General features: G+C 57.0%; 403 protein-coding genes, 2 tRNA genes and 2 riboswitches. Of the genes, 189 read left to right on the forward strand and 216 right to left on the reverse strand.

The features are described from left to right. The first annotated feature begins 33 nt into the window (after positions 1-33). Entirely contained in the window at positions 34-1,524 is a 1,491-nt protein-coding gene (locus AC2FH8_RS03410; protein WP_142633499.1) for a replicative DNA helicase, read from the forward strand. Positions 1,525-1,527: 3 nt separating this feature from the next. On the opposite strand, the gene AC2FH8_RS03415 is transcribed toward AC2FH8_RS03410, so the two are convergent. Next, positions 1,528-2,070, reverse strand: coding sequence for a GNAT family N-acetyltransferase (locus AC2FH8_RS03415; RefSeq protein ID WP_496688277.1), 543 nt, complete (start codon positions 2,068-2,070; stop codon positions 1,528-1,530). 232 nt (positions 2,071-2,302) lie between these two features. Here AC2FH8_RS03415 and alr point away from each other — a divergent pair, with 232 nt between their 5' ends. From alr to AC2FH8_RS03465, 10 genes are all read left to right on the forward strand, one after another. Beyond that, complete coding sequence (alr, locus tag AC2FH8_RS03420) at positions 2,303-3,337, forward strand: alanine racemase (RefSeq protein WP_282027372.1); 1,035 nt, start codon at positions 2,303-2,305, stop codon at positions 3,335-3,337. Next, positions 3,334-4,116: an MlaE family ABC transporter permease gene (locus tag AC2FH8_RS03425; protein ID WP_142633494.1), complete on the forward strand. Its 783-nt coding sequence runs from the start codon at positions 3,334-3,336 to the stop codon at positions 4,114-4,116. The genes alr and AC2FH8_RS03425 overlap by 4 nt, the downstream gene beginning before the upstream one ends. Continuing rightward, complete coding sequence (locus AC2FH8_RS03430; RefSeq protein ID WP_142633492.1) at positions 4,113-4,859, forward strand: ABC transporter ATP-binding protein; 747 nt, start codon at positions 4,113-4,115, stop codon at positions 4,857-4,859. The genes AC2FH8_RS03425 and AC2FH8_RS03430 overlap by 4 nt, the downstream gene beginning before the upstream one ends. A gap of 435 nt (positions 4,860-5,294) precedes the next feature. Next, positions 5,295-5,747, forward strand: a complete 453-nt coding sequence (locus tag AC2FH8_RS03435) for a paraquat-inducible protein A (protein ID WP_142633488.1) — start codon at positions 5,295-5,297, stop codon at positions 5,745-5,747. Between the two features lie 148 nt (positions 5,748-5,895). Then, on the forward strand, positions 5,896-6,675 hold the full coding sequence (locus tag AC2FH8_RS03440) for a DNA repair protein (protein WP_142633486.1): 780 nt from the start codon (positions 5,896-5,898) through the stop codon (positions 6,673-6,675). Between the two features lie 121 nt (positions 6,676-6,796). Then, on the forward strand, positions 6,797-8,158 hold the full coding sequence (radA, locus tag AC2FH8_RS03445) for a DNA repair protein RadA (RefSeq protein ID WP_142633484.1): 1,362 nt from the start codon (positions 6,797-6,799) through the stop codon (positions 8,156-8,158). Positions 8,159-8,199: 41 nt separating this feature from the next. Then, entirely contained in the window at positions 8,200-8,805 is a 606-nt protein-coding gene (locus AC2FH8_RS03450) for a CvpA family protein (RefSeq protein ID WP_496688281.1), read from the forward strand. Between the two features lie 616 nt (positions 8,806-9,421). Then, positions 9,422-10,945: an amidophosphoribosyltransferase gene (gene purF, locus AC2FH8_RS03455; protein WP_281994533.1), complete on the forward strand. Its 1,524-nt coding sequence runs from the start codon at positions 9,422-9,424 to the stop codon at positions 10,943-10,945. 252 nt (positions 10,946-11,197) lie between these two features. Continuing rightward, positions 11,198-11,446, forward strand: coding sequence for a hypothetical protein (locus AC2FH8_RS03460; protein WP_496688283.1), 249 nt, complete (start codon positions 11,198-11,200; stop codon positions 11,444-11,446). Positions 11,447-11,488: 42 nt separating this feature from the next. Next, entirely contained in the window at positions 11,489-12,133 is a 645-nt protein-coding gene (locus AC2FH8_RS03465) for an SDR family NAD(P)-dependent oxidoreductase (protein WP_496688285.1), read from the forward strand. A gap of 60 nt (positions 12,134-12,193) precedes the next feature. On the opposite strand, the gene AC2FH8_RS03470 is transcribed toward AC2FH8_RS03465, so the two are convergent. From AC2FH8_RS03470 to AC2FH8_RS03485, 4 genes are all read right to left on the reverse strand, one after another. Further along, positions 12,194-13,036 carry an ATP-binding protein gene (locus AC2FH8_RS03470; RefSeq protein ID WP_142633473.1) on the reverse strand — a complete coding sequence of 281 codons (843 nt, stop codon included), beginning with the start codon at positions 13,034-13,036 and terminating at the stop codon, positions 12,194-12,196. Positions 13,037-13,152: 116 nt separating this feature from the next. After that, positions 13,153-14,070, reverse strand: coding sequence for a twin-arginine translocase subunit TatC (gene tatC / locus AC2FH8_RS03475; RefSeq protein WP_142633471.1), 918 nt, complete (start codon positions 14,068-14,070; stop codon positions 13,153-13,155). Further along, complete coding sequence (gene tatB / locus AC2FH8_RS03480; RefSeq protein WP_281994530.1) at positions 14,067-14,525, reverse strand: Sec-independent protein translocase protein TatB; 459 nt, start codon at positions 14,523-14,525, stop codon at positions 14,067-14,069. The genes tatC and tatB overlap by 4 nt, the downstream gene beginning before the upstream one ends. Before the next feature lie 6 nt (positions 14,526-14,531). Beyond that, a complete protein-coding gene (locus AC2FH8_RS03485; protein WP_142633467.1) occupies positions 14,532-14,747 on the reverse strand; it encodes a twin-arginine translocase TatA/TatE family subunit in 216 nt (71 codons plus the stop codon). 219 nt (positions 14,748-14,966) lie between these two features. Between AC2FH8_RS03485 and AC2FH8_RS03490 the strand changes: the two genes are divergently transcribed. Beyond that, complete coding sequence (locus AC2FH8_RS03490; protein WP_142633465.1) at positions 14,967-15,272, forward strand: hypothetical protein; 306 nt, start codon at positions 14,967-14,969, stop codon at positions 15,270-15,272. 21 nt (positions 15,273-15,293) lie between these two features. Continuing rightward, positions 15,294-15,965 (forward strand): helix-turn-helix transcriptional regulator, encoded by a 672-nt coding sequence (locus AC2FH8_RS03495; RefSeq protein ID WP_281994529.1) that lies wholly within the window; start codon positions 15,294-15,296, stop codon positions 15,963-15,965. Positions 15,966-16,028: 63 nt separating this feature from the next. Here AC2FH8_RS03495 and AC2FH8_RS03500 read toward each other — a convergent pair whose 3' ends face one another. The 8 genes from AC2FH8_RS03500 to AC2FH8_RS03535 form a co-directional block, all read right to left on the reverse strand. Beyond that, on the reverse strand, positions 16,029-17,180 hold the full coding sequence (locus tag AC2FH8_RS03500) for a peptidoglycan DD-metalloendopeptidase family protein (RefSeq protein ID WP_496688288.1): 1,152 nt from the start codon (positions 17,178-17,180) through the stop codon (positions 16,029-16,031). Positions 17,181-17,243: 63 nt separating this feature from the next. Continuing rightward, the gene (locus AC2FH8_RS03505; protein WP_142633458.1) at positions 17,244-17,894 is read right to left on the reverse strand and encodes a protein-L-isoaspartate(D-aspartate) O-methyltransferase; all 651 of its coding nucleotides are present in this window, start codon (positions 17,892-17,894) and stop codon (positions 17,244-17,246) included. Further along, the gene (surE, locus tag AC2FH8_RS03510; RefSeq protein WP_496688290.1) at positions 17,891-18,673 is read right to left on the reverse strand and encodes a 5'/3'-nucleotidase SurE; all 783 of its coding nucleotides are present in this window, start codon (positions 18,671-18,673) and stop codon (positions 17,891-17,893) included. The genes AC2FH8_RS03505 and surE overlap by 4 nt, the downstream gene beginning before the upstream one ends. Before the next feature lie 121 nt (positions 18,674-18,794). Next, positions 18,795-19,880 (reverse strand): ABC transporter ATP-binding protein, encoded by a 1,086-nt coding sequence (locus tag AC2FH8_RS03515; protein ID WP_185956606.1) that lies wholly within the window; start codon positions 19,878-19,880, stop codon positions 18,795-18,797. An 80-nt stretch (positions 19,881-19,960) separates the two neighbouring features. Beyond that, complete coding sequence (locus AC2FH8_RS03520; RefSeq protein WP_496688292.1) at positions 19,961-21,007, reverse strand: methyltransferase domain-containing protein; 1,047 nt, start codon at positions 21,005-21,007, stop codon at positions 19,961-19,963. 90 nt (positions 21,008-21,097) lie between these two features. Then, entirely contained in the window at positions 21,098-22,210 is a 1,113-nt protein-coding gene (locus tag AC2FH8_RS03525; protein ID WP_496688294.1) for a DNA alkylation repair protein, read from the reverse strand. Positions 22,211-22,212: 2 nt separating this feature from the next. Continuing rightward, positions 22,213-22,992: an SDR family oxidoreductase gene (locus AC2FH8_RS03530; protein ID WP_496688658.1), complete on the reverse strand. Its 780-nt coding sequence runs from the start codon at positions 22,990-22,992 to the stop codon at positions 22,213-22,215. A gap of 74 nt (positions 22,993-23,066) precedes the next feature. Next, positions 23,067-23,429 (reverse strand): nuclear transport factor 2 family protein, encoded by a 363-nt coding sequence (locus AC2FH8_RS03535; protein ID WP_142633450.1) that lies wholly within the window; start codon positions 23,427-23,429, stop codon positions 23,067-23,069. A gap of 109 nt (positions 23,430-23,538) precedes the next feature. Between AC2FH8_RS03535 and AC2FH8_RS03540 the strand changes: the two genes are divergently transcribed. From AC2FH8_RS03540 to AC2FH8_RS03550, 3 genes are all read left to right on the forward strand, one after another. Then, positions 23,539-25,146 (forward strand): peptide chain release factor 3, encoded by a 1,608-nt coding sequence (locus AC2FH8_RS03540; RefSeq protein WP_281971993.1) that lies wholly within the window; start codon positions 23,539-23,541, stop codon positions 25,144-25,146. 18 nt (positions 25,147-25,164) lie between these two features. Continuing rightward, positions 25,165-26,106 (forward strand): glycosyltransferase family 2 protein, encoded by a 942-nt coding sequence (locus tag AC2FH8_RS03545; protein ID WP_496688297.1) that lies wholly within the window; start codon positions 25,165-25,167, stop codon positions 26,104-26,106. 184 nt (positions 26,107-26,290) lie between these two features. Next, positions 26,291-27,664: a DEAD/DEAH box helicase gene (locus tag AC2FH8_RS03550; RefSeq protein ID WP_281994523.1), complete on the forward strand. Its 1,374-nt coding sequence runs from the start codon at positions 26,291-26,293 to the stop codon at positions 27,662-27,664. Here AC2FH8_RS03550 and AC2FH8_RS03555 read toward each other — a convergent pair. Genes AC2FH8_RS03555 through AC2FH8_RS03565 form a run of 3 tightly spaced genes read right to left on the reverse strand, consistent with a single transcriptional unit; the run spans position 27,661 to position 29,665 of the window. Beyond that, the gene (locus AC2FH8_RS03555) at positions 27,661-28,563 is read right to left on the reverse strand and encodes an EamA family transporter (RefSeq protein WP_281971990.1); all 903 of its coding nucleotides are present in this window, start codon (positions 28,561-28,563) and stop codon (positions 27,661-27,663) included. The two genes, AC2FH8_RS03550 and AC2FH8_RS03555, sit on opposite strands and share 4 nt — an antisense overlap. A 21-nt stretch (positions 28,564-28,584) precedes the next feature. After that, positions 28,585-29,469 (reverse strand): fatty acid desaturase, encoded by an 885-nt coding sequence (locus AC2FH8_RS03560; RefSeq protein WP_496688300.1) that lies wholly within the window; start codon positions 29,467-29,469, stop codon positions 28,585-28,587. Further along, entirely contained in the window at positions 29,462-29,665 is a 204-nt protein-coding gene (locus tag AC2FH8_RS03565; protein WP_271947413.1) for a DUF2061 domain-containing protein, read from the reverse strand. Before AC2FH8_RS03565 ends, AC2FH8_RS03560 begins: the two co-directional genes overlap by 8 nt. 107 nt (positions 29,666-29,772) lie before the next feature. On the opposite strand from AC2FH8_RS03565, the gene AC2FH8_RS03570 reads away from it, so the two are divergent. Then, entirely contained in the window at positions 29,773-30,642 is an 870-nt protein-coding gene (locus AC2FH8_RS03570) for a helix-turn-helix domain-containing protein (protein ID WP_142633438.1), read from the forward strand. 79 nt (positions 30,643-30,721) lie between these two features. After that, complete coding sequence (locus tag AC2FH8_RS03575) at positions 30,722-30,904, forward strand: hypothetical protein (protein WP_142633436.1); 183 nt, start codon at positions 30,722-30,724, stop codon at positions 30,902-30,904. Between the two features lies 1 nt (position 30,905). On the opposite strand, the gene AC2FH8_RS03580 is transcribed toward AC2FH8_RS03575, so the two are convergent. The 4 genes from AC2FH8_RS03580 to bcoG are packed head-to-tail and all read right to left on the reverse strand — an operon-like array spanning position 30,906 to position 34,603. Beyond that, the gene (locus AC2FH8_RS03580; protein WP_281994521.1) at positions 30,906-31,664 is read right to left on the reverse strand and encodes an SDR family oxidoreductase; all 759 of its coding nucleotides are present in this window, start codon (positions 31,662-31,664) and stop codon (positions 30,906-30,908) included. Beyond that, positions 31,661-33,127, reverse strand: a complete 1,467-nt coding sequence (locus tag AC2FH8_RS03585) for a carnitine 3-dehydrogenase (RefSeq protein ID WP_281994520.1) — start codon at positions 33,125-33,127, stop codon at positions 31,661-31,663. Before AC2FH8_RS03585 ends, AC2FH8_RS03580 begins: the two co-directional genes overlap by 4 nt. Further along, a complete protein-coding gene (locus AC2FH8_RS03590; RefSeq protein WP_281994519.1) occupies positions 33,127-33,681 on the reverse strand; it encodes a lipocalin/fatty acid-binding family protein in 555 nt (184 codons plus the stop codon). Before AC2FH8_RS03590 ends, AC2FH8_RS03585 begins: the two co-directional genes overlap by 1 nt. 7 nt (positions 33,682-33,688) lie before the next feature. Next, complete coding sequence (gene bcoG / locus AC2FH8_RS03595) at positions 33,689-34,603, reverse strand: 3-dehydrocarnitine:acetyl-CoA trimethylamine transferase BcoG (RefSeq protein WP_281994518.1); 915 nt, start codon at positions 34,601-34,603, stop codon at positions 33,689-33,691. Between the two features lie 131 nt (positions 34,604-34,734). Here bcoG and AC2FH8_RS03600 point away from each other — a divergent pair, with 131 nt between their 5' ends. Next, positions 34,735-35,721 (forward strand): GlxA family transcriptional regulator, encoded by a 987-nt coding sequence (locus AC2FH8_RS03600; RefSeq protein ID WP_142633426.1) that lies wholly within the window; start codon positions 34,735-34,737, stop codon positions 35,719-35,721. A 68-nt stretch (positions 35,722-35,789) separates the two neighbouring features. On the opposite strand, the gene AC2FH8_RS03605 is transcribed toward AC2FH8_RS03600, so the two are convergent. The 3 genes from AC2FH8_RS03605 to AC2FH8_RS03615 are packed head-to-tail and all read right to left on the reverse strand — an operon-like array spanning position 35,790 to position 38,795. After that, positions 35,790-36,836 (reverse strand): aldo/keto reductase, encoded by a 1,047-nt coding sequence (locus tag AC2FH8_RS03605; protein WP_142633424.1) that lies wholly within the window; start codon positions 36,834-36,836, stop codon positions 35,790-35,792. 29 nt (positions 36,837-36,865) lie between these two features. Next, entirely contained in the window at positions 36,866-37,324 is a 459-nt protein-coding gene (locus tag AC2FH8_RS03610) for a DNA polymerase III subunit chi (RefSeq protein WP_271947429.1), read from the reverse strand. Positions 37,325-37,328: 4 nt separating this feature from the next. Continuing rightward, positions 37,329-38,795 carry a leucyl aminopeptidase gene (locus AC2FH8_RS03615; protein ID WP_496688304.1) on the reverse strand — a complete coding sequence of 489 codons (1,467 nt, stop codon included), beginning with the start codon at positions 38,793-38,795 and terminating at the stop codon, positions 37,329-37,331. Positions 38,796-39,041: 246 nt separating this feature from the next. On the opposite strand from AC2FH8_RS03615, the gene lptG reads away from it, so the two are divergent. The 5 genes from lptG (at position 39,042) to rsmA (ending at position 45,434) form a co-directional block, all read left to right on the forward strand. Next, a complete protein-coding gene (gene lptG / locus AC2FH8_RS03620; protein ID WP_142633419.1) occupies positions 39,042-40,142 on the forward strand; it encodes an LPS export ABC transporter permease LptG in 1,101 nt (366 codons plus the stop codon). After that, positions 40,142-42,304: an LPS-assembly protein LptD gene (locus AC2FH8_RS03625; protein ID WP_496688307.1), complete on the forward strand. Its 2,163-nt coding sequence runs from the start codon at positions 40,142-40,144 to the stop codon at positions 42,302-42,304. Before lptG ends, AC2FH8_RS03625 begins: the two co-directional genes overlap by 1 nt. Next, positions 42,295-43,548 (forward strand): peptidylprolyl isomerase, encoded by a 1,254-nt coding sequence (locus tag AC2FH8_RS03630; protein WP_496688309.1) that lies wholly within the window; start codon positions 42,295-42,297, stop codon positions 43,546-43,548. Before AC2FH8_RS03625 ends, AC2FH8_RS03630 begins: the two co-directional genes overlap by 10 nt. Beyond that, on the forward strand, positions 43,545-44,507 hold the full coding sequence (gene pdxA / locus AC2FH8_RS03635; protein ID WP_496688311.1) for a 4-hydroxythreonine-4-phosphate dehydrogenase PdxA: 963 nt from the start codon (positions 43,545-43,547) through the stop codon (positions 44,505-44,507). The genes AC2FH8_RS03630 and pdxA overlap by 4 nt, the downstream gene beginning before the upstream one ends. Positions 44,508-44,591: 84 nt before the next feature. Continuing rightward, entirely contained in the window at positions 44,592-45,434 is an 843-nt protein-coding gene (gene rsmA / locus AC2FH8_RS03640; protein WP_496688313.1) for a 16S rRNA (adenine(1518)-N(6)/adenine(1519)-N(6))-dimethyltransferase RsmA, read from the forward strand. A 59-nt stretch (positions 45,435-45,493) separates the two neighbouring features. Here rsmA and AC2FH8_RS03645 read toward each other — a convergent pair whose 3' ends face one another. The 3 genes from AC2FH8_RS03645 to prfA form a co-directional block, all read right to left on the reverse strand. Further along, the gene (locus tag AC2FH8_RS03645; protein ID WP_281971982.1) at positions 45,494-46,069 is read right to left on the reverse strand and encodes a DUF4167 domain-containing protein; all 576 of its coding nucleotides are present in this window, start codon (positions 46,067-46,069) and stop codon (positions 45,494-45,496) included. A 237-nt stretch (positions 46,070-46,306) separates the two neighbouring features. After that, a complete protein-coding gene (gene prmC, locus AC2FH8_RS03650) occupies positions 46,307-47,152 on the reverse strand; it encodes a peptide chain release factor N(5)-glutamine methyltransferase (protein WP_496688316.1) in 846 nt (281 codons plus the stop codon). Further along, positions 47,149-48,204 carry a peptide chain release factor 1 gene (gene prfA, locus AC2FH8_RS03655; RefSeq protein WP_281971980.1) on the reverse strand — a complete coding sequence of 352 codons (1,056 nt, stop codon included), beginning with the start codon at positions 48,202-48,204 and terminating at the stop codon, positions 47,149-47,151. Before prfA ends, prmC begins: the two co-directional genes overlap by 4 nt. Before the next feature lie 63 nt (positions 48,205-48,267). On the opposite strand from prfA, the gene AC2FH8_RS03660 reads away from it, so the two are divergent. Next, a complete protein-coding gene (locus AC2FH8_RS03660; RefSeq protein WP_142633397.1) occupies positions 48,268-48,555 on the forward strand; it encodes a hypothetical protein in 288 nt (95 codons plus the stop codon). Here the strand turns inward: AC2FH8_RS03660 and AC2FH8_RS03665 are convergent. From AC2FH8_RS03665 to AC2FH8_RS03680, 4 genes are all read right to left on the reverse strand, one after another. Beyond that, complete coding sequence (locus AC2FH8_RS03665) at positions 48,496-48,900, reverse strand: DUF1499 domain-containing protein (RefSeq protein WP_496688660.1); 405 nt, start codon at positions 48,898-48,900, stop codon at positions 48,496-48,498. The genes AC2FH8_RS03660 and AC2FH8_RS03665 overlap by 60 nt on opposite strands. A 69-nt stretch (positions 48,901-48,969) precedes the next feature. Next, on the reverse strand, positions 48,970-49,917 hold the full coding sequence (speB, locus tag AC2FH8_RS03670) for an agmatinase (RefSeq protein ID WP_496688319.1): 948 nt from the start codon (positions 49,915-49,917) through the stop codon (positions 48,970-48,972). Between the two features lie 63 nt (positions 49,918-49,980). After that, a complete protein-coding gene (gene speB / locus AC2FH8_RS03675; protein WP_142633391.1) occupies positions 49,981-50,946 on the reverse strand; it encodes an agmatinase in 966 nt (321 codons plus the stop codon). A 12-nt stretch (positions 50,947-50,958) separates the two neighbouring features. Beyond that, complete coding sequence (locus tag AC2FH8_RS03680) at positions 50,959-52,122, reverse strand: M20 aminoacylase family protein (protein WP_142633389.1); 1,164 nt, start codon at positions 52,120-52,122, stop codon at positions 50,959-50,961. A gap of 66 nt (positions 52,123-52,188) precedes the next feature. Between AC2FH8_RS03680 and mazG the strand changes: the two genes are divergently transcribed. The 3 genes from mazG to AC2FH8_RS03695 all read left to right on the forward strand — a co-directional run bounded on the left by mazG (position 52,189) and on the right by AC2FH8_RS03695 (position 54,497). Next, on the forward strand, positions 52,189-53,046 hold the full coding sequence (gene mazG / locus AC2FH8_RS03685) for a nucleoside triphosphate pyrophosphohydrolase (RefSeq protein WP_281994995.1): 858 nt from the start codon (positions 52,189-52,191) through the stop codon (positions 53,044-53,046). Positions 53,047-53,109: 63 nt separating this feature from the next. Continuing rightward, the gene (locus AC2FH8_RS03690; RefSeq protein ID WP_281994512.1) at positions 53,110-54,051 is read left to right on the forward strand and encodes a nucleoside hydrolase; all 942 of its coding nucleotides are present in this window, start codon (positions 53,110-53,112) and stop codon (positions 54,049-54,051) included. Further along, entirely contained in the window at positions 54,048-54,497 is a 450-nt protein-coding gene (locus AC2FH8_RS03695; protein WP_142633385.1) for a GNAT family N-acetyltransferase, read from the forward strand. The genes AC2FH8_RS03690 and AC2FH8_RS03695 overlap by 4 nt, the downstream gene beginning before the upstream one ends. 52 nt (positions 54,498-54,549) lie before the next feature. Here AC2FH8_RS03695 and AC2FH8_RS03700 read toward each other — a convergent pair whose 3' ends face one another. From AC2FH8_RS03700 to AC2FH8_RS03725, 6 genes are all read right to left on the reverse strand, one after another. Continuing rightward, complete coding sequence (locus tag AC2FH8_RS03700) at positions 54,550-54,717, reverse strand: hypothetical protein (protein ID WP_185956604.1); 168 nt, start codon at positions 54,715-54,717, stop codon at positions 54,550-54,552. A 272-nt stretch (positions 54,718-54,989) separates the two neighbouring features. Further along, positions 54,990-56,267: a phosphopyruvate hydratase gene (gene eno, locus AC2FH8_RS03705; protein ID WP_496688322.1), complete on the reverse strand. Its 1,278-nt coding sequence runs from the start codon at positions 56,265-56,267 to the stop codon at positions 54,990-54,992. A 124-nt stretch (positions 56,268-56,391) separates the two neighbouring features. After that, entirely contained in the window at positions 56,392-57,273 is an 882-nt protein-coding gene (locus AC2FH8_RS03710; RefSeq protein ID WP_496688324.1) for a DMT family transporter, read from the reverse strand. 136 nt (positions 57,274-57,409) lie between these two features. Further along, positions 57,410-57,823 carry a Fur family transcriptional regulator gene (locus AC2FH8_RS03715; protein WP_142633379.1) on the reverse strand — a complete coding sequence of 138 codons (414 nt, stop codon included), beginning with the start codon at positions 57,821-57,823 and terminating at the stop codon, positions 57,410-57,412. Between the two features lie 73 nt (positions 57,824-57,896). Beyond that, positions 57,897-58,601, reverse strand: coding sequence for an endonuclease/exonuclease/phosphatase family protein (locus tag AC2FH8_RS03720; RefSeq protein WP_142635102.1), 705 nt, complete (start codon positions 58,599-58,601; stop codon positions 57,897-57,899). Positions 58,602-58,728: 127 nt separating this feature from the next. Next, the gene (locus AC2FH8_RS03725; protein ID WP_496688662.1) at positions 58,729-60,147 is read right to left on the reverse strand and encodes a protein adenylyltransferase SelO; all 1,419 of its coding nucleotides are present in this window, start codon (positions 60,145-60,147) and stop codon (positions 58,729-58,731) included. A gap of 85 nt (positions 60,148-60,232) precedes the next feature. Between AC2FH8_RS03725 and AC2FH8_RS03730 the strand changes: the two genes are divergently transcribed. Both AC2FH8_RS03730 and AC2FH8_RS03735 read left to right on the forward strand, forming a co-directional pair. Beyond that, the gene (locus AC2FH8_RS03730) at positions 60,233-60,652 is read left to right on the forward strand and encodes a cupin domain-containing protein (protein WP_271947457.1); all 420 of its coding nucleotides are present in this window, start codon (positions 60,233-60,235) and stop codon (positions 60,650-60,652) included. Between the two features lie 3 nt (positions 60,653-60,655). Next, positions 60,656-61,546 (forward strand): fatty acid desaturase, encoded by an 891-nt coding sequence (locus AC2FH8_RS03735; protein ID WP_271947459.1) that lies wholly within the window; start codon positions 60,656-60,658, stop codon positions 61,544-61,546. Here AC2FH8_RS03735 and AC2FH8_RS03740 read toward each other — a convergent pair. Continuing rightward, positions 61,512-62,636, reverse strand: coding sequence for an anhydro-N-acetylmuramic acid kinase (locus AC2FH8_RS03740; RefSeq protein ID WP_496688326.1), 1,125 nt, complete (start codon positions 62,634-62,636; stop codon positions 61,512-61,514). The genes AC2FH8_RS03735 and AC2FH8_RS03740 overlap by 35 nt on opposite strands. Positions 62,637-62,819: 183 nt before the next feature. On the opposite strand from AC2FH8_RS03740, the gene tyrS reads away from it, so the two are divergent. After that, positions 62,820-64,067 (forward strand): tyrosine--tRNA ligase, encoded by a 1,248-nt coding sequence (gene tyrS, locus AC2FH8_RS03745; protein ID WP_142633369.1) that lies wholly within the window; start codon positions 62,820-62,822, stop codon positions 64,065-64,067. Between the two features lie 80 nt (positions 64,068-64,147). On the opposite strand, the gene AC2FH8_RS03750 is transcribed toward tyrS, so the two are convergent. Then, entirely contained in the window at positions 64,148-64,903 is a 756-nt protein-coding gene (locus AC2FH8_RS03750) for a hypothetical protein (RefSeq protein WP_496688329.1), read from the reverse strand. 197 nt (positions 64,904-65,100) lie between these two features. Between AC2FH8_RS03750 and AC2FH8_RS03755 the strand changes: the two genes are divergently transcribed. Then, positions 65,101-65,856 carry a 3-hydroxyacyl-CoA dehydrogenase gene (locus AC2FH8_RS03755; RefSeq protein ID WP_281994504.1) on the forward strand — a complete coding sequence of 252 codons (756 nt, stop codon included), beginning with the start codon at positions 65,101-65,103 and terminating at the stop codon, positions 65,854-65,856. A gap of 81 nt (positions 65,857-65,937) precedes the next feature. Here the strand turns inward: AC2FH8_RS03755 and AC2FH8_RS03760 are convergent, their stop codons facing one another. The 3 genes from AC2FH8_RS03760 to AC2FH8_RS03770 form a co-directional block, all read right to left on the reverse strand. Then, positions 65,938-67,746, reverse strand: a complete 1,809-nt coding sequence (locus AC2FH8_RS03760) for an ABC-F family ATP-binding cassette domain-containing protein (protein WP_496688331.1) — start codon at positions 67,744-67,746, stop codon at positions 65,938-65,940. A gap of 41 nt (positions 67,747-67,787) precedes the next feature. Beyond that, entirely contained in the window at positions 67,788-68,522 is a 735-nt protein-coding gene (locus AC2FH8_RS03765; RefSeq protein WP_496688333.1) for a GNAT family N-acetyltransferase, read from the reverse strand. 98 nt (positions 68,523-68,620) lie between these two features. After that, a complete protein-coding gene (locus AC2FH8_RS03770; RefSeq protein WP_142633360.1) occupies positions 68,621-69,097 on the reverse strand; it encodes an outer membrane protein assembly factor BamE in 477 nt (158 codons plus the stop codon). A gap of 85 nt (positions 69,098-69,182) precedes the next feature. Here AC2FH8_RS03770 and AC2FH8_RS03775 point away from each other — a divergent pair, with 85 nt between their 5' ends. The 8 genes from AC2FH8_RS03775 (at position 69,183) to AC2FH8_RS03810 (ending at position 74,532) form a co-directional block, all read left to right on the forward strand. Next, entirely contained in the window at positions 69,183-69,719 is a 537-nt protein-coding gene (locus tag AC2FH8_RS03775; protein WP_281994501.1) for a YceD family protein, read from the forward strand. A 206-nt stretch (positions 69,720-69,925) separates the two neighbouring features. After that, positions 69,926-70,132 (forward strand): 50S ribosomal protein L32, encoded by a 207-nt coding sequence (gene rpmF, locus AC2FH8_RS03780; RefSeq protein ID WP_037316137.1) that lies wholly within the window; start codon positions 69,926-69,928, stop codon positions 70,130-70,132. Between the two features lie 22 nt (positions 70,133-70,154). Continuing rightward, on the forward strand, positions 70,155-71,243 hold the full coding sequence (gene plsX / locus AC2FH8_RS03785; RefSeq protein ID WP_142633356.1) for a phosphate acyltransferase PlsX: 1,089 nt from the start codon (positions 70,155-70,157) through the stop codon (positions 71,241-71,243). Positions 71,244-71,264: 21 nt separating this feature from the next. Continuing rightward, positions 71,265-72,236 carry a beta-ketoacyl-ACP synthase III gene (locus AC2FH8_RS03790; RefSeq protein ID WP_281994500.1) on the forward strand — a complete coding sequence of 324 codons (972 nt, stop codon included), beginning with the start codon at positions 71,265-71,267 and terminating at the stop codon, positions 72,234-72,236. A 96-nt stretch (positions 72,237-72,332) separates the two neighbouring features. Beyond that, the gene (ihfA, locus tag AC2FH8_RS03795) at positions 72,333-72,635 is read left to right on the forward strand and encodes an integration host factor subunit alpha (RefSeq protein WP_037316145.1); all 303 of its coding nucleotides are present in this window, start codon (positions 72,333-72,335) and stop codon (positions 72,633-72,635) included. 18 nt (positions 72,636-72,653) lie between these two features. Then, positions 72,654-73,253: a MerR family transcriptional regulator gene (locus AC2FH8_RS03800; protein WP_496688336.1), complete on the forward strand. Its 600-nt coding sequence runs from the start codon at positions 72,654-72,656 to the stop codon at positions 73,251-73,253. Positions 73,254-73,314: 61 nt separating this feature from the next. Beyond that, positions 73,315-73,391 (forward strand) — tRNA-Pro (locus tag AC2FH8_RS03805). Between the two features lie 61 nt (positions 73,392-73,452). Beyond that, entirely contained in the window at positions 73,453-74,532 is a 1,080-nt protein-coding gene (locus AC2FH8_RS03810) for a 2'-deoxycytidine 5'-triphosphate deaminase (protein ID WP_496688338.1), read from the forward strand. Here AC2FH8_RS03810 and AC2FH8_RS03815 read toward each other — a convergent pair whose 3' ends face one another. From AC2FH8_RS03815 to argS, 6 genes are all read right to left on the reverse strand, one after another. Next, a complete protein-coding gene (locus tag AC2FH8_RS03815) occupies positions 74,533-74,775 on the reverse strand; it encodes a hypothetical protein (protein WP_142633348.1) in 243 nt (80 codons plus the stop codon). Between the two features lie 64 nt (positions 74,776-74,839). Then, positions 74,840-75,487 (reverse strand): SMC-Scp complex subunit ScpB, encoded by a 648-nt coding sequence (gene scpB, locus AC2FH8_RS03820; protein WP_281994496.1) that lies wholly within the window; start codon positions 75,485-75,487, stop codon positions 74,840-74,842. Next, the gene (locus AC2FH8_RS03825) at positions 75,480-76,274 is read right to left on the reverse strand and encodes a segregation and condensation protein A (RefSeq protein WP_142633343.1); all 795 of its coding nucleotides are present in this window, start codon (positions 76,272-76,274) and stop codon (positions 75,480-75,482) included. The genes scpB and AC2FH8_RS03825 overlap by 8 nt, the downstream gene beginning before the upstream one ends. Then, complete coding sequence (gene nagZ, locus AC2FH8_RS03830; protein ID WP_281994495.1) at positions 76,264-77,271, reverse strand: beta-N-acetylhexosaminidase; 1,008 nt, start codon at positions 77,269-77,271, stop codon at positions 76,264-76,266. Before nagZ ends, AC2FH8_RS03825 begins: the two co-directional genes overlap by 11 nt. Beyond that, the gene (locus AC2FH8_RS03835) at positions 77,268-78,332 is read right to left on the reverse strand and encodes an SPOR domain-containing protein (protein WP_281971960.1); all 1,065 of its coding nucleotides are present in this window, start codon (positions 78,330-78,332) and stop codon (positions 77,268-77,270) included. Before AC2FH8_RS03835 ends, nagZ begins: the two co-directional genes overlap by 4 nt. 87 nt (positions 78,333-78,419) lie before the next feature. Next, on the reverse strand, positions 78,420-80,165 hold the full coding sequence (gene argS / locus AC2FH8_RS03840; protein WP_496688341.1) for an arginine--tRNA ligase: 1,746 nt from the start codon (positions 80,163-80,165) through the stop codon (positions 78,420-78,422). A gap of 131 nt (positions 80,166-80,296) precedes the next feature. Here argS and AC2FH8_RS03845 point away from each other — a divergent pair, with 131 nt between their 5' ends. Next, a complete protein-coding gene (locus AC2FH8_RS03845; protein ID WP_271947491.1) occupies positions 80,297-80,848 on the forward strand; it encodes a putative pterin-binding protein in 552 nt (183 codons plus the stop codon). Here the strand turns inward: AC2FH8_RS03845 and AC2FH8_RS03850 are convergent. Further along, complete coding sequence (locus tag AC2FH8_RS03850; RefSeq protein WP_496688343.1) at positions 80,830-82,002, reverse strand: deoxyguanosinetriphosphate triphosphohydrolase; 1,173 nt, start codon at positions 82,000-82,002, stop codon at positions 80,830-80,832. The two genes, AC2FH8_RS03845 and AC2FH8_RS03850, sit on opposite strands and share 19 nt — an antisense overlap. 75 nt (positions 82,003-82,077) lie before the next feature. Here AC2FH8_RS03850 and AC2FH8_RS03855 point away from each other — a divergent pair, with 75 nt between their 5' ends. Both AC2FH8_RS03855 and xth read left to right on the forward strand, forming a co-directional pair. Next, positions 82,078-82,401 (forward strand): HesB/IscA family protein, encoded by a 324-nt coding sequence (locus tag AC2FH8_RS03855; RefSeq protein ID WP_142633331.1) that lies wholly within the window; start codon positions 82,078-82,080, stop codon positions 82,399-82,401. 282 nt (positions 82,402-82,683) lie between these two features. After that, positions 82,684-83,463 carry an exodeoxyribonuclease III gene (gene xth, locus AC2FH8_RS03860; RefSeq protein WP_271947496.1) on the forward strand — a complete coding sequence of 260 codons (780 nt, stop codon included), beginning with the start codon at positions 82,684-82,686 and terminating at the stop codon, positions 83,461-83,463. 4 nt (positions 83,464-83,467) lie between these two features. Here xth and AC2FH8_RS03865 read toward each other — a convergent pair whose 3' ends face one another. Both AC2FH8_RS03865 and dksA read right to left on the reverse strand, forming a co-directional pair. After that, complete coding sequence (locus tag AC2FH8_RS03865; RefSeq protein WP_496688345.1) at positions 83,468-84,619, reverse strand: FAD-dependent monooxygenase; 1,152 nt, start codon at positions 84,617-84,619, stop codon at positions 83,468-83,470. Between the two features lie 70 nt (positions 84,620-84,689). Beyond that, the gene (dksA, locus tag AC2FH8_RS03870) at positions 84,690-85,112 is read right to left on the reverse strand and encodes an RNA polymerase-binding protein DksA (RefSeq protein ID WP_271947500.1); all 423 of its coding nucleotides are present in this window, start codon (positions 85,110-85,112) and stop codon (positions 84,690-84,692) included. A gap of 373 nt (positions 85,113-85,485) precedes the next feature. Between dksA and AC2FH8_RS03875 the strand changes: the two genes are divergently transcribed. The 5 genes from AC2FH8_RS03875 to AC2FH8_RS03895 all read left to right on the forward strand — a co-directional run bounded on the left by AC2FH8_RS03875 (position 85,486) and on the right by AC2FH8_RS03895 (position 89,620). Then, complete coding sequence (locus AC2FH8_RS03875; RefSeq protein WP_271948074.1) at positions 85,486-86,331, forward strand: AAA family ATPase; 846 nt, start codon at positions 85,486-85,488, stop codon at positions 86,329-86,331. A 115-nt stretch (positions 86,332-86,446) separates the two neighbouring features. After that, positions 86,447-86,896 (forward strand): GNAT family N-acetyltransferase, encoded by a 450-nt coding sequence (locus AC2FH8_RS03880; protein WP_496688347.1) that lies wholly within the window; start codon positions 86,447-86,449, stop codon positions 86,894-86,896. Further along, positions 86,893-88,245 (forward strand): DUF2927 domain-containing protein, encoded by a 1,353-nt coding sequence (locus AC2FH8_RS03885; protein WP_496688349.1) that lies wholly within the window; start codon positions 86,893-86,895, stop codon positions 88,243-88,245. The genes AC2FH8_RS03880 and AC2FH8_RS03885 overlap by 4 nt, the downstream gene beginning before the upstream one ends. A gap of 16 nt (positions 88,246-88,261) precedes the next feature. Further along, complete coding sequence (locus AC2FH8_RS03890; protein WP_185956603.1) at positions 88,262-88,432, forward strand: hypothetical protein; 171 nt, start codon at positions 88,262-88,264, stop codon at positions 88,430-88,432. Positions 88,433-88,435: 3 nt separating this feature from the next. After that, positions 88,436-89,620: a vWA domain-containing protein gene (locus AC2FH8_RS03895; protein WP_496688351.1), complete on the forward strand. Its 1,185-nt coding sequence runs from the start codon at positions 88,436-88,438 to the stop codon at positions 89,618-89,620. 36 nt (positions 89,621-89,656) lie between these two features. Here AC2FH8_RS03895 and AC2FH8_RS03900 read toward each other — a convergent pair whose 3' ends face one another. Continuing rightward, on the reverse strand, positions 89,657-91,141 hold the full coding sequence (locus tag AC2FH8_RS03900; RefSeq protein WP_142633316.1) for an inorganic phosphate transporter: 1,485 nt from the start codon (positions 91,139-91,141) through the stop codon (positions 89,657-89,659). Between the two features lie 171 nt (positions 91,142-91,312). Here AC2FH8_RS03900 and AC2FH8_RS03905 point away from each other — a divergent pair, with 171 nt between their 5' ends. After that, a complete protein-coding gene (locus AC2FH8_RS03905) occupies positions 91,313-91,999 on the forward strand; it encodes a M48 family metallopeptidase (protein WP_142633315.1) in 687 nt (228 codons plus the stop codon). 71 nt (positions 92,000-92,070) lie between these two features. On the opposite strand, the gene AC2FH8_RS03910 is transcribed toward AC2FH8_RS03905, so the two are convergent. From AC2FH8_RS03910 to AC2FH8_RS03925, 4 genes are read right to left on the reverse strand one after another with little or no spacing between them, the layout of a single operon-like run. Further along, positions 92,071-92,613, reverse strand: coding sequence for an RSP_2648 family PIN domain-containing protein (locus AC2FH8_RS03910; protein WP_496688353.1), 543 nt, complete (start codon positions 92,611-92,613; stop codon positions 92,071-92,073). Further along, complete coding sequence (locus AC2FH8_RS03915) at positions 92,610-93,812, reverse strand: RSP_2647 family RNA methyltransferase (RefSeq protein ID WP_496688355.1); 1,203 nt, start codon at positions 93,810-93,812, stop codon at positions 92,610-92,612. Before AC2FH8_RS03915 ends, AC2FH8_RS03910 begins: the two co-directional genes overlap by 4 nt. Positions 93,813-93,850: 38 nt before the next feature. Further along, the gene (locus AC2FH8_RS03920; RefSeq protein WP_281971953.1) at positions 93,851-94,123 is read right to left on the reverse strand and encodes a hypothetical protein; all 273 of its coding nucleotides are present in this window, start codon (positions 94,121-94,123) and stop codon (positions 93,851-93,853) included. Then, on the reverse strand, positions 94,110-96,899 hold the full coding sequence (locus AC2FH8_RS03925) for a [protein-PII] uridylyltransferase family protein (protein WP_496688358.1): 2,790 nt from the start codon (positions 96,897-96,899) through the stop codon (positions 94,110-94,112). The genes AC2FH8_RS03920 and AC2FH8_RS03925 overlap by 14 nt, the downstream gene beginning before the upstream one ends. A gap of 282 nt (positions 96,900-97,181) precedes the next feature. Here AC2FH8_RS03925 and AC2FH8_RS03930 point away from each other — a divergent pair, with 282 nt between their 5' ends. The 4 genes from AC2FH8_RS03930 to AC2FH8_RS03945 all read left to right on the forward strand — a co-directional run bounded on the left by AC2FH8_RS03930 (position 97,182) and on the right by AC2FH8_RS03945 (position 99,395). Next, on the forward strand, positions 97,182-97,604 hold the full coding sequence (locus AC2FH8_RS03930; RefSeq protein WP_142633305.1) for a DUF2852 domain-containing protein: 423 nt from the start codon (positions 97,182-97,184) through the stop codon (positions 97,602-97,604). 63 nt (positions 97,605-97,667) lie between these two features. Next, on the forward strand, positions 97,668-98,099 hold the full coding sequence (locus tag AC2FH8_RS03935; RefSeq protein WP_142635100.1) for an RDD family protein: 432 nt from the start codon (positions 97,668-97,670) through the stop codon (positions 98,097-98,099). A 75-nt stretch (positions 98,100-98,174) separates the two neighbouring features. Beyond that, positions 98,175-98,999 carry an arginyltransferase gene (locus AC2FH8_RS03940; RefSeq protein ID WP_496688360.1) on the forward strand — a complete coding sequence of 275 codons (825 nt, stop codon included), beginning with the start codon at positions 98,175-98,177 and terminating at the stop codon, positions 98,997-98,999. Positions 99,000-99,005: 6 nt separating this feature from the next. Continuing rightward, positions 99,006-99,395: a VOC family protein gene (locus AC2FH8_RS03945; RefSeq protein ID WP_496688362.1), complete on the forward strand. Its 390-nt coding sequence runs from the start codon at positions 99,006-99,008 to the stop codon at positions 99,393-99,395. Positions 99,396-99,531: 136 nt separating this feature from the next. Here the strand turns inward: AC2FH8_RS03945 and AC2FH8_RS03950 are convergent, their stop codons facing one another. The 3 genes from AC2FH8_RS03950 to AC2FH8_RS03960 form a co-directional block, all read right to left on the reverse strand. Next, the gene (locus tag AC2FH8_RS03950) at positions 99,532-101,886 is read right to left on the reverse strand and encodes a TRAP transporter large permease (protein ID WP_281971950.1); all 2,355 of its coding nucleotides are present in this window, start codon (positions 101,884-101,886) and stop codon (positions 99,532-99,534) included. 17 nt (positions 101,887-101,903) lie between these two features. Then, complete coding sequence (locus AC2FH8_RS03955; RefSeq protein WP_271947526.1) at positions 101,904-102,830, reverse strand: TRAP transporter small permease subunit; 927 nt, start codon at positions 102,828-102,830, stop codon at positions 101,904-101,906. Positions 102,831-102,949: 119 nt separating this feature from the next. Continuing rightward, positions 102,950-104,032 (reverse strand): TRAP transporter substrate-binding protein, encoded by a 1,083-nt coding sequence (locus AC2FH8_RS03960; RefSeq protein ID WP_142633295.1) that lies wholly within the window; start codon positions 104,030-104,032, stop codon positions 102,950-102,952. A gap of 245 nt (positions 104,033-104,277) precedes the next feature. Here AC2FH8_RS03960 and AC2FH8_RS03965 point away from each other — a divergent pair, with 245 nt between their 5' ends. Beyond that, positions 104,278-105,711 (forward strand): cache domain-containing protein, encoded by a 1,434-nt coding sequence (locus tag AC2FH8_RS03965; protein ID WP_142633292.1) that lies wholly within the window; start codon positions 104,278-104,280, stop codon positions 105,709-105,711. Further along, complete coding sequence (locus tag AC2FH8_RS03970; RefSeq protein WP_142633290.1) at positions 105,708-106,355, forward strand: response regulator transcription factor; 648 nt, start codon at positions 105,708-105,710, stop codon at positions 106,353-106,355. Before AC2FH8_RS03965 ends, AC2FH8_RS03970 begins: the two co-directional genes overlap by 4 nt. A 78-nt stretch (positions 106,356-106,433) precedes the next feature. On the opposite strand, the gene AC2FH8_RS03975 is transcribed toward AC2FH8_RS03970, so the two are convergent. Further along, a complete protein-coding gene (locus tag AC2FH8_RS03975) occupies positions 106,434-107,279 on the reverse strand; it encodes a HalD/BesD family halogenase (RefSeq protein WP_496688365.1) in 846 nt (281 codons plus the stop codon). A gap of 35 nt (positions 107,280-107,314) precedes the next feature. On the opposite strand from AC2FH8_RS03975, the gene AC2FH8_RS03980 reads away from it, so the two are divergent. From AC2FH8_RS03980 to AC2FH8_RS04000, 5 genes are all read left to right on the forward strand, one after another. Further along, positions 107,315-107,452 carry a hypothetical protein gene (locus AC2FH8_RS03980; RefSeq protein ID WP_496688366.1) on the forward strand — a complete coding sequence of 46 codons (138 nt, stop codon included), beginning with the start codon at positions 107,315-107,317 and terminating at the stop codon, positions 107,450-107,452. Positions 107,453-107,701: 249 nt separating this feature from the next. Then, positions 107,702-109,453 (forward strand): acetolactate synthase 3 large subunit, encoded by a 1,752-nt coding sequence (locus tag AC2FH8_RS03985; protein WP_496688368.1) that lies wholly within the window; start codon positions 107,702-107,704, stop codon positions 109,451-109,453. A gap of 8 nt (positions 109,454-109,461) precedes the next feature. Continuing rightward, positions 109,462-109,854, forward strand: a complete 393-nt coding sequence (locus AC2FH8_RS03990) for a hypothetical protein (RefSeq protein WP_281994482.1) — start codon at positions 109,462-109,464, stop codon at positions 109,852-109,854. A gap of 6 nt (positions 109,855-109,860) precedes the next feature. After that, the gene (gene ilvN, locus AC2FH8_RS03995; RefSeq protein WP_142633282.1) at positions 109,861-110,421 is read left to right on the forward strand and encodes an acetolactate synthase small subunit; all 561 of its coding nucleotides are present in this window, start codon (positions 109,861-109,863) and stop codon (positions 110,419-110,421) included. 324 nt (positions 110,422-110,745) lie between these two features. Beyond that, positions 110,746-111,450 (forward strand): helix-turn-helix domain-containing protein, encoded by a 705-nt coding sequence (locus AC2FH8_RS04000; RefSeq protein WP_281994994.1) that lies wholly within the window; start codon positions 110,746-110,748, stop codon positions 111,448-111,450. A 16-nt stretch (positions 111,451-111,466) separates the two neighbouring features. Here AC2FH8_RS04000 and AC2FH8_RS04005 read toward each other — a convergent pair whose 3' ends face one another. From AC2FH8_RS04005 to prfB, 4 genes are all read right to left on the reverse strand, one after another. Next, complete coding sequence (locus tag AC2FH8_RS04005) at positions 111,467-112,246, reverse strand: DUF2189 domain-containing protein (protein ID WP_281971948.1); 780 nt, start codon at positions 112,244-112,246, stop codon at positions 111,467-111,469. Between the two features lie 29 nt (positions 112,247-112,275). Next, positions 112,276-113,670 carry an amidase gene (locus AC2FH8_RS04010; RefSeq protein ID WP_496688371.1) on the reverse strand — a complete coding sequence of 465 codons (1,395 nt, stop codon included), beginning with the start codon at positions 113,668-113,670 and terminating at the stop codon, positions 112,276-112,278. Between the two features lie 94 nt (positions 113,671-113,764). Beyond that, positions 113,765-114,457, reverse strand: coding sequence for a M50 family metallopeptidase (locus AC2FH8_RS04015; protein WP_496688373.1), 693 nt, complete (start codon positions 114,455-114,457; stop codon positions 113,765-113,767). A 14-nt stretch (positions 114,458-114,471) separates the two neighbouring features. Beyond that, positions 114,472-115,599, reverse strand: a complete 1,128-nt coding sequence (prfB, locus tag AC2FH8_RS04020; RefSeq protein ID WP_142633271.1) for a peptide chain release factor 2 — start codon at positions 115,597-115,599, stop codon at positions 114,472-114,474. 77 nt (positions 115,600-115,676) lie between these two features. On the opposite strand from prfB, the gene AC2FH8_RS04025 reads away from it, so the two are divergent. Beyond that, positions 115,677-116,510, forward strand: coding sequence for an aminoglycoside phosphotransferase family protein (locus AC2FH8_RS04025; protein ID WP_496688375.1), 834 nt, complete (start codon positions 115,677-115,679; stop codon positions 116,508-116,510). Here AC2FH8_RS04025 and AC2FH8_RS04030 read toward each other — a convergent pair. The 3 genes from AC2FH8_RS04030 to AC2FH8_RS04040 all read right to left on the reverse strand — a co-directional run bounded on the left by AC2FH8_RS04030 (position 116,504) and on the right by AC2FH8_RS04040 (position 121,539). After that, positions 116,504-118,993 carry a penicillin-binding protein 1A gene (locus AC2FH8_RS04030; RefSeq protein ID WP_496688377.1) on the reverse strand — a complete coding sequence of 830 codons (2,490 nt, stop codon included), beginning with the start codon at positions 118,991-118,993 and terminating at the stop codon, positions 116,504-116,506. The genes AC2FH8_RS04025 and AC2FH8_RS04030 overlap by 7 nt on opposite strands. 95 nt (positions 118,994-119,088) lie before the next feature. Next, positions 119,089-120,309, reverse strand: a complete 1,221-nt coding sequence (locus AC2FH8_RS04035; RefSeq protein ID WP_496688379.1) for an N-acetylmuramoyl-L-alanine amidase — start codon at positions 120,307-120,309, stop codon at positions 119,089-119,091. Positions 120,310-120,375: 66 nt separating this feature from the next. After that, positions 120,376-121,539 carry a pyridoxal phosphate-dependent aminotransferase gene (locus tag AC2FH8_RS04040; RefSeq protein WP_271947547.1) on the reverse strand — a complete coding sequence of 388 codons (1,164 nt, stop codon included), beginning with the start codon at positions 121,537-121,539 and terminating at the stop codon, positions 120,376-120,378. Between AC2FH8_RS04040 and AC2FH8_RS04045 the strand changes: the two genes are divergently transcribed. Next, entirely contained in the window at positions 121,538-122,920 is a 1,383-nt protein-coding gene (locus AC2FH8_RS04045; protein WP_496688382.1) for a M48 family metalloprotease, read from the forward strand. The genes AC2FH8_RS04040 and AC2FH8_RS04045 overlap by 2 nt on opposite strands. Continuing rightward, complete coding sequence (locus AC2FH8_RS04050) at positions 122,917-123,675, forward strand: DsbA family protein (protein WP_271947549.1); 759 nt, start codon at positions 122,917-122,919, stop codon at positions 123,673-123,675. Before AC2FH8_RS04045 ends, AC2FH8_RS04050 begins: the two co-directional genes overlap by 4 nt. A 39-nt stretch (positions 123,676-123,714) precedes the next feature. Here AC2FH8_RS04050 and AC2FH8_RS04055 read toward each other — a convergent pair whose 3' ends face one another. From AC2FH8_RS04055 to hemA, 4 genes are all read right to left on the reverse strand, one after another. Further along, positions 123,715-125,136, reverse strand: coding sequence for a pectate lyase family protein (locus AC2FH8_RS04055; RefSeq protein WP_142633256.1), 1,422 nt, complete (start codon positions 125,134-125,136; stop codon positions 123,715-123,717). 305 nt (positions 125,137-125,441) lie between these two features. Further along, complete coding sequence (gene ispG, locus AC2FH8_RS04060; RefSeq protein ID WP_496688384.1) at positions 125,442-126,563, reverse strand: flavodoxin-dependent (E)-4-hydroxy-3-methylbut-2-enyl-diphosphate synthase; 1,122 nt, start codon at positions 126,561-126,563, stop codon at positions 125,442-125,444. 70 nt (positions 126,564-126,633) lie between these two features. Beyond that, on the reverse strand, positions 126,634-127,845 hold the full coding sequence (locus AC2FH8_RS04065; protein WP_142633252.1) for a helix-turn-helix domain-containing protein: 1,212 nt from the start codon (positions 127,843-127,845) through the stop codon (positions 126,634-126,636). Between the two features lie 128 nt (positions 127,846-127,973). Then, on the reverse strand, positions 127,974-129,197 hold the full coding sequence (hemA, locus tag AC2FH8_RS04070; protein ID WP_271947553.1) for a 5-aminolevulinate synthase: 1,224 nt from the start codon (positions 129,195-129,197) through the stop codon (positions 127,974-127,976). Positions 129,198-129,521: 324 nt separating this feature from the next. On the opposite strand from hemA, the gene AC2FH8_RS04075 reads away from it, so the two are divergent. Further along, positions 129,522-130,907 (forward strand): M20/M25/M40 family metallo-hydrolase, encoded by a 1,386-nt coding sequence (locus tag AC2FH8_RS04075; protein WP_496688386.1) that lies wholly within the window; start codon positions 129,522-129,524, stop codon positions 130,905-130,907. A 109-nt stretch (positions 130,908-131,016) separates the two neighbouring features. On the opposite strand, the gene lpdA is transcribed toward AC2FH8_RS04075, so the two are convergent. Then, entirely contained in the window at positions 131,017-132,411 is a 1,395-nt protein-coding gene (gene lpdA / locus AC2FH8_RS04080) for a dihydrolipoyl dehydrogenase (RefSeq protein ID WP_271947557.1), read from the reverse strand. A 214-nt stretch (positions 132,412-132,625) separates the two neighbouring features. On the opposite strand from lpdA, the gene AC2FH8_RS04085 reads away from it, so the two are divergent. Continuing rightward, positions 132,626-133,060: a hypothetical protein gene (locus AC2FH8_RS04085; RefSeq protein WP_496688388.1), complete on the forward strand. Its 435-nt coding sequence runs from the start codon at positions 132,626-132,628 to the stop codon at positions 133,058-133,060. On the opposite strand, the gene AC2FH8_RS04090 is transcribed toward AC2FH8_RS04085, so the two are convergent. From AC2FH8_RS04090 to AC2FH8_RS04105, 4 genes are all read right to left on the reverse strand, one after another. Next, positions 133,057-133,635 (reverse strand): DUF924 family protein, encoded by a 579-nt coding sequence (locus AC2FH8_RS04090; RefSeq protein ID WP_142633241.1) that lies wholly within the window; start codon positions 133,633-133,635, stop codon positions 133,057-133,059. The two genes, AC2FH8_RS04085 and AC2FH8_RS04090, sit on opposite strands and share 4 nt — an antisense overlap. A 108-nt stretch (positions 133,636-133,743) precedes the next feature. Beyond that, a complete protein-coding gene (locus AC2FH8_RS04095; protein WP_271947562.1) occupies positions 133,744-135,018 on the reverse strand; it encodes an MFS transporter in 1,275 nt (424 codons plus the stop codon). Between the two features lie 111 nt (positions 135,019-135,129). Continuing rightward, the gene (gene queA / locus AC2FH8_RS04100; protein ID WP_496688390.1) at positions 135,130-136,176 is read right to left on the reverse strand and encodes a tRNA preQ1(34) S-adenosylmethionine ribosyltransferase-isomerase QueA; all 1,047 of its coding nucleotides are present in this window, start codon (positions 136,174-136,176) and stop codon (positions 135,130-135,132) included. 44 nt (positions 136,177-136,220) lie between these two features. Continuing rightward, positions 136,221-139,604: a YhdP family protein gene (locus AC2FH8_RS04105; protein ID WP_496688392.1), complete on the reverse strand. Its 3,384-nt coding sequence runs from the start codon at positions 139,602-139,604 to the stop codon at positions 136,221-136,223. Between the two features lie 68 nt (positions 139,605-139,672). On the opposite strand from AC2FH8_RS04105, the gene AC2FH8_RS04110 reads away from it, so the two are divergent. The 4 genes from AC2FH8_RS04110 (at position 139,673) to AC2FH8_RS04125 (ending at position 143,062) form a co-directional block, all read left to right on the forward strand. Then, positions 139,673-140,134 (forward strand): peroxiredoxin, encoded by a 462-nt coding sequence (locus AC2FH8_RS04110; protein ID WP_496688394.1) that lies wholly within the window; start codon positions 139,673-139,675, stop codon positions 140,132-140,134. Positions 140,135-140,199: 65 nt separating this feature from the next. Further along, positions 140,200-141,036 carry a ferritin-like domain-containing protein gene (locus tag AC2FH8_RS04115; protein WP_496688396.1) on the forward strand — a complete coding sequence of 279 codons (837 nt, stop codon included), beginning with the start codon at positions 140,200-140,202 and terminating at the stop codon, positions 141,034-141,036. Positions 141,037-141,246: 210 nt separating this feature from the next. After that, positions 141,247-142,572, forward strand: coding sequence for a M23 family metallopeptidase (locus tag AC2FH8_RS04120; RefSeq protein WP_281994469.1), 1,326 nt, complete (start codon positions 141,247-141,249; stop codon positions 142,570-142,572). After that, a complete protein-coding gene (locus AC2FH8_RS04125; protein WP_271947570.1) occupies positions 142,562-143,062 on the forward strand; it encodes a bactofilin family protein in 501 nt (166 codons plus the stop codon). The genes AC2FH8_RS04120 and AC2FH8_RS04125 overlap by 11 nt, the downstream gene beginning before the upstream one ends. A gap of 77 nt (positions 143,063-143,139) precedes the next feature. On the opposite strand, the gene AC2FH8_RS04130 is transcribed toward AC2FH8_RS04125, so the two are convergent. Continuing rightward, positions 143,140-143,937 carry a hypothetical protein gene (locus AC2FH8_RS04130; RefSeq protein WP_281994468.1) on the reverse strand — a complete coding sequence of 266 codons (798 nt, stop codon included), beginning with the start codon at positions 143,935-143,937 and terminating at the stop codon, positions 143,140-143,142. A gap of 153 nt (positions 143,938-144,090) precedes the next feature. Between AC2FH8_RS04130 and aqpZ the strand changes: the two genes are divergently transcribed. Continuing rightward, the gene (gene aqpZ / locus AC2FH8_RS04135) at positions 144,091-144,777 is read left to right on the forward strand and encodes an aquaporin Z (RefSeq protein ID WP_281994467.1); all 687 of its coding nucleotides are present in this window, start codon (positions 144,091-144,093) and stop codon (positions 144,775-144,777) included. Positions 144,778-144,836: 59 nt separating this feature from the next. Here aqpZ and AC2FH8_RS04140 read toward each other — a convergent pair whose 3' ends face one another. Beyond that, positions 144,837-145,385 (reverse strand): peptidylprolyl isomerase, encoded by a 549-nt coding sequence (locus AC2FH8_RS04140; RefSeq protein WP_142633219.1) that lies wholly within the window; start codon positions 145,383-145,385, stop codon positions 144,837-144,839. Further along, entirely contained in the window at positions 145,378-145,884 is a 507-nt protein-coding gene (locus tag AC2FH8_RS04145) for a peptidylprolyl isomerase (RefSeq protein ID WP_271947577.1), read from the reverse strand. The genes AC2FH8_RS04140 and AC2FH8_RS04145 overlap by 8 nt, the downstream gene beginning before the upstream one ends. A 133-nt stretch (positions 145,885-146,017) precedes the next feature. Between AC2FH8_RS04145 and AC2FH8_RS04150 the strand changes: the two genes are divergently transcribed. The 5 genes from AC2FH8_RS04150 to AC2FH8_RS04170 all read left to right on the forward strand — a co-directional run bounded on the left by AC2FH8_RS04150 (position 146,018) and on the right by AC2FH8_RS04170 (position 151,505). Beyond that, a complete protein-coding gene (locus tag AC2FH8_RS04150; RefSeq protein ID WP_496688400.1) occupies positions 146,018-147,208 on the forward strand; it encodes a phosphoglycerate kinase in 1,191 nt (396 codons plus the stop codon). 126 nt (positions 147,209-147,334) lie between these two features. Further along, a complete protein-coding gene (locus AC2FH8_RS04155; protein WP_185956602.1) occupies positions 147,335-147,634 on the forward strand; it encodes an FtsB family cell division protein in 300 nt (99 codons plus the stop codon). A 175-nt stretch (positions 147,635-147,809) separates the two neighbouring features. After that, a complete protein-coding gene (gene pdhA, locus AC2FH8_RS04160; protein ID WP_142633213.1) occupies positions 147,810-148,799 on the forward strand; it encodes a pyruvate dehydrogenase (acetyl-transferring) E1 component subunit alpha in 990 nt (329 codons plus the stop codon). Positions 148,800-148,814: 15 nt separating this feature from the next. Then, on the forward strand, positions 148,815-150,185 hold the full coding sequence (locus AC2FH8_RS04165; protein WP_496688402.1) for a pyruvate dehydrogenase complex E1 component subunit beta: 1,371 nt from the start codon (positions 148,815-148,817) through the stop codon (positions 150,183-150,185). Positions 150,186-150,200: 15 nt separating this feature from the next. Continuing rightward, on the forward strand, positions 150,201-151,505 hold the full coding sequence (locus tag AC2FH8_RS04170) for a pyruvate dehydrogenase complex dihydrolipoamide acetyltransferase (protein WP_496688404.1): 1,305 nt from the start codon (positions 150,201-150,203) through the stop codon (positions 151,503-151,505). Positions 151,506-151,559: 54 nt separating this feature from the next. Here AC2FH8_RS04170 and cysE read toward each other — a convergent pair whose 3' ends face one another. Then, entirely contained in the window at positions 151,560-152,375 is an 816-nt protein-coding gene (gene cysE, locus AC2FH8_RS04175; protein ID WP_496688406.1) for a serine O-acetyltransferase, read from the reverse strand. Positions 152,376-152,459: 84 nt separating this feature from the next. On the opposite strand from cysE, the gene AC2FH8_RS04180 reads away from it, so the two are divergent. After that, positions 152,460-152,798 (forward strand): TraR/DksA family transcriptional regulator, encoded by a 339-nt coding sequence (locus AC2FH8_RS04180; protein ID WP_496688408.1) that lies wholly within the window; start codon positions 152,460-152,462, stop codon positions 152,796-152,798. On the opposite strand, the gene AC2FH8_RS04185 is transcribed toward AC2FH8_RS04180, so the two are convergent. From AC2FH8_RS04185 to AC2FH8_RS04280, 20 genes are all read right to left on the reverse strand, one after another. Continuing rightward, positions 152,779-153,075, reverse strand: coding sequence for a DUF7742 family protein (locus tag AC2FH8_RS04185; protein ID WP_496688410.1), 297 nt, complete (start codon positions 153,073-153,075; stop codon positions 152,779-152,781). The two genes, AC2FH8_RS04180 and AC2FH8_RS04185, sit on opposite strands and share 20 nt — an antisense overlap. 5 nt (positions 153,076-153,080) lie before the next feature. Then, complete coding sequence (locus AC2FH8_RS04190) at positions 153,081-157,043, reverse strand: baseplate multidomain protein megatron (RefSeq protein WP_496688412.1); 3,963 nt, start codon at positions 157,041-157,043, stop codon at positions 153,081-153,083. Next, a complete protein-coding gene (locus AC2FH8_RS04195; RefSeq protein ID WP_271947589.1) occupies positions 157,044-157,490 on the reverse strand; it encodes a C40 family peptidase in 447 nt (148 codons plus the stop codon). Continuing rightward, the gene (locus AC2FH8_RS04200; RefSeq protein WP_496688414.1) at positions 157,487-158,374 is read right to left on the reverse strand and encodes a phage/gene transfer agent baseplate hub protein; all 888 of its coding nucleotides are present in this window, start codon (positions 158,372-158,374) and stop codon (positions 157,487-157,489) included. The genes AC2FH8_RS04195 and AC2FH8_RS04200 overlap by 4 nt, the downstream gene beginning before the upstream one ends. Beyond that, positions 158,374-159,006, reverse strand: a complete 633-nt coding sequence (locus AC2FH8_RS04205; protein ID WP_271947592.1) for a DUF2460 domain-containing protein — start codon at positions 159,004-159,006, stop codon at positions 158,374-158,376. The genes AC2FH8_RS04200 and AC2FH8_RS04205 overlap by 1 nt, the downstream gene beginning before the upstream one ends. 15 nt (positions 159,007-159,021) lie before the next feature. Then, positions 159,022-159,684 carry an RcGTA-type gene transfer agent tail tape measure protein gene (locus AC2FH8_RS04210; protein ID WP_496688416.1) on the reverse strand — a complete coding sequence of 221 codons (663 nt, stop codon included), beginning with the start codon at positions 159,682-159,684 and terminating at the stop codon, positions 159,022-159,024. Then, a complete protein-coding gene (locus AC2FH8_RS04215; protein WP_496688418.1) occupies positions 159,671-159,880 on the reverse strand; it encodes a rcc01693 family protein in 210 nt (69 codons plus the stop codon). The genes AC2FH8_RS04210 and AC2FH8_RS04215 overlap by 14 nt, the downstream gene beginning before the upstream one ends. Continuing rightward, positions 159,877-160,197: a gene transfer agent family protein gene (locus AC2FH8_RS04220; RefSeq protein WP_496688420.1), complete on the reverse strand. Its 321-nt coding sequence runs from the start codon at positions 160,195-160,197 to the stop codon at positions 159,877-159,879. Before AC2FH8_RS04220 ends, AC2FH8_RS04215 begins: the two co-directional genes overlap by 4 nt. Positions 160,198-160,199: 2 nt before the next feature. Continuing rightward, the gene (locus AC2FH8_RS04225; protein ID WP_496688422.1) at positions 160,200-160,613 is read right to left on the reverse strand and encodes a phage major tail protein, TP901-1 family; all 414 of its coding nucleotides are present in this window, start codon (positions 160,611-160,613) and stop codon (positions 160,200-160,202) included. Between the two features lie 20 nt (positions 160,614-160,633). Further along, on the reverse strand, positions 160,634-161,047 hold the full coding sequence (locus AC2FH8_RS04230) for a DUF3168 domain-containing protein (protein ID WP_496688424.1): 414 nt from the start codon (positions 161,045-161,047) through the stop codon (positions 160,634-160,636). Further along, entirely contained in the window at positions 161,044-161,382 is a 339-nt protein-coding gene (locus tag AC2FH8_RS04235) for a phage head closure protein (protein WP_496688426.1), read from the reverse strand. The genes AC2FH8_RS04230 and AC2FH8_RS04235 overlap by 4 nt, the downstream gene beginning before the upstream one ends. Next, complete coding sequence (locus tag AC2FH8_RS04240; RefSeq protein WP_496688428.1) at positions 161,379-161,978, reverse strand: head-tail connector protein; 600 nt, start codon at positions 161,976-161,978, stop codon at positions 161,379-161,381. The genes AC2FH8_RS04235 and AC2FH8_RS04240 overlap by 4 nt, the downstream gene beginning before the upstream one ends. Before the next feature lie 171 nt (positions 161,979-162,149). Continuing rightward, positions 162,150-163,328: a phage major capsid protein gene (locus AC2FH8_RS04245; protein WP_281971923.1), complete on the reverse strand. Its 1,179-nt coding sequence runs from the start codon at positions 163,326-163,328 to the stop codon at positions 162,150-162,152. A gap of 35 nt (positions 163,329-163,363) precedes the next feature. Then, entirely contained in the window at positions 163,364-163,909 is a 546-nt protein-coding gene (locus AC2FH8_RS04250) for an HK97 family phage prohead protease (protein ID WP_185956631.1), read from the reverse strand. A 26-nt stretch (positions 163,910-163,935) separates the two neighbouring features. Continuing rightward, positions 163,936-164,154, reverse strand: a complete 219-nt coding sequence (locus AC2FH8_RS04255) for a GTA head formation protein, RCAP_rcc01685 family (protein ID WP_142633175.1) — start codon at positions 164,152-164,154, stop codon at positions 163,936-163,938. Next, entirely contained in the window at positions 164,147-165,310 is a 1,164-nt protein-coding gene (locus AC2FH8_RS04260; RefSeq protein WP_496688431.1) for a phage portal protein, read from the reverse strand. Before AC2FH8_RS04260 ends, AC2FH8_RS04255 begins: the two co-directional genes overlap by 8 nt. Before the next feature lie 167 nt (positions 165,311-165,477). Then, entirely contained in the window at positions 165,478-166,290 is an 813-nt protein-coding gene (locus tag AC2FH8_RS04265; RefSeq protein ID WP_496688433.1) for a class I SAM-dependent methyltransferase, read from the reverse strand. A 119-nt stretch (positions 166,291-166,409) separates the two neighbouring features. Further along, positions 166,410-167,780: a DNA-packaging protein gene (locus tag AC2FH8_RS04270; RefSeq protein WP_486660048.1), complete on the reverse strand. Its 1,371-nt coding sequence runs from the start codon at positions 167,778-167,780 to the stop codon at positions 166,410-166,412. Beyond that, the gene (locus tag AC2FH8_RS04275; RefSeq protein ID WP_496688435.1) at positions 167,689-168,033 is read right to left on the reverse strand and encodes a hypothetical protein; all 345 of its coding nucleotides are present in this window, start codon (positions 168,031-168,033) and stop codon (positions 167,689-167,691) included. The genes AC2FH8_RS04270 and AC2FH8_RS04275 overlap by 92 nt, the downstream gene beginning before the upstream one ends. A 206-nt stretch (positions 168,034-168,239) precedes the next feature. Continuing rightward, positions 168,240-168,617 (reverse strand): VOC family protein, encoded by a 378-nt coding sequence (locus tag AC2FH8_RS04280; RefSeq protein WP_496688437.1) that lies wholly within the window; start codon positions 168,615-168,617, stop codon positions 168,240-168,242. Positions 168,618-168,657: 40 nt separating this feature from the next. On the opposite strand from AC2FH8_RS04280, the gene AC2FH8_RS04285 reads away from it, so the two are divergent. Beyond that, positions 168,658-169,194 carry a winged helix-turn-helix transcriptional regulator gene (locus AC2FH8_RS04285; RefSeq protein WP_496688439.1) on the forward strand — a complete coding sequence of 179 codons (537 nt, stop codon included), beginning with the start codon at positions 168,658-168,660 and terminating at the stop codon, positions 169,192-169,194. Positions 169,195-169,511: 317 nt separating this feature from the next. Then, complete coding sequence (locus AC2FH8_RS04290) at positions 169,512-170,774, forward strand: DEAD/DEAH box helicase (RefSeq protein WP_142633162.1); 1,263 nt, start codon at positions 169,512-169,514, stop codon at positions 170,772-170,774. Between the two features lie 33 nt (positions 170,775-170,807). Here AC2FH8_RS04290 and mltG read toward each other — a convergent pair whose 3' ends face one another. The 7 genes from mltG to fabD form a co-directional block, all read right to left on the reverse strand. After that, a complete protein-coding gene (gene mltG, locus AC2FH8_RS04295; protein ID WP_271947623.1) occupies positions 170,808-171,968 on the reverse strand; it encodes an endolytic transglycosylase MltG in 1,161 nt (386 codons plus the stop codon). Beyond that, positions 171,969-173,234: a beta-ketoacyl-ACP synthase II gene (fabF, locus tag AC2FH8_RS04300; RefSeq protein WP_281994457.1), complete on the reverse strand. Its 1,266-nt coding sequence runs from the start codon at positions 173,232-173,234 to the stop codon at positions 171,969-171,971. Between the two features lie 204 nt (positions 173,235-173,438). Continuing rightward, the gene (locus AC2FH8_RS04305; protein WP_271947626.1) at positions 173,439-174,182 is read right to left on the reverse strand and encodes a 1-(5-phosphoribosyl)-5-[(5-phosphoribosylamino)methylideneamino]imidazole-4-carboxamide isomerase; all 744 of its coding nucleotides are present in this window, start codon (positions 174,180-174,182) and stop codon (positions 173,439-173,441) included. 120 nt (positions 174,183-174,302) lie between these two features. Further along, positions 174,303-174,842, reverse strand: a complete 540-nt coding sequence (locus AC2FH8_RS04310) for a GNAT family N-acetyltransferase (protein ID WP_142633154.1) — start codon at positions 174,840-174,842, stop codon at positions 174,303-174,305. A 138-nt stretch (positions 174,843-174,980) separates the two neighbouring features. Next, positions 174,981-175,214 carry an acyl carrier protein gene (locus AC2FH8_RS04315; RefSeq protein WP_005982462.1) on the reverse strand — a complete coding sequence of 78 codons (234 nt, stop codon included), beginning with the start codon at positions 175,212-175,214 and terminating at the stop codon, positions 174,981-174,983. A 209-nt stretch (positions 175,215-175,423) separates the two neighbouring features. Beyond that, positions 175,424-176,161 carry a 3-oxoacyl-[acyl-carrier-protein] reductase gene (gene fabG / locus AC2FH8_RS04320; RefSeq protein ID WP_142633152.1) on the reverse strand — a complete coding sequence of 246 codons (738 nt, stop codon included), beginning with the start codon at positions 176,159-176,161 and terminating at the stop codon, positions 175,424-175,426. Positions 176,162-176,188: 27 nt separating this feature from the next. Further along, entirely contained in the window at positions 176,189-177,127 is a 939-nt protein-coding gene (gene fabD / locus AC2FH8_RS04325) for an ACP S-malonyltransferase (protein WP_271947631.1), read from the reverse strand. A gap of 171 nt (positions 177,128-177,298) precedes the next feature. Here fabD and AC2FH8_RS04330 point away from each other — a divergent pair, with 171 nt between their 5' ends. Next, positions 177,299-178,525 carry a cytochrome b/b6 domain-containing protein gene (locus tag AC2FH8_RS04330; protein ID WP_496688443.1) on the forward strand — a complete coding sequence of 409 codons (1,227 nt, stop codon included), beginning with the start codon at positions 177,299-177,301 and terminating at the stop codon, positions 178,523-178,525. Between the two features lie 58 nt (positions 178,526-178,583). Here AC2FH8_RS04330 and AC2FH8_RS04335 read toward each other — a convergent pair whose 3' ends face one another. Both AC2FH8_RS04335 and AC2FH8_RS04340 read right to left on the reverse strand, forming a co-directional pair. Next, positions 178,584-179,156, reverse strand: coding sequence for a YceI family protein (locus AC2FH8_RS04335; RefSeq protein WP_281971916.1), 573 nt, complete (start codon positions 179,154-179,156; stop codon positions 178,584-178,586). A gap of 126 nt (positions 179,157-179,282) precedes the next feature. Then, positions 179,283-179,801 (reverse strand): hypothetical protein, encoded by a 519-nt coding sequence (locus tag AC2FH8_RS04340; protein ID WP_142633144.1) that lies wholly within the window; start codon positions 179,799-179,801, stop codon positions 179,283-179,285. Positions 179,802-180,086: 285 nt separating this feature from the next. On the opposite strand from AC2FH8_RS04340, the gene rpsF reads away from it, so the two are divergent. From rpsF to AC2FH8_RS04370, 6 genes are all read left to right on the forward strand, one after another. Next, the gene (gene rpsF, locus AC2FH8_RS04345) at positions 180,087-180,440 is read left to right on the forward strand and encodes a 30S ribosomal protein S6 (RefSeq protein ID WP_142633142.1); all 354 of its coding nucleotides are present in this window, start codon (positions 180,087-180,089) and stop codon (positions 180,438-180,440) included. Between the two features lie 28 nt (positions 180,441-180,468). Beyond that, positions 180,469-180,696 (forward strand): 30S ribosomal protein S18, encoded by a 228-nt coding sequence (rpsR, locus tag AC2FH8_RS04350; RefSeq protein ID WP_005608650.1) that lies wholly within the window; start codon positions 180,469-180,471, stop codon positions 180,694-180,696. Between the two features lie 12 nt (positions 180,697-180,708). Beyond that, entirely contained in the window at positions 180,709-181,326 is a 618-nt protein-coding gene (rplI, locus tag AC2FH8_RS04355; RefSeq protein ID WP_496688445.1) for a 50S ribosomal protein L9, read from the forward strand. Between the two features lie 153 nt (positions 181,327-181,479). Next, entirely contained in the window at positions 181,480-181,956 is a 477-nt protein-coding gene (locus tag AC2FH8_RS04360) for a transglycosylase SLT domain-containing protein (protein WP_496688447.1), read from the forward strand. 191 nt (positions 181,957-182,147) lie between these two features. After that, on the forward strand, positions 182,148-182,849 hold the full coding sequence (locus AC2FH8_RS04365; protein ID WP_185956601.1) for a helix-turn-helix transcriptional regulator: 702 nt from the start codon (positions 182,148-182,150) through the stop codon (positions 182,847-182,849). 97 nt (positions 182,850-182,946) lie between these two features. Further along, entirely contained in the window at positions 182,947-183,804 is an 858-nt protein-coding gene (locus AC2FH8_RS04370) for an acyl-homoserine-lactone synthase (protein ID WP_142633135.1), read from the forward strand. A 97-nt stretch (positions 183,805-183,901) separates the two neighbouring features. Here the strand turns inward: AC2FH8_RS04370 and tig are convergent, their stop codons facing one another. The 3 genes from tig to AC2FH8_RS04385 all read right to left on the reverse strand — a co-directional run bounded on the left by tig (position 183,902) and on the right by AC2FH8_RS04385 (position 188,519). Beyond that, the gene (gene tig / locus AC2FH8_RS04375) at positions 183,902-185,233 is read right to left on the reverse strand and encodes a trigger factor (protein ID WP_271948081.1); all 1,332 of its coding nucleotides are present in this window, start codon (positions 185,231-185,233) and stop codon (positions 183,902-183,904) included. A gap of 183 nt (positions 185,234-185,416) precedes the next feature. Continuing rightward, entirely contained in the window at positions 185,417-186,541 is a 1,125-nt protein-coding gene (locus tag AC2FH8_RS04380; protein ID WP_496688449.1) for a porin, read from the reverse strand. Positions 186,542-186,812: 271 nt separating this feature from the next. Further along, complete coding sequence (locus tag AC2FH8_RS04385) at positions 186,813-188,519, reverse strand: NAD(P)H-hydrate dehydratase (RefSeq protein WP_496688451.1); 1,707 nt, start codon at positions 188,517-188,519, stop codon at positions 186,813-186,815. A gap of 169 nt (positions 188,520-188,688) precedes the next feature. Here AC2FH8_RS04385 and AC2FH8_RS04390 point away from each other — a divergent pair, with 169 nt between their 5' ends. The 5 genes from AC2FH8_RS04390 (at position 188,689) to AC2FH8_RS04410 (ending at position 193,185) form a co-directional block, all read left to right on the forward strand. Then, entirely contained in the window at positions 188,689-189,027 is a 339-nt protein-coding gene (locus AC2FH8_RS04390; RefSeq protein ID WP_142633129.1) for a P-II family nitrogen regulator, read from the forward strand. 35 nt (positions 189,028-189,062) lie between these two features. Further along, positions 189,063-190,469, forward strand: a complete 1,407-nt coding sequence (gene glnA / locus AC2FH8_RS04395; protein WP_142633127.1) for a type I glutamate--ammonia ligase — start codon at positions 189,063-189,065, stop codon at positions 190,467-190,469. Between the two features lie 105 nt (positions 190,470-190,574). After that, entirely contained in the window at positions 190,575-191,219 is a 645-nt protein-coding gene (locus tag AC2FH8_RS04400; RefSeq protein WP_496688453.1) for an MSMEG_1061 family FMN-dependent PPOX-type flavoprotein, read from the forward strand. 65 nt (positions 191,220-191,284) lie between these two features. Continuing rightward, entirely contained in the window at positions 191,285-192,073 is a 789-nt protein-coding gene (locus tag AC2FH8_RS04405; RefSeq protein WP_281994451.1) for a lytic murein transglycosylase, read from the forward strand. A 197-nt stretch (positions 192,074-192,270) separates the two neighbouring features. Beyond that, positions 192,271-193,185, forward strand: a complete 915-nt coding sequence (locus AC2FH8_RS04410) for a hypothetical protein (protein WP_281994450.1) — start codon at positions 192,271-192,273, stop codon at positions 193,183-193,185. A gap of 37 nt (positions 193,186-193,222) precedes the next feature. On the opposite strand, the gene AC2FH8_RS04415 is transcribed toward AC2FH8_RS04410, so the two are convergent. Then, positions 193,223-193,966, reverse strand: coding sequence for a heme-dependent oxidative N-demethylase family protein (locus AC2FH8_RS04415; protein WP_496688457.1), 744 nt, complete (start codon positions 193,964-193,966; stop codon positions 193,223-193,225). 122 nt (positions 193,967-194,088) lie between these two features. Here AC2FH8_RS04415 and dddP point away from each other — a divergent pair, with 122 nt between their 5' ends. Next, on the forward strand, positions 194,089-195,432 hold the full coding sequence (dddP, locus tag AC2FH8_RS04420) for a dimethylsulfonioproprionate lyase DddP (RefSeq protein WP_496688459.1): 1,344 nt from the start codon (positions 194,089-194,091) through the stop codon (positions 195,430-195,432). Between the two features lie 4 nt (positions 195,433-195,436). On the opposite strand, the gene AC2FH8_RS04425 is transcribed toward dddP, so the two are convergent. Continuing rightward, a complete protein-coding gene (locus AC2FH8_RS04425) occupies positions 195,437-195,619 on the reverse strand; it encodes a hypothetical protein (RefSeq protein WP_496688461.1) in 183 nt (60 codons plus the stop codon). Positions 195,620-195,851: 232 nt separating this feature from the next. Here AC2FH8_RS04425 and AC2FH8_RS04430 point away from each other — a divergent pair, with 232 nt between their 5' ends. Continuing rightward, on the forward strand, positions 195,852-197,066 hold the full coding sequence (locus AC2FH8_RS04430) for a bifunctional alpha/beta hydrolase/OsmC family protein (RefSeq protein WP_496688463.1): 1,215 nt from the start codon (positions 195,852-195,854) through the stop codon (positions 197,064-197,066). Between the two features lie 6 nt (positions 197,067-197,072). On the opposite strand, the gene AC2FH8_RS04435 is transcribed toward AC2FH8_RS04430, so the two are convergent. The 5 genes from AC2FH8_RS04435 to AC2FH8_RS04455 form a co-directional block, all read right to left on the reverse strand. Continuing rightward, positions 197,073-197,411, reverse strand: a complete 339-nt coding sequence (locus tag AC2FH8_RS04435) for a hypothetical protein (protein WP_496688465.1) — start codon at positions 197,409-197,411, stop codon at positions 197,073-197,075. Positions 197,412-197,421: 10 nt separating this feature from the next. Next, the gene (locus tag AC2FH8_RS04440) at positions 197,422-197,979 is read right to left on the reverse strand and encodes a hypothetical protein (RefSeq protein WP_496688467.1); all 558 of its coding nucleotides are present in this window, start codon (positions 197,977-197,979) and stop codon (positions 197,422-197,424) included. A 136-nt stretch (positions 197,980-198,115) separates the two neighbouring features. Next, entirely contained in the window at positions 198,116-198,703 is a 588-nt protein-coding gene (locus AC2FH8_RS04445; RefSeq protein ID WP_496688469.1) for a biotin transporter BioY, read from the reverse strand. Between the two features lie 75 nt (positions 198,704-198,778). After that, the gene (locus AC2FH8_RS04450) at positions 198,779-199,201 is read right to left on the reverse strand and encodes a DUF6314 family protein (protein WP_281994447.1); all 423 of its coding nucleotides are present in this window, start codon (positions 199,199-199,201) and stop codon (positions 198,779-198,781) included. Next, entirely contained in the window at positions 199,198-199,629 is a 432-nt protein-coding gene (locus tag AC2FH8_RS04455) for a hypothetical protein (protein ID WP_496688471.1), read from the reverse strand. The genes AC2FH8_RS04450 and AC2FH8_RS04455 overlap by 4 nt, the downstream gene beginning before the upstream one ends. Between AC2FH8_RS04455 and purB the strand changes: the two genes are divergently transcribed. The 4 genes from purB (at position 199,620) to AC2FH8_RS04475 (ending at position 203,843) form a co-directional block, all read left to right on the forward strand. After that, entirely contained in the window at positions 199,620-200,924 is a 1,305-nt protein-coding gene (gene purB, locus AC2FH8_RS04460) for an adenylosuccinate lyase (protein WP_496688473.1), read from the forward strand. The genes AC2FH8_RS04455 and purB overlap by 10 nt on opposite strands. A 182-nt stretch (positions 200,925-201,106) precedes the next feature. Beyond that, complete coding sequence (locus tag AC2FH8_RS04465; protein ID WP_142633104.1) at positions 201,107-201,652, forward strand: tetratricopeptide repeat protein; 546 nt, start codon at positions 201,107-201,109, stop codon at positions 201,650-201,652. A gap of 69 nt (positions 201,653-201,721) precedes the next feature. Continuing rightward, positions 201,722-202,813, forward strand: a complete 1,092-nt coding sequence (locus AC2FH8_RS04470) for a flagellar motor switch protein FliG (protein ID WP_281994443.1) — start codon at positions 201,722-201,724, stop codon at positions 202,811-202,813. 106 nt (positions 202,814-202,919) lie between these two features. Next, positions 202,920-203,843, forward strand: a complete 924-nt coding sequence (locus AC2FH8_RS04475) for a lysophospholipid acyltransferase family protein (protein WP_496688476.1) — start codon at positions 202,920-202,922, stop codon at positions 203,841-203,843. Here AC2FH8_RS04475 and AC2FH8_RS04480 read toward each other — a convergent pair whose 3' ends face one another. Then, positions 203,844-204,545 (reverse strand): DUF1223 domain-containing protein, encoded by a 702-nt coding sequence (locus tag AC2FH8_RS04480; RefSeq protein ID WP_496688478.1) that lies wholly within the window; start codon positions 204,543-204,545, stop codon positions 203,844-203,846. Between the two features lie 227 nt (positions 204,546-204,772). On the opposite strand from AC2FH8_RS04480, the gene acnA reads away from it, so the two are divergent. Then, entirely contained in the window at positions 204,773-207,463 is a 2,691-nt protein-coding gene (acnA, locus tag AC2FH8_RS04485; RefSeq protein ID WP_496688480.1) for an aconitate hydratase AcnA, read from the forward strand. 172 nt (positions 207,464-207,635) lie between these two features. On the opposite strand, the gene AC2FH8_RS04490 is transcribed toward acnA, so the two are convergent. The 11 genes from AC2FH8_RS04490 to yajC all read right to left on the reverse strand — a co-directional run bounded on the left by AC2FH8_RS04490 (position 207,636) and on the right by yajC (position 215,269). Further along, complete coding sequence (locus AC2FH8_RS04490; RefSeq protein WP_496688482.1) at positions 207,636-208,289, reverse strand: hypothetical protein; 654 nt, start codon at positions 208,287-208,289, stop codon at positions 207,636-207,638. Positions 208,290-208,304: 15 nt separating this feature from the next. Continuing rightward, a complete protein-coding gene (locus AC2FH8_RS04495) occupies positions 208,305-208,844 on the reverse strand; it encodes a DsbE family thiol:disulfide interchange protein (RefSeq protein ID WP_496688484.1) in 540 nt (179 codons plus the stop codon). After that, the gene (gene ccmD, locus AC2FH8_RS04500) at positions 208,837-208,995 is read right to left on the reverse strand and encodes a heme exporter protein CcmD (protein ID WP_281971899.1); all 159 of its coding nucleotides are present in this window, start codon (positions 208,993-208,995) and stop codon (positions 208,837-208,839) included. The genes AC2FH8_RS04495 and ccmD overlap by 8 nt, the downstream gene beginning before the upstream one ends. After that, a complete protein-coding gene (locus tag AC2FH8_RS04505; RefSeq protein ID WP_142633092.1) occupies positions 208,992-209,765 on the reverse strand; it encodes a heme ABC transporter permease in 774 nt (257 codons plus the stop codon). Before AC2FH8_RS04505 ends, ccmD begins: the two co-directional genes overlap by 4 nt. A 61-nt stretch (positions 209,766-209,826) precedes the next feature. After that, positions 209,827-210,483, reverse strand: a complete 657-nt coding sequence (ccmB, locus tag AC2FH8_RS04510) for a heme exporter protein CcmB (RefSeq protein WP_282021834.1) — start codon at positions 210,481-210,483, stop codon at positions 209,827-209,829. Beyond that, positions 210,480-211,094, reverse strand: a complete 615-nt coding sequence (gene ccmA, locus AC2FH8_RS04515; protein WP_142633088.1) for a heme ABC exporter ATP-binding protein CcmA — start codon at positions 211,092-211,094, stop codon at positions 210,480-210,482. The genes ccmB and ccmA overlap by 4 nt, the downstream gene beginning before the upstream one ends. Before the next feature lie 113 nt (positions 211,095-211,207). Next, positions 211,208-211,561 carry an Mth938-like domain-containing protein gene (locus tag AC2FH8_RS04520; protein ID WP_142635082.1) on the reverse strand — a complete coding sequence of 118 codons (354 nt, stop codon included), beginning with the start codon at positions 211,559-211,561 and terminating at the stop codon, positions 211,208-211,210. After that, positions 211,548-212,318, reverse strand: a complete 771-nt coding sequence (locus AC2FH8_RS04525; protein ID WP_496688487.1) for a TSUP family transporter — start codon at positions 212,316-212,318, stop codon at positions 211,548-211,550. The genes AC2FH8_RS04520 and AC2FH8_RS04525 overlap by 14 nt, the downstream gene beginning before the upstream one ends. Then, the gene (secF, locus tag AC2FH8_RS04530; protein ID WP_142633084.1) at positions 212,311-213,285 is read right to left on the reverse strand and encodes a protein translocase subunit SecF; all 975 of its coding nucleotides are present in this window, start codon (positions 213,283-213,285) and stop codon (positions 212,311-212,313) included. Before secF ends, AC2FH8_RS04525 begins: the two co-directional genes overlap by 8 nt. 1 nt (position 213,286) lies before the next feature. Further along, positions 213,287-214,948 carry a protein translocase subunit SecD gene (gene secD, locus AC2FH8_RS04535; protein ID WP_282027340.1) on the reverse strand — a complete coding sequence of 554 codons (1,662 nt, stop codon included), beginning with the start codon at positions 214,946-214,948 and terminating at the stop codon, positions 213,287-213,289. A 33-nt stretch (positions 214,949-214,981) separates the two neighbouring features. Further along, positions 214,982-215,269 carry a preprotein translocase subunit YajC gene (yajC, locus tag AC2FH8_RS04540; protein WP_142633080.1) on the reverse strand — a complete coding sequence of 96 codons (288 nt, stop codon included), beginning with the start codon at positions 215,267-215,269 and terminating at the stop codon, positions 214,982-214,984. A 226-nt stretch (positions 215,270-215,495) separates the two neighbouring features. Here yajC and AC2FH8_RS04545 point away from each other — a divergent pair, with 226 nt between their 5' ends. Both AC2FH8_RS04545 and serS read left to right on the forward strand, forming a co-directional pair. Further along, on the forward strand, positions 215,496-217,154 hold the full coding sequence (locus AC2FH8_RS04545) for a mechanosensitive ion channel family protein (protein WP_496688490.1): 1,659 nt from the start codon (positions 215,496-215,498) through the stop codon (positions 217,152-217,154). Between the two features lie 72 nt (positions 217,155-217,226). Beyond that, positions 217,227-218,519, forward strand: coding sequence for a serine--tRNA ligase (gene serS, locus AC2FH8_RS04550; RefSeq protein ID WP_496688492.1), 1,293 nt, complete (start codon positions 217,227-217,229; stop codon positions 218,517-218,519). A gap of 57 nt (positions 218,520-218,576) precedes the next feature. Here serS and AC2FH8_RS04555 read toward each other — a convergent pair whose 3' ends face one another. The 5 genes from AC2FH8_RS04555 to AC2FH8_RS04575 all read right to left on the reverse strand — a co-directional run bounded on the left by AC2FH8_RS04555 (position 218,577) and on the right by AC2FH8_RS04575 (position 223,852). Further along, complete coding sequence (locus tag AC2FH8_RS04555) at positions 218,577-219,116, reverse strand: helix-hairpin-helix domain-containing protein (RefSeq protein WP_496688494.1); 540 nt, start codon at positions 219,114-219,116, stop codon at positions 218,577-218,579. Between the two features lie 39 nt (positions 219,117-219,155). After that, positions 219,156-220,142, reverse strand: a complete 987-nt coding sequence (locus tag AC2FH8_RS04560) for a fatty acid desaturase (RefSeq protein ID WP_496688496.1) — start codon at positions 220,140-220,142, stop codon at positions 219,156-219,158. Positions 220,143-220,307: 165 nt separating this feature from the next. Then, positions 220,308-221,771, reverse strand: coding sequence for a ribosome biogenesis GTPase Der (der, locus tag AC2FH8_RS04565; protein WP_142633070.1), 1,464 nt, complete (start codon positions 221,769-221,771; stop codon positions 220,308-220,310). A gap of 48 nt (positions 221,772-221,819) precedes the next feature. Continuing rightward, the gene (locus AC2FH8_RS04570) at positions 221,820-223,142 is read right to left on the reverse strand and encodes a PQQ-like beta-propeller repeat protein (protein ID WP_142633068.1); all 1,323 of its coding nucleotides are present in this window, start codon (positions 223,140-223,142) and stop codon (positions 221,820-221,822) included. Positions 223,143-223,180: 38 nt separating this feature from the next. Further along, a complete protein-coding gene (locus AC2FH8_RS04575; protein WP_496688499.1) occupies positions 223,181-223,852 on the reverse strand; it encodes a hypothetical protein in 672 nt (223 codons plus the stop codon). Between the two features lie 225 nt (positions 223,853-224,077). Between AC2FH8_RS04575 and AC2FH8_RS04580 the strand changes: the two genes are divergently transcribed. Next, on the forward strand, positions 224,078-225,310 hold the full coding sequence (locus AC2FH8_RS04580; protein ID WP_271947728.1) for an efflux RND transporter periplasmic adaptor subunit: 1,233 nt from the start codon (positions 224,078-224,080) through the stop codon (positions 225,308-225,310). Then, positions 225,307-229,086 (forward strand): efflux RND transporter permease subunit, encoded by a 3,780-nt coding sequence (locus AC2FH8_RS04585; RefSeq protein WP_496688501.1) that lies wholly within the window; start codon positions 225,307-225,309, stop codon positions 229,084-229,086. The genes AC2FH8_RS04580 and AC2FH8_RS04585 overlap by 4 nt, the downstream gene beginning before the upstream one ends. A 32-nt stretch (positions 229,087-229,118) precedes the next feature. On the opposite strand, the gene AC2FH8_RS04590 is transcribed toward AC2FH8_RS04585, so the two are convergent. The 3 genes from AC2FH8_RS04590 to AC2FH8_RS04600 all read right to left on the reverse strand — a co-directional run bounded on the left by AC2FH8_RS04590 (position 229,119) and on the right by AC2FH8_RS04600 (position 232,711). Beyond that, positions 229,119-229,523 (reverse strand): DUF2147 domain-containing protein, encoded by a 405-nt coding sequence (locus AC2FH8_RS04590; protein WP_496688503.1) that lies wholly within the window; start codon positions 229,521-229,523, stop codon positions 229,119-229,121. A gap of 51 nt (positions 229,524-229,574) precedes the next feature. Then, on the reverse strand, positions 229,575-231,380 hold the full coding sequence (locus tag AC2FH8_RS04595; RefSeq protein WP_496688505.1) for an ABCB family ABC transporter ATP-binding protein/permease: 1,806 nt from the start codon (positions 231,378-231,380) through the stop codon (positions 229,575-229,577). A 77-nt stretch (positions 231,381-231,457) separates the two neighbouring features. Then, positions 231,458-232,711 carry a LysM peptidoglycan-binding domain-containing protein gene (locus tag AC2FH8_RS04600; RefSeq protein ID WP_496688507.1) on the reverse strand — a complete coding sequence of 418 codons (1,254 nt, stop codon included), beginning with the start codon at positions 232,709-232,711 and terminating at the stop codon, positions 231,458-231,460. Between the two features lie 126 nt (positions 232,712-232,837). Here AC2FH8_RS04600 and AC2FH8_RS04605 point away from each other — a divergent pair, with 126 nt between their 5' ends. After that, positions 232,838-233,401, forward strand: a complete 564-nt coding sequence (locus AC2FH8_RS04605; protein ID WP_281994432.1) for an LOG family protein — start codon at positions 232,838-232,840, stop codon at positions 233,399-233,401. A gap of 36 nt (positions 233,402-233,437) precedes the next feature. On the opposite strand, the gene AC2FH8_RS04610 is transcribed toward AC2FH8_RS04605, so the two are convergent. The 3 genes from AC2FH8_RS04610 to AC2FH8_RS04620 all read right to left on the reverse strand — a co-directional run bounded on the left by AC2FH8_RS04610 (position 233,438) and on the right by AC2FH8_RS04620 (position 235,584). Further along, the gene (locus tag AC2FH8_RS04610; RefSeq protein ID WP_142633052.1) at positions 233,438-233,890 is read right to left on the reverse strand and encodes a host attachment family protein; all 453 of its coding nucleotides are present in this window, start codon (positions 233,888-233,890) and stop codon (positions 233,438-233,440) included. A gap of 208 nt (positions 233,891-234,098) precedes the next feature. Further along, complete coding sequence (locus AC2FH8_RS04615) at positions 234,099-234,980, reverse strand: metallophosphoesterase (RefSeq protein WP_246097120.1); 882 nt, start codon at positions 234,978-234,980, stop codon at positions 234,099-234,101. Between the two features lie 4 nt (positions 234,981-234,984). After that, positions 234,985-235,584 carry a superoxide dismutase gene (locus tag AC2FH8_RS04620; protein WP_142633050.1) on the reverse strand — a complete coding sequence of 200 codons (600 nt, stop codon included), beginning with the start codon at positions 235,582-235,584 and terminating at the stop codon, positions 234,985-234,987. A 101-nt stretch (positions 235,585-235,685) separates the two neighbouring features. Here AC2FH8_RS04620 and AC2FH8_RS04625 point away from each other — a divergent pair, with 101 nt between their 5' ends. Then, positions 235,686-236,447, forward strand: a complete 762-nt coding sequence (locus tag AC2FH8_RS04625; RefSeq protein ID WP_281971889.1) for an FkbM family methyltransferase — start codon at positions 235,686-235,688, stop codon at positions 236,445-236,447. 100 nt (positions 236,448-236,547) lie between these two features. Beyond that, complete coding sequence (locus AC2FH8_RS04630; RefSeq protein WP_142633046.1) at positions 236,548-236,943, forward strand: hypothetical protein; 396 nt, start codon at positions 236,548-236,550, stop codon at positions 236,941-236,943. Between the two features lie 60 nt (positions 236,944-237,003). Here AC2FH8_RS04630 and AC2FH8_RS04635 read toward each other — a convergent pair whose 3' ends face one another. From AC2FH8_RS04635 to AC2FH8_RS04650, 4 genes are all read right to left on the reverse strand, one after another. Then, on the reverse strand, positions 237,004-237,570 hold the full coding sequence (locus tag AC2FH8_RS04635; protein WP_281971888.1) for a sarcosine oxidase subunit gamma: 567 nt from the start codon (positions 237,568-237,570) through the stop codon (positions 237,004-237,006). Further along, positions 237,563-240,577, reverse strand: coding sequence for a sarcosine oxidase subunit alpha family protein (locus tag AC2FH8_RS04640; RefSeq protein ID WP_496688510.1), 3,015 nt, complete (start codon positions 240,575-240,577; stop codon positions 237,563-237,565). The genes AC2FH8_RS04635 and AC2FH8_RS04640 overlap by 8 nt, the downstream gene beginning before the upstream one ends. A gap of 43 nt (positions 240,578-240,620) precedes the next feature. Then, positions 240,621-240,950: a sarcosine oxidase subunit delta gene (locus AC2FH8_RS04645; RefSeq protein ID WP_142633040.1), complete on the reverse strand. Its 330-nt coding sequence runs from the start codon at positions 240,948-240,950 to the stop codon at positions 240,621-240,623. 88 nt (positions 240,951-241,038) lie between these two features. Beyond that, positions 241,039-242,283 carry a sarcosine oxidase subunit beta family protein gene (locus AC2FH8_RS04650; protein WP_271947765.1) on the reverse strand — a complete coding sequence of 415 codons (1,245 nt, stop codon included), beginning with the start codon at positions 242,281-242,283 and terminating at the stop codon, positions 241,039-241,041. A 195-nt stretch (positions 242,284-242,478) separates the two neighbouring features. Between AC2FH8_RS04650 and ccmI the strand changes: the two genes are divergently transcribed. The 3 genes from ccmI to AC2FH8_RS04665 are packed head-to-tail and all read left to right on the forward strand — an operon-like array spanning position 242,479 to position 244,413. After that, positions 242,479-243,702: a c-type cytochrome biogenesis protein CcmI gene (gene ccmI / locus AC2FH8_RS04655; protein ID WP_496688513.1), complete on the forward strand. Its 1,224-nt coding sequence runs from the start codon at positions 242,479-242,481 to the stop codon at positions 243,700-243,702. Beyond that, the gene (ruvX, locus tag AC2FH8_RS04660) at positions 243,699-244,163 is read left to right on the forward strand and encodes a Holliday junction resolvase RuvX (protein WP_142633033.1); all 465 of its coding nucleotides are present in this window, start codon (positions 243,699-243,701) and stop codon (positions 244,161-244,163) included. Before ccmI ends, ruvX begins: the two co-directional genes overlap by 4 nt. Before the next feature lie 16 nt (positions 244,164-244,179). Continuing rightward, positions 244,180-244,413, forward strand: coding sequence for a DUF1289 domain-containing protein (locus AC2FH8_RS04665; RefSeq protein ID WP_142633031.1), 234 nt, complete (start codon positions 244,180-244,182; stop codon positions 244,411-244,413). A gap of 257 nt (positions 244,414-244,670) precedes the next feature. On the opposite strand, the gene AC2FH8_RS04670 is transcribed toward AC2FH8_RS04665, so the two are convergent. The 5 genes from AC2FH8_RS04670 to AC2FH8_RS04690 all read right to left on the reverse strand — a co-directional run bounded on the left by AC2FH8_RS04670 (position 244,671) and on the right by AC2FH8_RS04690 (position 248,810). Continuing rightward, positions 244,671-245,399, reverse strand: coding sequence for a SpoIIAA family protein (locus tag AC2FH8_RS04670; protein WP_142633029.1), 729 nt, complete (start codon positions 245,397-245,399; stop codon positions 244,671-244,673). Between the two features lie 35 nt (positions 245,400-245,434). Further along, the gene (locus AC2FH8_RS04675; protein WP_281971884.1) at positions 245,435-246,190 is read right to left on the reverse strand and encodes a phytanoyl-CoA dioxygenase family protein; all 756 of its coding nucleotides are present in this window, start codon (positions 246,188-246,190) and stop codon (positions 245,435-245,437) included. Between the two features lie 23 nt (positions 246,191-246,213). Then, positions 246,214-247,038, reverse strand: a complete 825-nt coding sequence (locus AC2FH8_RS04680; protein ID WP_142633025.1) for a sulfite exporter TauE/SafE family protein — start codon at positions 247,036-247,038, stop codon at positions 246,214-246,216. A 38-nt stretch (positions 247,039-247,076) separates the two neighbouring features. After that, a complete protein-coding gene (gene dusA, locus AC2FH8_RS04685) occupies positions 247,077-248,072 on the reverse strand; it encodes a tRNA dihydrouridine(20/20a) synthase DusA (RefSeq protein WP_496688516.1) in 996 nt (331 codons plus the stop codon). Positions 248,073-248,198: 126 nt separating this feature from the next. After that, complete coding sequence (locus tag AC2FH8_RS04690) at positions 248,199-248,810, reverse strand: TetR/AcrR family transcriptional regulator (RefSeq protein WP_496688518.1); 612 nt, start codon at positions 248,808-248,810, stop codon at positions 248,199-248,201. Between the two features lie 139 nt (positions 248,811-248,949). Here AC2FH8_RS04690 and AC2FH8_RS04695 point away from each other — a divergent pair, with 139 nt between their 5' ends. The 6 genes from AC2FH8_RS04695 to AC2FH8_RS04720 all read left to right on the forward strand — a co-directional run bounded on the left by AC2FH8_RS04695 (position 248,950) and on the right by AC2FH8_RS04720 (position 256,443). Further along, positions 248,950-249,414: a (2Fe-2S)-binding protein gene (locus AC2FH8_RS04695; protein WP_496688520.1), complete on the forward strand. Its 465-nt coding sequence runs from the start codon at positions 248,950-248,952 to the stop codon at positions 249,412-249,414. Between the two features lie 3 nt (positions 249,415-249,417). Next, the gene (locus AC2FH8_RS04700; RefSeq protein ID WP_496688522.1) at positions 249,418-251,604 is read left to right on the forward strand and encodes a molybdopterin cofactor-binding domain-containing protein; all 2,187 of its coding nucleotides are present in this window, start codon (positions 249,418-249,420) and stop codon (positions 251,602-251,604) included. 110 nt (positions 251,605-251,714) lie between these two features. Beyond that, positions 251,715-253,034 carry a glutamine synthetase family protein gene (locus tag AC2FH8_RS04705; protein WP_142633016.1) on the forward strand — a complete coding sequence of 440 codons (1,320 nt, stop codon included), beginning with the start codon at positions 251,715-251,717 and terminating at the stop codon, positions 253,032-253,034. 59 nt (positions 253,035-253,093) lie between these two features. Continuing rightward, complete coding sequence (locus AC2FH8_RS04710; protein ID WP_142633014.1) at positions 253,094-253,774, forward strand: type 1 glutamine amidotransferase; 681 nt, start codon at positions 253,094-253,096, stop codon at positions 253,772-253,774. Beyond that, positions 253,774-255,132 carry a glutamine synthetase family protein gene (locus AC2FH8_RS04715; protein WP_496688525.1) on the forward strand — a complete coding sequence of 453 codons (1,359 nt, stop codon included), beginning with the start codon at positions 253,774-253,776 and terminating at the stop codon, positions 255,130-255,132. The genes AC2FH8_RS04710 and AC2FH8_RS04715 overlap by 1 nt, the downstream gene beginning before the upstream one ends. Before the next feature lie 6 nt (positions 255,133-255,138). Beyond that, positions 255,139-256,443 carry an NAD(P)/FAD-dependent oxidoreductase gene (locus AC2FH8_RS04720; protein ID WP_496688527.1) on the forward strand — a complete coding sequence of 435 codons (1,305 nt, stop codon included), beginning with the start codon at positions 255,139-255,141 and terminating at the stop codon, positions 256,441-256,443. Between the two features lie 21 nt (positions 256,444-256,464). Here the strand turns inward: AC2FH8_RS04720 and AC2FH8_RS04725 are convergent, their stop codons facing one another. Then, positions 256,465-257,442, reverse strand: coding sequence for a formylglycine-generating enzyme family protein (locus AC2FH8_RS04725; RefSeq protein ID WP_496688529.1), 978 nt, complete (start codon positions 257,440-257,442; stop codon positions 256,465-256,467). A gap of 212 nt (positions 257,443-257,654) precedes the next feature. Between AC2FH8_RS04725 and AC2FH8_RS04730 the strand changes: the two genes are divergently transcribed. Next, the gene (locus AC2FH8_RS04730) at positions 257,655-258,869 is read left to right on the forward strand and encodes a DegT/DnrJ/EryC1/StrS family aminotransferase (RefSeq protein WP_496688530.1); all 1,215 of its coding nucleotides are present in this window, start codon (positions 257,655-257,657) and stop codon (positions 258,867-258,869) included. A 62-nt stretch (positions 258,870-258,931) separates the two neighbouring features. Here the strand turns inward: AC2FH8_RS04730 and phaR are convergent, their stop codons facing one another. The 3 genes from phaR to AC2FH8_RS04745 all read right to left on the reverse strand — a co-directional run bounded on the left by phaR (position 258,932) and on the right by AC2FH8_RS04745 (position 262,006). After that, positions 258,932-259,486, reverse strand: a complete 555-nt coding sequence (gene phaR / locus AC2FH8_RS04735; RefSeq protein WP_142633004.1) for a polyhydroxyalkanoate synthesis repressor PhaR — start codon at positions 259,484-259,486, stop codon at positions 258,932-258,934. Between the two features lie 136 nt (positions 259,487-259,622). After that, complete coding sequence (locus AC2FH8_RS04740) at positions 259,623-260,069, reverse strand: phasin family protein (protein WP_142633002.1); 447 nt, start codon at positions 260,067-260,069, stop codon at positions 259,623-259,625. A 134-nt stretch (positions 260,070-260,203) separates the two neighbouring features. Continuing rightward, the gene (locus tag AC2FH8_RS04745; RefSeq protein ID WP_496688531.1) at positions 260,204-262,006 is read right to left on the reverse strand and encodes a PHA/PHB synthase family protein; all 1,803 of its coding nucleotides are present in this window, start codon (positions 262,004-262,006) and stop codon (positions 260,204-260,206) included. 111 nt (positions 262,007-262,117) lie between these two features. Here AC2FH8_RS04745 and phaZ point away from each other — a divergent pair, with 111 nt between their 5' ends. Together phaZ and AC2FH8_RS04755 are read left to right on the forward strand one after the other, a co-directional pair. Beyond that, entirely contained in the window at positions 262,118-263,389 is a 1,272-nt protein-coding gene (phaZ, locus tag AC2FH8_RS04750; RefSeq protein ID WP_496688533.1) for a polyhydroxyalkanoate depolymerase, read from the forward strand. Positions 263,390-263,394: 5 nt separating this feature from the next. Continuing rightward, on the forward strand, positions 263,395-263,979 hold the full coding sequence (locus tag AC2FH8_RS04755) for a DUF6151 family protein (protein ID WP_496688535.1): 585 nt from the start codon (positions 263,395-263,397) through the stop codon (positions 263,977-263,979). Here the strand turns inward: AC2FH8_RS04755 and AC2FH8_RS04760 are convergent. The 4 genes from AC2FH8_RS04760 to AC2FH8_RS04775 form a co-directional block, all read right to left on the reverse strand. Beyond that, complete coding sequence (locus tag AC2FH8_RS04760) at positions 263,970-264,686, reverse strand: alpha/beta fold hydrolase (RefSeq protein WP_496688537.1); 717 nt, start codon at positions 264,684-264,686, stop codon at positions 263,970-263,972. The genes AC2FH8_RS04755 and AC2FH8_RS04760 overlap by 10 nt on opposite strands. Before the next feature lie 84 nt (positions 264,687-264,770). Next, positions 264,771-265,385, reverse strand: a complete 615-nt coding sequence (locus tag AC2FH8_RS04765) for a hypothetical protein (protein ID WP_496688665.1) — start codon at positions 265,383-265,385, stop codon at positions 264,771-264,773. A 28-nt stretch (positions 265,386-265,413) separates the two neighbouring features. Continuing rightward, positions 265,414-266,394 (reverse strand): alpha/beta hydrolase, encoded by a 981-nt coding sequence (locus AC2FH8_RS04770; protein ID WP_496688539.1) that lies wholly within the window; start codon positions 266,392-266,394, stop codon positions 265,414-265,416. After that, positions 266,394-267,143 (reverse strand): alpha/beta fold hydrolase, encoded by a 750-nt coding sequence (locus AC2FH8_RS04775; protein WP_282027330.1) that lies wholly within the window; start codon positions 267,141-267,143, stop codon positions 266,394-266,396. The genes AC2FH8_RS04770 and AC2FH8_RS04775 overlap by 1 nt, the downstream gene beginning before the upstream one ends. A 218-nt stretch (positions 267,144-267,361) precedes the next feature. Here AC2FH8_RS04775 and thrS point away from each other — a divergent pair, with 218 nt between their 5' ends. The 5 genes from thrS (at position 267,362) to AC2FH8_RS04800 (ending at position 272,049) form a co-directional block, all read left to right on the forward strand. Next, positions 267,362-269,320, forward strand: coding sequence for a threonine--tRNA ligase (thrS, locus tag AC2FH8_RS04780; protein WP_142632989.1), 1,959 nt, complete (start codon positions 267,362-267,364; stop codon positions 269,318-269,320). 221 nt (positions 269,321-269,541) lie between these two features. Then, complete coding sequence (locus AC2FH8_RS04785; RefSeq protein WP_142632987.1) at positions 269,542-269,844, forward strand: BufA1 family periplasmic bufferin-type metallophore; 303 nt, start codon at positions 269,542-269,544, stop codon at positions 269,842-269,844. 74 nt (positions 269,845-269,918) lie between these two features. Next, entirely contained in the window at positions 269,919-270,776 is an 858-nt protein-coding gene (gene bufB, locus AC2FH8_RS04790; RefSeq protein WP_281971867.1) for an MNIO family bufferin maturase, read from the forward strand. Further along, on the forward strand, positions 270,773-271,534 hold the full coding sequence (locus AC2FH8_RS04795; RefSeq protein ID WP_496688542.1) for an HvfC/BufC family peptide modification chaperone: 762 nt from the start codon (positions 270,773-270,775) through the stop codon (positions 271,532-271,534). The genes bufB and AC2FH8_RS04795 overlap by 4 nt, the downstream gene beginning before the upstream one ends. Continuing rightward, a complete protein-coding gene (locus AC2FH8_RS04800; protein ID WP_281971865.1) occupies positions 271,531-272,049 on the forward strand; it encodes a DoxX family membrane protein in 519 nt (172 codons plus the stop codon). Before AC2FH8_RS04795 ends, AC2FH8_RS04800 begins: the two co-directional genes overlap by 4 nt. Position 272,050: 1 nt before the next feature. Here AC2FH8_RS04800 and AC2FH8_RS04805 read toward each other — a convergent pair whose 3' ends face one another. Both AC2FH8_RS04805 and AC2FH8_RS04810 read right to left on the reverse strand, forming a co-directional pair. Next, entirely contained in the window at positions 272,051-272,419 is a 369-nt protein-coding gene (locus tag AC2FH8_RS04805; RefSeq protein WP_142632981.1) for a hypothetical protein, read from the reverse strand. Positions 272,420-272,460: 41 nt separating this feature from the next. Next, positions 272,461-272,778, reverse strand: coding sequence for an ArsC/Spx/MgsR family protein (locus tag AC2FH8_RS04810; protein WP_281972388.1), 318 nt, complete (start codon positions 272,776-272,778; stop codon positions 272,461-272,463). A 216-nt stretch (positions 272,779-272,994) separates the two neighbouring features. Between AC2FH8_RS04810 and AC2FH8_RS04815 the strand changes: the two genes are divergently transcribed. Beyond that, positions 272,995-273,201, forward strand: a complete 207-nt coding sequence (locus tag AC2FH8_RS04815) for a cold-shock protein (RefSeq protein WP_142632979.1) — start codon at positions 272,995-272,997, stop codon at positions 273,199-273,201. Between the two features lie 435 nt (positions 273,202-273,636). Here AC2FH8_RS04815 and thyX read toward each other — a convergent pair whose 3' ends face one another. Next, positions 273,637-274,548, reverse strand: coding sequence for an FAD-dependent thymidylate synthase (thyX, locus tag AC2FH8_RS04820; protein ID WP_496688545.1), 912 nt, complete (start codon positions 274,546-274,548; stop codon positions 273,637-273,639). Between the two features lie 175 nt (positions 274,549-274,723). On the opposite strand from thyX, the gene AC2FH8_RS04825 reads away from it, so the two are divergent. The 3 genes from AC2FH8_RS04825 to AC2FH8_RS04835 are packed head-to-tail and all read left to right on the forward strand — an operon-like array spanning position 274,724 to position 276,578. Beyond that, the gene (locus tag AC2FH8_RS04825) at positions 274,724-275,152 is read left to right on the forward strand and encodes a VOC family protein (protein WP_142632976.1); all 429 of its coding nucleotides are present in this window, start codon (positions 274,724-274,726) and stop codon (positions 275,150-275,152) included. Further along, entirely contained in the window at positions 275,149-275,853 is a 705-nt protein-coding gene (locus AC2FH8_RS04830; RefSeq protein WP_271947892.1) for a DUF1194 domain-containing protein, read from the forward strand. Before AC2FH8_RS04825 ends, AC2FH8_RS04830 begins: the two co-directional genes overlap by 4 nt. After that, positions 275,850-276,578: a DUF1194 domain-containing protein gene (locus AC2FH8_RS04835; RefSeq protein ID WP_496688547.1), complete on the forward strand. Its 729-nt coding sequence runs from the start codon at positions 275,850-275,852 to the stop codon at positions 276,576-276,578. Before AC2FH8_RS04830 ends, AC2FH8_RS04835 begins: the two co-directional genes overlap by 4 nt. Here the strand turns inward: AC2FH8_RS04835 and AC2FH8_RS04840 are convergent. From AC2FH8_RS04840 to AC2FH8_RS04850, 3 genes are all read right to left on the reverse strand, one after another. Next, positions 276,572-277,069 (reverse strand): MarR family winged helix-turn-helix transcriptional regulator, encoded by a 498-nt coding sequence (locus AC2FH8_RS04840; RefSeq protein WP_496688549.1) that lies wholly within the window; start codon positions 277,067-277,069, stop codon positions 276,572-276,574. The genes AC2FH8_RS04835 and AC2FH8_RS04840 overlap by 7 nt on opposite strands. A 77-nt stretch (positions 277,070-277,146) precedes the next feature. After that, on the reverse strand, positions 277,147-277,371 hold the full coding sequence (locus tag AC2FH8_RS04845) for a succinate dehydrogenase assembly factor 2 (RefSeq protein ID WP_281971861.1): 225 nt from the start codon (positions 277,369-277,371) through the stop codon (positions 277,147-277,149). A 32-nt stretch (positions 277,372-277,403) separates the two neighbouring features. Continuing rightward, positions 277,404-277,793, reverse strand: a complete 390-nt coding sequence (locus AC2FH8_RS04850; protein ID WP_142632968.1) for a helix-turn-helix domain-containing protein — start codon at positions 277,791-277,793, stop codon at positions 277,404-277,406. A gap of 92 nt (positions 277,794-277,885) precedes the next feature. Here AC2FH8_RS04850 and AC2FH8_RS04855 point away from each other — a divergent pair, with 92 nt between their 5' ends. After that, entirely contained in the window at positions 277,886-279,088 is a 1,203-nt protein-coding gene (locus AC2FH8_RS04855) for a pyridoxal phosphate-dependent aminotransferase (protein ID WP_496688551.1), read from the forward strand. A gap of 11 nt (positions 279,089-279,099) precedes the next feature. Then, on the forward strand, positions 279,100-279,501 hold the full coding sequence (locus AC2FH8_RS04860) for a hypothetical protein (protein WP_281971859.1): 402 nt from the start codon (positions 279,100-279,102) through the stop codon (positions 279,499-279,501). A 7-nt stretch (positions 279,502-279,508) separates the two neighbouring features. Here the strand turns inward: AC2FH8_RS04860 and AC2FH8_RS04865 are convergent, their stop codons facing one another. Together AC2FH8_RS04865 and ppk2 are read right to left on the reverse strand one after the other, a co-directional pair. Beyond that, positions 279,509-280,873, reverse strand: coding sequence for an MATE family efflux transporter (locus tag AC2FH8_RS04865; RefSeq protein ID WP_496677908.1), 1,365 nt, complete (start codon positions 280,871-280,873; stop codon positions 279,509-279,511). A 104-nt stretch (positions 280,874-280,977) separates the two neighbouring features. Next, the gene (ppk2, locus tag AC2FH8_RS04870) at positions 280,978-281,904 is read right to left on the reverse strand and encodes a polyphosphate kinase 2 (protein WP_142632960.1); all 927 of its coding nucleotides are present in this window, start codon (positions 281,902-281,904) and stop codon (positions 280,978-280,980) included. A gap of 111 nt (positions 281,905-282,015) precedes the next feature. Between ppk2 and AC2FH8_RS04875 the strand changes: the two genes are divergently transcribed. Next, complete coding sequence (locus AC2FH8_RS04875) at positions 282,016-282,891, forward strand: alpha/beta fold hydrolase (RefSeq protein ID WP_496688553.1); 876 nt, start codon at positions 282,016-282,018, stop codon at positions 282,889-282,891. A gap of 3 nt (positions 282,892-282,894) precedes the next feature. Here the strand turns inward: AC2FH8_RS04875 and AC2FH8_RS04880 are convergent, their stop codons facing one another. Next, positions 282,895-283,503: a carboxymuconolactone decarboxylase family protein gene (locus tag AC2FH8_RS04880; protein WP_496688555.1), complete on the reverse strand. Its 609-nt coding sequence runs from the start codon at positions 283,501-283,503 to the stop codon at positions 282,895-282,897. Positions 283,504-283,645: 142 nt separating this feature from the next. Here AC2FH8_RS04880 and AC2FH8_RS04885 point away from each other — a divergent pair, with 142 nt between their 5' ends. The 3 genes from AC2FH8_RS04885 (at position 283,646) to AC2FH8_RS04895 (ending at position 287,415) form a co-directional block, all read left to right on the forward strand. After that, a complete protein-coding gene (locus AC2FH8_RS04885) occupies positions 283,646-284,188 on the forward strand; it encodes a hypothetical protein (RefSeq protein WP_496688557.1) in 543 nt (180 codons plus the stop codon). 170 nt (positions 284,189-284,358) lie between these two features. Further along, the gene (gene parE, locus AC2FH8_RS04890; RefSeq protein ID WP_496688559.1) at positions 284,359-286,317 is read left to right on the forward strand and encodes a DNA topoisomerase IV subunit B; all 1,959 of its coding nucleotides are present in this window, start codon (positions 284,359-284,361) and stop codon (positions 286,315-286,317) included. Positions 286,318-286,962: 645 nt separating this feature from the next. Then, on the forward strand, positions 286,963-287,415 hold the full coding sequence (locus AC2FH8_RS04895; protein ID WP_496688561.1) for a hypothetical protein: 453 nt from the start codon (positions 286,963-286,965) through the stop codon (positions 287,413-287,415). A 90-nt stretch (positions 287,416-287,505) separates the two neighbouring features. Here the strand turns inward: AC2FH8_RS04895 and AC2FH8_RS04900 are convergent, their stop codons facing one another. The 9 genes from AC2FH8_RS04900 to AC2FH8_RS04940 all read right to left on the reverse strand — a co-directional run bounded on the left by AC2FH8_RS04900 (position 287,506) and on the right by AC2FH8_RS04940 (position 297,981). Next, on the reverse strand, positions 287,506-288,276 hold the full coding sequence (locus AC2FH8_RS04900; protein WP_496688563.1) for an alpha/beta hydrolase: 771 nt from the start codon (positions 288,274-288,276) through the stop codon (positions 287,506-287,508). A gap of 59 nt (positions 288,277-288,335) precedes the next feature. After that, positions 288,336-289,481 (reverse strand): iron-containing alcohol dehydrogenase, encoded by a 1,146-nt coding sequence (locus tag AC2FH8_RS04905; RefSeq protein ID WP_496688565.1) that lies wholly within the window; start codon positions 289,479-289,481, stop codon positions 288,336-288,338. Continuing rightward, a complete protein-coding gene (locus AC2FH8_RS04910; protein WP_496688567.1) occupies positions 289,478-290,860 on the reverse strand; it encodes an aldehyde dehydrogenase family protein in 1,383 nt (460 codons plus the stop codon). The genes AC2FH8_RS04905 and AC2FH8_RS04910 overlap by 4 nt, the downstream gene beginning before the upstream one ends. A gap of 130 nt (positions 290,861-290,990) precedes the next feature. Beyond that, positions 290,991-292,352: a glutamine synthetase family protein gene (locus tag AC2FH8_RS04915; RefSeq protein ID WP_281971850.1), complete on the reverse strand. Its 1,362-nt coding sequence runs from the start codon at positions 292,350-292,352 to the stop codon at positions 290,991-290,993. A 57-nt stretch (positions 292,353-292,409) separates the two neighbouring features. Next, a complete protein-coding gene (locus AC2FH8_RS04920) occupies positions 292,410-294,095 on the reverse strand; it encodes a Na/Pi cotransporter family protein (protein ID WP_142632940.1) in 1,686 nt (561 codons plus the stop codon). Positions 294,096-294,241: 146 nt separating this feature from the next. Next, on the reverse strand, positions 294,242-295,276 hold the full coding sequence (locus AC2FH8_RS04925; protein ID WP_142632938.1) for a TRAP transporter substrate-binding protein: 1,035 nt from the start codon (positions 295,274-295,276) through the stop codon (positions 294,242-294,244). Positions 295,277-295,328: 52 nt separating this feature from the next. Further along, positions 295,329-296,648, reverse strand: coding sequence for a TRAP transporter large permease (locus AC2FH8_RS04930; RefSeq protein WP_281971849.1), 1,320 nt, complete (start codon positions 296,646-296,648; stop codon positions 295,329-295,331). Then, on the reverse strand, positions 296,645-297,217 hold the full coding sequence (locus AC2FH8_RS04935) for a TRAP transporter small permease subunit (protein ID WP_185956598.1): 573 nt from the start codon (positions 297,215-297,217) through the stop codon (positions 296,645-296,647). The genes AC2FH8_RS04930 and AC2FH8_RS04935 overlap by 4 nt, the downstream gene beginning before the upstream one ends. Before the next feature lie 8 nt (positions 297,218-297,225). After that, positions 297,226-297,981, reverse strand: coding sequence for an N-formylglutamate amidohydrolase (locus AC2FH8_RS04940; protein ID WP_496688570.1), 756 nt, complete (start codon positions 297,979-297,981; stop codon positions 297,226-297,228). A 156-nt stretch (positions 297,982-298,137) separates the two neighbouring features. Here AC2FH8_RS04940 and AC2FH8_RS04945 point away from each other — a divergent pair, with 156 nt between their 5' ends. Next, positions 298,138-299,007, forward strand: a complete 870-nt coding sequence (locus tag AC2FH8_RS04945; RefSeq protein ID WP_142632930.1) for a MurR/RpiR family transcriptional regulator — start codon at positions 298,138-298,140, stop codon at positions 299,005-299,007. A gap of 838 nt (positions 299,008-299,845) precedes the next feature. Here the strand turns inward: AC2FH8_RS04945 and AC2FH8_RS04950 are convergent. Continuing rightward, positions 299,846-300,520, reverse strand: a complete 675-nt coding sequence (locus AC2FH8_RS04950; RefSeq protein WP_496688573.1) for a TIGR04283 family arsenosugar biosynthesis glycosyltransferase — start codon at positions 300,518-300,520, stop codon at positions 299,846-299,848. 73 nt (positions 300,521-300,593) lie between these two features. Here AC2FH8_RS04950 and ygfZ point away from each other — a divergent pair, with 73 nt between their 5' ends. Then, positions 300,594-301,331, forward strand: a complete 738-nt coding sequence (ygfZ, locus tag AC2FH8_RS04955; RefSeq protein ID WP_496688575.1) for a CAF17-like 4Fe-4S cluster assembly/insertion protein YgfZ — start codon at positions 300,594-300,596, stop codon at positions 301,329-301,331. Between the two features lie 106 nt (positions 301,332-301,437). Next, a complete protein-coding gene (locus tag AC2FH8_RS04960; RefSeq protein ID WP_496688577.1) occupies positions 301,438-302,376 on the forward strand; it encodes an ABC transporter transmembrane domain-containing protein in 939 nt (312 codons plus the stop codon). A 63-nt stretch (positions 302,377-302,439) separates the two neighbouring features. Here the strand turns inward: AC2FH8_RS04960 and efp are convergent, their stop codons facing one another. Beyond that, positions 302,440-303,003, reverse strand: a complete 564-nt coding sequence (gene efp / locus AC2FH8_RS04965) for an elongation factor P (protein ID WP_142632922.1) — start codon at positions 303,001-303,003, stop codon at positions 302,440-302,442. A gap of 218 nt (positions 303,004-303,221) precedes the next feature. Here efp and AC2FH8_RS04970 point away from each other — a divergent pair, with 218 nt between their 5' ends. Next, positions 303,222-303,542, forward strand: a complete 321-nt coding sequence (locus AC2FH8_RS04970; protein WP_108785849.1) for a DUF6280 family protein — start codon at positions 303,222-303,224, stop codon at positions 303,540-303,542. Positions 303,543-303,746: 204 nt separating this feature from the next. Continuing rightward, entirely contained in the window at positions 303,747-305,204 is a 1,458-nt protein-coding gene (locus AC2FH8_RS04975; protein ID WP_496688579.1) for a cobyric acid synthase, read from the forward strand. Between the two features lie 3 nt (positions 305,205-305,207). Here the strand turns inward: AC2FH8_RS04975 and AC2FH8_RS04980 are convergent, their stop codons facing one another. From AC2FH8_RS04980 to AC2FH8_RS04990, 3 genes are all read right to left on the reverse strand, one after another. Next, complete coding sequence (locus tag AC2FH8_RS04980; protein WP_496688581.1) at positions 305,208-305,924, reverse strand: hypothetical protein; 717 nt, start codon at positions 305,922-305,924, stop codon at positions 305,208-305,210. Positions 305,925-305,999: 75 nt separating this feature from the next. After that, positions 306,000-307,418 carry a TolC family outer membrane protein gene (locus AC2FH8_RS04985; RefSeq protein WP_496688583.1) on the reverse strand — a complete coding sequence of 473 codons (1,419 nt, stop codon included), beginning with the start codon at positions 307,416-307,418 and terminating at the stop codon, positions 306,000-306,002. A gap of 95 nt (positions 307,419-307,513) precedes the next feature. Continuing rightward, positions 307,514-308,167: a protein-L-isoaspartate O-methyltransferase family protein gene (locus AC2FH8_RS04990; protein ID WP_142635071.1), complete on the reverse strand. Its 654-nt coding sequence runs from the start codon at positions 308,165-308,167 to the stop codon at positions 307,514-307,516. A 228-nt stretch (positions 308,168-308,395) separates the two neighbouring features. On the opposite strand from AC2FH8_RS04990, the gene AC2FH8_RS04995 reads away from it, so the two are divergent. From AC2FH8_RS04995 to AC2FH8_RS05005, 3 genes are all read left to right on the forward strand, one after another. Next, positions 308,396-308,469, forward strand: a tRNA-Cys gene (locus tag AC2FH8_RS04995). A gap of 424 nt (positions 308,470-308,893) precedes the next feature. Beyond that, positions 308,894-309,172, forward strand: coding sequence for a hypothetical protein (locus AC2FH8_RS05000; RefSeq protein ID WP_281971844.1), 279 nt, complete (start codon positions 308,894-308,896; stop codon positions 309,170-309,172). A gap of 614 nt (positions 309,173-309,786) precedes the next feature. Continuing rightward, positions 309,787-310,935 (forward strand): mechanosensitive ion channel family protein, encoded by a 1,149-nt coding sequence (locus AC2FH8_RS05005; protein ID WP_281971843.1) that lies wholly within the window; start codon positions 309,787-309,789, stop codon positions 310,933-310,935. Positions 310,936-310,990: 55 nt separating this feature from the next. Here the strand turns inward: AC2FH8_RS05005 and AC2FH8_RS05010 are convergent, their stop codons facing one another. After that, positions 310,991-311,224 carry a hypothetical protein gene (locus AC2FH8_RS05010; protein WP_281971842.1) on the reverse strand — a complete coding sequence of 78 codons (234 nt, stop codon included), beginning with the start codon at positions 311,222-311,224 and terminating at the stop codon, positions 310,991-310,993. 357 nt (positions 311,225-311,581) lie between these two features. Here AC2FH8_RS05010 and AC2FH8_RS05015 point away from each other — a divergent pair, with 357 nt between their 5' ends. After that, positions 311,582-312,868, forward strand: a complete 1,287-nt coding sequence (locus AC2FH8_RS05015; RefSeq protein WP_281971841.1) for an AI-2E family transporter — start codon at positions 311,582-311,584, stop codon at positions 312,866-312,868. Between the two features lie 61 nt (positions 312,869-312,929). On the opposite strand, the gene AC2FH8_RS05020 is transcribed toward AC2FH8_RS05015, so the two are convergent. From AC2FH8_RS05020 to AC2FH8_RS05060, 9 genes are all read right to left on the reverse strand, one after another. Continuing rightward, positions 312,930-313,385: a hypothetical protein gene (locus AC2FH8_RS05020; protein WP_281971840.1), complete on the reverse strand. Its 456-nt coding sequence runs from the start codon at positions 313,383-313,385 to the stop codon at positions 312,930-312,932. A 10-nt stretch (positions 313,386-313,395) separates the two neighbouring features. Then, positions 313,396-313,695, reverse strand: coding sequence for a hypothetical protein (locus AC2FH8_RS05025; protein ID WP_281971839.1), 300 nt, complete (start codon positions 313,693-313,695; stop codon positions 313,396-313,398). A gap of 269 nt (positions 313,696-313,964) precedes the next feature. Then, positions 313,965-314,825 (reverse strand): DUF1269 domain-containing protein, encoded by an 861-nt coding sequence (locus tag AC2FH8_RS05030; RefSeq protein WP_281971838.1) that lies wholly within the window; start codon positions 314,823-314,825, stop codon positions 313,965-313,967. Positions 314,826-314,864: 39 nt separating this feature from the next. Continuing rightward, positions 314,865-315,665 carry a transporter gene (locus AC2FH8_RS05035; RefSeq protein ID WP_281971837.1) on the reverse strand — a complete coding sequence of 267 codons (801 nt, stop codon included), beginning with the start codon at positions 315,663-315,665 and terminating at the stop codon, positions 314,865-314,867. A 49-nt stretch (positions 315,666-315,714) separates the two neighbouring features. Then, a complete protein-coding gene (locus AC2FH8_RS05040) occupies positions 315,715-317,418 on the reverse strand; it encodes an alkaline phosphatase family protein (RefSeq protein ID WP_281994390.1) in 1,704 nt (567 codons plus the stop codon). Between the two features lie 70 nt (positions 317,419-317,488). After that, positions 317,489-318,055: an HdeD family acid-resistance protein gene (locus AC2FH8_RS05045; protein WP_281971835.1), complete on the reverse strand. Its 567-nt coding sequence runs from the start codon at positions 318,053-318,055 to the stop codon at positions 317,489-317,491. A 163-nt stretch (positions 318,056-318,218) separates the two neighbouring features. Continuing rightward, a complete protein-coding gene (locus AC2FH8_RS05050; protein WP_281971834.1) occupies positions 318,219-318,707 on the reverse strand; it encodes a PRC-barrel domain-containing protein in 489 nt (162 codons plus the stop codon). Between the two features lie 11 nt (positions 318,708-318,718). Further along, the gene (locus AC2FH8_RS05055; RefSeq protein WP_281971833.1) at positions 318,719-319,222 is read right to left on the reverse strand and encodes a DUF1269 domain-containing protein; all 504 of its coding nucleotides are present in this window, start codon (positions 319,220-319,222) and stop codon (positions 318,719-318,721) included. A gap of 134 nt (positions 319,223-319,356) precedes the next feature. Then, positions 319,357-320,946, reverse strand: a complete 1,590-nt coding sequence (locus AC2FH8_RS05060; protein WP_281994389.1) for an arylsulfatase — start codon at positions 320,944-320,946, stop codon at positions 319,357-319,359. Between the two features lie 303 nt (positions 320,947-321,249). On the opposite strand from AC2FH8_RS05060, the gene AC2FH8_RS05065 reads away from it, so the two are divergent. Then, the gene (locus AC2FH8_RS05065) at positions 321,250-322,248 is read left to right on the forward strand and encodes an AraC family transcriptional regulator (protein WP_281994388.1); all 999 of its coding nucleotides are present in this window, start codon (positions 321,250-321,252) and stop codon (positions 322,246-322,248) included. Positions 322,249-322,349: 101 nt separating this feature from the next. Here AC2FH8_RS05065 and AC2FH8_RS05070 read toward each other — a convergent pair whose 3' ends face one another. Beyond that, a complete protein-coding gene (locus AC2FH8_RS05070) occupies positions 322,350-323,180 on the reverse strand; it encodes a YihY/virulence factor BrkB family protein (protein ID WP_496684584.1) in 831 nt (276 codons plus the stop codon). A gap of 287 nt (positions 323,181-323,467) precedes the next feature. Here AC2FH8_RS05070 and cls point away from each other — a divergent pair, with 287 nt between their 5' ends. After that, on the forward strand, positions 323,468-324,943 hold the full coding sequence (cls, locus tag AC2FH8_RS05075; protein ID WP_281994991.1) for a cardiolipin synthase: 1,476 nt from the start codon (positions 323,468-323,470) through the stop codon (positions 324,941-324,943). A 659-nt stretch (positions 324,944-325,602) separates the two neighbouring features. On the opposite strand, the gene AC2FH8_RS05080 is transcribed toward cls, so the two are convergent. From AC2FH8_RS05080 to AC2FH8_RS05090, 3 genes are all read right to left on the reverse strand, one after another. Beyond that, entirely contained in the window at positions 325,603-326,895 is a 1,293-nt protein-coding gene (locus tag AC2FH8_RS05080) for a type II toxin-antitoxin system HipA family toxin (RefSeq protein ID WP_496684580.1), read from the reverse strand. Further along, a complete protein-coding gene (locus tag AC2FH8_RS05085) occupies positions 326,895-327,140 on the reverse strand; it encodes a helix-turn-helix domain-containing protein (protein ID WP_025059995.1) in 246 nt (81 codons plus the stop codon). Before AC2FH8_RS05085 ends, AC2FH8_RS05080 begins: the two co-directional genes overlap by 1 nt. Before the next feature lie 97 nt (positions 327,141-327,237). Then, on the reverse strand, positions 327,238-328,101 hold the full coding sequence (locus AC2FH8_RS05090) for a hypothetical protein (protein WP_496688586.1): 864 nt from the start codon (positions 328,099-328,101) through the stop codon (positions 327,238-327,240). A 534-nt stretch (positions 328,102-328,635) separates the two neighbouring features. Next, positions 328,636-328,842, forward strand: a riboswitch (cobalamin riboswitch). A gap of 94 nt (positions 328,843-328,936) precedes the next feature. Between AC2FH8_RS05090 and AC2FH8_RS05095 the strand changes: the two genes are divergently transcribed. The 7 genes from AC2FH8_RS05095 to cobJ are packed head-to-tail and all read left to right on the forward strand — an operon-like array spanning position 328,937 to position 336,893. Then, positions 328,937-329,311 carry a DUF1636 family protein gene (locus AC2FH8_RS05095; protein WP_496688588.1) on the forward strand — a complete coding sequence of 125 codons (375 nt, stop codon included), beginning with the start codon at positions 328,937-328,939 and terminating at the stop codon, positions 329,309-329,311. Positions 329,312-329,313: 2 nt separating this feature from the next. Next, positions 329,314-330,369: a cobalamin biosynthesis protein CobW gene (gene cobW, locus AC2FH8_RS05100; RefSeq protein WP_142632900.1), complete on the forward strand. Its 1,056-nt coding sequence runs from the start codon at positions 329,314-329,316 to the stop codon at positions 330,367-330,369. A 3-nt stretch (positions 330,370-330,372) separates the two neighbouring features. Continuing rightward, positions 330,373-333,666 carry a cobaltochelatase subunit CobN gene (gene cobN, locus AC2FH8_RS05105; protein WP_496688595.1) on the forward strand — a complete coding sequence of 1,098 codons (3,294 nt, stop codon included), beginning with the start codon at positions 330,373-330,375 and terminating at the stop codon, positions 333,664-333,666. Beyond that, positions 333,663-334,790, forward strand: coding sequence for a precorrin-3B synthase (gene cobG / locus AC2FH8_RS05110; protein WP_496688599.1), 1,128 nt, complete (start codon positions 333,663-333,665; stop codon positions 334,788-334,790). The genes cobN and cobG overlap by 4 nt, the downstream gene beginning before the upstream one ends. Continuing rightward, positions 334,790-335,419 (forward strand): precorrin-8X methylmutase, encoded by a 630-nt coding sequence (locus tag AC2FH8_RS05115; RefSeq protein WP_496688601.1) that lies wholly within the window; start codon positions 334,790-334,792, stop codon positions 335,417-335,419. The genes cobG and AC2FH8_RS05115 overlap by 1 nt, the downstream gene beginning before the upstream one ends. Beyond that, positions 335,416-336,144, forward strand: coding sequence for a precorrin-2 C(20)-methyltransferase (locus AC2FH8_RS05120; RefSeq protein ID WP_496688603.1), 729 nt, complete (start codon positions 335,416-335,418; stop codon positions 336,142-336,144). The genes AC2FH8_RS05115 and AC2FH8_RS05120 overlap by 4 nt, the downstream gene beginning before the upstream one ends. After that, positions 336,141-336,893, forward strand: a complete 753-nt coding sequence (cobJ, locus tag AC2FH8_RS05125) for a precorrin-3B C(17)-methyltransferase (protein ID WP_271947958.1) — start codon at positions 336,141-336,143, stop codon at positions 336,891-336,893. The genes AC2FH8_RS05120 and cobJ overlap by 4 nt, the downstream gene beginning before the upstream one ends. Here the strand turns inward: cobJ and AC2FH8_RS05130 are convergent. Continuing rightward, positions 336,866-337,615 carry a cobalt-precorrin-6A reductase gene (locus AC2FH8_RS05130; RefSeq protein ID WP_271947960.1) on the reverse strand — a complete coding sequence of 250 codons (750 nt, stop codon included), beginning with the start codon at positions 337,613-337,615 and terminating at the stop codon, positions 336,866-336,868. The two genes, cobJ and AC2FH8_RS05130, sit on opposite strands and share 28 nt — an antisense overlap. Here AC2FH8_RS05130 and cbiE point away from each other — a divergent pair. The 9 genes from cbiE to AC2FH8_RS05175 all read left to right on the forward strand — a co-directional run bounded on the left by cbiE (position 337,614) and on the right by AC2FH8_RS05175 (position 344,463). After that, on the forward strand, positions 337,614-338,813 hold the full coding sequence (gene cbiE, locus AC2FH8_RS05135) for a precorrin-6y C5,15-methyltransferase (decarboxylating) subunit CbiE (RefSeq protein WP_496688605.1): 1,200 nt from the start codon (positions 337,614-337,616) through the stop codon (positions 338,811-338,813). The genes AC2FH8_RS05130 and cbiE overlap by 2 nt on opposite strands. Next, positions 338,810-339,178: a cobalamin biosynthesis protein gene (locus tag AC2FH8_RS05140; protein ID WP_271948085.1), complete on the forward strand. Its 369-nt coding sequence runs from the start codon at positions 338,810-338,812 to the stop codon at positions 339,176-339,178. Before cbiE ends, AC2FH8_RS05140 begins: the two co-directional genes overlap by 4 nt. After that, positions 339,175-339,969, forward strand: coding sequence for a precorrin-4 C(11)-methyltransferase (gene cobM / locus AC2FH8_RS05145; protein ID WP_271947964.1), 795 nt, complete (start codon positions 339,175-339,177; stop codon positions 339,967-339,969). The genes AC2FH8_RS05140 and cobM overlap by 4 nt, the downstream gene beginning before the upstream one ends. Next, positions 339,956-341,278 (forward strand): cobyrinic acid a,c-diamide synthase CobB, encoded by a 1,323-nt coding sequence (locus tag AC2FH8_RS05150; protein WP_496688607.1) that lies wholly within the window; start codon positions 339,956-339,958, stop codon positions 341,276-341,278. Before cobM ends, AC2FH8_RS05150 begins: the two co-directional genes overlap by 14 nt. Next, entirely contained in the window at positions 341,275-342,003 is a 729-nt protein-coding gene (gene cobA, locus AC2FH8_RS05155) for a uroporphyrinogen-III C-methyltransferase (RefSeq protein ID WP_281994380.1), read from the forward strand. Before AC2FH8_RS05150 ends, cobA begins: the two co-directional genes overlap by 4 nt. Next, complete coding sequence (cobF, locus tag AC2FH8_RS05160) at positions 341,996-342,739, forward strand: precorrin-6A synthase (deacetylating) (protein WP_281994379.1); 744 nt, start codon at positions 341,996-341,998, stop codon at positions 342,737-342,739. The genes cobA and cobF overlap by 8 nt, the downstream gene beginning before the upstream one ends. A gap of 43 nt (positions 342,740-342,782) precedes the next feature. Continuing rightward, a riboswitch (cobalamin riboswitch) is annotated at positions 342,783-342,991 on the forward strand. Positions 342,992-343,028: 37 nt separating this feature from the next. Then, positions 343,029-343,199, forward strand: a complete 171-nt coding sequence (locus tag AC2FH8_RS05165) for a CbtB domain-containing protein (RefSeq protein ID WP_142632876.1) — start codon at positions 343,029-343,031, stop codon at positions 343,197-343,199. A gap of 4 nt (positions 343,200-343,203) precedes the next feature. Continuing rightward, on the forward strand, positions 343,204-343,902 hold the full coding sequence (locus tag AC2FH8_RS05170) for a CbtA family protein (RefSeq protein WP_142632874.1): 699 nt from the start codon (positions 343,204-343,206) through the stop codon (positions 343,900-343,902). Positions 343,903-343,968: 66 nt separating this feature from the next. Beyond that, positions 343,969-344,463 carry a hypothetical protein gene (locus tag AC2FH8_RS05175; RefSeq protein WP_496688610.1) on the forward strand — a complete coding sequence of 165 codons (495 nt, stop codon included), beginning with the start codon at positions 343,969-343,971 and terminating at the stop codon, positions 344,461-344,463. On the opposite strand, the gene AC2FH8_RS05180 is transcribed toward AC2FH8_RS05175, so the two are convergent. Next, the gene (locus AC2FH8_RS05180; protein WP_496688612.1) at positions 344,460-344,873 is read right to left on the reverse strand and encodes a DUF1636 family protein; all 414 of its coding nucleotides are present in this window, start codon (positions 344,871-344,873) and stop codon (positions 344,460-344,462) included. The genes AC2FH8_RS05175 and AC2FH8_RS05180 overlap by 4 nt on opposite strands. 68 nt (positions 344,874-344,941) lie before the next feature. On the opposite strand from AC2FH8_RS05180, the gene AC2FH8_RS05185 reads away from it, so the two are divergent. The 7 genes from AC2FH8_RS05185 (at position 344,942) to mdoH (ending at position 354,433) form a co-directional block, all read left to right on the forward strand. Continuing rightward, a complete protein-coding gene (locus AC2FH8_RS05185) occupies positions 344,942-345,400 on the forward strand; it encodes a DUF302 domain-containing protein (RefSeq protein WP_271947979.1) in 459 nt (152 codons plus the stop codon). Positions 345,401-345,477: 77 nt separating this feature from the next. Further along, positions 345,478-347,097, forward strand: coding sequence for a thiamine pyrophosphate-binding protein (locus tag AC2FH8_RS05190; protein ID WP_496688614.1), 1,620 nt, complete (start codon positions 345,478-345,480; stop codon positions 347,095-347,097). Continuing rightward, positions 347,084-348,268: a CaiB/BaiF CoA transferase family protein gene (locus AC2FH8_RS05195; RefSeq protein ID WP_142632866.1), complete on the forward strand. Its 1,185-nt coding sequence runs from the start codon at positions 347,084-347,086 to the stop codon at positions 348,266-348,268. Before AC2FH8_RS05190 ends, AC2FH8_RS05195 begins: the two co-directional genes overlap by 14 nt. 181 nt (positions 348,269-348,449) lie before the next feature. Continuing rightward, entirely contained in the window at positions 348,450-349,820 is a 1,371-nt protein-coding gene (locus AC2FH8_RS05200; RefSeq protein ID WP_496688617.1) for a tetratricopeptide repeat protein, read from the forward strand. 34 nt (positions 349,821-349,854) lie between these two features. Beyond that, positions 349,855-351,072 (forward strand): OpgC family protein, encoded by a 1,218-nt coding sequence (locus AC2FH8_RS05205; RefSeq protein WP_282027857.1) that lies wholly within the window; start codon positions 349,855-349,857, stop codon positions 351,070-351,072. Next, positions 351,069-352,568, forward strand: coding sequence for an OpgD/OpgG family glucan biosynthesis protein (locus AC2FH8_RS05210; RefSeq protein ID WP_496688620.1), 1,500 nt, complete (start codon positions 351,069-351,071; stop codon positions 352,566-352,568). Before AC2FH8_RS05205 ends, AC2FH8_RS05210 begins: the two co-directional genes overlap by 4 nt. Next, the gene (mdoH, locus tag AC2FH8_RS05215; RefSeq protein WP_496688622.1) at positions 352,565-354,433 is read left to right on the forward strand and encodes a glucans biosynthesis glucosyltransferase MdoH; all 1,869 of its coding nucleotides are present in this window, start codon (positions 352,565-352,567) and stop codon (positions 354,431-354,433) included. Before AC2FH8_RS05210 ends, mdoH begins: the two co-directional genes overlap by 4 nt. On the opposite strand, the gene AC2FH8_RS05220 is transcribed toward mdoH, so the two are convergent. Then, a complete protein-coding gene (locus AC2FH8_RS05220; protein WP_281971811.1) occupies positions 354,434-355,249 on the reverse strand; it encodes a CE1 family esterase in 816 nt (271 codons plus the stop codon). Continuing rightward, on the reverse strand, positions 355,246-355,719 hold the full coding sequence (locus AC2FH8_RS05225) for a rhodanese-like domain-containing protein (protein WP_142632854.1): 474 nt from the start codon (positions 355,717-355,719) through the stop codon (positions 355,246-355,248). The genes AC2FH8_RS05220 and AC2FH8_RS05225 overlap by 4 nt, the downstream gene beginning before the upstream one ends. Before the next feature lie 226 nt (positions 355,720-355,945). On the opposite strand from AC2FH8_RS05225, the gene AC2FH8_RS05230 reads away from it, so the two are divergent. From AC2FH8_RS05230 to selD, 7 genes are read left to right on the forward strand one after another with little or no spacing between them, the layout of a single operon-like run. Further along, positions 355,946-358,819 (forward strand): monovalent cation/H+ antiporter subunit A, encoded by a 2,874-nt coding sequence (locus AC2FH8_RS05230; RefSeq protein WP_496688668.1) that lies wholly within the window; start codon positions 355,946-355,948, stop codon positions 358,817-358,819. Next, complete coding sequence (locus AC2FH8_RS05235; RefSeq protein ID WP_142632852.1) at positions 358,819-359,178, forward strand: Na+/H+ antiporter subunit C; 360 nt, start codon at positions 358,819-358,821, stop codon at positions 359,176-359,178. The genes AC2FH8_RS05230 and AC2FH8_RS05235 overlap by 1 nt, the downstream gene beginning before the upstream one ends. Then, positions 359,175-360,719, forward strand: a complete 1,545-nt coding sequence (locus AC2FH8_RS05240; protein ID WP_271947996.1) for a monovalent cation/H+ antiporter subunit D — start codon at positions 359,175-359,177, stop codon at positions 360,717-360,719. The genes AC2FH8_RS05235 and AC2FH8_RS05240 overlap by 4 nt, the downstream gene beginning before the upstream one ends. Then, entirely contained in the window at positions 360,716-361,216 is a 501-nt protein-coding gene (locus AC2FH8_RS05245; protein ID WP_142632848.1) for a Na+/H+ antiporter subunit E, read from the forward strand. Before AC2FH8_RS05240 ends, AC2FH8_RS05245 begins: the two co-directional genes overlap by 4 nt. Next, the gene (locus AC2FH8_RS05250; protein WP_496688625.1) at positions 361,213-361,482 is read left to right on the forward strand and encodes a K+/H+ antiporter subunit F; all 270 of its coding nucleotides are present in this window, start codon (positions 361,213-361,215) and stop codon (positions 361,480-361,482) included. The genes AC2FH8_RS05245 and AC2FH8_RS05250 overlap by 4 nt, the downstream gene beginning before the upstream one ends. Before the next feature lie 7 nt (positions 361,483-361,489). Then, positions 361,490-361,876 carry a Na+/H+ antiporter subunit G gene (locus AC2FH8_RS05255; protein WP_142632844.1) on the forward strand — a complete coding sequence of 129 codons (387 nt, stop codon included), beginning with the start codon at positions 361,490-361,492 and terminating at the stop codon, positions 361,874-361,876. Between the two features lie 5 nt (positions 361,877-361,881). Then, positions 361,882-364,041, forward strand: a complete 2,160-nt coding sequence (gene selD / locus AC2FH8_RS05260; protein WP_496688627.1) for a selenide, water dikinase SelD — start codon at positions 361,882-361,884, stop codon at positions 364,039-364,041. Here selD and mnmH read toward each other — a convergent pair. Beyond that, on the reverse strand, positions 364,032-365,084 hold the full coding sequence (gene mnmH / locus AC2FH8_RS05265) for a tRNA 2-selenouridine(34) synthase MnmH (RefSeq protein WP_496688629.1): 1,053 nt from the start codon (positions 365,082-365,084) through the stop codon (positions 364,032-364,034). The genes selD and mnmH overlap by 10 nt on opposite strands. A 44-nt stretch (positions 365,085-365,128) precedes the next feature. Further along, positions 365,129-365,794: an SOS response-associated peptidase gene (locus tag AC2FH8_RS05270; protein ID WP_496688631.1), complete on the reverse strand. Its 666-nt coding sequence runs from the start codon at positions 365,792-365,794 to the stop codon at positions 365,129-365,131. Positions 365,795-365,849: 55 nt separating this feature from the next. On the opposite strand from AC2FH8_RS05270, the gene AC2FH8_RS05275 reads away from it, so the two are divergent. Next, a complete protein-coding gene (locus AC2FH8_RS05275) occupies positions 365,850-367,508 on the forward strand; it encodes a tetratricopeptide repeat-containing sulfotransferase family protein (protein WP_281971806.1) in 1,659 nt (552 codons plus the stop codon). 65 nt (positions 367,509-367,573) lie between these two features. On the opposite strand, the gene AC2FH8_RS05280 is transcribed toward AC2FH8_RS05275, so the two are convergent. Further along, entirely contained in the window at positions 367,574-369,151 is a 1,578-nt protein-coding gene (locus AC2FH8_RS05280) for a bifunctional metallophosphatase/5'-nucleotidase (protein ID WP_142632834.1), read from the reverse strand. Positions 369,152-369,258: 107 nt separating this feature from the next. On the opposite strand from AC2FH8_RS05280, the gene AC2FH8_RS05285 reads away from it, so the two are divergent. The 4 genes from AC2FH8_RS05285 to arsC are packed head-to-tail and all read left to right on the forward strand — an operon-like array spanning position 369,259 to position 371,418. Beyond that, positions 369,259-369,597 carry a DUF952 domain-containing protein gene (locus AC2FH8_RS05285; protein ID WP_496688634.1) on the forward strand — a complete coding sequence of 113 codons (339 nt, stop codon included), beginning with the start codon at positions 369,259-369,261 and terminating at the stop codon, positions 369,595-369,597. Beyond that, positions 369,594-370,025 (forward strand): DUF1330 domain-containing protein, encoded by a 432-nt coding sequence (locus AC2FH8_RS05290; RefSeq protein ID WP_496688636.1) that lies wholly within the window; start codon positions 369,594-369,596, stop codon positions 370,023-370,025. The genes AC2FH8_RS05285 and AC2FH8_RS05290 overlap by 4 nt, the downstream gene beginning before the upstream one ends. Then, a complete protein-coding gene (locus tag AC2FH8_RS05295; RefSeq protein WP_271948007.1) occupies positions 370,022-371,080 on the forward strand; it encodes a quinone-dependent dihydroorotate dehydrogenase in 1,059 nt (352 codons plus the stop codon). Before AC2FH8_RS05290 ends, AC2FH8_RS05295 begins: the two co-directional genes overlap by 4 nt. Continuing rightward, positions 371,077-371,418, forward strand: coding sequence for an arsenate reductase (glutaredoxin) (arsC, locus tag AC2FH8_RS05300; RefSeq protein WP_142632827.1), 342 nt, complete (start codon positions 371,077-371,079; stop codon positions 371,416-371,418). The genes AC2FH8_RS05295 and arsC overlap by 4 nt, the downstream gene beginning before the upstream one ends. Here the strand turns inward: arsC and AC2FH8_RS05305 are convergent. The 3 genes from AC2FH8_RS05305 to AC2FH8_RS05315 are packed head-to-tail and all read right to left on the reverse strand — an operon-like array spanning position 371,415 to position 373,675. Next, the gene (locus AC2FH8_RS05305; protein ID WP_142632825.1) at positions 371,415-372,731 is read right to left on the reverse strand and encodes an MATE family efflux transporter; all 1,317 of its coding nucleotides are present in this window, start codon (positions 372,729-372,731) and stop codon (positions 371,415-371,417) included. The genes arsC and AC2FH8_RS05305 overlap by 4 nt on opposite strands. Positions 372,732-372,737: 6 nt before the next feature. Then, positions 372,738-373,256 (reverse strand): PaaI family thioesterase, encoded by a 519-nt coding sequence (locus AC2FH8_RS05310; protein ID WP_496688639.1) that lies wholly within the window; start codon positions 373,254-373,256, stop codon positions 372,738-372,740. After that, on the reverse strand, positions 373,256-373,675 hold the full coding sequence (locus tag AC2FH8_RS05315; RefSeq protein WP_142632821.1) for a PaaI family thioesterase: 420 nt from the start codon (positions 373,673-373,675) through the stop codon (positions 373,256-373,258). The genes AC2FH8_RS05310 and AC2FH8_RS05315 overlap by 1 nt, the downstream gene beginning before the upstream one ends. A 113-nt stretch (positions 373,676-373,788) precedes the next feature. Here AC2FH8_RS05315 and AC2FH8_RS05320 point away from each other — a divergent pair, with 113 nt between their 5' ends. From AC2FH8_RS05320 to AC2FH8_RS05355, 8 genes are all read left to right on the forward strand, one after another. Continuing rightward, the gene (locus AC2FH8_RS05320) at positions 373,789-374,157 is read left to right on the forward strand and encodes a MerR family transcriptional regulator (RefSeq protein ID WP_142632819.1); all 369 of its coding nucleotides are present in this window, start codon (positions 373,789-373,791) and stop codon (positions 374,155-374,157) included. Positions 374,158-374,455: 298 nt separating this feature from the next. After that, positions 374,456-374,857 (forward strand): MerR family transcriptional regulator, encoded by a 402-nt coding sequence (locus AC2FH8_RS05325; protein WP_142632817.1) that lies wholly within the window; start codon positions 374,456-374,458, stop codon positions 374,855-374,857. 48 nt (positions 374,858-374,905) lie between these two features. Next, a complete protein-coding gene (locus tag AC2FH8_RS05330) occupies positions 374,906-376,687 on the forward strand; it encodes an acyl-CoA dehydrogenase C-terminal domain-containing protein (RefSeq protein WP_496688641.1) in 1,782 nt (593 codons plus the stop codon). Between the two features lie 51 nt (positions 376,688-376,738). Further along, positions 376,739-376,951: a hypothetical protein gene (locus AC2FH8_RS05335; RefSeq protein WP_142632813.1), complete on the forward strand. Its 213-nt coding sequence runs from the start codon at positions 376,739-376,741 to the stop codon at positions 376,949-376,951. A 79-nt stretch (positions 376,952-377,030) separates the two neighbouring features. After that, positions 377,031-377,669 (forward strand): glutathione S-transferase family protein, encoded by a 639-nt coding sequence (locus AC2FH8_RS05340; RefSeq protein ID WP_496688643.1) that lies wholly within the window; start codon positions 377,031-377,033, stop codon positions 377,667-377,669. Positions 377,670-377,679: 10 nt separating this feature from the next. Beyond that, positions 377,680-378,891, forward strand: coding sequence for an acetyl-CoA C-acetyltransferase (locus AC2FH8_RS05345; RefSeq protein WP_142632809.1), 1,212 nt, complete (start codon positions 377,680-377,682; stop codon positions 378,889-378,891). Next, entirely contained in the window at positions 378,891-379,379 is a 489-nt protein-coding gene (locus tag AC2FH8_RS05350) for a cupin domain-containing protein (protein ID WP_142632807.1), read from the forward strand. Before AC2FH8_RS05345 ends, AC2FH8_RS05350 begins: the two co-directional genes overlap by 1 nt. Further along, the gene (locus AC2FH8_RS05355; protein WP_496688645.1) at positions 379,372-381,573 is read left to right on the forward strand and encodes a 3-hydroxyacyl-CoA dehydrogenase NAD-binding domain-containing protein; all 2,202 of its coding nucleotides are present in this window, start codon (positions 379,372-379,374) and stop codon (positions 381,571-381,573) included. Before AC2FH8_RS05350 ends, AC2FH8_RS05355 begins: the two co-directional genes overlap by 8 nt. A gap of 67 nt (positions 381,574-381,640) precedes the next feature. On the opposite strand, the gene AC2FH8_RS05360 is transcribed toward AC2FH8_RS05355, so the two are convergent. The 3 genes from AC2FH8_RS05360 to AC2FH8_RS05370 form a co-directional block, all read right to left on the reverse strand. Beyond that, on the reverse strand, positions 381,641-382,369 hold the full coding sequence (locus AC2FH8_RS05360; protein ID WP_246097113.1) for a Hint domain-containing protein: 729 nt from the start codon (positions 382,367-382,369) through the stop codon (positions 381,641-381,643). Positions 382,370-382,555: 186 nt separating this feature from the next. Then, positions 382,556-383,203 carry a sulfotransferase family 2 domain-containing protein gene (locus tag AC2FH8_RS05365; RefSeq protein ID WP_281971797.1) on the reverse strand — a complete coding sequence of 216 codons (648 nt, stop codon included), beginning with the start codon at positions 383,201-383,203 and terminating at the stop codon, positions 382,556-382,558. Beyond that, complete coding sequence (locus AC2FH8_RS05370) at positions 383,200-384,135, reverse strand: DMT family transporter (RefSeq protein ID WP_142632801.1); 936 nt, start codon at positions 384,133-384,135, stop codon at positions 383,200-383,202. The genes AC2FH8_RS05365 and AC2FH8_RS05370 overlap by 4 nt, the downstream gene beginning before the upstream one ends. Positions 384,136-384,287: 152 nt before the next feature. Between AC2FH8_RS05370 and AC2FH8_RS05375 the strand changes: the two genes are divergently transcribed. Next, the gene (locus tag AC2FH8_RS05375) at positions 384,288-385,301 is read left to right on the forward strand and encodes a hypothetical protein (RefSeq protein ID WP_281994364.1); all 1,014 of its coding nucleotides are present in this window, start codon (positions 384,288-384,290) and stop codon (positions 385,299-385,301) included. A 6-nt stretch (positions 385,302-385,307) separates the two neighbouring features. On the opposite strand, the gene upp is transcribed toward AC2FH8_RS05375, so the two are convergent. The 7 genes from upp to AC2FH8_RS05410 form a co-directional block, all read right to left on the reverse strand. Beyond that, complete coding sequence (upp, locus tag AC2FH8_RS05380; RefSeq protein ID WP_281994363.1) at positions 385,308-385,940, reverse strand: uracil phosphoribosyltransferase; 633 nt, start codon at positions 385,938-385,940, stop codon at positions 385,308-385,310. Next, positions 385,937-386,923, reverse strand: coding sequence for an adenosine deaminase (locus tag AC2FH8_RS05385; protein ID WP_281994362.1), 987 nt, complete (start codon positions 386,921-386,923; stop codon positions 385,937-385,939). Before AC2FH8_RS05385 ends, upp begins: the two co-directional genes overlap by 4 nt. Beyond that, the gene (locus AC2FH8_RS05390; protein WP_496688648.1) at positions 386,920-388,131 is read right to left on the reverse strand and encodes a phosphopentomutase; all 1,212 of its coding nucleotides are present in this window, start codon (positions 388,129-388,131) and stop codon (positions 386,920-386,922) included. The genes AC2FH8_RS05385 and AC2FH8_RS05390 overlap by 4 nt, the downstream gene beginning before the upstream one ends. Further along, positions 388,128-389,435: a thymidine phosphorylase gene (locus AC2FH8_RS05395; RefSeq protein ID WP_282027866.1), complete on the reverse strand. Its 1,308-nt coding sequence runs from the start codon at positions 389,433-389,435 to the stop codon at positions 388,128-388,130. Before AC2FH8_RS05395 ends, AC2FH8_RS05390 begins: the two co-directional genes overlap by 4 nt. Before the next feature lie 4 nt (positions 389,436-389,439). Beyond that, a complete protein-coding gene (locus AC2FH8_RS05400; RefSeq protein ID WP_142632791.1) occupies positions 389,440-389,832 on the reverse strand; it encodes a cytidine deaminase in 393 nt (130 codons plus the stop codon). Between the two features lie 102 nt (positions 389,833-389,934). Next, a complete protein-coding gene (locus AC2FH8_RS05405; RefSeq protein WP_496688650.1) occupies positions 389,935-391,026 on the reverse strand; it encodes a cupin domain-containing protein in 1,092 nt (363 codons plus the stop codon). Then, positions 391,001-391,693 carry a hypothetical protein gene (locus tag AC2FH8_RS05410; RefSeq protein ID WP_271948030.1) on the reverse strand — a complete coding sequence of 231 codons (693 nt, stop codon included), beginning with the start codon at positions 391,691-391,693 and terminating at the stop codon, positions 391,001-391,003. Before AC2FH8_RS05410 ends, AC2FH8_RS05405 begins: the two co-directional genes overlap by 26 nt. Positions 391,694-391,879: 186 nt before the next feature. Here AC2FH8_RS05410 and AC2FH8_RS05415 point away from each other — a divergent pair, with 186 nt between their 5' ends. From AC2FH8_RS05415 to AC2FH8_RS05425, 3 genes are all read left to right on the forward strand, one after another. Further along, the gene (locus AC2FH8_RS05415) at positions 391,880-394,153 is read left to right on the forward strand and encodes an NADP-dependent malic enzyme (protein WP_282027863.1); all 2,274 of its coding nucleotides are present in this window, start codon (positions 391,880-391,882) and stop codon (positions 394,151-394,153) included. Positions 394,154-394,418: 265 nt separating this feature from the next. Next, the gene (gene prpE / locus AC2FH8_RS05420; RefSeq protein WP_496688652.1) at positions 394,419-396,308 is read left to right on the forward strand and encodes a propionate-CoA ligase PrpE; all 1,890 of its coding nucleotides are present in this window, start codon (positions 394,419-394,421) and stop codon (positions 396,306-396,308) included. Positions 396,309-396,381: 73 nt separating this feature from the next. Next, positions 396,382-397,821, forward strand: coding sequence for an amidase family protein (locus tag AC2FH8_RS05425; protein WP_496688654.1), 1,440 nt, complete (start codon positions 396,382-396,384; stop codon positions 397,819-397,821). A 263-nt stretch (positions 397,822-398,084) separates the two neighbouring features. On the opposite strand, the gene AC2FH8_RS05430 is transcribed toward AC2FH8_RS05425, so the two are convergent. Then, a complete protein-coding gene (locus AC2FH8_RS05430; protein ID WP_142632779.1) occupies positions 398,085-398,846 on the reverse strand; it encodes an NAD kinase in 762 nt (253 codons plus the stop codon). Positions 398,847-399,112 lie beyond the last annotated feature (266 nt).

The following is a 399,112-nucleotide window of genomic DNA, read 5'->3' on the forward strand; positions in this document are numbered from 1 at the left end:
GTATAGAACCTCGGGACGGGCAGCGGGGACAAAATGAACGAGATAAGCAGCATCGAGCAGGCAGCGGCACAGATCCAAAACGCCGATACCATGCCGCATTCTATTGAGGCTGAACAACAGCTTCTGGGTGCGATCCTGACCAATAATGATCTGTATGACCGGGTCGCCTCGATCATCGGGGCCGAGCATTTCTATGATCCGGTCCATGCGCGTATTTACGAGGTCGCCGCGACCCGTATCGCCAAGAACGCGCTGGCTTCGCCCGTCACGCTGAAATCTTTCATGGCCGAGGATGAAGGCCTGAAGGAACTGGGCGGTCCGGCATATCTGGTCAAGCTGGCCGGGGCCTCGATCAGTGCCTTTGCGGTGCATGACTATGCCCAGATGATCTATGATCTTGCCATCCGGCGCGAGTTGATCCGGCTTGGCCGCGATATCTCGGACAAGGCGGCGCGGGTCGATGTGGCGAGCGAGCCCAAGGAACAGATTGTTGAGGCTGAACAGCAGTTGTATCAGCTGTCTGAACAAGGCCAGACCGAACAGGGGTTTCAATCCTTCCTCAAGGCGGTCACCGAGGCTGTCAACGTCACCAACGAGGCCTATCAGCGCGGTGGTGGAATGGCCGGGATTTCCACCGGTCTGACCGATTTGGACAAGCAGTTGGGTGGCTTGCACCCGTCCGACCTGATCATTCTGGCCGGGCGTCCGTCGATGGGGAAAACCTCATTGGCGACAAACGTGGCGTTCAACGTGGCCAAAGCGTACAAGCGCGGGCTGAAACCCGACGGCACCGAAGGCGCGATTGACGGCGGCGTTGTCGGGTTCTTCTCATTGGAAATGAGCGCCGAGCAGTTGGCGGGTCGGGTTCTGGCCGAAGCCTCGGAAATCTCGAGCCACAAGATCCGCCAGGGTGACATGACCGAGGGTGAGTTTCGCCGCTTTGTTGATGCAGCCAAGGAGTTGGAAGCCTGCCCGCTGTTCATTGACGACACCCCGGCACTACCGATTTCACAGCTCGCCGCGCGTGCACGGCGGTTGAAGCGGACCCATGGATTGGACCTGCTGGTGATCGACTATCTGCAGCTGTGCCGCGGCATGGCCGAAAACCGCGTCAACGAAATCGCTGAGATTTCGATGGGTATGAAAGCCATTGCCAAGGAACTGAACATCCCGGTCATCGCATTGTCTCAGCTATCCCGGCAGGTTGAAAACCGAGACGACAAGCGCCCTCAACTGTCCGACCTGCGGGAATCAGGCTCGATCGAACAGGATGCCGACGTGGTGATGTTCGTGTTCCGCGAGGAATACTACAAAGAACGGGAAAAGCCCGGCGATCATGAGTTGGAGAAGATGGAAGAGTGGAAGCAGGCCATGGAACGCCTGCACGCCAAGGCCGAAGTTATCGTTGGCAAACAGCGCCACGGCCCCATCGGTACGGTCGAGCTGTCCTTCGAAGCACAGTTCACCCGCTTCGGGAACCTCGTCAAACCCTGGCAGCAGGACGGTCAGATCGAAGGCTACTGACCGTCACCAAAGGTCGGGTCGGTCAAACGCGCTGACACAGCGTGACGGCCCCACTATCGGATCAGCCTGTGAACCAGACAGAGATTGCCCTAGCCATCCGATCGGCTGGCTAAGCGGCATTGGCGGCTGCGCGAATGCCTCAGAAATGGGCAGGAAACCGGTTTTGCCGTAATATGACGGATCTCCGTAGGTTATTGCAAAATCGACGCCTTGGGCCCGCAGTTGGTCCAGACCAAAGGTGATCAGCTTCTGCCCGATCCCACCCTGTTGCCGATCCGTCCGCACGGCCACGGGCGACATCAGAAACACCCGCCGCGGATCCTGATCAAAGGTCAGGCGCGAGAATATGATACATCCCAGAAGATCGCCCCCATCAGTCGCAACACATCCCTGCAGATCCTGATCGGGCTCGGTTTTCAGCAATTCCCTGATCAAAGATTGAATGGCCCGTCCTTCCTCGGCCCCCTCTGAAGCAGAGAACACATCATAAAAGAAATCAGGCAACCTACTGCTCTGGTTTTTGTACCCAAACGAGAGTTCAATCATGTTTTCATCCCAACAGGCCCCCTTGGGTATTAGTGAACGATCACCTTGACCCGATCATGGTTGACCACGATGTGCGCACAATAGTGATTTGGTGCCCTCAGATGATCAATACGCAGATTTACGCTGTTTCAACCCGCTTCCCGGCCTCAAGGTGCCGTTATGCGCAACGTACAGGTCAATTATCGCTGCGACCCCCCTTGACCTGACGCGATCCAATGTCATGAACAGACGCATGAGTACTGCACGCTTAACGATCAATCTTTATACACTGGCCAGCAACTGGCAGGCGCTTGATGCAAAGACGTCCTGTGAAACGGGTGCTGTGGTCAAGGCCGACGCCTATGGCCTGGGCGCTGGTCCTGTCTCTGCCGCACTTGCTGAAGAAGGTGTCAGAAATTTCTTTGTCGCGGCTGCCGAAGAAGGTGCCGCCGTGCGCGAGGCTGTCGGACCCGACGCAACGATAAGTGTTTTTTCCGGGCATATGGAAGGCGACAGCGACCAACTGCTCCAACACAATTTGACGCCATTGCTGAATTCGCCCGAACAGTTCCGCCGCCATCGTCAGGCCTTGCCTGAACACGCCTTTGGAATCCAGTTGGATACCGGCATGAATCGCTTGGGGATTGAGCCTGCGGACTGGGCCGCGTTGCGCACAGAGATCGAGCCGCTTAATCCGTCGCTGGTGATGTCGCATCTCGCCTGTGCGGATGAACCTGACAACCCGATGAATCGCCACCAACTGCGGGTGTTCCACGAATTGACTGATGGAAGTGCGGCCCCCAGATCGCTTGCGGCCACCGGCGGTATCCTTCTGGGCAGCGATTATCACTTCGACCTTTGCCGTCCCGGTATCGGGATGTATGGCGGACAACCCTTTGCCGATGCGAAACCCGTCGTCACCGTCGACCTTCCGGTCATTCAGGTGCGCGAGGTCGAGCCCGGCGAAAGCGTGGGATACGGCAATAGCTGGGTCGCGCGGCGCAAATCCCGTATCGCCACGGTTGCGGCCGGGTATGCAGACGGGCTTCACCGCGCTATCGGAGGCGGCATTGATGCCTTTGTGGCGGACAGGCCCTGCCCTGTCGTTGGCCGGATCTCAATGGATCTGATCACCATCGACGTAACGGATCTGCCCGAGGATCCGGAACGCCTGCGTATTCTCAACGGTCACCAGACAGTAGATGATCTGGCCGAGGCCGCCGGCACCATCGGGTATGAAATTCTGACATCTCTAGGCGCGCGCTACTCTCGGGGCTATATCGAATGAACCCTCTTTCAATGCTGGGCGGGTTGGGACGTACAGCCCTGTCTTTGCTTGCAAATTTCGGCAAGGTCGCTCTGTTCTTTGTAGACGCGATTTCACATATTTTCCGCCCCCCCTATTATCCGCGCGAATTTGCGGTCGCTCTGATGAATATCGGTTGGATGTCCCTGCCGGTGGTTGGCCTGACGGCGATATTTACCGGCGGTGCATTGGCGCTTCAGATCTATGCAGGTGGTGCGCGTTTCAATGCCGAAGCTGTGGTGCCACAAATCGTAGCGATCGGCATGGTGCGCGAGCTTGGGCCTGTTCTGGGTGGTCTGATGATTGCAGCGCGGGTCACATCGTCCATCGCCGCCGAAATCGCGACCATGAAAGTGACCGAGCAGATCGACGCGCTGGTAACTTTGTCCACGCATCCGATGAAGTACCTCACCGCGCCGCGGGTGCTGGCCGCCGTTATTACCGTGCCGATTCTTGTTGCTGTTGGCGATGTGATCGGCATTGCGGGCGGATATATCGTGGCGACCCAAAGCCTGGGCTTCAACGCCGCGGCCTACCTGCAAAACACCATGAATTTCCTCGAATTTCATGACATCGTCTCTTCGCTTACCAAGGGCGCGGCCTTTGGCCTGATCACGGCGACCATGGGCTGTTACTACGGCATGAACTCGGGCCGGGGCGCGCAGGGCGTAGGCGCTGCGACCAAATCTTCGGTCGAGGCTGCCGCAATCATGATTCTGGCTGCAAACTTCGTTCTGACAGGGGTGTTCTTCTCGATATGATCCGGATGGAGAGTGTACATAAAGCCTTTGGGTCTAATCAGGTCCTGAAAGGCGTCAATATCGAGATCCCCAAGGGCACCTCGATGGTCATTATCGGCGGGTCGGGCACCGGCAAATCTGTGGCGCTGAAATGCGTTCTTGGCCTGATCAAACCTGACAGCGGCACGATCTATGTGGACGGCAAAGATGCCACCAAAGGCGACCGCGATGCCTTTTTGGCCCGGTTTGGAATGCTGTTTCAGGGCGGAGCGCTGTTCGACTCGCTGCCCGTCTGGCAAAACGTCGCCTTCCGCCTGCTGCGCGGTTCGCTCAAACGCCCCGTGGACGAGGCGCGCGAGATCGCCATCGAGAAACTGCGCCGCGTGGGTCTGAAGGCGGATGTGGCCGATCGTTTCCCGGCCGAACTGTCGGGCGGTATGCAAAAACGCGTGGGCCTGGCCCGCGCCATCGCCGCCGAGCCCGAGATCATTTTCTTCGATGAGCCCACCACCGGCCTTGATCCCATCATGTCCGGTGTCATCAACGACCTGATCCGCGAGATCGTGACCGAAATGGGCGCCACCGCGATGACCATCACCCACGACATGAGCTCGGTCCGCGCGATTGCCGATAACGTCGCCATGCTGCACGGAGGTGTGATCCAATGGACCGGCCCCGTCGGGCAGATGGACGCCTCAGGTGATCCCTATGTGGAACAGTTCATCAGCGGGAGCGCAGAGGGGCCGATTGAGGCGGTGCGGTGATCGCGCAAGGGACGCATCAAGGAATGTAATCAGTTTCCACGGAAACTTGCTTTATCGATTTAGTTTCTCATGCTTCATTCTTTGGAGAACCTCTCGCAATACAAAAACTGAACAACCAGAATATTCGGAGGAACAAGAACTTGAAAACGTTTCTATTACTGGCAAAAGAGTTTGTGACCTACTATTCGGTTCCACTTCGTTTGATCGCCAGTATCTCGCCGGTTATAGTTTGGAAGTTTCTTTATCCCGACTGGTACTATGATTCTGCTTATTCTAGGCAAGCCGATTTTGCCCTAATAGTCGTCCTTCCACTTACTGTTTTTTATGTGTTTTGGGAGTTTTTTCAGCTAAAACGAGGGAATTCGAAGAAGAAAGCTCAACCAAAAAACACTTAAGCCCTAAAATTATGTTCCCGCTTGAACTTCGATGGAGCAAATGACCCTCCGCCTCGTCACCCTCTCCCTGCTGATCCTCTACCCCATCGCGTGGTTCGCCCCGCTGATGCGTGCGGGGTTCCTGCCCATCTTTGGCCTTTCTGAAATCAGCGTCATCACCGGGCTCCAGTCCCTTTGGAAGTCCGACATCTTCCTTGCGCTGATCGTCACCGTCTTCGCCCTTTTTGCCCCCTATCTGAAAACCATCGGAACCGCCCTGATCCAATGGGACCTGCTGGATGCGCGCGTTCAACCTGCGCTGAATATTCTCGGTAAGCTGGCAATGGCAGACATCTTCCTGATCGCGCTCTATATCACGCTGGCCAAAGGCATCTCTTACGCGACCATCGAAACCGCATGGGGGCTTTACCTGTTTACGGCCTGTATTCTGGCCTCAATCGGCTTGGGTATTATTACCGAGATGACATCCAGATCACGAAATCATCAGACCTAATTGATTGAAAACGCTTATCTGAGTATCATCTTAATATTTCGAGCAGCCAGTTTCTTGTAGTAATCGGTCCGTAGCGGATCAAAAATTGTGTTCAACCTTTGTCCGCTTCGGACCGATATGTATCGGTTTGAGAAGGAGATCGTCGAACATGACCGCACTCCACACGTTAACATTACAGTTTCAAAACGCATTTTTACGACTGACATTTTTTCTGATTTGTTCGGCGGCTTTTCTGGCCGTCGCAACCACTATGCTATCCGCCCTGGGCGTGCTGCCATGGCTTTCCATGCAAGCCGGACTGGCAGGCGGTACCATCATCGACGCCGGGATCTATGTTCAGATTGGCCTGACCGCTCTGATCCTGATGCTGGCCTTCTACCTTCCTGCGAATGCCCGGATGATGGCGCTGGAAAACGCGCACCGTAAATTTGCGCTGAACATGCACGACATCGCCCATGCCTATCAGCTGGCCCATGCGCAGGACCGCAGCGGGGCATTTATCCTGTCGTCCGAATTTGATGCGGTCAAAGAGCGGATGGCCTTCCTGCGCCAACATCCCAACCTGCAATCGCTCGAACCTGAGATTCTGGAGTTGGCCGCGCAAATGAGCCAGATAAGCCAAGAACTGGCCGAAACTTACGGGGATACCCGCATCGCCCGTGCCCGCACATTCCTGCAGCAACGCCAGGAAGAGATCGAACTGTTTCAGCAACGGCTGGAAGAGGCGCAAACCATTCAGCACGAGCTGCGCCAGTGGACCCATGATGTTGAAATCGAGGAATCCATCGCTCGTTCTCAGCTAACCCGCCTGCGCGACGAACTTTTCGAACTGTTGCCGGAACTGTCAGCGCAACTGCAGCAGCCCAAGGACGGTGCATCGAAGCCGTCGAGCGTCATAGCTATGTCGCCACCTCGCGCCGCCGAATAGGCGCGACAGCGCCCGCCATGGACGATGGCCCAAACGGGCCTGAGGATATGGCGCGCTACCGGTGGAGATGAAGGCCCACGAGGGCTTGAAGAACCGCCATTCCTCGGGCACCAAGGGCGCCATGGCAAAGACAACTTTTTCATGCTCGGCCTGCGGTGCCACTCATTCACGGTGGTCCGGGCGCTGTGACGGTTGCGGTGAATGGAATTCCATCACGCAAGACGTACCCCTTTCGGCTGGCCCAGCCAAAAAATCCCTCGGTGGTAAGCGCGGCCAGTCTATCACACTCACGGACCTGTCGACCGAGGAAACGCCCCCTCCCCGCACGCTCTGCGGGGTCGAGGAGTTGGATCGCGTGTTGGGAGGCGGACTCGTCCCCGCCTCGGCCTTGCTGGTAGGTGGGGATCCGGGCATCGGCAAATCCACCCTTTTGCTGCAGGCCGCGGCCCGGTTCTCGCGTGCAGGTGTGAAAACCATTTACGTCTCGGGCGAGGAAGCCAGCGCGCAGGTTAGGATGCGCGCGCGCCGGTTAGGGCTTGAAGATGCGCCCGTGCAACTGGCCGCCGAAACCAACCTGCGTAACATCCTCACCACGCTGGAAGCCGAGAAACCCGGTCTCGCAATCATCGACTCAATTCAAACCATGTGGGCCGACAACGTCGACAGCGCACCGGGTTCAGTGTCACAAGTCCGCGCCGCAGCACATGAATTGACCACGTTTGCGAAACGACACGGAGTTTCAATCATCATGGTTGGCCATGTCACCAAAGATGGTCAGATCGCTGGCCCCCGCGTGGTTGAACACATGGTTGATACCGTTCTTTATTTCGAAGGCGAACGCGGGCATCAGTTCCGCATTCTGCGCGCGGTCAAGAACCGGTTTGGTCCAGCCGATGAGATTGGAGTGTTCGAGATGACAGGCAAGGGTCTGGCACAAGTCACAAACCCGTCGGCCCTGTTTCTATCTGAACGCGGCAAGCCCAGCCCCGGATCGGCCGTATTTGCTGGTATCGAAGGGACACGGCCGGTTCTGGTCGAGCTTCAGGCGCTGGTTGCCCCATCCCCCCACTCTCAGCCTCGCCGAACCGTCGTCGGCTGGGACAGCGGACGGCTGGCAATGATCCTTGCCGTGCTCGAAGCCCGTTGTGGCATCCCCTTTGCCGGGCTTGATGTCTATCTCAACGTCGCAGGCGGGCTTAAAATCACCGAGCCAGCCGCGGACCTTGCCGTTGCTGCCGCGCTACTCAGCGCGCGCGAGGACACAGCCCTGCCAACGGACACCGTCGTTTTCGGAGAAATCTCGTTGTCCGGGGCACTTAGACCAGCCCCTCAGACAGAAAACAGGTTGAAAGAAGCCCAAAAACTTGGTTTCACATCCGCCATAGCTCCGGCAGGCGGGAAAACCGGTACTGTGGCAGGTCTGACACTCACCCGGCCCTCTGATTTGGTAGGGTTTGTTGGCGAAACCTTCGGAGCAGGTTAAGGTAACGCCTTGAGGGGCAGAAAAAATTACGGGCGAGGGCCATGGAAGGTTTTACAATAATTGACGGGGTAGTTGCCCTGATCATCGTTATATCGGGTCTGCTGGCCTATTCCCGTGGCCTGTTGCGGGAAATTCTCGCGATCGCGGGATGGGTTGCGGCGGCAGTTTTGGCATTCATTTTCGCACCACAGGCCGTTCCACTGGTCAAAGAAATCCCCGTTGTCGGAGATTTCCTGCGCGACAGTTGTGAATTGTCGGTAATCACCGGGTTCGCTGGCGTGTTTGCCATTGCCCTGATCGTGGTTAGTATATTTACCCCACTGTTCTCATCTCTTGTGCAACGGTCTGCACTGGGCGGCTTGGATCAGGCACTTGGGTTTTTCTTTGGAATCGCGCGCGGCATCCTTTTGGTGGCGATTGCCTTCTTCGTCTATGACACAGTCATGACGGGCCAATCCTACACAATCGTCGACGAAAGCCGGTCAGCCAAAGTGTTCGAACAATTCAGCGACAAAATCGAAGAGCAAAACCCCGAAGCCGCGCTGGGGTGGGTAACATCCCAATATGAAGAACTGGTAGCCAGCTGTGGTGAAAGCGCCGATCCATCCGACGCACCTGCCGCCCCTGAAACACCTGCAGCGGAATAAAGCAAAAGCCCGGTCAAAGCCGGGCTTTTTCAATTCGACTTAGACAAACCCTTCTCCGGCGCAAACGGTGCATCTGATGTTTTTCAGCCCAAAGCACCCCTCGCAACGGGACATGACGGGCTTGCCAAAAATGTCCCGACTTTTGATCACTTCACCTGCGCCTCCGCAAATCTGACAGGGTGCGCGCCCCATTCCACGGCATCGGTGGCACCGGCGTTTTACCGGTTCTTGCTTTTTCTGACCTTGATTGTTTTGCCACATGTCTGAAATCCGCTTGGCTTGAAGAAACTATTGTTTCGGATTGTTTCCTCTATGACAGCACAAGCTGCGAAACCTGTCACCTTTTGTTCGGCCATTGTGGCAAATTCCACCTGCGTCAAATCGCAAATGTGATCCTTTGATGACACAGCCACCGTAAGGCTTTATGTGAAGTCCGAACTGACATGGAATCGGAGCTGCCGATCTTGCTGTATCTGTTTTCTTTCGCGCCTGCCGCTTACGACCAGGGCGCGTCTGCATCCCAAGATCTATGGGAAGTATCAGGCAAAGACACCGCCATGCTGATGTTCCGAACACCGCCACAACTTAAATCGTCATAGTAATTTGGAGCCCGTACATGTGTGGGATTTTGGGGATCGCAAGCAGAACACATGATGTGTTTGCGGAAATCTATGACGGGCTTCTGATGCTACAGCACCGGGGTCAGGATGCATCGGGTATCGTCACGTATACCGGAGAGTTCTTCCGCGAAAAGAAGGCCAACGGGCTGGTCAAGGACGTGTTTAACGCTCAGGACGCCGATACCCTGCTTGGAAAGGTCGGCATTGGCCATGTGCGCTATCCGACTGCCGGGTCGCTCAGCGCGGCCGAGGCGCAGCCGTTCTTCGTGAATGCCCCGTATGGCATCTACCTGGTTCATAACGGCAATATCACCAACACTGCCGCACAGCGTGAGAAGGTCACCGGAAAATACAGCCGCCACCTGCGCACAACGTCAGATTCGGAAATTCTGCTGAACGTTCTGGCGGACAAGGTTGCTGACGCAATCAAGGTCAATGGCAACGCCGAGCCCATTCGGAATATCTTTGCCGGTGTGAAGATGACGATGGAACGGGTACAGGGCGCCTATTCGGTAATCTGCCTGATTGCAGGTGTCGGAATGCTGGCCTTCCGCGACCCGCACGGAATTCGCCCGCTCTCGGTGGCCATCCGCGAAACCGAAAGCGGTGGCGACGACTTTGCGTTTGCCTCGGAAGATGTGGCCTTTGGCATCAACGGCTTCAACAAGATGCGCGACCTGCGCCCTGGCGAAGCGATTCTGATCGACCTGGACGGCAACATGCACGAATTCCAGGCGGTCGAAGGCAAGCTGACACCCTGTATCTTTGAATATGTCTATCTGGCGCGTCCGGATTCTCTGTTGGACGGCGTCTCTGTCTATAAAACGCAGATGCGTATGGGGCAGACGCTGGCCAAACAGATCCAGGAATCAGGGCTTGAGATTGATCGGATCATCCCGGTCCCAGACAGCGCCCGCCCGGTCGCGCTTGAGGCGGCCAAGATCACCGGCATTCCCTATCGCGAAGGTCTGGTAAAGAACCGCTATGTCGGACGAACGTTCATCATGCCCGGTCAGGCCGAACGTCAGAAATCCGTGCGCCGCAAACTGAATGCGGTTCCGCTGGAGTTTGACGGCCACAATGTTCTGTTGATCGATGATTCCATCGTCCGCGGGAACACGATCAAGAAGATTGTGCAAATGTGCCGCGAGGCTGGAGCCAAGAAGGTCTACATTGCCAGCGCCTCACCGCCGGTGAAATACCCCAATGTCTATGGCATCGACATGCCCACCAAACATGAGCTGATTGCCCATGGCAAAGAGGTCGAGGAAATCCGGCAAGAGCTCGGTGCAGACGCCCTGATCTATCAGCATCTGGACGATCTGATCTGGGCCGCCAAGGAAGGAAATCCAGAAATCGAAGCGTTCGACTGTTCGTGTTTTGACGGAAAATACATCACCGGAAGCGTCAGCAAAGACTATCTGGATACGCTCGAAAGCAGCTCACGCGTTAGTAAGAAACGTGAAGACATGCAGGTGCCCGGCGGATCCTGGAATGCGGCGAAGCTGGCTTCGGGATAAGTTTCCGGCGAATCGGTAGCTCTCTGCCCGGTCCAAGCCGGGCGGTTTCCGACCTGCATCGGTGTAAATTCGCTTAGTTTCCGCGCACAACTTTTTGGCGAAGGAAATGCAATCGCAATGGGTTCACCGATTGCCTTTTGAAAGTGACGGAACGGACAATTCACCAGACCTTTTGTTCCCTTGTTGCGTTTGATAGCCCGCCTCCAACCACTCATCAAAAGGGGTTGGGGCCGCGTGCCGCAACCGCACTCTATGTCAAACAAAACCGTCACAAGCGCGGCCACGCAACAGGGCGCGCTTAGCAAAAACTCTGTCACCCTGCTTGGGGTGTTTGGGCCAAAAGCCGATATGCGCGCGCTGATGCGGATGTCTTCTGGCCGGGTCAAAGAGGTCAAGCTGGGCAGCCGTGTGTCTTCAGGTACTATTGTGGCCATTGATGCCGAGGGCATCATGCTGCGACAAAGCGGTCAGACGACGCGCATAGCGATCCCAGGCAGCTAATCCTGTCTTGACGCGCTGCACGCTTGGGTTCAAACCGCAGTCATGACCGATCAGACTAAAATCGCCCTCATCACCGGGGCCTCACGCGGGCTGGGCGCTGCCCTGGCCGAGGCGCTGGCACCAGAGTACCACATCGTCGCTGTCGCCCGTACCACCGGCGGGTTGGAAGAACTGGACGACCGCATCAAAGCAAAGGGCGGTTCAGCCACCCTGGCTCCGATGGATATTGCCGACCCGAATGCGATGGCCACTCTGTGTCGTGGCATCCATGATCGCTGGGGCAAGGTGGACCTGTGGCTGCATACTGCGGTTCACACTTCGGCCCTGACGCCGACCCATTTCATTGACCCCAAGGAATGGACCAAAGCCATTAACACCAACGCAACCGCCACGTCGGTCCTGATCCCCTATGTTGCGCCTTTGCTGGGTGAGGCCGGCCATGCGGTGTTTTTCGATGATCCGAAGGCGGGTGAGAAATTCTATGGCATCTACGGTGCCACCAAGGCGGCGCAGATGGCTCTGGCCCGTAGCTGGGCGCTGGAAACTGAGCGCACCGGGCCGCGTGTGAGCATCGTGGAACCGGCTGCCATGCCAACTGCCGTGCGTGCCCGGTTTCATCCCGGTGAGGATCGGGAGGCATTGACCAGCACCGCAGATGAAGCGGCGCGCATTCTGGCTCTGTTATAGGAATGGCCCATTGGGCCATGCCTCCGGCGGAGGTATTTTTAGCCAGATGAAGCCGGCGGATTACGCGATGTGAACACCGTTTCTTCCGGCCAGATCGACGAAGAATTGCCATGCCACACGGCCCGAGCGCGCACCACGTGTGGCCTGCCATTCGATCGCTTCGGCGCGCAGGGTGTTTGCGTCGACCGAGACGCCGTAAGAAGCACAATAGCGGTCGATCATGGCAAGGTATTCGTCCTGATCGCAAGGATGGAAACCCAGCCATAGCCCGAACCGGTCCGACAGTGAGACCTTCTCTTCTACGGCCTCAGACGGGTTGATGGCGCTGGAACGTTCATTTTCGATCATATCCCGCGGCATCAGGTGGCGGCGGTTTGAGGTGGCGTAGAACACCACATTTTCCGGGCGACCTTCGATGCCACCGTCCAGCACTGCCTTGAGCGATTTGTAGTGCTGATCATCGTGGCTGAAGGACAGGTCATCACAATACAGGATGAACCGATGCGGCGCGGCGCGTAGATGGTTCAGCAGACGCGCGACCGAGCCCATATCCTCGCGCTGCAGCTCAACCAGTTTCAGATCGGGATGTTCGTTCTGCAGGGTGCCGTGGACCGCTTTGACAAGGCTGGATTTGCCCATACCGCGCGCACCCCAGAGCAGTGCATTGTTGGCCTTAAATCCAGCGGCAAAGCGGCGTGTATTGTCCAAAAGTGTATCGCGAGACCGGTTGATACCCACCAAGAGATCCAAATCGACCCGATTGACCTGCTTAACCGGTTCCAGGCGGTCGGGTTCGACATGCCAGACAAAAGCTGGAGCTGCGGCAAAATCGGGCGCGGCCAAAGGCGCCGGGGCCATGCGATCCAGCGCGTCGGCAATACGGTTCAGAGCTTGTGTATCCATTGGGGCCTCCGGTCGTGCTTGGAGGGTCTCAAACCATGTTCCGCCCGGCGCGACAAGAGTGGCGCATGAAAAAGGCGCGCCGGGATGGGCGCGCCTGTTCATTGCATGATCGACGTTTATTTGCCGTCTTCTTCGTGGATGATATCGGCATCCGCCTCTTCTTCGTCGTCATAGTAGCCTTCTGCGCGCAGCTCGGCCTCGCGCTTTCTCTCAACTCGGGCGACAAGGAAAATCGACACCTCATAGAGGCCATAGACCACGACAAACAGGATGATCTGAGTGATCACATCCGGCGGCGTCACAAGGGCGGCCAGCACTAGAATGCCCACCATGGCGTATTTGCGGACACTGCCCAAACCTTCGGCGCTGACCAGACCGGCCTTACCCATCAAGGTCAGCAGAACCGGCAGCTGGAAACACAGGCCAAAGGCAAGGATGAATTTCAGCGTGATATCCAGCGATTCATTCACCTTGCCGAAGAACGTGATCTTCACGCCCTCGGTGGTTTCGGGCACAACCACGATCTCTTCTGGAACATCTCCGGTTGTCGCCGACAACAGATTGGCGAAAATCGAACTGACATCCGCAAAACCCAGGAAGAACTGCATGGCCAGCGGCGTCACTACGAACTGCGCAAAAGATGCCCCCAGCAGGAACATGAACGGCGAGGCGACCAGGAATGGCAGGAAAGCGCCCTTCTCAGACCTGTACAAACCGGGCGCCACAAAGCGCCAGAGTTGATAGGAGATCACCGGGAAGGCCAGCGCAAAACCAAACACCATCGATATCCGGAACAGCGTAAACAGATATTCCTGTGGCGAGGTATATTGCAAAGTCGGAGACGGATCGCCCAGATCGCGCAGCGTTGCCTCGATTGGTTGGACCAGGAATTGCAGGATAGGTTCCGCGACCGTAAAGGCCAGGACAATGCCAATTACAAAGGCAATGACCGCGCGGATCAACCGCGTGCGCAGTTCCGCCAGATGCTCGATCAATGGGGCCGAGCTGTCTTCGATCTCGTCTGTGTCGGTCATGATTTGCCTTCGGTTTTCAGCGCGGCTTCGGCCTCTTCAGCCTTGGCCATCGCTTCGGCGGCTTCTTTCGCCTTACGCTCAGCCGCAGCACGTGCGGTCGAGGCCTGAATCTTCTTGGCCTGCTCGGCCCGTTCGGCGGCCAGCTTACCGGTCTCGCTATCGGGGTCGAACTTGGTGGGGTCGATACTTTTGGCCAGGTCCTGCGCGGCTTCTTTCACACCATCCATGGCGCTGCCTACAGGGTTAGTGGCCGCGTTAAGACCTTTTTTGATGTCATTTACACCGGCCTGATCCGCCGCCTCGTTCATGGCACTGCTGAATTCGCGCGCCATGCCACGGGCCTTGCCGACAAAACGACCGACATTACGGAACAAAACCGGCAGATCCTTTGGCCCCACAACGATCAGGGCAACGACGCCGATGACCAGAAGCTCGGTCCAGCCCAGATCAAACATACCAGATCAGACCTTGTCTTTGTCGGTCTCGGGCGTGACGTCCTTGGCCAGCTCGGATGCGTCCTGATCCAGTTCCTCTGCGCCTTCTTTGACGCCCTTCTTGAATGACGTAATGCCTTTGCCCACTTCGCCCATCAACGAGCTGATTTTGCCACGGCCGAATAGCACCAGAACCACAACTGCGATCAGCAGAATGCCGGGAAGGCCAATATTGTTGAGCATCTCTCTTCTCCTATAACGTCGGCGCCGTACGCCGGAAATGTGATCTGGGTCCGTGTCTACGCCCGCTGGCCCGCCTGCAAAAGTGAGTTGGTTCAAATCTGCGTTCAAATTTGATCCGATCCGATGTTTTTTACGGCCTCGGATTGATCAACTGACAGGTTTGTGTCAGTTGATAGGGGCTAGGTAGGCGGTATCGAAACCTGGTCAACGGAGATTCACATGACCCATGTTGCAGAAATCGTCACCTTCACCCTCGCCAACGGGACAACCCCGGAAGAGTTCGTAAAACTCAGCCAAGCGTCCGAAGCCTTTGTACGCGCAGCTCCGGGGTTTGCCCATCGTCAACTCAGTCAAGGCGAAGACGGGCGCTGGACTGACTACGTGATCTGGACCGATATGAAGGCCGCACAGGACGCAGCTGCGCAGTTCCCGCAGCAGGGTTTTGCGCCCGCACTGATCGCAGCGATCAACCCCGAAGGCATGCAGATGCGCCACGAGAACGTGCTATGGAACATGACCGCCTGATCGCGGTCAGAACGGCGTGTCATGCGCCGCACTGACCGTCTGTTCGACATCATCCAGATCCTGCGCGACGGCAAACTGCACCGTGCGCAGGACATTGCGGATCGGCTCGAGGTGTCGGTCCGCACGATCTATCGCGACATGGATACGTTGGCCGCCTCGGGCGTTCCGGTCGAAGGTGAGCGCGGCGTGGGTTATATGGTGCGTGAGCAGATCACCCTGCCCCCGCTGAATTTGACCCCGGCCGAACTGGAAGCGCTGAACCTTGGCATGGCAATCGTGGCCGAGGCCGCCGACCCCGACTTGAAAACCGCCGCCGAGTCTTTGGCTGAAAAGATCGACGCCGTGCTGCCGACCCAGGTGATTTCCGAGGCTGACAGCTGGAAATTTGCGGTCTACCCCTTTGCCGATGCCGCACGCGGGCTGGCGCATATGGCCCCGATCCGCGCCGCCATCAAATCACGACAAAAATTACGTCTGAGTTACCGCAGGATCGACGGCGTGTTGACCGAGCGCACCATTCGGCCATTGCATATGGAGTATTGGGGACGAGTCTGGACGCTGACATCCTGGTGTGAACTCCGCAATGGTTTCCGGGTCTTCCGAATTGACCTGATCGAAACCGTCCTGCCTCTGCCCGAGATTTTTGCAGACGAGCCGGGAAAACGTCTGAGCGATTACGACCCATACGCTTAACCCTGCCGTCATCGGGTTGGGATTATCCCTGCCAGCGGCATGGCCCTGACGGGGCCATTCTTATCATTTCAGATAGGGCTCTGGATCTACAGATTCGAAGCCTTTGCGCACTTCGAAATGGACATAGGCGTTGTCCCCGCTCCGTAGCGAGGCAATCTTCTGCCCTCGTCGCACGCGATCCCCTTTCTTGACCGTGATATCTGCCACATTGGCATAGACGGTCAGCAGATCACTGTTGTGTTTAACAACGATGATCGGAACCTGATCTGCATCAGCAGTGATCGCCGCAACAGTTCCCGCCTCTGCCGCCATTACAGGCGTTCCTGCGGCCGCTGCAATGTCGATCCCCTCGTTCTTTCCCTTTTGATAGGTGCGGATAATCGTACCGTTAACAGGAAGCCCAAGCGCCGAATTACTTTGGTTTGTTGGTGCCTCGGCGGTCACATCAGGCGCCGGAGTGGCCGGGGAAATGGTTTCGTCGGGCAAGGGCTGCGTAGCACTGGGCGGCGTCGGTGTCGGAGACCCCTGGCCGGGCTGTGTCACATTCGTTGCAGGCACAGCAGCTTTGCGCGGTGCGGATTGGCTTTTCACCGGGATCAGAAGGAACTGGCCTTCGCGGACGGTAAAATCGGAATCCAATCCATTCCAGTCTGACAGCGCCTCAACGGGAACGTCATAGAGGCGTGAAATTGTAAATGCCGTTTCACCACGTTTCACCTTGTGGCGGATCGGTTCGGGACCGGTTGGTGCCGGTGCCGCCGCAGGTTTTGCGGGTTCAAGCGTTGATGTACGGACCGAGCCATTTGCGGGGACTTCGTCGATTGCCGTACCAGCTATCGTCGCAATATCGACAGAGCTTGCGGAACCGACCGTCTGGGGCAGTGCCACAACTTCGCCCTCGCGCAAGGAATCGGTAGGCATTAGACCATTGAAACGCGCCAGCTCTCCTTCAGGCAAACCAACCCTTGCGGCCAAGTCTCTGACAGTGTCGCCACGGCGAGCAATCGCCACTTGATAGGTCGGATATGTGATGACACCCCTCGCGTCCGGTGCGGGCCGGTTGGTCGTCGCCGACTGTGCTGCTTCGGCGGTGGAAAAACCGCCTACCTGTCCGCGAAGATCATAGTCCAGCGGCCCTTCGCACCCAGCCAGGATTGCAAGGCTAGCCACTCCTAACGCACAGCGGCGCATTGCTGATTTGGAAACTGCTCTCATTTTATTGTCCTCGACACCTGCCCCTGTTCATCGGGGTTCCGGCGCATTTTGCAGAATATTCCTTTAAGCTCCATCCTTCCCAAGCCCTTCTAACAAGGGCACAAAACGGACAGGCAACAATTCGTCATAGTCCAAACCGGATTCGGTGCGTCGGACCCTGATCAACGTCTGGACCGTATCCGATTGCCCCACCGGCAAGACCATGATACCGCCGATTTTGAGCTGCGCCAAGAGCGGCCCGGGAGGGTCCTCGGCAGCTGCAGTCACGATGATACGATCAAACGGGGCTTGCTCGGGCAAACCAAACGAACCATCCGACAACATTGCCGTCACATTTGTCAGCCCCAAATCACGGAACAACTGGCCGGTTTCGCGCACAAGTCGCTTATGACGCTCGACCGTGTATACCCGGCGTGCCAGTTTCGACAGGATCGCGGCCTGATAGCCCGATCCCGTCCCGATCTCGAGCACGGTATCACGCGGACGTACTTCCAGCGCCTGCGTCATCAGCCCAACGACAGACGGTTGGCTGATCGTCTGGCCGCACGCAATCGGCAGCGGCGTATCCTCATAGGCGCGTTCTGCAAACAGGCCTTTGACAAATCTGCCGCGATCTATCTGCTCCATGGCTGCCAGCACGCGTGCATCCGTCACCCCGCGCGAGCGCAGGGCAAACAGGAACTGCATGGTTGTTTCAGGGTCCAGTCCGCTCATTCGATCGACTTTAACGCTTCCAGCGCGTCATGCGCCGTCAGATCCGCACGCATTGGTGTGACCGAGATATAGCCTGCCAGATTGACGGCAGCATCCGTCCCAGGTGCAGTCGGGTTGTGTTGATACCCGCCCTTGATCCACAGAAACCGCCGCCCCGAAGGTGAGCTGTGCGGCTCGACCGAGAAATGTGTGTCACGCCGATAACCCTGAGGGGCGATCCGGGTGCCCAGTACTTCATCCGCAGGCACTGGGGGGAAATTGACGTTGTAAAACAAACGGTAATCGCCTTGTTCTGCCGGCGTCGCGCCCAGTATCTTACGAACCAGTTCGGCACCAAATCGGGTCGCGGATTCGAACGGGTCATCCAGCCCCAAATTGCGCGGACCGAAATATTGAGACAGGGCAATAGCCGGAACCCCCTGCAGGGCCGCCTCCATCGCGCCCCCGACTGTGCCAGAATACAGCGTATTCTCGGCCGAGTTGTTCCCACGATTCACACCAGATAATACCAGGTCGGGTGGCGCGTCCTTCATCACATCGTGCAAACCAGCCAAGACACAATCAGCTGGTGATCCTTCCGCAGCAAAACGGCGTTCTCCCAGCTTGGCAACCATCATCGGGTGCGTGTAGCTGATGCAATGCCCCACGCCGGATTGCTCGAAAGCGGGCGCAACGACCCAGACTTCACCGCCCGGTCCGGCCAGATCGGCAGCAATCGCCTCGAGTGCGATAAGTCCCGGCGCATTGATACCGTCATCATTGGTTAAAAGAATACGCATATGCCCCATCCACCGCAGCGTTTTTTCCTTGATAGACCCAGCCCCGCACTGCGGCAAGCAACCCGCAGGTGCAATCTGAGGCTTTCACGCACCACTTGCGCCTAAACTGCAGTTTTAGACCCTATTTGGGGAATACAAAGCACCGATCGCGGCGAATGGTCAGCCACATGACCCGCCCCGCTTGCGGGACAAACACGTTGGGAACGGTCGCTTTCAAGATTGAATCATCATAGTCCATACGGAATTCAATCAAGCTTTCGTTGCCCAGAAAACGCGCCCGTTCGACCACACCACGCGCGGCTACACCGTCCGTCGGTGTCGGCAGTGGACCTTTGCCATTGCGATCAAAATCCAAACGGACGTGCTGAGGCCGAAATACAATCTCAACATTCGTTCCATCCGGCACACCCGGAGCAAGAAACTGACCAAATGGGGTATCGGCCAAAGCTCCGTTAACTTGCGCGCCTAACACATTTATATCGCTAAAGAATGCAACTGCAGCTTTGTCCGCAGGACGGGTGTAGACGTTGTAAGGCGCACCCTGTTGAACGATTCTGCCACGGCGCATCAGGGCGATCTCATCGGCCATACGCATTGCCTCTTCGGGTTCATGGGTAACCAACAGGACTGCGGCGTCCTCTTCCTTGAGGATCGCCAGAGTTTCGTCCCGAATTCCATCGCGTAACCGGTTATCGAGCCCCGAAAACGGCTCATCCATCAACATGATCCGGGGGCGTGGGGCCAATGCGCGCGCCAGAGCCACCCGCTGTTGCTCACCGCCCGACAAGTGATGTGGAAAGCTGTCTGCGAAACGCATCAGGTCGACTTTGGCCAGCAACTCATCCACGCGTGCGCGTTTTTCATCTTTGCTACCCTTCAGGCCAAAGGCAACATTGTCAGCTACGCTAAGATGTGGGAACAGGGCAAAGTCCTGAAACATCAGGCCAATCTCGCGCCGCTCAGGCGGGACACGGAACACCGTATCGCAGATCAGCTTGCCATCGACATAGATCTGGCCTGTCTCTTGCATCTCGACACCGGCAATCATCCGCAGCGTCGTTGACTTGCCGCACCCTGACGGCCCCAACAGGCATGTCACCTGCCCCGCCTGCACGGTCAGCGAGACGTCATCAACTACCACCCGACCTTCGTACCGGGCGACCAGATTGCGAATTTCCAGACGCGGAGGAGTTGCGTTTACTGTCACCGATGGACCCCGTAGCCTTACCCGATCAAATCAATCGGGCTTGGGCGGGGATAGCAACCCCTCCCTTTGGGTGCAAGGGATCAGCAGCAGCCGCCCGTTTCGGCCTGCTCGGTCGCCTCAAATGGGCTTTCACCACCGCAGCCTTCGAAGATGCCGTTATGGGTTGAGAAATCACCGATGAACTCAAAGTGCCGCGCAAACCGCGTGTCTTTGAGCATCATCCATGTGTTGCCGCACACCGGAAACACCTTATCCGTCGCGATTGCGTGGTGGTCATCCAGCTCAAATATGTGCGCCGCATTGGGCACAGTGCCCTTATAGATCACGGCCTGACCATAATCTTCGCAGGCGGGTTCCAACGCAGGTAACTTGAACAGACGATAGGTGGCTGACAGGAATTTGAGCGGTGCCACGCGGTCCTCAAGAACCGGATTTTCGATGGTCAACGGGCGGTGCGTGACTCGACGCGGGTCGCCGAAACCGGCTTTGCGAGACATCGACAGAAAGTCATTCCAGTACAGCGCACCGGACAGACACTCGCCATACAGAACCTCATCCTCGGCCATTGCCTGCGGTACGCGACGATCCGCATAAACGTCCGAGAAATACATCTCTCCGCCGTCCTTAAGCAGGCGGTGCGCGCCGCGCAGAACGGCCTCCTTATCAGTGGCCAGGTTGATCACGCAGTTCGAAACGATGATATCGAAAGACCCCGCCTTTAAGTCCAGTTCATCCAGCTTTTCGATGTAGCCGTGATGGAATTCCACGTTGCTTTGGGCATACCCAAAGGTTTCGGCGTGATATTCCTGATGCGCGCGGGCTATATCCAACTGCTCGGGCGTCATATCCACGCCGACCACTCGCCCTCTCTCGCCCACCATGGCAGACAGGGCGTATACATCCCGACCGGCACCACAGCCCAGATCAAGGATCCTCATCCCTTCCAGATCCAGCGGCGCGATCAGCCCGCAGCCGTAATAGCGGGTCAGCACGTCATCATGGACCTTGGCGAGGATCTTTTTCAGATGATCCGGCATATCGTCGGGCGTACAACACGCGTTGGTCTGCAGGTCCGCGCTGCTTTGCAGGACCTCGCCATAATAGTTCTGCACCGATTCATGCTTCATCGCTGTCATCCCCTGATCTGACTGATGTTGAGCTAACCCAGCACCGCGCACCGTGCAATCAAAAGCCGAGCAATCTGACGAAAGGTTGAGCTAGCCCAGCAGCTCAAAATCCAGATCCGCGCGCACCCGGCCATTCACCTGAATCTCCAGAAGATGTGCGCCGGGAACAAGCCTGAACGTGGTCGCATCGCCTTTGAGCTTGTGCTTTTTGCTCAAGGTCAGGTTTCCATTCCTTAGCGCGGCCTGTTTCAGCTTGTGAACTTTGGCGGAAGTTTTGCCGCCAGGCCTTTGGAAATGAATGATATAATCGACCAGAACCGGTTGATCCACCTCACCAGCCAATGAAACATCAAACTCAAGCGCGCCGCCAATCTTTGCCTGCCCATTTACCATAACCGAGACCTGTATATCGGCATCAGGGTCATATCCCAGCATCTTCATCGCGCGTGGGTGCCCGGCCTTAACCAGACCGCGCAGGGTATGAGAGGTCATCCACCGCAGCTCGTCCGCGTCTTGACGCTGTGAACGAGACCAGCCCTGCAGGCGGTCCAGTACCAGATCCGGGTCTTTTTTGGAGATGTCGTTCAGATGGTTGGCCACCGACCGCGTCACATAGCGCGTTTGGTCCTGATGCAGCCGATCCAGCAGAGGCAGCGGATCGGTCAATTCCAGCCCCACCGCCTGCCCCCATGGCAAACGCGGGCGGGTTCCTTCGGACACCAGACGCCGCACGTGATAGCTGTCATGTCCGCACCAATCCTCCAGCCGCTCCATGACGTGTTCGGGGTGGCGATTGAGAAATGGGCGAATGGCCCATTCCATCGAAAACCTCTGCGTCAGTTCAGCCAGCACGTCCAGCGCGAGGTCGGGGTGATCAAGGCCGACATTCACGACCCAATCCCCCAGCGGCGCAAAGATGAAATCGCCAAAATCGTCGTCGGTCTTGTTCGGATCCAGCGGCGGCGGCAAGGCCCGTAAAAGGGTCGGAGCGACAGTTGGCAGCTCACCCGGAACCTGTTGCTGCAGGCATTCGGCGATCCACGCCATCCGCTCTTTCAACTCAAGCTCGAGAAGGCGTGACATCACCTGCGTTTGAAACGCCTGTGCATCGAACCCTGGATCAGCCTCGGCAAAAAGCCCCGCCAGATAGCCGGTCTTTTCTGCATTAAACAACTGATCCTTCAGTGAAAATCCTTGCGTCATGGTCACATCGTCAGATTGGTCGCGCCACCATCCAACAGGATGTTCTGCCCGACGATAAAGCCCGCATGCTGCGAACACAGAAACGCGCAGGTTGCCCCGAACTCCTGCCGCGAGCCATAGCGGCGCGTGGGGATGGTTGCCTCACGCTGCGCGCGTGCCTCGTCAACGGAAATGCCTTGCTGCGCAGCCACACCACCGTCCAGAGAATCCGCCCGATCCGTCGCATGTATCCCCGGCAACAGGTTATTGATTGTCACACCATGCGGCGCGACCTGCCTGGACGTTCCGGCCACATATCCGGTTAGCCCGGTCCGTGCGGCATTAGACAGGCCAAGAACGGCAATCGGCGCACGTACGGATTGTGAGGTGATGTTGACCACCCGGCCCCAGCCCTTATCCATCATGCCGGGCAACAGGGCCTTCATGAAGGCAATCGGGGTCAGCATGTTGGCATCCAACGCCTTGATGAAGTCCTCGCGCTGCCAATCCGACCACAGGCCCGGAGGCGGACCGCCAGCATTTGTCACAAGAATATCAACGCCCTGCGCGGCAGCAATCACCTGCGCCTGCCCCTCTTCCGAGGTCACATCACACGCAACACTCTGCACATCGACACCAAATTCCGAACGCAAACGCGCAGCTTCAGCCTCTAACGCGTCGGCCCCTCGCGCGTTCATCACCAGATTCACACCAGCCGCCGCCAGAGCCTCGGCGCAGCCCAGACCCAAACCTTTACTGCTGGCACAGACCAGCGCGCGCTTTCCACCTATTCCCAGATCCATCTGTTCCTCCCCATCTGTGATTATCCGCATGTCTTGCACCCAGCAGACAGGGAAGACAGATTGATGACAAGGGGTTAGTAGAAGAACTCTTCCCGGACGATCTTGCCATCCGCGACGTGATACAGCGCAACTTCGCGCATATCGAAGCTCTCACCGCTTTCCTTGAACTTGCCCTGCACCTCAAAGATCACAGCAAAACGGTCTTCGCCATGCACCATCGGGTCACTGACGTTTCCGCCCGTCACTTCGGTCGAACTCTCCCACCAATCGTGCTTGCCACGGATCGCGTCGCGCCCATGCGCCTCGCGTCCCATACCGGATGCATCGACGGCCTCAACCGAAACGGCATCTGCCGCATACAGCTTATCCAGATTGGCCTTGGCCCGGTTTTCCCGGCATCCCGCCACCAGCTCATCGGCGATTTCTTTCAAATTCATTGATCCTCTCCATTATTTGTTCACTATATGTTCTTATTGCCACAGGCAGACGATTCGAACCAGCCTCTTTGTCTTGCTTCGGCAGAATTCCCCGCCTATACGCGCGACTATGCTTGATACCGCCACGAACCAACCCACCTTGCCGCCCGAGATCGCCCGGCGCCGGACATTTGCCATAATCTCGCACCCGGATGCGGGCAAGACGACCCTGACGGAAAAGTTCTTGCTGTATGGCGGCGCCATCCAGATGGCCGGTCAGGTACGCGCCAAGGGTGAGGCACGGCGGACACGTTCGGATTTCATGCAGATGGAGAAGGATCGCGGGATCTCGGTCTCGGCCTCGGCCATGTCCTTCGACTATGGAAACTTCCGGTTCAATCTGGTGGACACGCCCGGCCACAGCGATTTCTCGGAAGATACTTATCGCACTCTGACCGCGGTGGACGCGGCCGTGATGGTGATCGACGGCGCGAAAGGTGTGGAAAGCCAGACCCAGAAACTGTTTGAGGTCTGCCGCCTGCGCGACCTGCCGATCCTGACCTTCTGTAACAAGATGGACCGCGAAAGCCGCGATACGTTCGAGATCATCGACGAAATTCAGGAAATGCTGGCCATCGACGTCACGCCCGCTGCATGGCCGATTGGAGTAGGCCGCGACTTTATCGGCTGTTACGACATGCTGCGCGACCGGCTGGAGCTGATGGACCGCGCTGACCGTAATAAAGTGGCCGAAAGCATCCAGATCAACGGGTTGGACGACCCCAAGCTGGCCGAACATGTGCCCGAGCACCTGCTTGAGAAGCTGCTGGAAGAGGTTGAGATGGCACGCGAATTGCTGCCCGCGCTTGACCCCCAAGCGGTATTGGAAGGCCACATGACCCCGATCTGGTTCGGCTCGGCGATCAATTCGTTCGGCGTCAAGGAACTGATGGAAGGCATCGGCGCCTATGGTCCACAGCCGCAGGTGCAGTCCGCGGAACCCCGTCAGATCGCGCCAGAAGAAAAGAAAGTCTCTGGGTTCGTCTTCAAGGTTCAGGCCAATATGGACCCCAAGCACCGCGACCGGGTGGCATTTGTGCGCATGGCCTCGGGCCATTTCAAACGCGGCATGAAGCTGACCCATGTTCGATCGAAAAAGCCGATGGCAATCTCGAACCCTGTGCTGTTTCTTGCATCCGACCGGGAACTGGCCGAAGAGGCCTGGGCCGGAGACATCATCGGCATCCCAAACCACGGCCAGCTGCGCATCGGCGACACGCTGACCGAGGGCGAAGCGATCCGGGTAACTGGCATCCCCTCCTTTGCGCCGGAACTGCTGCAGACCGTGCGCCCGGGCGATCCGATGAAAGCCAAGCATCTGGAAAAAGCCCTGATGCAATTCGCCGAGGAAGGCGCGGCCAAGGTGTTCAAACCGTCGATCGGATCGGGCTTTATCGTCGGCGTCGTTGGCGCACTGCAATTCGAGGTTCTGGCCAGCCGGATTGAGATGGAATACGGCCTGCCGGTACGGTTCGAGGCGTCTCAGTTCACCTCCGCCCGCTGGGTCAGTGGTGAAAAGGCTGAGGTCGAGAAATTCGTCAATGCCAACAAGCAGCACATCGCTCATGATCATGACGGCGACATCGTCTATTTGACTCGCCTGCAGTGGGACATCGACCGGGTCGTGCGGGACTATCCCGACCTGAACCTGACCGCCACCAAAGAGATGATGGCGTGACAGGGTCACGAGCTTCATATGCCGGATAATGTCCCGAACTGGGGCATTGTATCAACGATCCGGGGCTCGGCCCCGGACATACTTCGGTTTGCGGCCTATCACCTCGATCTCGGGGCCGACCGGATGTATTTGTATCTGGACGAGCCCTGCCCGGCTGCGTTCAACGTCCTGAACCGCCACCCACGGATCGAAATACGCAACTGCGACGAAGGGTACTGGGCGAACCGAAAGCGCGAGAGGCCCGACAAACATCAGGTCCGGCAAACCGCAAATGCCAGCTTTACTTACAGAAAGGCTGAGGTCGACTGGCTTGCCCATATTGATCTGGACGAGTTCCTCTGGCCGCAATCCGACCTTGGCGCGATATTAGCGGAGATTCCGCAACATATCCCAGCGGTGCGCGTTCGTCCGATCGAGCCCGTGGGCGGAACCGAAGACCTGTACAAAGCCTATATCCCCGCTGGTCAGGGCCGTGATGGGATCGTTCAGGCACTATATCCGAATTTTGGCGGATTTGTTCTTGCTGGATTCCTCAGCCATGTTCAGGGTAAACTGTTTGTTCGCAAAGGCTTACCTCACATCAATTTCCGGATTCACAATCTGTTTCAGGATGGCGAAATCCTCCCGACCAAGGTCGAGCTGCCCCAGGTTGATCTATGCCACCGTCATGCACCTGACTGGGATCATTGGCTAGCCCATTATCGGTTCCGGTTCGAAAAGGGCTCGTATCAGCCAGGCATGTCACCCAATGTTCCGCGCGAACAAGGCGGGATGAACATGAATGAATTACTGAGCTGGATCGAAGAAGAAGATGGGGCTCACGGCCTGCGGGCTTTCTATGATGAAATCAGTGGCGCCGACCAAGAAGTTCGCACCCGCCTCGAAAAGTTTGGGCTGATTAAGCACCGTCCGCTGGATTTGGATGGAAAAGTCGCGAAACATTTCCCCGGAAGTACCTGAATTGTTGCGATAAATCCGCATGGTCAGCCGGTGTCGCAGCATAAAAGTGACTTCATTTGACCCTGCCCCGTGATTTTGTTATGTCCCGCCAAGCCGAAATGCACAAAATATCGCATGGCCATCCGGGCCCGGCACATTCTTTACGCGCGGGCCAGGTTTTAGTGTCCGCAACAACCGGACATACATGACAAAGTTTAACGAACTGAACCTGAACCCGAAGGTCCTCAAAGCCATTGAGGAAGCCGGATACGAAACGCCAACACCGATCCAGGAAGGCGCAATCCCACCCGCGCTTGAGGGCAAGGACGTTCTGGGTATCGCCCAGACCGGTACAGGCAAAACCGCCAGCTTCACGCTACCGATGATCACATTGCTGGCCCGTGGCCGCGCACGTGCGCGCATGCCGCGGTCGCTGGTGCTGTGTCCGACGCGGGAACTGGCCGCGCAGGTGGCCGAGAATTTCGATACCTACTCAAAGCACTTGAAACTGACCAAAGCGCTGTTGATCGGCGGCGTCAGCTTTAAGGAGCAAGATGCGCTGATCGACCGTGGCGTCGACGTTCTGATCGCTACACCGGGTCGTCTGCTGGACCATTTCGAACGCGGCAAACTGCTGTTGACCGGCGTCCAGATCATGGTGGTGGATGAGGCCGACCGAATGTTGGATATGGGCTTTATCCCCGATATCGAACGCATTTTTTCGCTGACGCCGTTCACACGCCAAACGCTGTTCTTCTCAGCCACCATGGCGCCCGAGATTGAGCGGATCACCGATACATTCCTGTCGGCCCCAACCCGGATCGAAGTTGCCCGTCAGGCAACGGCCTCGGAAACCATCGAGCAAAGTGTGGTCATGTTCAAAGGTGGTCGCCGTGACCGCGAGGCCAGCGCCAAGCGCCAGGTCCTGCGTTCGCTGATCGACTCCGAGGGCGAAAAATGCACCAACGCGATCATCTTCTGCAATCGTAAGACCGATGTGGATATCTGTGCGAAATCGCTGAAGAAATACGGCTATGATGCTGCCGCGATCCATGGCGATCTCGATCAGTCACAACGGACGAAAACACTGGACGGTTTCCGTGACGGAACACTACGCCTGCTTGTCGCCTCGGACGTTGCAGCGCGCGGATTGGATGTGCCCTCGGTCAGTCATGTGATCAATTTCGACGTCCCCGGCCACCCCGAGGATTATGTGCACCGGATCGGCCGTACAGGTCGCGCCGGACGCGAAGGCAAAGCGATCACTATCTGTTCGGGACGCGATGAAAAAGCATTGGCCGCGATCGAGAAGCTGATTCAAAAAGAAATTCCTCGCTTGGACAATCCGGTAAAGGAAGAGCCGAAACCCGAGAGGCCAAAGCCCGAGAAAAAGGCCCGGCCAACAGAAGTCCGGCCAACAGAGGCCCCCAAAAGCGACGATAAAAGAGAAGATCGCAAGAAGGATAAAGAAGTCAGAGGCCGTGGACGGCGCGCTGACAACGGTCCTTCGGTCGTGGGAATGGGCGATCACCTGCCCAGCTTTATCGCGCTCAGCTTCGACGAACGCCGCACGGGTTAAATAGACAAAACCAACGCCAGAATTGATGCGCCCAATAACGTCATCCCGGCGATCTCGCGCCGGGTGATGGTTTCGCGGAAAAACAAGATCGACGCGAACAAGCTGAGGATCAGCTCGACCTGCCCCAGAGCCTTGACGTAGGCGGCGTTTTGCAAGGTGAATGCCAAGAACCAACAGAACGATCCGCACAGGCTGGTCAGTCCGACAAATACGCCTGTTCGGCGTGTCTGCCACACGGCGCGCAGCTCGGCCCTGTCTCGCCACAACAGCCACAGGCCCATGCTGACGAACTGGAGCGAGACAACGACTGCCAGCGTCACAAGTGCCCGAAACCACGCATCAATCTCGCCCAGTTCAAGCGAGGCACCCCGATAACTGACCGAGGAAAACGCAAACAGCACACCTGATCCCAGGCCAAGCCGTGAGGCCCGGTTCGTCAGGTGTCGCCACCACGCCCCGTCTCCTCCGGGACTTTTCGACAGCAGCAACACAGCCGTCAGCCCCAGAAAGATCGCCCCAAGCGCCCAGGACGAGACCTGATCGCCCAGGACCAGAAAACCAACGATGGCGGTCTGGATTACTTCGGTTTTCTTAAAAGTTATGCCGACAGCAAAATTGCGCTGTTTGAACAAGGCGACGACACAGATCGTGGCAAGGATCTGAGCCGTTCCTCCAATGGTGGCAAACACCCAGAACCGGGCGGTCAACGGCGGCAAGGAATACCCCGTCAACTGCTGCGCCACGATCAGAGCGATTAGAACCAGCGGGATCGAATAGGCAAACCGGGCAAATGTCGCCCCGGCGGCCGTCAGCTTTACACTGCTTAGCGATTTTTGCAGCATGAACCGCACCGTCTGAAACGTTGCGGCGGCGATAGTGACAGGTATCCAGAGGCTCATGCCGCCTTTTGTGGCCGCAAATCAACCCTTTGGCCAGAGCGGATGCGCCACCGGGTCTTTTACCTTCCAGAAATACGCCCGGAAAACATCGGCATATGAAGGGTATACATAGGCCTTGTTCGTAGCCAGATAGCCCTCTTTACCCTGCTGGTAGATCTTCGGAAGTTGATACCAGGGGGTACGCGGGTTCAGATGATGAACTACATGTAAATTGTTGTTCAAAAACAGAAAAGACAGTATCCCGCGATCTTCGATGATAACGGTTCTTGCCCCCACATCTTCATGCGCACGGTGTTCCAGAAAAGTGCGTATTTTGACAAGGCCAAGCCCCAAATACGCGGACAGGACATAGACCCAGACCGGCATGGGCGACAAGGTCACGATCCAGATAACCGCAACCACGCCCGCCATATGCAAAGCCCATGCGCGCAATATGTCCCATTCGCCACGCGCGGCCCCACGCAACTCGTCCCTGACAAAGGCAACCTGTCCGATTGCAGGGCCCAAAACGATCCGCCCCAGCAGAGTATTGTTCACCGATAACAACCGCCTGTGCCAATGGCCTAGCCCCGACCAAACTTTTGGGTCCAGATAGTTTGATTCAGGATCATCATAGGGATCGGTCAGCGTTGCATCCCGATGATGGGCCAGATGTAGGTCTCGGAACCGCTGATATGGGATGAACAAGCTCAAAGGCAGCGCCATCAGCGCCTCATTCATCCATCTGGTGCGAAAAGGATGCCCGTGCAGCGCCTCATGCGTTAATGATGAATGTAACGCGGCCACCGCGCCCATCACTGGAACCGCTAACCAGATGGGCAGGAAGAAGATCACGGCCAGCCAGGCAGCATAACAGGCCAGCATCAGCGTGAAAGTGCCCCATTCCGGGCCCGGACGCTCAAGCATTGCGGCCCCAGGAAATGCCCGCCCAGACCCTCTCATAAATCACATAGAGCGTCAGACCGATTGCTGTGTTCACCACGGCCAGTGTTCCGCCAATCGCGGCGGATCCTGTGGCGATCAACCCGATCACCGACATGATGATCAGGCCCATCATGTTCCACACAACCGCTTTCACGACCGATCTGCGCCGTGTTTCCATTCCGTCACCCATAATATTGTTATGGCTTAAGAATTACGGCCCATCGATTAGGTTGAACATTCTGAATATGATTAACAAAACTCATCAAACATGATATTTATCACCACATGCAGGATAAAATAGACAAACGCGACCGTGCGGCTCAATTCCGTTTGCGCCTGGCCCGCGCAATGGAAGAACGCCAAATCAGCCGAAGCGCCCTCGCGCGCCAGATCGGTGTTGACCGCTCAACCGTATCGCAACTGTTGACCGATCACGGGGCACGGTTGCCGAATGCCCATGTTGTCGGAAGCTGCGCGACGGCATTGGGTGTTTCGGCGGACTGGTTGCTGAGCCTGTCTGACCGGCCGGAAAGCGCGGCCGAGTTGCTGGCTTTGTCCCTGAGCATGACTGAGGCCCCCCGCGCCCTGGTAGACGAGCGCATATTCGAGTGGCACCAAGAGGCAGCGGGTTACAAAATCAGATATGTTCCTGCGACCTTGCCCGACATGCTCAAGACCCGCACCGTTCTGGAATGGGAATACGCACCGCATCTGGGGCGCACGGCAGATCAGGCCATAGGTGCGTCCGAAGATCGACTGACCTGGATGCGCAGCGCCCAGTCCGATTATGAGATCGCAATGCCGATGTACGAAATCGACAGCTTTGCGCATGCAACCGGCTATTATCAAGGCCTTAGCCTTCGCAAGCGGCTGGATCAGATTGACCACCTTTTGGAGTTGTGTGAACAGCTCTACCCACGGCTGCGTATCTATCTGTTCGATGCCAAACGGCTGTATTCGGCTCCCGTAACGATTTTCGGTCCACTTCTTTGCGTGTTTTACGCAGGAAGCCATTACATGGCCTTTCGCGATCGCGACCGGATTGAAATTTTCAGCCGCCATTTCGACACTCTGGTTCGCGAGGCGGTCGTGACCGCACGGGACTTTCCAGAGCACCTGCAACAGCTCAGAGCAGCGATTTCCCGCGACATGTGATGCATCCCCGTACAACCTGTGGTATCGTCGCCGGGCGCGAACTTTCGGGCATTCCGACCACAGACGGAGGACCACAGGAATGGACGCACTGAAAACAGCCCAATATGCACGGGCTTTGTACACGGCGCACGGTGACCAGGCCGAGGCAGAAGCCGCGATGAAAATGCGCGAATGCGAGGCCGCCGGGAACGCTCAGCAAGCCCGCGATTGGCAAGCCGTTCGTCAGACCATCCGCCAGATCCGAGGCCCCAACCAGGGCTAGGTTACAGTTTCGGGTCGGGATTGACCGTGTGACCATCCACCGCGATCACCTGACCCGACACCAACCGCGCCGCGCCAGAGGCCAGAAAGACAGCCATATTGGCGATGTCCTGCGCTTCGACGAAACGACCCATGGACGTGCCCGAGGCATAGCCCTGATAGACCTCGTCCCGGCTCATGCCTTTGGTCGCCGCCTCGCGCGCCAGCACGCCCTCCATCCTTGGCCCCTCGACCGCGCCGGGGCAAATCGCATTGGCGCGTATGCCGTGGGGGCCAAGCTCCATCGCCAGTGTTTTCATCAATCCGATCACTGCCCATTTCGCCGCGGCATAGGGCGCACGAAAGGGATAGCCATATTGCCCCGCCGTGGATGAGGTCAGGATGATGCTGCCGGCACCGGCAGATTTCATCATAGGCGCGGCGTATTTGGCGGCCAGAAACGCCCCGTCCAGATTGACCGCAACGCACCCCCGCCAGTCCTTCAGGTCGATATCCTCGATTGCGCTGGTCGGCCCGGCAATCCCCGCATTGGCGCAGAGCGAATCCAGACCGCCCGCATCTGAAATCGCGGCGAAGACGGCGCGCATATCACCCTCATCCGCCACGTCAGCATGGTGGGCTGTCCAATGACCCGGCACGCCATCTAGCGCCGCCCGATCAATATCTGTGATCCAGACTTCATACCCGGTCGCATCAAACGCCTCTGCCATAGCCCGACCAACACCCGAAGCGCCAGCCGTCACCAACACCCGGCAGGTCATGAGGGTTTCCGGATCGCAACCCCGGCCCCTTCGGGATAAGGCAATCCGGCCTGCGCTTCGGCGATGCGGGCCATCGCGGCCTCAATGCTGGGCGATGGCGGGCTGGGGCGACGGGTGTCCAGGCTGACATGCAGCAAAAAGCTCTCCCCGGTCGCCAGCAGCGTCTCACCGCTATACATGCTGTGGAACACGTGCAGTTTCTTGCCCTGCCCCAACAGCATCTGGGTGCGTACCTCAATCTTTGCGCCCGCATGGACCTCATTCATGTAACGAATGTGGTTTTCCGCGGTGAAATAGCTGCCCCCGGACGAGATATATTCCATATCGCAACCGATGATCTCCATGAAGCGGTCGGTGGCGGCAGCGAAGGCCTCAAGGTATTTGGCTTCGTTCATGTGACCGTTGTAATCGGTCCAATCCAAAGGCACGGCACGAGACAGAGTCAGGATCGGTTGGCTCAGATCCGCTTGCTCCAATGATGGCAGCGCACCCGGTTTCAGTAGCGCGTCATGCTGGTTCAGCACCGCCCCCGCGCCCCAGTTCTGCGCCTTGAGTGCGCGCATCATCCCCACGAGGTTGTTGTCGCGGATACGCTCCAGCTCGCGGATCGAATGCATGCCTGATTGCGCATCCGACTGATCCGCAATCAGATCCACAAGCTCTTCAGTGAATTCGGGCACATCCATCAGCTTGGTCCAGGGCCATTTCAGTGCCGGGCCGAACTGCGCCATGAAATGCCGCATCCCGGCCTCGCCGCCGGCGACACGATAGGTTTCGAACAGACCCATCTGCCCCCAACGGATGCCAAACCCCATACGGATCGCCTCGTCGATTTCCTCGGTCGTGGCGACACCGTCCTTGACCAGCCACAGCGCCTCGCGCCAGACAGCCTCAAGGAACCGATCAGCGATATGGGCGTCGATCTCTTTCTTGACGTGCAGCGGGAAGAACCCGACCGATTTCAGGACGTCTTGCGCCCGTTCGATCATCTCGGGCGGGTTCGCGCCAGTTGGCACCAATTCGATCAGCGGCAGAAGGTAAACCGGGTTGAACGGATGCGTCACCACGATCTGTTCGGGGCGCAGCGCGCCGTCCTGCAATTCAGACGGCTTGAACCCACTAGTCGAGGAGCCGATGATCGCACCCGGATCACAAGCCTCTTGCAAGCCCTTGTAAACTTTCAGCTTCAGGTCCAGCCGTTCCGGCACACTTTCCTGAATCCACTCGGCACCCTGTACCACATCGACTATATCATCATGGAATGACAACGCACCTTCAGGCGGCAACGGGACGTCGCTCAGCCCCGGTAGCGAGCGGCGCGCATTGTCCAAAACTTCTCCGATCTTACGCTCGGCTTCCGGGTCCGGGTCGAATACCCGAACGTTCCAACCGTTCAGCAGGAACCGCGCGGCCCATCCGCCGCCGATAACTCCGCCGCCAATGATTGCTGCTGTTTTTGTCATCACTTCACTACTTTCAACTCTTGAGGGTCAAACCCATTTTCGCTCAGTACGTCACGCGCAATCGTCAGTTGATTTTGTGTGATCGTTAAATCTCTGCTCAGTACAACTGCAAACGACCTATCTGGGCGGGCCAATACAACCATCTGCTCCCCGTCACCCACGTAGATGATGTGAAACTTTGTGGGGCTTGCGGCAGTGATGTCATATTCAAGTGCAGACTCGGATCGCCGGGTAGGCACGCTCAGGTGGTTTTCAAAGCAATCACTTGCTCCTGCGATGTACCCAAAACATTCGGTCCGGTCCGGGTCACGCAATTGATAGCTAGGGTATGGCTGTCCCTCAAGCCTCACAAAAAGCCGTTGCGTGTTCTTGCTTTTGCGTCTGAACGCAGCCACTTCGAAATACGGCTCGTCAAAGATCGACCAATTCACCGCTTCGACAGGTTGAATAGCAAATTGACGCGCTCGAAAGCCTTCATTTCCGACCAAGCCACACGCTGGAACCAATCCAACGAGCAAACATCCGACTACCCATGAAATAACTCGGCGGAACATGGCCCGCCTAGCTTTTCGGCGCCCGCTTCACCAACCCAAGCTTCTCGCGGACCTCCTGAGGCCCGATCACCCGCGCGCCCATATTCTCGATGATGCTACCCGCGCGTTCTACCAGTTGCCAATTCTCGGCCAGCACGCCTTTGTCCAGCCACAGGTTGTCCTCCAGCCCGACGCGCACGTTGCCGCCCGCCAGAACCGCAGCGGCCACATAGGCCATCTCATTCCGGCCCAATGAGAACGCGCTGAAGGTCCAGTCGTCCGGCACGTTGTTCACCATCGCCATGAAGGTGTTCAGATCATCCGGCGCACCCCATGGAACGCCCATGCACAGCTGAACCAGAGCGTTCGGTTCCAGAACGCCCTCTTTCACCAACTGCTTGGCGAACCACAGATGACCGGTATCAAAGGCCTCAATCTCGGGCTTTACCCCCAGATCGGTCATCATCTGGCCCATCGCGCGCAACGCACCCGGGGTGTTGGTCATCACATAATCGGCCTCGGCAAAATTCATGGTGCCGCAGTCGAGGGTGCAGATTTCCGGCAGGCATTCGGCCACATGGGCCACACGCTCGGTCGCGCCAACCAAATCAGTTCCCGCCTCGGCCAGCGGCAGCGGGTTTTCGATACCGCCAAACACCATGTCGCCACCCATGCCAGCAGTCAGGTTCAGCACGGCGTCGACCTCGGCATCGCGAATGCGATCTGTGACCTCACGATACAGTGCCAGATCACGCGAAGGCGCTCCGGTCTCAGGGTCGCGCACATGGCAATGCACCACCGCCGCCCCTGCCTTGGCTGCAGCTATCGCGCTGTCGGCGATCTGCTTTGGCGAACGCGGCACATGCGGGCTGCGATCCTGCGTCCCACCCGAGCCTGTGACGGCGCACGTAATGAAGACTTCGCGGTTCATTTCCAAAGGCATGGCGTTCTCCCCAGCTTATACCCGGTTAACCCTGAGTTTTCCCCAGGCTTCTCCACGGATTCCGATTTGCTTTCGCCCCCGAGTTTGGCGCAGCTTTGGTCAAACACTTGTCAGAATGCGAATCGAACTTGATGAAATCCGCAAAAAACATATTGCAGCCCGAACATCGTGCCCTGAAAACGGCTGTGCTGGTGCTGGACGAATGCAACACGCTCAGCTTTGCGTCGGCCGTTGATCCAATGCGCGCCGCCAATCGGTTGGCGGATCGTCCGGCCTTTGACTGGGATTATGTGACAGCCACTGCTGAACCGGCCATGCTGACCAGTGCGCTTTCGGTTCCGGGTGTACCTTTGGCCCGGCTGCAATCCTGCGATCTGATGATTGTCGTTGCCGGGTTCCAACTGGCCCGCCATGCCACACCCAGCCTGCTGGCCGGCCTACGCCGCATCGCCAAGACCGGCGCCACAATGGCAGGTATTGATGGCGGTCCCTGGCTGCTGGCCGAGGCAGGCCTGCTGGACGGCCACGCCGCCACCACCCATTGGGAAGATTTGGAGAACTTCTCTGCCCGCTTCCCCGAAGTGGACGTGCGCCCTGACCGGTTTACCGTTTCTGAAGGCCGCCTGACCTCGGGCGGGGCGATCCCAGCGGTCGAGATGATGCTGCATATCATCGCCGCCCGCCATGGCGCCGGATTTGCCGCCCGCGTCTCGGGTCTGTTCCTCTATGACGGTGCGCCTGATCCCACAAAACCACAAAGCCGCACCGGTGCGCCGCACCGCCACACAGCTTTGACCGCCAAAGCCAATACGCTGATGCAATCCGCACTGGACGACCCTATGCCATTGGCAGATATCGCCGAAACCCTGGGCACCAGTTCACGCACCCTGCAACAGCAATTCCGCCTGCGCCTGAACACCACGCCGCAGGACCATTACCTGCAGCTCCGACTGGCCGAGGCGCGCAGATTGGTGACGGACACCGATATGTCACTGATGGATGTGGCTCTGGCGACGGGTTTCGCCTCGCAATCCAGCTTTTCCCGTGCCTTTCGCACAGCGCACGGCCTTTCGGCCCGGGACCTGAGGCAAGACAGGACACAACCCAGCCATCACTAAGCGGATCTGCTTCATCTGGCTGAAATACCTCGGGGGAGGCTCCGCCTGCGGAGACGAGGCCAGCGTCCCTAAAACGGCATAGGATGCGCGCGATGCGCTTCGGTGATTTCAGTCAGAATTTCCCCAGAAAGGCGAAGTTCCTTACCGTCGAGAATATGCCCAAGCTGCGCCACCGTTGTCGCGCCGAAAATGGCCGACATCATGAAGGGCCGCGTCCGGCACCAGGCCAGCGCCATATGGACCGGGTCCAGATCGTGGCGGTCAGCGATCTCTAGATAGGCCGCAACCGCCTCAAATGCCCGTCTGCGATGACGTCCACCCACCTCAGGCACCAATGACATCCGCGAACCCTCGGGCACCATGCCGTTTTGGTATTTCCCGGTCAAAAATCCGGCGGCAAGCGGTGAAAAGGCCATCAGCCCCACATCCTCATGCGCGCTCAGCTCGGCCATATCGGTGTCGAAATGCCGGCACATCAAAGAATACTCATTCTGAACCGATGCCACGCGAGGCGTGCCGGTGGCTTCGGCGATCCGCAACCACTGAGCGGTACCCCAAGCGCTTTCGTTCGAAAGGCCAAACGCTCGGATATTTCCTTTGTTGACCTGTTCCTTCAGGGCAACAAGGCACTCGTGCATATTGTCCAGAACCTCATCGGTATTGTGCCCCGAAGGCGCATAGGTCCAGTTTTGCCGGAACATATAGCTGCCGCGGTTCGGCCAGTGAAACTGATAAAGGTCGATGCAATCCGTTTGCAGTCGGCGCAAGGAACCTTCGACCGCCTCGGGGATTGTCTGCGGTGAAATCGGTGCGCCATCGCGCGCATGTGCGAACCCTGCCCCAGAATGCTTGGTTGCCAGAACATATTCACCACGCCGTGACGGGTTGGCGGCGTTCCAGTTGCCCAGAATTTCTTCGGTCCGGCCCACCGTCTCTTTCGAGATGGGATTCACCGGATACATCTCGGCGGCATCGACAAAATTAATGCCCCCATCAAGTGCCATGTCCATCTGAGTATGCGCGTCGGCCTCGGATGTCTGCGTACCAAATGTCATCGTACCCAGACACAGGTCTGTCACCATGATTCCAGTACGGCCCAGGGGCTTCATTTCCATCGCTCATTCTCCTGAAATCTGCGGAGGCCCTATGCCTCGGCTTTTTTTTCCCACCGGCCCGATTCCTCGGACCAATATTGCGCCGAACAGCCCGCCCCGGTCAGTGTTTTCCATTGCCCGCGGGCATGTTGGAGAGCCTGATCATCATTCCCATCGAACAGGATGCACACGCGTTCCAGCGCGTTCACTTCCTCGGGTTCAACCGCGGCACCATCAACAGCCATCACGCAAGCCGGATCATTTGCGGCCTCGGCCCCTGTCGTCAGCAATATGGGCTGGTCCCTGTCATGCGGCCCCCCGGTGCGGCCATGTGGCAGGAACCCTTCCTCGGGGCCCTGCCACAGCTTTTCGTCCAACCAATCCATCCGTGCGGGATCAGTTCCCCGCACGGCTATCTTCCACCCGGCCTGCCGCGCCTTGTCCAGCAACACGGGCAAGGTGTTTTCCAGCGGTTGGCGGGTCAGGTGATAGAAATAAACGGCGCCCATTGGATTATTCGAAATTGTCCTGCACGAACCGGCTCAGTGCGCGGACACCCCAACCGGTGGCCCCTTTGGGCGCATAGGATGTCTCGGTTGCAATCGAAGCCACCCCAGCAATGTCCAGATGGATCCAGGGGGTTTCGTCCTTCACGAACCGCTGCAGGAACTGCGCAGCAGTGATGGATCCGGCAGGTCGTCCACCGACATTCTTCATATCGGCGATACGCGATTTCAGCTGCTCGTCATAGGCTTTGCCCAGCGGCATCCGCCATGCGCCCTCATCCTCGGCCCCGGCAGCCTTTAGGAAGGCGTTGCAGAACGTGTCATTGTTCGAAAAGACACCGGCATTCTCATGCCCAAGCCCAATGATGATCGCGCCGGTCAATGTTGCCAGGTCGATCATGCCCACGGGGGCAAACCGCTCTTGCGCGTACCACATCACATCACACAGGACCAAACGGCCCTCGGCGTCGGTATTGATGACCTCGACCGTGTCGCCCTTCATCGACTTGACGACATCGCCGGGACGCGTGGCATTGCCCGAAGGCATGTTTTCCACTAGCCCGACAAGGCCCACGACATTGGCTTTGGCCTTGCGCTTGGCCAGCGCCCGCATGGTGCCGGCGACCACACCTGCCCCACCCATGTCCATAGTCATGTCTTCCATGCCTGCAGCGGGTTTCAAGGAAATGCCGCCGGTGTCAAACACGACGCCCTTACCCACCAGCGCCAGCGGCGCATCATCCTTGTCGCCTCCATTCCACTGCATCACCACAACCTTGGACGGGCTGACCGAGCCCTGCCCGACGCTTAACAAGGTGCGCATACCCAATTCGGCCAGTTTGTCTTCGTCGAGCACTTCGACGTCCAGGCCAAGTGCCTTCATTTCGGACAAACGATCCGCGAATTCGGTCGTTGTCAGCACATTGGCGGGTTCATTGGTCAGGTCCCGTGTCATCCGAACGCCATCGGCAATCGCATACAGCGGTGCGAATGCGGCTTCGACCTCATCATGTTTCTGATGACTGATTGTTACTGGTCCGGCTTCATCCGAATCTCGGGTTTTATGGGCATCGAAATCATAGCTGCGCAAAACGATCCCCAATGCCAGTTCTTCGGTCCGAGCCTGATTTCCGGCCATGACCAACAAGGGCTGGTGATCAGACAATTTGGCCAGCTTCGCCCCGGCCTTGCGCGCCTCTGCAGCATCGGCACGGCGCGACAGCACGAGAATATCAAGCGCTTCAGCGGCCATTCCGCCTGGCCAGGCAAGAGAGACTACATCGCCGGATTTCACGTTTTCGAACCGGTCGCTTTCGACAAGTCGCGCGACTGCGCCCCGGGTCAGACGGTTGGCGCGGCGTGCGGCTGGGTTCATCTTGCCTTCATCCGAGACAATAATCACGACGCGCCCTTTGGTCTGCGCCATCACGTCCACGTCAAAAGCCTTAAACTGAATTGGAACAAGACTGCTCATTGGGAACTCCTGAAAATCTGTTTCCCAAGACCTAGCCCGCGGCGACCGCATTGACCAGATAGCAGTTTTCCCCGCCGGGCATTTGCATTACAGTCGCGGAAAAAGTTCCGGCAGGGTCGGAGAGCGGGAGGGCGAATTGGCAAATCGGGGCAGGCATAGGCCGTTGCGCGCTGGCGCATGTACCGCTGATTCTCTTAACTTCAAGGCCCCCGCTGCAGGCAACGCAGTGATGCCGGGGGCGCGTTTGTGATCCTGGATCGATATTTTGCCCGCCGGTTCACCCAGAGCTTTCTGGTCATTGGCTGTATCTTTTTGACGCTGATGATTCTGATCGATCTGATTGAACAGGTACGGCGCTTTGATGAGGTCGATCTGTCATTTGGCCGGCTTTTGTATCTGACCCTATTGAATACGCCCGCCGCCATCGGTGAGATGCTGCCCCTGCTGATCATCCTGTCCACGATTGCGTTGTTCATCGGATTGGCGCGCAGCTCGGAATTGGTGGTGACGCGCTCGATCGGGCGATCTGGAATTCGCGTCCTGCTTGCACCTGTAACTTTGGCCCTGTTGATCGGAGCCTTGGCGGTTGCGGTGCTTAACCCGTTTGCTGCCGCAACTTCCGAAGAATTCCAACGGCTTTCCGATTCCTACCGTAACCGCACCAGCTCAGCTCTTTCGATCAGCAGTGAGGGTTTGTGGTTACGGCAAGCTACAGAAGAGGGCCAATCGGTTGTCCACGCGCGCCGAACGTCCAACGGTAACACCCTGCTGTTGAAGGACGTCACCATAATAACATTCGACGCGATTGGTCAGCCGACACGCCAGATCTCTGCCAAACAGGCCAAGTTGGAAGACGGTTTTTGGGTTTTACAGGATGCCAAGATCTGGCCGCTTATGAACGGCATCAATCCCGAAGCTGGCTCGAAAGAGCATGATCGTCTGGAGATTCCGACCACCCTGACACGTCAGCGCATTCTGGACAGGCTGGCCAACCAGGATTCGATGTCTGTCTACGATTTGCCCCAGTTGATCCGAGACCTGCGCGAGGCGGGCTTTTCGACCAAGCAATACGAGGTCTGGTTTCAGGTCCAACTGGCAAGACCTCTGTTTCTGGTCGCAATGGTCTTGATTGGCGCGGCCTTTACCATGCGGCATGTCCGGTTCGGCGGCACCGGAATAGCGGTGCTGACGGCTGTGTTACTGGGCTTCGCCATCTATTTCGTCCGTAATTTCGCGCAAATATTGGGAGAAAACGGTCAGTTGCCTATCTTCGTTGCAGCCTGGGCCCCGCCATTTGCGGCCATCCTTCTTTCTCTTGGCCTGCTGTTGCACGCGGAGGATGGCTGATGCGCAAATTCGCTCTGCTATTGCTCTCGGGTGCGGTTGCATTGTCTTTGCCTTCGGGTGTCCTGGCCCAGACTTTGCCGGAACAGGATCAAACGACGGACGCGTCCCAGCAAGAGCCACCAGCCTTACTTGTCGCCGACAAGATTTTCATAACCCCAGAGCGTGTGCTGATCGCAGAGGGCAATGTCGAAGCGTTTCAGGGTGACGTCAAAATGACGGCCAGTCGGATTTTGTACGACCGCGAAAGCGGTGAGCTTACACTGGAAGGACCGATCCGGATTGATCAGGGCAATCGAACGACAGTTCTGGCGGATTCCGGAGAACTCGACCGGGGTTTGCTCAACGGCCTTTTGATCGGCGCCCGAATGGTGTTCGACCAACAGGTGCAAATTGCCTCGGTGCAGGCGACACGTGCTGGCGGCAGATACACCCAGTTCAGCAAAGTCTCGGCGACGTCTTGCCATGTCTGCACGGATGGGCGGCCACCGCTCTGGCAAATCCGTGCCCGCAAGGTGACCCATGATCAGTTGGAACGACAGCTCTATTTCGAAGGTGCGCAATTCCGGGTGCTGGATGTGCCGGTCTTCTATTTCCCTTACCTGCGTCTTCCCGATCCAACGCTGGACCGGGCGACTGGTTTTTTGGTCCCATCGGTCCGCACCACCTCGCAGTTGGGCACAGGCATAAAGGTTCCCTATTTCTTCAAGCTTGGAGATCACAAGGACCTCACGCTGACACCTTACCTTTCCGGCAAGACCAGAACTCTGGGCTATCGCTATCGTCAGGCCTTTAAGAACGGACGGATCAAAATCGAAGGCGCGCATACTCGCGATGACCTTCAACGGGACGAGGCGCGCGGATATTTCTTTACCAACGGTTGGTTTGATCTGCCGGACGACTATCGCCTGACCTTCAACATTCGAACCACGTCCGACGATTCCTATCTGGCTGATTACGGCCTGCCCAACTTTGACCGTCTGCGCAGCGAAATTGCCCTGGAAAGGATCAAGCGCGATACCGCTTTCCGGACCAGCCTAAACCACTATAAAACCTTGCGAGATAGCGAGGATCAGGATCAGATTCCTTCTCGCATCTTCGACCTGAACTATCGCAAACGCTTCTTCCCGGCAGCTGTCGGAGGAGAGGTGCGGATGGCTTTCATCGGCCATGCCCATGAAAGAACGAGCAATGAGGACGTTATCGGGCGCGATGTTGCCCGAGCGACCTTCGATACCGAATGGCTGCGCAGCTGGATACTGGGCTGGGGGCTACGTGCAGATGCCCAAGTAGGCGCGTCAATCGACACGTTCAATATTCGCCACGACAGCGCCTATCCCGATCAGGTGACCCGCACGACCCCGCGCGCCGCACTGACGCTGCGCCTTCCAATGACTCGCCGCGAGGCGTCGGGCGCAACCCAGTTGCTGGAACCCATCGCGCAGATCGGGTGGACGCATGTCTCCGACAATGATGTTCCTATCGACGAAAGTACGTTTCAGGAGTTTGACCAGGGTAACCTGTTATCCCTGTCCCGATTCCCTGCCGAGGACAGGCGCGAAGATGGGGTCAGCGGCGTTGTTGGGATGAATTGGGCGCGTTATGGCTCCAGGGGCTGGCAAGCGCGTGCCACGATCGGTCAGGTCTTTCGTGCGGATGCTGATCCCGACTTTAACCTTACATCGGGCCTTCAGGGCACATCGTCCGATGTGTTGATCGCCGGACAACTTGAAACGCCCAACGGGTGGTCTCTGGCCGGGCGAGGTTTGGTGAACGGAGATTTCAGCTTTGCCAAGGCCGAGCTGCGTGCAGCATGGCAAAAGGAAACAACGGCCCTCAGCGGAAGCTATGTCTGGCAAGAACCCGATCCCGCAGAAAATGTCGACGATGAGATTTCTGAGATCTGGTTGCGCGGGCGGTACGACATCGATCAGAACTGGCAAACCCGTGCTCAGGCGCGGTATGACCTGAGCGAATCTGAACCGATCAGATATGGGTTGGGTATCACGTACCGGAACGAGTGTGTTCAGGTTAACATGTCGGTCAGCAGGCGCTATACCTCGTCATCAAGTATTGAGCCTTCGACCGAATTCGGCTTTACCGTAGCTCTGACAGGATATTCTGTCGAAGGTGGCGGCAAACAGTACAAGAGAAGATGCAGTTGATAACAGGTTTTTCACGTTTCTTTCGTTCCAGCCATATCGGGCTGGTTGCTCCGGCACTGGTTGCAGTTTCGATTGCCATAGCACCTGTAAAGGCAGTGGCGCAGAACCTGTTCTCGCCTGCCATAAAGGTCAATCAAGACATCGTGACCTGGTATGAGCTGGAACAGCGCCTGCAATTCCTGTCGATTCTGGGTGTTCCCGGCGCAACCGAGGAAGACGTGCGCAAAGCTCTGATAGACGACCGCCTGCGCAAACAGGCGATGCGCGACGCTGGAATCGTGGTCGCCCCCGAAGACGTTCAGGTTGGAATAGACCAATTTGCAGCCCGCGGTCAGCTTTCGAGCGACGAATTCCTGCAGCTTCTGGCGGATGCCGGTGTTGACCGTGAGACGGTTCGGGATTTCATCGAGGATCAGATTTCCTGGCGTGAATTCGTCAGCGCGCGTTTTCTGTCGCAGGCGAGACCATCGGAAGACGAGATCAATCGCGCACTTGGACAATCTGGAAGTGGTGGCCTGCAAGTCCTTCTTTCGGAAATCATTATTCCTGTGAACCAACAAAACCTGCCACAGGTTCAACTGCTGGCCGAAGAGATCGCCTTGATCGAGGGCTATGATTCCTTTTCAACCGCCGCAACACAGTACTCGGCGGCCGGAACTCGCACCAATGGGGGGCGCCTTGACTGGTTGAACTTGACCGATCTGCCCCCGGCGCTGCAGCCGGTCATCATCGGGCTCAAAAATGGTGACATCACCCAGCCCATTCCGCTGCCCAATGCCGTTGCACTGTTTCAGATGCGCGGTTTGCGTGAGACCGCTGCGAGTACGCCCACCTATTCCGAGATCGACTATGCTGTCTATTACATGCCCGGTGGTCGTAGCGCGGAAACACTGGCCGCAGCCGAAAAGCTGAAAGAAGAAATAGACACTTGCGATGATCTGTACGGTATCGTGCAAAACAAGCCAGCAGAAGTCTTAGAGCGGAATGTCAGCAAACCGTCGGAAATCCCGCGCGATATCGCATTGGAACTAGCCAAACTGGACCTGAACGAAGTTTCAACCACGTTGACCCGTAACAACGGCCAAACACTGGCTTTTGTGATGTTGTGCACACGTACCCGCAACCTTGGCGAAGAGACAACGCGTGCAGATGTCGCCAATGCTCTGACCCAGCAAAGGCTGCAAACACTTGCAGAAAGCCTGTTGGGGCAAATGCGTGCCGACGCAACTATTGTTGAACAATGAAGCCAATCGCGCTCAGCTGCGGCGACCCGGCCGGAATTGGGCCCGAGATCGCCGCAAAAGCCTGGGCCAGCCTTAGAACCACCTGCCCTTTCTTCTATATTGGCGATGCCGCGCATTTGCCGCCCGAGACACCGTCGGTACAGATCAGCGACGCCTCTCAGGCGGTCGAGATCTGTGGCTCTGCCCTGCCCGTACTGCAACTGGACTTTCCAGCCCCCAACCGGTCTGGGCACCCTAATCCAGCCAACGCCAGATCAGTTGTCACTGCCATTGAAACCGGCGTGGCGCTGGTTCAGTCCGGTTCTGCATCGGCGCTATGTACCGCACCGATCCACAAGAAAGCACTTATCGACGGGGCAGGTTTCTCATTCCCCGGCCATACTGAATTTCTGGGCGCCTTGGCTGGGTCCCAACGTGTTGTGATGATGCTGGCGAGCGACCAGCTGCGCGTTGTACCAGCAACCATCCACATCCCGCTCTCACGCGTTCCTTGCGAGCTTACGCCCGAGCTTTTGCGGGAAACCATCGAAATCACCGCCCAGGGACTACAATCACAGTTCGGTATTGCCACCCCGCGGATAGCCGTCGCGGGCCTCAACCCGCATGCCGGTGAAGGCGGCAAGATGGGACAAGAAGAACTGGACTGGATTGCGCCGCTGATCGCGGAGCTGCCCCGCAAAGAGTATACCGTAACCGGCCCGCACCCCGCGGATACATTGTTCCACGCCGCAGCGCGCGCGCGCTATGACGCCGCCATCGCCATGTATCACGATCAGGCTCTGATTCCGATCAAGACGCTGGATTTCGATCGCGGTGTGAACGTCACACTAGGCCTTCCATTTATCCGAACCTCACCCGATCACGGGACTGCACTGGACATTGCGGGGCAAGGCCTTGCAAACCCGACCAGCCTGATCGAAGCGCTGAAACTTGCCCAGCAGATGGCACAAAGCTCTTGATCCTTCAGCGGGCTGTAAATATCCCGGCCAGAGGTAAAAATTCTCTGGCGCTCTCCTATCAAACCGCGCCACGGTGATCGGATCATGAGCACTATCGACAACCTTCCCCCTCTCCGCGAGGTTATCGCCTCGCATCAACTCTCGGCTCGCAAGTCGCTGGGCCAGAACTTTTTGCTGGACCTGAACCTGACCGCCAAGATCGCGCGGCAGGCCGGAGATCTTGCGGAATGCGATGTTCTGGAAATCGGCCCCGGCCCCGGCGGGCTGACCCGTGGGCTACTTTCAGAAGGTGCGCGCAAGGTTATCGCAGTTGAAAAAGACACACGCTGTATCGCTGCCCTAAACGACATCGCCGCCGCCTATCCCGGTAGGCTTGAGGTCATCAACGGTGACGCGCTTGAGATTGATCCGCTTGTGCATCTCACACCACCGATCCGTGTGGCGGCGAACCTGCCCTATAACGTCGGCACCGAATTGCTGGTCCGCTGGCTGACTCCGCCGCAATGGCCTCCGTTCTGGCAAAGCCTGACCCTGATGTTTCAGCGCGAAGTGGCGGAACGGATCGTCGCCCAACCCGGCGGAAAAGCCTATGGCCGCTTGGCCATCCTTGCCCAATGGCGGACCGACGCGCGCATCGCCATGTCGCTGCCACCCGGCGCGTTCACCCCGCCCCCCAAGGTTTCAAGCGCTGTGGTCCACCTGACCGCCCTGCCTCAACCACGATATCCGGCTGACCCTGCCACCCTGTCCCGCGTGGTTGCCGCCGCATTTAATCAGCGCCGCAAGATGCTGCGGGCTTCACTGAAAGGCGTCGCACCCGATATCGAAGACCGCCTGATAGCCGCCGGGATCAAACCCACCGAACGTGCGGAACAAGTGCCTTTAGAAGCGTTCTGCGCATTGGCCCGCGAAGTCAAAAGATCCTGAAACAAAAAAACCCTGCAGTCTAACAGATCGCAGGGTTTTTCTTTTCTATACTGGCTGATTTACTCTGCCGCTTCAGGCGTATCACCGTTGCCGGAGGGCGTGTCCTCAGTCGCAGCAGGTGCGGCTTTGGGCTTGCGCGCCCGAGGCCGACGGGCCGGTTTTTCTTTTTTCTCGGCCTCTTCAGGGCTTTTGCTTTCAGGCGTTTCTACAAGCCCGGATTCCGGAGCAGCTGCGTCAGCGGCAAACCCCATCACATCAGGTTGAGGTGCCTCAGCGGGATCCGACTGGCGGACGGTTTCGCGTTCCTGACGCTCGGCACGCTCACGATCTCGTTCAGCCTGGCGTTCGCGATTCTGACGCTCTTGCTCCTCACGGCGTGCATCCATTTCACGCTGAGCTTCGCTAAGCAAACGCAGGTAATGTTCGGCGTGCTGCTGAAAGTTTTCGGCAGCTACACGGTCGTTAGACAACTGAGCATCGCGTGCAAGCTGATTATATTTATCAATAATCTGTTGCGGCGTGCCACGCACTTTGCCCTCTGGGCCAGAACTGTCGAAAACTCGGTTTACGACGTTGCCGCCAGAAGGACGATTGCGGTTATTCTTTGCCCGAGAGCGGGATTTGGAAGATCTCATCTACTTTAGTCAGCCTTGTCGTTCGCTGCCGATCAGTTCGCGTCTTGCACTGCTCAAGGGCTTAGCTTTGACACGATGTCGGCTTTTTTGGGCTTGGCGTCAGGGGCCCGCTGTAACAGCGTCAACCTCTCTGACTACACCTGAGTAAACACGTCCAGAGCGTGCAGACAAGAGGTTTGTCCCAATTTTTGTACCTTTTTTATATCAATCGGCGCATTTCGGCCTCAGAATGTTCCGTCATGAAGGCATTCTGGCGAAAACGACGCGGTCGCGACCGTCCAGATCGGGAATGATCCGTACGTCTGTCAATCCTGTTGCGTCAAACAAAGATGCGACGCTCTGCCCTTGCTCGGGTCCGATTTCGACAAGTAACCGACCATGGGGCAATAGAAAATCCGGGGCGGCGGCAGCAATCCTGCGGTAGGCCCCCAAGCCGTCACCTTCGTCTGTCAATGCCATCCGCGGCTCATGGTCCCGCACTTCAGGTGCCAGGGTGTCCATTTCCGGAAGGGAAATATAGGGCGGGTTTGAAACAATCAGGTCAAATTTAGCTTCAATGTCTCCAAACCAATCGGATTGCTTAATTTCGATCCGGTTCTGAACATCGTGTTGCACGGCATTTGCACTGGCCTGTAGGCAGGCCGCCTTACTCAGATCCACACCAATACCCGATGCACTGGTGCGTTCGGACAGCAATGTGATCAGGATGCACCCCGATCCAACCCCCAGATCGAGGACATAGTCAAAGGGTTCGCTCAGCGCGGCCTCGATCAGAACCTCTGTTTCCGGGCGTGGATCCAGCACGTCCCGGCTAACTTTGAACCGACGGCCGTAAAACTCACGTTCCCCCAACAGATGAGAAACGGGCACACGAATGACCCGAAGCGAGATCAGTTGCTCGTATCGCTCAGCAATATCCGGTAAAAGCTCTTCGGGTGTAATCAGTGTCACGCGACTTGCTTCGATCCGGGCGGCGTGGGCGAGTAGAACCCGCGCATCCCGCGCCGGATCAGCCACACCAGCCGCACGCAATCTTGCCGTAGCGGCCACCATGGCCTGAGCCGCTGTCTGGCCGCCGGTCATTGCGCCATCTCGGCCAGGAGACGCGCCTGATCATCCGCGGTCAATGCGTCGATTACCTCATCCAGATCGCCCTGCATCACCTGATCCAACTTGTACAGCGTCAGATTGATCCTGTGGTCCGTCATGCGGCCTTGCGGGAAATTATAGGTCCTGATCCGTTCCGACCGGTCGCCAGACCCGACCTGGTTCGCCCGATCTGCCGAGCGTTCGCTGTCAATCCGCTGACGCTCCTGATCATAGAGTCGAGTCTTCAGAACCTGCATCGCGATCTCGCGATTGCGGTGTTGAGATTTCTCGGAGCTGGTCACCACAAGCCCGGTGGGCAAGTGTGTAATCCGCACGGCCGAATCGGTGGTGTTCACGTGCTGCCCACCCGCACCCGAGCTGCGCATCGTGTCGATACGGATATCATTGGCGTCGATCTGAATATCGACATCCTCGGCCTCGGGCAGAACCGCCACCGTCGCCGCCGAGGTATGAATGCGCCCGCCACTTTCGGTCTCCGGCACCCGCTGCACCCGGTGAACGCCAGATTCGTATTTCAAACGGGCAAAGACGTTGTCGCCTTTGATATGGGCAACCACCTCTTTGATGCCGCCTAGATCCGACGCCTGCTCCTCGATAATCTCGAATTTCCAACCGCGCGCTTCGGAATACCGCTGATACATGCGCAGCAGGTCGCCCGCAAAAAGCGCGGCCTCATCACCACCGGTTCCAGGACGGATTTCCAGCATGGCCGGGCGCGCATCGGCTGCATCCCTAGGCAACAAGGCCAGTTGCAGGGCGTGTTCGGCACCGGGAATTTGGGCCTGCAGGTCGGGGATTTCCTCTTCGGCCAGCTCCCTCATATCGGGATCGGCCAGCATCGCCTCGGCCTCGGCAAGGTCAGTGACCAGCTGGCGCCATGCCATGATCTGATCGACCACGGGCTTGAGGTCCGAATATTCCTTGGCCAGCACAGCAATATCGCCGCCCAAAGCACCATCTGCCATGGCTGCTTCGAGGTATTGGAATCGCTGAGTTATCTGTTCAAGGCGTTCTTCGGGGATCATCCGGGCGGTGTCTCTTAATCCGGGGCTATGGTCAAGGGCTGTCCGTATGCTAAGCTGCGCCGCATGAGACGGTTGGTTCTGGTTCTATCGCTTTTTGCGACGCCCGTGATGGCCGATGTCGTCGGTCCCGGCGGCAAGGTACAGGACTGCTATTGCACTGACAAATCCGGGTCACGCGTTGAATTGGGCGAGATGATCTGCCTGCAGGTCGACGGTCGCATTTTCACTGCACAATGTCAGATGTCACTGAACGTTCCGATGTGGCGCGAGGTACAGGAAGGATGCTTGTCCTCAGGGCTGCATCCGCGCGAGCCAGCCATCAACGCGGTTTCGGTTTACCCCAAAATCTGAGCGTCCAAAGCGCAACCTGCCATAGATGCGCAGTGTATCGCCGTTCTGCTGGGCGGTTGTGTAATCTGGAAAACCTATCACTTTTGTACGGGTGATATAGGTGACCATCCTGTCATCAACTGACCCGGCCAGAACCTTTGTACGCGGAGCGGACGCAGCGATTTCGTTCAACTGCGCCAACCCGTCCGGCCCCGTTTCAAGTACTCGCGCGACGCCACCACGGAGGTCCCTGTTCGCGTCGCCGACGGGGGTATTGTGCCAAATGGCGGGATCAGATGGCGCAAGCCGTATATACGCCCCCACAAGGACAATCAGACCAGCAATCAGCCACAGCGCCATTTTCATCTTTTCCACTCTGTTAGATTGCGGAACCATATGCAGTTCCGCATAGCAAACAAGAGACTGCCATGATCCCTACCGTGACGTCACGCCTGGCAATATGCACAGCAGTTCAAACAGCAGATTGGCAGCGGTCAGCGCCGTATTGCCAGAGGGATCGTACGGCGGAGAAACCTCGACCAGATCACACCCAACCACATTTGTCCCGCCCAGGGCATGGATCAGTTGCAGCGCCTGCGGTGTGGTTAACCCGGCGATCTCGGGCGTGCCGGTTCCGGGGGCGAAAGACGGGTCCAGACTGTCAATGTCATAGGTGATATAGACCGGATGATCCCCGATCTCATTGCGTATCTGCGCGCCCATGACCGTCAGGTTCTGCTGCCAAAGCTCCCATGCGGGGTATTGGCGAAAGCCCCACCCTTTGGCCTCGGTAAAGTCCGATGCCGCATAGCCAGAGCCTCGGATGCCGATCTGAAAGGTTTTTTCCGGCACGATCAGCCCTTCTTCATAGGCACGCCGGAAAACGGTGCCATGGGTTTCCTTTTCGCCAAACATCTCATCATTTACATCCGCATGGGCATCCACATGGACCAGCGCCACAGGCCCGTGTTTCGCGGCTATCGCCCGAAGGATCGGCAAGGTGATCGAGTGATCGCCCCCCATCGCCACAGGTGTCACACCCTGCGCCAGAATCGCGTCATAGCTTTCCTTGATGATCCTCAGACTGTCGGACAGCGAAAAGGTGTTGATTGCCAGATCGCCGATGTCGGCGATTTGCAGGCTGTCGAAGGGGGCCGCAAAGGTGGCCATATTGTAAGGCCGCAGCATCGCACTTTCGCTGCGGATCTGTTTCGGTCCGAACCGTGTCCCCGACCGCCAAGAGGTGCCAATGTCCATCGGTATGCCTATTACGGCCACATCCAATCCGGCCAACGTATCCGCCTGCGGCAGGCGCATAAACGTGTTTGGGCCGGAAAAACGCGCCAGATCGTTACCGCTGATTGGTTGGTTGAATTGTGTCATGCCGTTTTGTCTTCCGTCCTGCCCTGCTGCTAACCTGATACCGGAAAGATGGCTAACCAAAGGTTAAGGCTTCAGCTTGTTCCATCCCAGCAGGCAAATGATTTGCGTCGCCACATGTGCGCCTGCAATCGCTGTCGCACCTGAGGTGTCATAGGGAGGCGAAACCTCGACCACGTCCCCGCCTTTGATGTTGATCCCAGCAATGTCGCGCAGGATGATCTGGGCCTGAATCGAACTCAGTCCACCCCAGACCGGCGTTCCCGTGCCAGGCGCAAAGGCCGGGTCCAGACCGTCGATATCGAAGCTCAGGTAAACCGGGTTGTCACCAAGAATGCCTTTGATCTTTTGCGCCACGGCGGCGGGACCGGACTCGTACACCTCCCGAGCGTCAATGATGTTGACCCCCAAAGTATCTTCGTTCGTCGTACGAATACCCACCTGAACCGAGCGCTTGGGGTCCACAATCCCTGATTTGACCGCCTTGTAGAACATGGTCCCATGATCCACGCGAGACATGTCGTCGTCAGCCCACGTATCCGTATGCGCATCAAATTGCAGCAAGGACATCGGCCCGTATTTCTCGGCATAGGCCTTCAGGATCGGAAAGCTGATATAGTGGTCCCCACCAAGCGTCACCGAGGCCACGTCAGCGTTGAGAATTGTGCGAATGTGGTCCGTCAATGTGTCCGGAAAGGCAGGTATATTGGCGTAGTCATAAGCCATGTCCCCATAATCCACGATTGCCAATTCGCTTAGCGCATCAAACGGCCAGCCATAAGGCTCATCCGGGGATTGCAACGTGCTGGCCTCGCGGATGGCGCGTGGCCCAAGACGCGTACCGGGACGGTTCGTCACCGCCTGATCAAATGGCACGCCGGTTACGGCGATATCAATCCCGGTCAGATCCTTGGTATACAAGCGGCGCAAAAATGACATCGCCCCCCCGAAAGTATTCTCGTACGAGACGCCTTTCAGTTCAGGATTGGTAAACGCCTCGTCGACGAAATTCTTTGAATCTTCCAGTGCCATGTCTTTCTCCTGTCAGCCCAAAGGCTGGGCCTTTTCGACGATCCGCGCAAAGAAAGACGCCCCAACCGGCGCGATGTCGTCGTTGAAGTTGTATTTCGGATGATGCAGTCCGGCCCCCTCGCCTTGCCCCAGAAACAGGTAAGCGCCGGGGCGCGACTGCAGCATGTATGAAAAATCCTCGGCCCCCATCATCGCGTCGACATTGGTCATCACGCGATCTGCACCGGCAACATCACGCGCGATTTCTGCGGCAAAACCAGTCTTGTCGGCGTCATTGATTGTTGCAGGATAGTTGACCTCATAGTCCAGCCGCGCTTCGACACCATAGGATTGGGCTTGTCCTTGTACGATCTGTTCCATCCGCTCCATCACCATTTTCTGCACAGTCGGATCAAAAGTGCGCACAGTGCCGTTGATAAAGGCGGTATCGGGGATCACGTTGTTCACGGTGCCGGTATGGATTTGCGTGACCGAGATCACCAGACTGTCCAAAGCATAGTTGTTACGACTGACGATGGTCTGAATCGCCTGGGCGATACCGCAGGCCGCCATCACCGGATCCCGGGTTTCATGCGGCATGGCACCATGGCCACCAAGGCCCTGAATGTGAACTTCGAACGTATCAACAGCAGCCATGATCGGCCCGGGGGTTGTCTGAAAGGATCCTTCGGGAATTCCAGGCGCATTGTGCAATGCATAGATTTGGGAAATGTCGAACCGGTCCATGATCCCCTCTTCGACCATGACGCCCGCGCCACCACCCTCTTCTTCGGCCGGTTGAAAGATCAGCGCCACGCGTCCACGGAAATTTCGGGTTTCCGCCAAATAGCGCGCCGCGCCCAACAACATCGTGGTGTGCCCGTCATGACCGCAGGCATGCATGTTTCCGGGCTTGGTTGATTGGTACGCGACCCCTGTTTCCTCGGGGATAGGCAAAGCGTCCATATCAGCGCGCAGACCTATCGTCGGCCCCTCACCCTGGCCATTGATGATCGCAACGATCCCAGTAGTGGCGATCCCTTGGTGCACCTCATCCACATCGAACTCACGGAGTCGATCAGCGACAAAGGCCGCGGTTTCGTGGCATTCGAATGCAAGCTCGGGGATCGTATGCAGATGCTGGCGCCATGCGGCCATATCGGCAGAGAAATCGGCAATTCGGTTGACGACGGGCATCTGGGGTGGACTCCTGATCGTGACTGCGGAATGGATGCATCTGACACCGGAACGAAAGGGTTCGCAATGGCCGAAAATCCTCTGATCCTTGACAGCGATGCTGGCATCGAACGCTTGTTAGAGATCATGCGCCGACTGCGCGACCCTCAAACTGGCTGCCCATGGGATATTGAGCAGGATTTCGGCACGGTCGCTCCTTATACGATCGAAGAGGCTTATGAGGTCGCTGATGCCATCGAACGTGAGGCTTATGATGAGCTGAAGGGCGAACTTGGGGATCTGCTGTTCCAGTCTGTCTTTCATGCACAAATGGCCGAAGAAGCCGGGCATTTCACCTTTCAGGACGTGGTGCGCACCATGTCGGACAAGATGGTCGCCCGGCACCCGCATGTCTTTGGCGACGAATCCCGCGACAAATCGGCAGAGCAGCAAACACTGGACTGGGAAGCCATCAAAGCAGCCGAACGTGCTGGTAAAGAACAACAAGGCGCGTTGGACGGTGTCGCCGCCAACCTACCCGCCCTGCTGCGTGCTCTCAAATTGCAGAAACGTGCCGCCCGTGTTGGATTCGACTGGCCCGATGCCAGCCATGTGCTGGCCAAGATTACCGAAGAGGCTGCCGAGCTCGAAGAGGCACGCGACCGCATGGATGCGGATGCGTTAGAGGATGAGTTCGGCGATCTACTATTCGTTATGGTCAATCTGGGCCGCCATCTTGGGGTCGAGCCCGAGACCGCCCTGCGTCGGACCAACGCCAAGTTCACCCGCCGGTTCGAACAGGTCGAGTCGCGCCTGGCTGCACGGGGGAAAACCCCAACGGAAAGCACGCTGGAAGAGATGGACGCGCTTTGGGACGAGGTGAAGATCGAGGAACATCGGGCCAATGGCAAACTCCCGCCGGCAAAGGCCGAGGCCGGAACGTAAAACCGCTAGACAAGCTCTCGGACACTTGCGAGTGTCCCACCTTCACGACCTCCGGAGACGATCATGCCCGCTCGCAAAATCATTATAGACACCGATCCGGGACAGGACGACGCCGTCGCCATTCTGCTGGCGCTTGCCAGCCCCGACGAAATTGAGGTTTTGGGCATTACCGCAGTCGCTGGCAACGTACCCTTAGAGCTGACAGCCAAAAACGCGCGTATTGTCTGCGAACTGGCTGGCCATACCCAGACCCCCGTCTATGCCGGATGCGACCGCCCGTTAGAGCGCCCCCTGATCACTGCGGAGCATGTGCATGGCAAAACTGGCTTGGATGGGCCGGTTCTGCCGGATCCGCAGATGCCGCTGTCCGAAGGACATGCCGTCGATTTCATCATCGACACGTTGCTCGCGCATGAACCAGGCTCCGTTACGCTCTGTCCCCTTGGGCCATTGACCAACATCGCCACAGCGTTCCGCAAAGCGCCTGACATCGTTGACCGGGTTCAAGAGATCGTTTTGATGGGAGGGGCATATTTCGAAGTTGGAAACATCACCCCAACCGCCGAATTTAACATTTACGTCGATCCAGAAGCCGCTGATATTGTGTTCAAATCTGGACGTCCCATTGTGGTGATGTCGCTTGATGTCACGCATAAAGCTCTGGTGACCAAGACGCGCAACGATGCCTTCCGTAGAATTGGAAACAAGGCCGGTGTCGCGGTGGCCGAGATGACCGATTTCTTTGAACGGTTCGACAAGAACAAATACGGCTCGGAAGGTGCTCCGCTACACGACCCTTGCGTGACAGCCTATCTTATCAAGCCCGAACTGTTTACCGGGCGGCTGGTGAATGTCGAGGTCGAGACCCAATCAGAGCTGACCCTGGGCATGACTGTTGCCGATTGGTGGGGTGTTACCGACAGAAAACCCAACGCCCTGTTCATCGGAGAAATTGACGCTGGCGGGTTTTTTGATCTGCTCACGGATCGGCTGGCCCGACTATGAGCGCCGCACTTCGCCTTGCCCGCCCCGAGGATCTGGAACGTCTGGTTGGTCTGGTCGCCGCCTTTCACGCCGAAGAAGGCATTACCCAGGATGCCGATCAGACGCGCAATGCGCTTGCCCCTCTTCTCGAGGGAATACCTTTTGGGTGCATCTACCTGATTGGCCCCGGTCGCGCACCCTTGGGCTATGTCATCCTGACCTTTGGGTGGTCGGTTGAATTCGGCGGCATGGATGGATTCGTGGATGAGATCTATATTCGTCCTGCCGTGCGAGGGCGCGGAATTGCGTCTGAAGTCTTGCTGGATTTGCCCAAGGCGTTGGCGAGCGCGGGGCTCACAGCCTTGCATCTTGAAGTCGATCGTACAAACGAGACGGCACAGAAACTGTATCTACGCACAGGTTTCAAGCCTCGTGACCGCTATATGCTGATGAGCAAAACCCTTTGATCCATTTCTGTGTGGCTGAACAACAAGACCACCCGCGAAAGATTGACAGACCCTACCGGGCCTCACCGCGACGGATGTAAACCGGAGCTTCAAGGTTTGCCACCGGATCGTCAGGGGACACTGCCGTACCGGTGATCGGATATGTTCCAGGCTCTGAGCAAGCAACCAGAAATACAGTGCTGAGTGCAGACGCTACCAGAAGAAGTTTCGAACCATTCATAGTGTTCCCCTTATCTGTTATTTCAATATGATACGAATGCGCACTACAGAACAAAAAGGAAAAAGTTCACACATAAGGATCGCTAGCGCAGGACCCCTATATAAGTCATTAATATATCTAGATAATACTATTCATAACCTCCCAAGTTTCTTCTGACCCAATCATGCTAAAGTGCCGGTTTGAGATTTAGACATGGGCAAAACCTACAATCCAACACAAAAAACCCGGCCCATTTCCACAGGCCAGGCAATCAAAATTCAGGCTTACAGTTTTCAGCGCTTGAGGATTGAGGCCCCTGCGTATTCGGCAATCTCACCCAGAGATTCTTCGATACGGATCAGTTGATTATACTTGGCTAACCGATCTGACCGCGCCAATGATCCGGTTTTGATCTGACCGCAATTCGTGGCCACTGCCAGATCGGCTATCGTGGCATCTTCGGTCTCGCCCGAGCGGTGCGACATCACATTGGTATAGCGTGCGCGATGGGCCATATCGACGGCGCGCAGCGTCTCGGTCAGCGATCCGATCTGGTTCACCTTGACCAGCATCGAGTTGGCGCAGCCGCGTTCAATCCCTTCCGCCAGTCGCGTGGGGTTGGTGACGAACAGATCGTCGCCCACCAGTTGCACCTTGTCGCCGATGGCGTCGGTCAGGGCCTTCCAGCCGTCCCAGTCATCCTCAGACATACCGTCTTCGATTGAGATGATCGGATAGTCGTTGACCAGAGCGGCCAGATAGTCGGCATTTTCTTCCGAGGTCAGGCTCTTGCCCTCACCGGACAGGACGTATTTGCCGTCTTTGTAATACTCGGTCGCGGCGCAGTCCAAAGCCAGATGGATTTCCTCACCGGGCTTGTAGCCCGCCTTTTCGATGGATTTCAGAATGAAATCCAGTGCCTCGCGCGTACTGGCGATGTTGGGGGCAAAGCCGCCCTCGTCGCCGACACCTGTGGCCAGACCTGCCGACGACAGCTCTTTCTTCAGAGTGTGGAACACCTCGGACCCCATGCGCACCGCGTCGCGGATATTCGCGGCCGAGGTCGGCATGATCATAAATTCCTGAATGTCGATCGGGTTGTCAGCATGTTCGCCACCGTTGATGATGTTCATCATCGGCACGGGCAGGATACGGGCCGAGGTGCCGCCGACATAGCGGAACAGCGGCTGCGTGGTGAAATCCGCTGCCGCCTTGGCCGTTGCCAGCGAAACCCCCAGAATGGCGTTTGCGCCGAGACGGCCTTTGTTCTCGGTGCCGTCCAGTTCGATCATAGTCTGGTCGATCGCTACCTGCTCGGTCGCGTCGAACCCAACCAGTTCTTCGGCGATCTCACCATTTACGGCGGCAACCGCTTCGAGCACGCCCTTGCCCATATAGCGCGATTTGTCGCCATCACGCTTTTCGACCGCCTCATAGGCGCCGGTCGAGGCACCCGACGGGACGGCGGCACGGCCCATGGTGCCGTCTTCCAGGATCACGTCCACTTCGACGGTCGGGTTGCCCCGGCTGTCCAGAATTTCGCGTGCATGGATGTCGATGATGGTGCTCATGAGGCCCGTCCCTGTGGCTGCAATCAGTTGCCAGCCTCATATCAGTATAGGGCAAAAAGTAAACCACTCATGTTATCGCTAACACTGATCTGAGAGCCTGTTTGCGCAAACCTGCGACGATCCGTCAGGCCGCGACAGCCAGTGACCGCGCCAGACGCCGTTCGCGCAGGAAGGTATAGAGCCCCGACCCCAGGATCAGCGATGCACCGGCAACCGTCATCATATCCGGGCGTTCCCCGAACATCAGCATTCCGGCCGCGATAGAAAACACCAGCCGGGTGTATCGGAACGGGGTCAGGGCCGAAGCATCGCCAATCCGCATTGCGCTGACAATCCCGTAATACCCCAGAACACCAAATCCAATCGCGCCCAAGAACGGCCCGAATTGCGCCTGGTTCAGTGCAACGACCGGCTGGCCGGCCATTGAGATCAGCACAAAACCGGCAATGGTAACCGCCCCATAGGCCTGCATCGCAACTACTGCCGAGGCCACACGCACATCCAGCCTGCGTGTGATCAGATCGCGGGCGGCAATAGCCACAACGCTGGCCACGACGAAAAGGGTTTCTGGCTGGAACCCGTCCAACCCCGGTCGGATGATCAAGAGAACACCGATGAAACCAACGCCGATTGCGCTCCATCGCCGCCATCCAACCTGCTCGCCCAGGAACAACGCCGCCCCCATTGTAACGACCAAAGGCATTGCCTGAAACACCGCGGCAACCGTTGACAAATCGACCAGAGACAGCGCGGTCACAAAAGCCACGGCCCCGAACCCCTCGCAGAGCGCACGTATCAGGGGCAAAGTCTGCCACGCGGCAGCATCAAAGATGCGTTTGCGGGTGAACACCGCCATACCAACAAAGACCAGACCACAGGAAAGGCCCAAAAGAACCATGATCTGTCCTGTTGGCACTGTGACCGACAGGTGTTTGATGAACATATCTTCAAGTGCAAAGGCCGCCATTGCGCCGACGACCAGCAAAATGCCGTTCACGTTGTTCATAGTTTTGTCCGTAGAATATTGCGGCGCGTTCAGCCGGTCATATCCAAGCAAAAGCCGATGCCGGGCGGTCAGGCAAGCAATATCCGCCTGAGAATCATGAATTCCCGTGCGCAGGCCGTTCGTTTTTTGTGATGGATCAGTCGTGGTCTAGCGGAACGCCATACAGTTCCAGCCGGTGCCCTTTCAGCTTGTAGCCCAGCTTAGCTGCAATCTTTTCCTGTAGCGCTTCGATCTCAGGGTCTACAAATTCGATGACTTCACCTGACTGCATATCGATCAAGTGATCATGATGGTCCCGTTCGGCATCCTCGTACCGCGCGCGACCATCACCGAATTCCAGACGCTCTAGAATCCCGGCCTCTTCGAACAGTTTGACGGTCCGATAGACGGTGGCGATGGAAATACCAGAATCAACCTGTGAGGCGCGCGAATAGAGCTCTTCGACATCGGGATGATCATCGCTTTGTTGCAGCACCTGTGCAATCGTGCGGCGCTGTCCTGTCATACGCAGGCCTTTGGCTTCGCAACGGGCGATGATCGTGTCGGACATAGGGACCCTCGGCATATATTCGGTTCTCTGTATTAAACCGTATGCGTGATCGGCGCTACAGGGGATTTACCGGCTAAGCTACAAGGCGTAGATCGGCCCAGATTGGCAAGTGATCCGAGGCGATATGCGCGGGTCGCACCGAATGCACGCCATGCAAAACAGCCTCAAGCCCCGCGCCGAGCGCGATCCGATCCAGCGCGCCCAGCGGCTGTGCCGCTGGAAAGCTGGGGAATGGTGGAAGAAAGTGCATATCCGGGGCCAGGTGATCCAGAACCGGCTGTCGGGACCATTCATTGAAATCCCCCGCCCAGACAGTTGGCAAATCCTCTAGATTCGCATCGCACCGTCTGAGGTGGGTGATTTGCTGACGGCGTGAGGCGGGCAAGAGCCCCAGATGCATGCCCATCACCCGAAGCGGACCGATTGGTGTGTCAAACTCGACCCTGACAGCCCCACGCGGTTCCAGCCCCGGTAATTCGTGATGCCCGGTCTGCCGGACACGGATCGCATCACCCCGCCAGATCACTGCATTCCCATGCCACCCCAAGCTGCCAGCCCCACCCAAATCAACGATCTGCCATCCCGCTTCGTCCAGCATGAAATGCGGCAGGGCCGCAGGGCGCGGAGGCAATCGTTTGTCGGCCTCTTGCAAGACGACAATATCGGCCTGCAGGCTTTCGATGACCTGAAGAATCCTCTGGGGCTGTCGACGTAGATCCAGTCCGACACATTTCTGAATATTATAGCTGGCGATGCGCAGGATTGCGGTCTGAGACATGGGTTCCTGAAAGTCCGTTTGAGATCGCAGGATTGCGCTGCTCATCGTTGATTGCAAGCCGGCTTCACCAAAGCAAGCGCATGGCGAAACACCGACGTAGCTGACTGCGAAAACAGGTGTGAAGAACTCATGTACCGCAGAAGGTCGCCTGAACAACCTCATCCTGTGCCGGTGGCCGTGTCAGATCCAAAGCGCCGGGTTGATCCTCATAGGGCCGGGACAGCACATTGTTCAGCCGGTGGAATGGGTCAAAATCCCCCTGCACCGCCGCCTGGATCATCTGTTCGACCCGGTGGTTGCGCGGGATAAAGGCCGGATTGGCCTTGTTAATCACCTCAGCAGGTTTTTTTTCACGAGACAGCCGCGACCGCCAACCGTCTGCCCATTGATCAAAGGCCTGCGGATCGGTGAATTGATCCCGCGCCTGATCGCCGCCCAGCGCCCGGAAGGTATTGGTGAAATCCGCCTGGTTCTGCGCCATGCAATTCAGCAAGTCCGAGATCATCTCAAGATCGCCGTCTTCCTGCGTCACAAGACCGATCTTGGCCCGGAACTTTGTAAGCCAGTGTTGCTGTATCAGGTCGGGCATCGCATGGACGATCTCGGTAGCCTCAGCAACGGCGGCCTCTTTATCCTCGAACTGCTGGATCAGCGCGGTCGCCAGTTGCGCCGCATTCCAGACGGCGATTTCGGGCTGGTTGGAATAGGCATAGCGACCCATGCGGTCGATCGAGCTGTAGACGGTATTGGGATGATAGTTATCCATGAAGGCGCAAGGGCCGTAATCAATGGTTTCGCCTGAGATCGAGCAGTTGTCAGTGTTCATCACCCCATGGATGAATCCCACACTCATCCATGCGGCAATCAACTGCGATTGTGCGTCGACAACAGCGCGCAAAAGACCCATCGGGCCGTCGGCCTGCGGGTAATGGCGCTGGATGGCATAATCTGTCAGTCGACGCAGACTGTCCAACTGTCCACGCGCGGCGAAGATCTGAAAGCTACCTACGCGCAGGTGGCTTTGTGCGACACGGGTCAGGATCGCACCAGGCATTGGACCTTCTCGAAAAATGGCCTCGCCAGTCTCAACGGCGGCCAGCGCCCTTGTGGTCGGGATGCCCAGCGCGTGCATCGCCTCGGACACCACATACTCGCGCAGCACTGGACCCAGCCATGCACGTCCGTCACCCTGTCGGGAAAACGGCGTCGGGCCTGATCCCTTCAACTGGATATCCCGTCGGACGCCATCCGTCCCAACTGTCTCGCCCAGCAAAACCGCGCGCCCGTCCCCAAGCTGGGGGTTATAATTCCCGAACTGATGCCCTGAATAGAGCTGTGCAATCGGTTCTGCCCCTTCTGGCAGGGTGTTGCCGGAAAAGGCCTCGGCCATTTCATGCACCTCGCCGGGCGTGATTCTCAGAATCTGCGCAAGATCGGAGTTGAAAGCAATCAAGCGAGGCGCACGGACCGGCACCGGCGCTTGCCGCGCATAAAAGCTGTTTGGCAAACGGGCGTAACTGTTGTCGAAGGGGATCATCAGAGTCATGTTCCAAACATATTCCTGATCGGGACGAATACCATAGCGGATCGTCCAATCCCGTGCATAATCGCCCTGAAACGACCGAGGCCCCATGACCGCACAAGAGATCATTCAACATCTGAATCTGCAACGCCACCCCGAAGGCGGCTGGTTCCGTGAAACCTGGCGCGCTGATAACCACGGCCGCGCCACCGGGACTTGTATCTATTTTCTGCTGGCCCAGGGCGAGGCCAGCCATTGGCACCGCGTCGATGCGACCGAGATCTGGCTGTATCACGCGGGGTCACCCTTGGTGCTGTCGCTCAGCGCAACCGAAACTGGCCCGGCGACCGACCACATGCTGACCCCGGACCTGTCGCAAGGCGCACCACAACTGATCGTGCCCAAGGATCACTGGCAGGCCGCGCGCAGCAAGGGGGCCTACACGCTGGTCTCTTGCACCGTGTCCCCGGGGTTTGAATTCGACGGGTTCGAACTCGCCGCTCCAGGGTTCGACATCCCCCGAGGCTGACCGATGGATCACCGCGCCCTCATCGCATCACTCCCGGCCGAGGCCAAAGACCGGCTGCAGATGCGGTCTGACGCGGCGGGTCTGAGGCACTTGGTGCTGTATCTATTGGTGCTGAGCGCAACGAGTACAGGCATCGCCGTGCAAATCCCGCTCTGGCCGCTGCTGATCCTGCCGCAAGGCGTGCTGCTGGTGTTTCTGTTCACCCTCAGCCATGAATGCACCCACAAAACGCCGTTTCGGACTGGCTGGATGAATGATGCGGTTGGGCATCTTGTCTCAATCCCAATCGCCCTGCCCTTTACCTGGTTTCGGTACTTCCACCTTGCGCATCACAAATGGACCAACCACCCGGACAAAGACCCCGAGCTGGGTGGCAAACCGCGGCCCGACAGCTGGCCCAGCCTGCTGATCTCTCTGAGTGGTTGGCCTTATTGGTCTGGGATGACGAGCGTTCTGATCAGTAACGCAATGGGCCGGATCGAGGCGCCCTATTTGCCGCATCGCCAACATAAGGCCATGCGGATTGAGGCCCGTGTCCTGCTGGCCATTTACGCGCTTGCAGGGGCAAGCCTGCTGGTGTCTCCTTTGGTGGTCAGCTTATGGCTGTTGCCGGTCTTGGTGGCACAGCCCGTTCTTCGGCTGTACCTGCTTGCGGAACACGGCCTCTGCCCGCCGGTGGCGAATATGCTTGAAAACTCGCGCACTACGTTCACCAACCGATTGGTCCGATTTCTGGCCTGGAACATGCCCTATCACGCCGAACACCACGCCTTTCCAAACGTTCCCTTTCACCAGCTGCCGACGCTGCATGACTGGACCAAGGCACATTTGAAATCGACCTCTGAGGGGTATTCAGAATTTACGTCAGACTACGTTCGCTCGATGGAACGCTGACCATCCCGCCCCCGACCAGTGCCTTGACCCCTGTGGTGCCGGGGCAAGAGGTCGGCAGCCCGCGCGCGACACGGACAGCAAGATAGGCAAAGGCCTGTGCTTCCAGCATATCCCCATCCAGACCAACCGCTTCGACCGGCTCCACCGGACAATCCAGCGAAACGCGCAGCATCTCCATCAGGACCGGGTTATGCCGTCCCCCTCCTGTCACCAACACACGCGACGGCGGCTCCGGGCAATGCTCGATCCCTTGCGCAACTCCGGCCGCGCACATGCCGGTAAGCGTGGCAACTGCATCAGCATCTGATAATTCCTGAACCAGGCGGATCATCTCGGCAAAGTCGTTCCGGTCCAGCGATTTCGGCGGCATCCTGTTAAAGAAAGGCTCTGCCAGAAACAGTTCAAGTGCTCCGGCCTCGACCCTACCGCCGCGCGCAACCGCGCCGTCGCGATCCATGGGCAGACCCAGACGTTCCTGCATCAGATCATCAACCGGTGCGTTGGCCGGACCGGTGTCAAAAGCCAAGAGCGCACCTGGTATTTCAGGGCCATCAAACCTGGGATCTACATAGGTCAGGTTCCCGACCCCACCCAGGTTCAGAAAACAAAGCGGTTGGTTGGCCTCAATCCACTTGGCACAGGCAAAGTGGAAAAAGGGCGCAAGCGGAGCGCCCTCGCCCCCCATCGCCACATCATCGCTGCGGAAATCCCAAACGACGGGGACACCCAAGGCCTGCGTCAGGCCATCGCCGTCACCCACCTGCAACGTGCCGCGCCCGCTTGGTTCATGCGCTAGGGTCTGACCATGAAGCCCGATCAGATCAATCTTGTCGAAGTCCGCCAGTATTTCGGCATGGGCAAGCGTAACCAATTCCGCCGCGGCATCCACCCCGGGGCCATGCCACTGTCCCAATGCAGCACGAAGCGTTTTCCGCTCCGCATCTGAATAGGCGCGGTATCCGGTGGGCCCAAAGCCAAGAATTCTGTAACCGTCCGTTTTGATCACCGCCGCGTCCACGCCATCCAGCGAGGTCCCCGACATTGCACCCAATGCAGTCAATACGCCTGATTTGCTAATTGCCCGACCCACGCCAGCCCTCTTTCGCCTGTTCGCGCCCGTTCTGTCGTCGCGTTGTCCACAACCTGCACGTTAACGCAAACCCAAGGCAAGCCAGATCACATAAGCCGCGTGTTTTTCTTGGACAAGGTGCCTTTTCCTTGTCAGCCCCACCGCCTATACACTGCCCCGCAACATTAACCCAAAGGGCACGATATGACCTACCACCCCAAATCGGATTTCATCGCCACGATGATCGAGCGCGGCTTTCTGGCTGACTGCACCGATTATCAGGGCCTTGACGAGGCGCTGATCAGCGGGTGTCAGTCGGCGTATATCGGGTTTGATGCAACGGCAAAGTCCCTACATGTGGGCAGCCTGATCCAGATCATGATGCTTCGCTGGTTCCAGAAAACAGGTCATAAGCCGATCACCCTGATGGGCGGCGGCACCACGAAGGTGGGCGATCCGTCCTTCCGGTCAGATGAGCGCCCCCTGCTGGGCCCGGACCAGATCAACGCCAATATCGCAGGCATCAGAAAGGTGTTTGCCGCCTATATCGACTATGATAGCGGCGCAGAAAACGCAGCACTGATGCTGAACAACGAAGAGTGGCTGGACGACCTAAATTACCTCGACTTCCTGCGCGACATCGGCCGGCATTTCTCGGTCAACCGGATGTTGGCCTTTGAATCGGTGAAATCCCGGCTGGACCGCGAGCAATCGCTGTCCTTCCTCGAATTCAATTACATGATCCTGCAGGCCTATGACTTCCTTGAACTGAACCGTCGCTATGGCTGTGTCCTACAGCTTGGCGGTAGCGATCAGTGGGGCAATATCGTCAACGGTATCGACCTGACCCGTCGCGTGTTGGATAACGAGATTTATGGCCTGACCTCACCCCTGCTGACCACCAGCGATGGCAAGAAGATGGGCAAATCGCAAGACGGTGCGGTCTGGCTGAATGCCGAGATGCGCTCACCCTATGAGTTCTGGCAGTTTTGGCGCAACACCACCGACGCGGATGTTGGGCGGTTCCTTAAGCTGTACACCGAACTGCCTGTGGATGAGTGTGACCGCCTTGGCGCATTGCAGGGGTCCGAGATCAACGAGGCCAAGATCCGCCTGGCAAACGAGGTCACCTCCTTGCTGCACGGGGCCGAGGCTGCGGCAAACGCCGAGGCCACCGCTCGCGAAGTGTTCGAAAAAGGTGGCGTCGGGGACGATCTGCCGACCCTAACGGTCGGCGAAGCAGACTTGCCGATATCCATCGTGCAACTGATCGTACAGTCTGGCCTGGCGAAATCTGGCAAAGAGGCCAAGCGCCTGATTGCAGAAAACGGCGCCAAACTGGACGACGCTTCTTTAACAGACGCGGGATTGATGATCGACGCAGGCGCCTTGTCCTCGCCAATCAAACTAAGCGCCGGCAAGAAACGGCACGCGCTGGTTCAGTTGGGTTAACTAAGACCTCTGAAAGAAAAACGGCCACCTAATTGGGTGGCCGTTTCTGTTTTGCATGAGCAAATCCGTCACTTGCAGGCTTATCGCTTGCCCCCTTTGCCTCCGCCGTTTCCATGGCCGCCGCCGCCATTACCGTGACCTCCGCCGTGGCCGTTGTTACCTCCACCGTTTCCGGTGCCGGGGCCAGAGCCGCCATTATTGCCCCCGCCATTGCCGGGGTTCCCAGCGTTTCCATTGCCATTTCCGGGGCCGTTACCGCCTTTACCCGGACCATTGCCCCCTTTGCCGGGACCATTGCCATTTCCGGGTTTGCCGGGGCCATCGCCACCACCATTGCCGGGATCATCACCTGGGTTGTCGTCACCGGGATCATCCCCGCCACCGTTGCCCGGATCATCGCCCGGGTTATCGCCACCCGGATCATCGCCGCCGCCGTTGCCGGGACCGTTACCGCCCGCCCCGTCGGACCCAGTTCCACCGCCGCCAACCGGCGTGACCGGACGGCTTGGGTCCGAACTGCGATCTTCGCCCGCATTTGCCGCGCTTACGATCGATGCTGTCGGAAAGTCGGTCAACAAGGCGGCCAACCCCGGGCATTGAGCGGATGTGTTTCGCAATGTGGTTTCGAAATCCGCACGTTTCTGCAAGCGCTCCAGAAAGCTGGGGGTTACCTGCGTGCACTCACACATGGTCGCATAATCGCCGCTGTTTGCAGCATTCCGCGCCGTTTTCCAGTTGCAGACCTCTGGTGCAGCGGCCGCACTTCCAGCCGCCATAATCCCCAGAAACGGAGCGGCAACCAAAGCGGAAAGCCCTGATTTGGTTCCAATTCGCATAGTTTGTCCTCCTCAAATGCGCCACCCAGACGCTCGATTGCGTTCAGTGTCGATTTGAGATCCCAACATTAAGAACGCCTGAAGCTGACCTGAGAAAGCCTTGAGGAAGGGCCGCCTGCCCGACGCCCCCCTATGGACACTGTCCCTTTGCTGATATTAAATGAACGTATGTTCATATCTTTTGGAAGGAGATCCAGATGCACCTGTCGACCACCGCAGCCATTGTCACCGGAGGCGCCTCGGGGCTGGGTGAGGCAACGGCCCGCTTTTTTGCAGAAAACAATGCACAGGTAACCATTCTGGACCGGGATGCGGACCGAGGCAGCCAGATCGCAACAGAAATTGGCGGGCATTTCGCCCAGACGGATGTAACCGATGAAACATCCGTGGCCGCGGCCATCGCCCATGCCCGCGAGAAGATGGGAGCGATCAACGCGGCAGTGAATTGCGCCGGAATCGCGGTTGGCATGAAAACCGTAGGCAGGGATGGCCCGCACCCGCTTGATGCATTTCAGCGCACGATCGACATCAACCTTGTGGGTACATTCAACGTTTCACGCCTTGCAGCCGCGGAAATGGCAAAGAACGACCCAGAACCGGATGGCGCGCGTGGGGTTATCATCAACACGGCTTCAATTGCCGCCTTTGATGGGCAAAAGGGTCAGGCTGCCTATGCCGCTTCGAAAGGCGGTGTGGTGGGTATGACACTGCCCGTGGCACGGGATCTAGCCGCGTCCGGTATCCGCGTGATGACCATCGCACCCGGAATCTTTATGACTCCGATGCTGGCCGGTCTGCCCGAAGAGGTGCAGCAACAACTGGCCTCTGACGTTCCCAACCCTGTGCGCCTTGGCGACCCCCGCGAATACGGGCGACTGGCCGGGTTCATCGTCGAAATGGGTTACCTGAACGGCGAGGTCATCCGTATCGACGGCGCGCTGCGAATGCGCTGAGCGTCGCTGATCACCTACCGATGAAAACAGCTCGCTCAAATGAACTGTGGTCGGATAGCCGGCCACAGCCCGAAAGCTGATCTAGGCGCCCTCGGCCTTTTCCTCGAGGATCAGCCACTCTTCCTCGGCTGCGGCCAGCTTTTCCTGCCGCTCGACCAAAGCCTCGGTCGCTTTCTGAAATTTAACAGGTTCACGGCTGAAAAGCTCGGGATCGGACATCAGCTCTTCAAGCTTTCCGATTTCCGCCTCAAGCCGCTCAATCTCGGCAGGCAATTTCTCAAGACGGTGTTTCTCTGAAAATGATAGCCCCAGTTTCGGATGCGCCTCTTGCTTTACCTTTGGCTTGGAAGCTTTTGTTTTTACTTCTTTCTTATCAACCACCTCGCCGCGCTGAGCGAGGTAGTCCGACCACCCCCCGGCATAGACGGTTGCACGGCCGTTACCCTCCATCGCGATGGTCGTTGCGGCCACACGGTCCAAGAAATCCCGGTCGTGACTGACCAGCAAAACGGTGCCGTCATAATCGTCCAGCAGTTCCTGCAACAGATCCAGTGTTTCCACATCCAGATCGTTGGTCGGTTCGTCCAATACCAGCAGGTTCGACTGTTTGGCCATCAGCTTTGCCAGCAGCAAACGAGCTTTTTCCCCACCGGACAGTGACTTAACGGCTGCTCTGGCCTGCCCCTCGTCAAACAGAAACTCCTTGAGGTAGCCGACCACATGCTTGGGTTGGCCGCCGACCATCACCTGATCCGCCTTGCCGGAAACACGCATCTCGGGGTCACCGGTCAGGCTGTCCCAAAGGCTCATTTCGGGGTCCAGCTGCGCGCGGGTCTGGTCGAAAACCGCAATCTCAAGATTGGTGCCCAGCGTGACCGACCCCTCATCCGGGTTCTCTTGTCCTAACAGCATTTTCAGCAATGTTGTCTTGCCGACGCCGTTTGGGCCAACAAAGGCCACGCGGTCGCCCCGCTGTACCAACAGGTCAAAGTTGCGCACGATCTGATGATCACCAAAAGACTTGGATAGGCCTTTGGCTTCAAACACTTTTCGCCCTGATTTTGGTCCAGACTCAAGGGTCATCGCGGCCGAACCCTGACGTTTTATCTGTGCGGCTTTTTCAGATCGAAGGTCCTGCAAGGCGCGGACCCGACCCTGGTTGCGCTTGCGACGGGCGCTGATGCCCTCGACGGCCCATCGCGCCTCGGACTTGATCAGACGGTTCAGCTTATGACGTTGCTGGTCCTCTTCCTCCCAGATCTTGTCGCGCCAAGCCTCGAATGCCGTAAACCCCTGCTCCTGCCGTCGGACCGCCCCACGATCGATCCATAGCGTCGCGCGGGTCAAGGCGCGCAGAAAGGCACGGTCGTGTGAGATCAGCACATAGGCCGTCCGTGTCGATCCCAGCTCACGCTCGAGCCAGGCGATGGCTTCGATGTCAAGATGGTTGGTCGGCTCGTCCAGCAGCATCAAATCCGGGGCTTCGCCCATCAGCTTGGCCAGCGCGGCACGGCGGCGTTCACCGCCCGAGGCCGTCTCAACAGCGCGCGCCGGGTCGAATTTCAGCCCTTCGCCTGCGCGTTCGACTTTGTAAAGTTCACCCGGCTCTAACCCGCTGGAGGCATAGTCGCCGAGCGTAGCAAACCCTTCCATTCCGGGGTCTTGCTCCATGTAACCGACTGACTTACCCGGGGGAATTACAATCTCGCCCTTGTCCGCTTCCACCAAACCGGCCATCACCTTCATCAAAGTTGACTTGCCGGATCCGTTCCGCCCAACCAGAGCGACGCGGTCGCCTGGTTGAACCACCAGATCAAGGTCTGAAAAAACCGGATCGCCCCCGAAAGTCAGGGAAATGCCGGACATCTGCAATAAAGGGATTCTTGCCATGCCCGCCAGCTAACCCCGCAGCGTCGAGCCGTCAACGGCGATTACCCGGCAACGGCCCGCAGCAAACGTTTACGTGCGGGCGGAATGGCGCAGATTTCGAGGCCGGTAAAGACATGCAAAGTGTTCATGTGACGGTCAACGACTGCGTGGTCACTGACCCAGCCGCCCATCATCAAGTAAGTACGCAGCAAAGGGGGCATGCGCATCATGGCTTTTTTGGCATCCGGGCGCCGACGCAATCTCGCGGCGAACCGGAAAACATCTGGGGCCTTGACCCGTGGCAACCAGCGTTTCGGGGCCAGATGGCGATGTTTCAACATCGCAAAAGCATCAAGATATTCCGCCGTTTCTGTACCCGCAAACGAAGAGCAGCCAAACAGCATCTCAACATTATTCTGATCGACAAATGCAGTCATCGCCCCCCAGGCAACACGCAGAATGTCTGGGTCGTTTCGACCAGGATGCACGCAAAAGCGCCCCATCTCGACCATACGCCCCTTAAACCCTTCAAGTGCCGAGAGGTCATAGAACTGGGCGGAATAGCTTTGGCCAATCTCGGCCCCGCGCTCCATCATCAACAAGCGAAAGCAGCACACGAGTTTACCGTTGGCACGCATATCCTCGACCAGAATATGCGTACAACGGCTGTCGAACTCATCCTGATCCACCTGATCAGTCCCGAAAGCCAGTGTTCGAAGACACTGTGCCGCCGCAACATCCTGCGGTGTTTGCGCCTGACGCGCACGGTACCGGCCCTTGCCGAGCAATAGTGCCATGGTCGCATCCTCCTGGGTTGCTGACCTGTTTCGTCTTGCAGGGTCAATAACACAGGATTTGTGACCGCCCTGTGAAGTTGACAAGACGTGACTATGAATTAGTTGGTCGCGCCAGGAATGTTTGCCGGGTTGAAGTTGCCGATATTGCCAAGCAGCTGCCGCAAGAACCCACGGTTCTGAACTGAGGATTCGGTAATACGACGATCCAGCGTCACAACGTTTCCATCCTCAAGGCCAAAGCGTTCAATATTGCGCACGACACCTCGGTCATCGAAGCTGATCGCCACAAGCTCGCGCGAGACGATTTTCGGTCGTTTCGGACCATAATGACGAACGCGTGATGTCACATAATAAAAGCCGGAATCGCGAACGACGCCTGAAGTACTGGGCGCGCCAACGGATTCGAGTACGCTTTCACGTGTATCTACACCCACCTGAATTTCGGCCAGGTCCTCGGCTGTGGGGACATATCCGTGTTTCTTGAAGACCGGAGCACACGCACCAGCAGCGGTCAGACAGGCCGCAAATACGAGCGTTCTGGACGCTGGTTTCAACCTGCTCATAACTTTCAACATTCACACCCTCTTGCCTTGGGACCGTGCGGCCCCTATCCGATTACATCAAACCGCCACCCCGGTTCAACACACGAAAGGGCCACGTATGAGCAACCAGACATCTTTAAGGGTCGCCGACCTGCCTCAGAACGCACCGACGCCCTTTGAAATTCGCCCTGACGCACAGGAGTTGGATGTCTTAAAGAACGAGTTGAGCCTGCTTGGGCTACGTAAGCTGAGTTTTGTCGGCGAGGTGCGTGCGCATGGAAAGCGTGATTGGGCGCTTTCAGGAAAACTGGGGGCAACCGTGATTCAACCCTGTGTCGTGACGCTGACACCGGTTACCACGCGGATCGACATTCCGGTGACCCGGATGTTTCTGTCAGATTGGACAAACCCTGACGAGGAAGAGTTCGAAATCCCGGAAGGTGACGAATCTGAGCCGCTAGGGACCGAAATCGTTCTGACCGAGGTCATGTCCGAAGCGCTGGCACTTGCCCTGCCCCAGTATCCCCGGAAAGAAGGTGCCGAATTGGAACAGGCGGGCTTTACCGAACCCGGCAAACAGGCAATAACGGATGAAGATGTCAAACCCTTTGCGGGCTTGGCCGGGCTGCGCGATGCACTGAAAAAAGACGAGTGACACGGGCCTGAAATCCTGTCATAGCAGGCGCTCAGAAAAATCGCTTGAACATGCTGAGAATCGCAGTATTTTCGCGCGCTCATCGGAATTTGGGTTGGACATCGCGGGGCCCGTCCCCTAAACGCGCGTCAAACCACGAGAAAAACGAAGAATGAAACCTGGCCCGCAGCGAATCTGCCGGCCCTTAGTAGACAAAGGTTGAGACCATGGCTGTCCAACAGAACAAAGTTTCCAAGTCGCGTCGCAACAACCGCCGCGCGCACGACGCTCTGGTTGCTGCAAACCCGAACGAATGCGCCAACTGTGGTGAGCTGAAGCGCCCGCACCACGTCTGCGCGTCCTGCGGCCACTATGATGACCGCGAAGTCGTCGCTCAGGCCGACGAAATCGACCTGGACGAAGACGCGGCCTAAGCCCTAAAAGCGCAGGCCAAGCATGACAGAACAGCCCACGCACGCCGGACGGATTACCATCTCGGTTGACGCAATGGGCGGAGATTCGGGGCCCGCTGCTGTTGTGGCGGGGATCGCCAAATCGGCGGATAAGAACCCCGATATCGCGTTCATCTTGCACGGGCCTGAGGCCATGTTGCGCAAACTTGTCGCAAAACGGCGTGTCCTGAACGGGCGCGTCGTTTTTCGTGATTGTCCCGATGTGGTCACGATGGAGGACAAGCCCAGCCAGGTCGTCCGGCACGGTAAGCAAACTTCGATGTGGTCCACACTGGAGTCGGTACGTCAGGGTGAAGCCCATGGCGCGGTCTCCTGTGGCAACACCGGCGCATTGATGGCCCTGTCGATGATGCGTCTACGTAAGCTGCCGGGGGTAAACCGCCCGGCAATCGCTATTTTGTGGCCCTCGCGCAATCCGCAGGGCTTCAATGTAATGCTGGACGTAGGCGCCGATGTGCGCGCGGACGCCAAGGACCTGCTGCAATATGCTTTGATGGGTGCCTCTTATGCCCGAAACGGCATGGCGTTGGAACGTCCCCGGATCGGCCTTTTGAATGTGGGCACCGAGGAACATAAAGGGCGCGCCGAGCTAAAAGAAGCGCATGGCATGATCTCGGATTTTGCGGATCAGGCCAGCTTTGACTTTGTGGGTTTTGTCGAAGGCAGCGACATCCCGGGAGACAAAGCCGATGTCATTATAACAGACGGGTTTACAGGCAACGTCGCCATCAAGACCGGAGAAGGCACAGCCAGCCTGATCGGAGATCTTCTGCGCGAGGCGTTCAAATATTCTCCGCTCTCACGACTGGCCTCGATCCTTGCAATCACATCTTTGCAGCGGTTGAAGAAACGAATTGATCCTCGGCGCGTGAATGGTGGGGTTTTCCTTGGCCTGAACGGAACCGTCGTCAAATCACATGGTGGTGCAGACTCGACCGGCGTGTCAGCCGCTGTAAAGCTGGCCTTTACCCTGGCCGAGTCCGGCTTCGCCGAAAAATTGGCAGCACGGGTTGCATCGACAGCCGAGCTTGCACAAGATGCCGCAGACACGCCGTCGAAGGCCGGTGAATAACAAAAAAGGCAGTACCCCAGCATGGCAGGCCGTTCAATTATAGTTGGTGTCGGGCACTATTTGCCAGAGCGCATCGTCCCGAATTCCGAGTTCGAAGAAACGCTCGATACGTCTGATGAGTGGATACGGACACGTTCCGGGATCGAACGCCGGCATTTTGCAGCGGAAGACGAAACCACTTCGATTATGGCTACAAAGGCTGCCAGTGCCGCACTGGTCGATGCGGGTCTGGAGGCAGATGATATTGATGCGATTATTCTTGCAACATCGACCGCTGACCTGACGTTTCCCTCTGCCGCAACAATGGTTCAATCGCAGCTTGGCATGACCAAAGGCTTCGCCTTTGACGTACAGGCGGTTTGCGCCGGATTCGTCTATGCCATGACCAATGCCAATGCGCTGATCGTGTCAGGCCAGGCCAAACGCGTGCTGGTCATCGGCGCCGAGACGTTCTCTCGTATCATGGACTGGACCGACCGGTCGACCTGCGTGTTGTTCGGCGACGGCGCCGGAGCGATAATCCTTGAACAGCATGAGGGCGCAGGAACCTCGGACGATCGGGGCATTCTGGCAACCGACCTGAACTCGGACGGGCGCTATAAGGACCTGCTCTATGTGGATGGAGGCGTCTCGACCCAGTCCACAGGCTATCTGCGGATGAAAGGAAACCAGCTGTTTCGGCAGGCAGTTGAACGTCTGACCTCTACCGCAGAAACCTGCCTCGAGAAGGCTGGGCTAAGCCATGAAGATGTGGATTGGATCGTACCGCATCAGGCAAACATTAGAATCATTCAGGGCACAGCCAAGAAATTGGGCGTTCCTATGGAACACGTTGTCGTTACCCTGCAGGACCACGGAAATACCTCGGCCGCATCTATTCCCCTGGCAATGTCTGTTGCGAAACAGCGTGGGCAGTTCAAACAGGGTGATCTGCTGGTCACAGAGGCAATCGGAGGTGGATTGGCCTGGGGCTCAGTCCTCTTGCGGTGGTAACAAGCGCAATTCAGCTTACACACTCGCCCGCAATTCATTGATATTGACAGCGAATTTGCCCTGACCCTATGCTCTGATAGCAACAGGGGAATTGGCATGAGCGACAAAACACTGACCCGAATGGATCTGAGCGAGGCCGTATTTCGTGAAGTTGGCCTTTCACGCAATGAAAGCGCGCAACTGGTCGAGAGCGTTCTGAACCATATGTCCGACGCATTGGTGCGCGGTGAACAGGTGAAGATCTCATCTTTTGGAACGTTCAGTGTTCGGGACAAGACAGCTCGTATCGGCCGCAATCCCAAGACAGGCGAAGAAGTTCCAATTCAGCCTCGCCGTGTTCTCACCTTCCGCCCGTCGCATCTGATGAAAGATCGCGTCGCCGCAGGGAACCGCAAATAAGATCAGGACGGCACGAATATGAGCAAGTCCCCAGACGCCTTTCGCACCATCAGTGAAGTTGCGGACTGGTTGGGTGTGCAGCCGCATGTTCTGCGATTCTGGGAAAGCCGCTTCAATCAGGTGAAACCGGTAAAACGGGCCGGTGGGCGCCGATATTATCGCCCCAACGATATGCGCCTGCTGGGCGGCATCAAGAAGCTTTTGCATGAAGATGGGATCACCATCAAAGGCGTACAGCGCATTTTGCGTGAACAGGGCGTGGCGCATGTTTCTTCAGTGTCCCAGGGCCTGGATGAAATGGCACATCTTGAACCCGCACCCGATGCAAATGTCGTTGTGCCATTCACGGCCAAGCCAGCCCCCCCGCATGAGCAGATACATCTAGATCTTGGCGACGCGCAAAAACCCGAACCGACCCCTGCCCCCGCTCCGCCAAAAGCTGAGCCTGCGGCCCAAGCCCAGCCGTCTTATCCCGACGCCTCGCCCTTGTTGGGTGGGATCGCGACACTGGCCTGGACCCGAGACGCATTCGATGACCAGTTGCTCAGCCAGATAGCACCCATCGCGCAAGAGCTGCGCAGCGTGTTGAACCGAATAGAAAACCGATCGGCGGGATAAGAAAAAAGGCGATGATTTCCTCTTGCCCCCGCCGGGAAAGTCTTTATGAACACCTCAACGTCGGGCTATGGCGCAGCCTGGTAGCGCGTCCGTCTGGGGGACGGAAGGTCGCAGGTTCGAGTCCTGCTAGCCCGACCAAATCACACCGACGTTTATGGCACACAGGCCAGATCCCGCTCTGGCATCAGGGGGGATCGGAATGACCGGCGTATGCCCGAACCAGCAGATAGAGGCGATGATCGCGCGCGGTGAGATTACCGCAAGCCCAGAGGTCATCCCCGCCCAGATTCAACCCGCCAGCCTTGATTTGCGTTTAGGTACAGTTGCTTACCGGGTACGTGCCTCGTTTCTGGCAGGCGAAGGTCGCACCGTAGCCGAACGTTTGTCGGAATTTGAGATGCACCGCATCGATATCTCTGAAGGTGCTGTGCTGGAAAAGGGCTGTGTCTATCTAGTGCCGTTGATGGAATCGCTGGCCCTGCCCCAGGGGCTGAGCGCGGCCGCCAATGCAAAAAGCTCGACTGGGCGGCTGGACCTTCTGACGCGCACGATCACCGATGGCGGGACCGAGTTTGACCGGGTGCCTGCAGGCTATACCGGCCCCTTGTATGCCGAGATCTGCCCCCGCTCATTCTCGGTTCTGGTGCGTCCGGGAATGCGGCTGAACCAAATCAGGTTCCGGCAGGGACAGGCCGTGCTGAGCGATACCGATCTAAGCGCCCTGCACGCCGAATCCCCGCTGGTCGATGGCCCCGCTGTCATTCAAGACGGGCTCGGGTTCTCGGTGGACCTGCGGCTGCCCGACACCGATTTGGTGGGCTACCGCGCCAAACCTCATACCGGTGTCATTGATCTGGACCGGATCGGCGAATACGACCCGCAGGAATATTGGGAAGAGGTGCGTACCACCGATGGGCGCATCATCCTCGACCCCGGTGCGTTTTACATTCTGGTCAGCCGCGAGGCGGTGCATATCCCGCCGATGTATGCGGCTGAAATGGCCCCTTATCTGGCGATGGTCGGGGAATTCCGGGTGCATTATGCCGGTTTCTTCGATCCCGGTTTTGGCCATGCCGCCGCAGGTGGCGAAGGATCACGCGGAGTGTTGGAAGTCCGCTGTCACGAGGCCCCATTTGTGTTGGAGCACGGCCAAGTCGTCGGGCGGCTGGTGTACGAGCGGATGTCAGAAATGCCCACGCAGCTTTATGGTGCAGGCATCGCCTCGAACTATCAGGGACAAGGATTGAAACTGTCCAAGCACTTCAAAGCGGTAACCTGATCAGAACCGGATAAACCGGCGCATCTGATTGGCCACTCGCTGGGCTTGACGCATGTTTTGACGCTGGCGGTTTCCGTCCGCCTGCAGCTGATCAGAGGCACCTGAGCTCTCGTGCGGCGGCTGCTCTTGCCCCGACTTCTGGCCCACGCGGCTGGCCATGTCGAACCCCTTGTCCACCCCTTTGGTGACAAGCCGCCGCATGACCTGTCGCACAATCATGTCAATGATACGATTGGCATTCATTGCTCTACTCCGATTTCCAGGCTTCTAAATAGTCGATTTGTGCGGCAACAAAAGGGCCGCGTGATCACTCTTCCTCGAACAGTTCGGTTTGATCTTCGTCTTCCTGCCCCTCTCCCAGTGGGATCGTTCCCGGAGGCGGTCTGTTCTCCAGCAAACCGGCAGCGCGCAATTCTTTCAACCCCGGCAAATCCCTGGCGTTCTCCAGCCCAAAGTGATCCAGAAACTGCGGAGTCACCACGAAAGTCACCGGACGGCCCGGCGTCATGCGACGACGACCCAGTCTGATCCACTCCATCTCCAAAAGTTGGTCGATGGTCCCGCGCGAGACCGATACGCCGCGAATTTCTTCGATCTCGGCACGTGTACAGGGTTGGTGATATGCCACGATCGCCAGCGTTTCGATCGCGGCCCGGCTGAGTTTGCGGGTTTCAACCGTTTCTTTTTGCATCAGAAAACCCAAGTCTGGGGCAGTGCGAATGGCCCAGGATTCACCAACCTGAACCACACGAACACCACGCCCTTCATAGCGTTTCTTAAGCATTTCCACCGCCTGTGACGCGTCGCTGCCATGGGGCATCCGCACTTCAAGATCGGCAATCGTCACCGGCTCGGCACTGGCGAATAACACGGCCTCAACCATGCGTTCCTGTTCGGCCATAGGCGGAGCTTCGAACAGGGTGCCGGTACCTTCTTCCTGAGGCGCGTCAGTCACGGGATTGGGTCCTCTTGCGTAGTTGTATCGGAGCAAAAGTTTCGCTCTGCTGTATTTCCATATGTCCTTCTTTCACCAACTCAAGTGAGGCCGCAAAAGTAGCCGCCGTCGCGGACCGCCTGCGCACCGGGTCGGCATCCCAGCCTTCGGGCAGATAGGTCTCCATATCCGTCCAGGCCCCGGCAAAGCCAATCAGCGGACGCATGCGTTCCAGCGCTTGTTCCATCGTGAATACCGCGTCACGGTCCATGACAAAGGGGCGGAATTCATCACGGGTGCGAATGCGGGCATAGCCCTGCATTAGGTCCAGCAGCGTGGCGGAATAGGTCACGGTACGGATGCGCGTGACATCCTCGCCCTGCCCGCGTTTGAAGAAATCACGCCCCAGCTGATCGCGCCCCATCAATCGGGCGGCAGCATCGCGCATGGCCTGAAGCCGCTCGAGCTGAAATGCCAGATGCGCAGCCAGTTCTTCGCCCGAGGGGCCTTCGTCATTCGGATCCGGAGGCAGCAGCAAGCGCGATTTCAGAAAGGCCAGCCATGCCGCCATCACCAGATAGTCGGCGGCCAGTTCGATCCGCAGCGCCCGTGCCTTTTCAACAAAGGACAAGTATTGCTGCGCCAGCGCCAGAACCGATATTTTGCGCAGATCAACCTTTTGCGTGCGGGACAGCATCAGCAGCACATCGAGCGGACCTTCAAACCCGTCGACGTCTACGATCAATGCCTCTGCCGCAAGGCGATCCGCGACCGAGACGGGGTCTTCGCTAAAAAGATTATCCGACATACACCTGCCCGCCCATTAGGCGAGAAAGTTCGGCTTCGGCGGCTTGGATGTCAAGTTCCTGCGGGGCTTTGCGCATCGCCAACGCCCGTTCAGCGCGTTTCTGTGCCTGTTCGGACATCTTTTCGGCGGTGCTCAGCACCCTAGCACGGGCATCAAAAGAGCCGTTGCAGTACAAAACCACATCGCACCCTGCAGCTAGCGCCTGATTGGCAATCTCTTCTGGATTTCCGCTGAGGGCCTTCATCGAGATATCATCCGTCATGATCAGCCCGCCAAACCCGATCGTTTTGCGGATCAGGCTGATCATGGTCCGAGAAATCGTAGCAGGTTGAGGGTCAATCCGGTCATAGACCAGATGCGCCGTCATCCCCATCGGCAGATCGTTCAAATCCCGAAACGGGCCGAAATCGGCCTCGGTCAGGTCCTCTTGCGTCAGATCGACATGGGGAAGGTCATGATGGCTGTCCAGCGTGGACAAACCATGACCCGGCATGTGTTTGAGCACCGGCAATACACCGCCATCCAAATGCCCCTCGGCAACCGCACGACCGATCCGGGAAACCATTTTGGGATCAGACCCATAGCAGCGGTTTCTAAGGAACGGATGCGTCTCGTTCCGGGCCAGATCCACCATGGGGGCGCAGTTGCTGTCGATCCCAAGCTCGAACAGTTCATTCGCAATCAGACGATAGCGCAGATACATGGCACGTTCGGCCTGCTCTCCGCTCTGGGCCACGTGATCCAGCGGCGGCATCCATTCCCGTGCCAGCGGTGTGCGCAGTCGTTGCACGCGTCCACCCTCTTGATCAACAGTGATCGGGCAGTTTCGCCCCACAGCCTCGCGGAAATCGTCGCATAGGGCGCGCACCTGATCCGCAGACTCGATATTACGGGCAAACAGAATGAACCCGAATGGGTTCATCTCTCGGAACAGTTTTTTCTCATCAGGCGTCAGGCGCAGACCTTCAGCGTCGGTAATGACTGCGCCGAAATTCACCGCGCGGCAACCGGAATGCAATCAGCGCCTTCGGCCTGCAAAGCGGCACAGAATTGGCGCGAGTCGCTCAGATCGTCAAACCCCAGAACCCGAAGACGATAGAAAGTCCGCCCACCGCTTGAGGTTTTCTGTATAACACGCTGTTTTCCATCCATATAATCCCCGAATCGTCCATTCATGCGATCCCATTCCGAGCGCGCGACGTCCGAATTTTCATAGGCGCCAAGCTGGGCCATACGGGTGCCCTTGGTCAGAGTTTCAGGATCTACATCCAAGCCGACCGCAGCTTTGACCGCCGCGTTGATCGCGTCTTCGGTAGTGCTGTTTGACGTAATTGCGCTGCGCACACCGCCAGCGGGGCGCAGGACCGGGCGCAGCGACCGGCGCACACCAGGCAAAGCCGCCAGTTCTGGGTCCGGTTGCGATGCAGCCAGATCAGCCGGATCAATAGCAGGCTCTTCCTCGGGGATGGTCAAAGAGGCCAACTGAAAACTTTGCTCGCCAACCTGATCGGAATTTTCCGCCTCTCCCGCCAGTTCAGCAACCAGTGCATCAACCGCGCCCTGGCGCATCTGTGTGGCCGTCCGGTCAGAGACGTTTTCCTGGACCACATGTACGGCAGGTGTCGGTTGCAACGGTGCCACCGGAGTATCTTCATCTGTCAGGGAAACCGGGCGCGGTGCAAGGATCAGCCGATCAGCAGGCGGCGCTGCTGTGCCCACTGCCGCAACCGTGTTCACGGCCAAACCCTGATGATCCGCAGGGGTGCCACCCGGGCTATCCGGCTGAATACGCATTGGTCCATCTAAGGCCCGAACAACCGGCACGCCACTCACATCGCGCATTACCAAATTGTAACCCCAAACACCGATGCCAGCGACCAGCGCCAATGATGCAACGGCACCTAGAGCACTAACAATACGACCCAAACCCGCGGGATGGGGCGTTTCGTCATATCCGTGCAAGTCATTAGGGAGGTCATACCCATCCTGAGGATGAGCTTGATTCGTATAATGCATCTGCTCGGGGCGCATTTGCCCCGGGTAATCGTAACTTGCCATGTCCGCCTCACCGCCCGTTTAGCGCCGAAAATAAGGCGCGCGGGTCATTTCTTGCCTACCTCGTACCGGCGGTTCGGACGGTGTTGTTCACCGCATCTCCTGCGCCGGGGTAACGCCAAGAATACCCAAGCCTGCTGAAATCACAACAGAAACGGACCGGGCCAGTGCGATTTTTGACTGGCTTGTGGCAACATCGCCATCCTGAATAAACCGCAGCTGGGTCTCATCGTTGCCCTTGTTCCAAAGCGCGTGGAAATCCCCTGCAAGTTCATACAGATAGAAGGCAACCCGGTGCGGCTCATTGGTGCGCGCGGCGATCTCAACCAGACGCGGCCATTCGGCCAGCTTCTTGGCAACAGCCAGCTCAGAGGCATGGTCGATCTTGCCTAGATCGGCGCTTTTCAGCGTTGGGTCCTGCGCGTCGATCCCGGCCTCAGCTGCACGGCGCAGAACACTCATCACGCGGGCATGGGCATATTGGACGTAGAAAACGGGGTTCTCGCGGCTTTGTTCCAACACCTTGTCAAAGTCAAAATCCAGGGCAGCGTCATTCTTGCGGGTCAGCATCACGAAGCGGGTCACATCCGGGCCAACCTGATCGACCACATCACGCAATGTGACGAAGTTCCCTGCCCGCTTGGACATCTTGAACGGCTCGCCGTTCTTCCACAGTTTCACCAACTGGGTTAGCTTGATATCCAGCGGTACCTTGCCATCGGACAGAGCCGATACTGCGGCCTTCATCCGTTTGACATAGCCACCGTGGTCAGCGCCGAACACATCGATCAACGCGTCAAACCCACGGGTCACTTTGTCATAGTGATAGGCGATATCCGGGGCAAAATAGGTCCAGCTCCCGTCCGATTTCTTGACCGGGCGATCCACGTCGTCGCCATGCTCGGTCGATTTGAACAGGGTCTGCTCACGTGGTTCCCAATCTTCGGGCTTTTTGCCCTTGGGCGGCTCCAGCACGCCCTCATAGATCAGGCCCTTGTCGGTCAGGGATTGCAACGCAGCTTCAATCCGACCCGTGCCATAGAGCGACTTTTCCGAGAAGAACACATCCATCTCAACACCCAGCGCCTTCAGGTCGGCGCGGATCAGGTCCATCATCGCGTCTGTCGAAAACTCGCGCAGTTCTTCCAGCCAGTCGCTTTCCGGTTTGTCGATCAGGCTGTCACCGTATTTCTCTTTCAGCGCCTCACCAATCGGGATCAGATAGTCGCCAGGATACAGGCCTTCGGCAATCTCGGGGCTCAGCCCGTTTGCCTCGCGATACCGTTCGTAAGCCGAGCGTGCCAGAACATCCACCTGCGCGCCGCCATCATTGATGTAGTATTCACGGGTCACGTTATGGCCGGAATAGGCCAACAGGCTTGCCAGCGCATCTCCGAACACCGCGCCCCGCGTATGACCCACATGCAAGGGGCCGGTCGGGTTGGCCGAGACGTATTCCACGTTGACCTTCTGCCCATGCCCCATGGTCGAGCGGCCATAGTCCGTGCCCTGTTGCAGCACCGCAGCCAGTACACTCTGCCAGACCGATGGCGCCAACCGCAGGTTCAAGAACCCCGGCCCGGCAACCTCGGCACTGGTGATCCGGTTATCCTCGGCCAGCTTTCCGGCCAGCGCATCGGCAATGTCGCGCGGTTTCATCTTGGTGGGCTTTGCCAGCACCATAGCCGCATTCGTCGCCATGTCGCCATGCGCCGCATCGCGCGGCGGTTCAACGGCCACGTTGTCAAAGCTCAGCCCTTCGGGCAGCGCGCCTTCGGACTGCATCTGTGCCAGCGCGTCCAGCACGAGGCTGCGGATCTCGGAAAACAGGTTCATTTCGAATGTCCTTTTGCTTGCCCGGCGGTTTACCACGCGGTGCAGCAAGGTCAATGGACGGCGCCAGAATGCGCTTGGAATAAGAGCCGCCGCCGCTAAGGTCGGTCATATCTATCTAAACGGAGATTCCTATGCGCCTTGCCCTGCCCCTGTGCCTGCTCTTGTCGACCGCCCTGCCCGCTTTTGCAGAAATGCCCGCCCCGCAAGGCCATGTGCTGATAACGCTCGGCGGCTCGGTTGAGAAAACCAACCTGCCCGCACGCGGTGCAGAGGACGGCGGCTTGCTGGGATATCTGGAGGTCACCCATGACGGGGCAGCTGGCTTTGACGCGACATTGCTGGATAGTTTGGATCAGGTCGAGATCACAATTCCCTACGGCACCGAGGACAACCAGCGCGACATCACCTTTAGCGGCCCGCTTTTGTCGGATGTGATGGTCATAGCCGGTGCCGAAGGTAAGACGGCCAAACCGATGGCAATGGACGGGTATCAAGCCGAAATTCCCTGGCATAGTATCTCGACCTATCAGCCTATCCTCGCCACCCACGCCGACGGCGCCCCCATGGGGATCGGAGGGTATGGCCCAACGATGATCGTCTTCCCACCCACCGACGACGCTGAGGCGGCGCAGGATCAGACGGGCCAACAAGTCTGGGCTTTGGCCTATATCGGGGTCGAGTGATCCGCCGGTATCGGGTGGCCAGTCAGTCTGGCATGATCCTGTAGCGCAAACCTGTCGGTCATCCCGGCAATATAGTCCGATACGATCCGGGCTAAGGCAGTCTCATCCTCAGCCTCTTCAATGTCCGCGTGCCAGCGCGCGGGCATTTGCTTCGGATCGCCAAGGTAGATTGGAAACAAATCCTCGACCACTTTGCTGACCTCGGCGCGCACCGTCATCACCGACGGCGCCCTGTACATCCGCGAAAACAGGAAAGCGCGAATTTCCTTCAGTTGCGCCCAAAGGCCTGTTGAGAACTGAATGACCGGATAGCCAAGATGCCGGATCTCTTCGACGCTCTGGGCACCGGACCCTGCGATCAGAGCCCGAGACGTGTCGATCACGTCCGACACCATAACCCCAAACACCCGCCGCAACGCCTCATGCCGACGGCGATAGGGGTCGAGGCCCGGGTACTTGCGATCCACCTCCGAATAACAGTCGCCCACGATCGGCAGTCGCTGAATGTCCTCGTCGCTGAACAACTCCGCCCTCAGCCCGTCCAACAGGTCATGATTGTTATAGGCGATGTCGTCAGACAAGGCCGCCACCTGCGCCTCTGCGCTTGCGTGCGTGTGCAGTTCAAGATTAAACGCCGCATTGCACTCCGCCAGCGCCCAGGGCAGTTCCCCTTCCACCGGTCCGTTATGTTTTGCAATGCCTTCCAGGGTTTCCCACGTAAGGTTGCACCCATCGAACTCGGCATAATGACGCTCGAGCCGGGTGACGATCCGAATGGCCTGCGCGTTATGATCGAACCCGCCATACGGCTGCATGATCTCATGCAAGGCATCCTCGCCAGTATGTCCGAACGGCGTGTGGCCAAGATCATGGGCCAGAGCCACCGCTTCGGTCAGTTCTGGATTCAAACCCAAAGCCCCGGCAATCGTCCGCGCCACCTGCGCGACCTCGATGGAATGGGTCAACCGCGTTCGATAACTATCCCCTTCGTGCTCAACAAAAACTTGGGTCTTGTGCTTGAGCCGCCGAAAGGCGCTGGCATGAATGATCCGGTCCCGGTCGCGCTGAAAGCATGACCGGAAACTGCTTTCTTCCTCTGGCACCAACCGCCCTCTTGCGCGGTCGGGATTCGAGGCAAAACATGCTCTGTCCAACGGTCTGTCCTTGTCGCCTGTCCTTGGGCTTTCTATATGGTAGAGTGGTTAAGAAATAAACCTTTGGAGTTTGGCATGAATCTGCCCCCGACAGTTACAGAACGCGCCTTTGACCGCCTTGCCGAGATCGGCGCAGCCGATCAGGGTCAAGCCCTGCGTGTCGCTGTCGAAGGCGGCGGGTGTTCGGGCTTTCAGTACGAAATTGCATTGGACAAACCCAAAGACGACGATTTGGTTCTTGAGGGTAAGGGGCAGAAGGTCATTGTCGACGCAATCTCACTGCCGTTTCTTGAAAATGCGGTGATTGATTTCACACAAGAACTGATCGGCGCACGCTTTGTGATCGAAAACCCAAACGCCACCTCCTCCTGCGGCTGCGGCACTTCGTTTTCAATGTGATCACCCGTGGGGGTTTCACCCCCACACCCCCAAGGTATTTCTAGCCAGATGAAGCAGGGATCCGCTCTCCGATTTCTAGACCGGAGAGCTTCACCTGGCGCGGTCATCGGCGCCTCCGCCTGTACCGCCAGCTGGTTTTCGGAGATTCTGGTTAACGGTCCGTTTCTTCATCTGGCCAAAAATACCTCGGAGCGCGAGGCAGCGCCTCGCAAACCTGTTCTCCGCCTTGCCGTTGGGCCCGTTCTGGGCGATAGGTTGCCAAGGACTGTCGGAGGGCCGCGCATGAAAATCGCCACATTCAACATCAACGGCATCAAGGCGCGGGCCGAAGCATTGCCGCGTTGGCTGGATGATGCCCAGCCCGATGTTGTGCTGCTGCAAGAGATCAAGTCAGTCGACGATAACTTCCCCAGAGAGATCTTTGAGGCGCGCGGGTACAACGTAGAAACGCACGGGCAGAAAAGCTTTAACGGCGTTGCCATTCTGTCGAAGCTACCGCTCGAGGACGTCTCGCGGGGTTTGCCCGGTGATGATGAGGATGAACAGGCCCGCTGGATCGAGGCCACGGTCGTCGGCAAACAGGCACTGCGTATCTGCGGGCTCTATCTGCCAAACGGCAACCCCACCCCGGGGCCAAAATACGACTACAAACTTGCCTGGATGGAGCGACTCTATCATCGGGCCCGCGACCTGATGAACAGTGAAGAACCCGCTCTGATGGCAGGTGATTACAACATCATTCCCCAGGCCGAAGACGCAGCGCGTCCCGATGCCTGGCGCGAGGATGCATTGTTTCGCCCTGAAAGCCGGGCCGCATTTCGGAAAATTCTGAATCTCGGCTTCACCGAGGCCTTTCGCGCTGGCACGCAAGGTCCGGAACATTATTCATTCTGGGATTATCAAGCGGGTGCGTGGAACCGAAATGACGGGATTCGTATTGATCATTTCCTTCTGACCCCTCAGGCCGCTGACCTTTTGCGCGATTGCAAAATCGATTCCGAAATTCGGGGGCACGAAAAACCTTCAGATCATGTTCCGGTTTGGATAGATCTAGATCTGTAATCGGCTAAGCCGTGGCATCGAACTCATAGATCCAATCATATTTTCGGCCCAACCGCGATCCAACTGCCATCAACGCCAGTTGCGCCCCGACACGCATAGGGCCACGTAGATGGAAGTTGCGCGCGTTGGCTCCAGCGGCAGCGACCACCCGAGTTGCCCGCTGGCGACGGGTCGCTTCATAGGCGGCCAGTGCTTGCGAAACGCCGGATTGTTCTTCGAAAGACCGCCCCAGAGTCCAGGCATCTTCTAGTGCAAGGCAAGCACCTTGGGCCATGAAAGGCAGCGTTGGATGAGCTGCGTCGCCCAAAAGCGCCACACGCCCATTCTGCCAGCATTCAGCAACAGGGCGCAGGAACAATGCCCAGATATTCGGGTCCTGAACCTCTTGCAAAATCTCTTTGACCAAGCCGCCAAAACCTGCAAATCGCGCCTTCAGCTCTTCTGGATCACCGCGCAGACGCCAGCCTTCTTCCTGCCAGTCAGACCTCTCTTCGATTGCCACGATGTTCATCAGGGTCTGATCGCGCAAAGGATACGTCACTACATGCCGTCCCGGCCCCATGGTTAGCACCGCGCAAGGGTTCTTGTTGCGCCGGTCCCATGGAATCGTCGCGCGCCAGGCAACCTGATGTGTGAATTTCGGTGTTTCCCTGCCAGTCAGGTCAGCACGAATTGCACTTTGGCCGCCGTCCGCCGCGACTGCACAATCAACCCGAAATCTCGCCCCCGTATCGAGGATGATTTCGGCCTCGGACGGGTGCTTTCGCACCCGTTCCACACGCGCACCAAGGTGAAACTCTACCCCTTTTTGAACCGTCGCTTTGTAGAGAAGATCAAGCAGGTCAGCGCGATGGTAATAATAGGTAGGCCCGGCAGAGGGTGGCACGATTTTGCAGACCAGCCGCCCTGCCCGGTAATCACGAAGGGCCGTTCCATGGGACAAAAGCCCAGCCTCGGGCGTGTCCGCAACAACCTTCAGCGCACGCAGCACAGCCATCCCGTTGGCGCTGATCTGAAGGCCCGCGCCAACCTCGGTCAATTCTGGTGCCTGCTCAAACACGGTCACCACGGCGCCGCGCTGTCGCAGGGTCAAAGCAGCCGCGAGGCCGCCAATGCCACCTCCGACTATGCCGAATTTCGATCCGCTGATGTTCATGTCACCGGCTTAACGCAAAAACGCCGGAGCAAAAGGCCCCGGCGTCTATGTTATCAGATTTTCCCAGCGATCAATCGTCGCGGTGGACCTTTTCGCGACGCTCATGCCGTTCCTGTGCCTCAAGCGTCATGGTCGCGATCGGGCGCGCATCCAAACGTTTCAGCGAAATCGGATCACCGGTCATCTCGCAATAGCCGTACTCGCCTTCATCAATCCGGCGCAGGGCCGAGTCGATCTTGGCCACCAGTTTGCGCTGACGATCGCGGGTGCGCAGTTCCAGCGCGCGATCGGTTTCTTCGCTTGCGCGGTCAGCGACATCCGGAATGTTACGGGTGTTGTCCTGCAGCCCTTCGATCGTATCGCGGCTGCCAGCCATTAGTTCGTTTTTCCAATCCAGCAGCTTGCGACGAAAATACTCTAGCTGCCTGTCATTCATAAATGGTTCGTCTTCAGCTGGACGGTAATCTTCAGGCAGAAAAACTTCCTGCTTCATTTTTGCTCCCTCGGTGTGGCCTGCAACGCCGGTCACTCTCTCATTACCTGACATGCGGCAATCCCCTTCTGCGGAGCGTTTATCTGACAGCGCAGTAATTGTCACTATGCAAACGTCGCCCCGGCGCCGCGCCATTACGCGTGATCTAAATACGTCCAATCAAACAACAAAACCTTGTTTTTCTGTGAAAATTAACTGACCATTTCAGGGCAACGCCAAAAAGACGGCACCGGAGGTTAGCGCACGAATCAACCAAAAGCATTGTAGTTACTTGGCAATTTCCCTTCATGCGACGCAGCGACCTGGCTTGTCAAAATTTCTGCTGCGCGGTAACCCCAAGGGCGCATTTCGCGCGACACTTGATGAGGGGCCAATGACCGCACGTTTCCAAGGAACAGCCGAATACGTCGCCACAGACGATCTGACCATTGCGGTAAATGCCGCCGTGACGCTGGAACGTCCCTTGCTGGTCAAAGGTGAGCCGGGAACTGGCAAGACCGAGTTGGCCAAGCAGGTGGCCGGAGCGTTGGGGCTGCGGATGATCGAGTGGAACGTGAAATCCACCACCCGCGCGCAGCAGGGACTGTATGAATACGATGCCGTCAGTCGTCTGCGCGACAGCCAGTTGGGTGAAGAGCGCGTGCACGACGTGTCGAACTATATCCGCAAGGGTAAATTGTGGCAGGCCTTTGAAACCGATGAAAAGGTCGTGTTGTTGATCGACGAGATCGACAAGGCCGATATCGAGTTTCCGAACGATTTGCTGCAAGAGCTCGATAAGATGGAGTTCCACGTCTACGAGACCAGCGAAACGATCCGCGCCAAGAACCGTCCGATCGTCATCATCACATCGAACAATGAAAAGGAACTGCCCGACGCCTTCCTGCGCCGGTGTTTCTTTCACTATATCCGGTTCCCTGATGAGGCTACGATGCGCCGCATCGTCGAGGTCCATCATCCCGGCATCAAAGACGCGCTTTTGACAACGGCTCTGACCCAGTTCTATGAGATTCGCGAAACTCAGGGCCTGAAGAAAAAGCCATCAACCTCAGAGGTGCTGGACTGGCTCAAGCTGCTGCTGGCCGAGGACCTGACCGCCGAAGATCTCAAGCGCGATGGCGCCAATGCCCTGCCCAAACTGCACGGTGCGCTGCTTAAGAATGAACAGGACGTGCACCTGTTCGAACGCCTGGCATTCATGGCCCGCAACAAACGCTGAGCCGGTAAACCCTCGGTGATCGCCGCTTGCCTTAGCAAGTCTCGGATGCAAGCATTGGTCTCGGGTTGCCCGGCTTGTCCGGGCAATTTACCATCAGACCCAACGGGACTCAGCAATGCCAGAAACAGTAACAATTCGAGCCTTGCATCCGACTGATCGCGAGGACTGGGCGGATATGTGGCGGGACTATCTGGCGTTTTATGAAACGACGGTTCCGGATTCCGTCTATGACAGCACATTCTCGCGACTGCTGGGGGATGATCCGAACGATTTTTCTTGTTTCGTCGCGCAGGCCGACGGGGGGCTTGTGGGTTTGACCCACTTTCTGTTCCACCGCCATGCCTGGAAGGAAGAAAGCGTGTGCTACTTGCAGGACCTATTCGCCCGGCCCGAGGCGCGCGGCATGGGGGTCGGTCGCGCTTTGATTCAGGCCGTTTACGACGAAGCGGACCGGCAAGGTGCACCGTCTGTCTATTGGCTGACGCAGGATTTCAACCATACCGCGCGAAAGCTCTATGACAGGATCGGCAAACAGACACCTTTCATCAAGTATCAGCGCCCATGACGCGATGGGTCGCAATCTTGATCAGCTTTGTCCTGACTGCATGTGCCACGATTGAGCCTGCCGAAAGCCCACCCGAGATTGTGGACGTCGAACCACCCCTGCCCCCCGCCAAGTCCTTTACGCGTGCATACCCCTCGCCTCCGGCGCGGTCGAATGAAAACATTGCAGCGGATTTCATCTCTCTGCATTTCGCACTGGAAGGGGGTACGGAACTGCCTGTTTTTACCCGGTTCGAAACCCCGATCACGGTGCGGTTGACAGGGGCTGCGACGGCCTCGCTTCAAAAGGATCTGGGCCGCCTGCTGACCCGTCTGCGCACCGAGGCCGGGATAGACATCAAACAGATCAGGGACGGTCAGGCCAACATCACGATCGCGGCGGTCAGTCAAAAAGAAATTCAGGACATCCTGCCTCAGGCTGCATGTTTCGTGGTACCCAATGCCTCAAGCCTTGAGGAGTACCGCCGGGATCGGTTCAAACAGAAAAGCAGCTGGACCAAACTGAGCAGCCGTGAGCGACTGGGCATCTTCATTCCCGCAGATGCAAGTCCGCAGGAAAAACGTGACTGCCTGCACGAAGAGATTGCACAGGCGCTTGGCCCGCTGAATGACCTGTATCGCCTTCCGGACTCGGTATTCAACGATGACAATATCCACACGGTCCTGACCGGGTTCGACATGTTGATCCTGAAGGCCGCATATTCATCCCAACTGCACAGCGGTATGACACGTGAACAGGTCGAAACGGCCATACCCGAAATTCTCTCGCGTCTGAATCCGCGCGGTGATGCGGTGCCGGTACAGCCCATGTCGGAAACTCCACGAGCCTGGATTTCAGCAATTCAGAAATCCTTGCAATCCAGTCGCAGCCAGCAATCGCGCATGAGGCAGGCCCGCAAGGCAGCCCGAATTGGCAAGGAACAAGGTTGGACCGATCACCGGCGCGCTTACCCTCATTACCTGATGGGCCGCATGGAACAGTTCGATGATCCGCATGAAGCGTTGCGCCAATATGATATTGCCCTGCAGTTTCTGCGCGCTACACCGGGCACGGAATTGCATCGATCCTACATCACGACCCAACTGGGCGCCTTTGCGCTTTCGCAAGGCAATGGGCCAGAGTTCCTGCCCAAAATCGACGACGCTATTAACGTGATGACACGGGCTGAGAACGCCTCGCAGCTTGCAACGTTATTGTTGCTGAAAGCCGAGGTCCTGAATGAAGTCGGCCGTTCCGCAGAGGCACGTTCCGTCAGACTGGACAGTCTGAGATGGGCACGATACGGCTTTGGCTCGGATGTAGTGGCCCGGTCGCTTATGCAGGACGTCGCAGAAGGACCAGTCAATTAACGGGGGCGATTAACGCATGATAGTGGTTCTGGGACTGGCGGTGCTGGGTGCGCTCCTTGGGGCGTTGACCGCGCGCAAACGCAACGGCAGCGGCGCCGATATCGCGCAATATGCAGCCGGATATGGAATCGCCTTTGCGCTGGTCGGGCTAATCCTGTCCTTGGTTCTGGTTCGCTTTGTGGTGTAGCCCATGTTTGTTCCCTTTTTCGAAAACCTTCGCAAAGCCGGTATCCCCGTATCCCTGCGGGAATATCTGACCTTTCTGGAGGGTATGAAAAAGGGGCTGGCAACCTATGATGTCGAGGCGTTCTATTACCTCGCCCGCGTGTCGATGGTGAAGGACGAACGCAATATCGACAAGTTCGACCGCGCTTTTGCCGCCAGCTTTGAAGGGCTGGAACAGATCGGGTTCGAACAGGTCCTCGAAGCCGTCGACATCCCTGCCGATTGGCTGGCGAAGATGGCGGAGAAGCACCTCAGCGAAGAGGAAAAAGCCGAGATCGAGGCCCTTGGCGGGTTCGACAAGCTGATGGAGACGCTGAAAGAGCGGCTCAAGGATCAGCAAGGCCGCCATCAAGGTGGCAACAAGTGGATCGGTACGGCAGGAACGTCGCCCTTCGGAGCCTACGGGTACAATCCGGAAGGTGTGCGGATCGGCCAGAAGGAAAGCCGTCATCAGCGCGCGGTCAAGGTTTGGGACAAGCGCGAATTCAAGAACCTGGACGACACGGTCGAACTGGGCACGCGCAACATCAAGGTCGCGCTGAAACGCCTGCGCCGCTGGGCCCGCGAGGGTGCTGCAGAAGAGCTTGATCTGGACGGCACCATCCGCGCCACAGCCGAGCATGGATATCTAGACGTCAAAACCCGGCCCGAACGGCACAATGCCGTCAAGGTTCTGTTGTTTCTGGACGTCGGAGGCTCAATGGACCCACATATCAAAGTGGTGGAAGAGCTGTTCTCGGCCGCAAGAACCGAATTCAAGCATCTGGAATATTACTACTTCCACAACTGCCTGTACGAAGGTGTCTGGCGTGACAACATCCGCCGCTGGGACCAGCAGACGCCGACCCATGAGGTGTTGCGCACCTATGGTCCCGATTACAAATGCATCTTCGTCGGTGACGCCTCGATGAGCCCTTATGAGGTCGCCTATCCCGGCGGTGCCAATGAACATTGGAACCAGGAGGCTGGCCAGATCTGGCTGCAGCGGGCACGCGACCAATGGGCATCGAACCTGTGGATTAACCCAGTGCCTGAGAAGTATTGGGAATATACTCACTCAATCGGAATGATCCGCGAGATTTTTCAGGATCGGATGGTGCCGATGACGCTGGCCGGGCTGGAAAAAGGAATGCGCGAGCTGACGCGATAGCGCCAGCCCGCGGATCAGGTTCTGCCGAGGCCGGGATTACCCGGCGATGGCCTGAATGCCCAGAAACAGAACACCCGACAACACAGCCGCCGCGGGCACGGTAATAATCCAGGCTGCTATGATCGTCATAAAGTGCGAGCGGCGCACCAGCTTGCGCCGGCGGCGTTCTTCCGGTGCCAGAACCGTCCGCTCAGGCACTGTAATGCGGGCTTTACGCAGCCGTCTTTCAGCATCCCATTCCCGGAAGAAGCCGACGCCAAAGACGGCACCCACTGCAATATGGGTCGAGCTTACGGGAAGACCCAGCCAACTGGCCACGATAACGGTGATGGCTGCGGACAGCGCAACGCAATAGGCACGCATCGGGTTAAGTTTGGTTATTTGGCTGCCAACCATTCGGATCAGTTTTGGCCCAAACAGGAACAGGCCAAACGAAATGCCAAAGGCGCCGATGATCATGACCCAATAGGGAATACTGATCGCCTGGGTGAAATCACCCGAGGCAGAGGCTTGCACGATGGCTGCCAAAGGCCCAACGGCATTGGCCACATCATTGGCCCCATGTGCAAAGCTGAGAAGTGCAGCGGACACGATCAGCGGAATGCCAAACAATATTTTGAGGGACTTGTTGCGGTTCTCCAGCCCTTCGGATTGACGTCGAATAACTGGAATCATAACTGCCCAGACCAACGCCCCGCAGACTGCCCCGATCAGCAGAGCAGTGCTCAGGTCGATCTTGACGATCTTCTTGATACCCTTCAGCGCCAGGTAGCTTGCAAACGCCCCAGCCATGATACCAACCAGCATCGGAACCCATTTCCGGGCCGCCGCGATCTTGTCGTCCTGATAGATGATCCTGGCCTTAATGAACCAAAGAAAACCAGCCGCCACCAGACCGCCAAGCATGGGCGAGATAACCCAGCTCGCTGCGATCTTGCTCATGGTTCCCCAGCTTACTGCGCCAAAACCGGCTGCGGCGATCCCCGCCCCCATGACGCCTCCGACAACCGAGTGGGTCGTGGACACGGGCGCTCCGACCCAGGTCGCCAGGTTGACCCAAAGCGCCGAAGACAACAAAGCCGCCATCATCGCCCAGATGAATACAGTCTGCGTTCCCATGCTTTCAGGAGCGATAATGCCCTTCGCGATCGTGGAAACAACGTCACCTCCAGCGATCAGCGCGCCGGCACTTTCGAATATGGCAGCAATCGCGATGGCGCCCCCCATGGTCAGCGCATTGGCCCCGACCGCCGGTCCCATATTGTTGGCAACATCATTGGCCCCGATATTCAGCGCCATATATGCCCCAAACATTGCCGCAAGTACTACGATCAGCGTGTTGTTGCCTTGTCCGAACAGGAAGGCTGCCACAAGACCTGCGACAACGATAAAAGAAAGCGCGATGCCAGACCCGACAAATGGGCGACCCACCTGGGAGGTTGCCACTTCTAGCCGAGAAAAGCGTCTAAGGTCGCGGTCAAGCGTTTCCAGGTGACGGGCTTCGTGGTCATTGTTGGACATTGTATGTTCTCCGACGAGTTCCCGTGCGGATAAGGCGGCAGGCGGCGTTTTTCAACAGTTAGAATCCTAAAGAACCCAGTTTCCACTGCGTCATGGCCGCTTGGAGACCTTTCAGGCCCACGGAAACGCTGATGCCTTGCCCTTGTGTCTGCTTATCCCCATATCAGAACCATGCTCCGAATTACTCCAATTCTTCTGGCGGTTCTGTATGCCGTGGTGATGTACCGGATCTCGGTCTGGCGCACCCATCGCGAGCTTGACCTGAAATCGACCGAACTGGCCGATCCCGCCCTCAAGCGTATGACTGACCGGCTGGCGGCGGCGCTGGGGATCGAGAGGGTTCCGGTCTATATATATGAAATCGACCCGGTGAACGGGCTTGCGGCGCCGGATGGACGAATATTCATCACACGCGGGTTTTATCGCAAGTTCCTCAATGGCGAGGTTTCCGCCGAAGAGATGGCGAGCGTCATCGCACATGAACTGGGGCATGTGGCCTTGGGTCATGCACGTCGGCGGATGATTGATTTTTCTGGACAGAATGCGTTGCGGACAGCCTTGATGCTGCTTCTGAGCCGGTTCATCCCATTCATCGGTGCGATGATTGCAAATGCGCTGACTGCGCTTTTGGCGTCGCGCCTGTCACGTGGGGATGAATATGAAGCAGATGAATATGCCGCCGCCCTGCTAACCAAAGCCGGAATCGGCATCGGCCCGCAAAAGTCTCTGTTTCATAAGCTTGAGGATTTGACGCAGCAACGCGCGGGCGTTGTACCCGCCTGGTTGATGAGCCATCCCAAAACGGATGAGCGGATTGCGGCGCTGGAAGTGCTTGAGCAGCGTTGGGCGCGTGGCTGAGGCTCGGCGGCGAGAGGCCAGCCCCTCGCGCTCTCCGAGGTAATTTTAGCCAGATGAAGTAGGGATCCCACTTAGCTGGCGAGCGCTTTGCCCAGACGCGGCAGGCGGGCTTTTTTCATCAATCCACGCAAAGTCCATGTATCGCCTGACAGGCGGTTTGCTTCGGCCAGTACCTGCTGTGCAAGCTGGTCCAGCCCTTGCGGGTCGTTATACCAGAAACCATGCAGCAGACTGTCAGGGTCACGCCGCTCAAGCCCTTCTTCTGCAAGAATATTTCTGGGGAAATCCTTGGCGTTGACCGTGACGATGATATCCGCTGACGCGGCTACTGCAGTGGCCAAAACGTGGATATCAGCGGCGTCCGGCAGCCAGAGCCGAGCCTGCAGGCCATCATTGGCTGGGCGTTCTGCCTTGGGCCATTTGACCTGCGTCAGGGCAATCTCAGCACGGGCCTGCGCCTCGCCTTCGGGGCCCAGTTTGCGCGCGGCGCGGGCCCATTCCTCGAGGATGCGCGCCGACCATATAGGGGTGAAATGACCTAGTCGGGCGGTGCCCAACAGCATCTCACGCATCACCGTTGGATAGATGACGCAGGTATCGAGTACAGCCTTCATAACCGGTAGAACACGGCCTTGAGGTAACCGCTTTCAGCCAGCTGCGGCAGTTGCGGGTGATCGGGCCCGGCAAAGCCCGTATGGATCAGTTGGGCTGAGCGCCCGGCGCGCCCGATACCACGGGATGAGGCGTCGCGGAAGCGGCCCAGATCAGCAGCGTGCGAGCAAGAGCATAAGCCCAGATATCCGCCCGGCTTGACCAGTGTGGCGGCCAATCGCGCAATGCGTTCATAAGCCCGCAGCCCTGCATCCAGCGCCTGCCTTGATGGTGCAAAGGCGGGAGGATCACAGATAACGACGTCGAATTTAGCGCCTTCGTCGTTCAACTGAGCCAACACATCAAAGGCATCGCCTTGGCGCGTGTTGAATTGATCGGCAAAGCCAGAAGCCTCGGCCCCTTTTGCGGCCAACTCCAATGCCGCGGCCGACCCGTCGACCGACAGCGCCTGTCCGGCGCCACCCGCCAGCATCGCCAACCCGAACCCTCCGACATGGCTGAAGACATCCAGTACCTGTGCCTTGGGTTGAACCAGCTGCGCAGCAAAGGCGTGATTGGGGCGTTGGTCATAGAACAGGCCGGTTTTCTGACCGCCCGCCAAATCCGCCATATAGGTTGCACCGTTCATCAACACGGGCAAAGGCGCATCTGGGACAGTGCCGCGCAAGGTCAGGTTGACATCATCCAACCCTTCCAGACCGCGTGTCCGGCCCGAGGCGTTTTTCAGCACGGTCGTCACGCCGGTCACGGCGGTCAGTGCATCGGTCAACATATCCAGATGCGCTTCGGCCCAGGCAGCGTTGGGCTGGATCACACACGCCTCACCGAACCGGTCGATGATGACACCCGGAAAGCCATCGGCCTCGGCATGGATCAGGCGGTAAAAGGGCGAGTCAAACAGGCGTTCGCGCATATCAAGCGCGCGGCGCAGACGGGTTTCGAACCAATCAGCCGTCAGCTCGGCGTCAGGATCGCGGTCCAGCACACGGCACATGATTTTCGATTCAGGATTGACCGCCACCAACGCGATCGGCGCGCGATTTTCATCCTCGAGCACGGCCAGCGCGCCAGCAGGGATTTTGCGCGTGCGACGGTCGGTGACAATGTCATTGGCATAGACCCACGGGAAGCCATGGCGAAGGCCGCGCGCATTGGCTTTGGGTTTCAGGCGGATACGGGGACGGTCTGCAGTTTGGGTCATGGCGACCTCATAGTCGCGAACGCGCCGAGGGGAAAGCCCTAGCGGTTGCGAGACCGCCAACCACCGCGCCGTTTCGGCGCCTGAGCTGATTGCAACCCTTCGGTCAGCACCTGTGTCATTGGGTGATCGGCCTCATCTTTGGCATAGATGGCGTGCAGGTCAGACAGGGCTTGCCTCTGATCACGCCCCTCCGGAAGGCTCAACGCCCAGTCCAGAAAGATACTGCGACATTCGGGCAATGTGATGCCATCGATGCGATAGGCCTCGCGGATCAGGCCTTTGTGATCGTTCGGATCGTCATTGCGCGGCATCTTTATCCTCCTGAATCACGCGGCCGATAATTTCGGCGGCGATATCGTAGCTTTCCTGCAACGCGGCCTGCAACTGTTCTACCTGCTCATACCCGGTGGCCCGACACAGGAAGGCGGAACCGCCCTCTCCGATTTTATCGGCCTCGATAACCTTACCTGACAACAGTCGAGCTGCGCATTGCACAGACCAGCATAGATCGTAGCAATCCTTCAACGTTTGCGCCTGAGCGACATCCAAAAGCGCGGCTGCGACTGCACCGTCCAACCCGGCATGTACATCGCGCTTTGCAACACCGGACAGTAAAGCGCCTGTTTCGGCCATCAGCTCTATGTCCATCATGCGTCCGGCCCCATTCTTGGCATCCCAAATACCGGCGGGGGTTTTCGCGGCTGCCAGACGCGCGCGCATTTCGGCAACTTCGCGCAAAACCTGCGCCTGATCGCGGGAGCGCGAAACAAGCTCTGTTCGAAAGCCCTCGATATCGTCGGCCAGAGAGGGCTCACCGGCGACGGGATTTGCGCGCGTCAGGGCTAGGTGTTCCCACACCCATGCCTCATTCTGCTGATAGTTCGTGAAGCTGGCCCAACTGGTCGCCACCGGCCCCTGATTGCCCGAGGGGCGCAGCCGCATGTCGACCTCATAAAGTCGCCCCTGCGACATTGGAGCCGACAGCGCCGTGATCAGTGCCTGCGTGAACCGGGCATAGTAGGTCCGCGTGGCAAGAGGCCGTGGGCCCTCGGACATGTCCTGATCCAGCGGGTCGTAGATCACGATCATATCAAGGTCAGATTGCGAGTTGATCCGCCCTGCCCCCAGGGATCCCATGCCCAACACAGCGGCACCGCGACCAGGTGCGGGCCCGTGTTTGCTGGTGAACTGGTCCACAACACATGGCAGGATCGCAGCGATCACCGCGCTTGCAAGTTCGGCATATTGCTGCCCGGCCTGCACGCCGTCGATCAACCCGCGCAGATGGTGAACGCCGATCCGGAAATGCCATTCCTTGCACCAGCGCCGCGCCAGATCAAGCTGGCTTTCGTAGTCCTGCTCCTGCGAGAGTTCTCGCTCCAATTCGCCCTGCAGCACCGTCCGGCCCGGCCAGTCGTCAAAGAAGCTGCCGCCAATCACCGCATCAAAGACCGAGGCGTTGTGCGACAAATGCGCGGCCAATGCATGCGACGTGCCTACTATATCGACAAGCAGGTCGATAAGCTGCGGGTTGGCCTCGAACAGAGAAAACAGCTGCACGCCCGCAGGCAACCCGCGAAGGAAGCCGTCCAGTGCCAGCAGCGCCTCATCCGGTTGGGCGGTTTTGGCAAGACGCGTCAGCAGCTCTGGTTTCAGCCGTTCGAAAATCCGCGCCCCGCGCTGAGAACGCAGTGATGGGTAGGTCGTCCAGCGCGCCAATATGCTTTCGTCAAATTCAACTTCTGGCAAAGGTGCACGGGCTGTCGGGCCGGGGGCGAAAAAACCTTCGGTCAACTCATGAACCTCGGTCAGTCGCCGTTTCAGATCCGCAGTCAGATCGGCGCTATCAATCCCCATCAGGCATGCAATCCGCTCAATCCCGTCCGAGGATTGCGGAATCTTATGGGTCTGCGCATCATGGATCATCTGAATGCGGTGTTCAACTTCGCGATGCGCGCGGTAGTGATCGGTAAGCTTTTCAGCCACGTCCTCGGGCACCCACCCTTTGCCGGCCAAAGCCGCCAAACCCGGTACAGTGCCACGCACGCGCAGGTCCGTATCGCGACCTCCGGCAATCAACTGTCGGGTCTGAGTGAAGAATTCAATCTCGCGTATCCCGCCTTGCCCTAGTTTCATATCATGACCCGGAATGGTCAGCGCACCGCCTGTCCCTTTGTTTTCGCGGATACGCAAGCGCATGTCATGGGCATCCTGAATAGCCGCGAAGTCCAGATGCCTTCGCCAGATGAAGGGGCGGAGCGTATCCAAGAAACGCTGCCCCGCAGCGATATCGCCAGCGCAGGGACGCGCTTTGATATATGCGGCGCGCTCCCAAGTGCGGCCCAGACTTTCATAGTACCGTTCGGCAGCTTCCGCAGCCAGACAAACTGGCGTCACCGCAGGGTCAGGCCGCAGCCTTAGATCCGTGCGAAATACATATCCATCCGCTGTCTTGTCACTGAGTGTGGCGCAGAAATTCCGTGTCGCCCGGACCATCCCTTGCCGCGCATCATAGAAATCGTCCGGATCATAGCGCGTTTCGTCAAACAAAACGATCAGGTCGATATCAGAGCTGTAGTTCAACTCATGCGCACCCATCTTGCCCATGGCCAATATGATCATTCCCGCGGCAGAGGCGATATCATCTTCGGTCATCCCCGGCAATTTACCTCGCCGGATCAAGGTTGCAATCTCGGCCTTGGCGGCAACATCCGCTACCATGGCCCCGAAATCGGTTAGTGCCCCTGTAACTTTTTCCAACGGCCAGGCCCCTGCCAGATCCGCTAGGGCGGTCAACAGCGCTAAACGCCTCTTGGCCTGCCTCAGCCCCGGCCTGAGTTGATCCGCAGGCAAGGCCCTTGCGGTTTCCATAATGGATGCAAGCATCGCGTCCGGTTGCGCCAAAGCTTGCGGTAGCCAGTCAGCTTCCAGATCAATCAGGCCTTTGAGATAGGGGCTGGAGCCCGCAGCCCCTGCGATCAGTTCCCCCTGCTCAGGTGTAATGCCACCCACTGCATCGCGCGCTTCGGAACCAAGTGAAGGATCAAAGGCGCGCGGTACACGGTTGACGGCAAGAAGTCCTGTCATTTCATCTCCGATGACGTGGTTTCAGTATTTCTGTGGCCAAATATCTGACCCGACATTGCAACAATTTGGCGCTTAACTCAAAACAGCGCCGCAGCAGACAACCCAGCCAATGTTTGAAAGAAACCGTGGTGCGTTAGACTGAAATTGCGCTTGTTCAGATGTCAGGTCAACCATCCGAAATTCAGAAATGTAAATCATTTTCACATTGACCTCTTGTAACTGGGTTTGGTGCCCCCATCTATTCAATGTGAAAGCAATTTACATCTAACCCGGAGAGCACCAATGACCGCATTGACCGAACACGCCGTCCCTGAAAACCCGGGATGGCTCAGCCGCGCAGAAGCCTGGCTTGACGATAAAGGCAAAGGGGCCTGGATCGCAGCCATGGTCCTTGGCTTTATCTTTTTCTGGCCCGTCGGCCTGGCCCTTCTGGCCTACATGATCTGGAGCAAACGTATGTTCAACAAATCCTGCAGCCGTCGCAAATCCTGGCACAGCCACATGAGCGCAATGAAACCCTCGGGCAACAGCGCATTCGACGCCTACAAGTCCGACACTCTGGCTCGGCTGGAGCGTGAGCAACAGGAATTCGAAGCGTTCCTGCATCGCCTGCGCGAAGCGAAAGACAAGGCCGAATTCGACCAGTTCATGGATGAACGCGTCCGCGAGAACCGCGAAAGCGATGAAACCGGCGATAACGCCTGATCGACCTTGCCCTGTTCCGACAATCGGGACAGGGTATTTGAAACATCTACCGGAATGACCCGTATGCACTCCTTGCCAGACCCGAACCGACAGCCCGAGTTTTACCAGTCCGTCACGACCAAACGGTTCCTGGCCTGGCTGTTCGATATCGCCTTTATTTCGCTGCTTTGTACCGTCGCCATCGTCCTGACCCTCGGGCTAGGCGTACTGATACTCGCCCTGATTTATGCGGTGGTCAGTTTTGTCTATCGCGTCGTCACAATCGCCAACGGCTCGGCCACTCTGGGTATGCGTTTCATGGGGGTCGAACTGCGCGACGCTTTTGGTGAACGAATGGACACAGGTAAAGCGGTCGCACACACAGCCGGTTATTTTGTCAGCATGGCATTTCCGGTGCTGCAAATCATTTCAGTCATCATGATGCTGACCGGCGCGCGCGGCCAGGGCCTGACTGACACCCTTCTCGGAACTGTTATGATTAACCGTCGCGCTTAAAAGACTGTCGCGTGAATCACTTGGCGGCTCCGGGAACGGTTGTTATCATCCCGTTTCAGGAACCATAGGACATTCATGCGACACACGCTGCCAATCGCGCCGCAATTCTACGTTACGGCCCCTCAGCCTTGCCCTTATCTTGAGGGCAAGATGGAGCGTAAGCTGTTCACAGCGCTGCAGGGCGAAGGCGCAAATCAACTGAATGACTCCCTTTCCCAGCAAGGGTTTCGACGGTCTCAGAACGTCCTATACCGCCCTTCCTGCACCGATTGCGCCGCGTGTTTGTCCGCGCGGATTGACGTTTCGGCCTTTCAACCCAGCAAAAGCCAGAAACGCGCGGTCAGGCGGAACTCATATCTGCGACGCCGGGCGAATTCCCCATGGGCTACCGACGAACAGTATGACCTGTTCCGCACCTATCTTGACACCCGACATGCGGATGGCGGCATGGCGGATATGGACGTCTTCGAATTTGCAGCCATGATCGAAGAGACCCCCATACGCAGCCGAGTGGTCGAATATTCAGACCCGGAATCCGGCAATCTGATCGCTGTCAGTTTGACCGATGTCTTGGATGACGGGCTGAGCATGGTCTATTCATTCTATAGCCCGGAACAGCCTCAGAATTCACTGGGCACGTACATGATTTTGGATCACATCGACATCGCACGCGAGGCGGGTCTGCCCTATATTTATCTTGGCTACTGGGTGCCTGGCAGCCCGAAAATGGGATACAAATCCCGCTTTGCAGGGCTGGAAGTTTACAGCCAGGGCGAATGGAAACGGGTCAAGGATCCCTATGACATTGCACATGACGGCCACCACCCGCTGTCCACAGCCCCCATCGCCGAACAGGTTGCCAGCATCCAACTGCCTGATCGTCACCCGACCAAAGGCTGAAACCTGATGCAACAAAGCCTCCACGCCGTTACGCTTGTCGTGCCGGATTACGATGATGCCATCGCCTTTTTCACGCATACACTCAGCTTTTCCCTGACGCAGGACATCGACTTGGGCGCTGGAAAAAGATGGGTCCGCGTAAGCCCACCCGGATCCACCGGGGGCTCACTTCTACTCGCCAGGGCCATCGATGCAGATCAGAGAACCGCAATCGGCAACCAGACAGGTGGTCGGGTCGGCTTCTTTCTGGAAACAGACAATTTCGACCGCGACTATAAGGACATGCTGGCCAAAGGCGTCCATTTCGAAGAAGCCCCGCGCCATGAACCATATGGAACCGTAGCAGTCTGGCAGGACCCGTTCGAAAACAGATGGGATCTGATCCAATTCACCTGATCCGCATCTTCATCTGGCCAAAAATACCTCGGGGTTGAATTGACCGCAGGCCAAGAAGGGGCTGGCCCCTTCTACCTACAAACAAAGCAAAGGGGGCCAGCTGGCCCCCCTTTTCATTTGAACACCTGATCTTTGATCAATTCGGGATCAGATCCGGCACGATGGTCACAATCGCAGGGAAGAACCAAAGGATTCCGATACCTACCACCTGGATCAGCACAAACGGTACAATCCCACGATAGATATGGCCGGTGGTCACTTCTTTCGGCGCGACCCCGCGCAGATAGAACAGCGCAAATCCAAAAGGTGGTGTCAGGAACGAGGTCTGCAGGTTCACCGCCACCATGATCGTCACCCATTTCGGATCAAAAGACCCGCCATAGATTACCGGGCCTACAATCGGGATCACGATGTAGATGATTTCCAGGAAATCCAGTACGAACCCAAGGAAGAACAGCACCAGCATCACGATCAGGAAGACTGTGAATTCATTGTCAAAGCTCTTGAGGAACTGCTGGATATAGTGCTCACCGCCAAACGAGATCACCACAAGGTTCAGCAATTGAGACCCGATCAAAATGGTGAACACCATTGAGGTCACCTTGGCGGTTTCCCGCACCACCGGGGTCAGCACGCCGCTGGAATAAAGAACCCAGCAGCCGAACAGCAAACCGAACAGGGCATACAGATAGGCCGCATAGGCTATGATGAAGGCAATCCAGGTTTCGGCCGAGGCGCTGCTCTGATTGATGCGCAAATCAAAATTGACCCCCATCAACAGGGCAATGACCACGGCGAAGGTGGCCCAGATGATGACCTTGCCGGACCGCTCCTGATCTTGCAGCTTGCGATAGGCCGCCAGCATGATCGCACCACCTGCGCCCAAAGCCGCCGCCGGTGTTGGGTTGGTCACCCCACCCAGGATCGACCCCAGCACCGCGATGATCAGAACCAGCGGAGGAAAGACCACCCGGATCAGATCATTGGTGGCACAGCGCGCCGCAGCCTCTTTGCAGCCATAGATGGCCAAGGCAAAGGGCAACGCCAGCATCACAAAGGTCAACCCTGACGACGTTGTTGGCGACACGAACAGAATATCGACAAGCAACATCAGGATCAGACCAATGGACCCAAGGATCAGCGGCTGTGGCGACCGTGACGGCGCAATGCCCCGACCCAGCACAATGGTCAGACCCAGCAACAGAACCATCACCGCAACACCCGTTCCAATCGGAGCGGCGTTGGCAATCTTCTCTTGCTGCGCGGTGGCCAGTTCTTCCTCGGTCAGACGGGTCGATTCTGCGGCACCACCTGCGTCATCAATGGCCGTTTGCTCGGCCACGGCCTGATCCCAGGCGGATTGACCATGCAGCTCAATCATCGAGGCTTTGCAGGTTTCGGAAACGTTGGTCCGCAGCGATGCGCCCTGCCCGATATCAGAGAAAGCCGAGACCGAGACGTTCTGGCTGCCGATAACCCCCAGATTGCCCAGCAGAACTGTACCCACGATCAGCGCGACAGGCGCACCCAGCAACCAGGTGAAACCTTCTGAACGGGTAATGGGCTCTCCGCTGCCGCCGGTCATGGGCACCGCAGGCGCCTTATGCGGGTTGAGCAGCGCATAGCCAAAGGCATAAAGCGCATATAGCAGCGCCAACATGATCCCTGGCAGCAAGGCGGCCTGGAACAAAGTACCGACCGAGACAACCGCAGGCTCACCCAGATAGGTCAGTGCGTCCGTGCATCCTGCGTCAACCGCGCGGGTCTCTTGAGCCGTCGAATACAAGTCACCGGCCAGCGTTCCCAGCAGAACAATCACGATCGAGGGCGGGATGATCTGCCCCAGCGTACCTGAAGCCGCAATGACACCCGTCGCCAATTCAGGCGAATAGTTGTTGCGCAGCATGGTTGGCAGCGCCAGCAAGCCCATGGTTACAACGGTCGCGCCCACGATCCCGGTTGAGGCCGCAAGAAACGCCCCCACGACCACAATCGAAACGGCCAGACCACCCGGCAACGGTCCAAAGACGCGCGCCATTGTGGTCAGCAGATCATTGGCGATCTTCGACCGTTCAAGCGTGATGCCCATCAGCACGAACATCAAAACCGCCAGAAGGGTTTCAATGGACTGACCGGCCAGAACACGCTCGTTCATGCGGTTCACGATGAACGACACGTTGCGGTCCAGAGCGGTTTCCCAGCCCGAGACAAAAACAGGCTCGGCAATCCTTGGTAAGTCCGGGAAGCGGAACACTGATATGGTATCGGGTTTAACCCCCGTGCTGACCAGATCCTGATACGCCGCAGAGCCGGTGTCGATCGCCTGGTGAATCAGCAAACCTGCGCTGTCCAATGCGGCGATGATGCCGAATGAGATCACTCCTGCCCCGCCGATGGCGAAGGCCACCGGAAAACCGGATAGAATACCTCCGAAGAGGCAGAAAAATACGATAATGAGGCCTATCTCGACGCCATCAAGTCCGAATAGCATTGTCTGGTTCTCCGTCCCTAATGCGCGCCTTCGTAGGCTTCTTCACCCTCGCCAAGGCTGTCCTTGTCGAGGTATTTTCCAACACTTTCCGGGCCTTCCACATATTCCAGATACGAGCGGTACAGGAATGCAATCGCGTGCAGGAACACCATCGCTGCGAAGGCGATCAGCAAGATCTTGAACAGGAAATAGCCGTTGAATCCGTTGGGGCTGAACCCGATGGTTTCCACGTTCCAGCGCAGCGCGCGGGACTTGGCCACCAGCCGGTCCAAAGTATCACTGGCCGAGGGCTTCGGCACGATCAGATGCCGCCACATGAAGTACCAGCCATACATCCAGGTCAGCACCGCCATCGGCATCATGAACAGTATGGCACCACACATGTCGACCACACGTTTGGCGCGGTGGCTGATGCCGGCATAGATCAGGTCAACGCGGACATGGCCGCCCTGTACAAAGGTGTAGGTGCAGCACAGGCACACGACCATGGCGTTATACAGTTTCAGCTCTTCCGCGAACCAGCTGATATCCATCTGAAACGGGATACCCAGCCCAAAAGACATATCCGGGCGGGTAAAGACCCGCTGCATGAACACGATGATGATCTGCTGAACCACCATCAAAAGGCCTGCCCAGGCGAAGAAACGCCCCGTCGTGTTGGCAAAGCCTTCAAGCCCGCGCACCATCGCCCACATGAAGTTGCGGTAGTAAAGACCAATGGCCGTCAACACCAGAAACAGCGTGAAAACCACAAAGAAGAACTCGACCGACCCGCCGTAATAGACAAAGCGCATGACTGCTTCTTTGTCCGACCAGTCTAGCCAGAGTTGCGGATGCGTGATGGCGTATCCGAAATTAATGAAGGCTTCGGCAATGTTCTGAATGAACCATATCAGTCCATTCCACAGGGCGCCGAAGAACGAGATACCGTTTTCGTCCTGCATGTTGTCCCCAGGTCGCGTCAGTTGCACATTTGAGAGTTACAGTTTGTCCGACCGTCAGATGCGCAACGGGAATGGCTCCCCCGACATGCGGGGGAACCGATTTCAAAGATCGAAGTGACTTAGCCGCGAACGCGGTCGCGCTGCGAGGTGTAGACACCCGACGACAGATTGTTCCAGGCCGAAGACGCGGCCATGGATTCCATCGCGCTGTCGTGGATGCGCTTGAACAGCTCGTCGCCCATGTTCTCGTCCAGGACTTCCTGGCTTGCGGCACCAAACGCGTCCCAAACGCTGTCCGGGAACTCCATGACCTTGACGCCACCAGCCTGCAGACGCTGCAGCGCCGCGCCGTTGTTGGCCAGGAATTGCGCCAGGTTCCACTGATGGCATTCACCTGCGGCGATCTCGATGATCTTCTGCTGCGAGGCAGACAGGCTGTCATAGACCTCGCGGTTGGTTGCCAGCGAAAGACCCGCACCCGGCTCATGGAAGCCCGCGGTGTAGTATGTCTTGGTGATTTCCTGGAAACCGGCTTTTTCGTCAGCCCACGGACCGATCCACTCGGTTCCGTCGATCGCGCCGGATGACAGCGCCTGATACACTTCGGAGCCCGGAATGTTCTGCACGGATGCGCCCAGTTTACCCAGAGCTTTACCGCCCAGCCCCGGCATGCGGAACTTCAGGCCGTTGAAATCTTCGGGGCTGTTGATCTCTTTCGAGTACCAGCCACCTGCCTGCGCACCGGTGTTACCAGCCAGGAAGGATTTCAGGCCAAAGATTTCGCCCAGCTCGTCATGCAGTTCCATACCACCGGCATGGTAGTACCAGTTCACCAGTTCCTGGGCGGTCATACCAAACGGAACAGCGGTAAAGAATGCATAGCCCGGATGCTGACCCACAAAATAATAGTCTGCCGCGTGGTACATGTCGGCCTGACCGGATGATACCGCGTCAAACACTTCGAACGCGCCAACCAGCTCACCGGCTGCTTTGATCTCAACGTTCAGGTTGCCGTCCGACATGGTGGTGATGCTGTCGGCGCAACGCTGCGCGCTGTCGAACACACCTGCAAGGCCACGGCCCCAGGATGTGACCATGGTCAGCGTGCGCTTGCCCTGTGCATAGGCCGGTGCCGCCAGCGTGGTCGCTGCAGCAGCCGAGCCGCCCAGTGCGGATGTTTTCAGAAATGAACGACGGTCCATATGAGTGATCCTCCCCTTCATAATCATGACCCGGATTGTCCGGGCCTGTCGTATTCAACAGCGGCAAGACTAGTCACAAGGAAGTGAAAGGGAATACCTACTACTGCGTAGAAACGCGGCTTTCTGCGCGAATTGCACAGGCAATAACGGCCCAATCATAGCAAAACAGGGATTTTTGATGCCGTTTTCCCGCCAGACGCCCAATCTTTTTGCAATTTTGCTGTGGCTTGCGTATCGATTCGTCCATGCAAAGACTTCGACAACTGGTCTCGTTGACCTATGCTCAAAAGCTGTCGCTGGTGGCGGCGATCCCGCTGGTCGTGGCGGTGGCCGCGATTGCGGTGATGGTTGCCTATGAGGCGCGCGCCACTGCCGAGCGCGAAATTGAAGCACTGGAACGCTCTTTGATTCAGGCCAAGAAGGAAGAGCTGCGCAACTATGTGACTCAGGCGCGCAATGGGTTTGCCTATATCTACGGGCGCGCGGCTCCGGATGACACCGCCGCCAAAACTCAGGTCGCGCAAATCCTGTCGGCCATGATCTATGGGCAGGACGGGTTCTTTTTCGTCTATGACTATGACGGCACCAATCTGGTCAGCCCCCGTCAGACTGAGTTCATCAACCGAAATTGGGAGGGTCTGACCGACAGCGACGGCACACCGGTGGTGAATGAGTTCATTCGCCTTGCTCGTCAGGGTGCGGGTTGGCACAGCTTTATGTGGCAAAAGCCCTCGACCGGGGAAGAGGCGCAGATGATCGCCTATGTCGTCGGCCTTCAGGATTGGCGCTGGGTCGTGGGCACCGGCGTGTTCATCGATGACATCGTTGCTGCAGTTGCCAGCGCACGGGCCGAGGTTGAAGCGCGCGTGCAGCGTACCTTCATGTATATCGGTGCCATTGTTCTGGCCGCTGTTCTGATTGTCTTTGCCTCAGGCATGTTGCTCAACATCCGCGAAAGACGTCTGGCCGATGCCAAACTTAAACAGCTGACCCAACGGGTGTTCGACGCACAAGAGGAAGAGCGCGGCCGTGTGGCACGCGAGCTTCATGACGGGATCAGTCAGATCCTTGTGGGCGTGCGCTTTGCGTTGGACAACGCCCGCCGTCGCCTGTCGCGCGGCGATGATGTGGGCGCGCATGATCCACTGGACAAGGGGATCGAGCATCTGGGAACCGCCATCAGCGAGGTCCGCCGCATCAGTCGCGACTTGCGCCCCGGCGTGCTGGACGATTTGGGCCTCGGCCCCGCGCTTGAGGCTCTGACAGATGATTTCCGCGAGAGAACCGGGATCGAGACCGATTTCTCGACCGTTGTTTTCCGCAACCGGCTGGATCAGGATAGCAAGATCGCCCTCTACCGCATCGCCCAAGAGGCCCTGACCAATATCGAACGCCATTCCGGAGCCACCCATGTCACCATCGATCTGCGCGGGCACAAGAAAGGCGCAACCATGCGAATAACCGACAATGGCCGCGGTTTGCGCAACTCTCCGGGTCGGGGCAGTACCGGGATTGGGTTGCGCAATATGCAGGAACGGATCGAGCAACTTGACGGATCGCTGCGTATTCTGTCATCACGCGGCCACCGCAGCGGCACAGTGATCGAGGTCAGCCTGCCACTCAGCCACCTGTTGCCGCCACAGGAAGACGCAACTCCGAACCGAAAGGCCGGTACATGAGCGACCAGACGATCCGGGTCCTGATTGTCGACGATCATCCAATGGTGGCCGAGGGGATCCAGTCGATCCTCGAAAGCTATGACGACATCACCGTGGTCGGGACACTCAGCAGCGGAAAGAAAGCGGTTGATCAGGTTGCCGATCTGAAGCCTGACGTCATCCTGATGGACCTGAACATGCCCGGGCTAAGTGGCCTGAGCGCAACCGAGATCATCCTTGAACGCATACCGGACACCTGCATTCTGATCCTGTCCATGCATGACAGCCCCGAATATATTTCGACTGCTCTCAGCCACGGTGCAAAAGGGTACGTGCTCAAGGACGTCCCAACGGATGAAATCAAAAAGGCCATCGACGCCGTCATGCGGGGTGAACAATATTTGTGCACGGGCGCAAGCGGTTCCCTCAAACCCAAAGGCGACACAACGCGCGAGGCTTTGACCGGGCGCGAGCAGACGATCTTGCTGGAGCTGGCACAAGGGAAATCGAATAAGGAAGTCGCCCAAACGCTTGATATCTCGGTGCGAACGGTCGAAACCCATCGCAAGAACATCAAACGAAAATTGGGCATATCCTCAACTGCCGGCCTGACCCGCTATGCGCTGGAGCACGGCGTTCTACAGGGCACCAGCCCAGGGTTCTGATCCCGTAGCGCGGCACGCGCTGCTCGGCCTAGCCGCCGCAGGCAGGCGGGCAACGGGCGATAGCACTCTTAGTTACCGTCAATCCAGAAGGGCGTCGCGCCGGACTCCTTCCTTGTCATGGTGATGCTGAAGAACACGCCCATATAACTGACGGGTCCGTTCCACCCCACCGCACATGCCTTCGGTTTCGACAAAAGAAAAGATCCCGACATATCGTCTGCGCTCTCCTTTCACGGGAGCGACCCGGTGCAAGGAATAGCGCCCTTTGAAAATCTGCAAATCCCCTGGGTTCAACACCAACTGGTGCACCGGTGTCCGATCACCGTCCAGAACCGCAGAAACGGCCGCGAAATTCTCATCATCGGCGCTTCGCAGGTTGGGGGCATATTCGAATTCACCGCCGAATTCTCCATTCTGAATGGCCAGCGTCACGGTGTAGTTGTTGGTGTCAAAATGCCAGGGAAACCCCTGCCCTTCTTCGACCACGTTGATGATGACATCAGCCAAAGGATCATCGTAGCGAAAGAACCGGTCTTCGGACTCGTTCAATGCCGTTCGAATGAAAGGTAAAAAACCAGCGAACTCATAAATACGTCGCAGCGGTCCGGATTTGGAAAAACTGTCCGCCGGCACAAAGGCATTCGACCGATCATAGAATCGACGCACCGGATGGCTTGGCGCCAATGCCGGATCGTCTTTGGTGAAATACGCATTCGTTCGGCTAAATGACCTATGTGCTCCAACGGCAGTCTTATCGGCTTCTTTCAGCAAACGCGCCACGCCATCCTCGTGTACGAAACCTGGAAGAACAGCACAGCCGTCCCGATCCAGCTCGCGCCTCAGATCACCTATCAGTTGCTCATATGCCCATGAACCGGGGCGGTCTATCGGGTATCGCCCGAGATCAACCAGATCCTGCAACATGTTCGGCCTCCCTCGCCACTGCAATTAAGTCCAGCGTGACTCAGCCTAAAATCACGATCATGCCCGTTTCGGACATCGGCATGACGCATTTCGACACTTCCGTGCCACTCGCCAAGCAATGCAAAGAGGCGAAAATCCCGAAAGTTCCGAACATGCGTCAAAATGCGCAATAAAATGTCGCAAAATACCACCCAGAAGTTAGAAAATTGGTGCAATTGCCTGTTGACGCCCGTTTCCACCGCCCATAATGTCCAACCCAAGCAAAAAGGAGCCTCTGGCGATGAGAACGCTAGTCGTAATCGTAGGAACCACGCGCATGGGCCGGTAACGGTAAACCATAATCGAACCCATGCGCCTCCGAAAATCTCGGGGGCTTTTTTTATGCGAAACGCAAGACACATGTCGCGAACGGAGCAAAGCAGATGACACGTGAGATGACCGGCGCAAAGATGGTAGTTCAGGCCCTCAAGGATCAGGGCGTGGACACGGTATTCGGATACCCCGGTGGCGCCGTGCTACCGATCTATGATGAGATCTTTCTGCAAAACGACATTCGCCACATTCTGGTGCGTCACGAACAGGGTGCGGTTCACGCCGCCGAAGGCTATGCCCGCTCGACCGGCAAGCCCGGCGTTGCGCTTGTGACCTCGGGCCCCGGCGCTACCAATGCGGTGACCGGGCTGACCGATGCGCTTCTGGACTCGATCCCGATTGTTGTTCTGACCGGACAGGTTCCGACCTTCATGATCGGCTCGGACGCCTTTCAGGAGGCTGATACCATTGGCATCACACGCCCCTGCACCAAACATAACTGGCTGGTAAAGGACACGAATTCGCTGTCCGATACCTTGCACGAGGCGTTCCATGTCGCCACCTCGGGCCGTCCTGGCCCGGTCCTGATCGACATTCCCAAGGACGTTCAGTTTGCATCCGGAGAATACAGCGCACCGAAACCATCTACCTCACACTATCAACCTGTCCTGAAAGGTGATCTGGAAGAGATCACCGAGCTGGTTGCTGCGATTGAGACCGCGAAAAAACCAGTGTTTTACACCGGCGGCGGCGTCATCAATTCGGGCCCGGCAGCCAGCCAGTTGCTGCGGGAACTGGTAGACGCAACAGATTTCCCGATCACTTCGACCTTGATGGGCCTGGGCGCCTATCCGGCGTCTGGCAGGAATTGGCTGGGCATGCTGGGCATGCACGGGTTGTATGAGGCCAATCTGGCGATGCATGATTGCGATCTGATGATCAATATCGGCGCTCGTTTTGATGACCGCATCACTGGTCGGATCGACGCGTTCTCGCCCGATTCCAAAAAAGCGCATATCGACATCGACCCGTCTTCGATCAACAAGGTGATCCGCGTTGATATCCCGATTGTTGGCGATGTGGCCCACGTGCTTGAGGACATCCTCAAGGTCTGGAAATCGCGCGGTCGCAAGACCAACACCGCAGCTATTGCGAAATGGCAGGAACAGATCGGCGAATGGCGCAAGGTGAACTGCCTGGCCTATACCAACAGCGAAAAGACCATCAAACCGCAATACGCGCTGCAACGCCTTGAAGAACTGACCAAAAAACATGACCGTTACATCACGACCGAGGTTGGCCAACACCAGATGTGGGCCGCTCAATACCTTGGCTTCGAAGATCCCAACCGCTGGATGACCTCAGGTGGTCTGGGCACGATGGGTTACGGGTTCCCGGCCTCGATCGGTGTTCAGATGGCACATCCCGACGCGCTGGTGATCAACGTGGCCGGTGAGGCCTCGTGGCTGATGAACATGCAGGAAATGGGCACCGCTACGCAGTATCGCCTGCCGGTGAAACAGTTCATCCTGAACAACGAACGCTTGGGCATGGTGCGCCAGTGGCAGGAACTGCTGCATGGCGAACGGTATTCGCATTCCTGGTCCGAAGCGCTGCCTGATTTCGTCAAGCTCGCCGAGGCGTTTGGCGCCAAGGGTATCTTGTGTTCTGACCCCGCCGATCTGGACGATGCGATCATGGAGATGATCAACTATGACGGCCCCGTGATCTTCGACTGTCTGGTCGAAAAGCACGAGAACTGCTTCCCCATGATCCCGTCGGGCAAGGCCCACAACGAGATGCTGCTGGGCGAGGCCGAGACGCAGGGCGTGATCGATAGCAAAGGTTCGGTTCTGGTATGACAGCGCAGATGATCAGTTTTGACGCAACGCGCTTCCAGCCTACCCCGGGCGAGTTGAACGAAGAATCTGATGATTTCATCAATCCGGATGTGTTTGGCAAGGAACTCAGCATCTTTCTGAGTGAAGAACTTGCCGCATCCGGGTTTGAGGTTTCCTTCGCCTGTGCCGAGGACTGGGGATGGTATCACGAAATTGATCACGACGAGCCGTTTGCCCTGGTTTTCGGCTGCTCAAACTATGGTGATGGCCATCTGGTTCAGTTCTCACCAAAGACCGAGCATGTGAGAAAGATGTTCAAGAAATACCACGCAGCCCCCAAGGTGGGTGCATTGCGTGGCGCAATTTGGAAAATTCTGGAGAATGCCGAAGGTGTATCGAACCTTCGCTACGAAGAGGACTAGCTCAGCATGTCTGCCCTACATATCAAAAAAGGCTCCACCCGCCATTCGGCCTATAACCTACGACCCACGTTTTCCGACGTACAGGAACGCCATACCATCGCAGTTCTGGTCGAGAATGAACCGGGGGTTCTAGCCCGCGTCATCGGCCTGTTCTCGGGTCGTGGTTATAACATCGAAAGCCTGACCGTCGCCGAGGTGGACCATACCGGCCACCTCAGTCGCATCACCATCGTCACCACCGGCACACCGCAGGTGATCGAACAGATCAAGGCGCAGCTGGGCCGGATCGTATCGGTACGCGACGTGCATGACCTGACAGTCGAAGGCGCGTCGGTCGAGCGGGAATTGGCCATAATCAAGGTGGTCGGCGACGGCGACAAGCGGGTCGAGGCGCTGCGTCTGGCCGATATTTTCCGTGCCAATGTCGTGGACAGCACGTTGAATTCGTTCATTTTTGAGATCACCGGCGCACCTGACAAGATCGACGCCTTTGCCGATCTCATGCGCCCGCTGGGTCTGATCGAAATCGCCCGGACCGGCGTTGCAGCCCTGTTGCGCGGCGATTGACCAAAACTGCCCCGCCGGCGCATCCAGTTGGCGGCGGGGTATCGGCAATACCCAATTTGCAAGATCACATTACGCCAAACGTGAACATCAACGTCACATTTGCCTAAAAAGTTTAAGCTAAATCAGAATTAACCTATTGCGTCTGTGCATCATCGCGTTAGCCTTCAAGGGTAGCGCGGCGTTGGGATGCGTCCGCTGGGTCATCTGTACGATTTCAGACAGCGCCTGGTTTGTTGGCCAGTTGTGTCGCGGTTATTCGGAATACACACAAGTACCGGGACGAAAATGACGAACGACAGCCGCAGCCCCGACGACCTACGCAGGATGTTCGGCGCCAATCTGCGAACTCTTGCTGGACAATATAATTCAGTTTCCGAGCTGTGCCGCCAGCTTGGAGTGAACCGAACTCAGTTCAATCGCTATCTTGGCGGCGAAAGCTTTCCCCGACCCGATGTCCTTGACCGAATATGCCGCTTTTTTGATGTTGATGCTCGGATTTTGCTCCATCCCTTGGATCAGATTGACCAACCGTCCAAGCACCCGGCTGCCGTCGCCCTGACCGAGTTTCTGGGATCCACCCCAGCCACCCTGACTGAAATTCTGTTTCCCGGCGGGTTCTATTATGCGACCGAGACAGAACTTGATGGCACAAAACCCCTGAGACACAGGCTTTTTCACGCCAGAAGGTTACCGCAATGTACTTTGGTTAGAGGGTTTGAACCAATTTCCGAGACACCCGGAGCATCAGTCGCAGAGCGCGAAGTACAGGGTATTGTGGCCTGTGCCGGGCGGCAGATTTATATGCTCATGTCCTGTCGTGCGTCTCAGAAAAGCAGGATTTATCTGGTGACACGTGGAATTGAAAATCAAACAAACTGTTGGCGCGGTGTCGCAATTTGCCTGTCAAAAACTACAGCTACCGCAACGACGACACGGCGGATATTGCTCAGACATTTAGGGGACGACACCTCGACAGTCCTGGCCGCCGCGCGCATTGCACGCCGACCAGAAGCCATGGCCCGCGCTTGACAACGATCCTAGCGTGTTAACCCGCGATTTCCCCGCCCTGAGAGATCAGCCAGTATAGGTGCCAACTGGCGTGCCCCAATAGCGGCAGTACGATCAACAAGCCGAAAAACCAGGGGATCATTGCGGCAAACGTCAGAACCGCAATCAGCGCGCCCCACCCCAGCATCAATCTGCGGTTTGCGGCCACATAGCTATAGCTGGCAATCATTGCGGTCACAAAATCCAGCTCTCGGTCCAAAAGCATCGGAATTGAAAGCACCGTGATCATGTAGAGGATGGTCACAAAAATCGCGCCAACAGCTGTTCCAACCGCCAACATCGTCAACCCGTTTGATGTAAGGAACACCTCAAGGGACGAAGACACATTGGTCATGGTCGATAGCCCCATAAAAAGGGCAAAGATCATGTGACCAAGAAAGAACCAGAACAGAAACATCACAACGATGATGGCGCAGATCGAGGGTAACTGACGGCGGCTTTGACCCAGGATTACGCCAAATATGGCCCGAGAATCTAAACCTTCACCCTCTTGAATGCGCCGCGATACCTCATACAGCCCCACCATGGCAAAGGGGCCCAGCATCGGGAAACCGATTGCGGCCAAAATCAGCCAATAGGTCGTTCCGGTCGTGAGAGTGACCCAAACCATCAGCCAGCCCATCAATACATAGAACCCGGAAAAGAGCAGCCCAAAGAGCGGAGCGCGGCGAAAATCGCTCCAGCCTCGCCTTAGGGCCTCGTGCAGCATTTCGACATCTACCCGCCCCATGTTCGGAACACCAAACTGTTTGTCCATGGCTTTTATCCTTCGTATCCGGTCGATTTTCAGGCGGGTCGTTTTTGCGGCCAACTGGTGGCAGAATGATATGCAGATCCGATGGACAAAATGCGAGAATCCGCTCCGCGCGGCCCAAAGATCTGCATCCCCATCGGCAAGCCTTCGGATCCAAATCCAACAGGAACCGAGAGGCAAGGCAGTCCGATCAGGCTGACCGGCACCACGACCTGCATCCAACGGTGATAGGTATCCATCCGGGTGCCGTTGATTTCGGTGGGAAATGCAAGCTGCAAGTCGAATGGCCAGACCTGGGCCGACGGCAGGATAAGCGCATCATAGTCCTGGAAAACTTCGGTCGCACGTCGGAACCACTCGGTTCGCACAACACTGGCACGATGGACCTGCATCGCTGTCAGCGCCAGACCACGGTCCAGTTCCCATTGCGCAGTATCCTTCAGTGACGCGCGGTGTTCTGTCCGAGACGCAAGACCGGCGGCCACGCTCCACGAACGCAATGTAATCCAGCTATTCCACATCTGGTCGGCGTCAAAGGGCGGTGTGAGGGGTTCGACCTTGGCCCCGAGTTGAGTGAACACCTCGAGCGCGTCACGGCAAATCTCGCGGATACCAGGTTCGAATGGAAAGGCTCCGCCCCAGTCATCCAACCACCCGATACGCATTCCGGTCAGGTCTGCGGGTTGGACCGGAGACACGCTTTCCCCCGGATGACCCAAAGGTTGAGACGGATGAGTGCCGCTGATCACATCAAGCAATAGACCAATATCTTCGGGGCTCCGCGCCATCGGGCCCAATGTAGAAAGCTGGTGCAAGTACCCGTCACCGTCGGGTTCGTTTGGCACCCGCCCCCAACTGGGCCTGAAGCCATAGACGTTGTTCCATGCCGCAGGGTTGCGCAGGCTGCCCATCATGTCAGACCCATCGGCCAGCGCCACCATGCCAGACGCCAGCGCGACTGCTGCTCCACCGGATGAACCGCCGCAGGTACGCTCGGGGTCATATGGATTGCATGTCACGCCATATACTGGGTTGAACGTATGTGAGCCCAACCCGAATTCCGGGGTATTGGTTTTACCGATCAGGATTGCCCCGGCCTCTTTCATCCGCTGGGCTAACAGATCGTCTGTTTCCGGAATGAACCCATTCAGGATTGGTGATCCTTGGGACGAAACCACGCCCGCAACATTCACCAAGTCTTTGACGGCAATCGGCAGACCATGCAGCGGACCACGGTTTGGTCCGGCATCAACAGCACGGGCCTCGGCCATCAAATCATCAGGATCACGCATTGCCACGATTGCATTCAGGCGCTCGTTCACTGCGGCGATCCGCTCTAGCGTCAGTTGCATCAGCTCAGCCGCCGATAAACGCCCAGAGGACAATGCACTCAACAATTCGGCAGCTGTTATTTGGCCTAGATCCATCCCTGGGCTCCACCTTTTTGGTCAGCCTAGCCGGAGCGTATCCTCATTTAAACCCTCAGTTTGAATGCATCTTTTTAGCAAAGACCACCCGAAGTCACTTGGATCGAGACCCAAAATGCAAATTGCTGTCGTGCCCAAGAAAGTGCTTTACGCACAAAAGGATGGAAAGGACGCTAAACACAAGCCAGATCCCGCCCCACATCATGGTCGTGCCACCAAATTCTTCGGCCAGCATGTAGGCATCCGAGCGGACACCCGAGCGCCGGATCGTGTCATCAAAGATATCATAAGGCACATAGATCACGCTGGTCAGCCCGATCACGCGCAAAGCCAGATCACAGATCGGCCGACTTAGATAGAACGCCATGCCGATCAGTACCGCCCCAACACCTGCACAAAACGCCATGGCAAAGGGATCGCGGACATAAAGCGCTGTTACCAACAGCATCACGCCGCCAAATCCACCCAGCACCGCCCGGTCCCAATGCGTGCGCAATGCTATCAGCAACAACCCCATCCCTAGCGCCAGCGACCCGAGATAACCGGCGGACAGGCTGAAGAATCTTTGCCCACCACGCGCTGTGACAAGACCACCCTGCTGCGGTGAGATCGAGAAGCTCTCGACCGAACCACCGGTTAGGACGACGGTTATCGCGTGCGACAGCTCGTGCAGGAAAACGATGAGTATCTTCAGAGGCACCACAATCGGCGTAGACCAGAACACAAACACCAAAGCGACAAGCGCAATCAGTTGCCAATGTCCTTTGATCAGCTTCATCATGGGCATCGAACGCGCTGCTATCAGCCTTCGCCCTGCGCTTCGGAACGGCTTTTTCCGGCCACGTTCAAGGCCAGCGTGGCGGCCATGAACCCGTCAAGATCCCCATCCAAAACCCCCTTGGTATCCGAGGTTTCATGGTTGGTCCTCAGGTCCTTCACCATTTGGTAAGGCTGCAGAACATACGACCGGATCTGGTTGCCCCAGCCCGCATCGCCCTTGGCCTCGTGGGCTGCGTTGATGTCAGCATTGCGGCGGTCCAGCTCTTGCTGGTACAGGCGGGATTTCAGCGCTTTCATCGCAATATCACGGTTCTGGTGCTGGGATTTCACGGATGATGTAACAACGATCCCGGTCGGGATATGCGTGATCCGCACGGCCGAGTCTGTCGTGTTCACGTGCTGACCCCCGGCCCCCGAGGACCGGTAGGTGTCGATGCGAATCTCGGACGGGTTGACCTCGATCTCGATATTGTCGTCCACCACCGGGTAAACCCAGACCGAACTGAACGAGGTATGCCGTTTGGCCGCCGAGTCATAAGGTGAAATTCGCACCAGCCGATGCACGCCGCTTTCCGATTTCAGCCAGCCATAGGCGTTGTGGCCAGAAATTTTGTACGCCGCGGATTTAATACCCGCCTCTTCGCCCGAGGTCTCGGATTGCAGCTCGACCGTATAGCCCTTTTTCTCGGCCCAGCGGACATACATCCGCGCCAGCATCGAAGCCCAGTCGCAGCTTTCGGTGCCGCCTGCGCCCGAATTGATCTCGAGGAAGGTGTCGTTCCCGTCGGCCTCTCCGTCCAGCAGCGCCTCAAGCTCTTTTTTGGCGGCTTTGGCTTTTAGCTTTCTGATCGCCTCTTCAGCGTCGGTGACGACTTCTTCGTCCTCTTCCATCTCGCCCAGTTCGATCAATTCCATATTGTCGCTGAGGTCGGTTTTGATGGATTCATAGATTTCAATAGCATCGACCAGCATCTGCCGCTCTCGCATCAGTTTTTGCGCATTCTCGGGGTTGTCCCACAGGTTTGGATCCTCAACCCGGGCATTGAATTCCTCAAGGCGATGGGGTGCGGTTTCATAGTCCATGCGCTGCGCCAGCAGCTCTAGCGACTTTTCAATTTCCGCCACGGTATTCTGGGTTTCGGCGCGCATGGTTACGTCCCAACTTGCTCAATCAGGCCTGCGTGATAGCAAGAGCGTGGGGCCACCACAAGACAGCGGAGACCTGAATGCATATTGTTCCGGGTGATATCATGGATTGCTGGGGATTATGCCGTGCCACTCTGATCGCCGAAGCCCAGCATGCGTTAGTCTGGAAAGTTCACGCGCGGGATTATGGGCCGGCCGCGCTAAAGCTATACCACCGCGCAGATCGCGGGAACGAAGCTGCTTCGACCAGGCTTTTGTCGCTTTGGCAGGATCGTGGCGCGGTTGCCATTTATGCCGAAGCGGGCAAAGCCGTATTGATGGAGTGGTTGGAGGGTCCGACACTGGGTGACATCGCGCGTGACGGAAACGCTGAAAGCGCGCTGCAGGTTTTCTCGGAGATGGCCCTCCGCCTTCACCAAAAGCCCACGGTTGCGTTCGACGAGCTGCGACCATTGCACGAGGTATTCAATCCACTGTTTGATTGCACGTTTGCCCGCGATTGCCCTGATGCACTACAACGCGATGTGATCCGCGCAACGGAACTGGCATCAAACCTTCTGACGAGCCAACCGCAGGTGGTGCCGCTGCATGGTGACCTTCACACCGATAACGTAATTCAAACGCCTTCAGGGGCACAGGTAATTGATGCAAAGGGGTATCTGGGCGATCCTGCTTTTGAACTTGCAAACGCACTGCGGCATCCCAAAGGTATGCCCGATCTGGTTCGCAGCCGCGACCAGATCGAACGCTGCCTCCAGCTTTACTCCGGAGCGTTAGGTGTGTCGCGGAAACGTCTTGCCCAATGGGCCGCTGCAAAATGTGCGCTATCCATCATGTGGCGCGGCCATGGGATAGTTTCAGCTGCGCCCGAGGCAACGCTCTTGAACCTATTGTTGCGCGCGGCGGATCAGTAAAGCCCGCCGCCCTGCAAATCGCCCTGGCTGGCATTTGGGCCAACGGTGATGGTGTCGCCGGTCGACGTGGTCACCTGACGACCCGAGCTGTTGACCTCTTCAAACAGCGGCAGATCGGAACCCATCGCAAAACCACCGTCATAGATGCGGTCGATAAAGCCGTCGGCGCCATCGCGGAAATACTCGGCCACGACAAAGTCTCCGGACGCATCAGATGGCAAGCGCGCGCCGCTGAACCGGTCGATTTTGATAAAGTGACCACCTGGGGGCACCTCGAACGGGCCTCCACCGTATTTCTCGACTGCGGTTTCCATGAAGCTTTGGAACACAGGTCCACACAAAGTGCCGCCATACGCGCCCCGGCCCATCGGGCGGGGGCGGTCATAGCCGATATAGCAGCCTGCAACAATGTTCGAGGTAAAGCCGATGAACCAGGCGTCTTTGGATTCGTTGGTTGTTCCGGTCTTCCCAGCGGTGGGCACAGGCAGATTGATAACGCTGGATGCCGTGCCGCGATCTACGACACCTTTCATCATCGACGTCAGCTGATAGGCGGTAATCGCATCCATGACCTGACTGCGGTTTGTCTCGATCGTGGGGGATTCATCAGGTTCCAGCCAGGCCGAATTACAATCCAGGCACTGGCGGTCATCGTGGCGATAGATTGTCTTGCCGAACCGATCCTGAATACGGTCAACCAGAGTGGGTTCAACCCGCTCGCCGCCATTTGCGAACATCGCATAGGCCGCAACCATCTTGTACAGCGTCGTCTCTTCGGACCCCAGCGAGTTGGCCAGGAAAGCACCCATCCGGTCATAAACGCCAAAGCGTTCCGCGTATCCGGCAACCACGGGCATCGTGACTTCTTGCGCCAGACGGATAGTCATCAGGTTCCGCGACTGTTCAATCCCGGTACGCAATGGCGTCGGCCCGTAGAATTTGTTGGTCGAATTCTTGGGTCGCCACAGGCCCTGCGGTGTGTTCACTTCGATCGGAGCGTCGACCACAATGGTCGCAGGGCTATACCCGCTGTCCAACGCAGCGGCATAGACGAAAGGCTTAAAGCTTGACCCGGGTTGACGCTGCGCCTGCGTGGCACGGTTGAACACAGAATCCTGGTACGAGAATCCGCCCTGCATCGCCAAAACTCGGCCCGAGTTCACATCCATCGCAACAAAGCCGCCCTGAACCTCGGGGACCTGACGGGCGGACCATTGGCCTTCTTCCCCGGCCATCACCAGAATGACGTCACCGCGTTTGAAGTTGTCGAAGAAGCTGCCCTGCATCCACTTGATGTCCGAGCGCGGGATGATGCCGTCAGCCGGACCATTTTCAATGCCGACGGTCAGGGCCTGCTCACCGACATCCAGTACTACGGCGGGATACCACTGCGTAGGCAGAACCACATCACGGGGGATTTCCAGAATCGCCAAGGCCTCACGCCACTGCACCTCATCCGCCAGAATTTCTTCGGCGATCACTTCGTCAGTCCCGTGCCATTTTCCACGAGACCGGTCGTATTTCTGCAGCGCCTCGCGCAGGGCGTGCGCGGCTTTGACTTGCATTTCCTCGTCCACAGAGGCGCGGACAGTAAAACCACCTGTGAAGAACTCGCCCTCGCCGAAATCTTCGCTCAGCTGGCGGCGGATTTCGTCGGTGAAGTAATCCCGCGGCGGCAAGGCGGTGCGGAAACTTTCGAAATCACCATTCTGGACAGACCGCAAAGGCATCTCGACCTCGGCCTCATAGGTCGCCGTGTCGATATAACCGTTTTGGTTCATCTCGCGCAGCACATAATTGCGCCGGTTCACAAGGCGTTCTTTCTGCCGAACCGGGTGATAATCCGACGGCGCCTTGGGCATAGCTGCCAAAGTGGCGGCCTCATGCGGAGCCAATTCCTGAAGGGTCTTGTTGAAATAGGTTTGCGCCGCTGCGGTTACACCATACGAGTTCTGGCCCAGAAAAATCTCATTCATGTAGAGTTCTAGGATCTGTTCCTTATCCAGCGTATTCTCAAGCCGTGTGGCCAGGATGATCTCTTTGATCTTGCGCTCGGCCCGACGGTCCCCCGACAACAGGAAGTTCTTCATTACCTGCTGTGTGATCGTCGATGCACCCCGTACATTCTCGCCTTTGGATTTCACTGCCTCGACACCGGCGGCAATAATCCCGCGCGGATCATAGCCCTTATGGTTATAGAAATTCTTGTCTTCGGCCGAAATAAAGGCCTGCTTAACCAGTTCGGGGATTTCTTCTGACGGGGTGAACAGACGGCGTTCCTGCGCAAATTCGTCGATCAGCTGACCCTCGCCAGAATAAATCCGGCTGATCGTGGGCGGTTTGTACTGCGCCAGGGATTCGTGACTGGGCAGGTCGCGCCCATACATCCAGAACACCGCGCCGATAACCAGCGCAGCCATAAAAATACCCAAGGTCACGAGGCTGAATATCGCCCCGAAAATCGAAAGAATGAAACGGATCACGTTACTGCCTTTTGCTCGCGGTGCCGCCTATATAGTGTCGCACCTGTGCAGGGTCAAAACACCATGGCCAATAATAGCCGGTTTGCGCCACGGGGTCACTGTCCAATCAGGGATCGTTTTACCATATCGTCCTGGCGCCATTTCTCTAGCCCATCCCGAATACCGCGCGCCATTCCCATGCGCCACTCCTGATTTCGTATATTTTTCAAATCTCTAGGGCTGGAAAGGAAGCCAAGCTCAATCAGAACGGAAGGAATATCCGCTGCCTTCAGAACCGAAAATGAGGCGGTGCGAATTGGCTTGTTGTTCATCGGACCGCCCTGTTGCGTCATTCCATTCGCCAGCATTTGTGCCAACGCATCCGTACGCGGCCTGGTTTCCTGACGCGCAAGGTCCAGCAGAACATCTGCAACCTGATCATCCGCACCGCTCAGATCGACGCCCGAAATCAAATCACTGCGGTCGTGCCGCTCGGCCAGTTTGTGGCTTGCTACATCCGAGGCATCTTGAGACAGCGTATAAACGGCCGCGCCATGAGCCCGCCCTTCTGTCAGAATGTCGGCATGTATAGAGATGAACACATCTGCACCTGCACGGTGTGCCAATGCAATACGACGTTCAAGAGAAACGAACTGATCATCGGTCCGCGTCATCTCAACCTCGTATCCGCCCGTGCGCAATAGCATCTCGCCCAGCTCTCGGGCAAAGGTCAGCATCAGCGTTTTCTCATCATCACCGTCAACTTCGGCGCCGGGATCAATTCCTCCATGCCCGGGATCCAACATGACACGCAAAGTTCCGTTGCCCTGCCCCCTAGGCGTGACAGATGTTACCGCCGGTTCCGGCAAATCCCAGCCGGTTTGCCGGGGCGTGCCAGCGCTGGCTGCGAAACTGTCGAAATCTGTCCCTTGCAGCCCAAGCGTCAAATGCGCGGCCCCAGTCGCAGAGTCCACTCGCATATCCGCCGTCTCGACCATCAGAGGCGCGCCCAACTCTAGCACCATGCGGGACCAGCCCGGTACGTAAGAGCCGAACTGCACACCACTGATACGACCAGTCTGTAGAAAGCGGTCACGATCAAGACCGGTCCAGTCTACCTCCTGGAAATCCAGGATCATCCGATACGGGTCGCGCAGGGTAAAAACGCGATAAGGCACCCCCTGGCTAAGCCCAAGCTGGATGCTTACACCGGACCGCCCGTCATCAACAATCGAACTTTGGTCTGGCAAAACACGGGCGAGTGCGCTGAAATCCTGCGCAACGGCGGTACTGCCTAGCGCCCAGATCAGCGCGATGGCGTAGATAATTCTGCTCATGGCCTCAAGTTTTCCCGAGATCGATTGAAGCGCAGCCTACCCGACCCGCACTTGGATGTGAACGCTTTAGGCTTGGGCAGAAATCAAGCCCCGATCAGCCATGAAACGCTGAAGCCGCCGCAGCCCCTCTTCGATATCCCCAGTCGAACGTGCATAGGAAAAACGGATGGTGCCGTGCCCGCGCTGAGGATCGAAATCCAGCCCCGGAGTGACCGCCACGCCGACCTTATCCAAAATCTCAGCCGCAAAGGCACGGCTGTCGTCGGTCAGGTCAGACACATCGGCGTAGACATAGAATGCCCCATCAGGTGGCGCGATATTGGTGAAACCGGCTTTGGGCAGACCGTCCAGCATCAGCGCCCGGTTCCGCCGATAGACATTAAGATTGGCCTGCAATTCCTCATCACAATCCATCGCCGCCAGCGCTGCCACCTGGCTGGCGTGAGGCGCGCAGATAAACATGTTCTGCGCAATCCGCTCAACGACGCGCACATGATCCTCAGGCACAACCATCCAGCCAACGCGCCAACCTGTCATAGAGAAATACTTGGAGAATGAGTTGATCACATAGCACTCATCTGTCAGCTCCAGCGCGGTGACGGCTTTGGCTTCGTATTCCAGACCGTGGTAAATCTCATCACTGATGAAAGACGCACCCTGCCCCTGAGCGGCCTCGATCAGCGTCCCCATTGCGGAGCGATCCAGCATGGTGCCTGTCGGGTTGGCGGGCGAGGCCACCATCAGTCCCTGCAAATTTAGCCCTGCGAAATCGGCTGGCACCGGCTGCAGGCGGTGTTCCGGAGCGGTGGGCAGATCAACCGCGACCAGCCCCAGGGCCCGCAATATCTGCCGATATGACGGATAGCCGGGGGCCCCAATACCCACGCGATCCCCGCTGTCGAACAGCGCGGTGAACGCCAGCAGAAATCCGCCTGACGAACCGGGGGTTACCACCACCCGTTCGGGATTGAGATCGACATTATACCACTCGCCATACATCTGCGCGATCCGGCGGCGCAGTGCTGGCAGACCCAATGCAACGGTATATCCCAGCGGGCCTTGCTCCATTGCCTTAGCCAATGCCTCGGTCGCCCCTTTGGGTGCGCCGGTTCCAGGCTGGCCGACCTCCATGTGGATGATGTGGCGGCCAGCTTCTTCGGCTTTGCGGGCAGCCTCCATCACGTCCATCACGATGAACGGATCGACCCCGGACCGGGTTGAGTTTCGCATGGCCATCTCCCATGTTGCAATCATGGCTTTTGAACGCGTATCCAGGCTGGCGTCAATCCCAGCCCTGTTGCTGTTTGCAGTGACTTGGCTCGTAGGCGCTGTTCAGGCCCAAAGCCTGATCCGTGATCCAGATATTGAACACGGTCTGCGAGAGTTGGCCTTTCCCGTTCTGCGCGCCGCCGGTCTGAATACCAACCGGGTCCAGATACTGGTGGTCAATGACAGCACGTTCAATGCCTTCGTTCTGGATTACAATGCGATCTATCTGAACTATGGGCTAATTCTTTCAGTTGAAAGCCCCGAGATGTTGCAAGCGGTTATCGCACATGAGGCGGCCCATATCGCCAACGGGCACTTATCGCGCCGTTACGAAAACCTGAATGCAGCACGGCAAAAAGCCGGGCTTGGGACGGCTTTGGCACTGATTGCTGCAGCTGCTGGCGGCGGCGAGGCCGCATTCGGAATTGCAGCCGGTACTAATTCGGCAGCCCTGCGCAGCTTTCTTGGCCACACCCGCGCTGAAGAGTCCTCGGCGGATCGCAGCGCAGCAAGCTATTTACGTTGGGCCGGCATCTCGCCCAGTGGCATGGTGTCTCTGCACCGTAAATTCGCGGGGCAAGAGCTGTTAAACACGGTCAACCAGGACCCATACATGCGATCACACCCCACCAGCCGCGAGAGGCTGCGCGCCGCCGAGGCGTTTCTGGAAGAGTTCGGCGATAAAGCCAAACCCAGCCAGAATGCCGATTACTGGTTCGCAAGGGCGAAAGGTAAGCTTTCGGCCTTCATCCGCTCGCCCACATGGACGATGCGGCGCGCCAAAGAAGAAACCGCCCAGGACATACGACTGATGCGCGAGGCAGCAGCCCACCATCAAAACCGTGATCTGACCAAAGCGCGCGCTGCGATTGATGGTGCTTTGGCAATCCGGCCCAATGACCCCTATTACTATGACCTCAAAGGCCAGATCATGCTTGAAAACCGTCAAGTGGCCGATGCGGTAGCAGCATATGGCAAAGCCGTTGAATTGGCGCCGAATAACCCACTTATCCTGGCCGGATACGGGCGGTCCCTGTTGGTTCAAGGTAAGACAGTGGAAGCCTTGGCCATTCTTGAAAAAGCGCGGGCCAGAGATTTTCGTAACGCAAGATTGATGCAAGACCTGGGTGCAGCTTATGCCAAAACAGGCAATACTGGCATGGCATCGGCGGTTACAGCCGAAAGATATGCCCTGCAGGGCCGTTTGGATGACGCCGGTATTCACGCGAAACGCGCGGTTGCGCAGTTGCCGGTCGGATCACCGGGTTGGCAACGGGCCCAAGATGTGTTGATTGCGTTTGAACAAGCAAACAAGAGTAATTCGAAAAGGAAACGGAAATGATCCTCAGACACGCTGCACCAGCCCTTCTGGGGCTTTCCCTGATCGCAGGATCGGCGCAGGCCCTGGACCTGAGCCAGCTGACCGACGCCGAAAAACAACAATTCGGAGAGCAGGTACGCGAATACCTTCTGGAAAACCCCGAAGTCATCATCGAAGCGATCAACATTCTGGAACAACGCAACGCCGTTGAAGAAGCGCAGGCGGATAAAGAGCTTGTCGCCAGCAATGCTGATGAGCTTTTCAACGACGGGTACAGCTGGGTGGGCGGCAATCCGGACGGAGATATTACTCTGGTCGAGTTCATGGACTATCGCTGCGGATATTGCCGCCGTGCGGTTCCCGAAGTGGCCAGCCTGCTGGCCGAGGATGGCAATATTCGGCTTGTGATCAAAGAGTTTCCGATCCTCGGAGACGCGTCGATGATCTCATCCCGCTTTGCTGTTGCCGCCAAACATGTTGCCGGGGACGATGCCTATAAGCAGGTTCACGATGCCCTGCTCGAATTCACCGGGGAACCGTCGCCGGTTACTTTGCGCCGTATCTCGGACGGGCTGGGTTTGGACAGTGACGCGATTCTGGCGGCAATGGACAGCGAACAGGTCACCGAGGAAATCCAAAAGACCCGTGAATTGGCGCAGCGGATGCAGATTTCGGGCACGCCTTCGTTTGTGCTGGGCACCGAAATGCTGCGCGGGTACCTGAAAGCAGATCAAATGCAGCAAATTGCGAATGCCGTTCGCGCCGAGCAAGGCTGATTTGGCAGGCCGGTTCCGCAACAGGAGCCGGCCATTCCGTCAGGGCATCGGGTCGCCAGCAAGGTGGCTTAGATATTCCTCTAGATTAGACCAGCCATCGCCGTCCCGGTCCGCCCAGACATCTGAGGGATCATTCGGGTCCAGGCCAGTCCGCCCTGTTTCCCAAGTATCAGACATTCCGTCCCGGTCAGTATCAACTGCCGCGTGAACAATGGGCAAATCCGGCCAACCGCCCACCTCGCCCGGATCGTTTATCCGATGTCCATCACAGCCGCGGACGTTTTCGATCACCATCGCATCCAGACTGTCCAAAGCTTGGTCATCCCCGTGCCGGGCCCCCACGGTTCCAAGAACGGTTTCGTATGTCGTGCTCACCTCGGCAGGTTCAACCGACAGCGGCTGGTGAGGTTCAGCCACAAGGAATTCGACCGCCGCATCATCCGCAATCTTGCCCTTCACTGATCTGTCGCATAGCAGCTCAATACGGCTGTCCAGATGCAGGTTATCTTGTTCGAAAACCGAGATGCTGAACCCTTTGTCTGCGCCATAAGGGAACACCTCGAATGCGGCGGGGGGCGGCCTGTTCCGTGTACTGGGGCCCGGCAGGACGACGTTTCCCACATAGGCGATCCATGTGTCGCCGTAATGGTTCCAGAACTCACCGAATTGCGAGGTCGCGTCGTAGAACACGTTGTTAATAATGTCGACTTGCCCAGATGGTGACGACTGGATGTCTGGATTTCTGTCGCGGTTATGGGCAAACAGGTTTTGATACAGGGTGACCCGCCCACATTGCCTTGCCGTTCCATCATCGGAACACAGCAGAGCACCTTTTGAATGCTTTCCCTTTGTATGGGTGGACTTATCCAGAGCCAGGGCTGAGATGCTGCGGGCTATCGTGATATCTTCGCTTGGCAGGTTTTCCGTTCCAACGCCCAGATTCTCATCCGTGGCAAATTGGATCGAGACACGGTCAACGTAGATATTCGAACTGCTCTCTATGGAAAGCCCGTCCACGTTCGACGAGGGCTTGTAACTGGGTCCAGGCCGAAATTTGAGGTTCCGCAGCAAAACATCCTGCGCCTCAAAAATCATCAGGGGTGAATCCAGAACCTTGCCAAGTTTGATCTGCACCCCCTGTCCCGGCGCGGTCTGTCCGGAGATATAGGTGTTCGAAGCCACTTTCATCTGGGTGTCTACAGTGATCGTCCCTGAAATATCGAAAACGCAAACCCGTCCGGAGCCGTCATTTTCGACGCACTCACGCAGGCTGCCCGGGCCGGTATCGTCCAAGGTTGTGATATGAAACACTTCGCCGCCACGCCAACCCGTAGCGTTCTGCCCATATCCCACCGCACCGGGAAATGCGGGCTGATCGGCCACTACGCTATCTGCCACCATGAAACCCGAACACCCGGCGATCACTGCACCCAGGCCGAAGGCTTTCAAGTTACGGCGCATTGCATAAGCCCCTTGTTAGAGTCCGGACCGCAAAGACCGAGGGCCGAAGAGGCAGGAGACAATCTAATCTTCAAACGATCGCTTACTGGCATACGACTAAGAAACCCATGAAACAAAAACAACAAATCTAAGCGGGAATGAAAATCTCATTCCTCACAATAATGTGGACCAACAGCGTCGCGTTTTCAATGAGGTGTCTGGGATTGGGGTCCACCAGATACACGCGGCCAATAACATGCAGGCCCTATGAATTGACCCTGCATGCCTGCCGAACTGGTCATTCAACGGCCAATCAAGCTGGAAAATTACTCAGCGGCTTCCTGCGCAGCGTCCAATTCAGCGGCCTTCTTCTCGACCTCTTCAACAATGTGGTCGACCATCTGATCGTTGGACATCTTGTGGCTGGCCTTGCCCGCCAGATACACCATACCCGATCCGGCGCCGCCGCCGGTAAAGCCGACATCGGTCATCAGCGCTTCGCCCGGGCCGTTCACGACACAGCCGATGATTGAAAGGCTCATTGGTGTTTTGATATGTTCAAGACGCTGTTCCAACGCCTCGACTGTTTTGATCACATCGAACCCCTGCCGCGCACAAGAGGGGCATGAGATGATATTAACCCCGCGATGGCGCAAGCCCAGAGATTTCAGGATCTCGAACCCTACCTTGACCTCTTCGACAGGATCCGCAGACAGGCTGACGCGGATCGTGTCGCCAATGCCCATCCACAATAGATTGCCCAGACCAATCGCCGATTTGATGGTGCCCGAAACCAGTCCTCCGGCCTCGGTAATACCCAGATGGATGGGGGCGTCCGTGGCCTCGGCGATGCCCTGATAGGCAGCTGCCGACAGGAAGACATCGCTGGCTTTCACGCTGATCTTGAATTCGTGGAAATCGTTGTCCTGAAGAATACGGATATGCTCTAGCCCGCTTTCAACCATCGCTTCGGGGCAAGGCTCGCCGTATTTCTCGAGCAGATGCTTTTCCAAGCTTCCCGCATTCACCCCGATCCGGATCGAGCAATTATGGTCACGCGCGGCCTGAATGACCTCTTTCACCCGACTTTCATTGCCAATGTTGCCAGGGTTGATCCGCAAGCATGCTGCGCCTGCCTCGGCAGCCTCGATCCCACGGCGATAGTGAAAGTGGATATCCGCCACGATAGGTACCGGACATTCGCGCACGATCTCTTTCAGCGCCTTGGACGAGGCCTCATCCGGGACCGAAACGCGCACGATATCCGCACCCGCCTCTGCGGCGGCCTGCACCTGAGCCACAGTCGCCGCCACATCCGTCGTCAGCGTGTTGGTCATCGTCTGCACCGCAATCGGAGCGTCACCTCCGACGGGGACGTTTCCAACCATGATCTGACGAGATTTGCGGCGGTAGATATTGCGCCATGGGCGCACGTGATTAAGGGACATGTGGACGGGTCCAAGACTGTCTGAGTTGGTCTTTAAATAGTCAGCCTAACTGGCCACTGCAATGGCCAGATCATTCTGTCGGTGCGGCAGAGCTTTGCGCCTGAAGTTCCGCCACCAGTTGCTTGAGGGCGACGTTTTGCTCGGCCTCAAGATCAGCTACCGTATAGCGTTCGGAAACCGCATCCTTGGACAGTACGACACCTTTAGCGACAGTTCCTGGTGCTCCGACCGGGCCGAAATGGTCACCATTCATCGAGAAATAGACAGATCCGGCGGCACCTGCACGTAGGTTAGGCGGTTCTTCTGTCAGCGGTACCTCGAATGTACTGCCCTGTTCGACGGTTCCAAGCGTACCCTCGAAGATGATACTTCCATCCGCAGCGGTGACCCGCATCCACGCCGGATCAACGGCGACGATTTTCAGGGTCGTATCAATCTGTTCAACCACCTGCGGCAATGCCGGGCGAAGAACCGTATGGACTTCGGCAACCTCAACCTTGGGCGGCTCAGGCGGCTGGAAGGTGCCAACGGTACGCGGGTCCAGTGTAGAAATTGGTGCATCACGGGCAACGAGCACCGGCAAATCCAGGGCCTGTGGGCGATACAGCCTATCCAGAGCCTCAGCCGAGGGGGTGTCGATCAGCGCGACTTGATCTTCGGTGGTGCCACGCGCCGCCTCAAGCGGGTCCAAATCAGACAAGACAACCGGAGCCTGTTCAACCGGGCTTACCTGCACTTGCTGAATCCGGTTCAGGACGGACCATCCGCCATACCCAATACCGCCGATCACAGCCAACAGAACCAGAGACGACCCGATGGCACGCGGCTCGATCTGGCTGACCAACGATTCCCGTCCGGGAATATAGGGAGTGTTTGGCGAGATAAACGGATCGCGCCCCATCGGACCGCGAGCCGGCAAGCTGCCCGAGGTCTTTCGAACCACTGACGCCTCGGCCGACATGCCATGCGCGACCTCAAACCCGCTTTCCTTACAAAACGCAAAGAAAGTTTCGTCGGGGTTCATCCCCAGATAGCGGGCGTAAGAGCGCACATACCCAGCGATAAATCCGGGAGTATCGAAGGCGTCCGGGTCGGCATCTTCTATGGCTGCAATGTAGTTGGCTTTGATCCGCAGTTCGCGCTGCACATCCAGTAGGGATTTGCCCATTGTTGCGCGTTCACCACGCATCATGTCACCCAGCCGCACCTCATAGTCGTCAAAGCCCTTGGGCCTGACGTCAGTGTCGCCTTCGGATCCGCGCTGTGATCTGCGCCCAATCATCCCTGCTGCCCCATTCTGCCTGTGCGTGTTTCACGCCGTGGTCGAATCATTAAAAGAATGATTCGCGCCGTAGTTTTGTTAGCGTAATTTTAGCACGCGGCATACGAATTGCACACTTTAGCGTTAGGTTAACCGGCAAGTTCGGCGCGATTTAGCGCACAATGTGACCAAAGTTCGTCCATCGCCTGGATCAAACGGTTCATTTCGTCAGGTCCATGAACCGGGGACGGTGTGAAACGCAGGCGTTCTGTTCCACGCGGAACAGTGGGGAAATTGATGGGCTGAACGTAGATTCCATGGTCATCCAGCAGCATATCGCTGAGTTTCTTCGTGTGCACGGGGTTGCCGACAATCACGGGCACAATGTGGCTGCCGTGATCAATCAGTGGCAGGCCCATCCCCTTGAGTCGAAGCTTGAGGATCTTTGCTTGCGTCTGATGCTGCTCTCGCAATTCGGACGCAGTTTTGAGGTAGGCAACCGAAGCTGCGGCACCCGCAGCAACGGCAGGTGGCAGGGACGTCGTAAAGATGAAGCCCGGAGCATAAGACCGCACAGCGTCGCACATTTTAGTGCTGGCCGCGATATAGCCCCCCATGACGCCATAGGCTTTGGCCAATGTGCCGTTGATGATGTCAATCCGATGGGCAAGACGATCACGCTCGGTCACGCCACCGCCGCGCGGTCCGTACATGCCAACGGCGTGGACCTCATCAATATAGGTCAGCGCACCAAATTCATCGGCCAGATCACATATCTCTTCAATCGGGCCAAAATCGCCGTCCATCGAATACACCGACTCAAAAGCGATCAGTTTGGGCGTTGCGGGATCATCCGCTTCAAGCAGTTCGCGCAGATGGGCGACGTCATTGTGGCGGAAGATGCGCTTGGACCCGCCGTTGCGGCGCACCCCTTCGATCATCGAAGCATGGTTCAATGCGTCAGAATAAATGATCAGACCAGGAAACAGTTTCGGCAAAGTGCTGAGTGTCGCGTCATTTGCGATATAGGCGCTGGTGAACAGCAACGCAGCTTCTTTGCCGTGCAGATCGGCCAGCTCGGCCTCAAGCCGTTTGTGGTAAACCGTGGTGCCCGAAATGTTGCGGGTTCCACCTGATCCGGCGCCTGCGGCATCCACGGCCTCGTGCATCGCCTCCAGCACCACAGGGTGTTGCCCCATGCCAAGATAGTCGTTGCCGCACCAGACGGTGATATCTTGCTGCGATCCATCGAGGCGCGTGCGCACCGCATGCGGGAAATGACCATTGCGACGTTCGATATCAATGAAGGTCCGGTACCGTCCTTCGTCATGCAGCCTTGCGATCGCTGAATCAAGCTGAGCAGTATAATCCACCGGTTTCTCCTTAGTTGCCCGACCGATATTACGGCGACCGAACGTCTTCTTCTGCGCAGGATACGAATCTGCACCAGAGCATTTCCCACTGCCTGCTTGATACCGCAAGCACAGTGAAAGCTTATTTGATTTGCATCAAATATCCGCTCTGACCCTGACCGACAAGTAAAGTTACGCCCCCTGGACGCGAGGAAACGACGCAGGCACAGCACATTATCTCATCCGGGTTTCCGATATTATACCAGATTCCTGTCCTTGCGGGCTAGACGGCAAAAGTGGCGCTGATAGGGTTCCGGAAAATCCAAATCAAGCAGGAGCCCTCTCATGTCGCTGGACGCTGTTCTGAACCGCATCGACGCCGATTTGCCAACCTCAATCGACCGCCTGATGGAACTGCTCCGCATTCCGTCAATTTCAACCGATCCGGCCTTTGACCAACAGGTCAACCAGGCAGCTGACTGGCTGGTATCTGACCTGAAAAGCATAGGAATTCAGGCTGAAAAACGTGAAACCACCGGACATCCCATGGTGGTGGGCCACATAGGCGAGGACAACAGCGCGCCCCATGTTCTGTTCTATGGCCATTATGACGTTCAACCCGTTGACCCGTTGAACCAGTGGAACCGGGATCCGTTCGATCCGGCCATTGAAGAAACCGAAAATGGGCCAGTTATCCGGGGTCGGGGCTCTTCGGACGATAAGGGACAGTTGATGACCTTCGTCGAAGCGTGCCGCGCATGGAAGGCCGTCCATGGCACCCTGCCCTGCCGCATCACCTTCTTCTTCGAAGGCGAAGAAGAATCCGGTTCGCCGTCGCTCGTCCCGTTCCTGCGTGAAAACGTGGCCGAGTTGAAAGCGGATCTGGCATTGGTATGCGACACTTCGATGGTGTCGCGTGGGGTGCCATCAATCGCGTCACAGCTGCGCGGGATGCTCAAGGACGAATTCACCATCATCGGTCCGCGGATCGACCTGCACTCGGGCCATTACGGCGGACCGGGGCTAAACCCGCTGCGAGAGCTCTCCAAGATCGTCGCCTCGTTCTATGACGACGAAACCGGTCGCGTCGCTGTCGAAGGCTTTTATGACGGGGTTCATGAGGTCCCGGCCGAACAGTTGCGCCAATGGGAAAACTGCGGGTTCGATGAGGCGGATTATCTGAACTCGGTGGGGTATTCTCAGCCACATGGCGAAAAAGGATATTCGACATTGCAGCAACAATGGGCGCGCCCGACGCTTGAGGTAAACGGGCTTTGGGGCGGTTATAACGGCGCCGGTTCGAAGACGGTCATTCCCTCACAGGCGCATTGCAAGATCACCTGCCGTCTGGTGGGTGACATGAACCCTGACGCCTTGCGTGACCAGATTCGCAAGCATGTAGAAGACCGCCTGTCACCCGACGCGAAAGTACAGTGGGACAACGATCTTGAAGGCGCGCCCGCATCCGTCATGAATATCAACCGCCCCGAATTCGAAGCCGCCCGAGGCGCATTGTCCGATGAATGGGGGCGCGAAGCCGTCTTTACCGGAATGGGCGGGTCAATCCCTGTCGTCGGCTACTTCGACACGGAACTTGGCATGGATTCAATGCTTGTGGGCTTTGCCAATGATGATGACGCAATTCACTCACCGAATGAGAAATATGACGTCAAGAGCTTTCACAAAGGCATCCGGTCCTGGGCGCGCATTCTCGACGCTTTGACCCGATAACCAAATCCGGGAATCAAAAGGCCAGATGAAGCTTGGCTCGCTGCTTCATCTGGCCAAAGATACTTTTGGTAATGTGCCGCAGATCGGCAGAGGTACCCCCTGCCCTGAGTTACATATGGATCACGCGCCCGTAAGCGTCCAAAACGCTTTCATGCATCATCTCGGACAAAGTCGGATGCGGGAACACTGTGTTCATCAGATCCTCTTCGGTGGTTTCAAGCTGGCGCCCGACCACATACCCCTGAATTAACTCAGTGACTTCCGCGCCAATCATGTGGGCGCCCAACAGCTCTCCGGTTTTGGCGTCGAAGACTGTTTTGACCAGCCCTTCGGGCTCTCCAAGCGCGATTGCCTTGCCGTTGCCGATGAAGGGAAAACGGCCGACCTTGATGTCATAGCCAAGCTCTTTCGCCTTTGCCTCGGAATAGCCGACCGACGCAACCTGCGGATGGCAATAGGTGCAGCCCGCGATGCTTTCGGGCTTGACCGGATGGGCATGTTTCCCGGCGATCAGATCGGCCACCATGACACCCTCATGGCTTGCTTTATGCGCCAGCCATGGCGCTCCGGCAATGTCACCGATGGCGTATAGGCCATCGACACCAGTGCGACAGAATTCGTCAGTCACGACATGGGTCCGGTCGATTTTCACACCCAGCGCTTCAAGCCCCAGATTTTCGATATTGCCGACGATGCCCACGGCAGAAATCACAGTGTCAAAGTCGTGCTTTTCGACCTTTCCCTTCACCTCGATATGCGCAGTGACTTTACCCTTAGCGCGGTCCAACTGCTTGACCATCGCCTTTTCCATGATCTTCATGCCCTGTTTGATAAAGGCTTTCTTGGCGAAGGCGCTGATCTCGGCATCCTCGACGGGCAGAACCCGGTCCATGACTTCAACCACCGTCGTATCTGCACCGAGCGTATTGTAGAAGCTAGCGAACTCGATCCCGATTGCACCCGACCCGATGACCAGCAGTTTCTTGGGCATCCGCGGCGGCTGCAGAGCGTGTTTGTATGTCCAGACCAGATCACCATCCGCTTCCAGCCCGGGAAGCTCGCGGGCGCGCGCGCCGGTTGCCAGAACGATGTTCTTGGCTGTCAACTCTTCGCTGCCCTTGTCGGTTTTGACCGAGACCTTGCCCTTGGCCGGAATCGTCGCCTCGCCCATGACAACCGTCACTTTGTTCTTTTTCAGCAGGTGACCGATACCGCCTGAAAGCTGCCCGGCGACACCGCGCGATCGCTTGACCACAGCATCCAGATCATATCCGATCTTCTCGGCCTTCAGCCCAAAATCCTTTGCGCGCTCCATCAGGTGAAACACTTCTGAAGACCGCAGCAGCGCCTTTGTTGGGATGCAGCCCCAGTTAAGACATATCCCCCCGAGATGTTCGCGCTCGACCACGGCGGTTTTCAAACCAAGCTGTGCTGCGCGAATGGCTGCGACATACCCGCCAGGACCAGCGCCGATTACGATCAGATCAAAAGATTGTGCTGCCATGTTTCCCTCTCGGAGCAGGTCATTTCCAAATTAGTTTACCATTAAACTAATATCAGCCACCCTTCAACACTTAGTCCCCGCGACAAAAGCTACGCAGGGTAAACCCATACGGATTGCAGAGGTTCGAGCCTATACCGCACCCGTTCAAAACGCTAGAAGATAGCTAAGTATCCCAGTTGCTCCATTCTAAATCCATTTACGCGAAAGGCATAACATGGCTAAAACGCTGAAAGATCTGGCCCTCGCCCTAATCAACGCCACGCTTATCCTGGTGGCCTTGTGTTTGTTTTTGGGCTGGAAGCTGACCACAACAGCGCAGTCCCTGATGTCTGATTTTTCACAGAAGGTTCAGATCGTCGCCCCTTTGCGCAAAGAGGTTCAAGGCGTGCGCAGTGAATTGGCAGCACTTCGCACTGAACTCGCAACTATACAAGTCAATGGCGCGCTTGCCGACACCGCCACCGCCCAACGGGTCTCGCAAACGCTCGACCGTCTGAGCCAAATCGAAGATACGCTGCAGGCGGCGCAGTCTCGTATCGTTGCGGTTGCCGAAACGCCTGACGCCTTCATCGGCACCGCAATAGAAAAAACGGCCGACACTGTGGCCGACCGTATTATCACAATCAAAGGTTGTTCGGTCGAAGGCTAACCTGCGGCCTGAAGCTCTCGGACGGTGGACCCGTACCCGCCCATGTTTACATAGGCGGCCTCATGTTCGGTCATGGGGCGCGACAATGCTTCGTTACGATAGGGGAAACGGCCGAACTTTCGGATCACCTCCCTATGCGCCCTTGCATGCAGCAGGTTGGTTGACTTGGATTCGTCGATATTCTGGCACATCAGGCGTACACAACGCTCTTGGTCACACAGATTTTCCGAGTGCATCAGTGGAAGATAAAAGAACTGCCGCGCGGGTTCGTCAATCTTCAGATCCCAGCCCTTGTCGATGGCGCATTTCGCTGCCGACAAGGCCGCCTTATCAGTGGCGAACGCCTTACCACTGCCGCGGAACATATTTCTAGGAAACTGGTCCATCAGAATTATATAGGCCAGTGCCCCGCTGGGGTATGTCAGCCAGAGAGAGAACTTTCCCTCATTAGCAATTTCCCATGTGGAAAGAAATTTTTCGCGGATCTCTGCGTCTAGCGCTTCATCCTCAATATACCAACCATCTGGACCCACTTGATCCAGCCAAAAACTCAATACTTCTTCAGGCCCTACCATTGCCTTGCTCCGTCGTTTTGCCCTCCCCAGGGACGTAACGTCATTTAAGGCTGATTTACAGATTTGTGACAGTAAAAATTTGCAACACTTGCGACATAATTTCGTGTCCTAGGCTACATCTTGCGTTTCCTGATCGGCTTCGGCGGCTTCGATAGCCACCTCTTGCGCCAATTCGAAAGCCACCGGCGAGGCCGTTGGGTAAAGCGGAGACATGGTGCCCGTCTCATCCACAGGAATCGCCGCACGCTGTGTCATGCGATACATCGCATAGACAGCAGTGGCTGCAAGCAGTGCAAAGATGATCAGGAAAAAGCCCGACGGTCCGAACACGTCATCGCCCATCAACCAACCGGTAATCAGCGGGCCAGCAATGGCGCCCAGTCCATTGATGAAGACCAGACCGCCAGAGGCCGCCGCCATATCCTCATGCTCCAGAAAGTCATTCGTATGCGCAATCAGCAGCGAATACAGCGGGTTAGACATGCCGCCAATCACAAAGGCCGAGGCCAGAAGGAACGGAAATGAAGTCGACCCGAACATCATCGCAGTGGCCGCCCCGCAAGCACCAATGATGCCCGCCAGCATGATCAGGAACCGGCGATCCATCCGGTCCGAGAACCAACCCAGCGGATATTGCAGCAGTATTGCCCCGACATAGAAAGCCGCCACGAAGGTCGAAATCTCAACCAGTGTCAGCCCAGCGCGCGCGCCATAGACCGCCGACATACCAAACTGGGCCGAGAACACTCCGCCCAGCAGGAACATGCCCACGCAGCCCAACGGCGACTTCCCCATCAGTTCACGCAATGTCATGGGCTTGGTCGTGTCAAATGCCGGTGTCGGTGAAATCGACAGCAGAATCGGAGCAAAGGAAACCGAAACCAGAATGGATGCGATCACAAAGGTTTCGTAACCAGCAGGATCGCCAACCAGCATAAGCCCCTGAGCGGTGATGATCCCAGTCATCTGTACGATCATATAAAGCGAAAGCGCCTGGCCCCGGTTCTCGTTATTGGCCGCGTTGTTCAGCCAGCTTTCGGCGGTGACATACACTCCCGAGAAACAAAACCCGATCACGACACGCCCCAAAGCCCACGCGACTGGCTCGGTCAACATCGGATACATGATCATCACGGCCGAAATAAAAGAAGCGAGCGCAGCAAAGACCCGCACATGCCCCACCCGCCGGATCATCTCCGGTGCAAGGCGAGAACCTCCGAGGAAACCTACGAAATAAGCTGACATCACAACAGACATCTGAAGGGTCGAAAACCCTTCGATCTCGCCTCGGACGCCCAGGATTGTGCCCTGTAGGCCATTGCCAATCATAAGCAGGCCCATGCCAAGAAGAAGTGACCACGCGCTGGTAATGACCTGAAGCATAGAGGCCTCCGAAATTGCTAACCTGAACAAGAGATTCGTTTTTATATCAAAAACGGCTTTGAACCAGCTTGTCTACGACATCGAAACGCAACGATCCCGACAACACGCCGCTCAAGGGATCAAAAGCGACCCATCCCCATATGAAAAGAACCGATAGTTCTGCGCAATCGCGTGCTCATAAACCTCTTGCATCCGATCCTGCCCCATCAAAGCTGAAACCAACATCAGCAGCGTGGATTTCGGCAGATGGAAATTGGTGATCAGCGCATCCGTGACGTAAAACTGAAAGCCCGGATAGATGAAGATGTCGGTATCGCCCTCCCAGGGTACGATCTGCCCACTGCGGGCGGCGCTTTCGATCAATCGCAGCGCGGTTGTGCCCACCGGAATGACACGGCCACCTATGGCTTTGGTTTCACGAATTTCACTGACGGCTTCCGCACTGACCCTGCCCCATTCTGCATGCATCTTATGGGTCGTCACATCCTCGACCTTGACTGGCAGAAACGTTCCGGCACCGACATGAAGCGTAACGTAGGAAACAGAAACGCCGCGCGCGGTAAGCGCCTGCATCAGCGCTTCGTCAAAATGCAGCGACGCGGTGGGCGCGGCCACGGCCCCGGAGTTGCGCGCCCAGATCGTCTGGTAATCCGTCTTGTCCTGCGCATCGGCAGGACGCTTGGCGGCAATATAAGGCGGCAGCGGCATCGCGCCGGCCTGTTCCAGCGCAGCATCGAAATCCTGCCCCGTAAGGTTAAACCGCAGAAAGGCCTGCCCGTCCGCCACCCTATCCAACTCAGCGCTCAGTTGATCCGAAAACCGGATAACCTCACCTGTCTTGACCTTCTTGAGCGGTTTGATCAACGCGGCCCAGGTGCCGTCTGCCTGCGGATCAAGCAACGTCGCTTCGATCGACGCAGACACCGGCCCTTGCGCACTGTCGCGATGACGCCGCCCGGTGAGGCGTGCCGGGATGACCCGCGTATCATTCAACACCAGCCGATCACCGGGTCGCAGCCAGTCTGGCAGGTCAAAGACGTGCGCATCCGAGATTGCATCGCCCTCGGCCACAAGCAAACGCGCCGAGGACCGCGGGTTGGCAGGCCGGGTGGCAATCAAATTCTCGGGCAGGTGGAAATCGAAATCGCTGAGTTTCATGGGCGCGCCTTACAGGGTCGTATCAGATTCGGCTATATCCCTGTTCAGTTGTCTTTTGGCGGCGATCCAAAGGTGCGCTTGGGCTCATCCGGCTTGGCTTTCTGTGCATTTGGCCCATCCTGAACCTTCGGCGCGGGCTCCCTTAGAAGGTTGCGCAAGAACAATGGCGCAAGCCCTGACAGAGGGTTGACCGAGACAGAGGGTGATTTCAAAGGGCCGGTCAGAGTATAATTGAACGCGATCACACCTTCACCTTTTTTGGTGAAGACACTTCCAATCGCATTCACCAGATAGATTGGGGAAATCGCGCCACGCAAGTTCAGCATTTCGCTAACCGTGTCGATTGTCCCGTCGAAGGACAATCCCATCGAAGGACCGACGGCGCTGCCGCTGAGAACCTTGATTTCCGTCGGAGTAATCCGCATTCGGCTTTCGATGCTCGAGAAAAAGATGCCTTGCCCAGCCATTTCATCCACAAGCCCAACAAGGCTGATTGCGTTCAGCAAGGCAGCCATGGCCGGGGCGTCATGAATTCGGGTGTTCACGATCTTCATGATGACATCGAAGTTCCCGGCCCCGCCGACCGGTTCCAGTTGCAGGTCCAGTTTGCCACCGCGCGCCTGGGTTATCATTTTGGCCGATCTCAGAACGTCGCCTGCATCACCAGAGATTAGATTGACTGCACTGCGCCCTCCGCGCGGGGTCACCTGCCCGCGCACAGCAGCACCGCCGTTTACATTCGCCGTGAACGCGCCGCTGACACCGCCAGTTGTCGCAAATTTTCCCTTGAACCCGGTCAGGGCGATCGTCTCTGTAATCTGGAGGCGATCCAACACTACATCCAGCTCGGGCCCCTGCCCGGAACCACCGCCACCACCTTCGGAGGATCCAAAGGTCGCGCCCCCCAGATTCATCACGCCCCCTAAAACCCTGATGTCGGGCAAGGCTGACCCCCGTGAAATCAGCTCCGCCGGAACCGCAAGCCAGTTCCCCAGTTCGAATGAGCTGAACTCTACACGATCGAAAGCACCATTTTTGAAATTAATGGAGGCCAGGCTTCTCAACCCCGCCGCATCCAGCCGAAGTGTATCCACGCGCATCTGATCGCCCAGCGTTGCCTCGACATCGATCGACCCCTTGGTACCAGCGCCTTTGCGCCACCCGAGCTCGGGGATAGACAGCACTACGCCTTCCAGATCCGATGTCGCCGTCAGTTTCGGGGGGCGGCCAGCACCGATGCCCAAGGTTATTTCGGCAACGCCTTTTCCAGTCAGCATACCCTTTGGTAACCCGGCACGCAGCTCGGTCACCAACCGGGGCGAAATCTCGATCTGCCCTTTCAGTTCACTGGGTTTCGGTTCTCGACCCCCAATAGGCTGGCGCCAGGTTGCCTGCAGGGGCACGTCGCCGAAATATCCGTCGCCGCCGACTTCGACAGCGGATTGATCACCTGAAATAGTCAACTGAGGCGCGCTGACGACAAAACCTTTGACCAAGCGATCACTGTGCACATCACCAATCTTACCAGTAAAGTGAAACTGGGTTTCATCGAACTTCAGCCCCTTCTTCATCGGCAGAGATAAGGTGCCTGACAGTTCCACATCGCCAGAGGCCACATCCACGGGCAAATTTGCCTTTGTCATCAGCTGCAAAGGGGGACGATCCATCAAAGACAAGGCGGCCGTTGCCGAGCCCTTGGCCTTGACGCGCACAATCGCCGGCGAAAGCTTTTTGATCGACGTATCTGGAATTATGAAGGATGTTCCTGACCCGTCTATCGGGCCGCCCTGATCGGCAATGACAACCGCTTTCTCGGCTGTCACCGTAAACCGTTGGTTGATCAGGCTGGCCTGCCCCTGAGCGTCCTGGACCGGCGGTAAAGTTTTGGCAAAGCGGACTTTGGCGTCGTCGAACCCGAAGTCCAAGTAAATGTCCGGCTTGGTGTCCGGCTTCAACCGCAATGCAAAATCGACATCCGAGAGCCGGCCTTCATATAAATTGTCGGACACCCATTTACGCGGCTTTTCGGCAAGTAATTGGGGCCAGTATCTCAGCAACTGGCCTGACTCCAACTCGTCCAGATGGGCCTCGAGGTACCCCGACCAACCTTCGGCTTCACCATTCAGATTACCCCTAGCACGCAGCGTTAGGTTTTCGTCTTCAACCGTCATCTGTCCGAGGCGCAACTCGAACGGGGCCAGCTTCATCTTCAGATCAAGGTCGGCACGCGCCAACTTGAGGGGTTCCGGAAACAGACCAGCCGGGTTGATGTCGATGCTGCTGAGACGGAGTTGAGAGGTCAGGCTTTCCAGCAGCCCATTCTCGATACCTCTCAAAAAGGCCCTTCCCTCGGCCTGAACGGACCCCCAGGCGGAGACTACAGAAACCTCGTCGAAATCCAGCTCCTGCCGACTTGGGTCATAGCTGAAATAAGCCCTGGCGGATTCAAACGGAATCGGTTTTGTCTCTTGGTTGGCTTGCACCGCGCCTGCCGCAAGGTTCAGGGTCGCAAATAACGGCCCCAGCGCCGCTTTGCCATCAACACTGCCGCGCACCGCGCCCGAGATCGGAGCGTCAAGGACCTGCAACCATGACAAGGCTAGGCTTTGACTTGCAATATCCTCGGCAGGCAGGTCGGTTATCGCAAAGCCAAAGCTTGCCTGGGGCGTTCCAAGTACGCTGGTATAATTTACCTCAATCGAACTGGCATAATCGCGCCCTGTCAGAACAGAGAACCCGGTGGACATGCGCATTTCGTCACCGGTACGGATGATCGAAATATGTCCGCCGTCGAAAACCCAGGCGCGCGACAGGCGCAAATCCTGATAGTCCAGCGTCAACGACTCAAGCTCGACCGACCTCAGCCCCGACAGCAGCGGTGACAAAAAGACATCGTCAGATTCCTCGATCAACTCGATCAATGTCCGCGCCCGCTGAACCGGTGCACTGCCAGAACCGACTGTCAACGAAAGCGCCCCGTCCAATCCGCGGGTCAATGCGATTTGGGCATCGCGCAGGGTAATCGTGCGCGGCCGGATTTTCCCCCGTAGCAGCCACCGCATCGACAACCGTGTGCGCATATCCGCCACTTGCGCGATCTGTTGTCCCGCCGCGTCGCTGATCGTCACATCCGTCAGCCGCAAACGTGGCAGCCAGTTTTCGTTGACGATAAAGCTGGCGTCGCCAAAGCGGATCTTGATCCCTCCCAGGCTTTGATCCAGCCGTTTTTCGGCCTGCGCCCGCATCCAGTCGGGCGCGTGCAGTTGTTTGCCAATCAGAAAGAACCAGCCGCCAAAGGCCAGCAGGCAAAGCAACAGGAAGGTTCCGACGATCCCCCACGCAGCGATGCGGCGGCGTGACCGACGGCGGCGGGGTTTCCCGTCCGGGCCTTCTTGTGTATCTTCTTGCCGCGCCAAATTCCGACCCACGCCCTATTACCTGCTTGCACCGCACCATGATGTCAGGCAGCACTTAAAAACCTTTAGCGGAGTTTCCAATGCCCGACGTTACAGACATCGCCCCCGGTTTCACTTTGCCCCGCGACGGCGGTGGTGAGGTTACGCTGTCAGACCTGCAAGGCAGCGCCGTCGTTTTGTTTTTCTATCCCCGTGATGATACGCCGGGCTGCACCAAGGAATCCATCGGTTTCTCGGAACAACTTCAAGCCTTTGCTGATGCCGGCGCCCTGGTTTTCGGCATCTCGCGCGACACGGTGGCTAAGCATGACAAATTCGTCGCCAAACACGGTCTTACGACGCCACTTTTGTCCGACGAAGGCTCGACCGTTTGCGAGGATTACGGTGTGTGGGTCGAGAAGAACATGTACGGGCGCAAGTCGATGGGGATCGAGCGTTCAACCTTTCTGATTGACGCCGACGGTAAGATCGCTCGCATCTGGCGAAAGGTCAAAGTGCCCGGCCATGTGGAAGAGGTACTGGAAGCCGTGCGCGCGCTGTAACCCTCTTCACCGCGGTCGTCATCCGGATTATTACCCGAACAAATCTTGAAAGCGGAGATATCCCGGTGTCGAAAACACTGACCCAAATGGCGACCGAAGTTCTGACCACAGCAGACGGGCGCGAAAAGACCGCCCTGTCCAAGCGCCATGCCGCAGCTTGGTTTGCGGCGCGATCAGGGGACGCTCCTGCGATTGAAGTGGGCACCGCAACACCGCCGTTGAATCCCGCCCGACCGGACAAACCAGATTTGCTGTCCCCCCGGGATGTCCCAAGGCGCCGCCCCGGCTCCGAGGCTGGGCGCATCGCCCTGCTACACGCGGTCGCCCATATCGAACTGAACGCGGTTGATCTGCATTGGGATATCATCGCCCGATTTGGCCATGTCCCTATGCCTATCGGTTTCTACGACGACTGGGTCAAATGCGCCGAAGAGGAATCGCGCCACTTCGAAATGGTCTGCGATTGCCTGGAACAGATGGGCAGTCATTACGGCGCCCTGCCCGCCCATGCGGGTATGTGGCGCGCTGCCGAAGATACAGCAGAAGATTTGATGGGCCGTTTGGCCGTAGTACCGATGGTGCTTGAGGCGCGGGGTCTGGATGTGACCCCCGGCATGATTGACATCTTCCGCAAGGCAAAGGCTGAACAGGCCATTGCCGCGCTCGAGGTGATCTACGCCGAAGAAGTCGGGCATGTTGCTTACGGGTCCAAGTGGTTCCATTTCCTTTGCGGACGCGAGAACGCTGACCCAAAGGGTATCTTTCACGATCTGGTCCGGCGCTATTTTCATGGCGTTCTTAAACCGCCCTTCAACGAAGAAAAGCGGGCCGAAGCCGGGTTACCGCCGGATTTCTATTGGCCGCTGACCGAAGGCCTGCCGCAGCCCGGCTCTGCCCGCTAGGTCGGCATGCACGGTCATAGCGGTCTTTGAATCATCCTCCAGTTGATGTAATCGGCAATTTCTCGCCGAGAATTGGCGGGATTAACCCTGTTTGTTGTGTGAACTAGTTAACAATCTTGCCCAAATCGGACGTCCCCTCTATTCAGTTGCCCCAAGGGACGGAGACCACTCACAACCGATCCCGAATTTGGGGATCGAGAGGTAAGGCGCGTGCGAGCACGTCTGGCAATCAAACTACATTCGCTGCTTGAGCAGCACTTCCCGGAACGCCGGGTCTTTCTGAAATCTGACAATGACACACGGTTCATCCGGCTCAGCTCAGAGACACAGATCTTTGCAGTTGCTGGTGTTGCCCTGTTTGTTGGCTGGACTGCGGTCACTACGGCAATCCTGTTGATGGACAGCATCGGATCAGGCAACTTCCGAGAACAGGCCAAGCGCGATCAGGCGACATATCAGGAGCGGCTGAATATTCTGTCAGCAGAGCGTGACGTGCGCGCTCATGAGGCTCTGATGGCTCAGGACCGGTTCAACGCCGCGCTTGAACAGATCTCTGCGATGCAATCCGAGCTGCTGGCGTCCGAAAACAGCCGCCGTGAGTTGGAAACGGGGATCGAGGTAATCCAGTCCACCCTGCGCACCACCATGAAACAACGGGAATCTGCCCGTCAGGAGCTTGCGGCGCTGCAACAATCAGATTCCGATGATGGGCTCACGTTGGCAAACACTGCCAGCCCCGAACAGATGGAATTTATGACCGTTGCTCTGACCCGCACCGCGCAGGAGCGTGATCAGATCGCAGCCGACGCCCGGAACGCACTGGATCAGCGGGACGATCTCGAGCTTGAGATCCGGCTGATGCAGGAACGCAGCGACGAGATTTTCCGTCAGCTAGAAGAAGCAATGATCATCTCGGTTGAACCGCTCGACAAGATGTTCCGACAGGCAGGTATGCCAACTGACCGTATCATTGAAGAAGTACGGCGTGGCTATAGCGGCATGGGTGGCCCCCTCACCCCAATTTCCTTCAGCACGCGCGGTGAGGACCTGACCCCCGACGAGATCCGCGCGAACACTCTGTTGCAACAGATGGACCAGCTGAACCTCTATCGTATCGCAGCAGAAAAGGCCCCGTTTGCCAGCCCGGTGAAAGCGGCTGTCCGCTTTACCAGTGGCTTCGGCACGCGCCGTGACCCAAAAACGGGCGGTCGCCGCATGCATAACGGTTCCGATTTCGCCGGTGCACTTGGAACTGATATCTTTGCGACCGCCGACGGCGTAGTCACCCATGCGGGCTGGCAATCGGGTTTCGGGCGTCTGGTCAAAATCCGGCACGCCTTCGGAATTGAGACACTTTACGCTCATAACACCAAGTTACGGGTTAAGGTTGGCCAAAGGGTCTCGCGCGGGGATCATATTGCTGATATGGGTAACACCGGACGGTCGACCGGAACGCACCTGCACTATGAGGTCCGCGTAAACGGAAAACCAGTTAACCCAATGACTTACATCAAGGCTGCAAGAAATGTTTTCTAAGAGCAAAATCAACGAGCCCGGAACCAATGCCCCAGAGGCCGCCAAGCCTGCCGCTCCGGCCACTCCGGCAACCCCTGCACCGACGGAAACCAAGGCCAGCACCGCGCCCAAACCCAAGCCACCCGCATCGGTCCTGTCTTCGGATCTGCACATCACCGGAAACCTGAAAACCTCGGGTGACATTCAGGTCGAAGGTACGGTGGAAGGTGACATTCGTGCGCATCTGCTGACCATCGGTGAAACGGCGACCATCAAGGGCGAAGTCACTGCAGATGACGTTGTCATCAACGGCCGTATCGTTGGCCGCGTGCGTGGCCTGAAAGTGCGCCTGACCTCGACCGCACGGGTCGAAGGCGACATCATTCACAAGACAATCGCCATCGAAAGCGGCGCGCATTTCGAAGGCTCCGTTCAGCGTCAGGACGATCCTCTGAACCCTGGCCGCAGCGGAAAACCGGGCGCTAACCCGGCTGCTGACGTCAAACAGTAATCCTGACAGACTGACAGGAAACAAACGCCGCGGGACAGCCTGCGGCGTTTTCTTTTGCAATTCTGACCGAAAGGCTTTCACTGATCAGGTTGGTTCCAGGTCGCATTGGCCTCGATCACTTCTGCGACCATCAGCGCCTTTTCGGACAATTCTGGTGGCGTGCCATCATCAAAGGCAAGCTGCTGCATTCTTCGATACATGACTTCAGACGTGTAAAAATCAAATGCAGCCGTGCCGTCCGGGCTTTCCCAGAAGGCCGTGATCCAAACCGAGGGCGCATACCCGTAACACCAGTCCTGCCAGAACCGTTCTGCCAAAGTCGCCGTTTTAGCTGCGGCTACTTGCGCCAAAAGGCCATCCATTGGCCAACCCCCGAGGCGAAACATGCATAGCGTATCGTCCAGACATTCTTCTGAGCCCCCTTCGATCGCCTTCAGAAGAAAACGTTTCTGGAAATCGTCCAGGACACGCCACTCCTCCGACGACCAGTTCCGGGCCTGTCCCGTCGGATACCGGCTCAGGCTGACTTCGATCCCGACAGAGCTTACCTCTTCGCCACAGGCCAAGACCTCTAGCACACGCGGCAAAAGATAGGCCCAGGTATTCTTGGCAATCCCTCCCGGATCACTCGCTGCAAAATACCAGTCCTGAAGATAGTGCAACGGCAGTTCCTGAATGGGCGGGTGAAAGAAATCAGCCTCGATATCCGGTTCCATGCAGCACCCTTCGCAGACCTCGATATTGCTTGGCTTTGGACGTTTAAAAACGCGATAAGCATCCTGAATGAGCGGGAAGAACGGATCATCCGGCAATAACTTGGCCTTAACCGGCTTATTCGTCTTTGACGTCATCGTAGGCTGAACCCATATTTCCATGCCACACCCATAGGTCTATCTGCCCACTTTTGACGTGGCAAGCGCGCTCAAATACCCCTTCATTCTCCGCCGAATTTCTATGTGTGATGAGTAGCTTCGATATTTCTGTGTTTTGGATTACACTACAGCCCGTTGGTTTTCGGAGGACTTTTCATGTCAACAAAACTCATGGCTGAATTTTTCGGTACATTCTGGTTGGTGCTTGGCGGTTGCGGCAGCGCTGTTTTAGCGGCTGGCGTCGCGGATGTCGGTATCGGCTGGTTGGGCGTATCTTTCGCCTTTGGCCTAACAGTGCTGACTATGGCATTTGCCGTTGGCCACATTTCAGGCGGGCATTTCAATCCGGCAGTCAGTCTGGGTTTAATGATCGGCGGACGGTTCCCGGCTAAGGATCTGCTGCCCTATTGGATTGCTCAGGTTATCGGAGCCATTGCAGCGGCGGCTGTTCTGTATCTGATCGTCAGCGGCGCACCAGATTTCGCCGGGGTCGGAGGCTTTGCGTCCAATGGCTATGGCGAGGCATCACCCATGGGCTATTCGATGATGTCCGCCTTGGTGATCGAGATCGTGCTGACGGCATTTTTCATCCTGATCATTCTGGGCGCGACCTCAAGCGGTGCTCCGGCAGGGTTCGGGCCGATTGCCATCGGTCTGGCGCTGACGCTGATCCATCTGATCTCGATCCCGGTGACCAACACATCTGTCAACCCGGCACGGTCAACCGGTGTTGCCCTGTTTGCCGATGGGCCGGCGCTGGCTCAGCTATGGTTGTTCTGGGTTGCCCCGCTGATTGGTGGCGCGATTGGTGCGCTGATCTGGAAGGCCATGTCTGACGACTGACCCAAGCGCACGCTTACAAAAAGACCCCGGCACCTGACCAGGCACCGGGGTCCTTTTATCTATTCGGTCACGGTGACCTTTTTCATCGCATCCGGCTGGCCGATTACGGCTCCGTTCGGGCCTTCGCCTCGCTTGATCGCATCAACAACGTCCATACCGTCAGTAACCTGACCGACAACCGTATATTGACCGTTCAGGAACGGCCCAGGTTCAAACATTATGAAGAATTGCGAGTTGGCACTGTCGGGATCCTGCGCCCGCGCCATGCCAATAACACCACGATCAAAGTTATAGTCCGAGAACTCAGCTGGCAGATCCGGCCGATCCGAACCACCAGTACCGGCACGACGCATATCGCCACCGACCCGACCGTGTTCAACGTCACCAGTCTGAGCCATGAAGCCGTCGATCACGCGGTGAAACACCACGCCATCATACTGGCCAGCAGCGGCAAGGGCGCTAATTTGTTCAACATGCTTGGGGGCAATATCGTCAAACAGATCAACGGTTACGGTGCCATTGGCCCCCTCGCCCTCAATCTCGATCTCTAGGCCCGTGGCCAGTGCAGGACCGGCCAGCAGGACAAATGCGGCGGCCAGCTTATACATCGGCAGCCACCTTGACGCTGATCATACGATCCGGGCTTGCGGGTGGCTCGCCCCGAACAATGGCGTCCACATGCTCCATCCCGTCGATAACACGGCCATAGACCGTGTATTGGCCGTTCAGGAAATGGTTGTCGCTAAAGTTGATGAAAAACTGCGAATTGGCCGAGTCCGGATTCTGCGACCGAGCCGCGCCCAACGTGCCGCGATCATGCGGCAGTTTCGAAAACTCTGCCGGAACATTCGGCAGCGATGACCCGCCTGTGCCTGCACTGCGCAGGTTGAATCCGTCTTCCATATCGCCGTGCTGCACGTCACCGGTTTGCGCCATGAAACCGTCGATTACACGGTGAAAGGCCACGTTGTCATATTCACCGCTGCGCGCCAGTTCCTTCATCCGAGCGCTATGCTGCGGAGCCACATCTGGCAGCAGCTCGATGACGACATTGCCGCCCTTCAGCTCGATAATGATTGTGTTTTCGGGATCCTTGATCTCGGCCATGTGGCCCTCCTGTCGTTTATCTTGCGCAAATACCTATGCGCCACGCACGCGAAAGCCAAGTGACGCATTGACCTGAGGGCAAAATGCAGGAAAAGAACCGCCTAGATCGGTTGCCAAACACGAGGATCGCGCGATGGGCTGGAAAACACTGGACGATATGGACCTGAACGGTAAACGCGTGCTGGTGCGCGTGGATATCAATGTGCCCGTGGTGGATGGGGTCGTGACCGACGCTACCCGGATTCAGCGCATCGTACCCACAGTACGCGATATTCTCGCCGCAGGAGGCAAGCCTATCCTTCTAGCCCATTTCGGACGCCCGGGCGGAGAGCGGCGCGAAAGCCTGTCGCTGAAACAACTTATTCCCACACTGGAAAGCGCCTTTGGCGCGCAAGTTCTGTTCGCAGCCGATTGCGTCGGAACCGAGGCCGAGCTTGTCGCAGACACTCTGCAAGCCGGGCAAGTATTGCTGTTGGAAAACACCCGTTTTCATGCTGCTGAAACCAAGAATGATCCTGATCTGGCTGCTGGCATGGCCAAACTGGGCGAGGTCTATTGCAACGACGCCTTTTCCGCTGCGCACCGCGCCCACAGCTCAACCGAAGCTATCGCTCGCCTGCTGCCTGCCTGCGCTGGTCGGCTGATGCAGGCCGAGCTGCAGGCACTTGAAAGCGCTCTTGGCGCGCCCGAGCGTCCGGTGACAGCGGTGGTCGGTGGGGCAAAAGTGTCAACCAAGCTGGAGCTGCTGGGCAACCTGATCGACAAGGTGGACCACCTGATCATCGGCGGTGGCATGGCCAACACCTTTCTGGTGGCACAAGGTATCAGTGTCGGCAAATCGCTGGCCGAAACCGCGATGAAAGACACTGCCGCAGAGATTCTTGCCAAGGCGGAAAACTCTGGTTGTCAGATCGTTCTGCCGTGTGACGTGGTCGTTGCAAAAGCCTTCCAGGCCAATGCGCCGCATCAAGTTTTGCCCGCAGACCAATGCCCCGAAGACGGCATGATCCTGGATGCAGGCCCCGAGAGTGTCGCCGCTATCACTGAAGTCATCAGCCAAAGCCGAACCCTGATCTGGAACGGCCCTTTGGGCGCCTTTGAACTGGAACCGTTCGATGCTGCAACGAATGCGGCCGCACTGAAGGCTGCCGCGCTCAGCCGTTCGGGCCAGTTGGTCTCGGTCGCGGGCGGTGGTGATACCGTAGCCGCTCTGAACGCGTCCGGCGCGGCGCGGGATTTCACCTATATCTCGACAGCAGGCGGCGCATTCCTGGAATGGATGGAAGGAAAAACCCTGCCCGGCGTCGCCGCGCTGGAACAATAAATTCAGCTGCACGGGTAATTTTGCGAATCGGGGGATTCACAAGCCGAATCACCTGTGACATAGTGCAGTCAGATGCCAAGCATAATGGCACGACATTGAGGCAGACTTCATACGGCGGTAAACAGAGTGTCCCGTTCCCATCGGCCCGGTTTGGGCTCAGTTGCTTTTTTCTCGGTGGCTTTCATGCTGGGTGTGTATTTCACCTTTGCTGCCGTCCAAGGTGACTATGGCCTGTTTCGACGGGTCGAGATTGCAGCGGAACGGGATGCTCTGTCGCGCGACCTTGCAGCGTTGAGCACCGAAATCGCCGAAATGGAAAATCTGACCCGCAGGCTTTCAGACACCTATCTTGACCTCGATTTACTGGATCAGCAGGCGCGCTCGATCCTTGGTATGATCCGCTCGGATGAGATTGTCATCCGCTGAGCGGGACCAAAATTCTTCGTCGGAAATCCCTGCTGTGGTAACGTATACGTCCCTACCTGAACGGTTTTCCGCGTGTCAAACCACAGCGCAATATTTCCACTCGCCAGAAAGCTTCAAATGTTCTATTAGATAGTTTAACGCTAAACTATCTTGCCGAGAGGGGGAGATCGCCACAATGGCTGCGCGAAAAACCACAAAGAAACCAAACGTTTCTGCGGAAGAACTCAAGACCTATTACCGTGAAATGTTGCTGATCCGCCGATTCGAAGAAAAGGCTGGCCAGCTATACGGCATGGGTCTGATCGGTGGTTTCTGCCACCTGTATATCGGTCAAGAGGCAGTTGTTGTGGGACTGGAAGCAGCCGCCGAAGAAGGTGACAAGCGGATCACCTCTTATCGCGATCATGGGCATATGCTGGCCTGCGGCATGGATCCGGGCGGCGTAATGGCAGAACTGACCGGGCGCGAGGGCGGATTGTCCAAGGGTAAAGGCGGTTCGATGCATATGTTCTCGAAAGAGAAGCATTTCTATGGCGGTCACGGCATCGTCGGGGCGCAGGTTCCTCTGGGTGCCGGGCTGGCCTTTGCCGACAAGTATCAGGAAAACGGCCGCGTCACCTTCACCTATTTCGGGGACGGTGCCGCCAACCAGGGTCAGGTCTATGAGACTTTCAACATGGCCGCCATCTGGGAACTGCCGGTGATCTTCGTGATCGAGAATAACCAATACGCGATGGGGACATCCCAGGCGCGCTCGACCTCAACCAAGGACATCTATCACCGGGGCGAGGCGTTCGGCATCCCTGGCGAGATCGTCAACGGAATGGATGTGCTAGCGGTCAAAGAGGCCAGCGAAAAGGCCGTCGCCCATTGCCGCGCGGGCAAAGGTCCGTACATTCTGGAAATCAAAACCTATCGCTATCGCGGACACTCGATGTCCGACCCGGCCAAGTACCGCACCCGCGAAGAGGTTCAGAAGGTGCGCGAACAAAGCGACCCGATCGAACATGTCCGCGAGCTGCTGCTTTCCGGCAAACACGCGACCGAGGATGACCTGAAGGCGATCGACAAAGAGATCAAAGAGATCGTCAATCAAGCCGCTGAATTCTCGAAAGAAAGCCCCGAGCCGTCGCTGGACGAGCTTTGGACAGATATCTACGCCTGAGAGGACGATTAAGACATGGCAACCGAAATTCTCATGCCCGCCCTTTCCCCCACGATGGAAGAGGGCACCCTGGCCAAATGGCTGGTCAAGGAAGGCGACACCGTATCAAGCGGCGATATCATGGCCGAAATCGAAACAGATAAGGCCACGATGGAGTTTGAAGCCGTTGATGAAGGGATCATGGGCAAGATCCTGATCGCTGAAGGCACCGAAGGGGTCAAAGTAAATACCCCTATCGCCATCCTCGTCGAAGAAGGCGAAGACGCCTCCGCCCTGCCCGCGGCTGCACCCGCAGCCGCAGCGACGACCGAAGCCGCCCCTGCTGCGGTTGAGGCCCCTGCTCCTGTCTCTGCCCCAGCCGCACCTAAGGTAGATCTGTCCCCAGATTGGCCAGCTGATGCCGAGATGAAATCCGAAACCGTGCGTGAAGCCCTGCGCGACGCCATGGCCGAAGAAATGCGCAATGACGGTGACGTCTACCTCATGGGTGAAGAAGTCGCCGAATATCAGGGCGCTTATAAAATCTCGCAAGGTTTGCTGGATGAGTTTGGCGCCAAGCGCGTAATCGACACCCCGATCACCGAGCATGGTTTCGCCGGGATCGCAGTTGGTTCGGCCTTTGGCGGGTTGAAACCGATTGTCGAGTTCATGACCTTCAACTTCGCCATGCAGGCGATTGACCAGATCATCAACTCGGCCGCGAAGACGCTCTATATGTCCGGCGGGCAGATGGGCTGTCCCATCGTGTTCCGGGGTCCGAACGGTGCCGCCGCACGCGTGGCAGCCCAGCACAGTCAGGACTATGCGGCCTGGTATATGCAGATCCCCGGCCTCAAGGTCGTCATGCCCTATTCAGCGGCCGACGCCAAAGGCTTGCTGAAATCCGCGATCCGTGACCCGAACCCGGTGATCTTCCTGGAAAACGAAATCCTCTATGGCCGCTCTTTCGAAGTGCCGCAGGTGGATGACCTGAGCATTCCGTTGGGCAAGGCCCGCATCTGGCGCGAGGGCACAGACGTGACCATCGTCAGCTTTGGCATCGGCATGCAGTTCGCACTGGAAGCCGCCGATAAACTGGCCGAAGACGGCATCAGTGCCGAAGTGATCGACCTGCGTACCATCCGCCCGATGGACACTGGTGCAATCATCAATTCGGTGATGAAGACCAACCGGCTTGTGACCGTCGAAGAAGGCTGGCCACAAGGATCGGTTGGCAGCTACATTTCATCGGTGGTGATGCAGGAGGCGTTCGATTACCTCGACGCGCCTGTCATCAACTGCACCGGCAAGGATGTTCCGATGCCCTACGCAGCGAACCTCGAAAAACTGGCGCTGGTGACCACCGACGAGGTGATCGCAGCCGTCAAACAAGTGACCTACCGGTAAGGGAGCAACAGACAGATGCCCACCGAAATTCTGATGCCCGCCCTTTCACCGACGATGGAGGAAGGCACGCTTGCCAAATGGCTGGTCAAAGAGGGCGACACCGTCTCCTCCGGAGATCTGCTCGCCGAAATCGAAACCGACAAGGCCACGATGGAGTTCGAGGCCGTTGACGAAGGCACAATCGGCAAAATCCTGATCCCTGAAGGAACCGAAGGGGTCAAGGTCAACACCGCCATCGCGGTCTTGCTGGAAGATGGCGAAAGCGCTGATGATATCAGCGCAACGCCCGCAGCGGCTCCGGCGGCGGCGCCAGCCGCCACGGGCAACGAGGCCTCCGCTCCAGCGGCGTCCGAAGCGCCCGCCCCCGCTCCGGCTGCTCCTTCCAAGGCAGATGGCGGTCGCATCTTCGCGTCACCCCTGGCCCGTCGCATCGCCGCGCAAAAAGGTCTCGACCTAGCGCAAATCAGTGGAACCGGCCCACATGGGCGTATCGTCAAGGCGGATGTCGAGAGCGCAACCGCAGCCCCTGCTGTAACGGCTGCCCCTGTACAGGCCGCATCAGCACCAGCCGCCACAGCCGCGCCAACCGGCCCATCGACGGATATGGTTATGCGGATGTACGAATCCCGCGATTACGAAGAGGTCAAGCTGGACGGGATGCGCAAAACCATCGCCGCGCGCTTGACCGAGGCCAAACAAACCATCCCGCATTTCTATCTACGCCGGGATATCAAGCTGGATGCACTGCTGAAATTCCGCGGTCAGTTGAATAAGCAACTTGAGGCCCGTGGCGTCAAACTCAGCGTCAATGACTTCATCATCAAGGCCCTGGCCAATGCGCTGCAACAGGTGCCCGAATGCAACGCCGTCTGGGCGGGAGATCGGGTTCTGCAGCTGAAACCCTCGGACGTGGCCGTTGCCGTCGCGATCGAAGGTGGCCTGTTCACGCCGGTCCTGCAAGACGCCGACACCAAGTCGCTGTCAGCGCTTTCAACCGAGATGAAGGACCTGGCTGCCCGTGCCCGCGAACGCAAGCTGGCCCCGCATGAGTATCAGGGCGGCACATTTGCGGTCTCGAACCTGGGCATGTTCGGCATCGACAATTTCGACGCTATCGTGAACCCACCGCATGCGGGCATTCTGGCCGTCGGCACTGGCGCAAAGAAACCAGTTGTTGGTGACGATGGCGAACTGACGGTTGCAACGGTCATGTCGGTTACGATGTCGGTCGATCACCGGGTCATCGACGGTGCCCTCGGTGCGCAGCTGCTGCAGGCGATCGTCGACAATCTGGAAAACCCGATGGTCATGCTGGCCTGATATCTGGTTAAAAAAGGCCGCCCTCTTCTGGGCGGCCTTTTTCTTTAAGAATCTTCAGATCTGGTGATCTTTGCCCAGCATATGATCCATCGAGATCGAGGGCTGGTCACATCCTGCTTCACCGACGATCTTGGCCGGAATACCGGCAACAGTTTTGCATGGTGGCACCTCTTGCAGCACCACCGAACCGGCGGCAATCCGACTACAATGGCCCACTTTGATATTGCCCAAGACTTTGGCGCCGGCGCCGATCAAAACGCCATCACCAATCTTGGGGTGACGTTGCTCCTCTTCTTTTCCGGTCCCGCCCAGCGTGACCGAATGCAACATCGAAACATTGTCGCCAACGATGGCCGTTTCACCGATCACGATGGAATGAGCATGGTCGATCATGATCCCCTTACCGATTTTGGCAGCCGGGTGAATGTCGATGCCGAAGATTTCGGAGGACCGCATCTGGAAGAAATAGGCCAGATCATATCGCCCCTTGAGCCATAGCCAATGGGCGACGCGGTAGGCCTGCATCGCTTGATAACCCTTGAAATACAGAATCGGTTGCAGAAGACGGTGGCAGGCCGGGTCCCTCTCGTAGACCGCCATCAGGTCTGCGCGGGCGGCCTCAATCAAATGGGGATCGTCAGCATAAGCTTCGTCCACGATCTCGCGCAGAACCATCATCGACATTTCGTTCGAGCATAGTTTAGCGGAAACGCGATAGGACAATGCTCTGGTCAGGCTGCGATGATGCAGAATACAGGCGTGCACCAATCCACCCATCAGTGGTTCATTCTCGACCGCGGCCTGAGCCTCGGTCGTGATGCGATCCCAAACGGGATCTACAGGTGTGACATGACTGCGCTTTTCCAACATGGCTTTTGATCCTTTGCTGCGCCTAGAATGCCATTTAGTGGCTAAAACGCCAAACGCAAACCCGTGATCGGCAAAGCAACGAAAATGAATGAGGCTGACCTGAAGCAAATCAACGAGAAAATCCGTGCCAGGATGGACGAATTGGAGCGCCAGTCGCAGGCCGGGAAAGATGCGCAATCTGTTGTTGAACTGGATCAACAATCTATCGGTCGTCTGAGCCGGATGGATGCGCTACAGAACCAGGCCATGGCCAAGGCGCACCAAGTCAATCGGGACCTGGAATACCGACGCCTTTTGGCCGCGCTGAAGCGGATTGAAAGTCAAGAATACGGATTCTGCGAAGATTGCGGCGAGCCGATTCCAAATGGCCGACTTGAATTGGACCTCGCCGCAACCAGATGTGTCAGCTGTGCTTCTGGTTAATGCGGAACCGGATCAAATGACGCAGCACCGTCTCAAAACACCGGCAATACTGCAGATCATCGAATGAGGGTTCGGCGGCAAGGTGCCGGTTTCGCGCCGCAGCCATTAACGAACCGTTGCCGAACAACGGGTGTAGCCGCCCTGTTTTACTTACATGGCCATCAGCCGTTTCAGCTTCGGCAATCATACGTCGGCATAAACGGTCACGCTGATCGGGCGGCGCGTTCAACAAAACACGCGCCGCCGCGCTGACATCTCCGTGCAATACGGGCCGCACCGCGCCTATCCGACCTGCAGCCTGACAGGCAATCCGGGTCCGTAAGCCGCAGATATCTGCGAAACCGACACCTCATAAGACCCTGTAACAGTATCCGTGGCCTTCATGGATGACGTATAGTGCCAATCCGGCTGGGCAACGACCTCTTCGCGGATCAGGCTACCATTCTGCCGAACCTGAACAAGGTAGGCTTCGGTTTCTTCATTCAACGGCACATCCAGCCCGGACCAGTCATCGCCATCCAGACGTGTCCGCCGCACCCATGAGAACACGTCCCTCGAGCTGGATTGCTGCACGCGAAGATGAGAGGGGGCATAGGGCCGCAAACCATTGCCTTCAAAGGCCTCGACCAGATGCTCGTAAGAGGGATCTTCATACCCTCTGGTTGCAGGGCCAATGCGATAATGTTTGGTCAGGCCACGTTCCGACCGCAACAACCCTGTCTGGAAGACACGTTCGTCCAACAACACGAACATTGATCCTTCGGGCCAGAGATCGGGCATAATCGCATCTGTCCCCAGCTGACCGCGCAACCGCCCGGACACGGAGTAGGCACCTGTCGATTGCAAAGCCGCATCCGCGAATTGGAACACCTCCCAGTTGTCCGGCGTTCCGTCGCCAATCGCCGCAAGATTTGCCCCGCTTAACAAGGCAGACCGTGGACGGGACTCCAGGACGCCATCTACAAGATTGACACGTAAGGCATCGCCCTCGTCCCAAAGTCCGACACTGGCCCTTCGCATCGGGCTTTCGGTGAAGCCTAAAATGGCCTGCCCTGTTATCACCTGTTGCAACGCGTAATCCTCATCGCTTGATGCGGCGTACACCGCAACGCTTCCTGGCCAGGGGTCTGCTGCAACCGCAAGATATGGCGCATGCGGCACTTCGGAACCGGTGATCAGAGGCAGGTCCAAGAATACCGGCAGCACCGGCACCGGAGCGACAAATGGCTTCGTCGTAACTTCATCAGCGGGGGCATCTGGCGGTGTGTAAACGCCGGGCTCGATCCTGACAGCCTCGGCCAGTTGCATTTCGACCTGTTCAAGCCTGTCAATGCGATAGCGCGCGTCCTGCCCACCACTGACCAGCCGCACAACATCCCCTGCCCCGACATTCAAAAGCGAAGGCGGTAATGCAAACCTAGCCGTTTCACGCGAGACACGCGCCTCACTCAGCCAGCGTTCCACCGTTTGACGCCCCTCGGCCCGCGTCATGGACAACGGCATCTCATTTACCGATACCGAATGGGTTTCATCATCAGGCAACACAGCCTCTTCCGAGGCTATTTCATGGTCAGCATCAGACTGAACAAAGCGCAGCCTGACACGGCCAGACATTTCCGCCTCAGCCTCGCGGCGATATTCCACGTGTCCGTCAATGTCCGAAGTGATGGCCAACTGCTCTTCATTCAGGGTCAGGGCACGTGCGCCATCCCGCATCTGAAAGATCAGTTTTCCTTCGCGTTCAAGCGCATCGAAACCATACCGCAGCATGAGCGGTTGCAATGCCGAACGGGCATCCGAAACCTGTTCAACCGCATAGCCCTGAACGGAACCGTAAAGGCCCGAGACATCAATCTCGGTAACACCGGCAGCATGGCAAAGCTCGGTCACAACAGAGGCCAGCGTTCGTGAGCCGGAACGCCCATTAAGCCAATGGCCGCGGGCATAGTTGGCCCCATCGCTCCACTGGCTGCGCAGGTTTGGAAAGGTCGGATAGGGCCGCGCATCCCACGCCCAGACATAGGCATTGGACACGTCCACCATCGGGCCGCCATAGCTGGATGAAACTGGATTGATATCTGCGTCCGACCAATAGCCAAGAACCGCCCTGAGGTATTGCGTCTGCAGAAAGTCGTCCCGAAGCCCGTTTGAATATTTCGGCAACCCGGATTCTGAAGATTTAGGGTCTAGAAACTTGTTGGGCTGGTTGGTGCCTTTGTCTACTGCCGCACAACCGAGCTCAGTGAACCAGATGGGCTTGGACTCTGGCAACCAAAGAGTCGGGTTATCGCTACGCACACCATTGATTCGCTCGTGATGCGGTTGTGACCACCAGTTGCGAACGTCCTTATAACGCCAGATCCACGGCTCGTTATGTGAACCATCTCCGATCGGCGTACGGATTTGTGCCGCCTCTTCTTCGGGCGAGGCATAATACCAGTCATAGCCTTCGCCACCTTCGATGTTCCCACGCAGATAGGAAAGATCGTAGATGGATTTTGCGCCGGCATCCGCATCCACGTGATCTTCACCGTCCCGCCAGTCGGACAGAGGCATGTAGTTGTCGATACCGACGAAATCTATGTTGTCATCCGCCCAAAGCGGATCGAGGTGGAAGTAGCGATCCCCACTGCCATCATTTGGCTGGTAGCCGAAATACTCGCTCCAGTCCGCCGCATAACCGATCTTTGTGTCTGGCCCCAGAATACTACGCACTTGCCCTGCCAAAACGCGCAGCTGCTCAACGGCCGGAAATCCGTTTAGGCCACGAATCTGGGTAAGACCGCGCATTTCCGAACTGATACAGAAGGAGTCCACCCCACCTGCCGCCTTACACAAGGCAGCGTAGTGAAGAATAAATCGGCACAACCCCCATTCCTGCGGGCCAGAATAGGAAACCGTGCCGTTTCCGATAACAAAATCATCCGCTCGCGCCTGACCAAAGAAATCGGACACCTGAACATCGGCCTCAGCCATCTGGTCCGGAGACCCGTCCCGCCCAAGCGCAACGCTCAGGGTGATGCGACCGCGCCAGGGAAGGTGGGGCTGATCGCTGGCGTCTGACCACGGATCGGGCAATCCGTTTCCACCGATCTGATCCATCAGGATAAACGGGTAGAACATGACCCGCTTCCCCTCTTGCTTAAGGTGTTGGATCGCTTGAATGACCGACGCGTCCGCTGGTGTCGCGCCATAGACGGGCTCGTTATTTTCCTGACGAACGATTTGGGCGGTTGCCCTTGTCAGCCCCGCGACACCCCAGGACATATTTTTGCCTTCGATACCATTTTGCAGAACCTTTGGTTGTATCTTGCATTGACCGCATCGCAGATCACTTCCGAACCAGGACACAACCAAAGAGGCGGCTTCACAGCCCGGAAGTTCACTTTTCAAGGCTTGTGTGGACGTCACGAGATCAGGCAAACCAGAGGTTGAATTCACATTGGCCGCCCAACTGCGGCCGCGGCCTTTTGTGTAATTCACCTGCTGGGACGCCAGTGCATATTCACCGGTCCCAGGCATTAGCGCCACGCCTCGTACAATACGTGACAAGGAATTTTCGGTATCAGGCAAACCAGGCTGCTCTTGCCGCACGACCTCGAACGAGAACTGCGGGACGCGGTTTCCAAAAGCGCCCAGCTTCAAATCTTCGATCACAATATAGGCGGTGCCACGATAGGCCGGGACATTTCCAGTACCTTCGATTGCTTCGATCAACGGATCGGGCAGCTGATCGTCGGTGCCAGGATAGACGCGCATATTCAAACTGCTGCGCTCAATCTCTTCGCCATCTGCCCAGACACGCGGCACGTCAGATATTTGCCCCGCGCCCAACGCGACCGCTAATGAAACTGAATAGCTGTAGCTGTTGGTGGTCGTTGTAACCTCGGGCTGCTTGGGGGATCCCTTGCCACCCCCAACCGATTGCGTGGTAGAGCTGGTGCTGCGGGCTTCCAGAAAATCCGAAGCCCAGATAACCTGCCCCCCGACACGCATCCGACCAAAGATGTTGGCGACAGCGGCGCCCTCGCCCGTCTGAGTAAGGCGAAAACGGTCCAATCGGCCCGTTTCTACAACTTCGCTGCCGCTGCCCATGACCGACTGGCTCATCAAACGCTGGTCGATGACACGCCCAAGAGTGGCACCAATGGCACGGCCGATAACTGCCGTGGACAGCCCCGCAACCGTCCCGCCAATGGCCCCGCCAACAGCGGCACCCGCCGCAGACAGTAATATCGTCGCCATCTAGATATCCTCCGTGGGGAACTCAAAACAAGAAACGACCCGCCGTCGCCACGGGTCGCTCAGGGCGCTTTCAACAACGCCATGTCCGGAATAAGCGTGAATGAACCGAGGGATGTCTCGACAGGTGCTGACAATCCCCAAATGCTTGGCAACGCCACTTTCCCGCATACGAAACAGCAACACGTCTCCGACAGAAAACCATGCCGGGTCTTTCTCGATAAGATGGCGGCGTGCTGCGGCCCACATACGCTCTTCGCCCTGTGGTTCAGACCAATCCATGCTATAGATCGGGACGGCCTCAGGTTCGTGCCCAAGCACCGCCCGCCATACGCCGCGCAGCAGGCCCAGACAGTCTGTTCCGACCCCTTTGACAGAAGCTTGATGAACATAGGGGGTACCAAGCCAGCTTCGGGCCTCATCAACAATGCTTTGCTTTATCGGGATCATCGTCTGCTGCCTCCGCGGTTCGCCCCGTTGTTCTTGGGAACGGCCATCACCCAATCTTCGGAAGGCAGGTCAGGAAAACCTTGGAAATTATTGATATTATTGAACTTCGCACGACAGGTCGTCATGCGCTTGTCACAACCCGCGGTCAGCCTTACCTTGTCGCCCTCGGCCAATCCTCCGCTGATTGCAGACCACAGAACGACCGATCGACCTGTGTCGGTCTTTTGGTCCTTCTTGACCGCCCCCCACAGCCCAGCCGCACGGCCTGTCAGCACATCAAGCTGCCCACGTTCAAACCATGCCTCAAGGTGAGTTTCCGCCCCTCGCAGCTGCAAAATACTGCCCCCCGTCAAACCGACGATTTCGGCTTCGTCAGAATATCCCGGGGCATCGGTGTTGAACCCGCACGCCTTGTCGCCCAGCACGGCTGTGCAGGGCTTTTGGTAAATCCGGCCCAAAGGTCGGTTCAACTTATCTGTCAGGCCCCGCAGTTCGGCATGAAAAGCCCCACCTGCCCGTCGCAATTCACCAATTGATCCGCGGAACTGCAACATTCGCTGCGATGGATCGGCCCAGTTCACAAGCCATGCCCGCACCTCGGCCCCGTCGAAGCGACCGGATTCGATATCCTCTTCGGTTACTGCGACATCCGATAACGCACCCATTGCTTCCGAGTTATCAATGGACAGCCCCGTTGCCTGCTCGATCGCGGCCGCCGTCAGACCCGAACTTGCATTGAAGTCCAGGCCTTCAAAGCTCAGCTTCAGGTCATGGTCGGTAAAGCCAAGCTGAACACCGTCTGTGCGCGTAATCGCCCAACACCGACAGGTCGTTGTCAGGCCGCTCTGCAGATGGGCCTGCAGGGCCTGTTTGTCACCAGCCATCAGACACGCACCTCGACCACTGGCACGTTCGGAACGTCCCCTGCCTGAAAACTCGCGACACTTGTTTGGATCTTGTCGGTGTCAAACCTCACTGGCACATCGAATTCAAAGCCGGCGGTGATATCAACCCGTTCAGGCGGAGGCGAATAGAACGTGACCAACCCCGAGTTCAGATCCACCTCGAAGTCGACACCTTCACGCATCTCATCCTGCTCGACGCCTACGCGGACGGTTCCCAATACGGGTTTGACGACCGGCCTTACATAACTGAATCCACCCGAGGAATAGGTCTTTACCAGCTGGAATTCTGTCGCTACGCCATCACCTTCCGCAATGATCTGGTCGCCTTGGGCAACTTCGCCCGTAGCCGCACCGGATTTGAAATCGGACCAGTCTTTCCAGCGAAATCCAAACATCTGCCCCTGCCTCGCCTCGAAGAACGAGACCAACGTTTCGATGTCATCCAAGGATCGCATACCCAGACCGGCATCATAGCGACGCCGCGAATGCGCCCAGGGGGTATTGCGCTCTTCGAACCCATTCGCCAGCGTCACAATATCCGTGCGCCTCTCGGGCCCACCGACCGAACCAAAACTCAGGCTGGCCGGAAATCTCACCTCGTGGAAATTCATGGTCTGCTCCTTGATCTACCTATTGCGATTGCCACGGCCCAGCGCGCGGCTCATCTGGGCCGCGATCTGGCTTTGGCTTCGACGGAAACCCTGCACGTCCGGGGTCGTGATGTTCATCACCACGTTCACCGCAGAGCCTCCGCCAGACATGCGCACGCCCAACTTCCCATCGGTACCGCGGGCCAGCGGCATGATGGCCTCGGGGCCAGCCTCGCCCATCAGCCCGGTGCCGCCACGCATTGGAAACGTGGTTGGACCGCTGATCACTCCGCCGTTGGCAAAGGGCATCACCCGTCCCTGACTGAAACTGCCGCCGTCAGCAAAAGGAAGAATGCCCTTCACAAAACCTCCGATCCCATTGGCTAGAAGGCCGCCGAAATGATCCGTGACCGGTTTGATCGCGGCAGAATAAGCGGTGCGGATCATCGAGTTCTTCAAAACGTCCAGCGCATCGGAAAGGTTCATTCCGTCCATCACGACGCCATCGAACGCCCGCCGCAGGCCGCCGGACATGCCACGCTCCAGCGTTGCAACATCCTTGCCCGTTTCCTCAAAGGCTGCTTTGATGCGCTTCATCTGCCCATCAAATGCCGCGGCCATCGACGCCGCATCACCCAACGAGTCGCCAAGCGCCTCGCCTCGCTCCTGCAGGTCGTCCAACCCGTCACGATCCGTCATCACGCTCTCCTATTGTCTTGTCCGGATAGGCCGCCAGCAACGCATCCAGACCCATTCTGTTCATCGAAGGCATGCCCGCGCCCTGCCCCAGCATCAGCCGCAACTCGGCCGGGGTAAGGCTCCAGAATTGATCCGGTGTCAGGCGTAGGCTGAGGTATCCGGCCCGCATCAATGCGGGCCAGTCGAACCCGCTCATGCCTGCCCCTGCACCATGAAGGCCCTTGCCAACAGCTCAGCCGCTGCACGTGCGCCGTGCATTGGCCCGCCCTCAATCTCGGCACTCAGCAGATCGGCGCGGGTGACATTGGCCCCGCCCCCCCGCAGCCCGGCGACGATAAGCGCCAGAACATCACCGCTGGAATAGGCGCCGCCTTCGAACCGTTGCACCAGTTCAACCAGTGTCCCTGTGCCCAACTCCCGTTCCAGTTCCGCCAAAGCGCCCAACGTCAGCTTCAGAACCCGTTGCTCTCCATCGATGGTCAGTGCCACCTCTCCCGTCCACGGATTGGCCATCGTTACAGCGCCGTAAAGGTCAGAGCACCGGCGCTTGCCATGCTCATTTCATAGGTCGCTTCGCCATTGTGAGAGCCCGCATATTCGATGCCGGTCACCTGGAACGCACCCTCAACAATCCCGAAATTCGGGATGATGATCTGGAAACCCGGTGTCTCACCGTCAAAGAACAGCTGTCGCGCGCGCTCATCCGTTCCTGCGTCCTTGAATACGCCCGAGCCCGAAATCGAGGCCGACTTGACCCCCGCGCCAGACAAAAGCTCGCGCCAGCCACCCTGGCTTTCCAGGCTGGTCACATCGACACTTTCCGCGTTGAAACTGACCCGCGTGGCACGCAGCCCCGCAATGGTCTCGAACAGGCCTGAGCCGTTCATATCCACTTTGACCAACAGGTCTTTTCCGTTCTGGGCAGCCATTTGCTCTCTCCGTTGATTACTTAATCGTCTTCCACGCGGGCGCGGAATCTCAGGTCGATCTGGCGGATCGCGCCGCCCGTTCCGGTCCGACGGGCCGAGGCACGTTCGAACCACAGCCCGACCAATCGGCCTCGATCCAGGGTCAGCCCCGCACTGTCCAAGGCGTCACAAACCGCCCCCGCCAGCGTTTTTGCTGCACCGAACCCGGCAGCTTCGGACACGACAGACACCGTGAAACTATGGACGGCACCGGTCCCCGATCGGTCCGAGGCATCGCGCACCTCTTCCGGGCCCAGCGTCACATAGGTTTGCGGCACTGAACCCGCTGGAACGGCGTCATAGATCGCTCCACCTGAAAGAGTGCTGATCTGTGTGTCTTCCGACAATTTCTGGTAGATTGCCGCCTGCAACGCGGCTGAAACGCCATAGCTCATACCGCCACCTCCTCATCCGCAAAGCAGATCAGGTACTGGCCGCGCGGGTCTCGCTCGGCGACGGCGCGGATAACGAAACGGCGTGTGCCTTCCGCAAACCGCTGATCCGGCGAGGGGCGCATGCTCGATCCTTCTGGCGTGCCACGAACCACAATCTGGTAGCCGACACGCGAAACCGGCAACCCTGCAACATTTCTCTCTGACCCGCTGCGCGCAGTGACTTCGGCCCAAACCGAGCCCAAGGCGACCCATGTTTCCAGATACCCACCGGCGCCATCAGCGGTGCGCACAGAGGATTCAAGCAACAGTTTTCTATTCAGCCGGGGCGCCTTCATTGGGCCACCCCTGCACCAAAACGAACCACACGATAGCGTTGGATCAGGCTGGTCACGCCAAAGGGCATACAGCCGGCACCCAACGTGGTCTCATCCCGGTATTCATAGTAATGCGCGGCCAACAACAGAACCGCCTGCCCAAGATCTGCCGGCAAGTTTGACCATTCCCCGGCAATACCGGCGATAAACGCGATCTTCACGGATCCGCCGGTCGAAATAGCGGGCAAGACAGCCCCGGCAGGGCGTATCCGCGGGCGCTGGCTATCGCGATCCAATCTGTATCTGTCAGACGAAACGGCGGTTTCAGTACCCGCTGCATCCGTCAAACTGACCGTATTGATGGTCGAGACCGGCGCCACAGGCAGCACTTCGCCCGCAGGGTCACGCCAACTGTTAAGGCTCCAGGAAAACTCACGCGTGATAAGTACCTTCCCGGTACGCGCCTCAATCGCAGCAATCGCCGCCCTTAAGAAGCCCTTGAGCACTTCATCCTGCACGCTGGCACCAGTAAAGCCTGTTCCCAGCCTCAAATGCGCCTTGAACTGATCCACCGGCAGCGCCGCATCCGCGATGGCGGTTTCTTCGATCAACATCATCCATTCACTCCGCAATCTCGGACCCCTCCGGGGCCGTAACTTCAGGAATTGACGGGCACGCGCCGCCCCACGTTGCTCGGACGGAGGGGAGCAGCTAGACAACGCAGGGGTCTCACCCCGACCCGCGCCCGCCGCCCCGAGGGGTGAAGGCCCCCCGGGTTTCAGCCCGCTTTAGGCGGTGCCGAATTTCACGAGTTTGATCGCAGCAAAGTCGCTGACATCACCGCCGACGCGCTTGGTCGCATAGAACAGAACATGCGGTTTGGCGCTGAAGGGATCGCGCAATACGCGCAGGTCCGGGCGCTCGGCGATGGTATAGCCCGCCTGGAAGTCACCGAAGGCAATCGAGAAACTGTCGGTTCCCGCATCCGGCATATCTTCGGCGATCAGCACCGGATAGCCCATCAGACGTGCCGGCTCACCCGCCGCCAGACCGTCCGACCACAAGAAGCGGCCATCGCTGTCTTTCAGCTTGCGGATCAGACCAGCAGTTTTCGAGTTCATCACGAAGGTTCCGTTGACCCGGTACTGCGCACCCAGCGCATAAACCACGTCCACAATGGCATCCGCCTCGACACCGCCATCGATGCCGGTGGGGACATAACCAATGTTACCCCAATCCCAAACATCGTTGTCGACCTTGGCGTGGTTCAGAATACCCTTGGGTTTGTCCGCACCGTCGCCGTTGATAAAGGCCGAGGCCTCGGCGCGTGCAAACTTGTCCGCGATACGGCCGGCCAGCCAACCCTCGACATCGAACGCGCTGTCATCCAGCAGTCGCTGCGAGGCTTTGGGCAGTGCGCTCAGCTCGTGCAGCGGGATCGAGATTCGGTCAATCGACGGGGTGCTGGTTTCGCTCGCCGCAGCATTTTCATCTGCCCAGCCCGCACCGACATCCGTGTGGTCGATCAAAACATCGAACGAGTTCGCCTCGACATTTACGATCGAAGCAATCGAGCGGATAGAGGCCGTAGATTTCAGCACCGATTTGATGATCTCGGCGGTTTGCGGGTCAATCAGGTACCCACCGTCACTGTTCACAGCGCTCGAGAGGGATTTCACCTCCATCTCAAGACCACGCAGGCCGTCATCCTCACCCGAACGCACATAGGCATCAAAGGCCTTCTGATGCGGTGCGCCGTCCTCGATTGAGGCCGCAAGATGCGGGCGTGCCGCGATGGTTGATTTACGATCCAGCATGGTCAGTCGCTCTTCTGTCTGTTGCAATTTTGTCTTAACTTCAGCCTTGAGGCCCTTGAATTCGTTCACGAAGCCAGTCATCGCCTGCTTCACCTCCTGAACCAGGGGCACACCCTCTCCGGTCAAGGCCGGGGTTTCGGTCTTGCTCATCAGCACTTCCTTTTTGGGGGTGAGGTTTCGGCGCGCTAGGTTCGCGCCAGCTCCTGCCGGGCGTGATCAAACACCTCGGCAATACTGCGCCAGGTGTTCTCGGCCTCGGGGTCCACCCCCTTTGCCGCCACCCGCGCACTGGGCAGCATCGGGAACGTCACCAGCGACACCTCCCACAGCTCCAGTTCGGTCAGGACCCGCTGGCCCTTGTCATTCTTCACGGCGCGCTTGGTACGATAGCCAATCGACAGGCCATCCATTGCGCCCGCCCGGATCAACTCGGCCGCCTCGCGGCCCTTTTGCGTGCTTTTCAGCAGACGGCCCTTGACCCACAGGCCCCGGTCGTCCTCGCGCACCTCGTCCCAAACCCCGATGGGTTGCGCCGGATCGTGCTGCCACAGCATCTTGACCCTTTGGCCCGCTGTAGCCAGCCCCTCAAGGGAACCGCGATACGCACCTTTCTGCACCACGTCACTGCCCTGATCCACCTGTCCAAACAGGCTGGCATAACCTTCGATCACCGCGTCCTCGGTCACCGAAAGGCCCTCTCCGAACCGTGCGAACTTATGCTCCAAATCCATATTCTTCTCCATGTAACCTGCTGAATTCATGGTGTTACTGAAAGGAATGACTGAAACGCCTGCGCCAGGATCACCGCTGCCACGCCATACACCGTCAGCCACAACCGCCTCTCCAGCCGCTCCATCATCTCTTCGATCTGATCCAGCCGCCTGCACAGATGTTCATGCTGGATCTCGGCCACCCGCTCATGCGCGGCCAGCCGCAAGCCTGGCGCGCAATCGAATGGCGGATATCCTTCAGCCATCCGCACGCTCCGGCAGCCCCAGCAAGGCGCGCTTTTCGGCATCGCTCAGGAATTCGGCCCCATTGACCCGCGCCCATTGCGCGTCCCGTTCCGCCGACAGCGCAGGCACCTGATCCAGATCGGGCTTCAGCACCAATTCCTCACCGGAAAAACCCGCCAGCCACTCCGACACCGCCGCCGCCACCCGCGTCACCAGAGGCAGCACTGTCAGGCGATAGAACGCCCGGTTGGCCTCCTGATAGTTCGAATAGGTCGCGTCGCCTTGTATCCCCAGCAGCATCGGCGGGACCCCAAAGGCCAGCGCGATCTCGCGGGCGGCGGCTTCTTTAGTCTTTTGAAACTCCATGTCCGAGGGCGAGAAACCCATCGGCTTCCAATCCAAGCCCCCCTCCAGAACCATCGGGCGACCCGCATTGCGCGCCCCGCGATAGTTCTGCTCAATCTCGTCCGAAAGGCGCCGGAATTGATCCTCGGCCATCACCCCATGGCCATCACCGCCCTTCCACACCAGCGCCCCCGAAGGCCGCGCCGCATTGTCCAGCAGCGATTTCGACCACCTAGACGCGCTGTTATGCACATCAATCGCCATCGCCGCCGCCTGCATCGGCGAGAACCCGTAATGGTCATCCTGCGGGTGAAACGATTTGATATGACAGATGTTCTCCGCCGCAAACCGGTGCTTTTTACCGCCCACCGCGTAATCATACGCCTTGGGCCACCCATCCGCCCCCGGCACCACGCTCATTCGGTCGGATCGCAACACATGCAGCTCAACCGGCAGGCCCTCATCAGCCTGCACAGCCTCAACATAAGCATTCCCCGACAGCAGCAACTGCCCGAACAGGGCCTCCATCAACTCCGCCCGCCCCTGTGCCGCATTCGGACGGCGCATCAGCGACAGGATCGGATGCACATCGAACCGCTGCGCCTGATCCTGCAGCACCAGAGGCAAAGCCGCCGCCGCCTCGGCAATCAGCTTGACCGAGCGAAACCCCACCGGGTTCCCCGAAAACCCCGTCCGCGTCAGCGTCACCGCATCCCGAGGGCTCCACGCCACGCGTCCACCCGTCTGCCACGCCACCACAGGCCCAGCCGCGCTCGCCTTCGCTTCAGGTGCTGCCTCAGCCGATCCACGACGCAAGAAATCGAATACCATTTGTGCTCCTTTCTGCCGCCGCTCTGCCCGGCTTGTTGAAAGGAGTTATGACGCAGAGAAGTTTATGCCTCGGGAATAGAACGTACGGGGGTAGGGCAACGGGTTGGAATTCTTACTAATTCACAACGCAGAAGCGAATAGAGTGGGTAGAAAAATCAATTTGGCGTTTACGGTCTCGCAAGAAAAACATGCCCCTGAATTTTGCCGGACACCGGCCCTTTACCAAACAGCTTTTCGATGTCGGCGGCGGCGGCGTCTGTAATTTCAGTCAATGAGCCCGCAGCACGTTCTTCCAACTCATTTCTAAGCGGTGTCCCCTGGCAGTAAGCCACTGCCGGAGCTTGCGGATTGCTCGCTCGGCTTTGCTCGGAAATGGTCAGTGTTTCGATATCCGTAAAACCAGCTTCCTTAAGATCATCGACAATTGAATCAATATTGCCGTGCCCATGGGGCGTTCTTGCTAAAAACACTGGGGGATCTTCCGGGAAAAACCGAGATGCCGTCTTCGTCACGCTATGCGCAAACTCATTCTCTTCGATACTGTCCCAAACATTGAAGATAAAACACCCGCCATCCTTCAAAACACGAAGGGCTTCTTTGTAACCAGCTACTTTGTCTGGAAAAAACATCACCCCAAACTGGCAACAGACAACGTCAAATGTATTTGCCTCAAAGGGCAACGCCAACGCATCCGCCTGCTTCCATTCTATTCGATTGGCTTTCGGTTGCTGCGTTGACGCTCTGTCCAACATCGGTTGATTTAAATCAGTAACCACATAACGAATTTCGTCGCTCAGCAGCGGGGCCAACGCACGTGTTACTACTCCGCTACCTGCGGCGGTCTCCAAAACAGCTTTGGGTTTGGTATCAGCGACTCTCTTTGCCAAGTCTGCGGCATAAGATTCGAAAATCAATGGAACCAGAAATTCATCATAAATGTCTGGAATTGAGCCGGTGAAGTTTTTGTCACTTGTAGACACTACGAAATCCCTCCCCGACCCCGTGGTCGCAAAGGGTGTATTCCTAGCATAAATCGCTGGCCACGTCACTTCGGACCGCGATCAGTTCTTCAACCGCCACTCTCCGCCTGTTTTTATCCTCACAAACTCCGCACCCTAGGCCGCCGATACGCCCCCGCACGCCCCACAACCAACTCATGTAACGCCCAGACCAGAGCGTCGACCCGGTCGGGCGAGCCCTGCCCTTCGAACCCGCGCGCGGTCATCTGGAACATCTGCTCCTCCAACGCGTCCAGCCCCGCCATATGCGCCACCCGCCCCTGTTCGTACAAAGCCGCTACAGGTTCGGCCCGCGCGACCTTGCCGCGAGACGCCCGCACCGCGCGATAAGGGACCAGAGGGTCCACCTGCCGCACCACCTCCTCGACTAGTTGCCCGCCCTGATTGACCTCGGCCACCAGCCGCTCGGCCCCGAACTCATCCATCGCGTCAATCGCCGCCTGCGCCCAGCCAGCCGGACCCGCGCCTTGCACTGTGCGGTCGGCCAGCACGTAAGCGCGCCACTCCTCGGGCGGCCCCTGCACCTGCGCGCCAACAACCACAATCCCGCAGGCATCCGCGCTAGAACCGGACGTCACCGCCGGGTCCAGCGCCACGACGATGCGATCCAACGCAGGAACCTGTGCGCATCGCGCCGCCTCCAGCATCGAACCGGTCCACAGCGCGCCTTCCGCATCCGACAGCAACACCCCGTCCAACTCCTGCCGCCCCAGCCGCGTCCCCGTATACCGCGCGCGCACTTCGTCCAAAAACGACTCCGCCAGATTGGCCCGGTTCGCCTCGGTCGGCGCATGGGTCTGCACCGTGGACGGAGACGCCAGCAAGTCCTTCAAAACCTTCACATTGCGCGGCGTAGTTGTCACACAGACCCGGGGCTGATCCCCCAACCGCAAAGCAAACTGCAGCATATCCCATGTCTCCCCAGCCTTTTTCCACTTGGCCAGCTCGTCAACCCAGGCCGCATCGAATTGTGGCCCGCGCAACCCCTCAGGATCATGGGCCGAGAACGCCTGCGCCTCGGCCCCATTTGGCCAGACTAGTTTTCGCTCTGACGCCTTCCAAATAGGTCGACGATCCGGTGGTGAGCATTGCAATATCCCACTATCGCCAAAGATCATCACGTCGCGCACCTGATCAAACGTCTCGCCAAGCAGAGCCACCCGGCGCGCCTTACCCGTGTCCAACGGCAAAGACCCCTCGACCATAGACCGCACCCATTCAGCCCCGGCCCGGGTCTTACCGGCTCCGCGCCCGCCCATGATCACCCAGGACCGCCAGTCACCTTCTGGCGGCAATTGATGCGGCAGCGCCCAGAACTCAAACAGGAAAGGGAGGGCGCACAGCCCCCCCTCCCCGATCTCACTCAGAAATCTGTCCTGCACCGCAACAGGCGCGGAGGCGAGCCAGCCTGCACCCGATCTCAGATCGTGCCCGATCAAGGTCGAGCGCATAGCCCCCTTGGGCAATTCCGGCTTGTCTGTGATGTTGTTCGACAAAGCTTGTCTCCACTTTTTGGCAACTTCGGATCAGCCCCTCAAGCTGTCCCAGTTGCTTGCCTGCACCAGCAAGATCTGCATCCTCCCCGGCACCGATCTGCCTGCGCAGTTCTTCCGCTGCTTTGCGCAGATCGCGAATGGATGTCTCAAGTGACTGCAACAAGTCAGCCGTCTGGGAAATCCGCTCTTCCGGGGTAATTAAAGTCATGTTTGCGTATTGACCTCATGCGTGAGTTTTCTCCGCACGAGAGAAACGAAAAACGGCCGCCGGGTGTTACCCCGGGGCCGTTGCCCACTTCTTCTAGCATGACACAGTTCGTACCAAATTAAGTCCGAAAAGTCAATGATTTGCGCAACACCCACGCAACAGGGAACGTGCGGTGCAGGTTAATATTTTCTTCCCTGCCGGAGTCTTTAGCCGCTGCCAGTCAAATCCTGCGCCAGCATCAGCGCATTCATATCCGGATCATAAAACGTGGCCGTGCTGACCATCCCTTCGATCGTTTCCGTCGCACCATCGAAGGCCACCCCTGCAGCCTCTAACGCGCTGCGGGCGGTGGTGATATCGGCGACCTCAAACACTGGAACGCAATTCCCCGGCGAAGGCTTGGCCTGCTCTCCTAACCCCAATGTGACACCGTCCACATTGGTGCGCATCTCACTCCAACCCGCTTCATCTATGTGATGGGCAATTTCAAACCCCAATTTGTCGCTGAACCATTCGGCGCTTGCATGGCGGTCCCGAACTGAAATCGCAAGCGTGATCGTGTTTTTCAAAGAAACAAGGGGCATCAATCTTTCCTTTTGAGCTAAATTATATTAACTATACTTTATGGACATTAATTTGCTTGTCAAGCTGACCTCCCGAGCTTGGTCGCTGAATATTCTGGCACTCATGCATTCCGGCACTCCTGGCAGGCAGGCCGCTCTGCTTGCTGCCACCAGCGCAGGAAGAACTGCCTTCGCGGCAAGCCTGGACCATCTCATACGCCTTGACCTGATCGAAAGGAATCCGGGCCACGGGCACCCATTGCGCCCTGAATTCCGATTAACCCTGCCGGGGATCGAAACCGCCAGTATGGCCAGCGCAATCGTAAACGCCGTTCCGGATGACACCAAGTTCAAGCTCGTCCGTAAATCCTGGACCGTCCCGATCCTGGCACTCACCGGCACTCCGCACCGCTTTTCCGCCATCAAATCGGATTTGGTATCGATCACGGATCGGGCGCTGTCGTCGTCCCTTCAACAGCTAGAGGCGCTCGACTGGATCCGGCGGGACATTGAAACTGCCGCGCGGATGCCCTTCCCTACATATCGAGCTGTAAGAACAGGTTTTGCGATCAACCAAGCGGTCAATCTCACTGCTTAAAGGTTGCAGACAGCCCACAACGATCCTTTTCGCCGGATGTGATCTATAACGCACAGCTTGACATTCCGCCCCGCAACCTGCATGAGCGCCTTAACAAAGCGCTGACGCGTGAGCATTGGCAGGTCCGACCTGCTCCACAGCGCTCGATTCACCCCATAGTTCCCCTTCACGCAGGGTTCTGAATGCGACGGCCGGATGCCGCAGGAAACGCCTGTGCATCCAGAGTCTTAGCGTAACCCTGTTGGCATCGCATATTGCGCTGCTGATTTATGTCGCCCGTGGTGATCCAGTCGCCAGGGGCAAAAAAGGAATGATATTTGTTCGACTTTGATATGCTGGGTCTTGCCCCGGCCCTGAATGACGCATTGAAACGCGCCAATTTTTCACAACCCACTCCGATTCAGAACCAGGCAATCCCCATGGCATTGCAGGGGCACGATATTCTGGGCCTTGCCCAGACCGGCACCGGCAAGACGCTGGCTTTTGGCCTACCTCTGATCGACCATCTGCTGGCTCAGACCGGCAAGCCTGCGCCGAAAACCGCCAAGGCTCTGATCCTTGCCCCGACCCGTGAACTGGTCAACCAAATCGCAGATAGCCTGCGCAATTTGACCACGAATACGAAGCTGCGTGTGGCGACAGTTGTTGGCGGTCAGTCCATCAGTAGGCAGATTTCGTTTCTGGCACGCGGCACAGACATTCTGGTTGCCACCCCTGGTCGTTTGATCGACCTGATGGAACGCAGAGCAGTCGACCTCGGCTCGGTACGTCATCTGGTACTAGACGAAGCCGATCAGATGCTGGACATGGGCTTTATTCATGCTCTGCGCCGGATTGCACCGCAGTTGGGCACGCCCCGCCAAACGATGCTGTTCTCTGCCACTATGCCCAAGCAGATGGAAGAACTCAGCCAGGCCTACCTGACAAACCCGCAACGCATTCAAGTGTCCCCTCCGGGTAAAGCCGCCGACAAGATCACCCAATCGGTTCATTTCCTGAGCCGCGCGGAAAAACCGAGCAAACTGCGGGAGATTTTATCTGCGGACAAAGAAGCTCTGACGCTGGTGTTTTCGCGTACAAAACATGGCGCCGAGAAGCTGATGAAGGGTCTCGTGGCCGACGGCTTCAACGCCGCCTCGATCCATGGCAACAAAAGTCAGGGACAGCGTGACCGGGCGATCAAAGCTTTCCGCGCAGGCGAAATAAATGTCTTGGTGGCAACAGACGTGGCCGCTCGCGGCATCGACATCCCGGGCGTTGCCTATGTCATCAACTACGACCTACCCGAAGTGCCGGATAACTACGTCCACCGCATTGGCCGAACCGCCCGTGCCGGTCGCGAAGGCGAGGCGATCGCTTTCTGTGCACCGGATGAACTGGATCAACTGAAGCAGATTCAGAAACTGATGAAAATTGAGGTTCCGGTCGCCAGCGGCACAATGCCCGAGTTCGCCGAACCCGCAAAATCGCGGAAAGGCGGAGGGTTCCGTCGCCGTGGTCCAAAACCGCAAGCAGCTAACAAGTCGGGCAATCCCGGAGGCCCAAAACGTCGGCGACCGCGTCGATCCTCCGCCGCCTAAATCTAAAAGGCGCCGCTATTAGCGGCGCCTTTTTTAATTTCCGGTGCTTTGGCGCTCGGCCTCAATCTCACGCCATTTGGCGACGTTTCGATTATGCTCATCCAGTGTCTCGGCAAAAGCATGTCCGCCGGTGCCATCTGCAACAAAGAAAACAAAATCAGTCGCTTCGGGCGAAACTGCGGCTTCAAGACTTGCAAGACCAGGATTTGCGATAGGTGTTGGCGGGAGCCCATCAATCACATAAGTGTTCCAAGGCGTTGCACGGCGCAGTTCGCTGCGGCGCAGGCCTCGGCCCAACGTGCCCTGCCCCTTGGTGACACCATAGATTACAGTCGGGTCCGTCTGCAGCTTCATGCCTCGCTCAAGCCGGTTTACAAATACGCTAGCGACCTGTCCACGCTCATGCGGAACACCAGTTTCCTTTTCGATGATTGACGCCAAAATCAGCATCTCTTCGGGGGTATTGATTGGCAAATCATCCTGCCGCCCTTCCCAGGCGGCGTTAATGCGCAGTTGCTGCTTATCCTGCATCGACTGCAGGATTGCCGCCCGATCGGCACCTCGCACAATGTCATAGCTGTCCGGTGCCAGCGCCCCTTCGGCCGGTATTTCAGGGATTTCCCCCGTCAACGCGTCGATCTGCTTAAGACCCTCGACCACTTGCCAGGATGTAACACCTTCAGCAATCGAGACCCGGTACCGTGTGTCTGAGTCTTCGCGCTTTTGGGTATAAGCCGCGGGTATTTCTTCTTCCGCTACATCGAACGATGCGATTTCATCGAAGTCCAATGTTGCGGGGTTCAATTCGCGTACACGGGTTTGTATGCGGGTTACACCGATCCGGTACTCAATCTCGGATCCGCAGGTACTGGCCCCGCTCCGCGTAATCTCATCAATGATCTGCTCCATCGAAGCACCCTCGCGGACCAGAAAGCTGCCTGCCTTCAGCTGAGGTGCCTTGTCGGTATAATCCGCCGCCATACGGAATATCGTAGCGCTGCTGATCGCGCCCTGATCCTCCAGCTGTCGGCTGACCTGCGTCATGTTCGAGCCACGTTCGACCTGCAAACACATCGCAGTTTCCAGAGGGCCCGCATTCTTGTATCGCGCCTGCCCCCATAAAATCAGTCCACCGGCAAGAAACAGGCCGACCACCAGGATGGTCAGCATGTTGGAGGCCATCGCGCGCCACATTTAGCTGACCTTTCCGAAGATCACACTTGCATTGGTGCCGCCAAATCCAAACGAGTTTGACAACGCCACATCAATCTTGCGCTCACGCTTGGCATTCGGAGCCAGATCAATCGGTGTCTCGACCGCTGGGTTGTCCAAATTGATCGTCGGTGGCGCAACCTGATCGCGGATTGCGAGGATCGAGAAAATGGCTTCGATCGCGCCTGCAGCGCCCAACAGATGGCCCGTGGCCGATTTGGTCGAACTCATGGTTACATTCGCCGAATGCTCGCCCAGAAGACGCTCGACCGCACCCAATTCAATGGTATCGGCCATGGTCGATGTGCCATGCGCGTTAATATAGTCTAGGTCCTTCGGCTCCAGCCCCGCGCTGCGTAGCGCTGCGTTCATAGAACGCTCTGCGCCATCGCCGTCCTCACTGGGTGCGGTGATATGATAGGCATCACCGGACATGCCATAGCCCAGAACTTCGGCATAGATTTTCGCGCCACGCGCTTTTGCGTGTTCGTACTCTTCCAGAACAACGATGCCCGAACCTTCACCCATGACAAAACCGTCTCGGTCGACGTCATAGGGGCGGCTGGCTGCTTTGGGGTTATCCGCGTATTTGGTCGACAGCGCCTTGCAAGCGTTGAATCCAGCGATACCGATTTCGCAAATGCACCCTTCGCCACCACCGGCAACCATTACGTCAGCGTCACCGGCACGGATAATGCGACTTGCGTCACCAATAGCGTGAGCACCGGTCGAACATGCAGTCACAACCGAATGGTTCGGGCCTTTGAATCCATGGCGGATCGACACCTGACCCGAGGCCAGGTTAATCAGCGCGCCTGGAATAAAGAAAGGCGACACCCGTCGAGGGCCCTTGTCGCGGATCAGGTTAGCCGTTGCTGCAATGGAGCCCAGCCCACCGATACCTGAACCGATAAGAACGCCAGTGCGCAAACGCGCCTCTTCATCCTCGGGCAGCCAGTCGGAATCCTTGCAGGCCATTTCAGCAGCTGCAATCGAGTACAGAATGAAGTCTTCGATCTTGCGCTGCTCTTTCGGCGGCATCCAGTCGTCAGGATTGAATGTCCCGACGGTGCCGTCGCCTCGCGGAACTTCGCAGGCATACGTTGTGGTGACCCCACTTGCCTCAGCATCAAATTGCGTGATCGGGCCTGCACCGGATTCCCCATCCAGCAACCGCGACCATGTTTCCTCGACCCCGCTGGCCAATGGAGTGACCAACCCAAGACCGGTTACAACGACTCTGCGCATAAAATGCCTCTTGCCTGCTTCCTATTTGAGAAACGCTCATACCCCGGGCCGGGGTGCGGGGGCAAGAGCAAGGCGCAATCATCACACAAGCAGATTGAGCGGAACATCTACAGTATACACTCTTGCAATGCGGCTCCTGGCCAGATGAAAGCCCGCCCTTTCACTGGACATGAAAGGGCGGAACCTGTTGTTTTGGAAGAAATCTTACTGAAACGCCGCAACCGGTTCGTGCGCGGTGCTGGCAACATTCAGCGCATCTGAAAGCTCGAGCGTCTTTCTGAACAGCGCGCGGCCAACCAAGGCGCCCGAAATATTCGGGATATAAGCCAACCGCGAGATATCATCTGTCGTGCGGACCACACCGCTTGCGATGATCGGTGTGCGAGATGTCTCTGCCAGCCCCGAGATCAGGCCCAGCTGTGCCTCAACGTCTTCCATGTCGCTATCGATATCAGTGACCAGAATTGCCGCAAACGGCGTTTCTGAAAACGCTTCGATAAAGGCCTCTGGTGTAAACGCACTTTGACTACGCCAACCGTCGGTCATCACTGAGCCTTGCCATACGTCCACGGCCAGAACGATTTGGTCCGGGTAGAGTTTGGCCAGTTCTTTCACCAGATTTGGATCCCACGCAGCCATAGTGCCGATAACAATCCGGCCTGCGCCCTTGTCGATCCAATGCTCGACTTGCTCGCGCGATCTCATACCACCTGCCAACTGCACAGGGATTTCGGCAGAACGGATGATCTCTTCAACCAACTCCGAATTGGTATCGCGCCCTTCAATCGCGTCAAAATCGGTCAAGTGCATCCACTCGGCTCCAGCATCGGCCCAACTGCGCGCCGTTTCTGCGGGATTCACGTGCCAAATCATGGCCTCATCCAGACGACCCTTGTCCAGTGTGACACAGCGGCCGTTCTGCAGTTCCATCGTAGGGTAAATCCTCATGAGCTTGCTCCTCCGCTCAATCGCAACGTCAATAAAGGATACCATACCCTCAACCCTATCGGCGAGAATTTCCAGTTTCGGCAAACCAAAGGCAATTTGCGGCACGATCAAAGAGAAAGGTTAAGCCAGTTTGGGCGGCCCGTTTCTTTTCAGCAGGTTCACCTGACTTCCCATATAGTCGCGCTCGGCCATGAGCTCATAACCAAGCTTTGCCGCCAGATTCTGCGACGCGTGGTTTTCAGCATCAATCAGGGAAACCAGTGGTCCAGGCATTATTCTGTCAAACCAGTCATGTGCGGCCTGAGCCGCTTCAAGACCAAATCCCTGCCCCTGGGCTTCTGGTGCCAATAGCCATCCGGCCTCGGGAAAGCTGTCGAAGTCGTCGCCTAACCCTCGGTTACGATAGAAAAAGCCAGCTTGACCTATCATCTGACGATTCGACTGTCGAAAGACGGCCCATTGGCCAAAACCGGCCATCTGCCAGTGGCCGGCATTCCTCAGAAAGGATTCCCACGCTTCGCCCCGCGATAACGGTTCCCGGCCAAGATGGCGCACAACACAAGGGTTCCGCCAAATCTCAGCGTAACGACTAAAGTCGTCGGGACGCATAGCGCAAAGCATCAGACGTGCCGTATTTATCATCGGGGTGGATCGTAGCATGCCCTGCCCGCTCAGAATTTCCTGCCTCGCGTAAATGGTTGCGGGTCAATAGCTATCTGGCAAGCGCGAATTCCGGCTGGGCAAAAAAAACGGCGCCTCCGTTGCCCGGAAGCGCCGTTTTAGCGGATAAAGAAGGTCTTAAGACGCTTCAGAGATGAATTTGACGGCGTCGCCAAAAGTTTGGATGGTTTCGGCTGCGTCATCAGGAATCTCGATGCCGAACTCTTCTTCGAAGGCCATAACCAGTTCAACAGTGTCCAGGCTGTCTGCACCCAGATCGTCGATGAAGGACGCGTTTTCGGTCACTTTATCTTCTTCAACACCCAAGTGCTCAACAACGATCTTTTTAACGCGATCTGCGACGTCGCTCATGTCTATTCCTCATTTCATTTCAGGGCATAGTGCCCGGTTCTGCCCTTGCCCGCTCAGGCTGGCCTTGATGTGCCCGTTCTGGGCGGTTTAGGTCCCCGATTACCGGGTAAGTAGAAGGTTGACCATCCGGCCAGCCCCTGCATATGTGCGCCGCCTATAACACAGACAACGCCCGAGGCAAACGCTTTCGCGCCCACCTCGATCCGCGCTCACAACATGGCCATACCGCCGTTCACATGCAAGGTGGTTCCGGTAACATATCCGGCTTCGGCACTTGCAAGATACAGCACAGCCGCAGCAATTTCCGAGGGGTCACCCATACGACCGGCAGGAACCTGCGTCAAAATCCCAGATTTCTGATCCTCGGTCAGTTTGTCGGTCATTGCAGTCGTAATGAAACCGGGTGCCACCGCATTGGCGGTGATTCCACGGCTGGCAACCTCATAGGCCAACGATTTGGTCATGCCCACCATGCCTGCTTTGGATGCAGCATAGTTGGCCTGTCCCGGGTTCCCTGTCGCACCCACCACCGATGAGATATTAATGATCCGGCCCCAGCGCGCTTTCATCATGCCCCTCAAAACGCCTTTGCACAGCCGGGCAGTAGATGTCAGGTTGACGTCGATCACGCTCTGCCACTCCTCATCGGACATGCGCATGAACAGATTGTCTCGCGTGATCCCGGCATTATTAACCAGGATATCAACCGATCCCATTGCCTCAGCAGCCTGCTTCGGAAGGGCTGTCACCGCCTCGGCATCACTCAGGTTGCAGGGCAGAACATGGGCGCGTTCACCCAATTCGTCGGCCAGAGCCTGTAGCGGCTCAACTCGCGTTCCAGACAAAGCCACAGTTGCACCGGCCGCATGCAAACTTCGCGCAATTTCGCCACCGATCCCGCCCGATGCACCGGTGATCAGTGCATTCTTACCTGTCAAATCAAACATTCGGTCTTCCTCTTGATGCTCGGTGTCTTACGATTCGGCCTGAGTCACATTCTGCACGTCATCAGGCGTACCGACAGCTTTACCAACGATCGCACGGTCAATTTTGCGAATCATACCGGACAGAGCTTTGCCCGCCCCGATTTCCCAAGTTTCACTCACGCCTTGCGCAACCATGTACAGTACGCTTTCGCGCCAGCGAACCGAACCTGTGACCTGCTCGATCAGCAACCCACGGATCAGATCGGGATCTGTGACAGCCTCGGCCCGCACATTGGCAACCAATGGCACGGCAGGAGCTTTGATTTCGACATTTGCCAGGGCTTCGGCCATGACATCAGCTGCAGGTTGCATCAATGCACAGTGGAAAGGTGCGCTGACGGGCAACATGACCGCGCGCTTGGCGCCTTTTTCTTTGGCGATTTCGGCGGCGCGTTCCACAGCAGCCTTTGCGCCTGATACCACGACTTGTGTGGGATCATTGTCATTGGCAGCCTGACAAACTTGACCCTGGGCAGCTTGGTCTGCAACAGCGCGCACAGCATCAAGATCCAATCCAAGAATAGCGGCCATTGCGCCCTCTCCAACGGGAACCGCACTCTGCATCGCTTGCCCGCGGGTGCGCAAAAGGCGCGCCGTATCAGCGACCGACAATGCCCCTGCCGCAGCGAGCGCGGAGTATTCCCCCAGCGAATGCCCAGCGACAAAACCAGCATCTGCAATCGAAATCCCATTGGCCTCCAGGGCTCGCATCGCAGCCATCGAGGTCGCCATTAGCGCTGGCTGCGCGTTCTGGGTTAGGGTCAGGTCCGCAATATCACCTTCCCAGATCAGATCGCTCAGCTTTTCCCCGAGCGCCTCGTCCACCTCGTCGAATACAGCCTGTGCAGCCGGATAGGCCTCGGCCAGAGCCTTACCCATACCGATAGTCTGGGCACCTTGCCCCGGGAAAACAAATGCGCGTGTCATTGCAACCTCTTGGATGACGTTAGGTTGCCGCGGGGTGTAAACCGACAGACCGCGCGGCACAAGCTTTGCCTGATCTCTGCACTTTGGCACCGGCTCTGTGCATCCCTTGCTATTGTGTCCTAGGCTTGTAGCGGTAGGTTGTTGCATACGATCCACCTTCCGGAGCCTCAGATGCCTTCGTCAAACACCTTCTCAAGCTATGGAAGCGTAACCAAGACTTTTCACTGGCTGACCGCGTTACTTATCTTCACCGCATTCCCTCTGGGGTGGGTCGCCAACGGATTGGCCCATGCGATTTACGATCCTGCAATAGCCACAACCGAAGATGACATTGCACGCGCCGCCAGCCTTTTTTCTCTCCATAAAACCGTCGGGGTCACTGTTTTCTTCGTCGCGCTCGCGCGTATCTTGTGGGCGATAACGCAGACCAAACCCGGCCTATTGAACGCAGAGAACAAGCCCGAGGCCTTTGCAGCTGAAACCGTGCATTGGCTGCTTTACGCATCTTTGGTTCTGGCCCCATTGACTGGGTGGACTCATCACGCTGCCGCCGAAGGTTTCGCTCCGATTTTGTGGCCCTTCGGACAGGGCCTACCCCTTGTACCAAAATCCGAGTATCTGGCAGAGCTGACCGGAAGCCTACATTGGCTGTTCGTCTGGACACTGGCCGGGTCAGTCGCGCTGCACGTCGCCGGGGCGCTAAAACACCACATTATCGATAAAGACAGCACGCTGCGCCGAATGATGCCGGGCGCCTCGGATGCACCGGAACCGCCAAAGCAAAGCCATTCAATGACGCCCGCTTTGGCCTCTTTGGCCGTTTGGGGTGCCGTTCTGGTCGGAGGATGGTCAATCGGCGCGTTTGACCACCAATCTACAGCTAGCACAGAGGTCGCAGAACTGACCCAGGTACAGTCCGACTGGAACGTCCAGGAAGGCAATCTAAGCATTACCATCACCCAGCTGGGCAGCCCGGTAACCGGCAGCTTTTCCGATTGGACCGCTGCAATCGCTTTCGAAGATCCGCCCACGCCGGGCTTAGCCGGATCAGCAGATGTCACAATCGCGATAACGTCGCTCAAGCTCGGGACAGTCACAGATCAGGCAATGGGTGCTGATTTCTTCGACAGTGCGCAATTTCCAACCGCTCAATTCAAAGCTGATCTCTTCAAAACTGAGGACGGGTACGAAGCGCGCGGCGCGTTGACCATTCGCGACAAGAGTGTGGACGTAGTGTTGCCATTTACTCTCGACCTTCAGGATGACAGCGCAGCTATATCAGGACAGCTTGATCTGAACCGGCTGGATTTCGACATCGGCACTTCGCAGTCGACCGAGGATTCGCTGGGTTTTGCTGTTACAGTATCAGTTGATCTTTCAGCAAAACGTGGCAACTAAGAAAATGGGCCGCCGAAGGGTTACTCCGGCGGCCTCGTTTCAACTCGTTGCAATGGTATTAGTCGGCCTTCTGGGCTTCGACTGAAATCTGAAGTTCGACTTCGTCACTTACGAATGGCGCGAACTGACCAAGGTCGAACTCACTACGCACCAAGGTGGTGGTGGCGTCGAAACCGGCCCAGGGCTTTCCTGCCATAGGATGTTCACCCACTTGGTTCAGCTTGGCATCCAGAACAACCGATTTGGTCACGCCGTTCATAGTCAGATCGCCAGTGATGTTGGCAGTGTTTTCGCCCGTGACTTCGATACCAGTAGAGGTAAAGGTCACCATTTCTCCTTCGGTCACACCAAAGAAATCCTCGGACATAAAGTGGTCTTCACGTGGCTTCCAACCGGTAATCATCTCAACCACTGGCATGGATACTGTAACACTGGATGCAGCCGGGTTTTCCTGATCGAACATGATCTCGCCTTCAAACCCCGAGAACATGCCATGGGTGGTCGAGAAGCCAAGGTGGTTATAGCTGAAAAGAACTTGGCTGTGGCTTGAGTCCAGGACGTATTTTTCGGCGCCGGCAAATGCCGTTGTGGCCGAAACCGCGAGCGCTGCTGCAAGAAGGGTGGATTTCATGATAATCTCCGCAATTTTGTAGATGCAAACCTCTTGGGTTGCTCGACAACGAAAATGTGCTGCCCTAGGGCAGCGCACAAGTAATATTATTTCACAATATCTGTTCTTATTTGAACAGAATAAAACTCAGGCGAAAATTGTTACACTTCCGCTAAGTTGACCTTTGAGCGCTCGGCTGACATCCGCCGATTCAAGCGGCAATTTCATCAACAGGCTGCCGTCCACATCGAACAACTCGATCTGGTCTTCAATGAAACGGGCACCACCCAGGCTGTCATAGCTCCGGCGCAAAACTGTTTGCGGGCGGCCATTTTCATTTTTTTGCAATACCCGGACCTCGCGGCGGATCGGGTCAAAATACGCATCAGGACGCGCGTCCAGAACTTCGATGGTCAGAAGGCTGACACCTACCAGAAGGAACATCAGAGAAGCCGCCAATTTGATCGGCCAGACTTCAGCGGCCATTGCCGTGCTGGGCATCAACCACATGGAAAAGGCAGAAACTATCAGTAGCGCACCAGCCACACGGGCCAGAACCATCCGAGCTTTCCAATTTGGTGCAAAGCTAATGAGCACCGGCACTGACTTTTCAAAACTTACGCCTGTGGCGGATTTCTCGAAGGTATTTGTGTTAATCGCGGTCATTTTCAGTACCCTGTTTCTCAGGTTGCCGTTCCAACTTTTGTCAGTCCGGTTAATTTCCGGTATACAAAACAACTTTGAGCCGAAAAGCGTCAGGAATTGGGCAGCGCAGAGGAAATAGCGCGACTTCACAAAGGCATCTGTGGCAGGCCTTGCCCCCAGCGTACAAACGTGTATATCGGGCCATCCTTCGCAAACGACATGAATCGCGCAGCCTCTCGTGGCAGGGTCGCGAAGGACGAAACGGCCCCGCCTATGAAATGCGCCTTGATAGAAACAGGAGTGCACATGCCACTATATGAGCATGTAATGATCGCGCGTCAGGATTTGTCCAACGCGCAGGCAGAAAGCCTCGTCGAACATTTCGGCACCGTTCTGGCTGACAATGGCGGCAACGTCATCGACAGCGAGTACTGGGGCGTCAAGACGATGGCCTACAAGATCAACAAGAACCGCAAGGGTCACTATTCCTTCCTCAAGACCGACGCTCCCGCTGGCGCCGTTCAGGAAATGGAACGCCTGATGCGCCTGCATGACGACGTTATGCGCGTTCTGACCATCAAGGTCGACGAGCACAACGAGGGCCCTTCGGTCCAGATGCAGAAGCGCGACGAGCGCGAAGGCCGCCGCGAGCGCCGTTGATTAACGCCTGAAGAAAGGACACTAAACCATGGCCGCAAAACCATTTTTCCGCCGCCGTAAGGTCTGCCCGTTCTCGGGTGAGAACGCGCCGAAGATCGACTATAAAGACACTCGTCTGCTGCAGCGTTACATCTCTGAGCGTGGCAAGATTGTACCTTCGCGCATCACCGCCGTTTCGGCGAAAAAGCAGCGTGAACTGGCCCGTGCTATCAAGCGCGCCCGCTTCCTCGCCCTGCTGCCCTACGCCGTTAAGTAAGGAGATACTGACATGCAAGTTATCCTGCTGGAACGCGTTGCGAAACTGGGTCAGATGGGCGACGTCGTTGACGTCAAGTCCGGTTATGCCCGCAACTTCCTGTTGCCTCAGGGCAAAGCGCTGAGCGCATCGGACGCCAACATCGCGTCGTTCGAAGCCCAGAAAGCGCAGCTTGAAGCCCGCAACCTGGAATCCAAGAAAGAATCTGAAGCGCTGGCTGAAAAGCTGGACGGACAGCAATTCATCGTGATTCGCTCGGCCTCGGATGCCGGCGCTCTGTACGGATCGGTCACCCCGCGTGACGCCGCAGACGCCGCTACCGAAGCAGGTTTCACTGTCGACAAGAAGCAGATTGCCTTGATTGCACCGATCAAGGACCTGGGTCTGCACACAGTCGCAGTTAAACTGCACCCCGAGGTTGAAGTGAAAATCGAAATGAACGTTGCTCGTTCGCAAGAAGAAGCCGAACTACAGGCATCTGGCAAATCGATTCAGGAACTGGCCGCCGAAGAAGAAGCCGCCGCAGAATTCGAAATCGCCGAGCTGTTCGACGATATCGGTTCCGCCGCTTCCGACGACAATCTGGTTGCTCAGGACGCTTCGGCCGAAGAAGACGAAGCCAAAGCCTGATCCTCGGGTTTCAAATTGAACAAAAAAAGGCCGCACGATCTGTGCGGCCTTTTTTATGCCTCCGCCCGGCGAAATCCAGCTTGGGCCCCGGCCTTTGCTTGCGGTCATCAATAGGTTTCCTATCATCGCATAATAACTATTCGGAGACGATCAATGACATTTCTTCTGCGCCGCAGTGTATTGGCATTATTGATAATTGCACCCTTTGCGGCGTGCGGAGGGCCCGATACCCCAACCCAGAAAACGTTTGATCCTCCGCTCTATCCCAACGAAACACCGGAACTGCGGGCCTCCATAAACAAATGGGCCGACCACTACGAAGTGCCGCGCGAACTGGTGCACAAGCTAGCAATTCGCGAAAGCACCCACCGACCTTGGGCTGTGAATCGGCCCTATTATGGCTTGCTGCAAATCCTGCCGGCCACAGCTCGTTCAATGGGATATACTGGAAACGCCAAAGGCCTTTTGGATGCAGACACAAATCTCGAATTTGCCGGGAAATATCTGCGGGGCGCTTGGCTATTGTCCGACGGCGATCAGCAACGCGCCATATTCCTTTACGCAAAAGGGTTCTATCCCGAAGCAAAGGCACGTGGGATGCTGGTCGAAACAGGGCTACGTCCGGAATAACCGGATTTACCCCGAAACGAATCATCTGAGACATGCTGTTTCGGACCATTCTGTTGCCATTACATCGCAATATGACTACACAAGGCGAACAATTTGCTTGCACAATGCCCTGTGGTTGACGCAACGTATTCCCCTAAGGACAAGTCTGGCATGTCTTGGGGGAGAGATATGCCGCCACAAGGGTTGGACAGGTGAAACTTATAGATTTGGCCGCGGTCGACCACACAGAGAAGTCGGCCGCTGACGTTATAAACGCCGTCTGCGAAGAGCTTGGCTTCGACTATGCGTCTTATGCCACCTTTAACCCTGTGAAAGGTGATGTGCAGGGCTATGCAAACTATCCTGATGAGTGGAAAATCCACTATGGCAGCCAGGGCTTTCATCACTTCGATCCGACGCTTTATCAATCTGTCCTAAGCATTGCACCCGTTGATTGGGGACGCTTTGATCAGGACGAGAAGTTCAACGCGGTGTTCCGTGACGCCCATGATTTTGGCATTAGTTCCAGGGGTTTAACAGTTCCTGTTCGTGGACCTTATGGTGAATGCGGACTGTTAAACGTTACCCGGGACTGTTCGGATTCCGAATGGGATAAGCTAAAGAAACATGTCATGGGTGATCTGCAACTTGCTGCCGTTCAAGCCCACGATACTGTTATGCAATCCGGCTTGCTGGCCAAAGCTCTTTACCTGCCCACGCTGTCCACACGCGAACAGGAAATCCTCCAATGGGTAGCTGACGGAAAGTCGCAACAAGATATCGGTGATATTTTGTCTATTTCACACCGTACCGTCGAAGTTCATATGCGGTCCGGGCGTGAAAAGTTGGGCGCACTGACCACCTCACAGGCTATTGGTCGTGCGATCGGCCTGGGCCTAATTGCCCCTGGTTAATCAAAAAAAAAGCACTTCTACGGGAAATCCCTAATAGTCTGCGCTTATTTCTTGGTTAACCTAATCCCTACGGTAACCAGACTGTAGGGGGATGGAAATGATCATCGTTATTGATGGTATTAATCAACATAAGTTCAAAGATGTCTTGGATGACATGTTCAAACTGCGCGCTCGTGTTTTCGGCGATCGCCTTGGTTGGGAGGTCAATATTGAGGATGGGCGCGAGCGCGACCACTTCGATGATCTGCATCCAGCACATGTAGTCAGCATCGACGACGAGGGGGACGTTGTCGGGTGCATGAGACTACTGCAAACCAAAGGACCGCATATGCTGTCCGATGTTTTCCATTCGATTCTGGATGGAGAACCTCCAATTCGGAGCGCGCAAGTCTGGGAAGCCACCCGGTTCTGTGTCGACACTAAAAAACTGGGCCGAGGGCGCGGTGAAAATTCTGTATCCTATGTGACCAGCGAAGTTATGATTGGCTCTTTCGAATATGCCAAAGCGGCTGGCGTTCTTGACTCGATCGCGGTGATTGATCCAGTTATGAACCGCGTTCTGCAAAGGTCCGGTAACGCGCCTTATGACTACCTCGGCAGTGCTAAGCCCATGGGTAAAGTCGTAGCCATGGCCGCTTTGATGGACTGCTCAGATGAGAGAATTTCCGGAATTCGGGAATATGCGAACATCGCTCACGATGTATTCCTGACGGACGAGCAGGCAATAGATCTGTATGCCAGAAACAAAACACCGGCAGATACAGGTGTGGCGAATTACGACCACCAACCACTAAGCCAGATGGAAAAGTACTTTGTCGAACAGATGAATTCGGCAACCACAAAAGCCGAAGCCGAAGCTGTATTGAACCTGATCGAAGCAGTTTCGGATCGGTTCACCCCAGAGCAGAAAACTGCTCTGCTAAGGACCCCCCGTGCTTTTGCTCATGAGGCCTGACCCCCTCACCTCATAGCATAAAGCCACCCACACGGAGCCGTCTTTTTCAGACGGCTCCGTTTTTTGTGCCCATAAGAATTCTATGGGCAGAAGAGGATTACTCCTCTTCCAATGCCTCTACGGCTTTCTGCAGGTCGTCTTTGCTGACTTCTTTATCCGCAACCTGGGCCAGCTCGACGATATAGTCGATGACTTTGTCTTCGAAGATCGGCGCGCGCAGTTGCTGCTGCATCTGAGCGTTCTGCTGCACGAACTCAAAGAACTGGCGTTCCTGACCAGGGTATTGGCGCGCTTGGTTCATGATCGCTTGGGTCATCTCTGCATCGGTGACTTCAACTTCGGCCTTCTGGCCCAGTTCGGCCAGCAACAGGCCCAGACGCACGCGGCGTTCGGCCAGCTTGTTGTGCTCGTCGGTCGGCTCGATCTCATCGTGGTCGTGGCCTTCCACTTCCGGGTTTTCTTCGTGCCACAGCTGGTGTGCGATCTGCTTGGCCTCGGCATCTACCAGCGACGGTGGCAGATCAAACGAAACCTTCACGTCCAATGCGTCCAACAGAGCACGCTTCATAACCGCCCGCGAAGCACCGCTATATTCCGCTTCCAGACGTTCTGAAATCTGGCCTTTCAGCGCTTCCAAGTCTTCTGCACCAAATTTGGTGGCCAGCTCGTCGTTGATCTCGGCGGCGACGGGTTCTTTCACATCCTTGACGGTGCAGGTAAACACAGCGTCTTTGCCGGCCAGATGCTCGGCACCGTACTCTTCGGGGAAGGTGACGTTTACGTCTTTTTCTTCCTCGGCCTTTACGCCAACCAGCTGCTCTTCGAAACCGGGGATGAAGCTGTTGGAACCCAGAACCAACGGATAGTCTTCTGCGGAACCGCCCTCGAACTCTTCGCCATCAACCTTGCCAACAAAATCGAACACAATCTGGTCGCCGTCCTTGGCTTTCGAGCCTTTGCGGCGGGATTTGAAATCCTGCGCGGTTTCGGCCAGGTTGCCCAGCGCTTCTTCAACGGCCGCGTCATCGGCTTTGACAACCAGCTTTTCCAATTCAACCGATTTCAAGTCGACCTCAGGGATGGCAGGCAGGGCCTCATAAGACATCTCGACATGTACGTCGTCGCCTTCTTTCCAATCCTCATTGGTCATCTTCACCTGAGGCTGAAGTGCCGGACGCTCCCCGCTGTCTTCGAAATGCTGGTTCATTGCACCGTCGATGCTTTCTTGCATCGCCTCGCCAAGCAGACGCTGACCGAACTGCTTTTTCAACAGTGCCATCGGTACCTTGCCTTTGCGGAAGCCCTTCATCTCGACTTCAGGCTGTGCTTCGACCAGTTTCTCGTTAACTTTGTCGTCCAGCTCAGCTGCGGATACGACAATGTTATAGCCGCGTTTCAGACCTTCGTTCAGCGTCTCGGTAACCTGCATTATGGTAGTCCCCATAGGATTCGGGGCGCGCAAAACGGCGCGCCGGGCAAATTTGAGGCCTTCTATTTGCCCAGCCGCCCGCGTGCAAGGGGCAAAGCCCGGATCAGCCTTGTTTTGCCGCCGATTTGACCAAAAAAACGCCCCGGACCTGGCCGGAGCGTTCTTGAGGAATTGTTCGCGGGATCAGAACTTCCAGCGCGCACCCAGCACCCAGGCCTCGTTATCATCGAAACTCGTGGTGTCATCGAAATCATGGTTACGGTATTTCAAGTAGGCATCGGTGTTGATACTGTCGATGCGCTGTACGACAGCGATACCCCAGGCCTTAGTACTCGAGCCGTCGATCGAGAAATCAGATCCGTCGAAATAGTCAATGCCGATACCAGTCTTACCCCATGACACCCAATCGTCTTCATACGCAAGCTTCGCATACCAGTAATTCGGGTCACTGGCACCGCTGGAAGTGTCATCTCTTGTACCCAAAGCTGCGGTTACGCTGAAACCACTGGGCAGCAGAACCGAGGCGGACCCGATTGTGTCTTTTCTCTCCCCGGATCCGCTATCGTAATCGCGCACGGCGTAGGCGAGGGATGCAGCAATCTCCACCCCGTTGGATAAGGTATTTCCATAGGACACCGACACATCGTAGTAATCATCGTCATCGCTGCTGGACAGGATGTTCTGACCATAGGCTATCGCAGCCGAAAACCCGTTGAAATCTGGCGTGTCATAGCGAATGCGTCCGCGCCTTGAACCATCGAAGTTATCAGATGTGTCACCAACGGTAATGCCGCTCAGCATACCATCAGCCTCACGGTAGAAAAATGCGCCATTCTCATCGTTGGTAAAGGAATAGAGCGCGGTACCAACATAGGACAGATCGGATTCTGCCGCCCCATCCGAGGCCATGCTGCCCTGCCCGGCAGAAAACTTACCATAGCCCCCCTTCAGCGCAAAATCGACATGCCGAATATCTTCGCGGTTCCAGCCATCGGTGTTTGTCCCATCCTGATTGGCGCTCCCCGTGCTGGGCAGGCCCAGACCGGATTCGAACCGGAAGGTAAACTCATTGCTGCCATAGGGTTGCATCAAGAACAGCCCGACCCGGCTGTTTGACAGATCATTGTCCAGCAATCGGGTTTCCGTTTCATCGCCGTCGTCAACCGAGACAATGACGGGGTTAAACTGGCCATATAGCTCAACATAACCGCCGCTGTTATTGTTATATCTAAGCTCTGCCGCTGCTGGGATGGCCGATGCAGCGGTCAGGCAGGTCGCAATCGTGCTTATTGATACTTTCTGGGTCATAGTCATTCACCATAATGGATCCATTTACGGGCACTGCTCGCTTGTGCGCGATTTCTCTATGATCCCCTGTCTCGGGCCCATTCAGCTCGCGCATCTTGTGCGAATATAACCGCAGCTGAAGGGTGTTAATTTGATCTACTTCAAAACGATAGAATATATGTCATCCAAGTCACCCAGACCGCTTGCCGCAATACTGACGCCTGACCTGAATTTCATCATACGCTCATTTTGGGACATCGAATACTGCAGCGGCGGATTTTCGCCGAGGCGATTAAGAACCCACTTCCCGCAAAACCCGTGGCAACTGTTCGGGCAAATCTTCAGCGATCAACCCCGGCCCGAAAGATCGCGCACATTCCACATGCAGCCATGCCGCAGTTTCCGCGGCCTGCAAAGGCGAGAACCGCCGCGCCAGCAACCCGGTGATAAACCCCGCCAACACGTCCCCGGCCCCGGCTGTCGCCAACCAGGGCGCCGCACGTTCATAAACGGCCGAATTCACTGAGCATTGCCCGTTCGGATCCGCAATCACGGTATCGGGTCCCTTGAACAAAACCACGCACCCTGCCCGCCCGGCAGCCTCTCGGGTGGCGTCCACTTTGGAATAGGCCGGACCCTTGATGGGAACCGCTTTCAGTTTTTCCGCAATGTCCGGGAACAACCGTGCAAACTCGCCGCCATGCGGAGTGAGAACACAGTTTTCATGCAGCATCTCGAACAGGGCTGCAGGATCATCCGCAAAAGCCGTCAGTGCGTCAGCATCCAGAACCGTCGCCCGCTCCGCAGCCAACGCAACCGGCACCAGATCGCGCGCACGGTCCAGCCCCAATCCGGGGCCGAGACACAGAGCGTTCAGCCGCTCATCCTCTAGGATTTTCGAGAGACCATCCGCGCTCTCGACCCGCTGCAACATGACCGCCGTCACTTGCACCGAAACCTCCATCTGAGCCGCAGGAGGCACGCCCAGAGTCACCAGCCCCGCCCCAATCCGCAGCGCCCCCCGCGCTGCCAGCCGCGCAGCACCGGTTTTGCCGGGGCCTCCGGTCATGATCAAGGCGTGGCCGTGCGAGTATTTGTGCTCAAACGAAGCCTTGCTGAGACTCTGTGGCAATCCACTTTCATCTACCAATCGAGACAGCACTCTCCCCAAACGTCGCTCGCTATGCAGATCAGCCAAAGACATGCGCGAGATCGAACCGAGATCGCTTGGTGAAGACAGCCCAATGTCAACTATGACGGTCTTTCCACAGAACTGGGCCCCTACGTCCAGAAGATGTCCACGCTTTTTGCTATGAAACGTCACTGTTAGGTGGGCGCCAACAATTACACCTTCGTCCCCCAGAATCCTACCGCTATCAGCGCAAAGACCAGACGGAATGTCGACCGAAACGACGCGCGGCCACCACGGATCGGCATCAGCCTCTGAACCTATCTGAAGCTTGGAAAGAGCAGGTTTCAATCCACCAATCTGACGTATCAGCCCTGTTCCAAACAAAGCATCCAATATCAAATCAGGGCCTTGCGAACTTGACGGTCGGGCTGCGTGTTTCTCCAACTTGGAAACTTCACGTTTGGTCGGTGTCGGCAGGGTAAGCTTAGAAACTTCACCCAGCTCCAGCCACCGCTCATAATTCACCCGCGCATCCGGCGGCAGCTTCTCTAGGTCGCCATACAGAAACACCGCGACCTCCCACCCTTGCTCCCGCAAAAGCCTGGCCACGACGAACCCGTCCCCACCGTTGTTTCCTGGCCCACACAAGACAACTGCCCGCAACGGATCCTCTTCATCTGGCCGCGGATACGTCAGGGAACGCGAGGGGCTGGCCCCTCGCCTGTCCAACTCTGGCCACTCCTCGAAAATCGCCTCGACAACACCCTGCCCAGCCCGTTCCATCAGCTCAAGACCGGTCACCTCACCGGACTCAATGGCCGCTTGTTCGATCGCCCGCATCTGTGCTGCAGTCAGTAAATCTGTCATGCTGAACCCTCGTGCGATTCAATTTTGACTATTTTTTGTGCAAACTGTTCAAAATTTCACCGGCCACCCAATTTCCATGCAACCCGGCATCGCCATTTTCTCATTCACATTGCCGCCCGATCTTAGACGTGGTCAGTGCCATCCTGACAAGAGTTAAAGGGAGCCCGGTATGAAGAAGATCGAAGCGATCATCAAGCCGTTCAAACTGGACGAAGTGAAAGAGGCGCTGCAGGACGTCGGAGTCCAGGGCCTCAGCGTGATCGAGGTCAAGGGGTTTGGCCGTCAGAAAGGTCACACTGAACTTTACCGCGGCGCGGAATATGTGGTCGACTTTCTGCCCAAGGTGAAGGTCGAAGTTGTGCTGGACGACGATCTGGTCGATGCCGCCATCGAAGCCATCGTTTCCGCCGCCAAAACCGACAAGATCGGCGACGGCAAGATCTTTGTCTCACCCGTCGAACAAGCAATTCGCATCCGTACCGGCGAAACCGGTTCGGACGCACTGTAACAAGACCAAATCTTCAATTCAGAGGAATCAAGAGAATGAGCAAGGACGCAGTTCTTCAGCTAATCAAGGACGAAGGCGCCGAATATGTCGACGTCCGCTTCACTGACCCGCGCGGCAAACTGCAGCACGTCACCCTGGTAGCCGATCAGGTAGATGAAGACTTCCTTGAAGAAGGCTTCATGTTCGATGGCTCTTCCATCGCTGGCTGGAAGTCCATCGAAGCCTCGGACATGAAACTGATGGTCGATACCAACAGCGCCTATGTCGATCCGTTCTACGCAGAGAAAACCATCTGCGTGCATTGCTCAGTTGTCGAGCCCGACACCGGCGAAGCTTATGAACGTGACCCGCGCGGCACCGCCCAGAAAGCCGAAGCCTACTTGAAAGCAACCGGTATCGGCGACGTGGCCTATATGGGTCCTGAAGCCGAGTTCTTCCTGTTCGACGACGTTCGTTTTTCCAACAGCATCAACAAAGTATCTTACGAAGTTGATGCAACTGATGCGTCCTGGAACACCGACACCGAATACGAGATGGGCAACATGGGCCACCGCCCGGGCGTTAAGGGCGGTTACTTCCCGGTCAACCCGATCGACGAAGCCCAGGATCTGCGTTCGGAAATGCTGTCGACCATGAAGCGTCTGGGCATGAAGGTCGACAAGCATCACCACGAGGTTGCGTCGTGCCAGCACGAGCTTGGCCTGATCTTTGACAGCCTGACCAAACAGGCAGATGAGCTGCAGAAGTTCAAATACATCATCCACAACGTGGCGCATGCATACGGCAAATCGGCGACCTTCATGCCGAAGCCAATCGCAGGCGACAACGGTACCGGCATGCATGTGAACATGTCGATCTGGAAGGACGGCAAGCCTCTGTTTGCTGGCGACAAGTATGCTGATCTGTCGGACGAGGCACTGTTCTTCATCGGTGGTATCCTGAAGCACGCCAAGACACTGAATGCCTTCACCAACCCGGCGACCAACAGCTACAAGCGTCTGATCCCCGGATTTGAAGCCCCCGTCCTGCGTGCTTACTCGGCTCGTAACCGTTCGGGTTGTGTCCGTATTCCATGGACCGAAAGCCCGAAAGCCAAGCGCGTCGAAGCCCGCTTCCCTGATCCGGCCGCAAACCCCTACCTGGCGTTTGCCGCGCTGCTGATGGCTGGTCTGGACGGCATCAAGAACAAGATCGATCCGGGCGAAGCCATGGACAAGAACCTCTACGATCTGCCGGCCGAAGAGCTGGCCGACATCCCGACGGTTTGCGGTTCACTGCGTGAAGCTCTGGAAGCCCTGGCATCGGATCACGACTTCCTGCTGCAGGGCGACGTGTTCACCAAAGACCAGATCGACGGCTACATCGCACTGAAGATGGACGAAGTCGAAACCTACGAACACACGCCGCATCCGGTTGAATACGGCATGTATTACAGCTGCTAATCCAGCATTTTCGACGATAACTCTATAGGGGCGTCCATCGGGCGCCCCTTGTTTCGTTTGGCCCGATCTTTCACACTTGCCATTACCCCGGTTAGGAGAGATCGCATGTCAGCCGAAACCGCATTCGCCCCGTTCTCGGATTTCGTCGCTTCGAAAGAGGGACTGGAGCGCATCACCGGCGCGCCCCTTCCCCAGATCATCGCCAAGGAACAAGCCGCGCTGGACGGCATGTGCCGCGACTTTATCGCCAAGTCGACCTTCTGCCTGATAGCTTCGGCCAATCCGGGTGGTTATCTGGATATCTCTCCTCGTGGGGATCCCGAAGGGTTTGTTCGGGTGATCTCAGACACTCTGATCGCCATTCCCGACCGCCCAGGCAACAAGCGGACTGACACGTTTCACAATATAATACAGGACCCGCGTGTCAGTGTGATCTTCCTAGTGCCTGGCAAGTTGGAGACTTTGCGCATCCGAGGAACCGCGCGCATATGTATTGACCCGGACTTGCTGAACAGTATGGCAGTGAATAATCGCGCGCCTAAGCTAGCCCTTATGATTCATATCGAGACCGCTTTTGCACATTGCCCTAAATGCGTCATCCGGTCGGATCTGTGGCAACCTGAAAACTGGCCAGATTCATCAGGGCTTCCCAATATGAACGCCATGATGGTCAAGCACGCCAAAATCGACAAAACGCCGGATGAATGGTTTGATAGCCTGAAGGGCACCGGGGAACTCGACCTTTATTAACCCCTTTTCGTGTGCGGCTTCCCTGCCTAGGCTGCCCCTGTCATTTCATTGGATCGGATTACAAGATGCTTCGGCTTGCTCTTATTTTGGCAATTTCTCTACCTGGCTTTGCGGCAGCGGCCCCCTGTGGCAACACCGGAAATGGATTTGAGACCTGGAAGCGGGATTTCGCGAAGCAGGCCCAGCGCGCGGGAGTAAAAAAGAAGGGATTGCAGGCGCTGAGCCAAAGCCAATATGCCACCCGAACCATTGCTGCGGACAGAAACCAAAAGAGTTTTAAATACTCGCTGGACAAATTCATGCAGATACGCGGCGCGGATACTATCGTTGCACAAGGCCGCAAGCGCAAAGCAAGGAACCCTCAGTTCTATGCGACGCTTGAGCGTCAGTATGGGGTACCAGCAGGCATCCTGATCGCTATCCACGGAATGGAAACAGGATTTGGGAATTTCATGGGTGACAGTCAGGTTGTGTCAGCAATAACCACTTTGGCCTATGATTGTCGCCGATCCGAGTTCTTCATCCCCCACGCTATCGGAGCACTGAAGCTGGTCGATCAAGGCAGCATTACGACCAACACCGTTGGTGCCAAACACGGTGAACTGGGACATACACAGTTTCTGCCGGGCAATGCCTTGGAATACGGTGTTGATGCCACCGGTGACGGTCAGGTCGATTTCTACAACATGACCGATGCGCTGGCCTCGACCGCTAATTTCCTGCGTAAAAAGGGCTGGAAGCCCGGACGCGGATATCAACCGGGCCAACCGAATTTTGCGGTCATTCAACAGTGGAATGCCGCGACGGTGTACCAAGAATCCATCGCAATCATGGCTGCTCGAATCGACGGATGATTGTGTCGGTCTGTCATGTAGGGCGACCGCAATTCAGACACATTGTCGCCACAGACGCTAAATAGCCCCTAAAATGCCTAGGTTTCCAATGCGTAATCAATCTTGCCGATTTCTCATTTTTTTCCATTTCCGCCCAATTCTTTCCCTTATCTGTTGATAATTTGAGTCATCTGACGGAATGCACAAAGGAATGCGCAGTGACTCCGAAGCACAGCTATCACGGCGGCCTGCAGTTCACAGGCAAGACCAATGGCGCGATCGAGCGGTTTGGTGCCATCGTGGCGGCGACCCTGGAAGATTACGGCCATCTTATTGAGCGCAAAACGATCTTGAACACGACCGAGGCGAGCATCGTCTCAAGTCAGTACCTCGTGCGCCTTACGCTGGATACCCAACTGGCTGAAACAGAAGACCGGTTTGAACGGCGGGACCGTGCGGCCGGTCTGAGAACCGTCTCGAAACCCCGGGTGACCCTGCCCGAAAACCGGTTGACGGTCACAATTACCCCAGTATCCGCCTTGCTGGACGACAGCGAGATCTCGGAGCTTATGCTTGTTGTGATCCTGTATCGCATGGTTGATATCTGTGCGACTCAGCGCGTGGAATGGCTGTCTCCGAATACAGTCCTGACCATGGAACAATTCATGAGTGCTTTTGACACTCTGGCGCCCGTTAAACAGCGGGACAGAAAACAAATTTTCGAATCCGTTTCCGGGCCGTTTGCAGGTCTTGAATTAACGGAGACAGAAGATCTGGATGAGCCAAGAAACAAAACGCAGACCTCACATGCGCGGCCAATCCAGCTGTCAGACGAGCAGTTGCTTAGCATTGCTTTTCGGACAGAACCGATCGAGCAGAAACCGGATGATCGGACCGACACTCCCCCCCTCGACCACGAGAAACCCAATGATATCCTGCGACTTACCAGTTGGGGACTTACGGGTGCCGTGGCCAGCGTGTCGGTCCCGATCGCGGCCTCGATGGCTGCCGTCAACCTGATCCGAGGTGAAGATTTCCGCCTGAATACTCAGGTACTTGCCTATTCGGTTGCAATATCAGCGCTCAGCACCAGCGGTGCCTTTGCCGGTGTGGCAACTGCTTTAGGCATGTAGGCTAATTCCAATAAGACCCTCCTAAGAAGCCCCGCCGTCAGGTGGGGTTTTCTTTTTGGCGAAGGCTTCCAGCCTCAAGAACATAGGTGTGGATCGAAAAAACCACAGCCCGCGTTTTCGGCAGCCGCAACAATGTTTGCCTCTCGCTGCGCAAATAGCACGCGGCTCCGGGTAAACTGACCTCGCGCGGTTCTGTAGCGCTTCGAGGCTGATGCAGATCGGCATCCTCATACCACAGCGCATTAAACCGCCAGAGCGGCTTATCGGGCTGAATTCCATCAAACAACCGCTGGACACGGCGCGCGATGCTTTCGTCGTAGCTGTTGACCGGTACATGGATGTCGATCAGGGGACGCATGAATTTTTCTGACAGTCGCCAACTGGCTGGAAAACACAAAACCGCGCCAGTCAAAACATGTTCGTCCCCTTGCTTTTGCAAGATACAGATATCCTCCTGCACCAGTCTGCAAAGGGTTTCCATTGGGGCCTGCCGATCAATCTGGACCTTCTGCCCATCGGCTCTCGTGACGAGGTCTGAGCATCCGGGGTACGCATATTGCAACACCAGGTCCAAGACTTCTTGTGCGGCTGGTTCGGCTTCGAGCGCCAGCGCAAGAACATCAGCGTGACGCTCTTTCAGCAACGCTTCCCGATATTCCATCTGGGCCGCGAACGCTTCGTCCTGATGCAACCAAGTTTCCATACTGGCGGGCTGAATACCCGGCAGCGGGCGGGGTTTCAAAGGATCATAGGGAGTAGAGGTCTGCAAAATGGTCGTCATGAACCCGACCTAACATCGGCACTTCGACTTGTCGGTCAAAAAGCGACGGATGGCGGTCGCAAATTATCAAGACGCTGAAAGAATGCTTCTTCACGCTCGATAGACAGGCAGGGAGGGCTACTATGAACCGTCACCATAGAGATATCCGCAAGATCGACCCCACCAAAGGCACAGCGCTTGGGGACGGCACGCCCAATGATTTGGACCGGATCGAGATCGGCCCCACACAGCTGGCCTTCGCCGAATGGGAAGCCGCCGGGCTGTCCTTGCCGAACCTTGAGAGGATGCGTGAGTTTAGGTGGAAACGTCTGACCAAGACCATCGTTGATCGTGGCTATGGTGGCTTGTTGATGTTTGATCCTCTGAACATTCGATACGCCACAGACAGCACCAACATGCAGCTCTGGAACACGCATAACCCCTTCCGCGCGGTGCTGTTATGTGCCGACGGGTATATGGTGATCTGGGATTATAAAAACTCACCTTTTCTAAGCAAATTCAACCCATTAGTGAAGGAACAACGTTCGGGCGCCGACCTGTTCTATTTCGATCGCGGCGACAAGGTCGATGTTGCCGCGGATGTACTCTCGAACGAAGTGCGGGCGCTGATTGATGCGCATGGCGGCGGTAACAAGCGGCTGGCTGTGGACAAGATCATGCTGCACGGTTTGCGCGCCCTTGAGGCCCAGGGGTTCGAGATCATGGAAGGCGAGGAAGTCACTGAAAAGTCCCGCGCCGTGAAAGGCCCGGACGAAATTCTGGCGATGCGATGTGCCAACCACGCCTGCGAGACCGCGGTGGCCGAGATGGAGGCATTTGCCCGCGCTAATGTCGGAGACGGAAGAACCTCGGAAGACGACATCTGGGCCATTCTGCATGCCGAAAACATCCGGCGCGGCGGGGAATGGATCGAAACCCGCCTGCTGGCCTCAGGCCAACGCACCAACCCGTGGTTTCAGGAATGTGGTCCCCGGATCACGCAAAAGAATGAAATCATCGCCTTCGATACCGATCTGATCGGGTCTTACGGCATCTGCATCGATATCTCGCGCACCTGGTGGATCGGGGACGAAAAACCCCGCCCGGATATGATCTATGCCATGCAGCACGCACATGAGCATATCATGACAAATATGGAGATGCTGAAACCTGGCGTTATGATCCCTGAACTGACCGCCAACAGCCATAGGTTGGATAGCAAGTTTCAGGACCAGAAATACGGCTGCCTGATGCACGGCGTTGGCCTGTGTGACGAGTGGCCTCTGGTCGCCTATCCGGACAAGGCCGTCGCCGGCGCTTATGATTATCCGCTGGAACCGGGCATGGTTCTATGCGTCGAAGCCGCGGTTGGCGAGGTAGGTGGAGATTTCTCAATCAAACTCGAAGATCAGGTTCTGATCACTGAGGATGGGTATGAAAACCTGTCCACCTATCCCTTTGACCCACAGCTTATGGGGCTGGCCTGACCCCTCAGTTCGGCCAGTTTGACCGTTTGACGTTCCCATGCCAGTCCTCGATTTCGGTGCTGGCAAAAGATGTCGGCTGTGTCCAGTTCTGACCCGCGGCAAAACTGATGACCGCAGTTACGGCGATAACGATCAGTAAATCTACGCGAAGATTTGTGCCATGTGGCTGAGAAGTGAGATGTACCATTGTTGCCTCCGTGGCTGATTGTGTTCGACAGGCTCAAGATGAGGGTGGCGTTCGCTTTATTAAAGTGAATGTTTGACTGGTAATGCATCACAAAAGTTGATGCAATCTATCGCACCAGAACTCCGCCGGCCCCTGACCCAGTCTCACCTTCCCGTGACGCTTCTTACATAGGGGTTGAGACCCCTCGCTGGCGGCCACAATATTGAGGCACCTCATGACGTAAGGAACTGCCATGCCCACCGAACGCATCACCTTTGCCGGTCACGACGGCCACCAACTGGCTGCGCGCCTCGACCTGCCGGACGGGCCCGTCCTTGCTACGGCATTGTTTGCCCATTGCTTTACCTGTTCAAAAGATATCCCGGCCGCGCGCAGGATCGCAGCCCGTCTGGCAGCGATGGGTATCGCGGTATTGCGGTTTGATTTCACAGGCTTGGGTCATTCAGACGGCGAATTTGCAAACACCACCTTCACCTCGAATGTTGAGGATCTGATCGCCGCCTCACGGTATCTGGCTGGACGGAACATGTCCCCGTCTCTGCTGATCGGGCATTCTCTCGGAGGGGCAGCGGTTCTGCGCGCCCGAGCTGGTATTTCGAGTGTTAAGGCCGTTGTTACGCTGGGCGCGCCTGCCGATCCAGGGCATGTCTCGCACCATTTCGACGCCGCACTGTCGGAAATCCAACAAGAGGGATCGGCCGAGGTCACTTTGGGTGGTCGCCCGTTCCGTATTGGCAAAGCGTTCGTCGAAGATATCGCCCAATCCGCGCTAACCCCTGCGATTGCGGATTTGAAGGCCGCGCTGCTGATACTTCATGCGCCACGCGACGAAACGGTTAGTATCGACAATGCAAGCGCGATCTTTCTGGCAGCCAAACATCCCAAAAGCTTCGTGACGCTGGACGACGCTGATCACCTGATTACACGCGCGGCGGATGCGGAATATGCTGCAGATGTAATAGCGGCTTGGGTTACGCGCTATGTGGTGCTGCGCCCGCCTGCCCCACCACCGGGTGCGCCCGAAGGCGTAGTGCGGGTGACTGAGGCCGATCCCAACGGATTCCAGCAAGACATTCAGTCCGGCCCCAAGCATCATGTTGTAGCAGACGAACCGGCCTCATATGGAGGCACCGACCGCGGTATGTCGCCCTATGGCTTTGTGTCATCGGGTCTTGGAGCCTGTACTTCGATGACAATCCGGATGTATGCGCGGCGCAAGGGCTGGCCACTAACAGGCATCACTGTCGATGTTTGCCATAACAAGGTCCACGCACAGGATGCGGGTCTGATCACTGACAACAAGGTCGATCTGTTCCGCCGCAAAATTCGGCTCGAGGGCCCCTTGGATCAGGATCAGCGCGCACGTCTGCTTGAAATCGCCGACAAGTGCCCTGTTCACAGGACACTTGAAGGAACAGCGAAAATCACGACGGAATTGCTGTCGTGATCCGCATCAGCGCCGCCGCGGTGACGGGCGGTGAATAGGCGGCCGGGCAACTGGTGGCCGGGCAACCGGTGGACGTGCGGGGGGCTTGGCGACCGGGGGGCGTGGGCGCGCCGGGGGCTTGGCGACCGGAGGTTTGGGTTTGACCGGAGGCTTACCCTGCGGTGGACGATTTACATCAATGTCCACATCAACGTCGTGATAATAGTCGTTCCAAAGCATCGAGTCATAGAACGGATCATATCCGTATCCCACACCAACCGTCACGCCGTCGCAGGCAGACAAGGTGATACTGGTCAAACCGAATACCAGCGCGGCGATCGACCGTTTCATCAGCTTACGAGTCATCCAAACCTCCTCACTGAAGCGACCGGAATGACGCGAATACGGCATTCAGGTCGTCCACATAGCCAGGATCGGCGCCGTCTCTTAATACGGCCACTGCGACAGCCACGCGATCACGCGGCAAGTCAATCACTGTGGCCGTGAAATTTATCCCCCGCCGATCACGGGTACCGGTACCGCGGATAACCCGCGCTGGCAGACCTCCGATCTGGGTTGCGACTGTTTCCGAAACGATCGGATCTTTGACTAGAAACTTGTCGATATCCTGAAGGTATCGCAGGCCACCGTCGATGGATGACACACCAGATGGCGAGACAAATCCAATCCATACGCTGTCATCCGTTACCGGTTTGATCCCCATGACCCGGGCAACCGCGCGGGGATCGTTTAGCTCGGTGTCATCGACCTCACGCGGGCCGCCAGTACGAACCGACCAAAAATCTGGTACCGCAAAGCTGAACAAGGCGCGCCCTTCATCAGTATAGGTGATCGGTGTTTCGGCTTTTGCACTCCCTGCCCCGGCGCAAACAACCGCGCAGGAAAGGGTTACAGCCCTCAATAGATTAGGCATATCTGAATAACCTGTTGTTTCTATTGCTACAGCTTGAACTGTGTCGACCGGTTTTGTCCAGCCTCTTGTTGGCGCAACAAAAAACCGCGCCGGGATCGCTCCGGGCGCGGTTCATGTCAACTAGGTTGACTGTGGTTTAGGTGCGGGCGTCGCCCACCAGCTTCCACAGGCCGGGGATCAGCAGCGCGGCCAGCGCGAGCTTGATCGCATCACCCACCAGGAATGGTGTCAGGCCCCATGCCAGGATCGGCTGGTCCCAGCCATAGAGCTGGCCCAGCCACAGCAGGCCGGGGACATAGATCAGAACGTTGGCCAGTACCAGCGCCAGCGCCATTTTCACGACCGAACGGTCCCAGCCGCGCGCGGCCAGCGTACCCAGCATCAGGGTTGCCAGCACATATCCGACTAGGTAGCCGCCTGTGCCACCCATCATGTAAGTAAGGCCGAATTTTTCAGCCGAAGAGCCCGCGAATACGTCAAAGCCCAGCGCGCCGATCAGCAGATAGCCCATCATAGTTACCAGACCCAGCCGTGCGCCATAGGCGGTGCCGATGGTCAGAACCGCAAATGTACCCATGGTGATTGGAACTGGCCACATCGGCACTTTAATCTTGGCGGCGACTGCCAAGGCAACGATGCCCAAAGCAACCATAACCACCTGTTTGACGCGCAGCGCCGTCCCTTCACGTGGGCCAAATGCATTGGCCAATACGTTAGCATTCATGTTGTTTCTCCCTAAACGGACCGAGATTCTGCAACAGGAATGCCCTGTCAGCGCCGCATCTGCAAGATGATTACGCTACCGCAGCATGTATTCCGTATTCATTTCGTATGATTTCCGGGGGCCGGACACGGTCCAACGGACCCTCCAGCAGGGCCAGCCCGAGAAATCATAGACTGCGTCATAGCTGTCCGGCGGGCAATTATGGTGATCCGCAGCCTGCGCCTGGCCCAGCTTGAGAGCGTGGAAATAACGCCCGTCATCAAAATGCACCGCAACGCTTTCGCCCTTGTCTTGCCACAGGTATCGGCGCGTTCCCATCATTTCGGGCTGGCCCGGAATGCGCAGAGTTACCGTCTCGTCATAGATCAGACCGTCTTTGGACCTGGTGAATCGCGCAGAGCCATCGGCTAAAACCACCTGCCCGGCCCGCGCATCCCGAATGGTGCGTGACAGGCTCCAGTCCCCTTCGAAGTCGGTCAGTTCGTTTGGAAAGTTCATTCGGGATAATACCCGTCTGTGATCTCGCCTGCGCCGTCAATAAATCGAATGATGACACCGCTTTGCAGAACATCATAACACGCCCAGATATCCGAAGGCGGCCAAACCGAGCAATACTGATCGCCCTGCACGGCCCACTTTCCGGTGCTGGGACGACCCGAAAAATAATGGGTCACCCCGCTTTGGTCGAATGTTTGCCAGATGCCGTCGCCATAAGTTAGTTTTTTGCCCGACAAGGCTTCGGCAATTTCATCACCCGTCAGCGGCCAGAACTCTGTCGCTGCCGCAACACCAGGCCAAAGGGATAAAATCAGGGCAAACCGTCTCATCACCGCACTCGCGCCTTGTTCCGTAGGGCGGCTGGGTTTAAACCGCGCCGCAACGACCTCTGCCAAATCATAAAAAGGTGCCGCTGCCAATGATTCCACGTTATTCCCGCCCCGACATGGTCGCCATCTGGTCGCCTGAGACGAAGTTCCGCATCTGGTACGAGATCGAGGCCCATGCCTGTGACGCCATGGCCGATCTGGGCGTGATCCCGCGTGAAAACGCCGAGGCCGTGTGGAAGGCCAAGAATGTGGAATTCGATGTGGCCCGCATTGATGAGATTGAGGCTGTCACCAAACACGATGTCATCGCTTTTCTGACCCACTTGGCCGAGCATGTCGGCAGCGATGAGGCGCGTTTCGTGCATCAGGGCATGACCAGCTCGGACGTGCTGGATACCTGTTTCAACGTTCAGCTGACCCGCGCTGCCGACATCCTGATCGCCGACCTCGAAGGTTTGCTGGCCGCTCTGAAACGCCGCGCGATCGAACATAAGGACACTGTCCGCATCGGCCGCAGCCACGGCATCCACGCCGAGCCCACCACAATGGGCCTGACATTCGCGCGCTTCTATGCCGAGATGGATCGCAACCTATCCCGCATGCGCGACGCACGGGCCGAGATTGCAACAGGTGCGATCAGCGGCGCGGTCGGCACCTTTGCCAATATCGACCCTCAGGTCGAAGAGCATGTCTGCGACAAGCTGGGACTGGTGCCCGAACCGATCAGCACGCAGGTCATCCCCCGCGATCGCCATGCCGCGTTCTTTGCCACGTTGGGCGTGATCGCCAGCAGCATCGAAAACGTTGCCATTGAAATCCGTCACATGCAGCGGACCGAGGTTCTTGAGGGGGCCGAGTTCTTCTCGATGGGGCAGAAAGGGTCTTCGGCGATGCCGCACAAGAAGAACCCTGTACTGACCGAGAACCTGACCGGGCTGGCGCGCATGGTGCGCGCGGCGGTGATCCCGGCGATGGAGAATGTGGCGCTTTGGCACGAACGCGACATCTCACACTCCTCGGTGGAACGCATGATTGGGCCGGACGCCACGATCACACTGGATTTTGCTCTGGCTCGACTGACGGGCGTGATCGACAAAATGCTGATCTTCCCCGAGAACATGAAGGAGAACATGAACAAGTTCCCCGGTCTAGTGATGAGCCAGCGGGTTCTGCTGGCGCTGACGCAGGCAGGGGTCAGCCGGGAAGAGGCTTATGCTATGGTTCAACGCAACGCGTTGAAGGTCTGGGAACACCGCACAGACTTCAAAGAAGAACTTCTGGCGGATCCTGACGTGACCGCCGCGTTGAGCAAGGAGGAGATCGAAGAGAAATTCGATCTCGGCTATCACACCAAACATGTCGATACGATCTTTGCCCGGGTGTTTGGCGAGTAAATTTTCGTCAAGCTCACGCAATACAGACCCGCACAATGATCTTGTGCGGGTTTTTCTTTGTCTGGTTACGTCGAGATTGGTCGAGCTTTCAAACTTGTGAATAAATTCGCGCGATCAGTTGTTAGCTTTTGTATAGAACGCGCTATGCTTATTCTGAGCAGCCCTACGAACGGAGACCAAATATGCGCCTCATCCTAGCTTCTGTTATTGCAATTCAGGCCCTTACATTTGCCCCCATGGTTCATGCCGCAGGTGGCGGCGGGGGATCGACGCCGCCAAAAACAACAAACACCACCAAGAAATGTCTGTTCGGACGGGTCTATGATGAGGCCGCGGGCAAATGCGTAAAGCCCAGCAACACCAATTTCACTCAGGATCAGCTGTACCACGCCGTGCGTGAACTGGCCTATGACGGGCAGTTCAAAAACGCCCAAGGCGTGCTGCGCGTGATGGACCAGAATGACGATCGCGTCATGACCTATTGGGGCTTCACCTATCGGAAGATGGGCAAGCTGGAACTGGCGAACCTGTTCTATGAAGGTGCAATTAACGCAAATCCCGACAATATCCTGGCACGTTCCTATATGGCGCAAGGCTTTGTCGCCGAGGGCAAAACTGATCTGGCGATTGCGCAGTGGCGTGAAATCAAAGCACGTGGCGGCGAAGGAACCTGGGCAGAGGTTTCCCTGCGCGAGGCGATCCGCACCGGACTGACCTACAACTACTAAGCTTCAGCCTTTCTTTACCTGACTCTCTGTAATCTGCCTGTGGAACAGGAACTTTGGCACCGCAGGCAGATGCAGAACACAAACACATTGGTACAGGTGGCCCCGGGGGCTTCTGCCCAGCTGGCCAAAGAAAACGATGACGACCTTCGCTTGGTGGCCCGCAGCCTCAGCAGCCGACAAAAGGCGGCGGTGGTTGTGCGTCTCTTGCTGAATGATGGGGCGGACATTCCGCTGGAAGAGCTCCCCGACGATTTACAGGAAAAGCTAACCCACCAACTGGGCAAAATGGGCCTTGTCGACCGGGTTACCTTGGACGCTGTTGCCGGTGAATTTGCAGATGCGCTGGACAGTGTTGGCCTGTCCTTTCCACATGGTCTGGCGGGCGCTTTGGATGTGGTGAACGGCAAAATCGCCCCGGCAACTGCGGCGCGTTTGCGTAAAGTGGCCGGCATACGCCAGATCGGCGATCCTTGGCAGCGATTGCGAGAGATCCCTACAGAAGATCTGGCCGAAATGGCGCAGGCCGAAAGCACTGAGATTGCGGCCGTGATGCTATCGAAACTTGAAACCGCCAAAGCTGCGCAACTGCTAGGGCACCTTCCCGGCCCAGTTGCTCGGCGTATTACCTATGCGGTTTCGAAAACTGCAAATGTCAGCCCAGAGGCCGTCGAGCGGATTGGGTGGTCGCTGGCGGCTCAGATGGATCAGCGCCCTGCCACAGCGTTTGCCGACGGACCGGGTGCCCGCGTTGGCGCGATACTGAATCAGTCCGCTGCCTCGACCCGGGACGGCCTGCTGAGCGCATTAGAAGAAGAGGACGCCGATTTTGCCACCATAGTTCGCCAATCCATTTTCACCTTCGCCCATATCCCGTCCCGCATTCTGCCCCGTGATGTACCGGCCATTCTACGCGGTGTGGAACAACCTGTCCTGGTTACAGCGCTCGCCGGTGCAGAAACGGAAGGAGACAGGGCATCGGTTGACTACCTGTTGTCCAACATGTCGTCGCGTATGGCCGAAAACCTGCGCGAAGAAATGGATGAGGTCGGAAAAATCAAACAACCCGATGCAGAGGAGGCGATGACCCAGATCATTGGCGCCATCCGGACACTTGTCGATGAGGGAACCATCACGCTCCGGGATGATGACGGCGACGAATAAAGAGAGAAAGCGCGCCAAAATTTCTGGCCGAGTAGAAAGCTTGTGGTTACCGCGATCGGCTTGTATGTCTGACCCGGCAATTCACAACAGACGCCGAGACCTTCTGATGCCCGTTGAAAAGTCTGAACTAAGCAGGTCCGAGCTTGGCAAATACTATGTATCCGGCATGTTCCTGAAAGGCGTTATCAAAGCGTTACGGTTGCTGCCCTATGAGACACGCATTGCCACAATGGGCGCCATAGCGAGAAACCTTGCACCGTTGGTCGGGTTCTCGAAAAGAGTACGCAGCAATCTGAAACTCACCTGCCCGGACCTGACTGAATCCGAAGTGAAACGCATCTGCAAGGCCGTTCCTGACAACGCCGGGCGCGCGATCATGGAGCACTTCTCGCCCGAGGATTTCACAGAACGCCAACGCTTTGCCAAAGTCACGGGTACAGGCCTTGCTGCCTTTGATTCCGCCTTGGCAGAGGGGCGACCTGTGATGATGATCACTGCGCATTTCGGCCATTACCTGGCCGCGCGTATTGCCCTTCAAGAACGCAGCGGTCAGCCTATTGGCTGTCTCTACCGTCGAATGGCGAACCCCTACTTCAACGACATGTATGTCGATGCGTTCTACAAAACCGGCGCCCCGATGTTCGAACAAGGCCGTCGCGGGATGGTCGAAATGGTGCGGACACTCAAAAAAGGCGGGATCATCGCTATTGTGTCAGACCTGCACGCACATGGCGGGGAAGAGCTGACTTTTTTCGGCAAACCGGCCGTGACGTCGGTTTTGAATGCTGAACTGGCAATGAAATACAAAGCCGACCTGATTCCGTGCTATGCGGTGCGTCAGCCCAATGGGGTTGATTTCGAAATCATCCTGCACGAACCGGTCCCACATACGGATCCAAAGACGATGACCCAGTTCACCAATGATGACCTCGAGGCGGTTGTCCGACAGCATATGGGTCAGTGGTTCTGGATTCATCGTCGCTGGAAAACCTGGAACGGGCTAGGCGTCCAAGCCAAAGACATGCCCTGATCAGCGAACGCGTGCTGCCGCAATAATCGGCCCATGGCCAACCCCTTGCACCAACACAACGGCCGGTAAACCTGACGTCAAAGATACCTTATAGGTCTTAGGCGCTGTCCCGTCCCATTGCCCGGCTACTGTCCAGGCCTCGACCACATTGGCATAATCCAGTTCTTGTCCGGCCAACTCTCCGCGCCGGATCGAAGCATGGCGCATTGGCGTGTATTGCACCACCCGGATGTCATAGACCTGATCCGGTGGCAAGCTGATCGAGGAAACGTCAACAGTTACGTTATCTCCTGTACGCGAGGCCGAAACCGACGCCTGCGGAGCGGCCTTGGAATGGTCGCCGATCAGGTAATCCAGCTTTGCCGTATCTGCCCCTACAATATCCTGCTGACCATTCACTACCATCTGAGGCGTATAGATCACCGTACGCCCGGAATTTCCGGCATAGCTGCGCTGACGCTCAGTATGGGTGGGGTCGGCATATTCATCCTCCCATCCGATATAGTCCCAATAATCCACATGCAGCGCCAACCCGATGACGTCATCCCGATTGGCCAGATCCTGCATGATCCGGTCAGCCGGGGGGCAGGACGAACATCCCTGCGAGGTGAACAGCTCCACCACTACGGGTCCGCTTTCTGCAATGGCCGAAGTAGCCAGAAACAGGGACGCCAACGCGGTTGCGGTTGCAGATTTGAACATGTTTGCTCTCGGGTTTCATGGGGTGCATTACTGGTTTAGACGGAACGCTGATCAAGCACCAATCAAGGTTTCTTGAGACCGGTGACACAAGGTTTTCGCAAAAATGTGTGCAATGGTATACAAAAATTGCCGCACCTGGTCTGTTGGACCTTGAACCGCGCGCTTGGGTGATGCAGATAGCCCTCAGCGAATCCCATATTCCACGTCATTTGAGAGGGAGGCCACAGATGCCCATCAAAGTCGGACAGGATACCGCCAAGACACGCCGCAGCCTGAGCGTGAATGGCAAGTCCATCTCGTATTACTCGATCCCCGCCGCGCAAGAGGCCGGCCTGGGTGATTTCTCGAAACTGCCCGCCGCCCTGAAGGTGGTGTTGGAAAACATGTTGCGGTTCGAAGATGACGGATTTTCCGTCTCGGTCGACGACATCAAGGCGTTTGCCGAATGGGGCGCCAAAGGTGGCAAGAACCCCCGCGAGATCGCCTATCGCCCTGCCCGCGTGTTGATGCAGGATTTCACCGGCGTTCCGGCGGTGGTCGATCTGGCCGCCATGCGCGATGGTATCAAGGCTCTGGGCGGTGACGCGCAGAAGATCAACCCGTTGAACCCCGTTGATCTGGTCATCGACCACTCGGTCATGATTGACGAATTCGGCAACCCGCGCGCGTTCCAGATGAATGTTGACCGCGAATACGAACGCAACATGGAGCGGTATCAGTTCCTGAAATGGGGTCAGGGTGCCTTCAACAACTTCCGCGTTGTGCCCCCCGGAACCGGGATCTGTCACCAGGTAAACCTGGAATATCTGGCGCAGACAGTCTGGACCGACACGGATCAGGATGGCAACGAGGTTGCCTATCCCGACACGCTGGTCGGCACCGACAGCCACACCACCATGGTCAACGGCATGGCCGTTCTGGGCTGGGGCGTCGGCGGGATCGAGGCCGAAGCCGCTATGCTGGGTCAGCCGATCTCGATGCTGATCCCCGAAGTCGTGGGCTTTGAGCTGACCGGTGATCTGGTCGAAGGCACCACCGGAACCGATCTGGTTCTGAAGGTCGTCGAAATGCTGCGCGCAAAGGGTGTTGTGGGCAAATTCGTCGAATTTTTCGGCGAAGGTCTGGACCGTCTGCCGCTGGCCGACCGGGCAACCATCGCCAACATGGCCCCGGAATATGGCGCGACATGTGGTTTCTTCCCGATTGACGGTGAAACGCTGCGCTATCTGCGTAACACCGGCCGTGACGAAGATCGCATCGCGCTGGTCGAAGCCTATGCCAAGGAAAACGGCTTCTGGCGCGACGCAGATTACGCACCGATCTACACCGACACCCTGTCGCTGGACATGCGCACCATCGTTCCCGCGATCTCGGGCCCAAAGCGCCCCCAGGATTATGTTGCTCTGACCGGTGCCAAGGCGGCGTTCACCAGGGAAATGGCCGAGACGTTCAAGCGACCCATGGGTAAGGAAGTCGCCGTCAAAGGCGAAGACTATACCCTGGAATCGGGCAAGGTTGTGATCGCCTCGATCACCTCCTGCACCAACACCTCGAACCCGTATGTCATGATCGGCGCTGGTCTTGTGGCCCGCAAAGCCGCAGCCTTGGGTCTGAACCGTCAGCCTTGGGTCAAAACTTCGCTCGCACCGGGATCGCAGGTTGTTTCTGCTTATCTTGAGGCCGCTGGCCTGCAGGAAGATCTGGACAAGATCGGCTTCAACCTTGTCGGCTACGGCTGCACCACCTGTATCGGCAACTCGGGTCCAATCCAGAAAGAGCTCTCTGAGGCAATTGCCGAGGGCGATTTGGTAGCCACGTCGGTCTTGTCGGGTAACCGCAACTTCGAAGGCCGTATCAGTCCGGATGTTCGCGCCAACTACCTGGCCTCACCGCCACTGGTCGTGGTCTATGCGCTGGCCGGTACGATGGATATCGACCTGACCTCAGAACCGATCGGTCAGGACAAGGACGGCAATGATGTCTTCATGAAAGACATCTGGCCAACCCAGCAAGAAGTGGCGGAATTGGTCGAACAGACGGTCACCCGTGAGGCGTTCCTGTCGAAATATGCAGACGTCTTCAAAGGCGACGAGAAATGGCAAGCGGTCGATACCACCGATGCCGAAACCTATGACTGGCCACCGACCTCGACCTATATCCAGAACCCGCCCTACTTCCAGGGCATGGGGCACGAGCCCGGCACCATTTCGAACATCGAAGGCGCCAAGGTTCTGGCCATTCTGGGCGATATGGTCACCACCGACCACATCTCACCCGCTGGTTCCTTTGCGACAACCACACCCGCTGGCAAGTACCTGACCGACCGTCAGGTGCAACCGCGCGAGTTCAACTCTTACGGGTCGCGCCGTGGCAACCACGAGGTCATGATGCGCGGCACCTTTGCCAATATCCGCATTAAGAACGAGATGCTGGACGCGGTTGAAGGCGGCTATACCAAAGGCCCCGATGGCGAGCAGACCTCGATCTATGACGCGTCGATGGCCTATCAGGAACAGGGCACACCGCTGGTTGTTTTCGGTGGTGAGCAGTATGGCGCGGGTTCGTCACGTGACTGGGCGGCCAAGGGCACGGCCCTGCTGGGCGTCAAAGCGGTCATCGCTGAAAGCTTTGAGCGTATCCACCGCTCGAACCTGGTTGGCATGGGCGTTGTGCCGTTCGAATTCACCGGTGGTGACTCGCGCAAGACGCTGGGGCTGAAGGGTGATGAAACCGTCTCGATCCACGGTCTGGATACGATCCAGCCGCTGCAAGAGGTGCCCTGCACCATCACTTTCGGTGACGGTTCGGAAAAGACCATCACCCTCAAGTGCCGCATCGATACCGCGCCCGAGATCGAATATATCGAAAACGGTGGTGTGCTGCATTACGTGCTGCGGAACCTGGCCAAAGCGGACTAAGACCTTTCAACGAATAAAAAGGGGCGTCCAACCGGGCGCCCTTTTTAGTTTCAGAACCCTGATGACAAGAGCGATTTAAGCGAATACCGTTGCCCTTACAGGCAGGCCGCACCCGCATCATTCACTTGAAAGTAAGACGTGACGCGCCTATATATTGGTCACACAGAGGAGACTATGAATCATGCTTTTTGGCCCTGATCCGATCCAGGTTTGACGTCAAAGCCGTTAATCTGGCTGATAATTCACTCTCATCACCGCTCAGGTGCCCGGACAGATGTTCAGGGCGCCTTTTTAATTTGAGATCGGTATAGTTGCGTTCCATCTGCGTCAGAATGCTGTGACCGGCCATTTCGCAAGCCTCACTCGTATTATACAGGCCGCGGATCGTGCCCACTTTGCCCGGCACCGATATCTTAAGAAAACTTGCGTTATGCAGCCCTTCGATCTGTGTTCGGATCTTTTCAAGACCGCCATAGAATTTCACGAATTCCGAGATCAGCCCGTCTTCCAGAAAATGCAGATCTTTGATGCCTGATCTATAGACATCGGTATGCCGGGCGTCGGTGACATGCGGGATGTACCCCTTCTTTTGAAACAGGGATTCGAATTGCGTCAGAGGCGGCGCGTTTTCCAGAAACCGCGTCAGATCGCTTGTGTTGAAATCCACCTCGGCGAAAAGCGCCCGCAACAAAGCATCCCGATCTTCACGACGTTGTTTTGTTTTTTGCCAGACCTCCCACATGCGGGTGCCGAACCATAGAACTACGGTAACAGCACCAAGGCGGGTGATTGTGACAAGATCGTTCAGAAGTCCGGTATTATCCATCAATCCTTACCAGCGTTAATCGGCCGCAGCCTTTTCCAGAGCGGGCCTGATGGTTTTTTCGATGACGCGCTGGGTAATCGGCCCGGCAAAACGCAGGATAATGGTTCCGTCGCCATCGACCACATAGGTTTCCGGCACGCCGTAAACACCCCAGTCCAGCGCCATGCGCCCCTGTTCATCCCGTCCGATGGCCGAATAGGGATCGCCGAGTTCATTCAGGAAAGCCTCGGCATTTTCCAGCTTGTCCTTGTAGTTGATGCCATAGACAGGGATGCCTTCATCCGACAGGGCTTGCAGGTTCGGGTGCTCTACCCGGCAGGGCGCGCACCAGCTGGCCCAGTAATTCACCAGCTTGACCTCTCCGTCGCGCAGCGTTGCATCGTCGAACTGCGGTTTGCCTGCAAACTCAGTCAACACAACCGGCGGCGCGGTTTGACCCTCACGCGCCGAGGGCAAAGCGTTTGGGTCATCGCGGAACATGCCAATACCGGCAAGGACCGCAAAGGCGCCAAAGATCAGCGGGGGCGCAATCATCAGGGGCGAGATCTTAGCCATTGCGCTTTATCCTTTGTTCAACTTTTTCCAGCTCAGCCTGCGCCCTGCGGCCCCTCATCACGCTGACCAGAACCAGCGCCAGCAAAAGCCCGATGGAAACCACATAGGACCAGAGCACCGTATCGGCATATTTTCCAAGATCAGGGATCATCCGTTTGCCCTTTCCCGCGCCAGCAGAGTCTTGGTCCGACGCGTGCGAATTTCAGTACCCGTGCGGTAAAGTACCAAGGCGATGAACAACAACACGAACCCGACAATGCAGAGCAGCAGAGGATAGAAATAGATATTGCTGACCTTCTCTTCGGTATCCGCTCCAGTCACGGCACCAGCCCGCAGGACAGAAGCGCCCTGATGCAGCCCCTGATTCCAGAAATTCACCGCATAACGGCTGAGGATAGCAAAGACCGACCCCACCAGACACAGGATCGAGGTCAGATCGGCAGCCGTATCAGGGTCTTCGATCGCCTCCCACAAGGCGACATAGCCCAAATAGAAGAGGAACAGGATCAGGAATGAGGTCAGACGTGGATCCCAGGCCCACCAGGTGCCCCACATAGGCTGCCCCCAAATCGCCCCGGTTGCCAACGCAATCAATGTCATCACGATGCCCACAGGTGCGGCCGCGCGCGCAGCCAGCGCACTGACATGATGACGGCGAACCAGCCAAACCAGAGAGGTCGCCAGCATCATAAGCCAGCAGTTAATCGCCATCAGTGCGGCGGGCACATGCAGGTAAATGATCTTGACGGTCGATCCCTGCTTGTAATCATCGGGTGTGAAGAAAAATCCCCACACCAGACCAATGACGATGCAAACCAAAGCCGCGCCCCAGAAGAACGGCATCACCCGTTCACTGGTGGCAAGAAACTTGCGCGGATTGGCATATTCCCAGAGGGTATTGGCTTTGGCTGCGATAGACATGGGCCTTATCTAGTCCGAGTCGGGTTCATTCTCAATTGACATCCGTCAAAGTTACACTGTGTCACCGTAGGTTAATGCGCAACACGGCGGCGCTGGCAAAAGGTAACAGGGCAATCGTCGCCGCAGTGATCCCAGCCAGCATCAACAAGGGTGTCTGCGTTTCCATTCCGGTTGCGCCGCGGCGCGCGACCTCGGCCCCGAAGATCAATGTCGGTACATAAAGAGGCAGCACAAGAAGCGACAGCAGCAATCCGCCGCGTTTCAAGCCGACCGTAAGAGCGGCACCAAAGGTTCCGATGACGCTCATCGCGGGCGTGCCAATCAAAAGTGAGACGACAAGCCAGAAAAAGCCGGGCAAAGGCAAATTAAGCAGAACGCCCAGGAAGGGCGCGGCCAGAACCAGTGGCAAGCCCGTAGTCAGCCAATGCGCCAAAGACTTGATCGTTACGACCGCTTCTAACGGCAGGGGCGCCGTCGCCAATAGGTCGAGCGAGCCGTCCTCCCAATCCAGCGCAAGCAGCCGGTCAAGTGACAGAAGGCAGGCCAAAAGTGCCCCCAGCCATAGCACGCCAGGTGCAATCGTGGACAACAACGCGGATTGCGGGCCAACTGAAAAAGGCACCAGCACGGTGACGATAAGAAAAAACGCCAGGCCAAGGCCAAACCCTCCGCCCGCACGGAAGGCCAGTTTCAAATCACGTAAAAGCAGGGCGATCACAGGAAACCTCCGTCGAGATCATCGACAGGTTTCGGTTTAGCCTTGTAGGGCCCCACATCCAGGACCTCTCCGTCCAGACCAAGGTCGATATGGGTGGCAATCAAGGCAGACCCACCCTGCCCCAGATGCGCGCGCACCGCGTCTGCAAACATCTGCACTGCATTCTTATCCAGCGACACAGTGGGCTCATCCAACATCCAGATGGGTCGTTCGGTGACCAACATCCGCGCCAACCCCAATCGACGTTTCTGGCCTGCCGACAGATTGCCGGCATGGCGATCCGACAGCTCAGTCAAAGCAAACGCGTCCAAGGCCGGTTGAATGCTGTGACTGCCGAAGACCTGCGCCCAGAACGACAGGTTTTCCACCACGGTCAGAGTCGGCTTGAGTCCGTCGGAATGTGAGGCATAGGCGATCCGGTCCTCAGCCCCGTCGATCTGCCCCTCAAGCGGAGGCTGCAGGCCTGCCAGCGTTCGCAGCAGCGTTGTTTTACCGATCCCGTTCGGCCCGCGTAGGATAAGCGCCTTTCCGGGCTCCAGCGAAAAGCTGAGATTTTCCAGCACAGGAACGCCCCCTCGGGCGATCGACAGGTCGGTCACGGTCAATGTCATGAATCCCGCTTATCCTATTGCCGTCAGAGGCAAAAGGCGGGATTTGCCGCAGCATACCGACAGCAACGTATTTGGGTGGCATCTAAGCGCAAGGACAGAGGAAAAGAATCCTATCAGACCGGTAGCAGCGCCAGCGCAATACGGCGCCCTTCGGATAACAGGATATTGTATGTGCGGCACGCGGACGGAGAGTTCATGATCTCAACCCCGATCCCCGAATCTTCCAAGGCGGCGCGCAGATCAGAAGGAATATGGGCCAGCTCAGCGCCGGTTCCAATAAACAGCACATCGACCTGACCCGCCAATTTCAACAGACCATCCCTGTCGTCGTACCCGCCCCATTTCGCTGATCCTGCAGGGCCGGTCAGCACCGACCCGTCATAGACCTGACCACCGATGCGGAAAAACCCAGGACCATATCCGTCAACAGGGGCCGCATTGTCATAAGAGATTTCATTCATACGCATAGGAGGCATCTATGCCCCAAAGCGGTAGGCCCGACAAGGCTGCAAGCGCTATCGCCAGATACGCAGCGGCACGATAAAGCTTTTCCCGCTCGGGCCGGAACATCCAACCACCCAGCCAATTACCAGCCAGATTGGGGACCGCCAGAGCCAGACCCAATATCACAGCAGGCAGCGTGATACGGTCCATGCCAGTCAGGTACCCCAGAAGCAGAAAATCAAAGGCGAACAGGTATAACAGGATCGTCGCACGGATCACGGCCACGGGAAGAGGTCGAGACATATAGAACAAGATAACGGCCGGTCCGGGCAGGCCCGCGACACCGCCCAAAAACCCACCAGCGCTTCCTATTCCCAAAACCATTTTGCGACTGACATGACCGTGATAGCGCAGACCGAACACCAGAATAGCCAGCATAAGAAACGCCAACAGGCTAACGGTATAGCGAAATACATGTGGATCGACCGTGGTCAGCAACCACAGCCCCAATGGCAGAGCGAGTGCGCACCCTCCCACCAGACGGACCAGATCACCCCTGTCGACCTCTCGCCAGGCCCGGCGAAGGTTGGGCAGCGGGCCCAGTATATCCATGATTGTCAGGCAGGTCAGCGCCTTGAAAGGATCAAGGAATGGGGTTGCGATTGGCAGGAATATCAGGGCGGTCCCAAATCCGGAAAAGCCGCGCACTACACCGCCAAGAAAGGCAGCAAAAACTATGATGGCCAGCCCTGTGGAGGACTGGCCAAAATACTCAGGCATCGATGTTGGCAAACTGGTTGCCAGAAGTGTTTGATGGCTTGGACCAGTCGCGCTTGACGCCCAGCCACAACAGGATGGTTGAGGCCACAAAGACGGACGAATAGGTACCTACGATCACACCCCAAATCATAGCAAAGACAAACCCGCGGATCACATCCCCGCCCAGAACATAGAGCGAAATCAACGCCAGCAAGGTGGTGACAGAGGTCATGACTGTCCGGCTGAGCGTTTCGTTGATCGAAATGTTCAGAACCTCCTTTAGGTCCTTTTTCTTGTATTTCCGCAAGTTCTCGCGCACCCGGTCGAACACGACCACCGTATCATTCAACGAATAGCCCACGATGGTCAGCAGCGCAGCGATGATCGCCAGATCAAAGCGGATCTGCAGTTCGGAAAAGATGCCGATAGTCAGGATGACGTCATGCACCAGCGCAGCGACAGCCCCCAGCGCAAACTGCCATTCAAACCGCAGCCAGATGTAGACAAGCACCGCCCCAATGGCGAGCACCACCGCGATTACGGCGGTCTGGATAAGCTCTCCCGAGACTTTGGGTCCTACAGATTCGACGCTTTCGAAGGGCAGTTTCAACCCGGGGTCCGCTGCGGCAAGAGCTTCGCCAATTTGTTCAATCGTGGCCGCATTGACAGCCTCAGCATCATCCTGCGCCTGAATGCGGATCATCGCGACATGTTGATCTGGCCCGAAGCTCGGATCGAAAATCTCGGTGATCGTCACGTCGCCAAGTCCAAGCGGCGCAATAGCGTCACGATATGTGCCGACATCGATTTCCTGCGCGCTTTGGGTCCGAATGGTGGTCCCTCCACGGAAATCAATGCCGAAATTCAGGCCCTGCAGCATGAATGACGTAAACGCGACAATCATCATCAAGGCCGAGATACCCAGCCAGATCTTCCAGCGACTGAAGAAATCGAACGAGGTATTCTGGGGTACGAGTTTCAGTCTCATGTCAAACCTCGATCGTTTTCGGACGGCGGCGTTCGAACCAAATCACGATCATCAGGCGCGTCACGAAGATCGCGGTGAAGACCGAGGTCAGAATACCCAGACCCAAAGTGATTGCGAACCCGCGCACTGGCCCGCTGCCCATGGCAAACAGGATTACAGCGGTAATGAAGGTGGTCACGTTGGCGTCCAGAATGGCCGACAGCGCTTTTTCATAACCCAGCTCAATCGCGCGGGCAGGACCTTTGGCAGATTTCAGTTCCTCTCGGATACGCTCGAAGATCAGTACGTTGGCATCCACCGCCATACCTACCGTCAGAACGATCCCCGCGATCCCAGGCAGGGTCAACGTCGCCCCAATCAGGGAAAGCAGACCAAACAACAGGCCAACGTTGATGATCAGCGCAATATTGGCGAAGAAACCAAACAGGCCATAGCTGAGCGCCATGAATGTCAGCACCGCGACAAAGGCCACGATGGTAGCCACCTTACCCGCGTCGATACTGTCCTGGCCCAGCTCGGGGCCGATGGTTCTTTCTTCCAGAAACTCCAGCCCGGCGGGCAGTGCCCCTGCGCGCAACAGGACAGCCAGATTTGTACTTTCCTCGACGGTGAAATTACCGGTGATGATACCAGACCCGCCGGGGATATGACTTTGGATCACCGGGGCTGAGATCACTTCGTCATCCAGAACGATGGCGAAGGGTGCCCCGATGTTTTCCAGCGTGTAATCACCAAATTTACGCGCGCCAGAGGTGTTAAAGCGGAAACTCACCGCCGGGCGGCCATTCTGGTCAAACGCGGGCTGCGCATCGACCAGTTCCTCGCCCGTTACAACCGGCGCGGCATCCAACGTGTAATAGACGCCATTTTCGTCAATCGACGGCACCACCTCTTCGCCAACGCCCGCTATCGCATCGGGGTCGGTTCCGCGCCCAACGACGGGGTTAAAGGTCAGTTGCGCGGTCGTGCCGATGATCTCTTTCAACTCTCCTGCGCTGCCGATACCTGGCACCTGGATCAGAATACGGTCGGTGCCTTGCCTTTGGATGGTCGGCTCGCGGGTGCCCACCTCGTCAATCCGGCGGCGAATGATTTCCAGCGATTGACGCACGGTGCGGTCGTCTGAGGCCAGCTTCTCGGCCTCAGAAAGTTGTACAATGATCGTATCACCTTCGGCGCGGGCCTCGATATCCGTGGCCCCTACACCGCTGAGGGTCTGCACCTGACGGGCCAGACCGCGGACAACCTCCAGCGCGCGGGACATGCCCTCGGGCTGACTGATGCGAAGGCGAATCTCATCAGGCGCCGCTTCCTGGCGACGGATGGTGCCCACAGTGGCACGTTCATCCCGCAGCGCATCCCGGATTTCCGGCCACATCGCATCCATGCGGGATTCGTAGACGTCACCCACCCGAACTTCGGCCAAAAGATGCGCGCCACCACGCAAATCCAGCCCTAGATTGACCAGCGACGACGGCAGCCAGTTCGGCCATTGCGCCGCCTCTGCCTGCATTTCAGGGGTGTCGACGCCAAGCTCGATCGCCGCCTTGGCGTCATTGGATTGTTCAACGCGCGTATAAAACGCATTCGGCAGGGCCATCAGCAAGCCAGTCACGCAGACAAGCCAGATCAGAACCCGCTTCCAGGTATCAATTTGCAGCATTACCCTGCCTTTTCAAGGGATTGTATCGCGAAGTTACTTCGCCGGCTCAGTCTTGTTCAGAACCTGCGAAATGGTCGATTTAACCACGCGGACTTTGACTCCCTCGGCGATTTCGACTTCGATCTCGTTGTCGCCTTCTTTGACCTTGGCCACTTTACCAATCAGCCCACCCTGGGTAACGACCTGATCGCCCCGGCGCACGGCCTCGACCATGGCTTGATGTTCCTTCATTTTCTTCTGCTGTGGACGGATCAGCAGGAAATACATGATCGCAAAAATCAGGATCAGCGGGAGAAACTGGGCGATTGCGCCACCTTCCATGGGATATTCCTTTTGGTTTGGTACTGCGAAAATGCTCCGCAAATTTGGCGAGAACCTATTCTTTGAAATGCCTGTTTGCAAGGACAGGAGGCGCTTGGAATTTATTCTTTAAAAAACATGGATAACTTTGCCGGTCTTTCTGCATTTCCAAGGATTAAGGGCGCCGGGTCAGTTACCCTCTATGAAGATGCTCCCGCTCGGATATAGTTGTAATGAGGGAGGTCCGATGACGCATTTTATTCAATCCTTTGGCATGTTTGTCCGGCTGATCGTGACGGCCTTGCTACTGGCCCTGCCAATCGCGGCATCAGCTCAGGATATCGTGGAAGACATCCGCGAGGATGATGAACAGTCCGAGACCTTCAAAGCACCGGTTATTGTCGACGGTGAGATGCTGTTTTTCTTGCGTGGGTCCAGCGCGCTACCGGCGTCGGAACGTGTCGAGCGGGTGCAGGAGGTCATCGTCGAAGTTGCCGAAGCCTCAACAAGCACAGAGGTCTCGATTACTTTTGAAGACACAGAGCTGGGGACCAGCATTCGGGCCGACGGCGTACAGGTCACCATCGTCACAGAGGCTGACGCCGCGCTGGATCAAATAAAGCTGGATGTTCTCAGCTATTTGCATGGCCAGGCCATCGAAGAGGCGATCATCGCCTACCGAGCCAACCGAACCGATCAGGCCCGCGTATCCGGCGCCATAGAAGCGGCGGGCTGGACCCTTGGTTTCGTTGTGTTCGTCGTGGTTATCTTGTGGCTGCATCGCAGTATCCGACGGCGGACCTTGAAGTTTGTTAAGCGCCACCTGAAAGATGTTGAGACCGCTACAGCCAAAAGCGTACAGGCCGAAGCGATTGCGGCACTGGTCCGTTACGGCCTGAACTTCATACTGCTGATCATCTTCTTTCTGGGCTTTTACTACTACCTGTCCTTTGTCCTACTTTCCTTTGCTGAAACCCGATATTTCGCTCAACTGCTGCTAACCTATCTGACAGAACCCGTTCTTCTGATCTTTAAGGGAATCATCAGCTATTTCCCGAACCTGATCATGCTGGGCCTGATCACATGGGTTACAATGTATATTATCAAGGGTATGCGTGTGTTCTTTGACGCGGTTGAGGCCGGAACTTTTGACCTTGGCGATTTCGAAAAGCACTGGGTGAACCCAACGTTCAATATCGCCCGCGTGGTTGTTATCCTGATCGCTCTGGTGCTTGCAGTGCCCTACATTCCGGGGTCGGACTCGGCCGCGTTTCAAGGTCTGACCCTTCTGGTGGGTGCCATGCTGTCGCTGGGCGCAAACTCGGTTGTGTCCAACATGCTGGCCGGTCTGTTCGTGATCTATCGCCGGTCAACCTCGATCGGGGATCGCATTCAGATCGGGGATCACATCGGCGACGTGGTTCAGATCAAGCTGATGGAGACGCATCTCAAATCCATCAAGAACGAGTTGATCTCTATTCCAAATGCCCAGTTGATGAACTCGGACGTGGTGAATTTCTCAAAAAGAACCGACGGCAGCGGGCTGTTGCTGCATACGACCGTGGGAATCGGGTATGAGGAACCATCCGAAAAAGTCGAGGCCATGCTGATCGAAGCGGCCAATCGCACCAAGGGCATCAAGGCCAAACCCGAGCCGTTTGTGTTGTGGACCGCGCTGGCAGACTACGCGATCAACTACCAGATCAATGGGTATTCGACCCGTGGCAGTATCATTCCCAAGATCCGCTCGGACCTGCATCGCAACATCGTGGCCGTGTTCAATGAAAACAATGTGCAGATCATGACGCCGTCTTACATGGCCGATCCGCCAAAACCAAAAATTCCGCTCGAAGACTGGGATGGCCATTTGGCGCATGAAACACACGACGATACGGATAAGTCGTAACCGGTGCTACACCCCGCCTTTCAGATGGTGCATAAGCGGCTGCAGTGATTCACGCATTTAAGGACCTGAACCATGCACGACATCCGCGCCATACGCGAAAACCCAGCCGCCTTCGACGCCGCCCTTGCGCGCCGTGGGGACGCGCCGGTGTCGTCGGACCTGTTGCGCCTGGACGAAAGCCGCCGCGCCAAGATATTGGCCGCAGAAACCGCTCAGGCGGAGCAAAACAAGGCGTCCAAAGAGGTTGGTGCGGCCAAGGGTCGTGGCGATGAGGTCGAGTTCGAGCGCCTGCGCGCGCTGGTCGCCGAGAAAAAGGCCGAGATCGCCCGGATGCAGACCGAGGCCAAGGATCTGGACGCCCTTCTGACCGATCAACTGATCCGCATCGCCAACCTGCCCGCCGAAGATGTGCCCGAAGGCGCGGATGAAAACGACAATGTCGAAGTCAACCGCTGGGGCACTCCGCCCACGCTGGATTTTGCGCCCAAAGAGCATTTTGAGATCGAAGCCGTCCAGACCGGTATGGATTTTGAGACTGCCGCGAAACTGTCCGGTTCGCGTTTTGTGCTGCTGTCCGGTGGCGTAGCCCGCATTCACCGCGCATTGGCGCAGTTCATGCTGGACACACATATCAACGAAAACGAACTGACCGAGGTCAACGGCCCGGTTCTGGTTCTGTCCGAAATGATGCAGGGCACCGGGCAACTGCCGAAGTTTGGCGAAGACAGCTATCAGACCCGTGAAGGCTGGTGGCTGATCCCAACCTCCGAAGTGTCGCTGACCAATATCGTCAACGAAACGCTGGTCGATGAAAGCTCTCTGCCTCGTCGTTATACCGCGCATTCCCTGTGTTTCCGGTCCGAGGCCGGCAGCGCGGGCAAAGACACCCGCGGGATGCTGCGTCAGCACCAGTTCGAAAAGGTCGAGATGGTCTCGGTCACCCATCCGGACAAATCGGATAAGGAGCAAAAGCGCATGTTACGCTGCGCCGAAGGTATTCTAGAAAAATTGGGCATACCCTATCGCACCGTGATCCTGTGTACGGGCGACATGGGCTTTGGCGCGCGCCGTACCTATGACATCGAGGCATGGTTGCCCGGACAGGATACCTATCGCGAGATCAGCTCGGTCTCGACTTGTGGTGATTTTCAGGCCCGCCGCATGAACGCGCGGTTCCGCCCCGAAGCGGGTGGCAAACCGGAATACGTCCATACACTGAACGGCTCCGGCCTGGCTGTCGGTCGTTGCTTGATCGCCGTGCTGGAAAATGGTCAGAACGCCGATGGTACCGTGACCTTGCCCAAGGTTCTGGCCCCCTATCTTGGCGGTAAACTGACCTTACAGCGGGACGGCACGCTGGCATAAGAAAACCGGCGCTAACCAACTGCGCCGGTCCTGAGAAAATCAAAAGGCGGAGGAGGTCTACTTCTTCGTCTTTTTCTTATCTTTTTTCTTACTCTTCTTCTTGCCCACTTTCTCTTTGGCGTCCTGTTTTTTTTGATCTTTTTTCTTGTCGTCCTTTTTGGACTTTTTATCCTTTTTGGCTTTGGCTTTCACCTTGTCCTTTGCCTTTGAGAATGCGGCCTCCATTTCCAGCAGCTTTTTGGCAGCTTTCTCAGCCTTGGCTTTTGCCTTGGCCTTTTTTCGCGCTTTGGCTTCAGCAGCGGCTTTCTCTTCAGCAGCCTTCTGGGCGGTTTCCTCAGCCCGCTTCCGGGAGGCAGCAGTAACGCCCTTCCGAGCAGCTGGGCGCTTGGTTGCTGCGCGCGCAGTCGTGGTTTTGGCTGAAACGGCTGCTTTCGCCGCCGCAATAAGAACCGGTGCCCGTGCCACACCAATGCGGGGAACTTTGACGAGCTCTGCGGGTTTCGCGCTCGCAAGGTCTTCTGCGGTCTTGAAGCCATTGGCAATCAACGCTTGCCCAAGCGCCTCGCCTACACCCTTTACATCGGTCACTGCGGTCATCAGAGTTCCTTTCCTTCTCACATCGGGCCGGAATACCGGCTAGCTGCTACGGGCCAGCCCCCGGGATTGATCCTTAGGAGGGAAAGGTACAAGCCGTTTGTTGTCCTCATCCCAAAGTTTCAGATTCAAAGCCGCTACCGCCTCGGGGAATTTGATCCGGCGCGGCGTATACTCGGACGGGAGGTTATAGTGGCATTCCCTCAGCCGGTAAGAGGGGATGCGCGCGTTGAAGTGGTGTATGTCGTGCAATGTGATGCAGGCCACCGCATTATCAAACCACCAGCCGAAATCCAGCGCCGACGACCCCTGCAGCGCGGCCAATTTCGGATCCAGATCTGGGCGACGGTCCCAGTATGTGTCTTCGAAATTATGCTGAAGATAGACTAGGAAAACTCCCAGCATCCCGCCAAGGAAGGAAAAGGCCACCCAAACCAAAATACCGGTCGCACCGGCGATCAGATACAGCAGGCCCAGGAAAATCAGGATCGACAGGTTGTGCAGCAGCACGCCTTTGACGCCGAACCGCACCGTATTCTTGGGCCAGCGGTAGCGAATGAAATAAGTAAACAATGCTCCGACCGGTACCAGCACAAACGGGTTGCGGTATAGGCGATAATACAGCCGCGACCACAAGTTCGCCGCATTCCATTCCCTCACGGTCATGGTATGAATTTCGCCGGTCTCACGATGTTCCAGATTGCCGATGCCGGAGTGATGCAGGTTGTGGTTTTGCTTCATCACTTCGAATGGAGCGAAAGTGAACGGGGACAGCCCATGCCCTGCCCATTCATTCTGTGCACGCGTTTCAAATAGCGAATGATGGCCGCAATCGTGCTGCAGCACGTAAAGGCGAACAGCGGAAAACGCGAAAACCACCCCGGCAGGCATCATAACATACCAGCGGTCCACATAGATGATGGCTAATGCCAACGATGAGAAATAAACCGCGAAAGTCCCAAAGTAGCTGATCGCGGCCAATCCATTGTCCTGAACCGCGTATTGACGTGTGTATTCTCTCAAATCCATTCCGTCGGCTCCCCACAATGGCCCGTTGCAATGTGATTCTAAAAATGAGTGCGGTCTTCCCGCAAACAAGCGACACGCTTGGAAACAAAAGCGCGCCAGCGAATGCTAGCGCCCCATCAAAGGGCTGTCACGCCCCGAGATGAAAAATGCAACAGATTGGCGCAGTTACGCGCGTCCCTTCAAATGCTTGGCCAAGGCACCTGCGTTTTTCTTACGCCGTCCCTTGTAAGGGTTCTTGTCTCCCTGTCCGCGCAAGGTCAGTCGGATGGGGGTCCCGGGCATATCGAAACTCTCACGCAGGCCGTTGACCAGATAACGGTTATAGCTTTCAGGCATCTTGTCGGGGTGCGAACACATAACCACGAATCCAGGGGGGCGGGTTTTGGCCTGAGTCATATACCGCAGCTTGATCCGGCGACCCTGCGGCGCTGGCGGCGGGTGCTGTTCCAGCATTGCGATCAACCAACGGTTCAAAGCAGCAGTCGGCACACGTCGGTTCCAGATATCATGGGCGCGTAGGATAGCAGCACGCAGGCGCTCAAGCCCCCGCCCTGTTTTGGCGGAAACCGTGACCAGTGGCGCGCCGCGCAACTGCGGCAGAAGACGTTCGAACGATTCTTTCAGATCGCGCAGTTTTTCCTGCTTGTCCTCTTCGATATCCCATTTGTTAATGGCGACAACGACGGCTCGGCCCTCGCGTTCGGCCAGATCCGCGATGCGCAGATCCTGCTGTTCAAACGGAATCGCCGCATCCAGCAACACCACCACAACCTCGGCAAATTTTACTGCCCGCAAACCATCCGATACAGAAAGCTTCTCAAGTTTTTCCTGTACCTTGGCTTTTTTGCGCATCCCCGCCGTATCGAAGATCCGCATCGGCGTGCTTTCACCCTCGGGGTCGGCCCAGTCGATCCGCAGGCTAATTGCATCGCGTGTGATCCCGGCCTCGGGTCCGGTCAACAAGCGATCTTCGCCAACGATCTTGTTGATCAGGGTGGATTTTCCGGCATTCGGGCGACCAACAACGGCAACTTGCAACGGCTTGGCGTCGGTGATCAACGGGGTTACGGCTTCGCCGTCTTCATCAAGCTCGATATCAGTTACGGGCGCTTCTTCGATCGCTTTTTCCGCAGCAGCATCCGCCAGAGGCATCAGATGTGCGTAAAGATCGGTCATCCCCTCGCCATGTTCACCCGACAGGCGGACCGGCTCGCCCAGACCCAGATTATAAGCTTCGAGCACACCGGCATCAGCCGCCGAACCTTCGGCTTTGTTGGCCGCAAGGATCACGTGTTTCGATCGTTTGCGCAGAATCTCGGCAAACATCTCATCTGTGGGCGTCAACCCCACACGCGCGTCGATCATGAACAGGCACACATCAGCCATGTCCACGGCGCGCTCGGTCAGGCGTCGCATCCGGCCTTCAAGGCTGTCGTCTGTCGCATCCTCAAGACCCGCCGTATCAATAACGGTAAAGCGCAGATCGCCCAGACGCGCTTCGCCTTCGCGCAAATCGCGCGTAACACCTGGCTGGTCGTCGACCAATGCCAGTCGTTTGCCGACGAGGCGGTTGAACAAAGTGGATTTGCCCACATTGGGGCGCCCCACGATAGCGAGGGTCAGGGACATGATACTCAACTTTCAAGACTCAGACGCGCCCTTTAGCGCATCTTGTCGTCAACGGAAAGCGTGCAGTTCACCTTTGGTCGAAACGACGTACAAGGTTTGCCCGGCAACAACTGGCGCCGTAGTGGCACCGCCGGGAACCTCGACGCGGTGAACCAGCGTGCCGTCGAGCGGGTTATAGAACCTTAGATAACCATCGTTCGATGCAACAACGATACGCCCACCAGCCATGATCGGCCCGTAATGCGCATAGATTGCGCCACGCCGACCGGGCTTGTCCTTGACGAATCCAGGCAAGTCCTGCGCCCACACAATCGAGCCATCCGAGGCATCCAGACGCACCAACTGACTGCGATCACTAATCAGGAAGATGCTGTTTCCAGCCGGCCAAACCGTATCAACTGCGCCTTCATCCGCGGTCCATCTCCGCTCACCCGAAGTGGAATCGAATGCCACGGTGCGGCCCGAATGGTTGCCGATATAGATGGTATCGCCGACCACCATCGGGCCGCCTGTTACGTCAACGATCTGCGCTGCGGCGCGCCCGCGACGCCCACCAGCAACCGACGCGTTCCAGCGGCGAATACCACCTCTGCGGAACGTTGCAGCTATATCGCCCGAGCCAAATGCAAACACCGAGAAATCCGAGGCAATCACCGGCGCAGGCGCGCCCAACACATTGCCAACGCTTGGGGTGCCCTGAACCTGCCAGAGGATGCGCCCATCTTTTGTATCAATCGTCCATCCGATTTCATCTCCGGCGACAAGATACAGCAGGCCATCATTGATCAGAGGTGAGCCGCTGCCCGTAGCATTCAGGCGCTTTTGCCAACGAATGGCACCGGTTTTGCCATCCAGAGCGGTCAGGCGACCAAAACCAGAAGACACATAAAGAACGCCATTAGCATAGGCCAATCCACCGCCAGTTGCATCTGAATCTCCGTCGGTGCCAGGGATTAGATCTGTACTCCAGGCAACCTGCCCCTGCGGTGAGACCGCTGAAACGGTCGCTCCGGAATCCAGCGTGTAGACCAAACCACCTGCAACGACCGGCTCGGCCGTGATGCGCTGCTTGCGCGAATCTCCATCACCGATCGACGTTGACCACAGTTTCTGTGGAGTATTACGCAAAGAGGCATTTGTCGTCCGATACGCAGCGGTTCCCGGGCTTTGTGACCAGTTGGCATTGGCCGTCTGGGCAGGAAGGCTGATCGGCTTGGCTCCCTGGGTCTCAACCGTTTCATTGTCGGATGTGGGTCGGATGTCCTCACGAGCTCCGGGCAGGATGACCTCGGGCTCCTGACAAGCCGCCAGCAATGTCAGGGAAACAACCGCGACCGGCAACCCAATACGGGGGAAGAGACTAATCACCATGATACTCCGAACTTGCCTGTCATTTATTTTCTACCGGTTCAGCTTTGCCGTGCGACCAGCGGTTCCGGTTCACCACCCAGCGCAACAATCAACTGTGTTGCGCGTTGCTGCAGATCTACGCCGATTTCAGCGTCCTGCCGCATTGCCTGCAAACGGGAAATGGCGGCATCGACTTGACCTTCGGACACTTCGATCAGTGCCAGTTGCTCCTCTGCCAGCAACCGCAATGGGGCTCCCGGCACGGCCAGCGCTTCGAATTGCTGACGCCGGTCTGCTAGCGGCATTGTCTCGCTTTGCAGCAGCAAAGCCTTGAAGGTCGCGATGGCCCGGTAAATTTCAGGCAGATCACCCTGAACCGCAATGGCGTTCAGACTCTCAACAGCGCCCTGCCCGGACTCGATTTCGGTCTGCGAGGCAGAAAGCAGCATCTTTACAATCGCATCTCCACCGGGTGTTGGTGCAGGTACCAAGGCAAGATCATCGGCACGATCGGCGGACTCATTCTGTGCCATAGCGGCCAGAATCGCATCTCCCAGATCCTGTGCCTGACTGGTTGCGCGCGCCTTGCGCAGTTCGTTGAACGCGGCACCACCAACGATCAGAACAACCGCCACTACGCCAACCCAACCCCAACGGCGCAAAAGCAAGAACAGACGGTCGCGGCGCACCTCTTCGGTCACCTCATCAATGAAACTGTCGACGTCGCTCATCCCTGCTCCCCGGGCTTGTGTTCTGTGATATTGGGCAATGTCATACCCCGCTGCCATTGCCAAGCCAAGGGTCCGATTTCATACAATTCCCCCACCTGCGGATACCCTTGCAGAAAAAAGTGAACCGAACTATTCAGTTTAGTGTGGAAAAGATGAGGCCCCGCCCCCATTTCTAAGCATGCGCGCCGAGGGACAGTCGGCAAAGAATTCTGGGAGAGACCCTGTATGCGTTTGATTTCATTCGTAAACGCCTTTTTGGTGATTGTTGCCTTGTTCTATTTGGTATTCGAAAGGGATGCATTATTAGCATTCGCCGGCCGCGATGATTCAAACCCGGGCACTACGTCCGAGGCAGAATCTTCTGAAATTCCCGCAGAGGATCGGCACGTAATCCGTGTAGTTGCACAGCGCTCTGTCGCCCGCGAAGTAGACAGTGCAGTGACTCTGCGTGGACAAACCAGAGCAAACCGCGAGGTCGAAGTTCTGGCCGAAACGACGTCAACTGTCGTATCAGAACCCAAGCGCAAGGGCAGTTTTGTCGAAGCCGGTGATTTGTTATGTGAGCTGGATCCAGGCACCCGTCCGGCAAGCCTGGCCGAAGCAGCAGCCGCCAAGCTTGAAGCCAAAAGCCGGGTGCCCGAAGCCGAAGCGCGTCTGCTGGAGGCACATGCGCGCGTAGCCGAAGCCGAAATCAACTTGAAAGCCGCACGAAAGCTATCAGAGACCGGTTTTGGGTCGGAAACCCGCAGGATTTCCAGCGAGGCAGAAATGAGTACAGCCCAGGCTGGTATCAAAAGCGCCGAAGCCGGGCTGGAAGCAACACGCGCCGGTATCGAAGCGGCATCAGCCGAAGTCGAGGCCGCCGAACGTGAAATCGAACGCCAGACGATCGAAGCTCCATTCAAGGGTCTGTTAGAAAGTGACACAGCTGAGCTTGGAAGCCTTATGCAACCAGGGTCGCTGTGTGCGACTGTGATCCAGTTGGACCCAATCAAGTTGGTCGGGTTTGTTCCCGAGGCAGATGTGAACCGGATCATCGTAGGGTCCGAGGCTTCGGCCCAGCTGATCTCGGGGCTTCAGGTCTCTGGGCGGGTCACCTTCCTTAGCCGGTCGGCCGATGAGACCACCCGGACCTTTGAGGTCGAGATTACCGTTCCTAACCCCGACCTGACAATTCGGGACGGTCAGACTGCGGACATCCGAATCTCGGCTGAAGGGACCAAGGCACATCTGCTGCCTCAGTCCGCACTGACGCTGAATAACGATGGCAAAGTTGGTGTACGGACCGTTGGAAATGGGAACATTGTGGATTTCCTGCCGGTCACTTTGTTGCGCGACACCTCCGAAGGTGTCTGGGTTGACGGGTTGCCGGAAACGGCGGACATCATCATTGTCGGGCAAGAATTCGTGACTCGCGGCGTGATGGTTGAGCCAACTTATCGGGATGCAGTGCAATGACCGGAATAGTAAGCTGGGCCGCTGGCCGAGCCCGAATGGTTCTGGCATTTATCGCGATTTCCTTGATCGTAGGTGGATACGCCTATGTTGGCCTGCCGAAAGAAGGTGAGCCGGATATCGAAATCCCTGCGCTTTTCGTCTCGGTTCAGTTCCCCGGCATTTCCGCTGAAGACTCGGAAAACCTGCTGGTCAAGCCGATGGAAACCGAGCTGGCTGATCTGGACGGTCTCAAAGAAATGACGTCGACGGCTGCCGAAGGCTATGCCGGTGTCGCGCTGGAATTCGATTTTGGATGGGACAAGACGGCGATCATGGCCGATGTCCGCGACGCCATGAACAGCGCCCAGGCCGATTTTCCTGAAGGGGCTGAGCAATATACCCTGACCGAGATCAACTTTTCTGAATTCCCGATTGTGATTGTCAATCTGACCGGGGCTGTTCCTGAAAGAACAATGGCCCGTGTCGCCAAAGATTTGCAGGATGATCTGGAAGCATTGGATTCCGTGCTTGAGGCAGGGATAGCCGGCAATCGAGACGAATTGCTAGAAGTGATCATCGACCCGCTCCGGCTGGAAGCGTATAACGTTACCGCCGCCGAGCTGATCAATGTTGTTCAGAACAACAACCAGCTGATCGCCGCTGGTGAGGTAGAAACCGATCAAGGCACCTTCTCGGTCAAGATCCCTTCGTCTTTCAAGACTGCCCAGGACGTGTATGACCTACCCGTCAAGGTCAATGGCGACCGCGTCGTGACCATGGGCGAGCTGGCGCAAATCAACTATACTTTCGAAGATCGCGAAGGCACCGCCCGCTTCAACGGCGAGGCCACCGTGGCACTGCAGGTCGTCAAACGCAAAGGCTATAATCTGATCGACACGGTCGACGAGGTCAAAGCCTCTATCGCAGCGGCCCAATCCAAATGGCCAGCCGAGATGCAGGCGGCGATCAAACTGGGCACCTCGAACGACCAGAGCCGGATCGTAGGGTCGATGGTCAGCCAGCTTGAGGGTTCGGTTCTTACCGCTATTGCGCTGGTTATGATTGTCATTCTGGCCTCGCTTGGGACCCGTGCCGCCCTGCTGGTGGGTTTTGCGATTCCAACCTCATTCCTGCTGTGCTTTGCATTCCTTGCAGTGATGGGGGTCAGCATTTCGAACATCGTCATGTTCGGTTTGATTCTTGCCGTCGGAATGCTGGTCGACGGGGCCATCGTGGTGGTTGAATATGCCGACAAGCGGATCAACGAGGGCGTGGGTCCCATGCATGCCTATGTCGAAGCCGCACAACGGATGTTCTGGCCGATCGTATCCTCGACAGCTACGACATTATGCGCCTTCTTGCCTATGCTCTTTTGGCCCGGCGTTCCGGGCGAATTCATGGGGATGCTGCCAGTTACGCTGATATTCGTTTTGTCGGCGTCGTTGATCGTTGCATTGATCTACCTGCCCGTGATGGGCGGCGTTTCCGGCCGCCTCAGCCGCGTGTTTGACCGGTCGTCGAACTGGCTGAGGGCGCGAACAGCCTGGTGGGTTCGGGCAGCGATGGTTCCCCCGTCGTTATACCTGATCTTCCTGGGGGCGATGCAGACATTGAACCCGGACTACCTGGTCGATTCAGGTAGTTCGGTTCTTGGAATGATCCTGTTCATGCTAGGTGCGTTTGCCGGGTCGGTCACCCTGAGCGCGGCAAAAATCGAACGCGCCCCGGTTGAGCATGTGCAGACCAGCCGCGAACACACACGCTTTGGGCATGTGGTGAAATTCCTTGTGGGCAACCCGATCATGCCGATTGTATCAATTGTGGTGATTGGCCTTGCTGTAGCTTCAGTCATGACCGCATTTGGGAAAAACAACCGCGGTGTTGAATTCTTCGTTGAAAGCGAACCAGAGCAGGCCACGGCCTATGTCCGTGCGCGCGGCAATATCTCTTTGGCCGAAAAGGACCAGATGGTACTCGCCGCAGAAGAGATTATCAGTGCGCACCCGGCTGTTATCAACGTCTTTGCATTCGCTGGTGAAGGTGGTTTGGACACCGGTGGACCTGGTGGCCAATCCCCGGCGGATACCGTTGGTCAGGTTCAGTTCGAAATCATCCCTTGGGAAGACAGACCGAACGTCTCGGAACCGATTTTCGGAGGATTGTTAGACCGGCACACAGTGGCGCCAGACTATGACGGCGACTATGTTCTGGAAGAGTTGAACAGGGAGCTTGCGCAGCTACCGGGGATCATCGTTGAGACCTTGCCGCTTGAGCAAGGGCCAGGCTCTTCCAAACCTGTCCATCTGCGGATCAAGGCCGATGGCTGGCAAGAGCTGACATCAGCCACCCTGGCCGCGCGTGAGGTATTCGACGCCACCCCGGGCCTTATCAAGATCGAGGACACGCTGCCCTTGCCCGGCATCGACTGGCAGATTGACGTTGATGTCGCCAAAGCAGGCCGATTTGGCGCAGACGTAGCCACCGTCGGTGCGATGGTACAGCTTGTTACGCGTGGCCTTTTGCTGGGCGAAATGCGCCCGGACAACGTGGATGATGAAATCGAAATCCGTGTTCGCCTGCCTGATCAGGATCGTGTCTTGTCAACGCTTGACACGCTCAAGGTCCGCACGGTCGATGGTTTGGTGCCACTGTCCAACTTTGTCTCGCGCAAACCAGTCGCCAAACTGGCCGAAATCAACCGTGTCGATCAGGAACGTTATTTTGACGTGAAGGCGGATGTTGAGCCCGGCCTGAGCAATGTTGTGGTCACAGGACCGGATGGCGCCGATCAAAGATTGGCAGTGGTGCGTGAACTCGCAGAGGATGAAATCCCAACAGCTACCGCATTGGCATTTCCCGATGGGACTCAGTTCGAACTGATCATGCTGACCGAGGCAGAAAGCACCGATGATTTGCGCACGCTGATCGAATCCGGTGACGCGCGCACCAGTCTGATTAACCCGAACGAACGGATTGTTGTGTTGACTGAATGGCTGGAAACCGATCCTTTTGGCAGTTCCGTCAGCTGGACATGGACAGGTGATCAGGAGGATCAGGCCGAATCCGGGGCGTTTCTTGTGAATGCCTTTATGGGCGCGTTGGGGCTGATGTTCGTTATTCTGCTCGCGCAGTTCAACTCGTTCTACAATTCGATCCTAGTTCTGCTGGCCGTGGTACTGTCCACAACAGGTGTTCTGATCGGTATGATGGTGATGCAACAGCCCTTCTCGATCATCATGACAGGAACGGGTATTGTGGCTCTGGCAGGGATCGTGGTGAACAACAACATTGTTCTGATCGACACCTATCAGGAATATAGCCAGTACATGCCAAGGATCGAGGCGATCATACGCACCGCCGAGGCACGCATTCGTCCGGTTCTGTTGACCACACTCACCACGATGGCTGGCCTTACCCCGATGATGTTCGGGCTGTCGCTGGACTTTATCAACGGCGGGTATTCGATCAACAGCCCCACAGCGCTGTGGTGGAAACAGCTGGCAACCGCAGTTGTCTTTGGCCTTGGTATCGCGACGGTACTGACGCTGATCGTGACGCCTTCGCTTTTGGCTATGCGGGTCTGGGTGACAACCTATGCCATCTGGTTGGGTAAGATTTTGGCTCGTGCTACAGCGGGAAAATCCAGCCAGGTGGCGCTGGATATGGCCATCGGTAAAGCCGCGATGAATGCTCAGGCAACCGAAATGGTCTGGGATGATGAGCTGCGTACCGACGATCCGAGCGCTGACAGTTCTGGGAAAGAACCGACCGGTTCACCGCTGAAAGCAGCCGAATAAAGAGCAACAGGGTTGGGCAATCCAGCCCTGTTTTACTCGCGCGTCCAGGTTTGATGCGCACAAATGTGATGTTCACACCCTTTGACCATCAGAGTGTCACCCTTCAGCGTCATTTGCGGAACTGCATCAACATCCACTAACGGCACCCAGAATTCACCCCCGCCATATTTACCACCGCCTTGGCTGCTGACATCCCAGAACAGTTTCTTTCCGATATTCGGCGTCTGTACTGCTTTTCCGCTGGCGTCATATGCAGATAAAATCTGACCACAGAACTTGTCACCGCAGGCTGTAATTTTGATGTCAGAGACGAGGTTCTTCCGGTCCGGCTCGGTCTTCCAAATTCCGATGATGGGGTCTCCAAGCGCATAGACCGGTGTAAGTGTGGCAACTGCCGCTATGGCTGGCACAATGAACTTGCGGAAATATTTATGCATAACAATACCTCAGATGCGTGATCTGTAGTGTAACATAGTTTGGGCCGCCTATCAGGCCGCCTGCATATCCGATTGCTGGCGATTCCAAAGCTGGGCATAACGCCCCTCACGTTTCAGCAATTCATCATGCGTGCCTTGCTCCAGGATTTTGCCACGCTCTAGCACTACAATACTGTCTGCCTCGGCGATTGTGCTCAGGCGATGGGCAATCGTCAGAACCGTACGCCCCTCGCCCGCATGGGCCAAAGCATCCTTGATGTCTTGTTCGGTATCTGTGTCCAGCGCCGATGTCGCCTCGTCCAGCAAAAGGATCGGCGGGTTTTTCAGCAGCGTTCTGGCAATACCGACCCGCTGCTTTTCCCCACCCGACAGCTTTAGCCCGCGCTCACCGACTGTGGTGTCATAGCCTTCGGGCAACGTAACTATGAAATCGTGGATCTGGGCAGCCCGGGCGGCGGCTTCGACATCTTCCTGCGTGGCTCCGTCGCGTCCATAGGCAATGTTATAGCGAATGGTATCGTTAAACAGCACGGTATCCTGCGGCACCACTCCGATTGCCGCGTGCAGGCTGGTCTGCGTGACGTCGCGCACATCCTGCCCATCAATTTTCAGCGCGCCCCCGGTGACATCGTAGAACCGGAACAGCAACCGACCGATGGTGGATTTACCCGACCCCGTCGCACCCACAATCGCTACGGTTTGGCCCGCAGGAATGGTTAAGGAAACACCTTTGAGAATTTCCCGCTCAGCATCATATCCGAATTGTACATCATGCAAGGTAACCTCACCCCCTGTTACATCCAGATCCGGTGCATTAGTCTTGTCGACCACTTCGGCGGGTTGTTCCAACAGGTCAAACATCTGGCCCATATCGACCAGAGATTGGCGGATTTCCCGATACACCGTACCCAAAAAATTCAGCGGTACGGTAATCTGGATCATATAGGCGTTGACCATAACGAAATCGCCCACGGTCAGCGTCCCGGCCTGCACCCCAATGGCTGCCAAGACCATCACACCGATCAATCCGCAGGTGATCAGAAAGGACTGCCCGAAATTTAGAAACGCCAGAGAATACGCCGTCTTGAGAGCCGCCCCCGCATAGGCTTTCATTGACACATCATACCGTTCAGCTTCACGCGTTTCGGCATTGAAATACTTGACGGTTTCAAAATTCAGCAGGCTGTCGATGGCGCGCTGGTTCGCCTCGGTATCCTGATCATTCATCTCGCGGCGCAGTTTCACGCGCCACTCGGTCACCGCAAATGTGAACCAGATATACAGCGCGATCGTTGCCGCGACGACCACCAGATACCAGACATCAAACAGCCACATCAGAATGATCGCAACAAGCAGCAGTTCAAGGATCAAAGGCCCGATGGAAAACAGCAGGAAACGCAAGAGGAACTCGACCCCTTTTACGCCGCGCTCGATAATACGGCTCAGACCGCCCGTGCGCCGCGTCACGTGATAGCGCATCGACAACTGGTGGATATGCTGGAAAGTTTCCAATGCCAGTGCGCGCAATGCCCGCTGCCCGACAGGAGCAAAGGCCGCATCCCGCAACTGCTGCAAACCAACAGTCATCATGCGCGCGACACCATATGCCACCGTCAACCCAACAGCACCCAGCGCTACGGGGGGAACGCCCTCGCCCGCCAGGCTATCAACCGCGCCTTTGTACAAAATCGGGGTGTAGACCGCGATCAACTTGGCCAGAACCAACATGCCCATAGCAATCAGAACGCGGCGCTTAACCCAGGGCTCATCCTCGGGCCAGAGATAAGGAGCAACTTTCCGGATTGTACGCCAGCCAGAGCTGCGCGCGTCCAATTTTGGGATATTGTCGGAATTCATCGGGGCTACTCGTCTCTTCACGTACCGGAACTGCGGTCAGAGAGTGCCCCTGACCCCGGAAGGTCAGAGGTACAGGATTATTCCGGAATGGTGAATACCTGCCCCGGATAGATCAGATCCGGGTCGCGGATCGCGCCTCGGTTGGCCTCGAACAGTTTGACATACAAGACACCATCGCCAAATCGTTCCCGAGAGATAGCCCAAAGCGTATCACCCTTTTGTACTGTAACCGAACGGATGGCCGGTGTTTCCTGAGAGGGTGCAGGCCCATCGTCCACTTCGGCCACGCTCAGAACTTCTAGAGGCTCACGCTTGAACGGGGTTTCCAGACGGCTTTTAACCGTGCCGTCCGAGGCAACCTCATCCACACGCAGCGTATACACACCGGGATCAATGCCTTCGATCTCGCTGCGCCATTTTCCATCATCCGTGGGCTGCATATCGGCGACCAGTTGGTTGTCCAGGTACACGCGTACCGCGGAACCATCAGCCACGCGGCCGGTCAGCTCGACCTCACCCTTGTCTGAATACCCGATCGTATCCAACGCAACCTGATCAGGTTCGGTGCTCTGAGGCGTCGCAGGTTGGACAAGCTCGACCCCGTCTTCCCCCGATCGCAGGATCGCAACCTGTTGTCCTTGCGTGGAATCTGTCGTTTCTTCGGAAGATGTGTCGTCGGTTTGAGCGACCTGCCCCGCCTCGGTTTCGTCGCCGCCTGCGGATTCGTCGGCTGCGGTGGTTTCTGCAGTATCGACCGATGCGACCTCTGGTTCAGGTTTGGGCAATGCCGCAATCAGATAGTCATCAGAGCGTACAGGTTGATCGACCCCATCGGTTTCCAGCGTCAGACCGCGTGCGGCGGTGGAAAACGGAATGGACACGAATTCTGCAAACTGGCCGCTGTCATCGACGGTAAAGCTGTGCAGTGTTTCGCCATCCAGCAACACTCGCACCTCAACGCCGGGCTCTGCGTTACCGGACAGAACCGCATTCCCATCAGGCTCGACGAAGATCTGGTCAAGGGCCGGAGGTGCAACTTCGGCAACATCCGCTACCGGTTCAGCAGTTTCGTCCGCCCCTTCTGTCGACGCCTCGGCTTCTATCGTATCCGTATCCGTATCGTCGGTCTGCGGGGCATCCCCTGTGTCGGAAGCTACAGAGGTGTTCTCTGACGCATCCTCCGCCACATCTGTTTGCGGCGCTGGGTCCAGAGGTGTGCGATCAAACGCGCCGGAAAAATACGCGCCGCCTGCGCCTAACAGAACCAGCAAACCGGCGATCACCCCCCAGGTGAAAGATCCGGAGCCTTCGCTACCCGAATTGGAATCCATACTCTTCCTTTCACTCCGCAGCGCAAATGCCTTATCTGCAACGCAATCTGCCTGACGGTTGAGCCAATCTATCAATACCGCTATCACGGGTCAAAACCCCAGATACAACCCCGGAGAACCCTCCCGATGTCTCAGAAATCCGTCTGTGTGTATTGCGGGTCACGCAATGGCGCCCAAACCAGCTATTCCGACGCCGCCCGGTCCTTTGGCCAGCTTCTGGCGCAGGAGGACTGGCGACTGGTCTATGGTGCTGGCGATGTGGGCCTGATGGGCGAAGTTGCGCGCGCAGCGCAATCCGCCGGAGGCGACACATTCGGCGTAATTCCCGTTCACCTGTTAAAGCGCGAGGTCGGCAAGACCGACCTGACCCGTTTCGTGATTACCGAAACGATGCACGAGCGGAAAAAGGTCATGATCATGAACGCCGATGCCGTGGTCGTCCTGCCGGGTGGTCCGGGTTCACTGGACGAATTGTTCGAAGCCCTGACATGGCGACAGTTGGGTCTGCACGACAAACCCATTCTGGTCATGAATGTTGATGGATATTGGGATGCCCTTCATGATCTTGTGCAGCAGGTCATCGGCCAGGGATTTGCGGACACATCTCTGGCCGATTTCATAACGTGGGTCGACAGCCCGGAAACGGCTATGTCGACACTGAGGGCGATGCTGGTCCCGCATAAGGGCTAGTCGGGCAGTATGGTCCGTCCGCAGATCGCCGGATACTCAACTGGCTGGTTTTAGACGGCTGATCAGAACCTGTTCCACTTTGTTCAGCGGGTGGTTGGTCAGGGTCTTATCAACCTCTGCAACCACTTTCCTTAAGACTTCGCTGTGCAGGCGGCGACGCAGAAGGCCCAGAACATGGGGGCTGGCGACCAAAACCAGGCGTTTATATGCGCCCTTCAAACCTTTGCGATTCAACAGATTTGCCACATCCTGCACGAACAGAGACTTGGCCTGCGATTTCCACTTGGGTTCTTCAACGGCAGATTTCTGATTGGGCCCATTGTCAGAGCGCCGCCCCGCCCGATCAGAGGGCCTAGCGTTTGGGACATCGCTTTCTTCGACCGAGACAACCACCAGATTGGGGTCTTCGGCATCCGTGATATTCTCCATGAACAGCGCCTTTTCCCCGTCGGCGATGACAATCCATGTTCCCTGCGTTAATGCGACCATTGTGATCTCCTGATTTGGTTTTCTGAGACCATCCCTCATCTTTCAGGCACGGCTAACCATTTGCGCAACTTTGTTTTTCGCTGCGCCGCCTGGAATTTTTTCAAGTGATTTGCGGCTCTCTCCTCCGCCACACTTAAAGTAAGCACTGCGCGCCGTCTTACAATCCGGCCGGACCGCGAAACTGCGGCTATAGGCGGGTTTTCACCGGTTAGGAGAACAGTTCGATTACCGTAATTTCGGGCGTTACACCAAAACGCACGGGCAGGATCGAACATCCGATACCCCCGGACACGACAAGATCACGATTGCCTTCGCGCACGTGACCATAGGCATAGCGATTGCCGAATTTCGAGGGCACCACCGGCGACCAGCCAAACAGCCGTACCTGCCCTCCATGAGTATGACCTGACAGGGTCAGGGCCACGCGATCGGGAACTTTGGGGAAGATATCCGGTTCATGCGCCATCATCACCACCGGGGCATCATCCGTGATCTGCCCAAGCGTCGCAGGCAGGTCATCCAGCCCTTGGTATCGACCATTGCCCGTATAAATCGCCAACTGATCTTCGAGGCCTGCAAGCCAAATCCCGGCACCATCCAGTTTGAAGGCCTCGTTTGAAAGCACCCGGATACCATTCCGTCTCAGCGCATCGCCGTACAGATTCGGCCCGCCCCTGCGCTTTTGGGCTGACCGGTCATCCCACCAATCGTGATTTCCCAGAACCGCATAGACACCATGCTTTGCCTGCAACCCGGACAACACCGGCGCCAGATCGGCAATTTTAACCGGTTGTAAATTTATCCTGTGCCCGGCGGCATAGTCCCCCAACAGCAGGATAAGGTCAGGTGACAGAGCGTTTGTGCGCCGAACGATCTGCTGGACTCTTTTCAACCCCACATAGGGCTCACCAACATGCAGATCAGCCAGCACCGCGATCCGCAGCGGCGGTGCGGTCCAATCCGCGCGCCGGATCCGCCACTTACGAACACGCAGGCGCAGCGCGGGTTCGATGAAGAAACCATACGTGGCAGCAAAAAGGCCTGCCAGCATCACTGCCAGCAGGCCCTTTATGAACCCTCTACGGGTCACTGGATCACATCCGCGAAGCGACGTTTTCCCAGTTCACCAGATTGTCGAGGAAGTTCGACAGGTACACCGGACGCTTGTTGCGGAAGTCTATGTAATATGAATGCTCCCACACGTCGCAGCCCAACAGAGCAGTCTGGCCAAAGCACAGCGGGTTCACGCCGTTTTCGGTCTTGGTCACGGCCAGCGAACCGTCCGCATTCTTGACCAGCCACGCCCAGCCCGAACCGAACTGACCGGCACCAGCCGCGCTGAACTGCGACTTGAACTCGTCAACCGAGCCAAAGCATTCGACCAGCGCCTTTTCCAGCTCGCCAGGCATGGCGTTGTCGCCGGGGCCCATCATCTCCCAGAACTGGTTGTGGTTCCAAAGCTGACTGATGTTGTTGAAGATGCCGTTTTGCGCGACGGCATTTGCGTCGTAGGTGCCGGTGATGATCTCTTCCAGCGACTTGCCGTCCCACTCGGTACCAGCGATCAGCTTGTTGCCGTTGTCGACATAGGCCTTGTGGTGCAGGTCGTGGTGAAATTCCAATGTTTCGGCGGACATGCCCTTGGCTGCCAGCGCGTCGTGTGCATAAGGAAGATCAGGAAGTTCAAAAGCCATCTCGGCCCCCTGTTTAAAATGTAAGTTGCGGTTCCCAAGGTTAAATGCTTTGGCAAGTGCCGCAGGTCAAGGGCAGAGATCATAAAACCCGGAGGTCCGCGATGCTAACTCAGGCGCGCAAGATGTTTTACCGCGCCCGCGGATACTATGCGGGCAGCCTGAATGGCGAGCCTTTCCGGCTGGATCCCTACCACTCGAAGTTCTGGCGCAAGGCCTCGGCCGGCGCGTGGGAGCCTGAGACTTTTGCCGTGCTGGATAGATATCTAACGCCGGACAGCGACTATCTGGACATCGGGGCATGGATCGGCCCAACGGTGCTGTACGGTGCCCGCAAAGCCCGCCACGTCTGGTGTTTCGAACCAGACCCCACCGCGTTTCGGCATCTGGCGTGGAATCTGGACCTGAACGACATTCGCAATGTTTCGGCATTTGGCGTCGCATTGTCGGATCAATTCGGCGTGGCCCGTATGGCATCCGTTCGCGGTGAACCCGGGGATTCCACCAGTTCACTGTTGCATGACGGGGTGCATGGGACAGATGCATTGACCATCGAGTGGGATCAGTTCGAGGCCGTAAATGACCTGTCCCGTGTCTCCTTGGTCAAGATGGATATCGAAGGGGCGGAATTTGCGGTTCTGCCGAGCCTTTTGCCCTTTCTGAAAAAGCATCGCCCGGCCCTGTATATTTCGCTCCACTCGCCCCTTCTGGCCGAGGAAGACCGGCTTATACGGACATCTCAACTCTTAGAAAGCCTTGCCTTCTACACTGAAATTCAAGACGAAAACGGGCACCCACTAAAGGTCGAAGAATTGCTGCAACCTCAAGAGTTGAAGCGGTATCGCGCCGTTGTGTTGCGTGAATAGAATGTGCAGAATTTTTTTCGTGCATTAGTTGCATATGCGCTTGAAACTCTCGCATTGTTTGGTGTCTTCCCTTCTGGATAGACCGATTAAACGAGGAACCATGAAATATCTTTTCTTAGCATCCATTTTTACCGTTTTTGCACAGGCAGCGGCGGCGGAAACAATTACTTACGATTGTGCCGTTCGCGACCGCGACGGAACCGGGTGGGTCGCGCCCCGCTATATCTTTGTTATTGATAAGGACGGCGTTAGTGCGCAAACAGCCAGCGGGCACAACGAAATGCAGTCCGCTAAGCTGAAAATTGATAGAAAGAAGCGTTACAAGCTGGATTGGCGCGTTGAGTTGACAGAGTTTGGCGGCCAAAAAGTCCGGGTAAATTACACGGCCCGCATTGACCCTTCTGACAACACCGTGAAACTGAGAGGCAACTGGGTGAATGCCAACTTTGTCAACAAGCCTTCAGGGCAAGGCAAATGCAAAGTGATCGATGGTTAAGCTTCGGTTAAACCGCAAAAGCCCCGGAAAATCCGGGGCTTTTTTTCCTAGCTTCGGAACCTAATAAACCCCGACCTCACTGCCCGGCTGCGCTGCGACCTTCAACAGTTTGAACACGTAGTCTGCGGTTGACCGGAAGCAGACGACGCGGAGAGTTTCGGCGTCATCCAGCCAGAACGCACCGGCAACCTGCGCCAAGCGCGAGCGGCGGATTTGGCCGGGTTGGAAGGCGTCAGCCGACAGATCTACCGGTGCCAGTTTGCCCAGAACTTCGCGAGCGTTCGAGCCCGAGATGCTGAACACCGCGCGGGCATCCGAGACGTTGACCGCCAGGGCATGCACACCGCTTAGCGCGTTGGTCATCGCGGCCAGTTTGGCCTCGACCTCGGCATATGGGACAAGCACAAGCAATTCGTCGGTGGACATCCAGCAAACACCGCTGTCTCCGTCGACAAATGCCTCGCGCTGGCCGGGTACTTTCTGGCCGGTGGCGTCTTTGACGGCCTTCACCAGAACCTTGTCGGACAGGTCGCCGCGCAGGGTGATCATGCCCTGCAGGCCGCATTCTTCAACCTTGGCGATGCCCTCATAGCTGGCGTGGTTCAGTGCGCTGATGGGTTCAGACATTCTGCTTCTCCCCGTCCTTGTCGAAGAAGATCGGATCCACGATCTTTGCTTTGTAGGATTTGCCATCGGTGCCCGGGAACTCGACAATCTCGCCCATGCGGTCAGGACCATGCTTGATCAAGCCCATGGCGATGCCTTTGCCCAGATTGGCCGAATAATAGGTTGAGGTCACACGACCGATCATGTTGCGCTGACCGTTGGCGTTGACGCCCTCTCCCACTGCGTAAGCCCCATCCGGGATGACAGAACCATCCACAGTCTCAAGACCCACCAGTTTCCAACGCTCGGGATCGGCCATATGGCTGCGCAAATGGGCACGTTTGCCGAGGTAATCCTCTTTCTTTTTCGAAAGCGCCCAATGCAGCCCCAGATCCTGCGGGATCACGGTTCCATCGGTTTCGTCGCCGATCATGATAAAGCCCTTCTCGGCCCGCAGTATGTGCAGACATTCAGTGCCATAGGGCATCACGCCGAATTCCTTGCCTGCATCCATCAGCGCATTCCAGAAGGCCTGCCCTTGTGATGCAGGGACGGCGATCTCGTACGACAGCTCACCCGAGAACGAGATGCGATAAGCCCGGCAATCAAAGTCGCCGATCTTGCCATCGCGCCACTCCATGAAGGGCAGCGCCTCTTTCGACACATCCATGCCGCCGAGCTTTTCAAGCACCTTGCGGGCGTTGGGGCCAACAACGGCGACCTGCGCATATTGCTCGGTCACGTTGGCAACATAGACTTTCCAGTCCCACCATTCGGTTTGCAGCCATTCTTCCATGTGACCGTGGATACGTTCGGCCCCGCCGGTGGTGGTGTGGCACAACCATGTGTCTTCGTCGATCCTGGCAACAACACCGTCGTCGATCAGAAAGCCATTCTCGGAACACATCAGGCCATAGCGGCATTTGCCGACCTTCAGAGTAGACATCATGTTGGTGTACATCATGTCCAGGAACTTGCCTGCGTCCGGCCCTTTGACGATCAGCTTGCCCAAGGTCGAGGCATCCAGCAGGCCGAGGTTCTCGCGGGTATTTTTCACCTCACGGTTCACGGCGTCATGCACGGATTCACCCGGACGAACATAGGCATAAGTCCGGCGCCAGTGGCCGACCGGCTCCCAATCGGCGCCGTTCTTGTCGTGCCAGTTGTGCATCGGGGTTTGACGGATTGGCTGGAACACCTCACCACGTGCCTCACCGCCGATAGATGCCATTGAAATTGGGGTGTAAGGCGGGCGGAACGTTGTTGTTCCAACCTTCGGGATTTCGGAGTCCAACGCATCAGCTAGGATCGCCAATCCGTTGATGTTACTCAGTTTACCCTGATCGGTTGCCATGCCCAGAGTGGTGTAACGCTTGGTATGTTCAACGCTCTCATACCCCTCACGCGCAGCAAGTTGCACGTCCGAAACTTTGACGTCGTTTTGGAAGTCCAGCCAGGACTTCATCCGCAGTTGAATATCCGCGTTCGCAGGCATCAACCAGACCGCAGCCATAGGTGCCTCTGACGTAGTTTCCCCGACAGGCGCTTTGGTGCGTTTGGTTTTGAATCCAGCCGCTTTGGCTGCGGCCTTACCGGCTGCATCGGCATCGGCCAGCACATCGCCCAGCGCCATCGGGCCATTCGATGCCCCGGCGGCTACGACGAACCCTTCGCCATCGGCCCCAAGCGGGGGTCGCGCAGGATCCGGCCGGAAATGCGCATTGGCATCGTCCCAGATCAGCTTGCCGCCGCAGTGCGACCACATATGCACGACCGGAGACCAACCGCCCGACATCGCAACCGCATCGCATTCCACCTCTTCACGGGCGCCACCGATGCCGTCCTGATTGCAGATGGCAACTTTCTTGACGCGTTTGCCGCCTTTGACTTTGGCAATGGCCTTGCCCACATCGACGCGGATACCCAGTTGGCGCGCCTCTTCAGCCAGAGGGCCGGAGGTAGCCCTTGCGTCAACCACACGCAAGATATCGACACCGGCCTGTTTCAAGGTGATCGCAGTCCGGTAGGCGTCGTCATTATTGGTGGCCACAATCACCTTTTCACCGGGTGTCACACCCCAGTTCACGACATAATCCCGCATGGCCGAGGCCAGCATGACACCCGGCACATCATTACCCGCAAAAGACAACGGACGCTCAATCGCACCGGTAGCAGTCACGACCTGTTTCGCCCGAATACGCCAGAGACGATGGCGCGGGCCCTGTGCACCAGGCTTGTGGTCTGTCAGGCGTTCATAGCCCAGCACATAGCCATGGTCATAGACCCCTGCACCCATGCAGCGGTTGCGCAAGATGACGTTGCCCATTGTTTCAAGTTCGGAAACAATTTGTTCCACAAACTTATCCACAGGCTCATCATTGATTGTGCCGCCATCAACTGGGGCACGGCCACCCCAATGCGCGGTCTGCTCAATCAACATGACCTTTGCACCGGACTGAGCGGCCACTTTGGCAGCCTGCAAACCGGCCACGCCGCCACCGATCACCAACACATCGACGAAGTTGTAGAAATGCTCATAGGTATCCGCATCACGGCTGTCCTTGTCGGGGGCTTTGCCCAGACCGGCAGATTGGCGGATGAACGGCTCGTAGACATGTTTCCAGAACGGCTTGGGATGAATGAACATCTTGTAATAGAAGCCAGCCGGCAAGAACCGCGACAGGTGCGTATTGATCGCACCGATATCAAATTCCAGGTTCGGCCAGTGGTTCTGAGAGATCGAGGTCAGACCGTTGAACAGCTCGGTCGTGGTGGCGCGCTGGTTCGGCTCGAACCGATTGCCCTGCCCCAGACCGACCAGAGCGTTGGGTTCTTCCGCACCACTGGCGACAACACCACGTGGGCGGTGATACTTGAACGACCGGCCCATCATCATCTGATCATTAGCCAGCAAGGCCGAGGCAAGCGTGTCGCCTTCGTAGCCCTGCATCGAAGTGCCGTTGAAGGAGAATGTGACCTGTTTCGACCGGTCAATCAGCCGGCCTTGATTTGCGAGACGGGTGCTCATGATGCGGACCTTTCGCAGGCGGAATTACGGGTGGTGGCGCGGATCATTTGTATTCTCTCCACGTCCAGCCAGGGCGCTTGGCGGTGATCGCCTCGCGAATTTCTTTGGGCGGCTCAAACACCTGGGCAGAGTAGGTGCCGAAAACTTCGAGCGTTTGCGTGCAGCGCGCCGCGTGGAACCACTTGCCGCATCCATTCGCATGGCGCCAGCGTTCGAAATGAACGCCTTTAGGGTTTTCACGCATGAACAGGTAATCGTGGAAATCACCATCTGATGAGCCCGGACCGAAACGCTTCAGATGCGCCTCGCCACCGGCGGCCAGTTCGGTTTCTTCGGCATCGACACCGCAATAGGGGCAATTCAGGATCAGCATATGTTCATCCTCTCGGCAGCAGGCGAGACCATGCTGCATGCGAAATCTAAGTAACGGGTGCGCGAGATTTTTCGCCGAAAAATCTCCATCAGTGCGCAACCCCGGCCGCGACGCTTTCGTCGATGAAGCGGCCTTCTTTGAAACGATCCAACGAGAACGCCTCGGTCAGCGGTGAATGACCCGTGGCCATCAGCTGTGCCATGCCCCAGCCGGACCCCGGAATGGCCTTGAAGCCACCGGTGCCCCAGCCACCGTTGATGAAACAGTTCCCCAGGGGTGTTTTTGACAGGATGGGCGAGCGGTCGCCGGTCATATCCACGATCCCGCCCCATTGCCGCAGCATTTTCAGACGTGAGATCATCGGGAAGGTCTCGACCAACGCGCGCACAGTTTCTTCGATATGGTGGAAGCTGCCGCGTTGGGTGTAGTTGTTGAACCCGTCGGTGCCGCCACCGATCACCATCTCTCCCTTGTCGGATTGCGACATGTAGCCATGCACCGTGTTGGCCATCACGACCACGTCCATGCAGGGTTTGATCGGCTCAGACACCAGCGCCTGCAGAGCAATCGCCTCAAGCGGCAGACGGAAGCCCGCCATTTCGGCCAGTTGACCGGAATGGCCCGCAACCACGATGCCCAGCTTGTCACAGTCGATCGCACCTTTGGTGGTGTCGACACCGACAACACGACCATCCTGTGACCGAACCCCGGTCACTTCGCATTGCTGGATGATATCCATGCCCATGGCGGAACAAGCGCGCGCATAGCCCCAAGCCACCGCATCGTGACGGGCGGTGCCACCGCGTTCCTGCCACAGCGCACCCAGAACCGGATAGCGCGGGCCTTCGAGATTGATGATTGGCACCAGTTCCTTGACCCGTTCAGGTGTGATCCATTCAGTCTTTACACCCTGCAGCGCATTCGCATGAGCCGTGCGCTGATAGCCGCGGATTTCATGCTGGGTCTGCGCCAGCATCATCACGCCGCGCGGGCTGAACATGACGTTATAATTCAGGTCCTGGCTCAGATCCTCATAAAGGCTGCGCGCCTTTTCATAGATCGCGGCAGACGGATCCTGCAGATAGTTCGAGCGGATGATGGTTGTGTTCCGACCGGTATTACCACCGCCCAACCAGCCTTTTTCGATCACAGCGACATTCTGGATGCCATAGTTCTTACCCAGGTAATAGGCGGTTGCCAGACCATGGCCACCCGCCCCCACAATGATGGCGTCATAGCGTTTCTTGGGCTCGGGCGAACGCCAGGCGCGTTCCCATCCGGTATGATAGCGCAGCGCTTCGCGCGCCACAGCAAAGGCTGAATAGTGTTTCATAAGCGAATCCATCCGGTTCGGTGATTGGCGCAGGTATGCCGTGTAACCGCCTTTGGCCCCTGCCGTGCAACGCCATAATATCGCACTATTGCGACATCGCCCTTATTATTGCGACATGAAGCCCCCTCGCGGCCATTTGTCCCTTTTTTCCGCCCCGCCACAGGTCTAAGTCAGGACAGCCATCTTGGAGTTATCATGACCTTCTGGGCCCTCATCATAGCCACCGCCGTCCTGATAGCGGTTTTTCTTGGGATTTCGATACTGCGTAGGCGAGATACGCGCGAACCATCCACTGCGTATGACTTGCAGGTCTATCGTGAACAGTTGGCCAGCGTAGATCGAGACCTGGCCCGTGGTGTCATCGCTGACGCAGATGCCGAGCGAGTTCGCACGGAAATTTCACGCCGCATTCTTGCGGCTGATGCGCAGATGCAATCTTTGTCTGAACCGCAAGGGCCTTCCAAATGGATCTCGGTTACGGCATCCATATTTGTCGCGGTCATCCTGGTAGGCGGAGGATCCTGGATGTATCTGAAGCTTGGTGCAGCCGGGCTCCCCGATCAGCCCCTGTCATTGCGGCTAGAAATGGCCGATGCTCTGCGCACAGAGCGCCCCAGTCAGGCCGAGGCAGAAGCCGCCACGCCACCCGCACCACTGCCACAGCTTGACGAAAGCTATGCCTCTCTTCTCGGGCAACTACGCGAAACCGTTTCCGGTCGTCCTGATGACCTACAAGGACATATCCTTCTTGCCCAGCACGAGGCGAACGCAGGTAACTTCCATGCCGCCTACAAAGCGCAGCAACGTGTGATCGAACTGTCCGGGAATACTGCACCCGCAGATGCCTATTCGCATCTTGCCGAGATGATGATCCTTGCTACCAACGGATATATCTCGCCCGAAGCTGAAGACGCATTGAAACAGTCATTGCAGCGTGATCCACGCCATGGTCCGGCCTTGTATTACCTGGGACAGATGATGGTACAGGTCGGACGACCTGATATCGGTTACAGGATCTGGGTGGATGCACTTGGAAGCGCGCCGACAAATGCCCCCTGGGTAACGGCCATTCGCGCACAGATGGACGATCTGGCCTTTCGTGCGGGTGTGTTCAATGCCGCCCCTATACCAGCAGGGAACCCAGGCCCCGGTGAGGATGACATCGAGGCCGCTGCATCTCTGACCGCACAAGAGCGACAAGAGATGATCCTTGGCATGGTCGAGCAACTGTCAGACAGGCTTGCAACCGAAGGCGGTTCCCCCGAAGAATGGGCCCGGCTGATCGGTGCCCTTGGGGTGGTTGGCGACATCGACCGGGCCACCGCGATCTACGCCGAAGCCCAATCCGTATTCTCGGACAATGACAACGCACTGGATATCCTTGGTGCGGCAGCAGCTCAGGCTGGGGTGACCCAATGATCCATGACATTTTTGAGGAATTTGCAGGCGCGCTTGCGCCTATGAGCGCGTTGATCGGTCTCGATCTGGGAGAAAAGACTATCGGGGTTGCAGTCTCGGACCGGATGCGCGGTGTTGCTAGCCCGCTGGAGACCGTAAGGCGTAAGAAATTCACTCTGGATTCTGCCCGTCTGCTGGAAATCATAGCCGACCGTGAGATCGGGGGCATCCTACTGGGTCTGCCGAAAAACATGGATGGTAGCGAAGGGCCACGCTGCCAGTCCACCCGTGCCTTTGCCCGAAACCTGTCCCGTTTGACCGAAGTTCCGATCGGGTTCTGGGACGAACGGCTCAGCACGGTTGCGGCAGAAAAGGCACTGCTTGAGGCGGATACGACACGAAAGCGTCGCGGACAGGTTATCGACCACGTCGCGGCAGGCTATATTCTGCAAGGCGCGCTGGACAGAATGCGCTTTCTTTAAGGATCGGAAAACGCTGATGTCGAACATGGTTTGGAAAAGGAACGAGGTCGAAAGCCCGTGCATCCAGATCTGCGTTGTGCACCCGACCGAGCGTATTTGTACCGGTTGCTACCGCACGATCGACGAAATCTCTCGCTGGTCAAAAATGGACAGCTCTGAGCGCGCCGATATCATGGCAGACCTACCGTCTCGCAAACCGCTGCTTGCCAAACGGCGCGGCGGCCGGGCGGGGCGGCTCAACAAGGCCTGAGATTTCCACAAAAGGATGTGATTGCTGAATCTGCACCGCTGCGGGCTGGTCTGAACTACGAGGGGGTCAAGTTCGATGACAGCTGGTGAGTGAGTGGCAACCCACAGCGGCGCGTTTCAACAATCGATCCTCTGCAGTGGTTCGGCAGAGGAGTTCGATCTGTGTACGCCTTTTTTGACCAATCGATCAAGAAAAATCCTCGCTGATATTTCTGTGCCCTGACGTAAATGTCACAGCAGGCTCAAGCCGCTGCGTTTCTACCCAGACGCAAGCCATGTTTTGGCGTTCTGAATTTCCTCGGCGGGAAAGAACTGAGTGCGTGTGCCAAGGATGTGGCTGGCCACCCGTTGGGCCAGATGTTGCCAGGCTTTGTCGCCAACAACCGCTGCCCGATCCAGATTACCAATATGCCCCCGGGCCAGCCGAAAATGCGAGGCAAGCGCCGTAAGGCCTTGCCATCCGTCAAACTTGGACAGATCAATCAGCAGGCGAAACCCCTGTTTCTCCTGCAAAATGTAGTCCAGATCGGTTTCGGCCTTTTTGAATTCGTCAGGGTCGAGTTTTCCCATCAGGCTGACCTGCACGCAGGGGCCGCCCAGATCCATAACGTGAATAGAGCCCAGAGATTCGCGCAACCATCGGCGCGCTTCTTCAATATTCGCGTGATCGAATACCTGCACAGGGCAAGGGAAAAGCGGAGCCGCAAGCCGGATACTGGTCTGAACCCAACCCTGATCCGCCACAACTCCAATTCGGTCAAAGCCGCGCCAGTGGCTGAGGCCCAATTTTGTATCCGACCAAACCGCATTCAGATCGTACCCTTTGAACTCTGGCTGCACTATCGCCAACAACCGCACTGTATCGTGTTCGGCCAGTGCGGCCTCAATCGCCGGGATCAATGTTGTGGAATAGTCCGTACCTGTCACTTCGCCGGAAAGCTCGATTTCAATCAATGCTCCGTCAGAGTTTTTGTGGACAGCAATCATCAAAAAATCCTCCAAATCTGTATAATGACAGAACGTTAGGAGGATTTGATCCATTCGGCCACACCGCCAGCGCATTCAGGCCGAAAATAGGCGATCATCCGGCCATCCGACCCAGCCTCAGCCCCGCTACCCCATGGCGCTACCCCGTGCAGGCAGTGGCGGTGCAGCAGATAGGCCTCGCCCGGACGTGCGGGCAATACGATGCGACGGCAAGTATCAAAGACCTCACGACGGGCAGCCTGATAAACATCTGTTATGTCCACCTGATCCAGAGTGTCCGGGCGCTTGTCTTCAAGTGCATCCGCAAATGCAGCCTGCATGATCTTGTGGCTACCTTCCCAAAGAACCATCGGGGACGCATTCTCGCTGGCATCAGTCAATGGAATGCCCAGAATCCACGCATGCGGTTCCTCGACCCTGCGGCGCCTGTCCGGGCCGGACGGGCGTAAACCATCCACATGGGCCGCATCCCGCTTTGCTCGATACTGGGCAGCAGACTCGCCCTCTCCGCGTCGGGGCAACGGGTAGCCGGGGTAAATGACCGAGACCTGGGCTTTGTGCAATGGCAACGACCCATAACGCGACACTATGAAATCCATGACGGCCCCGGTCAGAACCGGGGACCCCTGGACCCTGCCCTCGGTGTCGTTGTTCAGCGCGTCGACCCCAATGAACCAGGTCCCTTCACAGTCCAGCCAATGCGCGAATTCCGGATCCGTCGCAGCAGCGCGTGCTGCAGGCAGCGCATAAGATACCCAGTCCAGAATAGCCCGGTCGTGGGGAAATTTCACCCAACCCTTTTCCTCGAAAGAACTCAAAAACCCAACGCCTTGCGCAACATATTCAGGGCGACCAGAGTCAGGAAGACCGCGAATATCCGCTTGAGCGGCTTTGGATCCATCGCATGGGCCAACTTTACGCCCCAGGGCGCAGTGATCATGGTCATGGCGACCACAATCCCAAAGGCAATCAGATTGACGGCGCCGATGGTAAAGGGCGGGCGGTGTTCAGGGGCAATTTCGAGAAACAGGAACCCCATGACCGAGGGCACAGCGATGATCACGCCAAACCCGGCCGCCGTGGCGACAGCCCGGTGAATTGGCGTGTTGAACAAGCTCATTAACGGCACGCCAAAGCTGCCGCCGCCGATACCCATCAGAACGGATAGGAAGCCGACCGAGGGCGACAGGAGAGCGCGTTTCAGGCCCTTGGGCATGGCGTCTCCAAGCCGCCATTCGGATTTACCCAGACCAAGATAGGCACCAATCACCATACCCAATACACCGAACAGGGCCTGCAATGCCTCGGTCCGAAGAGCGGATGCCACCATCACGCCCAACACCGCACCGATGGCGATGCCCGGACCCCAACTGCTCAGGATATCCCAATCAACGGCACCCTTTTTGTTATGTGCCAGAACCGACCGTAGTGAGGTTACGATAATCGTTGCCAGTGAGGTGGCGAGGCACAGCTGCATCAACTGCGGGCCGCCATACCCAAGGGTCTGAAACGCATAGAAAAAAGCAGGGACCAGCACGATGCCTCCGCCGACACCCAACAGACCCGCCAAAACGCCTGCCAGCGCTCCGATCACCAGCAGAAGAACCAGCATCTGAGCAAGCAACATTACTTCGGGCATCATTCCCCCCAACCGACCTTTTGCCGTATTGCCACCATTCAGGCCTCGGTCAGAGGCGCGACATGATCCAGTGCCTGCAACATAACCTCGGGGCCCGCCCCGTCATGCACTGCACCTTCAGACAGGGTCCGTCGCCAAGCCCGCGCACCCGGCCGTCCTGCGAACAGGCCAAGCATATGTCGCGTAATCTGGTGCAAGCGCCCTCCGCCAGCAAGATGGCATTCGATATAAGGCACCATTTTCCGGACAACAGCAAACGGGTCGGCGGCCTGACCGACCCCAAAAATCACAGGATCCGCTGTGGACAGAACATCTGACGGCTGATGATACGCAGCCCGCCCGATCATCACACCATCCAGCCCTGCATCCAGATGCCCGCGCGCCTGTTCCAGATCAGCAATGCCACCATTTATAGAGATGTGCATATCCGGGAATTCCGCCTTCATCCGATGCACGAGATCATAATCCAAAGGCGGTATATCCCGGTTTTCCTTGGGGCTGAGCCCTTGCAGCCAGGCTTTGCGCGCGTGAATTGTGACCCGAGAGCATCCCGCTTGCCTGATCTGGCTCAGAAACTCAGGCAAAATGTCTTCGGGCTGTTGGTCGTCGACTCCAATGCGGCATTTGACCGTGACATCTACGTCCACGGCTTCGCGCATTGCGGCAACACAATCCGCAACGCGGTCAGGGGATTTCATCAGCACCGCACCAAAAGTGCCAGATTGCACTCGATCAGACGGGCAGCCACAATTCAGATTGATCTCATCATAACCAGCATCCGCCCCCAACCGGGCCGCTTGTGCCAATTCCTGAGGGTTCGACCCGCCCAGTTGCAGGGCCACGGGATGCTCCTGCGGGTTGTGGTCCAGCAAATGCAGCGCACCACCCCGAACTAACGCAGGCGCTGTTACCATTTCAGTGTACAGCAGCGCCTCGGTGCTCAGCAACCGATGCAGATAACGACAATGCCTGTCCGTCCAATCCATCATAGGGGCGACGCTCAGGCGTGCGGCTTGTCTTACCTTGTCATTCAATGCTGAGTCCTCGTCGCACCCGGTATCCAATCAGACGGATCGAAACCGCAAATTCCTGCCCCTCGAATCGGGCAGCCCGGGGTTTAGCATATTCGAAAGGGGCCGTCCTTGTGTCTGCCAACCGCGTTACCGATTGTCGACACCGTACCGGCAAATCATCATTTCGACGCTGCGCTGAATGGTATCAGACATTTCGTCCTGACTAAGTACGGTCCCGCAAAAAACCATGGGCCAGAATGCCCTGCTCTTGATCAATCCGATGAATTCACGACCCGCGATGTCGGGGTTATCGATGCGTAGCTGACCATCCTCTGCCGCATCTTTAAGCATGGCCGAGAAGATGGCAGTTTTGTCCAATTTGCCCTGCGCGGCGACCGCAAGGTCGGGATTGCGCAAGGTTTCGCTGATCACCATACGCGACATCGCCATCACCTCGGGTGACATGAGAATGCGTCCCTCGGCCCAGGCCAGATCGGTCAGTTGCTCTTGGATATCCCGGCCCTTTTCGTATCTGATATCCAACACCTCAGAGAAGCGGTTCGACAGCTCAACCACGATCGAGCGGAACAGGTTTTCCTTACTTTCGAAATACTTGTACAGTGTGCGCTTGGAGACCTCGGCCCGTGCCGAGATCCGATCCATACTGGCCGCCGAGAACCCCTTTTCCTGGAATTCAGCTACGGCAGCCTCGATGATCTGGGCATGCTTTAATGCTTTCGGTGCGCTGAGGTCATTCATGCTCCAAAGCTATAGACCCTTTGACACGAGCCGGTCAAACGCTAGGTAAACTCTCGGGTTTACAATGCCCTGCCCCCTGCCTAAGGTAAACCCGCCAGTTTACCGATTCAGGTAACCAGCCCAACAGGAGATCCCCCCAATGGCTTTGACATTGAAACTGAACGGCCAGACCCACACGGTCGAGGCCGAGCCCGGCACGCCCCTTCTGTGGGTAATCCGGGACGAACTGAAGATGACAGGAACCAAGTTCGGCTGCGGTGTCGCGTCCTGTGGGGCCTGCACCGTGCATCTGGACGGAGAGCCTGTGCGTTCTTGCCAGACGTATATTGAGGATGTCGAAGACGCCGAAATCACCACGATCGAAGCTGTCGGAAACAACGATATTGGCGCCGCGGTACAGCAGGCCTGGGTCGAATTGGACGTGGTTCAATGCGGTTACTGCCAATCCGGTCAGGTGATGTCGGCGGTCGGATTGCTGTCCGAAAACCCAAAGCCCAGCGTTGAAGAAATCGACGACTACATGTCCGGCAACGCCTGTCGCTGTGCCACCTATCAACGCATCCGCGCCGGTATCCAGCGCGCATCCGAAATTCTGGAGGCCTGATCCATGACCATCAACACCTCTCGCCGTGGTTTTCTAAAAGGCGCTGCTGCAACCGGTGCCGTCTTGCTGGTTGGGGCCCGCCCCGATGGCGTTCTGGCTGCGGCCTCGTCCGAGACGACGCAGCTCAACCCATTTGTTAAGATTGACGCCGACGGCACCGTGACCGCCATCGTCAAACACTTCGAAAAGGGTCAGGGCCCCGCGACCGGCCTTCCGACGCTTATCGCCGAGGAAATCGGCATCACTATGGACCAAATTAAATACGAATTCGCGCCGTCGAACCCCCAAGTCTATAACAACCTGCTGTTCGGCCCCTTCCAAGGCACCGGCGGGTCAACCGCGATGGCGAATTCCTGGCTGCAATACCGTCAGGCTGGCGCTGCTGCCCGTGAGATGCTGATCAACGCCGCCGCCCAAAGATGGGGCGTCGATGCATCAGGCATCACCATTGAGGAAGGCATCGTCAAAGCAGACGAGAAATCTGCACCGATTGCCGATTTCGTGGCAGCCGCTTCGCAGATGGAAGCGCCGACCGAGCCACGCCTGAAAGACCCCTCGGAATTCCGCCTGATCGGAAACGAGGCCGTGCGTCGCAAGGACTCGGCAATCAAAGGCAACGGACAGGCGATGTACGCCATGGATGTCCACCTGCCCAACCAGATGGTTGCGATGATCAAACGTCCGGAGTCGCGCGGTGGTGTTGTCATCAGCTTTGACGACAGCGCCTCGAAAGAGATCAAAGGCTATATCAGCGCCACTGCATTGCCCAATCAGGCGGGCGTTGCGGTCTATGCCGAAGATACCTGGGCCGCGATTCAGGCGCGTGACGCGCTTGAGGTCGAATGGGACATGTCCGGCGCTGAAACCCGCCACTCGGATCAGATCAAGGCCGAGATCATGGACGCGCTGAATGCCGAGCCCGCCTATAACGTGAACAAGGCAGATGTTGCCACGGTTTCGGCGGCGATCGACGCGGCGGATACGGTCGTAGAAAAAACTTTTTACTACCCGCTTCTCGCCCATGCTCCGATGGAGCCACTGAACTGCACAATCGAACAGACAGCAGAGGGTGACATCGTTCTGCATGATGGCGCTCAGATGCCAACCGGCCCGCACATGGCGTATCAGCAAATCTTTCAGCTGCCACCCGAGAAAATCCACATCAGAACGATGCTGGCCGGCGGGTCTTTCGGGCGTCGCGCAACACCGGATGCGGACTATCAGGTTGAGGCCGCGTTGGCCTTTGTTGTCACTGACCGCTCGCGCCCGGTCAAACTGGTCTGGACGCGGGAAGACGACATTCGCAGCGGGTATTACCGCCCGGCCTTCGGCCACAAAGTTCGTGTCGGGTTGAATGCGGAGGGGAATATCGTGGGATGGCAGCATCAGGTTGCTGGGCAATCGATCATGAAGGGCACCCCGTTCGAAGCGGTTGCAGTGCATGACGGCGTCGACCACAGCTCGATCGAGGGCATCGCAGACAGCCCCTATGATATTCCGGGGATGGCGCTTGGACTGACCGACACACCCAAGGCCACATCGGTCCTATGGTGGCGGTCGGTAGGACATACCCACACTGCCTATACGATGGAAACAATGATGGATTTGGCCGCCACCGCCGCGGGCCGTGACCCGGTTGAGTTCCGTCTCGCACATCTGGCGGATGCGGGTAATGCAGACCAACAGCGCAAGGCCTCAGTTCTGAAACTTGCGGCCGAGAAAGCAGATTGGGGCAACGTCCCTGCCGGTCGAGCGCAAGGTATTGCGGTGCACAAATCCTTTGGTTCTTATGTGGCTGAGGTGGTCGAAATCTCGGGCGATCCGGATGACGGTATCAAGATCGAAAAGGTCACCTGTGCTGTCGATTGCGGTATCGCGGTGAACCCCGACGTGGTGCGTGCCCAGATGGAAGGTGGCATCGGCTATGGCATCGGGCATGTGATGCGCGATCAGATCACACTGACCGGCGGTTCCGTGGATCAATACAACTTCCCGGATTACGAGCCCCTTCGGATCGGCGATATAGCTACAATCGACGTCCACATCCTGCCCTCGGCCGAGGCCCCCACAGGCGTGGGCGAACCCGGCACGCCGCCCTCGGCCCCCGCGCTCGCGAACGCAATCAAGGCAATGTCGGGGACCTTGATTGCCGATCTGCCGATGGCCGAGAACGGCATAAGCTTTGCATAAGGTCCCGACCCCGCGCCGAAAAAAACGGCGCGGGGATAATTTGATCAAATTTCGTGACAAGGCGCTTTGTGTCGATTAAACCTCGGAGTACCAGAATGATGGAGACGCCGATGGACCTGAACGCCCTACACAGTTTTCGCGTAGCGGCCTGCGACCTTAACGGTCAGCTGCGCGGCAAACGCGTGCCTCCTTCTTATGCTGACAAGCTGAGTAAAGGTGTGGTGCGGATGCCCTTTTCGGCATTGAATGTTGATCTGTGGGGCGCGGATATCGAGGATAGCCCGCTTGTGTTTGAATCAGGCGACGCGGACGGCATATTACTGCCAACCGAGCGTGGCCCCGTCCCAGTTCCCTGGCTTGAAACCGAAACAGCGCTGGTGTTGATGTCCCTGTATGACGATCAGGGCAAGCCCTTTGCCGGCGACCCTCGCCATGCTCTGACCTCGGTGCTGCAACGCTATGCCGAGCGTGGCTGGTCTGTTGTTGCGGCGACCGAGCTGGAATTCACGCTATTGGACTCATCAGGTGCACGGCCGGTGCCTCCGATCAATCCTTTGACGGGGCGACGGTTGGTCGACGAGGCAGTCCTGTCCATGGCGGAAATGGATGCGTTCGACGCCTTTTTCACAGACCTCTATGACGGATGCGAGGCAATGAGCATCCCGGCTCAAACCGCCATTTCCGAAAGCGGGATCGGCCAGTTTGAAATCAACCTGAACCATCAGGACGCCATGCGCTGCGCAGATGATACGTTGCTTTTCAAGGTGTTGACTCGTGGCCTTGCACGCAAACATGGGTTTACCGCAACTTTCATGGCCAAACCCTATGCCCAGGATGCGGGCAATGGGATGCATGTCCATTTTTCGGTCGTCGACCAGGATGGGCAAAATATCTTTGACAATGGCGGGCCTGAAGGCACTGATCTTTTGCGCTCGGCCATAGCCGGATGTCTGTCCGCAATGCCTGGTTCAACTCTGATTTTTGCACCGCACGGGAACTCCTACACCCGGCTTGTCCCCGGCGCCCATGCCCCAACTGAGGCATGCTGGGCTTATGAAAATCGCACTGCCGCGCTGCGCGTTCCCGGCGGCGCGCCCTCTGCCCGCAGGATCGAACATCGCGTTGCTGGTGGTGACATCAATCCCTACCTCATGCTGAGCGCCGTACTCGGTGCGGCGCTGAACGGCATCGAGGACGGAACTGAACCGCCAGCTCCAATCACGGGCAACGCCTATGAGATCGACGGCCTGCCGCAACTCGCTGGCGACTGGGCTTCAGCCATCACCGCCCTTGAAACCGATCCGCAAGTTGCGCGCATCTTTCCCGCCCCGCTGATCAGCAATCTTGCCATGACAAAGCGACAAGAGATCCTGCGCTTTGACGAACGCCCACCCGAGGAGCATTGGCTAAGTTATCTCGAGGCGGTTTGAGCCCCCTTGCCCGCTTCGTTCTGCTCAGCTAGAATAAATTTGATCAAATTTGGTGACCCATGAAAATCGGTATCCTTGTAACCGGCCACCCCCCTGACGAATTGCACGATCAGTTCGGTGAATATGACGGCATGTTTCGCGCGCTGCTGGATGGCAACGGCTTTGAGTTTGTGACCTATGCTGTTGTCGACGATCACTTTCCGCAAAGTTTTGACGATGCTGATGGATGGATCATCACCGGCTCGCGCTATGGCGCCTATGAGGACCATGCCTGGATTCGCAAGCTCGAAGCGCTGATCCGCGACATCCATCAAAGCGGCAAACCCCTGATCGGCATATGCTTTGGTCATCAAGTCATTGCGCAAGCCCTTGGCGGGAAAGTTGAAAAGTTCAAACAGGGCTGGGCCGTGGGGCGGACGGACTACGATTTGGACGGACAGACCGTCACTTTGAATGCCTGGCATCAGGACCAGGTGGTAGAGCTGCCCGCCGGTGCACAAGTAACTGGTTCGAACGCCTTTTGCCAGAATGCCATGCTGGCCTATGGCGACACGATCTGGACCGTTCAGGCCCACCCGGAGTATGGCGACAGCTTCATCGAAGGGCTGATGGACACACGCGGCAAAGGTGTCGTTCCAGACAATCTGATGCAGGCCGCCGCCGACCGCCTGCCCACCCGCGACGACAGTCCGAAGATCGGACAGTTCATGGCAGAGTTTTTGAAGAAAGAGAGGGCCTGATGGCCGATTGGACAGAACAACTGCCACAGGCAGCCCGTACCTATTTTGAAGGTCACCGATTGGATGAGGTCGAGTGCATCATCTCTGACCTGCCCGGCATCGCGCGCGGGAAAGCGGTTCCGGCCACCAAATTTGCACGCCAGTCCTACTTCCATCTACCCGATAGTATCTTTTACCAGACTATCACCGGGGACTGGGGCGAAGCCGCCGGAGAGGACGGCTTCATTGAACGGGACATGATCCTTAAGCCTGACTTTTCGACTGCTTCCGCTGCTCCTTGGACGGGTGACTGGACACTGCAGGTGATCCACGACGCCTATGACCGGGACGGAGAGCCGATCCCGTTCAGCCCACGCAACGTGTTGAAGCGCGTCGTAAAAATGTATCACGACAAAGGCTGGAAACCGATTGTCGCGCCAGAGATGGAGTTCTTTCTGGTCGCCCCCAATGTCGACCCCGCGCAGGGGATCAAACCGATGATGGGCCGTTCGGGTCGTCCGGCGGCCGCGCGGCAGGCCTATTCGATGACAGCGGTGGATGAATTCGGCCCGGTGATCGACGACATCTATGACTTTGCCGAACATCAGGGATTCGAGATTGACGGCATCACCCAGGAAGGCGGCGCCGGACAGCTTGAAATCAACCTGCGCCATGGTGATCCGGTCAAGTTGGCAGATGAAGTGTTCTATTTCAAACGCCTGATCCGCGAAGCCGCGTTGCGACACAACTGCTTTGCGACCTTCATGGCGAAACCGATTGCGGATGAGCCCGGATCGGCCATGCACATCCACCACTCGATCACCGAGATCGAAACCGGACAGAATATCTTTTCCGGACCTCAGGGCGGCGAAACGGATGCATTCTATAACTTCATTGCAGGGCTGCAAAACCACTTGCCTGCAGGCCTGGCAGTCATGGCACCTTATGTGAACTCGTACCGCCGCTATGTGAAAGACCATGCCGCGCCGATCAATCTGGAATGGGCTCGTGACAACCGCACGACCGGCATCCGTGTTCCCCTGTCCGGCCCCGAGGCGCGGCGCGTTGAAAATCGTATCGCAGGCATGGACTGCAACCCCTATCTGGGCATCGCCTTGTCGCTTGCCTGCGGCTATCTCGGCCTGACACAGCAGGAACGTCCGCGCCGTCAGTTTTATGGCGACGCCTACGAAGGTGACGGTGATATCCCGCAGGTCATGGGCAATGCGCTGGACCTGTTCGACGAGGCCACCGCCCTGCACGAGGTGCTGGGTCCGGAATTTGCCCGCGTTTATGGCATTGTCAAACGTGCCGAGTATGAAGAATTTCTACAGGTCATCTCTCCGTGGGAGCGTGAGCACCTGCTCATGAACGTTTAAGCCGCGATGAATCTCCTCTATTCCAACGACCGCAAGGCCGAGTATCCGGCCAGCTGGTATGCCGCGACGGCCAACACGCTCGACCGTTTTCCTGCGCTTGCTGGGGATACCAAAGCGGATGTCTGTGTGGTCGGTGGCGGCTATACCGGACTGTCCGCCGCGCTGCATCTGGCCGAGGCCGGGTTCGACGTCGTGCTGCTTGAGGCGCATCGCGTTGGTTTCGGAGCGTCAGGCCGCAATGGCGGGCAGCTGGGCAGCGCCCAGCGGATGGATCAGGAAGACCTTGAACGCCTGGTCGGCGATGACGATGCCGCCAAGCTGTGGGATCTGGCTGAAGATGCCAAGGATCTGGTCAAATCGCTGATCGAAAAGCACAAAATCGACTGTGATCTGAAACCGGGCGTGGCGGTTCTGGGCCTCAGCACCGGGGATCAGCAAGACCTCCACGATCACGCCGCGCATCTGTCGGCGCGATATGGGTATGACCATATGGAGCTGCTGGACGAAGGCGCCGCGCATGGTCTCTGCCCGTCGCCCACCTATCGCGGTGGTTATCTGGACATGGGGGCGGCGCATCTGCACCCGCTGAACTTTGCCCTGGGGTTGGCCGAAGCCGCAGCCAAGGCCGGCGTGCGCATCTTTGAGGGTACCGAGGTCACCGGGATCGACGAAGTCGATCCGGCCATCGTGCAAACCCCGCAGGGAAAGGTGACGGCCAACCACGTCATATTGGCCTGCAACGGGTATCTCGGCGATCTGAACGGCAAAGTGGCGTCGCGCGTCATGCCGATCAACAATTTCATCGCCGCGACCGAGCCTTTGGGCACCGATGCCGCCCGCGTCCTGACCCGGGATGTCGCCGTCGCCGACACCAAGTTTGTGGTGAACTATTTTCGCCTCAGCGCCGACAACCGCCTGCTATTCGGCGGCGGGGAAAGCTATGGCTACCGTTTCCCGACAGATATCGCCTCCAAGGTGCGCAAACCGATGACCGAGATTTTCCCGCATCTGCGCGATGTAAAGATCGACTATGCGTGGGGCGGTACTCTGGGTATCACCATGCGGCGAATGCCCTACCTGACACGGGTTGCCCCGAATATCCTGTCAGCCTCTGGCTATTCGGGTCACGGTGTTGGCACAGCTACACATGCCGGGCAACTGATGGCGATGGCCATTCAGGGCCAAGCCGAAGGGTTCGACACCATGTCCCGCGTACCCGCCCTGCCCTTCCCCGGAGGCCCCGCCCTACGCAGCCCGTTGCTAGTGCTGGCGATGACATGGTTTTCCCTGCGGGACCGGCTGGGATTCTGATTTCGAGATTGTCAGAGAAACTCACTTAAACTCTCTCAGGATACGAAAGCCCGTCAATTTTGACCGCCAATCAATGCCCGCCCCACCGCGACTTGCAGCGCGCGAAAAATCCATAGCAAATGGATAAGAACCGCCTTTTACAACCCGCCTGTGACAATCGACTGATCTCGCCATCTCTAAGTGCTGGCTGGAAGTCGACCAACCCGGGTGCGTCGCTGTCCAGCAGGACATCGTTCTTTCCCCGACATTCCCCGACATATGCCGAAGACCCCAAGCATTGGAGGCATCAAGTTCATCAACGCGAACTGGGTAACCGCGCCACACTAAATCCGGCCGCTTTTCACCAATCATCTCTTCTGTCGGTTTGGCATGGAAATTGGCCTGATCCGTCGTAACTTCCTCTCTTTGCGCAAAAGGAGTCTGCGTTCCGGCACGGGCGGCATATTCCCATTCGGCTTCCGTTGGTAAGCGGTAGGCATCTATCCCGAGTTTTTTGTTCAGCCAATCCGTGTAAGCCAAAGCATCCAAATAAGACACATCATTCACTGGATGATTGCCCGTAAGATCTATGCGCTCAAAACTATCGCCGATTACAAAATCTTCCGGCACATATTTGCTACATCCCCCATCTTCAACGCAGGCCATCCACTCATCACGGGTAACCTCGTTACGTCCCATGGCAAAGGACAGATCTATTCTGACGCTATGAACCGGACCTTCACTATGCGCGATATACGGCTCTTCCGCTGTCGCGGGTCGGCGCCCTTTTTCATCCCAATGAAAGTTTCGTTTCGATTCTCCCGGTGGTCCACCCATCATGAACTCACCCATAGGCAAGACAATCATTTCAGGGCAAACATCGCATTCCTGAAACATCTCAAGCGGCGCAACTTCAGTGCCATCCGACAGAAGATAATCTGCGTGAACCGCCGAAGCGAAAGTTGAAAGCGCGCCACAAAGGGCCAAATGACTGATAGTCAATGCAGTGATCCAACCCATCATACGAGAACAACGTCAAAGAAGATCCATTGCCACCTTACTTCCCCCAAAGTTGCAGGTTCAAAAGAATTTCCCGCTACGCGGGGTAAGCCAACCTGTGTCTCTCTGACTACGACAGAATAGTGAAATTTCGCCACCCTGAAGATTAAGGGCTTGGATTGACACTTCATTAGCTTTATCTTTCCCAAAGATAGAATTCAGGAATGCCAAATATGACGCTGCCTCCTAACGTCCATGACGCCGAACCCATCCCCGCGGCCGCCCGCGACGCCATTGACGCCTTGATGCAGTCAGGCGACCTGTTCCGCTACACTGCGCCGCAGGACGCTCCGGTTGCGATGCTCGAGTCGGAATTCGCGGAACTGCTGGGCACGAAATACGCGCTGGCTGTATCGTCCTGCTCAGCGGCACTGTTCCTGTCGCTCAAGGCGCTGGGTTTGCCGCGGGACGCGCGGGTGCTGATACCGGGCTTTACCTTTGCGGCGGTGCCCTCATCGGTCATACATGCGGATTGCATCCCCGTACTGTGTGAGGTGGGTGACAATTATCGCATCGACATGGATGACTTTGCCGCCAAACTGGATAACGTGCAGGCCGTGATCATTAGCCATATGCGCGGACATACTTCGGATATGGACGCGATCATGACCCTGTGCAGCGCGCGCGACATTCCGGTGATCGAGGACGCAGCCCATTCGCTGGGGACAACTTGGCATGGCCGCAATATTGGGACGATTGGCAAGATCGGCTGTTTCTCGTTTCAGTCCTACAAGATGATCAATGCGGGCGAAGGTGGCATTCTGATAACCGACGACGCTGATCTGGTGGCGCGTGCCGTGATCATGTCCGGCGCCTACGAACATAATTGGAAGAAACACAAAGGTCCGCGTGGCGACAACTCATCGGAACTCGAAGAGGCCTTTGGCCGCTGGCAGAACCAGTTGCCGCTGTATAACCTGCGGATGAGCAACCTGAGCGCTGCAGTAATCCGTCCCCAGATGCCTGAATTGGCACGTCGTGTCAGCGATGGGTTGCAAAACCACGACTATGTGGCGGAGCGCCTGAACTCATCACCCTATATCAACGTGCCTGCCCCGCTGATGCCAGAACGCCGGGCGCCGGACTCGATCCAATTCAATCTGGTTGACCTAAGCGATGATGATATCCGCGCCTTTGCCGCAGCATCCGAGGCACGCGGGGTGAAAGTTCAGGTATTCGGCCTGAGTGAAGACAACGCCCGTGCCTTTTGGAACTGGCAATTCCTGCCGGAACAGACCGAGCTGCCACAAACGCGAAACATGCTGATGAAAGCTTGCGACGTGCGCCTGCCTGTACGCCTGACAGGCGCGGAACTGGATGTGATCGCTGATATTCTGTTGGCTTCAGTAGGGGAAATTACCGCCCCGAAAATCGCATTTGGAACCTGAACAAGCTGAATTCAAACGAAAAGGCCCGCCAGCGGCGGGCCTATTTCATTGTGTGGACAAATTCAGTTCAGTTTAGACAGCTTTTGCTGCAACTCCGCCAACTGCTTCTTGATGTCGTCCAGATCCTCACTCGACTGGGGTTTGGCCTCGCTATCCGTTTCCGGACCGGACCAACTGCCGGAAATGCCGCTGGTCATCGCCTTCAGAAATGCCTTTTGCTGCGCTTGCAGCGCTTCGAAACCCGGAATCTGGGTCATCGGATTCATCGCAGACATGTTTTCCATCATTTTGCTTTGGCTTTCGCGCAGCATTTCGAACGAGCTTTGCAGGAATTGCGGCATCACTCCTCCGCCCGGCAACATATAGCTGCGCACAAGATCGTTCAGCACGTTCACCGGCAGGACATTCTCACCGCGGCTTTCATGCTCGGCAATGATTTGCAGCAGATATTGCCGTGTCAGATCATCCCCAGTCTTCAGGTCTATGATCTGAACTTCGCGACCGTCACGTATGAATGCCGCAATATCTTCGAGCGTGACATAGTCACTGGTTTCAGTGTTATACAGCCGACGGCTGGCATATCGTTTGATTAGCAACGGTTTTTCTTGTTCTGACACCGTCTACCCTCCCCAAGGAATGATGCATTGCAGCAGAGATTATGCGAGTGCAGAACAAAAAGAAAGGGCAGGTCTTTCGACCTGCCCAACGCGATTGCACCAAATGGGAGGAGTGGGTGCGCCTCGCTATCTTACCTTACTTGGCGCCAGCTGCTTTTTTCGCAGCAGTGGACACGTCGTTGGTTGCTTTTTTGACAACGGCAGTTGCATCTTCTGCAGCGTTTTTGCCAGCAGCCATCAACAGCTCAACGGTTTCCGACTGAACTTTTTTCGCGATTTCAGCGAAAGCAGCCAGGTTTTCAGCAGCAACTTCAGCCGACGCGCTTGCGTAGTCGGTTGCAGCTTTTGCGTAATCTGCAGGGTCAGATTTCGCTTTCGACATATCGGACAGTTTGGCCAGGGTTTCCTTGGTCCATTTGTTCGAAATCTCAGCCGATTTCTCAGCCGCTTCCAGAGCAACGCCCGACAGCTTTTCGTTCAGGGTCGCGGTGGTGTTGAACGCACCTTCCAGAGCGGTGGTGTCAACAGGGAATGCACCCATCATGTCTTTCAGGGTCGCGGTAAAGTCTTGAGTCTTTGCCATTGTCCAAATCCTTTGCTTGCCGATCCGGGCCAACCCCGGGCTTCATCAGCTTGAGGACAATATCGTTGCTGCATCGCAGCATTGCAAGTTTTTTCTTGCTGCGCTGCAGCAATATTTTTCTAAACTGTTAAAAATCAATCTGTTGCCTTCACCAAAACATAGGTTCCTGGTGCTTCGGCCAGGGAAGCGTATCCCGAATCGCCCACTTGGCGCGCGGGGATCTGCTTGCCGGATCTCTTCTTCAGCCAAGCTTCCCACTGCGGCCACCAGGACCCTTTATGAAAATCGGACTCTTTCATCCATGCATCGGCATCCGCATTCAGATCAGGGTTGGTGTAGTGGCCGTATTTCTTCTTGCTCGGCGGGTTCACGATGCCTGCTATGTGACCGGATTCCGAAACGACAAACGTCTTCGAACGTGACCCCATCTGCTGCACACCCCGATAACAATCTTTCCAGGCGGCGATATGGTCGGTTTCACAGCTGATGGCCATCAAAGGAACATCAACGTCGCGGATATGCAGTTTGTGCCCAAGCAAATCGAAACCGTCGGTCACAAATTGATTTTTCTGGCAAAGCCCCCGCAAATACTCGATTGCCATTTTGCCCGGAAGATTTGCGCCATCCCCGTTCCAGTAGAGCAAATCAAACGCCGGAGGGGTCTCGCCCATCATATAGCTTCGAATGGCAGGGCCGTAGATCAGGTCATTCGATCGCAGGAACGACATGGTACGACCTATGACCCATGCTTTTAGGATACCGTCTTTTGTCACTTGTTCTTGAATGCCATCGACAAAGTCATTCTGTAGGAACGGCGTGAATTCCCCCTGTTCACCGAAATCGGTCAAGGTTGTGAAGAAGGTCGCCGATTTGATGGATTTGTCGCCACGCTGCTTCATCAGGGACAGCGTCAAGCTCAACGTGGTGCCGGCAATGCAATATCCCACCGCATTGACCTGCTTGACCTTACAGATCGACTTGACGGTCTCGATGGCGGTCAGAAATCCCTCTTCGACATAGTCGCCCATACCGACCTCGGCATGAGAAGCATCCGCATTAACCCAACTTACAACAAACAGGGTATAGCCTTGCTCGGTCACCCATTTGATGAGGCTGTTCTGCGCCTTAAGGTCCAGAATATAGTATTTGTTGATCCAGGGCGGAAACAGAACGATCGGGGTCTCGTGTACGGTCTCGGTCGTGGGTTTGTACTGGATCAACTCCATAAGCCTGTTGCGATAGACCACGTCGCCCGGAGTTGTCGCGATATTCTCGCCAAGCTTGAACGCGGATTCATCCGCCAGTCTGACAACCATTTCACCATTATTGGCTTCTAGGTCCGCAACTAGATTCTCTAGCCCTTTGATCAGCGATTGCCCTTCCGTCTCGACCGCCTTTTCCAGCGCGTCGGGATTGGAGGCCAGGAAATTCGTCGGAGACATCAAGTCAATGATCTGTTGCGAAAAGAAATGCAGCCTCTGCTTGTCCTTGCCGTCCAGATCGTCGACCGAAGCAACCGCCTGCGCGATTGCATCGGCATTTGTCTGATACTGCTGGCGAATAAACCGGAAATAGGGGTTGGTGTCCCAAAGAGGGTTTGAGAACCGTTTATCCTTGGGTCCGGGTTCGCTGTCCTCGACCCCGCCGGCGGCCAGCGCCTGCTGAGCCTCAGCAAAGTTCATAACGGATTGTCCCCAGAAGGCGACCTGATGTTCCAGAAGCTTGGCGGGATTCTGCCACGCTTCGGCGAAATACGAAGTTGCTGCTCTTGCGAAAAGATCTTGATTCGGACCGTCCAACGCGGGAGTGTGTGCCTCTTTGCCAGCCATCACATCGATCAGCCTTTTCGACAATTCTTCGACTTTCGTCATATTTTCTCTAATCCGTTCAAGGTGTTCCTCGGACAGCTCTGGCGCGTTATCTTCACTTGTTGTCATTTTAACAATTCCACCCTAACCTCGCTGCTATGCAGAATAACGTCGTGGGCGTCGGGGGGCAAAGCGACGAATGGTCCGAATTATCAGGCTGACACTCAGGAGGCCCATTTCATGCGCTACATGATGACCTACGATCTGATGGAAACGATGCGCAACACCAATCAGTGGATGGGTGCTACGGCAAGTGCCATAGCTTCTTATCCGCTGTTTTCGATGGTGCCCAACCCTGCGTTCAGCATGATGGCCGCCTGGGGCGAGGTGACTGAGCGGACGTTCCAGCGCATGGTTGTAAAACCCGACTGGGGAATCCGTACATTCACTTGCGAAGACGGCAAGGATCATCTGGTCGATATTGTCCCGGTGATCGAACGCCCTTTTGGTGATTTGATACATATACGTGTCAATGGCCGCGCCGAACAGCCCCGCAAGGTGCTGTTGGTCGCCCCGATGTCTGGACATTACGCCACTTTGCTTCGGTCCACCGTAAAAAGCCTCTTGGTGAATTGCGAAGTTTATATCACTGACTGGCATAATGCGCGCGATATCCCCGTGTCCGAAGGTAAGTTTGATGTAGAGGATTATACACTTTACCTTGTCGATTTCATGAAAGAATTGGGACCGGACACCCACGTTGTAGCCGTCTGCCAACCGGCGCCGCTGACTCTGGCCGCCACAGCCTATCTGGCCGAGGTCGAACCCAAAGCCCAACCCAGTACGCTGACATTGATCGGCGGACCTGTTGACCCGGATGCCACACCTACCGACGTGACCGATTTTGGCCGTCGCGTGACAATGGGGCAGCTGGAAGAAACCATGATTCAGCGCGTCGGCTTCAAGTATAAGGGCGTCGGGCGCATGGTGTATCCCGGCCTGCTGCAGTTGGCCTCGTTCATGTCGATGAATTCGGACCGGCATTCTCAGGCGTTTTCCGAGCAGATCCAGAGGGTTATGCGGGACGAGGCTTCGGATCACGATGCCCATAACAGATTCTATGATGAATATCTCGCCGTCATGGACATGACCGCCGAGTTCTACCTTTCGACCGTCGAACGCGTCTTCAAAAACCGCGAAATCGCGCGCAACGAGTTTGTTGTTGCGGGGCACAAGGTGGATATCGGCAAAATTACAAACGTTGCAGTCAAAACAGTCGAAGGTGCGAATGACGACATCTCGGCCCCTGGCCAGTGCATTGCTGCGCTCGAGCTGTGTACAGGGCTGCCGGACTCGAAAAAAGCCAGCCATGTCGAACCTGGCGCAGGTCACTATGGCATCTTCGCCGGCCGTAGCTGGCGCGACAATATCCGCCCATTGGTGATCGAATTTATGAACGCCAACGCCCGCAAACCCTCGCGCAAAGCGGCCAACCGCAACAAAGTGGCCTAACGCCGATGGGAAAGAAAGTCGCCAAACAGACGGCTTTCGCCTGCAACTGTGGAAAACTCTTTGGCAGCATTACAGCCAGAGGCGTTCAGTACGGAACGCATGTAGTCTGCTTTTGCCGTGATTGCCGGGCCGCGCAGATATATTTCGGGCAACCGGACCCTGCGCCGGAACCGGTGGAGATTTTCCAAATGGCCCCTGAAGAAATAAGGATCGACGGCGGCATCGAACACCTGGCCGCGATGCGCCTTGGCCCCAAGGGGATGCTGCGCTGGTATGCCAGCTGCTGCAATGCGCCGCTGGCGACGACATCAAATACTCCAAAATTTCCGTTTGCGGGCTTTGATGTGAAACGAGTTTCCGACCCGGACTGTTTAGGGCCGGTTACGACCCAAGGGTTCATTCCCCAGGCCGATGGAAAACACAAACACAAGCGACTGGGTTACGCTGTCGCCGGGATTGTTACGCGGGTACTAAAATCCCGGCTTTCTGGCAGCTGGAGGGACACCCCGTTCTTTGATCAGAATACGGGCCAGACGATCTCAACCCCGGTCATTCTCAGCAAAGAACAGCGTAAAGCGCTCTACGCGTAATCCAGCGCAGGCTTCACGCTGAGCCAGGTCTTCAGCGCCTCGGTGACATTTTCAGGCGATTCCAACGTAGGCAAATGTCCTGCATCCTTGATGACGTGCAGTTCTGCATTTGGGATCAGGTCCGCCATGAACGCATGCCTTCGCACCGGAACAACCGTGTCATGCGCCCCACATAGCACCAAAGTCGGGGCCGTGATCCGGTGCAGGTTGCCCTGCTGATCCGGGCGACGCTGCAGCGCACGAATCTGACGCTCGAACACCTGCGGGCCCAAATCCAACGCCATCGAGATGACATCAGCAAGAATGGGAATACGTCGAGGCCCCGGGGCCAGCGAATCCGATCCAATCAGCCGACGCATCACTTCCTCTAACCGACCCATCTTGGCGGCGACCAACAGCTCCTCCCGCGCGGCTGCGGTCTGGGGCGATTCCGAATGCGCATCCGAAGCCATCAGACACAAGCGCGACACCCTCTCGGGTGCATATCGGACAATTTCCAAAGCGACTACGGCGCCCAGGCTTAGGCCCGCCAATGCAAAGCGTTGTGGCAACTGAACCAATAGGCCCCGCGCGATCTCTTCAATCCGTTCAGCAGTCGAAACCGAAGCGACCGTCACGGCGCGATCACGTGACAGGGCGCGCATCTGATGCTCAAATACCCGCGCATCACACATCAAACCGGGCAAAAGAACCAACGGCTCGATCAAACAACGCCTCCTTTGGAAAAGTCACTCAAATCGTCGTCATTAGTTTCAGGATGAGAGGTTTTGTATGGTTCGGCAAGTTAAAGTTCAGGGGTAGCGGATACCGCGAAAAGCGGGGAAGTCCGCATATCGTCTTTGCCGCTCAAGTTCACCCTCGCCAGACGTGCCTCCTGGGCGCAGAAGGCAGCCCCGCGGCGCGATATAGCTGTCGATGCGCTTATGAGGCACAGGCCTCCAGACCAGATTGAAAGCACAGAGTTTTGGAAAGAACCAGATTTCGGAATATTCCAGATGGTCGTGCATCCACCACGCCAAATCCCGCCAATCCCGCCCCGCCTCATATTGATCCGCAAACCATGGGATCACGATCGATGCACCGGCAATCCGATCATCACCCACCGCGCGATCCCAGATGTGACATTCCAGCGGGTTATCATTTCGCGCGCAATTCAGCCGGTTTTCATTACCGAAACGGTTCAATGATGCCGAGCGATAGCCGGATCGTACGGCAATCCGGCCAAAGGTCTCCTCAAGCGGGTCCAGCAGGGTTTCGCAAAGCGCCTTTCCGGTTTCGATGGCAAGGTCGGGATCGTCAGGAAAATTCTGCTTTTCGTGAAAATTGCCTATTTCCGAATACAGAAAATCGCGCATGAAAAAATGACGGGACAGACGCACACGACCGAGGGTTTCAAGGCTCCACATACTGCCTGGTCTACGCATTGTTTCTTCCTCACTCGATCCCCAAGGTATTCAGCCATCTCAGAATACCAGCCACCACATCGTCGGTCTGCCCCGTAGACATCAACCGCCCGGCGATCACATGGGAATTAGGATCGTCCCCGGGCCCCATTGTTACCAGCACAACCGACGCAGGGGCGCCCCATGCTTTGGCAATCTCGTGGGTCAGGTCGGCACGCACGACCTGATCTTCATTCGAGAACCAGAACAACGCGGGAACCCTTGCGTCTGAAAAATCCAGCGCATAGACCACATCCACCAGCACTGTCATCGGCACCACGGCCTGCCAAGGGTAGACCGCCGACCAGAATTTGTTCATTTCCGGGTTCACCCCTGCGACGCCCCGGGTTTCACCCATAATCAGGGGCAACCAGATGCGCGCCCAAGGCAATCCGGGTATCCATGCGCCGGCCGCTTTAACGCCGAAATTCGGAGAAACAAATACGATCCCCGCAACGTTTTGGCTCAGCTCTTCATTCAGTGCGGCCGCAGCTGCCAACGTGCCGCCGGTTGATGTCGAAATCACCACGACCTTTTCCCCAACCGCCCGTGCAGCAGCCAGCCCTTCGGCAAGATCCTGCATCCAACCCGAGGCTGTCGCCTCACCCATTGCATCCCCCCCGCGACCATGACCCTGCAGCCGCGTGTAGACCAGATTGGCGCCCAACGTTTCGGCGAGCAGATCGGGAACCGGTCGGATCTCTTCGGATGATGCAGAAAACCCGTGCAGATATAGAATCGAAACAGGTGTTCGCTGCTCTTTATAGCCCTCTTGCCAAATAACTCGCTTTTCGACCCCCGGAATGATGTCGGCGAATGCAGATTCCACACTTTCGAAATAGACCTGCACCCCTTCACCGAATTTGCGCGCGTCAAATGTTGGGGCCAGATCAACCTTCTCACGCGGGCCAAACCAATAGATCAGGCCAAACGCAACGATCAATGTCAGAAAAACGCGACCCAATATCCGCATTATTGGGCTGCCATCACATCGAGAACGGCTTGTTCGATCAACCCAAGGCATGGGCCATCCGAAAAGCGATGATCGGCGTGCTTGATCAATGACAGGCGCATATCGGGCCCGAACGCATGTTCAATCAGGCGCACTGCTGTTCCGATTGAAACCGCTGTGTCTTCGGTACCTTGCAAAAACCGCACGGGAAAAGGCATATGCAGAGGCTTGCGCAGGACCAAATGTTGGCGACCATCTTCGATCATCCGTTTGGTCACGATGTAAGGCTCCATATAGTCCGAAGGCAGCTCGACATGGCCAACAGTTTCCAGTGCCTGTTTCTGGTTTTTCGAGAATGAAGCCCAATACCCGTCCTCGGTAAAATCCGGCGCAGCAGCGATGGTCACCATTCCCTGAATCCGATCTGGCAGCGCTTTGGCCAACAGCAGCGCCTGCCACCCCCCCATGGACGAGCCGACAACAATCAGCGGCCCATCCGTCAATTCCGTGATCGCGGCCAGCGTATCCTCATGCCAGTCACCAATGCATCCTTCTTCGAACTTGCCCCCGCTTTCACCGTGACCTGAATAGTCGAACCGCAGAAATGAATGGCCACGCCCCTTCGCCCAGGCCTCCAAATGCACCGCCTTGGTGCCTTCCATATCGGATTTGAGCCCGCCCAGAAACACGATGGTCGGCCCGGTGCCCTCGCTTTTGTGATAGGCCAGCCGCCGTCCCTGCGCCGTTTCCAGAAAATTCGTCGCTGCCATGACACCCTCTTTTCTTTTTCCGATATCATGCACGCCCCACCCCCAAGTGCAATTCCCAGATCCCCCTTCATCTGGCCAAAAATACCTCTGGGAGCGCGAGGGGCCGGCCCCTCGCGCCGGCCCTTGACAGGTTCACCCCCACCTGACAAATGAAGCGAACACAACAAAACCCGCAACCGGGCGTTCAGTGGGCGCCAAACCGACGAGGAGAGCCAGCCATGGCCTTGGACGCACAGTCAATCTCTCTCACTTTTCCTGACGGCAATGCACGATCCTATGACGTGGGTGTAACCCCTGCGCAGGTGGCCGCCGACATCTCGACCTCACTGGCCAAAAAGGCCATCTCAGCCACGGTGAATGGCCAGCATTGGGATCTGCAATGGCCCATTGAATCTGATGCCGAAATCGCCCTGCACACCATGAAAGATGAAGATCAGGCAAACGAACTGATCCGCCACGACCTGGCTCATATCATGGCCCGCGCCGTGCAGGAGATCTGGCCCGATACCAAAGTCACCATCGGCCCCGTCATCGAAAACGGCTGGTACTACGATTTCGACCGGGCCGAGCCATTTACGCCCGAAGACCTCGGCGCGATTGAGAAAAAGATGAAGGAAATCATCAACAAACGCGACACCGTGACCACCGAGGTCTGGGACCGTCAGCGCGCGATTGATTTCTACACCGAAAACAACGAGCCCTATAAGGTCGAACTGATCGACGCCATACCGGGCGACGAGCCATTGCGCATGTACTGGCATGGCGACTGGCAGGACCTGTGCCGTGGCCCGCATCTTCAGCATACCGGCCAGGTTCCGGGCGATGCGTTCAAGCTGATGTCCATCGCCGGCGCCTATTGGCGCGGTGACAGCGACCGTGCGATGCTGCAACGCATCTATGGCGTGGCTTTTACCGGCAAGGAAAAGCTGAAAGCGCACCTGCACATGCTGGAAGAGGCTGCCAAGCGTGACCACCGCAAGCTGGGCCGCGAAATGAACCTGTTCCACATGCAGGAAGAGGCTCCGGGCCAGATCTTCTGGCATCCGAATGGCTGGAAGATCTATACCACCCTGCAGGACTATATGCGCCGCATGCAGGAACGTGACGGCTATGTCGAAGTCAACACACCGCAGGTTGTTGACCGCAAATTGTGGGAAGCCTCGGGCCACTGGGACAAGTATCAGGAAAACATGTTCATCGTCGAAGTCGACGAGGAACATGCCCGTGAAAAGGCCGTGAACGCCCTGAAGCCGATGAATTGTCCCTGCCACGTGCAGGTGTTCAATCAGGGTCTGAAATCCTATCGCGATCTGCCTCTGCGCATGGCCGAGTTCGGGTCTTGCGCGCGGTACGAACCCTCTGGCGCGCTGCATGGTATCATGCGGGTGCGCGGCTTTACCCAGGACGATGGGCATATTTTCTGCGCCGAAGATCAGATCGAATCTGAAACCGCAAAATTCATCGCGTTTCTGTCGAAGGTCTATGCCGATCTCGGTTTCCATGATTGGACCATCAAGCTCTCGACGCGCCCGGAAAAACGCATCGGGTCGGATGAAAGCTGGGATCTGGTCGAAAAAGCCCTGGGTGACGCCTGCAAGGCCGCAGGATACGACTATGAGCTTCTCGAAGGCGAAGGCGCCTTCTACGGACCCAAGCTTGAATTCACCCTGACCGACGCGATCGGCCGTACTTGGCAATGCGGCACCCTTCAGGTGGACCCCAACCTGCCCGAGCGGCTGGACGCCAATTTCATTGGCGCGGACGGATCGAAGCACCGCCCCTTCATGCTGCATCGTGCAACGCTGGGTTCGTTCGAACGGTTCATCGGCATCCTGATCGAAGAACACGCGGGCAAATTGCCCTTCTGGCTGGCCCCGCGTCAGGTCGTGGTCGCTTCGATCACCTCCGAGGCTGACGGTTACGTGCAGGAAGTGGTTGAGACACTCAAGGCCGCAGGTGTCCGAGCCGAGGCGGATATCCGCAACGAAAAGATCAACTATAAGGTTCGTGAACACTCGGTCGGCAAAGTTCCGGTCATTCTGGCCGTCGGTCACCGTGAAGTTGAGGACCGCACAGTCAGTGTCCGTCGTCTTGGTGAGAAACAGACACAAGTGCAGCCGCTTGAAGCTGTAACAAATGAACTGTCGCGGGCCGCTACGCCGCCCGACCTGCTGTAACAATCAGCGGCAAATTGCACAAAATCCGGCCCTCTCTGAGGGGCCGGATTGAAACATTTGCGTTTTATCTCTTCTAAAACAAACTATTAGTTTGCAAGATGTCATGACAGTCATTGACGGGCTCGTGAGACACAGGCTCGTGAATTCAACTGTGACCTGCAACCCATTACCTTTGTCATTGTCGAACACAGACATACGCAGTCATCAAAAGGATAACCGAGATGTCGAACACCGCTAAATCCCTTGTCATCGCTAGCGCCGTAGCCGCAGCCGTTTCAGGCATGGCCACAACTGCATCCGCACAAGCCAAAGAAAAGTGCTATGGCGTTTCTCTGGCCGGTCAGAACGATTGTGCCGCCGGTCCTGGCACCACGTGCGCGGGCACCTCGACTGTTGATTATCAGGGCAATGCCTGGACGCTGGTAGATGCCGGCACCTGCGCCGATATCGACCTGCCTCAGTCAGCTGACGGCGCTGCCCGCAAGGGATCGCTCGAGCCGCTGGAGCGCGACCTGCCGGCATAAGCCTGAGTTTTTGCCAAATCTGAGGGGCGGGCAAGTATCGCCCGCCTCTTTTTTCAAGACCGCGAGGTTACCAGATGCTGGACAGCACAATCCGATCGAACAGGCTGCCTGCGGCACCAGGCGTCGGCTATAAGCCTCAGCATTTCCAGCAGATTCTGGATCACCCGCAACCGGTCGCATGGCTGGAAATCCACGCCGAGAATTACATGGGCGATGGTGGCCGCCCGCTGGCACAGCTGCGGCACTTGTCGGAACACTTCCCGATTTCCGTCCACGGCGTTGGCCTGTCCATCGGCAGTGAAGGCCCGCTAGATACCGACCACCTGGCCCGTTTGAAACACCTCGTCGGCTGGCTCAACCCCGCCAGCTTTTCCGAACATCTGGCCTGGTCGACACATGACAGTCACTTCCTGAATGATCTGTTGCCCCTGCCCTATACCGACGCAACCCTTGCACGGATTTGCGATCATATCGACCAAGTTCAGAATGTCGTTGGGCGACAGATGCTACTTGAAAACCCGTCAAGCTATCTAGCATTTGATGAAAGCACGTGGTCCGAACCCGACTTCCTGCGCGAAATTTCGGGCCGCACCGGATGCGGGCTCTTGCTGGATGTGAATAACGTTTTCGTATCGGCGACAAATCTCGACTTCTCACCGCAGAGCTATATCGACGCCTATCCGCTGGACAAGGTTGGTGAGATCCACCTTGGCGGGCATGATGAGGATGAAGACGACCACGGGCTTCCCTTGCTGATCGATAGCCACGGGCGAGAAGTGGTTGATCCGGTTTGGGCTCTTCTGAATTATGTGCTTGAACAATCGGGACCAAAACCTGTTCTGGTGGAATGGGATACCGACGTCCCTGATTGGCCTGTCTTGCGTGCCGAAGCCGATCGCGCCCAAGCGGCACTGGACCGCATTCCAGCATGAGCGTGTCGCAAGAAGAGTTTCATCTGGCTTTGCTGGATCCAGCCATGTCGGTGCCTGAGGGCCTTGTAGACGCGTCGGATCAGCCGGCGGGACGGCGTTTCAGTGTTTATCGCAACAATGTTGCCGTTTCGCTGACCGAAGCCATGCATCAGGCCTTCCCGGTTATCGCCAAGTTGCTGGGTTCGCAAAACATGGACGGGTTGGCCGGGCTTTTTCTGCGCAGCCACCCACCAACCTCGCCGTTGATGATGTTCTATGGCGAAGCGTTTCCGGATTTCCTGGCCGGGATGGATCAGCTGTCGCATATCGGGTACCTGCCCGATGTGGCGCGACTGGAACTGGCCCTTCGCCGATCTTACCACGCGGAGGACAGCGTGCCAGCGCCGGACGACGCATTAGCCGTGCCACCCGAAGATCTTTTCCGGGCCCGATTGGAATTCGCACCTTCGATGCAGATCTTGCGCTCGGACTGGCCCATCTTTTCGATATGGCGGTTCAATACCGAAGACGGCGCACCGAAACCCCAAGCTGGTGCTGAAGATACCCTGATCACGCGCCGCGAATATGATCCTGTTCCTCAGGCCCTGCCGCAAGGCGGGGCGGGTTGGATCGCCGCTATGCAGGCCGGAAACACAATCGGACAGGCATTTGAAAACACTACCGAAACCACCCCGGATTTTGATCTTGGGGCCACTCTGGCGCTGCTGTTACAGGGCGGCGCTATCACTTCTGTGACTATTGAAAGGCTGGCAACATGACTGCCCTGATCTCTCTTCATAACAACGTCCTGGGACGGATCGACAGCTCGGCCAACTGGCTGACACCAACCCTGGCGCGTCTTGTCTTTGTTGCCGTGTTGCTTGTCTACTACTGGAACTCAGCCACCCTGAAAATCGACGGATCGATTTTCTCTCCGTCAGCGGGGGCGTTTGGGCAGATTTTCCCCAAAGCGGCAGAGGCCGTACTTTATGACGTAACCCAGATGACTTTTTTCCAACGCGTCGTAATCTTTCTGGGAACAGCCGCCGAATTTGTCCTGCCAGCCTTGTTGCTGATCGGCCTGCTGACCCGGGTGGCAGCCCTTGGGATGATTGGGTTTGTTTGGGTCCAGACCATTGTCGACGTGACCGGTCATGGCGTCAAACTGGGAGGCCTGTTCGACAACGCACTTACTTTGATGGATCAGCGCGTGATGTGGACTTTCCTGTTTCTGGTCATCGCGATAAACGGCGCAGGCCCGATCTCGATCGATCGCATCCTGCGCCTGAAGTAACTCAGAAATGTGCCTTGGGCTCGTCCGGTTTACCCGCGGCCAGCCCAAGGAGACCCGCCACGGCGGCAAAGGCGACCGGGAACATGGTGAACACATTGAACCCGAACGCATAATACATCCCAGCCGCAGAAATCAGCAGCAACACGCCACCAATCAGAGCGCGGGCATGTGCCATCGCCCCGCCCGCAATAGCCAATAAAGGCGCAAGGATCGCCGCGGTTCGGATCAACTGCGCATTGTCCACCTGCTCGGCAATCCCGTCGATTTCGCCAAACCTGTCGATCAACTCGACATATCCATAGCCAACAAACCCGACCAACATGCCGATCAGACCGGCAACTACCCCTAAAATCATCGCTGCGTTACGCATTTAGAACCCTCTAGCTTGCGACCAACCACATAAGTACCCACTCAGCCAACGCCAAGGGCTGCCTGCGTTTCAGCCGTCCAGCCCAGATAAAGTGCACCGTCTTTCTCAACAAGCGGTCGCTTCATTAAGGTTGGGTGTTCCTGCAAGAGTTCCAGCGGCTCTTTTTTGCGCTGCTCTGCATCCAACCCGCGCCACGTTGTCGACCTGGTATTGAGCAAAGCCTCGCCGAAACGTTTTAGGGCCTGCGCCAGTACCGCATCCGGCACACCTTGCGCGCGAACATCGATAAAATCCGAACCCTCAAGCAATTTCAAAGCCTTACGGCAAGTATCGCAAGTCTTCAATCCATATACGCGCATTTTCAGGCTGCTCCTGTTTCGATCTTGATAATGGGCAAATTCGCCAGTGTATTCCGGTATTTCTTGATTTTTTACTTCACCGTGCAATGTTGAAAAAGACGAAACACGTAATTCGGGCCGTGTCGTGTGGACGAGACGGTGATGTGTTGCGGTTACGTCAATCGCTACCCCCACCAATTTTGTGGGACAACGTGCAAGTAGAAGGAGACACGGGAAATGCCAACTGGCACCGTGAAATGGTTCAATACCACCAAAGGCTATGGGTTTATTGCCCCTGATGAAGGCGGCAAGGACGTATTTGTTCACATCTCGGCCGTTGAAAGATCTGGTCTTACCGGACTCGCTGACAATCAGAAGGTCGCTTACGAACTGGAAGACGGACGTGACGGCCGACAAATGGCTTCAGATTTGAAGCCACTGTAAAATCCCGTTACTGCGGGTACGAAAATCAGGACAACGGCCAATTTCAGGCCGTTGGCCATCGAAAGTGATGTGCCTATTCTCGCGCCCTGCTGCTTTCGGGGCGCGTGGTTCAATTTTTCCACATGGCACGATTCAGGACGTACTGGTCGCACAGGTGACCACTATCGTCCAGTTGCCGGATTATCTAGTCCACACTTCCATCAGTTGTTCAGGATCGCACATCCCGGCTCTTGCCCGGTCAGAGGTGAACTGGAGCGCAAGTTTTTGGTGCATGTAGCCGTGGGTTCGCAAATCACCATCGACGATGGGGGGACTCGGCCTGTGCCACGCGAGGCAGGAACAGGGTCAGACAACCGGTTTTGATCAAAACTGAAAGTGTCATGAAACGATCGCAACCATTTCATGACGCCCCGTATAGACAGACCGCAAGCGCACTCAACTTTCCTTGATGATCGCCTCGAACTCACGCCATTCCCGCCCGGTCATGCCCGAGTTTTCCTGCGTGACCGTCTCTCCGGCCAACATCCGACGCAGGCTGTCGACCATCTGCGCGGAAAGATTGACCGCACCCAGGCGGTAATCTTCAAACGCCTTATAGGCGGCCGGCACCCAATCAGCGACGATCTTGCACATGGCATCGGCGTAAACACGAATTTCGTATTGGGCATGAGGATCCGCGCGCAGACGCAGGAAGTGCAACAGGTTGTGCAGGTCAACCTTCCAGTACCATTGCGTGTAGATATTCGCCGGAAGGTTCATCCGCGCCAGTTCACGCGCAAGCCCTTGCTGCCCGTCCTGACCCATCATCGCCTCGTAATTGTCATAACAACGCGCGCTGTCAGCTTTCAAAATCTCAAGGACGCGCGCGGCTTCTTCGCCCTGCAACGTATCGCCGCGACCCTGATTGTTGATCTCGGACTGCGCGGACACGTGCTCGGGTGCCGGGATATAGAATTCACGGTCCAAAATCGAATAGCGCGCCGAATATTCATTCACATTCGCTGTCCGGTGCCGAATCCACTGTCGCGCGACAAAAACCGGTAACTTGACGTGCAACTTTATCTCGCACATCTCAAACGGGGTCGAGTGCCAGTGCCGCATCAGATAGCGGATCAACCCTTCGTCATTTTGCACTGATTTGGTGCCCTTGCCATAGGACACGCGTGCGGCCTGACAAATCGCAGCGTCATCACCCATATAGTCGATCACGCGCACAAAACCGTGGTCCAGAACCTGATGCGCCGTGTACAGGTGTTCCTCCATCCCCGCAGCTACAACACGGCGTGTTGGATGCGATTGCGCCCGTTGCGCTTCGATCTCGGCCAGTTGGTCAGAGGACAGCGGCATGAAATTTCCTTTCCAGCAATGAGTCGCCTGCCACTATATATCGCCAATCAAAAGACAGGAACCGCGATATGTGCGCCCACATTTGCATTTTCAGAATTGTGTCCGTGCGGCCTCTCGACACGTGATGTACGCGCGCTAAGGTGCAGGGCATCACCGGAACAGAAAGGAACCCGCAATGGGGCTCACTTACCTCCACACCATGGTTCGCGTGAAGGACCTGGACAAATCCATGGCGTTTTACAAGTTGCTGGGCCTTAAGGAAACGCGCCGCTATGACAGCGAACAGGGGCGGTTTTCCCTGATCTTCATGGCTCCTGCTGGGCAAGAGGATCGACCAATCGAGTTGACCTATAACTGGGATGGGGATGACGATCTGCCCAACGACAGCCGCCATTTCGGCCATCTCGCCTATGGAGTCGACAATATTTATGAAACCTGCCAGCACCTGCAGGACAATGGAGTCGTGATCAACCGGCCACCGCGCGACGGCCGAATGGCGTTTGTCAGGTCACCCGACAATATCTCGGTAGAGTTGCTACAAAACGGTGATGCGCTGGAACCGGCCGAACCCTGGGCCAGCATGGAAAGCACCGGGCACTGGTGATCCGCTGGTTGATCACACTGGGCCTAGCCTTTTTAGCCAGCCCTCTGCGGGCCGAGCCCTGTCGCCTTGCGCTTGCGCTGGCAATGGACATTTCAACATCGGTAAGCGCAGAAGAGGACGCGCTGCAAAGGCAGGGCCTTGCCGCAGCGTTGGTTGCCCCCGAGGTGACCGAGGCCTTCTTTTCCTCGCCGATGCCGGTCGCGCTGGCTGTTTATGAATGGAGCGGCCGGGACGTTCAGCATATCATACTGGGCTGGACGATGATCAACACGCAGACCGATTTGCTGGTGGCAGCGACCACGATACAGCAATCGGTCCGATCAGACAGCGACTCGGCCACGGCGATGGGGTATGCGCTGGCCTTTGGGGCGACGCTGATGCAGCAGGCCCCGACATGTCTTTTTCAAACCATTGATCTGTCAGGTGACGGTTCGAACAACGATGGATATGGCCCGGATTCCGCCTATCGGCATTTTCCCTTTGAGAATACGATTGTGAATGGCCTGGTCATTAATGCCGCCGACTTCGAAGGCGAGCTGTATCTGATTCCCTTTTTTGAAAACAATGTCCTGTACGGCCCCGGCGCGTTCCTGGAAATCGCCGACGGGTTCCAGGATTTCGAACGCGCCATGCGGCGCAAACTTGAACGCGAACTAAAAGGTATGCAGATCGGCGCATTGTCGGGCCCCGGCCAGCGATGATACGTGCGCTTGCAACGATAGTCAGCATATTGGCCACCTCTGCGGCATCAGAATGCCGCCATGCTTTGGCTTTGGGCCTGGATGTGTCGGGATCGGTCGACAGCTCGGAATACCGGTTACAGCTTGGCGGCTTGGCAGGTGCTTTGCGCAGGCCCGAGATTAAGCAACTCTTTCTTTCGAACACAGCAAACCCGGTACACATCGCGATTTATGAGTGGAGCGAACCCGGCCACCAACGCCTGTTATTGGGCTGGACCGCAGTACAATCGGACCTCGATCTGGAGCGCATAGCCACCCTGCTCGACCATGTGAAACGCAGCGGCGCTCCGCAAGGAACCGCCGTCGGGTCCGCCATGCTGTTCGGTGCCGAACTTTTGGGCCAGAAACCCGATTGCTGGAAGCGGACATTGGATCTGTCGGGGGACGGAAAGCACAATATCGGCCTGCATCCAAGAAATGCGAAACAGACGCTCTCTGACGACGGTATCACGATCAATGGACTGGTCATCGGTGCCGACGACCCTGACATCGGTAGCACCCGCTATGTTCAGGTCGGAGAGCTGCTGGCCTATTTCAAAGCATGGGTCATCCTTGGCCCCGGCGCCTTTGTTGAGGTTGCCCTGGGCTTTGACGATTACGAAGAAGCAATGACCCGTAAACTGATCCGCGAACTTGAAGGCCTGATCCTATCGGATGCGGGACAGAGGCCGACCAAGCATCAGTAGATATAGCGGATCTGATCCGTCCAATACCGTTCTACCCGCCGCAATGCTCCGGTAATGTCTTCGATCCCTTCCAGTCCAAGCACGCCGCGCGATTGTAGGCCTTCGGCATGTCTCGAAAACAGCTCGGAGACGATATCGCGGATTTCCCGGCCCTGTGGCGTCAACCGGACACGCACCGAACGGCGGTCTATTTCGCAACGTTGATGGTGCATATACCCCATCTCGACCAATTTCTTGAGGTTGTAGCTGACATTGCTGCCTTGATAGTAGCCGCGGCTTTTCAATTCACCAGCGGTAACCTCATGATCTCCGATATTGAACAAAAGCAACGCTTGAACCGCGTTGATCTCAAGAACTCCGACCCGTTCAAACTCATCTTTGATGACGTCCAACAACAAACGATGAAGCCGCTCGACCAGAGCAAGTGCCTCAAGATAGCTGGTCATGAAGCCTTTGACCCCCGGCGCGGAGACCTGCATTTCCAAACTCATACGATCCTCCGATTCATTCGCGCAGTTTCAGGCAGAATGAAGCGAAAAGCCGAAAAATCAGTTAAGCTGGATAATCTTTATTTTTGAAAGGTTTGTGCGATTTCGGAAACAAGGTCCGAGAATTGGGCAGGTGGCAGGACCTGACCGGTGACCCATTGATACAGGTCCTGATCATTCTCGTGCAACAGGGCGTCGTAAACATCCAGCCCTGTTGCATCCATGGAGTCCAGATTGCGGTCTGCATAGGCAGCCAGAATCAGATCCATCTCTTTGATGCCGCGTCGCATGGAACGCATTTTCATCCGTTTGATCCTGACATTGCGCGGTTCGACCACTATTCCGCCTCCAGCATCATGCGCACACGTTTCTCCAGTCTTGCAGCCCGCTCGGCGCTGGCGCGCATCTCGCCTCGGATTGAACGAAGCTCGGATACGATTCCGGCCAGGTCAGGTGCGTTTTCTCCAGCCTCGACAGGGGCGTCCATCCCGTCGCCCTCGCCGGTGAGAAGCCACATGATCGAAACGTTGATCATGCCTGCCATCATCGACAGTCGGTTGGCCCGGGGCTCAGACAGATCATTTTCCCAGGCGGCAATCGTAGACTTCTTGACACCCAGCCTGCGGGCCAGATGTGCCTGCGTCATCCCCGCTGCTTCACGCGCCCCTGCCAGCCGGTCTCCGAATGTCGCCGCGTCGGGTCCGTACCAGTCATTTTCGTCGTTCATCGGGGTCTCCAAATCTCTTGTTTTATATCGCTTGATCGTCGTTCAGGCGCACCCTATGACAGTCAGGCTAAACATACAAACTGAGGCCGACCATGAGTTTCCTGTCTGCGACACTGTCACGCGTAAAACCATCTCCAACAATCGCGATGACAGCCAAGGCGGCCGAATTAAAGGCAGCCGGACGAGACGTAATCGGCCTAAGCGCCGGGGAGCCAGATTTCGACACGCCCCAAAACATCAAGGATGCTGCGGTGGCGGCCATCGCTGCTGGAAAGACCAAATACACCGCGCCCGATGGCATACCAGAGCTGAAGCAGGCGGTTTGCGCCAAGATGAAACGTGATCATGGACTGGACTATTCGCCTGCTCAGATCTCGGTCGGAACCGGTGGCAAGCAGACGCTGTATAACGCGCTGATGGCCACCATGAACGCGGGCGATGAGGTGGTCATACCTGCACCTTATTGGGTTAGCTATCCCGATATGGTTCTTCTGGCCGGGGGAACGCCTGTGACAGTTGAAACGACCTTGGAGAACAGTTTCAAACTAACCGCTGAACAGCTTGAGGCAGCAATTACACCAAGGACCAAATGGTTCATCTTCAACTCTCCGTCCAACCCAACCGGTGCAGGGTATAGCCGTGCGGAATTGAGAGCTTTGACCGATGTCCTGATCAGGTACCCGCATGTTTGGGTAATGACGGATGATATGTACGAGCATCTGGCCTATGACGGGTTTGAGTTCTGCACACCGGCAGAAGTCGAGCCCAGGCTTTATGACCGCACCCTGACCTGCAATGGTGTATCCAAAGCCTATGCTATGACTGGCTGGCGGATTGGCTATGCAGCAGGGCCTGCCGAATTGATTGCGGCAATGCGCAAGGTTCAGTCTCAATCGACCTCGAACCCCTGCTCGATCAGCCAATGGGCGGCGGTAGAGGCGCTGAACGGTACACAGTCCTTTCTGGCCCCGAACAATGAAACGTTCAAACGCCGCCGTGATCTGGTCATCAGCATGCTGAACCAGATCGAAGGAGTGACCTGCCCAACTCCGGAAGGTGCGTTTTACGTCTACCCTTCCATTTCCGGGTTGATCGGAAAGACCACGCCTGCAGGCACTTTGATCGACACAGACGAAGCCTTCGCAACCGCGCTTTTGGAAGAGGCTGACGTTGCAGTCGTCTTCGGCGCTGCGTTTGGGTTGTCCCCCAACTTCCGCGTCAGCTATGCTACGTCAGATGAAGCGCTGACCGAAGCCTGCACGCGCATTCAGAGTTTTTGTGCTTCGCTGACCTGATCGGAGACCTTATGACTGCCGAATTGCCTGAGTACTATTTCCGCATACGCGAAAACGGTGCCGCGGTTTTCCGGATCGACACGGAAAACCGCCAACGTCGGATTGAAATGAACCAGATCGCGGTCATCAACATCCGCAATGGAGAGGTGAAGCCGCAGGGTCAGCGCGCTCTGACTGAGGCGGATCAGGCCGAAATCGAGCGCTGGATGGCAGAACGTAAAGATCTTCTGGCGCAGCGCGATATCGACGATATTCACCGCGCGGTGGACTATCTGAACCTAACCACACAGTGGGCCCAGTCCAAAGCGACTGACCAACAGCTCGAGGACGTTACGGACCGGCTACTACTGGCGATGCATGATCTGCGCAGCGTATTGGTTCGGAAGAAAGCCGACCGGCTGAACAATGGCTAATTTGCCTTCACGCTGCCGGTTCAGCGATTATACGCACTGATCGCAGCCAGAAGCGCGCCATCAACAGTACGGCGGCACAGGCAAGACCCAGCACAAGGCCCAACCAGACACCGACGCCCTCCATGCCGCGGATGAACCCAAAATAGTAGGACGCCGGAATTCCGACGACCCAATAGCTTAGCCCCGCCATGACCATTGGCACCTTGGCATCCTGCAATCCGCGCAATAGGCCCAGCGCGATCACCTGTGCACCGTCCACCAGCTGGAACAACGCAGCCATGGCCAGCAACCCGGTACCTATGGCCAGAATCTCGGGGCGTTTCGGATCCTGCGGTTCCACAAATACGGAAATCAGAGGCTCGGCGCAGGTCAGGAACAGGATGATTGTCAGGATAGACACCACAAGGGACATCCCTGTCACGGCGACGGCACCTTTTTCCAGATGCGCGCGGTCCTTGCGGCCAAGCGCATTGCCCGCCCGGATCGTGGCAGCGTTGGACAGGCCCAGATGCACCATGAATGTCGCCGAGGCGAGGTTCAGAGCGATCCCATGCGCCGCCAGCGGCACCTGACCGATCCAACCCATCATAAAGGCCGACATCGCGAACAGAGACACTTCGGCCAGCAGGGTCAGCCCGATGGGTATGCCTAGCTTCAGAACGCTCAGCAGCATCTCCCAGTCGGGCCGCCAAAACCTTTGGAACAGGCTATGCTCGGGCAGAACTTTTACAGCATAGATGATAACCGCAATTAACGACACGGTCTGCGTCACGACCGAAGCGATAGCGGCGCCCATCACGCCCAGTTCAGGCGCACCCCAGTTGCCAAAGATCAAAGCATAGTTGGTCAGACCGTTCACCACCGCAGCAGCAACGGTGATCCACAAAACAACCTGGGTTCGCTCCAACGCCGCAAGGTAGGACTTCAAGACCATTACCACCAGAGCGGGGAACAGACCCCAGCCTGCAACCCGCAGGTATTCCGATGCAGTTTCCGCCACCTGTGGATCCTGATCTGTGGCGATCAAGATCGGGTATGACCACCACAGCAATGGCATTACCACTGCTGCATATAGCAACGACAACCAGAGCCCCATGCGGGTCGAACGGCGAATGCTGGTTTCATCGTCTTCGGCAGCGGCTGTTGCCACCATTGGCATAACGGCCAGACCGAACCCGCCCCCGAACAGGAACAGGACAAAGTAAAAGCTGCTGGCCAACGTGACCGCCGCCAAAGCTTCGACCCCGTACCAGCCAAGCATGATCGTGTCCGTCAGACCGATTGCGAACTGCGCCAGATGCCCGCCAACCAATGGCAGACCCAAGACGGCAATGGCACGGAAATGGCCTTGATATGTCATCACCTTATTCATTCCACCAGCCATAGGCCCGGCGAAAGGCCGGGACAAGACCGGAACAGAGAAATTTCAGAGTGAGACATGGATCCGGGACAGGTGCCCTGCCCCGAACCTTAGGCCTAGCAGCGGGCGTCAGGATGCAGCGCGTTGCCCAGAATATGCTCGGATCGGTGGATCACATGATGCGCCTGACCCACGATCAAAGGATCGGGCTCGCCAACAATGCCGTGATCCTTGTCCGGGTAATCAAGTGTCGACAGAAAGTGGCGCATACAGTTCAGACGAGCGCGTTTTTTGTCATTCGATTTCACGATGGTCCAGGGTGCATCAGCGGTGTCTGTATAAAAGAACATCGCCTCTTTCGCCTCGGTATAGTCATCCCATTTGCCAAGGCTTGCCTTGTCGATCGGAGATAGTTTCCATTGCTTCAACGGATCGGTCTCACGGCTTTGAAACCGCCGCTGTTGTTCGGGTTGCGTGACCGAAAACCAGTATTTGTAAAGCTGAATTCCCGACCTCACCAACATCCGTTCAAGCTCTGGCGTCTGGCGCATAAACTCTAGGTACTCGTTCGGAGAACAAAACCCCATCACCCTCTCGACCCCGGCGCGGTTGTACCAAGAGCGGTCGTAGAACACCATTTCACCAACGGTGGGAAGCTCGTGCACATAGCGCTGATAGTACCATTGGCCCTTTTCTTCCCAGGTGGGTTTGTTAAGGGCGACCACGCGCGCCTGACGGGGGTTCAGGTGTTCCATAAACCGTTTGATTGTACCGCCTTTACCAGCCGCATCGCGCCCTTCAAACAGCAATACGAACCGTTGACCGGTTTCCTGCGCCCACAGCTGAACCTTAAGCAACTCAGCCTGCAGTTTGGCCTTCTCGGCCTCATAGACCCGCCGGGGCATCTTGCGATGATAGGGATATCTTCCGCTTTCGAATGCCTTGCGGATCTTTTCCGGGCTTGGCTCGGAAACAGCACCTGCAACAGGTGTTTCGTCATTCACGCGTGGTAGATTTTGCTCGGGTTGCGCAGCTGCATCCATACATATTCTCCTTTTTTTCACTGTTCGAAAAAACGGCTAGCAGAACCGAAGCTTTCGCGCTTTGATTGGGGTCAAACCAAATTCACTTATACGGCGAAAAGGCCAAGAAACATGGAAACCCGATTTCAGATCCTGAATGGCCAGAAGTTTCATATTCGCCGTTGGGGGTCATCCGACCTGCCACCCTTGCTGATGCTGCACGGCTTTCCGGAATATGGTGGGGCATGGGCCGATCTGGCGCCACATCTGGCATCTCATTTCCATTGCATTGCCCCTGATCAACGCGGTTACGGCCAAAGCTGGGCACCAGAAGGTGTCGGCCAATATGCTACGTCCGAGCTAGTCTCGGATATGATCGCACTTGTCGAAGGTCTGGATACGCCAATCAGCCTTCTGGGCCATGACTGGGGCGCCGCGGTCGCCTATGGCCTGGCCATGTTCCGCCCAGATCTCGTCGGTCGCCTGATCATCGCAAACGGCGTTCACCCGGTGCCCTTCCAACGGGCTATGGCATCGGGCGGCGCGCAATCCGCGGCCTCTCAATATATTAACGCGCTACGGGCCCCTGATGCCGCAACACACTTTGCCGCGAACAATTTTACCCGCTTGGAAAGTTTCTTTCGCCACGGGATGGGCTTGGACTGGCTGTCCGATGACCGGATGGAGGACTATCGCACTGAATGGGCCCGTCCCGGTCGTCTGAATGCCATGCTGAACTGGTATCGGGCATCTCCGCTGGTTGTGGCGAAACCGGGCGAGCCCTGCACAGACCTGCCCCGGCTTCCGGTCGAGCGGCTGATGGTTCTTTGTCCACATCTTTTGCTATGGGGCTCCGATGACAAAGCGCTGCTGCCCGAGGCGACAGACGGTCTGGAAGATTTCGCGCCCGACCTCACACGAGTCGATATTCCGGGCACGGATCACTGGTTACACCACCAGAAGCCCGAAGCAATGGCACAGGCAATCATTGAGTGGACAGACGGCTGAGGCCTATTTATGTCCCCAATCAGCAGGATCAGCCGAGTTATTGGGGGACAGCCCCAGAATATCACCCTCGGTGGAACATCCCAGCCCCAGAACGGTGCGGTTGGCATAGGCAAAATAGGCGCAGACCTGATTGATCTCGAGGATTTCACCATCGTCCCACCCTGTGTTGCGCAGGACGGCTATGTCGTCTTCCACCAGATCCGCCGGGGCCTGCGTCAGCTTGCGCGCATACAACATGGCCGCAACCTGAGCAGCCTCCAATGGAGCGCTTTCGGGTGTCCCAGCTTCGATCGCGGCACGGATTGCATTACCGCGCACTTCGTCGCCTAACAGCCTTTGCAACCCGTTGAAATGATGCTCGACACAGTACCCGCAGTGGTTCAGAGAACTGACCCAGACACCCAGAGTTTCGAGAAACCACTTGGGAATCTGATTGGCCGAATGGTGCAGCACATTCTTGTACAACGCCATATGTCCTTCCATCGAATGCGGCCGCAAGGAATGCGCCATCATGATGTTGTCGACATTGTTGTCGGGGCCGGTGACGCGGTCGTAGAGTTTCTTCAACCGGCCAGTGGCCGTATCGTAGGGGATGGTTTTTATCCAGCTCATTTTAAGATTCCTGCTGTCGCGGTGATTTGTTATCCGAAGCCTAAGAGGCCTTAGAACAGGTCACGAAACGAAATCGTCGAACTTCTGCTCTGAGCCCTTCTTTGACATTGAGAATAGCGGCTCAGCGTGCAATGCACGAAGCATGAAAGCAAATAACATTTTAAGAGCACAAAGAGGTAAACCTACAAAACGGCAGCGCTGGCAAACAGGGGCGATGGTTGAGATTCCAATAGCTGAGGACTGTTGGGCATATGGACAATTGGGGGAAGAGTATTTCGTCGCGATTTTTGAAGGATGTTTCTCAGAACGCCCGGCAATCGAAGATTTGATCCTCCTACCGATATTGTTCAAGTCTTTTGTTTACCGTGACGCTATTGGCAGAGGTTTTTGGCTTAAAGTTGGCCGGGTTAGGCCTCGTATTGATGTGATGAAGGAAGATTACCGTTTCAAGCAGGACAGTATTTCCGGGGAACTCTCGCTTTATCATTCAGATTTTGCGGAGCAGGGGTGGGAACGGCCAGCTCTTTTGAGCGAGTGTCTTGGATTGGAATGCGTTGCTGTTTGGGAAGCAAGCCACGTTGAAGACCGGATCATTGCTGCGCGTGACGGCTACCAGTGTAAATGGGTCAGTTCCTTGGCGATAGATTTGCCAAAAGTTCCTGCATACCAGAATGACATTCATTGAGGGTTGATGTCCGCATTGCTTCCATTAGTGATAGCTGGTGCCGCAACCATATTGATTATCCTCTAATCGGCCAACCAGCCCCAAACCATCCACAACACCTCGCGTCCCTCTTCCCCCGGACCACATCACCTGCCATAATAGGGGGAAACTCAAAAACAAGAGCAGCCCATATGCCCGACGACCTGTTGACGCCCGAAGCGACCAATACCTATGACGCCTCATCCATTGAGGTGCTCGAAGGTCTTGAACCTGTTCGCAAACGCCCCGGCATGTATATCGGCGGCACGGATGAGCGTGCGCTGCACCATATGGTCGCTGAAATCCTCGACAACTCGATGGACGAAGCGGTGGCAGGCCATGCCAACCGGATCGAGGTCGAACTGCACGCAGATTTCGCCCTGACCGTGCGCGACAATGGGCGCGGCATTCCGATCGATCCGCACCCGAAATTCCCCGACAAATCCGCGCTTGAGGTCATCCTGTGCACATTGCACGCGGGCGGCAAGTTCTCGGGTAAGGCGTATCAGACCTCGGGCGGTCTGCATGGCGTTGGTGCATCTGTGGTCAATGCTTTGTCGGATTCCATGGTTGTTCAGGTTGCCCGCGACAAACAGCTGTTCGAACAACGCTTCTCGCGCGGAGTACCTCAGGGACCGGTGGAAAAGGTCGGTGCTGCCCCCAATCGGCGCGGTACAACAGTAACTTTCCATGCCGACCCCGACATCTTTGGCCACCACAAATTCAAACCCGCGCGGCTGTTCAAATCCATCCGCTCCAAGGCCTACCTTTTCTCGGGCGTCGAAATCCGATGGAAAACCGCCATCGATGACGGCGAAACCCCGACCGAGGCGACGTTCCACTTCCCCGGCGGGTTGTCGGATTACCTCAAAGAGACGATGAACGGCTCGTCCACCTATGCCGATCAGCCCTTTGCCGGCACCGTGGACTTTCGGGAAAAATTCAATGCCGCTGGCAAGGTCGAATGGGCGATCAACTGGACCCCCTCACGCGACGGGTTCATCCAATCCTACTGTAACACCGTCCCCACGCCCGAAGGCGGCACCCATGTGGCAGGCTTCTGGGCCGCTGTCCTCAAGGGCATCAAAGCTTACGGCGAGCTGATCAACAACAAAAAGGCCGCGCAGATCACCCGCGACGACCTGGTTACCGGCGGCTGCGCCCTAGTGTCCTGCTTTATCAGCGAGCCTGAATTCGTCGGCCAGACCAAAGACCGTCTCGCCACGGTCGAAGCACAGCGGCTGGTCGAAAACTCGGTCCGTGACCATTTCGACAACTGGCTGGCCGCGGATAACAAATCCGCCGGAGCGATCCTCGACTTCCTCATTCTACGGTCCGAGGAGCGCCTGCGCCGGCGAGCCGAGAAGGAAACACAGCGAAAGTCCGCCACTAAGAAACTTCGTCTCCCCGGCAAGCTGGTGGACTGTTCCAGTTCAACACGGGACGGCACCGAATTGTTCATCGTCGAGGGCGACTCGGCGGGCGGCTCAGCCAAGATGGGTCGCAACCGCAAAACACAGGCGCTGCTGCCCCTGCGCGGTAAAATCCTGAACGTGTTGGGTGCGGCCAGTTCCAAGCTGGGCACCAATGCCGAGATCAACGATCTGACCCAGGCGCTGGGTGTCGGGCTTGGCACCCGTTTCAATGTCGACGACCTGCGCTATGATAAGATCATCATCATGACCGACGCGGATGTCGACGGCGCGCATATCGCGGCGCTGCTAATGACGTTCTTCTTTACCCAGATGCGGCCCATGATCGACGCGGGCCACCTCTACCTCGCCTGCCCGCCGCTGTATCGCCTGACCCAAGGCGCCAAACGCGTCTATTGTCTGGACGAGGCAGAGCGCGACGCATGGATGGAAAAAGGTCTGGGCGGCAAAGGCAAGATCGACGTCTCACGCTTCAAAGGTCTAGGTGAGATGGACGCCAAGGACCTGAAAGAAACCACGATGGACCCCGCGTCCCGGAAATTGATCCGGGTCACCATCGACGAGGACGAACCCGGCGAGACCGGCGACCTAGTCGAGCGTCTGATGGGCAAAAAACCCGAACTGCGGTTCCAATACATTCAGGAGAACGCGCGGTTTGTGGAGGAGTTGGATGTTTGAAACGAGCTTCAGCCGATAATAGATTTCCCCCACAAAAAAAGATGAACGCCAAGGAAGAAATCCGAGCAATCAATCGCACGATAGCAGTTTTTAGTACGTGTTGGGCATTGACTATAATCTGGGTCTTGTTCTTTCCTCACCTATTTCCAACTACCGGCATCTCGCTATCCAAAGCGTACATCTTTATCTTTGCTTGGTGGCCAGCGGCGTTGTTGCTGTATCTAATAAAAAAGAGTGTGTACAAACGCCAATGAGGCAAACGCTTTCGCACATCAGAAAGGACTAACGTGGCGAAACCTGCGACCTTGCTGAGCGCCTGATGGGCAAAAAAACCGAACTGCGGTTCCAATACATACAAGAGAACGCGCGGTTTGTGGAGGAGTTGGATGTATGATAAACACGATTTCACAAGTAGAGCTTAGATCGTCAAATTGGATTTGCAGGGTCAGTATGTACCGAAATTGCCCGTAAATTTCAGCGAAAATCCAGTTTCTTTAAAATTGATGGGATGAGAAAATTAGAATTTTTCTTTCACTTTCTTGTTACATAACACTCCTGATTGTTTCTGTAGTTTACGGCCAACCATCAGCCGCACAATACGAAAAAGCTGGTTCAGATAGTGCACGCTCAATTTCAGAGTGGTTGATGGATATTGATCCCACTTCTTCTAGAAATCAAGAAATTCGAGATCGACTTGAAAAGTGTATAGCTGATCTCGGAATCGTTGAATTCTCCGAAATTGCACCATCTGATACAGGAAACTTAGTAACTGTGAGAGTAAACAATGTTACCAGCATACCAATTTCAGGCCTCATTGTAATATCTAATGACAAGGTAATTGAATTACTGGAATTGGATGGCCGAGCGATTATTGAATTCGACCCTATTGCACCGGGAGAATCCGCGACTTATTCAGAGCAGGTATTTGATGTTCGAGATTTATTTCCAAATCGAATTCAAGTTCAAACAATTGCGCTGGATGTAATAGATACTCAGGGAGTGCAAATTATCGACGATCTTTTCATGGCAAACTGGCCCAATTTGAAATCACAAGAAGATTTGGATTTCGCAGTTAAAACGTTTTGCGAAAAACGCTAGATGAAATGAATAAATACAGGCAATCGTTGGTTAGATGCTCGCACCCATATATTTACGCACTGCAATCAATGATGGGTGTAAATGCCCATCCTACTCTGTTTTCTCATCCAACCACTCCACTATCTGCCCGGCAGGCCCTTCCCACCCCGGCTCCATGAATAGAAAATGCGCGTGGTTCTCGACCGGCAGAAACCTCGCGCGGTCTCCGTAGAGTTTCGCCAACTCACGGCAGGTGTTGGGGTTCACGGCCCGGTCCTCGGTGCCGGACACGATCAGAACCGGACAGTCGACCTTGTCGATATCCACCTTCATCGCGTGGTGATCGTCGAACATCCAAAAGAACATCTCGAACATCACCCGGCCGCTTTCCGGGCCAAGCTGGTCGAACACCTCATGCCGCTGCGCCTCGGGCATTTTGTTGAGTGCAAAGGGCGCCATCAGATCGAACTCAACGCGCATGGGCTGTTTCCAGAACGCCCCGCCCTCCATCAACGCACGCGGAACGGCGCGTTCGTCGTCGGTTTCGGGCAGTGTGCCCCACGGCGCGTTCGGGTTGATCAGAACGATGGCGCTGGCCAAGCCGCGCGCTGCCACCTGCTGCGCCACAACGCCTGCGATGGCGTGACCCAGCAGCACCGGTTTGCTGTCCAGCCCCTGCACGAACTCTGCAATGTCGTTGGCATAATCGGTGACGCTGACGTCGGTCAGGCCCGGATCGGGTTCGGCCTTGGGGTCGCCGCCATGGTACCGCAGAGCAGGCGTGTGCACGGTCCAGCCCCGGTCGCGGAAGAACCCCGCGTAATCGGCCATACACCACGGTCCGGCAAAGGCTCCGTGGATCAGAACAATCTCTTTGGTCATGGAAACGCCCCCTCACCTGCCATCACTATGAGAGATGAGGGAGCGGATCGGCAAGAGGCTTACAGCGCCGCTTTGAACAGCGCTGTCAGGTTGTCCTCGGTCAGTTCAATCGGATTGCCGCCGCAAGAGGGGTCGATGATCGCCCCCTTGACCAGTTCGGGGATTGCCGCATCGGTCACTTTCATATCCGAGAGTTTGCGGGGGATACCCAGCGAGTCATTAAACTCCTGCACAAAGGCGCGGAACCCGTCAAAGCCTCCATCGATGCCCAGATAGGCCGCGGCCTGCTGGAACCGGTCGGCGATGGCGGGGGCGTTGAACTCCAACACCGCGGGCATGCAGACCGCGTTGGTCGTCCCGTGATGGGTGTTGAACACCGCGCCAATCGGGTGGCTCATCGCGTGGATCGCGCCGAGGCCCTTCTGGAAGGCGGTCGCGCCCATGGCTGCCGCGCTCATCATCTGCGCCCGCGCTTCGATATCGGTGCCATCGGTATAGGCGCGCGGCAGATAGTCCTTGACCAGCCGCATCCCCTCCAGCGCGATGCCGTGTGACATAGGGTGGTAATGCGGGCTTGAGAACGCCTCGACACAATGGGCAAAGGCGTCCAGACCAGTGCCAGCGGTGATGAATTTCGGCATTCCCACGGTCAGTTCCGGGTCACAGATCACCACGGTTGGCAGTACCTTAGGGTGAAAGATAATCTTTTTCGCATGAGTTTCCGAATTGGTGATGACGCTGGCGCGCCCGACCTCGGACCCGGTGCCAGCGGTGGTCGGAACCGCAATGATCGGAGCAATGACATCGGCATCGGCGCGGGTCCACCAGTCGCCAATATCTTCGAAATCCCAGACCGGGCGCATCTGACCGGCCATGAAGGCCACCATCTTACCCAGATCCAGCCCCGAGCCACCGCCAAATGCGATTACCCCGTCATGGTCGCCTGCCCGATACGCCGCAACGCCGGCCTCAAGGTTCTTCTCATTGGGGTTCGGGTCCACTTCGCTATACAGGCCACGCCCCAGACCCGCAGCCTCAAGAATATCCAGCGTCGCCGAGGTGATCGGCAGATCAGCCAGCCCCTTGTCCGTGACCAGCAGAGGGCGTTTCATTCCGGCCGCAGCGCAGGCTTCGGGCAGTTCCTTGATGCGGCCAGCGCCGAATTTGATCGCGGTCGGATAGGACCAGTTTCCAGACAGGCTCATGATGTCACCTTCTTCAGATGGTAGGATTTGGGGCGGGTAAGGTTGTGATAGCCGATGACAGAAAGACCACCGCCACGCCCGGTATTCTTGCAACCGGTCCAGCACAGGCCCGGATCCAGATAATCGGCGCGGTTCATGAAGACGGTGCCAGTTTCAATCTGGTCCCCGACCTGCGCGGCCCGGTCCACGTCGCGGGTCCAGAGGCTGGCGGTCAGGCCAAACTCGCTGTCATTCATCAGCGCGATGGCTTCGTCATCCGACGACACTTTCATGATTCCAACTACGGGGCCGAAACTCTCATCCCGCATCACCCGCATGTCGTGTGTGACATTGGTCAGGATTTGCGGGGTCAGATATGCCCCCCCATCATCCTCGGGGAAAGTGTCGATATGGGTAACTGCGCCATCCGCGACTGCCTCGGCAATCTGCGCGCGGACCTCATCGGCAAAGCGTATATTGGCCATCGGTCCAATCGTCGTCTCTGCATCCAGCGGATTGCCCAGCTTATAGCCCTGAACAATCTCAACCGCTTTGGCAACGAACGCATCATACAGGCTTTCGTGCACATAAATCCGCTCAATCCCGCAGCAGCACTGGCCCGCGTTGAACATCGCACCGTCGATCAGCGTATCAACAGCTGCGTCCAGATCGGCGTCGTCCATGACATAGCCTGGATCCTTGCCGCCCAACTCGGTACCGACCCCGGTGAATGTGCCCGCCGCCGCACGTTCCATCGCCTGACCACCACCGACCGAGCCAGTGAAGTTCACGAAATCAAACGCATTTCCAGCGATCAAATCGTTAGTCACATCATGACTCAGGAACACATTCTGGAACACATTCTCAGGAACACCTGCCGAATGGAAAGCCTGCGCCATCCGCTCACCCACCAACAAGGTCTGGGTCGCGTGTTTCAGCACCACGGTATTGCCCGCAATCAACGCCGGGGCCACCGTATTGATCGCAGTCATGTACGGGTAGTTCCAGGGCGCCACGACAAAGACAACCCCATGCGGAATGCGTTTGATATAGCGCCTGAAGATCTCATCCTCGCCCACCGCAATATCGGCCAGTGCACCCTGCGCGATCTCGGCCATATGGCCGGCGCGCTCGTTGAACCCGCCGAACTCTCCGCCGTAGCGCACTGGGCGCCCCATCATATGGGCCAACTCGGGCACGATTTCGTCATTCATCGCACCAACAGCGGCGACACCCGCCATCACAAGATCAATTCGCTCTTGTAATGGGCGTGCTGCCCAGGCTGTTTGCGCTTCCCTGGCCCGCGCGGCCACCTCAAACGCTGCTTCGCGCGATAAGGTTTCGCGCTCAGCATAAACCGATCCATCGATCGGCGAGATGCATTTCAACATCTGCCCCATCTCCACTCCATCCTCTAAAAAGCAGAATCTCCTGCTTTATCTGGCCAACACAAACCTCGGGGGCCGTCATTGATGCGCCATTGGCTCAAGCACCAATAGCGGCAGGCAGGGCCCCCAGCTTCGTCCACCCTCAGGCCCTTTCGAACCCGCGGGCAATTTCCCAATCAGTAACCACGCTTTCGAATTCCTCGATTTCCACCTCGGCGGCGCGCGCATAGTGATCAACAACTTCGTCCCCCATAGCGGCCCGCAACATGGTTGAGCCAAGCAGGGCATCCCGCGCAGCGGGCAGGTTCCCGGGGATCATGCCGGACTCGCTCTGATACGCATCGCCTTTGGTTGGTGGCTCAAGCTCCAACCCTTCCTTGATGCCCGCGATACCCGCCGCCAACATACCAGCAATCGCCAGATACGGGTTCATATCCGAGCCCGGAATACGGCATTCCACGCGAACCGATTTGGTTCCATCACCACACAGTCGGAAACCGGCGGTGCGGTTGTCGACCGACCAGATGATCCGCGTCGGCGCAAAACTTCCTTTTTGGAAACGCTTGTAGCTGTTGATGTAGGGGGCCATGAAACACGTATAATCGGCAGCGTATTTCAACAACCCGGCCATATAGCTTTTCATTACTGCCGACATGCCGAGCGGATCTTTTTCGTCGAAAAAGATTGGCCTTCCCTCAGACCACAGCGACTGATGCACATGGGATGAACTACCAACCTTGTCATGATGCCATTTCGGCAGGAACGTGGCCGCATGCCCGTGCTGCCAGGCGATTTCCTTCACCGCATTCTTGGCGATCGAGTGATACTCGGCCGTTTCCATGGCGGCGGCGTATTTGATGTTCAACTCTTCTTGACCGGTCTCGGCCTCGCCCTTCGTATTCTCGACCGGGATGCCCGCGTTCCACAAATGATTGCGGATCGGACGCATCACATGCTCTTCCTTGGTGGTCTGCAGGATATGATAATCCTCATTATAGCCCGAGATCGGCGCCAGATCGCGAAAGCCTTCCTTGCGGATCTGGTCAAAGCTCTTCTCAAACAAAAAGAACTCCAACTCGGTGGCGCACATCGCGTCGTAACCCATGGCTTTCAGGCGTTTGACCTGTTTCTTCAGGATCGACCGGGGCGCGTGCGGGATCTCTTCATGCGTGTGGTGATCCAGAACATCGCACATCACCATCACCGTGCCCTCAAGCCACGGCACCGGGCGCAAAGTGCTGAGATCAGGTTTCATGACGTAATCGCCATAGCCCCGCTCCCAGCTGGTCGAGGCATATCCGTCAGGCGTGCCCATTTCCAGATCTGTCGCCAACAGATAATTGCAGCAATGGGTCTCTTGCCAAGCGCCTGCCACAAAGTGACCGGCATGAAACCGTTTGCCCATCAGCCGCCCCTGCATGTCCACCATGCAAACAAGAACGGTGTCTACTTCACCTGCTTCAACCTTGGTTTTGAGGTCCGCCAACACAACATCATGACCCATCATGTTCATCCTTCATCACAATCGGGCCCACCGCGCCCCTGTTCCCATCGACGGCCGTTAGTCTTCGGCCGCTTCTTTCTCCATTTCCATAACCAACCGCGTTTCCAGAACCTGTCCGCTTTTGTAGAGGATCGGATAGGCGATGGCCGCGATATGGCCGTGCAGATCGCGCATAGCGCGCAGTGCCTCCAGATGCAGATCGCTGGACTGGAAACTTTCCGTTTGACCACGCTCCAGCCGCTTTAGATGCGCCTTGCGGCTGTCGCGGGACATCCTTTTGATCTCGGCCTTGTCCAGAACAAGACGGCGGGCACAGTCGACGTCATCCACCAACAAAACGTGTCGCGCCAGCGAAAAACTTTCCTGAATGGTGGCGTGTAAATCCTTGAGTTCTTTCCACCCCTGGGCGGAAAACTCGGCCCTTTCCATGTGTTTAATCTTTGCTGAACGCGTCATTCTGTTCGACACGACATCTCCAGCGGCCTCGAGCCGAATAGCGTATTCCACCAGACCACGGGCGGCTTTGATCTGAGACTTGCTCATATTCTGCCGCGGCAACCGCGCGACAAAGCGTCGGATTTCCGTCAACTGGGCGTTTACCATTTCATCCTGCTGCGACAGGGCAGCAATGGTATCAATGTCGTCACGCTCATAGATATCCAGCACCGGGCGGAACATGCGTTCGACCTGCGTGACCATCTGCAACAATTCGTGGCGCACCGAGGACATCGCAACATCAGGGCCTGTGGCGCTGGGGTCGCCTAGCGGATTAAGAGCACCCGAGAACTGATCTGCCACACCAGATTCAGGGTCGGTCTCGGGCATGAGCAAAGCCATCGGCGCTTCCATCCGGGTGACGAATCCGGTTGCCAGCAGAAACACCACGAGGTTGAAACCGATATGGGCAAAGATCAACGATTGCCCCGGCCCGCTGATCATCAATGCGGCATGGGTCCCGGTGACGTTGACAGCAAACAGCATCACAAGCGCCGCACTGCCGCGCAGCAACAGGTTGGCTATCGGTATCCGGCGGGCCGAAACGATCTGGTCGCGCGTCAACCAGATCGGAATAAAGGCCGAGCCCAAATTTGCCCCCAATACCAACGACAAACCCGCCGCGAATGGGATTGCCCCGATCTGTACCAGCGTCACGCACATCAGGATTGTCGCAACCGAGCTGTGCATGACAAAGGCAAGCACAGCCCCAACGATGAAGGCACTGAAATAGTCGCTTTCAAGATAGCCCGCGATAGCTGGCAAAAAGGCACTTTCACGGATCGGATCAACTGCATCGCGCAAAAATTGCAGTGATACCAAAATGAAGGCCACACCCAGAACAATCCGCCCCATCAGGCGAACATTTGCCCGATCGGATTTGAGGTAGAGCCACCCGCCCAGCGCCAGCAATACCGGCTGCAACCATCCCAAATCATAAGACAGTATCTGAATGACCAGAGCCGATCCCAGATCGGCCCCCAAAACCCCCGCCAGGGCGATGCCAAAACTGACCATTCCGGCCGCCGCAAACCCTGTCAGCAAAACCGCCACGGCGGCTGAACTTTGCAGGATCGTAGCCAGAACCATACCCGCGCCACCGGCGACAAAACTGTTTGAATGTCGGGTCAAAAGCGATTGAAATAGCGCGCCAAATCGCCGCTCAATCCCCGTACGAACCAAGCGAACGGCGAAAAGCAGCAACATGGTTGCGGCAAAAATCTCGATCAGAAAACCAGCGATGGCCATGTGTTCATACCCCGTCCGACCGGTGAGCAGCACTGTGCATCCGGTTTCGCATCTCTGTTATTGGGATTGATATGAACATAAGAGGTGTCGCCAGGTGATGTCCAAACCCGACGCGAGAGGAGTTACCCGCGTCGGGAAGTTGCTTATTATCCGTAACGATAAGGCCGACCGGCCTTGAGCATGTCGGCGTTGTATTGCTTGAATATCTCAACAACCCTCGCCTTGATCTCAGATTCTGCTGCAATCTCATCCCAGAATGCGATTGCCGCGCCTTCGACCTGTGCCCATTCCTCATCCGGGATCGTGGTCAGCTGCATTTTGTCTCCATTGACCCGCAAGCTGGCCTCGCCGCCCCAGTACCACCACTGGCGGTAATAATGCGACTGGTCACAGCATACACGGAACAGGGTTTGCAAATCTTCCGGCAACTCGTTCCAGCGATCCATGTTGGCAAAGAAAGACCCGGCCCAGGCGCCTGAGATGTTGTTGGTCAGGAAGTAGTTGGTCACATCCGCCCAGCCGACAGTGTAATCCTCGGTGATGCCCGACCATGCGATGCCGTCCAACTCGCCGGTCTGTACGGCGACCTCGATATCTTCCCATGGCAGTGTAACTGGTACCACACCGAACTGGCTGAGGAAGCGACCCGCTGTTGGGAAAGTGAAGACACGCTTGCCTTGCAGATCCGCCAGGCTGTTGATTGGGTCCTTGGTGGCGAAATGGCACGGGTCCCAGGCGCCCGCCGAGATGTGCTTGACCCCGACTTTCGAGTATTCTTCGTCCCAGATTTCGTTCAGACCGTACTGATTGAACAGAACCGGTACATCCAGGGAATAGCGCGAGGCAAACGGGAAATAGCCGCCGAACACTGTGACATCGGTGGGCGACGCCATCGAGTCATCATCGGACTGTACCGCATCAATGGTGCCTTTCTGCATGGCACGGAACAGTTCGCCTGTCGGAACAAGCTGGTCAGCATAGAACAGCTCGATCTGCATCCGGTCACCGGCGATCTTGTTGAACATCTCGATTGCCGGGTCGATCACATGCGCAGCCAGCGCAGGACCGGCATAGGTCTGCATGCGCCACGTGATCGTGCTTTGAGCCAGCGCCGGTGCGGCCAGAGGTGCGGCTGCGACCCCTACCCCGGCGGTTTTCAGAAACTTACGTCTTGTCGTCATGTCAATTTCCTCTCTGTTGAAGTGCTTCGTGCCTCTTCGAAAGGCATTCTTGTTAATTTCCATAGACATATCCGGGCAGCCAAAGAGCCAGTTCCGGGAAGATCATGATAATCGTAAGCGCCAGAACCATCACGGCGACGAACGGAAAGATCGAGCCATAGATATCCCTCAGCGTGATTTCTGGCGGTGCCATCGCGCGCATCAGAAATAGGTTATAGCCGAAAGGCGGTGTCATATAGGCGATCTGTGTGGTGATCGTGTACAGAACCCCGTACCAAATCAAGTCAAAGCCCAGCGCACCAACCAGCGGTACATAAAGCGGTGCCACAATCACCAGCATCGCGGTGTCGTCCAGAAACGTGCCCATGACAATAAAGCTGAGCTGCATCAAGATCAGGATCATCCAGGGTGACAGGCCCAACTGGTCGGTGAACAAGTTGTCGATTGCCTTCACCGCACCAAGCCCGTCGAAAACCGCGCCAAAACCAAGTGCTGCAAGGATGATCCACATGAACATGCACGATATCGCCAGCGTATGCTTGGTACAGGTTTCAAAAATCGCCCAGGTCATTCGACGTTTGGCCACCGAAACCACCAATGCCGCCAGCGCTCCGATGGCCGAACTTTCAACCAGTGACGTCCACCCGTTCACAAAGGGCACCATCATCGCAGCGAAGATAATCAGCGGCAACGCACCCGCGCCCAGCAACCGGATTTTCTCGGCCCGCGGAACCTCGTGCGCGTCTTTCATCGCTGGACCAAGCTCGGGCTGAATGCGACAGCGGATCCATATATAAAGAATGAACATGCCAGCCATCATCAAGCCGGGCACGATCCCCGCCAGCCATAACTGCCCCACAGGTTGACGGGCGATCATCGCATACAGCACCAGAACCACCGAAGGCGGTACAAGGATACCCAAACTGGACCCGGCCTGAATGACACCGGTCACCATGGTTTTGTCGTACCCGCGTCTCAACAGTTCAGGCAAAGCAATCGTGGCTCCAATAGCCATCCCGGCCACGCTGAGGCCATTCATGGCAGAAACCAAGACCATCAAACCAATCGTCCCGATGGCAAGCCCGCCATTCACCGGCCCCATCCAGACATGGAACATGCGATACAGGTCATCCGCCAGCCTGCTTTCGCTGAGCACATAGCCCATGAAAATGAACATTGGCAGGGTCAGCAGCGGATACCACTTCATCAGCTTCATCGCGGCTGAAAATGTGATGTCCTGCCCTCCGGTTCCCCACAATGAAAGCGCCGCGATCGTCGCAACCGCACCGATCGCACCAAAAACGCGCTGACCGGTGAACAGCATCAGCATCATCAACGCGAACATGAAGATGGCGATATATTCCTGGCTCATGCCCGCTGTACCCCGATTTCCTGCCCGTTGATCCGCGCAATGTCTTTGAAAAATTCCGAGACTGCCTGCAGCAACATCAGGAAGAAACCGAAAACCATGATGGATTTGACCGGCCAGATATACGGTCGCCACGCAGTCGACGAACGTTCAAGCCGACCGATCTCTTCACTGCCGGTCAGCAGTCCGGTGAAGTAGGAAACGGGTTCGTCGCCCCAATAACCAAGGCTATACGCCGTCGATCCCAACCCGCCATAGAAAAGCACACCCAGATAGAGGATCAGCAAAAGCACGGTAAATGCATCGAACCACGCTTTTCGTTGGGGGCTCCAGTTGTGATAAAACAGGTCCATGCGCACATTCGACCCTAGCTGGATCGAATATGGCCCACCCATGATGTAATAGGTCACCATCGCAAACTGTGCCATTTCAAGTGTCCAGAGCGACGGTAGGAAGAAGGTCTTTGATATCGAAGACCACAGCAGGATGCCCATCATGACAAACAGGCCCCACATCATGACCCGCCCGATCCGATAGTTGATCGCATCCACGATACGGACATATGCGCTCATCGCTTTGATCACGCTGACGCCCCTTCCTGAAAACCGGACAGAACACGCGCAATCCAGGGCACTAGGCAATCGGCCATCTCTGCCTGCTGCTTAGGCGTGCGGATCAAGTCATTGCGGATCTCGATCATCACGTTCAGCAAACGGTGGGGCAGCGCCTGGGTATCCAGTGTATGAGCTACTCCATCCGCCGCAGAATAAGGCTCATTCAGCCTGATGATAAAAGGGCTGCCGATAGCTTCGTCAGCCATCATCGCTGTGGCAAACTGGTTGTCCACACCGTGCAGAATACCCAGTTCGACCTGCCGTTTCTGCCCCAGATAGATCGGTGTGAAACTGTGGATTGTCACCATCAGCCTAAGTGAAGCGCTGTGCTGATCGATCAAATCCGACAAAGCGGCGCAAAACGGCTGATACACGTTTTCGATTCTGGCCACTCGCTGCTCGGGCGACATGTTGATGTTCGCCGGGATTTCGTAATCCTCGCTGCGGATCGGCATTGCACCCGCCGCCTCGGGCGGGCGATTGCAGTCATAGACCAGCCGAGACACCCCGCCATGGACCAAAGGTGCTGACATGCGTTTGGCCATAGCCTGCGCCACGACCAGTGCGCCTGGATCCCAGGCAATATGACTTTCGCGTGCTTCAGCGCTTAGCCCCATATCGCCCAGAAAAGCCGGGATACGATTAGACGCATGTTCGCACACCAGCACGACCACAGGCGCATTGCCCGCCAAATCCGTATGAACAACTTTGCCGAAGTCCAATCTACCGTCCTGCGATTCCAAAATGAGACATTGTGGAAAAATTTCCACAGACCGCATCATCCTGTCAATATTTTTTCTGTATAAATTTTTCCAAGCTTGATCTTGCTGAAAAATTATTCACATTATGGTCTGGTCGCATAATAGGAGGACACGCCAGTGCGGGTGACAGACAGGCTTCTGGCCCATCGGGACAAGATGACCCCGTCTGAACGGCAACTGGTCAGCGTTCTACTGGATGATTACCCGATGGCCGGGCTGGGTAGTATTACCGAATTGGCCAGTACCGCCTCAGTCTCGACCACTACGGTTGCACGGATGCTGCAAAAGACCGGTTTTGACGGATATCCTCAATTTCAGGCCGCGCTGCGTGGTGAGGTCAAAGAAATGATCTCGGGGCCAGTAGCCAAACGTGATGTCTGGCAGAATGACCTGCCCGAAGAACATATCCTCAACCGCTATTCCCAGCGTTCTCTGGCCAACCAGAAGCGCACAATCGACGAGATCGACCCCGACGAATTCGATAGCTTCTGCAGCCTGTTGAGCGATCAGAACCGGCGTATTTTCATCACCGGTGGCCGCATTACCGGAACACTGGCGCAATACCTGTATCTGCACCTGCAAATGATCCGACCGGATGTCCGCCTGTTGCCGGTCGCCGCATCCTGGACCCATGATCTGTTGGACGTGCGTCAAGGGGATGTGCTGATCGCGCTGGATGTCCGGCGCTATGAGAATGCGAGCCTGCTGATTGGTCAGCTCTGCCACGAGCGCGGGGCCGAAATCGTGCTGTTGACCGATCAGTGGCGCTCGCCAATCCACCGGCTGGCCAAACACACATTCGCGGCGCGCATCTCGGTGCCTTCTGCCTGGGATTCGATGGCTGCGATACTGACCCTGATGGAATGCGCCATAGCCGAAGTTCAGGAACGGCTTTGGGATTCGGTCAAAGATCGCACGGTCGAACTGGAACAGGCCTTTGATCGCACCAAGCTGTTTAGGAAATTCGGCCAAAGTTCGGGCTCATAGCTTCGGATTGTTCCAAAACTACAACTGCCCGTGAGGAGTGTTGCCACTTGACCGGCGGTTGGTCACTTTGTTTCCATGACATTTATTACCGAAAACCAGCTGCCGCTGCTGATTCTGTTTTTTCTGATCGGCACAGTTGGCACAGCATTCCTGTTTCGTAAACCAGCCGGGCATCGCGCATGGAAACTGGCTGATCTGGTCTGGGTGGTTCTGGGCGGGGTCGGCGCATTGGTTGCGGTGATGGCCGGGCTTTATACAGCGGACAGTTCCCGTCTGGACCGGCAGATTGACGTTGCCTATGCCGCAACGCTTGCCTTTGACCGCGACGCCGCGCGGTTTCGTTTGCGGTTCTGCGACCCGGCCTATGACAAGGATATCGGAGCGCTGTGCGAAAAAGTTGAGTTCCTGTCAGCCTCAACCGCAAGCAACGCTGACCTGCCGTTGTTTATTGCCGTAACAAACGAAGTCGCCCCTCTGAGGGGGCTACAATTCCTGTTTGGACGGCAGGCCCGGGAAGAGCGCGATGACATGCGCGCGATGACATCGAAGGTGCACTCATTCGACGTCGACCAGTTTCTTGTGTTCACAACGCTGGATGACTCGACACAGGAAGCTATCGACAATCTGCGCAGGAAAGTTCCCGCAATCGCAGGCGACTATTTGATCTTGGCTCAAAGTTACGATGATCTTGTCACTCAGGTTGGCAAGCTTAAGGATGAATGGGAATATTTGCAGGAAAACGGGCATATTCTGGTGCTTCAGATCATTGCGCTGTGCCTTGTCAGTTTCGCCGCCCCGTTCCGGCTGGGCAAATCCATTGTCGAACTCAGAACGACGCTTACTGCCGGTACGCCCGCGCCAACCGCTCGGGATCAGCGCCCAGAAGATAGCGGGTCAGAGTCCACAGATTCCGACCACCACGACGCAACCACCCCGCCCGTTCGTACCGGTCCGCGCTCGTAAAGGCGCGGGCGGACAACAGCGTGATGCGGCGCAACTCTTTGGCAAGCGCCACGTCCTCCATCAAGGGCTGTTCCGGGAAACCGCCTGCATCTTGATATTCAGAACGCCGGACTAGCAAGCCCTGGTCACCATAGGGCAACCCAAAGATCCGGCTACGAAGATTGGCCCATCCGGCAACCCAGGATGGCGCAAAGCCCGCGGCCACAAAGGCCAGTCTGAACGCCGCAGGTCGCCCGGAGGGCAGATGATCCCGCACAACATTGCTCCACCCGTCCTGCAAAACCGTATCCGCATGAAGTACCAACAGCCAATCGGCTTTGGCGGCTGCACAGCCACGGCGCAGCTGCCCCCCGCGCGAGGCTTCTCCGGTCACGATCCTGGCCCCAGCATTCTCTGCGATTTCATGGGTTTTGTCGGCGGAGCCAGCGTCCGACACAATTAGCTCGTGGATCAACCCTGCGCGCAGCCCCTCCATCAGCGCCCCAAGTGTCGCAGGCAAGGTTTCGGCCGCGTTCAGGGTTGGAATTACAATACTGATCGGTGCCGGCACGTCGGATATCCTCTGGTCTTATGAGCGACTTCTCATATATCACGAGCACCATGGAAAAGACGAGGACTCTGCCATGCCCAATCGCCGCATTCTGCGCCTAACCGGTGCCGACGTTAACAGCTTCTTGCAGGGGCTGGTGACCAATGACATTGCCGGGCTTGATAATGGTCTGGTCTACGCGGCCCTACTGACCCCACAGGGCAAGTATCTGGCCGATTTCTTTTTGAAACGCCAGGGCGACGATATCTTGCTGGACGTCGCCGAGGTTATTGCCGACGGATTGGTCAAACGTCTGAGCATGTACAAGCTGCGCGCCGACCTAACGATCGAAGCCAGCGGCCTGAATCTGCAACGCGGCACTGGCCTGGCACCCGATGGGGCCCTGCCCGATCCGCGCCATTCAGATATGGGCTGGCGCGCATATACGGAAGATGCCGAAAGCGAGGACGGAACCGATTGGAACGCGATCCGCGTGCTCCATTGCATTCCCGAAACCGGAATCGAACTGACCGCGGACAGCTATATTCTGGAATCAGGGTTCGAGTTGCTGAACGGCGTTGATTTCAAAAAAGGGTGTTATGTCGGTCAGGAAGTGACCGCGCGCATGAAACACAAGACCGAGCTGCGTAAAGGGCTGCGCACGGTAAATGTCGCGGGCACCACGCCTGTCGGAACCGAAATAACTGCTGACGGGAAATCCGTGGGGCGCCTGTTTACCCAAGCGGATGGCCAGGGGATCGCATATCTCAGGCTCGACAGGGCCAAGGATGATATGCAGGCGGGCGACGCGACCGTGCGCCTGAAGGAATGAAAATTCTCGAATACAGCCTGGTCATGGCCCCGCCAGCCCCGGAACCATTTGATCCGCCCAGCACAGGCTGCCAAACTAGGTTTGGTTCAGTGATCCGGGTGAGTTGATGTTTCGTCTGTATAAAGCAATTTGGCGTGCCAGTTCCGCCCGGCAGATCATCCTTATCATCCTGTCTATTGCGGTTGCCGCTCTGGCAGCCGTCCCGCTGGAGTTTCAGCGCGATATCATCAACCACCTGACCTCGGACGATGTATCTGTGGACCGAATGATCCTGCTTGGTGCGGGTATGATGGTGGTTATCTTGCTGAGCCTGGGGCTGAAATGGCTGCTCGGCTATCGGGCGGGAACATTGGGCGAGGATATGATCCGCCTGATCCGGCAAAGGCTGCTGGTCCGGTCCGCCGATCTGGATGAAACCGGCGAGACCATGCGCAAGGGGACCATGACTACCGCCATTTCTGCCGAAGCAGAAGAGCTGGGTAAATTCGCAGGCGGTGCCTTTTCCGACCCGGTGGTCCAAATCGGCACTCTGATCAGCGTGATTGGTTATATCTCGTCTACACAGCCGGGGTTGGGTTTGATCGCTTTTTCGATGGTCGCGCCGCAGATCATCATCGTTCTGGTTTCGCAACGCAAAGTGAACGTCTTTGTCGCCGAACGCGTTCGTATACTGCGCCGCGCCACCGACAGTTTGACAGCAGAAAAGATTGACGCGGCCGCGCACGAGATCGAAGCGGAATTCGACGAAATCTACGAAACTCGCCGAAAGATGTTCATCTGGAAGCTTTCGGCCAAATTCCTTCTAAGCGTGATCAATGGCGCCGGGACGGTTGGGGTTCTGATGCTGGGTGGCTGGCTTGTCCTTCAGGGCAGAACCGATGTCGGCACAGTTGTTGCCGCCACCAGTGGGCTCAGCCGTATTCAAGGCCCCACGGCTTTTCTGATCGCCTATTATCGCCAGGTCAGCGCAAACCGGATCAAATTCGAACTGATGCTCGAACTATTTGGCCCGAACCCCGAAAAATACCGACGCGTCAAAGACTAAAAATAGAAAGAACCGCGCAGCGCGGGCTGTCGCGGTTCTCGGTGTCTTGAAGCAGAAGTGCAGTTACGCGCGTTCCGAATAGTCCATGGTTTCAGTATTCACCACGATCATTTCATCTTGGCCCACAAATGGTGGCACCATGACTTTTACACCATTGTCCAGAACGGCCGGTTTGAACGAGTTCGCAGCGGTCTGACCTTTGACCACAGGCTCGGTCTCGACGATCTTGCACGTCACTTTCTGTGGCAGTTTGGCGTTCAGTGCCTCACTTTCGTAAAATTCTACGACGATAGTCATGCCGTCCTGCAGAAACGGGCGGCGATCACCCAACAGATCAGCGGACAGTTCGATCTGCTCATAGGTCTCGGAATCCATGAACACCAACATGCCGTCGGATTCGTATAGAAACTGCTGGTCTTTCTGTTCCAGGCGAACACGCTCGACCTTGTCAGCTGAGCGGAAACGTTCGTTCAGTTTGGAACCATTGCGCAGATTGCGCAGTTCGACCTGTGCAAAAGCCCCGCCTTTACCGGGCTTTACATGATCAACTTTGACAGCGGCCCATAGCCCATCGTTATGCTCAAGCACATTGCCGGGGCGAATTTCGTTCCCATTTATCTTGGGCATGACTTAAATCCTTCACAAACGGTTGATGCGTCAGTCGCGCACCCTATATCTGGCGTGGCCGCACCTGACAAGACAACGACACCTTGTGCTGCAGCCGCAGCAAGCTATGCGCGTGACGCAACGCAACTATGCACATTAGGTGTATCCGAATCGCACTTAATAGGTCATAAGAACCGTCACGCCGAAAATGCAAGAGCAAGAACAACAAGGAAGACGAGATGAGAGATTTCGTTGACGGCACCGCCTTTAACAATGAGCAAGGCAACCGTGCTCGTAAACTTTTCGCAGCCGTCGTTTTGGCTGCGCTGGATGATGCTATCGCCGACGACAAAAAGTATGGCAATGGCCCAGAACAGATCGCCCGCTGGGCACGCTCGCGCGATGGGCGCGAAGTGCTGTCTTGCGCGGGTATCGACCCAAATGAACGGGTTGTCAGCGGATTGATGGATTTCGTTGGTCGCGGTGTGCGGACTTCGGTCGCTCTTTCGCGCGAAGAAAGCGAGCGCCGCAACGCCGCCCAACAGGCCGAAGCCGCCTGATCACAGACACGAGTCTGTTTGAAAAAACGCGCCTCCTGTTGATGGAGGCGTGTTTTTTTGTTGCATAGACCCCGAATATGAATTCCGGTGCGAAACTGCGCCCTCACCCGATGACTGAAAAATGATGACAATGCCGCGTCATCCGGGGCTTTCCCTTCACCGTCAAATCAGGTCATCTGCGCGTTAGCTAACAGGAGACACGGCATGGTTCGCGCCATCATGATTCAGGGCACAGGCAGCAATGTTGGAAAATCGGTTCTGGTGGCCGGATTGGCACGCGCCTATACGCGCCGAGGCCTGCGGGTTGCCCCGTTCAAACCGCAGAACATGTCGAATAACGCCGCAGTAACCGAAAATGGTGGCGAGATCGGGCGCGCGCAAGCCCTACAAGCGTTGGCGGCACGACGCGCCACACATACGGATATGAACCCGATCCTTTTGAAGCCTGAAACAGATACAGGCGCGCAGATCGTCATTCAGGGCAAACGCGCCGGAACGATGCAGGCTGGCGATTACCGCAAGGATAAATCCAAGCTGATGACAGCCGCGCGCCAGAGTTTTGACCGGCTCTGCACCGACGCTGATCTGGTGTTGGTTGAAGGGGCCGGAAGCCCGGCCGAGACCAACCTGCGTCAGGGTGATATTGCCAATATGGGCTTCGCCTGCGCCGCGGGTGTGCCGGTCGTACTTGTCGGCGATATTCACCGAGGTGGGGTAATTGCTCAGATCGTCGGGACTCAGGCCGTGCTGGATGCTGGCGATCTGGCAATGATCCGAGGCTTTGCCATCAATCGCTTTAAGGGCGATGTATCCCTATTCGACGAAGGTCGCGATGACATCGCCGCTCGAACAGGCTGGGCCTGTATCGGTGTTGTGCCTTGGTTCGACGATGCCTGGAAGCTGCCAGCCGAAGATATGATGGATATCCGGTCCCACAGTGGCGGTTCCTGTAAGGTTGCAGTACCTCAGTTGGAACGGATGGCCAATTTTGATGATCTTGATCCGCTATCGGCAGAGCCTGGCATCACGGTCGAGATCGTGCCCTCTGGCCGCGCGCTGCCCGGCGACGCCGATCTGGTCCTGCTGCCCGGAAGCAAGTCAACCATTGGCGATTTGGCCTACTTCCGTGCTCAGGGCTGGGATATCGACCTCTATGCCCATGTCCGACGTGGCGGCCATGTGTTGGGGCTATGTGGCGGCTACCAGATGCTCGGGAACACCATTGCTGATCCCGATGGTGTGGACGGGCGGCCAGGTACAGTCGATGGATTGGGGCTGTTGGATGTGGATACCGTTATGGTCGGCGAGAAAAAGGTGACCCTGCGGACTGCACGCGCCCTGCCGGGGCACCAACCGCTAACCGGATATGAGATCCATATGGGCCGCACCGAAGGCAACGATTGCACCCGCGCTTGGCTGGAGGTCGAGGGCCGCCCGGAGGGCGCAGCTGATCGGACTGGCCGGATACGCGGAAGCTACCTACACGGTATATTCTCATCCGATCAATTTCGGGCCGACTACCTACAGCTTTTGGGAGTCTCTTCCACCCTGCACTATGAGGACGGTGTCGAAGATACGCTTGATCGTCTGGCCGACCATCTGGAACGACATATGGATCTGGACCGCTTGCTGGAACTGGCTGAAACGCCGATTAAAGGCTGACTTTTACTCGGCTTTTTGCTCGGCCAACGCACGGTAGATTTCGCGGCGAACCATTTTTCGAACGTTCCGCGTAATGCGTTCACCCAGTACGCCCTGCAGTTCTTCACGAACAACCTGCGCAATCAAAGAGCGCAAGCCATCGTCATCAAGCCGGGACATGGCAGCATCTGCTTCTGAACCTGTTGTATCCGCGGCAGCCGATACCTCTGGGTCCCGTACAAACACTGCCTTTTCAACAGTCTCAGTCTCTGCATCTGGGGCTTCGTCTTGGGGTTGCCATTCCAACGGTTGATTTGGCGTTCCTGAATAGGCATCTACGCTGTCACCGTCGGGCTCCCACTGATCTTCGGTCCTGGCGATCGCGGCTTCCAGCGCCTCAATTTTGGCACTTAGACTTTTGGCTATGCCCTCTTCCGCAACTGGATCAGGTGAATGCGCTGTAGCCGACTCCGCTTCATCACCCGCAACAACATCGCAGGCGCGCAAAAGCATCGGTTTCACCGATTTTTCAGCGCTGTACTCAGCATCCAGCTTGAAAGGCTGCGTCTCGACACCTGTTTGCTCGCCAACCCTGAGCGCATCAGTCAGAACAAGCCGCCCTGGCTTTCGCTCTGACTTGGAACGCACCAGATCGGGAACTTTTCGACCTTCTTCGCTGACCAGCCGCTTGACCGATGACAGTACGTCTTCGATCCCGGAGTTCACGACATTGTCTGTCATTGTTTTCTACCGCTCTAACCTCAGGTCCGAGTGTAGCCAAACAATGCAGACCTCACAACAGGCAGTATTGGGTGTTTAGTCCCGACGCAGTGCTTTCAGGACCCGATCCAGATCTTTGCTCTGCTTGCTGACCTGCGCGGGGGCTTTCTTCACCAGATTATAGTAAAGGGTCGGATCGTAAATCTGAACCGCCAGACCCAAACGCTCGGCCGTGAGCAAACCTTGGGCCTGCAGCAACTGATAAGCCGCCAGAGATCGCTCGGTTCTGGAAGCAATTTCGGCAAGCTGCGCGTCCAGCAAATCCTGCTGAGCAGCCAGCACGTCCAGAGTGGTCCGCGCACCCAAAGTTGCCTCTTCGCGGATACCATCAAACGCAACTTCCGAGGCGCGTACACGTTCCGAAGAGGCCCTCAGGCTTGCGCTTGCAGTTTGAAACCGAACATAGGCATCAGACACGCCCTGCGTAATGTTCTTTTGCACATTCAGCAGATTGGCACGTGACCCATCCCGCGAGGCCATTGCGCGGCGCACGCTTGCCGCGAGTCGACCACCCGCATAGATCGGCTGGCTGAAGTTCAGCGAGATACTCGCATCATTCACATAATCGTCGTCATCATAGCTCTCGGTGACGCCCGCATCAGCGTTCAGGCTGACATTCGGACCCAGGCCCGCGCGCTGCTGCTGCACGACCAGATCAAGGGCGCGCACCTGATGCTGGGCGGACAGAATGGATGGGTGATTGCGTTGGGCCAGGCTGACAGCCTCGGCCTCGGAGCGGGGCAAGTTTGGCAGGCTGGGCTGACCAGCAGTACGGCCCGGCAGTTTGCCAACTGCGTTCACATATTCCGCCTGAGCAGTGCTCAGATCGCCGCGCGCATTCGCCAGATCGGCCTGCGAGCTTGCAAGCTGAGCCTGAGACAATGCGACGTCTGTGCGGGTAACTTCCCCAACTTCGAAACGATCCTGCGAGGCGCGAAGCTCTTCTGCGGACAGTTCAACGTTGTTTTGACGAATCGATACAGTCTCTTCCTGCAGCAGAACACTCAGGTAAGCGGTCGCCGCGCGGAACAGGACCTGCTGTTCGATATCGATCAGCGCCTGCCGGGTCGACAGCACCGTTTCCTGCGCTGATTGCTTGCCTAGAATCGAGGCTCCGCCATCATACAACAGCTGGCTCAGCGTCAGGCCCGAGAAGAAGTTCGAAGGATCAACACTGTTCGTAACACCACTGTTTCTGCTGCGCGTATAGTCTTGGCTAACCGCGACGGTCCAGTTGATAATAGGGCGCAAAGCCGATAGCGCGATCGCCACATCCTCGTCCGCAGCCCGCAGCAACGCCCGGTTCTGTTCCAGCAAACCACTAGTATTATATGCTCCGATGAACGCGTCGGTCAGGTTGTCGGCCCAAACCGCCCGTCCAGACAACGTGCCCAAAGCAATACCTGCAGTCACTGCCAGAGTCCTGACCAGCTTTCCTCCTGCTGCAAAACGCATGGCGAAATCCTCTCAAATCAAAATAACGCAGCCCTCAGGCCAGTTTGCGTCTTTGTGTTGAACTAATCAAGGCAGCAGATATATCTGCCCGCCGACTATAGCGAAAATGCACTCTCGGCCGAGAAAGCCTTCAGAACTGGTGCACTTGCGTTGAATGCCTGGCGCCAAGTAACGCGATCGCCTGATTTGTGGCCTATACGGACGGTCCCAAGATCACCTTCCATGAACAGGCAGGCGATACGCCCATGATCCTTAAGCTGGTCAATCAATGCAGACGGAACCTCTTCTACACCGCCCTGGATCATGACCACGTCATAAGGCCCATGCTCGGCGGCGCCCTCATCCAGCGGCCCCACGTGAACAACCACATTATCCGCGTCAGCCTCCATCAGCAGCGTTTGCGCTTCGGCAGCTAGCGCTTCATCCGCTTCCACCGCTACGACCAACTGCGCCATACGGGCTGCAACAGCCGTCGAATATCCCAGCGCCGGAGCAATATCCAGAACAACCTCATCATTGGTAATGTTCAGCACATCCAACATCTTGGCCAGTGTTCTCGGTTCCAGAATGCAGCGTCCAGCCTCAAGTTCTATCAAACCCTCGACATAGGCGGCTTCGCGTTGCGCGTCTGGCACAAAATTCTCGCGCTTGACGGACAGCATGGCATCAATGATCGGGAACTTGGTAACGTCCGAAGGCCGGACCTGCGTATCGACCATGGTGCGGCGGCGGGCTGCGAAATCTGTCATTGGATCGCTCATTCATTTCCCAAGGTTGATGGGTTTGTGCCACATCCCGGGCAAACCAGCAACGGCCCGCAAGCGGAAACTTTCGTCTGTCGTGGAGATTTTAGAGTGATCCGAATGGGTGATCCAATTTTCAGTACCTCAAATTTAGACCGAACCCACTGGACGCCCCGGATTAAAGCTGCTAAAACGCCTGTCACATCACGGCAAGTATTTGATATTACTTGAAAAGGCGAGTTGGCGGAGTGGTGACGCAGCGGATTGCAAATCCGTGTACACCGGTTCGATTCCGGTACTCGCCTCCATTTAATTTCAGGTACTTAGCCGAATTCCAGAAGCTATACGCGAATTTCAAACACGGATATTTGAAACAACAGCGCTGAGCCACCCCTGTGGCTAGTATCCTCAACGCAAGCGCGTTGGCGAAAAAATCGAGGCGACTGCCTTATCTTGAGAGGACAATCAAGAAACCAAGACACAGACTTCTTAAGCAGTTTCTCAGCATCGCTGCCGTTGAGCGAGAGACAGTCTAATGTCAGGTATGCGGACGAAGTAGTCATCAGAAGCTGTGGCTAGTATTCACGAGACCCTGGAATGCTCCCGCATGCGAGTATCAAGTTCGATATCTCAATGATGATTGGCATCTAACTAACGCCTTTACGTGATTGAGCCAAATCAATGCATCAAAGCACCAAACCGGTAGCATGAGATGGCTTGGGAGGGTGATACATGATTGCGATCGAAGATATTGAAGACATGTCTGCGCTGACGCGGGTCGAGATTGAAGCGCTAGCTGAACATGAGCATATCACAAAATACGATGCTGCTCTTATGGGCGAATACTTGATGCATACGCATCACGGGCCCCAGAAGGTGCATGAGATGATTTGCGACGATATTCGCGCCGCGTTGCACAGAGATGACTTGCAGCATGCAACAGAGCTCTTTGCGGTTCTGCGCGGTTTTCTGGCCGAAAATCCCGAAGCCGCCCGAGGCGTCCGCAGATAGGCCAGACAATGGTCAAATGCGCGTGTGCCGGCACTGTTAGCTGCCGTTCTCGGCACTCTGTTTTAGCGACCGCTAAGCGGGACTTTTCAGACTTTCGTTGTTGCAGTTTCAACGGTCGTTTCCGGCACAAACTAGACTGCCATGCTTACTAAGGCGAAGGATTGGAAAGAACTCTTGGTTTCAGATGCAAATTCAACAACCGTGGGACGTTTAGGTGGGAAGCAGACAATTGGTGTTGGCGAAAGCATGATGAGTTCATGGTTTGAAGGCCGACGCCGCCATCCTCTTAGTCTGAACTTGTATTCATCGCTCTCTGGCTTGGTTTTAGCGCGAAAAAATGCGACGGTTCTTACTACTAAATATCCTAAATGCTCGCGTCAAAGCCACGTAAACCGGGAATCTGTCAGCCATTCTATATTTGTGATTGCCAGTCGAAGACGGCAATGTATAGACGTCGTGAACAAAATGCCTGCAATTGGCAGATAAACCATAAAAAACAAGGGCATTCTCCTCGAAAACATCACCCTAGGCGATGTTTGTAAAGCCGAACTCTGGTCAATGGTAGTCAAAAATCGCATTGTTAATCCCAGAGCTTAAATCGGGAGAGTTGATAAGTGGAGACGGAAGTAGGCCCGGTTCACGCGTTCCTTGAGACGACGGTCAAGTCATTTAAGCAATCATTGGGTTATTTGGATATGGGCTCAGTGGTTTGGTCGTTGATCGGCATTGCTTTGGTCTTCTTGATACGCAAACCATTATCCGCGTTAAGTTTGGTAGGTTTCAAAGCACTTCTGGCCCGGTTTGGAGTAAATCTTTCGGACGATGTGGAGGCACAACTAAAATCCGCCGCCGAAATTCTGTTCGTTACTCTTGCGGTTTACGTAGCTATCCGCCTAGCCTTTCCCACCGATGAAACGGGGCTCTTTCTAACCAGGGTTTTGAGCTCAGTTGCCATTGTTACTGTCTTTGGCGCTTGGTACCGCCTCAGCGGCCCTTTTGCGTCGTTATTGCGCGATGACACCTCCAGTCTGGTTGCCAGCGAAACAGATTGGGTTGAAAGAGTAACTCAATTTGCAGTCATATTGTTTGGCCTGACATCGCTTCTGAAAGTCTGGCAGATTGATATCTCAGGAGCGCTCACCGGTGTTGGCGTTCTGGGCGCTGGACTGGCCATTGCAACGCAGGATTTGCTCCGCAACCTTGTCGCAGGCATGACGAATATCAGCGAGAAACGTTTTGAGACGGGCGATGCTATTCAGGTGGAGGGGCAGTTTGTTGGCACTGTAAGAAGGATTGATTTACGCTCAACACTGGTTGTGGGCTTTGATCAAATCCCGCGACATATCCCCAACTCTGATTTGTCGAACTCAATTGTTCTGAACTACTCTGCGCTGAAACACAGGCGTATCATGCTGAAAGTGCCCCTTCAGCTGTCTGCCACCCAGTCGCAGATTGAGGCAGTGCGGGATGGGATACGACATCATCACCGGACGTCTGGGGACTTTGAACTTGGGGATGATGCGCCCAAGCATATCTTTGTCAGCGATTTCGGGCCGAGCTCAATTGATATCCTGATTTACGTTTTGACACGGGGACCAAACTATCAAGAGTATCTGCAAGTCACTGAACGCTTAACGTTAGCGATTCTAAGCATAACTCGCAATGCGGGCACGACACTCGCCTATCCTACCCAAACAGTGAAAATAGACGCCAGCATGGAAAGCCAAGGGCTACAGGACAACACATTTGATCCCAATTCCTAGAGCTGGCGTCTTTGGTTGACGGCTTGCAAAACCAGTCAGTAAAACGGGCTTGAACCTAGGTTGTTTTCATTTTGTCGTATGCGGCTTTCATTTTTAGCCCCAACTGGCGGGCAGATTCACCTACTTCTTCCGCTGACTTGTCAAACTCTGATCGAGATAGAAACTTGTCCCACTCGGCCTGAAGTTCTTCCCATTCGTCTTCGGCTTCTTTCGAAGCAAGATGAAGCTGCAGTTTGAGCTCATCGCGGCGTTGTTTAAGCTCTTTCACAATCTCGGTTACGTCGATCATTCGTTTGTCCCTTCGTTAATTAAATCCATGTGCGACGTTGTCCGCAAAACCTATAGAAGTCAAACAACTGCGGCCCCTCCTTGTGGCAATGAAGGCTTGCAGCGACGTGAGTCACGTCGGGCAATCTTGCCTTCGCCGCGAAAAGCCACCTGCACCGTTTACACTACTTTATGTTCTGCCACGCACCCACGACCATGTGAGCGACGGCTGAATACAAACGACACGCACACTTTTTTGGGAATGAGGGGCCTGGGAGCCTTTTTAGTTGGTCCTTTGAAACATGGGTAGTACAGTGTAAAGTAGTGTAATTACCGGTCAAACGATACGGCAACGACTTCAGAAGACGAGGCATATCGGATGACCAACGAAAAAATTATGGGCAAAAATACATCAAACACGTCGGCTGTTCCTACATGGTTTTTGACCATCGTCTCATTTCCCATCATAGTTGGATTGCTTTGGTTTGGCCGCGATTTCCTGATCCCACTCGCTTTGGCCACATTGCTTTTTATCCTCAATATCGCGCTGATCGAACGTTTGAACTCTGCAACATTTTTCGGGCGGGATATACCTCGCTGGGCGGCCTACATTGGGGTGACGGCCGGTTTGTTCCTTTTGCTTGTGGGTTTTGGTTACGTTTTATCAAACCAAGCTGCGGCGGTCGCAGATGCCGGACCCAGATACACAGAGCGCTTGCAGTCGCTGGAAACTCAATTTGACGCTTTCGTTGGAGCAGAACGAGCCGCCGCGATCGAAAAATCCATTCTGTCTATCGACATCGAAAGTTGGCTAACAGGATTTGCGGCGTCAACTGCTGGCGCAATTGGGAATATTGGGCTGATCCTGCTCTACGTCGCATTTATGTTGGGTGACCGAGGCGCGTTCGCTGAAAAACTTCCAAGGCTTTGTGCAACGCCGGATAGTGCCAGGCAGGTCGAAAATATCCTAAGGTCGATTTCAATCGGCGTCCGACAATATATGTGGATTAATGCATCCACCAGCGCGATGAGCGGTACACTGGCTTTTATCGTTATGACGGTTTTGGGAGTCGATTTCGCGCTTCCGTTAGCTCTATTGGTTTTTTTCCTCAACTTCATTCCCAGCATTGGTTCATTCCTCGCCGTATTATTCCCGACGACGGTGGCTCTTCTTCAGTTTGAATCTATCGTACCGGCTTTGACCGTTGTTGCAGTATACGGCGGCGGTGACGCTATTATTGGAAACATCGTGCAACCAAAGCTACAGGGAAAATCCCTTAACTTGAGCACCTTCGTTGTCATGGTGGCGCTCACCTTCTGGAGCCTTATGTGGGGTGGAATTGGAGCATTTATCGCCGTGCCACTGACAGTCGTCATTATGATTGTCTGTTCGGAAATTCCGGGCTTGCAACCCTTTGCCAGATTGCTCTCAAGCGACGGTGTGTTGCCAAAGGAACAAAATGTGAAAGTCGATGATACACCGCATTCTGTCGCACGGCCGTCGAGCCGCAAAAGCGTAAGCTCTGATGCTGGTACGAGACAGCCCCATTCTGAAACAGAAGAAGAGCTTGCGTTGATGAAACAAGAGTTGCTCGAGCGGAAAGAAGCCAGACAACGCAAGTCTGAACCGTCACCCGGCGCCAATCCCAAAACAGATACGAGCTGATTTAGCCTGTCCCCAAGAAGGAAAAATTACAGACATTCCGCCGCTGAAAAGCTTTCGCGTGTCAGCCCTTCTTTTTCAATGCGGCCGTCAAGACCGGCACCAAAAGCGCTGCAGCGGAACCAAGCGGATTAGATCCCAGTCCTTTGATTGCATTAACCGTCTGGCGTGCTTCCAGTGTCATTCCTTCGAGTTCTGCTTCGAGATCGGTTATTGCCATATCCCGCACTTCGATCGCTGGCGCGATCTCGTCATCCACACTCATGCGTCCGGCCACTGATGCAAGCAACCCGGCGAGTGCAAGATTGACGACAGCAAGCGTGCCAGCAGCAACTGCTGGGGAAAGCCACTTGGTAAGGACAAAGTAGAACGTGATATTCAATAAGATAAGTCCAGCTAGTGCCGCCAATCCAGCAAGCGCCATCAAGACCGTTTGTTGTTGGACTACTGCGATACGACGGCGTGTTATCAGCCGTTCTGTGCGATAGATTGTGGTTAGATTTCTGCTAATTCTATTCATGCATTCTATCCTACTTAAACGTCCGGCCAGCAACAAACCCAAGGACGAAGATGCTCAGGAGGACCGCTATTGGATACTCCTTTTGAAGCTTTGTGAATTCATCCGTCAACTGCGTGCGCAAGGCATCAATATTTTCACCATCGATGCCGTGCTCGTCCAGAAGCTGTTTCAGATCACTGATCGCATCTGTTTCGCCCGGAGGATCATCCGCCACATCCATCGTGGGTGAATCGCTGGTCTCCGAACGTAACGTTTCGTTTTGTGCGCGCAGGCGCTCAAGCTCCGCTTCCAACTCCATTTTGGTTGCCATGACGAAGAACTCCCACGATGAATTTCAAACTTTTCTGCGTTTCTCATCGGCGCCGACCAAACTTGAAGATCAAATCGCCAGTTGCGACAACACTGGCTGTCAGCACCTAGTAACCACAATCCGAGGCACACTGCGCTACGTCAAGTATCCAAAACCGAGGCCCCGCTTGGATGCTGTGTTCTGGTGGATTGGTGGACTGCTCCAGAATCCATAATTCAGCTTGTACAGGCGACAGCGTTCGCCCGTACAAGCTGTGTTTATTCGAGCAATCAGGCCTCAATCTTGGCCGCTGCCTTGCGCAAAGAGGCTGCGAGTTTGTTTTTGCGCTCTTGCCAATCTGCCTTGATCTCAGCTTTGCGTTTTTCAAACTTGGCCTTCGTTGTATCAGAGGCTCGTTCAATCTGCTCTTCGATGGCTTCGAGCCGGGCTTCAAACTCCTGATCGAGCTCTTCCATGCGAGTGTCGATCTTTTCACCACTTTCTTTCATTTTGGACTTAATGCCGTCCATCTTTTCTTTGAAAGCAGCTTTTCTTTCGTCACTTGCGGCCTGCCATTCTTCCTCCATCGCGTCCCATTCGCGATCCAGTGCGTCCATTTCCGCTGCCATTTCGTCGTCAACTGCATCAGCTCGCAACTTTCGGAAAACAGTTCCACCAAACTCGCTCATCTTTGTGTCCATCGGCGTAGTCCAAACTTCGTCAACTGAAGCGACAACACAGGATTTTCCTGGTAGAAGTTCTGTGCTGATATTGTCCAGCATTACGGCGTCCATCCCCGAAACCCAAAGATCCCGGTATGCACCAAAGAGCCCGCCAGTCATGCCGCCAACAGCCATGCCACTCGCGGCGGCTGATGCTGCTGCCGCAGAACCGGCAAGTGCGGCGCCCGATGCAACTGCCACAGGACCAGCCAAAACCCCGACCATAGCTCCCAACATTAATCCAAATGCAGTCCCGATTGGGCCTTCATCTGCGCTCGATTTCAGTTCAACTTCTCCGTCTGCATCTTTTGTGATCACACCCGCTGCAAAGACAGCAAGCTCTCCGTTTTGATGAAGAGCACGCATTGCCTCTGCACCTTTAAAGGCGGCTTCCTCGGTGTCAAAGACAACCGCTACAAATTTGTCCAACTTAGTTCTCCATTTATTTTTCTGATTGAGGATTAGGTGTCATTTGAACTGCATATTAACGGCAAAGTAGATTTGCTGTTTCGGCAGCCCGCTACCGCTATCGCTCACCGACCACTGCGGTTCGACGAACACGTTGTAAACGGTCTTGTTCTTCTTGAAGACTTTGCCCAAGCGAATGCCCACCGGGACAGAATAGTTATCGTTTTTGAAGTTGTAGGACCAGATAGGCGCACCGCCCGTGTACCAGCCGTCACCAAGCTGGTAAAAGACGAATGGTTGAAATGCGCCGAGACTGACGCGCTCGCGACCATTTGTGTCACCCACTCCACCGCGCCATGTCAAAAGGTAGCCATATTGCACCTTTGCCGAACGAGCGTTGAAATAAACATTCGCGAGACCGAGCTGCCATTGTTCCGATCCCAGACGGTCTTCGGTTGCAGTAGGAGCAACGACCTGTGGACCTATAGCAAAGCTGACAGCGGGATCACCAGTGTTGATTTGATATGCAGCAAAAATATCGAAGTCACCGATCCCGCTTTCCGTCGATCCGCCATCACCAACAGGGAAACTATTGAAGGGGAGCGATGCTCGGACCAGCCAGTTGCTATTACCGATTTGAACTGGCTTGGCGTATCTCAAGACAAACTGGTTTGCATCGAAATCCCCCGGTCCGGTCAATTCGTTGATATAGTAATTCTGGATGTTAAAAGCAGTGATGTCGGCCAGTGGGTTGTTCGCCTGAGCTGCATCTGAAGCGGCATCTGATTGTGCTTGGGCCTGCGTGTTGAACAGGCATACAGACACTGCACAAACCAAGGACAAAATATGGAACATCTTCATGGTCAGTCTCCAAAGGGAACGAGAATCTATTGTCATCCGAGTATTCCAATCATTGTGGCATCACCTCGGGCAGTGGCACGCCGGTGGTCCCCGAAGGAGGTTTGGTGCCTAGATAAGCCGCTAGCGTTGGCGCGACATCAACCGTCTCGACGCGGCGTACAATTGTCCCCGGCGTAATGCCTGGGCCGGAAAATATCAGGGGGACGTGGGTGTCATAGGCCCAAGGTGAGCCATGTGCCGACGCAACCGTTAAGCCGTCGAAATCGGCGACAAACCAGTGTGGTTCAAACACTACATAGATGTCACCGGACCTGTCAGGATGAAAGTTCGCCAAAACAGCTTCTGTGATCTTGGTGCGCGGGACTGATCCGCTGCGCAATGCAGAGCTGCCGACCGCATAGGCAATTCCGGGTAACTTCTGAAGCTCCTCGGCAATCGCCAGTTCAACGGCAGTTGGATCAAGCCCCCTTTGGCCAATCAATTCCTGATTCAGATAAAGATAGGGATTTGAAAAATTCTGGATGAGATCGCGGGAAGCTCCGAAATCCAGCTGCAAGCGTACAAACCCCGGTTCGGTGTCCACACGCTGAAAGTCAAACAACCCGGCCTCGATACCGACTGTCGCGAGATAATCCGGGTGTTCGGGTGCGCCGTGATCCGCCGACAAGACAATCAGGGTTTTGTCCAGCCCAACTGTGTTATCCACATGCGCCAACAGATCGGAAATGCTTCGGTCCAGACGGGCAAAGTTGTCCTCCGCTTCCAGACTGGAAGGACCAAAAACATGACCAACATAGTCCGTCGAGGAAAGACTGATCGACAAATAGTCCGTCACACTGTCTGTTCCGATCTGTTCGGCATCCATCAGCGTTTTTGCGAAGTCGACCGTGATCTCGTCCCCTGCCGGGCTGAGAGTTAGGAATGTAGTGAAATACTTGTTATCGTCAGGGCCCCAGTTATGGGGAAATGTGCGACCAAAACCCGGCAATTCGGTTTCCCATGCTTGATCGTCGTGATCAGCAAAAGCGTAAAGCTCACGATCCCGCAACAGGGTCCAGTCCTGATTTGCGTACAACGCCACTTTGCCTTGCGCCTCCCAGTCCGCGATCCAAGCCGGATAGTCGTCGCGATAAAACGTGCTGGTGACAAATCTGCCTTCGGCTTTCGAAAACCAATAAGCCTGCCCTGCGTGACCCGCCATTGCAATGGCACCGCGATCCTTGACCGACACGCCAAAGATTTTGGAAGCCGGACCAAAATGAATGGCAATTTCGTCAGATATCGTTGAACTGATGATATTGCGCGGAGACCGCCCGTCAGTTGTCGCAGCGCGTTGCGTCGGGTCAATCTCATTAGCTGCATCGATCCCTGCTGCCCCTACAAGTGGATACTCGATGTCTTGAACATTGTAGAACGGGGTGCCTGTTTTTCGATCGAACCACAGGTTGGCAACCATGCCGTGGATTGCCGGGTCCGTGCCAGTGGACAATGTTGTATGACCGACAATGGTTTCGGTGTTAGCATGGCGATGATGGGCATTTGAAAAAATGACCCCGTTTTGCATCAGATATCGAAACCCGCCTTCGCCAACATGTGTCCGATATCTGTCAATCAGGTCACCGCGCAACTGATCTACCGTTATCTGGAGCACCAGCCGGGGTTTTTCTGTGGCAGTTGCCGAAGTTGCGAACGAGAACACAATGCCAACGGCAATTGTGCCCCCGACAGCAAGTTTTGAAAAGATGCCGACCATGCTTTCCCCTTGAAAAAAGAGCTGCGTTTTAGAGCGGGATTTTAAAGACATTAAGTTGCCCCACGGATGCTTAAGTTGCTCTCGCCGCATTGCTCTTAAGACCGTAGGCAAATCGGACGTATCCGGCGCCCTCGCCAATCAATGAAAATCCGGCCATTAACCCAAGCAGAGCAACACTGATTTCGGGATAATTCATCATGAGATAACCTGAAACCAGAACGGACAGGATTCCGCCGAATATCACCCAGCCAGACCCAGTTTCCGGGCGTGCCGCGATACCCATTGCGATACGGATCAAGCCGCTGACGAAAACGCCAGCAATCAAAATCAGTGTTATGGCCACAAGGCCTTCGAGCGGTCGAAACAAAAGCAATGCACCGGCCATGGTAGTGAACAGCCCCAGTATCAGGTAGATCATCCGGGCATTCCATCCGTCCTTAGTGGTAAACATTTGGACCAGCATCAGGGCGCCACCTGCAACAAAAGAGATGCCTACGATCTGTTCGACAATCACGGAGACTAGGAAAGGAGCAAAGACCGCACTTACCCCACCGATTATCATCAAAATGCCCAAAGCAAGAAACCAACCCCAGCTTGTTTGTACATCTCCAGATGCGCTAATCTTTATATCACTCATTCTCTTGGTCCTTTGATTTCGGTGCGCTTAGTTTTAAACAATAAGCGGAGCCTTTTTGTTTTGGTTGGTCAGAAGGCGACTTGGACCCACCTTCCAACCGATCGCCCGGCATGTTCAGACATGCCGGGCGGTTGTGCTGTAAAGACAACTGCGGTTTGAGGTCCTAGTTTCGTGCGTAGTAAAACCGCGGCAAGCTTTTCAGGTTGTCTTTTGTCGCGTTGGGCAACAGTAGATCGCCATCAGCGTTGATCTCGAAAGCGCCGGCAGGCAACGCAATCAGCTTTTCGCCGATGTTCAGAAAGCCGGCAACATTGACGATCACGAAGGTCGTATCACCATCCGGCAAAACCAGCGCATCATGAACATAGCCCACAAAATCACCGCCAGCATTGTAAACATCGCCGCGCAAAAGCTGGACAACACTCCAGCCGGAAGCAACCACAGCGATGTCCAGATTGTTGTACTCAACAACTACTCCACCCGCCACATGGGGTGCAGACTGTGCGGATGCAGGCATAGGGGCTCCAAATGCGAATGCGCACAAGATCGCCGCGGTTGTCAGAAGCTCTTTCATTTCACTTTTTCCGTTCTCGATTTTTGAACTTTGATTTTCCGGCGGCAAGATGCTCCGGCCGCCGGCCTCTCCAATCAACTTGGTCAGCTTCAGGACAGGGCTGCGCGAAGCTCGTTTTCATCGCTGACAGACAAGGACGTCTCGATGACCTCGCCCTTCATGCCTTCCAATTCGCTCAGCAGTTTCGTCGGCCGGTTCGACCAACCGATCACGGCCAATGCCGACGAGTCAGGCTTCATCTTTGCACCAACACGGGCCGCTAGCGCGTCTTCTTCGTCTGCCTGATCCAGCATTCCTGCCAGCGTCCCGGAACCGGCACCTACAGCCGATCCCGCAACAAAACCTGCAGCCGGGTTACCAGCCATAGCCCCGATCAGGGTACCGGTCAGAGCGCCAAGCGATGTCCCGCCCAGAAAACCCGCTGCGGTCAATGTGTCGGAGTTTCGGGTGCGCACGACCCCGTTTTGATCGCGGGTCATCACAACGACTTCGTCGAGGTCGACTTCCCAGTCCATGCTCATTTTTTGCAGGCGCAAAAGCGCTTCGTCTGCTGTGTGACGACCTTCAAATACGATGACTACTAAATCGCTCATAAGTTCATTCCTCAGATTGAGTTAAGTTTCGCTTCCCGAAGCCGCATGCCAGGCACGCGGCTCCAAGTTGTGTGAGCGCTGGGAAAAGTTCATCTTCACGAGCAAAGCTCCCAGCGGCTCAATGTTTGACCGCGTTATTGCCGAGCACCGGGCATGATGGTTTCCAGGTTTTCCAGACGTTGAAGTGCCTGCACTTTGGTCAGGAAGTCATAGTTGATCCCGGCTGCCGACAAGCTTGAACCTTGCTGGAATGGGTAGCCCTTGAGCGAAAGAAGGAACTCTTTGATTTTCGCTTGGATAGGGACGAAGATCCACATCGTGTTCTCGGCATACCAACGCAGATACATCTCGGATTCATGCACGGCCTTTTCGTACGGGTCGGCCTTTAGATTAACCACGAGAGGCCAAGCAGGGACCTGCCGAACTGCGGTGTTGATTCCGCCTTCAAGTGTTGCAAAGTGCGCCTTGAAGTCCTGAACACGGACGGCGTTCAGATTTGCGCCCTGATCAAAATAGAAGATCGAGTCACGTGGGCTCTCGTCTGTTTCACCAGACAGGTATTCAGTCAGATCATGACCATCCAGATGGACGCGGAAGTCTTTGCCGTTGAACGTTTTTCCCTCTTTGAGGTCCTCAACCAGCGTGGTCTCTCCAATCGCTGTGGCAAAGGTCGGCATCCAGTCTTCATGGCTGACAATCTCGTTAAACTTTTCTCCGGGCTCGATAAGGCCGGGCCACTTCACGATAAGCGGGACGCGGAATCCACCTTCCCAGGTTGTTCCCTTTTCACCGTGGAATGGCGTCGTACCACCATCAGGCCAGGAAATCGTCTCGGCGCCGTTATCGGTCGAGTACATGATAATTGTGTTTTCCGCGATACCAAGCTCATCCAGCAGATCGAGCAGAACGCCCACTTGGTCATCATGCTCAGCCATGCCATCTGGGTAGAGGCCAATGCCTGTGCGCCCTACAGCTTCATCTTTCAGATGGGTCCAGACATGCATTCGCGTTGAATTATGCCATAGGAAAAACGGCTTTTCTTGTTCGTTTGCTCGCTTGATGAAGTCAACGGAAGCCGCAAGAAATTCGTCATCAGCTGTTTCCATACGCTTGCGCGTCATTGGGCCTGTATCTTCGACTTTCCCATCAGCAGTCGACTTGATCACGCCACGTGGACCAAACGTCTCTCTGAACGCAGGGTCTTTGGGATAATAATAGCTTTCGGGTTCTTCCTCGGCATTCAAGTGGTACAGATTGCCAAAGAACTCGTCGAAGCCATGGTTGGTTGGCAGGTGGCGATCCTGGTCGCCAAAGTGGTTCTTGCCGTGTTGAGCAGTCATGTAGCCATGCTCTTTCATCACATCGCCAATTGTGGGTGTCCAATCTGGAATCCCGTGCTCGGATCCGGGCATGCCGATCGTCAGTAGCCCAGTGCGAAAAGGATGTTGGCCGGTCATGAAGGCGGCGCGCCCGGCGGTGCAAGACTGTTGAGCATACGCATCTGTGAACATCGCGCCTTCATTTGCTATGCGGTCGATGTTCGGAGTCTTGTAGCCCATGATCCCATGGTTGTAGGCGCTGATATTGTGGACACCGATGTCATCACCCCAGATTACTAGGATGTTTGGCTTGTCTTGAGCGAACGCTGGGCCCGCAGCAAAGAGCGCGACAGCTGACATTACCGCCGTCACCGCCGTCTTTGTCGAATAAAGAATAGGTCGCATGTTTCCTCCAAAATGATCTCGATGTTCCGCGCCATTCACACCCAAACTTCGCGACATTTGAGTTGATCTGCTCCAAGAACCATGTGGAACTTAAGTGATGGAAAACTTCGCTTTGTCGGAAAATGCGAATCTAACAAACTAATATTCGAACACTGCCTCTTGAAACATTTGCGTCGCTTTGTTCATGCCTTGAGTGAGGGCTGACGAACGATCCGTCGGTTTCGAGACACCATTGCCAAGACCTTGACAAATTGGAGCATTATAAGAGCAAGGTGTGAACCAGACAGCTGAATGAGGCTTTGCATGTCAGAAGAAACCAACGATTTTGCCATCAGAGCAGGTGCGTTTCACGGGCCAGCAGCAATTCTTGCCGGAGACCCGCGACACTTCGCACGGATACTTCGATCACTCGGTTTGCCTACGGATGCGGAACAGATCATCGGAGCCGATGAATATCTGAAAGGCATCAGTGACGTTATTCGCTCGGCGGAAGACAATGACTTTTTTCTCCACGTCAGCCTTGAACAGGATGTGGGCGAACTGGGCGTTTTTGGCAGAGCAATCGTCTCATCGGATACGCTTTGGGAGGCCTTGCAAACCGCTACGACGGCGCTTCGCTATTTTCAGAACAACTCCGAACTCGTGATCAGAACGTATCGTGGGAAATGCCGTATCTGGTACTTTACGTTGTTGAATTCTCATGATGGCAAGCAGGACATCCAGTATACAATAGGGCTGCTTACAAAAGTTGTCCTGATGGCCCTCGGCGAAGTCGATCCGCAGATCACGGTGGCTTATCCTGGCGCCTCTTCGGAGCATTTTCAGAATAATTCAGCAGTTGAGTCAGTCAGAGACTCAAATCAGGGCTATATCGAATTTCACGAAGACTTGCTTCGGGCGAAAATGCACCGTTCAGACAGCGTTCGAGCGGATATCCTTTCGCGCTATCTGCGTGGCAAGAAACTTATGCAAGCACCTCAAGTGAACAGGGCAGACCTAGTCGCCGGTTTGATCAAGGCGTCATTTGGCATTGCGCCATGGTCGCTGTCTGACACCGCACAGGTACTTGGAGTAGGCCCTCGGACTCTTCAGATTCAGTTAAAAAATGAAGGTACTGCATTTAGAGATATCCAAAAGATTGAACGCCACAAAGAGGCCTGCCGCTTGCTGACCTCTGGGGCCAGCATTGATGATACGGCAAATGCAATTGGTTTCGAGCATCGGCAGAGTTTTTCGGAAGCGTTCGTTGTCTGGGAAGGCTGTGCGCCTTCGACGTATGCAAAGAGCAAAGTTTTTTCCTAAGACAGCGCTCCCCCAAGCTTCGACGTTCGTTCACGCCTGCAATGCCAGTTCATGATGAACAAAATCCATCCGCCGAAACCCAATACACTTTTCTCGCCCTGTCACGCCTCTGCGTCGGACTCTTTTATTGCAATAAGTCGGCCATTAAACTCAGCTCCAATCACAAAGATCACCGCCATCAGGTTCATGAATACAAGGGCTGACATTACTCCGGCCAAGCCGGCATAGGTGACGCTGTAAGACGAAAAATTTGCGACATACATCGCAAATACCTTTCCGGCAGAAATCCAAAGTGCCACCGTTAGGACAACCCCCGGATAAACCTGCTTCAGTGTGTGATGGCGACCAGGAAGCCATAAATGACAGGCAAAGACCGAAAAAATCAACAAGCCAAAAGAGACACCCAGCCGTAAGATATCATAGGTTCCCTCGCCTTCCCCGCCGCGGTCAACAGTATCGATATAAATAGGTACCGCAAACGTCAAAACCGCGGCCACGGTCAAAATTGCTGAGCCGCTCAAAACGAATACGACACACAATGCGCGCGATTTCCAAAGGGGCCGCGGATCGTGCTCACGATACGCATCCGTGAGGGCTTGGCGCACTGCATCGACCCCATTAGAGGCGAAGAAAACCGCCAATAGGCCGCCAATGGTCATCGCCTTGACGCTGCTGTCTTGCAACACGGCCCGCACCTCTTTGACGATGGGTTCAGCGATGCTGTCAGGCCATGTCCCATAGATGAACTCAACTATATCCAAAGTCGAAAAATCTACCGACGCCGCCTGTGTCAACGACAGCGCAAAGATTGTAAACGGAAAGAGGGCCAGCATCATGGACATGGCAATATGACTGCTTCTTGACCAGCCGTTCTTTGCATCGAACCAGACCAAAGCCGTCCAGAGTGCCCCCGCCGCTTGCCGTGCCGTCATTTTACGGATCCTCTCAACCTAGACCTTCGGCTTCGACTAGCACGCCGAAAGTCTAGATTGATACAGGCGATTTTCTCACGTCTTTCCGCACCAGCCGAGAATTCGGATTTCGGAAGCTACTCAGGAGTCTATCTTCATGGTAACCCATGACTTGCCGACACAATGAAACATGGACGGGTCTGCTGCCAAAGATCAGGGAAAGGTCACATACTATCGAGTTTCGGCAAAGCCATGTTCAGGGGCTGCCTTGCAGATGGACCTCATCTGTTGTCAGTTAGTCCGTGCAAATGGTCGAATACGCAGCCGGAGCCGTTAACAAGGACCGCTTAAACAACCGAAAATTAGGAATATCAATGGGCTCAAATATTATCATACTGGCGCTGATTTTTCTGGAAATTGTTGCCTTCTGGTTCGCCTGGCGCGCCGTCTCGTCTGCCCGAACATCCCAAGGCGCTGTTGGGTGGGTCGTGTTCCTGATCACTGCACCATACCTAGGCGTGCCGCTGTACCTGTTTTTGGGGCACCACAAATTCAAAAACTATTTGATCGCCCGGCGCGATAGCGAAGAAGTCATTGAAGGTCTTCGGACTTACCAAATGGCCAACGCGCCTGTGAAAACACCTGAGCTTTCAGTTCAACCCTTTGAAAAAATATCAGAAATGCCCACGGCTCGTGGTAACAACATGATATTGCTTGTTGATGGGAAAGCCACATTTGACGCAATATTCTGTGCCATTGACGCTGCTGAAACCTATGTCCTCGTTCAGTTCTATATCATTAACGATGACGCGCTGGGACAAGCCCTCCAAGAACACTTGATTGCCGCTGCGGCGCGTGGCGTCGTCGTACGGCTTATGTTTGATGCTGTCGGCAGCGCCAAACTGCCCAGAGCTTACTATCAACGCCTGCTGGAAGCTGGTGTACACGTCGTGGATCCCAAAAAAACACGAGGCCCCAAGAACCGGTTTCACATCAATCTGCGCAATCATCGAAAGACCGTTATCGTTGATGGAAAAGTCGGATTCACCGGCGGCCTGAACGTCGGCGACGAATACATGGGACTTAACCCGAAATTTGGTGATTGGCGCGATACTCACGCCCAGTTGAAGGGCCCAGTTGTGTCTCAACTACAGCTGGTTTTTGGCGAAGACTGGCATTGGGCTACCAATGAGGTGCTTATTAACGATCTGAATTGGGAAGCTCCTCATGCGACCGAAGACATGACGGCAATGATTGTTGCGACCGGCCCCGGTGACGAAATGGAAACTGGCGCGCTCTTCTTCTTCTCGGCCATCACTGCAGCCAAACACAGAGTCTGGATTGCATCGCCATACTTCGTTCCTGATACCGACGTACTGACAGCGATGAAGCATGCTGCACTGCGCGGCGTAGATGTGCGCATTCTTGTGCCCGAGGTAATAGACCACAAGATTCCTTGGCTGGCGGCGTTTGCCTATTTTGATGAGATACGTGAGGCGGGAGTGCAGGTCTGGCGTTACAAACCGGGTTTCATGCATCAGAAAGTGGTTTTGGTGGATGACGACTTTGCCGCCATTGGCACGACAAACCTGGACAATAGGTCGTTTCGGTTGAATTTTGAGGCTATGGCAACTTTCTTTGATTCCCGTCCTGCGGCCGCAACTGCTGCTATGCTTGAGAATGACTTTCATCGAGCTTGGATGCTGAACAAGACCCTTGCCGAACAACCCTTGGGCATCCGTGTAGGTGCCCCGATTGCCCGCCTGTTCGCGCCTGTGCTGTAGCTTTGGCCATTTGTTCGTGAGGTCGAGATTTCGGGCTAAGAATTTTCACTTGGCACACGCGGGCTTAAACTTTCAGTAGGGCCCGACCTAGCCCGCTGTATTCGGGTTGGGAGTTGAAGGAAATGTTCCTTAGGCAACCAAATTTCATCCTGATTACGGAGCAAGTTCGGACCCCGTATCCGAACACCAATGAAACAGTTCCTTATGTCCAAGGGTTGAAAACCGCTTCAGTGATTAAAACGATACCCGCTCTGTTAGCAAATTAGACACTCAACTAGAGGTCCAGTGCTGCGGTGCAGCTGACGATGGTTTGGTCCGCAACTTGGACATCGGCACCCAAAAACTCGCTGCGCTGTGAACGAACGGCCGGTTTTCTCTCTGCATCGCGGCTGACGCCTTTGTTGGTAGCCTTGCTGCACTTGCGAGTATTATAGCTGTGCCACTTCCGGTATGGGCTCTTTCCCGGCATTCTCTGCAATCGACCTAAAGGTCCGCTTTGGCGCCCACAAATATGGAAAACCCGATGCATCAAGTAGAATAGGGCCCCTGCGATCTCACAATCGCGGCGTAAACCGGCCCTACATACTTGTTACTTCACGAAGGCACGCCTGCCGCTCAATATGATCTACCTTTCATAAAGCGTAAATATGATCTGCGGATCATACGGCATGAAAGGCAGCCGCCCGACGTCGCACGCCAGCAACAATGGCTTCCGCCAATGGTTGTGGAAACTCATCCGGCAGGTCGGCTAGTGTTTTGTCCAGGGCGGGTTCAAGCTCTGTCGCGACGTTCGACAAGACCTCTTCCGCCAGCGCCACACCAAAACCTGCCGCCTTCGCAGCCTGCAGGAAATGACGCGGCACGACCTCGTTCATCCGGTAGTGCCCGTCGACCGCCATCGCGAGGCGCATCCGGTTCTGGCGAATTTGACCGTCATCCACGGCTTTCTGGGCGCTCAGCACATCATAAAGCGGGGTCATGCGGAAACCTCCGGGGCGCAATGCGATGCTGAAATTCTTGGCGTGACCGTCTGTCGCTCCCAAGAGCCAAAACAGCACCTGCGCGCGGAAGAAGGCACGCTGATCTGCTTCAGGGTCATCACTACCAGTCAACAACCCGATCCCTTCAGTGATCCCCGGCCCGCCATCCATTTGGTATTTCTGGCTGGGTGGAACTGAGAGCGCTTGGCAAAAGTCTTCCTGCGGGAGGCGGATCAAGCGACCATCCTTGGTCCAACGCCGATCGAACCGGGTCACAACAAGGCTCCGCACGTCCTCGAAGTCGGCAATCTCGACTTCAGCCACATCCATGCCCATGGCACGGCAAAAACTCATGCAGAAATACTCGTTCTCGACGCTGTCAGACAAATCGATCCCTGCGGGCAGAACGCCAAGCTGCGTCTTGAGGATATGGGTCGTTGGGGTGAGCCCCGATGGACGGATCCAAGCGCCCTCGTGGCGTAGCAGCGCCGTTTTCTCCTGCGCCCCTGCGATAGAAATGCGGAAGTCGTCTTCCTCGTCTAAGCCAAGGGGGGCACTTGCGAGGTTGCGTAACATATCCGCAATCTGTGCCTCGGAAACGGGCTCTCCCTCGAGTGCGCCAACCTCGGGGATCTCACCCGAAACGAACTGCAAGGCCCCCACACAATCGCGGCCGATCTTCTCCAGCATGTGCCACGCGTCCGTGCCGCCCGCACGCACCCGTGCAGCGACGCGCTCACGTATCGCCTGATTGTCCGGAAGCAGGTTTTCGAGGTAGGCAATGACAGGGCCGCCTTGGTGCGCCTCTTCGCGCAAAGGCAGTGATAACGAGATGGGCATGGCATGTTCCCACGACAGCCAGTCTGGATCATAGGTGAAGCTGATTGCGCCTGAGCCTGCAAGACCCAAAGCCCCCACCAGCTTTCCATTCAGAAGCACCTTCATCGTGCCGCTACGCCCGCGTTTCGCCATCAGAAGATATCCTCAATCTCTAGCGAGCCACCGCGCTCCACCAAGCGAAACTCAAGTCCAAGTGCCGCCATGACAGCGAGCACCGTGGCGAGCTTGGCTCCCGCGTCGCCATTCTCCAGCGACGAAATCGTCGCGACGCGCAAATTCGTGCGCGCACTGATATCGCTTTGGGTCCAGCCGCGCGCTTTGCGCGTCCGGCGAAGTGCCTCGCCGATCTGCTCGGCCGTTCGTGCTGTGAGGTCCATGATGTGGCTCCTTTTACGGCACAGCGTAAATTAAAACAAATTACGCTGCAACGTAAATATCTACTTTTTACGCCATGGCGTAACAATCGAGTCGCACTTATGCCTGCAGCCCCGCAGCGCGCACCTGCTCAGGCGTCACCAACTTTGAAACAATCAAGCCCTCGATCTGTCGGCTTGTAATGTGGCGACAAAGGGGGTGGCGTTCACGGATCCACTCGGCGAGGCTAGCGCGACCTTTGGCTTCGGCTTCTCGCGCCTTCTCGCGGTCGGCCTGGATCTGGGCCAGTCCCTTCTCCCACCGGCGCATCTTGAACCAGTTGTCCGAGAAACAGACCTTGCTGCGCGTATAGCCCTCGCTTTCCTTGGCATAGGCTTTGACCGCCTGCAGCAGATCATCGGGCTCTACCCCGGCCTTCACGGCCGCTGCGATCAAACGCAGACTGGTCCGCCGGTCTCGGATCCTGTCTTCGGGATAGGCCGCCAAGATCTTCTCAGATTCCAGATCTTCAACCTCCTCCGCCGCCTCGCGCCTGCGCGTAGGTGGTTTATGGTTGGTTTTAGGATGGTTTGGGGTCCACTGTGAACCCCGTACCCCGTTCACCGTGGACCCCGTACCGGGTCCAGGCTGGACGGGGTTCACAGTGACCCCCGTCTCAATGTCGGGCTCAGCCGTGGGTTCAAGCGCGGCCACGCGTTCCAGAACGATGCGGTAAATGACGGTGTAGCCGTTCTTGCACTGCCGCTGCCCCGTCTCGATCAGAATGCCTTCCCGCAGAAAGTCGATGATGGTGCGCTTTACCGTGCTCTCGCTGAGCTCTGTGTGGCGCTGGATCGTTCCCTTGGAGCACCAGACGCCCGAGCCGTCATCGCTCGCCTTGTCGGCCAGAAACATGATGATCTGCTTGCGCGCAGCGCTGCCAAAACGGCGCTCGGCGCATTCGTTTGCAACCGCCCAACTCATCAAATTATCCCAAGGTTAGAAACGATTTTGTGAGCATTCTGGATCGCAAAGAGCGTTGAAACTTTCGCTTTTTGTTCACTTTTTGTCAGGGGGTGTTTTGCACCCATAAGCCGTTGTTTTCGCTGCCTGTCTTTATGGATTGCAAATCCGTGTACACCGGTTCGATTCCGGTACTCGCCTCCAATACTTTCAAACAGTTGCTTCGCATTCGGCTTTTCGAGCCTGCGACATGCCGTCTCGCTACGGCAGTGCTCTGCTGAGTGAAGCTTGACACCGGATTGATCAGAAGGCGGTGAACTCACTGGCTCGGCCGGTAAATTTGACCGCTCTATCGAATCCACGCGATATGCCCTTTGAAGTAACGGGCCCGCGAATCCTTTCGTCTGGATATCTTCGAGGCGCAAAGCCCAAACTCGCCTGCCGTCATTTTGCATCTGACTGACCAAACATGCCGCTGACAGGCATTGGCAGGTCGCTTTTCCATTCTCGATGATTTCCGTGCGTCTGCCGCGCTTGACAAGCCCCCTGCCCGTGCCGCATGTCCCATCCGTTGGTGTCTGCACATGCAGATGAAAAGGGAATGCGTCAGCGGTCATCCGTCAAACGCAGCCGCCCCCGCGACCGTGACCGGAGAGGGTGCCCAAAGCCACTGGCCAGACAGGCCGGGAAGGCGGGACATCTGCCAGAGGCCAGCCTCTGACATCCGCAAGCCGGGAGACCTGCCAACATCCGAAGTTGAAACCGGACGGGGTGATCCGGTGTCGGGCCCATGTCGCAATACGTGGCCCGCATGAAACCCCGTCCCCCGCGAAGAGGATTTGGGGGGATGAGAGACATGACCGAGACCACACCTGTTGAACTGCTGGTGTGCACGACCTGCCGCCGCGGCCTGCCCGTCGAGAATGATGCAGATCGTCCTGGGGCGTTGCTGCACAAGGCGTTGGAGCAGGCAGAACTTCCTGATGGCGTCACTTTGAAGGCAGTAGAATGCCTTTCAAATTGCGATCAGGGCTGCTCGATTGTGCTGCGTGGCGGACCCGAACGTTGGACCTTTGTCTATGAGCATCTCGATGAAACCGATCATGTCGAGACCATTGTTGAAGGTGCGACCAAATATCTCGCGACCCAAGATGGCCTCGTTAAATGGCGCGAACGTCCTGAACATTTCCGCAAAAACTGTGCGGCCCGCATTCCCCCGATTGGAGCTTAGATATGAGCAATCTCGAAAAACTGCCCGTCACTGTGATCACCGGCTTTCTGGGCTCGGGAAAGACCACGCTGGTGCGTCATCTGATGCAGAACCCGCAGGGCAAGCGCCTGGCCATTGTGGTCAACGAGTTTGGAGATGTTGGCGTCGATGGCGATATCCTCAAATCCTGCGCGATCCCCGATTGCCCGGCGGAAAACATCATGGAATTGGCCAATGGATGCATCTGCTGCACCGTGGCAGATGATTTCATCCCGACCATCGAGGCGCTGATGGCGCTAGAGCCGCGCCCCGATCACATTCTGATCGAAACCTCTGGCTTGGCCCTGCCCAAGCCGCTGCTGAAAGCGTTCGACTGGCCGGATATCCGCTCGAAAATCACCGTGGATGGCGTAATTGCTCTGGCCGATGCCGAAGCTGTGGCCGCCGGTCGCTTTGCCCCGAATGTCGCTGCGGTGGATGCCCAGCGCCTGGCCGATGACTCGATTGATCACGAAACGCCGCTATCCGAGGTGTTCGAGGACCAGATCTCCTGCGCCGACATCATTCTGCTGACCAAGCCTGATCTTGCTGGCCCCGAGGGGGTCGCCAAGGCCAAGGAAATCATCGCGGCAGAGGCTCCGCGCCCGCTGCCCGTGGTCGAAGTGGCCGAAGGCGCTGTGGATGTACGTGTTGTGCTGGGGCTTGAGGCCGCTGCCGAAGATGACATGGAGGCACGTCCCAGCCATCACGATGGCCACCACGATCACGAGCATGATGATTTCGAAAGCATCATTGTCGAGCTGCCGGAACAGACCGATCCGGCCCAGCTGGTCGCCAATATCGAACGTCTGGCGAATGAACTGAACATCCTGCGGGTCAAAGGCTATGCCGCTGTTACCGGCAAACCCATGCGCCTTTTGGTGCAGGCAGTCGGGGCCCGTGTGCGTCATCAGTACGACCGCCCGTGGGAGCCAGGTGAAGAGCGTCGCTCGCGTCTGGTGGTCATCGCCGAGCATGACGACATCAAAGAGGCTGAAATCCGCGAAATCCTCGTGGGTGTGACCGAGGCTGCCGAGTAAACCATGCACGTCGTCTTCCGCGAAAGCCACGGGTTAGAGGAAACGGAGACCCCGACCGATCTGGGCCAGAGCCCGGCGGATCTGGTGGTGCTGTCCTTTTCCGACAGTGATCTTGGCGCTTTCGCGGCAGGCTGGCATCGTGGGGGTGGACCCGAAGGCCGGATGCCGACCCTGCGGCTGGCCAATCTAACGGCGCTGAAGCACCCGCTTTCTGTCGACACCTATGTCGAGCAGACGCTGGAGGGCGCCAAAGGCATTCTGATCCGCCTGATCGGTGGCGTGCCCTACTGGTCCTACGGATTGCAGCAGGTTCTGGCACTGGCCCACGCCAAAGGCATCGCTGTGGCAGTCCTGCCGGCGGATGGACGTGAAGATACGCGCCTGGATGACTATTCTACCCTGCCCGTTTCAACCCTGCGGCGGCTGGCGCATCTTTGCGACACAGGCGGTGAGGTCGCAGCGCAGGCTGCGCTGGCGCAAATGGCACTGGCCGCGGGGCTTTATTCTGGCCCAGTGATGGGGGCCAAGACGATCCCGGAATGTGGCGTATGGTGTCCGGATCGCGGTGTGATCCCGGCGGATACCGCATTCGCCGGTGATGCCAAGCGCATCCTCGTGACCTTCTATCGCGCCTATCTGACCTCGGCAGACACTGCCCCGGTCGCGGCCCTGATCCACCGTCTGCGTGCGCGTGGGTTTCAGGCTGTTGGCCTATTTGCGCCGTCGCTCAAAGCCCCTACCGCCGCTGACTGGCTGCGCGAACAGGTCGTAGCGCTGGCCCCCTCGGCAATCATCAACGCCACCTCCTTTTCGGGCAAAGGCGCCTCGGGAACGTCCCCGCTGGACGCCGCCAATGTGCCGGTATTTCAGGTCGCCTTGTCCACCGCACGCCGCAAGGCTTGGGTCGATGCGGAACGCGGGCTGTCCCCCGCCGACCTCGCAATGCATGTGGTCCTGCCCGAGGTGGATGGCCGCATTTCGGCGGGCATCGCTTCGTTCAAGGAACCGGGCAAGCGCGACCCGTATCTGGAATATTCCCGTTTTGCCCACCGCCACGAGCCGGAACGGGTTGAGGCGATCATAGACCGGGTGGACGGCTGGCTGCGCCTAAGCGACAAACCCAAGCCAGATCAGGTTCCAGCGTTGGTGCTGTCGACTTATCCCGGCAAGGACTGGCAGATGGCCCATGCGGTTGGCCTGGATGCGTTGGCCTCGGCCGAGGCGATGCTGTCCGATCTGCAGGCTGAAGGCTATGATACAGCACCCGGCGAACCGATAGCCGAGACGCTTTTGGATGCGCGACTGGCTTGGCCGCTCGCGGCCTATCAGACCGCGCTGGCAGACTTGCCGGAACAGTTGCAAACGGATCTGCAATCCATTTGGGGCAAGCCTGAGGACGACCCGGTTTTTGCCGATGGTGCGTTCCACTTTACCGCCTTGAACCGGGGCAAGACACTGATCGCGCTGCAACCGGAACGCGGCACGCCCGAGCTGCGCGATGACGACTATCACGATCTTTCGCGCACCCCGCGCCACAGCTATGTTGCCTTCTATCTCTGGCTGCGTAAGGGGCATGGCGCGGACGCGCTGATCCATATCGGCGCGCATGGCACGTTGGAATGGCTGCCAGGCAAATCGGTCGCCCTGTCCCAAAACTGCTGGCCTGAGGCGTTGGTCCGAGATCTGCCGGTGATCTACCCCTTTATCGTGAATGACCCCGGCGAGGCCGCACAGGCCAAGCGCCGGATCGGCGCGGTTACACTGGGCCATATCCCGCCCCCGATGCGAACAAGTGACACGCCGGACCGTATGGTGCGGCTGGAATCCCTGCTGGACGAATTCTCGAACGCCGACGGGCTGGACCCCAAACGCCGCGACCGACTACAAGAAGACATACGGGATGAGGCGCAGGCCATTGGTCTGGAAAGCGATCTGGGTCTGGATCAGGCAACCTGTACCGCCGAAGCGATCACCCGTATCGACCGATTTGTCTGCGACATCAAAGAAAGCCAGTTCGGCGACGGCTTGCACGTCTTTGGCCGCGTCCCCGAAGTGACCGGCAATTTTGATGCCACGCCTTCAGCGCATGCGGAACGTCAATCACTTTTGGACGCACTGGCCGGGAAACGGATCGAGGCTGGCCCGTCTGGCTCACCCTATCGCGGGCGCTCGGACGTGCTGCCGACAGGGCGAAATCTTTACACCACCGATCCGCGTTCGGTTCCAACACGCGCGGCCTATACCCAAGGTGTCAAACTGGCCGAGGAACTAGTGCGACGGCATCTGCAGGAAGAAGGCGATTACCCCAAGGGGCTGATTGTCGACCTCTGGGGCTCGGCCACGATGCGCACTGCGGGTGAAGAATTCGCCATGGCGCTTCACCTACTGGGTGTGAAACCGGTTTGGGACAAGGGGTCGGAGCGGGTTTCCGGTATCGAGGTGCTGCCAATCACTGATCTCAGCCGTCCACGGCTAGACGTGACCTTGCGTGTCTCGGGCCTGTTCCGCGATGTATTCCCGACGCTTTCTGCGCTGTATGGCCAGGCAGTGCGAGCATTGTGTGAACGGGACGAGGCAGCAGACTGGAACCCATATGCCGGGCAGGCACCGGCCGCCCGTGTCTATGGCCCCGCCCCCGGCAGCTATGGCCTGAACATGACGCAGCTATCCGAAATCTATACGGACGAAGCGCGCACACAGGCCGGTCAGGCTTGGCTGGATGCCAGTTCCTTTGCGCTTGAGGGCGAGCAAATTGCACGGGATGTCGATGGTATTACCCAACGCGTTGCCCACGCCGATAGCTTTGTTCACCTTCAGGACCTGACCGAAACCGATCTGCTGTTGGCCAATGACTATGCCACGCATGAGGCCGGTTTTGCCGCCGCCAAGAAAGTCACTGGCGGTACTGCGCAGCTGTACCATCTGGACAATACCAACCCAGACACCCCCCGCGCCCGAACCCTCTCTGAGGAAATCAGCCGCGTTGTCCACGCGCGCGCGGCTAATCCTGACTGGATCGCAGGAATGCAACGGCACGGATTCCGCGGCGCCGCCGAGATCGCGGCAACGCTGGATCATATGGCAAGCTTTGCCCATCTGTCGGGAACCGTTGCACCGCATCTGTTTGACATCTACCACGATGCCACACTGGGTAACGCCGAGGTTGATGCCTTTCTGCAAGAGAAGAACCCACAGGCGCATCAGGCCATGCAGGACCGGTTCCGTGCTCTGCTCGAGGCTGGCCTGTGGAACACGCGCCGAAACTCGATCCGAGCCGATCTGGAGGGGTTGGGATGAGTGCACCGATCGTTCAGGGCTGGTGCCCCGGCGCCCATCGCCCGATGATGTCGGGGGACGGGTTGGTCGTGCGGGTTCGGCCGCGGCTGGCGCGCCTTGAGGCAGCGCAGATGTTAGGCCTGTGCGAACTTGCCGACCGGTTCGGCAATGGCACCATTGACCTGACCATCCGCGCCAATCTGCAACTGCGCGGTGTGGCCGAGGCCGATCACCAACCTTTGCTGGAAGAACTCGCTGCGCTGAACCTTTTGGATGCGGAACCGGGTATCGAGGTGCGGCGCAATATTCTGGTGACACCGCTCTACCAATCCGGCGATCTTACCGCACGACTGACGCAGGAACTGATCGACCGGTTGGGCGAATTGCCGTCGCTACCAGCCAAGTTTGGGTTTGCCATCGACACCGGACCAAATCGCCTGTTGGTCGGGGATTCCGCGGATATCCGGCTGGAGACAGGCCCCGAGGGGCTGATCCTACGCGCTGATGGGGCCGAAACAGGGCGTCGCGTGACCGAAAAAATCGCCATCGACCACCTGATCGCGCTGGCCGAATGGTTCGCGGATCACCACACGCCCGAGGCCCGGCGCATGGCCCGCGTGGTTGCGACACAAGATTTGCCGTCAGAATGCCAAGGCAGCGCACCGGGTGATGTTGGCGCTCTGCCTGAGCCGGGCATCGTGGAACTGGGTGCGTTTTACGGAGCCGCGTTCGGTCAGTTGCCAGCGCGCGGGCTTGCGGGGCTGATTGAGACCTGCGGTGCCTCTGCGCTGCGGGTCACCCCTTGGCGGCTGTTCCTGATGGAAGGCGGGGCGGCGATACCCGCCCCAGCGTTCGTCACCGATGGCACCGACCCGCTGATGACCACTGACGCCTGCCCCGGCGCCCCGCTCTGCCCGCAGGCGCAGGTGGAGACCCGCGATATCGCCCGCGCGCTTGCCTCGCGTATTCCCGGCCACTTGCATGTCTCGGGCTGTGCCAAAGGATGCGCGCGCATGGGACCAGCTGATGTCACCCTGGTCGGCCACGATGGTCGATTTGATCTTGTCAAACAAGGCCGCGCGGGAGATGAGCCAAACCTGCGCGGGTTAAGCCCCGAAACACTTATGACCATGGACTTCTCCTGATGCCCTATGAATACGAAACCGACGGCGCGGCGATCTACAAACAAAGCTTTGCCACCATCCGGTCCGAGGCCGATCTGGCACGGTTCGACGCCGATGAGGAACAGGTCGCCGTTCGGATGATCCACGCGGCAGGTATGGTGGGGTTGGAAGAGTTCGTGCATTTCTCACCCGGTTTTGTGACCTCGGCCCGTGCCGCGGTGGAAGACGGCGCACCGATCCTGTGCGACGCCCGCATGGTCAGCGAGGGTGTCACCCGGTTCCGCCTGCCCGCCGATAACGAGGTGATCTGCACCCTGCACGACGAACGTGTGCGTCCGCTGGCTGCCGAGATGAGCAACACCCGGTCCGCCGCTGCGCTGGAGTTGTGGCGCCCGCATCTGCAAGGCGCCGTGGTGGCCATCGGTAATGCGCCCACCGCGCTGTTCCACCTGCTGAACATGCTGGAAGACCCCGACTGCCCGCGCCCTGCGGCCATCATCGGCTGCCCGGTGGGCTTTGTCGGTGCGGTCGAATCTAAAGACGCTCTGTGGGAGGCGCAGCCTGTGCCGTCCTGCATCGTCAAGGGTCGCCTTGGTGGCAGCGCCATCACGGTCGCCGCGGTCAACGCCATCGCGAGCCGCGCCGAATGAACGCGGGCAAGATATACGGTGTCGGCCTCGGCCCCGGCGATCCGGACCTGATGAGCGTCAGGGCCGACCGCCTACTGCGCACTGCCCGCCACGTGGCCTTTTTCCGCAAACCGGGTCGCAGTGGTCAGGCCCGCAAGATCGTCAATGGCATGATCCCAGAAGGCGCGGTGGAATTCCCGATGGAATACCCCGTGACCACAGAAATTCCATTGAGTGATCCGCGGTACAATGAGCTGCTCTCGGCGTTTTATGAAGATTGTGCCGCGCATCTGAAGACACTGTCGGATCAGGGCGAAGACGTGGTGGTCCTGTGCGAGGGTGATCCGTTCTTCTACGGATCATTCATGCATCTTTACAATCGATTACGTAGCGAGGCTAAAGTTGAAGTCGTGCCTGCGATCACCGGTATGTCCGGCGCGTGGACCGCAACCGGCGACCCCATCACCTGGGGAGACGACGTATTGACCGTGCTGGTCGGCACATTGCCCGAAGACGATCTGGCCCACCGAATGGCCCAAACCGACGCGCTGGTGGTGATGAAGATCGGGCGCAATATCGACAAAGTGAAGCGGGCCCTGAAGACGGCCGGTTTGTATGACCGTGCTTGGATCGTGGAATACGCTCAGATGCCCAATCAACGCGTGTGCAAATTGTCGGAAAATTGCGAGGGGATCACTCCGTATTTCTCGATCATCATCGTTCACGGACAAGGGCGGCGGCCATGAGCGGTTGGGTCAAGATCGCAGGACTCGGGCCAGGAAACGAGGCTTTGGTGACGCCCGAAGTGACCGCTGCGCTGGCTGGGGCGACGGATGTCGTCGGCTACATTCCTTACGTCGCGCGCATCGCCGAACGCCCCGGCCTGACGCTGCATGCCAGCGACAACCGGGTTGAGATCGACCGCTCTCAGCATGCGTTGCAAATGGCGGCCGAAGGGAAGCGCGTAGTGGTCGTATCCTCGGGCGATCCGGGCGTATTTGCCATGGCAGCAGCGGTGTTCGAAGCGCTGGAGAACGGCCCCCGTGAATGGCGCGACCTATCGGTTGAGGTGCTGCCCGGGATCACCGCGATGCTTGCGGCCTCCGCCCGCGCTGGCGCCCCGCTTGGGCATGATTTCTGCACCATCAACCTGAGTGACAACCTCAAACCTTGGCCTCTGATTGAGAAGCGCCTGCGTCTGGCCGCGCAAGCGGATTTCGCGATGGCGTTTTACAACCCGCGCTCGAAATCCCGCCCCGAAGGCTTTGTCAAAACGCTGGAAATCCTGCGCGAAGAATGTGAACCCGAGCGGCTGATCCTGTTCGCCCGCGCTGTCAGCCGGGCGGATGAGGCAATCCGGATTTCAACCTTGGTCGAGGCCACGCCTGATATGGCCGATATGCAGACCGTTGTCATCGTCGGCTCATCGCTGACCCGCGTGATAGAACGCGCCGGTGACCCGATCGTCTATACGCCGAGGTTCACCCCGGAATGAGCCAGCCAGTCCAGAACCTGCGGAACGCTCGACAGTTCCAGCCGCTGCGGCAGGGCTGGACGGTCGATCATCAACACCGGTATGTCCAGCGCCCGCGCGGCGTCCAGCTTGGCGCGCGCGCCGGCGCCGCCCGCGTTCTTGGATACCACCAGTTGCGTGCCGTGGCGCTGCATCAACGCCCGGTCATCAGCCTCGGCAAAGGGTCCGCGCGCCACGACAACCTCGCAATTCGGCAAGGGCAGGACATCGGGTTCATCCACCAGCCGCAACAGGTAATGGTTCTGGGGCTGGCTGACGAAATCTTCGAGATGCATGCGCCCGACCGCAAGAAACACGCGCTGCGGATTACCGGACAAAGCGGCCACCGCTGCGGCGATATCCGGGACGCGCAGCCAGGTGTCACCGGGCTGCGGTGCCCATTCGGGCCGTGTCAGCGCAACAAGTGGAATCTGCGCCGCATGGCAGGCCTCAATCGCGTTACGGCTCATCCCGGCAGCAAACGGGTGGGTCGCGTCGATAACGTGGCTTATGCTGTGGTCATGGATATATTTCACCAGCCCTTCGGCCCCACCGAACCCACCAACACGCACCGGCAGGGCTTGCGGGCGCGGGTTGTCCACGCGTCCTGCATAGGAGTAGGTCGCGGGAATACCCCGGTCGGCAATGGCTTTTGCCAGCGCGTTGGCCTCGGTCGTGCCGCCCAATATCAGGAGGTTGGACATGTCTGAAGCTCCGTGGCTGACCGTTTTGGGTTTGGGCGAAGATGGACTGGATGGCTTGCCCCCCGCAAGCCGTCAAGTGCTGGAACGCGCTGAAATCATCATGGGGCCACCGCGACACCTGTCCTTGGTTCCCGATTTCGGAGCCCAGCAGGTGGAATGGCCTGTGCCCTTTGCCGATGGTCTGCCGATCCTGACCGGTTTTCGCGGGCGATCAACCGTGGTTCTGGCCTCGGGTGATCCGTTCTGGTTCGGCGCCGGATCCGTGATCGCGCGGAATTTCGAAGCCGGGGAATGGGCCGCCCTACCCGGCCAATCCACTTTTTCGCTGGCCGCTGCGCGGTTGGGTTGGCCGCTGGAAAGCACGCAGACATTTGGTCTGCATGCAGCCCCGCTGACCCGCCTGCGCCCCCATCTGGCCCCCGGCCTGCGCGCGATTCTGCTATTGCGCGATGGCAAGGCCGTGACCGAGCTGGCCACCTATCTGACCGACACTGGTTTTGCCGACACACATCTGCACGTGATGGAGGCCTTGGGCGGCCCGCGTGAACGGGCGCGCAGTGTCTCGCTGACCGAGGCGCTGCTGGGTGGGTTCGATCACCCGGTATGCGTCGGGCTCGAGGTTGCTGGCGGCGGGCAGGCCTTGCCGCGCGCCTCTGGCAAGCCGGATGAGATTTTTGAGACCGATGGGCAGATAACCAAACGCCCTATCCGTGCGCTGACCCTATCGGCGCTGGCCCCGCAGCGGGACGAGCATCTGTGGGACATTGGCGGTGGCACCGGGTCAATCAGCATCGAATGGCTGATGTGTGATCCAACGCTCAGCGCCACAACGATCGAACCCCGCGAAGACCGCGCCCAGCGCATTCGCCGAAATGCCGACGCGCTGGGTCAAGACCGGCTGCAAGTCGTGCATGGCACAGCCCCGGATGCGCTGGACGGCCTGCCCCTACCCGATGTCGTGTTCATTGGCGGCGGGCTGAGCAGTGAGCTGTTGCAATGGCTGCATACAACCCTGCCCTCCGGCACGCGGCTGGTGGCCAACGCGGTGACGCTGGAGAGCGAAGCGCTGCTGGCGCAATGGCAGGATAAGCTGGGCGGTGAGCTGCTGCGGATCGAATTGGCACAGGCTTCGGCCCTGGGGCCACGGCGCGGTTGGAAATCGGCCTATCCGGTGGTGCAATGGAGCGTCACGTTATGATCGTCGCAGGCATCGGATTTTCCTCGACCGCTACGCTGGACAGCCTGCGCGCCGCCTATGATCAGGCGAGTGCCGGCCACGCTGTGGACGCGCTGGCCACAGTTGCCGACAAGGAAGGTCACGCCGCGCTGACAGATTTTGCCTCGACCATTGCCCTGCCGCTGCATTTCATTGCCCCCGCCGATCTGGCCGGGCAGCGCACCCTCACCTGCTCGACCCGCAGCCGCGCCACCTATGGCACCGGCAGCGTTGCCGAAGCGACCGCCCTTGCCGCCGCCGGACCTGGTGCGCGGCTGATCTCACCCCGACAGATTTCAGACGACCGGCTGGCCACCTGCGCCATCGCCATCGGAGGACAGACATGACCGTTCATTTCATTGGCGCCGGACCGGGCGCCGCCGACCTGCTGACCCTGCGCGGGCGCGATATCATCGCCGCTTGCCCGGTCTGCCTGTATGCGGGTTCGCTGGTGCCAGAGGAAATTCTGGACCATTGCCCCGACGACGCCAAGATCGTGAACACGGCGGCGATGGATCTGGACCAGATCATGGCCGAAATCGCAACCGCACATCAGGCCGGTCTGGATGTTGCGCGACTGCATTCCGGCGACCTGTCGGTCTGGTCCGCGATGGGCGAGCAGATCCGCCGCTTGAAAGAGCTGGGCATCCCGGTCAGCGTGACCCCTGGCGTGCCGTCTTTTGCCGCTGCGGCCGCATCACTGGGCACGGAACTGACCCTGCCCGGACTTGCGCAATCAGTGGTCCTGACCCGGACACCGGGACGCGCATCGTCGATGCCCGAGGGCGAGACGTTGGCGAATTTTGCCCGTACCGGGGCGACGCTGGCCATCCACCTGTCGATCGGCAATCTGGGTACGGTGATCGCCGATCTGACACCTGCCTATGGGGCCGACTGCCCGGTGGCCGTTGTCTATCGTGCCAGCTGGCCCGATGAGCGGATCATCCGTGCGACGCTGGCAACCCTAAAAGACGCGTTGGACGAGAGCATCTCGCGCACTGCGCTGATCATGGTTGGCCCGGCACTGGCTGGCGAAGGATTCGACGAAAGCTGCCTGTATTCAAAGGATTACGACCGCCGGTATCGCCCGCAAAGCGCGGACAGCCCTTGGTCAAGCTGGAGCCATGGTGATGACTAACCCTCCGGGTATTCTGATTTCGGCACCGTCTTCGGGGACTGGCAAGACCACCGTGATGCTGGGCCTGCTGCGTGCGCTGGCCGAGGATGGCCTGACCGTCCAACCATTCAAAAGCGGCCCTGACTATATCGACCCGGCCTTTCACCGGGCGGCGGCTGGGCGCGCCTCGTTCAATCTGGACAGCTGGGCGATGGGCGATCCTCTGCTGAACGCAATATCGGCACAGGCTGACGGCGCGGATATCGTCGTAGCCGAAGGATCGATGGGTCTGTTCGACGGTGTCGCCAAACCCGGTGAGATTGGCCATGGATCTAGCGCGGAAACTGCGCAGCGTATGGGCTGGCCTGTGGTGTTGGTTCTGGATGTCGGCGGTCAGGCGCAATCAGCTGCAGCCACGGCGCTGGGGTTTCGGATGTACAACCCCGACCTGCCCTTTGCCGGGGTAATTTTGAACCGCTGCGCCAGCCCGCGTCACGAGCGTCTGACCCGGTTGGGTATGGAACGTGCAGGCCTGCCGGTTCTGGGCGTTCTGCCACGACGCGGAGACCTGACACTTCCCGAGCGGCACTTAGGTTTGATCCAGGCGGTGGAACATCCCGATCTGGAAAGCGCCATTGTCGGCTATGCTGCGTTCCTGCGTGAACATGTCGATCTGGAGGCGATCAAGCGGGCGGCTTCCTCAAGCCCAAATAGGCCATCGTCAGCCGTGCTACCCCGCCCTCCGGCGCAGCGGATCGCACTGGCGCGGGATGCTGCGTTTTCGTTCACCTATCCGCATTTGCTGGAAGGCTGGCGCACGGCGGGTGCAGAAATCCTACCGTTTTCACCGCTGGCGAATGAAGCCCCTGCCCCGGATGCCGATCTGGTCTGGCTGCCGGGTGGGTATCCCGAGTTGCACGCAGCCACATTGGCCGCCGCCAACACCTTCCAGACTGGGCTGCGCAAACATGCCGAGACAAGACCTGTGCATGGCGAATGCGGGGGCTACATGGCGCTGGGTCAGGCGTTGATCGACAAAGAGGGTGCCCGGCACGAAATGGCGGGCCTTCTGGGCCTTGTGACCTCCTATGAAAAGCGCAAGTTCAACCTGGGTTATCGCAAGGCGGAATTATTGGCCCCAATGGCCGGATTTGCCGAAGGCACAGCGCTACGCGGGCATGAGTTCCACTATTCCTCGATCATCGAACAGCCTGACGCCCCGCTGGCGCGCGTGTTCGACGCCGAAGGCGCGGAAGGCCCGCAAACCGGATCGGTGCGAAACAATGTCACCGGGACATTCTTTCATCTGATCGCCGAGGCCTCGGCATGAGTGGTTTTGTGTCCTTCATCGGTTCAGGCCCCGGCGACCCGGAATTGCTGACACTGAAGGCGGTAGACAGGATGCAGAAAGCCGATGCGGTGCTGTTTGATGACCTCAGCAGTGGCCCGATCCTGAGCCACGCGCGTGAGGATGCTGATCTGGTTGGTGTCGGCAAACGCGCCGGGCGCCCCTCGCCCAAGCAGGATCACGTCAGCCGCTTGTTGGTCGAATATGCACAAACCGGTCAGCATGTTGTGCGGTTGAAATCCGGTGATGGCGGCATGTTCGGCCGGCTTGAAGAAGAACTGGTGGCCCTGCAAGAGGCCGGGATCGACTATGAAATCATCCCCGGCATCCCCTCGGCGGTAGCGGCGGCGGCAGCGGCGGGCATTCCGCTGACCCGGCGACTGACCGCGCGGCGCGTGCAATTCGTCACCGGCCACGATGTCAGTGGCAAACTGCCCGAAGATCTGAACCTGGCAGCACTGGCTGATCCACAGGCTACGACCGTCGTGTTTATGGGCAAGCGCACCTTTCCCCTTTTGGTCAGGGCCTTACATTCCCACGGCCTTTCGCTGGATACACCTGCTTTGATGGCCGAATCCGTCTCGACCCCCGAACAAAAGCTGCAACGCTCGACCATCGGTGCCTTGTCGCAGCAGTTGGAAACCGAGATCGGCACCGCCCCGGCCCTGATCCTGTATGGACCTCTGGCAGAGTTCGAAAATGATTGACCTGACGCTGATCGGTATTGGCACCGGCAACCCGGATCATGTGACATTTCAAGGGGCGCAGGCGATCCGTTCGGCGGACCTGATCCTGATCCCCCGCAAGGGCGAAAACAAGGCCGATCTGGCAGGGCTGCGCGAGCAGATCATCGCTCAGGTCGCGGATACCCCTCCGCAAATCGCGTATTTCGACATTCCCAAACGCCGTGCCGATGATGGCTATTTACGCGGAGTGGACGAATGGCACGACGCGATTGCATTGCGCTGGAAGGAGGCCATCGCAGCCCACCCGAAGGCCCGCCATGTGGCGCTGCTGATCTGGGGGGATCCGTCGCTGTATGACAGTTCGCTGCGAATCGCGGCACGTTTGACCCCTCAGCCAGAAACACGGGTGATTCCCGGCATAACCGCGCTGCAAGCGCTGACGGCGGCCCATGCGATTCCGATCAACGAACTGGGCGCGCCCTATATCGTAACAACTGGTCGTCGCATCCGGGACGAAGGATGGCCGGAAACCGCAGAAAACGTGGCGGTGATGCTGGATGGCGAATGTTCCTTCCAAAACCTGAACATGGAAGAATTGGACATTTGGTGGGGCGCATATGTCGGCATGAAAGAGGAAATCCTGATCAAAGGCCCTTTGGCCGAGGTTGCGCAGCAGATTCTAGACCGCCGCGCCCATGCCCGTGCCGACCATGGTTGGATCATGGATATTTATTTGCTGAAAAAGCGCATAATCTGACACAATACGTCGCAAATGATGATTGCACCGCCACAGCTATAGCGGCTAAATGGGGGTGTCTGGTCCTGCCGGAGAAATCCGGATGCTAAGAGGGAATTTGGTGCGACTGCCTCGGTGGTCAACTCCAAAGCCGCCCCCGCGACTGTAAGCGGAGAGCCCCTGTTCAACCAGCCACTCCCGGTTCTCCGGGGGGAAGGCGAACAGAGGCATCGACCCGCAAGCCAGGAGACCTGCCAGGCGCAAAAACGAAACACCGGCCGTCGGGTGCGGCGGCAGAGGAGAATACAAAATGGCAACACAAACGAAAACAGCATCCGCCGCGCGTACAGGCTTTGTTCCGGTCATGTTTGCAGTGGTTCTGGGTCTGGGCCTCATCACGCTGACCGGTCACGTTCAGGCAGCGGCCCTGCATGATGCAGCGCATGACGTGCGTCACGCGACCGGCTTCCCCTGCCACTAAGACCGTGTTCAGTCGTATATTGACCAGCGCGTTGTTCGCTGGTGCTGCAGCGGGGCTGATTGCCGCCTTGCTGCAGTTGGTATTTGTGCAACCAGTATTGTTGCATGCCGAGCTTTATGAATCCGGAGAGCTGGTGCATTTCGGGGGCGAGACCGTATCGGCTCATCCCGAGCTGCCGCGCATGTTCTCTGAACTGACGCGTGATGCGCTGAGTGTCATCTTTACCATGCTGACCTATACCGGCTATGCGCTGGTGATGGTTGCGCTGATGTCGGTAGCCGAAGGTCAAGGGCATCAGATTGATGGCCGGACCGGCGTTCTTTGGGGGTTGGCCGGATTTATCGCCTTCCACCTTGCACCAGGTTTCACCCTGGCGCCCGAAGTGCCGGGTGTCGCAGCAGCCGATGTCTATGCACGTCAGGTCTGGTGGTTCGCAACGGTTGCAGCAGCCCTTGTCGCCATGTGGTTGATCGCCTTTGGAGGTAACCTGATCAGCTATGTGATCGCTGCGGTACTTCTGTTGGTGCCACATCTTATCGGTGCACCCGAGCCCGATGTTTTCACCGGCCCTGTGCCGACTGAAATTGGCGCATTGTTCGCCGCACGAGCTTTTGGAATCGGTCTGGTTGCATGGGTTCTGGTTGGCGCGTTCGCTGGCTATTTCTGGCAGAAAGAAGCGCAACCTTCCGAAGCAACGGCCTGATCGCACTTCGAATGAACGCGCCGGGTGTAAACTTGGCGCGTTTCCCTATGTTTTCAAGGAAATACAATGACCCGTTCACTTGCTCTATTCGTGATCGGTCTGGTCTTTGGCGGCGGTGCAGGATTTGTAATTGCTGCTGCAAATGGCGTCACATTTGATGGCCACGACCATTCTGATCCGTCTCTTCACGGAGCCTCACACACTGAGACCATGGCCCACGATCATTCCACGGCCCTGAACCTACCGGCAGGCGCAGATGCACCTACACTGGACATCGCTCTGACACAGGATCCTATGTCTGGCTGGAACCTGCATGTCATGCCAAAAAACTTTACCTTCGCACCGCAGAACGCATCGACCGCAGACATGGCAGGCGAAGGGCACGCGCATGTTTACATCAACGGAGAAAAGCTCGCCCGGCTTTACGGCAGTTGGATGCATCTTGATCAGTTGCCCAAAGGCGAGGTCGAGGTTTCGGTTTCACTGAATTCCAACAGCCATAGCCCGCTTTCGGTCGATAACGTGCCGGTTCGTGCTGCGGTTACGGTTCAGGTCGACTAAAGCGCCGGAATACGCGCACGCAAACACATCCGAAGCCGCCCGCAGGGTCGGGCGTCTTCAATCCAGCCCTGCGGGCTGTTCAGGTAAGTACGGCAAGTTTCAGCGATATCCGCGGCATCCGCCACCACATCGACACCCGAAAACACATAAGATGCGCGCCCCTGCGCCTGTATAGCCAGCGCCGTGGGTTCCGCGCAGCCGCTGAAACAGGCGTGTTCGCTCACTTCGACCTGATCCGTAAATCCGGCCCTTTTCAGTGCGTCCTGCACAGCCTGCACCTCGGCCGCCCGATCACGTGCGGTGCCACAGGTTTTGCAGATCATCAGGCGCATCCGATCCAGACCTTTCCCTTCGTCCTGCGCCCGTTTCTGCGGCTTTAAGCGGCGCGGCGCAATCCCGAATGCGCACAAGATTGTGAGTGCGACGTTCTCACATTTCTGGCAGGATTCCTGCAGACACCTTAAAAGGAGGCCTCTGGATGAAACTGCTTTGGACTGTCTTCGCCCTGCTGGCTCTGCCCGCCTGGGCCGACGAACCGCTCTCGGGATGGGCCGTGTATCCAACGGGCAAAAGCTATGATGAATTGGTCTCGGACACCAAATCGGCGGTTAAGGCAAACGGTCTGATCGTTGTCACGCAGGCCGGCCCCACCAAAGCCGCCGCCGCGCGGGGAATTACAATCCCAGGCAATCTGGTGATCGGCGCCTTCAACAATGACTATGCGGTGCGCGTGCTGGAAACCTCGGTGCGCGCAATGATCGAAGCACCGATCCGGTTTTACGTGACTGAAAACGAGGACGGTACCGCCACCCTGTCCTATAAAACGCCCAGCTTTGTATTCGCGCCCTATATCTATGAGGGAGGAGACCCCCTGAGGGACATTGCCCAGGAATTGGATGACACCTTTCAGATCGTGGCCGAAGCCGCTGTCAAATAGTCACACTGGCGTGATGCGCCTTGCGTCCGGGTCTGTCCTCCGCAATCTGCGTTGAAACAGTTTTCGGAGCTTTACTGATGCAGGACTCGTCGCCCCGCGCTGCGGACATTCTGGCCCAACGGCTTTATGAGGCTGGCTGCCGCCACGCTTTTGGCATGCCAGGTGGCGAGGTGCTGACCCTAGTGGATGCGTTGGAAAAGGCGGGAATAACCTTTCACCTGACCAAACACGAGAACGCGGCTGGCTTTATGGCCGAGGCGGTGCATCACCGCGACGGTGCCCCGGCCATTCTGGTGGCCACACTCGGTCCAGGCGCGATGAACGGGATCAATGTGGTCGCCAATGCGTTGCAGGACCGGGTGCCAATGATCGTGCTGACCGGCTGTGTCGACGCAGATGAGGCGCTGACATACACCCATCAGGTCATGGATCACGCACGGGTCTATCGCTCGATCACCAAAGGGACGTTCATGCTGACCGCCAAAGGCGCGGATATTATCGCAGACAAAGCGGTATCGCTGGCCAATCAGCCGCGCACAGGACCGGTGCATATCGACGTGCCGATTTCGGTTGCGGATGCGCCTGTGACCGATGTCAAACGCCGCCGTCTTGTCAAACCTGCCGCCGTCGCGCCCGAGGGGGATTGCGTTGAAAAAGCCCGCCGCTGGGTGGCACAGGCCGAACGGCCCATCGCGATTATCGGCCTGGATGTTCTATATGACGACTCGCGCAATGTGGTGCAGGCGTTCCTTGAACATTTTGGCATTCCTTTTGTGACAACCTACAAGGCCAAGGGCGTGGTTCCCGAGGATCATCCACTGTGCCTTGGCGGCGCGGGCCTGTCGCCGCTGGCTGACACCCATCTAGTGCCGCTGGTTGAACAGGCCGATCTAGTGTTGTGTCTGGGCTATGACCCGATCGAAATGCGCCCAGGCTGGCGCGAGATATGGGACCCCGAAGAAAAGCGCGTCATCGACATTTCGGCGGTTCCGAACGATCACTACATGCATCAGGCCGGGTTGAACCTGGTGGCTGATACCGGCGCGACCCTCGAGGCCATTGCAAAGGGCAACCCTGCCCGCGCCACCTGGCCCGGCGGCGAACCCGAACAGGTTCGGGCCGCCCTGGCGCGAGCCTTCCCTACTGATGATGTATGGGGTCCCGCCGCGGTAATTGCGGAAACCCGCGCGGCTCTTCCTGCCGAGACATTGGCCACCGCTGACAGCGGCGCACATCGCATCCTTCTCAGCCAGATGTGGGGATGTTCCGAAGAACGCGGGCTGATCCAGTCTTCGGCGCTCTGCACCATGGGCTGCGCTCTGCCAATGGCCATCGGGCTGAAGCTGGCCGAACCCACGCGCCCGGTCATCAGCTTTTCCGGTGATGCCGGGTTCCTGATGGTCGCCGGAGAACTGTCGACCGTTGCCGAGATGGGTGGTAACCCGATTTTCCTGGTGTTCGTCGACGCCAGCCTTGCCCTGATCGAATTGAAACAGCGTCAGCGGCAAATGGGGAACGTAGGCGTCGATTTCGACCGCCACGACTTTGCAGCTATGGGCCGGGCCTTCGGTGGGAATGGTTACACGGTGCGCACCCGCGCCGAACTGAGGGATGCTCTGGAAGCGGCAACCAAGTCTGATAGGTTCACCGTAATCGCTGCTGAGATTGACCGCGGAGGATATGATGGCCGGATCTGAAGGACCGCTGAAGGGCGTCAAGGTTCTGGACCTGTCCCGCATTCTGGCCGGACCGACCTGCACACAGTTGCTGGGCGATTTGGGTGCCAGCGTTATCAAGATCGAAAACCCTGCTACTAAAGGGGACGACACGCGCCAGTGGGGCCCACCCTATGTCGCTGATGCCGACGGGGTTCCATCGGATCTTAGTGCCTATTTCATGTCAGCCAACCGCAACAAGAAATCGGTCGCCATCGACATCACCACACCCGAAGGTCAGGCGGAAATTCGGCGGCTGGCCTCGTTTGCGGACATCCTGATCGAGAATTTCAAACCCGGCGGGCTTGCGAAATACGGGCTGGATTACAAATCGCTCTCGCAGGAATTCCCTAGCCTCGTCTATTGTTCGATCTCAGGCTACGGGCAGGATGGGCCTAACGCATCAAAGCCCGGATATGATCTGATGGCGCAGGGCTATGGCGGTGTCATGTCTCTGACCGGCGATCCCCAAGGGGCGCCGATGAAAGTTGGAGTTGGTATCGCTGATGTCATGTGCGGTATGTATGCCTGCGTTGGCATTTTGGCAGCATTGCGCCATCGGGACCAGACCGGAGAGGGACAGCAAATTGATCTGGCTCTGGTCGATTCCCAGATTGCGTGGCTGATCAATGAAGGCGTGAATTATCTGACATCCGGCAATGTGCCACAACGCCGTGGGAATGGTCATCCAAATATCGTTCCATATGACGTTTACGAAACCGCTGATGGCCATGTGATCCTTGCTGTAGGTAATGACAGTCAGTTCCGCCGGTTCTGCGAATTCATCGACCAACCTGATCTGGCGGATGACGTCCGCTTTGCGACGAATCCGGCGCGGCTGGAAAACCGGGATGCGTTGAACGCCCTATTGCGCCCTGCGGTTCAGTCATATGACACAACAACCGTCATCGCAGAACTTGAGGCACGCAAAGTACCAGTTGGGCCGGTCCAGACCCTGGATCAGGTTTTTGACACCGAGCAGGTCGCGGCGCGGCAAATGCAGATCGCGATGCAGGCTGCCCCGGCCGAGGTAAAACTGATCGGAAACCCGCTGAAATTGTCGCGGACACCGGTTACCTACCGGACGGCTCCGCCACAGTTCGGAGCGGACACTGCAGCAGTCTTGAACGCGAAGAACCCATTTGAAGATTGAAACACAATGCCTTACTAGGCGGCATATTGCTGAAACATGCCGTTGAATCGGCGGATTTTTTCACGTTTTCCACACACAGCTTTTCACCAATTCGAGAGCAGGGCCGATACTGATACGACCCCGCCTGACTCTCTGCTAAATCGAATAAAGTAATAAATCGCAAATGGATTGGATCCCGCGCATGAAACAAGATGTTTTCGGACAGATGAACACTCTTTGCCATTCGGCCAGTGTCGAGGCGTGGAATGGTGTTCTGCTTGGTTTCATGGCGCATTCAGCTGTCACACCCCTGCATCTGGGCAAAGTGCTAGAGCTTGAGCCCGATTTCGCGCTTGGTCACGCCGTCAAAGGCCTGTTCCTGGTCTTGCTGGGCCGGCGAGAGATGATGCCAGTTGCAGCGGAAGCGTTGAATGCTGCCAACACCGCTATGGATCGCCAACCGGTAACTGATCGCGAGCGGCTTTATGTCGACGCGTTGGCCCTTTACCTGTCCGACCTGCCCTCACATGCAATCCAGAAGTTTGAAGAAATTCTGCGCCTCCACCCACAGGACTCGCTGGCGATGAAACTCAGCCATGCAACACGGTTTGTCTTGGGAGATGCCGCTGGTATGCGACGGTCGATCGAATGTGTCCTGCCTGCTTATGAACCCGACCACGCCGGCCGCGGATATCTTCTGGGGTGCCATTCCTTCGCGCTTGAGGAAACCGGGGCCTATGAAAAAGCCGAAATCGCCGGACGTCAGGCACTGTGGATGGTGTCGGATGATGCCTGGGGCCTGCACGCAGTAGCCCATGTGCACGAGATGACCGGCAATGCGCAGCAAGGTCTTGATTGGCTGGCCGGACGCGAGGATGCCTGGGCGCATTGCAACAACTTCCGCTATCACGTCTGGTGGCACAAGGCGCTGATGCATCTGGACCTGGGTCAGGTCGATCAGGTTATGGAACTGTATGACCAGTATGTCCGGCAGGACAAAACTGACGATTACCGTGACATATCGAATGCCACGTCGCTTTTGTCCCGGCTCGAGCTTGAGGGCGTCAAAGTTGGAAACCGCTGGGAGGAACTGGCCGACCTCAGCGCCGCCCGGACCGAAGATGGCTGCCTGATCTTCGCCGATCTTCACTATCTGCTGGCCCTGACCGGCGACAACCGGACCGAAGCGACCGGCAAAATGCTGCAGCGCATCCAGAAAGATGCCCAGCGCAATCAGGGCGACACTCCGATCCGGATGTCGGATCCCGGTATTGCCGCAGCCAAAGGGCTTGAGGCTTTTGGCGACGGCCTTTACGGCGAAGCATTTGATTTCCTGTCGAATGCACGGGACGGAATGCAACTGGCCGGTGGTAGCCACGCCCAACGTGATGTATTCGAGCGCATCACTATTGATTCCGGCCTGCGTGCCGGCCGTTTGGATGCTGTCGAGCGCATTCTAGACGACCGCCGTGCCAAGCGGGCCGGGGGTGAGGACAATTATGCTATGGCGCGCCGCGCATTGATCGACGCGGCTCGCGATAACCAAGACGCACAAAGCGTTCCGGCAGAATAACAAAACAAAAAGACTGAAGAAGGACAGAACTCGTATGGCGACTCTATCGCCCGCTTCTGATTTTGCACCTGTGGCAGCCACCTCGGCCGCCCCTGTTAGTACGCGCGACCCGCGTCTGGATTTCTATCGCGGAATTGCGATGTTCATCATCCTGATTGCGCATATTCCCAACGACCCCTGGGCCAAGTGGATCCCTGCCCGGTTTGGTTTTTCGGATGCAACCGAGATTTTTGTTTTTTGTTCGGGCATGGCCTCGGCCATCGCCTTTGGCGGCGCGTTCCTGCGCAAGGGCTGGTGGATGGGCACTGCGCGAGTATCATACCGGATCTGGCAGGTTTACTGGGCGCATATCGGCCTGTTCTTCTTTGTCGCGATGACGATGGCTGCGCTGAATCAAACAGGCCTGTTTGAGAAGAACTACATCTCGTCCCTGAACCTGCAGCATTTCTTCAATGATCCTGCGCCGCAGATCGTAGGCCTGTTCACCCTGACCTACGTGCCGAATTATTTCGACATTCTACCCATGTATCTTGTGGTACTTGCAATGATGCCGCTGTTCATGGGCCTGTCCCGCATCGGATTCTGGGCGGTTGCAGCCACATCCGTTGCTATCTGGCTCGTGGCGCAGACCGACATTCTGGACCTGCCGGCCGAGCCCTGGTCGGATCGTCAGTGGTTCTTTAACCCTTTTGGCTGGCAGTTGCTTTTCTTTACTGGCTTTGCATTCATGCGCGGCTGGATTCCAGCCCCTCCGGTGTCAAAAACGCTGATCTGGGCAGCGGCGCTGTTCCTGATCTTTTCAATGCCCTTCGGGTCGTGGAAAGTGTTCACATGGGTGAATGCCGCAGCCCCGGATTTGGCCGATGAAATCCGCAAAGTCTGGCCCATCACAAAAGAATTCCGCGACAAGACCGATTTCGGTCTGTTTCGCTACATGCATTTCCTGTCGCTGGCCTATCTGGGCTGGGTCGCTGCTGGCGAGCATGGACACCGCCTGATCGCAACCGGTCAGAGCGCAGGCGCCAAAGCTTGGCAAATCGTGCTGACCCTGGTCACCAAAGTGGGTCAGCAATCACTTGCCGTATTCGTATTTTCCATGGCAGCAGCACGACTTATCGGCGTTGGGCTCGATTTGTTTGGGCGGGATTTTGCCACTGTCTTTGTCGCTAATATGATTGGCTTTGCCATGATCATCAGCGTGGCCTATTTGGCCGCGTGGTTTAAGTCACAACCCTGGAAATCAAAGAAATGAAATTCACACGTCGCGCATTTCTGGCCACGACTTCGGCGCTTGCCTTCGCCCCGGCCACCTTTGCCGTGGGCGGAGAGGTCCCGTTTGACCGCAGTGACGTGATCTCGCTGGCCCGCGAGTTGGCCGCAAAGCCCTTTGCCGAGCGCGAGATGGTCCCGCAGGAATGGCAGGACCTGACCTATGAGCAATACCGCTCGATCCGGTTCCGCCTGGATCGCGCGATGTGGTACGAGACCGAGACGCCGTTCAACGTCGATTTCTTCACCCCTGGGCTTTATTTCCCCCGCACGGTTCAGGTGTCGACTGTAGAAGACGGCATGGCTAAACCCGTAGCCTTCGATCTGTCGATGTTTGACAAGTCGACCGAGGTTCCTCAGTTGCCCGTCGACGACACGCTGGGTTTTTCGGGCCTGCGTCTGCGGACTGAAATGCACCGCCCCGGAAAAACCGATGAATTCTGTGTGTTTCAGGGCGCCAGTTACTTCCGGGCGATCGGCCTTCACGAGGTCTACGGCCTGTCGGCCCGGGGGCTGGCGCTGAAAACCGGCGATCCGGATGGTGAAGAATTTCCCGAATTCATTCGATTCTGGCTGGAACGTCCCAAGCCCGGTCAGCGCAACATGGTGGTTCATGCCCTGATGGACAGCCCCAGCGTGACCGGTGCCTATCGGTTCAACGTCACGGCAGGCGCGGATTGCGTGATGGAGGTCGAGGCCACTCTGTTCCCGCGTATGGAACTGACCCATGTCGGCATTGCACCCGGCACGTCGATGTTCCTGTTCGATCAGACCAATCACAGCCGTTTCGACGATTTCCGCCCTGCGGTGCATGACAGCGACGGGCTGTTGATCCGCAACGGCGCTGGCGAGGTCCTGTGGCGGCCTCTGGCAAACCCGACCCGCCTGCAGTTCTCGTCCTTTGTTGACATGAACCCGCGCGGGTTTGGCCTGATGCAGCGGAAACGCGCGTTCTCGGATTATGCCGATCTTGAAGCGAGTTACCACAAACGCCCCGGCCTCTGGGTCGAACCAACTGGCGATTGGGGCAAAGGTGCGGTCACTCTGGTCGAAATCCCGGCTGATCAGGAAATCTACGACAATATCGTCGCCTATTGGCGTCCGATGGAGCCCTATGCGGCCGGAAGCCAGGTGGACCTGTCCTACCGCCTGATCTGGGGTGAAGAACCACAGCGCACCCCGATGCCACGCGTGATCAACACTGCGATGGGTTACAACACATTCGGCGAGGGCCGTCTGGCGGTGATCGACTTTGAAGCCAGCGAGCTATTCGACGAACCTGAGGCGATGACGATCTTTGTGGACTCGCCCCATGCAGAGACCTCGGAAGGCGTCCTGCAGCGCAACCCCGATACTGGCGGCCTGCGGTTGGCCTTTTCCTTCGAGCCGGGAGACCGGAACCATGTGGAACTGCGTGCGCAGTTGCTGAAAGACAAGCAGCCTGCCTCCGAAGTCTGGCTGTATCGTTGGACATCATGAGCAACGATCTGCATATCATGCCGCCTGAGGCACCCCTGGCGATGCCGGAGCAGAATTTCAGCGCTGGGTTCCGTGACGCTCAGGCGCCCGGCAGTTGGCAGGCATCTGCGGGATTCTGGCGTGCGCTGGCGTTCTCGCCTGCGATGGCGGCTACGCTGGGCCTGCTTTGGGTCATGGCCGACTGGTTCGGTGCCGAAGGGATCAACCTGATCGAAGCGATTCTGTTGGCTCTGATCTCATTCAACTTTTTCTGGATCTCTTTCACGGTCTGCACCGTGTTGTTGGGTATGATTTCCCTGTCGCGGCAGGAACAGCCCAAACGTCAGCGCCGCCCACAGGCGCTGCGCGTCGCGCTTCTTATGCCGGTCTATAATGAAGTACCCTGGAACGTGCTGGGCAACGCCCGAACCATGCTGGAAGACCTGCGCGCGCGGGATGGTCAGCACCACTATGCGATGTTCATCCTCTCTGACACCCGCGACCCCGAGATCGCGGCACAGGAACAAGCCAGCGTCGAAGCGTTGCGCACCACCCTCGCGCCGGGACTGGAACTGTATTACCGTCGGCGAGAACAGAACACAGACCGCAAGGTCGGAAATATCGCAGATTGGGTCAGCCGTTGGGGTGCGGATTGGGATGCGATGCTCGTGCTGGATGCCGACAGCCTGATGACCGGCCGCGCCATCCTGCGCCTGACAGATTCTCTGGCGCGAGACCCCGGTGCGGGCCTGATCCAGAGTTACCCTCAGTTAATTGGCGCTCAGTCGGTTTTTGCTCGGATGCAGCAATTTGCCAATGGTGTTTATGGTATCGCCTTCGCCGAAGGTCTAGCCCGCTGGTGTGGTCAGGAAGGTAACTATTGGGGCCATAACGCGATCATCCGCACCAAGGCTTTTGCCAACTGCGCGGGGCTGCCAAGACTGCGCGCAATGAATGGTCAGGAAAAACTGATCATGAGCCACGATTTCGTCGAGGCCGGCCTCATGCGTCGCGCCGGATGGGGCGTGCGGTTCCTACCGCGCATCCGAGGATCCTATGAAGAAACCCCACCAACGCTGATCGACCACGCGTTGCGTGACCGGCGCTGGTGTCAGGGCAATTTGCAACACCTGAAGTTGTTGGGCTCAACCGGATTCCGCGCTGTGTCGCGGTTCCACATGTTCCATGGAGCAGTCGGATATCTGATGTCGCCGCTGTGGTTTGCCTTGCTGGTGATGTGGGCGCTGATCGGTCAGGGCGAGGATGCCTCGGTCTTGCATTATTTCAGCCCCGACAATCCGCTGTTCCCGCAATGGCCCGAGATGTCGGAAACCCGCCACGTGCTGATCATTCTGGTCATGTATGCTATGTTGCTGGCCCCCAAGGTACTTGGCGTGCTTGCCCTGCCACTTAGCGGTGTGCGCTATGCGGATTTCGGTGGCGCAGGTAAATTCATGACCTCATTCATCTCGGAAGTCATCCTGTCGATCCTCTATGCGCCGATCCTTATGGTGCAACAGATGATCGCCGTCTTCCGGACAATTCTTGGTATTCAAAAAGGCTGGTCTCCTCAGGCGCGGGATGGTGGCAGCTATGGCCTACGGACGCTGATCTTATGTCACACGCTGGAAACTATCAGCGGTATAGCCTTGGGCGCCGGCATCCTATCGGGTCTGGTGTCAATCTGGCTGGCTCCGATTGCCATAAGCCTGGCCTTTGCCATCCCGCTTTCCGCACTCAGCGGCGTTTCAACCTCACCGGCGCGGCGCATGGTCGGAATGAAAGAAGATGTTCAGGAACCGGCAATCACCCGGTCCGCCCGTCTCCACAGGGATGAATTGAAGCGCCTGGTCGAAGGCAAAACCGTCATGACTCCTGCCGAGTGATCAACCACCCGGCAGGCCCTCGTACCACTCTACCATCATATCCGACCATCCCTGCGGCACGTTGTGACCACCTGGGAAAAGTGCGAATTCCAACATCGCGCCATCGGCGCATCCGGTCCATTTGCGGCGCATGAATTGCCCGGTCGTGGAAAATCCGCTGGGTTTGGTATCGGCGCATTCGTTTGCGACCCGCCAAATTTCCAGACCGGCAAAGATATCGCCCTGATGGAATCGACCACCGCCCAAAAGACGCCCTTCCAGCGGGACTACATTGTCGATCCAGCCATGGGTGTGAAACATGCGCACCGGGCCATCGCAGGCCTCGGGATGCGGTCGCCAAAACCCACCTGAAACCGGAGCATAGGCCGAAAACGTATCCGGCGCCGCGCAGGCGAGGTAGTAGACCATGAAGGCCCCCGCAGAAAACCCGCCCAACACGACGCGGTCATCATCGACCCCGAACCGGTCCGACGCATCCTGAACCACCTCGCGCAGAAAAGCCGTTTCGTCACGCCCTTCCCAACCCGGGAAGAAATTCCAGCTTTGGCGGCCGTTACGCTCGGACCCCTCCGGTGCCATAACCGCATATCCGCGCGCAAGCAGAGGATCAACCAAGCTGCGGTTCTTCAGCGTTCCGGTCGCAGTCCCGCCATAACCGTGCAGAAACACCACCAGCGGTGGGTTTTCGGTTTCGGGAAGTTCGATATGGTACCCACCCGACGGCGTTTCGCACATGTCTTCCTGATCGACACAGGCGGCCATTCCTGCATTCGCGATCACGGCCATCCCGACCGACAGAAACAAGCTTCGGATCATTCTGCTTTCCCATCATAGTGTTGAACCGGCAGGCCTGCCCGGACCCAGCCCGGCCCTGCTGCTGAGCCTAACATACCCTCGGGCACGTCGATGATATTTGCGAACCCCGCCTCGGACAGCTGGTTGCTCAGCCGGGCCGAGCGCACACCGCGCGCGCAGATCAGGGCGATTGGGGCATCGTGGTCTCCGCCGACAATCTGCAGCAGCGCCTCTTCAAAATCATCGCGACGCATGTCTAGGGGATGCGCGCCTTCGCCCACGCCCGAGGCATCCCATTCGCGTGGGGTACGGATGTCCACCAAAAATATATCTCCAAGCCTAGCTTGTTGATGCGCATCCCCGACACTGATCCGACCGCCCGCATAGCTCTGCGGGATCAGGCGGTATTCACGGACTGCAAAACCGCCCAGAACAGCAGCCGCACCAAACAGCAGAACCTTTCGCCGTGTCCGGTTTGCCCCAGCAGCCACTGTAATCCCTCCTGATCCGATGCGGTCCTATGTATCACAGCAGCTTATCCAGTTCCGTGTCGAAATTAACCTGTCTGTTCAAGTTCGTGTCATCGCCGCTTTACCTGTACCATCCCCTACCTTGGGGCCCCTGAACAGGCAGAATGGCTTGCAATCGCTGGACACTCCGCGAATTATCCTTACAAAATCAATAGCACTTTTGACCGCCCAGACCGGAGTATCGCAGTTGTCCCTATTCCTCATCGCGGCCCTTCCCTTCCTCGGAGCTGTATTCCCAGCCCTTTTGATCCGGGCTGGACGAAACGCAGCAGCCTCGGCCGCTGGGTTGACCACTTTTCTGGCGCTGATGGGGCTGTTGATTCACATCCCAACCGTGATGCGCGGCGAGGTCGTGACCGCCCGGTTCGACTGGATTCCGGCACTGGGTCTAAACGCCAATTTCATGTTGGATGGCCTTGGGTTTCTGTTCGCGCTGCTGATCCTTGGCATCGGTTTGCTGATCATCCTCTACGCCCGGTTCTACCTGTCGCGCGAAGACCCGATGGGGCAGTTTTACACCTATTTGCTGCTGTTTCAGGGCGCGATGGTGGGAATCGTTCTGTCGGACAATATCCTGCTTTTGCTGATATTCTGGGAACTTACCTCGCTTAGTTCATTCCTTTTGATCGGATATTGGAAACACCTCCCCGAGGGACGACAGGGCGCACGTATGGCGCTGGCTGTGACCGGCTCTGGCGGCTTGGCGATGATTGCGGGGATGCTGATCCTGGGCAATATCGTTGGCTCTTATGACCTAAGCGTCATTCTCCAGAACAAAGAGCTGATCCAGTCTTCACCCTATTACATGCCAGCGCTGGTCCTGATTTTGCTGGGGTGTTTCACCAAATCGGCACAGTTCCCCTTCCATTTCTGGCTGCCACACGCGATGGCCGCCCCTACGCCAGTATCAGCCTATCTGCACTCGGCCACGATGGTAAAGGCAGGGTTGTTCCTGATGGCCCGCATGTGGCCCGTTCTGGCGGGAACTGATGCGTGGTTCTACATTGTTGCCACAACCGGCCTGGTAACCATGCTGATCGGGGCCTGCATCGCCCTGTTCAAAGACGATCTCAAGGCGCTGCTGGCGTTTTCGACCGTGTCGCATCTGGGCCTGATAACCATGCTGCTGGGGTTTGGAACCAAGATCGCCGCCGTTGCTGCCATCTTCCACATCATCAACCATGCGACGTTCAAAGCAGCCCTGTTCATGACCGCAGGTATCGTGGATCACGAGGCCGGGACCCGCGACATCAAGCGACTGGGCGGATTGCGCCATTTGATGCCCATCACCTTCACCATCGGGACGATTGCCGCACTTTCCATGGCCGGTCTACCTCCGCTGAACGGGTTTCTGTCCAAGGAGATGATGCTGGAGGAAACGGTCCACACAACCTGGCTGCATTCGCATTATCTTGTGCCCGGACTGGCGCTGCTGGCGGCCTTGTTCTCTGCAGCCTATTCGTTCCGCTTTGTTGGTCACGTGTTCCTTGGTCCTGTACGCGACGATTACCCAACCCATCCACATGACCCACCGGCCGGGCTTTGGCTTGCACCCGCTTTCCTGGTCGTGCTTGTCGTCCTGATCGGTCTTTATTCCAACGCCATCGTAGGTCCGCTGGTAGCGGTTGTTTCAAGTGCGGTAATCGGGGGCGAGAAGCTGCCCTATTATTCGCTGAAACTCTGGCACGGGTTTACGCCTGCCTTGTATATGTCTGCGTTCGCCACACTGGGTGGCCTAGCCTTTCTGGCACAGCATCGGCGTGGTGAGTTCATCTGGAATGCCCTGCCCAGACCCGAGGCGAAAACCATTTTTGACGCAGTGATCGCTGCGCTTACGACAACCAGCCGCTGGGTCACAGATACTCTGCATAACGGGGTCCTCAGCCGGTATGCGGCCATCCTGATCGTCTTTACGGTTGGGCTGGGATATTATGCATTCGCCACCGGATCTATTGGCGTTGAAACACGCACGCCCCTACCCGTTCAGATCATTCCGTTCATTGGCTGGATCTGCCTGATCGCCGCGACGCTGGCCATCATGTGGTTTCACCGCAACCGGCTGTTATCCTTGGTGCTGATCGGGGTCGTGGGCCTGATCGTCTCGATGGCCTTCAACTATCTGTCCGCACCCGACCTTGCCCTGACACAGATTTCTGTCGAGGTAGTGACGATGATTCTGCTGTTGTTGTCACTGAACTTCCTGCCCACGGACACACCCTGGGACAGCAGCGCGGCGCGGCGTTGGCGGGATGCGGCAATTTCGGTCGTGGCAGGCATCGGATCAGGTGCGTTGATCTACGCGTTGATGCTGCGGGATTTCGGTTTCCCGAGCATTTCCGAATTCCATCTGGCCAACTCGTATAAGGGCGGCGGAGGCACCAATGTGGTCAACGTGATCCTGGTGGATTTCCGTGGCTTTGATACCTTCGGCGAAATCATCGTTCTGGGCATTGCCGCCCTGATCATCTTTGCCCTAACCGAGGCGGTTCTGGAAACCAATGTCCGGGGGTATTTGCTGAACCGTAAACCGCACTGGCCGCAATCGGGTGACTCTCATCCGTTGATGATGGTCGTGGCGACAAGAGTGATGATGCCGATCGCGCTGATGGTCGGGGCCTATATCTTTTTCCGCGGCCATAACCAGCCAGGTGGAGGGTTCATCGCCGGTCTGGTCGTCGCCATCGCCTATCTGATGCAATATATGGCCAGCGGCTATACCTGGGCCATCGAACGGCAACGGTTCTATTACCACGGCACAATCGGCTGGGGCGTTCTGATCGCCGCAGCAACTGGAATTGGCGCATGGTTCAATGAACGCCCCTTCCTGACCAGCGATTTCGGATATCTGAACTGGCCGCCGCTGGAAGAGTTCGAATGGGCAACCGCCATGCTGTTCGATACCGGCGTGTTCCTTGCGGTTTTGGGCGCGGTGATGCTGGCACTGGATAGCCTGTCCCGCTTGGCCTGGCAGCCCGGCATGGCGCAGGAATTCCCGATGGATATCAACCCGCTGCGGGACGATCCGCCTGAAGAAGAACAAGAAGAAAAGGAGCAGGTCTGATGGAAGCGCTCGTAGCCTCTGCGGTTGGCGTGATGACCGCCGCCGGGATTTTCCTGATCCTGCGTCGCCGGACTTTTCCGGTCATTCTGGGCCTGTCTCTGCTGACCTATGCGGTGAACGTCTTTTTGTTTGCCACCGGGCGGCTGGCTTTGGACGCGCCGCCGGTTCTGAACAAATATGAAGAGGTCGCCTATACCGATCCCTTGCCGCAGGCCCTGGTGCTGACCGCCATCGTGATTTCATTCGGGATGACTGCGGTGATCGTGATGATCTCGCTTTCGGCTTACCTGTCGGCCAAGGATGACCACATCGACATGGCCGCTCATGACAATACGGACGCGCCGGGAGAAGACGCATGAACCATTGGATCGTTGCGCCAGTCGTCCTGCCCGCGATTCTGGCTCCGTTCATCATCATGGTCCTGCGGTACCACCTTGATTTGCAGCGCATATTCTCGGTCGCCGGTGTCGTGGCACTGCTTGGCATCGCCCTGACAATCACCGCACAGGCCGCAGGTGGAGACATTCTGGTCTATGAGTTGGGCAACTGGCCAGCGCCCTTTGGAATCGTGCTGGTGCTGGATCGGTTATCTGCCATGATGGTCTTGCTGACCGCGCTTTTAGCCCTTCCGATAGTGCTTTATTCAATTGCCTCCGGATGGGATGCACGCGGCAAGCACTTTCATCCCTTATTCCACTTTCAGCTTATGGGCGTATGCGGTGCCTTTCTGACAGGTGACGCCTTTAACCTGTTCGTGTTCTTCGAGGTATTGCTGATCGCGTCCTACGGTTTGATGACGCACGGCGGTGGAGCCGTTCGGCTCAAGGCAGGCGTGCAATATGTCGCCTACAACCTTTTGGGCTCAACGCTGTTTTTGTTTGCCCTTGGCACGCTCTATTCAGTGACCGGCACGCTGAACATGGCGGATATGGCTGTACGGATTGCCGAGCTTCCGCTCGAAGACACCGCTCTGATAAGAGTGGGTGCTGCCCTGTTGCTGCTGGTATTCTGCATTAAGGCTGCAGTTCTACCGCTGCATTTCTGGCTACCGGCCAGCTATGCGAATGCTCCTATGCCAGTTGCAGCGCTGTTTGCGATCATGACAAAGGTCGGGGCCTACTCGATCTTGCGCATGTACACGCTTGGCTTTGGCCCCGAGGTATTGGTTGCGCATGATCTTGTGATCAACTGGCTGCAACCTGCCGCTTTGGTAACTCTGGCCGTTGGTACAATCGGCATATTGGGCTCACGACACATCGCGCGCCTAGTGGCTTTTTGCGCCATCGCGTCAATGGGTACCCTGCTGATTGCAATTTCCCTGTTCACCGAAACAGCAACCGCCGCCGCTTTGTTCTATATCTACCATTCGACGCTTGCGACGGCGCTGTTGTTCCTGATTGCTGATCTGGTGATCGAGCGGCGCGGAGGCGCGATTGCCCCAAAGCACCCTATGGCACAGACCGGACTGATTTCCGCACTGTTCTTTATTGGTGCGATTGCTTTGGCCGGGATGCCGCCCCTGTCCGGGTTCATTGGCAAACTGCTGGTCCTGGACGCCGCGCGAGATGCACCAGACGCAAATACGGTCTGGGCTGTGGTATTGATCGGCTCATTCGTAACCATAGTAGGGCTAGCCCGCGCCGGAACTTTGATCTTTTGGAAAAGCCATGACGCCAGCTTGGCCACCGACCAAGCCGATACAACTGACGGCGAGACCGCCTTTCAGGCAGCCCCGGAACCTTCGCCCGGGTTGGCCTTTACGTCGGTATTTGCTTTGATCATCGGTCTGGTCATGCTGACATTGTTTGCCGGGCCTGCAATGAACTACGCTACCAGCACAGCGGAACAGTTGTTTGCACCCGAAAACTACATCTCGGCCGTGTTAGGGGTGGAAGAATGAAAAAACTGCTTCACCGGATATTCCCGCACCCGCATCTGACTTTCCTGCTGACGGTCGTGTGGATTTTGCTGGCAAACACACCATCGCTGAATTCACTGGTGTTTGGCCTTGTGCTGGGGATTATCATCCCCTTCGTCACACAGCCGTATTGGCCAGACCGGCCCATTCTTCGGAATTGGCCGATGATCGCCGAATACATATTGGTGGTTCTATGGGACATTGTTGTCGCCAACATGACAGTTGCTAGGATCATCCTCTTCAAACGGGATTCCGACCGTGAACCGAACTGGGTCTGCATTCCGCTGGAACTGCGCACACCAGAGGCGATTACGGTTCTGGCCGGGACAATCACCATGACCCCCGGCACCGTCAGTTGCGATCTGTCCGCGCAGGGTCACAACCTGCTGGTCCACTGCCTCGATGCGCCAAACCCGGACGAAGTACGCGATCAAATCAAGCAACGATACGAGCGCAGGCTAAAGGAGATTTTCGAATGATCGACCTAGCAATCTACTTTGCCTTTGCCTGTTTCGGCGCAGCCATCATGATGTGCCTGTGGCGGATCATTACGGCCGATGGAGTGGGCACCCGGGTTCTGGCGCTGGACACGATGGTGATCAACACAATTGCCCTTATGGTACTCTACGGGCTGTTTCTGGGGACCGAGATCTTTTTTGAGGCCGCGATGATCATTGCAATGCTCGGCTTTGTCTCAACTGTGGCCTACGCGCGCTTTATGCTGCGCGGCAATATCATCGAGTGAGGGCGACATGTCGGTAATCTTTGAATTTCTGGTCGCCTTCTTCCTGGTTGTTTCAGGCATATTTGGTTTTGTCGGATCGTACGGTATGATCAAGCTAAAGGACCCGATGTCCAGGCTTCACGCCCCCACCAAAGCGACAACGCTTGGGGTGGGTGGCGTTCTGATCGCCTCAATCATCCATTCCGTATTGATCGAACATCATCTGTCTCTGCACGAGCTGCTGATCACGCTGTTTCTGTTCCTGACTGCTCCGATCACGGCCCTGTTTATTGCCAAATGGCATATTCACCGCCATGAAAAGCCCCAGGATCTGCCAGACGCGGGTGAGGACAAAATCTGGGCCACACATGCGGTCGAACAAGTCGAAGACGTTCCTGATCACAGAAACACCTGATACCTATGCATAGACCTCCGTTACCCCTGACCCGCGATCTGGTTCTTATCGGCGGCGGTCATACGCACGCGCTGGTATTGCGAAAATGGGGGATGAACCCCCTGCCTGGCGCGCGCCTGACGGTCATCAACCCCACGCCTTCAGCCCCCTATTCAGGGATGCTGCCCGGTTTCGTTGCCGGTCATTACCGCCGGGGTGACCTGGATATTGATCTGGTGCGCCTGGCTCGCTTTGCCGGGGCACGGGTGATATTGGGTGCCGTCGAAGGGTTAGACCCTGACCGGCAAGAGGTACATGTGCCCGGCCGACCGCCCGTCGCCTATGATGTAGCCTCGGTTAATGTTGGCATTACATCCGACATGCCGGCCCTGCCTGGATTTTCCGACCATGCGGTCCCCGCAAAACCGTTAGGGTCTTTTGCCGCTAGGTGGGCCGAGTACCAATCTGGTGCAGGCGCCGCCTCGGTTGCCGTGATCGGTGGTGGTGTTGCCGGGGTCGAGTTGATCATGGCGATGGCGTACGCTCTGCGTTCCGCAAACCGCAGCGCCCGATTGACCCTGATCGACAATGCTCGGGCCCTGACCGCGATTGGCGCAAAGGCGGCCTCGATCATTCGCAATGCGATGGCTGACCTTGGCATCGACGTGATCGAACAGGCCGCCATCGTTGAAATTCATGCGGATCACATCCGGTTGGAGGACGGGCGCCAGATTGCGGCTGAATTCGTGACGGGGGCGGCGGGGGCCAAACCCTATGGTTGGATGGCGCAGTCCGGGCTGGATCTTCACGATGGATATATCACGGTGAATAGCAGGCTGCAGTCCAGCAATCCTTTTGTTTTCGCAGCCGGCGATTGTGCCCATCTGTCAGAAAACCCCAGACCAAAAGCAGGTGTTTATGCCGTCCGAGAAGCCCCGATTCTTTATGACAATCTTCGGGCCTCGCTGGGTGTCGGAAAGATGCGCCCTTATTATCCGCAAAAAGATTACCTCAAGCTGATATCGCTGGGTGTGAAATCCGCATTGGCCGAGCGATTGGGAACCTCGCTCAGTGGTCCGTTGATGTGGAAATGGAAGAACCATATCGACCAGAATTTCATGAATAAGTTCCGGAATCTGCCGCAGATGAAAGCAGCAGAGTTGCCCCGCGACCACGCTTTGGGCGTGCCCGAAGTCCTGGGTGAAAAGCCCATGTGCGGTGGGTGCGGCGCAAAGATTGGGCGTCGCGCTTTGCGCAGTGTTCTGTCTGATTTGCCGCCCCCCGATCGGCAAGACGTTATACCGCTTTCAGGTGACGATGCGGCTTTGCTTCTCACCGGCGGCGCGCGGCAGGTGATGACCTCGGACCATTTGCGCAGCTTTACCAATGATCCGGTTTTGATGACACGGATCACGGCCATTCACGCGTTGGGTGATATCTGGGCGATGGGTGCGGCACCGCAGGCCGCCACCGCGACGATTATTCTGCCTCGGATGTCACCCGCACTGCAACAACGTACCATGGCAGAAATCATGGCCACCGCCAGTGACGTCATCCGCGCAACCGGAGCCGAAATCGTCGGAGGCCACAGTTCGATGGGGGATGAGATGACCATCGGGTTCACTCTGACCGGCCTGTGCGAAAACGACCCGATCATCCTGTCCGGAGCCCGCAAGGGCGACGCTTTGATCCTGACCAAGCCGATTGGCAGCGGCGTGATCATGGCCGCCGAAATGGCCGGTTTGGCCAATGGCATCTGGGTCGCCGAGGCGTTCCGCCACATGGTCCAGCCCCAGGGCGAAGCCGCGCGCATTCTGTTCAGCGCCCATGCGATGACCGATGTGACCGGGTTTGGTCTGGTAGGGCATCTGCAGGGTATTTGCGGTGCCTCGGGTTGCGGTGCGGTAGTTGCTCTGGATGCGGTTCCCGTGATGGCCGGGGCTGTGGAGCTCAGCGCAAGCGGTGTTCGGTCCACGATCTTCGAGGACAACCGCGCCATCGCGCCTGAATTCGCCAACGGACCCACGGCTGATCTTCTTTTCGATCCTCAAACCGCCGGAGGGCTATTGGCCGCTGTCCAAGCCGATGACGCGCCAGGCCTGTGTGCAGACCTACGTGCGGCTGGATATCCGGCAGCAATCATCGGCATGATCGACGATACGCCGGGTTTAAAACTTCAGAGCTGATCCAGGACCTGTTCGACCCGCACAGCGACCTCTTTCAGACCGGTACTTGCCAGCGAGGGAACCTGGATCGAGGCCACAATCTCGGTGCTGTGTACGCGCGCGGACTTGGCATAAGCCGGGTCGTAATGCTGTTCCATAAGTGACCGTGTAAGGGCCAACTTGTTACCGCCGTCAATCAGCGCAAACCACCCATCCACCACCTCATGCCCACGGTGAGACCTCAGCGGCGACAGGAGATCTTTCAACCGCTCGGCATCGCTGAGGACATCGTCATATGCCGAGACCAGATATTCCGCGCGCGCTTCTATCGGGGCATCAATCTGAAGGCGCACGGCCGCACACATGGCGGACCAAAGCCTCGGCGGCAGGATCAAAGAGCCGATTTTGGACGATTCCGCTTCGACTACGACGGGACGGGTGGGGTCAAAACCACAAAGTTCTGCGGCCAGCGCGGATTCGAATGCCTTTTGACTGGGTTGTCCGCCCGGCATTGCCCCCAGCAATGACCCCCGGTGATTGGCAAGCCCTTCGAGATCCAGAACCTGGACACCACGTTCCTGAAGGTGTGTAAGCAGCTCGGTCTTTGCTGTGCCCGTATACCCATCCAGAAGGACGAATTGAAACGGCAACGGATCGTCATACAGATACCGGCTCACCAAGCGGCGATAAGCCCGATAGCCGCCCTCGACAACCTCGGCCCTCCAGCCAATCTGTTGTAGCATCCAGGTAAACGAACCAGATCTCTGCCCACCGCGCCAGCAGTATACAAGGGGTTTCCACCCCCCTTCGTGATGGGACAGGCTATGTTCAATGTGGTTGGCCGCATTCCTGAAAACCAGAGCCGCCCCCAGCTTGCGGGCCAGAAACGGGCTTTCCTGGACATAAATCGTCCCGACGCGCGCCCGTTCGTCGTTATCCAGAACTGGCAGGTTGATAGACCCGGGCAAATGATCCTCGGCAAATTCAGCCGGGCTGCGCACGTCTATGGTTGTGTCGAACTCATGCGCGTATAACTGCTGAAGGCTGGTGATTTTCAGAACCATGTCAACGATCTAACCCGCGTTGAACCGGATGGAAAGGCACGGTGTCAACCTGCGATGGGATCGACAAGCGTCGGTCCACTGGCCCGATTGGAATTGACGCTCGGATCGACACGATGAAAGCCAAGAATATCTTCCTGCCCCGGAGACAGCAGCCGCGCAGCCCCTTTGCCCACTTCACCCAACCATAAAGGCCAGTTTTCGGGTTCAACAATCAGGGGCATGCGGTGATGAATTCTGCCCAGATTGCGGTTTGCTGGTGTCGTAACGATAGCGCATGTTCCCTTCTGGTCGCCCTCGGGGCCCCAATCTTGCCATACCCCGCCAAAAGCAATCGGGGCCCCGTTTTTTCTGAAAATATACCAGGGCAGCCGGTCTCCGCTCTCGGTTTTGGTCCATTCATAAAACCCGCTGGCAACGATCAGACATCTGCGTTCTCTGCAGGCCGCCCTGAAAGCCGGTTTTTCAGCTAGCGTTTCCGCGCGGGCATTGATCAACAATGGCCCAGCGGTTTTGGACTTGTACCAGTGTGGTAAAAACCCCCAACGCAAGGCATCCAACTGACGCCCGGTTTCGCCTGCCCTGACCACATGCACCTGACATGTCGGACAAACGTTGAAATTCGGGACAACAGGCAGAGCATTGGCCGGGCGCGCAGAAAACAACTGGGCCATGGCATCATTTGGAAGGGTTATTGCAAACCGTCCGCACATAGGTAATGAACTTTCAACAATCGTTTTCTACAGGCACAGGTTCTCACGGGGTCATATGCAAAATCAAACGGCGAAAACCTTAAAAGTCAAAGCTGTCGCAGCGCTGGAAGAAGGCAAATTCCAGGCTGCGCTGAAAAAGGCTCAACTTGGCGTAAAAAAGTTTCCGACCGACTCGGATTTTCATGCCATTTCCGGTTTTGTTCTGACCGAGATGAAACAGTATAAAAGGTCGATCCCGCATTTTGTCGAAGCCGCGCGGATGAAACCTGACGATCCGCAATTCGTCGAAAACCTCGCCAATGCTCTTATGCAAACCGGCCAGATGGCCAAAGCCTTGGAATATGCCGAACTCAAGGCCGAAAAATTCCCAGCCAGCAAGGAACTGAACCGGGTCATTGATGAGATTACGCTGAAAGGACAGAATTGGCGCCTGATCATTGATCACGTGACCAAAAAACTTCAAAGCGACCCTGAAAATGTCAGCCTGTTGTCGACTCGTGCCCGCGCCTATGGCCGCATCGGTTATATCGAGCACAACTCACGCGATATAACCAAGGCGTATGAATTGGCACCGGACAACGAAAAGATAGCCTTTCAAAAAGCCGTAAATCTGCACCAGAGTGGCGACAAAAAGGGATGCGCCAATATTCTGCAGGGCATCTACGCCAAAGAACCCTTCCATGTTGCCACCCTTCTTCAGCTTTCGACAATGTCCAGCAAAGAGGACGCCCCGAAACTGATGGAGGCGGTTGAAGCAGCGATATCCGAAAGCGTACACGAGCTGTCGGAACTGGAATTTGCCAAGGCCCACCTGATCCAAAAAACCGATAGCCTTGGCGCAGCACTGCCGCAATTTGCACGTGCCAATGCCATCCAACACAACGTCAAACCCTATGATTTAGAGGCGGAAGAACAGAAGTTCGAACGTATCACTGGCCTGTTCCCTGTAGGAGGAAGAGTTCCTTGGTCCGAACAAACCGATCAGCCGGTTCCGATCTTCGTTCTGGGCCAGCCGCGCTCTGGCACGACGCTCATGGAAATGATGCTGAGCTCCGCGCCAGACATTGCTGGCTGCGGCGAACTGACGGTTGGGGCCGATCTTTCGCGCGACTACGCACAACATCGCAAGACCTTCGATTCCACTGCCGCAGCGAAATATGCCAAAGAGTTCCGAGAGTTGATGCCGCCGATCCCCGATGGCTCAACCGCTTTTGTTGACAAGATGCCCCACAATTTTCAGCGGGTCGGCTTCCTGTTGTCAGCATTCCCAAACGCCAAGATAATAAACATGCTGCGTGATCCGCGCGATGTCGGTCTTTCGAAATGGATCCGCCGGTTCCCTGCGGGGGGCATGAACTATGCCTCGAATCTTGAAACCATTGCCCATTCTGCCAACCTGTATCGTCGCTATATGGCGCATTGGGATGCTGTTTTTGGCGACAAGATCCTGACCGTTCCATATGAAAAGCTGGTCGCGGACCCCGAAACCTATAGCAAGCAGGTCGCCGCTTTCTGCGACCTCGAATGGACCGAGACGATGATGCATCCGGAAGAGAATACCAAACAGGTCCGGACTGCCAGTATCGACCAGGTTCGCAACAAAATCTCAACCAAATCCATTGGGGGATGGCGATCTGTGTCGGAACATATCCAGCCCATGCTTGCGGGTTTTGATACAGGGCTTTGGCCGGAATACGACATTGATCAAGGCTGAAGGTTAGCTGAATGAAATAGGGCCGCATCCCAAGGTGCGGCCCTTTTCGTTTCGCTCTGGTCGCCTTACTTTTGCTTGATGCGACCGTCCAGATAAGGCTGGTAAGGCGCGTTTTCGGCTAGGTATTCCGCCGTGACATCTGCAAGATCCGGGCCGAAGTCATAGGCATTTTTATCGTCGCCTTCGAACATACTGTACCCGTCACCGCCATTTCTGACGTAGTTATTGGTAACGACAAGGTAAGTCGCCGCCGGATCAATCGGGGTAAGCCCATCGCCGTTGGATACCATGACCTCTGATACGCGCCCTTCGTTTGGTGCCACCGATGCGTCCCAAACAAAGGTCAGACCGGCAACCTGCGGAAAGCGGCCCTTGACCTCTTCTACCTGGCTCACGCCGTTTTCAAGCGCGTCAACGATGCCTTGTCCGCTGATCTCAAAGGTTGAAAGCGTATTCTGGAACGGCAGCACGGTCAGAACTTCACCCATGGTCACGTCGCCAGGGTCAATCGAAGCACGCAAGCCGCCAGAGTTCGCAATCGCGATATGAACGCCCTGATCAGCAACCCGCGCAAGCATGGCATCAGCGACCAAATTGCCCATCTGACATTCCTGAACACGACAGATCGAACGGTCACCCTCAATCGCCTCAGACGTGCTGGCCACGACCTTATTGCGGATTTCGTCCAAAGGAGCGGCCAGTTCCGCGATACGGTCCAGCGAGGCCTGATCTTCGGCTACGTTGTTGTCCATGATCAGCGGCTCACCAGCCGCCGCGACAACATTTCCGTCGTCATCAAAAGTGACATTCAGCTCGCCCAGGAATTTGCCATAGGCATAGGCCTGAATGATCTGCACGCCATCGACCACTGTCGGATAGGGGCCAACAGCCTTGTCAGAAACGTTGGACAAATATGTATTGGAATGCCCACCTACGATTACGTCAACGCCGGTCGTTTCCTGTGCAACACGCTGGTCGACAGCATATCCCGAATGGCTGAGAACGATGATCTTGTTCACGCCTTCCGCGGTTAGCTTGTCCACTTCGGCCTGAACCGCGGGAACCGGGTCCGAGAATGTGATGTTCGGGCCAGGAGAGGCCAGTTCATGCGTGTCTTCCGGCGTCAGGCCAACAAGGCCGACTTTTTCTCCGCCGACTTCAATCACTGTAGACTTTTTGATCTTGCCGTTCAGCAATTCTTCGCCGGAAAAATCCGCGTTCGACATTAGCACCGGGAAATCAACCGTGTCGATAAACCCGCGCAGGACTTCCGGGCCATCATCGAATTCGTGGTTGCCCACGGTCATAGCGTTATAGCCCAGTTTGTTCATGAACTCGGCCGCGACCTTGCCCTTGTAATAGGTATAGAACAACGAGCCCTGAAACTGATCGCCGCCATCTACCAGGATCGAGTTTTCGGCACGTCCGCGGGCTTCTTCCACTGCTGTTACGAGACGGGCAGATCCGCCAAAACACTTTCCTTCGGCGTTGTCATCTGAACTACAGCCACTGTCATATTTGTTGATCGGCTCGATACGCGAATGAAAGTCGTTGGTGTGCAGAATGGTCAGTTTATATTCGGCGGCGGCCATTCCTGCAGTCAAACCCAGCACAGCAGCCGAGGCTAGGAAACGGGTGAACATATTTTAACTCCCTTTGTTAATTGCCAAGATGTTGCGCCGCCTTCAGCAAAGAGTCAAAGGGGGAAATCCGGCTTGAATCTAGCCGCAGCGCGGGGCATGACCGTTCTATGCTGATTTACAAGATTTTCCGCGCCAGCGAATGGACGGCGCTGCAGACCGATGGCGCCACGGATGGTGCTCCGATTGATGTTTCGGACGGTTTTGTCCACTTTTCGACAGCTGAACAAGCTGCGGAAACCGCTGCCAAGCATTTTGCCGGCGCCGAAGGTTTGACGCTGTTGGCCTGCGATGCTGACGCGATGGGCGAGGACCTGAAGTGGGAGGTTTCGCGGGGGGAGGCTCTGTTTCCGCATCTCTACCGTCAAATCCGTATGACCGACATTATCTGGTCTTGCCCCCTGCCCTTTGACGGCAAGGCGCATCACTTCCCGGACGACATGAAATGACGGGGTATATCGACCCGGATCGCGCCCAGTTTGAGGCCTTCAAGGTACTGGATCGTGACCAGCCTATTGAGATGCTGAACCTGGTGAGGTTCCGCGACCGGGCCGAATATCCATCGGGGCACGAACTGGCCAGAAACGGTCTGTCGGGCGCTCAGGCCTATCGAAATTATGGGATCGAAACCGCGCCGATCATTACCCGCCTTGGGGCAAAGATCATTTGGCGCGGCACGTTTCAGAATACGTTGATTGGCCCGAAGGATGAGGCATGGGACGCGGTATTTATCGCGAGTTACCCATCGGCCCATGCCTTTCTGGAAATGATATCCGACCCTGACTACAAACAGGCGGTCGTGCATCGTCAGGCTGCGGTGAAGACCTCTCGCCTTATCCGGTGCGCGCCGACCGAAGGCGGAGAAATGTTTGGATGAAACTGACTGAAAAGCTGGGGCTGGCTGCCCTGCACCGCTTGGACCCAGAAACTGCACATGCCCTGTCGATCAAAGCCCTGAAGGCAGGGCTTGCGCCTGCACCAGGGCCGGTCACGTCACAGCGTTTGCAGACCAAAATCGCCGGGCTGAATCTGCCCAATCCGGTTGGTCTGGCCGCAGGGTTCGACAAGAACGGAGAGGTTCTTGGCCCCCTGTCCAGCGCCGGGTTTGGGTTCATCGAAGTCGGTGCCGTTACCCCACGCCCGCAGCCCGGCAATCCCAGGCCGCGCCTGTTCCGCCTGACCGAAGACAAGGCTGCCATCAACCGCTTTGGCTTTAACAACGAAGGGATGGAGGCCATGGCCCGTCGTCTGGCGGCGCGCCCCAGGGATGCGGTGATCGGACTGAACCTTGGTGCGAACAAAGACAGCGATGATCGCCCCGGCGACTTTGCCAAGGTACTGGCCCATTGTGGGGCGCATCTGGATTTCGCTACGGTCAACGTGTCATCTCCGAACACTGAAAAGCTGCGGGATTTGCAAGGCAAAGCGGCGCTGAGCGCTCTGTTGAGCGGCGTGATCGAAACCCGAAACACCCTAATGCGCCCTCTACCAGTATTCCTCAAGATCGCCCCCGATCTGACCGAGGATGAGCTGCGGGATATCGCCGAAGTGGCCCATGAATCGGGCGTTGATGCGGTCATCGCCTCGAACACCACTTTGTCGCGCGATGGGTTGCGCAGCGCACACAGAGACGAAGCAGGCGGCCTGTCCGGCGCGCCTTTGTTCGAAAAATCCACCCGCGTTCTTGCCCGGTTTAGCCATTTGACCGACGGTCAGATTCCGTTGATCGGCGTTGGTGGCATCAGCACAGCAGAACAGGCCTATGCCAAGATATGCGCCGGTGCTTCGGCCGTGCAATTCTACACCGCGATGGTTTTCGGTGGTATCTCACTTGCGGCAGAAATCGCGCGAGGTTTGGATGACTTGCTGGCGCGCGACGGGTTTGAAACAGTTGCGCAGGCCGTTGGAAGCAAAAGACAGGACTGGATATGATCGAATACTGGCACAATCCCAGATGCTCCAAGTCTCGCGCAGGGCTCGCTTTGCTTGAGGAAAACGGAGCGCAGGTCGAAATTCGCAAATACCTTGAGGACACGCCCTCGGCAGACGAAATCCGGGCCGTACTTACACGCCTTGATATCCCCGCCATCGACCTGATGCGGACTAGCGAAAAGCTGTTCAAGGAACTGGGCCTAACCAAGAATACCGCTCAGGATGACCTGATCACAGCAATGGCGGCCCATCCGATTTTGATCGAGCGTCCGCTTGCAATCAAAGGGGACAACGCAGCCATTGGTCGCCCTACGGAATCCCTTCTGGACCTTCTTTAGGCGACCAAAGCCTCAAGCTTGGGGTATCGCCATCCCAGCGTGCAGGCACGCGCGATGTTCAAGATCATCAGCGCGGCCCAAAGGCCGTGATTGCCGAGCGCAGGCACCAATATGAACAGGGCCAAAACATAAATCGCAACCGAATGGATCATCGCATTGCGCATTGCGCGCGTCCAGGTCGCGCCTATGTAGATGCCGTCAAACATCCAGCTTGCCACACCGATCACCGGCGCCAGCGCCGCCCAGACCAGATACTCGCGTGCGGCTAGTCGCACCTCAGGTGCAGTTGACATCAGGTCGATCAACGCTGGTCCGGCCAGATAGAAAACCGCACCGAGTACAAATGCACCCCCTACCCCCCATTGCGAAGCCATGGCCGCGGCTCGGCGCACCTGATGCCGATCCCGCGCACCGATGGCGCCGCCGACCAGAGCCTCGGCGGAAAAGGCGAATCCATCCAGCGCAAAGGCGGTAATTTCGAGAAACTGCAGCAGGACCTGATTGGCTGCCAGATTAACATCCCCCAGATCCGATCCGACGAAGAGAAATGTGGTAAAGGCGCCGGTCAGCAATACCGAACGGACCATGATGTCACCATTCACCTGCATCATCCGACGCAGACGCGTGGGATCAAAAATTCGCGGCCAGTCACGCCATTGATTCCCGGTAAAAGCACTGCGGCACAGCCAGAGACCCAGTGCCAGCCCGCTCCACTCGGCGATGAGCGTCGCGATGGCCACCCCCTCGACGCCCCAACCCAGACCAAGCACAAACCACAGATCCAGGAGAATATTCAGCCCGTTCATCCAGACCTGCAGGACAAAGACCCCACGCGTACGTTCAATCGCAATCAACCAGCCAGTGATGGCGAACAGCGCAATCGTTGCCGGCGCACCCCAGATGCGTATCCGCAAATAGTCGCGGGTCAGCGCCTCAACCTCGGGGCTGGCGGGGGAAAGGGCAAAAGCCCCTTTGAACAAAAGGACTTGGGCCAATATGAAAACCATACCTGCCGCACTGCCCAGCAATATGCCCCGCATCAGCAGCGCACCGGTTTCTGCAGTGTCACCTGCCCCGCGCGCCTGCGCCGCCAGGCCGGTGGTCCCCATCCTCAGAAAGCCGAATATCCAGTAGATCGAGGCCAGAATCACGGCCCCCATCCCAACAGCCCCAATCGGCGCAGCCAGACCCATCTGCCCGACTACGCCAGTATCCACGGCCCCAAGGATCGGAACCGTGGCATTCGACAGCACGATGGGCGCTGCAATTTTAAGCACGCGCCTGTGCGTGATGGGTGCCGAGGCGTCTTGCATGGAAATCTACTCAGCTTTCGATTTGGACTGCGGCATCAGAAAATGCCCGCTGGCCTGTGCGAAAGGACGCTGATGATTGTCCTGCCACGCTTCGACACGAACCGACGCATACCGGCGCCCTAATCGGCGAACAAAGGCACGCGCATAGGCATCCCGTGGCAAGCCCGATCGCAGGTAATCAACGGTAAAATCTACTGTTTTTGGAAACATGATGGTTTCATCTTGAAAGACCGTGCTGGCATCGAATTCGCCGTTTTCGATCCGGGGAAAGAAATACTCCCAACTCAGGGTGATAACCGCGGTTACTTCCAGAAAGGCAGCCGTCACACCACCATGAAGCGCCGGAAGCATCGGGTTTCCGATCAGCTTTTGGTCAAAGTTCAGTACCCCGGTCAACTCATTTCCCCGCCGGTCAAATTCGATTCCGAGAAACTGAATATATGGAACACCATCCACGATTGCCTTCAGTGCTGCATCGCGACGCTGTTCGATGAGCTGCATGGCTTCGGGCCGAGGTCGTGACATCATCGGCTCTCCACTGTGAATGAACCGGTGGCGGTTGCCACGGGCAGGTCCTTGTCCTCATCCATCGCAGTTGCGCGGACAAAGGCCACGTTTCTGGTGATGTGATAACAGACAGCATGTGTCGTAATGCTCTGTCCTGGCGTCGCCGGGCGCATGTAGTCTATCCGCAGATCTATTGTCGCGGTGGCGCCGGGCGAAGAAGGATGGCACATGACCGCGGAACCGCAGCAGGTGTCAAGCAGGGCAAAAACCGCCCCGCCATGGATCACACCCGTGCGTGGATCACCGATCAGTTCGGCCTTGTAGGGCATCGAAATCTCGGCCTCGCCATTACCCATTTTGGTGAGTGTCAAACCCAAAGCTTTGGCATGCGGAATGGCCTCAATAAACTGTCGTGCTATAGCAGCTTTGTCGACCATCTACTTGTGTCCTCTCTGTTTCTCCCTTTATGAGCGTCAGGCTAGCAAAAGAGCAAGCCCGCCTGTTGCGCTTGAAGTCGCCACGTCCTACGCTGTTTCGAAGGAGACCAGGAATGCCCGACAACCGTTTGTCATTCAAAGAGATGTGCGCCGAGTTTGACGTGACTCCACGTACCCTGCGCTACTATGAATATATCGAACTTCTGCAGCCTGACCGCGAAGGCCGAACTCGCTTTTACGGGCCTAGGGAATGCGCTCGGATGACGCTGATCATGCGGGGACGGAAATACGGATTTCCTCTGGAAGATATCCGCCAGTGGCTGCTGATCTACGAAGATCAGGGGAATCAGGCACAGATGAAGGCCTTCATCGAAATGGCCGAACATCAGCTTGTCGAACTGAACAATCAGAAAAAACAGTTAGATGAAGCCATAGATGCCTTGGAACAAATGCGTGACCAGACCGCGAAATTGTTAGACTAGGCATTGCTGCCCAGCTGACCGCGTTTACTATCGGATTTGCCAAAGCCAAAAACAGACCCTTCCTCGGCTCTTTTACCCTTTCAGCATGCTTTTCCGTGTTTGGGAAATTGCATCTGGAAGGTGATCTGACGTGACGTCCTGAAATTCCCTGCAGTAGAAACCTTGACGCGAACGGAAGTTACGTCAACTTATTTGTGACGCAGCGTTCGCGTTACGTGAACGGCATCTACGTGCTGTAAGACGCGCATCGACTGCGCAAATCAGCTTAACGAAGGCCAGTTACAAGAGTGCAGAAACCATGACCGAAGATCTGATGACCATTCGTGAAATGTGCGAGACCTATGATGTCACGCCGCGCACATTACGTTTTTACGAGGCAAAGGAACTTTTGTTTCCGATCCGCGAAGGGCAGAAACGACTGTTCACCAAAAGCGACCGGGCGCGTCTCAAGCTGATCCTGCGAGGCAAACGCTTTGGCTTCAGCCTGGAAGAAATTCGCCAGCTTCTTGATTTGTATCACGTAGGTGATCAGCAGGTTACACAGATGACCCGCACCTATGAGATCGCGTGCGAGCGGCTTGCCGATATGGAATCCCGGCGTGAAGAGCTGACCCAGGCCATTGACGATCTAAAAGAACAGTTGAGATGGGGCGAGAAAGTGATCGCCTCGATCAAGAGCGACAAAAAGGCCGCAGAATAACCCCGGCGGCACCCACCCACCGGACAAGCGAAACTAAGGAAGTTCCCAATGCCCGTATACAATGCACCAACCAAAGACATGCAGTTCGTATTGCACGAAGTGCTCAATGTATCGGGATCGGACATCCCGGGTTATAGCGAGCTTGAACCTGATTTTACCGGCGCTGTCCTAGAAGAAGCCGGTAAGGTGGCGACAAATGTTCTGCACCCGCTGAATACAATCGGTGATACCGAAGGATGTCGTCTGGAAAACGGTGTGGTATATACCCCTACTGGCTTTAAAGACGCATTCGGTCAGATGAAGGAAGGCGGCTGGACCGGCCTGGACATGCCCGAAGAGTTCGGCGGCCAGAACATGCCTTATGTCATTGGCTCTGCCGTGGCCGAGATGTTTTCCGCCTCGAACCAGGCGTTCACCATGTATCAAGGTCTGACCCACGGCGCAGCCTCGGCCATTCTGGCGCACGGCACCCAAGAGCAGAAAGAAACCTATCTGCCGAACATGGTTAGCTGCGATTGGACCGGCACCATGAACCTGACCGAACCGCATTGCGGCACCGACCTGGGTCTGATGCGCACCAAGGCTGAACCGCAAACGGATGGCTCCTACAAGATTTCCGGTCAGAAGATCTTTATCTCGGCTGGTGAACACGACATGGCCGACAACATCATTCACCTGGTGCTGGCCAAGATCGTGGGCGGCCCCGAAGGCATCAAGGGTGTATCCCTGTTCATCGTTCCTAAATTCATGGTGAACGAAGATGGCAGCCTGGGTGAACGCAACGGCGTATCGGTCGGCAACATCGAAGAAAAGATGGGCATCCACGGCAACTCGACCTGCGTCATGAACTATGACGAGGCAACCGGCTATCTTTTGGGCGAAGAGCATAAAGGCATGCGCGCGATGTTCACCATGATGAACGAAGCTCGTATGGGTGTAGCCATGCAGGGTCTGTCCCAGGCCGACGCGGCCTATCAGAACGCGGTGGAATACGCCAAGGACCGCCTGCAGGGCCGCGATGTGACCGGCGCGAAAAATCCGGACGGTCCAGCCGATCCGCTGATCGTGCATCCCGACATCCGCCGCAGCCTGATGGATCAGAAGAGCTTTACCGAGGGTGCCCGTGCCTTTGTTCTGTGGGGAGCCACCATGATCGACAAGGCCCACCGCTCTGGTGACGATGCCGCCGATGGCCTGATCTCACTGCTGACGCCGGTCCTCAAAGGGTTCCTGACCGACGAAGGCTATGACATGACGGTCAAGGCCCAGCAAGTCTATGGTGGCCACGGCTACATCGAAGAATGGGGCATGTCGCAATATACCCGCGATGCCCGGATCGCGATGATCTACGAAGGCGCAAACGGCGTTCAGGCGCTTGACCTTGTGGGCCGTAAACTTGCCCAGGATGGCGGCAAACACGTCATGGCGTTTTTCGAAGTGGTCAAAAAATTCTGCAAGGAAAACGCAGGTCAGAACGAAGCCTATGATACGGCGTTTATCGAACCGCTGAAAGCGGCCTCCAAGGATCTGCAGGCCGCTGCCATGTACTTTATGCAAAGCGGCACCAAGAACCCCAACCATGCGCTGGCTGGGTCGAATGACTTCATGCACATGTTCGGTCATGTCTGCCTGGGCCTGATGTGGGCACAGATGGCAAAAGCTTCTTATGCCGCACTTGAAGCCGGGACTTCGGACACCGAGTTCTACGAGACAAAGATTACCACCGGCCAGTTCTACATGGCGCGTCGCTTGCCAGCCACCGGTCTTCATCTGACACGCATCCAGAGCGGTGCGGATACTGTCATGGGCCTGGACGCGGCAAGCTTCTGATCTCTGACCGGCCCCAGACCATCTTGGGGCCGGCCATTCGAAAGGCTCGATATGCCAAAACGATTTCGCCTAACACGCCGTTTCCCGGTCGCCATGACCGAAGACGGCTATCGCAAACTCAGAGGGTTCGCGCGCGAGGCTGGTCTGGACGAAGGTGAGGCACTGTCATTCCTGTTCGAGAACTTCAACAGCGTCATCGACGAAGAGAGCCTGACGCACCGTTTGCGTATCTTCAATTCCGAACTTGAAGAGCGCAAACGATAAGAAACCAGACCCGCCCGAAAAAGGGCGGGCTACGTGATACAGCACATCGCACTGACTCATGTGCCAAGGGAGGCAAATGATGACCATCAAACTGCATTGTTTCGGCGTCAGCGGAAACTCGTACAAGGCGGCGCTGGCTCTGGAGTTATCAGGGTTAGAATGGGAAGCCGTCGAAGTCGACTTCTTCAAAGGAGTGACACGCACTCCCGAATTTCGTGCCACTATCAACGAAATGGGTGAAGCGCCCGTCATGATTGATGGCGACTTTCGCACCAGTCAGTCCGGGGTCATTCAGACTTATATAACTGAAAAGACAGGCATGTTCGGAGGAAAGACGCAGGAAGAGAAATACGAGGTACTGCGCTGGGTGCTGTGGGACAACCACAAACTCAGCTCGGTGGCAGGCCTGACCCGTTTTTTGATCAACTTTCTGCCGGAAGAACATCGCAACCCAGATGTGATCGCATTCAACCAGGGTCGCCTGAAGGCTGCGTATCAAGTCCTGGATGCACATCTGAACGGTCGCGACTGGATCGTTGGGGACGGTGTAACCAATGCTGATCTCAGCTGCTGTGGCTATCTCTACTATCCTGAACCCTTCGGCTTTGACCGCACCGAATGGCCAAATATCGACGCCTGGCTGACACGCTTGTCCCAGCAGCCTGGCTGGAAACACCCCTACGACCTGATGCCCGGCTCTGTGCCGGATCGAGCTTAAGGAGAAAACTATGACCGACGCATATATCTATGACGCCCTGCGTACTCCGCGCGGCAAAGGCCGCAAGGATGGTAGCCTGCACGAGCTGACTTCGGCGCGCCTGTCCTCGCTGACATTGAACGCCGTAAAAGAGCGGAACAATCTAGAGGGCCACGCCGTAGAGGACGTCATCTGGGGCAACGTAACCCAGGTTATGGAACAGGGCGGCTGTCTGGCACGAACCGCAGTGCTGGGTTCTGATCTGGATGAATCGATCCCCGGGCTGGCGATCAACCGGTTCTGCGCCTCGGGCATGGAAGCTGTGAACCTGGCTGCCAACCAGGTCAAAGGCGGCGCAGGCGACGCCTATATTGCAGGCGGGGTCGAGATGATGGGCCGTGTTCCGATGGGCAGCGATGGCGCTGCGATTGCGGCTGACCCTTCACTGGCGATGAACACCTATTTCGTTCCGCAGGGTATCTCGGCTGATATCATTGCGACCGAATACGGGTTCACACGCGATCAGGCTGATGCGCTGGCGATGGAATCGCAGCGCCGTGCAAAAGCTGCGTGGGACGACAACCGGTTCTCGAAATCGGTCATCACCGTTAAGGATCAGAACGGCCTGACCATTCTGGACCATGATGAATACATGCGCCCCGGCACGGACATGCAAAGCCTGGGTGGCTTGAACCCCGCATTCCAGATGATGGGCGAGCAAATGCCCGGCTTCGACAACGTCGCAAAGCTGAAATACCCGCATCTGGAAAAGATCAATCATATCCACCACGCGGGTAACAGCTCGGGCATCGTGGATGGTGCGGCGGCAGTTCTGATCGGCAACAAGGAATTCGGCGAGAAATACGGCCTGAAGCCGCGCGCACGCATCAAGGCCACGGCCAAGATCGGCACCGACCCCACCATTATGTTGACCGGTCCGGTTCCGGTGACCGAGAAAATCCTCGCCGACAACGGCATGAAAATCAGCGATCTCGACCTGTTCGAAGTGAACGAAGCCTTTGCCTCGGTTGTTCTGCGCTTCCAGCAGGCATTCGATGTCGATCCGGCTTTGGTCAACGTCAATGGCGGCTCGATTGCAATGGGCCACCCGCTGGGCGCGACCGGCGCGATGATCATCGGCACCCTGCTGGATGAGCTTGAACGTCAGGACAAGGAAACCGGGCTGGCCACGCTTTGCATCGCATCCGGCATGGGTGCAGCAACGATCATCGAGCGCGTCTGATGCCAAAGCTGGATCTCTCTCAGATTCCGTTTCAGGGCGGCTCGGCCTATCCCGGCAAGCTGGCCGAGGCGACCGCAGGCCGTTTTGTTCAGCGCCTCGGTGATGCGGGCGGGCTAACCCAGTACGGTGTGAACATCGTGCGGCTGGAACCGCAGGGCATGTCCTCGCTGCGCCATTACCATATGGAGCAGGACGAGTTTGCAATCATGCTAAGCGGCACCTGTACGCTGATCGACGACGATGGCGAGCATGAAATGCAGCCCGGCGATTGCGCCGCATGGCCCGCAGGTGAAGCCAACGGCCATCACCTTGTGAACAACACCGATGCGCCTGCAACCTTTCTGGTGGTGGGCACACGGACCCCGAACGAGACCGGCTATTACAGCGACTTAGACATGATGGTGAAGGATGATGAGAACGGATTCTCTTTCACCCGGAAAGATGGCAGCCCGCTAACGGCTGACCAGATTGGAGATGACAATGACTGATTTCACTCTGAGCAAAGGCGCGGACGGCGTCGCCATTATCACCTGGGACGTCCTGGGAAAATCCATGAACGTGATGTCTTTTGACGGATTCGCACAGTTAAGCGATTGCATCGATCAGGCACTTGCCGATGACGAGATCAAAGGCATCGTTATCACCAGCGGGAAAGAAGGTTCGTTCGCCGGTGGCATGGACCTGAACCTGCTTGCGGTGATGAAAGAACAGGCGGGTGACAACCCCGCCAAGGGCCTGTTCGAAGGCACCATGAATATGCACGGCGTGCTGCGCAAGATCGAGCTGGCGGGCATGGACCCCAAGACCAAGAAAGGCGGCAAGCCGATTGCAACCGCCCTGCCCGGTACAGCCGCAGGCATTGGCATGGAACTACCGCTGTCGACGCACCGCATCTTTGCAGCCGAGAACCCAAAGGCGAAATACGGCCTGCCTGAAATCATGGTTGGCATCTTCCCTGGCGCTGGTGGCACCACCCGTATGGTCCGCAAGGTCGGTGCGATTGCAGCCGCTCCGCTGTTGCTGGAAGGCAAGATGCTGGACGTCAAAAAGGCGAAAAGTGCAGGCTACATCGATGAGATCGCCGAGGATCCAGTTGCCGCAGCAAAAGATTGGGTGCTGAACGCCAAAGATGCGGACATTGTGAAGCCTTGGGATGCCAAGGGTTACAAAATGCCCGGTGGCGCGCCTTACCACCCTGCCGGTTTCATGAACTTCGTCGGCGCCTCGGCAATGGTGAATAGCAAAACTCAGGGTGCGTTCCCTGCCGCCAAGGCGTTGCTAAGCGCTGTTTACGAAGGTGCGCTGGTTGATTTCGAAACCGCGCTGAAGATCGAAGCCCGTTGGTTCACCTCCGTTCTGATGAACCCGTCTTCGGGTGCCATGATCCGATCACTGTTCCTGAACAAGGAAGCCTTGGAAAAAGGCGCCGTGCGTCCTGCGGGCGTACCGGATCAGTCAGTCAAGAAGATCGGTGTTCTGGGCGCTGGCATGATGGGTGCGGGTATCGCACTTGTATCGGCGCAGGCCGGTATGGAAGTTGTTCTGGTCGACCGCGATCAGGAAGCTGCAGACAAAGGCAAAGCCTATACCGAAACGTACCTGGACAAAGGTATGAAGCGCGGCAAGGTTACGGCTGAAAAGAAAGAGGCCATGCTGGGCCGCATCACCGCGACCCCTGACCTTGATCATCTGAAGGGCTGCGACCTGATCATCGAAGCCGTCTTCGAAGACATGGGCGTCAAGGCCGAGATGACCAAAAAGGTCGAGGCGATCATTCCCGAGGACTGCATCTTTGCCTCGAACACCTCGACCCTGCCGATCAGCGACCTGGCCAAAGCTTCGGTGCGTGCGGATCAGTTCATCGGCATCCACTTCTTCTCGCCCGTCGAGAAGATGTTCTTGGTCGAGATCATCAAAGGCAAGGAAACCGGTGATCGCGCAGTGGCCAAGGCGCTGGACTATGTGCGTCAGATCCGCAAGACGCCGATCGTGGTCAACGATGCCCGCTTCTTCTACGCCAACCGCTGCATCATTCCCTACATCAATGAAGGTGCCCGGATGGTGACCGAAGGCGTCAGCCCGGTTCTGATCGACAACGCGGCACGCCAGTTGGGCTTCCCTGTCGGGCCGATCCAGCTGACTGATGAGACCTCGATTGATCTGGGTGCCAAGATCGCACGTGCAACCAAGGCCGCGATGGGCAACGAATATCCTGAAAGCCCGTCCGATGATCTGATCTTCTGGATGGAAGAACAGGGCCGTCTGGGCCGCAAGGCAAACGCGGGCTTCTTCGACTATGACGAAAAAGGCAAGCGCGTCGAATATTGGAAGGGTCTGCAGGACAAGTATCCGCTGGCAGAGGATCAGCCCGACCTGATCGAAGTGCAGGAACGCCTGATGTTCGCTCAGGTTCTGGAGGCCGTCCGCGCATTGGAAGAAGGCGTTCTGGAAGACATCCGCGAGGGTGACGTCGGCGCAATCTTGGGCTGGGGCTTTGCACCTTGGTCAGGTGGCCCGCTGAGCTGGCTGGACATCATCGGCACCCCTTATGCGGCCGAGCGCTGCGATCAGTTGACCGCACAATATGGGGAACGGTTTACCTGCCCGCCGCTGCTGCGTGAGATGGCAGATAAAGGCCAAAGCTTCTACGGGCGTTTCAACCCCGAAGCCAAGGCTGCCTAAACAGTTGGTGCTGGCGTAAGATACCTTACGCCAGCACCCTGCTTATCGTGTTTGGTTGGCCTGCCGTTCAGATCACTGGGAGAGGCCGACCCGGACGACCCGGGCGACGCGCACCCCTGCTGGGTCTCAAAGGGACAACTTGTTCCAGTGAGATGGGTGCAGGCAGCGCACCCAACGGGTTGGCAAGGGCTGCCACGCGGCCCTCAGTTCGTATATCTTCGACCAATTCCGCCGCTGTTTCGCTTTCGGCAATTTGATAGCCCGCACTTGTGCCGCTGTGGCCGCCGAAACGCCCTGACGGGCAGAAGGCGCGCATGCCGCCTTCCATATAGACCACTTCATCCTCGTCAAAGAACAGTGCGCTGACATCGAATGATGATGCCGGGACGTCCGACTTGATGCGGAACAAACCGCTCAACTTTCGTGCTGCCACAACAGTCAGATCTGCGGTGCCATGCTCCAATGCTATACCCTGTTCAGGCATGATCCAAATCGTACCTGGGCTGTCGACGGCACTTGGGGGTACGCGGACTGGCAAATACTCGATCCGACTTTCTTCAGTAGGAACCGAAATCGTATCGACAGAAATGCGCCTTACTGCCTTAAAGCCGTTCTCGACTGTCCGGATCAGATCACCAGGCTGAATGTCTTCAATCGGCGTCCAGCCGTCGACAGTTGCAACCCTGGTCCCGTGGATCAAGCCGCCACGGCGCGCGTTCAGTTCTACTCTGGTTTCGAATTGTGTCCGGCTTTCCGGAACATCTGAAATACCCATGTCACTCACTACTTCAAACACGTGCCTCCCCCCTGCTGGCACCAAAAACAATAGATATTCATTAGCATCCAAACCGATCACGCGTCCAAATTTTGACACATTTGAGCCTGATTTGGGTCCCAAACCCCGTTGGATAACGCTAAAAACGGAACAACGATCTGTAATCGCCCGGTATTAAGTCCCGCAGGGAAACGATATTTCTGTCATCTAATCAAAAGAGTATCCGAATCTGTCTATATCTTCAGCGCAAGCCTCGGCGATGGCCTCCTGTGATGCGGCTGAATAATAGCTGCGGTAATCTTTCGCCCGCTCTGATCGATTCAGATGCGGCAGTGTGATCCGGAACCCCAGGTGGTCAAACAGAGGCTCTGCGTCCTGATCAAACGCTTCGAGTCTGATGAAATACTGGCACTGCTCGATACCATCGGCTCGCGTCACGTAGTGCCGCGCCGGATGCTGACGGAGCGATTGTTGCGTCGCAGGGTGGCAGACAAATCCTTCAAACGAATGGGCGCGGGCCAGCGCGATTGCGGGGTGATCAAAGCCTTGCACCTTGAGCCAGTGATAATAGCTGACAAGCCGATCCCAGGGATTTCGGACCAGGGTAAAGACTGTCATCCCCGACAACTCATCCGGTGAAAGAACACCTTCGATATCGGCGAGGGTTGAATGTTTCCAAAGGCGGCCACGCGCCGATAGCTGTTTGATCCGCCTATTGCGTTTCTTTGCCTTGGGCGTATCTCCCAGCAAAATATCATCCTTCATCGCGCGCTGTTCCAAAGCCAGCGACAAAGATGTCCCTCCAGTTTTGGGAATGTGGACGAAGATATAAGAGCGACCGCGCGAAATGATCACGATGCGGCCTCTGTAGCGGCGGGACGCGTGGATCGCCAGGCCAGCAGAACTCCAGCCGTTGCGATCAGGCATATGCCGAGGATCTGCAGAACACCGATATTCTGCCCAAAGACCCTCCAGGCGAACAAGGGTCCAAATATCATCACCGAATATTCAAACACCGCCACATAAGAGGTCTCACCGATCTGATAGGATTTGATCAGCATGAATACCGCAATCGTCGACCCTATTGCCTGAACTATAATCCAAGGAATTGCCGGTCCCATTTGCCAGACCCAGCCACGGGTGACGAAGCCCTCCGGCCCAGCGACCGGAACCCCCGGAAACAAGGATAACACGATCAGCCCTACCGCTCCGGCCACTCCCAAGGTTGTCACCATAGCCGCCAGCAATGCCGTCGTGCTTTCCTGCGCGCAGTGGCTTCGGGTGATGACTGAACTGAACGCGTAGAACAGCCCTCCGGCGACCGGCAACAGCGTTTTTGCATCAAACTCGCCGGGATTCGGCTGCAACACGCACAAAATCCCGGCAAACCCTACTGCAACGGCCAGAATACGCCATGGGCCTATCCGTTGCTTCATGGCGACGGTTGTAATCAACAGCACAAAGATCGGCGACGTGAACAAACCCGCCAACGCCTGCGCAATCGGCATCAGCGCAAGCGAGGCAAAATAGAACAACATGGCCAATGTGATGAGAACACTACGCAGGATCACGGGGCCAAGCCTAATCGGGCGCAAGCGGCCCAGCCCAAGCAGTGACAGGCCCATTATCAGCGGTAGCATGAGCAGTGCCCGGCTGAAATGGAACTGCCACAGACCGATCGTTTCGGCCACCAAGATGACCACATTATCAATCACGCCGATGATTGCCATAGCACTGACCATCAGCACCGAGGCCAAAACCGGTGAAGTCTGGGTGTCCGCCTGCATCATTTTCCCCGCGGTATGATGGAGAGCGGTAACAGAATATTCCGCTCGTCTAGGTATCCAGCACATTTCCTGAACATCGCGCAACAGGTTTGCGCCGGTTGAATTTAGCGTGTTAAGCTGGCTCCAATTAAGAACGAGCAGACATCACCCCGATGACGGCACTGAAACAGTTCCAGCGGATCGAAGCCACCGGTCTGTGGCGCCCCTCGCCCGATGTTCAGCGGCGCGAGGTTGTTGTGTCGATTGGCGAAGCGACGCTGACGATATCGGATTTCAACGACCGGGCACTGACGCATTGGTCGCTGGCCGCGTTAGAGCGCCAGAACCCCGGTGTTTTCCCTGCAATTTACCACCCGGATGGCGACCCGCAAGAGACGTTGGAACTGGCCCAATCCGAAACCACGATGATCGAAGCCATTGACCGTCTGCAGCGTGCCATCGACCGGTCACGCCCCCACCCTGGGCGTTTGCGGTGGTTCAGCGTGGCCGGGGTCGTGGCTGCTGTGGCCGCGCTCATGCTGTTGTGGTTACCGTCAGCATTACAAAACCATGTCGTATCCGTCGTTCCCGAAATCAAACGTATCGACATCGGCGATACAATCCTGAGGCGCATCGAAAGAGTGTCAGGCCGCGCCTGCGTGTCCGAGGGCACTCAGGAAGCACTGGATCATCTGGCGGCAAGAACGGGCGTGCGCTCAATCGTTATCCTACCAGCCGGAGTACAGACCAGCCTGACCCTGCCGGGTGGAATTGTCCTGTTGAACCGATCTCTGGTCGAAGATCACGAGGACCCCTCGGTCGTGGCCGGGTACATCCTTGCGGAACGTGCACGTGTGCAGGCACAGGACCCACTGGATGATCTGCTGGACCGGACCGGCATCAGATCTGCGTTCCGCCTGCTGACAACCGGTGAGCTGACACCTCAGATTGTCGACAGTTATACCGAAGAAGTTCTATCAGAACCCCGTCCGGCTGTACCAGACGAGAACCTGCTGGAAATTTTTGCCGAGGCAGCTTTGCCCTCGGTCCCCTTTGCCTATGCGACGGACGTCACAGGTGAAACCGTGCTGGGCCTGATCGAGGCCGACCCGATGGCGGGCCAGCCTCTGCAACAGATACTGCCAGATCGCGAATGGGTCCGACTGCAGAATATCTGCGGCGGATAAGCCCGCTTACTTGGTCCCGAACATCCTGTCACCCGCATCGCCCAGACCTGGCATGATATAGCCTTTTGAGTTCAGCTCACGGTCCAGTGCGGCGGTGACGATGTGAACATCCGGGTGCGCCTCTTTCATGCGGGCAACACCTTCGGGGGCGGCCAACAGGCAGAGGAAACGGATATCCGTCGCGCCAGCCTCTTTCAGCAAATCAATCGCAGCGGCCGAGCTGTTGCCGGTTGCCAGCATCGGGTCGACAGCAATGACCAAACGGTCCTTCAGCCCCTCGGGCGCTTTGAAGTAATATTGGACGGGCTTCAAAGTCTCTTCATCGCGGTACAGGCCAACAAAGCCAACACGGGCCGAGGGGATCAGTTCCAAAACGCCGTCCAGCATTCCGTTACCGGCGCGCAGGATAGAGACCAACGCCAGTTTCTTACCTGCCAGGATGGGGGCGTCCATCTCTTCCATCGGGGTTTCGATATGGCGCGTGGTCAATGGCATTTCCCGCGTGATTTCATAGGCCAGAAGCAAGGTGATCTCACGCAGCAACTGGCGGAATTCGGCGGTCGAAGTGACCTTGTCCCGCATGAGCGTCAATTTATGCTGCACCAACGGGTGGTCGACGACGGTCAGGTGTTCGCTCATGATATCTCCAGTCTTTTCTTGACCCGCGCACGGGTCGCTTCATCGCAAAAAGCCGCATTCAGGGCGGTTTCATTCAGGGCGGCAAAATCCTCGGCCTCCCAACCGAAAGCTTTGGCCAACATCTCATATTCACGCCGCATTGTGGTGTGGAAAAACGGCGGATCGTCGGTGGACACGGTGACCTTGACACCTGCCTCGCGCAACTTGGAAATCGGATGGCTGGCAAAGTCGGGAAACAGGCCCAGAACCACGTTCGAGCCCGGGCAAACCTCGAGCGTCACACCACGATCAACGATCTCATGCACAAGGTCGGGATCTTCGATCGCACGCACGCCATGGCCTATGCGTTCAACTCCCAGATCACGGATCGCATCGCGGACACTATCCGGCCCGCCGAACTCTCCGGCATGGGTGGTCAGGCACAGTCCGGCCTCGCGCGCGCAGTCAAACGCCCACTTATAGTCGCCCTGAACCCCCATGGATTCATTGCCCCCCATACCGAACCCAGTAATCCAGTCGCCCGCTGTTTCAGCGGCACAATATGCACTGAGCTTGGCCTGTTCGGGTCCGAAATGCCGGACACAGGTCACCACGCCGCGCAGAGTGATATCGTATTTCCGCTCGGCTTCATCAGCGGCATCCTGAATGGCACTTAGATAGTCGCGCCAGGCCAGCAAATCGCCACCGCCACAGAAATCGGGGCTCAGAAAGCTTTCCGAATACACCACCCCGTTCGCCGCGCTTTCTTCAAGAATAGCCAACGTCAGACGGCGGAAATCCTCGGGCGATTTCAGCACTTCACAGGCGGCCTCATATACGCTGAGGAAATGGGCGAAATCCCGGAAATCATATGACCCGTCAGGTTTGAAAATCCCGCTGAGGTCGATGCGCTTTTCATGCGCCAGCTGACGGATGAAGGCAGGCGGCGCGGCACCTTCGTGATGCAAGTGCAGTTCGATCTTGGGTAGGTCAGCAACAGTCATAGAAAGCTCCGCCCCGGCCCTTGTGCCGGGATATTCAGGTGATGTGCGATACTGGCGGCAATGTCGGCGAATTTGACCTGACCGATCTGCCCCGCACCCTGCCCTGCAATCAGGACAGGTACTTGCTCACGCGTGTGGTCGGTGCCGATCCAGCTTGGGTCGTTGCCGTGATCAGCGGTCAACAACATCAGGTCGTCGGGGCGCAACCGGGTCAGAATTGCACCTATCTCTTGGTCAAACCATTCCAGCGCGCTGGCATAGCCGCTGATGTCGCGCCGATGGCCATAGAGACTGTCGAACTCGACAAAATTGGCAAATGTCAGGCTGCCCTCTTCGGCCTCATCGATCAGATCGGACAGATGACCCATCAAGTCAGCATCCGACCCTTTGCGCAGTGTGTCGATCCCCTGCATGGAAAAGATATCGCCGATCTTGCCCACTGCATGAACACGGCGGCCCGCATCCTGACACCAGTTCGTCAGCACCGGAGCGGGCGGCACGATGGCAAAATCCTTGCGGTTGGTCGTGCGGGTGAACCCCTGTTCGGGCGAGCCGACAAAGGGCCGTGCGATCACACGCCCCACTTTCATCTGGTGCAAACGTGGGGCCAGCGTGCGGCAGAGGTCAAGCAGACGGTCTAGGCCGAAGCTTTCTTCATGCGCGGCAATCTGAAAGACACTGTCGGCCGAGGTATAGCAGATCGGCCAACCGGTTCGCATATGCTCGGCCCCCAATTCGGCGATGATCGTGGTGCCCGAGGCGTGGCAATCCCCCAAAATCCCTTCGGTTCCGGCGGCCTCTGCTGCGGCCTTGCTCAGATCAACCGGAAATGATGGTGTTGTATTTGGAAAGTAATGCCAGTCCCATGGCACAGGCAGCCCTGCTAGTTCCCAATGCCCAGATGGCGTGTCCTTGCCCGGTGAATCCTCACAGGCGCAGCCCCACAGACCAGTCGGCTGGGCCAGCAAACCCGACGTTTCCGCACCCGAGGCCAGCCGTGCCGCAGCACCCAACCCCAGCGCATCCAAATGCGGTAGATGCAAAGGCCCGGATCGCCCCTCTTCCGCCTGACCTTGTGCACAAGCCTGCGCGATATGGGCCAGAGTGTTTGCCCCAGTATCCGGCATGTCGCCATTAAAGAACTGATCAGCATCGGGCGCGCCGCCGATACCCACAGAATCCATCACCACAAGGAAGGCGCGGCTCATGGCGTGATCCTCTCGTGGACAAGGGATGGCACCACTGGTTTACCCGTTCCAAGCGTGATCGCCTTTTGAACAGCATCAGCCGCACGTCGCGCGGCATCCTCGCGGGCGGCATGGACGACAGCCAATGGAACGCCTTTTTCGACCCGGTCGCCCAGTCGCACCAGATCTGACAGCCCGACCGCAGGGTCGATCACATCGCTTTCAACCTGACGTCCGCCACCCAATTCGACAACCGCAAGGCCCAGCGCCTCTCCGTCTATCGTGGTTACATAGCCCGCAGCGGGAGCGGGCACTTCCAGGATCACGCTGGCTTCGGGTAAATAGCGCGACCAATCGTCGACAAAGTGAATGGGTGCCCCAACTGCGGCCATCATGCGGCCAAACCGTTCTGCGGCACGGCCATCGCGGATGACCTTGGCGATTTTGTCCCGGCCTTCTTCTGAAGTGGCAAACATACCGGCGTCAGCCAACAGAACCCCACCCAGTTCGGCAGAGATCACAGCCAACGGCGCGTCAGGCGCTTGGGTCAATACCTTCATGACCTCATCCACCTCAAGTGCATTGCCCAGCGCAGAGGCAAGCGGCTGGTTCATATCGGTTATGACTGCTGAGGTCCGACACCCTGCAGCGTTGGCGGTTTCAGTCAGCGCCTGTGCCAGATTGTGCGCGTCATCAAGGGTTTTCATAAAGGCCCCACTGCCAACCTTAACGTCCAGCACCAGTGCATCCGGGCTGGCTGCAAGCTTTTTCGACAGGATCGACGCGGTGATCAGGTCGAGGCTTTCTACTGTCGCCGTGACATCCCGAATGGCGTAAAGCCGTTTGTCCGCTGGCGCGATTTGCCCGGTGGCGCCGACAATGGCTGCCCCCGTTTCGTTCAGCACCTGCACCAGCCGGTCCTGGCTGATCTGGGTGGTCACACCGGGGATGGATTCAAGTTTGTCCAACGTGCCGCCCGTATGTCCCAGTCCCCGGCCAGAAATCATTGGCACATAGGCTCCAAGCTCGGCCAGTGCGGGGGCCAGTACCAGGCTGACGCTGTCGCCCACACCCCCGGTCGAGTGTTTATCGATTACCGGTCCTTCCACATCCCAGTTCAGGACATCGCCGCTGTCGCGCATCGCAATGGTCAGATCGGCACGGCCCTGCGCACCCAACCCACCCATGCAAACCGCCATCGCAAAGGCCCCTGCCTGCGCGTCACTGACCCCACCATCGGCAAGCCCCTGGGCAAACCAGTGCAGTTCCTCGGCGGAGGGTATATCCTTGCGGCGCAACTTTGCGATGATCGAGCGGGCGTCCATGGGGTCAGACATCCTCCATATGCGAGGCGTCAAATGCGCCTGGCAGCAGATCCCCGATAGTGGTTTTCAACTCCGCCCCGTCCAAGCTGGCCAATACCACCTTGACGTCACGCTTGCCGAACTCGGCCAGTTTCTGGCGGCACCCCCCGCACGGCGGTACTGGCTGAGGAGACGACGCGACCACGTAAACCTCGGTCAGTTCCTGCTCGCCAGCAGCAACCATGGCGGCAATGGCTCCGGCCTCGGCGCAAGTGCCTTCGGGATAGGCCACGTTTTCCACATTGCAACCGGAGTAGATCTGCCCCGACAGGGACCGGATCGCCGCGCCGACCTTGAAATTGGAATAAGGCGCATAGGCGTTTTCCCGCACGGACAAGGCTGCGTCTTTCAAGCTCATGGCGATTCCCTATTTTTTGATCATCTGGTCAGAAAGTCATACCCTAAATGAAAGCCCCCGGGGAATTGAAGCCCCGAGCGCAGAATTCCTGAGCCAAAATGCTTAATCCAGAACCGTATTGAACACGCCAGGCAGCGTGACCTCAAGCAGTTCAACATCATCGGTCGGATCAGACAGGCGTGTGCGCATACCCGGCGGGATGACAAAGGCATCGCCCTGTTCCAGCCGATAGGGGTCACGCCCCTCGCCTTCGAGCGTCAACTCACCGTTCATAACGAAGGTGAAATGAATATCGGTATCATGTGTAGCCCAGGCGGTGTCACCCTGCCCCCGACGCACCACCTGAACGCCTGCGACACCCATCGTGTTCTGGGCAATCGTGGTGTCGCGACAGATATAGCCCGGCAAACGGAACGGCCCCCATTCTGCTCCCTCGACCCGGTTGTAGACAAAGCGCTGGCCCTGCCATTCGCGATCCGGGCGGTATTGCGGGGTCGGCAACTGCATTTCGTGGTCGATTTCGGTGACATGTTCGGCAGGAACACCAATTTCGATCACCTGCACATTGTCCGATGCCTCCAACACACGATGGCGGATTTCGGGCGGCTGGATAAAGCAATCGCCGGCGGTCAGGCGCATCTTATCGCCCTGATCCTCGTAAACCACATCGACCCAGCCATGGATGCAGAAAATCAACTGAAACCCGACCTTGTGGAAATGCACCATGTCCGGAACCGGACCGCCATCAGGAATGCGGATATGGCTGGCAATGATCGACCCGCCCAAGCGATCGGGTACCAGATCGCGATAATGCATTCCGGCGCGCCCGATGACCCACGGGGCCTGATCCTTGAGTCTGCGCACGACAAAGGAATGCACGGTATCCGGCATCACCATCGGCGGGTTCAGTTCATCAATTTCAACACGCGTCCCGTTCGGCGCGACCAAACTGCGCTGGCCAGCCGCAAACTCATCCGGATTTTCGGTCAGAATGCGCAACATTCCGGGCGCCTCGGGTGCATCCTGTTCGATCCGTAATCGCAATCCATGCCCCGAGAACACGGCGACCCGAGGGTCATCAGCCGGATAGATCATATCCATCCGCATCCCCAGTACCTTGGTAAAAAACGGGATGTCGTCACGTAATTCCTGCGTCGGCAGACGAATCTCAGCTTTGGTCTGATTGCTGGTCATTCAAGTTCTCTTCGGTCGTGGCTTTGGGCCATCCGATCAGAACAGAAGCCAAAATGCCAATCGAAAAGAACATCTCAAGCGTTTCTTCCAACACAAACAAACGCATGATCATCTGGTCCGACAGGTCGTCTTTCAGTGCGCCACTGACTTCTTCCAACCCCTGTGCAACCACCGCACACATACCGGCCAGAAAGAACACCATTAGAAACGGGACCCGATGCTTGAACGCACGCCACCCGTTTGGCACCCCGTGCCAGAGCAAGCCGCCCAGAACCAAAACAGCCAGGATGACGCGAACCGCGTTCATATCAAGCAGCGTGTCCAGCCCATTCAGAATCCCATATGGCAAGCTATCTACGGCATAGATATCCGCAGCAAGTTCGCGCTCTGCCAGCAGCAAACAGACGAGACCGATATAAAGACGGGAAATCCCGCGATACCGGAAAAGCGCAATGCCCCCGGCCAGAACAAGTGCCGCGGCCGAAATGGATTCGAACGGGCCGCCCTCATGGCTGAGGGACATCGCCTGCACCGGCCAGATACAGAGGACCACCAAGATCAGCAACGCAACTCCAATCGCTGCACGAAACAGCGGCTGGTCCAGCCCAAAGGACCGCTTGGTATCGGTTGTGACGGGTATCGACTGAGATTGTTTTTCCGGGGTCATCTTGGGCCTTCGATCTCCTGTGGAAGCGGTGCCGAATATGAAGATGCGCGACCGTAACCATATTAGAACATAATTCAACCTACGGCCGTGTTTGGCAAAAATCCATTTATGAAGTGACGTCACGTAGCCAAGGCGCCAGAAATAGTTTAACCCTTCAACCAAATTCGGAACGGAGATGAATTGCCTATGTCTGACACTCCCAACCTGCGACAGGCCGCGCTTGATTATCACGCTCACCCAAAGCCTGGAAAGCTCGAAATCAGGGCTACGAAACCCATGGCCAACGGTCGGGATCTGGCGCGCGCCTACTCGCCTGGCGTCGCCGAGGCCAGCCTGGAAATCAAGGCCGACCCATCCAACGCCGAGCTTTACACCGCGCGGGGCAATCTTGTTGGCGTGGTCTCGAACGGAACAGCAGTGCTGGGCCTGGGCAATATAGGCGCTCTGGCTTCTAAGCCGGTGATGGAAGGCAAAGCGGTTCTGTTCAAGAAATTCGCAGGGATCGACTGTTTCGACATCGAGGTTGACGAATCCGACCCCGAAAAACTGGCCGATATCGTTTGCGCGCTGGAACCCACGTTCGGGGCAATCAACCTTGAAGACATCAAGGCACCCGATTGTTTTATTGTCGAAAAACTGTGCCGCGAGCGGATGAACATCCCCGTTTTTCACGATGACCAGCACGGCACCGCAATCGTCGTGGGCGCCGCTGCCAAGAACGCGCTGTACGTTGCCGGGAAAAAGTTCGAGGATATCAAAATCGTCTCGACCGGCGGAGGCGCGGCTGGGATCGCCTGCCTGAACATGCTGGTGAAGCTGGGTGTGAAACGTGAAAACATCTGGCTGTGTGACATTCACGGGCTTGTCTATGAAGGGCGAGCCGAGGACATGAACCCGCACAAGAGTCAATTCGCGCAAAAGACTGATCTGCGCACGCTGGATGACGTGATCGGGGATGCCGATCTGTTTCTGGGGCTTAGCGGACCGAATGTCCTGAAACCCGAAATGGTCGCGAAAATGGCCAACAGACCAATCATCTTCGCGCTGGCTAACCCGACGCCCGAGATTCTGCCGGACGCAGCTCGCGAAGTGGCCCCCGATGCGATCATCGCAACCGGTCGCAGTGATTTTCCCAATCAGGTGAACAACGTTCTGTGCTTTCCTTTCATCTTCCGGGGCGCCCTGGATGTTGGTGCGACCGAAATTAACGACGCTATGCAGATCGCCTGCGTAGACGGTATCGCTGATATGGCCCGGGCAACGACCAGTGCAGAAGCCGCCGCCGCCTATAAGGGCGAGCAACTGACATTCGGACCTGACTATTTGATCCCAAAACCTTTTGACCCGCGCCTCGTCGCTGTTGTGTCCTCGTCAGTGGCCCGGGCGGCTATGGACAGTGGCGTTGCCAGGCGTCCGATTCCAGATATGGAGGCCTATAAAGAGCGCCTGAACCAGACGGTTTTCAAATCCGCCCTGATCATGCGCCCGGTTTTCGAGGCCGCAGCAGCTGCGTCGCGCCGAATAGTATTTGCCGAGGGCGAGGACGAACGTGTGCTGCGCGCCGCTCAGGCCATTCTGGAAGAAACCACGGAAACACCGATCCTGATCGGACGTCCCGAAGTCATCGAAGCGCGATGCGAGCGCCTGGGCCTGACCGTGCGTCCCGGCGAGGATTTTCAGATCGTGAACCCGGAACATGACAATCGCTACTATGATTACTGGACCTCATATCACCAGATCATGCAGCGCCGCGGTGTCACCCCTGATCTGGCCAAGGCCATCATGCGCACCAACAGCACAGCCATTGGGGCGATCATGGTTCAGCGTGGCGAGGCCGACAGCCTGATCTGCGGAACCTTTGGCGAATACCGCTGGCACCTAAGCTATGTCGAACAGGTGTTGGCCAATGGCGACCTGCGCGCACATGGCGCTTTGTCTCTGATGGTTCTTGAGGACGGCCCCTTGTTCATTGCCGATACACATGTGCGGCAATTACCAACGCCTGCAGAGCTTGCCGAAACCACCCTGGGCGCGGCCCGTCATGTCCGGCGTTTCGGGTTGGAGCCAAAAATCGCGTTCTGTTCGCAATCTCAATTCGGCAATCAGGCCGAAGGCTCGGGCAAGCGCCTGCGGGCCGCTTTGGAGATTCTGGACTCGGAGCCGCGCGATTTCACATATGAGGGTGAGATGAATCTGGACGTAGCGCTTGACCCTGAACTGCGGTCGCGCATCTTCCCGCATTCACGTCTAGAAGGTGTCGCCAACGTCCTGATATTTGCCCACGCAGATGCCGCCAGCGGTGTGCGCAACATTCTGAAGATGAAGGCCAACGCGCTGGAAGTTGGCCCGATCCTGATGGGTATGGGCAACAAGGCACATATCGTGACCCCCTCGATCACCGCACGCGGGTTACTGAACATGGCGGCGATCGCAGGAACGCCTGTCGCTCATTACGGGTAAAGGGTCACGGATCCCCTCCGGGCACCGAAACAGGTGCCCGGACTGATTCCTTCATATTTGCACCAATACATTTGCAGTTTTGCAAAACTGTGAATTCGGCGCGCAAAATCCATAAATTGCCGACAGGTTTGCAAAAATTTGCAGGGAAATTCTTATACATCTGCAAATATTTTGCGATAAAGTGACGCCCCGTCACTTCGACCGCTTGTCTGCCCCCTATACCCCGCCCTAGACACGGTGCAGGGATTTTTCGGAGGAGACCAAAGTGGCATATCAGGACGTTTACCAGAGCTGGAAATCCGATCCGGAGGCATTCTGGATGGAAGCTGCAAAAGGAATTGATTGGGTTCGGCCACCCAGCAAGGCTTTGTTTGACGACAATGCTCCTCTTTATGAATGGTTCTGTGATGCCAGGGTCAACACCTGCTGGAATGCAGTTGATCGCCATGTCGAGAATGGTCGCGGTGAACAGACGGCCATCATCTATGACAGCCCAATCACCCACACCAAGCGCGAAATCTCATATGTCGAACTGCGCAATCGGGTCGCCACTTTGGCCGGGGCATTGCGGGCAAAAGGTGTCGAAAAGGGCGACAGGGTTATCATCTATATGCCGATGATCCCCGAAGCGCTTGAGGCGATGTTGGCCTGTGCCCGGCTGGGTGCGGTGCACTCGGTTGTGTTTGGTGGCTTTGCAAGCAACGAATTGGCGGTCCGTATTGATGACGCCAAACCAAAAGCAATCATCGCCGCTTCTTGCGGGATGGAGCCGGGCCGTGTGGTGCATTATAAACCGCTGCTTGACGGTGCCATCGAACTTGCCAGCCACAAGCCCGATTTCTGCGTGATATTCCAGCGCGAACAAGAGGTTGCGCATTTGATCGAGGGGCGTGATTTCAACTGGCACGGGTTCCAGTACGGTGTTGAGCCTGCGGAATGTGTTCCTGTCGATGGCAATGATCCAGCTTATATCCTGTATACATCGGGCACGACCGGAGCGCCCAAAGGGGTCGTACGGCCGACGGCCGGCCATCTGGTCGCCCTGAACTGGACGATGAAGAACATCTATAACGTGGATCCCGGCGACGTGTTCTGGGCGGCTTCTGATGTCGGCTGGGTCGTTGGCCACTCATATATCTGCTACGCGCCGCTGATCCACGGCAACACCACGATAGTGTTCGAGGGCAAGCCGGTTGGAACCCCAGACGCGGGCACCTTCTGGCGGGTGATATCCGAGCATAATGTTCGCAGTTTCTTCACTGCTCCCACCGCAATCCGCGCGGTCAAACGTGAAGATCCCAAGGGGGAATTAATCCCTGAATACGACCTCTCCTGCCTGCGAGCCCTGTTTCTGGCTGGAGAGCGGGCAGATCCCGACACGATCGAATGGGCCAAAGACGCGCTGAACGTTCCGGTCATCGACCATTGGTGGCAAACCGAAACCGGTTGGACCATCGCGGGCAATCCGCTGGGGATTGAAGAGCTGCCAACCAAGCTGGGCTCACCTGCCAAGCCGATGCCCGGCTACGACGTGCAGATTCTGGACGAAGGCGGCCACCCGATGAAACCCGGAGAGCTGGGCGCGATTGCGGTAAAGCTGCCCCTGCCCCCCGGCACTCTGCCAACGCTGTGGAACGCCGAAGACCGGTTCAAAAGCTCGTACCTGAATCACTTTCCCGGATATTATGAAACCGGCGATGCGGGCATGGTTGATGAGGACGGGTACCTCTACATCATGGCGCGCACCGATGACGTGATCAACGTCGCGGGCCATCGTCTGTCCACCGGCGGCATGGAAGAGGTTCTGGCCGCGCACCCTGACGTTGCCGAATGCGCCGTGATCGGTGTGTCGGATCAGCTGAAGGGCCAGATGCCGGTTGGCTTCTTATGCCTAAATGCGGGCTGTGACCGCGACCATGGGGACGTCGTTCAGGATGTCGTCAAGTTGGTTCGCGAAAAGATCGGACCGGTCGCTGCCTTCAAGCTGGCCGTGGTTGTCGATCGCCTACCCAAAACGCGGTCGGGCAAGATATTGCGCGGGACCATGGTCTCGATTGCGGATGGCAAGGAATACAAGATGCCCGCCACCATCGACGATCCGGCGATTCTGGACGAAATCACCGAAGCCCTGAAATCCATAGGCTACGCCCAGTAGAATATCGGCACAGTTGCCGCCTCTTGCAACCTGACACTGGGCCTCTACTGTCTGACCAAGACAGTGAGGCCCCATGACAGTGACCGACATCTGGCGTCTGAGCGCCACCGATCTGACCGCGTTGACCCGCAACCGTAAACTCAGCACGGAAGAGGCCGTAAAAGCCGCAATCGAGCGGATGCATCAGGTCAATCCTGCGCTGAATGCGGTTGTTGAAGATCTGAGTTCACAAGCGCTGGACCGTGCGCGATATCTGGACAAGGCGGTCGGTGGCGGAGAGCAGCCCGGCCCCCTGCATGGTGTGCCGGTCACCATCAAGATCAACGTCGATCAAAAAGGACATGCGACCTCGAATGGGGTCGTTGCCCTGAAAGACGTGATCGCCCCGGATGATGCGCCGGTTGTATCCAACCTGCAAAAGGCGGGCGCCATCGTCATCGGTCGCACCAACACGCCCGAGTTTTCGTTCCGTGCTGACACAGACAACGAACTGCATGGCCGCACGTATAACCCCTGGGGGCGTCATATCTCGCCCGGGGGATCTTCTGGTGGCGCGGGCGCGGCTGTGATGGCTGGGATCGGTGCGCTTGCCCATGGCAACGATATAGGGGGCAGTCTGCGATTTCCTGCCGCCGCCAATGGGGCGGTCACCGTCAAACCGGGTCTGGGTCGTGTTCCGGCGTGGAATCCCAGCCAATCGGCAGAACGGGGCATATTGGCACAATCGATGTCGGTGCAGGGTCTGATCACGCGCTCCGCAGCGGACCTGCACCTGTCCATGCCCAGCTTGATCGCGCCCGATCCGCGCGATCCGTTTCACGTGCCGATGCCGTGGCGGGGTGAGGACCAAACCGGCCCGATCAAGGTCGCCTTCACCAAGCAGACCTTTGGATACGATTTGCATCCCGAAGTCGACAAGGCTCTGGATACTGCATGCGATGCATTGATCGATGCAGGCTATGTAGTGGAAGAGGTCGCACCACCCGATATCTTTGAAGCTGGTCGTGGTGGGTACCGCGCCCTGATGGGCGAAGTTCTGACCTTGTTGAAAGCCGATATCGAGGCTGCGGGATCTAAAACAATCCGCGACATATTCGAGGTCTACTTTCAGGAATTCCCACCCATAGTTGGCACAGACCTTATCGAAATGCTGGCCAAGCGCAGCCACTATGCGCGCGAGTGGTCTCTGTTCATGCAAAACTATCCTCTGGTCCTGTCACCATTCCTGCCACAGCCGTTCTTCAAACCGGACCGAGATACCGAGGGCGCCGAGGGCGTGCATGAAGTTCTGGGCTGTGCGGTCTATTCCTATGCGATGAACTTCATCGGCCTGCCCGCGGCATGTGTTCCGGCGCGGCTGGCCGAGCTGCCGCATGGGCCGCAGCCGATCAACATCCAGATCGCAGCCCGCAGATGGCGCGAGGATATGGCCGTAGACGCCGCCGCGGCGATAGAAGACCGGGTAGGGCAAATGTGCCTGCCATTGTGGAAGAAAATGGGGACGTCCTTCTAAATAGACGTTGTCCAAAAAAAATTGACCCCGGGGTTTTGTACCCGGGGTCCGCTTTCTAAAATATGCCTAGAAATCCGATAACGAGCGTAGCACCACCTACCCTCGCCCGCACATAAACTGCACGTTCATTTCGAAACCGCTGTTGATGGCCACTCACTTCCACCATGGCGTGTTCTCCAGGCAAGTTCACACTACCTTAATGTTAATCGGATTCGTGTGAACTGGTTCACACAAGCGCGATTAATTCGTACCTGGCCTTTCATTTACGTGAATTGTTCCGAAATCAGACGCTCTTCCAGGCCGTGGCCCGGGTCGAACAGGATACGGTGCCGAATCGCCGGTTCAGATCGAATTTCGACCCAATCAATATCCGGAAATGAATTTGAATCCGCATCCGCCATGACCGGCCGCTTGTCCGCATCCAACACATCGAACCGCACCTGGGCGATTTTGGGCAGCAGTGCGCCCCGCCAGCGTCGCGGACGAAAGGCTGCAATCGCTGTCAGAGCTAGAACATCCGATCCAATCGGCAGGATTGGCCCATGCGCGGAATAGTTATAAGCCGTCGATCCTGCTGGCGTTGACAGCAAAGCGCCATCGCAAACCAATTCATCCATGCGCACGCGACCGTCCACACTGATCCTCAGCCGCGCCGCCTGAGGGCCTGCCCTTAGCAAAGAGACCTCATTGATGGCTAGCGCCTCATGGATCTTTCCGGACTGATCCATCGCGCGCATCGCCAGCGGGTTGATGACCTCTTCTTCAGCGGCGGAAAGACGGTCCATCAGATCTTCTTCGTGGAACTCGTTCATCAGGAACCCGATTGTTCCACGATTCATGCCATATACGGGCGTATCGAGGTGCTGCATGTTGTGCAAAGTGTGCAGCATAAAGCCGTCCCCACCCAGCGCGACAATTACACCGGCATCACGCGGCGCCGCATTGCCATAGCGCCTGACCAGTTTGTCGCGTGCGGTTTGAGCCACCTTGGCGTCGCTGGCAAGAAAAGCGATTCTTTGAATCATCTATTGTGGTTTCCAGTGCTGCACATTTGGTTCCGAAACAATCATACCTTTCCCCTTTAGACCAGACTTGACGCCACCGCTGGCCAAATCGTCGCTTTAAGCCTTTTGCCGATGGCCCGTTTCCGATAGGAAATCCGCAAGAAATCCCAGCATTGTGGAGCCCCCATGAACGCCAATCTACGTGATACCGGTTTTTTCACCCAGTCTCTCTCAGCGCGCGACCCAGAGCTGTTCGGCTCGATCACGTCCGAGCTGGGCCGTCAGCG

The organism is Ruegeria sp. CDSC025 (genome assembly GCF_059610805.1).

Excerpts from the sequence above, each read along its gene's own strand:
- AC2FH8_RS03410 (WP_142633499.1), top strand. The coding sequence starts at position 34 with ATGAACGAGATAAGCAGCATCGAGCAGGCAGCGGCACAGATCCAAAAC.
- AC2FH8_RS03415 (WP_496688277.1), bottom strand. The coding sequence starts at position 2,070 with ATGATTGAACTCTCGTTTGGGTACAAAAACCAGAGCAGTAGGTTGCCT.
- alr (WP_282027372.1), top strand. The coding sequence starts at position 2,303 with ATGAGTACTGCACGCTTAACGATCAATCTTTATACACTGGCCAGCAAC.
- AC2FH8_RS03425 (WP_142633494.1), top strand. The coding sequence starts at position 3,334 with ATGAACCCTCTTTCAATGCTGGGCGGGTTGGGACGTACAGCCCTGTCT.
- AC2FH8_RS03430 (WP_142633492.1), top strand. The coding sequence starts at position 4,113 with ATGATCCGGATGGAGAGTGTACATAAAGCCTTTGGGTCTAATCAGGTC.
- AC2FH8_RS03435 (WP_142633488.1), top strand. The coding sequence starts at position 5,295 with ATGACCCTCCGCCTCGTCACCCTCTCCCTGCTGATCCTCTACCCCATC.
- AC2FH8_RS03440 (WP_142633486.1), top strand. The coding sequence starts at position 5,896 with ATGACCGCACTCCACACGTTAACATTACAGTTTCAAAACGCATTTTTA.
- radA (WP_142633484.1), top strand. The coding sequence starts at position 6,797 with ATGGCAAAGACAACTTTTTCATGCTCGGCCTGCGGTGCCACTCATTCA.
- AC2FH8_RS03450 (WP_496688281.1), top strand. The coding sequence starts at position 8,200 with ATGGAAGGTTTTACAATAATTGACGGGGTAGTTGCCCTGATCATCGTT.
- purF (WP_281994533.1), top strand. The coding sequence starts at position 9,422 with ATGTGTGGGATTTTGGGGATCGCAAGCAGAACACATGATGTGTTTGCG.
- AC2FH8_RS03460 (WP_496688283.1), top strand. The coding sequence starts at position 11,198 with ATGTCAAACAAAACCGTCACAAGCGCGGCCACGCAACAGGGCGCGCTT.
- AC2FH8_RS03465 (WP_496688285.1), top strand. The coding sequence starts at position 11,489 with ATGACCGATCAGACTAAAATCGCCCTCATCACCGGGGCCTCACGCGGG.
- AC2FH8_RS03470 (WP_142633473.1), bottom strand. The coding sequence starts at position 13,036 with ATGGATACACAAGCTCTGAACCGTATTGCCGACGCGCTGGATCGCATG.
- tatC (WP_142633471.1), bottom strand. The coding sequence starts at position 14,070 with ATGACCGACACAGACGAGATCGAAGACAGCTCGGCCCCATTGATCGAG.
- tatB (WP_281994530.1), bottom strand. The coding sequence starts at position 14,525 with ATGTTTGATCTGGGCTGGACCGAGCTTCTGGTCATCGGCGTCGTTGCC.
- AC2FH8_RS03485 (WP_142633467.1), bottom strand. The coding sequence starts at position 14,747 with ATGCTCAACAATATTGGCCTTCCCGGCATTCTGCTGATCGCAGTTGTG.
- AC2FH8_RS03490 (WP_142633465.1), top strand. The coding sequence starts at position 14,967 with ATGACCCATGTTGCAGAAATCGTCACCTTCACCCTCGCCAACGGGACA.
- AC2FH8_RS03495 (WP_281994529.1), top strand. The coding sequence starts at position 15,294 with ATGCGCCGCACTGACCGTCTGTTCGACATCATCCAGATCCTGCGCGAC.
- AC2FH8_RS03500 (WP_496688288.1), bottom strand. The coding sequence starts at position 17,180 with ATGAGAGCAGTTTCCAAATCAGCAATGCGCCGCTGTGCGTTAGGAGTG.
- AC2FH8_RS03505 (WP_142633458.1), bottom strand. The coding sequence starts at position 17,894 with ATGAGCGGACTGGACCCTGAAACAACCATGCAGTTCCTGTTTGCCCTG.
- surE (WP_496688290.1), bottom strand. The coding sequence starts at position 18,673 with ATGCGTATTCTTTTAACCAATGATGACGGTATCAATGCGCCGGGACTT.
- AC2FH8_RS03520 (WP_496688292.1), bottom strand. The coding sequence starts at position 21,007 with ATGAAGCATGAATCGGTGCAGAACTATTATGGCGAGGTCCTGCAAAGC.
- AC2FH8_RS03525 (WP_496688294.1), bottom strand. The coding sequence starts at position 22,210 with ATGACGCAAGGATTTTCACTGAAGGATCAGTTGTTTAATGCAGAAAAG.
- AC2FH8_RS03530 (WP_496688658.1), bottom strand. The coding sequence starts at position 22,992 with ATGGATCTGGGAATAGGTGGAAAGCGCGCGCTGGTCTGTGCCAGCAGT.
- AC2FH8_RS03535 (WP_142633450.1), bottom strand. The coding sequence starts at position 23,429 with ATGAATTTGAAAGAAATCGCCGATGAGCTGGTGGCGGGATGCCGGGAA.
- AC2FH8_RS03540 (WP_281971993.1), top strand. The coding sequence starts at position 23,539 with ATGCTTGATACCGCCACGAACCAACCCACCTTGCCGCCCGAGATCGCC.
- AC2FH8_RS03545 (WP_496688297.1), top strand. The coding sequence starts at position 25,165 with ATGCCGGATAATGTCCCGAACTGGGGCATTGTATCAACGATCCGGGGC.
- AC2FH8_RS03550 (WP_281994523.1), top strand. The coding sequence starts at position 26,291 with ATGACAAAGTTTAACGAACTGAACCTGAACCCGAAGGTCCTCAAAGCC.
- AC2FH8_RS03555 (WP_281971990.1), bottom strand. The coding sequence starts at position 28,563 with ATGAGCCTCTGGATACCTGTCACTATCGCCGCCGCAACGTTTCAGACG.
- AC2FH8_RS03560 (WP_496688300.1), bottom strand. The coding sequence starts at position 29,469 with ATGCTTGAGCGTCCGGGCCCGGAATGGGGCACTTTCACGCTGATGCTG.
- AC2FH8_RS03565 (WP_271947413.1), bottom strand. The coding sequence starts at position 29,665 with ATGGAAACACGGCGCAGATCGGTCGTGAAAGCGGTTGTGTGGAACATG.
- AC2FH8_RS03570 (WP_142633438.1), top strand. The coding sequence starts at position 29,773 with ATGCAGGATAAAATAGACAAACGCGACCGTGCGGCTCAATTCCGTTTG.
- AC2FH8_RS03575 (WP_142633436.1), top strand. The coding sequence starts at position 30,722 with ATGGACGCACTGAAAACAGCCCAATATGCACGGGCTTTGTACACGGCG.
- AC2FH8_RS03580 (WP_281994521.1), bottom strand. The coding sequence starts at position 31,664 with ATGACCTGCCGGGTGTTGGTGACGGCTGGCGCTTCGGGTGTTGGTCGG.
- AC2FH8_RS03585 (WP_281994520.1), bottom strand. The coding sequence starts at position 33,127 with ATGACAAAAACAGCAGCAATCATTGGCGGCGGAGTTATCGGCGGCGGA.
- AC2FH8_RS03590 (WP_281994519.1), bottom strand. The coding sequence starts at position 33,681 with ATGTTCCGCCGAGTTATTTCATGGGTAGTCGGATGTTTGCTCGTTGGA.
- bcoG (WP_281994518.1), bottom strand. The coding sequence starts at position 34,603 with ATGCCTTTGGAAATGAACCGCGAAGTCTTCATTACGTGCGCCGTCACA.
- AC2FH8_RS03600 (WP_142633426.1), top strand. The coding sequence starts at position 34,735 with ATGAAATCCGCAAAAAACATATTGCAGCCCGAACATCGTGCCCTGAAA.
- AC2FH8_RS03605 (WP_142633424.1), bottom strand. The coding sequence starts at position 36,836 with ATGGAAATGAAGCCCCTGGGCCGTACTGGAATCATGGTGACAGACCTG.
- AC2FH8_RS03610 (WP_271947429.1), bottom strand. The coding sequence starts at position 37,324 with ATGGGCGCCGTTTATTTCTATCACCTGACCCGCCAACCGCTGGAAAAC.
- AC2FH8_RS03615 (WP_496688304.1), bottom strand. The coding sequence starts at position 38,795 with ATGAGCAGTCTTGTTCCAATTCAGTTTAAGGCTTTTGACGTGGACGTG.
- AC2FH8_RS03625 (WP_496688307.1), top strand. The coding sequence starts at position 40,142 with ATGCGCAAATTCGCTCTGCTATTGCTCTCGGGTGCGGTTGCATTGTCT.
- AC2FH8_RS03630 (WP_496688309.1), top strand. The coding sequence starts at position 42,295 with ATGCAGTTGATAACAGGTTTTTCACGTTTCTTTCGTTCCAGCCATATC.
- pdxA (WP_496688311.1), top strand. The coding sequence starts at position 43,545 with ATGAAGCCAATCGCGCTCAGCTGCGGCGACCCGGCCGGAATTGGGCCC.
- rsmA (WP_496688313.1), top strand. The coding sequence starts at position 44,592 with ATGAGCACTATCGACAACCTTCCCCCTCTCCGCGAGGTTATCGCCTCG.
- AC2FH8_RS03645 (WP_281971982.1), bottom strand. The coding sequence starts at position 46,069 with ATGAGATCTTCCAAATCCCGCTCTCGGGCAAAGAATAACCGCAATCGT.
- prmC (WP_496688316.1), bottom strand. The coding sequence starts at position 47,152 with ATGACCGGCGGCCAGACAGCGGCTCAGGCCATGGTGGCCGCTACGGCA.
- prfA (WP_281971980.1), bottom strand. The coding sequence starts at position 48,204 with ATGATCCCCGAAGAACGCCTTGAACAGATAACTCAGCGATTCCAATAC.
- AC2FH8_RS03660 (WP_142633397.1), top strand. The coding sequence starts at position 48,268 with ATGAGACGGTTGGTTCTGGTTCTATCGCTTTTTGCGACGCCCGTGATG.
- AC2FH8_RS03665 (WP_496688660.1), bottom strand. The coding sequence starts at position 48,900 with ATGAAAATGGCGCTGTGGCTGATTGCTGGTCTGATTGTCCTTGTGGGG.
- speB (WP_496688319.1), bottom strand. The coding sequence starts at position 49,917 with ATGACACAATTCAACCAACCAATCAGCGGTAACGATCTGGCGCGTTTT.
- speB (WP_142633391.1), bottom strand. The coding sequence starts at position 50,946 with ATGGCACTGGAAGATTCAAAGAATTTCGTCGACGAGGCGTTTACCAAT.
- AC2FH8_RS03680 (WP_142633389.1), bottom strand. The coding sequence starts at position 52,122 with ATGCCCGTCGTCAACCGAATTGCCGATTTCTCTGCCGATATGGCCGCA.
- mazG (WP_281994995.1), top strand. The coding sequence starts at position 52,189 with ATGGCCGAAAATCCTCTGATCCTTGACAGCGATGCTGGCATCGAACGC.
- AC2FH8_RS03690 (WP_281994512.1), top strand. The coding sequence starts at position 53,110 with ATGCCCGCTCGCAAAATCATTATAGACACCGATCCGGGACAGGACGAC.
- AC2FH8_RS03695 (WP_142633385.1), top strand. The coding sequence starts at position 54,048 with ATGAGCGCCGCACTTCGCCTTGCCCGCCCCGAGGATCTGGAACGTCTG.
- AC2FH8_RS03700 (WP_185956604.1), bottom strand. The coding sequence starts at position 54,717 with ATGAATGGTTCGAAACTTCTTCTGGTAGCGTCTGCACTCAGCACTGTA.
- eno (WP_496688322.1), bottom strand. The coding sequence starts at position 56,267 with ATGAGCACCATCATCGACATCCATGCACGCGAAATTCTGGACAGCCGG.
- AC2FH8_RS03710 (WP_496688324.1), bottom strand. The coding sequence starts at position 57,273 with ATGAACAACGTGAACGGCATTTTGCTGGTCGTCGGCGCAATGGCGGCC.
- AC2FH8_RS03715 (WP_142633379.1), bottom strand. The coding sequence starts at position 57,823 with ATGTCCGACACGATCATCGCCCGTTGCGAAGCCAAAGGCCTGCGTATG.
- AC2FH8_RS03720 (WP_142635102.1), bottom strand. The coding sequence starts at position 58,601 with ATGTCTCAGACCGCAATCCTGCGCATCGCCAGCTATAATATTCAGAAA.
- AC2FH8_RS03725 (WP_496688662.1), bottom strand. The coding sequence starts at position 60,147 with ATGACTCTGATGATCCCCTTCGACAACAGTTACGCCCGTTTGCCAAAC.
- AC2FH8_RS03730 (WP_271947457.1), top strand. The coding sequence starts at position 60,233 with ATGACCGCACAAGAGATCATTCAACATCTGAATCTGCAACGCCACCCC.
- AC2FH8_RS03735 (WP_271947459.1), top strand. The coding sequence starts at position 60,656 with ATGGATCACCGCGCCCTCATCGCATCACTCCCGGCCGAGGCCAAAGAC.
- tyrS (WP_142633369.1), top strand. The coding sequence starts at position 62,820 with ATGACCTACCACCCCAAATCGGATTTCATCGCCACGATGATCGAGCGC.
- AC2FH8_RS03750 (WP_496688329.1), bottom strand. The coding sequence starts at position 64,903 with ATGCGAATTGGAACCAAATCAGGGCTTTCCGCTTTGGTTGCCGCTCCG.
- AC2FH8_RS03755 (WP_281994504.1), top strand. The coding sequence starts at position 65,101 with ATGCACCTGTCGACCACCGCAGCCATTGTCACCGGAGGCGCCTCGGGG.
- AC2FH8_RS03760 (WP_496688331.1), bottom strand. The coding sequence starts at position 67,746 with ATGGCAAGAATCCCTTTATTGCAGATGTCCGGCATTTCCCTGACTTTC.
- AC2FH8_RS03765 (WP_496688333.1), bottom strand. The coding sequence starts at position 68,522 with ATGGCACTATTGCTCGGCAAGGGCCGGTACCGTGCGCGTCAGGCGCAA.
- AC2FH8_RS03770 (WP_142633360.1), bottom strand. The coding sequence starts at position 69,097 with ATGTTGAAAGTTATGAGCAGGTTGAAACCAGCGTCCAGAACGCTCGTA.
- AC2FH8_RS03775 (WP_281994501.1), top strand. The coding sequence starts at position 69,183 with ATGAGCAACCAGACATCTTTAAGGGTCGCCGACCTGCCTCAGAACGCA.
- rpmF (WP_037316137.1), top strand. The coding sequence starts at position 69,926 with ATGGCTGTCCAACAGAACAAAGTTTCCAAGTCGCGTCGCAACAACCGC.
- plsX (WP_142633356.1), top strand. The coding sequence starts at position 70,155 with ATGACAGAACAGCCCACGCACGCCGGACGGATTACCATCTCGGTTGAC.
- AC2FH8_RS03790 (WP_281994500.1), top strand. The coding sequence starts at position 71,265 with ATGGCAGGCCGTTCAATTATAGTTGGTGTCGGGCACTATTTGCCAGAG.
- ihfA (WP_037316145.1), top strand. The coding sequence starts at position 72,333 with ATGAGCGACAAAACACTGACCCGAATGGATCTGAGCGAGGCCGTATTT.
- AC2FH8_RS03800 (WP_496688336.1), top strand. The coding sequence starts at position 72,654 with ATGAGCAAGTCCCCAGACGCCTTTCGCACCATCAGTGAAGTTGCGGAC.
- AC2FH8_RS03810 (WP_496688338.1), top strand. The coding sequence starts at position 73,453 with ATGACCGGCGTATGCCCGAACCAGCAGATAGAGGCGATGATCGCGCGC.
- AC2FH8_RS03815 (WP_142633348.1), bottom strand. The coding sequence starts at position 74,775 with ATGAATGCCAATCGTATCATTGACATGATTGTGCGACAGGTCATGCGG.
- AC2FH8_RS03825 (WP_142633343.1), bottom strand. The coding sequence starts at position 76,274 with ATGTCGGATAATCTTTTTAGCGAAGACCCCGTCTCGGTCGCGGATCGC.
- AC2FH8_RS03835 (WP_281971960.1), bottom strand. The coding sequence starts at position 78,332 with ATGGCAAGTTACGATTACCCGGGGCAAATGCGCCCCGAGCAGATGCAT.
- argS (WP_496688341.1), bottom strand. The coding sequence starts at position 80,165 with ATGAACCTGTTTTCCGAGATCCGCAGCCTCGTGCTGGACGCGCTGGCA.
- AC2FH8_RS03845 (WP_271947491.1), top strand. The coding sequence starts at position 80,297 with ATGCGCCTTGCCCTGCCCCTGTGCCTGCTCTTGTCGACCGCCCTGCCC.
- AC2FH8_RS03855 (WP_142633331.1), top strand. The coding sequence starts at position 82,078 with ATGAATCTGCCCCCGACAGTTACAGAACGCGCCTTTGACCGCCTTGCC.
- xth (WP_271947496.1), top strand. The coding sequence starts at position 82,684 with ATGAAAATCGCCACATTCAACATCAACGGCATCAAGGCGCGGGCCGAA.
- AC2FH8_RS03865 (WP_496688345.1), bottom strand. The coding sequence starts at position 84,619 with ATGAACATCAGCGGATCGAAATTCGGCATAGTCGGAGGTGGCATTGGC.
- dksA (WP_271947500.1), bottom strand. The coding sequence starts at position 85,112 with ATGAAGCAGGAAGTTTTTCTGCCTGAAGATTACCGTCCAGCTGAAGAC.
- AC2FH8_RS03875 (WP_271948074.1), top strand. The coding sequence starts at position 85,486 with ATGACCGCACGTTTCCAAGGAACAGCCGAATACGTCGCCACAGACGAT.
- AC2FH8_RS03880 (WP_496688347.1), top strand. The coding sequence starts at position 86,447 with ATGCCAGAAACAGTAACAATTCGAGCCTTGCATCCGACTGATCGCGAG.
- AC2FH8_RS03885 (WP_496688349.1), top strand. The coding sequence starts at position 86,893 with ATGACGCGATGGGTCGCAATCTTGATCAGCTTTGTCCTGACTGCATGT.
- AC2FH8_RS03890 (WP_185956603.1), top strand. The coding sequence starts at position 88,262 with ATGATAGTGGTTCTGGGACTGGCGGTGCTGGGTGCGCTCCTTGGGGCG.
- AC2FH8_RS03895 (WP_496688351.1), top strand. The coding sequence starts at position 88,436 with ATGTTTGTTCCCTTTTTCGAAAACCTTCGCAAAGCCGGTATCCCCGTA.
- AC2FH8_RS03900 (WP_142633316.1), bottom strand. The coding sequence starts at position 91,141 with ATGTCCAACAATGACCACGAAGCCCGTCACCTGGAAACGCTTGACCGC.
- AC2FH8_RS03905 (WP_142633315.1), top strand. The coding sequence starts at position 91,313 with ATGCTCCGAATTACTCCAATTCTTCTGGCGGTTCTGTATGCCGTGGTG.
- AC2FH8_RS03910 (WP_496688353.1), bottom strand. The coding sequence starts at position 92,613 with ATGAAGGCTGTACTCGATACCTGCGTCATCTATCCAACGGTGATGCGT.
- AC2FH8_RS03915 (WP_496688355.1), bottom strand. The coding sequence starts at position 93,812 with ATGACCCAAACTGCAGACCGTCCCCGTATCCGCCTGAAACCCAAAGCC.
- AC2FH8_RS03920 (WP_281971953.1), bottom strand. The coding sequence starts at position 94,123 with ATGCCGCGCAATGACGATCCGAACGATCACAAAGGCCTGATCCGCGAG.
- AC2FH8_RS03925 (WP_496688358.1), bottom strand. The coding sequence starts at position 96,899 with ATGACAGGACTTCTTGCCGTCAACCGTGTACCGCGCGCCTTTGATCCT.
- AC2FH8_RS03930 (WP_142633305.1), top strand. The coding sequence starts at position 97,182 with ATGACCGCATTGACCGAACACGCCGTCCCTGAAAACCCGGGATGGCTC.
- AC2FH8_RS03935 (WP_142635100.1), top strand. The coding sequence starts at position 97,668 with ATGCACTCCTTGCCAGACCCGAACCGACAGCCCGAGTTTTACCAGTCC.
- AC2FH8_RS03940 (WP_496688360.1), top strand. The coding sequence starts at position 98,175 with ATGCGACACACGCTGCCAATCGCGCCGCAATTCTACGTTACGGCCCCT.
- AC2FH8_RS03945 (WP_496688362.1), top strand. The coding sequence starts at position 99,006 with ATGCAACAAAGCCTCCACGCCGTTACGCTTGTCGTGCCGGATTACGAT.
- AC2FH8_RS03950 (WP_281971950.1), bottom strand. The coding sequence starts at position 101,886 with ATGCTATTCGGACTTGATGGCGTCGAGATAGGCCTCATTATCGTATTT.
- AC2FH8_RS03955 (WP_271947526.1), bottom strand. The coding sequence starts at position 102,830 with ATGCAGGACGAAAACGGTATCTCGTTCTTCGGCGCCCTGTGGAATGGA.
- AC2FH8_RS03960 (WP_142633295.1), bottom strand. The coding sequence starts at position 104,032 with ATGGACCGTCGTTCATTTCTGAAAACATCCGCACTGGGCGGCTCGGCT.
- AC2FH8_RS03965 (WP_142633292.1), top strand. The coding sequence starts at position 104,278 with ATGCAAAGACTTCGACAACTGGTCTCGTTGACCTATGCTCAAAAGCTG.
- AC2FH8_RS03970 (WP_142633290.1), top strand. The coding sequence starts at position 105,708 with ATGAGCGACCAGACGATCCGGGTCCTGATTGTCGACGATCATCCAATG.
- AC2FH8_RS03975 (WP_496688365.1), bottom strand. The coding sequence starts at position 107,279 with ATGTTGCAGGATCTGGTTGATCTCGGGCGATACCCGATAGACCGCCCC.
- AC2FH8_RS03985 (WP_496688368.1), top strand. The coding sequence starts at position 107,702 with ATGACACGTGAGATGACCGGCGCAAAGATGGTAGTTCAGGCCCTCAAG.
- AC2FH8_RS03990 (WP_281994482.1), top strand. The coding sequence starts at position 109,462 with ATGATCAGTTTTGACGCAACGCGCTTCCAGCCTACCCCGGGCGAGTTG.
- ilvN (WP_142633282.1), top strand. The coding sequence starts at position 109,861 with ATGTCTGCCCTACATATCAAAAAAGGCTCCACCCGCCATTCGGCCTAT.
- AC2FH8_RS04000 (WP_281994994.1), top strand. The coding sequence starts at position 110,746 with ATGTTCGGCGCCAATCTGCGAACTCTTGCTGGACAATATAATTCAGTT.
- AC2FH8_RS04005 (WP_281971948.1), bottom strand. The coding sequence starts at position 112,246 with ATGGACAAACAGTTTGGTGTTCCGAACATGGGGCGGGTAGATGTCGAA.
- AC2FH8_RS04010 (WP_496688371.1), bottom strand. The coding sequence starts at position 113,670 with ATGGATCTAGGCCAAATAACAGCTGCCGAATTGTTGAGTGCATTGTCC.
- AC2FH8_RS04015 (WP_496688373.1), bottom strand. The coding sequence starts at position 114,457 with ATGCCCATGATGAAGCTGATCAAAGGACATTGGCAACTGATTGCGCTT.
- prfB (WP_142633271.1), bottom strand. The coding sequence starts at position 115,599 with ATGCGCGCCGAAACCCAGAATACCGTGGCGGAAATTGAAAAGTCGCTA.
- AC2FH8_RS04025 (WP_496688375.1), top strand. The coding sequence starts at position 115,677 with ATGCATATTGTTCCGGGTGATATCATGGATTGCTGGGGATTATGCCGT.
- AC2FH8_RS04035 (WP_496688379.1), bottom strand. The coding sequence starts at position 120,309 with ATGAGCAGAATTATCTACGCCATCGCGCTGATCTGGGCGCTAGGCAGT.
- AC2FH8_RS04045 (WP_496688382.1), top strand. The coding sequence starts at position 121,538 with ATGGCCATCTCCCATGTTGCAATCATGGCTTTTGAACGCGTATCCAGG.
- AC2FH8_RS04040 (WP_271947547.1), bottom strand. The coding sequence starts at position 121,539 with ATGCGAAACTCAACCCGGTCCGGGGTCGATCCGTTCATCGTGATGGAC.
- AC2FH8_RS04050 (WP_271947549.1), top strand. The coding sequence starts at position 122,917 with ATGATCCTCAGACACGCTGCACCAGCCCTTCTGGGGCTTTCCCTGATC.
- AC2FH8_RS04055 (WP_142633256.1), bottom strand. The coding sequence starts at position 125,136 with ATGCGCCGTAACTTGAAAGCCTTCGGCCTGGGTGCAGTGATCGCCGGG.
- ispG (WP_496688384.1), bottom strand. The coding sequence starts at position 126,563 with ATGTCCCTTAATCACGTGCGCCCATGGCGCAATATCTACCGCCGCAAA.
- AC2FH8_RS04065 (WP_142633252.1), bottom strand. The coding sequence starts at position 127,845 with ATGATTGGGCGCAGATCACAGCGCGGATCCGAAGGCGACACTGACGTC.
- AC2FH8_RS04075 (WP_496688386.1), top strand. The coding sequence starts at position 129,522 with ATGTCGCTGGACGCTGTTCTGAACCGCATCGACGCCGATTTGCCAACC.
- lpdA (WP_271947557.1), bottom strand. The coding sequence starts at position 132,411 with ATGGCAGCACAATCTTTTGATCTGATCGTAATCGGCGCTGGTCCTGGC.
- AC2FH8_RS04085 (WP_496688388.1), top strand. The coding sequence starts at position 132,626 with ATGGCTAAAACGCTGAAAGATCTGGCCCTCGCCCTAATCAACGCCACG.
- AC2FH8_RS04090 (WP_142633241.1), bottom strand. The coding sequence starts at position 133,635 with ATGGTAGGGCCTGAAGAAGTATTGAGTTTTTGGCTGGATCAAGTGGGT.
- AC2FH8_RS04095 (WP_271947562.1), bottom strand. The coding sequence starts at position 135,018 with ATGCTTCAGGTCATTACCAGCGCGTGGTCACTTCTTCTTGGCATGGGC.
- queA (WP_496688390.1), bottom strand. The coding sequence starts at position 136,176 with ATGAAACTCAGCGATTTCGATTTCCACCTGCCCGAGAATTTGATTGCC.
- AC2FH8_RS04110 (WP_496688394.1), top strand. The coding sequence starts at position 139,673 with ATGCCCGACGTTACAGACATCGCCCCCGGTTTCACTTTGCCCCGCGAC.
- AC2FH8_RS04125 (WP_271947570.1), top strand. The coding sequence starts at position 142,562 with ATGTTTTCTAAGAGCAAAATCAACGAGCCCGGAACCAATGCCCCAGAG.
- AC2FH8_RS04130 (WP_281994468.1), bottom strand. The coding sequence starts at position 143,937 with ATGGAAATATGGGTTCAGCCTACGATGACGTCAAAGACGAATAAGCCG.
- aqpZ (WP_281994467.1), top strand. The coding sequence starts at position 144,091 with ATGTCAACAAAACTCATGGCTGAATTTTTCGGTACATTCTGGTTGGTG.
- AC2FH8_RS04140 (WP_142633219.1), bottom strand. The coding sequence starts at position 145,385 with ATGTATAAGCTGGCCGCCGCATTTGTCCTGCTGGCCGGTCCTGCACTG.
- AC2FH8_RS04145 (WP_271947577.1), bottom strand. The coding sequence starts at position 145,884 with ATGGCCGAGATCAAGGATCCCGAAAACACAATCATTATCGAGCTGAAG.
- AC2FH8_RS04150 (WP_496688400.1), top strand. The coding sequence starts at position 146,018 with ATGGGCTGGAAAACACTGGACGATATGGACCTGAACGGTAAACGCGTG.
- pdhA (WP_142633213.1), top strand. The coding sequence starts at position 147,810 with ATGGCTGCGCGAAAAACCACAAAGAAACCAAACGTTTCTGCGGAAGAA.
- AC2FH8_RS04165 (WP_496688402.1), top strand. The coding sequence starts at position 148,815 with ATGGCAACCGAAATTCTCATGCCCGCCCTTTCCCCCACGATGGAAGAG.
- AC2FH8_RS04170 (WP_496688404.1), top strand. The coding sequence starts at position 150,201 with ATGCCCACCGAAATTCTGATGCCCGCCCTTTCACCGACGATGGAGGAA.
- cysE (WP_496688406.1), bottom strand. The coding sequence starts at position 152,375 with ATGTTGGAAAAGCGCAGTCATGTCACACCTGTAGATCCCGTTTGGGAT.
- AC2FH8_RS04180 (WP_496688408.1), top strand. The coding sequence starts at position 152,460 with ATGAATGAGGCTGACCTGAAGCAAATCAACGAGAAAATCCGTGCCAGG.
- AC2FH8_RS04190 (WP_496688412.1), bottom strand. The coding sequence starts at position 157,043 with ATGGCGACGATATTACTGTCTGCGGCGGGTGCCGCTGTTGGCGGGGCC.
- AC2FH8_RS04195 (WP_271947589.1), bottom strand. The coding sequence starts at position 157,490 with ATGATCCCGATAAAGCAAAGCATTGTTGATGAGGCCCGAAGCTGGCTT.
- AC2FH8_RS04200 (WP_496688414.1), bottom strand. The coding sequence starts at position 158,374 with ATGGCTGGTGACAAACAGGCCCTGCAGGCCCATCTGCAGAGCGGCCTG.
- AC2FH8_RS04205 (WP_271947592.1), bottom strand. The coding sequence starts at position 159,006 with ATGAATTTCCACGAGGTGAGATTTCCGGCCAGCCTGAGTTTTGGTTCG.
- AC2FH8_RS04210 (WP_496688416.1), bottom strand. The coding sequence starts at position 159,684 with ATGACGGATCGTGACGGGTTGGACGACCTGCAGGAGCGAGGCGAGGCG.
- AC2FH8_RS04215 (WP_496688418.1), bottom strand. The coding sequence starts at position 159,880 with ATGAGCGGGTTCGACTGGCCCGCATTGATGCGGGCCGGATACCTCAGC.
- AC2FH8_RS04220 (WP_496688420.1), bottom strand. The coding sequence starts at position 160,197 with ATGGCCAATCCGTGGACGGGAGAGGTGGCACTGACCATCGATGGAGAG.
- AC2FH8_RS04225 (WP_496688422.1), bottom strand. The coding sequence starts at position 160,613 with ATGGCTGCCCAGAACGGAAAAGACCTGTTGGTCAAAGTGGATATGAAC.
- AC2FH8_RS04230 (WP_496688424.1), bottom strand. The coding sequence starts at position 161,047 with ATGAGCTATGGCGTTTCAGCCGCGTTGCAGGCGGCAATCTACCAGAAA.
- AC2FH8_RS04235 (WP_496688426.1), bottom strand. The coding sequence starts at position 161,382 with ATGAAGGCGCCCCGGCTGAATAGAAAACTGTTGCTTGAATCCTCTGTG.
- AC2FH8_RS04240 (WP_496688428.1), bottom strand. The coding sequence starts at position 161,978 with ATGATGTTGATCGAAGAAACCGCCATCGCGGATGCGGCGCTGCCGGTG.
- AC2FH8_RS04245 (WP_281971923.1), bottom strand. The coding sequence starts at position 163,328 with ATGAGCAAGACCGAAACCCCGGCCTTGACCGGAGAGGGTGTGCCCCTG.
- AC2FH8_RS04250 (WP_185956631.1), bottom strand. The coding sequence starts at position 163,909 with ATGGATTTGGAGCATAAGTTCGCACGGTTCGGAGAGGGCCTTTCGGTG.
- AC2FH8_RS04255 (WP_142633175.1), bottom strand. The coding sequence starts at position 164,154 with ATGGCTGAAGGATATCCGCCATTCGATTGCGCGCCAGGCTTGCGGCTG.
- AC2FH8_RS04260 (WP_496688431.1), bottom strand. The coding sequence starts at position 165,310 with ATGGTATTCGATTTCTTGCGTCGTGGATCGGCTGAGGCAGCACCTGAA.
- AC2FH8_RS04270 (WP_486660048.1), bottom strand. The coding sequence starts at position 167,780 with ATGCGCTCGACCTTGATCGGGCACGATCTGAGATCGGGTGCAGGCTGG.
- AC2FH8_RS04275 (WP_496688435.1), bottom strand. The coding sequence starts at position 168,033 with ATGACTTTAATTACCCCGGAAGAGCGGATTTCCCAGACGGCTGACTTG.
- AC2FH8_RS04280 (WP_496688437.1), bottom strand. The coding sequence starts at position 168,617 with ATGCCCCTTGTTTCTTTGAAAAACACGATCACGCTTGCGATTTCAGTT.
- AC2FH8_RS04285 (WP_496688439.1), top strand. The coding sequence starts at position 168,658 with ATGGACATTAATTTGCTTGTCAAGCTGACCTCCCGAGCTTGGTCGCTG.
- mltG (WP_271947623.1), bottom strand. The coding sequence starts at position 171,968 with ATGTGGCGCGCGATGGCCTCCAACATGCTGACCATCCTGGTGGTCGGC.
- fabF (WP_281994457.1), bottom strand. The coding sequence starts at position 173,234 with ATGCGCAGAGTCGTTGTAACCGGTCTTGGGTTGGTCACTCCATTGGCC.
- AC2FH8_RS04305 (WP_271947626.1), bottom strand. The coding sequence starts at position 174,182 with ATGAGGATTTACCCTACGATGGAACTGCAGAACGGCCGCTGTGTCACA.
- AC2FH8_RS04310 (WP_142633154.1), bottom strand. The coding sequence starts at position 174,842 with ATGCTACGATCCACCCCGATGATAAATACGGCACGTCTGATGCTTTGC.
- AC2FH8_RS04315 (WP_005982462.1), bottom strand. The coding sequence starts at position 175,214 with ATGAGCGACGTCGCAGATCGCGTTAAAAAGATCGTTGTTGAGCACTTG.
- fabG (WP_142633152.1), bottom strand. The coding sequence starts at position 176,161 with ATGTTTGATTTGACAGGTAAGAATGCACTGATCACCGGTGCATCGGGC.
- fabD (WP_271947631.1), bottom strand. The coding sequence starts at position 177,127 with ATGACACGCGCATTTGTTTTCCCGGGGCAAGGTGCCCAGACTATCGGT.
- AC2FH8_RS04330 (WP_496688443.1), top strand. The coding sequence starts at position 177,299 with ATGCCTTCGTCAAACACCTTCTCAAGCTATGGAAGCGTAACCAAGACT.
- AC2FH8_RS04335 (WP_281971916.1), bottom strand. The coding sequence starts at position 179,156 with ATGAAATCCACCCTTCTTGCAGCAGCGCTCGCGGTTTCGGCCACAACG.
- AC2FH8_RS04340 (WP_142633144.1), bottom strand. The coding sequence starts at position 179,801 with ATGACCGCGATTAACACAAATACCTTCGAGAAATCCGCCACAGGCGTA.
- rpsF (WP_142633142.1), top strand. The coding sequence starts at position 180,087 with ATGCCACTATATGAGCATGTAATGATCGCGCGTCAGGATTTGTCCAAC.
- rpsR (WP_005608650.1), top strand. The coding sequence starts at position 180,469 with ATGGCCGCAAAACCATTTTTCCGCCGCCGTAAGGTCTGCCCGTTCTCG.
- rplI (WP_496688445.1), top strand. The coding sequence starts at position 180,709 with ATGCAAGTTATCCTGCTGGAACGCGTTGCGAAACTGGGTCAGATGGGC.
- AC2FH8_RS04360 (WP_496688447.1), top strand. The coding sequence starts at position 181,480 with ATGACATTTCTTCTGCGCCGCAGTGTATTGGCATTATTGATAATTGCA.
- AC2FH8_RS04370 (WP_142633135.1), top strand. The coding sequence starts at position 182,947 with ATGATCATCGTTATTGATGGTATTAATCAACATAAGTTCAAAGATGTC.
- tig (WP_271948081.1), bottom strand. The coding sequence starts at position 185,233 with ATGCAGGTTACCGAGACGCTGAACGAAGGTCTGAAACGCGGCTATAAC.
- AC2FH8_RS04380 (WP_496688449.1), bottom strand. The coding sequence starts at position 186,541 with ATGACCCAGAAAGTATCAATAAGCACGATTGCGACCTGCCTGACCGCT.
- AC2FH8_RS04385 (WP_496688451.1), bottom strand. The coding sequence starts at position 188,519 with ATGACAGATTTACTGACTGCAGCACAGATGCGGGCGATCGAACAAGCG.
- AC2FH8_RS04390 (WP_142633129.1), top strand. The coding sequence starts at position 188,689 with ATGAAGAAGATCGAAGCGATCATCAAGCCGTTCAAACTGGACGAAGTG.
- glnA (WP_142633127.1), top strand. The coding sequence starts at position 189,063 with ATGAGCAAGGACGCAGTTCTTCAGCTAATCAAGGACGAAGGCGCCGAA.
- AC2FH8_RS04400 (WP_496688453.1), top strand. The coding sequence starts at position 190,575 with ATGTCAGCCGAAACCGCATTCGCCCCGTTCTCGGATTTCGTCGCTTCG.
- AC2FH8_RS04405 (WP_281994451.1), top strand. The coding sequence starts at position 191,285 with ATGCTTCGGCTTGCTCTTATTTTGGCAATTTCTCTACCTGGCTTTGCG.
- AC2FH8_RS04415 (WP_496688457.1), bottom strand. The coding sequence starts at position 193,966 with ATGACGACCATTTTGCAGACCTCTACTCCCTATGATCCTTTGAAACCC.
- dddP (WP_496688459.1), top strand. The coding sequence starts at position 194,089 with ATGAACCGTCACCATAGAGATATCCGCAAGATCGACCCCACCAAAGGC.
- AC2FH8_RS04425 (WP_496688461.1), bottom strand. The coding sequence starts at position 195,619 with ATGGTACATCTCACTTCTCAGCCACATGGCACAAATCTTCGCGTAGAT.
- AC2FH8_RS04430 (WP_496688463.1), top strand. The coding sequence starts at position 195,852 with ATGCCCACCGAACGCATCACCTTTGCCGGTCACGACGGCCACCAACTG.
- AC2FH8_RS04435 (WP_496688465.1), bottom strand. The coding sequence starts at position 197,411 with ATGACTCGTAAGCTGATGAAACGGTCGATCGCCGCGCTGGTATTCGGT.
- AC2FH8_RS04440 (WP_496688467.1), bottom strand. The coding sequence starts at position 197,979 with ATGCCTAATCTATTGAGGGCTGTAACCCTTTCCTGCGCGGTTGTTTGC.
- AC2FH8_RS04445 (WP_496688469.1), bottom strand. The coding sequence starts at position 198,703 with ATGAATGCTAACGTATTGGCCAATGCATTTGGCCCACGTGAAGGGACG.
- AC2FH8_RS04450 (WP_281994447.1), bottom strand. The coding sequence starts at position 199,201 with ATGAACTTTCCAAACGAACTGACCGACTTCGAAGGGGACTGGAGCCTG.
- purB (WP_496688473.1), top strand. The coding sequence starts at position 199,620 with ATGATTCCACGTTATTCCCGCCCCGACATGGTCGCCATCTGGTCGCCT.
- AC2FH8_RS04465 (WP_142633104.1), top strand. The coding sequence starts at position 201,107 with ATGCGCCTCATCCTAGCTTCTGTTATTGCAATTCAGGCCCTTACATTT.
- AC2FH8_RS04470 (WP_281994443.1), top strand. The coding sequence starts at position 201,722 with ATGCAGAACACAAACACATTGGTACAGGTGGCCCCGGGGGCTTCTGCC.
- AC2FH8_RS04475 (WP_496688476.1), top strand. The coding sequence starts at position 202,920 with ATGCCCGTTGAAAAGTCTGAACTAAGCAGGTCCGAGCTTGGCAAATAC.
- AC2FH8_RS04480 (WP_496688478.1), bottom strand. The coding sequence starts at position 204,545 with ATGTTCAAATCTGCAACCGCAACCGCGTTGGCGTCCCTGTTTCTGGCT.
- acnA (WP_496688480.1), top strand. The coding sequence starts at position 204,773 with ATGCCCATCAAAGTCGGACAGGATACCGCCAAGACACGCCGCAGCCTG.
- AC2FH8_RS04490 (WP_496688482.1), bottom strand. The coding sequence starts at position 208,289 with ATGGATAATACCGGACTTCTGAACGATCTTGTCACAATCACCCGCCTT.
- AC2FH8_RS04495 (WP_496688484.1), bottom strand. The coding sequence starts at position 208,844 with ATGGCTAAGATCTCGCCCCTGATGATTGCGCCCCCGCTGATCTTTGGC.
- ccmD (WP_281971899.1), bottom strand. The coding sequence starts at position 208,995 with ATGATCCCTGATCTTGGAAAATATGCCGATACGGTGCTCTGGTCCTAT.
- AC2FH8_RS04505 (WP_142633092.1), bottom strand. The coding sequence starts at position 209,765 with ATGTCTATCGCAGCCAAAGCCAATACCCTCTGGGAATATGCCAATCCG.
- ccmA (WP_142633088.1), bottom strand. The coding sequence starts at position 211,094 with ATGACATTGACCGTGACCGACCTGTCGATCGCCCGAGGGGGCGTTCCT.
- AC2FH8_RS04520 (WP_142635082.1), bottom strand. The coding sequence starts at position 211,561 with ATGCGTATGAATGAAATCTCTTATGACAATGCGGCCCCTGTTGACGGA.
- AC2FH8_RS04525 (WP_496688487.1), bottom strand. The coding sequence starts at position 212,318 with ATGCCTGAGTATTTTGGCCAGTCCTCCACAGGGCTGGCCATCATAGTT.
- secF (WP_142633084.1), bottom strand. The coding sequence starts at position 213,285 with ATGAGACTGAAACTCGTACCCCAGAATACCTCGTTCGATTTCTTCAGT.
- secD (WP_282027340.1), bottom strand. The coding sequence starts at position 214,948 with ATGCTGCAAATTGATACCTGGAAGCGGGTTCTGATCTGGCTTGTCTGC.
- yajC (WP_142633080.1), bottom strand. The coding sequence starts at position 215,269 with ATGGAAGGTGGCGCAATCGCCCAGTTTCTCCCGCTGATCCTGATTTTT.
- AC2FH8_RS04545 (WP_496688490.1), top strand. The coding sequence starts at position 215,496 with ATGACGCATTTTATTCAATCCTTTGGCATGTTTGTCCGGCTGATCGTG.
- serS (WP_496688492.1), top strand. The coding sequence starts at position 217,227 with ATGCACGACATCCGCGCCATACGCGAAAACCCAGCCGCCTTCGACGCC.
- AC2FH8_RS04555 (WP_496688494.1), bottom strand. The coding sequence starts at position 219,116 with ATGACCGCAGTGACCGATGTAAAGGGTGTAGGCGAGGCGCTTGGGCAA.
- AC2FH8_RS04560 (WP_496688496.1), bottom strand. The coding sequence starts at position 220,142 with ATGGATTTGAGAGAATACACACGTCAATACGCGGTTCAGGACAATGGA.
- der (WP_142633070.1), bottom strand. The coding sequence starts at position 221,771 with ATGTCCCTGACCCTCGCTATCGTGGGGCGCCCCAATGTGGGCAAATCC.
- AC2FH8_RS04570 (WP_142633068.1), bottom strand. The coding sequence starts at position 223,142 with ATGGTGATTAGTCTCTTCCCCCGTATTGGGTTGCCGGTCGCGGTTGTT.
- AC2FH8_RS04575 (WP_496688499.1), bottom strand. The coding sequence starts at position 223,852 with ATGAGCGACGTCGACAGTTTCATTGATGAGGTGACCGAAGAGGTGCGC.
- AC2FH8_RS04580 (WP_271947728.1), top strand. The coding sequence starts at position 224,078 with ATGCGTTTGATTTCATTCGTAAACGCCTTTTTGGTGATTGTTGCCTTG.
- AC2FH8_RS04585 (WP_496688501.1), top strand. The coding sequence starts at position 225,307 with ATGACCGGAATAGTAAGCTGGGCCGCTGGCCGAGCCCGAATGGTTCTG.
- AC2FH8_RS04590 (WP_496688503.1), bottom strand. The coding sequence starts at position 229,523 with ATGCATAAATATTTCCGCAAGTTCATTGTGCCAGCCATAGCGGCAGTT.
- AC2FH8_RS04595 (WP_496688505.1), bottom strand. The coding sequence starts at position 231,380 with ATGAATTCCGACAATATCCCAAAATTGGACGCGCGCAGCTCTGGCTGG.
- AC2FH8_RS04600 (WP_496688507.1), bottom strand. The coding sequence starts at position 232,711 with ATGGATTCCAATTCGGGTAGCGAAGGCTCCGGATCTTTCACCTGGGGG.
- AC2FH8_RS04605 (WP_281994432.1), top strand. The coding sequence starts at position 232,838 with ATGTCTCAGAAATCCGTCTGTGTGTATTGCGGGTCACGCAATGGCGCC.
- AC2FH8_RS04610 (WP_142633052.1), bottom strand. The coding sequence starts at position 233,890 with ATGGTCGCATTAACGCAGGGAACATGGATTGTCATCGCCGACGGGGAA.
- AC2FH8_RS04620 (WP_142633050.1), bottom strand. The coding sequence starts at position 235,584 with ATGGCTTTTGAACTTCCTGATCTTCCTTATGCACACGACGCGCTGGCA.
- AC2FH8_RS04625 (WP_281971889.1), top strand. The coding sequence starts at position 235,686 with ATGCTAACTCAGGCGCGCAAGATGTTTTACCGCGCCCGCGGATACTAT.
- AC2FH8_RS04630 (WP_142633046.1), top strand. The coding sequence starts at position 236,548 with ATGAAATATCTTTTCTTAGCATCCATTTTTACCGTTTTTGCACAGGCA.
- AC2FH8_RS04635 (WP_281971888.1), bottom strand. The coding sequence starts at position 237,570 with ATGTCTGAACCCATCAGCGCACTGAACCACGCCAGCTATGAGGGCATC.
- AC2FH8_RS04640 (WP_496688510.1), bottom strand. The coding sequence starts at position 240,577 with ATGAGCACCCGTCTCGCAAATCAAGGCCGGCTGATTGACCGGTCGAAA.
- AC2FH8_RS04645 (WP_142633040.1), bottom strand. The coding sequence starts at position 240,950 with ATGCTGATCCTGAATTGCCCCTATTGCGGTGTCGATGCCGAAGAAACC.
- AC2FH8_RS04650 (WP_271947765.1), bottom strand. The coding sequence starts at position 242,283 with ATGAAACACTATTCAGCCTTTGCTGTGGCGCGCGAAGCGCTGCGCTAT.
- ccmI (WP_496688513.1), top strand. The coding sequence starts at position 242,479 with ATGACCTTCTGGGCCCTCATCATAGCCACCGCCGTCCTGATAGCGGTT.
- ruvX (WP_142633033.1), top strand. The coding sequence starts at position 243,699 with ATGATCCATGACATTTTTGAGGAATTTGCAGGCGCGCTTGCGCCTATG.
- AC2FH8_RS04665 (WP_142633031.1), top strand. The coding sequence starts at position 244,180 with ATGTCGAACATGGTTTGGAAAAGGAACGAGGTCGAAAGCCCGTGCATC.
- AC2FH8_RS04670 (WP_142633029.1), bottom strand. The coding sequence starts at position 245,399 with ATGATTGCTGTCCACAAAAACTCTGACGGAGCATTGATTGAAATCGAG.
- AC2FH8_RS04680 (WP_142633025.1), bottom strand. The coding sequence starts at position 247,038 with ATGCCCGAAGTAATGTTGCTTGCTCAGATGCTGGTTCTTCTGCTGGTG.
- AC2FH8_RS04690 (WP_496688518.1), bottom strand. The coding sequence starts at position 248,810 with ATGAATGACCTCAGCGCACCGAAAGCATTAAAGCATGCCCAGATCATC.
- AC2FH8_RS04695 (WP_496688520.1), top strand. The coding sequence starts at position 248,950 with ATGGCTTTGACATTGAAACTGAACGGCCAGACCCACACGGTCGAGGCC.
- AC2FH8_RS04700 (WP_496688522.1), top strand. The coding sequence starts at position 249,418 with ATGACCATCAACACCTCTCGCCGTGGTTTTCTAAAAGGCGCTGCTGCA.
- AC2FH8_RS04705 (WP_142633016.1), top strand. The coding sequence starts at position 251,715 with ATGGACCTGAACGCCCTACACAGTTTTCGCGTAGCGGCCTGCGACCTT.
- AC2FH8_RS04710 (WP_142633014.1), top strand. The coding sequence starts at position 253,094 with ATGAAAATCGGTATCCTTGTAACCGGCCACCCCCCTGACGAATTGCAC.
- AC2FH8_RS04715 (WP_496688525.1), top strand. The coding sequence starts at position 253,774 with ATGGCCGATTGGACAGAACAACTGCCACAGGCAGCCCGTACCTATTTT.
- AC2FH8_RS04720 (WP_496688527.1), top strand. The coding sequence starts at position 255,139 with ATGAATCTCCTCTATTCCAACGACCGCAAGGCCGAGTATCCGGCCAGC.
- AC2FH8_RS04725 (WP_496688529.1), bottom strand. The coding sequence starts at position 257,442 with ATGGGTTGGATCACTGCATTGACTATCAGTCATTTGGCCCTTTGTGGC.
- AC2FH8_RS04730 (WP_496688530.1), top strand. The coding sequence starts at position 257,655 with ATGACGCTGCCTCCTAACGTCCATGACGCCGAACCCATCCCCGCGGCC.
- AC2FH8_RS04740 (WP_142633002.1), bottom strand. The coding sequence starts at position 260,069 with ATGGCAAAGACTCAAGACTTTACCGCGACCCTGAAAGACATGATGGGT.
- AC2FH8_RS04745 (WP_496688531.1), bottom strand. The coding sequence starts at position 262,006 with ATGACAACAAGTGAAGATAACGCGCCAGAGCTGTCCGAGGAACACCTT.
- phaZ (WP_496688533.1), top strand. The coding sequence starts at position 262,118 with ATGCGCTACATGATGACCTACGATCTGATGGAAACGATGCGCAACACC.
- AC2FH8_RS04755 (WP_496688535.1), top strand. The coding sequence starts at position 263,395 with ATGGGAAAGAAAGTCGCCAAACAGACGGCTTTCGCCTGCAACTGTGGA.
- AC2FH8_RS04765 (WP_496688665.1), bottom strand. The coding sequence starts at position 265,385 with ATGTGGAGCCTTGAAACCCTCGGTCGTGTGCGTCTGTCCCGTCATTTT.
- AC2FH8_RS04770 (WP_496688539.1), bottom strand. The coding sequence starts at position 266,394 with ATGCGGATATTGGGTCGCGTTTTTCTGACATTGATCGTTGCGTTTGGC.
- AC2FH8_RS04775 (WP_282027330.1), bottom strand. The coding sequence starts at position 267,143 with ATGGCAGCGACGAATTTTCTGGAAACGGCGCAGGGACGGCGGCTGGCC.
- thrS (WP_142632989.1), top strand. The coding sequence starts at position 267,362 with ATGGCCTTGGACGCACAGTCAATCTCTCTCACTTTTCCTGACGGCAAT.
- AC2FH8_RS04785 (WP_142632987.1), top strand. The coding sequence starts at position 269,542 with ATGTCGAACACCGCTAAATCCCTTGTCATCGCTAGCGCCGTAGCCGCA.
- bufB (WP_281971867.1), top strand. The coding sequence starts at position 269,919 with ATGCTGGACAGCACAATCCGATCGAACAGGCTGCCTGCGGCACCAGGC.
- AC2FH8_RS04795 (WP_496688542.1), top strand. The coding sequence starts at position 270,773 with ATGAGCGTGTCGCAAGAAGAGTTTCATCTGGCTTTGCTGGATCCAGCC.
- AC2FH8_RS04800 (WP_281971865.1), top strand. The coding sequence starts at position 271,531 with ATGACTGCCCTGATCTCTCTTCATAACAACGTCCTGGGACGGATCGAC.
- AC2FH8_RS04805 (WP_142632981.1), bottom strand. The coding sequence starts at position 272,419 with ATGCGTAACGCAGCGATGATTTTAGGGGTAGTTGCCGGTCTGATCGGC.
- AC2FH8_RS04810 (WP_281972388.1), bottom strand. The coding sequence starts at position 272,778 with ATGCGCGTATATGGATTGAAGACTTGCGATACTTGCCGTAAGGCTTTG.
- AC2FH8_RS04815 (WP_142632979.1), top strand. The coding sequence starts at position 272,995 with ATGCCAACTGGCACCGTGAAATGGTTCAATACCACCAAAGGCTATGGG.
- thyX (WP_496688545.1), bottom strand. The coding sequence starts at position 274,548 with ATGCCGCTGTCCTCTGACCAACTGGCCGAGATCGAAGCGCAACGGGCG.
- AC2FH8_RS04825 (WP_142632976.1), top strand. The coding sequence starts at position 274,724 with ATGGGGCTCACTTACCTCCACACCATGGTTCGCGTGAAGGACCTGGAC.
- AC2FH8_RS04835 (WP_496688547.1), top strand. The coding sequence starts at position 275,850 with ATGATACGTGCGCTTGCAACGATAGTCAGCATATTGGCCACCTCTGCG.
- AC2FH8_RS04840 (WP_496688549.1), bottom strand. The coding sequence starts at position 277,069 with ATGAGTTTGGAAATGCAGGTCTCCGCGCCGGGGGTCAAAGGCTTCATG.
- AC2FH8_RS04845 (WP_281971861.1), bottom strand. The coding sequence starts at position 277,371 with ATGAAAATGCGTTCCATGCGACGCGGCATCAAAGAGATGGATCTGATT.
- AC2FH8_RS04850 (WP_142632968.1), bottom strand. The coding sequence starts at position 277,793 with ATGAACGACGAAAATGACTGGTACGGACCCGACGCGGCGACATTCGGA.
- AC2FH8_RS04855 (WP_496688551.1), top strand. The coding sequence starts at position 277,886 with ATGAGTTTCCTGTCTGCGACACTGTCACGCGTAAAACCATCTCCAACA.
- AC2FH8_RS04860 (WP_281971859.1), top strand. The coding sequence starts at position 279,100 with ATGACTGCCGAATTGCCTGAGTACTATTTCCGCATACGCGAAAACGGT.
- AC2FH8_RS04865 (WP_496677908.1), bottom strand. The coding sequence starts at position 280,873 with ATGAATAAGGTGATGACATATCAAGGCCATTTCCGTGCCATTGCCGTC.
- ppk2 (WP_142632960.1), bottom strand. The coding sequence starts at position 281,904 with ATGGATGCAGCTGCGCAACCCGAGCAAAATCTACCACGCGTGAATGAC.
- AC2FH8_RS04875 (WP_496688553.1), top strand. The coding sequence starts at position 282,016 with ATGGAAACCCGATTTCAGATCCTGAATGGCCAGAAGTTTCATATTCGC.
- AC2FH8_RS04880 (WP_496688555.1), bottom strand. The coding sequence starts at position 283,503 with ATGAGCTGGATAAAAACCATCCCCTACGATACGGCCACTGGCCGGTTG.
- AC2FH8_RS04885 (WP_496688557.1), top strand. The coding sequence starts at position 283,646 with ATGAAAGCAAATAACATTTTAAGAGCACAAAGAGGTAAACCTACAAAA.
- parE (WP_496688559.1), top strand. The coding sequence starts at position 284,359 with ATGCCCGACGACCTGTTGACGCCCGAAGCGACCAATACCTATGACGCC.
- AC2FH8_RS04895 (WP_496688561.1), top strand. The coding sequence starts at position 286,963 with ATGGATATTGATCCCACTTCTTCTAGAAATCAAGAAATTCGAGATCGA.
- AC2FH8_RS04900 (WP_496688563.1), bottom strand. The coding sequence starts at position 288,276 with ATGACCAAAGAGATTGTTCTGATCCACGGAGCCTTTGCCGGACCGTGG.
- AC2FH8_RS04905 (WP_496688565.1), bottom strand. The coding sequence starts at position 289,481 with ATGAGCCTGTCTGGAAACTGGTCCTATCCGACCGCGATCAAATTCGGC.
- AC2FH8_RS04910 (WP_496688567.1), bottom strand. The coding sequence starts at position 290,860 with ATGGGGCAGATGTTGAAATGCATCTCGCCGATCGATGGATCGGTTTAT.
- AC2FH8_RS04915 (WP_281971850.1), bottom strand. The coding sequence starts at position 292,352 with ATGGGTCATGATGTTGTGTTGGCGGACCTCAAAACCAAGGTTGAAGCA.
- AC2FH8_RS04920 (WP_142632940.1), bottom strand. The coding sequence starts at position 294,095 with ATGGCCATCGCTGGTTTTCTGATCGAGATTTTTGCCGCAACCATGTTG.
- AC2FH8_RS04925 (WP_142632938.1), bottom strand. The coding sequence starts at position 295,276 with ATGACGACAAGACGTAAGTTTCTGAAAACCGCCGGGGTAGGGGTCGCA.
- AC2FH8_RS04930 (WP_281971849.1), bottom strand. The coding sequence starts at position 296,648 with ATGAGCCAGGAATATATCGCCATCTTCATGTTCGCGTTGATGATGCTG.
- AC2FH8_RS04935 (WP_185956598.1), bottom strand. The coding sequence starts at position 297,217 with ATGAGCGCATATGTCCGTATCGTGGATGCGATCAACTATCGGATCGGG.
- ygfZ (WP_496688575.1), top strand. The coding sequence starts at position 300,594 with ATGCCCAATCGCCGCATTCTGCGCCTAACCGGTGCCGACGTTAACAGC.
- AC2FH8_RS04960 (WP_496688577.1), top strand. The coding sequence starts at position 301,438 with ATGTTTCGTCTGTATAAAGCAATTTGGCGTGCCAGTTCCGCCCGGCAG.
- efp (WP_142632922.1), bottom strand. The coding sequence starts at position 303,003 with ATGCCCAAGATAAATGGGAACGAAATTCGCCCCGGCAATGTGCTTGAG.
- AC2FH8_RS04970 (WP_108785849.1), top strand. The coding sequence starts at position 303,222 with ATGAGAGATTTCGTTGACGGCACCGCCTTTAACAATGAGCAAGGCAAC.
- AC2FH8_RS04975 (WP_496688579.1), top strand. The coding sequence starts at position 303,747 with ATGGTTCGCGCCATCATGATTCAGGGCACAGGCAGCAATGTTGGAAAA.
- AC2FH8_RS04980 (WP_496688581.1), bottom strand. The coding sequence starts at position 305,924 with ATGACAGACAATGTCGTGAACTCCGGGATCGAAGACGTACTGTCATCG.
- AC2FH8_RS04985 (WP_496688583.1), bottom strand. The coding sequence starts at position 307,418 with ATGCGTTTTGCAGCAGGAGGAAAGCTGGTCAGGACTCTGGCAGTGACT.
- AC2FH8_RS04990 (WP_142635071.1), bottom strand. The coding sequence starts at position 308,167 with ATGACAGATTTCGCAGCCCGCCGCCGCACCATGGTCGATACGCAGGTC.
- AC2FH8_RS05000 (WP_281971844.1), top strand. The coding sequence starts at position 308,894 with ATGATTGCGATCGAAGATATTGAAGACATGTCTGCGCTGACGCGGGTC.
- AC2FH8_RS05010 (WP_281971842.1), bottom strand. The coding sequence starts at position 311,224 with ATGATCGACGTAACCGAGATTGTGAAAGAGCTTAAACAACGCCGCGAT.
- AC2FH8_RS05015 (WP_281971841.1), top strand. The coding sequence starts at position 311,582 with ATGACCAACGAAAAAATTATGGGCAAAAATACATCAAACACGTCGGCT.
- AC2FH8_RS05020 (WP_281971840.1), bottom strand. The coding sequence starts at position 313,385 with ATGAATAGAATTAGCAGAAATCTAACCACAATCTATCGCACAGAACGG.
- AC2FH8_RS05025 (WP_281971839.1), bottom strand. The coding sequence starts at position 313,695 with ATGGCAACCAAAATGGAGTTGGAAGCGGAGCTTGAGCGCCTGCGCGCA.
- AC2FH8_RS05035 (WP_281971837.1), bottom strand. The coding sequence starts at position 315,665 with ATGAAGATGTTCCATATTTTGTCCTTGGTTTGTGCAGTGTCTGTATGC.
- AC2FH8_RS05040 (WP_281994390.1), bottom strand. The coding sequence starts at position 317,418 with ATGGTCGGCATCTTTTCAAAACTTGCTGTCGGGGGCACAATTGCCGTT.
- AC2FH8_RS05045 (WP_281971835.1), bottom strand. The coding sequence starts at position 318,055 with ATGAGTGATATAAAGATTAGCGCATCTGGAGATGTACAAACAAGCTGG.
- AC2FH8_RS05055 (WP_281971833.1), bottom strand. The coding sequence starts at position 319,222 with ATGAGCGATTTAGTAGTCATCGTATTTGAAGGTCGTCACACAGCAGAC.
- AC2FH8_RS05060 (WP_281994389.1), bottom strand. The coding sequence starts at position 320,946 with ATGCGACCTATTCTTTATTCGACAAAGACGGCGGTGACGGCGGTAATG.
- AC2FH8_RS05065 (WP_281994388.1), top strand. The coding sequence starts at position 321,250 with ATGTCAGAAGAAACCAACGATTTTGCCATCAGAGCAGGTGCGTTTCAC.
- AC2FH8_RS05070 (WP_496684584.1), bottom strand. The coding sequence starts at position 323,180 with ATGACGGCACGGCAAGCGGCGGGGGCACTCTGGACGGCTTTGGTCTGG.
- cls (WP_281994991.1), top strand. The coding sequence starts at position 323,468 with ATGGTCGAATACGCAGCCGGAGCCGTTAACAAGGACCGCTTAAACAAC.
- AC2FH8_RS05080 (WP_496684580.1), bottom strand. The coding sequence starts at position 326,895 with ATGGCGAAACGCGGGCGTAGCGGCACGATGAAGGTGCTTCTGAATGGA.
- AC2FH8_RS05085 (WP_025059995.1), bottom strand. The coding sequence starts at position 327,140 with ATGGACCTCACAGCACGAACGGCCGAGCAGATCGGCGAGGCACTTCGC.
- AC2FH8_RS05090 (WP_496688586.1), bottom strand. The coding sequence starts at position 328,101 with ATGAGTTGGGCGGTTGCAAACGAATGCGCCGAGCGCCGTTTTGGCAGC.
- AC2FH8_RS05095 (WP_496688588.1), top strand. The coding sequence starts at position 328,937 with ATGACCGAGACCACACCTGTTGAACTGCTGGTGTGCACGACCTGCCGC.
- cobW (WP_142632900.1), top strand. The coding sequence starts at position 329,314 with ATGAGCAATCTCGAAAAACTGCCCGTCACTGTGATCACCGGCTTTCTG.
- cobN (WP_496688595.1), top strand. The coding sequence starts at position 330,373 with ATGCACGTCGTCTTCCGCGAAAGCCACGGGTTAGAGGAAACGGAGACC.
- cobG (WP_496688599.1), top strand. The coding sequence starts at position 333,663 with ATGAGTGCACCGATCGTTCAGGGCTGGTGCCCCGGCGCCCATCGCCCG.
- AC2FH8_RS05115 (WP_496688601.1), top strand. The coding sequence starts at position 334,790 with ATGCCCTATGAATACGAAACCGACGGCGCGGCGATCTACAAACAAAGC.
- AC2FH8_RS05120 (WP_496688603.1), top strand. The coding sequence starts at position 335,416 with ATGAACGCGGGCAAGATATACGGTGTCGGCCTCGGCCCCGGCGATCCG.
- cobJ (WP_271947958.1), top strand. The coding sequence starts at position 336,141 with ATGAGCGGTTGGGTCAAGATCGCAGGACTCGGGCCAGGAAACGAGGCT.
- cbiE (WP_496688605.1), top strand. The coding sequence starts at position 337,614 with ATGTCTGAAGCTCCGTGGCTGACCGTTTTGGGTTTGGGCGAAGATGGA.
- AC2FH8_RS05130 (WP_271947960.1), bottom strand. The coding sequence starts at position 337,615 with ATGTCCAACCTCCTGATATTGGGCGGCACGACCGAGGCCAACGCGCTG.
- AC2FH8_RS05140 (WP_271948085.1), top strand. The coding sequence starts at position 338,810 with ATGATCGTCGCAGGCATCGGATTTTCCTCGACCGCTACGCTGGACAGC.
- cobM (WP_271947964.1), top strand. The coding sequence starts at position 339,175 with ATGACCGTTCATTTCATTGGCGCCGGACCGGGCGCCGCCGACCTGCTG.
- AC2FH8_RS05150 (WP_496688607.1), top strand. The coding sequence starts at position 339,956 with ATGGTGATGACTAACCCTCCGGGTATTCTGATTTCGGCACCGTCTTCG.
- cobA (WP_281994380.1), top strand. The coding sequence starts at position 341,275 with ATGAGTGGTTTTGTGTCCTTCATCGGTTCAGGCCCCGGCGACCCGGAA.
- cobF (WP_281994379.1), top strand. The coding sequence starts at position 341,996 with ATGATTGACCTGACGCTGATCGGTATTGGCACCGGCAACCCGGATCAT.
- AC2FH8_RS05165 (WP_142632876.1), top strand. The coding sequence starts at position 343,029 with ATGGCAACACAAACGAAAACAGCATCCGCCGCGCGTACAGGCTTTGTT.
- AC2FH8_RS05175 (WP_496688610.1), top strand. The coding sequence starts at position 343,969 with ATGACCCGTTCACTTGCTCTATTCGTGATCGGTCTGGTCTTTGGCGGC.
- AC2FH8_RS05185 (WP_271947979.1), top strand. The coding sequence starts at position 344,942 with ATGAAACTGCTTTGGACTGTCTTCGCCCTGCTGGCTCTGCCCGCCTGG.
- AC2FH8_RS05190 (WP_496688614.1), top strand. The coding sequence starts at position 345,478 with ATGCAGGACTCGTCGCCCCGCGCTGCGGACATTCTGGCCCAACGGCTT.
- AC2FH8_RS05195 (WP_142632866.1), top strand. The coding sequence starts at position 347,084 with ATGGCCGGATCTGAAGGACCGCTGAAGGGCGTCAAGGTTCTGGACCTG.
- AC2FH8_RS05200 (WP_496688617.1), top strand. The coding sequence starts at position 348,450 with ATGAAACAAGATGTTTTCGGACAGATGAACACTCTTTGCCATTCGGCC.
- AC2FH8_RS05205 (WP_282027857.1), top strand. The coding sequence starts at position 349,855 with ATGGCGACTCTATCGCCCGCTTCTGATTTTGCACCTGTGGCAGCCACC.
- AC2FH8_RS05210 (WP_496688620.1), top strand. The coding sequence starts at position 351,069 with ATGAAATTCACACGTCGCGCATTTCTGGCCACGACTTCGGCGCTTGCC.
- mdoH (WP_496688622.1), top strand. The coding sequence starts at position 352,565 with ATGAGCAACGATCTGCATATCATGCCGCCTGAGGCACCCCTGGCGATG.
- AC2FH8_RS05220 (WP_281971811.1), bottom strand. The coding sequence starts at position 355,249 with ATGATCCGAAGCTTGTTTCTGTCGGTCGGGATGGCCGTGATCGCGAAT.
- AC2FH8_RS05235 (WP_142632852.1), top strand. The coding sequence starts at position 358,819 with ATGGAAGCGCTCGTAGCCTCTGCGGTTGGCGTGATGACCGCCGCCGGG.
- AC2FH8_RS05240 (WP_271947996.1), top strand. The coding sequence starts at position 359,175 with ATGAACCATTGGATCGTTGCGCCAGTCGTCCTGCCCGCGATTCTGGCT.
- AC2FH8_RS05245 (WP_142632848.1), top strand. The coding sequence starts at position 360,716 with ATGAAAAAACTGCTTCACCGGATATTCCCGCACCCGCATCTGACTTTC.
- AC2FH8_RS05250 (WP_496688625.1), top strand. The coding sequence starts at position 361,213 with ATGATCGACCTAGCAATCTACTTTGCCTTTGCCTGTTTCGGCGCAGCC.
- AC2FH8_RS05255 (WP_142632844.1), top strand. The coding sequence starts at position 361,490 with ATGTCGGTAATCTTTGAATTTCTGGTCGCCTTCTTCCTGGTTGTTTCA.
- selD (WP_496688627.1), top strand. The coding sequence starts at position 361,882 with ATGCATAGACCTCCGTTACCCCTGACCCGCGATCTGGTTCTTATCGGC.
- mnmH (WP_496688629.1), bottom strand. The coding sequence starts at position 365,084 with ATGGTTCTGAAAATCACCAGCCTTCAGCAGTTATACGCGCATGAGTTC.
- AC2FH8_RS05270 (WP_496688631.1), bottom strand. The coding sequence starts at position 365,794 with ATGTGCGGACGGTTTGCAATAACCCTTCCAAATGATGCCATGGCCCAG.
- AC2FH8_RS05275 (WP_281971806.1), top strand. The coding sequence starts at position 365,850 with ATGCAAAATCAAACGGCGAAAACCTTAAAAGTCAAAGCTGTCGCAGCG.
- AC2FH8_RS05280 (WP_142632834.1), bottom strand. The coding sequence starts at position 369,151 with ATGTTCACCCGTTTCCTAGCCTCGGCTGCTGTGCTGGGTTTGACTGCA.
- AC2FH8_RS05285 (WP_496688634.1), top strand. The coding sequence starts at position 369,259 with ATGCTGATTTACAAGATTTTCCGCGCCAGCGAATGGACGGCGCTGCAG.
- AC2FH8_RS05290 (WP_496688636.1), top strand. The coding sequence starts at position 369,594 with ATGACGGGGTATATCGACCCGGATCGCGCCCAGTTTGAGGCCTTCAAG.
- AC2FH8_RS05295 (WP_271948007.1), top strand. The coding sequence starts at position 370,022 with ATGAAACTGACTGAAAAGCTGGGGCTGGCTGCCCTGCACCGCTTGGAC.
- arsC (WP_142632827.1), top strand. The coding sequence starts at position 371,077 with ATGATCGAATACTGGCACAATCCCAGATGCTCCAAGTCTCGCGCAGGG.
- AC2FH8_RS05305 (WP_142632825.1), bottom strand. The coding sequence starts at position 372,731 with ATGCAAGACGCCTCGGCACCCATCACGCACAGGCGCGTGCTTAAAATT.
- AC2FH8_RS05310 (WP_496688639.1), bottom strand. The coding sequence starts at position 373,256 with ATGTCACGACCTCGGCCCGAAGCCATGCAGCTCATCGAACAGCGTCGC.
- AC2FH8_RS05315 (WP_142632821.1), bottom strand. The coding sequence starts at position 373,675 with ATGGTCGACAAAGCTGCTATAGCACGACAGTTTATTGAGGCCATTCCG.
- AC2FH8_RS05320 (WP_142632819.1), top strand. The coding sequence starts at position 373,789 with ATGCCCGACAACCGTTTGTCATTCAAAGAGATGTGCGCCGAGTTTGAC.
- AC2FH8_RS05325 (WP_142632817.1), top strand. The coding sequence starts at position 374,456 with ATGACCGAAGATCTGATGACCATTCGTGAAATGTGCGAGACCTATGAT.
- AC2FH8_RS05330 (WP_496688641.1), top strand. The coding sequence starts at position 374,906 with ATGCCCGTATACAATGCACCAACCAAAGACATGCAGTTCGTATTGCAC.
- AC2FH8_RS05335 (WP_142632813.1), top strand. The coding sequence starts at position 376,739 with ATGCCAAAACGATTTCGCCTAACACGCCGTTTCCCGGTCGCCATGACC.
- AC2FH8_RS05340 (WP_496688643.1), top strand. The coding sequence starts at position 377,031 with ATGACCATCAAACTGCATTGTTTCGGCGTCAGCGGAAACTCGTACAAG.
- AC2FH8_RS05345 (WP_142632809.1), top strand. The coding sequence starts at position 377,680 with ATGACCGACGCATATATCTATGACGCCCTGCGTACTCCGCGCGGCAAA.
- AC2FH8_RS05350 (WP_142632807.1), top strand. The coding sequence starts at position 378,891 with ATGCCAAAGCTGGATCTCTCTCAGATTCCGTTTCAGGGCGGCTCGGCC.
- AC2FH8_RS05355 (WP_496688645.1), top strand. The coding sequence starts at position 379,372 with ATGACTGATTTCACTCTGAGCAAAGGCGCGGACGGCGTCGCCATTATC.
- AC2FH8_RS05370 (WP_142632801.1), bottom strand. The coding sequence starts at position 384,135 with ATGCAGGCGGACACCCAGACTTCACCGGTTTTGGCCTCGGTGCTGATG.
- AC2FH8_RS05375 (WP_281994364.1), top strand. The coding sequence starts at position 384,288 with ATGACGGCACTGAAACAGTTCCAGCGGATCGAAGCCACCGGTCTGTGG.
- upp (WP_281994363.1), bottom strand. The coding sequence starts at position 385,940 with ATGAGCGAACACCTGACCGTCGTCGACCACCCGTTGGTGCAGCATAAA.
- AC2FH8_RS05385 (WP_281994362.1), bottom strand. The coding sequence starts at position 386,923 with ATGACTGTTGCTGACCTACCCAAGATCGAACTGCACTTGCATCACGAA.
- AC2FH8_RS05390 (WP_496688648.1), bottom strand. The coding sequence starts at position 388,131 with ATGAGCCGCGCCTTCCTTGTGGTGATGGATTCTGTGGGTATCGGCGGC.
- AC2FH8_RS05395 (WP_282027866.1), bottom strand. The coding sequence starts at position 389,435 with ATGGACGCCCGCTCGATCATCGCAAAGTTGCGCCGCAAGGATATACCC.
- AC2FH8_RS05400 (WP_142632791.1), bottom strand. The coding sequence starts at position 389,832 with ATGAGCTTGAAAGACGCAGCCTTGTCCGTGCGGGAAAACGCCTATGCG.
- AC2FH8_RS05405 (WP_496688650.1), bottom strand. The coding sequence starts at position 391,026 with ATGACCAGCAATCAGACCAAAGCTGAGATTCGTCTGCCGACGCAGGAA.
- AC2FH8_RS05410 (WP_271948030.1), bottom strand. The coding sequence starts at position 391,693 with ATGACCCCGGAAAAACAATCTCAGTCGATACCCGTCACAACCGATACC.
- AC2FH8_RS05415 (WP_282027863.1), top strand. The coding sequence starts at position 391,880 with ATGTCTGACACTCCCAACCTGCGACAGGCCGCGCTTGATTATCACGCT.
- AC2FH8_RS05425 (WP_496688654.1), top strand. The coding sequence starts at position 396,382 with ATGACAGTGACCGACATCTGGCGTCTGAGCGCCACCGATCTGACCGCG.
- AC2FH8_RS05430 (WP_142632779.1), bottom strand. The coding sequence starts at position 398,846 with ATGATTCAAAGAATCGCTTTTCTTGCCAGCGACGCCAAGGTGGCTCAA.